Here is a 461373-nt window from a genome sequence, read left to right as displayed (position 1 = left end):
AATGCCGTTACTCGACGCGCGGGGCGCCTATGATGAAGGTTTCTGGACCCTCGCCCGTGAGCAGGGCTGGACCGCGCTGACGCTTGCAGAGGAATATGGCGGGATCGGCCTCGGCCTGATCGAATTGGGGCTTGTCGCGCTTCAGGCTGGGCGTTCGCTGAGCGGCGCGCCGTTCGTCACCACCTCTCTGGGCGCCGTGTCGGCGCTCGCGGCCTATGGCGGCGATCGCCTCAAGCAGACATGGCTCGGCCCCCTTGCGAGCGGTGACGCGATCGGTGCGATCGCCTTCGCGGAAGGCCAGTCGCCGTTGCCGTCGCGGCCGGAGACCGCGCTATCGAATGGGCGGCTGACCGGGCGGAAGCCGGGCGTGACGGCAGGATTGCAAGCGGATCTGGCCATCGTTCTCGCGGTGCAGGATGGGCAACCCGTGCTCGCCGCGGCAGCACTCGACGGCGTCCGACGGGAAGCGCTCCAGACGTTCGACAACAGCCGCTGCACGGCAGACCTGATCTTCTCCGACACTCCGGCTGAGGTGCTCGTCGCAGGCCCACAAGCGGTCGACGCAGCGCTTCGGCTGCTTGCCGAGCAGGCGGTTGTGGTCGCGCACGAGCAGACGGGCGGGGCCGAAGTACTGATGGAGATCGCGCGCGATTATGCCAACACCCGGCGCGCGTTCGGCCAACCGATCGGTGCTTTCCAGTCCGTGAAACACCGCATCGCCGAACTCTACACGCTGGTCGAGCTCGCGCGCGCCAGTGCCCTCCATGCCGCGACCCGCGTCGGCCAGCCCGATTTCATCGCCGCAGCCGCCGCTGCGCGCCTTTCCGCAACCGAAGCTTACGACACCGCCGCGCGCGACTGTATCCAGGTGCATGGTGGGATCGGCGTAACCTGGGAGGCCGGGCTGCATCTTCACATGCGCCGGGCGCGAAGCCTGGCGAATGAACAAGGCAATATGATCTTCTGGGAGGACGTGCTCGTGAGCCAACTCGAAAGGCAGGCGGCGTGACCGATATCGATACTTATCGCACACAGGCGCGCGAATGGCTCACCTCGATCGCCGGGGAGTTCGGCAAGGATGCGCGCCGCGGCCTTTCGGTGGAGGATGATCTCGCACTCGGCCGCCGTTATCAGCGCGCGAAATACGAGGCGGGCTATGCCGGGATCAACTGGCCGGTCGAAATGGGTGGGCAAGGCCTCTCGCATATCGAAAAGGTCGCCTTCGACACCGAGGAAATGCCGTTCGGCATGCCGACGGCCTATTTTGGCATTTCGCTGGGCATGCCGGTCCCGATCCTGCAACGCTTCGGCGGCGACAAGGATTTCGCCCGTGAGCGCACGATCGCCGCACTGAGGGGCGAGGAAATCTGGTGTCAGCTCTTCTCCGAACCGGCGGGCGGATCAGACCTCGCCGGCCTCCGGCTGCGCGCCGAGCAGGATGGCAACGGCTGGAAACTCAACGGTCAGAAGCTTTGGACAAGCTGGGCGCAATATAGCGATTATGGCGTGATCGTTGCCCGCACCGATCCCACCGTGCCCAAGCACAAGGGCCTCACCTATTTCTGGGTCGACATGAAGGCGCCTGGCGTCTCCGTCCGGCCGATCAAGCTCGCCGGCGGCGATAGCCACGTCAACGAGGTGTTCTTCGACGATGTGCGCCTCGATGACGGCCATCGCATGAGCCCGGTCGGTGGTGGCTTCGCGGTAGCGATGGCGACCCTGATGATCGAGCGCTACGTCGCCACCGACAGCGCCGGGTTCGGCCCGCATCTCGATCTGTTCATCGACCTCGCGAAATCGGTCGAGATCAACGGCAAACCTGCGATCGAGGATGGGCGTATCCGTTCGGCGATTGCGCGCAATTACGCGATGCGCACAGCGCTCGACGCAATCACCGCACGCGCGATGCTGATGATGCAGGCGGGGATGGAGCCGGGCCCGGAAGGATCGCTCAACAAGCTCGTCTCGGTTCGTTCGCGCCAGCGCCTTTCCGAACTGGCGATCGACCTTCAGGGGCCGGCAGCATTGTCCTACGACGAACACGCGCTGGTGAAAGAAGACTGGGCGGCGAGCTGGATGAACGCGCCGACCGGCCGGATCGCGGGCGGTGCGGACGAGATGCTGCTCAACACGATCGCAGAGAAGATCCTTGGCCTGCCGCAGGATCATCGGCCGGACAAGGCGGTGCCGTTCAACGCCATCCCGGCCTGAGCGAGGTACAGGGGGGCGGTGAAGCGATTCAACCGCCCCCCGTATCAACCGACCTTGGGGTAGCCGCCCCCGCCATAAGCCGTATCGACAGCTGCGCGGTCTACAAACCCGGCTGCCGTGCGCGGCAGGCTATCGGCGAATTCGACGATTTTCGGTTTCTTGTAGCTCGCCATCCGCTCGCGGCAATGCGCGATGAACGATTCCGCATCGTGCGCGGTATCGGGCTTGCGCACGATGATAGCCTTGATGTTCTGATCCCAGGTCGGATCGGGCACGCCGATCACGCACACGTCCGCGACGCCTTCGTGACCACGCAGGCAATTTTCGACCTCCGCAGGATAGACGTTCTCGATGCCGGTCTTGATCATCGCCGTCTTCGGCCCGACGAAGATCAGACTACCATCGGGCGCGCGCCGACCGAGATCGTTGGTACGATGCCAGCCGTTTACCACCCGGCGAGCGTTCTCCTCCGGTCGATTCCAATAGCCGCACATCACCAGCGGGCCGCGTGCACAAATCTCGCCGGCTTCTCCGTGCGGGACTTCCTCCCCGTCATCATCGGCGATCATGAACTGGACGAAAGGCACTGCGCGCCCCGCACCGGTTCCCCCCATCCACAGGACCGACGACAAGCCACCGATTTCGGTCTGCCCATACCCACCCATCTTCTTCATCGACGGCGCATGGGCGGGCATCACCAGCGGGATCCGATAATCGCTCATCTGCGGATCGGCGAACAACGAGGAGACATCATAGCGTCCATCGGCATTGGCCGCGCGCATCTGCGCGATCGTCGGGGGTGCGATGAAGGCATGAGTGACACGGTTCGCGGCGATGCTCTCGAGCAGTTCAGCCGGATCGACGCGCGCGACGAACACATTCCGGCCGCCCGCGAGAAACGTCCCCAGCGTCCCCATCATCACGCCGACATGGAACATCGGCCCCGAAACGAGATAAGCGCTATCCTCATTGATAGCCTGCCCCATCATGCCCTGCCACGACATGATGATCAGCGATTCATGGCTCAGCAGCGCCGCACCGGGTCGCCCGGAAAAGCCGGCGGTGTAAACGGCCAGCAGCGGTGTCGATGTTTCAACCGGGTCGAAATCGGCGGCGACATCGGCGGCTGCCATCAGCGCCTCATATTCGTCCTCGCCCGGGCAACCATCGTGGCAAATCCAATTGCCGTTCGGGCTGGTCCAGCCGGCGCGCGCGGCGCGCATGTTGGTGCCAACCTCCGCCTCTTGCCAGAAGACGACCTTGGGATCGAAATCGTCGAGTGCGAAGGCGATTTCCTCGACCGACCAGCGCCAGTTCGCCGGGCAGAAGATCGCGCCGACACGCGCCGATGCCAGCAACGCTTCCAGCACCCGGAAGCTATTCTGCCCGAGCCACAAAATCCGGTCGCCCTTCACCACCCCTTTGGCGCGAAGAACGCCTGCGAGGCGGTTCACCCGCTCGTGGAATTCGGCATAGGTGAAGCGGTGATCGCCATCGATAACCGCCGGCATCGTCGGGCGGCTGCGCGCTTGTTCGTGGAGCAGATCGCCCAGGCCGTAAGGATGGACCGACGCATAGGGCGCGAGCGCGGCGTGCTGCGTCATGCTGCGCCATCCAGCACAATAGTCAGGTCGCGTGCGCCACAGGCGCATGGCATCGACGACACCTTGCCGGCAACGCCGGTATCCACTCGATCGAGTGGCGTGATGCGCGGCATTCGCGACGAAATCGTCAATGTCGGGTCACCCTCGAGCGTCCAGTCGCGTGAGGGATAATGAAGCCCTCCATTGGCACACTCGAACGCGATCGTTGGCCCCAGTATGACAATCCGCCGCAGATCGATGCCATCGATACGTGACAGGCTTTCGACCGCGTCAGGCCGCGCCCAGACGACGCGCCCGGCAAATACCTTCGCGGGATCGTGCCCGAACATCTTGAGGCCTTCGAGCGTCGCCTGGCCTACGCCAAATATACCGACCGGCTCGAACTGACGGCAAATTGCTTCGACGCGCCCCGCGTCGAACATGCTCGCCTCCGCATTGGTGCCGTAATGGCCGGTAATCTGGATCGCCTTTTCGAACGCAGCGAATTGCACCACCTCGCCGACCGACGAAACCGTGAGGATCACACTGCCTGGCGCGAAGAAGAACGACTGGATCAACCGCGCCATCCCGACCGCCTGCCGTTCCAGTTCGTCGAACCGCGCGGGAAAGAATTCTGGTTTGTCGTCAACATAATAGCAGCCGACGACATCTGGACGTTGCTGAGTCATGGTTATGCCTTCGTCACCCGGGGAATTTTGTGAGGGGGGCCGAGCTTGAGAAGCTCCTGCTCATCGATCAGTTCGATCGCGAGCGGAACGCCGAGCGCAGTTGCAATCTGATCGTGAAGGCGCAGGCGCAATGCATTCTCGGTACAGCCCAGCCGCGCGGTGTCGTAGCCGACGCGCAGGCGCAGCGTATCCATCTCGCGGTCTGTACGGACGATCTGGAACAGCGCGCCCCGTGTCTCGCTATGGATTTCGACCAATCCCATGATCTCGCGCGGCAGGATCGAGCGGCCCTCGACAAGAATCTGGTCGCTCGCGCGGCCAAGAACCTTGAACCGCGCATGATTACGACCGCAGCCGCAAGGGCGACGGTCAATAATCGCCAGATCACCAGTCGCGTAGCGGATCAGTGGGGTCATCCGATCGATCAGCGTCGTGACAACCAGCTCGCCGATCTGCCCGTCCGGCACCGGTTCACGCGTAACCGGGTCGATCGCCTCGATGAAGGCGATATCCTCATAGGCGTGGAAGCCATCGTGCATCCGACACTCGGTCGCGCCCGCGACATCGCCGAGACTGGTCGTTTCGAACATCTCGAAACCCCAACTCTCGGTCAGCGCTTTCAGCCTGCCGGAAAGCGGCTCACCGCCGAAGATCGCGCCCTTGTAGCTCGAGAACACGTCACGGGGATCGACCCCGGTCTTCTCGAAATACCCCTCGAGCATCAGCAGCACCGGGGTAGAACACATCGACCAGACCGTAGGGCGGAAACGCAGCGAGCCATCAACCGCACGCGCGACTTCCTCCGGCGCGATCGAGTAACAGATTTCGGCAATGCCGAGCTGCGCGTTCCCGCGCCGGCGATGCCCTCCCCGAAAGGTAAACAACATGTGGGTAAGGAAATCACCCGGCCGCGCGCCGATGTGCCAAATATCGCGCGAATAGCCCACCTCGCTCGGCGCGACGATCCAGTTTGGCACAGGCGTCGGATCGCCGGTCGTACCGCTGGTCGTGCCGATCGACATGGTTTCGCCGGGCAGCAGCTTGCCCATCCCGCCGGAGGGATCGTTGTGCGCGTCGCGAAAGCGCCGCACATCGTCCTTGTCGATCAACGGTACCTTCGCCACAAAGTCCGCCATCGACTTGATCGCCGAGGGCGTGACACCGGCCGCGTCCCATTGCTGGCGGATCAGCGGCGCATTCTCGAAAGCATGCCGCGTGATCGCCGCCAGCGCCGCCTCCTGATGCGCATCGAGCTCCGCGCGGGTCGCCTGCTCGATCGGTTCGAGTACTTCAGGATATGTCATGCCGGCACCTTCCGGAAGTTTGGCAATACCCAACCGTCGGCGATCGGCGTCCATTCGACCGCCACCTTCATGCCGATCGAAACGTCTTCCGCATCGCAGCCGGTTACGTTGGCATTGAGGCGCGCGCCCGGCGCCCCATCGAGATCGACGACCACGGGGACATAGACATAATCCTCGCCGGTCTTCGGATTCTTGTTGCAGATCGCGAAGCTGAAGACGGTGGCCGTTCCGCTAAGCGTCGGCCACTTCTTTTCAGTTGACTGGCATTCCGGGCAGTAAGGCGACGGTGGCATACGAAACGCACCGCATGCGCCGCACTGGCACGCAGTTAACCGACGCTCCTTCGCCGACTCCCAGAACGGCTCGGTATCGGGGTTGGTGGTAATGCGGATATCGTCGCCCGGTAACAGGCGTGCGGGGCCGTAAGTCATCATGCCCTCCTGAGAACCATGCCGCTGACCGGCAGAGACGCCGGTCCACCGCTAACCAGCGCGAATTCGGCGTCATCGACTTGATTGATCGCGGTGCCGCGCACCTGCTCGACCCCTTCCACGATGTGGGTCATGCCAATGATATAAGCTTCGTTGAGATTGCCGCCGTGGGTGTTGACCGGCACGCCGCCGTTGACCCCGCGCCCGCCATCATAGCGCACCTTGCCGGCGAGGACGTAGTCGTTGCCCTCACCCTTGGCGCAGAAGCCATAATCCTCAAGCTGCATGAGGACCATCGGCGAGAAATGATCGTAGAGAAGCGCGACATCCATGTCCGCGGCGCTGAGCCCGGTCTGCTCCCACAGCCGGTCACCAACCCACTTGTGGCCGGACGAGGCGAATTCCGGATCGGGCATCCCCATCCAGGCGAAGGCCCGCCCCCAACGCCGCGTCCCCCCGTGCGCGCAACCGTGAACCAGCGCGGGCGGATGGCGACAATCGCGCGCGCGTTCGGCCGTCGTTGTGATCACTGCTACCGCGCCGTCGGTTTCGAGACAAAAATCCAGCCGTCGCAGGGGATCGGCCAGCATCGGCGATGCCTCATAATCCTCTTTCGTCAACGGCGCCTTGCGCACCGCCTTGGGACGGTTCGCGGTGTTGGCGCGCGTCGCCATGACGATCTCACCGAACGCATCCTGCGTGGTGCCGTAAAGATGCATATGGCGCCGCGCGAGCACGCTCATCAGATGACCGGGACCGACCAGCCCCGACGGCTGGAGGAAGCTATTCTCGGGATTGGGCGCGCTCGCCCCGAACACGACGCCCAAGCGATGCTGCGGCAATTGCTGCAACGCCATCAGCGTGACCGTGTAGGTGCAATCCTCGTTCATCAGCCCGGCGGTGGCGAGCCCGATCGCGCCAGGACACCCCCCTCCCCCGCTCGTCAGCGAGGCAGAGAATCCCACATGCGGAATCCCCAGCGTCTCCATGAGCGAAGCCGTATCGAATTTGTCGAGATACCCCGCGCCCGCGCCGGAATAATAAGCGATGCCGTCGATCTGACGCACACTGATGCCGGCGTCGGCGCATGCCTTGAGGATCGCCTCCCCGGCCATGTCATTGATCGTGCGCGGCCAGCTCTTGCCACGAACATAATAGTCCGTCGCCCCGACCCCCACGATCGCACACTTGTCCTGATTTACCCAGACCAAGGCGACCTCTCCTATCCGATTCTACGTATATAACTAGGTTAGTTATTGTGCTCGGCGGCGCTTGTCCAGCCTCAAGCGAAATGCAGCCGGCGATATTTGCCGCGGAAATAAAGTAATGGGTCGCGGCGCGGCTCGAATGTTGCGCGTGTGACGTGACCGACGAGGATGAAATGGTCGCCGCCCTCGTGCACTGCATGGCGGGTACATTCGAACGCCGAGAGCGATCCTGCGAGAACCGGCGCGCCATTCTCTCCGCCTGTCCAGTCGGTCGCGGCGAAACGATCCTCGCCCTTGCCCGCGAAGCGGTTCGACGCGGGTTGCTGGCCGATCTGCAATACGTTTACGCAGAACCGATCCGCAACACGCAGTGCCGGCGCGCTGCCCGCGCCGTTGGCGATGCAGACGAGCAGCAACGGCGGATCAAGACTAACCGAGGTAAAGCTGTTTGCGGTCAGCCCGATCGGCGTGCCATCCGGCGCGATCGCGGTGACCACCGTCACTCCGGTCGCGAAACACCCGAGTGCATCGCGCAAGGTTCGTGCGTCCGATCCCTGCCGAAACTCGGGCGCGGCGCGTGGCAGGCGGCGCTCGAGAAAGTCGAGCAGCAGCGCGTTGAACTGATCCGTGCGATCTGCCGTGACGAGCAACCTTGCCGCATCGACTTCGGCATATTCGCAATCCGCGATCCGGGCCGCAAAGGCGCTGGCCTGCGTCGGGGTGTCGAGATCACTCGAAGCACCACGCACGAACAGCACCGGCACGCGGATCGCGTCGGCGGCATCAGCGAGAAGAGCTGGCATGGCGCCTGCGTCGATCTGTTCCAGCGCACACGGATCCCAATCGCCCGCCACCCCACGCAACCGCTCGGCCACGGCACGCGATGCCGCTGGGTCGATGTCCGGCGGCAGGTCGGCGAGTACGAGGCCCGACGCCAGTGTCGCAGCATCACCCGCCAGCGCAACCATCGCCACCCAGCCGCCGAGCGACGCGGCGACTACCACCGGGCGCGACTCAAGCTGCGCCAGCACGGCTCGCAGGTCCGCGACATAGGCTTCCAGATCATAGCGCTGGTCGGCTGGCCGCGCGCTATCGCCGTGTCCGCGCAAATCTAGGTTAATGACCCGCCGCCCCGCTGCGACCAGCGCGGTCGCGACGTCACGCCAAACCGCACGCGTCTGGCCAGCGCCGTGCACCAGCAGCACGGCGGGCGCATCGGGATCGCCCTGCGTGTCCGCGACCAGCCGGAGGCCGCCGAAACCGATGAATGCGCGCGTCGTCAACGCGCTCCCTCTCGCGCCAGCCAGCCCGTGATCAAATCAGCGCGACGGCGGATCATCAACCGTGCAATCTCGGCGTCTCCCGAGAGCACCGCGTCGACCAAATCGCGCTGCAACCCGCGCGCGCGGGCGCGATCCTCCGCGCCCTGATAAAAGCGGAGGTGATGTTCTTCGCGCCCGAAGGTGTAACCGATTTCGATGAACAGCTCCGCGGCAGGATTGCCGCTCATCCGCGCAAGCAGCCGCGCGAGATCGGTTTCGGAACGGATCATCGCCGCCACCGTATCGGCGGCGTCTATCCGATCACGGAAAGCAGCCAACTCGTCACGGGGCACGGGATCGGTCGAACGCGCCGCCAGCACCGCGACCTCTTCGGCGATCAACCGCGTGACCGCGTGGACATCGGCGATCGTCGCACCGTTGAGACGGAGATAGCGCGCAGGCGCGCGGATCACATCGGTCGCGTCCGGGCGAGCAGCGTAGAAGCCGCCGCGTATCCCGCGCCGAATTTGCAACAGCCGATCGGACTCGACGATCTTGGCCGCCTGCCGCAGCGTAGGCCGGCTGACGCCGAGCCGTTCGATCAATTCGTCTTCCGCGCCGAGATGTTCCCCCGGCGCCGATCCCAAGCTCAGTTCAGCAAGCGCGTTGGCGGTATCCGTTACGAGCGTCATGCCACGAAACGATACCTATTTAGCGAAATTGTCAAGGATATCGGCGCCCCATCTTGCACAAACCCCCTAAATCAGATACCTGTTTAACCAGGTAGAGGAGAATCGCGATGTTGATGAAGCCTTACATCTTCAGTGCCGACAGCCACATCATGGAGCCGCCGACCATCTTCCTCGATGGTCTCCCCGCGAGTTTGAAGAAGCATGCGATCCATTCGCGCCGCGAGGGTGAGTTCCTGCTCACCGGCACCGAGGAAAAGGTGATCTATCGCCTCCGCGTCGGCAAACATCGCGAGAAGGAACTGGGCGACGCCGAGCGCAAGGGCGCCCGCGAACTGCCGGGCCGGTTCGAGGATATGGAGATCGAGGGCATCGATGCCGAGATCATGTTCCCGAGCCTCGGCTTGTGGCTCTATTGCCTGGACGATCCGGAAGCCGAAGCGGCATCGGCGCGCATCTATAACGACTGGAACAACGGCTTTCTGGGCGGTCACAAAGACCGTTTCGTCCGTTGCGGCATGCTCCCGGTACGCGACCTTTCGAACACGCTCGCGGAGTTGAAATATCTCCACTCGCTCGGCGTCAGCGCCGCGATGCTGCCGGCGGCGATGCAGCCGGGATTACCCAAGTATAATGACGAAGCATGGGATCCGGTGTTCAAGCTGGCGGGCGAGCTTGGCATCGTATTCGTGATGCACACCGGCACCGGCCTGGAAACGGTGGTGCAGGAACGCGGCCCCGGCGCGGCGATCGTCAACTACACGCTCCAGATGAACGATGCGATCGAATCAGCGATGTATCTGGTCGCCGGCGGCGTGCTCGATCGCAATCCGGCCGCCCGCGTCGCCTTCATCGAATCCGGTGCAAGCTGGCTCATCGCCCTTGCCGAACGGCTCGACGAAGTACGCGAGGCGCATGCCAATTTCGTCTTCCCGAAACTCTCGCGCCTGCCGAGCGAGATCATCGACGATCAGGTCTGGGCCAGCTTCCAGCACGATCGCGGCTGCATCCTCACCTCAACGCTCAAAGGCGGCAAGAACGTGATGTGGGGATCGGATTACCCCCACAACGAGGGCACGTTCCCGATCAGCCGCCCGATCACCATCGAATTGTTCGACGGACTGGATGTCTCGCGCGAGCAACAGGAGAATATTCTCGGCCTCAATGCCGCCCGACTGTTTGGCATTGAGCCCAAGGTTCAAACCGATCCGGTATGGGCGCGTCAGCCGGCCGACGCTGCCTGAGCGGCCAATGGGCGGGCCGTTGCGCCCGCCCGCCAACCGGCCAATCCGCCAACCAGCAAGCCGACGGAAATCACCGCCAGCGAATAACGCAGCGACGCCGCGCCATAGCCCGCGAACAGATCACTGAGCGCCCCGACCAGAAAGCCACCTAACCCGGTGCCGGCGATGCCAATGAACATATTGATCGTGGCCGCCGTCATCGCGCGCATCGACGTCGGCATCTGCGCGAAGGCGAGTGCGATCGTCGGGCCGAGATAGAGTGTCATCAGGAACTTCATGACCAGGAAGCTCGCCAGCGCAACGTAACGATCATCCGCCAGCGCGAAGAGCAACGCGAACGGAAACGACAACAACAAGCTGGCGCCTGCAAGGCGGCCGTTGAAGCGCGGATTGTCCTTTCCGAACCGATCGCCGAGCCAACCGGCGACGAGGTTGCCGCTGACCAGTCCGACAAGCGTGACGCCCCCAAGCCAGAACCCCGTCTCCGCGATCGAAAGCCCGTGGACGCGCTGAAAAAATGCCGGCGACCACAGCAGATAACCCATTCCCGTCATCGGCACCGCCGCCACACTCACGCCGATCCAGCGCAGCGATGGCGCCGCGGCCATCACGCGGAACACGGCCAGCGAACCGAGCGGCGTAGCGCCCTCACCGCCGCCGGCCCGCCTAGGCTCCGCCGCGAAAAGCCAGACGGCGGCCCCGATTGCGATCCCCGGCAATCCGACGATGAAAAACACCTCCCGCCAGCCAAACATCGTCGACAACCAGCCGCCGAGCATGAGGCCGCCCGACAACCCCAGCGAACTTGCGGCAAGGATTGCCGACAGCACCATGACGCGCCGCGCGGGCGGGAAAACATCGGTGACGAGCGACTGGCCGGCGGGGCCCGCTCCCGCCTCCCCCGCCGCCAGCCCGATCCGGGCGAGCGCCATCTGCCAGAAGTTCGTCGCAAGCCCGCACGCGGCGGTGGCGAGGCTCCACACGACGACGCAGAACGCGATGACGCGCGGGCGATCGCCATGATCGGCGTAACGCGCAATCGGAAATGCCGCGAGCGCGTAGAATAAAGCGAAAGTCAGGCCGGTGAGCAGACCCAGCGCCCGGTCGGACAGCGACAGATCGCGCTTGATCGCATCCATGAACAGGGTGAACACTTGCCGGTCGACATAACTGAGCGCCGCCACAACCAGAACAAGCGCCAGCGTTCCCCACCGACGGGCAAAGGTCACATCCATCTTGTCACTCCAGTTGGTGGGCGAGCGCCGGAACGTCGGCAAGCGAACGAAGCACATCGTTCAGGTGTGTGCAGCCAAGGGTTCCGGCGAGCGTGGACAACACATCGGCACGAAAGTCCGCGACATGATGCCCGATCATCCGCGCAACATTGGCGACCGCGCCAGGGCATTCGCGATAAGGCAGGATGCGTGGATCGGCATCGATCGACACCAGCGTCATCGCGGCCGCGTCGATCACCGCGCACACACGATATTCGTGAACCGCGACGCGGCCGCCGCCGGGCGCCGCGCCGCTGTCCTGAAAGCCGAGATCGGCGTGGAGTGTCTCTCCATCGCGCCATAGATCGAGCCGGCGGGCACGGCGCATGCCGGGCGCACCACCCTGAAGCGTCATCAAATGCCAGCCATTGGGGTCAGCCGGGTTTTCGAGCGCGCCGACCTCGCACGCGCTTTGCGTCGCATGGTTGGCACCGCCGTCCACGCCAAGCGCGCTCGATCCCGGTGCGAAGCCGGTGCATACACCGACCATCTGCCCGCCACGCCCGGAATTGGCCTTCGCCCCACTCCGTTGAAGCTCGGCGCCCCAATCGGTGACCCAGCGTGACCACACCCAGCCGGCGACGAGACTTGCGCCGGCGAAGTCGTCGAGCAACTGAAAGGCGATGGAACCGCGCAGCTCGCCCAGCGCCTGGTTGAGCGTCGTCCGGCTGGCGCCTCCCGCTCGCACGCCGAGCAATTGATCGAGTCCCGCGATCGCCGGCGTACTGGTGATCGCGAGAATCTCACGCCGGATGCTCGCGGTGATCACGATTTCCGCCGCATCGAGCACGCGGGCTTCGTGAGCGGCACCCGTCGCCAGATCGCGACCCCGCGCCACCATCCGCATCGGCTGGCCGAATCCTTCCGGCCAGACGGTGTCGATCGTTGTGGTGCGGCGGATCGACGATGGCCGCCGTTCGGGCGATGGGCCCGACGGACGCCTGGGCGCCGCCTCGGCTAAAACCTGCACGGGATGGGACAAGTTTTCAGCCGCGCCATATTCGCGCACGGTTACTCTTCATCTGCATGATGATCCTTCCAGGTCGCGACCCAATCGCCAAAGTGCGCGATACGCTGCCACAGCAATGCGCGCGTGCCCGCGAAATTGTGCATGTGCCCCATATGCGGGCAAACGAAGAGATCCACCGACGGGGCCGAGCGATAAGCACGTGGCTCGCCCGCCGGATCGGCGCAAACATCCCGCTCTCCCATCGCCACGAGCACCGGCACGCCGACGACGGCCGCCTCAACCGCGACGATGCCGGGCGTAAGGCATGTTTGAGCGACCGCACCGGGGGTGGTCAGCGAATTCCAGGGATTGCACGCTACCCCGGACTGGGTGACGGGATCGTGGATATTGCGGTTGAAATGCGCGAGATCACCCTCAATCACTTCGGGTGATACATCGTCATAGTGAAATCCCCACGCCATCGCATCGCCGGCAGCGCGTCCCGAAACATTTTGTGCCAATGCCGCCAGATTGAGCGGCCGCGCGTTTGTCAACGTGTCTCGCGCGAACCAGGGCGCGATGATCGGCGGCTCGCCAGGTCGAACCGGCGGATGGGTATGGATCGCGCTATACCCGAGGCTGGCGATTCCGTGATAGCTTCCATGCCGCCCCTGCTGGACGATGGTGAGGCACCCGCCCATCGACTGCCCGATGCCGATCACGACCGGATCGACGACCGGCGGATAGCCCGGGACAAGCGTTCCTTTGGCAAGACGATCACGCACGATTGCTTCCGCCGCCGCATTCGCGGCAGCGACAACCGTGAAGGTCAATTTTTCCGGCGCATGCAGGCTGCTGTCGCCGACGCCCAAATGATCGATCGCGACAAATATCCAGCCACGCGCGGCGTGCCAGTCGGCCTGCGCGCCGCTCGTCGGCCCAGGAAGATCACAGGTGTAATAGCCACGGGAATAGCCCCCGCCGGGCTTGGCGAAGCAGATGATCGGGCGCTCGGGCGGAGCCTCGGGCAGCACGGCCGTCAGCGCGATGTGCGCCGGTTCGCCGAGCGCCGCCACCTCGGTAACGTCGATCTTGAAATCGTGACGAATCATACCGCTAACACCGCCTCCCATGGTCCATCCTCTCGTTGAACCGAGGATAGATCACCTAGTTATACTAGTGAAGCAGTATTTTGAGGATCGCAGCGAACGCCGCGATCAGCGCGTCATCAGCTTCTCAGAGAATCGACGACGCGTTCAGCCTCTCCGCGCGCGGCCCAGGTCGCGTTTGCGTTGCGCAGGTGCAGGCGCCAATGGTCGATCGCTTCTTCCACCGCGCCCGCTTCGATGAGATCGATCAGCTTGATGTAGGAGCGCGGACCAATCGTCATCGACTTGCGATGTTCGGTAGCCGGGCGTGGATGGCGCTGGATATAGTCCGCCTGATGCGCGGCAATCAGCTGGTGCAGAAGCTGATTGATGAAAATGATCGTGTTGTTGCCGCTGAGTTCGATCAGGACACGGTGAAACTCTGAAACACCGGCGATGAAGTCGACGAACTTCTCCTCGCCCAGCATCTTCTCCAGCCGCGCCACTTCCTCCCGCAGCCGGGCGATCGCCTCAGGATCGCGGGCCAGCGCGAGGCGGCGGACGACATGCGGCTCGATCGCCAGCCGGGCATCGTACAGATCGGCGATGCTGGTCCCCTTCGATTGCAGGACATAACCCGCATAGCGCGAGACCAGATCGACCGATGGCTTATGAACCTTCGCCCCGGTGCGCGATCCGCGGACGACGCTGATCAGTGCTTCGGCCTCCAGGATGCGAAACGCTTCGCGCAACGTCGGTCGCGAGATGCCGAGCGTCGTCAATAATTGTCCTTCGGGGGGAAGATAATCGCCCTCCCGCAATTCGCCGCGCACGATCTGCCCCCGTATCTGATCAGCGACGAGCTCGGAGGTCTTGGGGACGCGGATGCGGTTGGAATAGGAAATGGTGTCGCTATTGCCCATCTTGATGGATCGATTCCGTGGCCGAAGATAGCTTCAGGCACTATCACTCCCGTCAACAATCACCAACCGACCCTCGACGATTCCGGTGGCCGTGTCTTTCACGGCCCACCGGAATCGTCGCCCAGAGGATCAGAAGCGAACGGTGCCCGTCACGCCATAGGTCGCCGGATCATTGCGAAGCGCCGAGACATATTCCTGGACAAACAAGGCGTGCGTAATGACGCGCTTGTCGAAGATGTTGCGCCCCCACACCGCCAGTTCAAACCGGTCGTCGGCAAATCCGATCGTTGCGCGCGCGTTGAGGAAGCCGGCCGCCGGCTTGGTCGTCGCCGCAACGACTTTCGCGGCTTCGGCAGGGGTATATCCCGCATAGGCAAGCGTACCGACCGAATCCGGCGCAGTGGCATAAGCCCCGATCCAATTGTAGTTGACGTTCAGGCCAAGCGAATTGCCTGCCAGCTTGGTGTGATAATCCGCACCGAGCGTGAACTGCTGCTTGGCGAGACCGTCGAAGCGAACCCCCAATGCAGCCTTGTCGACCCCGGTCGTCGCGCCCGCGACACCGATATATTTCGTATATTTCGGATCATTGTAGGAATAGGTTCCTGACAACACCAATCCTCGGGCGATCTCCGCATTCAACTCCGCTTCGCCGCCATAATTCCGGGCGTTAGCGTTCTCAACGATCGTCTGAACGACGCCACCGATGCTGGTGATCACCGAACGCTGCGCATTGTTGAGCGTGTTATGATAAGCGGAGAGGTTAAGCCTTACGCGACGATCGAAGAACTCGCTCTTCAGGCCAATTTCCTGCTCGTTGACGATCTCTGGCTTGAACGGAAGCGATACGATGCCCGCCGCGCGAAGCTGCTCGCCGCCTGCTCGGAAGCCGCGGCTTTGCTTGGCATAAAGCAGCACGTCGTCAGTCAATTTGTAGTCCACACCGACCGTGTATGACACGTTGCTGAAAGTGTCGGCGCGATGTTTGTTGCAGTCGATGGCGGGGGTCGTCCCCGCGGTTATGCACGCGATCGGCGCGAGATTGGCGACCAGTACAGCCGCGCTGCGCGTATCCACACGCTTGTCGTCGATGGAATAACGTATGCCGCCGGTGATTCCGAGCCGTGGGGTAACGTGCCAGGTCGCCTGTGTGTAGAAACCGACCGCGTCGGAATCGACGAGCCCGACAAAGCGGGTCGCGATCCTCGGCGCCGGAATCGACTGGGTATCGCTGTACGAATAGGAACGATCGTAGCCATCCTCATGCAGGAAGGTGACTCCGCTGGCGAAATCGAGCGCGTCGTTGAACAGCGTGCCGGTCAACTGCCCTTCGACCGACCATTGCCGGAGATTCTGGTCGAGTGTGGTAAGCGCGATCGGGGCGCTTGACCCGTCGAGGTCGAGCGCATTCATCCCTCTGACGCGGCGATAACCGCCGATAAGCTTTGCCTGTCCGAACGGCGTATCGACCGCCAATGTCGCGTTATACGTATATGTGCGCACCGACTGATACGGCACAGGGTCACTGCGGTACGGCGCCGCCGAGACGATCATCGTATCCACATTCGTTAGATTGGCCTGGATCTCGTTGGCCAGTCCGGGGAAACGCCCCTGCGCGCTGGGCGCGGCATAGGTGATAAAACGAGCGGTATCCTGATCGAACCGGAACCATTCGCCCGAAACGACCAGGCTGATGCCGTTGGTTGGCTCGAATTTCGCCTTCACGCGCCCGGTCAGGTTATCGCGATTGCCATATGTCTGCCCCGACGCTCGATCGGTGAGATAGCCATCGCGCTTATTGATCTGGATCGCGCCACGCACCGCGAACTTATCGCCCAGACCAAGGTTGAGCACCCCCGTCCCTACGCGCTCGTTGAAGCGGCCGTAGCTGCCCTGCACCATGCCGCTGATCTCATCCATCTTCGGATCATTGGTCTGGATCAGCATCGCGCCACCGGTGGTGTTGCGTCCGAACAATGTGCCTTGCGGACCTTTCAGCACCTGCACCGACTGCACGTCGAGCAGATCCGCGTTAAGACCATATTGCCGCGCCCAATAGACACCGTCGACATAGACGCCCACCGACGGATCGAGGGTTGCGAGGCTGTCGTTCTGGAACTGCCCGCGCAGCGCGAGCGCAACGGCCGAGGAGTTGTTGGGCGATTCACGCATCACGAAGCCCGGCGTGAAATTCGCGACGTCCTTGAACGATACCGCGTTCTGCTTCTGCAGCGTCTCACCCGAAAATGCGGTGATGGCGACCGGCACGTTCTGCTGGTTCTCAGCAACTTTTCGCGCTGTCACCACGACATCCGAAAGCCCCGTCGATCTGGCCTGCTCATCCTCGTGCAAAGCGGTGGGCGCAGTCTGCGCAACAGCCTGCGCTGCGTACAAGCCACCAGCCGCGGTCCCAAGTGCGAGCATCATACGAAAACTGCGCGCAAATTGCGCAGCGCCGAAAGAATCGACCATCAAGCCCTCCCCAAATGTTCGTCTAGTTATGCTATTTATATAACTAGGTCATCTAAGATGGGCAAGCTCGATTATTTCGGATCGGCGAGCGCGGTAGCAAAAGCTTCGCCGAGCCAGCGGCTCTGCCCTTCCTCCGATGCCTCGCCGAACGCGGCCAGTGGGTAGAGAATGCGATAGGTGAAGAAACCCGCGGCGATCGCGACGAGACGGCTCGCCTTGTCTCTGGCGTCCGCCCCGCCGAGGAACGCGGCCAGCGGATCAATGATGCGCGATTCGAGTTCGCTTTGCGCAACCCTTTGCGCGTCGGGATCTGCGGCGCCAAACATCATCATCGGCAGCGGGTTCGGTGAATCCACGCGCGAGGCGACAAACGCCGCGGCGAGTTTTTCGGCGAGGCCTTCACGACCCAGTGCGGTAATGATCGTGACATCAAGCGTTGCATCTATCGCCGCGCGGAACAGGCCGAGTTTCGAGCCAAAATAGCGGTTCACGAGCGCCTGATTGACGCCCGCCGCTTCGCATATCTGGCGCACCCCAGTGGCGGCATAGCCCACCGTGGAGAACGCCGTGATCGCCTCCCGAAGAATTTTCGCCCGTGTCGCCTCTGCATCACGCTGTGCCATCACCCGCCCCTTGCCGCTGACTTGACAGATAAGTCAACGGCTGTTTACTTTTCCTCAACCGGAGAGGATGTCCCCCCATGCCTAGCGAAGAAAAGGCAGATACGCGCGCGCCCGTTGTCGCGTTCGATTTCTATGCCGAACCAGCCCTGCTCGACGACGTTCATGCGCGCTATTGGGCGCTTAAGGAAACCGCGCCTCCGGTGTTCTGGACCCCGGCGAATGGTGGCCACTGGGTCGTGACCACGGCCGCCGGCGTGATCGAAGTCTGCCGGCATCCGGAGATATTCTCCAGCCGTTACCTTTCGATCCCGAAGAATGATTTCCAGCCCCATATGATACCCGAATCGCTCGATCCGCCCGAGCACCGGGCCTACCGCCAGTTGCTACGCCCGTATTTCGAGAAAGCCGCGATCGCGCCGCTCGAGGCGCGCATTGCAGATTGGACCGAATCGCTGATCGAGGGCGTGCGCGAAAACGATGGCTGCGAGTTCGTCGCGTCGATCGGTTCGCATCTGCCGATCAGCGTGTTTATGGAGCTTTTCGGCTTTCCGCTGGAGGAATTCGACGAGTTTCGCGATCTGGTCGTCGCTTTTTTCGATTTCCAGGGGAGCGCCGAGGCGCGCATGGGGTTGGCACTCCAGATCTACGGCAAGATCAACGCGCTCATCGATGCGCGCCGGACAGAGCCGCGCGAGGATCTGATGAGCCGCCTTCTGACGACGGAGTTCGAAGGGCGCACGCTCACCGACGATGAATTGCGATCGATCGGCTTCCTGATGTTCCTTGCCGGGCTCGATACGGTGGTGAACGCGATGTCGTTCGGGATGCGGCACCTCGCCGGCGATGCAGCGTTGCGCCAGCGGATGATCGACGATCCGGCGTGTATCCCCGATGCGGTCGAGGAATTGCTGCGGCGCTACGCTTTCGTCTCAATCCCGCGCTATGTCGCGCAGGACACCGAACTGCTTGGCGTTCAACTCAAGGCCGGCGACATGATCCTCGCCCCGCTCGCGATGGTTGGCTGGGATACGGCGATGAACGGTTGCCCGGCCGACGTGGATGTCGATCGCAAACCGTGCCGGCACGCCGCTTTCGGATCGGGCATTCACACCTGCCTTGGCCTGCATCTCGCGCGGCTCGAGTTGACGGTGTTCTATCGCCAATGGTTCGCGCGGATCGGCCACTTCCGTCTCGCCGAAAACGCCCCGCCGCCGCGCACGCGCGGCGGATCGGTTTATGCGCTCAATGCGCTCCACCTCGCATGGGATCATAGAAAATGACAACAAAAACCCCCAATGTCGCGCTGCATATCGGCGCCGAGGCGCTCGTCAGCGGGTCAGGCGGCACGCACGATCACGTCAATCCGGTATCGGGCAAAGTACAAGCGACCATCCCACTCGCCGGTACCGCTGAAATAGAGCGCGCCGTCGCCGCGGCAGAAGCGGTGCGCGAGGGCTGGCGTCGCACACCGCCCGAACTGCGGCGCGACATCCTGATCCGGCTCGCCGACCTGATGACGCAGCATCGCGCCGAATTCGCACATATGGCGGCACTGGACGGTGGCACCCCGCTGGTGGCCGGCGAACGCATGACCGACACCGCGATCGCCTGGGTGCGTTATTATGCCGGCTGGTGTGACAAATTGTCGGGCGAACTGATTTCGACCTTCGATACCCGCGGCGAGTTCGCTTACACCGCGCCCGAGCCTATTGGCATCGTCGGTATCATCATCACCTGGAACGGCCCGGTAATCAGCCTTGCGATGAAAGTCGCGCCCGCGCTGGCGGCCGGCAATTGCGTGATCGTCAAGCCAGCCGAAATCACCCCCTTCGCTCCCGAGCTCTTCATGCGGCTGGCGCGCGAGGCCGGTGTGCCCGACGGCGTCCTATCAATCATGCCCGGGACCGCGGAGGCGGGAGAAGCCCTGGTTCGCCACCCCAAGGTCGGCCTTATCAGCTTCACCGGCGGACCGATCACCGCTCGCAAAATCATGGCTGCGTGCGCCGAAGCGATCAAACCGAGCGTTATGGAGCTTGGCGGCAAGTCGGCCAGCCTGTTGTTTCCCGATTGCGATATCGACGCAGCCTGCCAGCGCGCCATCTTCTGGACGATCGGGGTTTTGTCGGGACAGGGATGCGCCCTGCCGACGCGGCTGCTGGTTCATGCCGACATCTACGACGCCGTGCTGGAAAAGCTGACCGCGATCGCTCGCCAGTTTACCGTCGGGGACCCACTGCAGGAGGGCGTGATGGTTGGCCCGCTGATCAATGCCGCCGCCGCCGATCGCGTGATGGGGATGTTCGATCGCGTCCGGGAAACTCGCTCGGGACGCTTCGTGCTGGGCGGCAATCGCTGCGGCGGCGCGCTGGCCGAAGGGAATTTCATCGAGCCGACGATCATCGCCGACGTCGATCCCGAAAGCGAGATAGCGCAGGTGGAGATTTTCGGCCCGGCGCTGGTGGTGATGAAATTCCACGACGAGGACGAAGCAGTCGCGATCGCCAACAACAGCGAATATGGGCTCGCCGCGTATATTCAGTCGGATAATCTGAAGCGGGTTCACCGGCTGGCGGAACGGCTCAACGCGGGCGGCGTGTATGTGAATGGTGCGGTGCAGATCAATCCGCACACACCGTTCGGCGGGATCGGCATCTCCGGCTTTGGCAAGGAGGGAGGTCGCGCCGGGATAGACGAATTTCTCCGCTACAAGACAGTCGCGATCGCATGAGCCCTCGCGTTCGCCCCATGCCGCCGCCCAAACCGCCGCTCGCCTTGGGCGATCGCGCGACAGGTCAGCTGCGGAGTGGCCTTCGCATATCCGTTCTGTCTGGACCGCTCATGCGCAGCAATCCGCGCGCGGCGCCGTTCGGCCGTCATCATCTCGCAACCGGAGTTAATCCATGACCTTTTCGCTCGATCAGTTCCGCCTTGATGGGAAGGTGGCGATCGTCACCGGTGCAGGTGGACGCGGCAATTCGATCGGCGCGGCCTATGCCAAGGGGTTAGCGGCGGCGGGCGCCAATGTCGTGGTCGCCGATCTCAACTTCGACGGCGCCAAGGCCGTCGCCGACGAGATCGGTGTGGCGGCGTTGCCGGTTCGCGTCGACATTGCCGACCGCGCGTCGGTAGATGCGATGACGGCAGCTACGGTGGAGCGGTTCGGCGGAGTCGACATCCTCGTCAACAACGCCGCCTTGATGGTGGAGGCGGTCGGCACACCGACGATCCAAACCACGACAGAGGCATGGGAACGGCTATTGTCGGTCAATCTCACCGGCGCGCTCCACTGTGCGCAAGCGGTGGTTCCCTCGATGATCGAGCGCGGCGGCGGGCGTATCGTCAACCAGCTTTCGGCCGGCGCCTTTCCCGCGCAAACCAGCTACGGCGTCAGCAAGGTCGCGCTGCTCGGCCTCACCACTACGCTCGCAACCGAACTGGGCCATAGCGGGATCGCGGTGAACGCGATCGCGCCTGGCATGACGATGAGCGATGCCGGGCGCGCGCTTACGCCGGCCGAAAGCCCCTATGTGCAAGCCGCCGAGGCGCGCGTGGTGATGCGCCCGCGCGGCAACCCGGACGAACTGGTCGGCGCATTGCTTCTGCTTGTTTCTCCAGCGGGAGCCTGGATCAGCGGACAGGTAATCAACGTGGATGGGGGCTTCATCCTGAGGAATTGACCCTGCGGAGAGCGTTCTCATCGAACGCGCGACCGTGACGAGTGAACCACATTCGCCCGGACCGATAACAAATCGGCCGGGCCATAGAACTCCGATCAGCGGTGAGGGCCTTCACGAAGCGCAGTCTTGCGCGAATGAACGCCCTCCGCTTGCCTGGGCGTCGCCACAGCGCCTTCGGAAGTTCCGGAAGCGAACCAGCGCTCTCGAAGCAAGCGTTCGAACGCCGATGCGAGACGTTCCGCCAAGGGAGACGGATCCCGCGCAGCTAATCGCACGATCGCGATACTGGCGACCCAATCGCGTACCGCGGGAACATCGAGAACGACAAGGCGCCCACTTGCGATCTGCGCCGCCACCGCCGGTTCCATCGCAAGCAGCACCCCATCGCTTGCAGTGACCAGATCGACCAAGGTCGACAGCTGTTCGCAATGTATTTGCCCCGCGCGACTGCGCATTGTCTCGCGTAGCGCCGAATCGTCGGACCCGGCCGATGTTGGCAGATTAGGCGATGCTAACGGAAACCGCGTCAGCGTTTCCGTATCGACACCGATGCATCCGGCCAGCGGATGATCGGGGCGAACATAGTAACGGATCGCCGCCTCACCAATCGTTCGCAACCGTAATACGGGATGCCTCCGCGCTATTGATCCGTCAGCAACGAAGAAATCGAGCTCCTCCGAAAGCAAGCGATCAATGAGCGATTCGACTGGCAAGACATGAACTTGCAGTCTCATCTGCTGCATCGGCTGCCATTGATCCCGCAGAAAAGGGGCGAGAAAATCCGCAAACATCGGGCCAACGCCGATTCTTGCCAATCCCGCTTCCGCACCGGCGAGATGGCTGGCGTGCTCGACAAGTCGTACCGCATGACGCAACAGGATGCGCGCTTGCGAAACGATCTCCGCACCAGCGTTGGTCGTAGCGACACCGGCCGCAGTACGGCGGAACAACTCGATCCCAAATTCCTGCTCCAGCGCCTGGATGCTGCGGCTGAGCGCTGGCTGCGAAATATGAAGCAAAGCAGCAGCGGCGGTGAACGAGCCACTGTCCGCGAGCCCCACCGCGTGACGAAGTCTCTTGAGATCCATAAAGTTAATATGCGCAGCATGCATATTATAAGCAACAAATATGCATTGGAAATATGATGCAGCGGCTGTGATTGTCTTCCCGAAAGGAATGCCAATGCAGCCGCAATATCTGATTCTCGCCCTCGTCGTCGGCATCCTCATTGCCGAGATCTCGACCGGCCGGCATCGCAAGGTTCACCGGCGGCAGGACTTTTTCATGATTGGCGCCGTGATTGCCTCAACTCAGGTAACCCGCATCGCAATGGCGTGGCTAACCGCCACAATCATCGGCTTGCTTATTCCCGCGTACAAGGGAGCGTTGGCGGGATCACCGATTATTCCCAGCTTCCTCACGCTGCTGTTCCTCGCTGAATTCCTGCAATATTGGATCCACCGCACAGCGCACAATCCGGTTCGCCACCCAATCTTACATGGGATGCATCGGACACATCACAGCGCACCATATGTAAATGTCACGCTGATGTATCGGACCAACCTGGTCTGGCCGCTGGTCCATAGCTACACATGGATCGCTGCGGCCGGTTTCTACCTCGGCATGATCCAAGCCACGACGATATTCTACGTCACGATCATGGCGTGGAATGCGCTGACCCACAGCGATTGGCGTTGGGATGATGCGATCATCGCCCATGTTCCGGGCGGGCGGCACATGATTACCGCGCTGGAGTGGATCCTCATCACCCCGCGGATCCACCACGCGCATCATGGCTACGGTCGCGATGGGACCGCCTATCGCAACTTCTGTACGATGGTGAGCATTTACGACCGATTGTTCGGAACGCTTCACACCCCCGCCCAGCGACCATGGCGTTATGGGCTCCCCGGGGGCGAGCATGCGTGGTGGCGGCAGCTGCTATATCCGCTCGTCCCGCTTGGCATCGCCCGCAAGCGCGATCACTGATCGGAATGCTCCATGGTCCCGCGGCGTCTGAAGTCACGCATATAGGTCTTTAGTCAACCGCGCGACAAGCGCCACGCCGCCCCGCACTTTACGACACGCAGAATCCAGAACTCGGGCCCGCGTTAATCCCCTCAGAGTTCGCCGTTGGCGATCACGGTCGCCAACAGCTCTCCGACATCGCGATCGATCATTGCGCCGATCCGTGACTGAAGGCTGCGCTCAAGCCCGCTCGCAGCATGGCCATAGCCGCCATGCGCGATCGTCTTCATCACAGCGTCCATGCTGTCGAGCGTGAGCAACGAGAGGTCACGCCACCCCTTTTCGCGATCGAGGTGGATGCCGCGCCGATCGAGTTCGTCGCAATAATGATTGAACAATCCACGCTCCTGCACGCGGCGTTCGTCATCCGACAATGCCGAAAGCATGAAATAACCAAGATCGCGCAACCCCGGCCCGCGAAAGATCACCTGCCAGTCGAACAGGCCGGCGCTGCCATCGGGTTTGGCGTAGGTGTTGCCGAGGTGGCTGTCGCCGTGCAGCAATGTGGCGGGCAGGCGATCCCAATAATCGTAAACCTCCAGATCGTGCATCGACCACAGCTCAAGCGTATCACGAACGGACGCGGGCAGATTCAGCCCGCGATCGCTCGCCAGAAACGCCTTGCGCGCGTGAACAAACGAACGGCGGTGCCACGCCGCGCCCAGTTTGCGCGTGCGCGGTCTTACCCATGAAAGATCGCGATCAAAGCGATCGGATTGCCAGAACCGCGCATGTAGCGTGGCAAGCGCCGTCACCACCGCTCGCGCATGTTCAGGCGTACAATGATCCTTACTCCAGAACGGACGGCACCCGCTCGCTTCCAGATCGCCGACTACCAGCAGGAAGCGTCCGCCTGGGTAACTCCGCCCGAACCACCCACGCGGCGCGATCATCGACACTTCGGGCTGAACCTCGGCGTAGAAGCGCACTTCATGCTCAGCCATGTGGAGCATCGCGAGGGTCTCGCGTAGATACGGTCCGTCCGGCGTTGCTTTGACGAAGACCGAACCGGGCAGCCCGGCAGCTGCCCCAACGTCATTCCATTCCAGCCGCCACTTCCGGCGCTCCGTCATGCCGTCGTGTTCAGCCTCGACCACGAGATCGGTGAGCGCGGCGCCGGGTATATGGCCGCCGATCTCCGCATCGACGAACTCCCGGGTCACATGCTCTGAAAGATACGCCCCATCGATCGCGAGATCGGCATGCGCCAGCACGATGTCCGCCGCCTCGAGCGACGCCAGGGCATGAGCGTGCAGTGCGGGGGTGTCGATCATGCTTTCTGTCCCTGCGTGGCTTTCCAGATCGCCGCCGTAGCCTGTGTGGAGAGGGTCATATTGAGCGCCTCGTGATCGAGCGCCGCCTCGAATACACCATCCTCCGCCAGATTCAGGTTCGCCTTCATATAACGAAACCCCATGCGCGGCCCGTCGGCGAGCCGGCGCGCGGCCTTCATCGTCTCCGCCGCAAGGTCACCGTCCGTAAACAAGCGAGTGTAGATCCCCTTGGCGAACGCCTCCTGCGCCGACAGCTTCTCGCCCAGGAGGAACAACTCGCGCGCCGCGCCGGTGCCGAGAATCTTGGTCCAAAACCACGTCGATCCGAAGTCGCCGCCAGCGCCGATGCGATCGAACGCGGTTAGGAAGGTCGCGCTTTCGGCGGCGAAGCGGAGGTCGCACGCACCGGCGATACCGATCCCCGCGCCGGCGACCGGGCCGTTGACCATCGCTATCGTCGGCTTGGGCATCTCATGGAGCAGTCGTGCTGTTTCCATAAACCCGCGCAGGCGGGTGAAGCCCTGTTCCGTGCGCGCGCCGCTATCGCGATTGGGTGGTACGACGGCACGGTCGCCACCGCCGTCTTTTAGGTCGCCTCCTGAACAGAAACCCCTCCCCGCGCCCGTCACGATCAGGCAGCCCACGCTCTGATCGCGCGCCGCATCCGCGCACGCATCGGCGAGCGGACCCATCAGCGCCGCGTTGAGCGCATTAAGCCGATCCGGCCGGTTCAGGGTGATGGTGCGGACGCCAGCATCGTCCGCGATCAGCAGTTCTTCGCTCATTTGCCTGACAATTCCCAATGGCGCGCCATCATCTGCGCGGCTTTCTCCGCCAGCTCCTGCGGCACCTCGGGATAGAGCGGAAACGGCTGGCTTTTGGACGGCAGCGCGATCGTCGCGGTGCCGCGCACCGTTTCTTCGCCGCGCTGATTGACGAATTTCACGGCGACATCGACCAGATTGCGGCCGTCCTCCACCCGCTTCGACAGCACTTGCCCCGTAATCGTCTGAAGGTCGCCCATGTAATTGAATTTACGGATTTCATCATGAACGTGGACAACGACCCCATTGTCCCCGGCCCAGTCCGAAAGGAAATGAAACAGATAGTTTTCGCGCATCACGCCGTAATCATAAGCCATCGGATTACCGATCGCCTGCGCCCATTTCGGATCCCAGTGCAGCCGCTGCGCGACATCGGGAATGCCATGCTCGTTCTTGATATAGAATGCGGGTATGCGCTTGCGGTTCTTATAGGCCAGCCGGCCAACCGTAGGCGCATAGGGCACAAAGCCATAACCGCCAGCGTGGAAGCAGATCACATCGGTCACGGTCAACGGCCCCTTGGCCATCTTGCCGATCGCGTCGCCTACCGCGACATCCTCGAACCAACGCTTGCCCGCACCAAGCACCTGCTCGTCTGCGTAAATCGCATCGATCGCAGCGATATCGTCATCGGTGTAGGTCTGCGGCTCGATAGCGGCATATTTGCCTTTCTTCGCCGCTGTCTTACGTTCGGTCAGCACACTCAGGATGCGATAGACGGCGACCACCTCCCCGCGCTGGTTGACCTTCACATCGCGGCGAACCTTGATCACCGAACGTCCGGCGAACTCGCTCTGTTTGACCTCACAGCTTTCGTCGCCGTTAAAACTGTAAATCGTATCGCCCGGACGAACCGGACGATAGAAATCCCATGTCGAACCGGAAACGAACACATGGACGCCTTTGAATAGGCTCTTGCGCAACCGTTTGACTTCATCCGGAACAGGATCCCCTTTCATCGGGGTGTTTATCTGCGCAACCATCATCCCGGGCGCGATCACCCCACCCCAACGCGTGCCGCGCGCATAATCCGGATTGCAGAACAACGGATTGTCGTCGCCACAGCCGTGCGCGAAATTGCGGATATTATCCTCGGTCGCGGACTGGAGGTATTCGCGGGTGGACGCTGCCTGATCGAATCCGAGGAGCTGCCGCTGGCGCTCGATGTCCTCGTCCGTGATCGAGTAATCGACCGCTTTCCGCCACTCCTCGGATTCAAGAATATTCGTGGCCACTCACCCTCTCCCTTGATCGTCTTGTATAACTAGGTAATGTACGATGACACCATCGCGCAAGAGCGATCTGCCAGATTGAAGGGTTTCGGGGGCAATAGATGACAAGCAAGGTCCAGCGTATCAGCGATGCCCTGAAGGTGCGCGCCGAACATCAACGCGACGAGATCGCGCACGACGACGTACGACGGGCAATCACCTTTGCGGAATGGGATCGGGAAGCTGACGAAGTCGCCGGCGGCCTTGCCGCTGCAGGCCTGGTGTCGGGCGATCGCGTATTCCTGCCAATTAGCAACGCGAATGCGGTGGAAATGGCGATTGCGGTATTCGCGGTGTTCCGCGCCGGGGGGATTGCGGTGCCCATCAACACCCGCTTCTCGGCCAAGGAAGTGCGTGACTATGCAGCGCTGATCGAACCTCGCTTCGCGATCACGGACATTCCCGAACTCGTCAATGAACTAGGGCTCTGCCAGGTCTGGGATACAGATGCGATGCCGCGCGACATCGCTGCGCTACCAGATCAAGCGTCGCTCGACCCCACCGCCGATGCCGAGATCCTCGCAACCTCGGGAACGACGGGAAAGATCAAAGGAGTGGTCGTCTCCCACCCTGATTTAATGACCGGCATCACCGGCACCAACATGGATCGATCACGTTCAACGCTCCACGCGCTGCCGCTGACCGGATCGGGCGGCAATCTGGGCATCGTCATGCTGCCCGCGCGAGGGGGGGCAACTGCTTATACCCAGCCTAAATTCGACCCCAAGGGCTTCCTGGAACTGGTGCGTGAGAAACGGCCAAACCTCGTCTACCTCGTGCCGTCGATGCTACGGCTGATCCTCGACCATCCGGAAGTCGGCAATTACGATTTCGCCGGCGTGCGCTATTTGATGACAGGAACCGCGCCGTTGCCAAACGACTCGGTTGTTCGCGCGCTGAAGCTTTGGCCGCATGTCAGAATGCGCAATAGCTACGGTATGTCCGAAGGCGGCGTCGGCCTTGGCACATCGAGCCAGGAGCAAGTGCTGAAGCCCGGTTGCGTCGGACGATTGCCAGCCAATATGCAGATTCGCGACGAGGACGGTGTGGTGATTACCGAAACGGGCGTGATAGGCGAAATATACGGCTTCCAGAAACACGCACGTCGTTATTGGCGGGACGAGGAAGCAACTGCCGCGGCGTTCCGGGGGGGCTGGACCAAGACCGGCGATCTTGGGTTCGTCGACGCGGAGGGCGATCTCATCATCTGTGGACGTTCGAAAGAACTGATTATCCGTGGCGGATACAACATCACCCCGCTCGAAGTCGAAACGGTACTTCACCAGCATCCAGCGGTGAAGGACGCCGCCGTGGTGGGGATCGACCATCCGGTACTCGGCGAAGACATCGGGGCGGCGATCACGCTCGCGACCGGGACGAAGGTTAACGAGCAGGAATTGGCGGATTTCTGCCGCGAACACCTTGCGGACAACAAGGTGCCCCGAACGATCCTGATCCTCGATGCCCTGCCTCACAACCCGAACGGCAAGGTGCTGAAACGTGAATTGAAGCCCTTGCTTGAGGCACTAGCTCAGACACGAAGGCGCAGTTCCTAAACCAGCCGTACGGCGAACCGCTCCTATTGTGCTGGAAGGGATTATCACCAACGTCCCCGCAAGGGCGGCTCTGAACTGGCCGCGATGTCTGATCCGATTGCGCAGTTATCCCGCAACACGATTCGGAAATATCTGCGGGCGGACGCGACCGCGCCTCGGTTCCAGGTGCGGGAGCGGCCGAGCAAGCTCGACCAGTCTATCGAGCGACTGACGACCTAGCTGAAGGCGGAGATGTGGTCTCGGACGAAGCGCCCCTCAGGCATATCCTGCACCTGGACTCGCTTCGGAAAAGTGGAGAGTTTCCTTGAGGCGGGAGGCGAACTCGATGACGATGCTAGGAGCATAGCTCGTCCTCAATCTCGCTGGAACGCAAACGATGGCCGCGCGGGCGGACCGAGGCAGAAATTCGGTTTTCCGTGATTTTCGGCGAGGTTTTGTCATGTGATTACGATGATCGGCGCGCCCACAAAATTGCTGACGCGCCGATATCAGTGGCCAGCATCAGCCGCCCAGCGCTTCCTCCGAATATGCCGCAAGCGGCAACGCGTCGCCCGACTGACGGATAATCGCCTGCTTGCGCAGGAACCGCAAAAGCCCGCTATCTCCCATCCGAGACGGCCCGAGCCCACTTTTACCGAAGCTCGATTTCTCTGCCTCCCAAACAAGTCCGGTCAGCGATCCATCGTTGATCGAGACCCCGCCGGCCCTGAGCCTTACAGCCACCGCTTCGGCTTCCTCGACACTGCCCGCGATCACCGCAGCTGACAGCCCGAATATGCCGTCATTCGCCTGGGCCACCGCCTCATCGATGATGTCGAACACGGTCACCGGAATCACCGGGCCGAACGTTTCCTCAGCCATCACCGCCATGTCGGGCGTAACATCGACCAGCACGGTCGGCCGCAGATATTTGCCGCCGCCCAACGTCTCAACCTCGCCGCCCGTCAGTATCCGGGCTCCCCTGGACCTCGCGTCGGCGATTTGCGCCTGCACTATCTCCGCCTGACGCGCGAAGATGAATGGGCCGATATCCCCCTTGCCGATATCGGGATAATTGAGCCGCGCGGCCCGCGCCTTTTCGACCAGCGCCGCAACGAAAGGTTCAGCGATAGCACGCGCGACATAGATGCGCTCAATCGACTGGCACGCCTGCCCGGTGTTGAGCACGGAGGCCCGCAACGCAGTTTCCGCCGCGCGCACCGGATCGGCGCTGGCGAGGATAAGCATCGGATCCTTGCCACCCAGTTCCAGGCTGGCCGGAATGAACGCGCGCGCCGCCGCTTCGCCAACCTTGCGCCCGGTGGGAACCGATCCGGTGAAGGCAACGAAATCGATATGATCGATCATTACCGCCCCTGTCGCGCCATCCCCCTCGATCAGCGCAAGCACGGAGGCGAGCGCCGGCACTTCCGCTATCGCCATCATCAGTGGCCGGATGAAGCGCGGAGTTACCTCCGACGGCTTGATGATGACCGCGCACCCGGCTGCCAACGCCGGGATCGCGTCGATCAGCGCAAGCGTCAGCGGAAAATTCCACGGACTGATCACACCAATCAATTGATAGGGCACCAGCCGGGTGGAGGTGGTGATCGTGGGAATGCCGGTCGGCCGGTCCCTCACCTCCGCCGCAGCGAGGACGCTCTGCGCGCTGTCCGCCCAGCGAAGCAACGCGCGCGTCATCGCATCGACCTCGATGACCGAGATTGCGAAACGGCCGGTATCTGCGGCGAGCGCCGCGATCAGCGCGTCCCGGTGCCTCCCCATCGCGCCAGCCAGTGCCCTGAGCGCATCGCAACGCGCCTCGATCGATGCCGCCCACATCGGTTGCGCCGCGCGCAGATTTCCAGCCAGAGCGGCGATCGCGACCGCATCGAGCGGTTCGATCCAATAATCCGCCTCCCCGGTACGTGGATTCACGACTGGCAGGCTCATTGTTGCGCATCCCATTGCTTCACGATTTCCCCACCGGTGGCAAACCACGCCCCGGATCGCGCCGACAGGCTTTCCAGCAATGCTTCAAGCGCGGCGATCCGATAGGGTAGCCCCATGATATAAGGCGTAATATGGATCGGCAGCATACGGCCGCCATATGTCTTAGCCTCCGCCGCCAGCCAGTCGAACGCATCGATCATCTGCTGGCCGTAGCTGTCCGCCGATTGCTGCTGCACCGTGATGATCTGGCGATCCGATAGTTCGTGGTTGAGCGGCAGATTGATGAGGCCGTTGGCAAACCGCCACGGCAACTCGTCGTTCACCCAGTCGCACGTATAGCTGAGGCCGGCCTCCTGTAGCAGATCGGGCGTGCGCCAGCTTTCCGAACGCGCGATCGACAGCCAGCCGCTTGGCCGCGTGCCGGACACCGCCTCAAGCGATGCCAAGGAACGGGCAATCAACGCGCGCTCCGCATCCTCAGGCAAAGTGCTGGCGATGGTTCCGTTCATATCGGTCGAATGAGCGATGATTTCATGCCCATCCGCAACGATATCCGCGATTATCTGCGGATAGCGTTCCGCGATCGCTCCGTTGGTGGCGATCGAGGCTTTCACCCCGGCCTTCCGGAAAGCATCGAGCAGCCGGTAAAAGCCAATCCGCGTGCCATATTCGCGCGCCGTATAATGGCGGTAGTCCGGATAGCTGGTTTGCATATGCCCCGGCGCACGGAAGGGTGCGTCCGATGGAATCATCGGAAACCATTCAAGGCTGACGCACAGCCAAATCGCGACTGATTTGCCGCCCGGCCACGCCACCGGCTTGCGATCGAAGATCGACGACCAGCGATAGAGATCATGGTCATATCCCTCGCGACGCTTGGAATATTCGAGATAAGCGGGATCAAGCGCCATGGGCGGCCTCCGCATAATGATGCTGGGAATAATGATCGGCGATCTCGCCGGCACGCGCGATCCACGCTCGGCCGTCCGCCGCAATATGGCGCAACACCTCGGCGAACGGGCCGATCCGATGCGGCTGGCCGATCAAATAGGCATGAAGCGGAATGCACATCACTGTGCCCGATTGCTCGCCTTCCTCGGCCAATCGCTCATATTGGCGGATCAGCGTGTCGGCATATTCGCGGGGCGACATATTGTAGACGAAGAAACCGTAGTGATCGTTGACTTCAAGGCTGTACGGGATCGAGATCAGCCGGCCCGATTTGACCTTCACCGGCTGCGGCTGATCGTCGTGATAGAGATCGCAAGTATAATCGAGGCCATATTCCGCAATCAGATCGAGCGTGCGCGGCGTGTGCGTCAGCGCCGGCGCCAGCCAGCCACGGATGGTCTGCCCGGTAGCTTCACGGACCGTCCTGATCGAATCCTCGATGATCGCGCGTTCCTGGCGCTCATCCATGCCGTAGGTGTAACGCGTGTTGTAGATGCCATGGCTGAAGAACTCCCAGCCACGCTCATTGGCATCGCGCACCACATCCGGATGATGCTGGCACAAGGCCACCGACAGCGACACCGATCCGGGAAAGCCATATTTCGACATCGCCTCGGCCATGCGCCAGTGCGACACGCGGTTGGAATGATCGCGATGTGCATAACCAACCACATCGGGATGCGGTTTAGCCCAGCTCTTGCGGTTCGGATGCGCCGGCGGGTCGATCTCATAATATTCAAGGTTCGGCGCGACCCACACCGCGACCTTCTTCCCGCCCGGCCAGCTGATTTTCGCGCGACCGCGATAGGGTGAGAAATCATAAAGGCCTGGGTCGGCGAGTTGGATATCGGCGTCGACCATCAGCGCGCCTCCAGCCAATCGATCACCGTCTGGACCGGCTCGACGTCCGCATATTTGAGTTGCAGGTCGGTCAGGTTCGCGAAGTGGTAGCTCTCATGCTTGTCGGCGCAGGTTTCGATCGGAACGATCGCACGAAAGCCATAGGCCAGCGCGTCCACGGCGGTTGCGCGGACACAACCGGACGTGCTGCCCCCCGTCACCACCACGGTATCGACCTTGTGCCAGCGCAAATAGCTGTTGAGCGGCGTTTCGAAAAAGGCCGACGGCATGCGCTTGGTATATTGAAGGTCGTCGGGATCGATCTCGCAGCGGGGGTCGTAAGCGTGCCGTTCGCTGCCGTATTTGATGTTCTGGAGCGAATCAGGTGTGTTGGTGCGCGTGCCCCAGATCCCGGCGTCCGCCGCATCCTCCTTATAGCCCACCCTGCTCCAGATCACCGGCATGCCGCGCTCTCGCGCCAGCCGCGATATCCGGTTGGTGTATTCGATCTGAGCCGGATCGGTCTCATAAGCGGTCTTGAACAGATCGGTGCGGGTATAGGCCTGCTGAAAATCGACGTTCACGATCGCCAGTTTGTCGCCAAAGCCGAATTTGTTGCGCGCCGGATTGGCCATCACCTCTTCGAAAATCTGACGGGCGGTCTTGCCATCGCAGACCATCCTCGTGCCGATCAGCGTCATCATCGAAACTCCTGCGAAAATCTGATTCGCACACTAGTAGGCAAAAAAAACACTTGTCGAGCGGAATTTGTCCGGACAAATTGAAGGCATGTCGATCACTCGCCACTTCGTCCACGTCCGGGAACGCCGCGTCCATTATCGCAAGGCTGGTTCCGGGCCGCCCCTTTTGATGGTGCATCAAAGCCCACGAAGCTCAGCGGAATATGAGCCGCTGATGCTGAAATGGGCGGAGCATTTCACCTGCATCGCCCCAGACACTCCCGGGTTCGGCCAGTCGGATCCATTGCCGGGCGAGCCCGATATCGAGGCGTTTGCCGGGGCGCTGATCGAGTTGCTCGACGCGCTCGGTATCGATCGAACCGCAGCTTATGGTTTCCATTCCGGCGGCATCATCCTGGTGAGCGCGGTCAAACGGCATCCCGAACGATTCACCACGCTGGCGACGGGCGGCTACGCAATATGGACGCCGGAGGAGATGGCGATCTTCGATCGCGATTACCTGCCTCCGTTCCAGCCAAGCCCTTACGGCGAGCATCTTACCTGGCTCTGGAACCGTATCATCGAGCAAACCTGGTTCTTCCCCTGGTTCGACGTGCGCGACGGCGCACGGATCAGCGTGGCACACGACGATCCGATCAAGACCGACGCGGTGATCCGCGACATGCTAGACAGCGGGGATGCTTATCGCGCGGGCTATGGCGCGGTGTTGCGCGCGCCGCGTGACATTCCGGCCCCTGATGCCCCGACGATTCCAGTGTTGATCGCCGCCTATAACGGCGACCCTTTGCAGGCGCATATCGCTCGGCTCGGCACGCTACCGCCAAGCTGGCAAGCTCAGGCGGTCGCCACTCCAGCGGCCCTTGAAGCAGCCTGCCTCGCACATCTGCGCGCGGCCCCGGCCGCCGCCACGCCCACCTTGAGGGAAAGCAGCAATGGCGGGTTCGTCCATATCGCCTGCAACGGCTTCGATGGACTGATCCACTGGCAGGGCGATCCCGCCGCGGAGACCGTTCTATTGCACGCGCCGGGCCGGGCGGCGGACCTGTTCGAAACGAACGACTCGCTCGCAATCGATCTCCCCGGTCACGGCCTGTCCGATGATTGGCAGGCTGGCTTCTCAGCTGCCCTCGACGATTGGAGCGCGGTAACCGCCGCAGCAATTACGGCCATTAGTAAGGCACACCACCCGCTCATCATCGGCGAAGGCCTGTCGGCCCTGCTCGCGGCAGCCGTTTCGCGTGGGATCGCCACCGGCGGATGGGGGGCGGTAGCGGCGCATATCCCGCTCACCGAGCAATCCGAAGATTGGTGCCAGCGCGCCATCCCCGATCAAACGCCCGATCGTCACGGCACCTATCTCAACGCAGCGTGGGGCGCGGTGCGCGCGGCGCATTTCTTTTGGCCCTGGTTCGAAGCGAAGGCAGCCAACGCCATCCCTTTCGCGGCAGAAGAAATTGCGCCTGCGGCGCTGGCCACCGAGCATCACAGCATGATCCGCGCACGCGCCGGCCGCGCGCTGCTCGCCGTGCTGCTCGCCGCCAATCGCGACGCGCTGATGGCGGAGACGACCACACCGATCCGCTGGGACACCGCAGACTGGGCAAAAAAACGCGCCGATATCTGGTCACCATCCGGTCGATAGGCCGGAATAAGAGGAGAGAGTCGAATGAGTATCCGGGAAGATATGCCGCTGCTGGCCCGCCACGAAGGCGTGTGGGATGGCGTTTACACCTATTACAATGCAGCCGGCGAGAAGATCGACCAGCACACGTCCCGCCTGTTCTGCCGTTTCCCCGCCGGTGGCGAATTTCCTTACCACCAGACCAATTACTACACCTGGGACGACGGGCGCACCGAAACACGCGATTTTCCGGCGGCCTATCACGACAAGCGCGTATGGTGGGACAATGATCTGATCAAAGGTTGGGCGGCCGAAGTCGGGCTCGACGAATATAGCCGTACCGTCATGCTCTATTGGCAGCGTCAGGGCGATCCCAGCCTGTACCTATATGAGATGATCCAGATTTCGGACGACGGCCAGTCGCGCTGCCGGACCTGGCATTGGATTCGCAACGGTTTGCTCGAAACGCGTACCGCGATCCAGGAAAAGCTGGTCAGCCGCGACTGGGCGGCGCTCGACAAGGAGATGGAGGCCGGTTCTGCCTGATCCGCAAACCCTGTTCGGAAAGATCTGGAACCGCCATGTCGTGGCCGACCTCACGGGTGGCGCGAACCTGATCGCGGTCGACCGGATCTTCCTGCACGAACGGACCGGCGCCGCCGCCCTCAACAGTCTGAGAGCGGCGAACCGGCCGGTTGCCGATCCCGCCCGCGTGTTCTGCGTGATGGATCATATCGTCGATACCCGCCCGGGCCGCAGCGACCAGACGCTGATGCCCGGCGGACAGGCGTTCATCACGGAAACGCGCGCGGCAACGGTCGCCGCCGGGATCACGTTGTTCGACGTGACGGATCGCGATCAGGGCATCGTCCACGTAATCTCACCCGAACTGGGAATCGTGCTGCCGGGTTGCACGTTGATCGCGCCGGACAGCCACACTTGCACTCAAGGAGCGTTCGGCGCGCTCGCCTGGGGGATCGGATCGTCCGAGGCGGAACATGCGATGGCAACCGGCACGCTACGCCTGCCACGTCCTCAGACCATGCGCGTGGCCTTCGACAATATGCTCGCGCCTGGGGTTACGCCCAAGGATATGATCCTGGCATTGATCGCAAAATACGGTGCCGGCGGTGGCAAGGGCTATGCGATCGAGTTCACTGGCGACGCCGTCACCGCGCTCGACATGGAAGGGCGCATGACGCTCTGCAACATGGCGACGGAATTCGCCGCGATGACCGGGATAATCGCGCCCGATGACAGGACCTTCGAGTGGATACGAGGTCGCCGCTACGCACCATCCGGAATTGTGCTTGAACAGGCGATCGCCGAATGGCGGACACTGGCATCCGATCCGGACGCCACATTCGATGCCGATATCGCGATCGACGCGTCGACAATCGAACCGATGATCAGCTGGGGCACCTCGCCCGAGCATAGCATAGGGGTGTCGAGGCACGTTCCTCTCAACCCGCCCCAGCAAGCCCTTGCTTATATGGGGTTGGAGGCGGGACAGGCGCTCATCGGTTTGCCGATCGACGCCGCTTTCATCGGCAGTTGCACCAACGGGCGCCTTTCCGACCTGCGCCGCTCTGCTGCGCTTCTGCGCGGCCGGCATGTCGCGCCCGGCGTGAAGGCGCTGGTCGTACCCGGCTCGATGAGCGTCCGCCGCGCCGCCGAGGCGGAGGGGCTGGACCGTATCTTCACCGACGCTGGCTTCGAATGGCGCATGAGCGGATGCTCAATGTGCTTCTATGCCGGGGGGGAGAGCTTTCCTGCCGGTTCGCGGGTGGTTTCATCCACCAATCGCAATTTCGAAGGGCGTCAGGGCCCCAATATCCGCACACATATCGCAAGCCCCGAAACAGTGGTCGCAAGCGCGATCGCCGGTCGCATCGCCGATCCACGGGAGTTGGCGCGATGACGCCATTCACCAGGCTTTCCAGCATCGCCGCGCCATTGATCCGGAATAATATCGATACCGATGCGATCATCCCGTCGCGCGAGATGAAAAGCACCGGCAAGACCGGGCTCGCCGACGGGCTGTTCGCGGCGTGGCGCTATCTGACACCCGGCGGCCGCGATCCAAATCCTGATTTCGTGCTCAATCAGGCACGATACGCTAACGCGCATATCCTGCTTGGCGGTCACAATTTCGGTTGCGGCTCTAGCCGGGAACACGCTGTGTGGGCCTTGGCCGAATATGGCATCCGCGCGGTGATCGCGCCGAGCTTCGCGCCGATCTTCGCCGGCAATTGTACCCGCAATGGCATTGTCCCCCTGGTGCTCGACGAGAGTGCCGTGGCAGCCATCGCAGTCGCCGATGACGTGGTGGCGATCGATCTGGCCCAACAAACGGTAAGCGTGGCCGCGGGCCACCAATGGCGGTTCGAGATCGGCGCGGAAGCCAAGGCGATGCTGCTGGAAGGTCTCGACGCCATCGACCTCACTTTCAAGTACCGCGCTGAGATCGCTGCGTTCCAGCGAACTGATCGTGCGGCGCGCCCCTGGATTTATCTCGGAGATACCAAATCATGAACCGCGTCCATATCAGCGAGGTCGGTCCTCGCGATGGCTTGCAAAGCATCGCCCGCGTGATGCCCCTTGCCGCCAAAAAGGCGTGGATTCTCGCTGAAGCTGCCGCCGGCGTCCCTGAAATCGAGGTGGGCAGTTTCGTTCCACCCTCTCTGCTGCCGCAAATGGCGGACACAGCGGAACTGGTTGCCTTTGCCAAAGAGATCGATGGATTGGCGGTCGCGGTGCTGGTTCCGAACCTCAAAGGGGCCGAGCGTGCGATCGCCGCAGGCGCGCAGAAGATTTCGATGCCCTTTTCGATGTCGGAAACACACAGTCTGAAGAACGTTCGCAAGGATCATGCTGGCGTGATCGCGGAAATTCGCGCCATCGCAGAGTTGGTCGCGGCGCAGCCGAACGCGACACGCCCACATTTCGAGATCGGTTTGGCCACCGCCTTCGGCTGCACGATCGAGGGACTGGTGAGCGAGGATAGTGTGACGCGCCTCGCCGCCGCCGCAATAGAGGCGGGCGCGGCCGAGGTCGGCCTTTCGGATACTACCGGCTATGCGAACCCCGCGCAGGTGAAACGGCTGGTGCGGCGGGTGAAGGCAGAGGTGGGCCAGCATAGGCTCAACACTCTGCACCTCCATAATACCCGTGGACTTGGCCTCGCCAACGCGCTGGCCGGATTGGAGGAAGGCATCACCACGCTCGACGCGTCGCTGGGCGGCCTGGGTGGCTGCCCGTTCGCGCCCGGCGCATCGGGCAATATCGTAACGGAGGATTTGGTCTTCATGCTTGAGGCCATGGGGTACGAAACCGGAATCGACCTGGAGAAGCTGCTAAAGGTCCGGGCGATCATCGCCGAGGCGCTGCCCGGCGAGCCGCTTTACGGCTTCACGCCCGATGCCGGCCTGCCGCTCGGTTTCGCGCAGGTCGCGGCATGACGGCCCCTACTCCGCTTGCCGGCCTGAAAGTCGTTGAATTTACCCATATGGTCATGGGACCGGCCGCCGGCGCGATCCTGGCCGCCCTTGGCGCGGAGGTTATCAGGGTCGAGCCGCCAGAAGGCGACAAGACCCGCACGCTGCTTGGGTCTGGTGCCGGCTATTTCCCGATGTACAACCGGCATAAGCAAAGCGTGCACCTCGACTTAAAGACAGTCGAGGGATTGGCCGCTGCCACGCAACTTGCGGTTGAAGCCGATATCGTGATCGAGAATTTCCGCCCCGGCGCGCTCGACAAACTCGGGCTCGATTATGCGACGCTGTCGGCGCTCAATCCGCGGCTTATCTATTGCTCGGCCAAAGGCTTCCTGCCCGGCCCTTATGAAAAGCGCACCGCATTGGACGAGGTCGCCCAGATGATGGGCGGGCTCGCTTACATGACCGGGCCACCCGGGCGGCCATTGCGCGCCGGCTCCAGCGTGATCGACGTGACCGGCGGAATGTTCGGCGTCATCGGCGTGCTCGCCGCGCTTGAGGAGCGTCATCGGACCGGCAAGGGCAAACTCATTCAGGCGTCGCTGTTCGAAACGACCGTCTATCTGGTCGGGCAGCACATGGCGCAACTCGCCGTCACCGGCAAAGCCGCCGACCCGATGCCGGTGCGCATTTCCGCCTGGGCAATCTACGACGTATTCGAAACCAAAGACGAACCGGTCTTCATCGGCGTCGTTACCGACGCACTATGGGAGAAGTTCTGCAAGCTATTCGGCCTCGATGAACTTTGGGCAGACGAAAGCTTGCGCAAGAATAACGAGCGTGTCCGTCAGCGCGAACGCATCCTGCCCCAAATCCGAACGCTGATCGCCGGCTTCGCCCGCGCCGAAATCGTCGAGCGGCTTGAGGGCACTGGCCTGCCGTTCGCGCCGATCGGCAAACCTGAGGATATGTTTGACGATCCGCATCTCAACGCATCCGGCGCACTGGAAACGGTGACACTCCCGGACGGTCGCGAAACACGGTTGCCGACCCTTCCAATCGCTTTCGACGGTGCGCTGGTTAGCCGACCGGCTAACCTGTCTTAGCCCGATCCCGGCTAATCCTATGGCATCCTGAATTGGCCGCAATGACCGATCCGACATTCGGATCGGCAGCGGCGCAGCCCTATTTCGCGAAAGTCACGCTGGTCAGCGGAACTCGATGCCATCGAACTTGCCGGACATCGTCCAGTCGCCGAGATATTTGAAGTAGGCATGGGCGCCGAGCGGATAACCCACGGCATAAGCGGCGGCGGGGCCGGAATCCTTGCCTTCATTGTTGTAGTAACCCGGCGTGCAATCGGGCGCAGTCCGTAGCGAACGCGCCGAGCCCGTCAGCAGCAATGCAACCCATTCATCCTGTGCTTCGCGCGAAACCTCCACTTCCTTCGCACCAATTTCCTCAGCCCGCGCGACGACGGCGGCAATCGTACGCCCCGATGCGGTAAGATTGTGCGGCACATTGGAAATCAGATTGGCGCCTTGGGCGGGCGTCACGACGAACATATTGGGAAAGTCGTGGACGTGGATGCCGTGAAGCGATCGCATACCGTCGCCCCAAGCGTCCGACAGCTTAAGGCCACCACGACCCACCACATCGAACGCGACCAGCGCCGAAAGGTTCGCCCCGACCCGAAACCCGGAGGCATAAACGATGCAATCGACTTCATATTCGCGGCCTGCGACGACAAAGCCCTTCGCGGTGATTTTCTCGACGCCCTTTCCGTCGGTGTCGATCAGATGCGTGCCGGGTTGATTAAATGCCTGCAAATACTGATCGTGAAAACACGGCCGTTTACACAATTGTCGATACCACGCCTTCAGGTTTTCAGCTGCTTCAAGGTCTTCGACAATCGTATCTACACGGGCGCGGATTTCGTTCATTTTCTCGAAATCCGCATCCTCCCACACCGCAAGGATCTGCTCGAAACTGCGCTGATCAGGCGGCAGCATTGCTACCCGCTCCTTGATACGGCGCGAGATATCGGTCCAGCCATCCTGGACGAGATCTTCATCGATCATGAAACCTGGCGTCTGATTGGCCGTAAAGTTTTCGAGCCAACGCTGTTGCCAGCCCGGGGTCGCGATTTCCGTAAACCAATCGGGATCGATCGGCGCGTTGTCACGAACATCTACCGAAGAAGGCGTGCGCTGGACGACATAAAGCTCCTTCGCGGCACGCGCGAGATGCGGAACAATCTGCACCGCAGTTGCCCCGGTGCCGATAATCGCCACGCGCTTGTCGGCCAGTTTGTCGAGCTTCGCCCCCGCCGCATTGCCGCCGGTATAGCCATAATCCCAGCGGCTGGTGTGGAACGAATGGCCCTTGAAATCCTCAATACCCGGAATGCCAGGCAGTTTGGGAATGTGGATCGGGCCAGTGCCCAGGCCAATGTATTTGGCGGTGAAACGATCGCCACGATCCGTTGAAACCACCCATAGCGAGCGCCCTTCATCCCAATTGAGCGAGGCGATCTGCGTATGGAACAACGCCTTGTCGTATAGCCCGTATTGTCCGGCGATCCGCTGGCACTGCGCCAAAATCTCGGGACCATGGACATATTTCTCGGTAGGCATGTGCCCGGTTTCTTCGAGCAGCGGCAAATAGATCATCGACGCGGTGTCGCATTGCGCGCCGGGATAGCGATTCCAATACCAGGTGCCGCCGACGTCGCCGCCCTTCTCGATCAGCCGATAATCGGTGATCCCCGCCTCGGCGAGCCGCGCGCCCGTAACCAGCCCCGCGAAACCTGCACCAACGAATGCGAAAGTGACGTGATCGAAGACCGGCTCACGCTCGACGAAGCGCGTGTAGGGATCGGTCGCGTAATGCGCGAAAGCCCCCTCCAGATCGAGATACTGATCGTTGCCATCGTCGCGCAAGCGCTTGTCGCGTTCGGCAAGATACTTCTCAAGCAAGCCCTTCTTGTCGAGCGGCTTATCGCGCAGGGTCTGACCGTCCATGACCATACCCTATCCTTGAAAATAGATTCTTATCAAGCATGATTGCGGGCATCATCCCATACCAATCTCCCAATCTGGGGGACGCCGGCATGAAAAAACCCGCACGCGTATCCCGGCAAAGGGCAGCAAAACGATGGCCCCACGCTGTCATCGGGAGTTTGGACAAGCGGCCTTGGCGGATAATCGGCTAGTGCCCGTCAGGTCGCGGTTATACCGGGCGCCGATCGTAGCGCCGACCCGATGGGCGAACCGAGCCCCGTACAGGCATCCCACCCCTTCCCGGCCGAAAAGCCGACGCCGCCGGATTTGTTGTCGCCAGATGTTATGTCCCGAAAAACATCGGGAACGGCGTAGAGATGCGCGTGGGGCAGACCCAGCGGCGATTTCCGAATCACGTTGAGGATCGCGACGATAGCGGCCCAGAGCGGTGCAACAGCACTCGTCCCGCCGATGATCCCCACCTGCCCCGCCGTCAGGATCCGATAGCCGCTATCCGGATCGGCATTACCCGCCACATCCGGCACGCCGCGCCCGCCTGCTGAGCCGCGAGGTAACGGCACACCAGCGTTTTTCTGGTAGCCAGGGAGTGCAAAGAGCACACTGACACCGCCGCCGGTGCCGCCGCCATTGCTATTCCACACCACCTCTTTCGTGATGCCGCCTCCCGCCAGCGTAATCCTGGTGCCCCCACACCCCAGAACCGCAGGATCGGACGCAGGATAGTCGACATGCGCCTGTCCATCGTTCTCACCATCGGTCGCCAGCCCGTCGCCCGATGCGGCGCACACCGTAACGTTGAGAGTGGCGGCATCCTGAAAGGCCGCGCCCATTACTGCGATGGACTGTTGGCTCCAGCCATTTTCGCCCGATCCCCAACTGATCGAAAGTACGGAGGGTTTATTCGCATCGTCATGCACCGCCTGCGTGATCGCATCGACAAAGCCCTGGCTGGTGTTCGGCGCAAAATAGACCGCGAGCCGGGCTCCCGGCGCGACGCCGCCCGCGACCTGGATGTCCAGCGCGACTTCGCCGTCCGCATCACTCGCGCCGGGGGCGTTGCCGGCTCCGTCAACACCGATCGCAACAATATCCGGAACAGGCATGTTCATGGCTTTGAACGCAGCCTGATTGTCGGCATCCGTGAAGCCCCCGCCCAGTTCGATGATACCGATGCATTGGCCCGCCGCATCGGAACCGCCAAAACCGTAGAGCTTTGCCACGTCAGTGGGCAAAAATCCGGTTGGTGGCGTCGTTCCGCGATGCGGAACTATTTTGGGCGTCGCGATCGGGCTTGTGTCGAGCCCCAGAACGGCCGCGACACGCCCCACCACGGTCGCGGGCAAGAGCAACGGGCCGGTCCTGCCGCGATAAACCTTCCCCTTCTGCGCATAATGGTGAAGCTCGGTCCCGAAGGCCGCTTCTACGACGCTCGCCTTCCCCCGCAGCTGCACAAGGCGCCGCGCCGCATCCTTCGCCACGACCTCCAATCCCGCCTCATGCGCGAAAGCGGCAATGGCGTCGAAATCCGCCGCGTGATCCTTTTCGCGCCGCGCCCGAAGCTCCGCGCGCGACGAGACAGCAGGCGCTCCCTTTTGCGCCGTTGGCTTCAGATAAAGGCTGACGGTGATGATCTCGTCACCGGGAACTCGCCCGATCGCCTTCATGTCCCGTGGCGCGGCATGCTCACTTCCGACGAGTATCTGTCGATTATCGGCCATCCCATGTCTCCGTGCGGCGCGTTGCCGAGTTAAACGCTCGCGCCACGACGAAGGGTTCGCCCTCTACTTACGAAAATATCCTGATTTTACCGGCGCGAGGCCTCGACATGCTCCAGCAGTATGTCCGCCAGAAAATCCTGAAACGGTTGCTGCCAAATACCGCTGTGATTGTTGATGACGGCTTTGTCCGCGCCGACCACCCAATAGGGATTTTCCTGTCGCTCCCCCGGTGGATCGAGACGGAATGAAGCACCTTCGGACGAGCCGGTCAGCCGGTGCGTGCGAAACTCGGGAATGAAGCCGATCGCGTGCGTCGTGCACGCCTTTTCCAGATCGCCGATCGTCGCTTGATCGAGCCGCCGGGTAAAATTTCCTATCGGAAAGAACGTGCCGACGGGTTGGTCATTCTCCGCCTGAGCGCAGATGAACACTGGCGGCTGCGGTATATTGCGCGCCCGAAACGCCGCGCCCTTCACCAGATCGTAAATCGGCAGATAGCGAGCGCCTTCGATTGCCGGGTTCACCAGCAGCACGAGATCCGCGAAGCTCGGCGTCAATAACCCCCCCGGCGCCGACGCGGCCTCAATCAGCGACTGCGACAGGGCGGAATAGACGATCATGCCGCCAAAACTGTGACCCGCGATTACAAGCAGCGGAGAGCCGCTCCGATCGCGCGTGAGCCGATGATTGCGATAATGGCGAAGGCGACCGAACAGCTCGCGGACGGAACCCGTCGCCACCCGCTGCGCCGCCGCCTGACGTCCCCAGAAGGTGCTGTCCGCAACGATATCGCCCACGCCATATTCCGACATGCCCCGCCACCCGATGAAGATCCCCATTACCGGCCGCGCCCTTCCCGCAGCGGTATTTCGTTCATGCAGGCCGACGCGCATGAGCACTCGCCGAAACTCGGAGAGATCCTCGTCATCCGTTCGCGCGTCGTGCTTCCAGCCGTGAACGAATACCAACAGAATTACGTCGGCCTCATCGTGCATCAACTGGGTCATCACCCCGGCGACGGCGTCCATTTGGCCACGATCGTAACATCGACCCTGATCATCGAACTCCACGATCGCGAGGCAATATGCTGGCTGGGGCGCACCTGGCGCGCCCCTCATAAAGCCATGGTAAGTCTGGTGCTGTTCGTTCGGCATAAGGCCGAGCGCCGCTCTCGGCGCGATCGGCGCGAGGCCGACAAGGCCATCACCGGGCGGATCGATTGCCATTTTCAGCCCTCCATATCCGTGGCCGAATGATAGCATGGCGGGAGATCGCCGTCGCGTTCGAGATCCGCCCTCACAGGTCAGTTAGCGACGCGTTTCCAATCCGATAGTTCGTCCGGATTACCACCCGACGGCGACAGTGACGTTAAACCGACAATGCCGCCGCCGCGCGGGCGTTCCGGCACGATGCGGATCCTGCCCTCGGCCACGAAGCGTGCTCGAGCCGCGCGATCGGCCCATCCGCCAATCAATGCGGCTCGCCCGTGCCCAGTTTCCCCGCCCAGCCCGCATCAGATCATCGATCGGGCATCATTCTAGCTTTCCGTATGCCGGGAAAGGACGCGCCCGTAAGCGGCCATATCGACATTGCCGCCGGACAGAATGACCAGCATCCCCGCCTCTAGCGGCACTCGACCCGCCAGCAGGGCGGCGAGCGCCACTGCGCCACCGGGCTCGACCACCAGTCGAAGATTTTCCGCTGCCCAGCGCTGCGCGGTCGCGATCTCTTCCTCGCTCACGGCTACGCCTTTCGCATCCCGGCGTGCCAGCACCTCGAAGGTCAACGGCGACACCTCCTTCGTCTGAAGCGCGTCGCAGGCGGTCGGCGGCGGATTGGGGCCGACCGGCTCGATCCAGCTCGCCTCCAGGCTGCGGGTCATATCGTCCCACCCGGCCGGCTCGACGATGGTGATTCGCGCCTCAGGCAGCGCCAACGCGATGCCGGTCGCCAAGCCGCCACCGCCGCACGGCACGATTGCGTGAAGCGGCGCGCCGAGGCCAGCCTCAGCCATCTGTCGCGCCGCCTCGATCGCGGCGCTCCCCTGCCCTTCGATCACCCACGGATCGTCGAAGCTTGGCACCAGCGTTGCGTTCCGGGCCTTGGCGAGTCGCCCCGCGATCAATTCGCGGCTCTCGGTGGCGCGATCGTAAGCGACCACTTCCGCACCCAGCGCCAGCGTCGCCTCCCGCTTCGCGCGCGGCGCGTCGGCGGGCATCACGATCGTCGCCGCGATTCCTAGCCGCCGCGCGGCCCAGGCGATTCCCTGCGCGTGATTGCCCGAGGAGAAAGCGACGACGCCCCGCGCGCGCGCATCTTCATCCAGGGCGGTCAGGCGATGCCACGCCCCGCGGATTTTGAACGCCCCGATCGGCTGCAGAGACTCCGCCTTGAAGGCTACGTCAAACCCCTTGATATCATGCACGAATAATGGCGTCGGCGGCAGGATGGCCGCGATCTTCGCCGCCGCGTCGCGCACGCCCGCCCGGGTTGGCTGTCGCACAATTGTCACGATCGATCCTGCATCATTTGAATCCACTTTACATTCCGGGCCGGCGACCCTAACTCGCCCATCCGCTGCCCCATGGGACTTCCAACCGCAAGGCAGCTTTTTTCGCTCGACGCCGTAAGGCAATTGGAGGTCCCTTGAGTTGCACCAGCATCATAGCGCGCTGGGGCTAGCCGCCCCCTCGATTGCTCCCGCCACCACTGTCGGCGGAGCCATTGACATTGCGAAGCGGGCACCGGTTCAGCCGGTGACGCTGATCCGTCCGCACGCCGCCGCGCGGGCCGCCCGCTTCTTTTCGGAGAAGTTTCCGGGCCGGTCGATGTACGCGGTGAAGGCGAATCCCAGCCCCGAGCTGATCGCCACGCTGTTCGAGAACGGCATCACGCACTTCGACGTCGCCTCGATCGCAGAGGTGCGGCTTGTCGCGCGCACCGTGCCCGAGGCCACCTTGTGCTTCATGCACCCGGTGAAGGCCGAGGAAGCGATCGCCGAGGCGTATTTCACGCATGGCGTGCGCGTGTTCAGCCTCGATAGCCTTGAGGAGCTGGACAAGATCACCCGCGCGACGCGCAATGCGAGCGATCTCACGCTCTGCGTCCGCCTGCGCGTGTCGTCCGAGCATTCGAAGCTCAGCCTCGCTTCGAAGTTCGGCGTTCCGGCGCATGAAGCCAAGCCGCTGCTGATGGCAGCACGCCAGGCGGCCGATGCGCTGGGCATCTGCTTCCACGTCGGCAGCCAGGCGATGACGCCGGAAGCCTATGCCGACGCGATGGAGCGCGTGCGCCACGCGATCGTCGATGCGGCGGTGACGGTGGACGTGATCGACGTCGGCGGGGGCTTCCCCTCCTCCTATCCGGGGATGGAGCCGCCGCCGCTGGAGCGTTATTTCGAAACGATCCACCGCGCGTTCGAAAGCCTGCCGGTCAGCTATTCGGCTGAATTGTGGGCTGAGCCGGGCCGTGCGCTCTGCGCCGAATATAGCTCGCTGGTGGTGCGCGTGGAAAAGCGCCGCGGCAACGAGCTGTACATCAACGACGGCGCGTATGGCGCGCTGTTCGATGCCGCGCATATCGGCTGGCGTTTCCCGGTCGCGTTGTTGCGCGAACCGGAATCGACCGTGCGCGATCATCCGTTCTCGTTCTACGGCCCGACCTGTGACGATCTCGATCATATGGCTGGTCCGTTCCTGCTTCCGGCAGACGTGCAGGCCGGCGATTATATCGAGATCGGCATGCTCGGCGCCTATGGCGCGGCGATGCGCACGGCTTTCAACGGCTTCGGATCGGACGAGACGATCATCGCGACCGATGAGCCGATGATCTCCCTGTACGTCGATGGCGTACGCGAGGTCGCGAACAACGTCGTAACATTGTAATAGCCGCAAGGCAGACTTTCGGGCGACGATGCGTTTTTCGCGCATCGTCGCCCTTGGGGTTTCCGCGTCCCCTTCAATGACGACGGCATCGCATGCGGGAGTTTCCCATGACCGACACTTTGACCAAGACCGCCGCGGCCAACGCGCCGATCAACGACAATCGCAAAGCCGAGCTGCTGTCGAAGCAGGTCAAGCATATCGACATCAAGAGCTTCGACGCGCGCCCGATCGTCGATGCGATGTCGGATATGAGCTTCACCAGCCGCGATCTCGGCCGCGCGACCAACATCTACAATCAGATGCTGGCCGACAAGGATTGCACCGTGGTGCTGGTGATCGCCGGCTCGACCTCGGCGGGTGGCTGCATGGACCTCTATGCCGAGCTGGTGCGCAACAAGATGGTCGACGTGGTGGTCGCCACCGGCGCGACGATCGTCGACATGGATTTCTTCGAGGGTCTCGGCCACAAGCACTATCAGGCGCTTGAGGTGCCGGACGATGACACGCTGCGTTCGCTCTACATCGATCGTATCTACGACACCTATATCGACGAAGAGCAGCTTCAGGATTGCGACTTCACGATCAACAAGATCGCGAACGAGCTGGAGCCCAAGGCTTATTCCTCGCGCGCTTTCATCCGTGAAATGGGCCGCTACCTCGCCGAGCATGGCAAGAAGGAAAACAGCCTCGTCAAGCTCGCTTACGAGCATGACGTGCCGATCTTCTGCCCGGCGTTCGTGGACAGCTCGGCCGGCTTCGGCCTCGTCAAGCATCAGGTGGACAATGCCAAGGCCGGCAAGCCCTATCTGATGATCGACGCGGTGGCGGATTTCCGCGAACTGACCGACATCAAGATCGCGGCGGGCACCACAGGCCTGCTGATGATCGGCGGCGGCGTGCCGAAGAACTTCATTCAGGACACCGTCGTTTGCGCCGAGATCCTCGGCCATGAGGATGTCGAGGTGCATAAATATGCGGTGCAGATCACCGTCGCCGATGTGCGTGACGGCGCTTGCTCTTCCTCCACGCTGCAAGAGGCGGCGAGCTGGGGCAAGGTCAACACCGGCATCGAGCAGATGGTGTTCGCCGAAGCCGGATCGGTGATGCCGCTGCTGGCATCGGACGCCTATCATCGCGGGCTGTGGAAGGATCGCGCCGAGCGTCGCTGGTCGAAGCTGTTCGCTTAAGATCGCCTTCATGGATGCCGTCCCGTTTTGGGCCGGCATCCATGGTGCCTTTTGGCCACTAACTTCTTTCCGTCATCAAAATCGACTATCCAAACTCCCGTATGGTTAACCAAAGCTAACCAGACAGGGGAGAATCGAGATGCTGCGCATATTGATGACGCCGGCGGCGATCGCCGCTTTCGCGGCCGCGACACCGGCACTTGCCGACACTTACACCCAGGCCAATTTCTCCGGCGGCATTTTCGGCGGAAACGCGAACGTGCAATCGCCGTTCAGCGGCAACGGCTTTTCGCCGGGCCAGACGTTCGGCGGCAGCTTCGTTTTTGACAACAATCTGATCCCGGCGGCAGGCTCCGGCTTCGTCAATGTGCTGGACAACAGCTTTCCCGATTATGCCAATATTCCGGCCGCGGATCTGTTCACGTTCAATTTCGGCCCGCTGAGCTTCACCGCCGCGAATGCCGCCGCCCCGATGGCGGTTCAGTATAACAACGGCAACTTCAACGGCTTCTTCTACATCGCCGATTTCACGTTTCAGAATGCGAATTATCAGTTGCAGATTCAAGGCGGTAGCTTGACGGTCGTCGCGCTGGACGGCCAGGGCAATCCGGGCTTCAACAACCTTGTCAATGGCTATATCAACATCGGCAACCGCGCCGTCACCAACCCGACAGCTTATGTACCGAGCGGCCCCGCCCAACGGCGGCGTTCCTGAGCCTGCCATCTGGGCAATGCTGATCCTCGGCTTTGCGGCGATCGGTGGCGCGATGCGCCAGCGCAAAGCGACGGTTTCCTTCGCCTGAGCCGATACGCCGGGGCGTGGCGAGGTCCGCGCCCCGGCCGCTCAGCCGAACAGCCGGGCGAGGCTCTTTTCAAGCATGACGAACTGCCACAACGTCCGGCCATGCTCCTCGCGGCCGGCGCGATGCGTCTCCGCGAGCCGCGCGAGGCGATCGAGATCGAACCAGCCGGTGTCCCCCAAGGTTCGGGATTTCGCCAGTGCCGCCGCCTGATCAGCCAGCGCCCCGCGAAACCACGCACTGACCGGCGTTACGAAACCCATCTTGGGGCGATAGAGAATCTCGCGCGGGAGATAGCGCTCCATCGTCTTCTTCATCAGCCATTTCCCCTCGCCGTGCCGCAACCGCATCGTTGCGGGCAGCCGCGCCGCGAATTCTACCAGCCGATGATCGAGTAGCGGCTCGCGCGCCTCAAGGCTGACCGCCATGCTGGTGCGGTCGCTCTTGGTAAGGATATCGCCGGGCAGCCAGATCTTCACATCGGCATATTGCGCACGATCCAGCCCGTCCTGCGCTGGCGCGTCACGCATCGCAGCGATGTAGCGATCCTCCGCGCGATAACCGGCGAGCGCACGGCGTGCAGCATCGGTGAACAAAGATTGGCGCAGCGCAGGCGTCGTGACGCCCACCGCGCGGGCATAGGCATGCGCCCCGTCGCCCGCGAGTTCAAGAAAGGTCGTCTTCGCACGCAACGGGCGCGGCGCCCAATCGGCCTTGGGATAGAAGCGCCCGAGCGTTCCGAACAGGCTAGCCCGCATCCCGGCGGGCATCACACCGCGCACGCGCTCCTCCATCGCGTGAAAGCGATAGCGGCGATAGCCCGCGAACGCCTCATCCGCGCCGTCGCCCGACAGCGCCACCGTCACCTGCTCCCGCGCCAATGCGCACACCTGCAAGGTCGCGAGCGCGGAGGCATCGGCGAATGGCTCATCGAAGGCCCGAGCAAGCGGGTCGATCAGCCCGAAATCGCTCGCATCCACCACGCGCGCGCGGTGATCGGTCGCGAACCGCTCGGCGATGACCGCGGCATGGCCACGCTCGTCATGATCCGCGGCGGTGAAGCCGATCGTGCAGGTCTTTACCGCCTGTGATGATGCCTCCGCCATCAGCGCGACCACGGCGGAGCTATCCACGCCACCGGAGAGAAACGCGCCGAGCGGCACATCCGCGACCATGCGCGACCGCACCGCCTCCCGCAGATGCGCCAGCAACTCCTCCTCCAGCGCAGCGGCGGTGCCCGAAGCGCGATCGGCGAAGGATATGTCCCACCACTGGCGCGGCGCGGGCACCGGCTTGCCGCGCTCGACCAGCAGGAAATGACCGGCAGGAAGTTTCTTCACACCCGCGACGATACAGGCATCGTCGGGAACATAGCCGAAGGCCAGATAGTCCTCGATCGCCGTGACATCCGGGGTGCGGCGCAGCAGCGGATGCGCGAGCAGGCCTTTCAACTCTGACGCGAAGGCCAAGGCACCGTCGGCGAGTTCGACATAATGGAGCGGCTTCACCCCCAGCCGGTCGCGCGCCAGGAACAGCGTATTCGCCCGCGCATCATGTATGGCAAAGGCGAACATGCCGACCAGCCGATCGAGCATCGCCGGCCCCCATGCGGCCCAGCCGGCAAGCAGCACCTCGGTATCACCGTCGCTGTGGAACACCCAGCCGCGCGCGCCAAGTTCCTGCCTCAGCTGACGGTAGTTATAAATCTCGCCGTTGAAGACGATGGTCAGCGCCTCGTCCGCGCCGTGCATCGGTTGCGGCGAGCCCTCCACGTCGATGATCGAGAGCCGTCGATGACCCAGACCGACGCCCGGCGCGGTCCACACGCCGGAACCATCCGGCCCGCGATGCGCCATGACGTCGGCCATCGCGCGCACGCGCGCCGGATCAACCGGCTTGGGGCGTACCCGAATAATAAAGCCCCGCGATGCCGCACATCAGCGTGCCGCCGTCACGCGATCCGCGATGCGATCGATCGGTCCTAGCGCGGCAAGGAAGCGCTCGATCGGCGCGCGCGCATCGCCCCCTTCCGCCGACAAATGGATCGCAACCGCCGCCTGATCGCCGCCCAGCAAACGGGCCCTGAGGGTGGCGAATTTCACGATGACATCTTCCCCGGTGACGATTTCCGCCGGCGCGATACCATGACGCGACGATCCGCTCCACCGGGCCGGGCGCGGTGATCCGCATCGCGCTGCCGCCGGAAAAGCCCGGCACGTCGGCAACGCGCACCCACACGTCATTCTCGCGCAACACCCCGGTGCCGAACGCGGCGAGCTTCTTCCCCTCGCGCTGGCTGGCGAACACCGCGATCGCCACGTCGACCGCGCGGCCTTCCGCATCGACATAGCGACCGAACAAATAGTGATCCGCCGTCGGGTAATTGGGCTGCCAGGGTGCATGCCGGCTGAGCGGCGCGCGCCGCCACCCCGGCACCTCGGGCAAGGTAATATGCGCGGGAAGTTGAGCAGCACGAGCGGCGATCGCCGCGCTCCAGCCGGCAAACACACCTGCCGTCGCCAGCACCAGCGCGGCCGCGGGGACGAGCGCGATACGGTGGCCAAGCGGGGCGCGTCAGTTGCGTGGGATCGAACGCGGGATCATCCGGCGCGCGATCGAACCAGCGCCAGCCGATCGCCATTACGAGTGCCATGACGATGCCGAAGAACAGCCAGCCATAGACGATATGATCGAACCCGGTCGCCCGCTCGACCGAGGTGAGATGTGCGGCATAGATCGTCCCGAATGCCCGGATGCCGTTCGCAATCACCGGAACGATAAGACTGACCACAAGGAACACCGCCCGGCGCCGCCATGACGTGAAACACCAGTTCGCGACCAGCACGCCGTAAGCGAGCATGGCGATGACGAACTTCGCGCCGGAACACGCCTCAGCCACCTCGAAATAATAGCGACCAGCGTGGATCAACACGCCATCCACCACCGCCGGCACGCCGAACAGGTGGAGCAGCGGCAGCGTGATCGCCACCGTCGCCTGCTGCAGCGGCGGGCTCCAGCGCCTCACCGAACGGCACGAGGAACAAGGCGTAGCAGAGCGGGAACAACAAGCCCCGCGCGACATTCGCGCCGAGCAAGGTCACCACCGCCCCTTGCAGCATCATCACGAGCCCGAGCTGCCGCGCGAACGCGACGCCCGCCGCATCGCCAAGCAGCCAGCCGAACCCGCCCAGCGCAACGATCGCCAGCCCCGGCCACCACGCTTGCGGCTGCAACGCGGCCAACTCGCGGCGCCTGATCCACACCAGCCATGCGACCACCGGCCCGATAAACAGGCAATGGCCAAACGTGGTGCTGGTCCACCAGATCGATACGAGATGAAACAGATCGTCGCGGAAGACGGCGAGGATTAGCGTGGCCACCACCGCCAGCGCAATCAACGAGCGTCGCCACGTCTGGGAAACGACGACCGCGCTCTGGGTCATGGCGAGCGTCATGCCGCCGCCTGCGGCTCCGACGCGACCCCGATCAATCGGTCCAGCGGAGCAAGCGCCGCCGCCCAGTCGTAGCGCGCGATCACCCGTGCGCGCGCCGCTTTGCCCAGTGCGGCAGCGGCAGCCTGATCCTCAAGCAACGCGTTGACCGCCGCCACGAACGCATCTGCGTCACCCGCGACATCGATCGTGCCGTCATGGTCGATCCCCTCCGCCGCCGCTTCGGAGGCGACGACCGGGCGCGCCATCGCCATCGCCTCCAGCACCTTGTTCTGAATGCCGCGCGCCAGCTTGAGGGGGGCCACGACGACGCTCGCCGCCGCGAGCCAGCCACGCACATCTGCCACCTCGCCGGTGACGATCACGCGCTCGCCCGCCAGCGCGCGCACCTCGGTCGAAGGAGCGCGGCCGACGATCGCGAAACGGGCGCCGGGGATACGCGGCAGCATCTCGCGCGCGAACCACGTCACCGCATCAATATTCGGGCGGTAATCCATCTGCCCGGTGAAGACGAGAAGTGGCCCCTGCCCCACCACCGGAACATGCCGCGCGATCGGATCATAATGCGCGGTATCGATGCCGTTCTCGATCGCGATGCTGCCGGGAAGCAATGCCGCTTCCGCCGCGCTCACGAACAGGCTGTCATCGACGCGCCCCGCCACCTCGCGCTCGAACGCGGCGAGCATCCGCGCCTCGCGCTGCATCATGAACCGGGTCAGGCCGCTCGCATCCTCGGCATAAGCAGCGAACTTGGCCGAATCGAGATCGACGAAATCCATGATCGCGCGCGGGCCCGCGACGGGGAGATATTGCGCCATTTGCCCCGAAAAGACGTAGATCGCGTCGATCGGCCGCCGCGCGAGGATATCGCGCACCGCTTCCCCAACGCGCCGATGCGCGAAGGCGGTGAGCGACAGCGGCTGCGCCGTCGCCAGCGCCTCGATCGCGGATCGCGCGCGCGATTTGGTGCGCGGAACCACGACGCATTCGTCGACTAGCGTGCGATATTCCGGCGCCGGCGTCAGGTCGCGCGGATCGTCCGCGAACGCCACGAGATGCACCCGCGTGCGCGCCGCGAGGTGACGCAGCACATGAAAGCTGCGGATCTTGTCGCCGCGATCAGGCGGGAACGGCACGCGATGCGCGAGAAACAAAATCTCGCTCACCCCAGACCCCGGCTGATCCACGGACCGATGAGATTGGCGAGCGGCAGCGGCAGACGGCGCCATGTCCGCACCATCAGGGCATATTTCGGGTTGAGCGGGTTCACCTCACGAGCCGCGCCCTCGCTCCATCGGGCGTAAGCGAGCGGCTCGCCCTCGAACCCCCAATTCTTCTTGAACGCCGCCGCGCCGGTGCCGACTTTGGAGCGCCCGAAATCGAAGCGGGTGCAGCCCCGCGCCCGCGCATGTGCCATCAGCGCGAGATACATCCGGTCGTTGGCGCGCGACCCCCGCGCCGCCGCGGTGCCGCCGCCCCAATAGGGATAGACGGTGCCATTGAAATACAGGCTGAGCACGCTCGCCACCGCATCGCCGCGATGCCGCACCGTCAACACATCGGCGTCCATCGTCTCCAGCACGGCGCGGAATAGCGCGCGGGGAAAGACCGGAGTGCCGAGGTTACGGACGGATTCCGCATAAACCGCATAGTGCTCCGCCGCGCATTCGGCACCGCCGGTCATCACCTCCAGATCGTTCGCCAGCGCCTTGCGCACCTCGGCACGCTGCTTGCGCGGGATTGCCTTCAGCTCTGCTTCGTCATCGATCGCGAGCGGACGAACGAAGCCAAGATAGGTGGTGTCGTCGATCGTCCAGCCTGACGGTGCCGCGCCTCCACGCAGTTCGACCGACGGCAGCCCAAATGCGCAGGCGGTGGCGGCGAGCGCCTCGGCTCCCTCCCCCAGCACACCTCCATCGACAGCGAAACCGGCCGAGACGAGCGCATTGCCGAACAACGGCGAGCGCATCTCGGTCAGCGGCAACACGCCGACGATCGCGCCGCCGCGCTCCGCCAACAGATAGCGCGCGCGCTGGCCGCACCCCCGCTCCACCGCGCGGCTCCAAACGGGAAGATGGAATGGCGTCGCATCCGGCTGCGCGCGGACGAATGCATCGATCGCCGCATCATCGGCCGGCAGCGCCTCGCGCACCGTGATCGCCAGGCCGGCGCTGGCGTTCACCGCGTCGCGCCTTGCGCCACGATCGCGTCGATCCGTCCCCATTGATGCCGCGCGACGAGCCCGCGCAGCTTGCCAGCCATCGCGCCGAGCCGGCTATAATGGCGCAACTTGGAGCGCATCGGCGCATCGGCAACGCGTGGCTGCCCAGGATCGACCTCCCACGGATGGAAATAGAAAATCGCCGGCTGCTTCTCGCCGTTCACCTGTCGCACCGCGAAATTGGTGAGCGCCGACGGCAGCAGCCGAAAGAAGCCGCCCCCGGTCGCCAGCCGCCGCCCGGCGATCTCCGCTACCGTCACCGGCAATTCGACCAGCGACGCATCGGCCAGCGGCCGCCATGCGTAACGCGGGCTATCGCGCCAACCATAGTGATCGTGCGCAACCGGGGCGACGCTGGAGGAATAAGCATAGCCCTCCTCCGCCAGCACGACATGCGCCCAAGGCGTGCGCGCGTCGATCGAGAAGCTGGGCGCGCGATAACCGGTGACGGCGGCGCCGCCCGCATCTTCCAGCGCGGCGCGAGTGCGGCGCAGATCATCGCGGAAGGTGCCCGCATCCATGGTGAAGACGCGTGCGTGATCCCAGCCGTGGCTGGCGATCTCATGCCCCTCGGCCACGATCCGACGGATCAACGCTGGATGGCGCGATGCGACCCAGCCGAGCGTGAAGAACGTCGCTTTCACACCAGCTTCGGCGAACAGATCGAGCACCATGCCCGTATTGCGCTCGACGCGCGATTCCAGGCTCTCCCAGTCGCCGCGCGCGATCGTCCTTTCAAACGCGCCGACCTGAAACCATTCCTCGATATCGACCGACAGGCCGTTGATCACGCCCATCTCACGCTGCGGCGCCGCGCACCGCCTCCAGCCGGGAAGCGGGCGGGCCGACCTCATTCTCGACCCAGTCGACCAGCAGGGTCAGCACGCGGCGCAGCGCGGCATCCTGTTCCTCGATCCGGGTTTCAAGCGCAGCGATGCGCTGGACGAGCGCCGCCGCATCCTCGCCGGCGATCGCGGCCGTTACGGTGGATGGCGTCGCGGTCGGCAGATCGCGCACCGCATCGGCCTGCACCTCGTTGATCAGCGCGGCATCGATCAGCGTCGCGCCGACGATCGCGGCGTGGAGCATCACTCGCCCCATGAGCTGGTTCACGCGACGCGGAACGCCGGCAGTGATGCGGTGAAGCAGCGGGAAGGCGTCTTCGGCGAAATCCGGGCTGCCCTGCCATCCGGCGATCTGGAGCCGGTGGCCGACATATTCCGCGATCTCTTCCTCCGCCATCGGGTCGAGATGGTGGATCGCGATCACGCGCTGGCGCAATTGCTCCAGCGCCTGCGAACCGTGCAGCCGCTCCCGGAACTCGGGCTGGCCGAGCAGAAAGATCTGGAGGAGCGCGCGCCCGCCGGCCTGAAAATTGGAGAGCATCCGCAGTTCCTCGACCGCGGAGATGTCCAGCGCCTGTGCCTCGTCAACGATCAGCAAGGTGCGACGCCCGGTGCGCGCGACCGCATTCAGCCCACGCTCGATCACGGTGAGCAGCTCAGCCTTGTTGCGCGGCGCATCGGCAACACCGAGCCCCGTCGCGACGATCCGCAACAGATCGTCCGCCTGAATCGCGCTCGACACCAGCGAGATGACATTGAGGTTGGCCGGATCGATCCGCGAGGTCAGATGGCCGACAAGCGTCGTCTTGCCCGCGCCGATATCGCCGGTGATGACAATGAAGCCCTCGCCCTGCGCCAGCCCATAGCCAAGATACGCCATCGCCTTGCGGTGCGTGGCGCTATCGAACCAATATTTCGGGTCCGGCGTGAGCTGGAACGGCCGCTCGCGCAGTCCGAAATGATCCTCATACATCTTGCGATGTTCCCTGCTTGTCGTGGCGGATCGCCGCCTGTCTGTGTCGCCCCCACGCCATCAGAACGTATACCTCGCCCCAAGGAGCCCTTGCGCCGACCATTGGCTCTCGAAACCATGCTGGTCATAGGTGTAGATGCCGAGCGAGGCGATTCCGCCGATGCGCCCGAAGCGATGCTGATAGCTGCCCGTGAGGCCCGCACCGACCACGCCCTGCATCGCCGCGAGGTTGCTGTCGTAATAATTCACGAACAGATTGGCATCGATCTCCGAAACGCGGCTCAGCGCACGCGCGTAGAAAACCTGCGCATAATAGCTCTCGTCATTGTCGCCCAGGATGCTGATCCCCGGCGCGGCCGGCGGCGCATAGAGCTTGCGATTGGCATAGCCGAAGCCCAGCCCGAATCGCGTCACGCCCAGCGTGCGGGAATAGACCACGTCGATGCCGCGTGCGCGATAGGTGGCGGTGGTTACGGACTGGAATGCGCTGTTGAGGCATCCGCCCGCGCCGCCCGTTGCCGGTTGCGCCGCGAATACGCAGCCCGCGAACTGCTGCCCGAACGGATCTGCCTGCGTCTCGAAACTGGTCGGCAGGGAAGCCAGCCCGTCGCGGAGCTGGCGCCCGAACGTGCTGATCCCATCATAGACCACCGCGCGCACCGCGCTGCTTGGCGACAGACGCCACGAAAGCGATCCGAAATAGGTCGCCCCGCCATAGCGATAGCCGGCGTTGGCCTGAAGCTCGAGCCGGGCCGAGGGGCGCCACACCACGCCCGCGTCATAGATCAGGCCATCGGTGTTATAGGCGATGCGGCGCGGCGAATTGGGATCGGTGACGAACCGTCCGTTGCCATCGAGCACCGGATTGCCGTTGCCGTCGATCAGCGGGTCGCGCTGGGTCGATTGAATCTTCTCATAACCCGCCCCCGCGCGCAGCGCGACCGTGCGGCTGATCGGCTGGACCACATCGACGCGGGCGAACTCGCCTTCGTAACGTTGCGAAAGCTGGCTGGCGAAATCGCGTTCCAGCGCACCGCTGACGGTGATACCGAACGGCGCGATCTGCCCCGCGCGAACTCCTACCGAAGCCATGGCGAGATGGCTGGTGGAATCATCGAAGTAGTCGAGCCGCGGCGCGCCCGGCGCGATCCCGGTGAAGCTGGGCGCCTCCACCTTCGTATAGCCGAAGCGATAGCCGAGCATCACCTGCGCCGGCCCGGCGTTGGCAGTATATTGCGGGCCGATATAGACGGAATAGACGTTCGACACGTTTGCCGCATTGTCGCTGAACAGCCCCGGCGCGGCGCCGCGAATATCGGCGCGGGTGCGCGTCGCCAGCGCACCGGCGTCGATCGAGAAGCCCGGTGCGAGCTTCACCGATCCGCGCGCGAGGCCGGAAACCATATCCACATCGTTGAGATTGCCGTTCCACGGAATGCGGCGCTCGTAGCGAGCGCTGATCTGACCTTCCGCGCGACCGTTCGAAATGCCCGCCTCCACGCCGACCGCAACCTGTGTCCACGTCACGACATCGTCGTTGGTCAGATCGGCGCCGATCGCCTGCCCCAGCTCGACATAGGGCGCGACATAGCGCGTATCGGCAAGCGCCGGCGACGCGACGATCAGCGCACCGAACGACGCGGCGAGGAAACCGCGCTTCATGATCGATTTCCTTGCCCGTAATAGCTGCCAAAACGCCCGCGATGCGGCTCATAGGACGTCGCGTTCAGCACCAGACTGATATGCTCGCAGCCGTCGAGCAGCGCCACCGCCTCGCGCACGTCGCTATCGGTCGTGCGATCGGCCCGCACCACCAGCATCACCTGCGCGACGAGCAGCGCCAGCACCGAGGCCGGCGAAGCGGCGAGCGCGGGCGGCGAATCGAACACGATGATCCGACGCGGACTGGCGGCGAGCAACTGATCCAGCACCTGCGCGGTACGCACGCTGGCGAGCAGCTCGGTATCGGCATGGCTGCGCGCACCGGCGGGCAGCAGCGAAAGCTGTGGCACGTCCGTCTTGAGCACAAAGGCTTCTGGATCGAGCGATTGATCGCTGATGATATCCAGCAGCCCGGTCGAATCATCCAGCCCAAGCGAGGCCATGATATCGGGCTTGGCGAAATCGGCATCGACCAGCAGCACCTCAACATCGCGTTCGGCGGCAAGGCTGATCGCAAGGTTGATAGCGCAGAAGGTCTTGCCCTCCCCCGGTTTTCCCGATCCGACGAGGATCGTCCGCGCGCGGCGCTCCGGTGCGCCCGCCGCAATCGTCCGCGCGTTGAGCAGCAACTGCCGCTTCACCAGGCGGAATTCCTCGGCGAGCGCACCAACCGGCGCGCCAGGAACGAGCATCCCCTTCCCGGCCAGCATCGCGCAATCGATATGCGTGACGCCGGATGATGCCTCCCACTCGCCGCCATCATCGGTTTGCGATGCGAAATCGCGCAATTCCAGCGGGATCGCAGCTAAAGTCGCAGCGGCCTCGCGCGACATGCTCATCGCGCCCGGCGGCGCCGGCGGGGCATCGTCGAGGAAGGTGTGAACCGGCACAGTCGGCGCGTCTTCCGTCGCGTCCGGCGCTTGCGTCACCGGCGTGACAATCGGATCGGCGCGGCGCACCCGGAATTGAGCGTCGAAATCGTAGATCTGCGCGGCGCGTTCGATCAGCGACCCATCGCGAGGGGCGGACGATTTGCTCATGCTGCCATCCCCCGTTGAAGCATCTCGACCCCGAGCAGGATGACATAACTCGCCAGCAACGCGGCGGTGCCACCCGCCAGCCATTTGAGTTTCTTCGCGCGATCCTCGGACTGGGCGCGCGTCACCATTTCGCCGATCGAGCCGATCACGGCCATGCCCGACGCTTTCTCCAGCCGCTGCGCTGTTGGGAAGGTCGCCTGTACCTGCCCGAGCGCGAACGCCGCGCCCAGCCCGCCAAGCAGCCCGGCGGCAAGCACCCCGGTCAGCAGCAGCGGGCGGTTCGGCGCGGTCGGCGTGCGCGAGTTGGTCGGTGGATCGATCACGCTGAATTTCACTGCGTCGGTCTGCGTCTGCGCCTGGCTGTGCAGCGCCACCTGCTCGCGCTGGACGAGCAACTGGTCGTACTGATCCTTGAGCACGCTGTAATTGCGATCGATCCCGCCCTGTTCCGCCGCGACCGCCGGATCCTGTGCCAGTTTCGCGTTGAGCGTATCGAGATCGGACTGAAGCTGGCGCTTGCGCATCACCAGCGCGGTGACCGCCGCCTGCCGGTCCGCCCGCATCGACTGGAGCGAGAGATAGGCCGGATTGTCCGCCGATGCCGCGCCGGCCGAGGCCGGTTCGCTACGCGCATCGGCCTGCGCCTGCGCCAGCTGCGCCTTCAGGGCCACGACATCGGGGTGATTGTCCGTGTAACCGCGCGACCGCGCATCGGCGAGTTGTCCTTGGATCGCCGCGAGGCGCGCGCGCGCCGGCCCCACGCCCGGCGCAGGGCCGGCTCCGGGGATATTGCGTGGCGTCCCCGACATCTGACCGCTCAACGCCGAAAGGTTGGCCTGCGCCGCCGCAAGATCGCTGTCGACCTGCCCCATCTGCGCGCGCGCCGCGCCGATGCGGTCACTGACCGATCCCGTGCCGGGCAGCGAACCGAGGTAGCGGTTCTGGAAATTGGCGCGCTTCACTTCCGCGTCCTGAAGCTTGGCGCCGAGCGACTGAAGCTGCGAGTCGAGAAACTGCAGCGTCTGCGCGCTCTGGCTGCGATCGTCCGACAGGTTTTGCTCGACGAACAGGTCGATCAGCTTCTGCGTGATCTGCCGCGCGAGATGCGGCGAGGCCGCGGTGGTGACGATTTCGAACAGATTGTCCTGCTGCGCGGTGATCTTGATCGCATTTTGCAGGCCGGCGACGCGATCGGCGATCGCGCGATCGGTCGTCGCGCCCTGCGCCAGATCGGTGCCGCGCACCACCTTGGTGAGGTTGACCGCCGAGGTCAGCGTCTGGCGCACCGTATCGATATCGCGCGTCTGATCGCCCACCGCGGAGCCGTTGGCGCCGGCCGGCAATACCTGACGAACCTGCACGAAGATGCGCGCATGGCTTTCATAGCGGCTCGGAATCTGGCTGACGAACAGCCAGCCCAGAATGCAGACAGCCCACGCCACCGCCAGCGCGAGCCAGCGGCGGGTCCACATCATGTGGGCGGCAATCCGTATCTCTTCGAGCAATCCCGACACCCGCCGTCCTCAGAACATGCTTTCGGGGATGATGATGACGTCACCCGGTTCCAGCTTCACATTGGCCGACGGATCGCCGCTCTTGAGCAGGCGATTGATCTTGAGCTGATATTCGTGCTGCTTGCCGGTCGCGCGGTCATAGCGGATCAGCCGCGCGCGATTGCCGGCGGCATATTGCGAGAGGCCGCCCACCGCGATCATCGCATCGAGCAACGTCATGTTCGCGCGATAAGGCAGCGAGGCCGGTTTCTCGGTCGCGCCGACGATGCGCACCTGCTGGCTGTACGTGCCCGAGAAATTCTCGACGATAACCGAGACGATCGGATCCTTGATATATTCGCCCAGCGCCGCCTTCATGTCGTCGGCCAGCATCGCGGGCGTCTTGCCCACTGCCGACATATCATTGACCAGCGGCGTGGTGATGCGGCCGTCGGGGCGCACCTGCACCTTGGCCGACAATTCCGGATTGCGCCACACGAAGATCTGTAACGAATCGAGCGGCCCGATGACATATTGCTCGCCCGGCTGCTCCGCCTTGGCGACGAAAGCGGCAGGCGGAAGCCCCCCCGGGCGCCCCTTGTCCCCAGCGCAGCCCGCCAGCATCACTGATGCCAGGGTCATCATCGCCAAGCCACGGGAACCATTGCCGAAACGCATAACAACCTCCTTGGCGGGTCCGGCCTGACGGGAGACGCCTTCCCCGCCGGATGCACTTGTTTCCGGGCTATGGGGTGAAGAGGTGAAGATAGCGTTAGGAACGACTAACTATATGTTCCGCCGGCGCCGGGTGACCGAGAAATGCCGTCGGGCTGGCGGTGAGACCATAAGCGCCGGCGAGGAAGATCGCGATGACGTCACCCGCCTCCGCACGCGGCAGCGCGACGCGATCGGCCAGTCGATCGAGCGGCGTGCAGAGGCAGCCGACAACGGACACTTCATCCTCCGCCACTCCGCCCATGCGATGCGCGACCGCGATCGGATAATTGCGGCGCACCACCGTCCCGAAATTGCCGCTGGCGGCAAGCTGGTGGTGAAGCCCGCCATCGACGACGAGGAAGGTCTCGCCCCGGCTTTCCTTCCGATCCACCACGCGGGTGAGATAGATCCCGGCCTCGGCGACCAGCCATCGCCCCAGCTCGATCGCGAAACGCGCATCGCCCAGGATCTCCGCGCGCGCATCGAGCGCCTCCGTCAGCGCTCCGCCGATCCGATCGAGATCCAGCGCGACATCGCCCGGGAAATAGGGAATGCCGAACCCCCCGCCGAGATTGACCAGCGGCGGCGCTGCGCCCACCTCCTCCGCCAGCCGCGCGGCGAGCGCGATCGTTGCCGCCTGCGTATCGATGATCGCCGCGGGATCGAGCGCCTGCGAGCCGGCGAAGATATGGAAGCCGCGCCAGTCCGCCCCGCCGTCGCGGATCAGGCGCACCACGTCCGCCGCATGCTCCGCATCCACGCCAAAGGGGGACGGACGCCCCCCCATCTTCATCCCCGATCCCTTCAGCTCCATGTCGGGATTGACCCTGACGGCGAGGCGCGGACGAACACCGAGCCGATCGCCGATCGCCAGCGCGCGCTTTGCCTCGCCAGCGGATTCGACGTTGAGCGTCGCCCCGGCGGCAATCGCCGCCTCCAGTTCGGCATCGCGCTTGCCCGGCCCCGCGAAACTGATGTGGCCGGCCGGCATCTCATTGAGCGCGATCGACAATTCCCCGGCAGACGCGACGTCGACGCCATCGACCAGCGGCGCGATCGCCGCAAGCAGCATCGGGTTAGGATTTGCCTTCATCGCATAATGCAGATCAATCGCGGGCAACGCCGCGCGAAACCGCGCGACCCGCGTTGCGACAATCGCGGGATCATAAACGAAGCACGGCGACCCTGCCTCAGCCACCCAATCGACGGCGGTTCGTCCGCCGATAGTCATCTCGCCCCGCTGGCCGGCAAATTCGGGCGGGATTGGCCCCATCGGTTTCATGACGTCACCTCCGCGCGGATTTTGGCACGATCGAGCTTTCCATTCGGGTTGCGCGGCAGTTCGTCCCGCCATTCGATCCGCGCCGGCTGCATGAAATTGGGCAGATCGCGCTTCAGCCGATCGCGCAGGGCCGCCTCCTGCGCCGCATCACCGCGCAGCACCAGCACGATCGCCTGCCCGAGCCTCGTATCGGCCACGCCGATCGCCACCGCCTCCGCCGCTTCGCCGCCCGCGACGGCTGCCTCCTCCAATTCGGCGGGGCTGATACGGTTGCCCGCGCTCTTGATCATCTCGTCATCGCGCCCGACGAAGCGGAGCAGCCCCTCGGCATCGGCCATCACCGTATCGCCGGACCAAACCGCGGTGCCGCCATATCGCGAGAAGGCCGGCGCGGGGCGAAAGCGTTGCGCGGTTCGCGCGGCGTCCCGCCAATAACCCTGCGCGACCAATGGGCCGGCGTGGACCAGTTCGCCCGCCTCCCCAGCCGCAGCGCACGCGCCGTCCGGGCGGACGACCAGCACCTCGGCATGGGGAATTGCGCGACCGATCGATTCGGGATGGCTGTCGACCAGCGCCGGATCGAGGAAGGTCGAGCGAAACGCCTCGGTCAGCCCGTACATCGGATAGAGCCGCGCCGCCGGAAACGTCTGCCGCAATGCGCGCACCAGTCGCGGGGTCAGCGCGCCGCCGGAGTTGGTCAGCCGCCTGAGCCGCGCAGCCGTTTCCGCCGGCCACTCCGCCTCGACAAGTTGCACCCACAGCGGGGGGACGCCGGCGAGCGTGGTCGCCCCGATCCGCTCCACCGCCTTCACCACATCGCGCGCGGTCAGATAGTCCAGCGGCGCCACCGCCGCGCCGGCCGCCCATGACGACAGCAGCTGGCTCTGGCCATAATCGAAACTCAGTGGGAGCACGCCGAGAACGCGGTCTTCCGGTGTGATATCAAGATAGTGTGCGACAGAATTCGCACCCAACCACAGATTGGCGTGACTGAGCATCACTCCCTTGGGCCGGCCGGTCGAACCCGACGTATAGAGAATCGCCGCCAGCGCATCGGGATCGGCGGCGGAGCGTGGCAACGCGTCCCCCTCGCCCGCTTCGACCTCGATAATCACCTCGACCGCGAGGTCACCCGCTTCCAGCGTCGCGGCACGCGGTGGCTGCGTGAGCAGCAGCCGTGCGCCGCTGTCCGCCATGATATGCGCCACCTGCGCGCGCTTCAGCAGCGGATTGATCGGCACATGGGCCAGCCCCGCGCGCGGCGCGGCGAGCGGCATCAGGCACGCCATACGCGTCTTGGGCAGCCAGCTCGCCACGCGATCGCCGGGCGCGAAGCCAAAGCTCGCCAGCCAGCCCGCGAGCCGGGCCACCCCCTGCTCCACCTCGCGATAGGTCAGCGTCGCGCCACGCTCGATCAGCGCGGGCGCATCGTCCGCGCCGGCAAGGACGTGATCGATCGGTTGCGGAACAGGGTCTAGCGGCACCATGATGCTTTCCATGGCCGAACCCGTTGCGGATTTCATCCCCCCGTCCTAACGGCCCGTGCCAACGGGAAGGGATCGCGCATGAAGCGAGAAGGCATGGACGAGATCGAACAGGCGGTACGTGCGGTATTGCACCATGCGCTTGGGCTGCCCGAGGCGCAGGTCGCCACCTTCCATGCCGATACGCCATTGTTCGGCGCGCTGCCCGAACTCGATTCGATGGCGGTCGCCGGGGTGTTGACCGAGCTTGAAGATCGCCTTGGCATCACGATCGACGACGACGATGTTGATGGCGACATGCTGGAGACATTCGGTGCGCTTGCCCGCTTCGCTGCGGACAAGGTGGCGGCCTGACCGCTCCACGCATCACGCATTACGAATGGCGCGGCGGCCGCGAGGTGATGCTGCGTTTCGGGCCGGACCATGGCCCCATTATTATCGCCGCGCTCCCCTTGTTCGAGGAGGCCAATCGCACCCGCGCCGCAGTGGTGGACGTGCTCCGGCGGCTCGCCGCGCATGGTATCGGCGGCGCGTTGCCTGATCTGCCCGGCGGCGGCGAGAGCCTCGTTCCCACACAGGAAGCATCGCTGACGGATTGGCGGGCCGCCTTCGCGTCAGCGGCAGCGACATTGAGCGGGCCGCTGTTCGCGATGGCATGGCGCGGCGGTGCGCTGGTCGATGCGGAAAGCGCGCTTGCCGGCCGCTGGCACCTCTCCCCAATGAGCGGTGCCGAGCAATATCGCGAACTGGGGCGAATCCGGCAAATCGGCGGGGGCGAAGATTATGCCGGCAACCACCTGTCCCCGGCGTTGCTCGATGAACTCGATCGCGCGGAGCCGCTGACCGCCGGCGTGGTGCGCGTGGCGCGACTGGAGGGCGATCCCCGCGAAACGACGCTCCATCTTCCAGGGCGCCCGCTGTGGCGCGCAAGCGAGCCCGGGGTGGACCCGGTGTTGCAGGAAGCGATCGCCAGAGACCTCGCCGAATGGATCGCCTCATGCGCCGGCTGATCGCCTTTCCCTGCGACGGCGATATGCTGATCGGCTCACTTGATGAAGCGCGCGGCACGACCGGGCTGCTGATCGTTTCCGGCGGGAACGAGATTCGCGCGGGCGCACATCGCGGCATGGCCACGCTGGCGGCAGCGCTGGCGGCGGCCGGCGTGCCCGTGTTCCGCTACGATCGGCGCGGAATCGGCGATTCGAGCGGGGACAATCGAGGTTTCCGCGAAGCGCGAGACGATCTGCTCGCGGCCTGCGACGCCTTTCGTGCGGAAGCGCCGCACGTCACCCGACTGGTCGCGTTCGGCAATTGCGACGCCGCAACCACGTTGGCGCTCCATGGGCATGAGGCGAAGATCGCGCGCGTGCTGCTCGCCAATCCATGGGTGGTCGAGCCGGTGGACGAGTTACCCCCGGCCGCCGCGATCCGGGCGCATTATGCGGCACGGCTGCGCGATCCGACGGCATGGCGCCGCGCAATGAGCGGCGGCGTTTCGATAGTTAAATTTATCCGTGGTTTACGGCGTGTTTCGGAGAAATCTACTCAAGCCAATTCGCTCGCGGCAACCGCGCTTCCCGCCATTGCGAACTGGGGATCGAACGCAACCGTCATTCTCGCGCAGGAGGATGCCACCGCCATCGCTTATGCTGACGCAGCGCGGCGGGCGGGGATCGCGCCGCGCACGATCGCAATCCCCTCCACCTCACACAGTTTCGCGCGAACCACGGACGCCGCCGCGCTGACGGCGGCAGTCCGCGATCTTGTTACCGCTTGCGAATAAACGCGCGGATATCGTTGGAAAGTTTCTGCAAATCTTCATCACGCACGTACATCATGTGCCCGGCGTGATAATAATGCCATTCGATCCGCCCATCGGTGGGCATGCCAGTACGGCTGAATGAATATTCCGCGCCGAAGAAGGGCGTCGCGAAATCATAATAGCCCTGCCCCGCGAATACGCGCAGCCCACTGTTCTCACGCATTGCACGACCGATATAGGGCGCGACGTTGGTGTAAATCTGGCCGCCGCGCGGCCCCGGGATCTTCCAGTCCCAGTCGCGCACGCCACCAATCGAAGAATAGACCAGCTCGGGCGAATATTTCAGGCCCTCGCGCGCCCACCAGTTCATCGCCGCAGTATAGGAGCCGTCGATGCCGTAGAAGCTGGGATCGTTATCCGGCTCCTCGCCCGCATTGTCGTAATCCTTGCCGGTGTAGCGCGTATCGAGCCGCCCGATCGTCAGCCCGCGATCACGTAGCAGTTCCTTGTAGAACCGCCCCGGCGAGAGACGCAGATCGGCATTCTGAAGGAAGGTCTGCGATACGCCGGTAAAGCGCGAAAGCTGCGGCAGGATCTGCGCGCGCTCTTCGGCCGAAAGGTTGTTGCCCTTGAGCAGCGCCGACGCATAGGGCCCGATCGCCCAGGCGCGGGCCTCAGCGACGAACTCCTCTACCGTGGCAGGTTTGTTCGGCACCTTGTTGTGATACCAAGCAGTCGCAGCCATCGACGGCAGGTTGGTGACATAACCAAGCTCATTGCCGGGCGCTTCCGCCGCCTGGCTGAAATCCATGATCGAGGAGATCAGGATGATGCCGTTCACCGCAACGTCGGTGTAGCTGCCTTCCAACTCGTTGATCACAGCCGCCGAGCGCGTGGTGCCATAGCTTTCACCACCGATGAACTTGGGCGCGTTCCATCGGCCATTGGCATCGAGCCACAGCCGGATGAAACGCGCCATCGACTTGGCGTCGGCGGTAACGCCCCAATAGTCCTTGGGATCGGTTTTGCCGAGCGCGCGACTGAAGCCGGTGCCGACCGGATCGATGAAGACGATATCGGTCACATCGAGCAACGACGCGTTATTGTCGATAATCCGGTAAGGCGGCGCGCCATCGTCCTTGGCATCGGGCAGCACCACCCGCTTCGGGCCGAACGCGCCCATCTGGAGCCACAAGGAGCCGGAACCGGGGCCGCCGTTCCACAGGAAGGTAACCGGCCGGTTCGGATCGGTCGGCCCTTCCTTGATATAGCTATACGAGGTGAGCGCCGCGAGCGGCTTGCCGTCCTTGTCCTTCAGATAGGTTTCGCCCGCGATCGCGCGATAGGCGATCTTCACACCGCCGAACGTACCCGTGTGATGCGTGACGGAAACGACCGGCGGCGGGATGGTCGGATCGCCGCCCCTCTCCGCCGGCGCCTTGTCTTCAGCCTTCTTGTCCTGCGCGATGGCGGGCGTCGCCAGCACGATGCTGACCGCCGACAGCGCGAGCGCGATCCGAAACTTCATGATTCCCCCCGGTTATTTTGTTTCACGCGAAGGTGTGCGTCACCTTCGCAACTGGTGCAAGCCTACTCCGCGGCCTCGGCCAGCTTCTCGAAATCGGCTTCGGCGAGGAAGCGCTCGGCATCCAGCGCCGCCATGCAGCCGGTGCCGGCGGCGGTGACCGCCTGCCGATAGATCTTGTCCATCACGTCGCCGCACGCGAAGACGCCCGGCACGTTGGTGCGCGTCGAGCCGGTCTGCACCGCGATATAACCGTCGGCATCCAGCTCGACATGACCACGGAACAACTCGGTCGCCGGGTGATGTCCGATCGCGACGAAGCCGCCCTCCACATCGAGCCGCGACTGCTCGCCGGTCACCGTATCGTGCAGGTCGAGCGCGACCAGCCCCGCCGTGCCGCCACCGTCGACGAATTCACGCACTTCCTTGTTCCACATCACCGTGATGTTGGGATGCGCGAACAACCGCTCTTGCAGGATCTTCTCCGCACGCAGCGCATCGCGGCGGTGGATCAGCGTCACATTGTCGGAATGGTTGGTGAGGTAGAGCGCCTCTTCGACAGCGGTGTTGCCGCCGCCGATCACCGCGACCTTCTTGCCGCGATAGAAGAAGCCGTCGCAGGTTGCGCAGGCGCTGACGCCCTTGCCCTTCATCGGCTCCTCGCTGTCGATGCCGAGCCATTTGGCCTGCGCGCCGGTGGCGATCACGAGCACATCGCCTTCGTAAACGTCGCCGCCGTCACCGATCAGACGAAAGGGGCGCTTCGACAGATCGACCTCGACGATCGTATCCCACATCAGCCGCGTGCCGACATGCTCGGCCTGTTTCTGCATCTGTTCCATCAGCCACGGGCCCTGGATCACCTCCGCGAAACCGGGATAGTTTTCCACATCGGTCGTGGTGGTGAGCTGGCCGCCGGGCTGGATGCCCTGAACGACGATCGGCTGCATCCCGGCACGCGCGCCATAGATGGCGGCGGAAAGACCGGCCGGGCCGGAACCGAGAATCAGCATGCGGGTGGAGTGCGTTGTCATGCCGGTGATGTAGAATGTGCATCCGCGGTTGCAAACCGCTCGCGTTGCGCGCGGGCACAAGTCCTGCTTTGGTGACGGCATGACGGACTTTACCCCTATGCTCCAGCCCGATCGCGGCCAGCCGGCACGCACGATCCATGTCGTCCATCCAAGCGCCTTCTCCGACTGGCTCGCCGGTCAGCCGCCACGGGTGCGCAGTGCGATCGCGGCGAACCGGGTGGCCGGCAAAGCGGGCGAGCGCGCGGTGCTTCCCGGAGAGGGCGCGGAGGACTGGTCGTACCTGCTCGTCTGCCCGGAGCCGGAAAGCTCGCCGTGGCGGATCGCCTCGCTCGGCACCTCGTTGCCGGAGGGGACATATCGCCTTGCCTCCGGGGAGCCGGGCGCGGCAATGCTCGGCTGGCTGCTCGGGCAATATCGTTTCGAGCGTTACCGCGCCGATCCGGCCGAGCCGCGCGTATTGCTCTCGGGCGTGCCGGCACGGATCGAAGAGGCGCTGCGCGTCGCTGAGGCTACCGCCGTGGTGCGCGATCTGGTGAATACCGGCGCATCCGATCTTGGCCCCGCCGGGCTGGAGGAGATCGCCGAGGCGCTGGCGAAGAAACATGGCGGCACACTGACCGTCACACGCGGCGATGCGCTGGCCACCGGCTACCCGATGATCCACGCGGTCGGGCAAGCGGCGGCAAAGGAACATGCCCCGCGCCTGATCGAGCTGGAATGGGGCGATCCGGCGCATCCACGCGTCGCGCTGGTCGGCAAGGGCGTGTGCTTCGATTCGGGCGGGCTGGATATCAAGCCGGCGGCGGGCATGCGGCTGATGAAGAAGGATATGGGCGGCGCGGCGCATATGCTGGCGCTGGCCGGCCTCGTGATGAACGCGCGGCTGAAGGTGCGCCTACACCTGCTGATCCCGGCGGTGGAGAATGCGGTGGCCGGCAACGCCTTCCGTCCCGGCGACGTGCTCAAAACGCGCAAGGGGCTGACGGTGGAGAACACCAACACCGATGCGGAAGGGCGGCTGATCCTCGGCGACGCTCTCGCCAAGGCGGTGGAATCGCAGCCGTCGCTGATTATCGACTTCGCCACCCTCACCGGCGCCGCGCGCGTCGCCCTCGGGCCGGATCTGCCACCGCTGTTCGCCAATGACGAGGAGTTGGCGACGGAGCTTCTGGCGGCGGCGGAGCGCGTCAACGACCCCTTGTGGCGGATGCCGCTGTGGGACGGTTATGACGAGATGCTGAAATCCGACATCGCGGACATGGTCAATTCGCCCGACAGCGGGTTTGCCGGCGCCGTCACCGCCGCCCTGTTCCTGCGTCGATTCGTCCCAGCCACGATCGCCTGGGCGCATGTCGACACCTTCGCGTGGCGTCCTGCGGCAAAGGCTGGGCGACCGAAGGGTGGCGATGCGCTCGGCCTGCGAGCGGTGTGGGAGGTGCTGAAGGCGCGCTACGCATGAGCAACGGGCCGCTCCTGGAAATCACTTTTGAGGCGGAGGTGATCCAGTGGCGCGGCCCGGCCCCGTTTTTCTTTGTCACAATCCCCAAACGATATACCTCCGCCATCAAACGGGCCGCGCGCATCGCCAGTTATGGTTGGGGCGTCGTCCCGGTCACCGTGGAAATCGGCGCGGTCGGCTTCACCACATCACTTTTCCCGCGCGATGGCGGCTATCTCGTCCCGCTCAAGAACGCGGTTCGGGAAGAAGCGGCGGTCGTGCTGGGTGATATGGTGCGCATGGCCGTGACGATCGCGGCCCGCTGACGCGCGCTTCAGGATCGTATTCGATCGCTCACGCCGTCGCGCGTGCCGTCGATCAGCACGAACGCCACCCGCGCCATCGCGGTGCTGCGGTTTTCCCAGCCATGCGCGGTGCCGCGCTGGATCAGGATGTCGCCAGCGCGCAGCAACGTCTCGTCGCGGTCCATTACCGCCCAGATCTCGCCCGCCAGCACGATCGCGTAATCCACCGTATCGGTGGTGTGCATCCCCGCGCTGCGCTCGCTGCCCGCATGATGATCGGCATCGGGATAGAGCAACGCGAAGACCTGTGCGGCAAGCGCGGCCTGATCGGCGCGCGATCCCTCCTGCGGCGGAAAATCGATCACGCGTAGCACGGTGCCGCCCGGCGGGGGCAGCACGCCCTTGTGCTCGCCAATCGTATCCACCGCTTCCACCGGCGCGGGCGCCGCGCCGGTGCGCCAGATATTGTCGCTGCGGAACGGCGAGCCGGGCAGTGCGAAGCCTGCCGGGCTCGGCCCGTCGGCAGCGATGTGCGAACGCCCCTCCCCGTCGATCGCGGTGAGGACACGGCGAACCTGCGGGAGAGGCGCGAGGGTCATGCGCCCGCGCCCGCCGCGATGATCGGCGCGAACTTCGCCGCCGTCAGGCTCGCGCCGCCAACCAACGCACCGTCCACGTCGCTGGCATGGAACAATGCCGCGGCATTTTCCGCCGTCACCGAGCCACCATAGAGCAACCGCACGCCCGCGCCGCCTTCCGCCCCGAGCATTTCGACCAGGGTCGCGCGGATCGCGCCGTGCATCGCCTCGACATCCGCGACCGTGGCGGTGCGCCCTGTGCCGATCGCCCAGATCGGTTCATATGCGATCGCCAGCCACTCGCCGGAAGCGCCTTCGGGCAGCGATGCGCGGACCTGCGCCGTCACCACCGCGACAGCGCGGCCGCTCTCGCGCTCGTCAAGCGTTTCGCCGACACACAGGATCGCATCCATTTCATTACGGCGGAGCGCCTCCGCCTTCGCCTTCACATCGGCATCGCTCTCGCACTGGCCCTGCCGCCGCTCCGAATGGCCGACGATCGAGAAGGTGGCGCCCGCCTCCTTCGCCATCAATGCGGAGATGCAGCCGGTATGCGCGCCGCTATCCGCCGAATGGACGTCCTCCGCCCCGATCGGAAAGGAAGCGCGCGCGGCAGCAGGCCCGATCAACGTCGCCGGCAGCGCGATCGCCACGTCGACGCGAGGATCGACGGCGGCGCCGATCCCGTCGAGCTCCGCAAGACTTGCGAGCGATCCGTTCATCTTCCAGTTTCCGGCAACCAGCTTACGACGCATGTTCCTCCCCTCGATGGCGATAATCACAATTGCATAGGGCGATAGCCGCGCTCGGCGCTTGATGCCACCGGAAGGCGACCCTAAAGCCCTCCCCTGCAACTTTACGGGTTTTTACGCGCATGCTCGGCTTCTTTCGGCGGATTACCAATTCCAAGATCGGGCTTGTCATCACCTTTGGTGTCCTTGGCATGATCGCGCTGGCCTTCGCGGCCGGCGACGTCACGGGCTTGCGCTCCGGCCCCGGTGGCATGACGAAGACGACCGTCGCGCGCATCGGCAACACTTCGATCGGCGAGGCGCAGTTGAAGCAGCGCGTTACCGATCAGCTCAACGAAATCCGCCAGCAGAACCCGACGGTGGACATGGCCGCGCTCATCGCCAACGGCGGGGTGGAGAATATTCTCGATCAGCTGATCTCCGGCATCGCGCTCGAAAATTTCGGCAAGAATCAGGGCATGGCGGTCAGCCGTGCGCTGGTCGGCAGCGAGTTGCAGAGCATTCCGGCGCTGATGGGGCCAACCGGCAAGTTCGATCAGGCGACCTATGAGCGCATCCTTCAGCAGCGCCGCCTGACCGACACACAGGTGCAGGGCGAGATCGCGCAACAGACGATGGCCCGCTTCCTGGTAGGTCCGACCGTCGGCGCGACCCAGCTGCCCGAATCCGTGGCACTGCCCTATGCCTCGCTGTTGCTCGAACGCCGCGTCGGCGAGGTGGCGATCCTTCCCGCCGCCGCGATGACCGGCGGCCCGGCGCCGACCGATGCGGAAGTGCAGGATTTCTACAAGCGCAACGTCGCACGCTATACCGTGCCGGAGCGCCGCGTGATCCGCTATGCGACCGTCACGTCCGAGATGCTCAAGGCACAGGCCCAGCCCAGCGAAGCGGAAATCGCGCAAGCCTTTAACGCCGATCGCGCCAAATATGCGGCGAAGGAACGCCGCACGCTCACGCAGGTCGTCGTGCTCGATCAAAAGGGTGCAGACGCGCTCGCCGCCAAGGCCAAGGCCGGCTCGATCGCCGATGCGGCGCGCGCCGCCGGGCTGGAGCCGCGCACGATCAACGCGGTGGAGAAGACCGCTTACGCCGGCCAGACCTCCGCCGCCGCCGCCGATGCCGTGTTCGGCGCGGCCAAGGGCGCGGTGATCGGCCCGATCAAGGGCGGCATCGGCTTTATCGTCGCCAAGGTCGATGCGATCGAACAGGTGCCCGCCAAAACGCTGGCGCAGGTGCATGATGAGATCGCCAAGGCACTCGCGGCGCAGAAGACCGTGGATGCGATGAGCAAGATCCACGACAAGCTGGACGACGCGATCGCCGACAACGCCAATTTCAGCGAACTCGCCAACGACAACAAGCTCACCATGCAGGCAACGCCCGCGCTCACCGCCGCCGGCATCAATCCGGACGACGCAGCGTCGAAGCCCGATCCGGCGCTGGCCGAAATCGTCAAGGCCGGCTTTGCGGCGGAGGAAGGCGATTCGCCGACGATGGTGCAGCTTGCGCCGGACGGCAGCTTCGCGCTGGTCTCGCTCGATCGCATCGTCCACGCGGCACCCCGCCCGCTCGACAAGGTGCGTGACGCGGTGGCGAAGGATTTCGCGGCCGATCGCGCACGCAAGGCGGCGCGTCAGGCCGCATCCGCGATCCTCGCCAAGGTACAGAAGGGCACGCCGCTGGCGCAGGCCGTGGCGCAATCCGGCGCGAAGGGCGCCAGCACTCAGCCGATCGGCGCGGTGCGTGGCCAGCTCAACGATCCGCGCGGCGCCAATCCCGCGCTCGCGCTGCTGTTCAGCCTGCCCGGCGGCGGCGCGCGGTTGCTGGAAGCACCGAACAATGCGGGCTGGATGGTCGTGAAGCTCGACACGATCGTCGCCGGAGACGCCGCCAAGACACCACAGCTCGTCTCCTCCACGCGTCGCGAGCTGGGCAGCATGGTCGGCCGAGAATATGCCGAGCAATTCACCAATGCGGTGAAGGCGGAGCTGAAGGTATCGCGCAATCAGGCCGAAATCGGTCGCGTGAAGGCCGATCTCTCGGGCAAGGATGCCTCCAATCAATAACGCTGCCGAAAGCACGCTAGCGGCCGGGCGCCCCGCGCTCGTATGGCGCCGGCGCGTCGCCGATACCGAGACGCCCGTTGCCGTCGCGCTCAAGCTGATCGAGCCGGGGCGTGGCGATTTCCTGCTCGAATCGGTCGAGGGTGGATCGGTGCGCGGGCGGCACAGCCTGATCGGCCTCGCCCCCGATCTGGTCTTCCGCGCTCAGGGCAATAACGCAGCGATCAACCCGCGCTGGCTGACCGATCGCGAAGCCTTCGCCCCCTGCCCCGAACCGACGCTGGAGGCGCTGCGCCGGCTGGTCGCGGCGTGTCGCGCCGAAGTGCCGGAAGGACTGCCGCGCGCGCTGGCCTGCCTCGTCGGCTATTTTGGCTATGAAACCATGGCGCTGGCGGAAAATCTGCCGGTGCCGGAAGCGGACCCGCTCGGCCTGCCCGACATGATGTTCGTGCGGCCAACGGTGATCCTCGTGTTCGACCGGCTGGCCGACGCGCTGTTCCTCGTCGCGCCCGTATGGCCGGACGAGAGCCGCGACGCCTCGACAATCGTCGCCGAGGCCGAGGAGCGGCTCGACGCGGTGGAAGCGCGGCTGGCATCAGCCACGCTGCCGCCGCGCGCGACCGGCGAGCCGATGGAAGTCGCGCTCAATCCCGTGCTCGCACCCGGTCGCTATGGCGAAATGGTCGCGCGGGCGAAGGAATATATCGCGGCCGGCGATATCTTTCAGGTGGTGCTGGCGCAGCGCTTCACCACGCCCTTCGCGCTGCCGCCGTTCGAGCTTTACCGCGCGTTGCGGCGCATCAACCCCTCTCCGTTCCTTTATCACCTCGATCTGCCGGGCTTTGCGCTGATCGGTTCGAGCCCGGAAATTCTGGTCCGCGCACGCGATGGCGAGGTGACGATCCGTCCGATCGCCGGCACCCGCCCGCGCGGCCGCACCGCCAGCGAGGACGAAGCGAACCGCGCCAGCCTGCTCGCCGATCCCAAGGAACGCGCCGAGCATCTGATGCTGCTCGATCTCGGCCGCAACGACGTGGGCCGCGTGGCCGCAGCCGGCACCGTGACGGTGACCGACAGCTACATGGTCGAATTCTACAGCCACGTGATGCACATCGTCTCGAACGTCGTCGGCCGGCTCGATCCGTCGCACGACGCGATCGACGCGATCCTCGCGGGCTTCCCGGCCGGCACGGTGAGCGGCGCGCCAAAGGTGCGCGCATGCCAGATCATCGCCGAGCTGGAGCAGGAAAAGCGCGGCGCCTATGCCGGGGGCGTGGGTTATTTCTCGCCCGATGGCTCGATGGATTCGTGCATCGTGCTGCGCACCGCCGTGGTGAAGGACGGCACGATCCACATGCAGGCCGGCGCGGGCATCGTCGCGGATTCCGATCCGGTCTATGAGCAGCGCGAGTGTGAGGCGAAGGCCAGCGCGCTGGTCGCCGCCGCGCGTGAGGCGATCGCTCAGGCGAGTGCGGCCAGCTTCGGGCAATAACTTCTTTCGATCACGCAACGAGCCGCAGTTTTCCTCGATTTCGCGGTTGACCATGCCGCGGACGCTGGCAGAATCGCGGCCCATGAAGCGCCTGCTCCTTACCCTCGCCGCCCTGTTGCTCTCGCTCGGCGCGCTGCCCGCGCATGCCGGGGTCGTCATCACCTTCTGGAGCCACGAACTGGGCAACCATTTCCCGCACGCCTTCTTCACGCTGCGCGGCGTGCCGGATGCAGGGGGTGCGCCGGTCGACCTCAATTACGGCTTCACGCCTAAATCGATTTCACCGGCGATATTGTTCGGCGCGGTCAAAGGCCGGATCGATATCGCCAAGCTGAGCTATATCGAGGGCAGCGACGCGCAATTCTCGCTGGAGCTGAACGATGCGCAATATGCGTCGATCCTGCGCCTCGTCGATGAGTGGGACGAGAAGAAGGGCGACGGCACCTATCTGATGAACACGCGCAATTGCGTCCATTTCACGCAGGAAGCCGCGCGGCGCGCCGGCCTCTCGGGGCTGGAGCAACCCGATCTGATGAAGAAGCCGCGCTCATTCCTGAAGGCCGTCGCCGCCGCGAACGCCCGGCGCGTGGCGGTGATCGATCGCCACGGCAAGGAGCATCTCCGCTCGCTCGCACCGCTGGGCGCGCCGGCGCCAGTCCTAACGGCCAACGCGCCAGCGGCCGCCCGCTAGCGCGGATCAGCGCGCCGAAACGATCTCCATCAGTTCGACCGTCGCGTCGAAATGCGGATTGGGGGCGATCAACCGCCAACGCCGATCCCCGATGCGATCGAGATAGGCGATCATGTCGCGCCGGGAATCCAGACCATATTCCAGCGGCCTGCGCTCGTCCCCCAGCTCGAGCGTACCGAGAAAAATGCCGCGTCCCGGCGGACCGACGAAGAACCGGCCGATCGGTCGCTGCACGCCGTCATTCACCTCGAACCAGGTCTCGTCTCCATCCTTTCCGACGGTGCAGCTTGCCGCCGGCAATATGACGAAACCCTGATTCTCTTGCCGCTTCGCACCAAGCTTGATGATCCGGCAACGATAGTCGCCTGGTGGGGGGATCGGATGATCGAGCGCGCGATCGGGATCGAACAACGCATCGTCCCCCGCGATCGTAGCGGCACCGCCAGCGGCCTTGGCCTTCGCCAGCGCATCCACCCATAATGTGCGCCAGTTGCGCAGCCGCTCACGATCGTTCTGGGTGGCGGCGTGACGCCACGCCGCCTCCACGCCCGCGCAAGATGACGAGCTTGAACGTTCCGGCACCTTCCGATCCGGCACCACCTTTTCAGCGGTTGCCGCATCCTGCTGGCCGCCAGCGGGCGCGTCGACAGCGCCCGCCTGGCAAGCCGCTACCGTGGCGGCGAGCGCGATCAGCAATCCCATCGATGCCCTTCCCCGGCCAGTGTGTGCGACGCGACGCTAGCCATCGTTCAGGCCGCGGTCCATCCGCCATCCATCGACAGGTTGGCACCGGTGATCTGCGCCGCCTCATCACGACACAGGAACAGCACGAAGGCGCCGACCTGCTCGGGCGTGACGAATTGCTTGGTCGGCTGGGCGGCCAGCAGCACGTCGTTCATCACCTGCTCGCGCGTCAGCCCGCGCGCCTTCATCGTATCGGGGATCTGATTTTCGACCAGCGGCGTCCAGACATATCCCGGCGAAATACAATTGACGGTGATCCCGTCAGTCGCCGTTTCCAGCGCAACCGTCTGGGTCAGGCCGTCGATGCCATGCTTCGCGGCGACATAGGCGGATTTATTGGGGCTCGCGACCTTGCTGTGCGCCGAGGCGGTGGAGATGATCCGCCCCCATTTTTTCCCGCGCATCAGCGGCACCGCCGCGCGCATCATGTGGAAGGCACTGGTCAGGTTGATCGCGATGATCGCATTCCATTTGTCGATCGGGAACTGATCGACCGGCGCGACATGCTGGATGCCCGCGTTGTTGACGATAATGTCCGGGCCGCCCAGCTCGTCATGCGCACGCTTGATCATCGCCTCGATCTGCTCGGGCTTGGTCATGTCTGCCGCGTCATAGAGCGCCTGCGCGCCGCTCAGCGTAGCGAGCCCGGCGCGCTCCTTCTCGATCGCGTCCGCATCGCCGAAGCCGTTGATCATTACCGCGGCACCTTCCGCCGCCAGCGCCTTCGCGATGGCGAGTCCGATGCCGGAGGTCGATCCGGTGACGACCGCGCTCTTGCCCTTTAGAAACATATTTACTCCTATCTCGCCAGATCGAAGGCCGCAGTACGGCCAGTCAGGATGTTTTCGGCTACGAGTTCGGCATTGGCCATCGTCGCCTCCACCGCCTCATGCCCCGCCGCCCAATGTTCGCGCATCGTGCGGGTTGAGAACTCAAAATCGCGCGCGCCGCCTTCCCACGCATTCGCGCGGTAGATCAGATGAACGAGGCTGACCGGCTGCTCCGCCGCCATAGCCGCCAGCATCTCAACCTCCCGATCGGCGCGCAGTTCCGGCGGCAGCTTGGCGAGGACGCGGCGGACCAGCTCCCGCTCCTTGCGCAGCTTCATCAACTGGTCGGTCACCTGCCGGGTGCGGCTGGAAAAGACGATTTCCTTGGCGCGCGCCTGCACGTCCATGATCGTGCGCGGCCGCTCATCCGAGGCCGAAAACAGATCGACCTGAAAGACGATCATTTCCTCGCGCTGGTTATCCAGCACATGCTGGAGCGGCGTATTGGAAACGAGGCCGCCGTCCCAATACCAACGCCCGTCGATCTCCACCGGTGGTAACCCCGGCGGCAGCGCGCCGGACGCCATCACATGGCGTGCGTCAATCCGCTCCTCACGCGTATCGAAATAGCGGAAATTCCCGCTTTCCACATCGACCGCGCCAACCGACAGCCGCACCGGCCCGTCGTTCAACAAATCCCAGTCGACCAGTTCGTCGAGTGTTTTCCCGAGCGGCGCCGAATCGTAAAAGCTCAGCGCCTCGGGCGTCCCCGGCACAGCCATGAACGGCGGCATGAAACGGGGGCCGAAAAAGCCCGGCACGCCCGCCATTGCGACGAATCCGGCGGACCATTCATGCACGAATTCGCGCACCATATCGTCGGGCAGGATCGGGAAACTGGGCAGCCAGCTCGTCGCCTGATCCCAGAATTGGCGCAGGCGCTCGACTCGCCGCTCGGGCGGATTGCCTGCGACGATCGCTGCGTTGACCGCGCCGATCGAGATTCCGGCAACCCAATCCGGCTCTATCTGCGCGGCGGACAGCGCCTCGATCACGCCCGCCTGATAGCTGCCGAGCGCGCCACCGCCCTGCAACACCAGCGCCACGGTATCGGGCAGCGGCAATGCCCGCGCGCGGCGCCGGCGAGGTTCGACATCGGCCATGGCACGTTCCTGCACGGGCCGGCCGCCACGATCAAGCGCGGCACTTGCAACCGGCCGTCCGCTTCGCGCATTCATGGCGATGAAAAGGTAGCGGCACAGGGGATAGCGCGATGCGGCTCGACGATTTCGATCCGAATATCAATGTCGAGGATCAACGCGGCCAGAGCTTCGGCGGCGGCGCCGGCGGTGGTGGCGGGTTCATCCTCGGCCTCCTGCCGCTGATCGGCAGCCGGTTCGGCTGCGGCGGGATTATCGTCGCGCTGCTGTTGCTCGCGGTATTCGGCGGGCTCGGCAACCTTGGAGGCATGCTCGGCAGCGGTGGCGGTGGCGGCGTGCCGCAGGTGCAGACCGCGCCGCGCACCTCTGGTGCGGGCGGCGCGGCCGGCGCCTGCTCGGTCGATCAATCCAGCCGCGCGGCCTGCAATGCGTTCAGCTCCGCCGACAAAACCTGGGCGGCGCTGTTCGCGCAATCGAACGAGCGCTTCGCCCAGCCGAAGCTCGTCTTCTATTCCGGGCAGGGCCAATCGGGCTGCGGCGCCGCGCAATCTGCGATGGGGCCGTTCTATTGCCCGACCGATCAGGGCATCTACCTCGACACCAGCTTCTTTCAGGAACTGCAGGATCGCTTCCACGCGGCGGGCGATTTCGCGCAGGATTATGTGATCGCACACGAATTCGGCCATCATATCCAAACGTTGCTCGGCACCTCCGAACAGGTCCGCAACCAGCAATCGCGGATGAGCGACGTGCAGGCGAACCGCCTCTCGGTAAAGCTGGAGCTTCAGGCCGATTGCTACGCCGGCGTGTGGGCCGCGCAGAACCGCGACCGGCTCGATCCCGGCGACGTGCAGGAAGGCATGACCGCCGCGCAGGCAATCGGCGACGACACGCTACAGAAGGAAGCACAGGGCCGCGTGATGCCCGACAGCTTCACCCATGGCACCTCGGCGCAGCGCCAGGCATGGCTAAAGCGCGGGCTGGATAGCGGCGATCCAGCGCAATGCGATACGTTTTCGGGCGCGATCTGAAGGGGACAGTCCCACCGCCCTGCTTATTGGCCTGGAAGTTTCCAGTTCATGCGTAAGGTGTCGGTAGCGACGGTCGGGCTGCCGTCCTTATCCCGCGCTGGTGAGCAGCGCATGCCGCTGGTCACAATGGCGCATGTCCCATCGTCGAGGGCATCGAAGCCGCTCGTCAGAGTGGCGCGGCAGTTCTCGACATAACCATCAGGCATCACGTCCCAGACCACCTCGGTTACGCCTTGTTGATTGTTACGACGGGCAGATGCCGGGTAATTGGCATCCGAAAAAACATCGACAATCCGCCTGAATGGGATCGGTTTGGGATTTTCGACTCTTGGCAGCGCCGCGATACGCAACGCCGCCTGCCGGCGCTCATACAAATATTTATTCGCATCGGTCACACATGCACTTGCCGGATTGCGCGCAATGAACGCCTCGATCTGGTCGATGCTATTCTTATCCAATCCGCGATCAAATGCAGCGTAAGCGCTCTGATCCGCCGCCGACAGGCGTTCGTCCGTGCAGAGCTTTGAACCTACCGTCGCCGGGAGCGCTGGCGCTTGAAGGGAAACTAGCGCAGCAAGAATCGCCTCCCCAGACATCCAGCCCTCCCAACCGAACCTCACGCCGCGCGGAACATCTCCGGCGGGAGCGCCATCACCGCGTCCGCGCCGCCCTCGATCTGGCGACGCAGCGAGCCGGCCTCGGGCAGCATCCGCTCGGCAAAGAAGCGCGCGGTGACGAGCTTTGCATCGAGGAAGGCCGCATCGCCCTCACCCGCCGCCTTCAGCTCGACAGCGGCGGTCGCCATGCGCAGCCACATCAGGCCGACCGCGACCAGCCCGGTGAGGTGCATATAGGGCACCGCGCCCGCGCCGATGTTGTTCGGATTGGCGATGTTGCCCATGAACCACATCGTCGCGGCCTGCATCTCGCCTAGCGCCTTTTCCAGCCGGGTCGCGATATCGGCGGTCGCCGCATTGCCTTTCGCGGCAGCGCATTCGCCCGCGACCAGCGCAAAGAACGCCTGCACCGCGCGGCCGCCGTTCATCGCCAGCTTGCGCCCGACGAGATCCATCGCCTGCACACCGTTGGTGCCTTCGTAAATCATCGCGATCCGCGCATCGCGGACATATTGCTCCATCCCCCATTCCTGGATGTAACCGTGGCCGCCATAAACCTGCTGCGCGTTGGTGGCGATGTCATAGCCCTTGTCGGTACCGACGCCCTTGATCACCGGGGTGAGCAGACCGATCAGATCGGCGGCGGACTGGCGCTCATCCTCGGTCGCGGCGCTGTGCTCCAGATCGACCTGCAATCCGCCCCACAGGCACAGCGCGCGCAGCCCCTCGGTCCACGCCTTGCCGTGCATCAGCATCCGGCGCACGTCCGGGTGAACGAACAGCGGATCGGCCTTTTCCTGCGGCTCGGCGGGGCCGGTCAGCGCGCGGCCCTGCCGGCGATCGGCGGCATATTGCACCGCGTTCTGATAAGCCGTCTCGCCCACCGCCAGCCCTTGCAGGCCGACGCCGAGCCGTGCCGCGTTCATCATGATGAACATCGCGGCGAGACCTTTCATCTCTTCGCCGACCAGCCAGCCCTTCGCGCCGTCATAGTTCATCACGCAGGTGGCGTTGGCATGAATGCCCATCTTGTGCTCGATCGAGCCGCACGACACCGCGTTGCGCTCCCCCAGCGATCCGTCTGCGTTGACGAGGAACTTGGGAACCACGAACAGCGAGATGCCCTTCGAACTGTCCGGCGCGCCCGGCGTCTTGGCGAGGACGAGGTGGATGATGTTGTCGGTCAGGTCATGCTCGCCAGCGGAGATGAAGATCTTCGTGCCGGTGATGTTGTATGAACCATCCGCCTGTGGCTCGGCCTTGGTCTTGATCAGGCCGAGATCGGTGCCGCATTGCGGCTCCGTCAGGTTCATCGTGCCGCCCCATTCGCCCGAAACCATCTTGGGGAGATAGGTCTGCTGCTGCTCCGGCGAGCCCTTCACCTGCAGCGCGGCGATCGCCCCATGCGCCAGCCCCGGATACATGGCGAAGGCCATGTTCGATGAAACCATATATTCCTGAAATGCTGTGGAAATGACGTGCGGCATCTCTTGCCCGCCGAATGCTGCCGGCGCGGAAAGCGTGCCCCAGCCGGATTCGACGAACTTGGCATAGGCTTCCTTAAAGCCCTTGGGCGTCGTCACCGATCCATCTGGGTGGCGGGTGCAGCCCTCCAGATCGCCTGACTGGTTGATCGGGAACAGCACCTCAGCGACGAAGCGCCCCCCCTCCTCAAGCACGGCATCGACCATATCCGGCGTCGCGGCGGCGAAACCGGGCAGATTGGAATAAGCGTTCAGCTTGACCACGTGATCAAGCACGAAACGAGTGTCGCGCACGGGGGGCGTATATTGCGGCATGGTTCAGGCTTCCTTGGTTGCGCCGGTTTCGAGCAGGACGACGAACTCGCCCAATTCCTCGATCGCGGCGTCGATGTCTTTCTTCTGCGCGTCGAGCGCGGCGATGCGCGCGCGGCATCGCGCGATGGTGACGGCGCGCTGCGTGTTTCGGCCGTCGCCGATATCATAAAGGTCGATCATCTCGCGTATCTCGGCGAGGCTGAACCCCACGCGTTTGCCGCGCAATATCCACGCCAGCCGCGCACGATCGCGCTGCGTATAGATGCGGGCGGTGCCCCGCCGTTCGGGCGCGATCAGGCCCTCGTCCTCGTAGAAGCGCAATGCGCGCGCGGTGACGCCGAACTCGGCAGCCAGATCGGTGATCGTGAAGCTGGTGCGATCGGGGTGCGACGGTATCGGTGCGTAGGCGGCAACGCTCGACATGGCGCGAAAATATCGTTGCTTTACGTAAACGTCAACCGAGTGATCTTATCCACACAGAGGCTTCCCGTCGGGCCCGCGCAGGGTGGCGGCCTCGGATTTCGCCTCACTCAATCGCGCCGCGACGAGCGCGCTCAGCGAGGCGCGGCCGGTGCACAGGCTGTCGCAGCCTTCGGGCAACACAGGTGGAAAGACCAGCCGGCCGCCATCGAACCGCGCGTCGAACCGACAGCCGCCGCCAAAGGCGATCGCGAGCTTGCCCAGGCCACGGGCCGTGCCCCGCGCCACGCAGCCATGGCCCTCGCCATAATCCACGCTCGCGCCGATCCGGTATCCGCCCCGCGCGCGCAAAATGCAGATCCGATCGCTCGCGGAGCTATAGGCGCCGACGGGATCGAGCCGCGTCGGATCGGCGACCACTCCCGCCGTTATCGCGGCACGCTCCAGTTGCGCGCCCGCACCGCTCGATTGCGCGGCACGCTCATGCGACGCCCGGCCACACCCTGCCAGCGCCGCGATAAGGAAAACAACCGCGGCTCGCGTCAATCGACACGCTCCAGCGCACCATCGACGACGCGGCGATAGAAGCAACTCGTCGCACCGGTGTGGCATGCGGGGCCGGCCGGATCGACCACCAGCCACACGGCATCCTGATCGCAATCGACCCTGATTTCCGCCACGCGCAACACGTTGCCGGAGGTTTCCCCCTTCTTCCACAGCCGCCCGCGACTGCGCGACCAGAAAGTCGCCTCGCCGCTCGCCACCGTCGCCGCAAGCGCCTCGGCGTTCATATGCGCGACCATCAATACCGCGCCGCCGGCACGATCGGTGACGACTGCCGTGACAAGGCCGTTCGCATCATATTTGGGATCGAGGGCAAGCCCTGATTCGCGCGGATCACTCATGCCGCCGGGTCTAGCGCGGCGCCTCGCCGCCGGACAGAGGCGAGGCGCTTGATGGCGATCGCGCGGCCTGATAACTTTGCCGCATGAGCAAGCGCCTGCAACAAGCCAGCAAATCTCCGGCGGCGCAGGCGCGCGTGCTCGTTTCGGGAAGTTGCTGACCACCAGCCATCCCGTATTGAGGATGCCCACCACCCCGCCCGATCGGCGGGGTTTTTCATGTCGATCGGGTCTGAACGGATGACCTGCCATGACCATCGAGCATGACGATACGACGATTGAGCGCATCGCGCTCGGCCTGATCGACCGCAGCCTTCCCAAACCGGAATGGACCCATGCCGCGCATTTCGCCGCTGCGCTGTGGTTGCTTCGGCATCGCCCAGCCCTCACCGCGCCCGGGGCGATCCGCGAGGTGATCAGCGGCTATAACGCTGCGACCGGAACGCCGAACACCGATGAAGGCGGCTACCACCATACGATCACACTCGCCTCGATGCGCGCGGCGTCGGCGTGGCTGCACACCCATCCCGCGACAATTTCACTCAGCGAAATCCTCGCGCACCTGCTCGCCTCCCCGTTCGGCAAGCCCGATTGGCTTCTGGCATATTGGAGCCGCAGTCTGCTGTTCACCCCAGAGGCACGGCACGGCTGGATCGAACCGGATCTGGCATCGCTGCCTTTTTGAACGCCCCAAACGAAAAGAGGCGACCCGCAGGCCGCCTCTTTCGTGTCAGTCGCTATGCTTGCCTGCTCAGTGCGGACGACCGAGCCCGGCGATCGTGCGATCGACCATCACCTTATCGGCATCGGCGCCATGCCGTTCGCGCGATCAGCGCGGCCGCAGCCTTCGCTGCCGCGTCGGCGGTCTTGGCGCGAACCTCGGCGATCGCGGCGCGCTCTGCGGCGGCGATCTTGTCCTCCGCCATCTTCGCACGACGCTGGACCAGTTCGGCTGCATCCGTCCGGGCCTGCGCGACGATCGCTTCGGCTTCGTGTTCGGCCTGCGTCGCCATTTCGGTGGCGTTCTTTTCGGCGTCGGCGATCTTGCGCGCATATTCGTCGCGCAGTGCTTCGGCCTCGGCGCGCAGCTTCTTCGCTTCGTCGAGCTGCGAGCGGATGTCCGCGATCTGGCGATCGAGCATCCTGGTGATCGCGCGCACGCCGCCCTTCCAGATCACAATCGCGATGAACACTGCCATCGCGATCGAGACCCAGACGGTGCCGTTCAGTACACCGAACAATGCCGGATCGGCAGCGTGATGAGCGCCCTCAACGGCTGCTTCGGAGAGAAGGACCAGATCAACCATTAGCCATCGCCGTCTTCACGGCCCCCTTCGCCTCATCGACCGTCACGGTCGCGCCGGAGACGCGAGCGACGATTTCCTGCGCGGCCTCGGCGGCCACGGCCTCGATCTCGCCCAGCGCGCGGGTAGCGGCCGCACGGACCTCCGCCTCGCCAGCCGCGACCTTTGCCGCCTGCTCGTCATTGGCAGCGTGGAGCGTGGCTTCGGTTGCCTTGGCGGCCCGGCCCCGTGCTTCGGCGACGAGCGCCTGCGCCTTTTCACGATTGGCGTGATCGCGCTGACGCCACGCCTCTTCGGCCGTGTCGGCCGCATCACGCGCACGACTGGCGGCCGCGAGATCGTCGGCAACCGACTTGTCGCGTGAATCGATCGTCTTCTGCACCTTCGGCAGCATGCCGCGGCCGACGACGAAGAAGATGATGCCGAACGTCAGCAGCAGCCAGAAGATCTGGGACGCATAGGTTTCGGCGAGCTGGGATATCTGTGGCATGTTCGTCCTGCCTCGGCGGGCCGGCGCGCTTTAACCGCGCACCGGGCCACCCAAGGGAAACCTGAGGTTCGTTACGCGACGAAGATCAGGATCATCGCGACGACGAACGACAGCAGACCGAGAAGTTCGGCGGCCGCGAAGCCGATGAACAGGCGGCCCTGCTGACCATCAGCCGCACCCGGATTGCGCAGCGCGCCTTCAAGGAACGAACCGAAGACGTTGCCGACGCCGATGGCGGCCATGCCGGCGCCGATCGCGGCGAGACCAGCACCGATGAGCTTTGCTGCTGCGGGATCCATGATTAAACTCCAGTTTTTAAAAGGTTGAAACTATTACGAAAAACTCAGTGCAAATTGACCGCGTCGTTGATGTAGAGCGAGGTCAGCAGTGCAAAGACATAAGCCTGGATACCGGCCACCAGCAGCTCAAGCGCGGAGATGCCGATCATCAGGACGAAAGACGGGACGCCGACGAAAATCCCCGGCATCAGCCCGGCGGTGCCGGAATTGATGATGAAGCCCGCCAGCACCTTCAGCAGCACGTGGCCCGCCGTCATCGCGACGAACAGTCGCAGGCCGAGGCTGAACGGGCGCACCATGAACGAGACAAACTCGATCAGCGGGATGAGCGGCAGCAGCCAGATCGGCGTGCCGTGCGGCACGAACAGGCTGAAGAAGTGAAAGCCGTGACGCCAGAAGCCAACGATCAGCACGATCGAGAAGCTCATGATCGCCAGCACGCCGGTGATCGTGAAATGGCTGGTGAAGGTGAACGGATGGATGCCGAACACGCCCAGCGGCAGCAGCCCCAGCACGTTCGCGAACAGGATGAACATGAACAGCGAGAAGACGTAGGGAACGTAACGCTTCCCTTCCGGCCCGACGTTCGCCGACGAGCATATTGTCGATGAAGCGCACGAAACCTTCGACCATCACCTGGCCACGACCAGGGATCAGCGCGCCGCGCGTGCCCATCGACATGAACGCGATCAGCGCGACCACGGCGAGGCACATCCATGCCGCCGAATTGGTGAAGGCCACATTGTAGCCTGCGATCGACCAGTTCTGGGTTCCGAACAACGGCTCCACCAGGAACTGATGCATCGGGTCGATCTTGCCGCCGGCTGCCACTTCGCTCAATCCTTGAACAAAGCGCCCGAAGTCACTTCGGGCGCTGGGAAATCCGAATGATGTTCCTGAAAGCGACGATCGTCCCAAGGGCGAGCATCACCAACAGGGCCCAGGGAGTAGTGCCGGCGAACCGATCGATCACCCAACCGATCAAGGCGCCGCCCGCCATTCCCCCTACAAGCTCAGCGAGCACGCGATTGCCGAGGCGGGTAACCCGCATCGTCCGCCGTCTTGCCCGCGCCCGTCCGAAGCGCCTCGTCGTTCCGCGCCGCCTTCAGCCGCTCATCGAGCGATTTCAGGCGGGCATCTTCGCCGAGATTTTCCGGTCCGGGCTCGTTCTCAGCCATTCGCGCTCCCCGTATGACGGGCAGGCGCTGTCAGGCCGAAAGGGCGAGCCCGCCAAGGCCGGGTCCGGTTAGCCGGGGGGTCCGGGGGTGTCAACACTTCGTCACCCTTCGGTAACGGTCCACCCTAGATACGCGGGGTAACCTCGGGGCGTCACGCTAACGCGCAACCCGCGCGCCGCGTCAGATGCAGCGCGAATCGCGTTCCGGCGCGCCGGCACCGCGCGTTTCCCATGCGCCGCCCGCAGTCTTGTACTTCTCGCCCGCAGCAGTCTGCAGAATCAGGTTGCAGCCGGAGGTGAAGGCCATTTGCTCCACCGTCGCGCCTGATGCCTGCGCTTTCTGGGTATAGGCCGCCTTGCGCTGGATATTGATCGAATTGACCAGCGCGCGAAGTTCCGGCGTCCCGGCGCCGACAACGCCCAGATAGCCATCCGGCTGCTCGCCCACCTTCCCCTCCGCGCGGGCCGCGGCATAAGCCGGATCGCGCTGCGCGAAGGCGGTTGCGGAAAGGCCGGTGAGAGCCACCGCGCCGGCAACCATCAGCAAAGCCTTTTTCATCATGATCAGAATATCCCCGGATTCTGCTTGATCAGCGATTTCGCCTCACCATCGAGGCGATATACCACTTCCTGCGTCACGTTGATGTTGAGATTGATGACGATCGGCTTGTCGGGCGCGGAAACATTGATGCACGCGGTCGTGCTGCCCGCCAAAAGGATCATGATCGTTCTTTTCATCGTTCCACAGGTCGTGCGCCTCTCTCGCTTCGTCAATTCCATAATCGTCATGGCATTTTCTCGCTTGCGGGGGGCTGAACGGGCGCTGGCGGTTTTGCGCGCTTTTCCTGCTCCTCAAGAAGCGTGGGAAGATTGCGCTGGATCAGCCGTTTGGGATCATAAAAAGACGCGACCGAATCGAGCAGCCCTCGGAACGGCGCCTTGATGCGGACATTGAATACGAACGGCAGCTTCTGGAGCCGGCGGACGAGGAAATTCGATTTGGCCCCCTCACCCTGCGAAACCCCGGCGAAGCGCACCTCCGTCACCATCTCGCCGGCAAGCGGACCGTTCATCACGATATCAAGGCTGCGATAGCGCAGGGACTTGAGCGCCTGAAACGCGATATTGCCCCAGGTGCCGAGATCCTTCTCGGTCAGTTCGCCGACATAGGCGATCCCGCCCCCGCCCTCCCGCACGACGAGCTTGCCGTTTTCGATGCGGCCGCCCGACTGATCGAACGCGATCGGCAGCACACCGTCGAACGTGCCGGTAGCGTCGAGATTTTTGAAATCGAATTGTTGGAGGAATTGCGCCGCCGCCGCGCCCTTCACGCGGAAGGTAAGCCGGTGCGCCTCCGGCACCGAGAAATCGAGCAGCGACGGATCGAGCGTCAATTCACCGCCGGCAAACGGCCAGCGCGCGCCCTCGATCTGGATGCGGGTGTTGGCCAGCGTCTGATAAGTGATGCGCCCATCGTTCACGGGCACGCCGGGGTTGATCGAGGCCACCGTCGCCACCTGCCCCGCCGCGCTTTCGAGTGCGAGCAGATCGGTGAAATGAATCTCGCCCTTCAACCCAGTGACAGGGCCAAAGGCAGCAGCGAGATCGATCCCGGCGGTGCGGAAAGTGCCGGTGGAGGTGACGCCGTCGGCGTTCCAGGCGATATCGCCCTCGCCGGTCACCGTGCCGTTCACGTCCGCGATCACGCCGAAGGTAAGCCGAGTCAGCTCTTCCGGCTGGAATTGCTTGCCGAACGCGATACCCGGCACAACGAGTCGCGCCGCCCCCGCCCCGCTGCCGAGCACATGCCTGATCGTGACATCGGCGACCTTCACGCCCTTTTTCGGCTCTTGCAGAACGCCGGTGGTGGTGATCGTGCCGTCCGCGAGCCGCAGCGCCACGCCGCGCGCCGCGAGCGGGTGGAAGCGCGGGTCTGGCGCAGCATCGCTCACCGTCAGATCACCCGAGACATTGAGAGCGGCGTTAGCAAAGCGCCACCGGCCGGTCGCGTCGCTGAGCAATAACGGGACATTGCCGATCTGCCCCCCGCCGCCCGAAAAGGTGCCCCCGAGCCCCTGCCAACCGAATGCGCCCTCGATCGTCGCGAAATTCAGCGCGGTCTGCCGATCCGCGGGGCCCAGCCGCGCCTTCAGCCCGGTCGCGGCGATGCCGCTTGCACGCGCGGTCAGCGCGTCGGCGGAGAGGGTCAGCGGGCTGGAACCGAGTGTCCCCGCCAGCTGCGGCGCAGCGATATGCGCGCCATATTCGATCCCGCCCGCATTCGCGCGAAACATGGCCGTGCCGGTCGGGCAAAACGTCAGCCGCGCCGGGAGTAATTTCAGCCCGCTGACCGCCAGCCGATCGAAGGCCAGCGGCGTACAGGATGGATTGAGCGACACGCCGTCCGCCGCGATCGTGGCGACCAGCGGCACGCGCAGATTCTCCACCCGACCGTCGGCGAGCGGGCCGGAGAGCGCCGCCAGGGTGCGCAGCCCGATCTTGCCGCCGCGCTGCTCGAACAGGATCGGCGAGAGCGCCAGCCGTGCGCCGCCAGCGGCATAAGGCGCGATCGTCGCGGTGCCCGTGATCGGCGCGCCCGCTTTACGTTGCGTCACCGCGATTCGGGTCGCCGGGAAACCACCGCCGGCGAGATTCGCCACGCCGTCGATCCGCAATCCGGCCGGATCGCCCAATACGATGCCGCCGCCCTCGCCCAAAACGAAGCGCGCGCCGCTCGCCGCCCTGGCAGTGAGATTCGCGACCGTAAGAAGGTTGCCGGCCCCGCTCGCCAGCTCGGCCGTCATATCGAAACGCTGCGCGGCGCTGTTCGCCGCCTGCGCCAGCTCACGTGCGATCGGTGCAAGCGGCGTTCCGGCTGTCGCATCGGCAGCGCGTGCGATGCGGCCGCGCACATCCTGCGCGAGGGCGACGCCGTGCGCACGGGCCGTGCCGGCAAGGATCGGCTGACCATCGATCAGACGCCACTTGCCACGAAACGCAAGTTGCTCGCCCACGGCTCCCGGCAGCGTGAATACGCCGCTCGCCAGATCCGCGCTGCCCTCCGTCCGGCGCGCATTGCCCGCGAAATCGATCGTGCCGCCCGTTGCCGCCGCGCGCGCGCCACTCCCGTCGATCACCGCAGCAGCCAGCGTCGCACGCCCCGACCAGTGATCGAGCGCCGTGCCGAGCAGCACATCGAGATTGGCCCGCGCCGCCCGCGCCGTGATGCCGCCGCAACGCACATCCGCGATACGCACCGGGCCGTTGAGCCGTGGCCCATCGCGAGCGATCGCAATTTTCAAGAACGCGGTGGGCCGAGCCAGGCTACAGTCACCCGCCGAAATCTCCTCACCCAACGCGGCAATCGTCCCGTGGAAGCCATTATCCAACCAACCATTTCCACTGACCTTCGCAGCGATCACGCCATAAGGCGTCTCCAGCCGCACGCGTGCGTCCTGTACGGCGAGGTCCAGCACGGGGAGCGTGAACTTTGCGCCGTTGGCCGAAGCCGGCAGCAACCGATCGATCGCGCCAAGCGAGAGTTTGCCGTCAACCAGCCGGGCACGCAGGCGGACGTGGCCCGCGCGCAAACCGGCGAGATGCGGCCCGTTAAGGCCCAGGTCGATCCGCGTCTCCACCCAGTCCGCGACCAGATCGGGATCGCGCGGATCGCCGATCACCACATTGGTCAGCCGCTGCCGCCCAAGCCCCAGATCAGCGATCTCATAGCGTGCGGTGACCTTGCTGCGCCCCAGTTCGCGGTCGATGAAGCCCGTCGCGATCGGCACGCGTTCCAGCCACAGCGCGCCCAGCGTCGCCACGGCGATCGCACCGAGCGCGGCGCCGACACGCCGTTTACGGCTGCGACGGGGACGTGACGCTTCACCTTCCTCCACCGTCGCTCGCAACCCTTTCTCAACGCCCGATGACCGATCCATAGCCACCGACACAACGCGCGCGCAATTGCATGGAGCCATCGCGCGCCTTACGCTCAGCCCCAATGGCCGATGGCGACCCACCTTCTTCTGATGCCACCGGCCATCGCGCACGGCTGCGTGAGCGGTTGCTGGCGCGCGGCGGCGGCGATGCGCTGCTCGATCACGAACTGATCGAATATCTCCTCGCGCTCGCAATTCCCCGCCGCGACACCAAGCCGCTGGCCAAGGCACTGTTGCGCGAATTTGGCGGGATCGGCGGGCTGCTGACTGCCGACGCGGAGGCGCTGGCTCGCGTGCCCGGCATGGGCGAAACCTCCACCGCCGCGATCAAGATCGCCCATGCCGCCGCGCTCCGCCTGCTCCACGGGGAGGTTTCCGCTCGCCCGGTGCTGGCGAACTGGCAGGCGCTGCTCGACTATCTCCATGCGGACATGGCGCATCATCCGATCGAACGCTTTCGCGTGCTCCATCTCAACACGCGCAACATGCTGATCCGTGACGAGGTGATGAGCCAAGGCTCGATCGATCAGGCCCCGGTCCATGTGCGCGAGGTGATCCGCCGCGCGATCGATCTGGGATCGGCGGCGATCATCCTTGTCCACAACCACCCATCAGGTGATCCATCCCCCAGTCGCGCGGATATCGATATCACCCGCGCGATCGTCGATGCCGGACGCGGGTTGGGAATCTCGGTCCACGATCATATCGTGATCGGCTCACATGGACATGTAAGCCTGCGCTCCAAAGGATTGATCTGACGACTTAATCCATATTGGGCCGCAGCAATCGCCTGGCCCGCTCCAGATCCACCCCGCGCCGCGTGGCATAGTCCGTCACCTGATCCTCGCCGATCCGGGCCACGCCGAAATATTCGGCCTGCGGATGCCCGAAATAGAAGCCGGAAACCGCCGCGGTCGGCAGCATCGCCTGGCTTTCGGTCAGGACGATGCCGGCGTTGTCCGATGCCTTGAGCAGGTCGAAGAGGATCGGCTTGAGCGAGTGGTCGGGGCAGGCCGGGTAGCCCGGCGCGGGGCGGATGCCGCGATATTCCTCGCGGATCAGGGCCTCGTTGGTGAACTGCTCGTCGGGCGCATAGCCCCACAGCGTGGTGCGGACGTGGGCGTGCAGGCGCTCGGCGAAGGCTTCGGCGAAGCGGTCGGCGAGGGCTTTCAGCAGGATGTCCGAGTAGTCGTCGTGCGCGGCCTGGAAGCGGGCGAGGTGCGGCTCGATGCCGTGGATGCCTACCGCGAAGCCGCCGAGCCAGTCGTTTTCGGTGTCGATGAAGTCGGCGAGGCAGAAGTTGGCGCGCCCGCGCGACTTCTTGACCTGCTGGCGCAGCATCGGGATGCGCGTGCCGTCTTCGAGCAGCACGTCGTCGCCGTCGCGGTGGGCGGGCCAGAAGGCGCAGACGCCCTTCGCTGTCAGCCACTTCTCGTCGATGATCTTCGCCAGCATCGCCTGCGCATCGGCGAAGAGGTTGGTCGCGCTTTCGCCGACGACCTCGTCCGTCAGGATCGCGGGGTAGTTGCCCGCCAGCTCCCAGGCGCGGAAGAACGGCGTCCAGTCGATCGTCTCGGCGAGATCGGCAAGATCCCATTCCTCGAAGACGTGGAGGCCCGGCGCGGCCGGCGCGGCGGCCTTGAGCGCGAAGTCGGCCGGGAAGGCGTTGGCGCGCGCGTCGGCCAGCGAAAGCAGGTCGCTCTGGCCCTTGTTCGCGCGGGCCTCGCGCACCTTTTCGTAGTCGATCGAGACCGAGGCGACGAAGCCCTCCGCCTGCGTGTCCGAGAGGAGCTGCGAGGCGACGCCGACCGCGCGGCTGGCGTCGAGGACGTGGATCACAGGGCCGGTGTAGGCCGGGTCGATGCGCAGCGCGGTGTGGACCTTGGAGGTGGTCGCGCCGCCGATCAGCAGCGGGATGTTCATGCTCGGCGCGCTGCATCTCCTCGGCCACGGTCACCATCTCGTCGAGCGAGGGGTGATGAGGCCCGAGAGGCCGATGATGTCGGCCTGGTCTCGTTCGCCGACTCGAGGATCGTCGACCAGGGCACCATGACGCCGAGGTCGATGACCTCGTAGCCGTTGCACTGGAGCACGACGCCGACGATGTTCTTGCCGATGTCGTGGACGTCGCCCTTCACCGTCGCCATGATGATGCCGGCCCTTGGCCTTGGCGCCGGGCTCCTTCGCGCGCCTCGATGAAGGGCATGAGGTGGGCGACCGCCTTCTTCATCACGCGGGCCGACTTCACCACCTGCGGCAGGAACATCTTGCCCGAGCCGAACAGGTCGCCGACCACGTTCATGCCGTCCATCAGCGGGCCTTCGATGACCTCGATCGGGCGCGCGGCCGAAATTGCGGCGCGCGCTTCCTCGGTATCCTCGACGACATGCGCGTCGATGCCCTTGACCAGCGCGTGCTCCAGCCGCTTCGCGACCGGCCAGCCGCGCCATTCCTCGGCCGCCTTCTCCGCGCGACCGGTGCCGCCCTGGAAGCTCTCGGCAGGCGACCAGGCAGCTCGGTCGGTCACGCCGCTTCGCGAGCGGTCGATGAGGATCACGTCCTCGGCAGCTCGCGCGAAGTTCCGGGTCGATCGTATCGTAGACGTCGAGCTGGCCGGCGTTTACGATCGCCATGTCCATGCCCGCCGGAGATGGCGTGGTAGAGGAACACGGAGTGCATCGCGCGACGCACCGGCTCGTTGCCGCGGAACGAAAAGCTCAGGTTCGACAGGCCGCCCGAGATATGGACGTGCGGGCAGGTCGCCGGATCTCGCGCGTCGCCTCGATGAAGTCGACGCCGTAGTTGTCATGCTCCTCGATGCCGGTCGCGACCGCGAAGACGTTGGGGTCGAAGATGATGTCCTCGGGCGGGAAGCCGATCCCGGTCAGCATCTTGTAGGCGCGTGCGCAGATCTCGATCTTGCGGGCCTGGTGTCGGCCTGCCCCGTCTCGTCGAACGCCATGACGACCACGGCCGCGCCATAGGCCATGCATTTGCGCGCGGCGTCGAGGAACGGCGCCTCGCCCTCCTTCATGCGAGATCGAATTGACGATCGGCTTGCCGGAAACGCACTTCAGCCCGGCCTCGATCACGTCCCATTTCGAGCTGTCGATCATGATCGGCACGCGGGCGATGTCGGGCTCGGCGGCGATCAGCTTGAGGAACGTGGTCATCGCCTCCACAGCGTCGAGCAGGCCCTCGTCCATGTTGACGTCGATCACCTGCGCGCCGTTCTCGACCTGCTGGCGCGCGACCTCCACCGCGCGGGTATAGTCGCCGGCCATGATCAGCTTCTTGAACGCCGCCGAGCCGGTGACGTTGGTGCGCTCGCCGACGTTGACGAAGGAGGTGGAGGATGAGGTGGTCACTGTTTTTCCGAACTGCAAAGAGGATGTGCGGCGGCCGTCACGCGGCCATCGTGAAGGGCTCCAGCCCGGCGAGGCGCGTCCGCACCTGCGGCTTCGGGATCGGGCGGGTGGGTAGCCCGCTCACCGCATCGGCGATCGCCTTGATATGCGCGGGCGTGGAGCCGCAGCAGCCGCCGAGCACGTTGACCTGCCCCGCCCCGGCCCATTCGCCGACCAGCCCCGCGGTAGTCACCGGCGCCTCGTCATAGGCGCCAAGCTCATTGGGCAGTCCGGCGTTGGGATAAACCATGATCAGCGTATCAGCTATCTCGCTCAACGATTTGACATGCGGGCGCAATTGCTCCGCACCGAACGAGCAGTTGAGCCCCACCGTCAGCGGCTTCGCATGGCGGATCGCATGCCAGAACGCCTCGACCGTATGGCCGGACAGGTTGCGCCCGGAGAGATCGGTGAGCGTCATCGACAGCATGATCGGCAGATCGCGCCCCAGCGCCTCGCCCGCCTCGATCGCGGCCATGATGCCGGCCTTGGCGTTCAGCGTATCGAACACCGTTTCGATCAACACGAAATCGACGCCGCCCTCGACCAAGGCGTCGATCTGTTCGCGATAGACCCCTTTCAGATAATCGAAATCGATCTCGCGATAACCGGGATCGTTTACGTCCGGGCTGAGCGAAAGCGTCTTGTTGGTCGGCCCGATCGCCCCGGCGACGAAGCGCGGGCGGCCGTCCTTCGCGGTGAACTCATCGGCGACGCGCCGCGCCATTTTCGCGCTCTCGACGTTGATCTCGCGCACGAGATGTTCCGCGCCGTAATCGGCCTGGCTGATGCTGTTGGCGGAAAAGGTGTTCGTCTCCGCGATATCCGCCCCGGCCTCGAAATAGGCGCGGTGGATCGATTCCGGCACCTCCGGCTTGGTCAGCGCGAGGATGTCGTTATTGCCCTTCTGATCGCGCGACAGGCCGAGATTGCCGGCATAATCCGCCTCGGACAGTTTCCAGCCCTGGATCTCCGTGCCGAACGCGCCGTCGGTGATCAGGATGCGCTTCGCCGCTTCCGCGTTGAAGATATCGCGTACAGTCATGATCTACTCCATCGCCCGGCCAGTGCCGGGATATCGTTTACGCCGCGACGGCGTGCGCGCCGGCCCGCGCCCGCACACCGAGCAGGTGGCAGATCGCGAAGGAAAGCTCGGCGCGGTTCAGCGTGTAGAAGTGGAATTGCTTCACCCCGCCGGCATAAAGCTTCCGGCACAATTCGGCGGTGAGCGTCGCCGCGACGAGCTGGCGCGCGTCGGGCAGATCGTCCAGCCCCTCAAACAGGCGCCCCATCCATGGCGGGACAGCAGTGCCGCACATCGCGCTCATCCGCTGGACGGCGGCGAAATTGGATACCGGCATGATGCCCGGCACCATCTCCGCATCGATCCCCGCCGCCGCCGCGCGATCGCGGAAGCGGAAGAAGGTTTCGGGCTCGAAGAAGAATTGCGTGATCCCGCGCGTCGCCCCGGCATCGACCTTGCGCTTCAGATTGTCGAGATCGGCGGCGGCATCGGCCGAATCCGGGTGGCTTTCCGGATAAGCGGCGACCGACAGTTCGAACGGATGCAGCTTGCGCAGCCCCTCCACCAGCGCGGCGGCATTCTCATAACCGCCGGGATGCGCGGCATAACGCGCGCCCTGCACCGGCGGATCGCCACGCAATGCCACGATATGGCGCACGCCCGCCGCCCAATATTCGCGCGCGACCGCATCGATTTCCTCGCGCGTGGCCTCCACGCATGTGAGGTGCGCGGCGGCGGGGATCGCGGTTTCGCGCGCGATGCGGGCGACGGTCGCATGGGTGCGCTCGCGGGTCGAGCCGCCCGCGCCATAGGTGACCGAGACGAAGCGCGGCCCAAGCGGCGCGAGCGTGGAGATCGAGCGCCACAGCGTCTCCTCCATCTTCTCCGTCTTGGGAGGGAAAAATTCGAAGCTGATGTCGATATCGCCCGCGACATCGGCGTAAAGCGGCGCATCGAGCGCGCGGCGCGCTTCCTCAAGCTGATTGAGCGATAACGTCATGCCGCCTTCACCTCACGCAAAGCCGTGCCCTGCCGGGCCCCCAGCCACAATTTCACCGTCAGTTCCCCGCCCGCGAGCGTCTCCACCCGCGCCAGCGTCAGCCCGGCGGCGGTGAACCACCGTTCGATCTGCGCATCGGAGAAGCCGAGCCGGGTATGCGCATCACGCGCGCGCAATTCCTCGCGATCGTGCGGCGCGAAATCCGCGATCAGCAGCCGGCCGCCCGGCGCGAGCACGCGTGCGGCCTCCGCGATCGCCGCACCGGGCTGTTGCGCGAAATGCAGGACGTGATGGATGATCGCCACGTCCGCTTCGGCATCACCCATCGGCAGCGCATAAAGATCGGCCTGTCGCAGCTCGACATTAGCGAGGCCCTGCTCGCCAAGCTTGGCGCGGGCCAGCCGCAACATCTCAGAACTGCGATCGATGCCCAAAGCGGTGTCGGCGCGCGGCGCGAACAGCTCGATCATCCGCCCGGTGCCGGTGCCGATATCGATCAGCCGCCCGACCGGCGCATCGCCGAGCGCGGCGAGCATACTGGCCTCCACCTCGCTCTCGGCGACATGCATCGAGCGGATCGCATCCCATTCGCCGGCATTCGCCTCGAACCAGGCCGCCGCCGATGCCGCGCGATCGGCGCGCACCGCCGCCAGCCGCGCGACGTCCGCCGCCGCCTGGCGATCCGGGCTCGCCACCTCCCAACGATCGAGCGCCGCCGCGATCGGCGCCACCGCCTCAACCGGGCCGAGCGCCACGAATACCCAGCTCCCCTCCTTGCGCCGCTCCGCAAGCCCGGCATCGCAAAGGATCTTCACATGCCGGGAAACGCGCGGCTGGCTCTGCCCCAACACTTGCGCCAGCTCGCCCACGGAAAGCTCCATCGTGCGCAGCAGGCGCAGGATACGCAGCCGGGACGAATCTGCGAGAGCACGGAAGATTTCGAGCGCGTCGATCATGGAAATGAAGATATAAAGATATCTTTATATGAGGTCAACGCCTCATCCGACGACCGATAACTTGCGGAGCGAAACCGGCTGGGCCACGTTATCCGCCTCGAAGCCGGTGCGCCGGCATCCGACAAAGGGAGTGTTTAGATGAAGCGTATCGCCACCATCGCCGTCGCAATTGCCGCCGTTGCAAGCCTGGGCGCATGCAGCAAGAACGCGCAGGACCAGAGCGCGGAAGCCGCCAATGCGATCGGCGCGGATCTCGGCGCGACCACGCGCAACGCGGTGGACGATGTGCAGGCCGCAACCGATCAGGCGCTCGATCGCGCCGGCGCAGCGATGGACAACGCCGGCGACAAGCTGAAAGCCGGCAGCGAAAAGGCCGACAAGTCGCTCGACCGGCACCTCGACAAGGCGGGTGACGCGATCAAGAACGGCGCCGATCGCGCGCGCAACGCCACCGGCAATGCGCTGAAAGATGCTGGCAACGCGATCGACAAGAATTGATCGTGCGGTTCGCGGCGGGGGCGTCGCTGGCGCTGCTCGCCGCCTGCTCCTCTCAACCGGCGGCGCCCGGCGCGGTCACGGCGGATGAGGAACGACAGTTGAACGAGGCCGCCGCGATGCTCGACGCCAACAGCGTCAGCGCGGCGGCGGTGATCGGCAATGATGAGGATGGGCAATGACCAAATGTCGTCTCGGCGCAACAGATCTGGAAATCACCCCGCTGGTCCTGGGCGGCAACGTGTTCGGCTGGACCGCCGATCGCGCGACCAGCTTCGCGGTGCTCGACGCCTTCGTCGACGCGGGTGGCACGATGATCGACACGGCCGATGTCTATTCGGCGTGGGTGCCCGGCCATAAGGGCGGCGAATCCGAAACGGTGATCGGCGAATGGCTGCGCTCCGGCGGCAAGCGCGATCGGGTGCTGATCGCCACCAAGGTCGGCATGTTGCCCGGCGAGGGCGGCGAAAAGCTCGCGCCGGCGCGGATCGCCGCGGCCTGCGAAGCGTCGCTCAAGCGGCTCGGCACCGATCGCATAGACCTCTATTTCGCGCATCAGGACGATGAAGCGACGCCACAGGAAGCCGCGCTGGAGGCGTTCGGCAAGCTGATCGACGCAGGCAAGGTGCGTGTGCTGGGCGCATCGAACTTCCACGCTGCGCGGCTTAAATCTGCGAACGAAGCGGCGAACGCTGCCGGACTTCCGCGCTACCACGTGCTTCAGCCCGAATATAATCTCGTCAGCCGCCACAAGTTCGAGGGCGAGCTTCAGGATTATTGCGTGGAGCACAATATCGGCGTTGTGCCCTATTACGGCCTCGCCTCGGGCTTTCTGACCGGCAAATATCGCTCGCGCGACGATCTAGGCAAAAGCGTGCGTGGCGGGCGGATGGCGGAGCTGCTTGAAGGCAAGGGGCGCGCGGTGCTCGACGCGCTCGATGCCGTAGCGACGGAGACCGGTGCGTCGCTCGCACAGATCGCGCTGGCGTGGCTGATCGCGCAGCCCGGCGTCACGGCGCCGATCGCCAGCGCCACCAGCGTCGCGCAGCTCAACGATCTGATGCCCGCGACCGGATTGAAACTGTCAGGCGATCAGCTTGCCCGCCTCACGGATGCCGGCGCGTGACCAATCCCCGGCCCGGTAGCGGAATGGCAACCACTTAGCGGCTATGGCGCGCGATATGGTCCACCCCTCTTACATCGCGCTTGGTGTAGCAACGGTTTGCGCCGCGACCTCGGTGACGCTGGCGGCGTCACGCCCGGCGGCGCACCCGATCCTCGTCTCCCGCGAGTTGCCGCCGGTGGCGCGCCCGGCGCGGGAGGCGGCCCCGGCCATCAGCGATCCGGCCGCTTATACGGTCAAGCACGTCCTGCCGATCAAGGGCGTGATGCGGATGGGCGATTTCCATTGGGACGAAAGCGCCGCTCCCAAGACGGGACGGATCGTCATCACCGTCGACCTCGCGGCGCAGGTGATCAGCATCTTCCGCGACGGCTATGAGATCGGCACGGCCGCCGTCCTGTATGGCGCCGATGCCAAGCCGACGCCGACAGGGGTCTATCCGATTACGCAGAAGGATGCCGATCACGTATCGAACATCTATGATGCCCCGATGCCCTATATGCTGCGGCTGACCAACGACGGCATCTCGATCCACGCCAGCGACGTGCGTGACGGTTATATGACCCATGGTTGCATCGGCGTGCCCAAGCCGTTCGCGAAGAAACTGTTCGATGCGGTGAAGCTGGGCGACCGGGTGATCGTCACCCATGGCGAGAAGCTGAGCGTCGGCCAGCCGGTGACGGCGGCCTAAAGCGCGCGGAACATCACCAGCGCATCGACGAAGCCGTGCGCCGGATGCTCGAACGCGCCCGGCAGGCGCCCGACGATCTCGAACCCGAGCGATTGCCACAGCCGCACCGCACGTTCGTTGCTGGCGACCACGAAATTGAACTGCATCGCACGATAGCCGCGCGCCTTTGCCTGCTCGATCGAGTGAAGGCACATCGTCCGTGCCACGCCGCGCCCGGCGGCCTGGGCGGCGGTCATATATCCGCAATTGGCAACATGACGGCCGCCACCGGCCTGATTGGCGCGAAGATAATAGGTGCCGAGAATCGCACCATCTTCTTCCGCCACGAACGTCTCCTTGTCCGCCCCCAGCCAATAAGCGAGCGCGGCCTCTTCGCTCATCAGCGGATCGAGCGCATAGGTTTCGCCCGCACGGATCACCGGCGCGATGATGGACCAGATCGCGGGCGCATCGGCGGCGGTGGCGGGGCGTATCAGCATCGAATCGGTCCTCGGCTTTTCATCAATCACCGTTCAACTGACCGGCGCGCGCCGTCGATAGCTCAACGCCTCCGCGACATGCACCCGCCCAATGGTTTCGGCGCCCGCGAGATCGGCGATCGTCCGCGCGACACGCAACACGCGGGTATAGCCACGCGCCGATAGCCGCATCGTCGCGGCGGCCTGCGCCAGCAGCGCACGGCCCGCCTCGTCCGGGGTCGCCGCCTGATCGAGCACCGCGCCATCGGCCTCCGCGTTCGTCCGCGCCGAATCGTCACGATAACGCGCCGTTTGCACCGCCCGCGCCGCGGCGACCCGGGCACCGACCTCCGCCGAGCCCTCCGCCGGGGCGGGCATGACGAGATCGGCGGCGGACAGCGCCTGCACCTCCACGTGCAAATCGATTCGATCGAGCAGCGGGCCAGACACCTTCGCCTGATAATCCGCCGCGCATTTCGGCGCACGGGCGCAGGCGAGGCTCGCATCGCCGAGATGCCCGCAGCGACACGGGTTCATCGCCGCGACAAGCTGCACCCGCGCCGGAAAAGTAACATGCGCATTGGCGCGCGCGACACTCACCGTGCCGGATTCGAGCGGCTGACGGAGCGAATCGAGCACCGCGCGCTGAAACTCCGGCAGTTCATCGAGGAACAGCACGCCGAGATGCGCGAGGCTCACCTCCCCCGGCTTCACGCGCAAACCGCCGCCGGTCAGCGCGGCCATCGATGCGCTGTGATGCGGGCTGCGAAACGGGCGGGTACGCGTCAATTGACCACCGGCCAGCGTTCCAGCGACAGATTGGACCATGCTCACCTCCAGCGCCTCGCCCGCGTCGAGCGGCGGGAGGATGCCGGGCAGGCACGCCGCCATCAGCGACTTGCCCGCGCCCGGAGGCCCGACGAAAAGCAGATTGTGGCCGCCCGCCGCCGCGATCTCCAGCGCGCGCCGCGCAGTCTCCTGCCCCTTCACCTGCCGCAGATCCGGGCCGGTCCGCGACTCCTCCACTGCCCCCCTTTGCGGAGTGGCGAGCAATTGATGCCCTTTCAGGTGATTGATGAGCGAAATCAGATCGGGCGCGGCGACCACCTCGATCGATCCGCTCCACGCCGCTTCCGGCCCCTGCGCGGCGGGGCAGATCAGCCCCTTGCCCGTCTCCGCCGCATGAAGCGCCGCGAGCAGCACGCCGGGCGACGGCGCGAGCCGGCCGTCGAGCGTCAATTCGCCGACGATGACGTAATCCGCCAGCGCCTCCGCATCGACCACGCCCATCGCGGCCAGCAGCCCAAGCGCGATCGGCAGATCGAAATGCGATCCTTCCTTGGGCAGATCGGCCGGCGACAGGTTCACCGCGATCCGCTTCGGCGGCAACGCCAGCCCCATCGCGGCGATCGCCCCCCTCACCCGCTCGCGACTTTCCGCCACCGCCTTGTCCGCCAGCCCGACGAGATTGAAGGCCGGAAGCCCGGGAATGAGCTGCACCTGCACCTCAACCCCGCGCGCCTCCAGCCCGAGATATGCGACGGTCGCGACGATTGCTGCCATTTTCCCCCCGGTCGATCCCGACCGCTCCATCGCTGTTTTTCGCGAATGCCCGGCCGGACAGCGGGCATTCATACCGGTTTCGTCACGAACGAAAACCATTGTTCGCCCGTCTTGCGCTCACCCCGGACCTGCCCCAAATGCCCGCCATGCCGCAGCGCCATCCTGTGTCCCGCATCATCCAGCTCACGCTTGGCGTGCTGCTGTTGATTGGCGCGGCGGTGATGGGGCCGCTGCCCGGGCCGGGCGGCGTATTCCTGTTCGCGGGCGGAATGATTCTCATCCTGCGCAATTCGCGCTGGGCTCAGGTGCGCTGGGCGCGGCTGAAGCGGCGCTGGCCGCGCACCGGGCATCTCGTCGATCGAACGATGCGCCGCCCGAGCGCATTGCGCCGCCACGCGCGCAATCGCGCCGAGCAACGGACGCGATCACGTTGACTTGGGCGCACCATCGGCCTATGCGGCGCCCTGTTCGGGCCGTCCTGTTGTGACGGCCTTTGATTTTTTAGATTCGGGAATGAACGATGAAGCGGACCTTTCAGCCGAGCAATCTGGTGCGAGCACGCCGTCACGGCTTCCGTTCGCGGATGGCGACGGTGGGCGGTCGGGCGGTGATCCGGGCGCGTCGCGCTCGCGGCCGCAAGAAGCTGTCGGCCTGAACCTGCGGCCGCTTTCGCGGCTGACCAGGCGACCGGGATTTCTTGCCGCAAACGCCGGGCGTCGCGTGCCGATGCCCGGCTTTGTCTTGCTTGTGCACCCGCGCGACGACGGCGACGAGACGATCCGTGTCGGCTTCACCGTCACCAAGAAAATCGGCAATGCCGTGGTGCGCAACCGCATGAAACGCCGGTTGCGGGCACTCGCGCGTGAGTTGATGCCGGCGGACGGCATCGGTGGCGCGGATCATGTGCTGATCGGCCGGCAATCGGGCATCGAACGCCCCTATTCCCTGCTGCGCGACGAGCTGGCCAAGGCGCTGGCCAAGGCGCGACGGCGATGATCTCGCGCCTGCTCGTGCTGCTTGTCCGCGCGTGGCAGGTCGGGCCGTCGGTGGTGTTGCCACCCACGTGCCGCTATCAGCCTTCGTGTTCCGCCTATGCAATCGAGGCACTTCGCCGCTATGGGGCTGCGCGCGGAAGCTGGCTCGCGGCCAAACGCATCGCGCGCTGCCATCCGTGGGGCGGGCACGGCTATGACCCCGTGCCGTAACCAGAATCGCCAGAGACAGGATCTGACGTGAGCCAAGAAAACAAGAATTTCGTGCTGTTCGCGGTTATCGCCGCGCTGATCCTGTTCGGCTGGCCCGTGCTCCAGAACCGTTTCTTCCCGGCCGCCAACCCGCCGGTGACGAAGATCGAGGGCGGCAAGACCAAGGTTGTCGAGGGCCAGACCGCCGCGACCGCCGAATCCCCCGGCGCGGTCCGCGATCGCAACGTCGTGCTGGGCGAGACGCCGCGCGTGAAGATCGACACCCCCACCATGCAGGGCTCGATCAACCTGAAGGGTGCGCGGATCGACGATCTGGTGCTCACCAATTACAAGGATACGATCGCGAAGAACTCGCCGCCGATCCGTCTCCTTTCGCCGGCCGGGACGACCGACGCCAATTTCGCGGCCTTCGGCTGGCGCGACGACGGCCTCGCGCCGCCCGCCGCCGATGCGGTGTGGACGGCCTCGTCCACCGTCCTCGCGCCGGGCAAGCCGGTCACGCTCAGCGCGGCCAACGCCAACGGCCAGCGCTTCCAGATCGAGCTGTCGGTGGACAAGGACTATATGTTCGCGGTTCGCCAGACGGTCGCCAACGGCGGCCAGAACGCGGTGCCCGTCGCGACTTACGGCCTCGTCAATCGCGTCGGCGTGTCGAAGGATCCGGCAAGCTGGACGATCCACACCGGCCCGATGTCCGTCGCCAATGGCGCCGCCAACTACGCCCCGAATTTCAAGGATGTGGACAAGGAGCCGCAGAAATTCACCTCGACCGGCGGCTGGCTCGGCTTCACCGACAAATATTGGCTGACCGCGCTGCTGCCCGATCAGGCGCGCAGCTTCGACGGCCAGTTCCGCGCCGGCGCGAACAGCAGCTATCAGGCTGATTATACCGCCGCGCCCCAGTTGCTGCCGCCGGGCCGCGAACTGACGCAGACCTCGCGCTTCTTTGCCGGTGCGAAGGAAGTGAAGCTGCTCGATCGCTATACCGACAAGGAAGGCGCGACGAAGCTCGACTATGCGATCGACTGGGGCTGGTTCCGCATCATCGAAAAGCCGATCTTCTATTATCTCGACTGGCTGTTCCGCATGGTCGGCAATTTCGGCGTGGCGATCATCCTGCTGACCTTCACGATCCGCGCGCTCGTCTTCCCGATTGCGCAGCGGCAATATGCCTCGATGGCGCATATGCGTGCCGTGCAGCCGAAGATGAAGGCGATCCAGGAGCGCTTCAAGGACGACAAGCAGCGCCAGCAGCAGGAGATCATGGCGCTCTACAAGGCGGAGAAGGTCAATCCGCTCGCGGGCTGCCTACCCACGCTGCTCCAGATTCCGATCTTCTACGCGCTGTACAAGGTGCTGATGCTGACGATCGAAATGCGTCATCAGCCGTTCGTCGCGTGGATCAAGGATCTGTCGGCGCCCGATCCGCTCACCCCGGTGAACCTGTTCGGCCTCCTCAGCTTCACCCCGCCGCATTTCCTGGCGATCGGCGTGATCCCGATCATCCTGGGCATCAGCATGTACTTCCAGTTCAAGCTGAACCCGACGCCGATGGACGATACGCAGAAGCAGGTCTTCGCGCTGATGCCCTGGGTGCTGATGTTCGTGATGGCGCCGTTCGCGGTCGGCCTGCAGGTTTACTGGATCACCACCAACATCATCACGATCGTCCAGCAGCGTGTGCTCTATGCACGCCACCCGGCGTTGCTTGAGGCCACATCCAAGTGACGGCGCCTTTCGAGAACGAACAGATCGAGGCCGCGCGAAAGATTTTCGCCGGCCCGATCGAGTTCCTGAAATCGGCGCCCGCGCTGCAATTCCTGCCCGATGCGATCGTGCCGGAAGTGGCGTTCGCCGGGCGGTCGAACGTGGGCAAGTCGTCACTGATCAACGCCCTCACCGGGCGCAAGGCACTGGCGCGCACCTCGGTCACGCCGGGGCGCACGCAGGAGCTGAACTTCTTCGACGTCGGCACCCCCCTCGCCTTCCGCGTGGTCGACATGCCCGGCTATGGCTTCGCCAAGGCGCCGAAGGACATGGTGAAGAAGTGGCGCTTCCTCGTGAACGACTATCTGCGCGGGCGGCAGCAGCTCAAGCGCGCGTTGGTGCTGATCGACAGCCGCCACGGCATCAAGGAAGTCGATCGCGAAATCCTTGAGATGCTCGATCGCGCGGCGGTGAGCTATCGCCTCGTCCTCACCAAGGCGGATAAGGTGAAGGCGACCGATCTTGCCGCCGTCGCGGAGCGCACCGCAGAGGAGGTGCGCAAGCGCCCCGCCGCGCATCCCGACATCATCGCCACCTCGTCCGAAGGCGGGATGGGCATCCCCGAACTGCGCGCCGCGGTGATCGAGGCGATCAGCACCTAAGCGGGATGGTGCGCGCGCGGTTCGTTGTCGATAGTGGAGACCGATGACCTCTCACGCGACCTCCCCAGCCCTGCATCTGCGATTGACGGCGGATCAGGTCAGGCTCTTTCTCGAAGAAGCATTTCCGCCCCCCGCGCGCCCGAATCTGGGAAAGATCGAAGCGCTGCGGCTCAATCATCTGCGCATACGGCTCGATCCGGACGCTTCCATGAAGCGGCCCGGCAATATCGTTTCTGGGCCAACGCTGATGACGCTGGTCGACCTCGCCGCTTATGCGATCATCGCCGCCCACCATGGCCCGGAAGCGATGGCGGTGACCAACGCCCTGTCCATATCCTTTCTGCGCGCCTGTCGATTCGAGCCGATTTTCGCCGACGCCGCGATCCTGAAGCTCGGGCGACGACTGGCGACGGTGGATGTTCGCATCTGGCAGGGTGACGAGACCCGATTGATCGCGCAATCGACGGTGGGATATGCCCTGCCCTGAGGCGCGGCACCCTTCCGATGCGCGAAAAATGCGCTATCGCGGGCAGCAGTCTCAACCAACACGAGCCACCTGCGCATGAAGCTCATCATCGGCAACAAGGCCTATTCGTCATGGTCGCTGCGCGGCTGGCTTGCCTGCCGTCAATCCGGCCTGCCGTTCGAGGAAGTGGTCGTTCCGCTGTACGATCAGGATTGGGACACGCGCCGCGAGGGCGACGAATTCGCCCCCTCCTCCGGCAAGGTGCCGATCCTGTGGGACGACGATGCCGTGGTGTGGGACAGCCTCGCAATCGTCGAATATCTCGTCGACAAGGTCGGGCGCGAGAAATTCTGGCCCGAGGACAATGCCGCCCGCGCGATGGCTCGTTCGATGGCGGCGGAAATGCATTCGAGCTTCGCCGCGTTGCGCCGCGAATGCGGGATGAACATCCGTCAGGTCTATCCGCCCAAAAAGCCGTCGGACGAGGTGATCGCCGATCTCACGCGGATCATGGAATTGTGGGCGCAGGCGCGCGCGCGCTTCGGCGGGGACGGGGATTTTCTGTTCGGCGCGTTCGGCGCGGTGGATATCATGTTCGCCCCGGTGTGCACCCGGATCGTCACCTATTCGCTGCCCGTGGCGCGTTTCGCGACCGGCTATATCGAGGCGGTGCTCAACCATCCCTTCATGCAGGATTGGATCGCCGCCGCGCAGGAAGAGGAATGGGTGATCGAGCGATTCGAACAGCCGACGAGCGAAGCATGAGCCTCGACGCATTGGCGCTGGCCGAGTCGCTGATCGCCTGTGAAAGCGTCACGCCGGCGACCGGCCGCGTGTTCGATGTGGTGGAGGGGATGCTCGCGCCGCTGGGCTTCACGGTCGATCGCTTCGTCGTCGGGGAAGCGCCCGACGGGCCGGTCGAGAATATGATCGCGGTGCGCGGATCAAGCGGGCCGCATCTCGCCTTCGCCGGCCATCTCGATGTCGTGCCGCCCGGCGAAGGCTGGGTTTCCGGCGCTTTCGCCCCCGAAGTGCGCGGCGGCCTGCTCCACGGGCGCGGCGCGGTGGACATGAAGGGCGCCATCGCCGCCTTCATCGCCGCCGCCTCGCGCATGCCGGCCACCGGCACGATCAGCCTGTTGCTGACCGGCGACGAGGAAGGCCCGGCGATTTACGGCACGCGCGCGATCCTCGATTCGCTCGCGGCGGCGGGGCTGAAGCCCGATCTGTGCCTGGTGGGCGAGCCCACCTCGGTCGATCGGCTGGGGGACATGATCAAGATCGGGCGGCGCGGATCGGTCAACATCTGGATCGACGTGCCGGGGCGGCAGGGCCATGTCGCCTATCCGCATCTTGCGGACAATCCGATCCCGAAGCTGATCGCGATGCTGGCGGAGATCGACTCGATCGTGCTCGATCAGGGCAATGACTGGTTCCAGCCGTCTAACATCGAGATCACGGACATCACGGTCGGCAACCCCGCCACCAACGTCATCCCGCCACGCGCCACCGCGCGGCTGTCGATCCGTTTCAATGACGAGCAGAGCGGCGCAGCGCTCGCGCAACGGATCGAGCGGATCGCCCACGCCCATGCACCCGATGCCAAAGTGGACGCGCGGATTTCCGGCGAGGCTTTCCTGACCGAGCCCGGCGCGCTTTCCGCGATGGTGAGCGACGCGATCACCGCGCGCACCGGCGTGGTTCCCACGCTGTCGACGACCGGCGGCACGTCCGACGCGCGCTTCATCTCCGCGGTGTGCCCGGTGGTGGAGTTCGGCCTCATCAACGCGACGATGCACAAGCTGGACGAAGCCGTGGCGGTGGACGACCTCTACACGCTTACGGATATCTACGCCGATATCATCAACCGAGCGACGCGGGCCTGACGATCGGGCCCAGATCGGCGAGCGCGGCTGACCAGGCGAGGAAATCCGCCTCCCCCATCGGCCGCGCCACGCCGTAACCCTGGATCGCATCGCAGCCGATCACCCGCAGCAATTCGGCCTGCGCCGGGGATTCCACACCCTCCGCCACAGCCTCACAGCCAAGTCCATGGATCAGCCCGACGAGCGACCCCGTGATGAGCCGGGCTGCATGATCCTGGGTGACCGCCGCGATAAGGCTGCGATCGAGCTTGATGCGATCGATCGGCAACTGCCTCAGCCGGGCAACGCTTGAAAGGCCCGTGCCGAAGCCGTCGATCGCGATCTTCGCGCCATCATCGCGCAACTGCGCCATCGCGGCGATCGCATCCGCGCGGGCATGCGCGGCGACCGTCTCGTTGAGTTCAAGTTCCAGCAACCGGGCCGGCGCGCGCGCTTCGCGCATCGCCGCGCGCAGCCGGGTGAAAAAATCGGCGCGATCGATCTGGCGCGGGCTGACGTTGATCGCCAACCGCCCCTCGAAGCCGACCGACGCCCAGTGGGCGATGGTGCGCGCCACCTTTACCAGCACCCAATCGCCGATCTCGACCATCAGCCCGCTTTCCTCCGCGCGGCCGATGAAGGTGCCGGGAAGGCGCAGCCCGTCCGTCGGGTGCTGCCAGCGCAGCAACGCCTCCGCCGCCACGACATTACCGTTGGCGAGCGAGACTTCGGGCTGGAAGACCAGCGTGAATTCGTCGCGATCCAGCGCAGAGCGCAGCTCAGCGTCGAGCCGCACGCGGCTCGCCATCTGCTCCGCCAGTTCGTCGCTATACATTTCGAACCGGCCGCGCCCATCGGATTTGGCGCGATACATCGCGGCATCGGCGCAGCGCATCAGATCGTGGAGCGTCAGGCCATGATCGGGGCGCACCGCGATGCCGATCGAGGCACCGATCGACACCTCCCCTCCCGTCAACGGAAAGGGCGTAGCGAGCGCTTCCAGCACCTGCGTCGCGATCCATCCGGCATCGCGCTGGTCGGAAAGCACCGGAAACAGCATCGTGAACTCGTCGCCCGCGAGGCGCCCGATCAGCGGCGGATAGATATCCGCCTCCGCCACGGCGCGATCCGATACGCCGTGCAGGCGATCGGCCACCATCGCGAGCAACATGTCGCCACAGGCGTGCCCATGTGTGTCGTTGACCGTCTTGAAGCGATCGAGATCGATAAAAAACAGCGCACAAAGCCCGGGCGAGGTTTCGGACAACAAGCGTTCCGCGCTGGTGCGGAAATTGGTGCGGTTGGCGAGGCCGGTCACCGGATCGAACAGCGCTAGCCGCTGGATATTCTCCATATTGTCGGCGAGCTGCGCGAACAGCCGGTCCATCGCGGTAGCGAGCTGCGGCACGGCGACGCGAATCTCATCGGGCACGCGCGGGCTGATCGCGCCATCGGCGGCGTCCGCCAGCCGGTCCACCGCCTTGTCGATCGCCTCCGCTGTCGTGGCGACCACCCGTTGGGTCGCGGCCCAGCACATCACGGCACAAACGATCGCGGGGACCAGCGCGCGGGCATATGAACCGGGGCCGAAATTGTCCCTGCTGGTGACCAGTAACGCAAGAAAGAACGCGACGCCGCCCGCGCAAAGCGCGAACGTGACCGCCTTACTCTTCAGCGTCACCCCCTCTACCATTATGGTTACTCAATCCCCTAATGGTGCGACACGCAAATCGTGCCGCAGAGCGTTACTGCTCGCACATAAAGGTTAACGTTTCGGTCGTGTTCGGCGGAACACTACATAGATTGCGCCATTGCCGCCGTGGCGGGGGTGAGCATTGCGCAGCGCGGCGATCGACGCCGCATGGCGCGAGGCGGCGATCCAGTCCGCGATGGCGGCGCGGATCGCACCGCGCGCATGCGGCCGCTCGCTTTCCGGGCGGGGCGGCTTGCCTGTGACCAGCAGCAGCACGCGATCCCCCCGCGCCAGCGAACGCTCCAGCCCGGCATCGAGCATCGCATGCGCCGACCGCAGCGTGTGGCCGTGGAGATCGAGCGTCGCATCCGGCTGGAGCGCCCCGCGCGCGATTTTGCGATCCCAGCTACCATCGAGCGTAGCAGGGGCCGGCGGCGGCGAAGCGGCCTGCCGCATCTGCCTGGCCGGTGAAGGCGCCGGCGGCGTGGCCCGCCGCGCTTTAGCCGCGGGCGACGGTGGCGGTGGCGATGGCGCTGGTGGCACAACCGGCACCGCGACCGGCTTGCGCGCGCGCGGATGGAGCGGTCGGACGCTGGCCTTCAGCCGCGCCCACAGTGCCGCCTCTTCAGCGTCGAGGCGTCGACCCGCCACTGGTCGCCCCTCCCCGCGCGCGATCGAGCGTGCCAACCGGCAGCAGCAGGAAGGCCGTGCCACGCGCGCTCATTCCGCCCGCGATCGCCCGCGCATCATTGCCCGCGCCCCAGAAGGTATCGAAGCGATTGGCCCCCTTGATCGCGCCGCCAGTATCCTGCGCGACCCACAGGCCGGTCGCATCGGTGCGGTCCATCGACAGGAACACCGGGGCGCCCAATGGGATATAGCGCGGATCAGCGGCAACCGTCGCCCCGCCCGTCACAGGCAGGCCGAGTGCGCCGACCGGCGCTCCATCGAGCACGCGGAAGAATACGAAGCTCTTGTTCTCGCGCATGATCGCGCGGCCCTGTTCGGGATTGGCGCGCAGCCACGCCACCATGCCCTGCATCGAAAGCTGGTTCGGCCCGAGCAGGCCGCGCTGCCGCATCAGCGATCCAATGCCGGTATAATCGCGGCCGTTCTGCGAGTCATAACCGATGCGCAGCACGCGCCCATCGGGCATCCGCACCAGCCCGGAACCCTGCACCTGCAGGAAGAAGAACTCGACCGGATCGACGGCATAGCCCAGCACGCGCGCCTTGTTCTGCAACGCGCCCTGCTCGATCGCGGTACGATCGAAATAGGGAACGAACTTCGCGCCATCGACGCGGCCACGGATCGTCTTGCCCTTCAGATCGGCGGAGAAGAGGCCCAGATCCACGTCGACCAGATCGTCCGGCCGCGCATAGATCGGCGCATAGCCGTCGCGATAATTCGGCGAACCGGCGATTTCCGGGATGTAATAGCCGGTGGCAAAGGCGCGCCCGTCGCCGACCTGAACCGTTTCGAACCAGCGCGTGAAAAACGCCTGTGCATCACCCGGCGCGGTGGAGGTGGCGGCGGAACAGGCAGGCTGCCAGTCTGCGCCGTTCGTCAGCCCGGAGGCGTCCGCGCGACGCACCAGCGATGGGCAGCTCAGCTTGAACGCGGCAAGCGCCTGTGCGGCGCCATCCCGCGTGATCGGCAAAGTGGCGATGGCTGGGCCACGCACCAGCCCCGCCGTGGCGGCAGTGCTCGCGCCCGGAAGCGTAACCTGGGCCACGGGCGGCAGCGGGGTGGCCGGCGTGGGCTGGCGCACCGGCGCCTCGCCACCGCCGCGCGGCGGCTGGGCGCCCCCCGGTCGCGGTGGCGGTGCCACGCCGCCCACGCACGCGGACAAGGCAAAAGCGCCGGCCAGCGCCAGCCCTCCCCGACGGATCATGCGTTATTCCCCTTCAGGCTTCGTCGGTATCGGCGAGCTTCCAGTTCGGATCGCTGCTCTTCAGCGTCCGAACGAAGGTCCACACGTCATGCGTTTCGACCGCATCGCTGGTCGATCCGGCGACCACATGCCCATCGGCATCGCGGGTGACTGCGGCGATATCGGCGTCGAAGCGCACGGTAATGCGCGCGTCGCGGCCATCAAGCGCAGCGCCGACGATCGTCGCGCGCTCGATCGAGACCAGCCGGTTCTCCAGCACTTCGCCCGCCGCATTGCGTGCCGCGATCGAATCGATGAACGCCTGAGCCACATCAGGCTCGACCAGAGCGCTCAGCGCCCGCTCGTCGCCTCGCCAGAACGCTTCGAGAATCATGCGATAGGCGGCCTGCGATCCTTCAAGGAACCGCGCGACATCAAAGCCCGGTTCGCCGGAGACGATCGCGCGCAGGCCATTTTCGGCCGCGCCCTCGATCGGACGGACAGTCGTCTCGCGCACTTCCGGCGTCACATCGATCGCGCGTGGGAGCGAGGCCGCGGGAACGCGATCGTCCGCTGGCTTGGGCAACGGCTGCTCATGCCCGGTACGCTTCCCGAGCACCGAGTAGAGACGCAATGCCAAAAACCCGGCAACCATCGCTAGAAGGACTATATAGAACACTCGGCCTCCGATACGCTGAACGCACAACATAGGCGCGAAGCTCCCGCGATTCAATTTTTCGCGGCGTTGAAACGTCAAGATGCTGCTGCTAGGCGCGCGTTCACGGTTTTTCGGGCGCCTGATGTGCCCTTAACAGCTTTTTTCTGGGGATCGATACGAGATGGCCGAACAGGACAATGGCGTGACCACCGGCGGCGAACCGCTGCCTAATGGCGCCGACACGCTGCCGCAGGTGGGCCTGCTCTCGCAATATGTGAAGGATCTGTCGTTCGAAAACCCGAACGCCCCGGCGATCTATCAGAATCCGCAGGCGCCGGAAATCAACGTGCAGTTCGACATCGGATCGAATCAGGTCGCCGACGAAGTGCATGAAGTCGTCCTGAAGGTCGAGATTCGCGCCGAGAGCGCCGGCACCGTCGCCTTCATCGTCGAGCTTTCCTATGCCGGTCTCTTCGGGCTGCGCAATGTGCCGCTCGAAGCGGTACAGCCGTTCCTGCTCGGCGAAGGCCCGCGCCTGCTTTTCCCGTTCGCGCGCCGTGTGGTGGCCGATGCCGTTCGCGATGGCGGCTTCCCGCCGCTGCTGCTCGAGCCGGTCGATTTCAACGGCCTCTATCAGCAGCAGGCCGAAGCCCGCGCGCAGCAGGAAGCAGCGGGCAACGTCGGTAACGCCTGACGCCATCCCGCGTCGGTCGCGATCATGAATCTCACCCGTGCGCTCGGCTCGGTCGGCGGACTCACGCTGGCCAGCCGTGTGCTGGGGCTGGTGCGCGATTCGCTGTTCGCGCGCTTCGTCGGCGCCGGTTTCGCGTCGGACGCATTCCTGATCGCATTCCGGCTGCCGAATATGTTCCGCGCGCTGTTCGCGGAAGGCGCCTTCTCCGCCGCGTTCATCCCGATGTTCAACCACAAGGTCGCCAACCCGGAAGGGGGTGGCCTGAAGGACGGGGTGAGCTTCGCGGAGAACGCGCTGTCGGTGTTGCTCCCCGTCCTGATCGGCATGACCGTGCTGATGGAGCTCGCGGCATGGCCGGTGACATGGCTGCTGTCCGGTGGTTTTCATGAAGCGAACGGCGATCAGTTCGCTTTCGCCGTCCAGCTCGCGCGGATCACGTTTCCTTATCTGCTGCTGATCAGCCTCGTCTCGCTGCTCGGCGGCATCCTCAATTCGCTGCACCGCTTCTGGGTGGCCGCCGCCGCGCCGATCCTGCTCAACCTGACGCTGATCGTCGCGCTGTTGTTCTTCCACAATCACGAGCCGCTGTTCACCGCGCGCAATCAGGCGATCGCGGTGACCATATCGGGCGCGCTGCAATTGCTGTGGCTGATCTGGGCGTGCCGCCGCGCGGGCGTGCGCCTGCGCATCCGTCGCCCGACGCTCAACCCCGACGTGAAGAAGCTGCTGTCGCTGATCTGGCCAGCCGCCGCTGGCGCCGGCGCGGTGCAGATCAACCTCGTCATCTCAACCGCGCTCGCCGCCAGCCTGCTGTCGGCCGGATCGGTGAGCTACATTTATTTCGCGGACCGGCTGAACCAGCTTCCGCTCGGGCTGATCGGCATTGGCCTCGGCACGGTGCTGCTCCCCACCATCTCCTCGCAGCTTGGGCGCGGCGAGGCGGCGGCGGCGATGGAGACGCAGAACCGGGGCATGGAACTGGCGCTGTTCTTCACCCTCCCCGCCACGATCGCGCTCATCATCTGCGGCGAGCCGATCGTCGCGGCGCTGTTCCAGCACGGCAAGTTCAACCCCGCCGATACCGTCGCCACCGCGCAATCGCTCGCGGCCTTTTCGATCGGGCTGCCGAGCTACATCCTCGTGAAGGTGCTGACGCCAGGCTATTATGCGCGGCAGGATACAACGACGCCGGTGCGCTTCGCGACCATATCGATCGCGGTGAACCTCGTCCTTAACCTCGCCTTCATCCTGCCGCTCGGGCATATGGGGCCGCCGCTCGCCACCGCGCTGGCCTCCACCGTCAACGTGTGGATGCTGTGGCGTGAGCTTCGGCGGCGTGAGCATTTCATCCCCGATGCGCAACTGCGCCGACGGGCGTGGCGGCTGGCTGCGGCGGCGCTGCTGATGGGCGTTGTGATGTATTTCGCCAACGACCTGTTCCGCCCCTACACCACCGGGCCGAGCCTGGAGCGCTGGGGCGCGATGTTCGTGCTGGTAGCGGTTGGCGGGTTGGTTTACGTCGCCGCGACCTTCCTGTTCGGCGCGTTTCGGCTCGCCGACGCGCGAAGGCTGATCCGTCGATAAATCAGACAAGGGAAATCATGCGCGTCGTTTCCGGCATCAAGCCCACCGGCAATCTCCACCTCGGCAATTATCTCGGCGCGGTGAAGCAGTGGGTGGTGATGCAGAACGAGATTCAGGCTCAGGGCGGGGAGACGATGTATTTCATCGCCGATCTTCACGGCCTGACCGAGTGGATCGCCCCCGCAGACCTGACCGCCAATACGATCGAGATGACCGCCACTTTGGTCGCCGCCGGGATCGATCCCGAACGCTCGATCCTGTTCAACCAGACCCGCGTGCCGGCGCACAGCGAGCTGGCGTGGCTGCTCAACAATGTCGCACGGGTCGGCTGGCTCAACCGCATGACCCAGTTCAAGGATAAGGCCGGCAAAAACCGCGAGGGCGCCTCGGTCGGTCTCTATGACTATCCGGTGCTGATGGCGGCGGACGTGCTGCTCTATAACGCGACGCACGTGCCGGTGGGTGAGGATCAGAAACAGCATCTTGAGCTGGCGCGAGACATCGCCACCAAGTTCAACCTCGATTACGAGCGCGAGTTGTTCACCCTGCCCGAGCCGCTGGTGAGCAAGGAGGCGCCACGCATCATGAGCCTGCGCGATGCCTCGGCGAAAATGTCCAAATCCAATCCGTCGGCGCAGTCGGTGGTCAAGCTGATCGACGCGGATGACGTGATCGCCGACAAGTTCCGCAAGGCGAAGACCGATCCGGACGCGCTGCCGGATTCGTGGGAGGCGCTGGAGGGGCGGCCTGAAGCGCGCAACCTCGTCACCATCTTCGCCGCGCTGGCGGATCGCACGCCCGGCGATGTGGTTGCGGAATTCGCCGGCCAGGGATTCGGCCAGTTCAAGCCTGCGCTCGCTGATCTGGCGGTCGCCAAGCTCGGGCCGATCCGCGATGAGATGGTGCGCCTGCTGGACGATCGCGCGGCGATCGATGCGATCCTCGCACGCGGCGCGGAAAAGGCACGGGAACTGGCCGAGCCGATGCTGCGTGCCACGCAGCAGGCGATGGGCTTGCTTGCCTGAATGGATCGTCGCCGCTCGGCCCCTTGCGGATCGAGCGGCGACCCCAGGCCACGGCGAAAATCACCAACTATTGGCGACATTTTCGCGGGCGCCATCGTCTCCGCCACGCGCCTCCAAGAAATTTACATATATTTCAGCAATATACTTGATTGGCACGGCTCCTGCTTAGCAACCGGCATGATGTGGAGCATCGCTTCACAAGCCAACGGAGCCAATCAATGTCCGCCGATCACGCCGCCCCCGCCAACCAGAAAGCCGAGATTTTCGGGATCTGCCGTCGTCTCGGCGATGATTTCGGATTTCACCCGAATATTCTGCGCGTCGCGTTGGCGATCGGGCTGGTGTGGAGCATCGAAGGCGTCGCCTTCGCTTATGTCGCGATGGGTGTGATCGTGCTGCTCAGCCGGATGGTCGCGCCCGAACCCAAGCGCGCACCAGTCGCAGAGGCAAATGCCGCCACGACCTACACGCCCGTTTCCGAACAGAATAACGCGCCGGCTCCGGCGCTGTCGCAGGCGGCCTGAGCCCCCTGCCCGCCTGATGCGTCAGCCTTCGAGCTGATGCATCAGGGTGCGGACGGCGCCATCGATATCGTGGTCGCTGTCACGCAATTCCTCGATCCGCCGAACCGCATGGATCACCGTCGAGTGATCGCGCCCACCGAATTTCCGGCCGATCTCCGGCAATGAGCGCGTGGTGAGCCGCTTGGCCAGATACATTGCGATCTGGCGTGGACGTGCAACGGCGCGTGCGCGGCGCGCGGAAACCAGGTCGATCGGCTTCAGCTCGAAATGTACCGAGACCGCCTTCTGGATCTCATCGATCGTCACGCGGCGCTGGCCGCCGCGCAGCACGTCGCCGAGCACGCTGATCGCGAAATCGAGATCGATCGCGTCCCCGGTCAGCTGCGCATAGGCGACGACGCGGTTGAGCGCGCCTTCCAGTTCGCGAATGTTGCTGCGGATACGGCCGGCGAGCATGTCCAGCACTTCGCGTGGCACCCGTGCGTCCGGCAGATCGGCCAGCTTGCGATCGAGGATCGCGCGGCGCAGTTCGAGCGACGGCGCCTTGATGTCCGCGACCAGCCCGATCGCCATGCGGCCGACGATGCGCGATTCGATCCCGTCGAGCGCCTGCGGGCAACGATCGGCGGAAATCACCAGTCGTTTGCCCGCCGCCATGATCTCGTTGACGGTGTGGAAGAATTCTTCCTGCGTCGAATCCTTGCCGGCGATGAACTGAAGGTCGTCGATCAGCAGCAGATCGCAGCCACGCAGCCGCGCCTTGAACGCGAAAGTGTCGCGAGCACGCAGCGCCGAGACGAACTCGAACATGAAGCGCTCGGCCGACATGAACATCACGCGCGCGCCGGGCTGGGCGGCGAGGAATTCATGCGCGATGGCGTGCATCAGGTGGGTCTTGCCCTGCCCCGTGCCCGCATGGAGAAACAATGGGCTGAAACGCACCGGCCCCGGCGCGGCGAGCACGCGGGCGGCATTGAACGCCACTTTGTTCGACGTATCGACGACGAAGCGATCGAAGGTCAGTCGCGGATCGAGCGTCGGCCGATCGGCAGCCGCCGGGATCGGCGCGGGCGCTGGCGCGGACGCCGCTGCGGGGGCCTGCTCCACCGGCGCTGCGATCGGCGCGATCACCTCGGGCGCGGCAATCGCGCGCGCCGTTTCGATCGCCACGGTGCGCACGTCGGGCAGCACCGCGCGGAATTCGTGCAGCAGGCGATCCGCATAGTGATTGCGGACCCAGTTGGTCATGAATGCGGACGGCAGCGCCAGACGGATCGCGTCGGCATCCCCGGTCTCAACCAGCTCGATCGGCTTCAGCCATTGCTCGAACAGGCGCGCCCCGGCCGATTCGCGCAGGTTGGTGCGCACACGTGCCCAGGCACGGGCCGCGTCGCTCACCTGCTCAGAAGATCGACCATTGGATACCACGCACAAGTCTCCTGAGGCCGCGACGAGGGGGTCGCAGCCGTTTACCGAACCGTTACAAAAAGTCCCCCGAAGTGGTCCCCACCACGGTCGGAATACAACGCTGTCACATTGGGCGCGAGACGACCGTCATCGCGACGGAGCAAGGTTTAGGAACAAGCGGGTGAGTCGATCAAGACCGCGACCTGACACAATCCCGAAATAAACACGGTTGACTCGTGGCGGAGCACGCAAATCCGTCAAAAATCTCACAATCAACTGTAATATAAGGAATATTCATAACGTAGCCGAATCGGCCACTACGCGAATCGCGGGAAATCCATGACTCTTTGGTTACAGTTTCAGAAGACGACAAAAAGCCCGCCGAGAAACCCCGGCGGGCTTTTTGTCTGAAATCACCGAGCGGCGGTTAAGCCAGCGCGGCGACCCGCTTAGTCAGACGCGAGAACTTGCGGCTGGCGGTATTGCGATGGAGAACGCCACGGGCAACGCCACGCGCCATTTCCGGCTGCGCTTCGGCCAGCGCGACAACGGCGGTTGCCTTGTCGCCAGCGGCGAGCGCGGCTTCGACGCGCTTCACGAAGGTGCGGATACGGCCCACGCGGTTACCGTTGACTTCGGCCCGGCGCTGGTTGCGACGGATGCGCTTCTTCGCTTGCGGCGTGTTCGCCATTGACGTCCTCGAAATCTAGTCGATGAAAAAAGGGCGCCGGATTTCCCTTCGCCCTGGAAGCGGGCCCATTAGCGCGCAGTGCCGTCCCGGTCAACCACGCTGGCATACCGGGCACCAGAAGGTGGAGCGCCCGCCTTCCGCATATCGCTCCACCACGCCCCCGCAAGCGCACGCCAGCCCCTTTCGGCCGTAAACCGCGAACTGCTTGGAGAAATAGCCCAGCTCGCCATCGGGCTGCGCATAATCGCGCAGGCTCGATCCGCCTGCCTCGATCGCGGAGAGCAGCACGGCGCGAATCGCCTCCACCAGCCGGTTGAGCTTCACGCGCGACAAATCCCCCGCCGCCAGCGTCGGCGAGATATGCGCGAGATGCAGCGCCTCGCAGACATAGATATTGCCCAGCCCCGCGACGATTCGCTGATCGAGCAGCATCAACTTGATCGACGCGCGCCGCCCCGCGAGCACGCGATAGAGATAGGCACCGGTCAGCTCAGGCCCCAGCGGCTCCGGGCCAAGCGCGGCAAAGGCCGGAAAGGCGGCGAGCGCCTCGCTACGCCACAGATCGACCGAGCCGAATCGGCGCGGATCATTGAGCGCGATGCGCCGCCCGCTATCCGTCGCGATCAACAGATGATCGTGCAACAGCAGCTCGCCGGGATCGACGCGCCATTTGCCTGACATGCCAAGGTGGAAGATCAGCGTATCGCCACGATCGGTGTCGATCAGCCCGTATTTGGCGCGCCGCCCGAGCGCGATGACGCGCGCGCCGGTCATGCGCTGGCGCAGATCTTCCGGGAACGGGCGACGCAAATCGGCGCGCCGCGTCTCGATCGACGCGATCATCGCGCCTTCCAGCACCGGCGCGAGGCCGCGCACGGTAGTTTCTACCTCGGGAAGCTCTGGCATTGCGCTCTCCCCCTAGCCCGAGGCCACTGCCCCCGCTAGGGCTGCATTCCATGAGCGAAACCGTCTCCTTCGGCTATGAGGAAGTGGCACGCGAGGACAAGACCGCCCGCGTCGGCGGCGTCTTCACCAGCGTCGCCAGCCGCTATGATATTATGAACGATGCCATGTCGGCTGGCATGCATCGGCTGTGGAAGGATCGCTTCGTCCGGCGGGTGAAGCCGCGCACGGACGAGCAGATTCTCGACATGGCCGGTGGCACTGGCGATATCGCATTCCGGCTGGAGCGTTCCGGCGCGAGCGTGACGGTGGCCGATATCAACCCGGCGATGCTGGAAGTCGGCATGAAGCGCGCGCAGGAGCGTGGCATCGACGGCCTCGTCTGGACCGAGGCGAACGCCGAGACGCTCACCTTCCCGGATCGTTTCTTCGACGCCTACACCATCGCCTTCGGCATCCGTAACGTCACCGATATTCCGGCGGCGCTGCGTGAGGCGCATCGCGTGCTGCGACGTGGCGGACGCTTCTTCTGCCTCGAATTTTCGACCACGCAATGGCCGGGGTTCAAGGAAATCTACGACAGCTATTCGCATCATCTGGTGCCGCGCCTCGGCGAGTTGCTGGCGCATGACCGCGAGAGTTATCGTTACCTGATCGAATCGATCCGCCGATTCCCGGATATGCCGACGTTCGAGGCGATGATCCGCGACGCCGGCTTCACCCAGACGAAGGTCGAACCCCTGCTCGGCGGGCTGGTGGCGATCCACAGCGGCTGGAAGATTTGACCTCCGCCCTCGTCCATAGCTGGCGCCTCCTCAAATGGGGCCGCATCCTGGCGCGGCACGGTGCGCTGCGCGGGATCGAGCGCGATTCCAATACGCCGCCGCGCCTGCGCCGTATCCTGCGCGTCGCCCGGTTCGGCGCGCGCACCCCGGCGGTGCCGCACTATGCCGATGCGTTTCAGGCGATCGGCCCCGCCGCGATCAAGCTCGGCCAGACGCTCGCCACCCGCCCCGATCTGGTCGGCGAGGCGGCCGCGCATGATCTGCTTCGATTGCAGGATGCGGTGCCGCCGATTCCCTTCGCGGAAATCCGCCCGCAATTGCTCGCCAGCTTCGGCCGGCCGATCGAGCAGCTTTTCTCGAGCTTCGACGAGGTGCCGGTCGGCGCCGCCTCGATCGCGCAGGTCCATCGCGCGGTGACGACCGACGGGCGCGATGTGGCGGTGAAGGTGCTGCGCCCCGGCGTGGAACAGGAATTCGCCCGCGCGATCGAAACCTATGAATGGGCGGCGGCGCAGGTCGAGCCGATGGGCGGCGAACTCGCCCGGCTCCAGCCCCGCCTCGTGATCGAGACGTTCAAGCGCTGGACCGCGCGGGAACTGGATTTGCGGCGCGAGGCGGCATCCGCGTCCGAACTCGCCGAGGCGATGGCGGCCGAGCCGGACTATATCGTTCCCCAGGTCGATTGGCAGCGTACTACCGGCAAGGTGCTGACGATCGAGTGGATCGATGGCGTCAAGCTTTCCGATCGCGCCGCGTTGATCGAGCAGGGCTATGATCTTCCCGCGCTCGCCCGCACGCTCGTCCACGCCTTTCTGCGGCAGGCGATCGCGGAGGGCTTCTTCCACGCAGACATGCATCAGGGGAATCTGTTCGCGATCCCCGGCAACCGCATCGTCGCGATCGATTTCGGCATCATGGGCCGGATCGATCGCCGCGCGCGGATGTGGCTGGCGGAAATCCTCTATGGGCTGATCACCGGCAATTATCGCCGCGTCGCGGAAATCCATTTCGAGGCCGGCTACGTCCCCTCGCATCACAACGTCGCGGAATTCGCCACCGCGCTTCGAGCGGTGGGCGAGCCGATGCGCGGGCTGCCGGTCAAGGAAATGTCGATCGGGATGATGCTCGACGGGCTGTTCTCGATCACCCGCGATTTCGACATGGCCACGCAGCCGCATCTGCTGCTGCTTCAGAAGACGATGGTGATGGTGGAGGGCGTGGCCACCAGCCTCGATCCCGATATCAACATGTGGGACACCGCCGGCCCGGTAGTTGAGGAATGGATCCGCACCGAGTTGGGCCCCGAAGCGGCGGTCGCCGATCGACTGATCACCGATTTCCGCACCCTCGCCCGCCTGCCCGAACTGGTTCGCCGGATCGAGGAACGCTTTCCCGCCCCCGGCGGCGCGCCCCCCGCCCCGCCGCTGCGCGAGATCGAAGTGGTGCGCATCGGCGGCGGCTGGCGCTATGCGGTGGTCGCCGGGCTGGCGGCGATCGCCGGCGCGGGTGCTGCGCTGGCGGCGCTCCACTGGTGATGGCCACCGGCCGCACGCGCTCGCCGCTGTGGCTTGCGCGCGGATCGCGATTCGCCGGCTGGCCGCAGCGTCGCGCATGGTTCGCGCTGGCGCTGTTAGGCCTGCTCATCGCCCTGTCGCTCACCGCGCTCTCGTCCGCAGGGCCGCCCCTCGTGGATCGTGCCGCGCCGAGCAGCAACGATCGCGCCGATGTGTTGCTTTATGAATCGATCATCGACGCGGTGCGACATGGCGGCGACTATTATCTTGTAACCGCGCAGGCGCTGCGCGTCGGCAATTACCCGTTGCGCCCCTTCTTCACTTTCCGCCTGCCGACGCTGGCAGTGGTGGAGGCGCATTTGCCCCCCCGACTCGTCGTGCTGCTGCTCTACGCCCTTGCCGCTGCGGTCGTCGCCGTCTGGTATGTCCGGCTGCGTGGCGTCTTCACCCGACTACCGCCCCGAATAATCGCGACGATTCTGCTGGCCGGGAGCATGGCCGCGTTCGTGCAAGCCGATCTCGCCGTTTTTCACGAAGTTTGGGCCGGGTTGCTGATCGCGCTCAGTCTCGCCGCGCGACGGCCGGGACGCTGGATCGAATCCGTCGCGATCGCGCTGGCCGCGACGCTGATCCGCGAAACCGCAGCGCTCTATGTCGGGATGATGTTCCTGCTCGCGCTGCTGGAGGGGGAACGGCGCGAGGCGCTTGGCTGGTTTGTCGCCACACTGGTTCTAGCGGTGGTGGTGGCTTTTCATGCGCAGGCGGTTTCGGCGGTGGTGCGCCCATTCGATCCGACCTCGCCCGGCTGGGCGGGCATGCTCGGCTTTGGCTTCTTCGTGAAGACGATGGCACTGGCGACCGCGCTCAGCCTCTCGCCGCTCGCGATCGCCGCGCCGCTGGTCGCACTGGCGCTGTTCGGCTGGTCCGCCTGCCGCGATCCTTTTGCGCTGCGCGTTATCGTGACGCTAACAGGTTATGCGGTGCTGATCGGTTGTTTCGGGCGTGAAGACACCTTCTATTGGGGGCTATTGGTCGCGCCGCTGATCCTTCCCGGCCTGGCCTTCGTGCCCGATGGGCTGCGAGACCTGTTCGCACGTTCGCTGGAAACGCGGCGCATCACGGTGACGAGAGTGGTTCGATAGGGGTGATATGATGAAGCGCATCCTGCTGATCGTCGGCGGCGGCATCGCTGCCTACAAGGCGTGTGAGCTTGTCCGCCTGTTGCGCAAGGCCGGCCACGGCGTCCGCTGTGTGCTGACCGAAGGCGGCAGCCATTTCGTCACCCCGATGACGCTGGCGGCCTTGTCCGAGGACAAGGTCTATACGACGCTGTGGGATCTCAAAGACGAGGCGGAGATGGGTCACATCCAGCTCAGTCGCGAGGCCGATCTCGTGGTCGTCGCGCCCGCCACCGCCGATCTGCTCGCGCGGATGGCGGCGGGCATCGCAGACGATCTCGCCACCACGTTGTTGCTCGCAACCGACAAGCGGGTGCTCGTCGCCCCTGCGATGAACGTGCGCATGTGGCAGCATGCAGCAACCCGCCGCAACGTCGCCCAGCTTCGCGCGGACGGCGTTACGGTGATGACGCCCGACGAAGGCGCGATGGCGTGTGGCGAATTCGGCCCCGGCCGCCTGCCAGAGCCGGCAGCGATCGTCGACGCGATCGAAGCTCAGCTTGCGCCGCCATCCCCGCTAAATGCGATCCTCGCCGGGCACCATATCCTGGTTACCGCCGGGCCGACGCATGAGCCGATCGATCCGGTGCGCTACATCGCCAACCGCAGTTCGGGGAAACAGGGCTTCGCCATCGCCGGCGCGCTCGCGCGGCTAGGCGCGCGGGTGACGCTGATTGCCGGCCCCGTCGCATTGCCCACGCCGCGCGGCGTGGAGCGTATCGACGTGGAAACGGCGCGTGAGATGGCGGTGGCGGTCGATCGCGCTTTGCCCGCGGATGCGGCGGTGATGGTAGCGGCGGTGGCAGATTGGCGCGCGGAGGACGTCGCGGGGCAGAAGATCAAGAAGGCCGGCGGCGGCACGCCCACACTGCGCCTGGCGGAGAACCCGGATATCCTCGCCACGCTGGCGCAAAGCTCGCGTCGTCCACGCCTCGTCATCGGCTTCGCGGCGGAGACCGAGAATGTGCTCGATCACGCGATCGCCAAGCGCGCGCGCAAGGGTGCCGATTGGATCGTCGCCAATGACGTATCCGGGGACGTGATGGGCGGGGATGCCAATACGATCCATATCGTGACCGCCGATGGCGTGGAAAGCTGGGATCGGTTGCCCAAGGACGGTGTGGCGGATCGGCTGGCGGAGCGTATCGCTCAGGCTTTAGCCTGAAGGGATTGGGCATCCTGACCGGTGGCGAGCCGCCGCCGAGACGTTATATGGATGCCCGATGACCAATCCGATCTCAATTCAGCTGATGCGCCTGCCACATGGCGCCGACCTCCCCCTCCCCAGCTATGCCACCGCCGGTGCGGCGGGCATGGACGTGGTGGCGGCAGAGGATGTGACGCTCGCCGCGGGCGCGCGCCACGCGGTGGCGACCGGCTTCGCGATTGCCATTCCCGAAGGTTATGAGGTGCAGGTGCGCCCGCGATCAGGGCTCGCGCTCAACCATGGCGTTACCTGCCTCAATACCCCTGGCACGATCGACAGCGACTATCGCGGCGAGGTGAAGGTGATCCTCGCCAATCTCGGCGACACCGCCTTCGAAGTGACGCGCGGCCAGCGTATCGCGCAACTCGTCCCCGCGCCGGTGTTGCGTGCGGCCATGGTGGAAGTCGCGTCGCTCGACGATACCGCACGCGGCGTCGGCGGGTTCGGATCGACCGGGCGATGATCGCGTTCGCTGCCTTGGTTCTCGCGCTTCAGGCGGGGCCGCAGGAGGCGCCAGCGGGCGATATTCCCCCCGCGACCTGGAGCAAGTTGCCCGATCTGCCACTGATCCGGCGAACGGCTCTCGCGCCAGAGCTTTCCCGCTTCGTGCATGACGAGGTGGCCGCCGGCCGGTGCAACGCCGCGCAACCGGCCGCGGAGGGCTTCACGCTACACCTCGATCTGGCGTTGCTGGTGGATCACGCTGGCGAAATTCGGCGGATCCTTCCCCACGCGATCGGCTGCCCTACGGTCGAGCAATATTCAGCCGGCCTCGTTTCGCGAATGGCGCGCGCTAACGTCGCCCCGCCTGAAAATGAGACCTGGTATCGCACGAGCATCGACTTCTCGTGGAAGGAATGACGCTCGATCACGATGAACTGGCGCGGTATGCACGTCACATCGTCCTGCATGAAATCGGCGGTAGCGGCCAGTTGCGGCTGAAGCGCGCATCGGTTGCGCTGGTTGGCGTTGGCGGGATCGGTTCGCCAGCGATCCAATATCTGGCCGCGGCGGGCGTCGGCCGACTGATCCTCATCGACGATGATCGCGTCGAAGCATCCAATCTGCAACGGCAAACGATCTTTCGCACGGCGGATGTCGGAATGCCGAAGGTAACGGCTGCCGCCCGCGCCGCCGCTGAAATCAACCCACATGTCGTGATCGAGCAGCGCCCGATGCGGCTTGATGACCGCAACGCCGCAAAATTGCTCGCAGATGCGGCAGTGGTGATCGACGGCAGTGACAGCTTCGCGACGCGCCTCACGGTGGCCGACGCCGCGCTTGCCGCGCGTATCCCGCTCGTTTCGGCAGCGGTAGGGCAATTCGACGGGCAACTGGCGGTCTATCGCGGTTGGGAGGCGGACAAGCCGTGCTACCGCTGCCTTGTAGGCAATTCTCCCGCGCGAGAGGGAACTTCATGCGCCGAAGACGGCGTATTGGGCCCGATGGTCGGCATGATGGGCAGCCTCGCCGCACTGGAAGCGATTCGAGCAATCACCCGATTCGGCGCCGATTCGGCCGGCCTATTGCTGATCGCCGATCTGCTCAACTTTCGTTTCCGCTCGGTTCGACTTCAAAAAGACCCCGCCTGTCGTTGCACAATTACAACTCCGTGACGCGTTGCAGCGGAACTTTGTTAAGGAACGGGCTTTAGAGGCTTGCAAACGCCGGAGGTTGATGCAAATAAGCCCTCGGATCGGAAAGGGAGTTTACAATGCGTCTTGCTAAGTATTTTGCCGCCGCTGCTGCCGCGTCGCTCGCTGTTGCACCGGCTGTTGCCGCTTCGGCTAACCCGGCGTCGAGCCTCTCGGTTGGCCAGTCGCGCGCTGCGACCTCGACCTCGTCGAAGGACAAGGCTGCCGGTGGTGGCATCCTGATCGCCGTTCTCGCTGCTGCTGCCGTGATCGCCGGCATCGTCGTGATCGCCGACTCGAGCAACAACTCGAGCAGCAACTGATTCCTTCGGGAAATCGGAAGAAAGTAGCGGTCTTCGGGCCGCTATTTTTTTATCTGCGGTACGCGAACGCGGGCGATGATCCGCCTAACGGGCGCCGCCCACAGCTTCCTAAGCTGTATAAAACATATTGAATCTTTGGGTTTTTCGTCCGAACTCGCGCCGACACTCGGGGGCAGTCGGGCAGATCGACGCTGGATAGCTCAGCCTGCCGCTAGCAGCCGTATTGCGCCCGATACCAATCAACGAACCGACGAATCCCCTGCTCCACCGGCGTTGCCGGACTAAAGCCGAGATCGCGCGTCGAAGCCTCGATATCGGCATAGGTCGCCGAAACGTCCCCCGGCTGCATCGGATACATCTCCCGCATCGCCGCCCGCCCGCACGCCACTTCGATCGCCTCTATGAAGCGCGACAGTTCCTCCGCAGCACTATTCCCGAGATTGTAGAGCGCATGGGGCGTGACGCTTCCCCCCGGCTTGACTGCGCCATCATCAGCGGGCGGACGATCCAGCGCCGCGAGAACGCCGGCTACGATATCGTCGATATAGGTAAAATCACGCCGCATCGCGCCATTGTTGAAGACCTTGATCGGTCGCCCTTCAAGTATCGCCGACGTAAACAGCCATGGCGCCATATCCGGGCGACCCCACGGGCCGTAAACTGTAAAGAAACGTAAACCAGTCTGCGGAATGCGAAACAGATGCGCGTAGCTTTCGCTCAATAATTCATTCGATCTCTTCGTCGCCGCATAAAGCGATACCGGGTGATCGACGCGATCTTCGACACGGAACGGCAGATCGCGATTCCCGCCATAGACGGACGAGGAAGAGGCATAGACGAGATGCCGGACACCAAGCCCGCGTGCCAGTTCCAGCACGTTGACATGCCCCGCAAGATTGGAGCGAACATAGGCTCGCGGGTTTTCGAGCGAGTAGCGCACTCCAGCCTGCGCGGCGAGGTGAACGATGCGATCGACGCCCCGCCCCGCCACCGCCGTGTCGAGCGCGTCCGCATCGGCGATATCGCCGGTCACGAATTGGATCGCCCCGCCGAAGCGCTCGGCCAAATCCGCCAGCCGCGCGTGCTTGAGCGCGGGATCATAATAATCGTTGAGATTGTCGATCCCGACCACACGCTCACCGCGCGCAGCCAGCGCGCCGGCGACCGCATGGCCGATGAAACCGGCCATCCCGGTGACCAGAACGGTCAAGCGACCAGCTTCCGCGCGAAATCGCGGACGACCGGCCCAATATCCTCACGCGCTAGCGCGAGCGCCAGATTGGCCTGGATATATCCGGCCTTGTCGCCGCAATCATAGCGCTGGCCGTCGAACATCACGCTGTTGAACGGCTGGCTGCCGATCAGCTGCGCCATCGCATCGGTGAGCTGGATCTCGCCCCCGGCGCCCTTCACCGGCGTGTCCAGAATCCGCATCACTTCCGGCTGAAGGATATAACGCCCCGGAATCATCAGATTGGACGGCGCCGTGCCGATGGCCGGTTTCTCGACCAGCGCGGTAACCTCCACGACGCGGCCGTCGCGTTCGCCGGGGGAGATGATGCCATATTTGTCGGTCTGTTCGGGCGGGATTTCCAGCGCGCCGACCACGTTGCCACCGGTCCGCTGATAAACTTCTACCATCTGCGCGAGCAGACCGGGCGTACCCACCATCAATTCGTCCGGCAGGAGAACCGCGAACGGCTCGTCGCCAACGATTTCACGCGCGCACCACACGGCATGGCCAAGCCCCAATGGCTCCTGCTGCCGGATATAGACTGGCGATCCCGGTTTCTGCCGGATGCCCTCGATCGCGGCGAGCGACTTGCCGCGATCCTTGAGCGTCGCCTCCAGCTCGTATGAAATGTCGAAATGATCCTCGAGCGCGGACTTGCCGCGCCCGGTGACGAAGATGATCTGCTCGATCCCCGCCTCGATCGCCTCTTCCACCGCATATTGGATCAGCGGCTTGTCGACGACGGTCAACATCTCCTTCGGCATCGCCTTGGTCGCCGGAAGAAAGCGCGTGCCGAGCCCGGCCACTGGAAAAACGGCCTTGCGGAGTGGCTTGATCGTCATTCACTCGTCCCTGTTGCAGCGTTGCTGCCCTTATCCATCGACCGGCAACGAAACAATTCGCTTCCTTGGATGGCGGATGTTTAGCGCGTCCTTAAGGCACCGCGCATTAACGGATGCCCATGAAGATTCTGCTCATATTCGGGACACGCCCCGAAGCGATCAAGCTGTTCCCCGTCGTTCGTGCGCTGGCCGAGACGCCCGGCGTCACGCCACGCATCTGCGTTACCGCGCAGCATCGCGGCCTGCTCGATCAGGTGCTGACGATCGCCGGCCTGACCCCAGACATCGATCTTGACGTGATGGAGCCCGGCCAGACGCTAGACCGATTAACCGCGCGGTTGCTGACCGGTCTGGGCGAGGCGATGGACCGTGAGCAGCCTGATCGCGTGATCGTCCAGGGCGACACCGCGACCGCGATGGCCGGCGCTCTCGCCGCTTATTATCGCAAGATTCCAGTGGCGCATGTCGAGGCAGGGCTGCGATCGGGCAATATCTATCACCCCTGGCCGGAAGAGGTGAATCGCCGCATCGTCGCCCCGATCGCCGATCTGCATTTCGCGCCGACCGAAACCGCCGCTGAAGCGCTGCGGCGCGAAAACATCAGCGCCGGGGTTCACGTTACCGGCAATACGGTGATCGATGCGCTGCACTGGACGAGCGCGCGAATCGCCGCCGATCCGTCGCTCGCCGCCGGGCTGGATGGGATCGCGGCGCGTTTCGCGGGGAAAAAGATCGTCCTCGTCACCACGCATCGCCGGGAAAATTTCGGCGGGGGGATGGAGAATATCGCCCACGCCATCGCCGATATCGCCACGCGCGAAGATGTCGCGGTGCTGTTTCCGATGCATCCAAATCCCAATGTCGGCGCGGTGATGGACGCGATCCTTGGCGATCGTGCCAATATCGCCCGGATCGAACCGCTCGATTATCCGCATTTCATCCGGGCGCTCGGCCTGTGCCACATCGCGCTCAGCGATTCGGGCGGCGTGCAGGAGGAGGCGCCCGCGCTAGGCAAGCCCGTGCTGGTGATGCGCGATACTACAGAGCGCCCGGAGGGTATCGCGGCCGGCACCGCCCGGCTGGTCGGCACCGGGCGCGATCGCATCGTTTCCGAAGTCTTCACCCTTATCGACGACAAGGCCGCCTATTCCGCGATGGCGCGCGCCCACAACCCATTTGGCGACGGCCATGCGGCAGTACGGATTGCAGGGGTGATTGCCGATGGTGCCCGATAACGAGCTGAAGGTCGCCGTTCTCGGGCTTGGCTATATCGGCCTCCCGACAGCGGCAGTGATCGCGCGGACCGGCGCCAAAGTGGTTGGGATCGACGTCGATCGCTCGGTCGTCGAGACGGTCAATTCCGGCCATGTGCATATCGAAGAAGTCGATCTCGACGGGCTGGTTTCCGGTGTCGTCGCGCGCGGCAGCCTGCGCGCGTCGCTGGAGATCGAGCCGGCCGACGTGTTCGTCATCGCCGTCCCCACCCCTTTCGCCGCGAACCACGCGCCCGATATTGCCTATGTGCTGAAAGCCGCGACCACCATCGCTTCCGTGCTGAAGGCCGGGGATATTGTGATCCTCGAATCAACCTCTCCGGTGGGTACGACCGACCAGGTCCGCGATCTGCTCGCACAGCTCCGGCCAGATCTGAAGGTGCCGGGCACGTCGGCTGAGGCGGCCGATATCGCCATCGCTTATTGCCCGGAACGCGTATTGCCGGGCCGCATCCTCGTCGAGTTGATCGACAACGATCGCGTGATTGGCGGCATCACCCCGCGTTGCGCGCGCAAGGCGCTGACTTTCTATCGCCGCTTCGTGCGCGGCGCCTGCGTCACCACCAATGCGCGGGCGGCCGAGATGACCAAGCTCACCGAAAACGCCTTCCGCGATGTTAATATCGCCTTCGCAAACGAGCTGAGCATCGTTGCGGAGAAGATGGGCGTCGATGTTTGGGAAGTGATCCGGCTGGCCAACCGCCATCCGCGCGTAAACATCCTTCAGCCGGGGCCCGGCGTAGGCGGCCATTGCATCGCGGTCGATCCATGGTTTCTTGTCCACGCCGATCCGCAGAACACCCCGCTGATCCGCACGGCGCGCGAGGTGAATGACGGCAAGACCGATTGGGTAATCGCGCGCGCCACCGAATTGCTGGAGGCCTTGCCCGGCGTGCCGGTCGCCTGCCTTGGACTCGCCTTCAAGCCCAATATCGACGATTTCCGCGAAAGCCCGGCGGTGAAGGTGGCGGAGGCGCTGACGGCGCGCTTCGGATCACGAATCGCGGTGGTGGAGCCTTATGCCGCCGCCCTGCCGACGTCGCTCGCGGCGGCGGGAGCGCGGCTGATCGATATCGACAGCGCGATCGCGGATTGCCCGATCATGATCGTGCTGGTCGATCACGATATCTTCCGCTCGGTGCCGATCGAAGAGCGCGCGAGCAAGCATGTGCTGGATACGCGCGGCATCTGGGGGGACATGAACCTTGCGCAATTCGCGCCCGATCAACGGCGTCGCGCCGCCTGACACGGGCTGACCATCCACATAAACGCGGCCGAACGAAGCTGGCTGCCGCCGGATCGGCTTGAGCCTTGCGGTGACCGGCGTATAGCGACACCTTCCCTATAGTAGTATCCGCATGGTTCTTCGCCTTTTTCGCAAGCCTACCCCCTCGCCGATCCCCGAATCGCCGCGATTGCCGGCCGGGGTGCGCGTCTATGCGATCGGCGATATTCACGGTCGACTCGATTGCCTCGACGAATTGCTCGAAGCGATCGACCAGGATAGCGCGGGCTTTGCGGGCGAGGTACGGCTGATCTTCCTCGGAGATCTGATCGATCGCGGCCCGGAGTCGCGCGGCGTGGTGGAACGCGCCATGACGCTCGCCGCCTCCAGCCGGAACTGCGACTTCATCAAGGGCAATCATGAGGAGTTGCTGCTCCACGCCGCAGAAGGCGATCGCAGCGCATTATCGGTATTCCACCGCGCCGGTGGCCGCGAAACCGTGCTGAGCTATGGCGCGGGCGCGGACGAATATGATGCCTGCGATTTCGAACAACTCGCCGAATTGATCAAACGCGTCGTGCCGGCAGAGCATCTCGCCTTTCTCGATTCGTTCGGCCGTGGCGTCGCGCTGGGCGATTATCGCTTCGTCCATGCCGGGATGCGCCCCGGATTGCCCTTCGAAGATCAGAAAGATTCCGATCTTCGGTGGATTCGTCGCGAGTTCCTGAATCACGACGGCAGTTTCGACGGCATGGTCGTCCACGGCCACACGATCAGCGACGCGCCGGAATTCCGCCATAACCGGATCGGAATCGATACCGGCGCCTATGCCAGCGGCCGGCTCACCGCACTGGTGCTTGAGGGGCAGGAGCAACGGACGCTCGAATCCAGCGCCGCTATCGCCGCACACTGACTCCCGCGCCCGATTTAAGCATTTGCGGGAGGCGGCGGGCCCGCTTCCACCACCCGGAAAACACGAAGGGGAGGCCCGCGCCAGCGAGCCTCCCCTTCGGAAGATCGACCAGCCTTTAGAGCTTACTGATGCGCGTCAGGGCCTTGCGGCATAGCCCCCTGAGCGCCTGGAGCGCCTGGAGCGCCGCCGGCCGCGCCACCCATCTGCTGCTGCATCTGCATCTGGCGCAGCACCGCTTCAGGCAGGAAGTCGATCAGGTCGACATCGAACACCAGCACCGAATTGGCGGGGATCGGACCAGTCGCCTTGTCGCCATAGCCAAGCGACGGCTTGATCCAGAAGCGATACTTGGAACCCTTCGGCATCAGCTTCAGCCCTTCGCTGAAGCCCGGTACCACGCCCGTCACCGGGAACGGCGTCGGCTGCTGCGACTTATCGAAGGTGGTGCCGTTGAGCAGTTTGCCCTCATAATTCACCAGCACGACATCCGTGTCGGTCGGTTTTGCCCCCGTCCCTGGCGTAAGCACCTGATATTGCAGACCAGACGCCGTGGTAACGACGCCCTTCTGACGTGCATTGCGCGCCAGGAAATCGTCGCCCTGAAAGGCAAGCGCGGTCGCTGCGACCAGCGCGGCGATGATGCCGAGCACCAGCCACACGATATAGCTGCGCTTGACGGGCGGAATCGGGACGGCGGTGACGGTCGACATGTGAACCCTCAAGCATGAAGCGGGGCCGTGCCACGCACGCCCCCGTCGCGATTCGGAAAAAATCAGCGCCGGCCGATAACGGACGGCGCTGAAATCAACTTACCGTGCGCCGTCGCGCTCAGCGCGCTTGCGCTCCAGCTTGCGCGCACGACGGACGGCGGCAGCGCGCTCGCGCGCACGCTTTTCCGACGGCTTTTCGTAATGCCGACGCAGCTTCATCTCGCGATAGACGCCTTCACGCTGCAGCTTCTTCTTGAGCGCCCGCAGCGCCTGGTCGACGTTATTGTCGCGAACGATGATTTGCATAAACCCGCACTTCTCCGAATCCGTTGGCACACGCCAAATAGCCAAGTCGGCGTCGAACATGGTTCGCGCCGTGAACGGTGGCCCCCTATCAGCGCGTCACCGCGAAGGCAAGTTGGACAGCATGTTATTGCCGCCACCTGTTGCGCCGCCGTCACGACGATCGCCCGATCGTCCGAATATTACAATGCTGAAACCTTGGCGATACGTGGCTCGCCTAATCGTCAGCTCATGCTAAATGCTGCCGCAGAGATGGATCTGGAAACCCGCCTGCTGATCGTTGACGACGATCCCGGCATCCGCGAGCTGGTCGCGGGGTTCCTCACTTCGCATGGCTATGTTGTGGACACCGCTGCCGATGGCACCGAAATGCGCCGTCTGCTCGCCATCGGAAGCTATGCACTGATCGTGCTCGACGTCATGATGCCGGGCGAAGACGGGTTGTCGATCCTGCGTTCGCTCGATCGCGCCAGTTCGCCGGCAGTGATCATCCTATCGGTGATCGGTGAGGAGATCGATCGGATCGTCGGGCTGGAAATGGGCGCGGACGATTATGTCGCAAAGCCCGCCAATCCCCGCGAACTGCTCGCGCGCATCCGATCCGTGCTGCGGCGCAATCAGGGCGGAGCGCGCGCGATACCCGGCGAGCGCCCGCACCTCCGCTTCGCGGGCTGGCGACTCGATCCCGTCGGGCGGCAATTGATCGATCCCGAAGATGTCGTGATCAATCTTTCCGATGGCGAATTCCGCCTGCTGCTCGCGTTCGTCGAACATCCCCGGCGCGTGTTGACGCGGGATCAGTTGCTCGATCTCTCGCGCGGGGTGAATGCGGAGCATTTCGATCGCGCGATCGACGTGCAGATCAGCCGGCTGCGGCGCAAGCTCTCTCGCGATGACAATGACGAACTGATCCGCACGGTGCGTAACGAAGGTTATATGTTCACGGTCGATGTCGAGCCTCGCTGAACGCCGCGCTGTGCGGTCGATCGCCGCGCCGATTGTCGTACTGGTGCTCGGCGCGGTGGTGCTGACGGCGGTGGTGCTGTTTGCCGTCACCTTCAACGGGCCGCCGCCGAAGGACCCGCCGCGCGGCATCGCCAGCATCGCCTTCGCCTTGCGCACCGGCCGTCAACCCGGCGACCCCGGTCCGCCACTGCGCATCTACACCGCCGATCGGGCCCCCATCCCGATGGGGCCGCAGCATGTGGATGCGGATGCTGCCCGGCGTCTCGCCCATGCGCTGCATGTGCCGCATGAGGATGTCGTGGCCCTGATCGTGCGCACCCCGCGCGGCATCCCCAGCGCGTTTGTCGGCGGCTTCGCCTTCGGCTGGCGGACGCCCGGCGGCTGGCGGATCGTGGAAGGACGCACAGGGCCGCGCTTCAGCAACTGGCACAGCCGCACCCTGGTGGCGATGTCGATCACCGTGCTGCTGCTATCGATTCCGGCTTGGTGGATCGCGCGCGTCATCTCCAGCCCGCTGCGCCGGCTTGCGAACGCGGCGGATCAGGCACGAGCCGGGGCGGCACCACCGGCATTTCCCACCGACGGGCCAGCCGAGGTGCGCGCGCTGACCACCGCCGTCTCCGACATGCACGATCGTCTCGCGCGTCATGCCGAACAGCGCACGGCGATGCTGGCGGCGATCGCGCATGACATGGGAACCCCGCTGTCGCGCCTCGCTTTCTGGATCGAGCAATTGCCGGACGATGCGCGGGATCGGGCATCCGCCGATATCGACGAGATGCGCGCGATGATCTCCGACACGCTGGGCTTCGCGCGCGACGAGGCGGGAGAGCGCGATGCCACGCTGGTTGAGCTTGGCAGCCTGCTCGATAGCGTGGTGGAGGATATGAGCGTCGGCGGCGCGGCCGTCTCGCTTGCGCCAGGGCCGCGCGCCGTGGTGCGCGGCGATCCGCGCGCGTTGCGCCGTGTGTTCGCGAACCTGATCGGCAATGCGATTCGCTATGGCGGAGCGGCGCGGCTGAACTGGTCGGTGGCCGATGCGGAGGCGACGATTCACATCGAGGATGACGGCCCCGGCATCGATCCCACGCAGGCCGAGCGACTGTTCGATCCGTTCGTGCGTGGCGACCCCTCCCGCAACCGCGCTACCGGCGGCACCGGGCTGGGGCTGGCGATCGCCCGCGCGATCGTCATTCGCCACGAAGGGCATGTCTCGCTCGCCAATCGCGACTGCGGCGGCGCGATCGCGACCGTCACGCTGCCGCTCGCGCGCTGAAACACGCTGAAACATTTGGGCCGTTCATTGAAATATGCCGGTGATGTCGCAGCCTGAATAGGCCAGCGACAGCTTCTGGCGGTTTCCGCCACCACGAACGGCAGGGCGCTCGCGCCACGCCTGCCCCCGCCAGACTCCCGGCTGGCGGGGGCTTTGATTGCCCGCTAGGAGTGCCGCCATGCATGGCGCCCCGCTCTCCCTATACAATAGCCTGACCCGCAACCTTGAGGCGTTCACGCCGATCGCCGCGCCGCAGGTGGGCGTCTATTCGTGCGGGCCGACCGTTTATAATTATGCCCATGTCGGCAATCTGCGCGCCTATGTCTTCACCGACACGCTGGCGCGCACGCTGCGCTGGAAGGGCTATGACCTCACCCATATCATCAACATCACCGATGTCGGCCACCTGACCTCCGACGCCGATGCCGGCGACGACAAGATGGAAGCGGCGGCGAAGAAATCCGGGCAGGATATCTGGGCGATCGCCGCGCATTATACGCAGGCGTTCAAACAGAACCTGCGCGACCTCAACATCGGCGACCCGACACGCTTTCCGCTTGCCACCGATCATATCGTCGAAATGGTCGAGTTCGCGAAAGCGATCGAGGCGAAGCATTGCTACCAGCTTGAGAGCGGGCTCTATTTCGACGTCTCCACCGTGCCCGATTACGGCCGCCTCGCCCGCGCGCGCGATGATGAGGGTGAAGGGCGGATCGATCCGGTCTCGGGAAAGCGCCATCCGCAGGATTTCGCCATCTGGCGCACGTCGCCTCCCGGCGAGAACCGGCAGATGGAATGGGATTCGCCCTGGGGTCGCGGCGCGCCGGGCTGGCACCTCGAATGCTCGGTGATGAGCAAGAAATATCTCGGCGCCCAATTCGATATCCACACCGGCGGGATCGATCATCGCGAAATCCACCATCCCAATGAGATCGCGCAAAATCAGGCGCATTGCGACTGCGCCGACACCGGCGCGCAAATGTGGATGCACAATAATTTTCTCGTCGAGCGCGCGGGGAAGATGAGCAAATCATCGGGCGAGTTCCTGACGCTTGCCGCGCTGGTCGATCGCGGTTTTCACCCGCTCGCCTATCGGATGCTGTGCCTTCAGGCACATTATCGCAGCGAGCTGGAATTCTCGTGGGAGAATCTCGCTGCCGCACAGGTACGGCTGAAGCGGTTGGTGCAGGCAGTGGAGGGGTTGCGCGCGCGCCCGGCCGCGCCGTCCGCGCAAACGGCCGACGGCTATCGCGAGCAGCTCGATGCGGCTTTGTCGGACGATCTCAATACGCCCAAGGCGCTTCCGGTGCTCGACGCAATGCTCGCGGATCGCAAGATCGCGCCGCAAGAGCGGTTGCTGGCGCTGGCCGATTTTGACGCGCTGCTCGGCCTCAATCTGTCGCGGTTGCGGCGAGAAGACCTGCGTGTTCGCCCTGCGAGCGCGACAATCGACGAACCCGCCATCGCCGCGTGCCTTGGTGAACGACGTGAAGCGCGCGCGGCGAAGGATTTCGCCCGCTCCGACGCGATCCGCGACGAGTTGATCGCGGCCGGCGTGGAGGTGATGGATGGCGACGCGTTGGCGTGGGACTGGCGGCTGACGATTTAACACGAGGCCAGAAAACGTGGATTCCGAACAGATCAGGCTCGAACGGCTCGTGGATGCTGAGCAAAAGGCGTTCGCGTTACTCGCGCTCATCGAAACATCGGGCATCGTGGCCGCCGGACGAACCGAACGCGAGGTCGAGCAGGATATTTACGCGTTGGCGCAGCGCGAATTCGGCGTCGAGAAACATTGGCACAAGCGGATCGCCCGCGCCGGCATCAACACGCTGTGCGTCGCCGCCGATAACCCGCCCGTGCGAATGATCGAGGCTGACGATATTGTTTATCTCGATCTCGGCCCGGTGTTCGAGGAATGGGAAGCCGATGTCGGGCGCAGCTATGCGATCGGCGCCGATCCGCGAAAACACGCGCTATGCCGCGAATTGCCGATCCAGTTCGACAAGGTGCGCGAACGCTTCCTGCGCGATCCGGAAATCAGCGGGACGGCGCTTTACGATTATGCCTGCCAATCTGCCGAGGAAGTAGGATGGCGCTTCGGCGGACGCATCGCCGGGCATGTAGTCGGCGAATTTCCGCATGCGCGGATGCCGGGGCCGAAGGAGCGAAATCGCATCGCCCCAAGCAATCCCGAGCCGCTGCGCGCGCTCGACCTGGAGGGCCGACAGCGCTATTGGATATTGGAAATCCACCTCGTCGACCGCGAGGAAGCGTTCGGAGGTTTCTACGAACGTCTCCTCCTCGACCATCCCTGATCTTTCCACCTCATCGCATCGCCTGATCGCGTTCTCCAAGCAGCGCGGGAATCGACGGGCGCGGCGGACCGGTGACGAGCGTCGCGGCTTCAGCCTCCATCGCCGCCGCCCGCACCCTGGTCGCCGGATGGGTGCGGCTGCGGAACAGGCCGCCGTCGATATCGCCGCCGTGCGCTCGCCAGAAACGCGCCGCCGACGTCGGGTCGTAACCGGCATTATAGAGCAGATGGATGCTCAGCCGATCCGCCTCTTCTTCGGCGCGTTGCGAGAGGCGCGCGTTACGGCCGAGCTCGCCGAACAGCCCCCCCTTCACCCCTGCCGCCTCCAGTCTGGCGCGATGTTTCATGACGATATGCGCAAGTTCATGCGCGGCAATCACCGCGACATCTTCGTCGCGATAGCGTTCGAAGAAACGCACCCCGACCTGCACCACTTTACCATCCGACTGGGCGGTCATTTCCGGGCCGAGCACCACCTCGAACGTCGCCGCGCATCCCGGCAACGCCGCAACCTCCACCACTCGCTCGGCACCAGCCCGCATCACATCGAAGCGCACTCGCATCCCACCACGAGCAATCGCGGCGAGCGCGGCATCACGATCGGCGACCGACGATGGCGTCGCGCTCGCGGCGATCACCTCGCCATCCACTGCGGCAATGCCGTCGTTCGGCTGAAGGCCCGCGCGCGCGGCAGGCGAATCCGCGACCACCGCCTCCACCGCGACCGGCGCGGCAAAGCCGAAGGCCTGCCGCGCGGCGGCTTCGCTCGCCCGGTCATATTGCGTGATCGCGTGCAATAACGCGCCGGTTATCGGGGTTTGCCGATCGCATAATGCGGCATTGGCGGTCGCCAGCCGGTAGCCGATCGTGCCCAGCCTGAGGTCGATCGCGCGCAACGCCTCAAGGCTGTCGACCGACAGGCCGGCAGGGGCTGCGGCAGTCAGCGCGATCGGCAGAAGGGCGGCGGCGACACGAAACTTGCTCACGACCGTAACGATAGGCGGAAGCCGATCGAGACGCTATCGTCCATGCCATGAAAGCCGTTCTGCCAGCGCTCGCCCGGGCTCTACTCGAACCCCATATCCCTGTCGGCGTCTCGGTCGCGTGGTGGAAAAGCGCGGACGAAGCGAAGGCGATGATCGCGGACGCCGATATCGCCTGGGTCGATATGGAAAAGAGCGCGAGCGTCGCGGAGACGATCCGCGCTTCGGGGCCGAACCTCAAATGGGTCTCGACAATCTATGCCGGGCTCGACGCTTTCCCACTTGATGTGCTGCGCGCGCGGCGGGCAATCGTCACCAACGGCGTAGGGATCAATACGCTGGCGGTAGCGGAATATGCGGTGATGGGCGTGCTGGTCGCCGCGAAGCGTTACGACCATATCGTCCGCGCCGCAGACCGTCACGAGTGGTTGCTCAATGCGCCCGGGATGGTCGAGCTGTACGAAACTAAGGCGCTGATCGTCGGCCTTGGCGCGATCGGGCGACTGATCGGCGAGCGGCTGGCGGCGTTCGGTATCGATGTGACCGGCGTCACGCGATCCGGGCGCGACGGCACGCTCACGCCGGATCAATGGCGCGACCGGCTCGGCGAGTTCGACTGGGTGGTGCTCGCCGCCCCATCCACATCGGATACGAAAGCGTTCATCGGCGCGGCTGAGTTGGCCGCGATGAAAAACAATGCGTGGATCATCAACATCGCGCGCGGCGACATGATCGACGACGATGCGCTGCTCGCGGCGCTCCATGGCGGCACGATCGGCGGGGCTTTTCTCGATCCGACCAACCCCGAACCGCTCCCGGCCGATCATCCCTTGTGGTCGGCGCCGAACTGCATGATCACGATGCACCTGTCGGGGCGCAGCGGACGAGCGAAGATGTTCCAGCGCGCCGCGGCGCTATTCCTGCGCAACCTTTCGGCCTTCGTCGAAGGCAAGGCGATGGAAAATGTCGCAAATCTGGACGCAGGATATTGACGTCGGACCGCATCTTAATTGCCCACTCACCAGTGCGTGGCTATGCGTCCGCTGATGAATGATAATCCTGTCCAGTTGATTGAGCCGGTGCGGCATGGTGACGCGCGCGGCTGGTTCACCGAATATTATGCCGAGCGCCGCTTTGCCGAGCGCGGGATTGCCTGTCGCTTCGTGCAGGACAATCATTCGTTGTCGGTGCCTGCGCTGACGTTGCGCGGCCTGCATTTCCAGACCCCGCCGCACGGGCAGGATAAATTGGTGCGCTGTATCCGTGGCCGCATTCTCGATGTCGCGGTGGACGTGCGGCGCGGCTCGCCGACCTATGGCCAGCATGTCGCGGTGGAGCTGTCGGCGGAGAATGGCCGACAGCTGTTCGTGGGCGTTGGGTTCGCCCACGCCTTCATGACGCTGACCGAGGATTGCGAGGTGACCTACAAGGTCTCCGATTATTACGCGCCGGAATGCGACGGCGGGATCCGCTGGGACAGCGCCGGGATCGACTGGCCGCTGCCGACCGATACGCTGCCCGAGCTGTCCGCCAAGGACGCGAAGCTCCCGACCCTCGCCGAGTTCGACAGCCCCTTTCCTTATGACGGTCGCCCGCTGGCGCCGCTTGCCTGAGGTAGTTTGATGCGCATCTTCGTCACCGGCGGGGCCGGCTTCATCGGCTCGGCGCTGGTTCGCCATCTGATCGCCAATACGACCCATGAAGTATTGAACTTCGACAAGCTGACCTATGCCGGCACGCTGTCGACCGTCGAGGAGGTGGCAGGCAGCAACCGCTATCGCTTCGTCCGGGGTGACATCTGCGATGCCGAGGCGGTGCGCGCGGCGGTCGCGGAGTTCCGCCCGGACGTGATCACCCATCTCGCCGCAGAGAGCCATGTCGATCGCTCGATCGACGCGCCCGATGCGTTCATCCAGACCAACCTCGTCGGCACCTATGTGATGCTGGCGGAGGCGCGTGGTTATTGGCAGGGGCTCGACGGCGCGGCGAAAGAGGCGTTCCGCTTCCACCATATCTCAACCGACGAGGTTTATGGCTCGCTCGGCGATACCGGGCTGTTCACTGAGGATACGTCCTACGATCCGCGCTCGCCCTATTCCGCGTCGAAGGCGGGAAGCGACCATCTCGTCAGCGCCTGGGGGCATACCTTCGGGCTGCCGGTGCTCGTCACCAATTGCTCGAACAATTACGGGCCATATCACTTCCCGGAAAAGCTGATCCCGCTGATGATCGTCAAGGCGCTCGCCGGCGAGACGCTGCCGATCTACGGGGCAGGCACCAATGTTCGCGACTGGCTGTATGTCGAGGATCACGTCCGCGCGTTGCAGGCGGTGTTCGAGCGCGGCGCGCCGGGGCGCACCTATAATGTCGGCGGCAATAACGAGAAGACCAACCTCGCGGTGGTCGAGACGGTCTGCGCGATCCTGGATGCCGAGCGTCCGCGCGCCGACGGCAAATCCTATGCCGCGCAGATCGGCTTCGTCGCTGACCGGCCGGGGCATGACGCGCGCTACGCGATCGACGCGACCCGCATCCGCGACGAACTCGGCTGGGAGCCGGCCGAGACGTTTGAGAGCGGGATCGAGAAAACGGTGCGCTGGTATCTCGCCAACGAGCCATGGTGGCGCTCGCTGGTGGAGGCGAAGGCGGCCGAACGGCGCGGGCTCGCCGCGTGAGGGAGATCCTCGTCACCGGCGGCAACGGCCAGCTCGGCACCGAGTTGAAACGCTATCCATGGCCGGCGGGGTGGCGCGTGGTCGCGGTGGATATCGACGAACTCGATCTGCGCGATACCGCTGCGATCGCCGCGATGGTCGCGTCGCGGCCATGGGCGGCGGTGATCTCGGGCGGCGCCTATACCGCCGTCGACAAGGCCGAGGACGACAGCGTCACTGCCTGGGCGGTCAACGCCCTCGCCCCGGCCGCGTTCGCGCAAGGCTGTCGCGTGGCGGATATCCCGCTGGTCCATGTCTCGACCGATTATGTGTTCGACGGGGCAAAGCAGGGCAAATGGCTCCCCACCGATCCGACCGGGCCGCTCGGCGTCTATGGCGCGTCGAAGCTCGGCGGCGATCTCGCGGTGACGAGCGGCTGCCCGCGCCACGCCATCGTCCGCACCTCATGGGTGGTAAGCGCGCACGGCAATAACTTCATCAAGACGATACTGCGCGTCGGCGCCGAGCGCGATACGTTGCGCGTGGTCGACGATCAGCATGGCGCGCCGACGGCTGCGGCCGATCTCGCCACGGCGGTCGCGACGATCGCGCTCGCCATGGCCGATGACCGCGCGGCACCAAGCGGCGTGTTCCACTTCAGCAACGCCGGCGAGACGACATGGTGCGGCTTCGCCCGCGCGATCTTCGCCGGCGCGGCGCGGCGCGGCGGCCCCTCGCCCGTCGTCGAGCCGATCGCTACCAGCGATTATCCCACGCCGGCGCGCCGCCCGGCCAACTCGCGCCTCGATCACGACGCGATCCGCGCCGCTTACGGTATCGAGCCGCGCCCGTGGCAGGCCGCGCTCGACGACATCCTCGACGAACTGATCGGAACACCCAAGTGAAAGGCATCATTCTCGCCGGCGGCTCCGGCACGCGGCTGCATCCCGCGACGCTGGCGATCAACAAGCAGCTGCTGCCGGTCTATGACAAGCCGATGATCTATTATCCGCTGTCGGTGCTGATGATGGCCGGCATCCGCGATATCCTGATCATCTCCAGCCCAGAGTTCCTCGACAATTATCGGCGGATGTTCGGCGACGGCGGCGAGTGGGGCATCGCCATCTCTTATGCCGAACAGCCCCGCCCGGAAGGGCTGGCGCAGGCGTTCACGATCGGGCGCGAGTTCGTCGGCGACGATCGGGTGGCCCTCGTGCTCGGCGACAATATCTTCTTCGGCGCACACCTCACCAACCTGCTGGCGAGCGCGGTCGCGCGTACCCATGGCGCGACCGTGTTCAGCTATCGCGTCGAAGACCCGGAACGCTACGGCGTGGTCGAGCTCGATCGCGACGGCCGCGCGATCAGCCTCGAGGAAAAGCCGGCGAAACCGAAGTCGAACTGCGCCGTCACCGGTCTCTACTTCTACGACAACCGCGTGCTCGATCTCGCCCGCGACCTGAAACCCTCGGCGCGCGGCGAGCTGGAGATCACCGATCTCAACCGCCTCTATATGGAGGCGGGCGACCTCTACGTCGAACAGATGGGGCGTGGCTATGCGTGGCTCGACACTGGCACCCACGACAGCCTGCTCGAAGCTTCCGAGTTCGTCCGCACCATCCAGCACCGCCAGGGCATCCAGATCGCCTGCCTCGAGGAAATCGCGTTCACCCACGGCTTCATCACCGCCGATCAAGCCATCGCCCGCGGCGAGGCACTGAGCAAAACCGCCTACGGCCGCGCCATCATCAACGCCGTCCGCGAGAGCAACGCCTAGCGCCTTACCCATCCGCTGACGTCGATCACGCGGTCGATCGTGGCATCGTCCACCTCGACCTGACCATCCAGCATCAGCATCGCAAGACCATGCGCCAGCGACCAGGCGCCCAGCGCGAAGGCGGCCGGATCGGTCCCAGCGGGCGCCAGCGCGACAGCAGCGGCCTGCAGCATCGCCATCGCGTCATCATCCTTCTCGCGCATGCCCTGCGGCGCCGGATGCGCGAAAACGAGCCGGAACAATCCGGGATTATCGCGCGCAAAACGGACATAGGCGGCGCCCGTCGCCTCGAACCCCGCCATGCCGCCGCCAGCCCGTTCAGAAGCCGCACGCTGCGCCGCTGCGAGCCGCTCCAGCGCCTCCCGCGCCAGCGCGGCCATCAACGCCGCTTTGTCCGGAAAATGGCGATAGACCGCCGTTGCGCTCACCCCCACCCGTCGCGCTAGCTCGCGCAGCGACAGGTCGTCGGCACTCTGTTCCTCGATCAGCCCCAGCCCGGCCGTTACCAGCGCCGCGCGCAAATCACCGTGATGATATGTCCTTGCCACTTTAGGCAGATAGCGCGCTCGATCCGACGGCCGCAAGACCCATGTTGACAGCGATCACATATAAGTTATGTTTACGCCGAACACATTGGAGAGTCGTCATGGCCGGAACCGTCGAAACCGCGATCCGCTCGGTCGTCACCAAGGGCGTCGGGATCGTTGCGGACTTCAATCGCAAGCATCTGCCACAAACCGATCACCCGTTCCTGACCGGCATCCATCAGCCGCTGACCGGCGAGATGACATTGGTCGATCTGCCCGTCACCGGCACGATCCCGGCGGCGCTAGACGGACGATATCTGCGGATCGGGCCTAACCCGGTCGTGCCCGATCCGGCGGGCTATCACTGGTTCGTGGGTGACGGGATGGTCCATGGCATCGCGCTCCGCGACGGTAAGGCCTTATGGTATCGCAATCGCTGGATACGCTCCCGCGCGCTGGCCGAAGCACTCGGCGAGGCCCCCGCTCCCGGCCCGCGCCACGGTGGCTTCGACACGGTGAACACCAACGTCATCGATATAGCCGGCCGCACCTGGGCACTGGTCGAGGCCGGCAGCTATCCGGTCGAACTGAATGAGACGCTGGACGAACAGACCTATAATCCCTTCGACGGCACGCTGGAGGGATCGTTCACCGCCCACCCGCATCACGATCCGCTAACCGGCGAGCATCACGCCATAACCTACGAAGCCACCGATCCGAACACGATCCACCACGTCGTCGTCTCGGCCGAGGGCAAGGTAATCCGCGAACTGCCGATCGCGGTGAAAAACGGCCCCTCGATCCATGATTGCGCGATCACCGCGCGTTATGCCGTGATCCTCGATCTGCCGGTCACCTTTTCGATGAAGGCGCTAATCGGCGGCCATCGCTTCCCCTATCGCTGGAACCCGGAACACCACGCCCGCGTCGGCCTGCTCCCGCGAAACGGCACGGCGGAGGACGTGATCTGGTGCGACATGGATCCAGTTTACGTTTTCCATGTCGCCAATGCATACGATGCCCCCGACGGCACGGTGGTGATGGACGTTTGCGCCTATCAGACGATGTTCGCCGACGGGATGGAGGGGCCGAACGGGCGCAACATGGGCCTCGAACGCTGGACGATCGATCCGGTCGCCAAAACGGTGACACGGCGCACGATAGACGCCAGCGCGCAGGAATTCCCCCGCCCGGACGAACGCCGCTTCGGCCAGTCCTATCGCTACGCTTATGCGATGGCGCTGCCCGAAAGTGATGACGACCAGTTCCTTGGCGCGACGCGGCTCTACAAGCACGATCTCGAAACCGGCATGCGCGAAACACACGAATTCGGCGCCGGCCGCTATCCGGGCGAATTCGTATTCGTCCCCGCCCACTCAGATGCGGCGGAGGATGAGGGCTGGCTGATCGGTCTGGTGATCGATCTGCCGCGCGAAACGACCGATCTCGCGATCATCGACGCGCGCGATTTCACCGGCGAGCCGGTCGCCAGCGTGCGTGTGCCCCATCGTATCCCGCCGGGCTTCCACGGCAATTGGCTGGCTTCACAGCGCGGCTGAACCGGTCCATGCGCGTTCATCTGGACTAGGAGGAGCGCGCATGGATCTTGGGCTGAACGGCAAGACGGCAATCGTCTGCGCATCGAGCCACGGCCTTGGCCGCGCCTGTGCGACCGAATTGGCACGCGCCGGCTGCACGCTGGTGCTCAACGGACGCGATGCGGATGCGCTCGACGCCACCGCGCGCGCAATCCGCGACGAAACCGGCGTAAACGTCGAGGCGATCGCAGGCGATATCGCCGACGCGGGGGTGCAGCACGCGTTGATCTCAGCCGCGCCGACCGTCGATATCCTCATCAATAACAATGGCGGCCCGCCGCTGCGCGATTTCCGGCAGTTGGACAGCGCGGCGATTCACGCCGGGCTCGACGCCAATATGGTTACCCCGATCCGCATGGTGCAGCAGGTGGTTGACGGCATGGTCGAACGCGGTTTCGGGCGGATCGTATGCATCACCTCAGCCTCGGTGAAGGCCCCCACCCCAGGCCTCGATCTGTCGAGCGGCGCGCGGATTGGGCTCACCGGCTTCCTCGCCGGAGTGGCGCGACAGGTCGCCGCATCTGGCGTGACGATCAACTTCCTGCTCCCCGGCCTGTTTGCGACGCGGCGGCTGGAAGGCGTCACCCGTTTCGCCGCGCAGACGGCCGACGTGGATTTTGACGAAGCCGAGCGCCGCAACCGCGAGCGCATCCCCGCGCGCCGCTTCGGCGATCCGGCGGAATTCGGCGCGACCTGCGCGTTCCTCTGCTCACAACAGGCTGGCTACATCACCGGGCAGAGCCTGTTGATCGATGGCGGCAGCTACGCTGGAATCATGTGAAACTGGGCAGCGCAATTATGGCGCCTGCCCACCCAAAGCTTTCCTTCGTTGCATCGCGGCGCTATCGCCCCCAGCTTGATTACTCTTTGTATCGACGGAAAGTGTGCCATGGCCGCCAATTGGGCCCCCGATAGCTGGACCTCGCATGAGGCGCGCCAGCTTCCTGACTATCCCGACGCCGCCGCGCTGAACGCGGCGACCGATCAGCTCGGCAGCTATCCGCCGCTCGTGTTTGCGGGCGAGGCACGCAATCTCACCGCCGATCTGGCGCATGTCGCGGCGGGCAAGGGCTTTCTGCTGCAGGGCGGCGATTGCGCGGAGAGCTTCGCCGAATTCCACCCGAACAACATCCGCGATACTTTCCGGGTGATCCTGCAGATGGCGGTGGTGCTCACCTTCGCATCCAAGCTGCCGGTGGTGAAGGTTGGGCGCATGGCCGGCCAGTTCGCCAAGCCGCGCTCGGCGCCGACCGAGACGATCGATGGCGTGGAACTGCCAAGCTATCGCGGCGATAACGTCAACGACATCGCCTTCACCCCGCAATCGCGCATCCCCGATCCGGCGCGCATGGTGCGCGGCTACAATCAGTCCGCCGCGACGCTCAACCTGCTGCGCGCCTTTGCTGGCGGCGGCTATGCCAATCTGCATCAGGTTCATCGCTGGACGCATGATTTCATGGGCCGCTCGCCCTGGGCTGCGAAATATGCCGAGACTGCGGATCGCATCGGTGAGGCGCTGGAGTTCATGGCGGCGTGCGGGATCGACCCGGAAACCGTGCCGCAACTTGCGCAGACTCAATTCTACACCAGCCACGAGGCGCTGTTGCTCCCCTACGAGCAGGCGTTGACGCGGCAGGATTCGCTGACCGGCGACTGGTACGACACCAGCGCGCACATGCTGTGGATCGGTGACCGCACCCGTTTTGAGGGCTCCGCGCATGTCGAGTTCCTGCGCGGTGTCGGCAATCCGATCGGCGTGAAGTGCGGGCCGAGCCTGGAGCCGGACGAATTGTTGCGCCTGCTCGATCTGCTCAATCCGGCAAGGACGCCGGGGCGGATCACACTGATCACGCGCTACGGTCATGACAAGATCGAGGCCGCCTTCCCCCGGCTGCTCCGCGCCGTCACGCGCGAAGGGCATCCGGTGGTGTGGAGCTGCGATCCGATGCACGGCAACGTCATCAAGGCTGCCACCGGCTATAAGACGCGTCCGTTCGAACGTATCCTCGCGGAAGTGCGCGGCTTCTTCGCCGTGCACCGCGCCGAGGGAACCCATGCCGGCGGCATCCATGCGGAGATGACCGGGCAGAATGTCACCGAATGCACCGGCGGCGCGATCGACGTGACCGAACAGTCGCTCGCCGATCGCTATCACACGCATTGCGATCCGCGCCTGAATGCTGGCCAGAGCCTCGAACTCGCGTTCCTGCTGGCGGAGATGCTGAACGAAGAAATGGCGGAGCGACGCAAAGCAGCAGCTTGACGCGGGGCGCGGCGGGCCCTAATCGCCCGCCTCCACCTGCAAGATGGCCCCTTCGTCTAGCGGTTAGGACGTCGCCCTCTCACGGCGAAAACACGGGTTCGATTCCCGTAGGGGTCACCAGTGGCGGAAATTCGCCCTTTCTGCTGCTTCGGCGCGGCGGCCTTTCCCACCGCGAGCGACATAATCCCCCCCGCTTTTCACGCGCCGGAAGACAATTCCGCGCTCAAAGCGGGCCAAACAGCAAAACGACCACGCTTGCCGATTGATGGCAGTCCTAGATCTGTTCGCCTTTTTTCGGGGAAGATAACGCGCCGAGAGCTGGCAAATGGCCGACGGGCGCATCGTCAGACATTTGGGGTTGCCGGCCAACGAACCTACAAAATAGCAGGCGCTTATTCGCTATTCACGCCCGCCAGTACGACGTGCGTCGCGAGGTCGGTGCCCGTGGATTCCATCACGCGATAGCCAAGGGCGGTGAGATCCAAACCCTCGAACATTGCTTCGCCCCGCCCGAGCAAAACAGGCGAAAGCGCAAAATGCAGTTCATCGATCAAGCCGGCTTGCAGGTATTGGCGAACGGTGGAAACCCCACCTCCGATCTTGACGTCAAGAGTTCCTGCAGCGGCGCGTGCGCGTTCAAGCGCGGCGTGGATCCCATCCGTGACGAAGTGGAAAATTGTGCCACCCTCCATGACGATCGGTTCGCGGGCATGGTGCGTCAGGACAAATGTCGGAGCGTGATAGGGCGGATTATCGCCCCACCAGCCCCTCCAGTCGTCGTCCGGCCATGCCCCGCGCATGGGACCGAACATGTTCCTGCCCAAAATGAAGGCGCCGAACCCGTCCATCGAGCGGTGCGCAAAGGTTTCATCCACACCCTCTGAGCCACCGCCCTCACCCACCATCGCCTTGAACGACTTAGTTCCGAAGAACCAGTTGTGGAGTTCCTTCCCGCGCTTTCCCAGAGGGTCCTCAAGACTCTGTTCCGGGCCGGCGCCAAAGCCATCCAGCGACAGCGAAAACCCCGCGACTCTGACGCGTGTCACCCGGACCTCCTTCTTTGTTTGCAGCATGCTGCCCTGGTGAACGACGCGCTGCAATCAGGAGGCAAGCGCGCAGCCTTGAAAGGAAAGTTTCCGTCGACAGCCGGCGGATGATCCGACAACGAACCCATGTCCCAAAGGCCGCCCCCTACAATCGAGCTGCCCCGCGATCACATCAATTATGCGGCCTTGGAAAGTGCGAATTGGCGACAATGCTGGAGATATCCCGCTTCATGGGTCGAGGACAAATCAACAATGCTGTCCCATAACCAGGATGGAGCATCGATGTTAAGCGAGCTGTAGTCGAGAAGAGTTTTGCGCCAGGCCGCCCGACGCTCCTTTTCCATCTGGCGTGCGTGAGCGGTGCCGACGATATAGGCAAGATAACGTGCGGCCTTGACCGCCTGATCTTGGGAAAATTGCTCAACCTCCAGTTTTAGATCCTGCGGCGCAAGTTCACGGATAAAAACCGATTTCCCCAACAATCGGGCGGCGATCATCCTGTTGCCGAGATAGGGAGAGAGAGCGCGGGCACCCGCTACAACGCGCATTGCAGGATCTTTCGGCATCCTGGCACGCTTGCTCGCCGGGGCGGCAGGCCTGATGGCTTCCTTCAAGTCCACCAGGGCATAATCGGCCCTCCCTTTCGCACCGTTGATGCGAAGGAGCGCCGCATAGCGTAATAGTCCAAGCGAACTACAGCCTTTCATCCAATAAGCTGCGTCAACCAGTTCGACTGCGCGATCCTCGTCTTTCGGATTCAACGAGAGAATCTGCCGTTGCATCTCCGGGTCGGCGAAAAGATCGGTGAGTGCGGTTCGCTCCCGCGCCTCGATTGGCCAGAATTTCTTGCCCAGCGGGATCGAGGGGCTTGTGCCGTCGATGCGCTCTCGCGCCAGATGTCGCCAGCGGCGCCCCATCGCGCGCCGCTTTACCGAGCGGACAACGTCCGGCTCCGGGGCTGCATCATCGTCCTCAGGTTCGACCAGCGCGTGAATGTATCCCTCAATCATTTGCTCGACCATGTGCGCGGTGGTGACCCCGGGCAGATCGGAGCCCCGGGCGGCCGTAGCCAGCGACAGGCCGAGGCGAATGAGGTCGTGCGCGGGGTTTCCGACAACGGTTTGATCCAGATCGCGAATTTGAATCTTTACCGCCCCGTCGCCATCTGAGACCGGCCCGAGATTGCCAAGATGACAATCGCCGCAAATCCAGATTGGCGGCCCAACCGGCAACATGCGTGCAACTGGGGACTCCGCCAGCCATTCGTAGAATTTGACTGTATTGCCGCGCACATACGCATGCGCCGATCGTGCCATCTTCAACTCGCGTGCCGCATTGAGGGTCGGCAGACGATCGAGTTTTTTGACAGGCTTCATTGCTTCCCTCTCACCCAAATTTCGTTGCGGACGGGAACAAGGCGTTCAGGTCAGGAAAAAGGAATACAGATCTCGCGCGTTAGTTTCACGGCTCCCTGCTTTTTGCCGCTGACCAGGAAGGAGTGTTCGACCTTTGGTCCCGGGTCGCGCTTTGGTAAAACCCGCGCCGAGTGAGACGATGGAGCGCTAACGCGCGCGTGTATCTCGCTGGTACTGGCGCGCCCAATCTATCGACACATGCATCATCAGAAGCATCGCGATCCGTCCTCAAAAAAACACGTTTCTACAATAATTTAGCTGATCCAGCGAGGCTCATCTCGTGCGACGCCCGCGTGCGCAATGGGAACGAGCGGGGACATGGGTTCGTTGGCAGCGCAGTCTGGGGGCCTAAAAGGAGTAGATCATGCGTAAGATTATGATGATCCGCGCGGCCGCGTTGTCCGCCCTGATGATCGTTTCAGCCGGTCCCGCTGCGGCCGAAGGCAAAGGCGATCGGGCGAAAGCCGCGATCGCGGAGGCGCAAGGCAAAATCGATGCGCTCAATGCAATGGGTACCAGTGGCGATGCGCCGCGAACCAGCGCTGACGCGATGGCCGATTTGCGATCGGCTCAGGACGAATTGCGCGCTGGCCACAAGCAGGAAGCGATCGACGCGGCCCATCGCGCCTCGCACGCCGCCGACACCGCGATCGGGGTAGCGCAGAGGGAGCGGCGTGATGCCGCTGCGCGTCAGGCGGATACCACAGCAGCCACACAGGCCCAGGTATCTGCAGCGCAGGATGAGGCCGCTGAAGCGCACCAGCAGGCCGACGCCGCAAACGCGCGCGCGGCCACTGCTGAGCAGGCCGCCTCGTCGGCGGCGGCGGATGCCGCAGCCGCGCGCGCGGCTGCGAGCACCCCACCCACAACGACGGTGACGACCGAAACCTCGCACACCGCCATGGCTGCGCCGCTCAAGAAGCGCGTTGTTCGTCGCACCGTGCACCGCACAACCGCTCAACCGACGACCGTGACGGAGAAGACCACCACCACGGTTAGCCCGCAGTAGAGCTGACACGGGCCGTCTGCATGCGCGGACGGCCCGGTTTATCACCAACGCGAGATCTGAAATCTGCGCCACCGGCTCCCAACGCTGAGTCCAACTGGTCCCAATCTGACGGCGCGGGATTTTGCACCTCGATCGGCATCGGTCGATTCACGTCGTTGCGCCGTCATTCGTCGGGTGGCCGCTTGTTATGCCACAGGGTCAGGACTCGCTGATCAGAGCCAGAAGATCGCGGTGACGGCGAGCGCGATGTCGGAGAACAAGCCTGCTGGGCTTGATACCGTACAGTGCGTCTTCAAATAGTTCGCGCCCATCAGCACGGGCTTTCGCTCGGTGCCGGCGGCAGCCAGCCCTTCCGTCATCCGGACGAAAACGCCCAGCCGACCCGAGCGCCTCCGCCGGTCATACAGCGTCCTGTGGGGACATGTTCCTTCGATGCATCTCGCCACCGCCGCCGGTTGCGGTTGACGAAGATGATCCCGCTCAACACACGCCGGTCTTCTACCCGCGTCTTGGCATGGCTCTTTGCCAAATACGGCTCCAGCCGCACAATCTTCTCGTCGGTCAGCCAGCGACGCCAGTTCATATCCAGTCTCCCCGCAGAGCCTGAATCAGATCGCGCCTCGAGCATTTTGCATCGAGATATCGTGCTCCAATTGCCTGACACAGGCGAGGTCTCGATAAGCGCGACCTCGCCTGGTCATTCCCGTCGTCCCGTTGCGTCAATAGGCCGCAGATAGTGTCAGGAACCATTGGCGCGGCGCAATTGGATAGGCCGAATAGCTGTTGGTCGCCGATCCCACCGATAAGGTCGACACACCCTTTTTGTCAGTAAGGTTGGTGACGTTGAGCGCGATTTCGGCCTTGCGCAAAGGCAGGACATTTTCCGGCATTCGTGCGGCGACACGCAGCGAAGTCAGGAAATAGGAGGGCACACTCGCATCGTTGCTGAAAGTGGCGAAGCGGCGGCCGACGAAATCGCCAATCAGCTGCACCTCGAACGGGCCGCCAGAGAGCGTGGCGACCGTCTTGTTCATCCATTTAGGCGTGCCGGGCAATTGCTTGCCGCAGGTCGGCACGACGCCGTTGGTCACCAGATAGCCGCCGATGCATGTTCCAGTGGCAGCGCCGATGCCGATGGCTGTCGCCGTATAATCGCTCTGATATTTCGACAGATTGTACGACGTTGCATTGTAGAGCGAGAAGGCGCGGCCAAAGCGGAGCGTGAAAGCGGCGTCCACGCCATCCGTTTTCACGTCTCCCACATTGACGAGGATCGACGTGCCCCCAGTAATACCGCCGCCCGCGATGCCGCCCGGGTTGGTCGAGATCGCCAGCAGACGGTTGCTGAACACTACGTGGTAATAATTGATCTGCGCGTCGAGCCCGATGTCGCCGGAGAAGCTGCGGTGCGTGCGCAAGCCGCCCTCATAGGTCCAGCTGCTCTCTGGCTTGCCCTGCTGCGCGAAGGCGTCAAACGCCGCCTGGCTTCCCGTGAACCAGGGGCCGCCACCGCCCGCGAGATATGCCTGATACTGCCGCAGGTTCTTCTGGACGTTGAAATAGGCCTGTTCGTGGCCATTGAGATCATAGGTCGCGCCGATTGCCGGCAGGAACCAGCGCAGCGTGTTGATCCGGCCCTGAGGCAGGCCGCCGGACAGGCCCGAGAGTGAGCCGGCCTTGGGCTGTACCGGGAACCAGCCGTTCGCCCATTGCGCGCTCGTTTTGAAGCCGGCCTGGAGGAGCAACTTGTCGGTCGCTTGCCAGGTATCCTGAAGATGGAGCTGAAGCTGGTTGATCCGCGCCTCACCCTGATACTGGGTGAACAGTGGCTGCGCGGCCTCCAGTGGGCGGATGTAGGGCGTGCTTGATGCCGGGTTGTTGACATCGACTGCATACCAGCGCCGCCATTGCGTGGTGCTGTTGCGCTCGAACCAGCCGCCGAATTCGATTTTGTGATCGCCGATCTCCGCGCTGAGGGCTGAGATCACGCCGCCGCGATCGATGCGATATTCGGTTGTGCGCGTGATAAGCCCCGAGCCGCCCGTCGCGGCGACCAGCGCCGCCCCCGCCGCTGCCGCTTGCGCGTCGGTCAGCGCGGTGCAGGCGGCGGGGCGAACACCATTGTTGTTGCCCGTGAAGCGGCAGTTGCTGGGCAGCGCCGCATAATTGGGATCGAGATAGGCCTGTGCGGTCGTGATCGACTGGCCGAGCGGTCCGGCAACGACGCCCGCGCCGTCATTGTGGTGGAAATATCCGGTCGTCGACCAAGTGACCTTATCCGACAGATGCGCATCATAGCGTGCATAAGCGAGATAATCGGTGCGCTGCGCATCCGAATAGTAATTACGATAATTGCTGCCCTCGGAAGCCGGCGAATTGCCCAGCGCGCTCAGATATGATGTCCGATACGTGGCGAAGTCCGGATAGAAGAATGGCTTCGTGTAGGGCGTGTAGAGCTGGACGGCCGAGGCAGTCTGACCTGCTGCGATGTTCGGCTTATAGAAGACCGTCGAATCTTCGTTCGGCTGGGTCATGTCGTTATAATCGAAATAGAGCGTCAGCTTGCCGATCTTGTCGTCATGGACGAACTTGGCATTGGCCTGATAACCGCCCTGATTACCATTGAAATCCCACGCGCGGGCATGCTGTCGCGCCGCCGAGATATAGGCCGAATTGCTGCCGTCCGCGCCAAACGCGCCGCTATCGATCCGCACGAAGGTTCGTGAGGTGCTGTAGCTGCCGAACGTCTGCGACGCCTGAATGCCGAGTTTGTCGAGCGGGTTCGACGAGTAGGTTTCGACGGTGCCGCCAAGGTTGCTGTTCGACGCGGTGGCGAGATCGCCCGCGCCCGTCGCCACGACGACGCGGCCGACATTTTCGGAAATCACCGCGCGCTGCGGGGAAAGGCCATTGTAATTGCCGTAGCTCTGGTCACCGAGTGGAATGCCGTCCATCGTGTAACCAAGCTGGTTGGCGGCGAAACCGTGGATGAAAATCTGCGCGTTCTGCTCGTTATATCCCCATGGATCGGCGGTGATGTAGAGCACGCCGGGCAGCGTCTGGATCGCCTTCAGCGGTGAGACGCCCGGCAGGATCTTCTGAATTTCGCTTTGCGGAATCGCGGTCGCCGAGCGGGTGGATTTGGCGTTGACGATGATCGTCGAAGCATCGTCTGCCGCTGCATCGTTCGCATCTGGTCCGGCCGTCTGAGCGGACGCCGTGTTGGCGTAAAGAAGTGCGCCGGCAAGTGCGAGCAGGCTGGAAGTAAATCGGATCACGGCAGGCCCCCTTCGTGCAGTCATTGCTGCAATGCAGAACGGAACGGCTGTGCATCGATAGAATGCCATTCTCGCGTCATTTCCGTTGCGACGGGATGACAATGGATGGCCGCCCCATTCGCCGATCGGGCCGGGGTGCAATTTACCGCTACGGAATGCTCGATTCCACGTCGATCGCGGGCGATCGCCCGCTTTCCTTCAGGCGATAAGAATTTCTGATGAGTTTCGTTCGGTCGCCGGTTTAGCCCTGCCACGCATTGGCGGAAGTTATCGGAAAGGCCGACCTACACACCGCTGCGGGTGGGCAGGTGATGGAGGGCTATCGGCAGTGAGACGATTCAAAACCTGTCCCGGGAACTCGACCTGTCGGAAGCGCGGTATCGCGGGTAGTGCGACCAATGCGTAACCGCCCATTGATCGGAGTAAGGCGGAAGCGTGAGCGGACTTCGTCCATCATTCGTCCGCGCAATCGCCGATCACCGTGGACGCAGCCTCGAAGCCTAGTACCCCCATCCGCAAAACATCATCGTCCATTGCGATAGTCCGATGCGAGTAACGACCTTCGCCGAGATGGGCGGCCACCAATCACCTGCTTCAACGCGAAAACGATTTACGGCGACGAAAATTTAACCCCCTTATCGCTCGCCCCGCCCTTATGCCCCTCCTTCATAACAGGATTTTCCAGCACCAGGCGGTCCGGAAAACGGCAGGCGGGTCAGGCCGTACGAATACGGGCATTCATTGTTAACGATCTCCCCCTACGGGACGATGAGGCGAGGATGAACCCCTCGCAAACACGGGAGTTTTTCATTGATGAAGTTCGTAAACCGCGCCGCCGCGGTGAAGGTGGCGCTTTGTTCCAGTGCATCGCTTGTCCTCTTGGTTACCACGCCTGCTTGGGCAGCTCCGCAGGTACTTTCGGGTGATTTTATCAAGATTGGGTTGAATGATGCCGGCACCCTGGGCTTTGGGGGCAATACATCTCCCGGTATTCTGTACGATGGCACCGGTTCCGGCTCGTTCAACCCGAACTACGACTATCTAACGCCGGGTAGCCCGTTCGAGGGGTTCACTATCAGCGGCACGAAGGGCGGATCTACATTTGGCTACGTCAACAACAATGACGGGACCCTGAGCATTACGGGCGGCTCGCTGACCAGTTACAACGGCGTTGCATATAACGGCTCAACCTACGACCAGCGCGCGGTTTGGACCGGCAACCGTCAACAACGTCTTGTCGATCACGAACGATTATTACTTTAATAAGACCGACCAGCAGGTCCACATCACCACCAGCATCAAGGCGATCGGCGACCTCACCGGCCTGAGCTTTGCGCGCGTACTCGATCCCGACGCCATGGCGGCGCCAGGTGATTCAAGTGAAACCAACAACTATCGCGGCAACGGCACGGTGTCGGCGAACGACCTTGTCTACGCAGAAGCACTGGCCTCGAAATATGTGATCGGACTCTACACGACGACCGCTTACCAGCACAACTCGGCCGTTACCGACTGGACCACCGATACCGCATCTTATCTCAACGGCACCAACGTCGGTCATGGCGATAACACGATCGGCCTTGGGTTTTTGCTCGGTGATCTCCTGGCCGGATCGTCGCTGAGTTTCAATTACGCCTATATCTTCGGCACTGATATCTCTTCGGCGATCGGTAGCGCGAACATCACCGGCACCAGCAAGCCAGCGAGCTGATCGATGGGTCCGTTCTCCCGGTTTTCGATGGAGGCACCCTTGTGGTCGATGCGCCCGTCAGCGTCGGGAAGGACATCGCGATCACCACGAGCAACGGAACGATCGATACGGCCGGCAACGGCGCGATGCGTTCACCGGCGTGATCAGCGGCGATGGCGGCCTGACGAAGACCGGCGACGGCACGCTCGTACTGACCGGTGCGAACAGCTACACCGGCGGCACGACGATCGCGGGCGGCACGCTGGTCGGCAACACCACGAGCATCCAGGGCAATGTCGTCAACAATGCCGCGCTGGTGCTGGACCAGAACAGCGACGGCACGTTCGGCGGCGTCCATCTCCGGCAGCGGATCATTGACCAAGGATGGCACCGGCACCGTCGTACTGACCGGGGCGAACAGCTATACCGGCGGCACGACGATCGCGGGCGGCACGCTGGTCGGCAACACCGCGAGCCTGCAAGGCAACGTCGCGAACGCTGGCACGCTGGTATTCGCACAGGCGGCAAACGGCACCTTCGCGGGCGCGGTTTCGGGCAGCGGCGCGCTGGTCAAGACCGGGACCGGCACGCTTGTGCTGACCGGCGCGAACAGCTTCACCGGCGGCACGACGATCACCGGCGGCACGCTGGTCGGCAACAGCGCCAGCATCCAGGGCAATGTCGTTAACGGCGGCAGCCTCGTTTTCGATCAGGCCAGCGACGGCGTCTATGCGGGTCGTATCGGCGGATCGGGCGGCTTCGTGAAGCAGGGGGCGGGTTCGCTCAATCTTACGGGCGCCAGCGACTATAACGGCGCTACCAGCGTCAATGAGGGTCGGCTTGCCGTCAATGGCTCGCTCGCCAACTCGATCATCACTGTCGGGAGCAACGGCACGATCGGTGGCAACGGCACCGTCGGTGGCCTGATCGTCCGCAACGGAGGGACCGCGGCGCCGGGCAATTCGATCGGTCATCTCACGGTTGCGGGTAACCTCACCTTTGAGAAAGGGTCGACTTATGCCGTGGAGATAAACGCCGGCGGCAGCACGGATCAGATCTCGACCAGCGGCGTGGCGAAGATCGACGGCGGCACCGTGAAGGTGTTGGCGGAAGCGGGCGATTACAAGCCGCAGACGAGCTATGTGATCCTTTCCGCCGCCGGCGGCGTCAGGGGGAAGTTCGACAATGTGACGAGCAACCTTGCGTTTCTCGTCCCGACGCTCGGCTATGGCACCGATCGCGTTACGCTGACGATGACCCGCAATGACGTGACGTTCGCTCAGGCCGGGCGCACCGCCAACCAGACCGCAGTGGGCGGCGCGATCGATGGGAGGTTCCTGATCGGCAGCGCGATCTATGACGCGCTGGTGGGCTCTTCGCGGGAACAGATCGCCGCAGGGCTGGATAGCCTGTCAGGCGAAATCCACGCTTCGGCGCTTTCGGCCGCGGCCGATGATGGCAGCCGTCTTCGGCGCACGCTCCTCGATCGGGCGCAGAGCGCCGTCGCGTCATCCAATTCGGATCGCAAGGTCGCGTTGTGGTCGCAGGTCGGCGGAAATTGGGCGAGCAAGGACGGCAATGGCAACGCCGCCAATGTCGATACGTCCGGCTATCAGTTGATCGCGGGGATCGAATTCAATCCCACCGAGAACGTGAAGATCGGCGCAGCCGGCGGCACTGCGCATTCGGACGTGACCGTGAAGCGGCGGGGCTCCTCGGCCGATATCGATACGGTGTTCGGCGCCGCCTATGCCAGCGTGGCCTTCGGTGCCGCCACCATTCGCGGCGGCGCAAGCTATTCGGATCTCGACATCGCCACCCATCGAACGGTCGACTATCGCTCGCTCCATGACGAACTGCGCGCCAGCTATGGTGGCTCGCTCACCCAGGCATTCGGTGAAATCGGCTATACGATGCCTTTGGGCAAAGGGTCGGTCGAGCCGTTCGCCGGCTTCAGCGGGATGTGGCTGAAGAACACCACCTTCACCGAAACCGGGGCATCCGCTGCGCTGAAGGGCAACGACGACAATCGTGCCTATGGTTGGACCTCGCTGGGGTTGCGTGCGACGATCGGCGATGCTCGATCGCGAGTCGTTGGCCGCGCCCGCATTGCATGGGAACACGCCACAAGCGATGTCGGGGTGAACTCCCATATGACTTTCGGCACGGGTGGCGGCTTCACGGTCGAAGGCGCCCCATTGTCGAAGGACAATGCGAGCGTAGAGGCCGGTCTGGAATGGCGCGCGACGTCTGCGCTGTCATTCAATGCCGGATATACGGGGGTTATCAGCAATCGCGGGGAGGACCATGGGGTCCGAGCCACGGCTGCGATCCGCTTCTGAGCAAAACCGAGGCCGGCTTTAACGCCGGCCTCGACCTGCCTGCTTAGCGCGCTCGATATCGCAGAGCGTCGACAACCAGGGAAAATGCGGGCGAAGCATGGCGCCGGCTGGGATAATACAGGTGGTAACCCGGAAACGGCAGGCACCAATCATCCAGCGCCCTGACTAATCTTCCGTGCGCGAGATGCTCCAGGATTAGATCCTCCGGAACATAGGCCAGCCCCAATCCATCCAGCACCGATGCGAGCCGCACAGCCGAATTGTTGACCACGAGTTGTCCCTCCACCCGGACGCGAAGCTCATGGCCATCCTTTTCGAACTCCCACGCATAGATCCCACCATAAGTGGGCAGCCTGATATTGATGCAGTTGTGAACTGTCAGATCCTGCGGCGTCACCGGCCGGGGATGCTGTTCAAAGTAGCCAGGCGCTCCCACGACGGCCATGCGCATATCCGGGCCGATACGCACCGCGATCATATCCTTCGCAACCTGCTCGCCGAGACGCACGCCCGCGTCATATCCCTGGGCAACGATGTCGGTCAGTCCATAATCGACGATGATTTCAACGTGCACGTCGGGATGATCGGGCAGAAAACGTCGCAGCGCAGGCTGCAGGATCGACACGGAGGGATGCTCCCCGGCAGAGATCCGCACGGTGCCTGCCGGCTTGTCGCGAAGTGCACTCAGTTCCCCCAATTCCTGCTCGATCTCTTCGAACCGAGGGGCCAGCGTCCGCAATAGCCTTCCGCCTGCCTCGGTCGTCGAGACGCTACGGGTGGTCCGTGTTAGGAGCCGCATTCCAAGCCGCGCCTCCAGTCCCTTGATCGTTTGACTCAATGCTGACTGGGAGACACCCAGCTTGGCTGCGGCGCGGGTGAAGCTGCGTTCCGTGGCGACCGTGACGAACGCGGCGAGGTTGTTGAAATTCTCGGTCGACATTCAGTAGCTCAACTTATGATAACATCCCGATTGTAACGTCTAATCGCTAGCTGCTGATAGTCATAAATTAGCTCCGGAAGGGCGCCGACCGCGGCGCGCCGACAGGAGCGACGCAATGGAAAAACGCAAACTCGGCAAGAGCGAACTGGAGGTCTCGGCACTCGGGCTGGGCTGCATGGGCATGACTGGCGTTTACGGCTCCCCCGTCGACAGGGCCGAGATGATTTCCCTGATCCGCGCCGCCCATGAGGACGGCGTGACGTTTTTCGATACGGCCGAGGCATATGGCCCATTCGCCAACGAGGAACTGGTCGGCGAGGCGCTTCAGCCGATCCGCCATCAGATCGTGATCGCCACCAAATTCGGTTTTGATATCGATCTGAAAACGGGCATGCGTCGCGGTGGAACCAACAGTCGGCCGGAGCACGTCAGGGCCGTCGCCGAGGCCGCGCTGAAGCGCCTGCGCACCGATGTGATCGATCTGTTCTATCAGCACCGCGTCGATCCACAGGTGCCGATCGAGGACGTCGCAGGTACGATCAGGGATTTGATCGCTGAGGGCAAGGTGCGGCATTTCGGCCTGTCCGAGGCCGGCGTGGAAACGATCCGCCGCGCCCACGCGGTGCAGCCGGTGACGGTGGTGCAGAGCGAATATTCGCTGTTCTGGCGCGGGCCGGAAGCGGAACTTCTTCCTGCACTGGAGGAACTTGGCATCGGCTTCGTTCCGTTCAGTCCGCTCGGCGCCGGGTTCCTGACGGGACAGATCGACGAAAACACCAAATTTCCCGAGGGCGATTTTCGCAACATGGTCCCGCGCTTCTCTCCGGAGGCACGCAAGGCGAACATGGCACTGGTCACGGTGGTCCGTGCCATGGCCAAGCGCAAAGGCGCAACGCCGGCGCAAGTGGCGCTCGGCTGGCTGCTCGCCCAGCATCCGTGGATCGTCCCGATCCCCGGCACCACCAGGCTGAACCGACTGCGCGAAAATCTCGGCGCGATTGACCTTGAGCTGACCGTGGCCGATCTTGCCGAGATCGAGGCGGGCACATCCGACATCATTGTCCAGGGTGAACGCTTGCCCGAAGCGGTATTGAGAATGACAGGGCTCTGACATGAATAACGATCGCCATTCCGCGCGACGCACTCGAAAGACTTTGTCGCGACGTTTGGCGCTCACCGTATCTGTGCTTGCCGCATTTGGCGTCGCTCCCGCATGGTCTCAGAACCGGCAACCCGTCGCGACGCCGTCGGCCCCTGCTCCGCTCGCGCAAAGCCAGCCGAACGGCAACGGTGCACCGATTGCGTTGGGCGCGGCACAGCGTATCGTTCAGCGCGCAATGGCCCAAAGCGCCGCCAGGGGTTTCAAGATGGCGTTCGCGATCGTGGAACCGTCCGGCGAACTGGTCGCGTTCGCCCGGATGGACGATGCTCCGTATGCATCAATCCGGCTCGCCCAGCAAAAAGCCCGCACCGCCGCCCGACTGCGTGTCGCGACCGCTACGCTTGAGGAGCGGGTCAGGGCCGGTCGATCTGTGCTCCTGTCCGCTGACGAGGTGATTGCGATCGGCGGAGGCGTGCCGATCGTCGCCAATGGCCGCGTGATCGGGGCGATCGGCGTCTCCGGTGGGAGCGCTGATCAGGACGCGGGGATCGCGGAGGCTGCGATCAGAGATTAGCCGATAAGTCTCCGGCAGAGCGCGTTCCGAAGCTTCGGCCGATGGCTCGGAAGGCGAAACGCCGATTGAGCCGGGCGCGGGGCGGTCGACGGGGACGAAGAAGACCGCTCCCGCATGGCCCTATTTTTCACTTCGTCGCGCGGCGATGTATCGGTCAACCTGTTCTTCCAGCACGTCAAGCGGCAGGGCGCCCTGGCTCAGCACCGCTTCATGGAAATCGCGGATGTCGAACCGCGAACCCAGCGTGGTCTCGGCGCGCTTGCGCAGTTCGTTGATCTTGAGTTGCCCGACCATGTAGCTCGTCGCCTGCCCCGGCCAATTGAAGTAGCGATCGACTTCGCGGGCGATATCGGTGTCCGATACCGAACTGTTCTCACGGAAATAAGCGATCGCCTGCTCGCGCGTCCATCGCTTGGAATGAATGCCGGTATCGAGCACAAGCCGGATCGCCCGCCACATTTGCAGGGACAGCATGCCGAACCGGGAATAGGGATCCTTGTAGATACCCATTTCGTCGGCCAGCCGCTCCGAATAGAGGCCCCAGCCCTCCATATATGCGCCATAGCCACCGAACTTGCGGAACTTCGGGATGCCGGTCAGTTCCTGCTGCCTCGCGATCTGGAAATGGTGGCCCGGCGCGCCTTCATGGCTCGCGATCGCCGCTGCCTGCACCTTTTGCGTCTGGTTCATGTCGATCAGGTTGACGTAATAGATGCCTGGCCGCGATCCGTCGGCAGATGGCGGGTTATAGAAGGCGGTTGGCGCGGTAGCTTCGCGCCACTTCTCGACTGCCCGTACTTCAAGCGTCGCCTTCGGCAACGTGCGAAAATACCGCGGCGCCCACACCATCACGGATGCGATCACCGCACGGGCATCGCTTAGATATTGTTCGCGCCCGGCATCGGTGTTCGGATATTTGAATTGCGGATCGGTGCGGATGTGATCGAAGAACTGCGCCAGCGTGCCGCTGAAGCCGACCTGCTGCTTGATCGCCTCCATTTCCTGCCGGATCGCGGCGACCTGGCGCAGGCCAATTTCGTGAATCTGATCTGCGGTCAGGTTGGTGCTCGTCGCGCCCTTGAGCTGATCAGCATAATAGGCCTGCCCGTCGGGCAGACTCCATGCACCGAAATTGCCCTTCGATTGAGGTTCGATCTCGTCGAGCGCCGCGATCAGCGTGTCATAACCGTGGCGGAACGGTCCTGTCAGGGCGGCGCGGGCGTCCGCGAGCAACTTCGCCTTAACCGCCGCTGGCGCGTTCAGCGCAGCAACCTTCGTGGAAAAATCCGCCTGCAGTGTCGAATCCGGACCAGAGTCGAACGGGGCGCCAGTGATTATCTTGCGCGCATCGTTCCGTGCCGGTGCGAAATTCACCTTGTTTGGCACGATGCCCGCAGCGGCCTGCTTGCGCATCTTTGCGACGACCTCGCCCATCACCCGATCGGTGTCGCGCAGGCGCGCGATATAGGCTTCGGCATCCGACACGCTGCTGATCTTGTGGTTGTTGATCAGCAGGACCGGTATGTCGCCCGCCGGGCTGCCGTTGGTCGACACGGGGAAGTGCAGGCTCCGGAACTTGAATTCCTCGCGTCCGCGTGCCGCTTCATATTCGAACAATCGGTAACTGACGCGCGCGCTTTCGCCGAGCTGATCCGGGCGGAAACGGGCGTGCATCTCCTTTAACTGTCGCTCTGTCAGTGCGAGCTGCCGCGCCGCAGCGGCATCGGTATAATCATCGAGCCGATCATAATTGGCCTTGAGGCCGAGATGGGTCTGCTGTTCCGGGCTAAGCGCCAATTGCTCGTCGAATGCTTGATCGAGGAATTGCAGCAGCGCCGCATCCTGAACCCCGGCCGTCGCCGCCGGTGCCGGCACGGGGGCCGCCGCCTGGATGAGCGGCGTGGTCGAAAGCAGCAACAGGGCCAGAGCAGCGCGCATTTAAGTCTCCGAACGAACGCGGGTTTGTTGCCCGATATCTTATCGGATGCAATCATAGCGTCGCCATGGAACACCCGACAGTCGGCCTGAAGAGCCCTTCCTGCGGGCATTTGGATGAAAAACACCCTGGGCGAGGATAAGTCGCCGCGTTCGGCACGGGCGCCGGATCGCATCGACGCGACGAGCCAGACTGGCGACGAGGCGCAGACATCACTTGAAAGCAATGCCGCTTCTGCCACAATAAATTGCAGATAGGCTGGGGGGCTGACAGTGCGGATTTCGTTACCGATTTTGGCGTCCGTGCTCGTCGCCAGTTCCGTTTGTGCGCAGCCCCAGCAAGTCCGTCGCGGCCCGGTCCCGGCATGGGCTACGGCGTCCGCGTTGCTACCGGTGCCAGAGAGCGCCGGCGGCTCCCTGTTCATACGTCGCCAAGATTTGCAGATTCATCTTAGCGATCAGGGACAGGCGCAATATCTCGGCTATCGCGTCAAGATCCTGCATTCGAGCGCGTTGCAGCTCGGCAACATCTCGATCGCATGGAACCCGACGGCCGGTGCCCCTATCGTCCATGGTATCAAGCTGTTTCGCGATGGTCAGATCGTCGATGTCCTGCAAAACTCTTCCTTCGAGATTCTGCGACGCGAGGATCAGCTGGAAGCGGCAAGACTCGATGGGGTGTTAACGGCAATCCTTCGCATTCCCGATCTTCGGGTTGGCGACGAGCTGGAAGTCGATCTTACTACTTTCACGAACGATCCCGCGCTCGGTCATAATATGGCCGGCCTTCTGCTGCTCACGCCAAATCCGGCGCCGGGCCGATATCATTTGGGTTTAAACTGGGATCAGGGCCGCAAGCCCAACCTAAAAATGACTCCCGATATGACAGCGGCAATGCAAAAGGATGAGCGCGGGGTCGATTTCCGGTTCGACAATCCAGCCATCCTGTCGCCGCCGAAAGACGCGCCAGCGCGCTATCAGTGGCAACGCGCTGTAGAGTACAGCGATTTCACCGACTGGGCGGCACTCTCGCGCCATTTTGCGCCGCTCTATGCAAAAGCGGCGAAGCTCTCCGCCGATTCGGCGATCAAGCGTGAAGCCAGCCGCATCGCCACCGCGCAAGCTCAGCCGCTGGATCGCGCGAGCGCGGCGCTCAAGATGGTCCAGCAGGACGTGCGTTACATCTACGTGGGTCTTAATGGTGGCAATCTTATCCCCGCCTCGGCCGACGAGACCTGGCAGCGCCGTTATGGTGACTGCAAGGGGAAGACTGCGCTGCTACTGGCGCTGCTCGGCGAACTGGGCATCGACGCGGAGCCAGTCCTCGTCAATTCTGGCGGTGTCGATGATGGTTTCGATCAGCGCCTCCCTATCCCGCAATTGTTCGACCACGTGCTCGTGCGCGCTCACATCGACGGCAAGACCTACTGGCTGGACGGGACCCTCCCCCCGGTTGCGTCGCCCAGCGCGCGGCCCGTTTTCCCAGTCAACTGGGTCCTCCCCCTGACGGCGCAAGGCAGCGATATCGAGAAATTGGGATGGCAGCCGGCGGTCGCTCCCGATGAAATCAACTTGTTTGAGATCGATGCGCGTGCCGGTTTCGATACACCGGCACGGATCGTCTCGACCCAAATCGTTCGTGGCGTCAAAGGTTTGCAGCAGCAAATGCAATTCTCCCCGCTTTCAGCCGGGCAGATGCTGGATGGTTTTCGTCAACAGGCGATCGGCGACGTCTGGCAGGCGATCGACAACGTTCAGTGGCATTACGATCAAAAGGCGGCGGCAAGCGTCCTGACGATCAGCGGCACTGGAGCCGTAAACTGGGATGATGACGGCGATGGCGCGAGGTCGCTGGCGCTTCCGGGAGGCGGCTTCAATCCACCCGAGCGGCGCGTTCGGGCGGCCGATCAGAACCAGAATCTGCCTTTCTACACAAAACCCGACTACATCTGCCACGTCACCACAGTCCGATTGCCGAGTTCGACGCAGGCCAAACAATGGTCGTCCAAAGCAAGCTTCAACACGCACATATTCGGACGGAACTATTATCGCGCGTGGGAACTGCGCGACGGCGCTATCCGCATGGTCCGTGGATCACGGATCGAACAGCCTGAGATCGAAGCGGCCGCCGCGCAGCGTGATAATTCGCGGATCGCGGCGTTCGACAACAGCATGGGATGGATTTACTATACTCCCTCCGGTAAAAAGGGCTCGGTCGGCAGCGGAGAGAAAGTGCCGACCACTTATGATTTCGATTGGACGGCTAACGACGTGCCGTGCGTCCCGCCCGCGAAAGCAAACTAACCGTTCCTGGGCTCATGCGCCTAGACAAATCGCGTTCGCGAAGCTTTCCGCCAATGTCGGCGACCGGCCGCCCGACGGCAGCCCCCGATCGCTTTACCTCCGCAACATATCTCTCAAAAGCCTTCCGCTTAGAGAGGCGCGGTTTCACCTGCCGAAGACGACAAATGGCGAGGCACTGTCTAGCCACGGTTAGCGTGGGCCATCATCCTCAATGGTGTTGAATGTCACTGCACCGGCTTGAAATCGATCACCTGTAAACTCAGCGCTGGCGTCGGTGCGCGCTGGACGCGACCGGAAACCTCGCCGGTGGCACATTTCCAAACAAACGTTCCCTCCATCGCCGAGACTGGAGCGATCGGCTCTTCCATGGTGCACGCGCCGACCTTCGTTTTGAGCGCCGCGATATCGCTGCGTCGGCGCGAGAGATCGCGGTCCAATGGGACGTTCATGGCGAGCGGCGCGCTCGCGGGGTCACCGCTGCGCCAACTCGCCTTGGCGGCGTGATAGGCGTCTGCGAGGCCTGCCGAGACGGGAAGCAAACGATCGTTCGCCAACCGTGCCGCCCGCAGCGCCATCATCGCCTGAAACGCCGGCCTGCTCGGCGCGCCATAGGTTCGGTTCGAGAAGGCAAAAACGCCCACCCCCGCATCCGGCATCAGCATGACGACCGAGCCGTATCCGGGATATCCGCCAGTATGCGAAACCACCTGACCGAGATCGCAATCGGAGATCACGAACCAGCCCTTCGCATAGGCGCGCGCCTGGCGGCAGGGCCCACCAAGCACCGCGGGGCGCTCGCTCGTTTCGACGAAATTCGCGCCTTTTACGATTTGACGAACGGTACCGCGCTTGACCGGACCGTTATCAGCGTCGTCACGCGCCGGCCACGCGGAAAGGAGGAAAGCGACCCAGTGCCAATAGTCGATCGCGCTGGTCTGCACGCCGCCCATCGCGCCGAATGCGCCATCCGCCATATCGGGCTCGCGCACCCACCCCCATTTGCCGGCGGCATCCTCCTGCCAGCGATAGCCTAACGCTCGCTTCTGTTGCCGCAGGCTCGCCACATCATAGCCGGTGGAGCTCATCCCGAGCGGCCTCATTATCTCCCGCTCAATATAACGCTCATATGGCACGCCCGAGACATTCGTCACGATCCGCCCCAGCGTCGCATAGCCCAGGTTGGAATATTCCATCCGTAACTCCGGCGCCTGCGCGAATGGAACACCTGCCTTCAGGAGCGCCGTGAAGTCACCCTCCGACAACGGCTGTTGCCGATCCCCCCACGGATTATCCTCGACGAAGCCTGCGACATGGTGGAGCAAATCGGCCACTGTGATGCGCGATGAGTCAGCGGTCGGATAACGCCAGTTCGCCATTTCCGGCACATAGCGTTCAGCTGGCGCGTCGAGCGAAAGCTTGCCGGCATCGCGCAGCTTTAGGATCGCAAGGGCGGTGAACGCCTTGGACATAGAAGCGATACGAAAGCTGCTGTCTGCGGTCACCGCCGCGCCTGATGTGACATTCTGCACACCGAGCCCCCGCACCAGCACAAGCTTACCGTCCTTAACCACGCCGAAGACAAGACCGGGAGCGTGCGCTTCCCGCATCCACGCATCGAAATAGGCTGTCAGTTGCGGCGCTATCGCCTCGACCGTTAGCGGCGCCTCCGCGGCGGCGGGAGCGGCAGGGGCTTCTTGCGGCGGCGGTGAAGCGCCGGTCATCAGCGCCAGAACGATCAACGCAGTGGCAGAATTACGGATCATCGCTCGGTGTTCCTTTTTGTAATATCAATTACAGGCTCACGGCACCGATTTTGAATATCGAAAAGTTGTGAACTGGTCACTTAGTATCCGCTGACCGGCAATCTTCCGGAAGAAATGTTAGCCATTGAAATTTGCTCGCTATGCTTTTCAAACAAACCATTGAGATCTATTATCTTCCTTCCGCTTTTTCAGCGCAGCATCGCCAGAACCAGGTATCATACAATGCCGACCGAAGGAGGTGCCCAGCCGATGACGTCGTTCCGAAAGATGAGCGCATTTCGGCGTCGAAGGGGCCAGGTTCCAATGGAAAACAGCGAACGTCGTTGTGCAGCGCGTGGAGACTGAAGTCCAAGCGCGCATCGCTACTCTCGCGCATGACAACACGAAAATGGGCGGCCCCTCGCGGAGCCGCCCCGACTTGTTCAAAGTCTGCGATCAGAACTTCGCGGTAAAACCCGCGTAGATCATTCGACCGAACAGATCGTAGGTATCCGCCACCGTATTGGTGCCGGGCCACTGGCTGTTGCCACCGATGATGAAGGGAGGCTGTTTATCCAGCAGATTGTTGGCCCCCACGTAGAATTCGAACCGTTTCGCCAGATCGAATTTAACCTGAAGGTCGCTATAAGTGTAAGCCGATATTGGAATAACCGTAGCGCCAAAATACGCCTTCACCGGACCGAGATACTTCAAACGATAGTGGATCGAAGCCGGACCCGCAGTATAGTTCAGATTGAACGTAAACTGATCTTTGAAGCCGGTGCCCAGCTGCTGGCTGGCATAGGTATCCGCCGTACCAAGCTCATTCGAAACCGGGCCGCCGGCGAACGGCGTCTGCGCCTGCTTAAACTTATGATTATAGTATAGATCGAGACTAACCTTTTCATTTTCTGCCTTGAAAAAATGAGTCTTGAAATCATAGAGCGCCTGAACATCGATACCCGACACCTGATAAGATGCGGCGTTTATAGCGATCTCATCAACCTCGGTGATGAAACCATTCGCATTGCGATGAACAAGTCCGCAGAAATCAGAGGATCCCGTTTCGAAGCATTGGGTAACCGAAGTCTGCGGATCGATCGAAGACACGGCATTTTTCACTTTGATCGAATAATAATCTGCCGTCAGCACGAAGTTATGGAAGAATCGTGGAGTAAGGGTCGCGCCCGCAGTGAACGTGTTGGTCGCCTCCGCCTGCAAATTGGGATTGCCGCCGGTAAAACCGAAGATAGTCTGCACCTGCTGCAGCGAGTATGTAAAGTTCGGATGGGTCGTCAGGTAACTCGCAATGCCCGGGATTGCGGAACACCCCGCCGGCAACGCGACCAGCGCCGCACCACCCAATCCCTGCGCCTGATCGCAAGGGTCGACGACCTGTTGCGCGGTGTTGGCCTTCGGAGAAAACAACTCATTCAGATTTGGCGCACGGACGGCGCGGGCGTAAATTGCCCGGAAACGAATATCCGGGGTTGGCGCATAAGTGCCACCATATTTATATGTCCAGACCCCACCGACGGTCGAATAATCTGAGTAGCGCGCCGCACCTTCCAGCGAAAATTCATAAACGCCGGGGTGATGACCGAAGATTGGCGCATTGATTTCGACGAAGGCCTCCTTGGAATCATATTTTCCGATCTCATTTCCGTTAAGTTGTTGCGAGCTATATACAGACTGAGTGAACGGATCGAATATCTCCGAAACCTTTTCGCGGTGATATTCTCCGCCAAATGCCACGCCCAGCGGACCATTAGGCAACTGGAAGAGAGATCCGGTGACCGCCAGAGAAACAACATCCTGATAGTTTTTCTGCAGGAATTGGGCACTAACCTGCTGACCCGGAGTAGCGCCGGGGATGATGACACCCTGCCCTGTATAGGTGCTCAGCCATTTCAACTGCGCGGCGGTATAGGTTTGGTGACCGAACGGATTGATCGGGACGCAACCCGCCGCACGCGCGACCGGATCGGCGCAGACGATTTGGCCGCCGATAGTCGTCGCCTGAAGTGACGCGCCGTAATTGGTCATCAGAATAGATTGATTGGTCGTTTCATCGCGAACCTGGCTGTGCTCGTATGAAAGGTCGTAGTTCCAGCCGGTAGCAATCTCGCCCTTTAAGCCGATAACGCCGCGAAAATAGTCACGATCGTCGTGTGGACTGCGGTCGAAAAGACCGTTCGAGCGCTTAAAGAAATCGAGATAGGAATTCGGGCCAGCCGCGGCCGCTATTGCTGCGGGTACATATGGGTTGCTCGTCGGAATACCCGCGAACGCCGATCCATCGAAGTTGATGACCGATTGGCCCTGCGTGCCCAAATCGTCGACCGCCAACGGCTCAATATGCGCGTCCGCCTTGGTCTTGTTGTACGTGAATTCTCCATACAATTGCACGGCGGGGCTAAAATCATAGCGAGCAATCAACGAAGCGGAATATCGTTCGACCGGAACGGCCAACAAACGTTGCGAGGCCCTGTTATATCGCTGCGACGCCGCCCCCGTATAGGGAATGACGTTGTTATTGGGGTCAAAGGTGAACCCATCGCCCGCCGCATCGAAGAACGCGCCCTGCGGCGTGTATGCACTTCCCGTCGGCGAATCGTTCCGCGAGTAAGCGCGGTTGGCCGAAGGGATAGCATCCGAGTTGGTATAGGTGACGTTCGCGGTGATGTGGCCCGCGCCGCCTGCGAAATCATGCCCCGCCAGCACCGAAATCAGCGGCGACTCGCCATCACCCCGGCTCGAAATCATGTTCTGTAAATGAACATTGAGACCGCTGAAGTCGTTCTTGAGGATGATGTTGACGACGCCGGCGACCGCATCGGAACCATAAACCGCGGACGCGCCGCCGGTCACGACCTCTACGTGATCGATAAGATCAACCGGGATATTGTTGAGATCGACCGCCGAACTGCCCGGCTCGCCAACGCTGCGGCGACCATTGATCAGCACCAGGGTCCGCGATGGGCCGAGGTTGCGGAGGTTAACCGTTGCCGTGCCGTTTCCCGAGTTCTGGAAATTCGACGCCGATCGATCTGCCGACTGGCCCGCAATCGGCAGGTCTCGCAAAGCATCCAGCACGTTGGTCTGGCCGACATTCTGGATCGATTGAGCAGAAATGACCGCAACGGGAACCGATGCCTCGACCTGCGGTCGCGCGATGCGCGACCCAGTGACGACGATATCCTTCATCGGCGGATTGGTAGCCGCGGCATCCTGATTGGTTTGTGGCTGTCCCACAGCGTCCTGGGCAAATGCGGGAGCAGCGAGCGCAAAGGCCAGCGGCGTAGCCGTAGCAAGCAACAGGCCCTTCTGTTTCATGATAGCTTTGATCACGAAAAATTCCTCCGGATCCCTAGCCATCCGCCCCCGCGCGGATTGCAGGTGGTTGCCTAGGCCCTCCCGGAGGCCGGCCGTATTTTTGAGCCATCCGGAGGCTCGCCGCAAGCTGACATCCAGCCCGTCTGCGCCTTTTCAGGGAAGCGTAACCCAAAGGTCACAACTGCAACACAAGCGCCAACTGGATTACTCGGAACACGCTTCTGCTTGAGCGGTCCGTTTCGCGCCGGATGCGGACGCCGTGATATCGCAGACATGCTCAAAGGAGCGATGCAGCAACCCCACCCTCCTCAACCGGTCGCGTCAGGTGCGATACTGGGGCCAACGCGATCTTCGAACCCCATGTGCAATCGGCCAGGGGCTGCTCCCGATCCCGGCATTCGCCCCGCCCAGCCGCCCCAACTTCATGTCGTTCGGCTCCCTATCCGAAGCGATCGAGGGAGCACTCGAATGCGGCGAAGCGGGTAAGGCCTATCTCGTGGGCGACGAAAATCTCTCCTTTCGCGACTATTTCCAGCTATTCTTCGATGCGGCCGCCCCCGCCAAGCTGACGCTTGAAATCCGCGAAGAGGAGCTGCCGCTACTGCCCGATGTCGCCATCCCGCAAGGGCGCGGCAATTTCATTTCATATGGGCCGGATTCAGGCGAAGCGGCGTTGCTGGGATATCGTCGGCAAGACGTCGCTGCGGCTGTGCGGGAGATAGTCGCGCAGTTCGGCTGGTTCCCCGAAGGCAATTGATCTCGCTCGCCCCCTCCCCGCGCGCGCTGCCCTGGCAAAAGGTTGCGGAGATCATAGCGCTCGGCGAGTTCCTTGAGCAGACACGAGACAGGCACGCGCCGGGAGGACAGCCTTCCGGACGCGTGCCAGCCTTCGTCAGCGGACGATCTCGGTCTTCGTCTGGACGTCTTCCGGGTAGCGATCGGCACCGCCGCGCACGATCGCGAGATCGCCCTGGATCGACCGGATATGATTGCGATGCAACGCGATCCGCCAACGATCGGTCAGCACCAGATCTTCGATATAGGTCCCGTAAAGGATGCAGAACGGCCCAGTAGAATGGCTGTCGAGGCGATGGGTGCAGATATAGTTCGAGATCATCCGTGCGCGATCATCGGCTATGCTGACCTGGAAATTCGATCGTACCCAATGAATCGAGTCGATCCGCGCCAAGGTGAACTGCACCTGCGCGACCCCCACAGCCAGGCTTGCCCCAGGCACGCCCGCAACCTTGGGGCTCGCATAGTTGCGGAACTCGGTATCCTTTGGATCGCGGATCAGAAACTGCGGATCATCGGTAAAACAGGAAATATAGCGATCGACGTCGAAATTCTCGAGCGAAGCCGTGTAGCGGAAGCCAACATCGATAACGCTTTGCGGATTGGCGGCCTCCTCTGCCGTCAATCTGTCCTTATAATCGAAATCCGAAATTCCTGGGATCACGGCAACACCTCCATCACTTTCGTTTTTTGAAATTTACCTTCAGCGATTTAATCGCGAAGAAAACAAAGCTGGGCACATAATCCAGCTTCTGCTCGGGAATCGAAATCTCATACCGATCAAATGCTCGGGCAAAGAACGTGGAAAGTTCTATGCGCGACAGCATGTGGCCGATGCAGTGATGCAGTCCGGGGCCGAACGCCATTGAATCGCGGTTATCGCGATCCGGCCTAATCTCCAGCGGCGTCTCGAACACCTTCGGATCGACATTTGCTCCAAAGTTCATCAACCACAGAAGATCGCCCTTCGCGATCTTCTTGCCGCCCCATTCCAGTTCCTCACCCGCCATACGGGTCATTGATTTGACGGTGCCGGGAAAGCGGAGCAGTTCAGTGACGACGGGGTAAGCCGCCTCCGCATCGCCGCGAACAATGTCCTGAAGGTCGGATCTCCGACAAATCTGGACGATCTGCGTAGCCAAAGTGTGCGCCGTACTTTCCGCGCCCGCCACGATGATAGCATGGAAGCACGCCAGCAACTCATCGTGCGAGAGGCGGGCCAGCCCGTCGCGGGCATGAACAAGATGCGAGATAAGATCGTCGCTCGGAGCGGCTTCACGTTCTGCGATCAGCGCGTTGAAGATCGCATTCATATCGCGCAACGTCTGGTCGAGCTTCAGAATGTCGGCGCGCGTCACATGCGCGCCAGCCGTCGCCGCAGTGAAATCGGAAACAAGCTGGAACAATGTTTCGCGATGAGCCTCTGGTATCCCCAGCATGTGCTGGATGACGCGTGGAGGCAGCTTTGCGGAAATCTGCGCGCTAAAGTCGATCTCCCCGCCATCACCGATTTCCTCGAGCAATCCGTCGACAATCTCCTCAATCAGCGGCTTGAGCGACCGGATGATCGCAGGCGTGAAAGCCTTCATCACAAGCGTGCGGACACGCATGTGATTGCGCCCATCGAGCCGGTTCACGGTGAGGGGAATATATTTGGTCACCGCCGATACCTGATCCCGATCGGCGGGTGAGAAATCCCTCAGCAACAGTTCCAGCCCGCGTGCCGAGAGCAAGCGCCGATCCGCGTAACCCGCCTTCACGTCGGCGTGCCGCGTAATGATCCAGCCGCGATTTCGAGCGCTCCAATATATCGGATCCTCGCGCTGCAGGCGCATGAGTTCAGGCCACGGATCCGCCAGAAATCCGGGGTCCGCGAAGTCTATGTCGGCAGTGGGCGCCATATCGGCATGAAGCATGGTTATCTGGTCATCCCTAGGCGACGAGGCCGCCATCAATCACGAGTTCCGCCCCGGCCGCATAGCTCGCCTGATCGGACAGCAGGAAACAGATCGCCTGCGCGATCTCTTCGGGCTGAGCCAGGCGCCGCATCGGTATCGATGCCTCTACATGTGCGACCTGATCGGGATTCGCCTCGAACGAAGCGGCGATCATCGGCGTTTGCACGAGCCCCGGAAGCACGGTGTTCACCCGGACGCCGTGCGGCGCGAACTGGCGCGCGGCAGTCCGGCTAATCCCTCGCACCGCCCATTTCGTGGACACATAGCCAATGTCCTGGCTGACGGCGGGAGGCATACCCGTGGCCGATGCTACATTGACGATCGCCCCCCGTTTCCGTTCGCACATGTAGCGCCCGAACGTCTGCAAACCGAGCAAGATGCCCTGCTGATTAACCGCGACAGTCTTCTGAAAGGCTTCGACATCGGGTGCGTCGGCTACCGTGCCGTTGCTTTTGATTCCTGCCGCTGACACGAGGCCGCACGGCGAGCCGATTTCAGCGATCACCTGCGCCAGAAGCTCGCTCCAGGAGTTCGGATCGCTGACATCGTGCCGCATGAACCGACCGTCGACGGCGCTCGCGACTTCGGTGCCCAGCCCCGTCTGCAGGTCGGCTACGACGATGCGCGCGCCCCGCGCGGCCGCGAGTTTCGCTGCTGCGGCGCCGATTCCGCTCGCACCGCCGGTAATGATGATGATGCGATCTGCGAAGTCCGTCATGCCCTGTTCCCGTTGCAACTGTTCCTTCCGCACGAGGGCGGCCGGCCGGCAGCTGTGCCGCCGGCCGGCCTCGTTCGCTAGAAGGAATAGGCGACCTCGACGCCGACTACCCTGCCCTTCTGGACCGTCTGGAAACTTCCTCCCGTGGGAAGAATATCAAGGCGCGCGTTCGCGCCGATGCCTCGATTATCCAGCAGATTGCGGCCATATATGCTCATCTTCAACCCTTTCACGCCGGCCGGTGCGAAGCCTATTCCAGCGGAAAGAAGGTCGAGCGACGGCAGGAAGGAATTGTTGCTGTCGGTAAATGGCGACCCGTCGCGGTGGTCGATATTGATATGAGCGTTGAACGAACCCGCCTGCCCCAATTCGGTGTCGTAATAGAGTCCGCCGCTATAGGTCCACGGCGCAAGGCGCGGGATACGCAGGGCTCGGTCCAGATCGTTGACAACACCGTCGCCATTGAGATCAGCGGCCACGCGAACATAGCGGCCATGGACATAACCGAGCGACCCGCGGAGCACGAGCCCTTGCGCCAATCGCAGCGACGCTTCGACCTCTGCGCCGCGGATGCGCACGTCGCCAGCATTGCCGATCAGCGTTGAAACGCCATTTGCAGTGACGGTTGTCTGCTCGCGCTGGACGGCGTCGACCTTATTGGTAAACGCCGCGAGATTGAGCATGAGGCGACGGTCGAACATGCGCCCCTTGAAACCGATCTCGAAGGAATTCGCGGTCTCGTCACCGAAGGGCCCCGGCGGAACGGCAAGGGAAGCGACGCGCAGGTTATAGCCGCCGGCGCGGACACCTCGGCTGTACAGCCCGTAAGCCTGGATGTTGTCGCTGAATTCATATTTCAGCGAAACGCGCGGCGTAAAGCTGTTGAACTTTGCCCGATCGGTGAAGCCATAACTGGTGCAACCCTGAGTGAAGGTGCACGGGGGCGCGGCCGTGAAATCACGAGCGGCGATCCGAACATTTTTCCGATCCTCAGAATAGCGCCCACCGACGCCAAGCGTGAAGCGATCGAATATCTCAATATCGGCGTTGGCAAAAATGCCCCACGAATTCTGATCTTGCAGGCCACCGCCCTGCCCAAGGCGATTGGCATACAGCAAATTGTCCAGCGTCTGATAATCAATATTTTGATGAAACAGGAACAATCCGGTAACGAAATCGATTCGATCAGCAATTTTTACAGCATAGCGCAATTCGTTGCTGTACTGGCTTTGCTTAATATAGCTTCCTACATGGAAACCGAGCGCCGGAGAACCGTCGTTGTCGCCGGTAACCAACACCTTGTAATCACGATATCCGAAAATATTGGTAATTTTACCTCCGCCCGATCCGACATCAATGTTCGTTTCGAGGACTGCCGAGTTATAGGTCGTATCTGCTCTGCCAACAAAGCCCGAACGCGTCCCGAATTTCGGCGCCTGCACCGATCCACCGGGGTTGCTGTTTACGGTTCCATCGCCATGCGATTCGCCATGCTCACCAATCAGCGTGAACTCCACGCCCGGAGCGGGCGTGAAACTGATAGTCGGGCGGAGAAACCACGACCGCGACTTTCCGTCATTGCGATTAAGCGTGAGATTCTTGAAATAGCCTTCATCGTCTTCGAAATATCCGGCGACGCGCACGGCAAGCTTATCTTCGACAATCGGGGCCTCGAGCGCACCGGTCAGGACGATATCGGCCCCCGTGCCGCGCAGACCGCTTTCGATCGACAGCTTGGCATCGCCGCCGAAATTCCCACTGGGGCGACGCGTGCGAAGGACTATCGCGCCGCCCGTGACGTTGCGGCCAAACAAGACCCCCTGAGGACCGCGCAAAACCTCGATCGATTCAATGTCGCTGGTATCGATGATCGTGCCGTTGTTGGTTCCGAGATAGATGCCGTCGATGACCGTCGCGACGGCCGGCTCGATGCTCGGCACCGAACTGTTCACGCCGAGACCGCGAATAGCGAAATTGGCAGTCCCCTTGATCGACCCCACATCGTCGAGCTGGACGTTCGGAGCCGAATAGGCGAGGCTTTCAATGTTACGGAACTGCATGGCGTCGAGCTGATCGACACCAAAGGCCGTGATCGACGATGCAATGTCCTGAACCCGTTCACCACCAGCTTTTTTCGTGGCGGTTACGACGACATCGTCCATCAGCGCGTCCGGCTGTGACACTCCCGTCTGAGCCTGCGCCGGCACGACGACGGCAAATCCGATTGCGGCGCCGACAGTGAGGGCCAGCCGACCTTCGCGAATTTTCATTGCGGGCTTCACGATCATCCTTCTCCCTGACATTGTTATGGGCCCGGTCGAACGAGAGGAGACGATGACGCAAGACGGGGCGGACAGGTGCAAGCCTTCGCTCGCAACCCGGGCGGCCGTCTCCCAAGCAACTCCCGTTACACTCCGGAGCGCCCTCGTTCCCGGCCCTAACTGACCGATTGATCAATTACATATCATTACTGTTGAGTTGGTCAATAACGAACTTGCATGTGGCACACGAACGCTTCATCACTCCTCAGAGGAAGAGGTGGAGTTGTGCAAATGATCGACAATGCTTCAACGGCCCGCAGATGGCTGGACATCCTTGCGCGCGGGGCGGTTGAAGAATGGGCAGCCGTTGCCGATTCCGAATTGGCGATGCAGGCGCCTTATATGCCGGCCGGCCGGGACGGCCGAACAGTTGGCCTGGAACCCAATCGAGAACGAGTAGGAACCTTCTGGAAAGTATGGAAATATTTCGAATTCTTTGATATCGAGGCCCATGCCGCTGTCGACGACGTTGATCTCGTCTTTGTAACAGCATCCTCAAAGGCTGAGACCATTTGGGACGCACCCTACACAAACCAATATGTTATGCGATTGCGCTTTCGGAATGGGCGCGTTGCGGACCATTTGGAATTCCTGAATCCCGCCCCTGTGCTCGAAGCTTTTGCCGGACGGCTTGACGGCGGCTGATCGCGCCAATGCGTCGCGGCGGCATTGCGCGCCAATATTCCGCAAACCCTGCCGCGAAAGGCGAGATACAAGGATGCCCTAGCCGAATGTCATCGGTGCTCCGTCATAATAGACCAAAGGGCGCCCGGCATCTTCGTTCGGTCCGGCCATAAGAGCCCGGCCGACAATGATCAGGTGCGTCCCGTAGGTCCAACGATCGTCGAGCCTGCAATCCACCCATGCCAGGGCGTCGGACAGATAGGGAGCCCCTCCTTCGCAATCGCGCCAATCCCCGAAAGAAAATCGCTTGTCGGCAAGGCGCGAGCCTCCGAAGCATTCGAGTATATCACGCTGGGATTCGGCCAGCATGTTGACGGTGAAGCGCCGACTCTCCAACAACGTCGCAAGGATCGACGAGGATTTGTTGATGCACACCAGCAGGCTCGGCGGATCCATGCTCAACGACGTTACCGATGTCGCAGCCATGCCGAAACGTTTCCCGGCCGCGTCCGATGAAGTTATGACCGCGACCCCGGACGCCAGATAGCGCATGGCATGACGAAATTGCTCGACCATGACGCCTTCCTTTTCAGCCAGCGCTCACCCGACCGCAACCGGCAGCGAAGGGACCGCGACCGTTTCCGATCCTTCAAAACAGAATTCTGCCGTATCAATCGCGGTGGGCTGCAACCGCACGCCACGCTTTAAAAACTCCTCGGCAACTACACGGATTTCCATCCGGGCGGTGGGCGCGCCTACGCACGAATGCCGGCCAAGCCCAAAGGTCAGGTGCCGCGAAGCGTCGCGATCAAGACGGAAGGCGTGCGGTTCGTCGAATTGCGCGGGATCAAGATTGGCCGCCTGCCAGCACATATAGACGGTATCGCCAGCCGCGATCCGCCGCCCATGCCGCTCATGATCCTGCGTCACATTGCGATAGAGCGCGAAGAATGGCGTATGGAGACGTAGCGTTTCCTCAACCGCCGCGGGGATCAAGGTCGGATTTTCGACAAGACTGTCGCGCAATCCTGGCTGGACGAAGATGTTCCAGAACAACGAGCCCATCGTCGAAGCCGCCGTCCCGCTTCCTCCGATGAGCAGGGTGGCCATCACGCGCCCCGCTTCTTCGTCGTTGAGCGGCCTGCCCCCGAAATCATATTCGGCAAGTACCGTCATGAAATCATCACGCGGCCTTTTGCGGCGCTCGTGGATGCCTTCGAGGCCCAATTCTGCAAGACGTTCGAAATTCTTCCGATAAGCTGCGGAGTCACGCATGCTGCCAAGCAGAGCGAGCGTGATGTCGTGCACTTTCGATAATTCGTCATTCTGCTCGAAGCCCAGAATGTAGAAGATCGCGCGCTGCGGTATCTGATAGGCGAGATCGGCGATCAAATCGCCGCCGCCCTTCGCAACCATCGCGTCCACCAGTTGGGCCGCGTCGGCGCGCAGGCGGCTCTCGATGCGGTTGGGAACGTTTGCGTTCATTCCGGCGGTCAAAAGCCGACGCCACTTGGTATGCTCCGGCGGATCCGCGTTGATGGCAACCGCCTGCGGATGTTGGCTTATATCCCCCTTCGGCAATGGACGCTGCACCGACGGGGCGGATGCATAAGTTCCAAAATCCAGCAAGCCGCGCTTCACATCTTCGAAGTTGCGAAAGATGTGGAAGCCGCTCAATTCCTGACTGAACGGAATCGGGTTGCTGTCGCGATCACGGTCGAGCAACGCGCGCGCCTCGGCGGGCGTCATGCGATAGGTGCTAAATCCGGAAAAATCTGCTGCATCATGCTGCATCGAGGCGCTGGTCCTTGCCATGAATTCCCTTCCAAACTGCGGTATCCGCAGGATCAGACGCGCTCGGGCGGAACGATCATTTCGACAAAGCCAAGAAGGTTCTGGCCCAGAACTTCGTATGCCAGGTCGCGGTTGAAGATGATGTGGCGTGAACCCATGTGATAATCGCGCCAGAAGCGCTGCGCCGCATTGGCGTCGGCAAATCCCGACGATCCGGCCAAGTCCATCAAACGATCGGTACAATGGGACAGAAGCTCCGTCACGAGCCCTGCTTTCGCGCCGATCATCGCACGCTCTTCCATTTCAAGCTGGCGACGGTCTTCCGCGGCGGAGTCCGCAAGATTGGTCGCTTCTTCGAGAAGCAGGCGCGCGGTTGCAATCTTTGCCGCAATCTCGCCAATTGCAGCTTGATAAACGGGCGAGTCACAGCGGCGCGGATAGCCCGTTACATAGATATAAGGCTTTTCTTTCCCCGCGACGACGACATCGAAAAGCCCCTGAACGGTGCCAACCAAGACACCCAAGGCCTTCGCGCGCAATACGGGAATACTTTGCCAATAATCGGACGGCTCGCTACCGCCATGGGTTATCTCACCAAGCACCGACTTATCGCAAAACTGATCGGCCCCGATCTCAACTTCTTCCGCGATCAGCGTTTCAGAACCCGTGCCGCGCATACCGGCCACAATCCAACTATGGTCGATCGTGACGTCGGACATCCGAAGCAGCGTGAGGTATATCGCCCCATTTTCCCCTGTGGCGGGAACCAGCGCCCAATCGGCATGATAGCAGGCCGAGGCATAGGTCCATTTACCGCTAACGAAAAAGCGTCCGTCGCGCGCAACCAGCTTGCCGCCTCCTACCTGCGGCCCGCAAACCCTTCCGATCGAAGCGCCGAACATGAGCCGCTGCATGGGCTCGCTCGTCTTGCTGCCGATCCACGCGGTCGAGTTGAGGATCGACACCACCCAGGCCGACGAGGGGCAGCCCTTACCGATTTCGGCACAAAAGAGGGCCATAGTGCGGGACGACGCGCCAAGCCCGCCCCAGCGCCGCGGCACTGCCATGCTGAAAGCGCCCGTCGCCTCGATGGCATCGATCACCTCACTGACGATCTTGCCCGACGCCTCGTTCTCCGCAGCATGCTTTTCAAGGAGAGGCTTAAGCGCTCGCGCTCGCGCCAGCAGATCCTCGTGCAAATCGCGCGCAAACCGACCCTCGGTTCCGACCTCGGACTTGGTCGCGATGGCGGCAATTGTCGATGTCATGCCAGTCTCCCGTCAAAATATTCCGGAGCAGCCTCTTCTGCGGGCGTCTCGATGACGAGGAGCTAACAGTTACTGTTCGAACGGTCAATAATAACCTATACGAAGATGAGGGTCTCGATCATGGCGATTGTCTCCTCCACTTCAGCCCTGGCAAATGGGTTTCGTTCGCTTAGTCGCTCATATTCGGCCGAAACGGCAAAGGGTACCGCTGCCATAGCCGTGATTGCGAAACGCAACCGATCAGGCCTGATGAAGCGTACAAAACCTTCCTTTTGCGCCTCTTTGATAAGTTCACACCAGCGCGCGTGCTCTTCACCGATGAATGTCTCGATCAACCAGTCCAAACGGTCTGATGGCCGATGCGCCTCGATCGTCATAAGGCGATGAAAGTCTGGCATTTCCGCAAATGCCTCGACGAGCGCGCGAATGGCCGCGCGCAAATGCTCCCGAGGAGAAGCCGCCTTGACCTTTGCGCCTTCACCGCGAGCCTTGCTCAGCCGGGCAGCAGTGTCGAGTGCCAGCTCTCGCCACAAATTCTCTTTTGAATTAAAATGATAAAGCAGCAAGGAGAGCGACACCCCCGCACGTGCCGCGATATCCCGAACGGATGCACCGTCGAATCCCGATGTGGCGAACTCTTCCATCGCCGCGCTCAGCACAAGCGCACGAACCTCTTCAGGCCGTCGGCGGCGCCGCCTTCCCGCGCCCGCGGAAGAGATTTCTGCGTCTTCTAACGCCTCATCCAGCTCTTTTTCGTTCTGTACCATCGGCTTTTTCTAGCGCGCCAACGCCTTACCATCAAGAAAGTAAGTCGGACAAAGAGACGGGTGCGAGGCCTCAGACGCCAACAGTCGCGCCGAGATCGGCGCACATATTGACCAATAGATCAGTTGTGATTAGGAGAGGCTTCAACACACGCTGACGTCCTGTGCCAGCCAATCACGAGGCGGATTCACCCACGAGGCGGACTTACCGCCCCACTATCCGGGAGACGAGAATGACTACCGCGCCAACGACCAAAACCGAACGTGGTGGCCCCGATTACATCGCTCACTTTGTTGTCAGGACAAGCGACTTCGAAGGCACGCTGGATTGGCATCGCAAATTTTTCGATGCGAGCGACGTCTATTATCAGGACGGGTTGGCGTTTCTGACGTTCGACGACGAGCACCATCGCATCGCAATTGGCCATATTCCGGGCCTGACAGAGCTAACCGAGTCGACCGCGGGGGTAGATCATATCGCCTTCACCATTCGCGATTTCGATCGATTCATCAGAAACTACGAACGCCTGAAGGCGAACGGAATACTGCCGATCTGGTGCATCAATCATGGCCCCACGACATCGCTCTATTATTGCGATCCCAACGGCATAAAACTCGAGATTCAAATCGATAATGCCGCGGCCATCGGCAGCCCGGCGGCATTCTTCAAATCCGATACTTTTTCGCAGAACCCGATTGGGGTCGAGTTCGATCCCGACCTTCTCGTCAAGAAATTTCATTCCGGCGAACCACTGGAAGAATTGATGAAACAAGGATCGGCACCGGTCGAGACCGCCGGCGAAAACTGAACCATAAACAATCGGGCAAAGGAGAAGGATCGGTGAGGATCGCAAGATACCTGGTCGGCGATGCGATCGAACTGGGCGTTACCGACGGCCAGACGATGGCGAGCATCACGAAAAATGTCCCCGGCGCGGGCAATGACGTGATCTCGCTGATAGAGCGGTGGGACGAGATCGGTCCGCTGGCCGCTGGCCTGCTCGGGTCACCCGATTACCGGTTGAAGGATGTGCAACTCCTCGCACCCATCGCGAGGCCCGGTAAAATCTGGGGCATCGGTCTGAATTACGCTGATCACGCGGCCGAGGCCAGCATCCCGTTGCCTGAGCATCAAACCTGGTTCGTAAAGGCCAGCACGTCCGCGAACGGTCCTTTCGACCCGATCGTCCTTCCGACGGTCTCGGCGGCGCTCGACTATGAAGCGGAACTTGTTGCGGTGATCGGCACGGGCGGCCGCCACATTCGCGAGAGCGACGCCGCGCGGGCGATTTTCGGCTATTGCGTGGGCAATGACGTCAGCGTGCGCGACTGGCAGATGCGAACGGGCCAATTCTCGATCGGAAAGTCGTTCGACACCCACGCGCCCTTCGGCCCCTGGATCGTGACGGCCGATGAGATAGATCCCCTGACGCTTGCCATCCGCAGCTTCGTCAATGGCGAGAAGCGGCAGGACTCGAACACCAGCCACCTCATATTCGATCCGTTTCAGCAAGTGGCCCACCTCAGCCAGGCCATGGTGCTGGAAGCCGGGGACCTTTTGTTCACCGGGACTCCCGGCGGCGTGGGCGCGGCCATGCAGCCGCCGAAATTTCTTGTTGATGGGGACGTTGTCCGCGTCGAGATCGATGGGATCGGATACATTGAGAACCGCGTCGTGCAGGACCCGATCTCTTGAGCGAAGCGGTCGAGGAAGGCACGCTGCTCTGGACGCCCGACGGAGATTTTGTCGAGAAGGCGCAACTCACTCGCTTCATGCGGTGGCTCGGTGCCGAGCGGAATATTCATTTTGAAGACTATGCAACCTTGTGGCGTTGGTCGGTCGATGATCTAGATGGATTCTGGCGCGCGATTTACGACTATTTTTCGCTCGATGCCGATGGCGATCCCGAAGCCATCGTTACCGGCGAGGCAATGTTCCTCGCGCGCTGGTTTCCCGGCGTCAGATTGAATTTCGCGGAACATTTGCTCCGTCATGAGGCTGTGGCCGAACCGGGCGAGATCGCCTTGTATCACAGCAGCGAGATTCGCCCGTTGGCCACGCTTAGTTGGGCGGAGCTTGGCAGTCAGGTCCGCGCGGTCGCGACGCGATTGAGGGCGATGGGCATAAAAGCAGGCGACATGGTCGTCTCCATTATGCCCAATGTTCCAGAAACCGCCGTTGCCATGTTGGCAACGACGGCTATCGGCGCGATCTGGTCCTCGGCCGCGCCCGAGTTCGGGCCGGCGATGGTGCTGGATCGTTTCAGGCAATTGCGGCCCAAGCTCGCGTTTGTCGGAAATGGATATAGTTTCAACGGCCGCGTGTTCGATCGCCGCGATGAAGTCGCTGAAATTCTGTCGAATCTTCCTTCGCTGGAAATGGTCGTGACGTTCGACTACCTTGATCTCGCTTGGGAGGCGTTGCCGTATTCTGGCCTGACTTTCGCCGAATTGCTCGCGTCGCCGGCGATCGGGCGCGATGAATTCCGCTACGAACGGCTTCCCTCCGAGGCTCCCCTCTGGGTGCTTTTTTCTTCTGGCACGACCGGGCTGCCGAAAGCGATCGTCCATTCGCACATCGGGATGACGCTCGAGCAGTTGAAGAACATGTCGCTGAGTTGCAATCTCGGCCCCGGCAAACGCATGTTCTTCTACACGACAACCGGCTGGATGATGTGGAACGCCGTCATATCCGCCCTCATTACCGGCGCCTCGGCGGTGCTGTATGATGGTAGCCCGGTTTTCGGCGGACCGGAGATGCTCTGGAAAATGGCGGCCGTAACGGGCACCACTTCTTTCGGGGCCAGTCCGACACTCGTCAAAAGCATGAATGCCGCCGGGATAAAGCCCAAGAATATCTGCGATCTCTCCCATCTCGACATGGTTCTGCTTGGCGGCGCACCATCAACACCCGAAACCTTCAAATGGTTTTACGACAACGTGAAGGCCGATCTTTGGGTCTCGTCCCAGTCGGGCGGCACCGACCTATGCAGCGGACTTGTGACGGGGGTCGCAATTCAGCCGGTATACGCGGGTGAAATACAGGCTGCGGCCCTCGGCATCGCCGTCGATATCTGGGACGAACACGGCAACGGTCTTGTCGACGAAGAGGGCGAGCTTGTCGTCACCCGCCCCTTCCCCTCCGCCCCACTCTGCTTTCTCGGGGACGAAGACAACGGCCGCTATCACGACAGCTATTTCTCCACTTATCCGGGAGTGTGGCGACACGGCGATCTAGCGAAGCGCAACGAGCGCGGTGGCGTTTATGTTTATGGCCGGTCGGATTCGACGCTCAATCGCTATGGTGTGCGCATCGGAACCGGCGAGATTTATCGCCCTCTCGACGACATCTCCGAAATCGAAGATTCGCTCGTCATATGCTGCGAGATGGCCAACGGTAATTTCTATATGCCGATGTTCGTGGCGCTTCGCCCTGGGGCGATCTGGAGTGCCGAACTCGAAGCCCGGATCGTGGAGACGCTGCGACTGAAAGCCAGCCCGCGCCATGTGCCAGACGAGTTCGTCGTTGCGCCCGGCATCCCTTACACGGTGACGGGCAAAAAGATGGAAGTTCCCATTCGCAAACTGGTGATTGGCGCGTCGCCAGAACAGGCGGCAAGCCGCGATATCATGGCGCGGCCCGACCTTCTCAACTGGTACATAGAATTCGCCCGCCAGCCGAATATCACCGAACGGCGAAGACAGATTGCATAAATAGGGAGAGTTTTACGTGCGAAACCTCGATACCGACGTCCTGATCGCGGGCGGCGGGCCGGTCGGCATGACATTGGCCCTCGAACTTGCACGACATGGCGTGCGCTCGATTCTCGTCGAGCGAAACCCCGCCACTACAACACATCCCAAGATGGATCTCACCAATGGCCGCAGCATGGAGTTGTTCAGGCGCCTGGGGATAAGCGACAAATTGCGGGCGGCGGGCGTTCCCGCGAGCGAACCGCTTGATATCGTATGGGCGACCGGCCCGCTGGGCCATGTCCTGCACCGCTTTTCCTATCCCTCGCCAGCAGCGTCGGCGGAGATCGCGCGTCTCGCCAACGACGGCAGTGGGACGCGAGAGCCTTCAATGCGCGTTTCACAGATCGTGCTCGAGCCTGTTCTTAAGAACGAGATCGATTCCAATCCGTTGATCGATGTCCGATTTGGATGGAAATATACCGGCCTGGAGCAGGATGCCGACTCTATTACCAGCACGATCGTGCGCGGCGAAGACGGAGAAGAAATAAAGATCAGGGCACGCTATCTTGCCGGCTGCGACGGCGGGGGAAGCAAAGTGAGACGCGATCTCGGCATCGATCTCGAGGGCCAGCACGCAATCGCCCAAGCCTTCATGGTTCATTTCCGAAGCGACGATATCGACACGTTAGGCCGCTTTGGACTTGCCTATCACCTTCAGACGCTCAAGGGCACGATCATTGCCCAGAACAACAAAGATATCTTCACGCTCCACGTCGTCGGGTGCGATGCCGATTCCGATCCGGCAGCATTGCTTCGGGACTTTGTAGGTCGCGACTTCGAATTCGAAATACTCGTTGCCAATCCCTGGACACCGCATGTCGTGGTCGCGACCCAATATCGTTCTGGACGCGCCTTTCTTTGCGGCGATGCAGCGCATCAATTCATCCCGACCGGCGGCTATGGGATGAACACGGGCATTGGCGACGCGATCGATCTTGGGTGGAAACTCGCCGCGACTATCCAGGGATGGGGCGACGATGCGCTGCTCGATACCTATGATACTGAGCGCCGCACAACGGCTATCCGCAACCGGGACATGGCGTTCGGTCACCTCGGAACCCGCGTCGCTATTGGTGAGCAACTCGCACAGAATGCGGCAGACCCGTCGATCGACGATATCGAAGCCGCCGGCCGCAGAATGGCGCTGGGCGAGGCAATCCGCAACCTCGGCAATGCCGAGAATGAGAGTTGGGGCATCGAGCATGGCTTCCGCTACGAAGGGTCGCCGATCAACGTCGACGACGGCCTCCCCACCAATTTCGACCCGATGCGCTGCGATGGACAGCTGCGTTCCGGTGGGCGACTGCCGCATATCTTCCTAGCCGATGGCCGCGCTATCTTTGACCAACTTGGCCCGGCTTTCACACTCATCGTGATCGGCAACGCCGACATCAGCGACATCAAAGCCGCGGCCGGCAACATTCCGCTGAAGGTGGTGCAGTTGGAACTCGAACCTGTGTTTGAACGCTGGCCATCGCGTCTGATCCTGCTTCGCCCCGATCAGCATATCAGTTGGCACGCCTCGGAGCCGCCAGAAAGCTGGACAGATATTCTGAAGACCGCAACCGGAAGGATGACCGCATGAGCGATCTCGACGCGATGGATGTTCGAGCGGAGTGCAGCAACATCATCGCTGGCTTCGCCGCACATGTCGATAATCGACGCTTTGCCGAAGCGGTCGCGCTGTTTGCGCCCGACGGCATATTCGAGCGGCCCGACCTCACCGCCCGTGGACACGGAGAGATCGCAGGACTCTGGGCGGATCGGCCCGCATCATTTAAAACCCGGCATCTTTGCCATCAGACATGGTTCGAGGAGATAAACGCAGACCTCGTGCGAACCGTGACCGCCTTCACGCTCTATCAAACGAGCCATGACGGAGAAGGACTTCCAAGCGTCCCCGCTCCGATCGCCATCGCGGAATTTCACGACGAATTTCGGCGCTTTGATGGAGCATGGCGCATAGCACACCGCCGTTCCGTGCCCGCGATGTTCGGCTAGGAGCGGTCGGAAGACCTGGAAACGCTAATTCATCCATGCGTTCCACAAAGCTGCTGCTCCAAAAGCCGACAATCAGTGCAGGAATTCGAAATGGCCACAGCGCTCGCATATGATCGCGACGAGACTATCAATGCCCTGAACACCCTCGACACGCGGCTTCTCTGGCTGTCGTCGTGGATGATCCACAATGCGAACAATATTCGGCCGAAACGCGACGGCCTGAAGGTAGGCGGCCACCAGGCAAGCTGCGCCTCGATGACGGCGATCATGGCGGCACTCTATTTCCATGCGCTGCGCCCACAGGACAAGGTGGCCGTAAAACCCCACGCGGGGCCGGTATTGCATGCGATCCATTATCTGATCGGCGAGCAGTCGCGTGATCGCATGGAGAAGTTTCGCGGGCTCGGCGGCGTTCAGAGCTATCCTTCGCGCACCAAGGACGCGATCCCTGTCGATTTCTCGACCGGTTCGGTCGGCCTTGGCGTCGCGATTACCGCCTTCACCAGCCTCGTGCAGGATTATCTGATCGCGCATGGAAAGGTGAAGGAAGAAGACGCCGGGCGGATGATCGCATTGATGGGCGACGCCGAGCTTGATGAGGGCAACATTTATGAATGCCTGATCGAAGGCTACAAGCACGATCTTCGCAACTGCTGGTGGATCGTCGACTATAATCGTCAGTCGCTCGATGCGACGACCGCCGACCGTATGTTCCGCCGCTTCGACGATATCTTCGAAACCTGCGGCTGGCGCGTCGTGACCCTCAAATATGGCAAGTTGCAACAAGCGGCCTTTGCGCGCCCGGGGGGCAAGACGCTCCAGCAGTGGATCGACAATTGCCCCAACGCAGAGTTCGCCGCCCTCACCTATCAGGGCGGATCGGCCTGGCGCACCCGGCTGCTTGCCGACATCGGTGACAAGCCCAACGTCAAGAAGCTGCTCTCCGAACTCGACGACAAGGCGCTGGCGAAACTGATGACCAATCTCGGTGGCCATTGCATCGAGACGATCGTCGATGCCTTCGACGCTGCTGACGACGACCGCCCGACCTTGTTCATCGCCTATACGGTGAAGGGAAACGGCCTGCCGCTCGCGGGGCACAAGGATAATCACTCGGGCATGATGAATACGAGCCAGATCCATCAGTTACGAGACAGCCTGTCGATTCCGGAAGGCACCGAGTGGGAAAAATGGGGCGGCCTCGGCAACAACGTCGCATCGAGGCTCCAGGCCTTTGTCGACCAGAGCCCCATAGCGAAGAAGCTACGCGAGACCGCCGCCGATCCCGTCCCAGTTCCCGCGACCCTACCCGTTCCCGAGGGCGCCGAGCAGTCGACCCAAGCAGCCTTCGGACGCGTCCTCCTCGATCTCGCCAAGTCGGGCGAGCCCGTAGCCGACCGCATCGTCACCACCGCGCCCGACGTGACGCAGACCACCAATCTCGGCGCCTTCGTCAACCAGCGCGGCCTCTTCCGTCGATCCGAGCTAGCCGACGTCTTTCAGAAGGCTAAGATCCCCTCGGCGCAGAAATGGATCCAGCATGCAGCGGGCCAACACATCGAACTCGGGATCGCCGAGAATAATTTCTTCCTGCTGCTCGCCTCGCTCGGGCTTGCCGCGCCGCACTTCGGGACGCGACTGCTTCCTGTCGGCACCGTCTACGACCCCTTCATTTCGCGCGGGCTCGATGCCCTCAACTATGGGTGCTATCAGGACTCGCGCTTCCTCCTGATTGGCACCCCCTCGGGCATAACGCTCGCGGGCGAAGGTGGGGCGCACCAGTCGATCAACACGCCGCTCATCGGAATGGGCCAGCCGAACCTCGACTATTATGAACCCGCCTATGCGGACGAAGTCGCGCTGCTCATGCGACACGCGTTCGAGCATATGCAGAAGCCCGAGGGAAGCTCGGTCTATCTGCGACTATCGACGCGCGTGATCGCCCAGATCGAGCGGGCGAACGATGGCTGGAAGGAAGACGCGATCCTGGGTGGCTACTGGCTGAAGCGGCCACGCCTCAAGGCCGAGGCGGCGATCATTTTTACCGGCGTCGTGGCGCCGGAGGCTCTCGCGGCCTGGGAGATATTGTCCGAGGACATCCCGGGCATCGGCCTCCTCAACATCACCTCTCCCGACCTGTTGCACCGCGGCTGGTCATCGCGCCGCGCGGCGCGTTGGACGGGGCGATCGCCGGCGCCCAGCCATATCGAGCGCCTTCTTAGCGAACTCGCCCCCGACGCGGCGCTCGTCACGGTGCTCGACGGCTCGCCCGCCGCGCTGTCTTGGATCGGCGGGGTCCGCGGTGACCCTGTCAGTCCGCTCGGTACTGAAAGCTTCGGTCAAACGGGCGACGCGCCCGATCTCTATTCGCTCTACCGCATCGACGCCGAAGCGATCGTCGATGCGGCGGCCGAACTCTTCCTGGCGAACTGACATGACGATGGAACTGACGATGCCGGCGCTGTCGCCGACGATGGAAAAGGGCACGCTCGCCAAATGGCTCGTCGCCGAAGGCGATGCCGTGAAGGCAGGCGATCGAATCGCTGAGATCGAGACCGACAAGGCGACGATGGAATATGAGGCCGCCGAAGATGGTCGCATCGCGAAGCTCGTAGTCCCCGAGGGCACGGACGATGTCGCGGTCGGCTCGGTTATCGCACTCTTGGCTGGGGCTAACGAGACTGTCCTCGAACTTGTGACGGCGGACGCAACCCTTGCGGCTCACCCAGCCGGGAGTTCGCCCCCACCTCCGGCACCCGCATCGATTTCCGAACCGCTCGCCTCGTCGCCCGCGCCGAAACGCCCGTTGGCCGCCGACCGATTCAAAGCGAGCCCACTCGCAATCCGCATCGCCAACGCGAAGGGAATAGATCTTTCCTCGGTTACCGGGACCGGCCCCCATGGGCGCATCGTCCGCGCGGACCTCGGAACTACATCGCCGCTTCCCACGGCTGCAGCGGGCCCCGTGATCGCACCTCCTCCGGCGGGCGTTCCGGTCGAATCCTTGAAGCTGAATTCAATGCGCAAAACGATCGCGCGCCGGCTCACCGAGAGCAAGACGAGCGTTCCTCACTTCTATCTGACCGCACGCTGCAATCTGGACGCGCTGCTGCGGAGCCGGCAGCAGCTCAACGAAGCGCTTAAGGACGCCGGGATCAAAATCTCGGTCAACGACATGTTGATTAAAGCGCTCGCCCTCGCGCTCAAGGAGGTGCCCGACGCCAATGTTCAGTTCGGCGGCGACGTGCTCTACCGCTTTGGCCGTGTCGACGTGTCGATGGCGGTCGCGATCGGCGGCGGACTGGTCACTCCGGTGTTGCGCGATGTCGGTGCACTCTCGCTTTCGGCGATCGCGACCCAAAGTAAAGCGCTTGCGGCAAAGGCCCGCGAGGGCAAACTCGTCCCCGAGGATTATGAAGGCGGAACCGTATCGCTTTCCAACCTTGGCATGTTCGGGATCGACGAAATGGTCCCCGTGATCAATCCTCCGCAAGCGCTGATCCTTGGAGCCGCTGCGGGGATCGAGCAGCCATGGGCAGTCGGCGGCGAGATTCGGCTAGCGACTGTCATGGCCGCGACGGCCAGCTTCGATCATCGCGCAATCGACGGGGCCGTCGCGGCCGAATTTATGCAGGTATTTCGCGGCCTGGTCGAAACACCGCTCCGCTTATTGGCATAATGCCCTTCTCAGCGGCGATCGGCTTTCTCGGGTGATACCCCTATGCGCAGCAGACACAGCGTTCGAGGCATTCGCGGGCGTGGGCAAGCGGCCACCGGAACTGAACGGCAAAGCCGTTGCGTGACAAAGGCCTGCTGACGCTGAGCTCACGGATGAGCTTCCACAGGGTTCGAGGCTTGGGGCACCCAGCGCTTCACCTCGATATTCGACGCTTTCCGCACATGGCTCACCGTCGACGCCAATGCCAGCACGCAGGCCGCAACGTTGGCACGCCGGGTGGTCACGCCCCGCCTCCGTGATGAGCATTTATTGCCTCTAAGGATGGCTGCCGGAGTATTGAATCCGCTACGCAGCCAAAGCTCCTTCGGGCGCGCCTGCAGATTGCGATTTCGAACTATCGCCTTGATCGGAATGAGTGGAACCGACGGATACCCTGATGATCAAGCTCTATCTATTTGTCGGTTCCGGTCGTCGGAGCGCGTCGAGGCTCCACGCCCCGCCGCCGGCGCAGGATAGATAAAGGAAAACGAAGCAGAACAGGATCGCCAGATCACCGCCGTTCAGGCCCGGCCAGAAACCGCTTGAGAAATGGCCGATAAAATAAGCGAAAGCCATTTCACCCGAAACCACAAAAGCGATCGGGCGGGTAAACAGGCCCAACGCGAGCAACGCGCCGCCAGCGACCTCGAGAAGCGCCGCCGCAAAAAGGAGCGAAGGCAGTGGGCTTGGAACTCCCGGCTGTGGCCCGGGGAAATGAAAGAGCTTCATCAATCCATGCTGCATGAAGAGAAGCGCTGCAATCAGGCGGAGCAGACTGAGAACGCGTGGTGACCAGCTCGACCAGTTCATTTCTGACGCCTCCCCGTATTTTGACCAAGAGACTGATGTTTTTTAGCGAAGGCTGCAAGGGGTGGCAATGTGCTCGATCAGGCTGCCTCCGGCGAGACTATCGGCAGCGTTTATTATATCGTTTGTTGCGGACTTAGCTAAAATCGCGTCTCGGCAACTGGCGTTAATGCTCGCCCATGCTCAAACCAGGACACAAGATTGTCGGCGACAAGTCGCCCCATAGCACCTCGGGTACGCTCCGTGGCAGATCCGATGTGCGGCAGCAGCACGACGTTGGGGAGTTCCAGTAGCGCCGGCGACAAGTGCGGTTCATTGGCATAAACGTCGAGACCAGCTGCGAGGATGGTGCCGTCCGCAAGCGCAGCGCACAGGGCAAGCTCATCGACGACGCTTCCGCGTGCGACATTCACGAATATGCCATTTGCGCCGAGCGCCTTTAGCACTGCGGCATCGATGATATGGCGTGTTGCCGCGCCCCCCGGCAGCGTCGCAATGAGTACATCACACGCCTCGGCTAACGCCAGCGGCGTAGGATACCAGGGATAAGCAACGCCCTCTTGTCGATTGCGTCCGTGATAGGCGATCGCGATATCGAACCCCTCAAGTCGTCGGGCTACCGCCTTACCTATCCCGCCCAACCCGAGAATGCCTACACGCCGGCCGCGCAGCGTCGGCGAGAGCGGGAATGCGCGTTCCAACCATCGTCCTGCACGAAGGAAACGTTCAGCCTGAGGCAATTGCCGGATCGTCGCCAGCAGCAATCCGATCGTGAGGTCTGCCACCTCATCGGCAAGCACACCGGGCGTGTTCGTGACCACTATTCCGCGTGTGGCCGCCGCCTGTGCGTCGATATTGTCGTAACCGACCCCGAAACTCGCCACGATCTCCAACGCAGGCAGCCTCGAGAAAAGCGCCTCACCGAGCCGCCCGTAGAGCGCGCCGGTGGCCACGCCGCGGATCACGCCACCGTATGTTAAGAGAAATGCGTCGGGATCGGCTTGCTCCCACAAATGATGCACGGAGAAGTGTTCGCCCAAGCCCGCGGTCACGGCGGGATGCATGGGCACTGTCATCAGGATGGCGGGGCGATTCATGATCCGTTGATAGTCCCCTGTCCGCGATCGTTACAGAACGGGGCATGACGCCCTGTTGGCTTCGGTATGGGAGTGTAACCGAATTGGAGAGCGATTCCTTCCACGATCGCGACCAAGAACCAAGCGATGGCGACCAGGCCGATCGGCGTGAGGAATGCACAATGCGATCCTGTCCCCACTGGGCGGAGACAGATCACGCCCCATTTCCCGCGCGGTGCCCACCGCCGCCTCCCCGCTTAGCGGGGATCTGTTTGACGCATCACTTCGGCCAGTTTGCTCATGAAGGCCTCGACAACCGGAGGATTTGGCGCGCGGACACGCGTGGCGACGATCAGCGGGCGCGTCCATGATCCCGCATCAATGTCGAGCGTGACGACGCGCCCGGCCCTGATATCACGCGCCATCAGCATTTCGGGCAGGATCGCCAGATGCGTCCCGCCATCCAGCATCGCCTGAGCGAAGATCACCGATGTCGTTTCAATTTCAGGACGCGGGCGAGGCACGCCCGCAGCTCTAAAGCTGGCTTCGATCGCTTTCTCTACCGCCCCGATATTGGCCCCGCCGATCCATTGTGCGCCCTGAAGATCTGCAAGAGTAAGGCCCTCTCGCGCCGCTAACGGATGGCGCGCGCCGGCAAGAATGGCATAGGGAATATCGCCAAGGGTCTGCTCCCGGATCAGCGGATCTATTCGCTCTACCTGACGCACCGCCACGATCACGTCGAGCTTTCCAAGCAGCAAGTCGTTGACCATCATCTCGTAAATACCGGCGAGTACGTTCAGGCGCACTTTGGGGCGATCCGCCGCCAGTAACATCACCGCGCGGGCGACCACGTCCGCGGCCGCACTTGGGCCAACGCCGATCCGCAACCGCCCTTCGCGACCGCCCATCATGTCACCAAGATCTGCGCGAAACCGGTCCGTCTCCGCCGCTATGGTGCGCGCGTGCGGCAGGAACAGTTCGGCATATGCGGTCGGTCGGACACGCCGCCCATCGCGCTCGAACAAGCGCACCCCCAAAAGCGCCTCCAGCCGCAGGATGCTTTTGCTGACCGCCTGCTGGCTCAAGCCCAGTTTCTCGGCGGCGGCGGCAAAGCTTCCCGTATCATAAGCGGCGAGAAAGTGACGGACCTGGCGCGATTCCATAACGGGCAACCCACAACCACAAGTTGGCCAAAAAGACAATTTGTTGTTGGATCAGCTTCCCCTTGCCGCGCAATGATCAGCACGGAAAGAGCGAGGGCACATGCAGATCATTACCCAACAGCAACCGATCGTCGCGGATCAGGCAGGGGTGTGGGAGGGCGAATATGTCCATCTCGACGCCGATCACAACATCATCGATCGCCATAAATCGCGGTTGGTTTGCCGGCTGAACGATGGCCCCGACGGCGTCGCCAAGCTGAGCCAGACCAATATCTACACCTGGGCCGATGGCACGCAGGAAATCCGCTATTTCGACGGCATTTTTCAGGGTGACCGCATCTGGATCAAGAACGATCTGATCGACGGTTTTGTCGGCGCGCTCAATTATGACGAGACGAACCGCACGATCATGGTGGGCTGGACGCGCACTCACGAACCCGATTTCCGCTATTACGAGATGATCACCGTCGCCGAAGACGGCGAAGCGAAGAACCGGACCTGGCATTGGTATCGCAAAGGCCGACTGTTCCAGCGCACCGTGATCAACGAAAACCGAATTTCGCGCGACTGGCAGGCTCATGACGACCCGAGCTATTACAGCTATCGCCCGCGGGCGGCGCTATGAAAGACGCCTCGGTATCCCGTAGGGCGTTGCTGGGTGCGGCGGGGGGCGTAGGCCTCTCCGCCGCTCTCGGCGTTTTTGCCACTACCGCCGCCGCGCAACCCACGCCAAAATCCGGCGTGAGTATCAATCCCGACGGTCGCTATCCGACGGTGCCCCTCACGAAGGAAAGCTGGACGCTGGGCATCGCGCAAGCCCGCTCGATCCCGGTGAATCTCACCCGCGTGACAGCCAGCCGGCGCGAAAATCTGCAGCACATGATCGACCTGATCGACGCCGCATTCGCGTTCGGCGGAGGCCCGGACCTGCTCTTCTTCCACGAATTTCCGATCACAGGCTTCGGCGCTGGCTGGACCCGCAATCACGTGCTGAAGGTCGCGATCGAAATTCCCGGTGAAGAAACCGAAGCGATCGCGAAAAAGGCACGGCAATACGGGTGCTATATCGTGTTCGGCTCTTACGCCCGCGACGCGGATTGGGCCGGCCACGCGCTATCGATCACCACGATCATCGGCCCCGATGGGCGTATCCTCGCCCGGAGCTGGAAAGCGCGCAATATCAAGGGCGCGTTCGGTGGCGAGATCGAGCTGTTCACCACCACCATCTATGACGTGCTCGATCGCTTCGTCGAAATGTATGGGCGGGACGCTATCCTGCCCGTTACCCAAACCCCGATCGGCAACATCGCAACCAGTTCTGTACAGCGCGAACCCGAGTTGTTCCGTGCATTGGCGATCAAGGGCGCGGAAGTTATCCTGCGCACCGCGACAGGCGGCTTCGTGCCAGCCGATATTGCGGCCACCTCGCTCTATAATGGCGTTTACACTGCGGTCAGCAACAACGCGATCTCGCCGGGTTCGCCGTTCTTCGAAGATACGAACGCCGGCGGCTCCGCGATTTACGGTCCGGATGGCGAGGCGATGGCGATCGCCAAATCGCCGAACGAAACCCTGATCACCGCCCGCATCCCGATCGGCGCGTTCCGCGCGCGTCATCGCCAGCCGGCCATCCACCCTCAGCTTTATATGGATGTGTACGAGGGCTATTCGCCGCGCTTCCCGCCCAATCTGTTCGACAAATACCAGCCAACCGACCTGAAGGATGCAGGACGTTACCTGCGTGACAAGGGCGTCTGGAAATGACCGGCGTTACCCGCAGCGTAATCGGCACGATCTGCTACACAAGCACCAAGCCGGACCGGATGGGCAAGGAGCGCGGTCGCGAATACTTCCGCATGGATTTCCACGCCGACGGTTGTCGCACGATCGCTGCGCACGGCGAGATCGACGATGCTCCGGCGGTAGTGCGCGACGTCAATCTGCGGATCGATCGTGATGGGCGACCGCAGGAAAGTTTCGTGCGGATCGCGGTCGGTGGTGAGTTCCGGGGATCGGGCTGGTTCCGCTTCTCCCCCGCCCTCGCCGAATGCGAGGCGATGACGACCGTAGAAGGGCGAATTTCGCAACGGATGGAGCTGGCGTCACCGCTAGTCGCGTTCGGCAACCATGCGATGGTCAACGACGGCTTCCTGCTCAGTCTCTACGATCTGACGCAGGGCCCCGGAGTACAGGTGTTTCGCAACATCCTCCTGTCCTCCCCCGATCATCGCGGCGCTACCGGGCCGATGCTGTTTCCGATCGATCTCGCGATCGAATTTGTCGGTCGCGAGACGCTGACAGTCGCGGCTGGCACCTTCGCCGCGCTCCATTTCCGCTTCACCGACATTCCGGGGCTGTTGCTTGAACATCCGCCCTATGACCTGTGGTGTACCGACGACGATAACTATGTGCTGCTGAAGGCGGCGGTCGGCGGCTATATGCAGACCGCTTACGAACTGACCGCCTATGAGCGGACGGGAGGAGCAGCGTGATGGTCGCGTGGCTGCTCGCCGCCCATATCGCGGTGCTGGGTTATTGGCTCGGCTCCGAGTTCGTGATCAACAGCACCTATCGCTATGTTTCCTATAGCGATCGCATGCCCTTCGCCGAACGATCGCGGCTGATGGAACATGTGATGCATGTCGACCAGCATGTCCGCTACGCGCTGGTGCTTCAGGCAACTCTCGGCCCCGCCCTAGCAGCGCTTTACGGTTATGTGCCCGGCGGCAGTGCGACTGCTATCGGCTTCGGCATTTTTGGCGCGCTGTGGCTCGTCTTCGTGGAGTTGGTGCATCGCCTGCGCCACACGCCCATCGGCAAGACGCTCGGAGCGATCGATCGCGGGTCTCGATATGCCCTGATGGCGATATTGCTCTGCACGGCGATCGGCCTGATCGGTGGTAACTGGCCGATGCCGCACTGGTTGCGCTGGAAACTGGCACTATTCGCCGGTGTCATGATGTGCGGGGTCGGCATCCGTCTCGCGCTCATCGCCCACTTCCGGACGTGGGCGATGATGACGCGCGATGGGCCTAGCGACGAGACCAACGCGATCATCAAACGCACCTATGTGCGCGCGACATCGGTTCTGGTCCTGCTCTGGGTTTTCATCGTTGCGATCACGATACTCAGCATTTGGCAGCCGGCGTGACTCACCGCCCGCTGATCGACGCGTTGACGGCGAAGCTCGGTGCGGACGCGATCCGCACCGACGACGACGCCTTGGCGCTCGCGGCGAGCGATATCCACGTCGTCGGCGAGCGACCGGCGGCGGTCGTCGTACCATGTGAAACGGCACAGCTGGCAGCGGCGGTCGCTACGGCGAGCGCATTGGGCTATGCGGTGCTGCCGCGCGGCGGCGGCTTGAGCTACACTGGCGGTTACGCGCCTCCGAGCCCCAAATCGGTTACGATCGATCTGCGCGGCATGAACCGCATCCTCGATATCGCCGAACGCGATTTGACGATCACCGTTCAGGCCGGCGTGACCTGGAAGCAGATCTACGACGCGCTGAAACCGCGCGGGCTGCGCCTGCCGTTCATCGGCACGTTTTCCGGGGCGGGCGCGACTATTGGAGGCGGCCTCAGCCATGGCGCGTTGTTCTTCGGCTCGGCACGATATGGTTGCGCAGCGGACAGTGTTTTGGGGATCGACGCCGTGCTCGCCGATGGCACGTTGCTTCGCACTGGTCAGCGTTCTCTCACGGTGTGCGGCAAACCGATCCTGCGCAGCTTCGGCCCCGACCTAACCGGCCTGCTGACCCATGACGGCGGCATGTTTGGCATCAAGACCGAGGCAACATTCCGCCTCATCCAGACTCCGGCCGAACAAGGTTTCGCCAGTTTCGCCTTCACCGACATTGCACAGGCCGCCGACGCATTGAGCGAAATCGCTCGCTGCGATCTGGCAGAGGAAGTCTATCTCCTGGACCCCAGCGCCGCCGGGACCATCGCTGCGGCCCCCGCAAAAATGGCGAAGACTGCGATCGCGGTGGCGCGTGGCGCGGGCGGCGCGCGCAAGGCCGCCAAGGAGTTAATCGCGCTGGCACGCGGGGGAACTGCCTTCATCCCGCACGGCCATTTTTCGCTTCACCTGACCGCCGCAGGCCGCTCAGCAGCGGCGGTCAGCGCGGATCTCGACGCCGCCGCGAAAATCGCGACGCGCTTGGGCGGGACCGCGATCGCCCCCACCATACCACGCGTCGCGCGGGCTGAGCTGTTCGCCAATCTCAACGGTGTGCTCGGCCCCGGCGGTGGTCGTTGGGCCGCGTTGAATGCAAAGGTTGCCCATTCCGACGCGCGCGGACTGATCGCCGCCTTTGACGCGATGATCACCCCCCACGCGGCCGCGATGGCCGAATGTGGCGTCACCTACACACGCCTCGCCTCCGCCCTCGGCAATCACTGCTTCAGCTTTGAGCCGGTGTTCCACTGGCAGGATAGCTGGCATCCGCTGCACCGCGCCGCGCCGGAGCCGTCGCACCTCATCCCGCTGAACGAGCCCGTCCCAAATCCGCGCGCACGGGCGCTGGTCGATCAGCTGCGCCACGAGACTGTCGAACTGTTTCGCGAGCTGGGCGCGGCATCGAACCAGATCGGACGCACCTATCCATTCCGCCCGGCGCTTTCGCCGGTTCCCGAGCATTTGCTTACCGTCATCAAGCGCGCGCTTGATCCCAGTGGCGTGATGAATCCCGGCGTGCTCGGCTTTGCCTGATCTCATTTGAGGAAAACCAATGACGCAATTTCCCGGACGCACCGCACTCGCGCTGCCAATGTTGATGCTGTTTACGGGTTGCGGCGGCGAACCTGCAGCAACATCTGCCGCACCATCCGCCCCCGCCGCCGTCACGCAATGCGCGGCATGCCACACCTTTGAAAAGGATGGGCCGCGCCGGACCGGCCCCAATATTCACGGCATCATCGGACAAGTCGCCGGTACGCGGCCGGGTTTCACTTATTCCGCGGCGTTGAAAAACAGCGGGATTACCTGGACGCCTGAAACGCTCGACGCCTATATCACCGCGCCCAGCAAGAGCGTGCCCGGCACCCGGATGGGCTTCACTGGCGAACCGGATGCCACGAAGCGCAAGGCCATCATCGCCTATATCCAGAGCAGCGCAAAATAGCCCCGACCGTGCTCCCATTTCAAAAGTTGTCCGGACATATTGCAAATGCCCCGGATCACGCTAGCCTCCCGCAAAACGAAGGGGAGACACTGATGATCAGGACATTTCTGCTGGGCTGCGGCGTCGCGGCGTTATTGACGTCCGCCCCCGCGACGGCACGTATTCTCGATCCCGATAAGCCAGAAGACGCGATCGAGATCATGAAGCGCGCGCAATGCGGCACGAAGGATGCGACGCCCGCAGTCTATTACTGGTCCGGCAAGATCTATTCGCGCGTCGATGGCGAGCCCGATCGCCTATTGTTCAACGGCGAAGGCATGAACATCCGCCAATGTGCCTCCATTGCGGACCCCAAGCGCGGCACCGGCTATCGTCAGGTGAGTCGCGAGATTATGATCTTCACCGATCCGAAGACCGGCGAGATCGTCCGCAACTGGATCAATCCATGGACCGGTGAAACCGTCGAGGTGATGCAGATCGCCAATGATCCGGTGAACGTTCCGGCCGCCTTTCCTTATGGCGCCGACGGAGAGCCGTTCCGCGCAAACTACAAGCGGATCGGCCAATGGCTGGCGATGCCGCTGGAGGTACCGCTTTTCTACCACAACGTCCTCGCCGGCGATTATCAGGATTATATCGGCGGCAAATACCACGCGATGGAGATTTTTGACTTCATCGCGCGCGCTGATGAGATCCTCGACACGAAGAATCCCAGCGCCCATCCGTCGATTTCATGGGTTCGTATCTCAGACTGGATGCCATGGATGAAGATGCGCGGACGCCAGGGGCAGCTGGTGTTCAACGCCGTCGGCACCAAACTCGACTCGTTCGACGCGCTGCCCAAGCAACTCAAGGACGAGATCGCAGCCAATTACCCTGCCTATACGCAGGCCCCGCCGACCGACGATGCGCGGCCAAACGAGACCACCTGGTCGGCTTTCAAGAAGTGGATCGAACCACGTCGAAAGAGCGCGGCAGATAAACCCCGCACTGAGCATTGAGGTGCTCATGACCTGCCGCGCAACCTTGGCATCGAGTAGCGCGGCGCTGATCGCAGGCGCCCCCGCCCGTTCCGGGTGGGGCCGCACCGAGGCAGACGTGTTGATGCCGCTGCGGCGATGATCATCGCGCGTATCGAGACCGCCCGCCCGGCGGCGCGCAGCAAGTTGAAGCTTGCGCGCTTCTATAGCTGGCAAAAGAATCCGATAGCGCGCGGCATCTATCATCACCTTGCCCCGGGGGCAGGCTGCGACACTGGCCGGCGCCGCGCGAACAATAGGCAAGCGTTTGCAATTCGCCGGCGAACATCTGGCTCATGGCAGCGCCGGCATGGAGGCCGCGCTCGAATCGGGTGAACGCACTGCGCAGGCCGTCATGGCCGTGCTTCGCGCATGATAAAGAGCCTGTATTATTGTCCGGACAACTTCGTTTAATTTGTCTGGACAACTTCTGAATATGACGACATTGTTGCTAGCTGCGGGGCGGTGGGGATCGCCCACCGATGGGAGGGGAATTTTTGACATGACCACTTCAGGACTTTCAGGACGTAAAATCGCTCTGATGATCACAGGCGCAGCTGTGGCGCTTGCCGCGGCGCCGGCCTTTGCTCAGAGCAATGGAACAACCGACGCGGCGCAAGAAGCGCCCTCCAAAGCCGGCGCCAATGATGGCGACGCGATCGTCGTCACTGCTCGCAAGCGCGCGGAAACCCTGCTGGACGTGCCGATCGCCGTGAACGCCTTCAACAGCGCGTCGATTCAAGACAAACTGGCCCAGAACATCAGCGATCTGGCCGATTTCACCCCCGGTTTTCAGATGCAGGAAGCCTTCGGTCGCGACGGCGATCGCCCGGTCATTCGCGGCGCGTCAAACATCCTCGTCAGTGACGGCAAGGTCGGCATCTTCATCGACGGCGCCCCTTTCTTCGGCGATTTCTCCTCGCTTGATCTCGCCAATGTCGAACGGGTGGAGGTGATCAAGGGCCCGCAATCGGCAGTGTTCGGTCGCGGCACGCTTAGCGGCGCCATCAACGTCGTCCTGAAGCGTCCGGGTCAGGAATTCGCGGGCCGGGCCACCGCCACTATCGGCAGCTACAATCGCCGTGAGGCCGGCATATCGCTTTCCGGTCCGATCATTCCGGGCGTCGGGTTCGAAGCCGGCGTCAAGATATTCGACACCGATGGCCAATGGGTCAATCACGCCGTTCCCGGCACACGATTGGGGGATCAGAGCTCGCGGCAATATACGGCGGCCCTGTATCTCGATCCCGCACCGGGCCTTAGCGGGTGGGTGCGCTGGCTGCATCAGACCGACGACGATGGCGCCTTCGCCATCGGCCTGCAGCCTGCGAGCGCCAACAACTGCTACCTCACCACCCGTCCCTATTATTGCGGCGTCGTCCGCCCGATCGAAAGCTTCGCGCTCAGCACCAACAAGCTGCTGCGGCCGGGCCTATATCGCAACGCCGACCGTTTCCTGGGCAACATGTCATATGACATCGGCGGCTCCGGATATGAGGCATCGTTTCAGGCCGGCTTTAGCCGACAGACCGACGTTGTCGGGGCCGACCAGACGTATGGGGCGCAGCCCTATTTCTTCCTGCCGGCAGCGCTGTGCGGTAAATCCTATTACGCGCTCCCCAATCAGGACTGCAGCAAGTCCAGCTTCGAAACGACCACCGGCACGCGTCGCGTAACGCAGACCTATGAGGGGCGCATCACCTCGCCGGCAACGGATCGCATTCGCTGGCGTTTGGGCATTTTCCATAGCGTCGACACGCAGCGCGGGCTCACGCAATATCTTGAACTCAACGAGGTCGGCCCGGAACTGCTCGACGACACGTCGCGGGTGCTCAACACAGCCTATTTCGGCAGCGTCGATTTCGATATCCTCCCGAACCTGACGGCCGGCGCGGAACTACGCCACCAGATCGATCAGGTCCGCAGTGTCACCCCCACCTATCGCGTGGGCGACGTGTTCAGCCCGACTTATCTGGCGACGGTCACCCTCCCCACCCCGAGCCAGATCGTCGGTGTAGCGGCCAGCCGCAACGCGACGTTCAAGGCCACACTGCCGCGCTTCACGGTCAACTGGAAGGCTCAGCCGGGCCTCTCGTTCTACGCTCAATATTCCGAAGGCAATTCGCCGGGCGGTTTCAACAAAGTCAGCGCACCCAGCCAGACCTACAAGGAAGAGCAGCTGATCAACTATGAGATCGGCATCAAGACATCGCGCTTCGGTTTCGACTATGTAAATTTCGCGGTATTCTCGCAAAATTACAAAAATCAGGTTCTCACCAATACCTATGTCGCGAATAACATTGTCGATTCTTATAGCGTCAACATCGGGCGCACCAGAATACGCGGCATCGAGCTTGATGGCCAACTTCCGGTCGTCGGCAATGCGCTGAAGCTCCAGTTCAACTACACTTTCCTCGACGCAAAGATCCGCGAAGGCGTGGAGCCGGAGCGCGCGCTCGAACTGCTCGGCGTGGCGTGCAAGACCGGATCGTCGGTTAATCTCGACCTGCCGGGATGCCGCGCCGCCGCGTCGGTCGCGGGCAATCGGCCGCCGCTCGTTTCAAAACATTCCGGCTCGGTCGGGTTGCGTTTCCAGAACACGATCCGCAACAATTGGTCACTGTTTGCCGGCGCCGACGTGATTTATCGCAGCAGCTACTTCGATCAGGTCATGAATCTGGCCGAAAGCGGCAATTCGACCAAGCTGAACCTGCAACTCGGTGTATTCGACAACAACGGGCTGCGTATCACGGTGTTCGGCAAGAACATCCTGAACGACAAGACGCCATCTGGCATATTGCGGTATATCGACTTTGCCGCGCCGCGTACGCCGACCGGGGACTATGCGCGCGGCTTCGGCATCACGCCCGCGCTCAAGCCGGAATACGGCCTGACGGTTTCCAAGGCGTTCTGATCGAGATGACTACGTAAATGCGAAATATGGGCCGCGCCGAAAGGTCGCGGCCCATACTTGTTCCGATCAACTCCGGAGTAGTCTGCGATGGCCGCCTATCTTATTGTGACCGCGACCGTTTCCGATCGCGATGCCTTCATGGCCGGCTATGCACCGGCGGCGGCCGCGCTCGTCGAAAGGTTCGGCGGCCGCTATCGGATGCGCGCGCCAGGCGCCCAGGTGCTTGAGGGTGAGTTCGGAAATGGCGGTTCGATCGTCATTTCCGAATGGGATGACAGAGAAGCCGCGCTCTCGTTCTGGAATTCGTCCGAATATACGGCGCTTCGCGCATTGCGGCAGGGAATCGCCACTTGTCAGGTGGTCCTGATCGAAGCCCCGGATATCTCCGCCTGATTTGCACGACATTCGCCACTCCTATCCAGCCAAAGGACACCCGCAATGACCAAGCTCTACGCCATCATTACTCATGACAAGCCGGGCGCCACCGCTACCCGTATGGAAAAGCTGAAGGAGCATCTTGCACATATCGAGGCGGGGCTGGACAGGTTGGCGGTCGCCGGACCGATGCGCGACGAAGAGGGGAATTTCACGGGCTCGCTGCTGGTCGTCAAAGCAGACAGCGCGGCAGAGGCGCGTGCGCTGCTGGAGAACGATCCATATTACAAGGCTGATATCTGGTCTGATATCGAGATCCGCGCACTCAGCGCAGCAGCCGGCGACTGGGTTGGCGGCAAGGCCTGGTAAAGGAACGACGACATGGCACGTTTCGCTCGGATCGATAGCAATGGCGGTCCTGAGGTCATCGTCTTTCATGACGTGGATCTTGCGACGCCAGCCGCCCACGAGGTACGCATCCGGCATACGGCACTCGGCCTGAACTTCATCGACACCTACCACCGCCGCGGCATCTATCCGGTTGAATTTCCTGCCGAACTTGGCGTGGAAGGGGTGGGGGTTGTGGAGGCGGTTGGTGGAAGTGTAACCGATTTCGTTGCGGGGCAGCGCGTCGGCTATTTCGGACCCGAGCGCGGCGCCTACGCCACCCATCGCAACATCGCGGCGACATCGTTGTTCGCCCTGCCCGATGACATCGACGACGAAACCGCCGCCGCCGCCCTGCTGAAGGGGTGCACGGTGGAGTTTCTGGTCGAACGCTGCGCCAAGGTTCAGCAGGGCTGGCCCGTGCTGGTGCATGCCGCCGCAGGCGGGGTCGGGCTGATCCTGGTACAGTGGCTGAAGGCGACAGGCGCGACCGTGATCGGCACCGTCAGCACCGAGGAAAAGGCCGAGCAGGCCCGCGCGGCCGGCGCCGATCATATCGTCTTCTACCAGCGCGAAGATACCGCCGCGCGCGTGCGTGAGCTGACCAACGGCAAGGGCGTGCGCGTCGTTTTCGACGGCGTGGGCATGTCAACGTGGGAATCGTCGCTCGACAGCTGTGGCATACGCGGGCTGATCGTGAACTACGGCAATGCGGACGCGCCGGTCGGCGGCATCAATCTGGGCGTGCTGGCGATGAAGGGCTCGCTCTATAACAGTCGCCCGATGCTCTATCATTATTACGCCGACCCGGCCGAACGCGCTGCCGGCGTGACGCGGCTATGGGAGATGCTGCGCAGTGGCAGCGTGAAGATCACGATCGGCCAGCGTTACGGCCTGGAAGACGTCGCGCAGGCCCATCGCGATCTCGAAGGACGCAAGACCACCGGGTCCACGATATTATTGCCCTGATGGTATATCGCCGTTCTCGCCCCGCTCGGGAACGGCGAGCCGCCTAGATTTCCAGCAACTCGATCAATTCCCCGGCCACGCCACGAACGGTCGCGGCGCGACGGCCGCCATAAAGCGGGCCATCGCGGCGCTTGGGCGGTGCGATGAAGGTGGCGCTCACGGCATCCAGATCGTCGATCGCCAGCGTCACCAGCGCATTGCCCGGTGGCAGCGTGTTCGGATCCCCCTGACGAATTGTCGCCTCCGCCGGATAATCATCAACCTCGATGATCGGCAGACGCCCGTGCTGCACCATGGTGATCGTGGTGCGATAGTCCGCGCCAAGGCCGAAGGCGTTGTTGATCATCGAATAGGCCAAAGTGTAGCTCGACGATGTTTCCAGCTTCAGCGCTTGTTCGAACCATTTCAGGCTCGCCTCGCGATCGGGCGTGGCGAGGATCACGATGAAGATATGATCGGTCAGCGAGTTCGCTTTGGGCAGATCGGAGGTCGGCGTATCCTCCGCCACCTCATTGAGATAGATCATCTCGCGGCCACGTCCGGTCACCTGCATCGGGATGAAATAGGGCAACCCTTCCAGAGCCTTGGGTGGGCCGACGATATCGAACCCGCTTCCCTGTAGCCGATCCGGCCAGCCGAACACATCCTGCACGGTAAGCTCATAGGCGGCCCAGCCATAAGTCCGCGTCGGCCTGAAATCGGCCGGTAGCGCAGCCTCGACGAGCCGGATGAAACAATGCGCCCCGCTTTCCGGCTGCAATGTCGCAAAGCGCGCGCCGGCACTGCCGGAACAGCCCCAGCTCGCCGCGAGATCGGAGGCGAGCACCCCCTGCTCCACCACGCGCAATCCCAGCCGGCCATGATAATCGGCGAGCGCGCCATCGAGATCCGGCGTGGATATCACCCCGCCGACAATGCGTCCGTGCCGCAGATATCCGCTCATTTGAATATCGCCGTGCGCTTTTCGAGAAATGCCGTGACGCCCTCGTTGAAATCATCGCCGAGGAATGCCGCGCCGAACAACGCCGTCGTCTCGGCATCGTCGTCGGCTTGCCCATCAAGGATACGACGCACGATCTTCTTGGTGTTGCGGACGCTGTGCGTCGAGGCCGATGCAATCGTCCCGGCAAGCGCACCCGCCGCCGCCACGGGATCATCGTCCAGCATCTCTACCAGGCCGATCCGCAACGCCTCATCCGCCGGAAGCAATTGCGCGGTGAACAGGATACGCTTCGCCTGCGCCGGTCCGACCAGATCGACCAGCAGCTTCGTGTCGTGCAGCGAATAGACAAGGCCGAGCTTGGCCGGGGTAATCCCAATTCGCGCGCGCGGCGACACGACGCGCATGTCGCACGCAATCGCCAGCCCACACCCCCCGCCGACGCAATCGCCATCGATCGCCGCGATCACCGGCTTTTCGGCGCGCGCCAGTTCATGCTGCGCGCGGCGGATCGCCTCCTGATTCCGCGCGCGCCGTTCGGGATCGCGTGCCCCTGCGCCAAACTCCGCGATATCCGCCCCCGCACAGAACGGGCCCGGGGCCGCGGAGCGCAAGAGAATGACCTTGACGGCATCGTCCGCCAGCGCCTGGGCCAGCAGCTCAGGCAGCGCCTCCCACATCGCCTGGGTGAAAGCGTTGCGCTTTTCCGCGCGATCGATCAGCAGATGCGCGACCGCACCGTTGCGCTCCAGACGCAGGCTCATGCGGGATCGACCTTGGCGAGATGCTGCGCGATCGCGTGGCGCGTGGTGATCCACACATCCTTCTTCGCGCAAACGTGCCGCAGGAATTCCTCCAGCGCCCAGATCCGCCCCGGCCGCCCGATGATGCGCAGGTGGAGGCCCAGCGACATCATCTTGGGATTGCCCGCCTCACCCTCGCGATAGAGCTGATCGAAACAATTCTTGGCATATTCCAGCCACTGCGTCGGCGTCATCGCCGGATCGGTCCACATTTTCATGTCATTGGAATCGAGCTGATAGGGCACGATCGCAATCGGCTTTTGCGGGACCGTCACCTTATCCCAGAAGGGCACGTCGCCGGAATAATCATCCATGTGATAGGCGAAACCCTCTTCGATCAGCAGGCGCCGCGTATTGTCGGTGTGAAAATAACGGCTGAGCCAGCCATAGGGCCGCACGCCGACCGTCTTTTCGATCGAGCTGACCGCCTTGCGGATGAATTCGCGTTCCTGATCCTCGGTCATCTTGAACTGGTGAACCCAGCGCCAGCCGTGGCTGACCGGTTCGTGCCCCAGATCGGCGATCGCGCGCGCGATTTCCGGATGGTTCTCAAGGCTGAGCGCGGCGACCGTCCAGCTCGCCTTGATGCCATAATCCCGCAAAAGCTTCACGATGCGCGGCGCACCGGCCTTGATCCCGTAAAGATAGTTGGATTCATTGCCGTAATTGCGGATCGGCGATTTGATATGGATGCCGAGTTCGTCGACCGGCTCCATGCCGCGATCGCCGCGCGCCACGGTCATTTCCGAACCTTCTTCGACGTTGACGACGATCGACAGCGCCAGCTTGGCGCCATCCGGCCAGTCGATCCGTTCCTCGATCATCAATGCATCTCCTCCCCGCCCGAGACGTTGAGCGCCTCGCCGGTTACGTAAACCGCGTCGTCCGACGCCAGCCATGCACAGGCGGCGGCGGTGTCGCTGCCCATTCCGGGGCGCCCCATCGGGTTTTTGCGTTTCATATTCTCGACGTAAGCCTCGACATCCGGGAACCCGAGCAGCTTCGAGAAATACTCGTTCTGTCGCGCGCCGAGGCCGGTAGTGACGTGGTTCGGGCACACCGCGTTGACGGTGATGCCATATTGCCCAAGCTCGATCGCATTGGATCGCGTGAGGCCGACCATACCGTGCTTCGAGCTGGTGTAAGGGGCCATGTGCGGGAAGCCCGACTTGGCGGCCTGACTGGCGATGTTGATGATGCGGCCGCCCATGCCGCGCGCGATCATCGCCCGGGCCGCCGCCTTGCTGCCGTAGAACGCGCCTGAGAGATTGACGCCGATCACCGCTTCCCACTCGCTCGACGAGGTTTCGAGCAGCGGCTTCATGATATAGCCGATACCCGCGTTGTTGACCCAGATATCCAGCCCGCCGAAAGCCGCGACCGCGCCCGCCGCCAGCGCCGCGCAACTATCCTCCGATCGCACGTCGCAGGGGATCACCGCGACCTTCGCTCCGCGCCCGCGCAGTTCTTCGGCCACCGCCTCCATCCCGTCGGTGGTGCCGATATCGCCGGCGCCCATATGCTCCGCGGGCTTGCCGAGATCGGAGACCACGCAATTCGCGCCCTCGTCGGCGAAGCGTTGCAGGATCGCCTGACCGAGCCCCTTGTCGCGCCCCGATCCGGTAACGACGATCGTCTTGCCCTCGAAACGGCGCATCACAGCGTCTCGGTCAGAACGAATTGCGGGTTGTCCGCGAATTGCTGGAATTCGGCGGCGACTTTCTGCACCGCTTCGCTTGCCGCATCCGCGCCGAAAGCTTCCATGTCGGCGATGTCGATCACCTCGAAATAGGCGTAAGGCGACGGGGCATCGCTCCCCAGAACGCCGGTGGCGCGATGAACCCGGAAATCGATAACCGAGCCGAGCGCGTTGACGCCCGGAATGTCGGTGGTCCGCGCCCAGTTTTCATAGGCCGCCGGATCGACTCCCGGCTTCAGGTTGAACAACACGATGATCCGCATCTGGCGCTTTCCTTTTTCTCGTTCACATCAAGGGAGACGGCACATGGCCGGCAAGACCGGCATCGAGCCGTCGCGCGAGCGCGATCAGCGCCGCGTCGCTATTCTCGGCCCCCACCAGCTGCACCGCGACGGGGAGACCGTTTTCGTTCACACCGGCGGGAATGCTGATCGCCGGCAGCCCGGCGATATTGGCAAAAGCGGTGAAGGCGGCCTGGGTTACGGGCGGCCGCGCGCCATGCGCGAAGGCGGCCTGCGGCGCGGCTGGCATCAGCAGCACGCTGCGATCAGCGAGCGCGCCTCGGACAGCGGCGCGCGTGCGCGCGATTATCGCATCCGCCCTCGCCACTTCTTCCGCGGCGAGGCCATCCGCATAATCGAGCATGAAGCGCAATTCGCCCGAGAGTTGCTCGGCCGCTTCCGTTCGCGCGTTGCCCAGATGACCGATCAATTCCCGCGCCGCGACGACAAAGCCGGCGAAACGGATATCGGCCGCTCCATCCTCGAGCGCGAGCGTGGTGCCCGGCATGTCGCTCATTAGATCAAGCGCCCGACGATACGCCGCCAGCACTTCCGCTTCACAGGCGATATCATCGAAATTCGCCAGCACGACCAGGCGATCGGGAGCCGGGGCGGCCTCCGTCACATCGGACAACACCGACAGCAGCACCGCCAGATCGTCCAGCGAGCGCGCGATCGGACCGATGCTGTCTAGCCATTCGCTGAGAGGCACGAGGCCGGTATCGGAAATCGCGCCGCGCGTCGGCTTGATGCCATAGACACCGTTATACGCCGCCGGGATGCGAACCGATCCCAGCGTGTCCGTTCCAAGCGCCGCCGCGCATAGCCCCGCCGCAACGGCGGCACCGCTGCCGCCGGATGAGCCGCCGGGCGTATAGCCGGCACGGTGAGGATTGATCGCGCGGCCAAACCACGGGTTGTCGGTAGTTGCACCCAGCGCCGCTTCATGCATGTTGAGCGTGCCGAGAATGATCGCGCCCGCCGCGCGCAGTCGCCGCACGGCTTCGGCATCGTCGGTCGCGATAATGCCGCGACGCAACGCCATGCCGGCATTCCATTCCAGCCCGCTGACCGCGATATTCGCTTTGACCGCGATCGGCACGCCCTCCAGCGCGCGGGCGTCACCCGAAGCGAACCGGCGATCGCTCTCCCGCGCGGCGGCGAGCGCCCCGGCATGATCGACCTCGATATAGGAGCGGAGGGCCGGATCGTGGCGCTTGATCCGCGCCAGATAATGCTCGGCCACCGCCACCGGCGTGGTTTCGCCCGCGACATAGCCCGCGCGGAGCCCCGCGATATCGAGCCGATGCGCTTCCATCACAATTTGCGCTCGTCGATCAGGCGGATCGGCTTCTGCCGCACGTCGATCTGGGTCGCCGCAGCGGTGCCCCCGATCTCTGCCAGCGCCACCGACACCTCGACGCCCAGCCCCTGACGCAGCATCGCGGCAAGCTGCGCCGCATCGGTGCCGCCACGGCTTTCTATCGTCACCCGCATATCATCGCGGCCCGCAGCATCGCGAGTGACATTGCAGACATATTCGCCGGTCAAATCCGCGCGATTCTCGATCAGCGCTCCAATCGCATGGGGAAAGACGTTGATGCCGCGCAGCTTGACCATATTGTCGCTACGCCCCTTGAACCCCGCGATCCGTTTGAACGCCATGCCCGTCTGGTTCGCGCCGGTCAGTTCGTGGGTAATGTCGTGCGTATTGAAACGGATGCACGGTGCGATATCATCCTTGAACAGGCAGGTGACCACCATGTCGCCCGTGTCGCCAGCGCCGACGGCCTTGCCCGTATCGACATCCAGCAACTCCAGATATTGCGCATCCTCCCAGACATAGAGCCCGTCGCGTTCCGGCCCTTCGCCCGCGATCGAGCCGGTGTCGCCGACGCCGTACCAGTCAAAGGCCTTCGCCCCGCCCCATGCCTTTTCGACGCTGGAACGGTCCTCCGTACCCAAATGCCCGCAGATCATCTTGATATCGATCTTGTCGAGCAGCCCTTCCGCCTCGGCGACCTCGGCCAGCTTGCGGATATAATCGATGAAGCCGACCAGCACCGAAACATTGAAATCCGCCATCAACCCGACCTGGTTGAGCGATCGCGTCTCGATCCCCGTCCCCGCCGACAGAAAGATCGAATTGGTGAAATGCGTCACGGCCTCGCGGATATAATGGCCGCCGTTGATCATGCCGTGGCCATAGACCGACTGGACGACATTTTCCGGGCCGACGCCCTGCCAGCGATACATGCGCCCCACCAACAGATTGGTGATCTCGCGCCCTTTCGGGCCGAACAGCAGTGCCTGCGGCCGCCCCGTCGTCCCCGAGGTCGTATGAAAGATCACCGGCGCGCGATCAGGGCCGCCCAGCCCGCCGAAATCGCCATAAGGGGGATGGTCCGCGATCGAGGCCATCAGGTCGGTCTTGTCGTAAACCGGGAGCTTCACGATGTCTTCGAGGCTGCGGATATCCCCTGCCTCGACGCCGATGTTACCCCACAGCCGCTGATAGAACGGGATTTGCCAGCCACGCATCATCAGCTTGAGGAAACGCTCGTTCTGCAACGCATGCAGCTCGTCGCGGCTCATCGCGGTATAGCGCCGGACAAATTCGTCCCCCACCGGATAATCCCGCAGCATCTGCTTGGCATCGAAGGATTCGAAATAGGTCGGGAAAGTCATAGTGGCTCCGGACGTGTGAAATAGGAAAGCGGGTCTGCGAACAGGCGCGGATCGGGCTCGCCGGCGGCAAGCTCTCGCGCGAGTTCGCGCTTGGTCATGGTTTGGGCGGGGCTCATCGCCGCGTGCGGATGGCCGAGCGTGTGCGGAATATGCCGCTCTATCACCTCGCCATCGCGGCGCGTTATCACCAGCCGTTGCGGCGACAGCGCGTTGGGATCGTCATTGCCGTCAAGCGTGATGACCAGGCGCTCGGCCAGCGCCATGATCGCCGGATCGGCGAAGGTTCCGGTCGTGAAGCGTCGCGGATCGATGCGTCGATCGGTCAGCATCAAGGCGACGAGCAACGGCAAGCAGAGGCGCGCATAAGCGGGCGTCATGTCCGGCCGCAACGGGCGCCCCACCAGTCGCTGGATCAACGGTGGCACGAATGCCTCGATCCTGGCGACGGACCCGGCATCGATCGCACCTTCGCGAAGCAGCGCGTCGAGCGCAGCAAGCACGGCATGGCTCGCGCGCCCCGAGGGGAAGGGCTTCACGCTCACTTCGCTGATCCGCCACACATTGCCCAGCGTTTCGGCATAGGCCGCCGGATCGCCCTCATCGAACAGCCGGAAATAGCCGAACGGCCCCTCCAGCACGTCGTGCGGGCCAGTCAGCCCGGCCTTGACGAGATCGACGGCGGCGATCGCGGCGCGCGCGGCACCCGCAATCTGCAACGGCAGCGCGATCGATCCTTCGACATGCGCCTGCATCGTGCCCGCGCACTGCGAATAAGCGAGGCCGAGCACGTCATCGAAACGCTCGATGCCGTCGATCCTGGCCACCGCCAGCGCGGAGCCGATGCATCCCGCCGTGGCCGGCCTGAAAAAGCTGAGCGGCGTTCGCGCCGCGATCCCGAGCCCGCTGGCGATATCCACGCCGACCGCGAGCGCGGCCAGCGCGTCCTCCGGATCACATCCGCCGCGCCGATCGATCGCGGCCAGCACCGAAGCCGTAACCGTCGACAGGGCATGGACCACCGCCGGTTCGTGCACCGCATCCCATTCCAGACAATGGATCTGGAACGCGTTGACGAATGCCGCACCCGCCGCGGGCAGGCGCACGCCACGCGCGATGACGCGGCTATCCTCCCCGTTACCCCAGTTGCGTGCCGCCGCGAGCACGCCATCGCCACCCGGCGCCGTCGATCCCGCAGCGCCGGTCGCCAACGTGTCCCCAAGCAGATGGATCGCGGCATCGCGAACCGCCGGCGGCAGGCAATGTCGCGCGCGGGCGAAATCGATGATCCGGCTTGTCGCGCTCACAGCCAGCGCTCCAGCATCCGCACGATATCGGACACACGATCACCCGTGCGTGCGATCTGGATCGCTTCGTCGGCCTCGCCCGGATCGACGCCACCCCATGCCATCAGCGCGCGCGCCTTATCGATAACCCCGGCTTGGAGGAGCGGGCGCTCTGGATCACCGCGCGTATCGTGCAACAGCACCTCGCCATGGTCGGTTGTCACCCTTGCGCCGAAATGGGCCGGATAGGCAGCCGTGAACGACGCTTCCTCGATCACGCGTATCCGCGCCCGCGTCGATGCCAGCGCGGCGATCGCATCCGGTTCGAAATCGGCGAGGCGCGGTTCACCGCGCGCCATCACGATCGCCACCGCATGTTGCAACGAAAATTTCGCGTCGATCACGCTGGCCAGATCGGGGCGATCGCAGAACACCAACGCATCTCGATATGTGGCGACAGTAACCGCCCCGTCGAGCGCACCGCGCGCCTTCAGCTCAAGCGCGGCATCAATCGCGGGATGGGCATGGCGACAAGCACCCCATGGCTTGAAGCTCACCTCGTCGAGCCGCCAACCGTCACCCAGCACCAGCGGGTGTGGCTTTTCACACGTCGCGGCAAACAGCCCTTGCGGCCCCTCCAGAACGAGCCGTGGCCCGGTCACGCCGCGCACCGCGGCCTCCGCCGCGCGTTGTCCTGTCGCCATCGCATGGGCCAGATGCCATTGCTTGGCCATCACCGGCTCATGCCGCATTTGCCACAGGCCGCCGGTTACCGATCCCGCCAGCCCCAGCGCGGAAACCATCGCCTGCTCGCTTGCCCCCAGCCGGTATGCAGCGGCGGCGGCGGCGCCGAACGCCCCTGCCGTCGCCGTGTTGTGCCAGAACGCATAATGCCTGCCGTCAAACATCGCGCCGATGGCGATCATCGCCTCATAGCCGCGTATTGCGGCTTCCAGCGCATCCTCGATCGAATCCCCGCCCACACCGAGCGCGGACGGCCACACCACCGGGCCGGGATGCAAGATTCCCGCGCGATGGACATCATCCATCTCCAGAACATTGCCCAGCCACGCCGCGCGATCGACCGGCATCGCGCCCGTGTGCGTGGCCTGCAATTGCCCCATCGCGGAGCGCCTCGCGCCCGCGACGCAACCGAGCCAGTCGAGCAAATGAAGGCGCGCCTTTTCGCGCACAATATTTTCTGTCGAGCGCCGTAGATGCTGTGCAATGCGCTCGGTCAGGCTATGATGCTCTGCATTCATTGTAACAAATCCACGGCATGGCCGGATGAAAGGAGAGCGAGGTTTTGTCGGCGATTTCCCAACTGGTTAAGACAAACGGCGGCAAGAAGCCGCGCTATCAGGAACTTGCCGAGGATTTGCGTGCAGGAATATTGCGCGGCGATTTTCCTGACCCCGCGCAATTCCCCACCGAAAGCGTGCTGTGCGCGCGTTATGGGGTCAGTCGTTTTACGGTGCGCGAGGCGCTTCGCTCGCTGCAGGCCGAAGGGCTGATCCAGCGCCGGCGCGGTTCCGGTACGGTTATCCGCCCCGCGTCCGCGCGCGGCGGCGCGCTGCACCAGCCGCTGTCGAACGTGGGCGAGATTCTGCAATATGCGCGCGACAGCCGCTACGTTTTCACCTCCATGGGAACGAAGGTGCTGCCGAAGAAGCTCGCGACGCATATCGGAGAGGTCGTTGGCGGGCGCTGGCATCATTTTCACGGGTTGCGCATGCACCAGGGGCAAGCCGGCCCGATCGCGCTGACGGACGCCTACATCCATCCGGACCTCGAAGCCGTGGCCGAGCAGATAGAGCCGAACGAAGACACCATCTTTCGGCAGATCGAACGGCTGGGCGGAATTAAAATCGCCAGCGTGACGCAAGATATTCAGGCGGTGCCCGCCAACGCCTCGATTGCCGAGGAATTGGGGATCGCGCGCCGCAGCCCCTGCCTCAGGATATTGCGCTGCTATCTTGATAGCACCGACCGAATTTTCGAGATTTCGGCCAGCTATCATCCCGGCGACCGCTTCGCCTACACGATGCATATCGACGCCGACAGGTAAGGGATCACGCATCGGCGCCGAGTTCTGGCGCCGATCGCGGCATCCATGTCCCTTCGCTCGCAAAACGGATGGTGGGCGCGATCTGATGCGCGCCATCCGCCAGCATGACCAGCCCGCGCTCGGCGACATGCTGCGCAGCAAATGCTTCCTGGAAATCTAGTACAGGCGCGAACGCGACGTCCTTGTCCGCGAACCACGCCACCCATTGTTCGCGCGTACGCGTGCGGAAAGTCTCCCGCAGGAACGCAACCAAAGGCGCCTGCGCATCGCCCGCGGGCAGCGCGCCGAGCGGCGCGAGATCGGGCCGGCCCAGCGCATTGAGCAAATTGGCGACGAACTTCAGCTCGCGCCCGCCGAGCACGACGTGTTTGCCGTCCGCCGTTTCATAGACGTTGTAAAAGGCAGCCCCGCCCAACGAGCGCTGGCTGCGCGATTGCGGTGAAGCGCCCCCACCGATCGCCTCGCCCGCGATATGCGCGCACCACGGCAACATCGCATCGAACATGGCGATATCGACATAGTCGCCGCGACCGCTCTTCTCGCGACCGATCAAGGCCATCAGCACGGCCGATAGCCCGGTCAGCCCCGCAGCCATGTCGGCGGATGGGACACCGGGCACGACCGGCATCCCATCCGGCCCGTCATTAACCGACAGGAAGCCAGCGGCGGCCTGCACCGCCATGTCATGCGCGGCATGATGAGCCAGCGCCCCGGTCTGCCCGAAAGCGGAAATCGAACAATAGACGATGCGCGGATTGCGCGCCGCGACCGCCTCGTAGCCGAAGCCAAGACGGTTGACTGCGCCGGGACGAAAAGATTCGACGAAGACATCCGCGGCATCGATCAGGGACCACAAGGTTTCGCGCCCGGCGTCGCTCTTGAGATCGAGCATCACGCTGCGCTTGCCGCGATTGAGATTGCGGAACCAGATCGATTGCCCTTGCTCGAACGGCGCCTGCTCGCGCGCCGGATCGCCGCTCGGCGGCTCGATCTTGATCACCTCCGCCCCATGATCCGCCATCATCAGCGTGAGCATCGGCCCCGGCAGGAACTGCGACAGATCTACTACTTTTATCCCGCCAAGCTTACCCATCCCTCAAATCACGCCTTTTTCCTTGAGCGATGTGATCTCGATCGCATCGAATCCCGCTTCCGCCAAAATCTGATCGGTATCCGCACCCAGCAGCGGCGCGGCACGATTTGGCAATCGCTCGCCATCAAAACGGATCGGGCTAGCCAGCACGCGCAACTGCTCCCGATCGGGATGCGATACGGTGTCGATCATTCTGGTCGTTTCGAGATGCGGATTGTCCAGCGCCTGATCGAGACCATAGACCGGCGAAACCGGGATATGGCCAGCGAGCAAGTCCACCCAGTGCGAAACTGGTTTTTGTTCGAACACGCTATCCAGAATGGTGGTCAGAGCGCCGCGATTGGCAAGACGATCGGCGGGCGTGACAAACCGCGGGTCACCAGCCAGTTCGGGCCGGCCGATCAGTTTGACGAGCGCATCCCAGAATTTGGGCAATTGTGCCATCACGAACACCCAGCCGTCGGCCGCGCGGAACATCTGGCTGGGCGTTACCGAGGGATGAGCCGAACGTTCGACCCGCTGCGTCACATCACCTTCATTGAGATACCAGACCGCCGGATAACTGGTCTGATGAATCGCCGCCGACAAAAGATCGACATCGACATCGCGGCCCTGCCCCGAACGCTTCGCATCGAGCAGCGCCCCCAGCAGCCCGATCGTCATGATCGTGCCCGTGATGAAATCGACCAGCGACAGGCCGGCACGTGTCGGCGGCGCATCAGGGGAGCCGGTGAGAGACAGCCAGCCCGCTTCCGCCTGCATCAGATAATCATAGCCGGGCCACCGCGTCCGCTCGTTGTCCCGACCGTAAGCGGACAAATGCGCGCAGACCAACGCCGGATTGGCATCCTTCAAATGTGCGTAGGTCAATCCGATCCGCTCGGGCAGGTCTCCGCGCAGATTGTTGACCATCGCGTCACTGGACGCCGCCAGCCGGCGGAGCACATCTTTCCCCTCCGGCGTGTTGAGATCGAGCGTCAGCGAGCGCTTGTTGAGATTGAAACTCTGAAAATACAGGCTCTCACCCGTGCGCAGAAAATGCGGGCCGACCGCGCGCGCGGTATCACCGATGCGGGGCGGCTCGATCTTGATAACCTCCGCACCCATCTGGGCCAGGAACATCGTGCCATAAGGCCCCGCGCCATATTGTTCGGCGGAAAGAATCCTGAAGCCGGCCAGTGGAAGTTTGACCGTCACGCCGGATTCCTCTTCAGCCACTGCTTGGCGATGATCATCCGCTGCATCTCGTTAGTACCCTCGCCGATGCACATCAGCAGGGCGTCACGATAATAACGCTCGATCTCATATTCCTTGGAATAGCTATATCCGCCGAAGATACGCATCGCTTCCTCGGAGTTGCGCACCGCAGCCTCGGAAGCGAAGAACTTCGCCATGCCGGCTTCCATGTCGCAGCGTTCGCCACGATCATATGCCGCAGCCGCCTGCGATACGAGCAAGCGCGCGGCCTCGGCCCGTGTCACCATCTCGCCCAGCTTGAGCTGGATAGCCTGATGCTGAGCGATCGGCTTGCCCATCGTTTTGCGGATCTGCGCATATTCGGTCGCCAGGCGAAGCGAGCCCTGGGCAAGCCCGACCCCGCGCGCGGCGACATTGATCCGGCCAAGCTCAAGCCCGCCAGTTGCCTGGAAGAAGCCGTCCCCCTCGACCCCGCCGATCAGATTTTCAGCCGGAATACGATAGTTGTCGAAAACCAGCTCGGCGCTGTCGATGCCCTTGTAACCGAGCTTGTCGAACTTCTTGCCGACGGCAAACCCCTCCCCCTTCGGGGCGATGAAGAAGCTCATGCCCTTGTAACGGGGCTCGGCCGCCGGATCGGTCTTCACCAGCAGCGCGAAACAGCTGCCCTTGATACCATTTGATATCCAGGTCTTGGTGCCGTTGATGACATAATCGTCGCCATCGCGGACCGCCGTGGTGCGGATACCCTGAAGATCGGTCCCGGCATCCGGCTCGGTCAACGCCAGGCCGCCGCGGATCTCGCCGCTCGCGAATTTCGGCAGCCATGTCTGCTTCTGCGTCTCGGTGCCGAAACGCTCGACCGCCGCCGCCATGATCAGGTGCGAATTGACGATCCCGGTGATGGCCATCCAATAGGATGATATGCGGGTGATGATCTTGGCATAGGTCGTCGCCGGCAAGCCAAGACCGCCATATTCCTGGCCGATGGTTGCGCCGAACAGCCCCATTTCCGTCATCTGCGCGACGAGTTCGGCAGGCCAGATGTCATTATGATCGTGGTGCATGACGACCGGGCGAACGTCGCGTTCGATCCAGCGATCGATCGTCTCAAGCAGCGCGGCTTCGTCATCGGCATCAATATGCCGCTGGATATGTTCCGACATGTCGTTCCTACTCAATCGTCAACCGGACCGAAGCCGCGCTTCCAGATCAGCATGGTGCGGTTGAAGGTGCAGACGATCTTGCCGTCCTGATTTTTGCCAATGGTCTTGACGGTGACGATGCCCTGTTCGGGCCGAGAACCGGACTCGCGCTTCTCGATCACTTCGCTTTCGGCATAAAGCGTGTCGCCGGGGAACATCGGATGGGTCATCTTGATATTGTCCCAGCCGAGGTTGGCGACCGCCTTCTGGCTGATATCGGACACGCTCATGCCGACCATCAACGCCACGGTCAGCGGCGAGCACACCAGCGGCTTTCCGAACTCCGTCTTCTTGGCGAATTCATAATCGAAATGCGCCGGGTGCGTGTTCATCGTCAGCAACGTGAACCACACATTGTCCGCATCGGTGATAGTGCGACCAGGACGATGCTCGTAAATATGTCCGACGACGAAATCTTCGTAGGAGCGTCCGAAATTTTCACGGAACCTTCCCGGCGAAACTTCAATGACACCCTCACGCATCTTGCTTGCTCCGCATAGCCAATATCCTTTGATAACGCCGCATGATCGGTGCCTCGAGCATGCGGCCATTGAAACGAACTGCGGCACCGCCGGCGGCGTCGAACGCAGCCTGCGCCGCCTCGGCTTCCGCGATTTCCGCAGGGGATGAGCGAAACGCGGCGTTGATCGCGGGGATCTGCGCCGGGTGAATTGCGGCCTTTCCGGCGAAGCCCAGAGACTTCGCCGCTGCCGCTTCGGCGTGCAGCCCGCCTTCGTCGTCCAGCGCGACGAACGGCACGTCGATCGCGGGAACGCCCGCAGACGCGCACGCCATGACGAAGAGACTGCGCGCGGTGCGCAACGGCTCCCACGCGAGCATCACGCCAAGCTCCGCAGCGAAATCCCCCCCGCCGAACATCATCGCGACAACACCCGGCGCGGTCGCGATCTCACGCGCCGCATCGAGCCCCTTCACGGTTTCGATCAGCGGCACGATACCGGGCGCGCGATCCCCAAGAACGGAAATGACGATCGCAATCTCCGCAGCGCTCTCGACCATCGGCACGAAGAGCAATTCGGGCAACCGCGCAGCGTCTGCGAGCGCGAGCAGATCCTCAAGACCAGCACGCGTCATCATTCCATTGATGCGCAGGATCAGGCGCGGATCGCCTTCGGCAATGGAAGCGATCGCGGCGGCTCGGGCCGCGCCCTTTCCGGAAGCCGCCACCGAATCCTCAAGATCGATGCACACCACATCCGCGTCGCTCGCGAGCGCCTTGGCGAAGCGCTCAGGCTTCGCGCCAGGCACGAACAACATCGAAGAAAGGCCAATGCCCTTACTCACTTATGAAACCCCCGGTTGATGGTCATAGAATTTGTCCGGACAACTTATAAGTCAAGCGCAAAAGCGCCAACCCGCGCTTTCGCGTCAGAAAGGCTTCACGGTGCCGAGGTAGGAAGTGGCGACCAGCAACGCGTAAACGATGAACACCCAGACGCGCGTGCGATCCATCGTGCGGCGCAACGGCACTTCGGTTTCGTCGCTGGACCCTTCCTGCAACAGGCGCCCGAGCTGCGGACCAACCGGCTTGAAGGCGACATCGATCATGATGGCGGCGACAAAAATCAGACCGAACAACAGCGCCTTGGTCGCAAGCCATTTCGGACCGAGCGGCGCCCCGGTCGCGAGCGAAGTGACGCCCAGCCCCAGATAACCGACGGTGATCGCATTCTTCAGCCAGAACTCGATTCGGCGGTTGCGCGCGGCGCGCGGCGTCATGTCATGAAAATGGGCATCCCATACCAGCCAAATCCAGATCAGGCCGGCCACCCAGGCGCCCGCCAGAATGACCGCCGGCACATCCCAGAAGCCACCCATCGCCACCACGGAAAGCGAAACCGGCACCATCAGCGCCCAGGCGGTGCGAGGCGTCATATCGATCAGCACGAGCAGCTTCAGCAGCGCGATTCGCTGATCGAGCGTGTAGATCTGGCGCTTACGAAAATGCTGACCGGCGAGGAAAACGCCGACGTCGCCCCCCAGCCAGAAAACGAACAACAGCATGTGGAAATAGACGAGGCTTGGGTAAGCGAGACCAGCGATTGTCATCCGAAATTCTCCAACGGGACCGTGAGGCCGCTTGACAGGCCCTAGGTTACATGAAAATTTGTCCGGACAAATCAGAAAATGAACCGCAGGCGGAACCGCCGGTTTCGGACCCAAGGGAGAATGAGATGAAGCGACTTCTGCTTGCCACCACGGCGGCCTTGCCCGCGCTACTTTTCGCCACACCGCTAAATGCCCAAACGACAGACGCTGCCGCGGCTGCATCAGCCAGCGACGCGTCAGCCGACCAGCCCGCCAACAATGGCGTTCAGGATATCGTGGTCACCGCGCAGCGCCGTTCGGAGAGCCTCCAGAAAGTGCCGATCGCGGTTTCCGCCTTTTCCGCCGATCAGTTGCGCAGCCAGGGCGTGTCGAACACGCTGGAGCTGGGTCGCTTCGTTCCGAATCTGGTGTCGATGAACAATACCGGCGTGGGCTCGGCCAACGCTTTCTATCTGCGCGGGCTCGGCAATACGGAAACGATCCCGACCTTTGATCCGCCGGTCGGCACCTATGTCGACGACATTTATCTCAGCCGCCAAAACGCCAACAACATCAATCTGTTCGATGTGGAGCGCGTGGAGGTTCTGCGTGGGCCGCAGGGGACTCTGTTCGGCCGCAACACCACCGGCGGCGCGGTCAACGTCATCCTGAAGGAGCCGGGCAAGGAATTCGGCGGATTCGCGGAACTCGGCTACGGCAGCTACAACAAGAAGGTAGCGCGCGGCTCCGTCGATATTCCACTCGCCGATACTCTGGCCATCAAATTGAGCGGCTATTGGCAGGAAGATGACGGCTACACCAAGGACGTCACCACCCATCAGCGCCTCAATGATGATGACGGCTGGGGCGTGCGCCTCGGCATTCGTGGCGAACTGGCGCCTTGGGCGCATTGGAACGCCTCTTATGCCCATATCGTCGCGAACGGCGAGAACATCCTGAACTTCGCGTGCAATCCCGCCAACCCGACCGAATGCGACGGACGTTATGCGACGACCGGCATTCCGGTGGGCAAAAGTTCGGCGGACTCTCCCTTTGCGTCGCTGCCGATCAGCGGCCGGAAGAAGAATTTCCTGCTGGGGAATTATACCGCGACGAACCTGATCTCTTCCAACCTGTCGTTCGACCTCAATGACGATACCAAACTCGCCCTGATCACTGGCTTCGTCACTCAGGCGCAGCAATATGCGCTGGATTTCTATGACGGGCGCAGCGGGCCGTCGCTAGCGAACCCAATCCCGCCGGTGATGGGCTATACGCGCGGCGGATTCACCATCTTGAACGACGGCGTGCACAATCAGTTCAGCCAGGAATTGAAGATCAACGGCAGCGTGGCCAATCATCTTGTAGATTACGTTGCCGGCGTCTTTTACCTCGTCGAGAACAATCGCACCGATTTCGCCGATCTGTTCACGCTCTCGCAGGCAACCACGCTGGTTCTGGCCGATCGGACATTGCGCAACCGGACCGAAGCACTGGCCGGCTATGCGCAGGCCGATCTCAACCTGACATCCAGGCTCAAGCTGACGGCGGGCCTCCGCTTCACCGACGAGATAAAAACACTCGGCGTGCAAGACAATCGCGCAAGCTGCAACGACGGCTCGATCGAGGCGACCTGTCTGGATACCGCGAATCTGGTCGGGCCGTCCGGTCTCGCCATTCCGCATCGGCAGAGCGCCAAGATGTGGACCCCGCGTTTTGCGATCAACTATAACGCCACGGACGATGTGCTGCTGTTCGCCTCGGCGACCCGCGGCTTCAAATCGGGAGGGTGGAATGCGCGCGCGACCACGCCTTCGGCGTTCCTTCCCTTCGGCCCCGAAAAGGTCTGGAGCTATGAAGCGGGCGTCAAATCGGAATGGTTCAATCACCGCGTTCGCGCAAACCTGACGTTCTTCTACCTCGACGTGAAGGATCTCCAGACGCCGTCGGCGCTGGTCGCCCCCAATGGCTCGGCAACGTTCATCACGCGCAACTTCGCCGACATGACGAACAAGGGCATCGAAGCGGAGTTCACCTTCGTTCCGGTCAACGGCCTCAACCTCTACGTCAACGCCGGCTATCAGGACGCGAAGTTCGACATCAATCGCAACGCGCCGGATTATGACGAATATGGCATCCAGTCCGTCAACGCCCAGCAAAAGGCATGTCTGGCGCTTTTGGCTGCCGGAAACGTTCCCGGCGGCACCGGCACGACCGCATCGTGCGGCGCCGGCATCATAACGCCGACCGGGCAGATCGCCGACCCCGCGAGAACGCCGAAATGGACCCTGGCATTCGGCGGGAATTATGAACTGCCGCTCGGCAGCAACGGCATGTCGCTGACCCCTTCGGTCAACGCGAGCTATCGTGCCAGCCAGGAAACCAACGCCGCCAATTATACGATCTACTCCGGCTCCGTGACCGGCACGAACGGCACCTATCCGGCAAATCCCTATTCAGGAGAGATCCTGACGGGCTCATTTGCGCCGGCTGTCTGGTTCGTAAACGCCGGCCTCGCCCTGAACGGCCCGGAGAAGAAGTGGCAATTGTCGGTATCCTGTACCAACTGCTTGAACGAGATCGCGGCCAATACATCGCTCGTCAACACGCGCTATCTCGATCCTCCCCGGACGTGGATCGCGCGCATGCGATACAAATTCTAAGCGATACAGGATCGGGGGACGGTGCTGGCGCGCCGTTCCCCGTCATCGATTCGCAGGTTTCGGGGAGTTCGAAATGACAACGACATGGCGCAAGGAATGCATTCAAATATGACAGGCGCGGGTGGGCGTTCGGAATTCCGGCTGGGTGCCAAGCCGCTCGCGGCGGCATTGATCGGGGTGGCTTGCGGCGCCTCGCCTCTGCCCTTCAACGTGCTGCCATTGGTGATGGGGCCGATCAGCCGCGAATTTCATTGGGATTTCGCCGCCACCAGCGCCGGCATCACCGTTTTCGGCATCATCGCCGCGCTGTTGGCGCCCGTTTTCGGCGCATTGTCGGATCGTTTCGGTGTGCGCCCGGTGGCGCTGACATCGCTCGTCCTGTTCGCGCTGGTCTTCGCGTCCTTCTATTTCCTGCCTTCGTCGAAGATCGGCTACCTCCTTTTCTGGGGCATATTGGGCGCGATCGGCATCGGATCGACACCGGTTACCTGGAGCCGGGCCATCAGCATGTGGTTCAATCGCCACCGTGGACTTGCGCTCGGGATCATGTTGCTTGGCACCAGCCTGGCGGCGATGATCGTGCCACAGATCGCGCAACGGGCGATCACCCTTGGCGACTGGCGGCTGGCCTTCCCGATCGTCGCATTATTGCCGCTTATGATTGCCTTACCGCTCGGCTACCTCTGGTTTCACGAACCGCGGCCGGAAGAGCGCCCCGAGGGGATAGCGGATGCGAGCGGGGCGGTTCTCGGCGACACGCTGAAAGAGGCTGCATCAGGCTATCGCTTCTGGATTCTGTTCGCCTCGATCCTGATTACCGCCTTCGCTTATGGCGGCGCACACATCCATATCGCGCAGATCGTCGGGCTGCATGGCTTTTCCCCGGAAGTCGCGGCGAGCGTGCTCGGTGTTGTCGCGCTGGGCATTCTGGTCGGGCGCCTGCTGGTCGGCTTCCTGTTCGATCGGCTGTGGGCCCCCGGCGTTGCCTTTCCCGCGCTGCTGCTCCCGGCCGTTGCGTGCTGGCTTCTGATGGGCACCCAGGCCGCGCTCAGCCACGTAATCATCGGCGGCTTCCTGCTCGGCTTTGCCGCCGGCACCGAGTCCGACATCATCGCCTACCTCGCCGCGAAATATTTCGGCATGGCGCATTATGGCCGCATCTACGGCGTGCTCTACATTCCCTTCGCGGTCGGTTCGGCCATTTCCCCCATCATCTACGGCCTGGTTCGCGATCGCACCGGCAGCTACGACCTGATCCTCGCCCTCGCGATGGCCTTGTTCGCGATCGGCGGCGCGCTGCTGCTCATGCTCGGTCGCTATCCGGCGCCAAAGCCACTTGCTTCAGGAAATTGACATGGCGGTTGACGCGTTGACCAAAGACACCCCTCTTACAGCGATCTCCGCCGCGGTCGGCGCGGACGCATTGATCACCGACACGACGGAATTGCGCTATTATTCGCAGGACGTGTTCAGCAACGGCCCTGTTCCGCTCGCGGTGTTTCGCCCGACGGATACCGCCATGCTCGCGCGCGGCATAGCGGCCGCGACCAATGCAGGCGTCGCGATCGTCCCGCGTGGCGGCGGCATGAGCTATACCAGCGGTTATCTGGCGAGTGAGGCCGGGGCGCTGTTGATCGACACCGGATCGATGAACCGGGTGCTCGACATCAACGAAGAAGACATGACCGTCACGGTGGAGGCCGGGTGCACCTGGGACAAGCTGTACCGTACACTGAAGCCGATGGGATTGCGCACGCTGGCGTGGGGCACCTTGTCGGGTATCAATGCGACGGTGGGCGGCGGCATGAGCCAGAACGGCGTGTTCTGGGGCGCGTCTGGTGGTACCGTCGTCGATGCCGCGCTCAGTTTCGCGGTCGTTCTGGCCGACGGTTCGATCGTTTCCACCGGCAGCAACTTCTTCCGCCCATTCGGGCCGGATATCACCGGCCTCTTCGCGGCGGATTGCGGTGCGCTGGGCGTCAAGGCGACCATAACGCTAAAGCTGGTGCGCGAAGGCACCGCCTTTGCTTACGGCTCGTTCTCCTTCCCCGACGCGGACGCCTTTTTCGGCGCGATGAGCGAGATCGCACGCGAAGGGCTTGCGTCGGAAAGCTTCGGCTTCGACCCCTATCTGCAATCACAGCGCATGAAGCGCGAAAGCCTGACCAAGGATGCCAAATCGCTGGTCAACATGATGAAGGCGCAAGGATCGGTGCTGAAGGCATTGAAGGAAGGCGCCAAGGTGGTCGCGGCCGGCCGCTCGTTCCTCGACGACGTACCCTTCTCGCTCCACCTGATTTGCGAAGGCCGCTATCAGAGCGCGGTTGACGCCGACATGAAGGCGATCGAGGCGATCGCGCAGAAACACGCCGGAAAAGCGATCGAGAACACGATCCCCAAGATTCTGCGCGCCAATCCGTTTCCGCCGGTCAATTCCATGGTCGGCCCTGACGGCGAACGCTGGGTGCCGGTGCACGGCTTCCTGCCGCACAGCCGGCTGGTCGAAGGATGGAACCGCATTCAGGCGCTGTTCGCGGAAAATCAGGCGGAGATGGAAAGCAACGGGGTCGCCGCCGGCGCGATGCTCGCTGCCGTCAGCCGCTCGACCTGCCTGATCGAACCGGTTTTCTTCTGGCCGGACGCGCTGGAGGATATCCACTGCCGCTCACTGGAGCCAGACCATCTGGCCAAGCTCAACCGCTTCCCGCCCAACACCGCATCGCGCGCGCTCGTCGATCGGCTGCGCAGCGAAATCGTGCGGATTTTCGCCGAACTCGACGCGACCCATTTGCAGATCGCCCGCACCTATCCGCTGCACGAAGCCAGCGACCCACGGGCCTGGGCCGTGCTAAAAGCGGTGAAGCACGCCGTTGATCCCCGTTATTTGATGAATCCAGGTTGTTTGGGGCTGTGACGCGATGACCACAATCAAACCCTATGCCGCGCTCGCGCTGCAAATCGCCGCGCGCTCCGTGGAGCGCCTGCCTGATCGCGCCACCGCGCAGGCGCAGATGCTGGCAATGATCGCGGAGATCGGGATCAAGCTGCGCGCTTCATCGGTGTTCATCGAGCAATATGGCGGAACCCCCGTGCGGCTCGCGGTGCTCCCCGAATATTTCCTGACCAGCTATCCGGGGCGCATTTCGGTGCCGGATTTCGCGGAGAAAGCCGCGCTCGACATGAACGGGCCGGAATATGACGCGCTCGGCAAAATCGCGGAAGCGCAAAACCTGTTCCTGGCGGGCAATGCCTATGAGCGCGATCCGCACTTCCCCGATCTCTATTTCCAGACCAGCTTCGTTGTGGGGCCATCGGGCGACGTGGTGCTGCGCTATCGCCGGCTCAACTCGATGTTCGCCCCCACCCCGCACGATGTCTGGTCGAAATATCTCGACATCTATGGGCTGGACGGCGTTTTCCCGGTGGCCCGGACCGAAATCGGCAATCTGGCCGCGATCGCGTCGGAGGAAATTCTCTACCCCGAAATCGCGCGCGCACATGCCCTGCGCGGCGCTGAGGTATTCGTCCATTCCTCGTCGGAAATCGGCTCGCCACTCGCAACGCCGAAACAGATCGCCAAACGCGCGCGCGCGTTCGAGAACATTGCCTATGTGGTGTCAGCCAACACGGCGGGGATCGAGGGAACCGCGATGCCGCAGGCCTCCGCCGACGGCAATTCGATCGTCATCGATTATAAGGGGCGCCCACTGGCGGAAGCGAGCCCAGGCGAGACATTCACCGCCTTTGCTGATCTTGATATCGAGGCGCTGCGGGCGCAGCGACGCAAGCCGGGGATGAGCAACTTCCTGTCTCGTCAGCGTCTCGAGCTGTTCGCGCCCATTTATGGCGGCCCATCGCCGCAGCCCGCCAACAGCCTTATCGCCGATGGCGATATCCAGACCCCCGATCGCGATCATTTCCTGCGTGTGCAGGAACAGGTGATCGCGCGCCTTTCGAAGGAGGGAGTGATATGAAACAGGACGTACCCCCACCCTATACGGCTGTCTCGCAACACGCGGTGTTTCCCACGCCGTCGCACGACGAGGCCGCGCGCTACAACTTCCTCACCGCGTTCAACAAATATCTGTCGGGCACCGTCGGGCCGGGCAACAAGATCGCTTACGATACGCGCGCGCTGCCTGCGTTTCGCGCGGAACACGGGCGAGATCCGCAGGATCGCTTCGAAATCCGCGACGCGATGAACGAAGACCCGTGGCACCGCTATTGGTCAGCGCTCAAGCGCAATTCGATGGAGATGCGCCAGCAGAACGGGCGCTCGATCACGCTGCGCCAGCTGGACGAGCTGACCGCCAAGGTGCGCCAGTTCAACGAAGGTCGCGCGACGCTGCAACTCGATCCCGAGCTGCCGCTGCCGCACTATATGAACGTCGCCGACATCCATTGCATGCCGGGCAGCTATCACGGGGAGGAGCGCCCCGGCGACATGTCCGCCGGCGCCAATTACGATAGCGGCCTGTTCGCCACCACCGGTGGCGGCCTCGGCGCGCTGTCTGACGGCGGCGGGCAGGCGCTGGTGGAGTGGATCAAGAAGGAACGTCCGGGCTGGAGCCCTCGCCGCATCCTCGATCTTGGCTGCACCGTTGGCCACAATATCGTGCCCCTGGCGCTTGCCTTCCCCGATGCCGAAGTGATTGCGATCGACACGGCCGCCGCCGTGCTGCGCTATGGCCATGCCCGCGCGCAGGCGCTCGGCGCGAAGAACATCACCTTCATGCAGATGAATGCGGAGGACATGAGCCGTTTTGCCGACGGTCATTTCGACTGGGTGCAGACGACGATGTATCTGCACGAATTGTCCGGCACCGCCCTCCCCCGGATCGTCGACGAATGCGCGCGTGTGCTCGCGCCGGGCGGCCTGATGTTCCACCTCGAACAGCCGCAATACAGCGACGAAATGCCGCTTTACGAGCAGTTCATCCGGGACTGGGATGCGTTCAACAACAACGAGCCGTTCTGGTCAGCGATGCACGCGCTCGATCTGAAGCAGGTGATGGAAAACGCAGGCCTGCCGCGCGACAGGCAGTTCACCGCCCGCGTGCTCGCGGTGGTCGATCGCACCATCTTCCCGCAATCCGCCGACGGCGCCGAGGAGGATCACGGCCGCGCCGCCGCCTGGAACGCCTATGGAGCCTGGAAACCCGAAGCATGAGCAACGAAAGCATCGACTGGATCGCCCGCGCCGGCACGCGCGCCAAGGGGCGGCGCCCCGACACTCTTCAGGATTTCACGGCCGAGCGGACATTGTCGATCCTTCTCGCTCTGGCGGGCGAGGTGGCCGTGCTGCGGGAACGGCTCGACACCGTGGAACGCCTGCTTGAAAGCAAGGGAACGATCAGCCGCGCCGATATCGAGGCATTTCAGCCGAGCGGTGACGCGGCTTACGAACGCGCCGTGATGTCGAAGGAATATGTCGCGAGGATCATGCGAGGATTCCAGCAGGAAATGGAAGCGATGCAAGCGGCGCCCGAACCGTCGATGGCTGAGCTGAGCGCACGGCTGCGGGATAGCTGATGATGCAGCATCGCACGATCAACGGACGAATCCGCTACACCTCCAAAAAGCCGGAAATGCTTGATCAGGCACGGGGTTCCGAGTGGTTCAGCTTCACCCATCACGGCGATGGAAGCACCATTTTCCGAGCGCGCTGCGAGATCGAGGAGCCATCGCCGACCGTGCTGCGCGATATCGTCTATGCGCTCGATGGTCAGGGGCGCCCACAGGATCTTCATGTCCACCTGACGGTTGGGGACCGTTATATGGGCTCGGGCTGGTTCCATCATACCCCCGGAGGCGGCGGTGGGCTCATCGAGTGCGAGAGCTTTGGCCCTTCAATCGGGCGGCTGTCGCAGAAGATGTCCTATACCGGCGCGATCGACGGTTTCGGCACCCATCCCATCGCTGGCGACGGCTATACGACCCGCTGCATGGATCCGTCGCGTGGCCCGCATCGCCGCCGAATTCGGGTATTTCTCCCCTCCCCCGATCATCGCGGCGCCACCCCCGCCGATGATCGCGGAGGTGGAGATCGGGCTGGAATATGTCGGCGAAGAAAGGGTTACGGTCGCGGCGGGGACGTTCGACTGTCGCCACTTCCGCTTTGTCGATGATGAAGGGCCCGGCATGGGTGGCGTGTCTCACCCGCATTATGACCTTTGGGTAACCGCCGATGACGATGCGATCTTCGTGCAGGGTGGTGTGGGTGGCTATATGCAGACCTGGTACGAACTCGTCGAACTGGATCGCTGAACCGGGAGGGATCCGCGCCCGCCCCTGACAAAGAGTCTGTCAGTGGTTTACTGCGCAAAGCCATAAGGTGGGATAGGAAGGACCATCGCGATCGACGGGAATCGTGCCGGACCAGTTGTTGGCCGGCAAAGGCCCGCACGCCCTATTCGCAAAGGACGAACCGCTTGCTGAGGTGAGAAAGGCGCTCTCACGACGGGCGTTGTCGAACGGGCAATCGCCGCGAATGGACTCTGGAAGCCGTCTGTGAGGCCGGCGACGATCTCCACGCGTCAGCCGGGCTGAGCGCCCGATCGAAGAGGACGGGGACCGAGGCGCCGGCGCCAATTTCGACAGCCGGGGAATAAATCGCTTCCGCCGCCAGTCTTGTTGTCAGAACTCCTGTGGAGCGGACAATGAGCCACGATTTTCCGACGGACCGCCGCGAAGCGTTGAAGTGTATGGCCTGGGCCGGGACCGGCGCGTTATGGGCGCTGAGCGGCGGGGTGGCATCGAGCGCGATAGTCGATGCCGCACTCGCTGCGCCGCTCTCCGCAGCCGGCACGGCCAGCTTCACGTTCCTCCAGCTGAGCGACAGCCATATCGGCTTCTCCAAGCCAGCCAATCCCGACGCGCGCGCCACCTATCGCGAAGCTATCGCGAAAGTGAAGGCGCTCGCCACGAAACCGGACTTCATCATCCACACCGGAGACATCACGCAATTATCGCGCGATGAAGAGTTCGACGACGCCGACCAGATCCTGCGCGAAACCGGGATCCCCGCTTTCTTCGTGCCGGGCGAACACGACATGGTCGATGAAGGTGGCGGCAAGGCGTTTCTAACGCGTCACGGCAAGGGCAGCAGTGGCGCGGGCTGGTTCAGCTTCGATCACAATGGCGTGCATTTTGTCGCGCTCGTCAACGTCGCGGACCTTCAACCCGGCGGCATGGGCAATCTCGGCGCGGCGCAGTTGCAGTGGCTTAGGCGCGATCTCGCCACGCACACAGACTCGACCCCGATCGTGGTGTTCGCGCATATTCCGCTCTGGACGGTCTATGCGGAATGGGGCTGGGGAACCGGCGACGCGCAACAGGCCCTGGCGCTGCTCCGCCGGTTCGGGTCAGTCACAATTCTCAACGGCCACATCCATCAGATCGCGCAGAAGGTGGAAGGCAGGATGACCTTTCACACCGCGCGCTCCACCGCCTTTCCCCAGCCCGCGCCCGGAACGGCCCCGTCTCCGGGACCGCAGCTCGTTCCCCCCGGCGAACTGCGCGCGGTGCTGGGGATCACCGACGTAAGCTTTGTTCGCGGCGAACATCCCATTGCCGTGATCGACTCCACGCTCGCCTGAAAGGCTCATTTCATGAATCGCATTCTATTCGCGATCGGCTGCGCAATGCTCGGCGCGGCCCCGGCGATCGCCATGCCGGCGCAGAACGCCACGGCCGCGGCGGTGCACATCTCGAACTTCACGTTCGGGCCAAAGGCGCTGACCGTGAAGGTCGGTCAAACGGTAACCTGGACCAACGATGACGATATCCCGCATGCTGTGGTCGCGACCGATAAGAGCTTCCGGTCAAAGGTGCTGGACTCCGGGCAGTCATTCAGCTTCACTTTCACCAAGCAAGGCGCATTTGCCTATTTCTGCTCACTCCATCCGATGATGACGGGCAAAATAATTGTGGCGGCGCGCTAGGATAGGATTTGGTCCAGAGGAGCGGACTGCGGTGATCGGCGGCTTTCGGCCTCGGCTGATCAGCGGCGGGCATCGACCCGCCGATCCGCAATTGCGCTTCCGTGAGCTGATGTTGCCGCACCTCGATGCGGCCTATAATTTTGCCCATTATCTGACGCGCGACACGAGCATCGCCGAAGATGTCGTGCAGGACACGTTCCTTCGCGCGTTCAAGTCTTTCGACAGCTATCGTGACGGGCCGCCGCGCCCGTGGCTTTTCGCGATCTTGCGCAATTGCTGGCGCGACCGGGTGGGCGAGCAGGTCAGACGCGAACGCCTCGTGATGTCAGAGGTCGCCTTATCCGACGCCGAGGCGGCGGCGGTCGCCAATATCGCCGACGACGCGAACGACACCCCCGAGACGGCACTCGCCCGGACGCGGGAAATCGATACCGTGCGCGGCGTGATTTCCGATCTGCCGGAGCCGCTGCGCGAAACGCTGATATTGCGCGAAATGGAGGGTTTTTCCTATCGCGAGATCGCCGCGTTGACCGACGTGCCGATCGGCACCGTGATGTCGCGGCTTGCCCGCGCCCGGGCGATGCTCGCGACAATGCTGTTGCCAATACACGCTCCGCCGCAAGAGGAACGCCAGGCATGACCGCGTGCGCAGACCGGCAGATGGTGCTCCAGGCACTGCTCGACGACGAATTGGATGCGGCGAATGTCGCGGCGATCGAGGCGCATATGGCGGCCTGCCCCGATTGTGCAGCCGAGCTCAGTCAGTTGCGTGCGGTGCGCGGGATCGTGACCGGCGAGGCGCTCCGATCGCGGGCGCCGGAAAGTCTGCTGGCACGGATCGAAGCGGCTTTGCCCCCCTCATCTCGCGCCAATCCATGGCCCGCCCGCCTTGGCTGGGCCAGCAGCGGCGCGGGCGTGGCGATCGCCGCAAGTCTGGCGCTGATGCTTGCCGCGCCGCCACCCGCCGAGCCCGACGTCGGGCAGCAACTTGTCTCCAGCCATATCCGCTCGCTGCTCGCCGATCATCTGGTCGATATCCAGACCTCGGATCGTCACGTCGTAAAACCATGGTTCAACGGCAAGATCGACTTTTCGCCACCGACGCCCGACTTGACCGCGCAGGGTTTCCCTCTGGTCGGCGGTCGGCTCGACTATATTGGCGACCGAACCGTCGCGGCGATCGTGTATCGCCGCCGGCTTCATACCATCAATCTGTTCGTGTGGCCGACCGGCCCCCGCGAACCTCACGGCTCTATGCAGATGGATGGCTATACCGTGCGCCGCTGGACTCGAAACGGCCTCTCTTACTACGCGGTTTCGGATATCGCCTCGGGTGACCTCGCGCAGTTCGAAACAAGTTTCGTTTCAGCGCAGTAGATTGATGCGGGCGTCATGCGCCCCTCCGGAAAATCACCTCGCAGGGTCGCGCCGATCGGCATCATCGCGATCACCGAGACCGGAGAACAATATTATGCTCCCGCGAACGATATCGCCATGGCAGCGCGGCGTTCTCCTGAACCCTGATTTCCCTGAGCACCCTTGCCTTGGTTAAATGGGCGGCACACCGATCAAACCCGCTCATTTCCGTGCAAGAATATACGACAACACATTGATTCTAAAAACATTCAATGGCGCCCGAATGCGGAACACATCGAGAAGCGCACAATTTGCCTAGGGTCACGCGGGTTTAGATGCCCGCTGGATTACCGCGTTCGCGAGCTTATCGCTGAGTTCCGCAAGGTGATCGAAGCGCGTTTCGTGATGCGCCATGCCCTGGCTCAATGATCGCAGCTCAGGCTCCAGTCCGGGAAGTTCCGCCTCGGGCAGCAGCAGCTCGATCTCGTCCCAGCGCGACCAGCCTTCGAGTGGCGCTATCCCCAGCACCTGCCCGCGTCGGCTGGTCGCGGCGGAGGTGATGCGAGAGACGGCGCTGCCCGGCGCGCGGATGGTTACATGCGCGACAGGCTCGAGCAGATAGGGCGTGGCCGCCGTCAGGGCTTCGGCCATCGCGATCCGCCCGGCGGTGCGAAAGGCGAGTTCTGAGCTGTCGACGGAATGATAGGAGCCGTCGACCAGCGCGACCGCGACGTCGACGACCGGAAAGCCGAACGGCCCGCGCATCATCGCGTCGCGCACACCATGTTCGACGGCCGGAATCCATTGCCGGGGGATCGCCCCCCCGGTGATCCGCTCCTCGAAACGAAAGCCGTCGCCACGCTCGAGCGGGCGCAGCTCGATGATCACATCGCCGAACTGGCCATGTCCGCCGGATTGCTTCTTGTGGCGGCCGTGCTTCGTCACGGTCTTGCGGATCGTTTCCTTATAAGCGATCGCGGGCGGCCGCACCGATATGGCCACGCCGTACCGCCGTTTCAGGCGCGCCTGAACCACCGCGAGATGCTCGTGATTGAGCCCATGGAGCAGCGTTTCCTGCGTCGCCTCATCAAGCCCCCAACGCACGCCGGGATCTTCCTCCGCCAGGCGATTGAGCGCTGTCGAGAGCCGCACCTCGTCCTTATGATCGGTAACGGTGATGGCCAGCGCGCAATTGCCCGGCGGGCGGTGCGCCGCTTCCGCAAAGGCTTGCGGGCGCCCGGCCGAACCAAGGCGGTCGCCCGCCTGAACAAGCTCTGCCTTGGCGATGCCCACGATCTCGCCCGGCTCGGCACGGTCAATCTTCGTGGTCGCCGCGCCCTGCAGCGAGAACAGCGAGCCGATCCGCATCGGATTTCCGTCGGTGCTTAACAGTTCAGCCCCCCTCGGCAAGCGGCGAACCGAACACCCGCGCGAGCGCGAGGCGCCCGATCGCATTGCCATGCGTGACCTTGAACACCTGCGCCGCCGCACCGTCGATACCCAGTCGATCCGCCGTCAGCGCCGCGACAGGCGTATCGTGGCGCAGCATCTTGAGAAGGCGGCGGATGCCGAACCCGTTGAGCGCCGAGCCGAACAGGATCGGCACGATCAGCCCCGCCCCCGTCTCACGCGTGAGATCGCCAAAGATGGTCGCGGCGCCCGGCGCCTCGTCGTTCAGCAATTGCTCGAGCAGCGCATCGTCATGATCCGCCAGTTGTTCGAGCATGTGGAAGCGCGCCGCAGTCTCATCACTGCGGAGATGGGCCGCCAGCGGCACCTGTTCCGAGCGACGGCCCGGCTGATAATGATAAGCTCGCTCCAGCGCGAGATCGACAAAGCCGGCGACGCGTTCGCCCGCCCGGATCGGAATTTGCCGCGCCACCAGCGTCGTGGCGCTCATGGGCTGGAGCGCGGCGAGCAGATCCTCGATGCTGCCGCTCGCCTGATCGATCTTGTTGACGAAAATCGCATGCGGGATGCGCAGCGCCTCCAGCCGCCGCAACGTCGGTTCGACCAGCGGCGCCCGTGCCGGATCGGGATCGATCACCACCAGCGCCAGATCGGCCACGGCCAGCGCCATCTCCGCATCCGCCACGAAGCCCGCCGAGCCGGGAGCATCGATCAGCGCATAGCCTTCCTTCATCCATTCGAAGCGCATCAGATTAAGCTCGGTAGAACCTTTCCGCGCCCGCGCTTCGGGGCTGGCGTCGCCCACGCTGCTGCCGGCATCTACCGCGCCCAACCGGGCGGTGGTTCCGGCGGCGAACAGCATCGCCTCGGCAAGGCTTGTCTTGCCTGTGCCGGCGGGGCCGACGATTGCGATGGCTCTGGTGCCGTGGACAGTTCCATCCATCTCGCTCTCCTCCTGCCTGCGTGTTTCCCGTGCCGGAAATCGCCCGCTGGAATTGCGAGGATCAACCTCCACGCGCGTGAACGCAAGATCGTTCGCGCAATCCGATCTTGGCCGTGGCCAAACGGGCGGCCGGGATTTAGGGTTGCACGGGATGACTAGGTTGATGGCGAGACAATGGCTGCCGAGCGTGCCGGCGCGCCTCGACAATCGGGGACGGAGCAAATGCCCGAACGCCGGTCGGACAAGCAGGATGAGCGTGCGGTGAGCAGGCAAGAGCCGTCAAAACGGGAGTCACGGAAACGCCCGCTTGTGCCACCCATGGCATTCCATTCGCTGATACTGGCGGCCGGGCTGTTCGGAAGCGCGGCCGGCGCCGCCGAGGACTATCGTGCGCGGGATGTCGGCGGCTGGACGGTGGCGGCGAGCGAGGATGGCAACGGCTGTTTCCTGACGAGGCAATATGATGGTGTCGGCGGCACCACTTTGCTCCTCGGTCTCGATACCGACGGCACAAACCACCTGTCGGTCCTGAACGACAATTGGTCGATCAAGCGTCAGGAGCGGTTGAACCTGGATTTCCGCCTCTCCAACGGCGGCTACACCGGATATACCGCGATCGGGATGATCTCGAACGGGAAAAAAAGGGTTCGTCACGGCCTTCGAAGCGAAATTCCCCTCCTATTTCGCGACATCCAAGGCGCTTCACATATCCCGCGGCAATGTGCCGGTCGCGCGGCTGAACCTCGCGGGCAGCGGCCCTGCCGTCGCGGAACTGCGGCGTTGTGTCGAGGCGCATCGGGCGAGCGCCCGAGCCAAAGGAGGGAAGAAGAAGCGATCCGATATCGTACCGAAGGATCCGTTCGCACCGGGCGCGGCCGTGCGCGCTAAGCAGCGGTGATCGGTTGAAATATCGGCCCGACGCGATCCGCTCGCCGTCCGCATAACCCCGTTGCGAGCGACGCAAAACGGGTTGGGCGCGAGCGCATGGCTGGTCGCCCGCTTTCCTCCACTGAACCGAGCGGATGCACAGCCTGCCATAATCGGATTGTTTCGACCCCGTACGCTGGGTCTGATGCTCAGCTTAGTTAACGGTTAGAAGAAACATGATGTCGCTGCCTGTAAAGAAATTTGCTCCCATGATCGTAATTCTGGCTGGTGCGGTCGCCCTGGGGGGCTGCGCCACCAAGTCCTATGTCCGCGAGCAGATCGCGCCCGTTAGCCAGCGCGTCGGTGTTCTCGAGCAGAAAATGCAGGAAACCGACAGCACCGCCAAATCGGCACTGGCGGAAGCGCAGGCCGCGGCCGGACAGGCCCAGAATAACGGTCAGCGCCTCGATCAGCTCAACGGCCGGGTGGACGGTCTGGATCAGCGCCTGACGACGCAGGAGCAAAAGCGAAAGCGCCCGCGCAATTGACGCATCTGATCGGCACATGCCGATCGGATTGTAATTCTGGTATCGGTCGTCGCCCCGTGCGGCGACCGTTTTATGGCGAGCGCCTGAATAGATGAGTAATGTTTTGCTGGCGCTGGCCGCACTGGCCCTGATCGCTCCGGCCCCCAAGAATAATTCCAAGTCGCCGCCGGTATCGAAACAGACTGAAGCTCCGCAAGCCGAGAGCAAGATCGTGCCGTCCGCCGCGGCGGCGCGCGTCGCCCGCTGGATCGCCGCGTCCGGCGACAATCACGCACTGCCATATGCGATCATCGACAAGATCAACGCGTCCTTGTTCCTGTTCGACGCCAAGGGGAACTCGCTCGGCGCGGTTCCCGTCCTGATCGGCGTCGCCGTTGGCGACGATGCGACCCCGGGCATCGGGAGCAAGAATCTCGCCGAGATCGGGCCAGCCGAGAAGACGACGCCTGCGGGACGTTTCCTGGCCAAATTCGGATCGACTGGCGGAGAAAAGGTTCTTTGGGTCGATTATGCGACCTCCGTGGCGCTCCACCCGATCCCGAAGGGCGCGAGCAAGAAAGAGCGACGCCGCCAGCGGATGCTTTCCCCTTCGACCGAGGACAACCGCATCACCTTCGGCTGCATCAACGTCCCTCTGGCCTTCAACAACAAGGTCCTGCGCCCACTTTTCCAGCGGAAGGGGGGATATGTCTACATATTGCCCGATACCAAGCCGCTCGAGGTGGTTTTCCCTCGCCTGCGCGTACAGGCGCTAATGGAGAATGGCACGCGCTGATCGCGACCGGCCCGACGCGCATGAAGCGGTAGCGCAAAGGAATCGGTGAATATCCGGTCTCGGGAAACGCTGCCACTCGTCGCGATCGAAACGGGCGATCAGCGGCGCGGACAGAAGGGCCGCGCTTCTACGATAGGCAACCCCTCTGGCAGGGCATCAGCGGATCGGACGGACCATCACGCGGCGCCATCGATCTTCGTCACCGGCTGGAGCTTGCTCTCCGCGACCAGTTCCTTCTTCGAGAGCTTCCCGATCAGCGTCTTGGGCAATGTGTCGCGAATTTCGATTTCGCGGGGAAGTTCGATCTTGCTGACCTTGTCGCTCAGAAAAGCGCGAAGCTCCGCCGGCGTTGGGGTCGTGCCCGGCTTCAGCGTCACGAACGCCTTGGCCGCCTGCCCGCGATAGGGATCGTCGACGCCGATCACCACCGCTTCGGCAACCGCCGGATGCTCATACAAAGCATCCTCGATCACGCGCGGATAGACGTTGTAGCCGCCGCTGATGATGACGTCCTTGATACGATCGACGATGAACAGATAGCCGTCGTTATCAAGATAACCCACGTCGCCGGTGCGCAGCGCGCCATCGACGAACACCTCGCGCGTCTCATCATCGCGCTGCCAATATCCGGCCATCACCTGTGGTCCGCGTGCGCAGATTTCGCCGCGCTCGCCCTCCGGAACTATTTTCCCCGGATCGGTGAGGTCGTGGATTTCGATGGTCGTCCCGGGGAACGGCAAGCCTGCGGAACCGGGCTTGTCCACCCCGTCGATCGGGTTGCACGTGATGATCGGCGACGCCTCCGACAGGCCATAGCCCTCCACCAGCCGCGCGCCGGTGTAGCGAGTGAACGCCTCGCGAATTTCGGCGGGCAACGGCGCCCCGCCCGAGATACAGGCGCGCACCCCCGACAGATCGACGGTCCTCTTCTCCGCGACATTGGCGACCGCGCCGAAGATCGTCGGCACGGCCGGCAAGAAGGTTGGCCGCGTGCGCGCGATCGTCTTTAGCATCCCCTCCAGCTGGAATCTGGGCAGCAGGATCATCTGCGCGCCGACGCGGATCGAAAAACTCAACACCGTGGTCAGCGCAAAGACATGGAACAGCGGGAGCGCCCCGATCACGCGATCCTGCGACAGGCTCTCGCCGCCGACATAGCTCACCATCGCATCGGCATTGGCGACCAGATTGGCATGGGTCAGCATCGCCGCCTTGGGCAGGCCAGTGGTGCCGCCGGTATATTGCAGCACCGCCACCGCATCCGGCGTAACTGTTGGCGGCGTGAACTCATCTCCCCCGGCCGCCAGCAATTCATGAAAGGTAAGGTGCCGGGCGTCGCTGGGCCTCGGCGCGATATCGCGGCGCTTGAAGAGGCGATAGGCGATGCGTTTCAGCGCCGGCAATTCCTCGGCGATCGGGCAGGTGATGACGTGGCGCACGCCGAGATCGGCCGCGACCGACGAGATACGCGCGTGCACATCGGTCAGATCGCAGGTCGCAACGATCTCCGCACCGGAATCGCCCAACAGGTGATGCAGCTCCCGCTCGACATAGAGCGGGTTCACATTCACCACGACGCCGCCGAGCCGCAGTGTCGCCAGAAACAATATCGGATAATGCGGCATATTGGGCATGCACAACGCAACCCGCGTGCCGCTCCTTACCCCCAGCGCCTGCAGGCCGGCCGCCGCCCGGCGCACCGATTCCGCCAGATCGGCATAACGGATCACGCGACCCATGAAGTCGATTGCCGGCCAGTCGGGGTGAGCGAGCACCGTCGCATCGAACAACGCGGTCAGCGGGCGCGGCTTGGATTCAAGGGCTGTTCCCGTCGCGATCGCCAGATTCATTCCCGCTCACTCCTCCATATTCACCCGCCGACCACCCGGTCTCCGCGCGCTTCGGCGCGCACAGCTTAACCGATGGTGCGGATAAAGCACTCTTTTGGCCATGCCGGGGCACGACATCGCCTGTCCGATTAGTGTCTTATCGGTAACTCCGCGAACGGCCCACGGTATCCCGCCGCGCCGCGTTGTCGATTGCCCGTTTTTCTTTTGCACCCAACCACGGGTGAAATGCGTTCGGGTGGGGCTCGGGCGGCGCGAACCGTCCGGCGGCAAGGTAAAACGAGGTCGCGACAATGATTGTAATGCCCCTGCTGGCACTCGCGATGGCGGCAAGTGGTGGCGACGCGCAGTCGCCCGATTCCGTCGTCGGGCGCTGGCGCACCGAAACCAAGAACGGCATCGTCGAGATACAACGGTGCGGCCCGTCGATCTGTGGGCGGCTGGTGAGTTCGGACAAGCTCCGCACCGATCCCACGCTCAAGGATCTCAACAACAAGGACGCATCTCTGCGCGGACGGCCGCTGAAGGGACTGTTGATTCTCAATGGCTTCACCGCATCCGGCAGCGTCTGGAGCGGCGGCAGCATCTACAATGCCGACGATGGGAAGACGTACGGCGCGAAAGTTACACTGGTCGGCCCAGACAAGTTGACCGTGCGCGGCTGTGTGTTCGTGCCGCTGTGCAAAACTCAAACCTGGACCCGCGTGAACTGACGCGATCGACCAGCCTGTATCGTAAAAGGAGTACCCATGACCCCCTCTCTAAAAGTATCGATTATCGCCGGCGCGTTCGCTTCTACCTTCGCGCTCGTCGGACAGGCCAATGCGCAGGCGTTCTATCTTCAGGAGCAGTCGGCGCGGGGAGCGGGGCGGGCTTTTTCCGGTGAGGTCGCGGATACCGGCGCGGCGTCGCTGTGGTGGAACCCGGCCGCGATCGCCGACAGCGATCGCCCCGAGGTTACGCTGAGCGCGGCGGCGATCCTGCCGCGCGGCGAAGTGGTGGATCGCGGCACATTGATCGGGCGCCCGGCACAGCCCTTCGCCCCGGTTGGCGGGGATGCGGTTTCGCGTAATCCGATCAACAATGGCGTGCTGCCGTCCGGCGCCTTCGTCATGCCGCTCGGCAAGGGCATCGCCTTCGGCCTCGCCGTCACGTCGCCCTATAGCTTCACCACGGATTACAGCAGCAACAGCTGGGCGCGTTATTCGGCGGACCGGACCAGCCTGCGCACCGTGGACGTCCAGCCATCGCTAGCCATCGCGCTGACCGACTGGCTGCGCGTCGGCGGTGCGGTCAACGTCGAATATACCGACGCCACGCTCAGCAACGCTTTGCCCAATGTCCTCGCCACGCTTCCCGACGGCGAACAGCGCCTAAAGGGCCATGGCTGGAATGTTGGCTGGAGCGCCGGTCTCCAGATGCACAATGATTTCGCCACCGTCGGCATCGCCTATAAATCCGCGATCAAGCACGATCTGAAGGGCGATCTGGCGATCAGCGGCCTGCTCGGCCCGCTGGCGACTTCCAATACGACGCTGTCGGACGTGCGCGCGCGGTTCTACACGCCCGCGCAGATCATCGTCGGCGGCCGTTTCCGCGCCACCTCCGCGCTGACGCTCAACGCGCAGGCAGTCCGTTATACGTGGAGCAAGTTCGACGCCATCCAGTTGGGCGCGCCGATCAACCTCGCGATCCCGGAAAACTATCGCGACAGCTGGAGCCTCGCCGGCGGCCTGGACTATGCCGTGTCGCCCAAGCTCACGCTACGTGCCGGCGTTCAGCGCGCCATCACCCCGACACAGGATGGCGAGCGCGATGCACGCGTGCCGGATTCGGATCGCTGGAACTATGGCGTCGGCGCGAGCTACAACGTCAGCAAGCGTTTCTCGATCGATGCCGGCGCCAATTACGTCGATTTCGCCAATGCCTCGATCGATCGCGTGACGGCGGCCTATGTCGGCACTCCGGCACAGACGCCGATCCTGACCGATGGCGAGTTGCAGAAGGCCCATGCATTCGTGCTTTCGCTGGGCGGCCGCCTGACCTTGTAACAGCCAAAGGGAGCGGAGGCGCGCGATCGCCTCCGCTTGCCGTATCGGCCTGGGAGATCGCCCGCCACACCGCAGGCGGCCTCCCCGCCCCCTTCAGATTTTCGATGAACTATAAATGAAAAATCGAACACACTTCCGCAAATGAAAAGCTATTGGATTTCACTTTGCGCTAATTCAGAATAATTCATTTTCAAATCACAATTCATAACATCAAACGATTACAAGCAATTCTATCGATAGAGACCACAAATTCATTCAGACACCCCAGCCATACGACAAAACAATTTCAGATTAACTTTCCGTGTCACAAAACTGAAATTAAATATCCCTATCTGCCCGTCGCAGGAGTTGACGACTGTGGCAAAGGGCACACCTTGTGAGATCGGCTTTCTTTATTGGGGCTTCTGTTATCGCGCTGACAGGCGCGCTGCCCGCTTCGGCTGAATCCGGTTCGACGCATCATTGCGCCTCGCGTTACCGGGATGCACACGGTGCGCTCCGTTGCCGCGCTTCCCATCATACGGGCAAGGTCGCGGCGCAGTCTGGCGCGGTGACTAACGAGATTTCCGAGCTGCGCGCGGAGGTTGCGGATCTCAAGCAACAACTCGCCGAGCAATCGGTGGCGGTGAACCGGCTCTCCGCCGCAGCATCCGCCCCGCAACCCGCGCCAGCTCCGGTCGTGGCGTCGGCCGACAGCGAAGCCATCGCCAAGCTCACCGAGGAAAATGGCGAGCTTTCCAAGCGCGTCGCCAAGATGGAGAAGCCGGATCGCCTGCCGTTCAAGGGCATCACGATTACCCCCGGCGGCTTCCTCGAAATGACCTCGATCTACCGCACCCATAATCAGGGCGCGGACATCGCCTCGACCTTCAACAACATTCCGTTCCTGCAGAGCCACGTCGCCAACACGCACGAATTCCGCATGACCGCGCGGCAGAGCCGCCTGTCGCTGCTGGCAGAGGGCGATGCGTCGAAGGAAACCCATCTCGCCATGTATGGCGAGTTCGATTTCCAGGCCGCCGGCGTCACGGCCAATTCGAACCAGAGCAATTCCTACAGCCCGCGTATCCGCAACCTCTACGGCACGATCGACCAGAAACTGGGCGGCGGCGACATCACCGCGCACGTCCTGTTCGGGCAGAACTGGTCGCTCGCCACGATGAATTCGAAGGGTATCACCCCGCGCGCCGAAGTAACGCCGCCGGTGATCGAAGCGCAATACGTCCCCGGCTTCACCTTCACGCGCCAGCCGCAGGTGCGCGTCGCGGTGGATTTCGACAAGAAATGGTGGTTCGCGCTGTCGCTTGAAAATCCGCAGACGACCTTCACCGGCACCGTTCCTTCGGGCTTCCCGGATCTCGTCACCACCGTCCCCGCGGGCAGCGGCTTCGGCGGCAACGGCATCGCCGAAAACGCGATTTCGGCCAACCGCTACCCCGACGTGATCGGCAAGGTTGCCTATGAGGGCAAGTTCGCCGGGCGCACGCTGCACATCGAAGCCTTCGGCATGGTGCGCGATTTCTACGAGCGGCTGAACGGCGCGAACCACGATGTCCGCGGCTGGGGCGCCGGCGGCAGCATCGGCACGCAGATCGTGCCGGGCGTGCTCGATGCGCAGTTCAGCGGCATCGTCGGCGACGGGATCGGGCGCTATGGCGCCGCCAATCTCGCCGACGTGACCTACAACCCCGATGGCACGTTGACGCCGCTGCGCGAATATATGCTGCTCGCCGGCCTCACCGCGCACCCGACCAAGATGCTCGATGTCTATGTGTTCGGCGGCGAGGAATGGGAAGACGCGCATTGGTCCACGGTCAACGGGGTCAATTACGGTCTCGGCAACCCGAACTTCAACGGCACCGGCTGTTTGATCGAGGGCTCGCCGCTGCCGTGCACTGTGCAGACCCGAGCGGTGAAGCAGATCACCGCCGGCTTCTGGCAGCGCGCGCTGCAGGGTCCGTGGGGCCGCGTCCAGCTCGGCATTCAATATAGCCGCACCTGGCGCGATACCTTCACCGTCAATCAGGGCGGCGCACCGACCGCGAAGCAGGACATGGGCTTCTTCAGCATCCGCTACTACCCGTTCTGATTACGAACGGCACTGTCACAAACTCTGTCATCGAACGCGCGCACAGATCGGCCTATGCATTGAAGCGTGGGGGCTTCCAACGCGAAACAGGCTCGCTTGCATGCGGCAAGATCTCTCATGGAGCAGATATGTTCAGGAAATTCGTGATCGGCGTGGCGGCCGTGGCCGTTGGGTGGCGCCGCGATCGCCGCCGATATCTCGGGCGCAGGGTGCGACCTTTCCGGCGCCGATCTATGCGCGCTGGGCCGAGCTTTACAGCCAGCAGGCCGGTCAGCGCATCAACTATCAGGCGATCGGCTCCGGCGGCGGCATCAAGCAGATTCAGGCCAGCACCGTCGATTTCGGCGCGAGCGACAAGCCGCTCAAGCCGAGCGAATTGAGCGCGGCCGGCCTCTATCAGTTTCCGACAGTGGTCGGCGGCGTGGTGCCGGTGGTCAATTTCAACGGGTTGCGTGGTGGGCGCCTCCATCTCACCGGACAGGTGCTGGGCGACATCTTCCTCGGCAAGATCCGCCGCTGGAACGATCCGGCGATCGTTCATTTGAACCCCGAATTGCGCATCCCCCCCACCGCGATCACGGTCGTGCATCGTTCGGATGGCTCGGGCACGTCGTTCCTGTTCACCTCCTATCTGTCGATGAAGAACCCGGAATGGGCAAAGAAGGTCGGCGCGAGCGATGCGGTGCAATGGCCGACCGGGCTTGGCGGCAAGGGCAATGATGGCGTCACCGCCTTCGTCAAGCAGACGGCCGGCTCGATCGGCTATGTCGAATATGCTTATGCCAAGCAGAACCACCTGCCCTATGTCGCCGTGCAGAATAAGGCCGGGAAATATGTCGCGGCCGATGCGGCCAATTTCGCCGCTGCCGCCGCGGGCGCGCGCTGGGCCAGCGCACCCGGCAATTACCTGCTGTTGCTCGATCAGCCGGGCGCTGCCGCATGGCCGATCACCGGCGCAACCTTCATCCTGATGCACCGCAATCAGACGAATGCGGCCAACGGTCAGGCTGTTCTGAAGTTCTTCGACTGGGCGTATAAGAACGGCGACGCGGAAGCCGCGAAGCTCGATTTCGTGCCGCTGCCGGCCGCGGTGAAAGCCGCGATCCGCAAGCAGTGGGCGAGCAACATCACCGCCGGCGGCAAGCCGGTTTACGTGCCGCGCTGAGCCGATCGACTATTTCGGGACGGCGCCGCTCGGCCTGGCGGGCGCGCCGTCCCCGCAAACAAGGAACAGCGATGAGCAATCCCGCGATGGGCGGCCGGGGTCGATTGGCTGAAGACATTTTTCGCTATCTCTGCTTCGCGGCGGCGACATTGCTGCTCGCGATCCTCGCTGGCGTGGTGATCAGCCTCGCGATCGGCGGCTGGCCGGCCTTCGCGAAATTCGGGTTCGGCTTCCTGACGGCGGAGACGTGGAACCCGGTCAGCGACGTTTACGGCGCGGCGGGGCCGATCATCGGCACGCTCATCACCTCCTTCCTGTCGCTCGCCATCGCCTTGCCGCTGGCGATCGGCGTCGCGGTGTTTCTCACCGAATTCGCGCCGCAACCGCTGGCCCGGCCGATCTCGGTCGCGGTCGAGCTGCTCGCGGGCATTCCCTCGATCGTTTACGGCATGTGGGGACTGTTCGTTTTCGCGCCGTGGTTCGCGCAGACGGTGCAACAGCCGCTCGCCGCATCGGTGACGCCGGGTTCGTGGCTCGATACGCTGACGCAGGGCGTGCCGAACGGCGCGAACATCTTCACCGCCTCGATCATCCTCGCGATCATGATCCTGCCCTATATGGCCGCGGTGTTTCGCGAGTTGCTGCTCACCGTGCCCGCGCAGGTGCGCGAGGCCGGGTTCGGCATCGGTTGCACCCCGCTGGAAGTGACCTGGCGGATCTGCATTCCCTATGTCCGCACCGGCGTGCTCGGCGTCATCATGCTCGGGCTCGGACGGGCGCTGGGCGAAACGATGGCGGTGACGTTCATCATCGGCAATTCGCACGGCGCCCCGAAAAGCCTGTTCGATTCCGGTTCGACCATCGCCTCCACCATCGCCAACGAATTCGCGGAGGCGAGCAGCGACATGCACAGCGCCGCGCTGGTGGCGCTGGGCTTCGTACTGTTCCTCATCACCTTCGGCGTTCTCGCGCTCGCGCGGATGCTGCTGGCGAGGACGACGCGATGAGCCGCATCGGAGACCGCGCCATGACCACCATTTCCCCGCGCGCGCGCCGTCGCCTGATCGCCAACGCGATCTTCGTGGCGGTGTGCTGGCTGACCGCGATCATCGCGCTGGGCGCGCTGGCGCTGATCGGCTGGTCGCTCGTCACCAAGGGCATCGGCGGGATCAACGGCGACCTGTTCGTCATGTCGCAGCCAGCACCCGGATCACGCGGCGGCCTGCTCAACGCGATCGTCGGTTCGGTGATCCTGTGCGGTCTCGCGATGGTGTTCGCGGTGATCGTGGGGGTGCTCGCCGGCACCTGGCTATCCGAATATGGCGGCCGCACGAAGCTGGGGCATGTCGTGCGTTTCCTCAACGACGTGCTGCTTTCTGCGCCGTCCATCCTGATCGGGCTGTTCGTATCGGAATTGCTGGTGCGCCATGTGATTGGTCACTTTTCCGCCTTCGCCGGCTCGGTCGCGCTGGCGATCCTCGCGCTGCCGATCGTGACGCGCACGACGGAGGATATCCTGCTGCTCCAGCCCGCCGCGTTGCGCGAAGCCGGCATGGCGCTCGGCGCGACGCGCGCCTTTGTCGTGCGCAAGGTGGTGTGGCGCTCCGCCGCGACCGGGTTGCTGACGGCGGTGTTGCTGGGGTTTGCACGCATCTCGGGCGAGACGGCACCGCTGCTGTTCACCTCGCTCGGCAATCAGTTCTTCAGCGCCAATCTGTTTCAGCCGATCGCGAGCCTGCCGACGACGATCTTTCAGTTCGCGCTCAGCGCCTATGACGACTGGCAGCGGCTCGCCTGGGCCGGCGCGCTGCTGATCGCGGCATCGGTTCTCGCCATCAACATCGCCGGGCGCGCGATCATTCACAGGAAATCGTAAATGGCCACGATCGAGCATGACACGCCCGCCGCGCTGGAGCGCGCGATCATCCCGCCGCCGCAGGACAATCTGATCCTAGAGGCCCGGAATCTCGACTTTTTCTACGGCAAGAAGCAGGCGCTCTATGGCGTCGACCTTCCCGTTGAGCGCAACAAGATCACCGCGCTGATCGGGCCGTCCGGTTGCGGCAAATCGACGCTGCTGCGCACATTGAACCGGATATACGATCTCTATCCGGGGCAGCATGCGGTCGGCCGCATCACGCTGGATGGGCAGGAAGTGTTGGCGGACAAGGCCAGCCTCGCCCGCTTGCGCGCGCGTGACGGCAGTGCGACGGAAATCCCGCAAAAGCAGATGGACCTCGCCACGTTGCGGGCGCGGATCGGCATGGTGTTCCAGAAGCCGACGCCGTTTCCGATGTCGATCTACGAAAATATCGCGTTCGGTGTCCGCCTCTACAAACGCGTTCGCGGCAAGGAGATGGACGAGATCGTCGAACGCGCGCTGCGCCGCGCGGCACTATGGGACGAGGTGAAGGACAAATTGCGCGAATCCGGCCTTGGCCTGTCAGGCGGCCAGCAGCAGCGGCTTTGCGTCGCGCGCGGGCTGGCGATCGATCCCGAAGTGCTGCTGCTCGACGAACCCGCGTCTGCGCTTGATCCGATTTCCACGGCGAAGCTGGAAGACACGCTGAACGAGCTGGTCGGCAATGTCACGATCGTCATCGTCACGCACAATCTGCATCAGGCGGCGCGTTTGGCGCAGCACACCGGCTTCATGTTTCTCGGGCGAATGATCGAATTCGGCCCGACCGAGGAATTTTTCGCCGCGCCAAAGCTGAAGCGCACGCGTGATTATGTCACTGGCCGATTTGGGTGAGATAACAGATGGTTGATAACAGTGGAACCGGCGATCGCCACACGGTCGCGGCGTTCGATATCGAGCTTACCGGGTTGCGGAACGCCGTTATCGAAATGGGTGGGATGGCCGAATTCGCGCTCGTCAACACGATGCGCGCGCTGGACGAGGGCAATAGCGCGCTCGCCCAACAGGTGATCGAGGGCGATCACGCGATCGACGCGCTGGAATCGCAAATCGATCAACGCGTCCTGCAAACGCTCATGCGTCGCTCACCCTTCGCGGACGACCTGCGCGAAGTGCTGATGGCGCACCGCGTTTCCGGCTATCTGGAGCGGGTGGGCGATTATGCGAAGGGCGTCGCACGCCGCCTGCAACTCGTGCAAACGCCGGCGGAGCGTCGCGCGGCAAAGATGCTCAGCGAGCTTGGCGCCAAATCCTATGACATGCTGGTCGGCGCGCTTGATGCTTACGCCGCGCGAGACCCAGAAAAAGCCAAGATCGTCTATGATGGCGATAAGCAGATAGACGAGGAATATCACCGCGTATTCATGTCGTTGCTGACCAAAATGTCGAGCGATTCCTCCGTCATTCCGACAATCGGACAGCTTCTGCTTTCGGCAAAAAGCCTGGAGCGCGTGGGCGATCAGGCAACAAACATCGCGGAACTTGTCTATTTGACATATACCTCAACGAAGCTCGAACCCCGCTCGACGGTCTGACCGGCTAGTAGCCGAACGACGGGCGCCTCACCGCAAGGCGCGGCGATCGTGGATCTTGAGACGGGCCTTTCCCGCCAATCGATCGCGCAAGTAACGACGGGCGTGGCGTACGCATTAAACGTCGGCGTGGCGCGTTGGCGCAATCAGCGCGCGCAATTGCCCGAGGTTTGATGACCGGCGAAGCGATCATTGATCCAGGGGATTGCGGCGCTGGCGGAGCGTTTGCCCACGCTGACGTGATCGCCGCCGTCGATGGACATGAATTGCACCACAGCCCGGCGGCGGCATAACGCCGCGACGAAATTCCTGGTCACCCCCGGCGCGACGATCGCATCTGCGCCACCCTGGGCAATGAACATGGGAACGGTCAGTTTCGCGGGATCGATCGAGTTTCGCTCCATCAGCGCGCTCCACCGGGGCGATGCCGCGAGATCGACATTCCTGAGCTGCATCGCGAGCCGCAGCATGCCGATCTTCGTCCGGAGCTTGAATCCGTCCAGCGTGACGCAATTCCGCGCAAGGGCGTGAATCAGCGTTGCCGTCCCCGGCTTGACGACGGTGGTCAGCGGCAGCGAATAGACCTTCTCCCAACTGCTGGCGGTATAAGCGGTGAGGAATGCGCGCACGGCGGCGTTGGTGCCCCCGGTGAGATTGGCCTTCAGATCCGTCGGCGGGGCAGCGGCTGCGACGCCGACCAGTTGCAATTCGGGCGCGTAACGCGCCGCCTCGATTGCCGCCCATAGGACCGAATAACCGCCGAGGGATTCGCCAAACAGGGCATAACGCCGGCCCGCATTGGCCTGCGGCATGGCTCGCGCGGCGCGGACTGCATCGATGACGCTGTGCGCGCTCGCCACGCCGACAAGGAAGGGATGAGGCCCGGCGCTGCCGAGCCCCTGATAATCGGGCGCCGCGACAACATAGCCCGCCGCAAGCAACGCGTTCAGGCCGGCGATCTGATCGTAGAAACCGGGCTTGTCGGACAGTCCACAACTTTCCGCAACGCCGGAAGCCCCATGTGCCCAGACGACGACATTGCGCCCGCCTGCCGGCGCTCGGCCGGACGGCACGATCACCGCGCCGGTCACGACCACCGGCTTTCCGGCCGGATCGGATGAGCGATAGTGAATGCGATAGGCGGAGGCGCCAGCCGGCGCGCCGGACAGGCGCGCGCTCGCCGTCACCGCGCCGGGGCCCCCATGCCGGGCGCTGGCCGCCAGCGCGGGCGAGGTCATCAATATCGCCGCGACCGCGACAAGGAGCGTACGAACAACGGAGATCATGAAGTTCTCCAAATCGCCATCTCAGATATGAATGGCCTTATATGTCGAGGATCGCCGCGCTCAAAACCTCCCGTCGAATTTGTCGCTGTCCCCTGTTCGTCAGCCGTGAAGAAACCGGTGCAAGGCGTCGCGGCTGGCGCTGCGGGTCGCCGCGCTGATCCGCGCCGATGGCACGATATCGTAACCGTGGAATCCGCCCGGGAAGACATGCAATTCCGTCGGCACGCCGGCGCGCAGCAAGCGGCGCGCATATTCGATGTCCTCCTCGAGAAAGAGATCGAGCGAGCCGGTGGAAATGAACGCGGGCGGCAGCCCCGCCAGATCGGTCGCGCGCGCGGCGGCGGCATAGGGCGACACGCCCGCTATCCCCGGCTCATGCCCCAGCAGCGCGGACCAACCGAAGTGATTGTTCGCCCGATGCCAGATGAACTCGCCGACATAGGGGTGCGGATCGACGGCGCTGCACGTGCGGTCGTCAATCATCGGATAGATCAGGTGCTGAAAGGCGAGCGAAAACTCACCACGGTCACGCGTCAGCAACGCAAGCGCCGCGGCAAGGCCCCCGCCCGCGCTTTCGCCCATCACGCCCACCCGCGCCGGATCGATATCGAGCGCCGCCGTGTGCGCGAACAGCCACCGCAGCCCGGCGTAGCAATCCTCGATCGCGCCGGGGAAAACCGTTTCGGGCGCCAGCCGATAGTCGACCGACACAAGCACGCATCCCAGTTCCTTGACCAGCGGGCGGTGCACGCCCTCCAGGTCCTTCGCCGCGCCCAGCACATAGCCGCCGCCATGGATATGATAGATGGCAGGGAGCGGCCCCTCCACCCCGTCCGGACGATAGATATGAAGGCCGATGCCCGGCGCACCATCCGCCCCCGGCACGGTGCGGCGTTCGAGCGTCACCCCGATCGCTTCGGACGGCGGCAATGGGATCACGCGCTCTCGTGCCACCGGGAGCAGGTCGGCCGTGAGCGTTGCGGTCGGCCAAAGATCGAGCAGCGCCGCGACTTCCGGATCGACAAGATGGCGGGTCGACATGGCTTCTCTCCTCATCTGCCGTTCCGGGCCTTTTGCGGATCATGGTTTCAGCGGCGCCAGAACGCAAATCGCGGCGCGCCGGCCGCACGATCAGCCTCCCGCCTTGAAGCTCATGCCGAGAAAACGCGTCTCCCGCGTTCGACGAACATCCGATGCGTTCCCGCCAATGCGGTGGTGCGGGATTTGATGGTCTGCATGAACAGCCAGTCGCCGGTGACGCGGGACGGGGTGACTTCGATCATCATATAGCCGCGCCGGCTGGTATCGGCCCATTTCAGCTCTGGATTGGCGGCGACGAAGCCGCGCGCGACAACCGCCGGATCGACGCCCATTTCGCCTTCCATCCCGTTCGAGGTGACCGCCTGCCCGGCGAACTCGACGCCGGCGGGCTTGCCGCCCTCCTCCAGCGCATATGCCCAGGCATTGTGGCTGTCGCCCGATAGCATGACGAGATCGGCATCGGCCGCCTGCGCGGATCGCAGCAGCCGCGCGCGCGCGGCGGGATAGCCGTCCCACCGATCCATCCACATCGGCAGCCCGAGCGCCGCCGCGCGGATATTGTCCCGGAAACTAGCGAGCTTGCGCTCCGACGCGCCGCTGCGCAGCCACCCTGCGGCATCGCGCGGCATCACCGTGCGCCCCATGATCGTGCCCATCCCGACGAGTTGCCACGCCGTCGTGCGTGCATTCGCCTTGAAGGCATGGGCGAGCCAGCTCTCCTGTGTCGTTCCGAGCATGGTTGCGGAGGGATCCTGCCACTCGCCGTCGCGAAAGGCTTTCAGCGCGGCATCAGGATTGGCGTCGCGGAGCGCGGCGCCGATATCTGCCTGCTTCGTTCGCGCGAGCAGCCGGGATTCGGTGCGATAGAGTGTCGCGAGCGCGCCGATCGGATAAGCCTTCCACGGCTCGTCCGACACCGGCATCCACTCGCGATAAACCTGTATCGCGGCGGCGCGGCGGGCGTTCCAGTCGCCTTCGGTCGCGGGCTGATGGTTCTGCGCCCCACCCTCCCAACTATCGTTCGCGCTTTCGTGATCGTCCCACAAGGCGACCATCGGTGCCATTTGATGCAACCGCTGAAGATCGGGGTCCGCGCGATAGCAGGCATAACGCAAACGGTAATCGGCGATCGAGAGGATCTCGTGATCCGGCTCGACGATGCGCCCCGCGAGCAGGTCCGCCGGCCGGGGCGAAGGCTCGCCATATTCGTAGAAATAGTCGCCGACATGCAGCCACAGATCGAGATCGTTGCGCTCGGCCGCATGGGCATAAGCGTTGAACCAGCCGTTTGGCAGGTTCGAGCAGGAAAAAACCGCCAGTCCGAAACGCGAAACCTTGCCCTGCGGCAGCGTTTTGGTGCGGCCAGCCGGGGACTTGCCGCCATCGGGAGCGACGAACCGATACCAATAGACGGTGCCGGGGCTCAATCCGTCGATCGTCACCTTGGCCGTCCAGTCACGATAAGCGCCTGTGCGCACCGTGCCGCGCGCCACCACCTTCGCGAAATCGGGATCGAGCGCCACCTCGGCATCCAGCCGGATGATGCCTTCGCCCGCGTTCGGGACATAGCGTGTCCACAGCAGCATCGAATCCGGCCCCGGCTCCCCGCTCGCGACATTATGGGTAAAGCCTTGCGCGCCAAGCAATTGCGCCAGCCCGCTCCGGGGAAGCGCCAGCGCGCCCAGCCCGAGCCCAGCGCCAAGCACAAGGCTACGGCGATCGATATGCACAACCATATGATTTCCCTTCGTCGAACGAACGCGCCTCATTCTGTCGTGACCGCACTGGGGAAAGATGCGGCCACGACAGCCGGCTAAAAGCGGGGGATCAGAAAGTGCCCTTGATCCCGACGTTCCACATCGATCCGTAGATGCTGTATTGCTGCACACGGCTCGGAATGTTCGAATAGATCACGTCGGGCGCGTTGAAGATGTTGCGCCCCGCCACCATCAGTTCGAAGTTTTTCGTCACCTTATAATTGACGCTGACATTCCACAGCGTTCGCGGCGCATGATAAAGGATGCCGTTATTCGCCGTCGTCGGCGTATTGCTGAGCGCGCTGGTGCGGTATTTCGACTGCGCATTGCCGGTCAGCTGAATATCGAACCCACCACGGCTATATCGCGCACCCCAGTTCGCGGCGGTCTTGGGCATATTCTGCCGCACGCCATCGGTGAAAAGCTGCGTAATCGAGCCGCGCAGGCCAAAGCCCTTCAGCGCCCCCGGCAGGAAGGTCATCTGCTGGTCGTATTCGAACACCACGCCCTGATTGACGCTCGTCCCCGGCGCATTCTGCGCGCTGCGGAACGTGTAGCCGGCATAGTCATTGGGATCGTATCCGACATCCTCCGGGTTCACCGTGATGCCGGTGACCTGCATATCCTTCATCGCAAGCCGATAGTAAGACAAAGCGATGATGCCCGACGGCTCCAGATAATATTGCAGGCTGGCGTAATATTTCGTCGAATGTTCCGGCTTCAGCTCGGTATTCGGCACCGTGACGATCATGTTATTGTCATCGACCGAAACGACACCGCCGAGATTGCCGTAATCCGGGCGGAGGATCGCCTGGCTGAAGGCGAGCTGTCCGACCAGTTTGTCGGTGAAATCGAACTTCACCCCACCGCTCAGAAACCAGTCGTCATATTGCCCGCGCCGCTTGGTGTAGAGCCCGTCATGATATTGATAGAGCAAACCTTCGACGGTGCTGAGCGACAGGCCCGCGGCCGTTACCTCTTTCGCCGGGCGGATCTGGGCGACGAGCGCGGATGTTTTGGTCTTTTCATAGCGCAAGCCAAGATCGAACGATGCCCGACCCAGCTTCGCCTGCGCCTCGACATAGCCCGCGTAGATCGTTTCCTGAATCCGCTTGTTGTTATCGAGCCTGCGCTTGAGGTTGCCGACCGTATCCGCGACGAAATATTCCGGGTGCGCGCGATAAATATCGTATAGCGCGTAATTGCTGTCGGCGCGCCAATTCTGCGCATTCATATTGCCGGCATCGAAACCGTTAATCTGGAACTTGTAATTCTGCGTCCACGGAATCACCGCTTCCGGCGCCATCTGCGAAAGATCGCCCGTCGGCCCGACATATTGGAATTGCTTGAACGAGCCCTCGTTGGTGCTCCAATCGTTGGAGCGACCGCTCAAACCGGCCATCAGCGTCACCGGCATTTCGCCGACTTCCAGCTTCTTCTTCAGATCGAGATTGCCGCCATACATTTTGTTGCGGGCGTTTGATTCCGAAGTGCGAACGTTGTTGCCGATATCGGCATCGCGATTGAAGCTGGTCGGATCGCCCCATGGGCGGCCGGCGGTCTGCGCCAGCGTCCAGGCGTTCGAATCTTCCGAAGGGCGATCGAGTGTGAAGCCGATCCCGGTGAGCCAGGAATCGGTACGCTGGAAGAAGCCCTTGCTGTTATCGCGGAAATTGAATTCGGATGTGGCGTAGCTGCCGCGCAGTGCCGCCTCCCATGTATCGCCCTTATATTCCAGGCGCGGCGCCAACAATTTCGACGGCGTGCCGGCATAGCGATGCGAATATTGCGTGTGCAGCCGGGTATTGGTGCCATTCGGATTGACCACGATGTGCGTGCCGCTCGAGCCCGGCGCAGTCTGCGATGCGGTCGTCGTGCCGAAGATCAGATAGGTATATTGGTTGAAATACTCGACGTCATAAAATGAATAGGTGCCACGCAGCGCCAGCGTCAATTCATCGGTGATCTTGTAATCCACCGCGAGATTGGCGGCGGTGCGGTGCGTCAGCTTCGGGCCGGGGCGCCACATCACCTGATAAGGCAATACGCGGCCATCGGCGAGATAGGACCAATCGGTCTGCACGCGATCCTGCTGGACGTAATTGGCATTGTAGCTGGCGTTGAACGCGATCCCGAGCCGCCCATCGAGGAACACATCGGCATATCCGATCTGCGCCGACGGGAAGATGCGCGGATGTTTCTTGTCGTCGGGGAAATAGATCGACGAGAATCCGGAATCCGACGTCCCCACGCCGCCAAGCTGAAACTTGATCTGCCGCCCATCGCGCTGAAAGGCATATTTGCTGCGCAGGTTGATATTGCCGCCGGGCGAATCCGCATCGAGGCTGGCGGTGAGCGTATTGTTCAGCTCGATCGAGTCGATGCCGGTGATCGACATCTGCTCGAACGAATTCTGCCGGCCGGCATTGTTGTTCGACGTCGCCGTCGCCATGCGCGCGCCATCGGTGGTGAAGGTGGAATATTTGGGATCGAGGCCGCCGATCCGCACCGCCGTCGCATCGACCTCGGTATAATCGAGCGAGATGCCGGGCATCGACTTCATGAACTCGCCGACGTCGCCCATCGTAAGCGCGCCGAAATTGTCCGCCGGAACGACTGTCTTGGCGTTGAGCGACACGCGGCGCTCCATCAGCGCGCTGGCCTGACCATCCCGCTTCGCGGTGATCGTCACCCATTCCATCTCATTCGCGCCCGACGCATCCGAAGATGGGGCCTTCATATCGATGTCCTGCATGGTAACGCCGCCGGGCGCGACGGTGACGACCGCCTTCGCTTCCTGAAGCCCGGTGTAGCGAACGGTGATCGTCACCTCACCAGCCGGCACGCCGACGAGGCGGAAGCTGCCGCCGTCATCCGAGATCGTCGATAGCGCGCTTCCCTCGATGCGGATTTCGGCGTTGCGAAGATATTCGCCCGTCGTCGTGTTCAGGATGCGCCCGCGCAGGCTGCCCGTGCCCATTGGCTGCGCCTGCGCCACCACCGGCTGCGGCGAGGCGGCGTCGGTCTGCGCATGTGCCGCGAGTGGAAACTGCAATGCGACAACTGTCGTCGCGACAAGCGAACGGCACAGCGCGATGCGCGACACGCGCGCGAAATCAATCCCGGAAATCATGGATGACGCCCCATTACTATTTAATATCAATTGGATGCCGGCCCGATGGGGCAGCGGCGGCCGACCGTTAGGAGCCTATTATGAAGCGGACATGACATCCTGAGGTAGATAAGATTACGACGACGCCAAATTTGGCGCGCGCCCCGCCGCTGGCATGATCTGCCGTCTCCACGCCGGAGCGCATCACGCGCTGCGCATGATCGTGGCCAGCCGCGCCAACTCGTGCCGCACCCTATGCTCATCAGATTGTGCAGATTGCTCGCCGGACGCGCGGGTGCGCCCCGGCGGCCATAGCCAGCGGCTCGATCAAAGACCGTCAGGCACGCCTCACCCGTGCGCCCACGGCCAGTGAACGGATCACTTCACTATTTGGCGGGAGACGATCGCTCTGCCAGCGGCGCGAACGGCCGGCCCGGATCGCCGGTCCAGCGCATCAGCGTCAGATCGGCGCGCTGCCGGCCCTTGTCGCTCGAATTGACGGCCAGATAATAGCGGCCGTCGCCGATCGGCTGGAAACCGACATCGGCTTTCTGATGCCAGCCGCGAATGCCGGTAGCCGGATCTTTGAGACCATCATCGGCGAGCGCCAGCAACGCGCCCTGCGCCCATCCCGTGCCATTCAAAGCCTGCACTCCGACGAGATCGCCGCGCGCCGGCCGGGTGCGCGCGTCCACCGCGAACAACAGATAATTGGGGAACCCCGGCTTTTTCCCCGGATAAACCCCCATGAACCAGCGCCGCAGCGTTTCATCATAGGCAAGGTTCTGGACGCCGAAAGTGGTGTTGCCGGTGCGGACGAAATATTTGCCGTGCGGAGCTGCGGGACCAATATGATGCGGCGCGTTTTCGCTGAGCGGGCGGGCATAACGCGCCCAGTCGCCGATATCATATTGCAGCAGCACCTGATGATCGTTGTCCGTCCGCGCGTTATCGCCATAAATGCCATAAGCGACCGTCAGATAGCGCCGGCCGTCGATCCGCCCGAACGCCGGGCCGAACGCGACACCATCGATCCCGGAACAACCGTACAGATGATCGGGGGAAGCGGTATCTGCCGCATCCACGATGCCGTCGCCGTTCAGGTCCGCCGCATAATCGCGCGTCACTTCGGGCAGATAGACCGTGCGGAACAAATCCGATTGGCTGGCCTCCACGCCAATGCGGCGGAGCCGGGAAACGTCGATCACCGCGATATAGAAGGCCTTGTCCTTCTTATATTCGAGCGAGCCGTAAACCTTCCCGTCGGCCGGATTGAAATCGAGATCGCCGAGATGCCCCGTCCAGCCCGTCAGCGTACCGATCAGCCGCCCGTTGAAATCATATTTGGCGAGGAGATTGGTGAAGGAATAATAGATGTAGCCGCCACGCATATCGACGGCGATCCCCTGCACATGCCCTGAGGCCCAGCTTCCGCCATGTTGCGTCAGCGGCGGGCGCGGCGCGGCATGGAGCGGAGAAGAAAGCGCGAGAGCGGCAAGCGGAAGCAGGGAGAATGCGGATTTCATCGACAGCGCGCAATTCGATCGGGACAAGGAACCGCCTCGCTAGGCACGCCCCGTTACAGCGAGGCGACAAAGCTCGGCAAAATTGCGCGCCACCCAACGGCCTCCGCCGTCACGGGCCAAGATCGTCAGCATTCGCGCGGAGCCGCCATCCCTTGCCCGCGCCAAAGCCAAGGGCCGTGGCGATGGCCCCGTTCCAGTCATACGGATCGCCGCGCACGATCGGCGCGCCGTCCGCGTCGAACAATACGGTCTGATACAGCAGACGCACCGGAATTTCGTGGGGAAGAGATACGAAGCTCTCCTTCCCCGTCCCCCGCGCGCGATGCCATTGATCGAGCACGCCCGCATCGCGCGCCAGCAAATCGGCGAAGCCGAGCGCGTCGTCGACGCGCACGCAGCCATGGCTGCGCTGGCGCTGCACCGCGGCGAAAAGCTGTTTGGCCGGCGTATCGTGCAGGTAGATCGATTCCTGATTGCGCATATCGAATTTGACCAGCCCCAGCGAATTGTGCGGGCCGGATTGCTGCACGATCCGCCCATCCTTCCGCATCATATGATTTCGCCGCAAATAGCCCGCGCCCTTGCCCGCGATCTCCTTGCGCTCGATCGAGCGCGGCACGGTCCAGGTCGGATTGGCGACGAGGCGGAAGATCGGCGATCCGAGCTGGGGCGTTTCTGCATCGGGCTTGCCGACGACGACCTTGCGCCTGTCGGCGACCTTGCCATCACGCCAATAGGTCAGCCGCGCGTCGGCGATGTTGACGTCGATCCGCGTCGCCGGCGGACTGCGTTCCAGCCAGCGCATTCGTTCCATGTTAACGGCAATGGCGCGCGCGCGATCCGCATCGGACAGATTGAGGATGCCCAGCACCTCGTCCCCGATCACGCCATCCTGTCTGAGCGCATAATCCAGCTGCAGCCGCCGCACCGCGTCAACCATCGCGGGATCATAACGACGCCCCTGAGCGGCGGAGGCATCGAGATAATCCAGCGCGACCAATTGCCGCGCGATCGCCGGCATTCGGGGGTCCGCCGCGCCCGGCCTGAGCAGCTTGCTCGTCGCGGGTATCTTCGCCGCTGGCTCGGCATTCTGCGCCCGCAGCGCGAGATAGGCTCGCCCCAGCTTGCGATAATCATCGTCTTGCGGCGCGAGGCTCTCCAGCCATTCATCGACCTTTTGCACCTTGAGCGCGTTGGCCAATCCGCGCCGCAGATCCGGCGACGGGCGCGGCAAGGTGTACGCGGGATACAATTTACCGGGATCGACAGCGCCCCGCGCCAGAGCAGCGGCATAGGCCAGCGCCACGCGGGTCAACCGCTCGCCGTCGGGCGGACCGCCCGTCCCGCCCGTGCTGCCCGTGTCTTCGAAACGGAAATGATCCAGTCCATGCGTCGCCCGCCGGTCGATCGCTTCACGGAGCTGACGGGCCGTAAGGTCATTCCATTGCGCCTCCGACGGCGCGGCCTTGTTATCGATTGGGGGAGGATCATTGTTTTGCGAATTGCAGCCGGACAGGGCCAGTGACGCGATCGCCAGCGACGAGCCAATCAGATTGAGGCGCACCCGTTTCTCCCGATTATCTCAACGACAAACGCAGCACCCGCGGCTTCGCTCCGGATGACGGGATTATCTCGACCGTGCGGGATTTCGATTTCGCCCCTGACAGGTGCCGACACTCGCGCTACGAGGCGCAGAATCGCTCGATCTGAGGAAGTGCACATGCCCGTTCGCGACTATTCCGCCTTCGCGTCACGGACGCTGGATGATGCCACCATCCCGGAACTTCCCAACCATTATCGCGGCAAGGTGCGGGATAATTACGACCTGCCCGATGGCCGCCGCATCATCATCGCCTCCGATCGGCTGAGCGCCTTCGATCGCATCCTGTGCGTCGTGCCGTTCAAGGGGCAGCTCCTGACGCAGACCGCGCGCTTCTGGTTCGAGGAAACGGCGGACATCTGCGCCAACCATGTGCTGGATTATCCCGATCCCAATGTTCTGGTCTGCCGCCGGCTGGATATCCTGCCGGTCGAGGTCGTGGTCCGCGCCTATCTCGCGGGGACGACGGACACCTCGATCCTGAAGCGCTACAAGGCCGGGCAGCGCACGATGTATGGCATGACGTTGCCCGATGGCATGCGCGACCATGAGCGCCTGGCCGCGCCGGTGCTCACGCCGACCAGCAAGGAATTTGATGGCGGGCATGACGAACCGCTCACCCCCGCCGAAATTCTCGAACGCGGGCTGCTCACCGCCGCGCAATGGGAAGAGTTGAGCGCCACCGCGCTGGCGCTCTTCGCGCGTGGCCAGAAACTGGCGGAGGAGCGCGGCCTGATCCTGGCCGATACCAAATATGAATTCGGCGTCGATCGCGACGGCAAGATCGTCCTCGCGGACGAAATCCACACCCCGGACAGCAGCCGCTACTGGCGGCAGGCGACTTATGAGGCGCGCTTCGACGCCGGCGAGCGCCCGGACAGTTTCGATAAGGACTTCATCCGCTCATGGGTCGCCGCGCGATGCGATCCGTACAAGGATGCGATCCCGGCGATCCCGCAGGATCTCATCCTCGGCACCACGGCCACTTATGTGGAAGCGTTCGAGACCATCACCGGGCGCACGTTCGAACCCGATCTCGAAGGCGCGACGGTGCTCGAGCGGATTCGCGCGCGGTTGGCGCCACTGTTTCAGGCGGGCTGAGCGCAACGAGCGGGCTCGACGAACGGCGCCCCGGCACCCCTGCCCTCCCGGCGGGTGAACTGAATCCCGCGTCCGGGCGGCTGGGCAGCATCGCCGCCGCTGCCCAGCCCGTCAGAGCACCGAAGCGCCGCCGTCGACCGCGAAATCCGCCCCCGTCACAAATGCGCTCTCGTCGGACGCCAGGAACAAGGCGCACGCGGCGACATCCTCAGGTTCCCCGATCCGGCCGAGCAGGATGCGGGCGCTCGCGCGCTCTTTCCACGTCGGATCTTCCATAAGCGGTTCGGTCTGCGCGGAACGGATCAGCCCCGGCGATATGGTGTTGGCGCGGATGCCGTGCCTGCCGCCTTCCGCAGCATATTGGCGCGTCATCGCCAGAACCGCGCCTTTGGCCGCGCAATGCGCCAGCGCGGGCAACGTGAGGGAGGCTTTGCGCGCGGCGGATGAGGCCGTGTTGATGATCGATCCGCCGCCGCGCGCCACGAGATGCGGCCAGGCGACGCGCGTGAGGTGGAAGATAATATCGACCTCTTCCTTCATCGTCCGCGAAAAGGTCTCGTAATCCATGTCCGCGACCCATGCGAAATAGGCCATCGCCGCATTGTTGTAGAGGATGTCGAAACCGCCATATTGATCGAGCGCAAAGGCGATCAACGCTTCCGCGCTATCCGCTGCCGACAGGTCGACCGGGTGGAGCGACGCCATGACACCCCCTTCGCGCCGCACCTCCTCCACCACCTTTTCCCCGCGCGCGGCGTCGATGTCGCAACCGATGATCTGCGCGCCTTCGCGGGCGAAGAGCAGCGCCGCCGCCCGCCCCATCCCACTTCCCGATCCGGTGATGATCGCGGTCTTGCCGGTCAATCGGCCCATGAAGCTTCTCCTATTCTCGACGGGTCGGCATGCCCGTTGTTCTCACTTGAGCGCCCAGCCACCGTCCACATTCAAAACCTGCCCCGTGATGAAGCGCGCATCGTCGGACACGAGGAAGGCGACCGGACCGGCCAGATCGTCCGGCTCGCCGGGTCGCTTGATGCATTGATGCGGCACGACAAGATCGGTGATGCTCTTCGCCTTGTCGGCGGAGAGCGAGGTTCGCCCCGTGCGCTCCTGCGGCTGGATCAGGCCCGGCGCGATGGCGTTTACGGTGATGTCATATGGCCCCAGTTCACGCGCCAGGGCACGGGTCAGCCCGACGATCCCGCCCTTCGCGGAGATATAGGGCGCCATCTCGGTCGGCAGGCCATAGTCGAACGTGGTCGAGGTGATGTTGACGATCCGGCCGCGCCGCGCCGCCTTCATCTGCGGAATGACGGCTCGGCTGCACAACCAGCTACCCGTCAGATTGACCGCCAGCGCGCGGTTCCACTCTTCGAGCGAGAACGTTTCCGCGCTCTGGACCGGGGCGAGCAGGCCACCAGCGTTGTTGACGAGAATAGAAACCTCGCCCAGCGCCGCCTGCGCCGCCGCCACGCCGCGCGCAACGGATGCCTCGGACGAGACATCCATGGCGATCGCGCATGCACGCCCCCCTGCCGCCTCTATCGCCTCCGCCACCTCGCGGGCGCCCGCCTCGTTGATATCGGCGATCGCAACCGCCGCCCCCCGCGTCGCGAGCGTCTCCGCATAGGCCCGCCCCAACCATCGCGCGGCGCCGGTGATCAGCGCAACTTTCCCTCTAAGCACCCGCGACTCCTCAAGCTGGTTGGGGCGGCCCGATCCTCCGCCTAGAATTTCACGCTTGCTTCGATCGAGATGTTGCGAGACGGATCGACCCAGTAAAGTGCCCGTGGCACGGTCGTGATGGGCGCGGGCAACATGAACGCGCCGGAGGTCGTCAACTTGTTCGTCAGGTTCGTACCGACCAGCGCGACGTGCCATCTGCTATCCGCAGGCGACAGCTCGATCCGGGCATTCAGCTTGGCGAAGCCCTTCTGCAAACCATAAAGCGGGCTTTGATCGTCCGAGTTGAAGAATTTTGAACGCCCGTCGACCGCTACGGTGGTGTTCAATTTGAAATCGCTCGGCAAATCCATTGCGTGATGCAGCTGAACATTTCCGCTGAACTTCGAAATATTCGGCAGCGGAGAACCCGCCAGATTGTTGGCGAGAACGCTTGCCGGATTGAGCGGATTGCATTGGCTGATGGGCTGGCTGGCCAAACACTGGGCGCCCGGGAAGTCATCATATTTGACATCCTGATACGCGGCGGTGGCGGTAATATCGAAATTGGTCACCGGATACCAGGTCAGTGAGCCTTCGATGCCCTTGCCGCTGGCTCTGGCCGCGTTACCTACCAGATAACTCTGAACGTTCGCATTGTAGGTAGAAACCTGAAGATCATCGAATTTGATCTTATATATTGCCGCATTTGCAACCAGCCTGCCATCGAAGAGCGTGCTTTTCACCCCGAGTTCGAAATTCTGCGAACGTTCCGGATTGAACGTGAAGTTCGCGCTCGTCGTGCCGTAAGTATTCGAAACGAACCCGCCCGATTTCGATCCCTGACCGTAAGTCGCATAAACCATAACGCGACGATTGATGTCATATTGCAGCGTCGCCGACGGATCGACCTTCCCTTCGCTGAGCGAGCCAACGGCCGTGCTCGCCGGCCTGAGCGGGAACGGTCCCTGATCCTGCGCGCCGCTGAAAGACCCGTGTTTCGAGGTGTGCGAATAGCGCAGGCTGCCGATGAGCCGCACTTGATCCGTAAAGTGGAGCACGCCTTGCCCGAAAATCGAGTACGATTCCGCGCGCTGCTTAAAGTTACTGTGCAGCAGGAAATTACCAATCGCCAGACGATACTGGCTTCCCTGCCCTACTTCATATCGCGAATTGTCGTAATACGCGCCAATGATGTAATCAAACATCCCGCCGACGGGAGATTGCAGGCGAATTTCCTGAGAGAATTGCTTGAATTTTTCTGGATAGCTATTGAAGACGCTGGCGGTCGTAATGCCACCGCCCGGAATGGTCTGGTCGAAGTTATTGACGTGCCCTGCCTTGAAATAAGAATAACCAGTGACCGAGGTCAGCGTATATTCGCCCAGATGCAGATTGCCCGTGCCGGCGATGTTCCACGATGTCGTATCGAATCCTGCCGGCCCAAGCACTGAATCATCGACGTTATAGCGGGTCAGAAGAGGTCGCTGCGCCGTGGTCAGCGGCCCGGAAACCGTGACGCTGCCCCGGCTTTTTGCGTGACCATATTCGGCCTTGGCGAAATAATCGAAATCGCCGCTCGAATATTTGGCGCTCAGGCGAACGAGCTGGGATTTGTTCGTCGGCTCGCGGCGATCGAGCGCGAGATTTTTCATATAGCCATCGTTATCGACGACCTTCCCGGCCAGTCGCACGCTCAACCCGTCGGCCAGCGGCCCCGACACGAAGCCCGACAATTCATAGCCGTGAAGGCCGAAATTGTAGATTGCGGTCGCGCTGCCCTGCAGGGTCGAGGTCGGTTGCGCCGAGATGACGCTGATCGCGCCGGCGGCGGTATTCTTCCCGAACAGCGCGCCCTGCGGCCCGCGCAACACCTCGACCCGCTCCTGATCGAAAAACGGGAAGGTGAATTGGCGCGACTTACCGGCATAGATGCCGTCGATGTACAGGCTGACCGATTGATCGAAGGCATAGTTCTGCGACGGCGAGCCGAAACCGCGCATATAAATGACCTGGTTGCCGCCGACTTCGCCGACGCTCATGTTCGGCACGCTCAGCGCCTTGAAGTTATCCGCGTGGAAGGTGGCCAAATTCTTGGCGGACAGAACCTCCATCGAAATCGGCACGTCCTGAAGCCGCTCCGCGCGCTTCTGCGCCGTAACGACGATATCGGGAGCGCCCACCGGCTGAGCCTTCGCCGCGTCCGCCCCGCCGCCGTCAGACACCTGCGCCAATGCCGGGCTCGCGAGGCAAATCGCTCCCGATGCAACGCCGACCAATAGATGCGTTAATTTCAGCCCCATAAGATCCTCCCCGCGTTTGGTTCGGCCCATTTTTTGGGCCTGATTATTAAACACCGCAGATACTTTGAATACGAAACGATATTGCGCCCGTCAATCGTTCGTCATCGAATTATTCGCTCTCTTAGGGGTGGCGGGAACGAGGGGTGGTATCCGCAAAACCGGCGTGTTCGCAGGATGCAAAGGGCCCGATGGCGGACGCTAGGTCCGCGACGTCACCCCTCGCGCGCGGCAAACACCCCCGGGCCCGGCGCGCATGAGCGGGCGTCGGCGACCGGGCTAAACCAGCTCCGCGCGATCCCCGAGAAGGCGCGCGACGACTGGTCGCGACACATCGGCATCACCGCGCTGACCGCGAAACGTCTGCGGCACCGCGTTTAGTCCGCCTTCGTTCACGGGGCGATCGTTGCGCCATTCCACCAGTGTCTGGCGTTCGGCGATCTTCCACTGTCCGTCCCGCCGCTCGAAGCGATCGATGTAGCGGCCACCGGCGACGCCATCATAATCCTCAGTGCGACCATCCCAGAGCGCCGCCGCCGGCGCGCTCGACGGCACGCGATGATATGCCGTGACATACGTCTCGACGTGCGCGACCTCGCCATCGAAAGCGATCAGCATGTTGCCGGTCTGGTGATGCGTCGGCCCCAGCGCCCCCATCGATCCACGCGCGGCCGCCACCATCTCGCGCCACGGGCGCACCTTGTCGAGTATCCGGGAGGTCGCGTCATCGTGGAAAACGTGCGCCATCAATTCCCAGCGATGTCGATCGACCGCATGGCAGAAGCGATTGACCACATCGGCGATCTCGGCGCGCGCCGCGAGCTGATCGAGATGCGGCGGCTCGGCCTCGCTGCGTCGCCACCCCGCCACGACGGGCGCGGAGACGTCCGCATCCCCGAACGCGCCACGGAATTGCGCCGGCACGCTGGCCAGCGCGCCCTCGCTGACGGGGCGATAGTGACGATATTCGGCAGCCGAGCGGCGTTCGGCGATGCGCCATCGGCCGTCGCGCTGCTGGAAGCGATCGATATAGCGCGCGCCGAAAACCGCGTCATAGGCTTCGCCCGTGCCGCCGAACGGACCTCCCGCAGGAGCATCGGCCGGCACGCGATGAAACGCGGTGACATAGGTTTCGACATGGGCCACCGCGCCATCGATCGCGATCTGGATATTGCCAACCTGATGGTGCGTGGTTTCGACATGCTCTAGCAACGTCGCGCCCTGCGCGACGAATTCACGCCACGATCCACCGATCACCGAGAGATGGCAGATCGCATCTTCGTGAAACACGCTATCCATCAGCCACCAATTGCGACGATCGGTAGCGTGGCAATAACGGTGAATTACGTCACCGATCTCCGCTCGCGCCGCAAGTGCCGCCATATCATAGTCGCTCGGACGCATGGATAATCTCCTCTCCCTTGCGGGGTGAGTGCGTTTTTCCGCACTTCCTTCCCCGACGATTTGTCATTCTGGCACCATGGGCGGGCCCGGCCTCACGCCGGGCAACGCTCAATCCGCTGCCACGGCGATCGCCTTTTCCTCGTCAGAGACATTGAGCACGCGCCAGTCGTCGCCCTTGGGAACCATGCCCTCGAACGACATGAGGCTGTCATGCGGGACGCGGGGCTCTGTCGTGCCGATCGCAGGCTCGCCGCGCGCCACGGCCTGCGCGGCGCGATACATCTGGGTGCGGAAGGTGAAGATCGCCTTGTCGCTCGATCCCAGCCGATCCTCGCTGCGATCCGCGATCGGGCCCATCGATTCCCACATAGCCATATCCTGCGTCGGGATGCCATAGATGCCGGTGAAGTCGCCCGCCCGCATCGCCGCGCGATCCTGCATATAATTGTTCCCGGCGTTGCGGACCTTGCGGAACGTCACCGGCTCGACATCCTTGCCGATCTCCGCGCCGCAGAACCGGCGCCACGCGTCCTGCGAAATGCCCTTCTCGGGATGCCAGGCGATCCAGTAGAACATGGTGTTCTCATCATCGATCGGCACCAGCATCTGGCTCAGATGATATTGATCGTTCGACGGGATATGGACGGTGAACGGCGCGACGAACAACGTCATGCGCACATAATCCTGCTTGTCGGCATCGACGATCGGCGTGCGGATCGCGACATAGCGAAAGCCGAAGGGCGTCTTCTGCACTTCGAGCCGCGGCGCCTTGTCGGCGGAGGGGCGCAGCCACGCGGTTTCGGTCGCGGTGGAACCATCCACCTCGGTCGCGGTCGGCATGTTGGTGGAATGCAGGCTGGAGCTGTGCGCTGAATCGATCGATCCCTCCAGCACCTGCGCCCAATTGCACGCGCCATGCATCTTCACGATGCTGATCTTGCCCGCCGGCGCCATCGCCCAATTGGGCGTCGCGAACGGCGTGACCTGCGCCGGATCGCCCATCCACACCCAGATGAAACCGCCCGCTTCATGCACCGGATAGGCTTTGGCCTTCATCGTTGTGCGCAATGTCGCATCGACCGGCTCCGACGACATGTCGACCGCATTGCCGTCAACGTCGAATTTCCAGCCGTGATACAGGCAGCGCAGGCCGCATTCCTCGTTGCGCCCGAAGGCAAGCGACGCACGGCGATGTGGGCAAAGCTCATCAAGCGCGCCGACGCGGCCATTGCTGTCGCGGAACACCACCATATTCTCGCCAAGCAGCCGCACCTTCAGCGGGGTGCAATCGGGCGTCGCGACTTCCTCGCTCATGCAGGCCGGCAGCCAGTGCTGGCGCATCAGTCGCCCCATCGGTGCCTCGCCCTGGACGCGGCAAAGAAGGTCGTTCTGTTCGGGTGTCATCGCCAATCCTCAATTCCTGCGCGGCGCGGTCGGTTCGATCCCGTCGAACCGCCACGGTCAAAATACTTCTATAGCGAAGCATTTTGACTTTCAAGCCTCGGACGGGTTAATCACGGATCGCGTTGAGAGGCTGCGAGGGGCGATGGACATAATTCGACTGGGGATCGTCGGGCTGGGGCGTGGCTTCATGCTCACGCAACCGGCACTCGTCGGCGACGCGCGTATTGTGCTGGCGGGGGCGGTCGATCCGCGCGCGGATGCGTGCCGGCAATTTGCCGCCGAATTTGGCGCGACGCCGTTCCCCTCGCTGGAGGCGATGCTCGCCGCGCCCGATATCGATGCCGTCTATATCGCCTCCCCGCACGAATATCATGCCGAACAGGCGATCGCGGCGCTGCGCGCGGGCAAGCATGTGCTGGTTGAGAAGCCGATGGCGACCAGCGTGAACGATTGCGCGGCGATGGCCGAGGCGGCGCGGCGCGCGAATCGCGTGCTCGTCGTCGGGCCAAGCCATGGCTTCGATGCCCCGGTGCGCGCCGCGGCCGATCTGATCGAAGCTGGCGTTTATGGCCCGCTGCGCCAGCTTCTCGCGTTCAACTTCACCGATTTCATGTACCGCCCGCGCCGCCCGGAGGAGCTTGATCCCGCGCGCGGCGGTGGCGTGGTCTATAGTCAGGCCGCGCATCAGATCGATGTGGTGCGGCGGCTGGTCGGGCGAAAGCTGCGCTCGGTTCGCGCCGTCACCGGCAATTGGGACGGCGCTCGCCCGAGCGACGGCGCCTATAGCGCGATGCTGTTTTTCGACGGCGGAGCGGCGGCCACCCTCTCCTATAGCGGCTATGCCCATTACGACAGCGACGAGCTGCTCGGCTGGATCGGCGAACTTGGCCACCCGAAGGATCCCGAAGCCTATGGCACGGCACGGCGCGCGCTTCGTCACCATTCGCCGCAGGACGAAATCGCCGCGAAGCTGGCACGCACTTATGGCGCGAGCCGGCAGCAGCCGGGATCGCCCGCCCCGCATCACGAACATTTCGGCTTCATCCTGGCGAGTTGCGAGCGCGCCGACATCAAGGTGCTGCCGACCGGCCTGATGCTTTATGCCGACGACGCGCGCGAATGGCGGCCGATCGCGCCGCCCGTCGTGCCCCGTCAGGCGGTGATCGACGAATTTGCCGCCGCGATCGGCGGCGCCCGCCCCGCGATCCATGATGGCCGCTGGGGGCTCGAAACCATGGCCGCGTGCGTCGCGCTGATCGATTCCGCCACCCGTCAGGCCGAAACATTCCCCGACACAATCATCGATACCGCGCTGGAGAAGATTACCCCATGAGCCGCGTCCCCCTTTCGTTCGCATGCTGGAATTATGACCGCACCGATGCGCTGCAGACCGGGCGCGTCCAGCCGGACGGCATCGATCTCAATTTCCAGGCGCTCGACGTCGAGGAAACTTTTTTCCGCATGCTACGCAATCGCGAATTCGATGCGGCGGAACTGTCGATGTCATCCTATTGCGTCACGCTGGGGCGCGATAATCCGGGCTTCATTGCGATCCCGGTGTTTCCCTCTCGCTTCTTCCGCCATTCGTGCATCTTCGTTTCGGCGAAAAGCGGGATCGAAAAGCCCAGCGACCTGATCGGCAAGCGGATCGGTGTGCCCGAATATCAGATGACCGCGCCGGTATGGATTCGCGGCATCCTGCAGGACGAATATGGCGTCGATCCCACATCGGTCACCTATGTCACCGGCGGCGAGGAGGAGCCGGGGCGCGAGGAGAAGTTGAAGCTCAACCTGCCCCCACAATTCAAGGTCGAGCCGATCGGGCCGACACAGACCCTCACCCGCATGCTGGCGGATGGCGAGATCGATGCGCTCCACACCGCGCGCGCGCCATCGACCTTCTATTCCGAGCCCGACAAGGTGCGCCGGCTGTTTCCCGATTTCGTCAACGTCGAGAAAGCCTATTTTGCCAAGACCGGCATCTTTCCGATCATGCATGTCGTCGCGATCCGCCGCGAAGTTTACGAGAAAAACCGCTGGATCGCGCAATCGCTTTACAAGGCGTTCGTCGAGGCCCAGCGGCTGAGCTACGAGCAATTGCTGGTTTCCGCCTCGCTCAAGACGATGCTGCCCTGGCAGATCGCGGCGGTGGAGGATACGATCGCCACGATGGGCAAGGAATGGTGGCCCTATGGCATCGGCCGCAACCGCCATGTGATCGAGACGTTCACCCGCTATCACCACGAACAGGGCCTGTCGCCGCGCCGTCTGACGATCGAAGAGATGTTCGCGCCGGAGACCTTCGCCGAGTTCAAGATCTAGCGCGGATCGACTTTAAGCAACTGCCCTCCCCCGGCCGCGTGCCGGGGGTAACCGCACGTCCCGCGCTTGCATCGGCGAGGCGCCGGCGCGGAACGGGCACGCCGCCCTTCTCTCGGCGGGTCGCTGTTATTCGCTGATGTCCTCGGCCAGATTGCTGGTGACCATCGCCAGCAGCTCGCGCAGCATTTTCACCTGCTCCTCGGTCATGTTGCGCGTGGCCAGTTCGTTGACCTCCGCGACATGGGGCAGCAATTGCTCCTCAAGCTCGCGGGCCTTGGGCGTGAGGAACACATGCAGCCGGCGCCGGTCCGTCGTGCTTTGCTCTCGGCGGACGAACCCCTTCTTTTCCATGCCGTTGATCGCCGTCACCACCGTCGGCTCATTGATACCGACCCGCCGGCTCAGTTCACGCTGCGTCACGCCGTCCTGCGCCCATAAGGCGCGAAGGAAGCGCCACTGGCCGGCGGTGACACCATAAGGCTGGGTCCGACGCTCGAGCGATCGCGTGAAAGAGCGAAACGCCATCCGCGTGAGATAGCCGATGCTGTTCGTGGTTTCCGCGTAAAAACTGATCGGATACATTTTCTTAGCCAAGGGAGCTCCACTGCTTCGCACCGTGCGCTTGACTTAGCGCGTCTTTGAACCCGAACGCAAAGATACTGGGAAATGGCGCCGGCACGCCTTGCAAGCGGGGCCGATACACGGCCGAAAGCGCAGAAACCTCATAAATATCACAGCCACTTGTCCTACCGATGGAACGGAGTAGCGTTACACGGATGGCACGAGCCGACGTTATCGCTGGCATATCGGTGGCGGGATTGCTGCTTCCCGAAGCCGTGGCCTATGCCAGCATCGCCGGGCTGGAACCGGCGCGCGCGATCGTCGCGGCGATCGCCGGATGCCTTGCCTATGGGGTGATCGGGCGCAGCCGCTTCGCGATCGTTTCCCCGACCTCCTCGTCCACGGCGATTCTGGCGGCGGCGCTCGCCGCCATGCCCGGAGACGCCGCATTGCGCACCACGTTGGCGACGGTGGCGGTTGCCTTCGCCGGCGTGTTGTTCCTGATCGCAGCGGCGCTGCGGCTCGGGGCACTGACGAGCTTTATCGCCCGCCCGGTGCTGCGCGGCTTCGCGCTCGGCCTCGCCATCACGATCATCCTGCGACAATTGCCGGCGATCACCGGCGTGGACGTGGCCGGCGGCAATCTGCTGAAGCTGATCGGGCGGTTGTTCGGAAACATCGGCGCGTGGCACGGCGCAAGCGTCGCGGCCGGCGTGATCGCGCTGGCGATGCTGCTCGCGCTGCGCCGCATCAGGGGCGTGCCGGCGGCGTTCGTCGTGCTGGCGCTGGGCATCGCCGCATCGATGCTGCTCGATCTTCCTGCACATGGCGTGAAGACCGTCGGGGATATCGTCATCGCGCCGCATCTGCCGACGATCCCGGATCTGACGTTCGGACAGGCGTCGCGGCTCGCTCAGCTCGTCGTGCCGCTGGCGTTGATCCTGTTCGCGGAAAGCTGGGGGACGATGCGCGCGCTCGCGCTGCGCCACGGCGACACGATCGACCCCGATCGCGAACTGGCGGCGATCGGCACTTCAAACCTCGCTGCCGCGCTGGTGCAGGGAATGCCGGTAGGGGCCGGTTTCTCCGCCGGCTCCGCGAGCGAGGGGGCGGGAAGCACCTCGCGCTGGACATCGGTATTCGCCGCGATCGCGCTGGCGCTGCTAGCATGGTTTGGGCGGCCGGCGATCGCGCATTTGCCGGATGCCGTGCTGGCGGCGGTGGTGATCGCCGCCCTCACCCACGCACTCTCGCCCACGCCGTTTCTCCATTTGTGGAAGATCGGCCGTGACGAGGTGATCGCCTTCGCGGCGGCTGCTTCGGTGCTGGCGTTCGGCGTGCTTGACGGGATGCTGGTGGCGATCGGCCTGTCGCTCGCCGCGTTGATCCAGCGCATGGCCGCGCCGCATATCGCCTCGTTGGGGCAGCTCGACAGCGGACACGATTTCGTCGATCTCGCGCGCCACCCGGAGGCGAAAGCGGTCCCCGGTGTCGAGATCCTCCGTCCGGCGCAACCGTTGTTCTTCGGCAATGCGGAGCGCGTCTTCGGCTCTGTGGAGCGTCGCCTGGGCGACAATCGTGCGCTGGTGCTGAGCCTGGAGGAAAGCAGCGATTTCGACAGCACCGCGCTCGACTGTCTGATAGAATTCGACGGAAAGTTGAAACAGGGCGGCATCCGATTGCAACTGGCGCGCGTTCACGATCACATTCGCGATCTTTTCCATCGTGCGGGTGAGGAAACGCTGATCGCGCGGAGCAGCTTCAGCGTCGCGGATGCGGTAATGACGATCAGAGGAGATGGTGATGCAGGAATGTCAGCCCTTTCTCCGTCCAACCCCGATAACGGACCTGCGCCCGACGCAGATGACGGTCGGGCTGCGTGAGGTCGCGCGCAAACGGCGCGATTGGGAAGAGCAATCGAAAAACGCCGGCGCGAACTTTCTCGCCCGCCATCTGGTACCCGCCGTGATGGGCCCGAAACAGCGGCCGTGGCTGGTCGACAATCATCACCTCACGCTCGCGCTGCATGATGCCGGGCAGAAAACGGTGCTGGTGCATATCATCGCCGATCTTAGCCACCTGCCGAACGATATGTTTCTGACGGTGATGGACAATCGCAGCTGGCTCCACCCCTTTGACGCAAAGGGCGTGCGGCAACCGGCCGAGGAACTTCCGAAGAAGATTACGAAGCTGGCCGATGATCCTTATCGTTCGCTGGCTGGCGAGCTGCGCCGCGCGGGCGGATATGCCAAGGACGATACGCCCTTTTCCGAGTTCCTATGGGCTGATTACCTGCGCCATCATATTAAGCCCGCGCTGGTCGCGGACGATTTCGACACCGCGGTGAAACAGGCGTTGAAGGCCGCCCGCAAACCCGATGCTTCCTATCTGCCGGGCTATGCCGCGCCACACGGCTGATATGCGTTGAACCGGCGACGCCATCATCGCATGAAGTCGCGATGAGATTGCTGATCATCGAGGACAATGTCGAGCTTGCGCAGACGATGGCCGAGGCGTTCGCGCGGCGCCATCTGCATTGCGATGTCACCCATGATGCGGGCGATGCGGAGATCCTGATCCGCACGACGCGCTATGCGCTCGTCATCCTTGATCTCGGCCTGCCGGACGAAGATGGGCTCGATCTGCTCCGCCGGTTGCGCGCGGGGCGACATAGCGAGCCGATCCTCGTCGTCACCGCGCGGGGCGAGGTGGAAAACCGTATTCGCGGACTGAGCGCCGGGGCGGACGATTACATGTCCAAGCCGTTCCATTTCGACGAACTGCACGCCCGCGTGCTCGCGATCCTGCGGCGTGACTCAGGATATAAGGATCGCCTGCTTCAGGCCGGCGCGCTGGAACTGGATACCGAGGCCCGGCAATTCCGCGTCGATGGCGCACTGCTCGAATTTTCGGTGCGCGAGGGGGAATTGCTGGAGCTGCTGATGCGGCAACTCGATCGCGTGGTGCCGAAACGCGTGCTGGAAGATCAGTTGTTCGGTGCGGGCGACGCTTTGGGATCGAATGCGGTGGAGGTTTATATCCACCGCATTCGCCGCCACCTGAAGGATGCCGGGCTGGCGCTCACCGTGCAGACGGTGCGCGGCGTCGGCTATATGCTGCAAACCACCTGAGCTTGGGCGTCAACGTGTCGCTACCGGCGTGCCACATGCCTGGAACAACGCCACCGTATCGGTGAGCCGTGCCGCCGCCGCCTGAATGCGCTGCGCCCTCGCCTGGGATGCCGCCGACGACGCGTTGAGCAACGCCAGCGTACCGACGGCGCCAAGCTCCATCTGCCGGCGCGTCATCGTCAGCGTTCGGCTCGCGGCATCGTCCGCGCGGGTCGCGGCGTCGAGCGCGGCGGCATCGTTGCGCAAGCCGGACAGCGCATCATCTACATCGAGGAAGGCCTGTAGCGCCGCGGCGCGATATTGCGCCTTGGCGGCATCAAGCGCCGCCTCCGCCGCACGCTGCTTGTGGCGCATCTCGCCCGAATGGAAGATCGGCTGCGTGATGCCGCCGATCAATGAGAAGAACGGATTGCCGCTGGCGAACATGTCGAGGAAGCGCGTGGAGGAGCCCCCCGCCGCGCCGCTGAGCATGATCGAGGGCAGACGCGCCGCGATCGCCGCGCCGACATCCGCCGCCGCGCCGCGCATCTGCGCTTCGGCCGCGCGCACATCCGGCCGATGCGCGACGATATCGGCGGGCAGCGAGACCGGCAGGTCCGCGGGCAGGTGCAGTTCGTCGATCGTCGGCAGCTCGGGCAGCGCCGATCCGGCCGGTCGGCCGAGCAGCGAGGCGATCAACCCCGCCTGATGATCGCGCTGCCGCTCCAGCGCCGGCAGCGTCGCCTCGACATTGGCGAGGACGGTCTGTTGCGCGGCCACGTCCACCAGCCCGACATCGCCCAGCACGCGGCGGCGTTCGAGCATCGCGACGAGCGCGCGATTGTCCTCGATCGCCTTCCGCGTCGCGGCCACCTGCGCGTCGAGCGCGGCGCGCTCGATCACCGCGACGACCAGATTGGAGACCGCCGATATCTGCGCTGCCTCCAGTCGATGCCCCGCGACCTCCGCTGCGGCGCGCGCGGATCGCACCGCGTTGCGCCCCGCACCGAACAGGTCGAGCGGATAGGCCACCGTCACCTGCGCGGTATGGAGCGTGTAAAGATAGGTGGACGCGTCGGACAACGGCCCGGACAGCGCGTTCGAAACCCGCACCCGCTCCGCCTGATAACCGGCGTCGACCTGTGGCCCCTGCGCCCCGCTGGTGGCGCGCGCCTGCTCCCGCGCCTGCCGGAGATTGGCGTCGGCGGTCGCCAGATCCTCATTGTGCGCCAGCGCCAGCTGCACCAACGCATCGAGCTTCGCGCTGCCGAACGCGTGCCACCATTGGTCAAGCGCGGGCGCGCCAACCTCCAGCCGCTGTGCCGCCCCACTGACCGGCGCGATCGTCGCGGAGGCGCGCGCCGGCGGCAATGGCACTTCCGTTCCGGGATGCGCGGGGGTCATCGTGCAGCCGGCGAGCAGCGCGGCCAGCGCGGATATGGAAAGAACGCGCATCATGCCGGCTCCATCGGCGTCTCATCCGTCTCGTCGTGGCGAGCCCGATGCACGACGCCGCCACGATGACGGGAAAAGCGCACGATCAACACCGGCAAGACCATCATGATCAGGATCGGCGCCAGCGTCATCCCGCCGACCACCACCAGCGCGAGCGGCTTTTGCACCTGACTGCCGATCCCTGAGGAAATGGCGGCGGGCAGCAGGCCGATCGCGGCGGCGAGACACGTCATCACCACCGGCCGCAGGCAATGGCGCACCGTCACCGCGATCGCCTCGTCGCGGGTCAGCCCTTCGTTGATCTGCCCGTTGAAGGTGGAGACGACAAGGATGCCGTCCATCACCGCGATCCCGAACAAGGCGACGAACCCGATTGCGGCGGAGATGCTGAACGGCGTCCCCGTCAGCGCCAATGCCAGCACGCCGCCGATCAACGCCATCGGGATCACGCTGAACGCCAGCATCGTATCGCGGATCGAACCGAAATTGGCGAACAGCAGGACGAGGATCAGCAACAGGCTGATCGGCACCACGATCTGAAGACGCGCGACCGCGCTGGCGAGATTGCCCAGTTCGCCCGCCCATTCGAGGTGATAGCCCGGCGGCAGATCGACATGCTTGGCGATCCGCGCCTTCACTTCGTCCACCGTGCTGCCGAGATCGCGGCCGCGCACGCTGAACTTGATCGGGACATAGCGTTCCTGATGTTCGCGATAGATGAACGACGCGCCGGAGGTCAGGCGGATCTTCGCCACTTCGGACAGCGGCACCTGGATCACCCCATTGCCGCTGGGCGATGGCGCGCCGACGGTGATGCGATTGAGCGCCTCGATATCGTTGCGCTGGGTGGGATCGAGCCGCACGACGATCGGGAAATAGCGATCGGTGTCTTTCTCATAAAGGTTGGCGGTGGATTGGCCGCCGACCGCTGCCGAGATCGTCTGGTTGATATCGTCCGGCGACAGGCCATAGCGCGCCGCCGCCACCCGATCGATATCGATGCGCACGGTCGGCTGGCCGAGCGAATTGGACACGCCGAGATCGGCGATGCCGCGCACCTGCGCCATCTGCGCCTTGATTTGCCCGGCGACCTTTTCGAGCGTTTCCAGATCGTTGCCGAACACCTTGATCGAATTGGCGCCCTTCACGCCCGACGATGCCTCATCGACATTGTCCTGAATATATTGCGAGAATTCGAAATCGACGCCGGGATAACGCGCCTGCAATTTCTGCTGCAGCTCGGCGGTGAGCTTCTCCTTGGTCGCGCCGGCCGGCCAATCCTCCGCCGGCTTCAGCGGCGCGTAGAATTCCGCGTTGAAAAAGCCGGTTGCGTCCGTCCCGTCGTCCGGGCGGCCATGCGTGGAAACGACGCGCTCCACCTCCGGGCGATCGGCGATGATGCGGCGGATGCCATTGACCACCGGCTGCCCCGCCTCAAGCGAGATCGACGCGGGCAATGTTCCACGGATGTAGAGATTGCCCTCTTCCAGATGCGGCAGGAATTCCACGCCCAGCGCGCGCACCGCGAACAGCGAGGCGGCGAGCGCCAGCCCGGTGATGCCGAGCGTCAACACGCGATTGGCAAGCGCGAACGACACCGCCGGCTCGGCCAGCCGCTTCAGGTGACGGACGACCCATGTATCCACCTCGGCCAGCTTGTCCGGCAGCAGCAGCGCCGACAATACCGGCGCGACGGTGACGGCGGCGACCAGCCCCCCGGCGATGGCATAGGCATAGGTCTTCGCCATCGGACCGAAGATATGCCCCTCCACCCCCGTCAGCGTGAACAGCGGCAGGAAACTCGCGATGATGATCGCTGCGGCGAAAAAGATGCCCCGGCTCACATCGCTCGAGGCGTGGAGGATCGCGGAGAAACGGTTGGCGTTGCTCGCATGGATGCGGCCGCTGCCGATATCGTGCGATCGCTCGACCATCCGGCGGAAGATCGCTTCCACCATGATCACCGCCGCATCGACGATCAGCCCGAAATCTAGCGCGCCGAGTGACAGCAGATTGGCGGATTCGCCTTGCAGGATCAGCACCAGCACCGCGACCGACAGCGCGAACGGGATCGTTACGGCAACGATCAGCGCGCTGCGCAGATTGCCGAGAAACAGCCATTGCAGGATGAAGATCAGCAGCACCCCGGCGACCAGATTGTGCATCACCGTATGCGTGGTGACGCCGATCAGGTTCGAGCGATCGTAGATGCGTTCCAGCCGCACGCCGGGCGGCAGCACGTCCCCGGCATTGATCGTCTCCACCTCTTTCTCGACCGCGCGGATCGCCGGCATCGACTTGGCGCCGCGCTGCATCAGCACGATCCCCATGACGATATCGCTGTCCTGCCCGTCGCCCGCGATGCCCAAACGTGGCATGTTGCCGATCTTCACCGTGCCCACGTCGCGCAGCAGGACGGGAACGTTGCCAGCGGTGCCGACGAAGGTATCGCGGATCGCATCGACCGACTGGATCAGCCCGACGCCGCGCACGATCGCCGCCTGTTCGCCGAAGTTCACCGTCTGGCCGCCGACATTACTGTCGCTCTTGCCGATCGCCGCCAGCACTTCCGAAACGGTGATGCCGTGTGCGATCAGCCGGTCGCGATCGAGCTGCACCTCATAGGTGCGCAGCTTGCCGCCCCAGCCGGTGACATCGACCACGCCGGGCAGGCGTTTGAAGCGACGTTGCAACACCCAATCCTGCAACGTCTTCAGGTCCATCACCGAATAGCCGGGCGGCCCCACCACGCGATAGCGATAGATTTCGCCGATCGGGCTGGTCGGGGAGATCGTCGGTTGTGCGCCGTTCGGCATCGGCGGAATTTGCGAGAGGCGGCCGAGCACCAGTTGCTCCGCCTCGCGGAACGTCACGTCATAGCTGAACTGGATCTTCACGTCGGACAGGCCGAACAGCGAGATCGAGCGCACCGCCGTCAGGTTCGGCAGGCCCGCGATCGCCACCTCGATCGGGGTGGTGACGTTGCGCTCCATTTCCTCGGCCGAGGTGCCGTCGCTCTGCGTCAGCACCTCCACCATCGGTGGAACGGGATCGGGATAGGCCTCGATATTGAGGTTCGCGAAGCCCACCGCGCCGGCCATGATCAGCCCGACAAGCAGCGTCAGCACGAGCATCCGCTGGCGCAGCGCCAGCTCGACCAGCCGGTTCATTGATCGAGGCCCGCCTCGTTCACGAACAGCGCGCCGGCCGTCACCACGCGGTCGCCCGGCTTCAGGCCGCTGGTTATGCGGGTAAGGCCGCCCTCGCTCGGCCCGGTAGTGACCGTGCGGGCGTAGAGCAATTTGTCACGCCCCTCGATCCATACACGGGCATTGTCGCCTTCATGGATCACCGCCGATGCCGGCACGAGGATCGCATCGTCACCTGCCGTCTGTCGCCGGATCGCGAACGATGCGAACATCTGCGGCTTGAGCGCGCCGTCCGGGTTGCTGATCGACGCACGCACCGGCAGGCGATGGCTGTTCGGATCGAGCGCGGCACCGACATTGTCGATCCGCGCGTCGAAGGTTCGGCCGGGCAAGGCCGGGGTCGTCACCTGCACCTGATCGCCGACGCGCACGGAGGCGACATCGCCCTCCGCCACCTGTGCGATCAGCCACACCCGCGATGGATCGGTGATCGTGAGCAGCGGCGTGGTGCTGCCGGCGGCGATGAACTGGCCGGGCGCGACGCTGCGATCGGCGATCAAACCGCCCACAGGCGCACGATACACGGTCGCCGGCTGCCCCGCCGGGCCATCGCCGTTCCCGCGCCGCCCGAAGATCGCGAGATGGTTTTGCGCCGCACGGACGGCGGACTCGGCGGTGCTCAGCGCGGATTGCGCCGCCACCCGATCGGCCTCGGCCTGGGTATAATCCTTTTGCGCGCCCCCGGCGGTTTCGAAGATCGCCTTCTGTCGCGCGGCACTTGCGGTCGCGACGCGCAGCGCCTCGGCCGCGGTCGCGCGCTGGGCAGTGGCCGCTTGCAGCGCATTGCGCGCGTCCACCATCTCCGGCGAGGCGATACGGAGCAGCGGCTGCCCCTGCACGACGCGCTGACCCGGCTCGACATAGACCGCCATGATCTGCCCGGAGAACGGCAGTAACACCGGCGTGCTGCGATCCCCATCCACCGCGATCGCGCCGCTCGCGCGCACGAGCTGGGCATTCGCACCGCTCCGCACCGGCGCGATGGTGAGTTGTTTCAATTGCTGTGCCGTTGGCCTGAACGCGCCGGCCGGCAACTTCTCCGGCGGCGCCGGCTGCGTGGAAAACAACAGGCGCGTGCCCGCCACGAGCAACAGCACCACAACCAGCGCCGCCAGGGCGAGCCCCACCAGCCGTATCTGCCCGCCCCGGCTGATCGAGCGGCTCGGCGGCAATGGGGCAATGGATTCGGACATGTCGGTCAAGCGCCCTGCTCGCTGCTGGCTGTTGTTATCGCTCGCCGATCGACGAGCCCGTTTCGGGCGCTTTATTTGCTAGCGCTTACATGGACATTACGCCACTTCCACCGCGCGTCGAGCGGAGTAAGGCCAGCGTAAGCAAGCAGGCGCATACTCGCACCCGATCAGCACGTGTCTGGAAATCAGTTCGCTTCGGGGCTGGTGGGAGAAACTGCCGTGACGCCCTTGCTCCGCCGCTCGCTCTTCCTGTCTGCAGGCGCGCTTGCGTTGATTGCGGCGGTGACATTCGGGATGGTGCATTTCGCGCCCGAACACCTCCGCTTGCTGTTCATTTTCATGGCCCTGGCATTCGTCGTGATCGCGATTGCGGGAGGGCGCGGACCGGGGCTGGCGGGCGTGGGATTCGGCACGCTGGCGCTTGCCTTCGCGCTTCCCGGCCAGGGGCTGGCCGTGCCCGATCCCACCGATGCCCTGGGGCTGATCGCGACCGTGATCCTCGGGCTACTCGTCTCATGGTATGCGGGCCGCGCGAAACGCGAGCATGATCTGCTGACCTCCGAATTGCGATTCGCCCGTGCCGCGCAGGATCGCTCCGCCGCCCTGTTGCGCGAATTGTCGCATCGTCTGGCGAATGATCTTTCGATGCTGGTTTCCACCGCGACGATGACCGCGCGGCAATCGGACAATCCCGAAACGGCGGCCGCGATCGACAGCATCGTCTCGCGCATGGTGGTGCTGGGCCGCGTCTATCAGCGTCTGCGAGTGGATGAGGCGACCAGCGAGCGGGTGGATTTGAGCGCCTTCCTCGGCAATTTGTGCGACGATATGCGGCTGACGCGCTTCAACATGCGCCCGATCGCCCTCCGGCTGGAGGCGGACAAATGCGCGGTGCCACTGTCTCAGGCGGTGATCATCGGGCTGATCACCAATGAATTGCTGACCAATATCGCGAAACACTCCTATCCCGATGATCGCCCCGGCAACGTCGCCGTGCTTCTGCGGCCCCACCCCTTTCGTCCCGACGCGATGCAATTGACGGTGAGTGACGATGGGATCGGTTTGGCCGCCGCGCCGATCGAAAAGGGGCATATGGGGCAAAGGCTGGTCGCGGCGCTTGCCTCACAACTTGGCGGGGATATCGCGCTCGCACGCCGCGAAGGGAAGACAATCGCGACCCTTCATTTTCCGCTCGCGATCGCCCGGCGCGACAGATCAATCGCCGACGACGCGCCCGAACTCTGACGGTTGCTCGCGCCCCGCGCGCAAAGCCGCCGCAAGCGGAATGTCCGCCGAAGGCATGGGCAAGACGGAAAGCGAATCCACATCTTCCCAGCGCAGCGCCGCCGCCTCCAGCGGTTGCGGCGATCCGATCCAGCGCCGGCAGCGATAGAGCATCAGGATCATGTGCCGCTCGCCACGGGGTTCGCTAGCGAACGTAACCGGCGCGAGATCGCCCGGCGCCACCGTAATGCCCAGTTCCTCGTGCAGTTCCCGGCACAGCGCGGCTTCGGGCGACTCGCCGCGCTCGATCTTTCCGCCGGGGAACTCCCACAGGCCGGCCAGTGTTTTTCCCTCCGGCCGGCGCTGCACCAGCACGCGACCAGCCGCGTCGGTTAGCGCGACGGCGACGACGGGAAAAAGTTCGATTTCGGGAAGCATGTCGACATTTCGTTAAGGGTGATCTGTCATCTTTAACCCATGTTCGCGAAGTGGCCATCACGTCCCGCACGGAATCGCAGTGTTCGCGCGCACCTGTGGCGCGATCGCCGCGGTGCGACGGCGATCGAATATGGCCTGATCCTTGCGGTGATCGTGATCGCGATGATCGCCAGCTTCATGGAGGTCGCGTCAGCGACCACCGACATGTGGAACAATGTCAGCACCAAGGTCTCGAAAGCGAGCTGAGCTTTCGTTTTGCGGCGACAAAGATTTTTCGCCCTTAAACATTCCTCAACCTCAACATTCTATCGATTCGCTTGCTGGATAGGGGACCCTCGATTCAGCCGGGTGACTGAAGCTTTGGACTAGCATTGGAGATCGAACATGCAGAAGATCCGCACTTTCCTGAAGAATTCCAAGGGCGCCACCGCGATTGAATACGGCCTGATCGCCGCGCTCATCGCCGTTGCAGCCATTTCCGCGATGACGACCCTGGGCGGCAAGCTGTCCTCGACGTTCAGCAACGTTTCTTCGAACCTGAAGACCTCGTAAGCTTCAGCGTTTCAAAGACGAAAAGGGGCGGCGAACTTCGGTTCGTCGCCCTTTTTCGTATGTCCGCGCGGTTTGCGGAGGATCGCCGCCCGACGGTCTCGCGCTTCATCGGCGCTGATCCGGGTTTGGCCGGGCAGCGACGGCCGGAGTCGAAGCACCCGCGCCAACAGTGATGGCCCGCTTCGGGGGCAGATATATCGCCCTGCTCCATGCACCTGAACCACGATGCCTCGTCAGGATTATCCCTTCACGACGCGTGGTCGACCGGGAAGCCCCAGCGAACATTCAAGCGCCGTTCGATCCCAACGGCCGCAATCGGCCGCGGCCGTGTAGCTGGCGGTGAGGAATTCGAGCAGCAGCGCGCCGGGGTCCGGCGCATTACGCACTACGTCGTATCGCAAAACGAACTCGCCAAGCGTGGAATCGAACGCTGCGCCCGCTGGCATCGGATGCGTGCGGAAGCCGGGCGGTTCGGGATAGGCATAGGAATAAAAGGCGGCGTGCGGGTAAGGGTCGCTTCCGGGCCAGAAGCCGGCGCTGCTGAGTTCGTGCGAATAGGCTTCGCGCGTCACCTCGTCCGGCAGTCCCGGCACGCCACCCGGATGAAGCGGCGCGCGCCGCCCCGAAAAGCGCGTCACCGCAAGATCGAAGCTCCCTCAAAACAGATGTACCGGGCTGGCCTTGCCCAGAAATCCGCTGCGAAACAGTCCGAACACCTGGCTCACCCGAACAAGCACCTGCCAGAAGCGCCACGCGGCGTCGGGGTCATAGCTGGCATGTGTGTGATCCTGGTCGAACGGGATCGGATCGGGCACCTCGTTGGGCAGCGGATTGATCGCGACCGTCACATCCAGTGCCGCCAGCAGCTCCTGGTAAAATGTCGCGACCGATATCGGGCGCAGCGCCACGGTTCGCACAGCCCCGCCGCTGTGACGGCAGACGAGACGATGGTCGACAAAATCGAATTCGATGTCGATCAGCGCATCCCCGCACGGGATGCTCGACGTCCCCAGCCCGCGCGCGGTAACATAAAGCGGCACCTGCCAGCCGTGATTAAGCCACGGCGTGAGCGCGAGCCGGATCTTGCCGACGATTTGCACCCAAAGCTGCAACGTCAGAGCCGTATCGCGCCACGCGGGGAAATCCAGATCCGGCCAGCCGTGCTCTCGCATCTTAGCCGCGGATAAAGGCGAGGAGGTCCGGGTTGATCGTCTCCGCGTGGGTGGTGCACATGCCGTGCGGGAAGCCGGGATAGGTCCTGAGCGCGCCATGCTTGAGCAGCTTGACCGTTAGTGGCGCGGAATCGGCATAGGGGACGATCTGATCGTCATCGCCGTGCATGACGAGCACAGGCACGTCGATCGCCTTCAGATCATCGGTAAAATCGGTCTCCGAGAAAGCGGCGATGCAATCATATTGCGCCTTGGCGCCGCCGATCATTCCCTGCCGCCACCAATTGTTGATAACGCCTTGCGATACCTTCGCGTTTGGACGGTTGAAGCCGAAGAACGGGCCGCTCGGCACCTCGATATAGAGTTGCGCGCGATTGGCCATGAGCTGCGCGCGGAAACCGTCGAACACCTCGATCGGGAGCCCGCCGGGGTTCTTGTCCGACCGAAGCATGATCGGCGGAACCGCGCTGATCAGCACCGCCTTGGAAACGCGACCGGGCTCGGCGCGCGCGACATAGCGGGCGACCTCGCCCCCGCCGGTCGAATGGCCGATATGAACCGCGCCCCGCAGATCGAGCGCGGCGGCCAGTTCGATCACATCCGCGGCGTAAGTGTCCATGTCATTGCCGATCGCGGTCTGCGTCGAGCGACCGTGACCACGGCGATCATGCGCGATCACGCGATAGCCTTCACCCAGGAAGAACAGCATCTGCGCATCCCAATCGTCCGCGCTGAGCGGCCAGCCATGATGGAAGACGATCGGTTGCCCCGTTCCCCAATCCTTGTAGAAGATTTCGGTGCCGTCTTTCACGGTGATGCGAGGCATGGATCGATCCTTCCGTTGGCGCGGCCGGCGGGGCTGCGGCGCGGTTGCTGACAAAAGACTCGGATGACTGGCCCGTGGGCGAGCGAAAATACCGCACGCCGCGGCCCATCGATATACGGGATATTGCGGTAGCTGTTTGACGACGCACGCAAGGCGTGGGACCATCCCCGCCGATATCGCGGAGGCGGCTGGCATGCTTGTTCTCGCACTTGTCATCGGCATCGAAGCAGCGTTGGCAACGCCCCTGATCGGCGGACACGCATGAGCACGCTTGGCACCCGCGAATATCAGATGTTCCCCGTGCTCGACGCTGCGCAGATGGAGACGGCATCGCGCTTCGCCAGCGGCCCCGCGCGCGCGTTCGCGCCGAACGAGCTGGCCTATGCCATCGGTGAACAGGGCGCCCCGGCGTGGCTGGTGCTGGCGGGAACGATCCATGTCACGCGCCGTGACGGATTGAGCCGTGAGGCGGTCGTCACCGTCCATGGCGTTGGTCAGTTGAGCGGAGAGGTCAACCAGCTTTCGGGGCGACCTTCCATGGCCAACGGGCGCGCCGGCCCGGACGGGTGCACCGCATTGCCGTTCGACGCTGCGCATTTGCGCGCGCTGATGGTGGGATCGGCCGAGGTTGGCGAAATCGTCATGCGCGCGCTGATCCTGCGCCGGGTCGGCCTGATCGAGGAAGGTGGCGCGGGCACCATTCTGATCGGCATACCGGGCAGCCCCGACATCACCCGGATTCAGGGGTTTCTGACCCGCAGCGGCTACCCCAATCTCGTCCTCGACGCCGCTTCGGACGAGGAAGGCAAGGCATTGGTGGAGCGCATCGGCGTGCAGCCGGACGAATTGCCGCTGATCGTCTGCCCTAGCGGCTCGATCCTGAAGCGGCCAAGCAATGCCGAGGTTGCCGCCTGCCTTGGCATGACACCCGATCTCGATCCGGAAATGCTCTACGACGTGGCGATCGTCGGCGCGGGGCCCGCCGGGCTCGCCGCCGCCGTTTATGCCGCCTCGGAAGGGCTGTCGGTGATCGTGCTCGACGAACGCGCGATGGGCGGACAGGCGGGAGCGTCCGCACGGATCGAAAACTATCTCGGCTTCCCGACCGGCATTTCGGGACAGGCACTCGCCGGGCGCGCGTTCAATCAGGCGTTGAAGTTCGGTGCCGAGATCGCGATCCCGCTCGAGGTGATGCGGCTGGATTGTGGCTATGAAGGCGGCCCCGGCGACCCGCTGGCGCTCGAACTGCCGGGCGATCGCCGCATCCGATCGCGCACGGTCATCATCGCGTCGGGCGCGCGCTATCGCCGGCCCGACATTCCCAATCTCGCGATGTTCGAGGGCGCCGGCATTTCCTATTGGGCATCGCCGATCGAGGCGAAATTATGCGCTGGTGAAGAAGTGGCGCTGGTCGGTGGAGGCAATTCCGCCGGGCAGGCGGTGGTGTTTCTCGCCCCTCGGGTGAAGCGGCTGCATCTGATCGTGCGGCGCGATCTGTCGGCGACGATGTCGCGCTATCTGATCGATCGCATCGCGGCGCTGCCGAACGTCACCGTGCATGTCGGCACCGAGATTGCGGGGCTCGAAGGCGATGCCGCGAGCGGCCTGAAGGCCGCGATCTTCCGCAACCGGGCGGATGGCAGCACGGATCGCCGTGCGCTGCGCCACATCTTCCTGTTCATCGGCGCAGACCCCAATGCCGGCTGGCTGCAGGACTGCGTGGAGACCGATGGCAAGGGGTTCGTGGTGACCGGCCGGTCGACACTGCCGCTGGAAACGAGCCGGGGCGGCGTGTTCGCGATTGGCGACGTCCGTGCCGGCTCCACCAAGCGCGTCGCCGCCGCCGTGGGCGAAGGCGCGGCGGTGGTCGCCCAGATTCACATCGCGCTGGCGAAGCGCGCTCCCCCGGAGACAGGATGATGGCAGGCTGTATCCACAGGATGACGATCAATCAGGTTACGCCCAGCGCGCGGGGCTGCGAGGAGTGTCTCGCGCTGGGCAGCCCATGGGTTCACCTGCGTATCTGCCGCAGCTGCGGCCATGTCGGCTGCTGCGACGATTCACCCCACCGTCACGCCACGGCGCATTTTCATGCGACGCATCATCCGATCATTGAGGGCTATGATCCGCCGGAGGGATGGGGTTGGTGCTATGTCGACGAAATGGTGATCGAGCTGCCCGACCAGACGCCGCAGCTCGGCCCTATTCCGCGCTATGTTTGATGTCGTTGCCGCTCGCTCAATTACCGCCGTCTAGGAACTTGCGCACCAGCGTGACCGTGTAAGCCGGCTGCTCTTCCATCAGCCAATGGCCGGAATCGGGCACCACAGCCTCTTCGACATTGCTCGCCGCGGCACGCATCACGGTCGCCATCGTCGGGCCGAACGATTTCGCGCCGCCGATCGCCAGCACCGGCATGGCCAGCTTGCCTTCCGCGAGGAACGCCTTATCATCGATCGCATCCTGATCAAACGCCGCGAATTGGGCGAAGCCGGCATGCATCGCGCCGGGCAATGCATAGAGCGCGGCGTAATGCTCGCGTGAGGCCTCGCTGAATTTCGCCGGCGTCGCGGAAAATTCGTTCCAGAAGCGGTCGAGGTAGATGCGCTCGCGCCCGGCCACCAATCGCTCCATGTCAGGGCCGCCGAAGCGGAAATGCCAGAGCAGCGGGTTCTTCAGGATTTCCTCCCACGGGCCCACGCCGGGCAGCGGCGCGTCCATCGGCACGAACCGGGTGACCCGTGCGCGATACTGTGCGGCAAAGGCGTAGCCGACCATATTGCCGATATCATGGGTGACGAGATCGGCCCGCTTTACGTGCACCGCGTCGAGCAAACCGGCGATGTCGCGTCCCTGCGTTTTCTTGTCATACCCGCCGGCCGGCCGCGCGGACAAACCAAGCCCGCGCAAATCGGGAACGATAACCGTGTGATCGCGCGCCAGATCGGCGGCGAGCGGCGCCCACATGTCGCCTGTCTCGCCATAACCGTGGAGCAACACTACCGCCGGGCCCCTGCCCCCGATCCGCACATGGAGCGTGGTGCCGTTGGTCGGCACCTCCTCGACATGGAAGCTCGCGGGGAATGGCTGGACCTGCGCGACAACCGGTAACGGCAACAGCATCAGCGCGATGCCGGAGAGTTTGCGAAACATCGGATGCTTCCCTGTTTGCACGCAGCAACGGCCGCGTTCTGGACAGGAAGATGGCGCAGGCGCATCGTCCCCACTAGCCGGCGAAAGCTGGAAGCGATTTTCGGGAATACCGAACGATGATGAAGCTCGAAGGCGTAGCCGCGTTCGTCGCGGTGACGGATGCGGGATCGATCAGCGAGGCCGCGCGGCGCATGGGCCTCGCCAAGTCGGTTGTCAGTGAGCGGCTTGCCGAGCTGGAGCGCATCCTCGGCGCCCGGCTGGTACAACGCACTACCCGCAAACTCTCGCTGACCGAGGATGGGCAGGCCTTTCTCACGCACGCACGGACGATCACGCGCGAGATCGAGGAAGCGGCGGCGCAATTGTCGGAGCGGCGTGGCACGCTATCCGGGCCGCTGCGCATCGCGGGTCCGGTCGGGTTCGGCGTTTTGCATCTTGGGCGGGCGCTCTGTTCGTTCCTCGCCGCATATCCGGGCGTGGACCTCAACCTCGATCTCGACGATCGCTTCATCGATGTGGCGGCGGATGGCTATGACGCGGTGATCCGCCATGGGCCGATCCGCGACAATCGCCTGATCGCGCGGCGACTGTGCGTCAGTCGGCGCTTGCTGGTCGCGTCGCCAGCCTATCTCGCGATACACGGCGAACCCACGTCGCTAGACGATCTCGAACGGGCCCGCGCGGTGCTTTATGCCAATCGCGACAGCGACTGGCGTTTCCTGACCGAAAAGGGCTCCACAGTGGTTCGCCCGCACGCCGCGTTGCGGGTCAACAACGGGCTGGTGATGCGCGACGCGGCGTTGGCCGGCATCGGCATCGCGCTCCTGCCAAGCTTTTTCGTTCATCAGGAACTGGCGGACGGGCGCCTCATACAATTCGATATCGGTGCCGAAGCGGAAGGCGCAGAACTCTATGTCGCTTACCCTTCCAATCGCGGCGCATCGGCGAAGGTGACGGTGCTCGTCGACTGGCTGCGCCAGGCTTTTGGCGACCCGCCTTATTGGGAGGCAGTTCCCCCCGCTTCATGAAATGCGCAAGAGGACGACAGGCCCGTGTGTCCGGTCACGGTCAACGCCAGAATCGCTTGGCGTCGACCAACGCGTCATACGCATCCGCCGCCGCTTTCAGAAGATCGTCCTTCTGCCCGGTGCCCAGCAACTTCGCAGCATGGGGATCGTCCGCAAGCCCCAGATCATGCAGAATGCCGGGAGCACTGACGAGATCGTTCAAGACGCCCAATTCCTCCTGAAGCGACGCCAGTCGAGAGATAAATCGCGCGTGCCGCCGTCGCTCGCGCTTGTGCCGATAGAGCGCGGCAAAGAAATCGGCCGCGTAACGCAGCGTCTTGGCAGCTTTGCGGACATCATGCCGGGCTTCGTCGTCCAACCCATCCAGATTTCGACCGCTCTTCTTGAGCTTGCGGCGAAACCGATCGAGCGCGCTGCCCGCGAACTCGCGAGCGGGCAGATCACGGACATCGCGATTATCCGAACGCGACAGCCAGCCCCCGATCGTAATCCATTCGGCGACATCGAGCACGACCGCGCGGCCGCGATCCGATTCCAGCGCCGATATCGCATTCATATAGGCATGCGCGCGGGCGTCGCGCAGTCGCTCCAGCGGCGGCCCGTGGCCTGCGCGTTTGATCAACACATCCAGATCGCGCGCGTGGCCCAATTCCCCGGCCAGCCAGCGGAGTTCCTCGTTCAGCGCATGCGCCCGACCGTCGGTCAACATCGGCTTGTGGATCGACAGGGCCGAGCGCAATTGTCGCAACGCGATGCGCGCCTGGTGCAGCCCAGCATCCTGATGAGCCCGTATCAGCGGCGCATTAAGCCGGAAATGGCGCAAACAGGCGCGAGCGATCATCTGGAACGACGCTTCGGCCGTCATTGCCGGCATCAGCGCGACCGGAGGCGCCTTGCTAGCGGACGGCGTGGCCAGCAGCAGACGATAGCCACGCTCCGCCTTGCTCAACACGCCAAGATTCACTGGCGCCACCGCGTCGATCCGGCGCGCGAGGGCGAACAGCGCGGAAGCATCGCCCCCCTTCTGCTCCAGTTCCACTTCGCTGAACGGCGCCTCGCGCTCACCGGCGATCACCCGCCCGCGATCGAGCGCAATTTCGATACCGTCACCGTTCCAGAGCCGGCGCTCGTTCTCAACGGCGAACAGGGGCGCGATGTCGGCGACCTTTTCGCCGATCAGCGCGGGGATTGGCGTCGTGTCATCGACGATCGGCGTATCGCCCTCCACCTCGCGCTCCCACTCCGAGCGGACGAACAGGCCGGCGGCGGCACCACCGTCAACTTTGATCGTCTGCACCCGCACATCGCCGTTGCGACGAATGCGCAGCGACAGCCCTGCGCCGAACAAAGCATGGTCGGGCGTGTCGAAATAAACGGCGTATTGCCGGACGATCTGCGGCTCGCCGGAGAACAGCCCGGCGGCTTCCACAGCGTTGGCAACCTCTGGCGTCAATTCGAGTTTCAATTCGACTTCTTCGGCCATGTCCGTCATCATCGCAGTCTCCTTCGATGATCCATCCGGCATCGATATAACGACTGATCTTCCCACGCCGGTGCGGTGGAACTTCGCACAGCAACCAATTTCAGTCATTCAATCGATTATACGCGAACGCGAGAACTGCGGCGGCAGTGATCGCTCAATGCTTTGCCACGCGGAAGATCTCTTTCCTAGAAAGATACGGCGCCGCGAGCGGAGGTGACCGATCGGCGTGAGTGCGCGACAACCACCCCTTGGGCAATCGCAAGCAGCACGAACGGTGTCAGGAAAGCCCGGTGACGTTCGCCGAATTCGAACCAGACGCCGAACAATATCAATTGCGCCATGCAGGCCGCGACCATCAGGGATATCGCGCGCATTGCCGCATTGCCCCGCAATTGCAGCGCCATCGCCCCGGCACCGAGCATGAGCAAATGCGCGCCATAGGAAAGCGGGAATAACAGTGCGCCGATCGTAGCGCTGATCGGCGGCCGCATCACCGCCAGCCGGAGGATACCGGCATCGGATATTGCGCAGGCGCGCAGGAATTTGGCGATCGTGATATGGGCGAAGTCCGCCGGATGCGCCTCGATCCACTTCCAGGCCAGCCCGGCAGCCGCACGGCCGTAAGCCAGTTCGGGCAGGCCGTATAATGCGGCGGGCGGCTCCTCCCAATTGCCGGTGGCGTTCGGGTTATTGCCGATCCACAGGCTGTATCCGCTTGTACTGGTCAGCGGCACGAACTGGCCGAATATCATATAATTGCGCACCCACCACGGCAGCATGACGAGTGCCGCCGCGCCCAGCGCCGGCAACCCGATCGCCAGCAATCGCCGCAGCCCCAGGCGGGGCAGTTGGACAAGCGCGAACAGACCACCGATCAATGTCTCGCCAGGTTGCGTCAGCGCCAGAAGGGCGGTGCAAGCGCCAATGGCTATTGCGTGGGATCGCATTTTCGGTTCGGCAACCGTCCAGCCATAGGCAAGCAGCAACACGAACAGGCTTGCCAGGCTTTCTTTCTGCGCGAGCGGCGCGTCGAGCAATTGCGCGGGCCAGATCAGGTAGAGGCAGGCGGCCGCCACCCCGGCCCGGCGCGCGTCAAGGGCGTTGGCGAGCAACAGGATGACGCCGGCCGCCGCCATGTCGATCAAGGTTGAGAGGATCGTCAGCGACGCGGTGGAAAACCCTGCCACCGCGCCCCAACCGGCGAGCAACAATGCATAGGCCGGGGGAAACAGGGCGTAGGTCTGGCTGCCCATATAGGGCTCGAACATGGTCAACCCGCGTCCGCTGAGCAGGTTACCGGCGATCACCAGATACCAGTGCGGATCGCCCGGCGAGCTCCGGCCATCGGCAAGCGCGGCGCTTCCCACCCTCAACGCCAGGGCAAAGCCCGCAAAAATCAACCATTCCCAATGTTTAGGTTTGCGCAATGTGGTGAACAGCACCCAGATGACGAGTGCGCTCCATGCGCCCAGCAACGCGATGCCGCCCGCACTCACCCCTAGCCGTTCTGCCAATCCCGGCGCGCTAACGATCCCATAAGCGGCAAGCGAAAGGAGAAGCAGGGTCAACCCGGTGCGCAAAGGTCGGTCGATCGCCATCCTCCCGCCTTTATATCTCGCAGCGTGTCGATCTCGGGCCGATCGCCTCGATCAACCCGGTCGAACATCGGCCGACGAATATCATGCGGGTTTGTTCATGTCAGTCAGCCAAATTCGGCTATTTCCGCCGCTTGCAACGCGACAAAGGAGCTTGGTTCGATGCCCTGCGCCGCAAGCCCGGCGGCGAGACGCAGCGCGGGATCATCTCGCGGCTCGTCCGTCAGCTTGAACGTGCCCCAGTGAATGCCCACAGCCGCGCGCGCATCGAGATCGCGCATGATCTGGATCGCATCTTCAGGATCGGCGTGCTGCGCCGCCATGAACCAGCGTGGATCATAAGCGCCGATCGGGATCAGCGCGAGATCGACGGGGCCGAAGCGTTTGCGCATCGCGCGGAAAATATTGCCCGTGCCATAGCCCGTATCGCCCGCGAAATAGACGAGCCTTCCCCCCGCCTGCACCATGAAGCCGCCCCACAAGGCCATACGCCGATCGCGAATGCCGCGTGACGACCAATGGTTGGCGGGAACGATATGCACGTGTGCGCCCGGCGCGATCTCGAACTGGTCGCCCCAGTCGCCCGCCTCGGTCCGGGCGGAGGGGACGTGGCGACGCACGATCGCGTCATTGCCGAGCGGCGTGACGATCAGCGGCGCGTGTCGTTCGTGCAGCGCCCGCAGCGTCGCGATGTCGAGATGGTCGTAATGATTGTGCGACAGCAGGATCGCGTGGATGGGCGGGAGATCCTCGATCCTCACGCCCGGCGTCACGACGCGACGGGGCCCGGCGAAGGCGAGCGGGCTCGCGCGATCCGACCAGACCGGATCGGTCAGCAGGTTGAGACCCGCGATCTGGATCAGCAGCGTGGCGTGCCCGATCATCGTTACGCGCAGCCCCTCGACGCGCGCATCCGGCACAACCGGCGTCGCGGCGACCGAGCGGGGCCACGGATTGTCGGGCACCGCGCGTTTCCAGCGGATTATGTCCCCCAGCGTCCGGTCTGTTTCCGGCTCACCGGGATTGAAGAAACGAACGCCATCGAAATGGTCGGTAACAGGCCCCTCGTAATACGAGTTGCCTGCCATTTAGCGACGGCCTTCCGCAATGAGCGCGATGTCCGTGGAAGTGATGACGCGTCTGCCAGACTGGCCCTGAAGAACCGCGTCGACCAGCAAAGCCGCAACCGTCGTCGCAGGGCTGATGTGGGCACCGGCAGGCAAGATCGGGGCTGCGATGCGCAACAGCGGGCCCATGATCCGCTCCAATGGCCGATGCTCGCTGCGCTCTCCGCCAAGGAAACCCGGTCGCACGATCGTCAGCGATGGGAAGCCGAGGCGCTCGATCGCATCCTCAAGCTCGCCCTTCGTGCGCGGATAGAGAAAGCGCGAACGCGCATCCGCGCCCATGGCAGAGGTCAGGGCGAAAGACTTCGCGCCCCCGCTGCGGACCAGCGTCGCGATGGCGAGGGCATAGTCATAATCGATCGCGCGAAAGGCTGCGGCCGATCCCGCCTGCGCACGCGTCGTGCCCAGCGCACAGATCGCGCCATCGGCGGACCACCAATCGGCGTCGTGCGGCAGGTTCCCCGCGTTCGCGATCGGGTTCAGCAGCTTCGCATGCGGCTGGAGCGCCCGCCGCGTGGGTGCGATAATCCGCGTCACGCGCGCATCCGCCAATAATAGCTTCAACGCTTCCGCGCCGACCATGCCCGTCGCACCCGCCAGGAGAAGCGTTGTCATCGCCCGTCCTCTAATAGCCGACCGGAGGGGATAGAAGCCTCCCTTGCTTGGACCCTGATGCCGTGCCGCATGACGGCCTCATCTCGCGTGGATCAGGAAACCCGATCCTGGCTCGACTGTCCACACCGAATAGCGAGCATCAATCGACGGGATCAGCGCCAATCGCTCGCGTTTATGGTGGGCCGACGATACGATCGACAAGGCGGGGCACGATCCGTGCCGCACTTCTTTGCTTAAGGGACACGATGGCCGATCGCATTCTCGTCTTCTACGGATCATACCGTACAGATCGTCAGGGCATCCGGCTGGCGAATTACCTCGTCCGCGGCTTCGCCGAGCGCGGTGCCGATGTCGAACTGATCGATGCCAAGGCGATCAACCTGCCGATGCTGGACCGTATGTACAAGGAATATGCCGCCGGTGAGGCACCTGCCGAGCTTGAGGAACTCGCCAACAAGATCCGCGCCGCAGATGCCTTCGTCTTTGTCACCGGCGAATATAATTGGGGCATTCAGCCGGGGCTGAAGAACCTGACCGATCATTTCCTGGAGGAATGGTTCTGGCGACCGGCGGCGGTGGCGAGCTATTCGGCCGGCCGCTTTTCGGGGGTGCGGGCCGGGCTCGCCTGGCATGGCACGCTTTCCGAAATGGGCATGGTGGTGATCTCCAGCTCTGTCGCGGTCGCCAGCATAAGCCATACGCTCGACGCCGAGGCTCAGCCGATTGGTGATGGTGGCGCCGCGCTTGCCCGCTCCTTCCCGCGCTTCGCGGATGACCTTGCGTGGTGGACCGAAGCCGCCCGCGCGCAACGAGCGACCCGTCCCGTCCCCTATTGAGCCGATCGAGCCGGAACAAATCGGCGCGCCCAAAGGCTGGAGCGGCCTTTCCGCAAAGCCCTTGCCGCGCCGCGACTACGCCCGGACAGGCGGCCGCCTGTCCTTCCACGGCAGCGCCTGTTCGAGCTGAGTTGCGAGGCGGATCAGCGTGGCTTCATCCGCATAGCGCGCGGAGAACATCATGCCGATCGGCAGCCCGTCGCTCGACTGGCCAAGCGGAAGCGAGATCGAGGGCTGGCCGGTGAAATTGAATGGCGCCGGGAACGGATAAATCTCCCCGTTGCGGCGCTGGATTTCGTCGGCCGGCACCGCGACGGGATCGAGATGGCCGATCTTCGGCGGCGGGGTTCCCATCACCGGGCAGAGGAACACATCCCAATCCTCGAAGAAGCGCAGCATTTCGCGCGCGCGCATCCGGCGCTCCTGTGCGCTGTACAGCGCATCGGCCCCCGACACCGCGCGCGAGGCGGTGAGCGACGCCCAGGTCAGCGGCTCCAGTTCGTGCGGTTCCGGCTCGCGCCCGATCGCCTCGATCATCCGCTTCATGCCGGCGGCGAAGTTCGCCCCGGCGAGCGGCAGGTTGGCGATATAGTCGCCCAGCGTGTTCGCGCCGAGCGCGCGTTCCTCCACATGATGACCCAAATGGTCGAGCAGCCGCGCGGTATTTTCGAGCACCGCCTGCACATCGGGGTGGATCGCGCGGCCAAGCGGCGTGAACCCCGACCAGGCGATACGCAACCGCCCCGGATCGCGCCCCACTTCGTCCGCATAGGGCCGCTCCTTGGGCGGCGCCGGATAGGGCGACGCCGGCTCCGGGATACCCGTCGCGTCGAGCATCGTCGCGGTATCGCGCACGGTGCGTGTGATGACATGCTCGACGACATTCCCCTGCGCGAAATCATAGCCGTCGGGCAGGTCCGGATTGCGGTCACGCGTCACTTTCAGCCCGACGAGGCCGCAGCAGGAGGCCGGAATCCGGATCGAGCCGAGGCCGTCGCCACCATGCGCCAGCGGCACCATGCCGGACGCCACCGCCGCTGCGGCGCCCCCGGACGATCCACCGACGATATGCTCAGGGTTCCACGGATTACGGCACGGGCCGAACAATGCGGTTTCGGTAGTACCGGCTATGCCGAATTCCGACAGATTGGTCTTTCCCAGGGTAACAACGCCGCTGGCGCGATAGCGGCGCATCAGCCCGCTATCCTCCTTGTCGGTAAAACCAGCGTTGGCGGCATAGCGGCTGCCCGAAGTGCGCGGCCAGCCAGCGACCTGCAACAGCAGATCCTTCACCAGAAAAGGAACGCCCATGAACGGACCGTCCGGAAGCGGCCCCGCAGCCGCCGCCCGCGCTTCGTCGAATGCGCGATGGATGACTGCATTGATCCGTCCGTCGAGTTGCTCGATCCCCGCGATCGCCGCGTCCACAGCCTCGAGCGGTGACACCTCACCGCGCCGGATCAACCCGGCGAGGCCGACTGCATCATGCTCTGCATAGTCGCTGAACTTCATGCGCATTCCTCGCCCGACAACGGTGCTTCGCTCCCGAATGCGGTGAAGTCTGATCGAATGGCGGGTCGATCGCAATGCAACTTTGGCTCAAGCGCGTTGATGATCGGATTCGGGCCTGCGGAGGAAATTCGGCATGAGCAACGCTCCGCCCGCTGAATACGCGCGTTCGGAGCCGCCGTCGGAGCCATTTGCGGAATAGTCTCACGAACTGGCCGGGGCCGACGCTCAGCCGACCGGCCAATTTTTCCCCACCCAGGTGCCGATGATAACAGCCGATTTGTGCCGACAGGATTTGCGCGGCGCGGTTGGCTGGCCCCTCGACCGGGGGAAGGGAAATCGGTGGTGGCCGCCGTTCGGACAGGCCGACGGCGATCGTCGCCGCTTCCGCATACGCTCGGCCCGTTCGGGTATCTCACCCGAACAGGCCGAGCTACGCATGTCGGCTGACTCGGCGTGTCCGCCGAGCCGGGGAAGGCTCACTCCCCCTTATCAGGCCGTCTTTTTCGCCTGCGCCGCGCGCTTCGAGAGATAGGGCTTTGGCGTGTAGGTCAGATTTTGCACCCACGGGAAGCTCGGAACACGGTTCTTGTTCTCGATATTCGGGATGTCCTGATCGATCGCGCCCGGCGACAATGCCATCAGATGCGGGTTCGCCAGCGGCTTCATCGTCGGATTGAGATAGCCGCACTTGAGCACCACGATCTTGAACGCGGTCGGCTCCAGCCCAAGAACCTGGAACGCTTCGGCGGCGTGATACGCCCGGCGACGCGCGGAGAGCGTGACGGTGATGCCGTTGAACTCGACCACCGCCTCGCCATCCTCTGGCTTGCTCACCTTGGACAGATATTTGACCGTGGCGTTGACCTTCACCGGGTGGCTCTGGATCGGATCGAGCGTCGCACCGATCGACAGCGGGATCGTCGCCCCTACCCCGGCCTTGTAACAGGCATCGGTGGCCGGACGATCGGTCATGCCGCCCAGCAGCACGCTGGTCGCGCCCGCCTTCATCAGCGCTTGCAGGAAATTGGTCTGATCGGCGTTGCCGCCGCCGCCGGGGTTGTCGCCGGAATCGGAGATAACGACCGGATGGGTCTTGGAGGCCATCGCCTGTGCGATACACTCCTCGGTCGTGCCGGTGGGGCTGCCGAATTTGAACTCGCGGCGCGCATCCCAATAACGTTGCGCCAGCTCGGTCGCGATCTGCGCCTGCATGGCCGGCGCCGTGCCCGTCACCACCACCGAAGCGGCCGAACGCGGCTCATCCGCCCAGACATAGCCAACGAGCTGCGACACATCGAGGATGCCCGGCTGACGGTTGAACTCGCTGAGATCGGACCACAGGCGGCGGCCCGGCTGCCATTCGGTGCTGCTCTGCTCGCCCGCGAGCAGAACGGGGATCGTGGCCCAGGTGATATAGGGGCGGATGCCGTAGCGCAGGCAATGCGTCAGCATGTCCGTTGCGCGCATCGTGTTTTCCACGCGATCGACGTGCGGCGCGGTGCGATAAGCGGTGATGCAATCGAGGTTGTCGACGATGCGCTGGCTGATGTTGCCGTGCAGATCGTAGCTCGCGGAAATCAGGCAATCCGGGCCGACGACCTTGCGCGTCGCTTCATACCAGTCGCCTTCGGCATCCTGCAGGCCTTCGACGAACAGCGCGCCATGCATCGCGCAATATACGCCATCCAGCGGCAGCAGCGCCGTAAGGCGCTGGAGATATTCGGCCTTCAGCGTTTCATACGCCTGATGGTCCATCGGGCCGCCCGAGCCGGCATTGGCGACCAGCGTCGGCAGGAAATCCACCTCATAGCGCTTCAGGAACGAGAACCGGTCGTTCTCGATGATCTCTTCACCACGAAGCACGTGGATGTCGGCCATCTTCGCGCGGATGCGGCTGTAGGTGCTGCATTCCGACGCGATGCCGCCGACGGCGATGCGCGGCGAGCGCTTGAACACGGGGATCAGCCCCTTCGCACCCGCCGCACTGGCCGCGAACGAGGTCAGCGCGATGGCGGATGCCGATTTCAGAAAAGAACGACGTTGCATGGCAAATTGTCCCTTCGACTTATGCGATATTCAGGGTGCGCGCCTTCGTGGTGCAGCGTTTTTGTCTCGATCCGATCGAAAAATGCCGCTGCCGGCTTATCGCCGGCAGCGGCACTTCATCAGAATGCGGAGCTGATCGAGAAGGTGGCCCCGATGCCACCGCCGATCAGATAGGTCGGCGCCGAACCGGGCACCGTCGCGCCGGTGCGGCTGACGGTCGGCAGTGCGTTCGACGTTACCCCCTGCATGCCCGACAGATACTTCTTGTCGGTGAAGTTGGTGAGATTGAACTGCATCTGCGGCTTCTTCAGGAAGGCGACGTTCGAGAAACGATAGCCCGCGCTGAGGTTGCCGGTCAGGAACGCCGGCAGGATCTCGTCATTCATGAACGTCGAGAATTGCTTGCCGACATAATTGCCGTCGATCGACGCGAAGAAGCTGCCGTTATCATAGCTGATGCCGCCCGATGCGATGAACTCGGGGCTGAGCACCGCCTTCTTGCCGGAGGTGGGCAGATACTGGCCACGCACCGGATAATCGTCCTTGGTGCTCGCATCGAGATATTGCGCCGAGAAATACGGGCTGAACCCATGGAACGGCACGAGGCCGATTTCGAATTCGACGCCGCGCGCGTTCTGCTTGCCCACGTTGACGGCGAAGCCCACGCTCGTCCCGTCGACGATCTGGCTGCCCTGCACCAGCCGGTCACGCAGATCGTAGTTGAACGCCGCGATCGTGAAGTGAACGACATCGCCGTGATGGCGGAAGCCGATTTCCTCGCCGATCGAATATTCGGGCTTGAAGTTGCCCGACGGCGTGCTCGAAGGCTTGCCGGTCGCGACCGAATAGATGTTGGCATAGGAAGACACGGCCGACGGCGCGCGGAACGCGGTCGTCACGTCCGCGAACACCTGATTCTTGTCGTCGAAGCTGTAGCGGATCGACGCCTGCGGCAGCGGCTTGCGGCTGACGCTGGTGACATGCATCGCGGTGCCGACCAGCGGGCTGGTCCCGACGCGATCGACCCACACATATTTGAAGCCGGCGTTGATCAGCAGCTTGTCGTCCATCGCCTTGGAGGTGATGTCCGCATACAGGCCGTGGACGTTTTGCGTGATGTGCGAGGCGAAGCCGCGCAGGATCTCGCCGCTGTTGGTCAGCACCGAGCCCTTGTTGCCATAGGGATCGGTGACGCGGCCGTTGGCGTCCGCCACCTGATAGGCCGAGCGCTCGTCATGGACGAAGTGCGAATACCAGTAACCTGCACGGATCTGGCTGGAGCCGAAATCCCACTTCAAATAGCTGTTCTGGCCGATCGTCTTCTGGTCATAGCGATCGACGTTCATCACCGTCGCGGTGGTCGCGCCCGGCGCCGCGCCCGGCGCCTGCAACGGGCCGGCCGGCACGCTGCCCTGAAAGGCGGTCACCAGGCCGAGGTTGCTCGCGCCGTTGATGATGCCGTGGGTGTAAAGGTAATAAGGCGTAACGGCCAGTTCGAGGTGATCGGTCAGGCGGATGTTCGACGGCGCGCTGACATAGAGGCTCTGCCGGTCAGCCACGCGGAGCCGATAGTAATTGGCGTTGCCGGGCGTGTAGGTCGGATCGAAGTTGAAATTCCGGCCATCGGCTTTCCACTGCGCCATCGTGGGATTGCGCGAGCGATCCGACTTTTCCTCGTTGTAGGTGGCGACGAGCGAGACATAGCTGTCCTGGCCCCAGTCCTTCACGAACTTGCTGTCGATGTGATGGCGCTCGGTGCGGCCCGGGCCACGCCAGCTGGAATTGTAGGTGCGCGATCCGGAAACGAAGCCGCGAATGCCGCTGGAGCCGATTTCGCCCGTCTCAAGACGGAGGAACTGGCGGTTGAGGTTGTGGTTGCCGAACGCGAATGAGGCATAGCCGCCGGCCTGCCGCGCGGGCGCGCGCAGCTCTTCCTGCATCAGCGCGCCGACCGAGTTATACACCGGCGCGGTGATGTCGGTCGAACCGCGCGTCAGGTTGATCAGGCCGATGTTCTCCGAATCCGCCCACTCGCTCGGGAAAGCGCTATACGAAAGCTGGTCGCCGATCGGCATGCCTTCGAAGTTGAAGCCCAGCGACGTCTGGCTGAGGCCGCGGATCGACAGGTTCGTGCTCGTCCCGAACGGGTCACCCGAACCGACCACGACGCCCGGCAGGCTCTTGATCGCGGCGAAGGCGGTGGTGGTGCCGGCCAGCTTGTCGATATAGTCGCGCGTGATCGTGCTGCGGAGCTTCGTGCCGGTCTGCACCGCCATCAGGCCGCCGCCCGGCGTCGTGTTGGTCACGCCGTTCGCGGAAGACGCGCGGCCCGTGACGATGATATCCTGCGTGTTCTGATCGGACGTGCCGTTGAAACGTTCGGTCTGCGGCCGGGTCTCTTCCTGCGTGCTTTCCTGCGCATAAGCGGCGTTGCTGCCGATGATTGCGACCATTGCCGTCGTGAGAAAAAGTCGACCAACTTGATGCTTCAACGTCATGATATCCCCTTCAATGACTATTGCTTGAGCCTCGGCCGCCATTCAGGCTGACCGGGCCTCCTCCACGTGCGAGCCAGGCTCGCGGGTTCGAAATGCGGTTAGATCCGGAACAGACCTCGCCCCGCCGCGACGCTGGCGGCACCGATCGCCCAGGCTTCCGGCCCGAGGTGCATCATGGCGATGTCGATCTGGCGCGCTTCGCTGCCCATCACATTCGCCTTGATCGTCTGGCGGATGACATGGGCGTAAGAGCCGTCGAGCGGCCCATCGGACAACGCGATCACGATACGATCCGGATCGAGCGCCTGAATTAACTGTGACACGGCGAGACCGAGCGCCTCGCCCGCTTTGTGCAGGATCGCCACGGCCCCCTGATCGCCGTGATCCGCCGCCGCACCGAGCGCGACCAGATCTTCCGGCAAGCCGGCGTTCCGCGCGAAATTGGCGATGCTCTTGGCGGACGCCAGCGTATCGAGGCAGCCGCGCTTGCCGCATTTGCACGGCAGGCCATTCAGTTCGATCGTCGCATGGGCGATTTCGCCCGCGCCGCCACGCGCGCCGCGATGCAACTCGCCATTGATGATAAGGCCGCACCCGATGCCGTCGCCGACCGAGACGACCGCGCATGCGTCGATCCCGCGCAGGCTGCCGAACAGATGCTCGCCCAGCGCCAGCGCATTCGCGTCGTTTTCCACAAAGGTCGCAAAGCCGGTCGCCTCGGCGATCATCGGGCCGATCGGAACGTCACGCCAGCCGAGCAGCGTCGATCGAACACAGGCGCCGCTCGCCGCATCCACAAGGCCGGGAATCGCGATACCGATCCCCGCCAGCCGCTCCCGCGCGCCATTTTCGCGCGCCAGCACCTGATCGACCGCTTGCGCCACGGCGGAAGCCACGTCCTCGGGCTGCGTGCCGCTGGACATCGTGACCTCGCCAACGACGCGGCCGTGCATATCGGTCAGACGCAGGATGAACGGCCCGGACGCCAGCGAGACGCCGATGAAGAAGGTCGAGGAAGCGGCCAGCTCCAGCCGTATCGACGGGCGGCCCGCGCCATGCACGACCTCGCCCTCGGTCAGCATGCCGCTTTCGATGAGATCAGCGGCCAGCGCCGACATCGAACCTTTGCTGACGCCCAACTCCCGCCCCAGCTCGGTGCGGCTGAGCGGGCCCGACTGGTTGATCAAGCGCAGGATCTGGGCGTGCATTTCCGTCAGCATTGGGCGCGATGCTCCTCTTGCCGGGCGCATTAAAATCAAATTCGAACTCAAGTGCAATATTTATTTCATATTTTGAATTAAGATACCCGACATAGTTTGACATGCGCCACGGATCGCGCCAAATTTGGCCCGTCTGAAGGCGCGGATTCCCGCTCGAAAATTGGCGTTTCACGGCGCAAAACAGCGCGCGCAGCAACGCGCGGGAGGAAAAAAGCAATGACGGCGCAGGTCGCGACACAAACCGAAGGCAAGGGCGCCAGCTCGTTGGGGACCGCCGCGATCGTCGGGGTGATGTTCTTCATCTTCGGATTCGTGACCTGGCTCAATGGCCCGCTGATCACGTTCGTGAAACTCGCCTTCACGCTGGACGACGTCTCGGCCTTCATGGTGCCGATGGTGTTCTACATGTCCTATTTCTTCCTCGCCCTTCCCTCCGCGATGATCTTGCGGCGGACCGGCATGAAGAAGGGCATGACGCTCGGCCTGTTCATCATGGCGCTGGGCGCGGTCGTCTTCGGCGAGATGGCGACGACGCGCATATTCTCCGGCGCGCTCTCCGGGCTTTTCATCATCGGCGGCGGCCTCGCCATCCTGCAGACGGCGGCCAATCCATATGTCTCGATCCTCGGGCCGATCGAGAGCGCGGCGCAGCGCATCGCGGTGATGGGCATATTCAACAAGCTCGCCGGCATTCTTGCGCCCGTGGTGATCGGCACGCTGGTGCTGCACGGTGTCGGCGAACTGGATGCGCAGGTGAAAGCCGCCTCCGGGCACGCCGAGCGCGAGGCGCTGCTCGATGCCTTCGCCGCGAATATCCACACGCCCTATATGGTCATGGCGGGGCTGCTGGCGTTGCTCGGCCTGCTCGTGCTGCGTTCGCCGCTGCCGGATATCCGGCCGGAGCCGTCGGTACGCGACCAATCGGGCGGCGGTGCCGGGCTGTTCGCATTCCCGCACCTCTGGCTCGGCGCATTGTGCCTGTTTCTCTATGTCGGCGTGGAGGTGATGGCCGGCGACGCGATCGGATCATACGGCCACAGCTTCGGCCTGCCGCTTGAGGAAACCGCCTTCTACACCTCGTTCACGCTTGCCGCGATGCTGCTCGGCTATCTGGCCGGCCTCGTCCTCATTCCGCGTTTCGTTTCGCAGGAACGCTATCTGGCGATCTCCGCGGTCATGGGCGTGATGCTGGTGATCGGCGCCTATATGACAACCGGCTATGTGTCGGTCGCCTGCGTCGCCGCGCTGGGCTTCGCCAATGCGATGATGTGGCCCGCGATCTTCCCGCTCGCGATCCGCGAGCTCGGCCGATTCACCGAAACCGGCTCGGCCATCCTCATCATGGCGATTTGTGGCGGCGCGGTCCTGCCGCAGATTTTCGCTCATATGAAAGACTATTTCGATTTCCAGCTCGTCTTCCTGGTCATCATGGTGCCCGCATATGGATACATCTTCTCCTTCGCCACCTGGGGCAGCCGCGTGAAGCAGGCTGAAAGCGGGCAATGATATTGCTCGAAGTCTGCGTCGATACGCCCGCCGGTTTGCTGACGGCGATAGAGAACGGCGCCGATCGGATTGAGTTGTGCTCCGCGCTGGCGACTGGCGGCCTCACCCCGACCGTCGGCCTGATGGCGCTCGCCGCCACCCGTTCGACCCCGACGCGGGCGATGATCCGGCCGCGCGGCGGCGCGTTCGTTTTCGACGTGGCCGAACGTGAGGTTATGCTCCGTGACATCGACGCCGCACGCGACGCCGGGCTTGAGGGCATCGTGATCGGCGCATCCGGCCGCAACGGCACGCTAGATCGCGCGCTGCTCGAACGGCTCGTGCGACATGCGCACGGCCTGAAGATCACTCTGCACCGCGTTGTCGACCTGCTCCCCGATCCCGTCGAAGCCGTCGATCTGGCGGTCGCGCTCGGCATATCCACCATCCTTACCTCGGGCGGCGCGTGCAAGGCGGTTGACGGCGTGGACGTCATCGCCGCGATGCACGAACGCGCGAGCGGCCGCGTCGAGATACTCGCCGGCAGCGGCGTCAACGCCGGCAACGCGCCGGCGATCCTTGCCGCCACCGGTATCGCTTCGCTCCATGCCTCGTGCAGCAGCGCCGCCGCGATGGACGCGCGCTTGCTCGAGCTGGGATTTGAGACCCCCGGGCGCTTCGAAACCGATGGCGCGCTCGTCGCCGCGCTCCGCCACGCGACAAACGGTGCCTGAACCTGCGCGCCGCCCACAGATGAACAGAGCAACACCGAAACCCATGTCCAGCACTCTCGCGAAAAATCCGGCCAAAGATCCGGAGCAAACCTTGATGCACGCCGAAGCAGGAGAGGCCGCCAACGCGGCCGCGCGTTTTCTTGCCCGTAATGCTGACACGCTGGCCCGGATCGCCGATCGCGTGCGCGCGACGCCGCCCACGTTCGTCGCCACCTGCGCGCGCGGATCATCCGACCATGCGGCGACTTATGGGAAATATCTGTTCGAAACGCTGATCGGCATCCCTACCGCGTCGGCCGCCCCATCGGTCGCGTCGATATTCACCGCGCCGCTCCACGCACGCGGCGCGCTGTGCATCGCGATCTCGCAATCCGGGCGCAGCCCTGATCTGTTGCGGACGGTGGAGGCGTATAAGGCCGCCGGGGCGTTTACCGTCGCGCTGGTCAATGAGGAAGCCTCCCCCCTCGCCTCGCTGACCGACGAGACGCTGCTGCTTCATGCGGGCCCGGAACGATCGGTGGCGGCGACCAAATCCTATATCACGTCGCTCGTCGCGCTTGCCGCGCTTGCCGCGCATTGGGCGGACGATCAGGCGTTGCACCAAGCCCTCGCGCGATTGCCGGGCGATCTCGCACAGGCGTTCGATCTCGACTGGAGCGCGGCATTGACCGCGCTGTCGCGCGCGACCAACCTGTTCGTGATGGGCCGTGGATACAGCCTCGCCGTCGCGCAGGAAGCAGCACTGAAGCTCAAGGAAACGTGTGCGCTGCACGCCGAGGCCTTTTCCTCCGCCGAGGTGCGCCACGGGCCGATGGCGATCGTCGGGGAAGGCTTCCCGATCCTCGCCTTCGCCACATCCGACAAGGTGGGCGACGACGTCCGCGCCGCCGCGGGCGAGTTCGCAGCACGTGGGGCGATCGTGGAGATCGCCGACGCCGCCGATCCGGCGGCGCACCTGCCCACGATCACGGCGAACCCGATCGTTGAGCCGATATTGATGATCCAGAGCTTCTATCGGCTGGTGAACTTGCTCGCGGCCGCACGCGGGCTTGATCCCGACGCGCCACCGCATCTGCGCAAGGTTACGCAGACGATATGAGCAGCACGCGCTTCATCAACGGTTCGATCGTCGGCGCCCACCCGGCGACCGCTGACGGCGTGGTGATCGAGGACGGCGTGATCGTCAGCCGCCCCGCGTCGGACACCGATACGACGGTCGATCTCGCCGGCGGCTATCTGCTGCCCGGCTTCATCGACACGCAGGTGAACGGCGGCGGCGATGTGCTCCTGAACGACAGCCCTACAGTTGAAGCGATCGCACGGATCGGCGCAGCGCACCGCCGCTATGGCACGATGAGCTTCCTGCCCACGCTGATCTCCGACGATCTCGATAAGGTGGATGCCGCGATGCGCGCGGTGGAACAGGCGATCGACGCCGGCGTTCCCGGCGTAATCGGCATTCATCTGGAAGGGCCGTTCCTGAGCGCAGCGCGCAAAGGTACGCACGATCCCGCTAAATTCCGCACGCTAGACGATGATGCGATCGCATTGCTCTCAAGCCTGAAGGCTGGTCGTACGCTGGTTACGCTCGCGCCCGAGACCTGCACCGATGACGATATCCGCCGGCTCGTGTCGGCCGGCGTGATCGTCGCCGCCGGGCATACCGACGCCTCCTATGAGCGCATGAAATCTGCCTTCGCGGCCGGGGTGTCGGGTGTAACACACCTGTTCAACGCGATGTCCCCGCTTGGTCATCGCGCGCCCGGCGTCGTCGGCGCGACACTGGAGGATGATCGGGCCTATGCCGGCATCATCGTCGATGGCCATCATATATCGCCCACCGCATTGCGGATCGCGGTCCGTTCCCGCCCGCGCGACCGCTTTATGCTGGTGACCGACGCCATGCCGACCGTTGGCAGCGCGACCAAGACGTTCAACCTGCAAGGCAAGACGATCCGTGCGCACAACGGCGTGTGCATGGAAGAAAACGGCACGCTCGCCGGGTCCGATCTCGATATGGAAACTGCGCTGCGTAACGCGGTTTCGATGATCGGCCTCTCGGTGGCAGAGGCAGCGTTCATGGCATCCGGTGCGCCTGCGGCGTTCCTCGGGCTGCGTGATCGCGGTTCGCTCGCCCCAGGGCAGCGGGCCGACCTGCTGTGGCTCGACGCGGAGCTTCGCCTGCGCGCGATGTGGCAGGCGGGCGAACCGGTCGCGCTCGCTGCCTGAGCCTGTTGCTTTTCGAAATTGATGATTACGGCGGTTGTCGGCATCGAGCCACGATCGCGCAAGACCTCTACACAAGGTCGATAGGAGGTAAGAAGTGAGGATCTGCGCCGATGTAGGCGGCTCGTTCGTGGATATGGCGCTGGTCGACGAAAATGCGTCGATCCACCATCGCGTCAAATTCCCCACCCCGGTCGATGACTGGGATGCCTTTGTCGATATCTTCCGCCAGTTTCAGGCGACCCACGCCGACAGCATGGCGCCGGACGATGCGATCTCGATCGCGATCGCGGGCCTTGTCGCGCGCGATGGCGGCAAGATCGTTTCCGCCAATGTCGGCTGCACCCACGGCCGGCCGCTCGCGCACGACCTAGCGGCGGCACTGGGCCGCCCGGTCTTCGTCATCAACGATGCCGATGCGTTCGTGCTGGGCGAGGCAAGGCTGGGCGTGGCGGTCGAGCATGATCGCGTTTTCGGCCTGATCCTTGGCACCGGCGTCGGCGGCGGCATCATCGAGAACGGCCGGGTCGTCACCAGCGCGCTCGGCGTGGGCGGCGAATGGGGCCACGGCCAGATCATGATCCCGGCCCCCAATATGCCGGGCGCGATACCCGTGTTCAAATGCGGCTGCGGCCGGACGGGGTGCCTCGACACGCTGGGCAGCGCGCGCGGCCTGGAACGGCTTCATCATTTCCTGAGCGGCGAGATACTGACCAGCAAGGAGATCACGCTCGGCTTCAGCGCGGGTGATGCCAATGCCATCACCACGGTTGAATATTTCACCGATATTTTGGCGGGGGCCCTGTCAGCCATTCTCAACACTTTTCCGGCGAGCATCGTGCCGGTGGGAGGCGGTCTTTCCAACTCCAGCGAACTGATCGCCCATATCGATCGCAAGGTTCGCGCAAACATGTTGTCCACGCCCGCCGAACCGATATTGGCAACGACGATTCTTGGCGGAAACGCGGGATTGCTCGGCGCATACTTCGCGGCGGAATAATCCTTCACCGCCGCGATCGGCGGATTACGGACGATCACCCGGCGCGCACGGATCGCCGCGCAGCCAAGCGGACTGTCGCCAATCAATGCCGCCCGCTATGCTGAACCCAAATCACAAACACAGGCGGGCGAACATGGATTTCTCGGGGCTGCAACAAACCAGCAAGATCGTCGATGAATGGCGTTATCCCGAGGCCGAAGCCCGAAACAGCGGGCTGTTGCAGGTCGATCATGATCCCGACCATCGCCTCCACTGGGAAGAATATGGCAACCCGGCCGGTGAGCCCGTCATGTTCCTTCACGGTGGACCCGGCGGGGCATGCGCGCCCGTCATGGCGCGATTTTTCGATCCGGATCGCTATCGCGTCATCCTGTTCGATCAGCGCGGCTGTGGCAAAAGCGAGCCGACGGTGGCGTCGGCCGGGCCGGCGGTTGCGCTCGCCAACAATACGACGCCGCACCTCGTCGCTGACATCAACCGGCTGCGCGACGCGCTCGGCATCAGCGGCAAGATGCATGTATTCGGAGGAAGCTGGGGCAGCACGCTGGCGATGGCATATGCGATCGCTCATCCTGAACATTGCGCCAGCCTGATCCTGCGCGGCATTTTCCTTGGCGCGCCGGAAGATCTCCATTTCATGTATCAGGGCAATGCTGCGACGTTCGCGCAGTCCCCGTTCGCGCTGAACGCGCCGGGCGCCTATGTCAGCTATCCCGAGGCATGGCGCGATTTCCTCGCGCCGATCGCACCCGCGGATCGCGGAGATGTGATGAAAGCCTATAAGGCGATCTTCGACATGGTGCCGACGACAGAGGACGAGCGCACGCGCCAGTTGGCGGCGGCGCTCGCCTGGTCGGTGTGGGAAGGGACGATCTCCAATGCGATCCCCGATACCGAAGACGGCGGAAAGTTCGGCGACGAGACGTTCGCCTTATGCTTCGCGCAGATCGAGGCGCATTTCTTCGCCAACGCGCTGTTCATGGAGCCGGATCATATCATCCGCAACGCCGCGACGCTGGCGCGCATCCCGGTCCATATCGTTCACGGCCGGTTCGATCTCGTCTGCCCGCTGACGCAGGCGTCACGCCTCGCTGCGGCCCTTGCCGATGCGGGAACCGAGCCCGCGACCTTTGTGGTGACGAATGCGGGGCACAGCGCGATGGAGCGCGAAAACGCGCTGGCACTGACCGCGATCATGGATGGCCTCCCGCCGCTTCGTTGAGCCTCCGGAGATCGCGCCGATAAGGACTCGCGTCGCGCGATCAGGCGAGACGTTCGCGTAACGCGGGCGCGGCCGCCCGCGCGCCCGAGCGTTCAAGCTCGTCGAGCGTGGCGATCGCCATCGTGCGATACGCCGGCAGCATTTCCTGGCAATAACTATCCAGCGCGATCAGATGGTTATGGATCGTTTCATCGTCACCGCGCAACAGCGGGCCGGATAGCGCCGCAAAGCCCCGCGAGAGGCTGTTCTCGAGCGCGGCCCGCACGAGCGGCGCCAGCAGCCCCCGCGGATCATCCACGCCTGCCGCGGTCAGCGCGCGGGACGATCCGTTAAGCAACGTCACGAGGTGATTAGCGGCGTGGCACAAAGCCGCGTGATAGAGCGAGCGATGCTCTTCCCGTATCTCCACCGCGACACCATCCAGAAGCCGCACCACCAGATCGGCGCGCGCACTGGCCTCCGCGCTCGATCCCGTAACGGCAAAGCGCGCGCCCGCCATGCGCCGGACTTCGATCGCCGGATCGCCGGTAAAAGTCATGACCGGGTGAATTGCGGCGGTGATCGCCCCCCTCGCCCGCAACGGTGCGAGCATTGCCGCGCCGCTCTGCCCGCTCACATGGAAAACGAACGGCGACCGCCCCTCGGGGATCGCGCGCGCGAGTTCGGCAATGACCACGCCGATCGCATCGTCGGAGACCGCGATGGCGATCAGGTCACAAGTCTCGCCAAGCGTGTCATAGCGCGTGGCAGCGGCAGCACGCCCGACCTGCGCGATGGCGGCATCAAGTCTCGCGGGAGAGCGGCCATACAGTAACGGCGGTCGAGCCGAATGCCGGCCGAGGCCAAGCGCCAACGCACGCGCCACTCGCCCGGAGCCAACTACGCCAATCTGCTGATACGATGCCTCATCCACCATGTCGTGCGTTTAACGCGACACGCCCCGCGCGGCCATATGACCCGCGCGCCAGTCGATCGCGCCTGTCGCAAGGCAGAACCCGGGGCTAGCGACGTGGCCCGAAGCGGCTGCTCTCGAAAGACACCGTGGCACCCGCATTGTCACCAAGCGGAATGTCGGCCGTCCCATATGCGCCGCGCGCACCATTCGTCCCGATCATAAAGCCCACCTCGCCGTGAACCCTGCGATCGAGCGCCCCCGACATCGGCTGCTCGCCACGCGCCAGCGCCGCGCTCTCCACGGTATTCGCGTCCAGAATGGCATTGCGCTGCTCATCCGTCAGGCGACGCACATCGCCGTCACTGGGTGGCACCGGTTGCACGGCGGCTGGCGCAGACGCCGAAATCGGCGTGGCCGATTGCGCGAGCGCGGTTGCCGATCCGCCGAAACTTCCCAACGTAACGGCAACGGCGATCGACAGGGCGCGGACGTTCGGCGACATCGAGTTGGTCATGGCTTCATTATGGACCCAACAAGCCTGACCGGCAAATGAACGGGATGTGCTGGGCGCCATTTCCGACTCCATCCGCCAGAACCGCGATGGGAAATCCGGCCGATCGACATAGTTCGCATCACGAAAAACCAATTTCATTCGCGGCGATTTCGGCGAAATAAAAAACTCTGCGGACGACAGATCGCATTAAAAAAATTCAAATACGTCAGCCGCTTATATTGCAAGTATCGTCGCCTTTCCGACAACAATTGATCCAATCTCCATATCGGATGATTTTCTCAACGAGTTTTAATATTTTCTTTACGTATATTGTCAAATATTAACAAATACGAAGAGAGATTATCGGATTGATTAGATAGATAAGTTTCTCGATAAATTGTCCGGATTTAGCATCAGGCCGCAATTCACGCGACCTTGCTCGGTTGAACGAAGTAAGATTGCAAAGGGATATTCACCGATGAATTGTCAGGTGATATCCGCCTTCTCACTTTTCGGCGCTCTTCAATAGCGAAGAGCTTGAGCCGTTGATCATTGCGATCTGAAATTGGAAGAATTTATTCTTCCGCTGCCCTTCCGTATCCGGAAACCATGGAGAACGGCTGTGTCGCAAAAAATCCCTCAAACGAAGTTCACGATGATCGCCGGATCGGCAATCGCCTTGTTGTTGCTCAGCGCCTGCGAAAGCTCCGGCGGATATCGATTTGCCAGCGTCGGATCGCCCGGATCAAACGCCGGAAGCGGCGGTGATGGCGGCGCCGGCGGTAACGGCGGCAACGGAGGCACCGGCGGAAGCGGCGGAAGCGGCGGAAGCGGCGGAAGCGGCGGAAGCGGCGGAAGCGGCGGCAACGGTGGCGCGGGGGGCGCCGGCGGCAATGGCGGCGGCACGCTGGGAACGGCGCTCACCCAGCTTTCGCCCGCGCTGGCGACCGCGGGCAATGCCGTGCTTGGTGTCGCCGACGGTCAGGGCCGGATAACGACGCCGATCGCGACCGCAATTCCGATCGCTCAGCCGATCACCGGCACCATCACGAAAATTCTGACGGACACGGGCACCGCGCTGGTCGATGTCGGCGAAGGCCGCACCCTGCTTGTGAACGGCGTGAAGGGCGTCGTCGGCGACGCGCTGTCGATCGCCGTCGGCGACAAGTCGGTCACCAGCCCAGCTAGTGGCGGTACCGGCGCAATCGCGGTCGCGGCGCTTGGCTCATCGGTGCCGACGGGCACGATCGCATCGGCCGGTGTGCTGAACGCGGGCAGCGCCGTGACCGCCACGGTAAACGGCATCGCCAATGTGAGCGTCGCCAATGTCACCGCGCCGAGCGGGGGCGCATCCGCCAATCTGGTCAACCTCGCGCTCAACGGAAATAACGTCATCGGCAACGGCCAGCCCGCGCTGGTCAACGCCAGCCTGCTGCCCAACGGTCTGCCGGCGACCGGCGGCGCGACGAACGTCGTATCCACGGTCACCAACGCGGTCGGCGCCGTGCCGGTGGCGGGCAATGTCGTCAATTCTGTCGTCAACGGCGCGACAAACGGGAATGGCGGCGGCGTGCTGAGCCCGGTCGTCAACGCGGTCACCTCCGTCACGAGCGGTGCCGCCGCGCCCGCATCGGGCGGCGGCGTATTGGCGCCCGTCGGCAATATCGTGAACGGCGTCACCTCGACGCTCGGCGGCGCGACGGGTGGCTCAGGGCAATCGGGCGGCCTGCTTCCAGGCCTCATCCCGGGCCGTACCAATCATTAGCGGCTCTGGGGCTGCGGCACCCCTCTCCCGCCGCAGCCCCATTTTCGCGCCCTCGACGCAAACAATCACCGATCCCGGGGTACATTCATGACCGTCGCCTCGCTCGCACTGTTGTTGGCGGCGGCGCAGAGCAATCCGCTGCCGCCAGAATCGCAGGGCGCGCCGCTCATCATCGATCAGGGCCGCGCCGACCGCGCCCAACCGATGCTGCCGCCCCCCGCGCTGAAACCGGACGACCAAACGACCGTCGCGACCCAGCTTTCCACCGTCGACGCGCGTGGCGTCGAGACCCCTATCAAGGGCATCGCGTTCGAGGGCGTGAAGGTGCCCGCGCCGGTCGCTGAGGCGGCATCAGGCTTCCTCGGCCATCCCGCGACACGCGCGACGCTGGAGGCGCTCGCCGCGAAACTCTCCATCGCATATGAACGCACCGGCATCGCGCTCTATACAATCGCCATTCCCGATCAGGATCTGTCGTCGGGGCACATCAGGGTGACGGTCGCCGAAGGCTTTATCGAGGATATCGTCTATCCGAAGGGCGCGAGCCCGCTGATCCATGCCTATGGCGAGCGATTGCGCCAAGAGCGCCCGCTCACCCGGCGCACGCTGGAGCGCACCTTGTCGCTGATGCGCGACATTCCCGGCGCCAAGATCGACGCCGATCTTCAGCGCGGCAAACAAGCGGGCGGCGTGGTGATCGTCATTACCCCGCGCCGCCGACATTCCGATTTCGCTTTAGGCGTGGACAATCGCGCGACGCAGGGGCTCGGCAGTGGCCAGTTCCGTGGCGAGGCGCATGGCTATAGCCTGTTGCGAGATGGCGATCGCACCGATCTGACATTGTTGTCCGCCACCGATCTTCGTCGTTTTCGCTATGCGGCGCTCGCCCATGCGACGCCGCTCGGCGCGGACGGCCTCAGCCTCGCACTGTCCGGTGGCTATCTCGAAACCCGCCCGAGCGACCAGCCAGTGCGCGGCGAAGCTGCCACCGCCGGGCTGTCGCTCAGCTACCCGATCATCCGCGGTTATCGCCGCAATCTGTCGATGAGCATCGGGCTGGATGGCATCAACAGCGATGCCGCCGCTTTCGGCGCGCTCATCTCTTCGGATCACATGCGCGCCGCGCGGCTTGCGGTGGGTTATTCATCGGTCGCCAAAGAAACCGTGACCACCGCCGGCGCGACGATCACGCGCGGCCTCGGCATCCTGGGCGCGCGCGGCACGCCGGGCTTTACCGACACTGTGTTCACCAAGGCCAATGCCCGCGCCACGATCGATCGCGCGCTGGGCAAACGCATCGTCGCGCGGCTGCGCGCATCGGGCCAGTGGAGCCGGGATCGGCTCACCGCGAGCGAGCGGTTCGCCGTCGGCGGTTCCGAGTTCGGGCGTGCGTTCGACGCGGCGATCCTTTCCGGCGACAGCGGCTTCGCCGGGCTTGGTGAACTTGCGATCCGGCCCAAGCTCCCCGCCGACTGGAACGGCAGCGAGCTATATGGCTTCATCGACGGCGCGCGCATCTACATCAACGAGCGCCTACCCTATGCCGCGGCCGATTACGGCCTCGCTTCGGCCGGCGGCGGGGTGCGCCTGTCATATGCCGGCAAGGCATCGCTGGAGATCGAGGGCGCGAAGGTGATCGATCACCCCTATCCCACCGATCGCAGCGATTGGCGCGTCAATCTCGCCTGGCGCCTGGCCCTGCGAAAGCCATGATCCAGCGGGTTTCGCGCGAGATGATCGGCGCAGTGTGCCGCAACCCGCCCCGCGCCGAGCGGCGGGGATCGAACGGACAGGCTGCGCCGATTGTCAAAGTTTGACCCGAGCCATTCCCGCTTCGGAATAGCGTGGCCCGGCCGTGCTTCCCGTCGGGGCGGCCGCCGCGATCCGGGCGAGATCGTCCGCCGTCAACGTCACATCCGGCGCGCCCGCGCTGTCGCGCATCGTTTCACTGTGCTTCACGCCAGGGATCGGCACGATATCCTCACCCTGCGCAAGCAGCCACGCCAGCGCGATCTGCGCGTTCGACACGCCGTGACGGCGAGCGACTTCGGCGATCGCGTCGACGATGGCGAGGTTCTTCGGCATGTTCTCCGGCGAATAACGCGGGTCGTTACGCCGCCAGTCATTGGCCGGCAGTGCGTCAAGGCTGCGGATTTCGCCCGCCAGAAAGCCGCGCCCGAGCGGGCTATACGGAACGAAACCAATGCCGTTTTCGCGACAGGCGGAGAGAATTCCGTCCTCCACGTCGCGCTCCCAGATCGAATATTCGCTCTGCAATGCCGCGATCGGATGGACGCTGGCGGCGCGGCGAATAGTGTCCGCCGCCGCCTCGGAGAGACCGAGGTAGCGAACCTTCCCCTCCTTCACGAGGTCGGCCATGCCGCCGACGGTTTCCTCGATCGGCACGTTCTGATCGACGCGATGCTGATAGAACAGGTCGATCACATCCACGCCCAGCCGCTTGAGCGATCCCTCGCACGCGCGACGGGCGTTCGCGGGGCTGCCGTCGATGCCGACGGGCGTGTCGCCATTCCAGCGCATCGCGAACTTGGTGGCGATCACAAGCCCGTCGCGCCTGCCCTTGATCGCCGCGCCGACAAGCTCCTCGTTGCGGAACGGGCCATACATCTCCGCGGTATCGAAAAAGGTGATGCCGAGATCGATCGCCTCGTGAATGGTGCGCGTGGAAACCGTGTCGTCGGCGACACCATAGTTGATGTTGCCTTCTCGGACCATCGGCATGCAGCCGATTCCGATCGCGGATACCTTCAGGCCATGACCCAACGTTCTATATTTCATGATGATCTCCCACATTCGGGTGAATGTCAGAACCGCTCGGCGATCAGTTGCTCGCCGTTCAACCATAGCGCGTTTCCATGCCCGGGATCGAGCGCGTAACCGGGCTGAATTTCGCGGGGTGACGACCGTCGCGATTTCACCCGCGCGGGAGACGATCTCGACCGCAACGCGAGAACGGCGCTATGGGCCACTTATGCCCCTTCCCCACCCGCTCGACCGTCCGACATGGAGTGCGCTCAATGGCCGCCACGCGCGGTTCGCTATCGTGCGCGGTGGCGCGCGGCGATATGATCCGGCTTATGGTGTGTTCGCGGCCATTGAAGACCGCTTTGACGCCAGCCTCGCCGATCTTGTCGCGCTCGTTGCGGAACATGGCGACGTTGCGCTGCTGGAGGTCGATCCGCCCACCGACGCGCCCGGCGTTAGCGTCGCATCACAGGATCTCGGGGTCCAGATGTCCGCGACCAGCCTGACCTCCGGCCCCGCACCGGCAGTTCAGCTCACGCCACTGGGCGAGAGCGACGCGCCAGAAATGCTGGCGCTCGCGACGCTTACCGAGCCCGGTCCGTTCTTCGGGCGCACGCATCATTTGGGGGACTTTTTCGGCGTGAGGGTCGATGGCCAGCTTATCGCCATGGCCGGCGAGCGGATGAAACCGGATGGCTTCACCGAGGTGAGCGGCGTCTGCACCCACCCGGACTATCGCGGTCGCGGATACGCCGCCGCCCTCATGCGGCTCGTCGCGAACCGTATTCTCGATCGTGGCGAGATGCCTTTTCTGCACGCTTATGCCAGCAATCGTGGCGCGATCGCCCTTTATGAAACGCTGGGGTTTTCCGTGCGGAGCGAAGTGTTGATGACCAGGCTTACGCAAGCATAACGAGAGCCGCGTGCGGCTTGTTGTTCAGGTGCCGCCCGCCGCAACGCCCGCGAGCATCATGCGCGCTCTTACGCGGCGTGTCGCAAGGATGCGAACCAGCGTGAACTGGAAACCGAACAGCCCGATCTTCGACGCGACCGGGAAGATCGCCAGAAACGTCAGCCACCACGCAGGAAAGGCAATCACCACGATCAGATTGGCGATGCTCGTCACGAACATCAAACCCGCCCAGACATAACCGAACGTCGTCATCAAATCCTCGACCACCGCGAGATCGGCGGGCGCGACATAGCGGTTCATCCAGCCGGCGCGCAGCATCGCGATCCCGACCGCGGCATAGATGACCGACGGCTTGGCCATAACGAAGCGCGGATCGTTGGTCGCCAGCGTCGCGCCCGCCGACAGGATGACCAGGGCGAGGCTAAGCCATTGCATGGCTGGCACCGGTTTGCGCCGGGCCAGTTCCCACACGACCAGCCCGCCCGCAATCAGCACGCCGGAGAGTGCCGCGAGAACGAGATCGACGTGCATCGCCACCAGCACCGCGAAGACGATCACGCCCAGCGAGTCGAAGAACAGCGGCAGAACCGCGTAAAGCAATTGCCTGATCACGCCACATGCCCTCCGGCCGCGGGAAAGTGCCTTGTCGAAATATCGCTCGGCATCCCGATCGAACTCTCGTATTGCCACTGTCAACATCGACATGCGCCGATCGACCGGTTGCGTCAATTAAATTTACAGTGTCAATTTAGGTGATTGCCAAATGGCCGCGAAATCGGGCGCCAACGCCGGGGAAAAACCGAAGAAGCCCTATCACCATGGCGCGCTGCGAGAGGCGCTGTTGGAGTCGGCGGAACATATTCTGGAGCGGGATGGCATCACCGGCCTGACGCTGCGCGCCGCCGCGCGCGAAGCAGGCGCATCCCATGCCGCGCCGAAAAACCACTTCGACGACATGACCGGGCTGTTGAGCGAACTCGCCGCGCGGGGGCTCGCCCGCTTCACCGATAGCCTGCTGGCGGCGGCGGATCGAGAAACCGATGCCACGGCGCGGCTCAATGCTATCGGCCGCGCTTATGTCGAGTTCGCGCTCGCCAATCCCGGCCTGTTCCAGTTGATGTTCCGCAGTGAACGCCTCGACCATTCGCGCCTGGCGCTGGCGCACGAAACGCGACGCTCGCTACAGATGCTTGCCGATGCTGTCGGCGCGGCCCATCCAACCGCTGGCCGCGCCGAAGTGGCACGCGCTTGGACGATGGTTCACGGATTCGCGATGCTGGTGCTGGATGGGCGGCTGAAATCGCTGATGGGGGATGATCCCGACGGCAGCGATCCGATGGCGCTGCTCGATACCATGCTGGCGCTCGATTAGCATCGCGCGACCTCGCCTCGCACGAAGCGCGGGCGCGAAATCCGGCAAATCAAACTGCGTCCCTTGAAGAAGGACTCCTTACCGCGAAGCCGAGCCCGCATCGGACCAATCGCGGCCGCCAACACACTTAGTTTCTCAATTAAGCGAAAAAAAGACCAAATATTTCAATTTCTATACAATATTTTAGAATTGCGTTGACGGCGCTTTCGGTTTCAAATTCACGCAAGCCGCGCGACGCAGATCGTGAGGATGCGCAGGGAAATTTTCCTGGACGGGCGAAAGCCTAGCCCGGGAGGGACAATCGGGACAGGGCGACATCGTCGCCCGCACAAAAGGGGGGAAAAGCATGATTATTCGTGGAACGCGCCGCGCGTTGGCGACCGGGATCGTCGTTGGCGCTTCGTCGCTCGCTACTTCTACCGCGCTGCATGCCCAGACGGCCGACCTTCAGCCGGCTCCGGCGCAGTCCGCGCCTGCCCCAAGCAACGATAGCGAAATCGTCGTCACCGCGCTGAAGCGCGCGACGAGCATCCAGCAGACGCCGCTCGCGATCTCGGCGGTGAGCGCGGAAACGCTGACCAAGCAGAACATCACTGACTCGCTGGCGCTGAGCCGCGTCTCGCCCGGCCTTCAGATCAACGAAAACGCCAATGGCGGCAGCCGCGTCATCATCCGTAACCTGTATGCGACGGGCGAGGCACTCGTCGGCATCTATTATGACGACGTTCCGTTGAGCGGCACCGGCGGCGTTTCGAACGACGCCGGCGGCACGCAGCCGAGCCTGCGCCTGTTCGACGTGGAGCGCGCCGAAGTGCTGCGCGGCCCGCAGGGCACGCTCTACGGCGCCAGCTCGATGGGCGGCACAATGCGCATCATCTTCACCAAGCCCAAGCTGGATCGGTACGAAGGCGCGATCGACGCGCAGCTGAACACCTCGGCGGAAAGCAACGGCGCGCTGGGCCGGCAGGTGAACGGCATGGTCAACGTGCCGATCATCGATGGGGTGCTGGGCGTTCGCGCGACGGGATATTACGATCGCACGTCTGGCTATATCGACAACAGCCTGCTCGGCCTGCGCAACATCAATGCGAACAAGAGCTATGGCGGCCGCGCGACCGTGCGGGTCAAGCCGGCGGATAACGTCACCATCGACCTGATGGCCGTCTATCAGAACCGCAAGGGCGCGGGGACGAGCTGGAACTATACGGAATACCAGCTGACCGGAAAGAAGTTCGATCAGCCGCTGCTGATGCAGCAGCCGCAAGAAGACCGGATGAAGCTGTTCTCCGGCACGATGAACTGGGACATGGATTTCGCGACGCTGACGGTCGCCGGGTCCTATACCGATCGCCTTTTGCAGTATAAGTTTGATTACACGCCGTATTTCGCGCAATATCAGTCGGCTAACAAAACAGGCGGCCTGGTTCCCAACCGCACCGCCCCTGGCACCGGTATCCCGGGCTACGCCAACTTCGTGAGCGATTGCGCCGCCGGGTTCGTCACGGGCACGACCTGTGACGGGGCCGGATACCAGACCCTGGTAAACGGTTATGGCAACAGCACGACCTATCAGCCGCAGTCGAACAAGACCTCGACCGAGGAAATCCGCCTCGCCGACGATCGCAACGCCTTCAAATGGACGGTCGGCTTCTATCACAGCTATCGCAAGAACTATACGCGATCGATCCTGAGCCCGGCTGATCCGGTGACCGGCATCCAGCTTTATCCGATCGGGTATCCGGCTGGCAGCGTCTATACCGTTGGCGTCGACAATGTTGGTCTCGATCGCACGATCGACGACCGGCTTGAGCAGTTCGCGGGCTTCGCCGAAGGCACCTGGGATGCGACCAGCAAGCTGAGCCTGACCGCAGGCGCGCGCTATTTCAAATACAAGAAGAACACCACGTCGACCGTGATCATTCCGAGCTATATCGCGGGCAACGTCCGCCAGGCTCCGCTGACCACCGGGGGTGACGAAAACGGCACGTTGCTGAAGTTCAGCGCCAACTACAAGTTCACCCGCGACGTGATGTTCTATGCCTCGGCGACGCAGGGCTATCGCCCGGGCGGCGTGAACCAGACGCTGGGTCTGCCGAGCTATGCCGCGATCTACAGCTCCGACTCCGTCTGGAACTATGAAGCCGGTCTGAAGACGGCGTGGTTCGATCGCAAGGTGGTCCTGAACGTCGATGCGTTCCGCATGGACTGGACCAACATGCAGATCTCGGCGAGCTACAACAACGCGTTCGGGTTCATCACCAACAGCTCCAGCCCGGCGCGGATCCAGGGCATCGAATTCGATACCGCTTTCTACCCGGTCGATCGCCTCTCGCTGAAGTTTTCGGGCAGCTATATCGATGCCAAGCTGAAGGGCGACCAGGCCCTGCCGAACGGCATCACGCAATGCCCGATCCCGTTCATCCCCGGCACCACGGGCTGCGCGACGATCAGCGCCGGCAAGGCGGGCGACGCGATCCCCTATTCGCCGAAATGGACCCTGCAGGGCAGCGCGGATTACAGCACGCCGGTGAGCGACGATCTGGAGGTCATTTACCATGCCGACCTCAGCTATCGCAGCAGCGCGCTGACCACCTACAACCTGCCGCTCTATGCCTCGCGCTATCCGACCGGTCCGGCCGGAACGCCGGGTGGTGCCGCTCTCTATACGCTGCCGGGCTTCGCCACGGTCGGCGCGCGACTGGGTCTGGAAAAGGATCAGGGCCGCTGGGGCATCTATCTGTTCGCCAACAACCTGTTCAATACGATCGGCCTCACCAGCCTGACGAACGGACAGGCCAGCGCCACCCAATTGCCGTGGCGGTATAACGGCAACGTGGTCAAACCGAATTTCGCAGTCACCACCGCACCGCGCGTCGTCGGCGTGCAGTTCATGGCCAAGTTCCGCTAATTCGCACGGGGAGTAATCCACCATGAAGTCTGGAATCTTACGCGGCTGTGCAGTGGCCGCGCTGATCGGTGGCGTCTTTGTCGGGGGCTCTGCCTCCGCCAAGGATGTCGTGATCCACGCCGGCAAGCTGATCGACGGCGTTTCGGCGACACCCAAAACGCAGGTCTCAATCCTTATCCGTGACGATCGCGTCACGGGTGTGCAGAACGGCTTCGTCACCCCGGCCGGGGCCGAGGTGATCGATCTTTCGACGAAGACGGTGCTGCCCGGCTTTATCGAAAGCCACGATCACATCTCGTCGAACGGCGATCGCCGTCCGCTCAACCGCTTCACGCTGACGACCGGCGACTCCACGATCGCCGCCGTCGCCAACGCGCGACGCCTGATCGAGGAAGGGTTCACCACCGTCCGCGATCTCGGCTCGGACGGGATTTCCGCGCCTGCCGTGATCCGCGCCATCAACGCCAAGCAGATCGTCGGCCCGCGCTACTGGACCGCGCTTCAGGCGATGGGCCCCACCGGCGGCCACTCCGATCGCCAGAACGGCCTAAGCCCCGCCGTTTCCATCGAGGGGCGCGACGCTGCGATCATTGACGGCCCCGAAGACGCAGTGGTGAAGGTGCGCCAGCATCGCCGTGACGGCGCGACGGTCATCAAGATCATGCCGTCGGGCGGCGTGGGGTCGATCGGTGACGATCCCAACCACATGACGATGACCGACGCCGAAATGAAGGCCGTAGTCGATACCGCGCACGAGCTGGGGATGAAGGTCGCCGCGCACGCGCACGGCAAGCAGGCGATCGATCACGCGATCCGCGCCGGCGTCGATTCGATCGAACACGGCACCTATTCGGATGCCGAAAGCTACAAGCTGATGAAGGAGCATGGCACCTTCCTCGTGCCCACGCTGCTCGTCGCAGATGCGATCTACCAGAATGCCATCAAGCATCCCGAAACCCTGCCGCCGACGGTGGCGGACAAGGCGATCGCGGTGACACCGGTGATGGTCGGCAACGCTGGCCGCGCCTATAAGGCTGGGGTCAAGATCGCGTTCGGCACCGATCAGGGCGCCACGTCGGATCGCAACAAGGCCGAGGAATTCGCGCTGCTGGTCAAGGCCGGCCTGACGCCGATGGACGCGATCTTCACCGCCACCCGCAACGCCGCCGAACTGATCGGCACGCCGCAGGATATCGGCTCGGTCCAGACGGGGCGTTACGCCGATATCGTCGCGGTCGAGGGCGATCCGCTCGCTGACATCACCACGCTTCAGCGCGTCGAGTTCGTCATGAAGGGCGGCGAAGTGCTGAAAACTGGCGGGAAGATGGTTCGATGAGCACTGCAAGGAAAACACTCGGTGCGCTGCTCGGCGCCTGCGCATTGCTAGCGATAGCCCCGGCGGCGACGGCCAAGGACGTGGTGGTTCATGCCGGCACGTTGATCGATGGCGTATCGGCAACGCCTAAGCGTCAGGTGTCGATCATCATCCGCGACGATCGCATCACCGGCGTGCAAAACGGCTTCGTTACGCCGGCAGGCGCCGAGGTGATCGACCTGTCGACCAAGACGGTGCTGCCCGGCTTTATCGATACGCACGATCACATCTCGATGGATGCCGACTGGGCCGTGCTCGGTCGTTTCACGCGCAACGAGGCGGACGGGGTGATCACCGCGCTCCGCAACGCGGAGCGTGACATCGATCAGGGCTTCACCGCCGTGCGCGATTGCGGCTCCGGCCGTATCGAGGGGCCGGCGCTCCAGCGCGCCATCGCCGCCAAACAGGTGATCGGCCCGCGTATCTGGACCGCGATGCAGCCGCTGTCGGCCACCGGCGGCCATTCCGATCCACAGAACGGGATGCAGCCCGGCGTCCATTTCGATGGCCGTGACCTGTCGATCGTCGATGGGGCGGAGGATGCACGGGTAAAGGTGCGCCAGCATCGCCGCGATGGCGCCAATCTGATCAAGATCATGCCGTCCGGCGGCGTGGGCTCGATCGGTGACGATCCCAACCACATGACGATGACCGACGCAGAGATGCGCGCGGTCACCGAGACCGCGCATTCGCTCGGCCTCAAGGTCGCCGCGCACGTCCATGGCAACAAGGCGATCAACCACGCGGTTGAGGCGGGCGTAGATTCGATCGAGCATGGCACTTATGCCGATGCCACAAGCTACAAGCTGATGAAGGAGCGTGGCACCTTCCTCGTCCCCACCCTGCTTGTCGCCGACTGGATCTACCAGACCGCGGTGAAGACGCCGCAAAACCTGCCGCCGACGGTGGCGGAAAAGGCGATCGCGGTGACGCCGACGATGATCGGCAATGCCGGCCGCGCCTATAAGGCCGGGGTGAAAATCGCGCTCGGCACCGATTTCACCGGACTTGGCGATCGCAACAAGGCGGAGGAGTTCGCGCTGCTGGTGAAGGCAGGGCTGACGCCGATGGACGCGATCTTCGCCGGCACCCGCAACGCGGCCGAACTGATCGGCGCGCCGCAGGATATCGGATCGGTCCAGGCGGGCCGCTATGCCGATATCGTCGCGGTGGACGGCGATCCGCTCGCCGACATCACCCGGCTACAGCATGTCGCTTTCGTGATGAAGGGCGGCGACGTGTTGAAGAAGGACGGCAAGGTCAAACTGCCGGATTAGGACTTAACAAAACGGGAGATCAAGGTCGTGAGCAAGTTCGTTCGTTTACTCGTGCCGCTGCTCGCGGCCTCCTCTTGCCTCAGCTCGGTGGCGTTCGCCGAACCGGCGAGCCCACGGCCGGATATCACTATCCCCGCCGGCCCCGGCTTCAGCATGGCGAAAATCCCCGCCTACAAGGGCGATCACAAGGATATCTACGCCTATATCGACGCGCATAAGGACAGCGACGTCGCCAATCTCCAGCGCTGGGTGCGCCAACCTTCGATCAGCGCCGAGAACAATGGCGTAAAGGAAATGGCCGCGCTGGTGGCTGCCGATCTCAAGAAGATCGGCTTCCAGGAGGCGGAGGTTGTTCCCACCTCGGGCCATCCGGGCGTGTGGGGATATTACGATGCCGGCGCGGCCAAGACGCTGGTGGTCTATATGATGCTCGACGTGCAGCCGGTCGAGGAGAAGGACTGGCAGGTCAAGCCGTTCGAGGGCGCGCTAGTCGATCACCCGCTCGGCAAGGTGCTGATGGCGCGCGGCGCGACCAACACCAAGGGCCCGGAACGCGCCTTCCTCAACGCGATCGAGGCGATCATCGCCACCCGCAAGAAATTGCCGGTCAACCTCATGATCCTTGCCGAGAGCGAGGAGGAACTGGGCTCGCCGCATTATCCGGAGCTGATCGCCAAGTTCAAAGACCGCCTGAAGACGGCGTCTGGCGCGATCTATCCGGGCGGCGGCCAATCGCCGGTCGACGGCGCGGTGTCGTTCCAGCTCGGTAACAAGGGCCTCGTCTATGTCGAGCTGGAGGCGAAGGGATCTTCGCAGGCCGGCGGCCCGCAGAAAGCCGAAATCCATTCGAGCTGGAAGGCCACCACCGACGCCCCCGCCTGGCGTCTGACGCAGGCGCTGGCCACGCTCACCTCGCCCGACGGCAACACGATCATGATTCCGGGCTATTATGACAAGATCCGCAAGCCCAATGCGGAGGAGCAATATCTCTTCAACGGAACGCTGCCCGGCTGGATCAAAGGCGACGGCAATACCCGCAAAGCGTTTTCCGTCGATCACTGGTACGACAATCTGGACGCGCGCACTTCGCTGACGCGCTATCTGTTCGACACAACGCTCAATATCGACGGCCTGTCGAGCGGCTATGGCGGGCCGGGCGTCAAGACAATCCTGCCCAACCGCGCGCTGGCGAAGCTCGACAGCCGTCTGGTGCCCGATCAGACGCCGGAAGAGTCGCTGCGCCTGCTCAAACAGCATCTCGTCGCCAAGGGCTTCGGCGATATCGAGGTGCGGCTGCTTGGCGGCTATCCGCCGTCGCAGACCTCGGTCGACGCGCCGCTGGTGCGCGCAGTGTTGTCCACCTACAATAAATACGGGCTTCCGGTGGATGTATCGCCGCGCTCGGGGGGCAGCCGGCCGAGCTATGTCTTCACCCAGACTTTGGGCCTGCCCGACGTCACCCTGTCGATCGGCCATGGCGCGGACGCTCATGCGCCGAACGAATATCTACTGATCGATCCGAAGCCGGGTTCGAAGGTTTTCGGCCTGTCGGGGATGCAGAAATTCTATGTCGACACGCTCTACGCGCTGGCCGCGATGAAATAGCGCGATATCGTCAGCAGGAATGCGCCGGCTCATTGCATCGAGACGGTGCATTCCTGGCTGAACGGCCTCAACGCATGATGAAAGCACCGCCCAAGATCGCGCCTATCGATGGATGACGAAACCTGTCGGCTCCGAAGCCGGCTCGAGTTGATCGCTCGATCCGAAGATCTGGGATAGGGTGGGGGTTGCGCTACGCTCCTCAAGTGTATCCAATTCCCGCTCCACGATCGAGCGCAATTGCGCGCACAGCGTCTGGTGCCCTCGCCCGTTCCGTTCGGCCATGACGATCCATTGGCACAATCCGCTGCCCAATGTGGCGATGAGATCCGCCAGATCACACCGCAGATCCGCAAGTCGCTCATCCGGCGCGCAGGCGGAGAGCGCGGCGATCAGCGCGCGCCGCACCTGATCGCGCATCTCCTCCTGCAATTGCGCGATCCGGGGATTGCGCGCCGATTCCGCCATGATTTCGGGCATCAGGCGATAGCCGTCCACATCCTCATCATAGCTCGTGAATGATAATATCCACTCGCGGATCGCCACCCGGTCTCCCGCCGCGATCGCGTCGTTGAGGTTCGCCTCATCAAGGAATTGCGAGAAATCGCGGAGCGCGAGCGCGGCGATAATGTCTTCCTTGCACGAAAAGTCGCGATAGATTTGCCCGACCTTCACTCCAGTCGCCGCCGCGATCTGCGCGACGCCAGTGCCGTGAAAACCGTTCTCGACGAACAAATTGCGCGATATTTCAAGGATATGATCCCTCCGCTCCATGGCGCGAGCGGCACGACTCGACATGTTGCGCTGCAAAAAAATTCTCCGTCTCGAACCTTTATCGCTTGCTCATGGTTTTGGGCAGGCGTAGTTCGCGTGAAATCGTGAGTGAACGTTCACTCACGAAAGTAGCATAAAATCTGGGGACTTTCATGACAAAGTTTGCGTCGGCAATCGCGGTCGCTCTGCTGCTGTCGGCCTGTGGCTCGGGGGCTCCCCCTGCGCAGCAGGGGCCGATGCAGGTCAGCGTCGTGACCGTGCGGTCGCAGCCGGTCACCCTGACGACCGAACTGCCGGGCCGCACGGTGGCCTATGAGACGTCGGAGGTCCGCCCACAGGTCAATGGCCTGATCCTCGCGCGCCTGTTCGAGGAGGGCGATTCGGTTCGTCAGGGCCAGCCGCTCTATCGGATCGATCCCCAGCCCTACAAAGCGAGCGAGGCGAGCGCGGCTGCCGCGCTGGCGCGGGCCAAGGCGGCGATCGCCTCCACCAGCGCGCTCGCGCGGCGTTATGACGAGCTGATCAAGATCAACGCGGTCGCCCGGCAGGATTACGACAATGCGGTGACGCAGGCGGCGCAGGCGCGTGCCGATGTGTCCGCGCAACAGGCCGCGCTGAACTCGGCTCGGATCGATCTTGGGCGCACCACGATCCGCGCGCCGATCTCGGGGCGGATCGGGCGTTCGGATTTCACCACCGGCGCGCTGGTCACCGCGTCGCAGGCGAATGCGCTGGCGACGATCCAGCGGCTCGATCCGATCTATGTCGACGTGCAGCAATCGAGCGCGGAAGTGCTCAAGCTGCGCCAGCAGATCATGGCGGGGCAATTGTCTCGCGAGGGCGGCGCAGCGCGCGTGCAGCTGAAGCTGGAGGATGGCACCACCTATCCGATCGAAGGCGAGCTGAAGTTCACCGATGTGTCGGTCGACCCGACGACGGGCAGTCAGGCGATCCGCATCCGCTTCGCCAATCCGCACGGCCTGCTGCTGCCCGGGATGTACGTCCGCGGGCAACTGGTCGAGGGAACGCAGGCGCAGGGGCTGCTCGTCCCGCAGCGCACCGTCAGCCGGGACGAGCGCGGACACCCGACCGTCATGGTCGTCGGCAAGGACAACAAGGTCGAGCAGCGCGTGATCGAGACGGCGCGGACGGTCGGCGATTCATGGCTGGTCACCGGCGGCCTGAAGGAAGGCGAGCGAGTGGTGGTCGAAGGCGGCATGATGCTGCGGCCCGGCATGCCGGTGAAAGCAGTGGCCTATTCACCCAAAGACGACGCGGCGGCGCCAAAGGCCGCCGCGCAGGCACAGGCGAAGTAAGCCCATATGTCCCGCTATTTCATCGATCGCCCGATCTTCGCATGGGTCATCGCGATCATCATGATGCTCGCCGGCGCGCTCGCGATCCGAACGCTGCCGGTGGCGCAATTCCCGGAGATCGCGCCGCCGACGGTGTCGATCGCCGCCGTCTATCCCGGCGCCGATGCCGAAACGCTGGAACGAACGACCACCCAGGTCATCGAGCAGCAGCTCAAGGGCATCGACCACCTGCGCTATTTCTCGTCCTCATCCTCCTCTGCAGGGATGGTGACGATCACGCTGACGTTCGAACAGGGCACCAATCCTGATATCGCGCAGGTCCAGGTCCAGAACAAACTTCAGGCCGCGACCCCCCTGCTCCCGCAGGAAGTGCAGCAACAGGGCTTGCAGGTGCAGAAGTCGGCGGCGAGCTTCCTCGTTATCGTCGGCCTCTATTCGAAGGACGGATCGCACAGCGCCACCGACCTTGCCGATATGGTGGTGTCGCGGCTTCAGGATCCGGTCAGCCGGATCAGCGGGGTCGGCGAGATTCAGGTGTTCGGCGCGCAATATGCGATGCGCATCTGGGTCGATCCGCCGAAACTCAATGCCTATCAGCTTACCATCGCGGATGTGATGACGGCGGTGCGGGCGCAGAACGCGCAGGTTTCCGCCGGGCAGATCGGTGCGCAGCCCGCGCCGAAGGAGCAGATGCTCAACGCCACCGTATCGGTGCAGTCCCGCCTCCAGACGCCCCAGCAGTTCGGCGCGATCCGGCTGAAGAACGGCCCGGACGGTTCTGTCGTGCGCCTGTCAGACGTCGCGCGCACTGAATTGGGCGCGGAGAATTACGGTTTCGACACACGCTACAACGGCCAGCCCGCATCTGGTTTTGGCGTAAAGCTGGCGTCGGGCGCCAATGCGCTCGCCACGGTGGAGGCCGTGAAGGCGCGCGTCGAGGAAATCGCCAAGGGGCTGCCCGCCGACGTTCGCGTCTCCTATCCTTACGATACGACGCCGTTCGTGCGGCTGTCGGTGAAACAGGTCGTCCACACCCTGTTCGAGGCGGTGGTTCTCGTCTTCCTCGTCATGTTCCTGTTCCTGCAGAACTGGCGCGCGACCCTGATCCCGACGATCGCGGTGCCGGTGGTGCTGCTCGGCACGTTCGGGGTGATGGCGGTGGCCGGGTTCACCATCAACACGCTCACATTGTTCGGGATGGTGCTGGCGATCGGCTTGCTGGTCGACGACGCGATCGTCGTGGTGGAGAATGTCGAACGATTGATCGTCGATGAGGGGCTGCATCCGCGCGACGCGGCACGCAAATCGATGGACGAGATCAGCGGCGCGCTGATCGGCATCGGCATGGTGTTGTCCGCAGTGTTCCTGCCGATGGCGTTCTTCGGTGGCTCCACCGGGGTTATCTATCGCCAGTTCTCGATCACGATCGTCTCGGCGATGGTCCTCTCCGTCGCGGTCGCGCTCATCCTGACGCCCGCGCTCTGCGCAACGCTGCTGAGGCCGCACGATCCGACCAAGCATGAGGGCGATGGCCTGCTCGCGCGCTTCTTCCGCTGGTTCAACCGCACTTTCGATAACGGGCGTGCGCGCTATGAAAAGGGCGTGCGAAGCACGACGCGGAACTGGAAGCGTTCGATTCTGGTCTATCTGCTGATCGTCATCGGCATGGCGCTGCTGTTCGTGCGCTTGCCGAGCGCGTTCCTGCCGGATGAGGATCAGGGCGCGCTGATCGCGCTGGTTCAGGGGCCGTCGGGCGCGACAACCACACGAACCGAAAAGGGGCTGGAGCTGGTCCGCAGCCACTTCCTCAGCGAAAAGTCTGTGGAGGCGGTGTTCACGATCAACGGCTTCAGCTTCGCCGGGCAGGGCCAGAATGCCGGCCTCGCCTTCGTCAGCCTGAAGCCCTGGGACGAGCGCCCCGGTGCCGACAACAAGGTGCAGGCGCTTGCCGCCCGCGCGAGCAAGGCCTTTTCGCAATATAAGGACGGCATGATCTTCGCGCTGGTGCCGCCGGCCGTGGCCCAGCTCGGCAATGCCACCGGCTTCGACATGCAACTCGTCGATACCGGCAATATCGGGCACGAAAAGCTGACGGAGGCGCGCAACATGCTGCTCGGCATGGCGGCGCAGGACAAACGCGTCTCGCAGGCCCGCCCGGTGAACCTGGAGGATGCGCCGCAGCTCAACATCAACGTCGATCAGGACAAGGCGCGCGCGCTGGGGCTCGATCTCGCGTCGATCAACTCGACGATTTCGACTGCCTGGGGCGGCGCCTATATCAACGACTTCGTCGATCGCGGGCGCGTGAAGCGCGTCTATATTCAGGCGGACGAGCCCTATCGCGTCCGGCCGGAGGATCTCGCCAGTTTCTACGTCCGTGGTTCGGGCGGTCAGATGGTGCCGTTCAGCGCTTTCTCGACGCTCGAATGGGCCAAGGGGCCGGTGCAGCTCACGCGCTATAACGGCCAGTCGGCGATGGAGATTCAGGGCGGCGCTGGCCCCGGCGTCAGCACCGGCACCGCGATGCAGGCGATGGAGGAGATGCAGGCAAAGCTGCCGCCGGGCACCACCCTCGAATGGACCGGGCTTTCCTATGAGGAGCGTCTGTCGAGCGGGCAGGCACCTGCCCTTTATGCTCTCTCGCTACTGATCGTGTTCCTGTGCCTTGCCGCCCTTTACGAAAGCTGGTCGGTGCCGGTCTCGGTCATCCTGGTGGTGCCGCTGGGTGTCGTCGGCGCGTTGCTGGCGGCGACACTGACGGGGCTGAACAATGACATCTATCTTCAGGTCGGCCTGATCACCACGATCGGCGTGTCGGCGAAGAACGCGATCCTGATCGTGGAATTCGCCGAGGAGCGGATCGCGGAGGGGATGCGCCCGTTCGACGCCGCGATCGAAGCCGCGAAGCTGCGGCTGCGCCCGATCCTGATGACCAGCTTCGCCTTCGTGTTCGGCGTGATGCCACTGGCGATCACCACCGGCGCGGGCGCCGGTGGGCAGAATGCGATCGGCCGATCGGTGGTCGGCGGCATGCTGTCCGCCACGGTACTGGCGATCTTCTTCGTCCCGATGTTCTTCGTCGTCGTGCTGCGGATGTTCGGCCACCGCGACAATCATGCCGAGCCGGATGCCGGCACCGCGCCGCAGGGAGTTTCCGCGTGAACCGCCGCCATAATATCGTTGCCCTTCTCGCCTGCGCGACCGCGCTCTCGGCGTGTAACCTCGCCCCGAAATATGTTCGGCCAGTCGGCGCGGTGCCGGCGGAATTGCCACAGGGCGGGCCGTATCCGGCAGCGGCGACCGACGCGCCGGACATCACCAAGGTCGGGTGGCGCGATTTCTTCACCGACGCGCGGCTGCGCCAGGTGATCGAGACCGGGCTCGCCAACAATCGCGACCTGCGTGTCGCGGCGGCCAATGTGTTGCAGGCACGCGCGCAATATCGCGTGCAGCGGGCCGATCTGGTTCCCTCCACCGGAGTGAACGCCGGCGCGACCTATACCAACAATGTCGCGGCGCTGAGCGGCGGCGCGTCGACCGGCGTATCGCCCGATATCTCGGCCTATACGGTGTCGGCCGGTTTCTCTTCGTTCGAGCTGGACCTGTTCGGCCGGGTCCGCAACCTGAGCCGAGCGGCGCAGGAACGCTATTTCGCCAGCGAGGAAGCCCAGCGATCGACGCGCATCAGCCTGATCGCGGAAATCGCCACCGCATGGCTGACGCTCGCCTCCGATCGCGATCAGCTCGCGCTGGCGGAACAGACGCTCAAAACGTTCGAGCAAACACTGGAGCTGACCCGCGCGCAATTCCGCATCGGCGTCGCTTCCGAGCTGGCCGCACGGCAGGCGGAAACGAGCTATCAGGGCGCGCGCAACGATATCGCGGTGCTGCGCACCCGGATCGCGCAGGATCAGAACGCGCTCAACCTGCTCGCCGGTACGACCGTCGCCGCCGAGCAATTGCCGGCCGGGCTGGATCAGGGGCAGGTCACGCTGGACGCACTGCCGGCCAACGTCTCGTCGCAGGTGCTTTTGCGACGCCCCGATGTGTTGCAGGCGGAGCATCAGTTGATCGCGCAGAACGCCAATATCGGCGCGGCGCGCGCAGCCTTCTTCCCCACAATCTCGCTTACCGCGACGATCGGGACGATCTCCACCGCGCTGTCCGGCTTGTTCGCCGGCGGCAGCTTCACCTACACCGGCACGCCGGCCGCGTCGCTTCCGCTGTTCGATGGCGGGCGCAACGCGGGGAACCTCGCATACGCCAAGGCATCGCAGCAGGCGGCGGTGGCGACTTACGAGAAATCGATCCAGACCGCGTTTCGCGAGGTCGCCGATGCGCTCGCGACACGCGGCACGATTGGGGAGCAGGTTGCTGCGCAGGACGCCCGCGTCACGGCGGCGCAAGTCGCGGCGCGCCTGTCCGACGCGCGGTATCGCGCGGGGATCGATTCCTTCCTGACCACGCTCGATGCGCAGCGCACGGCCTATGCCGCGCAACAGCAGCTTCAGACCACCCGGCTCGCCCGCGCGAGCAATCTCGTGGAGCTGTACCGCGCGCTCGGCGGGGGGCTGGATTGAAAGATTAAGTCAGTCGCTTGCCTTTTTGCGCAACGAGCATATCCTCCTCCCCATAAAAGGAGAGGCGGAATGGACAGAATTGAACTTATCGCGAGTGAGTCCAGCGATAAGAGTTTGGTGATTTTGCAGAGCCTGCTTTGCCTGCTGCGTGAAAAAAACCTGCTGACGCGGGCGGATATCGAGGAATTGTGCGACAAGGTGCAAACCCGCGCGACTTCTCATGCGCAAGACCCGTTGCCATGCTGCGTGGAGGGCGCAACCGCCGCCGCCAGCGAGATGGAGCGCCTGGGCAAATATATCGGCCATCGCTACGGCGGGAAGCATCGCCGCATCTGAGGCGACGGTTTGAGGTAAGCGCGGCTTCGGGCATTGGTCTGGTGCCGCCGCAATGCCTCGTGACGGCATTTCAGCCGCGCTTATGACGCTCATTCGACGCAACGCATCGCGTTGAAAAAGAAGTCCGCGATGCAGAAGGCTCGCGCGGCTCCTTTCCTATCAGCCCCCTTTCGCGGAAGCGCCCGCGCGTTATGGCTCACAGTCCTTCAGCGTTCTGGCGGCGGAGTCGAACGCCGCCCACACCCGATGCGCGAGACTGCCCCCCACGCTGCATCGCCGGACGCCGAGCGCCGCGAACGCGCTGATGCCATCATCATATTCATTGACGACGACGCTCACCGGCTTGGGCGCAACCGCCGCGACCAGTTCGGCAATCGCGCCCCGATCAAGAATGAACGGCACGAACAGGCAATCCGCCCCGGCTTCGGCATAAGCGACCGCGCGGGCGATGCTTTCCGCAACCGGCATGCCCGGCACGCGGAAATTCTCGTTGCGCCCGATCAGCATCACACTGGAATCGACGGCATCGATCGCCGCGCGCGCGGCCCCGATGCGCTCCACCGCCAACGGCAGGTCATACATCGCATGGCCGGACCAATCCTCGATCGAGATCCCCGCAACACCCGTCGCCACCGCCATGCCGACATTGGCGGCGACCTCCGCCGGGCTGTCCGCGAAACCATTTTCGAAATCGGCGTTGACCGGCAGAGCGGTCGCATCGACGAGCATTTTCAGGTGCGCGAGCACGGCGTCGCGCCCCAGCTCTCCGTCGTTCTTGCCCGCCGCCCATGCGGCCCCTGCGCTGGTCGATGCAATCGCCTTGAACCCGAGCGCGGCCAGACGAACCGCGCTGCCCGCGTCCCACGCATTGGGGATGATGAAAAAGCCGCTCTCATGCAATGTGCGGAACGTGGCACGTTTTTCGGCGATCGTCGGCATGCCTGTCTCTCCTTTGCCCCTGCCCTTTTTCGCTCAATCGCCCGACGCCAGTCTGAAAAACTGTCGCTCCTCGCGCCGGATGAACCGCTCGCGCGAACTTAGCGCAAAATTCTCCCGACCGAGAGGGTCTGCCTTGAGGCGCGCGCGATAGGCTTCATAGGCAGCGAGATCGGCGATCGAATAAATCCCGTAAGCGGTCGTCGCGGTGCCTTCATGCGGCGCGAAATAGCCGATGAGATCAGCGCCGCAGCGCGGGATCACCTGCCCCCAATTACGCGCATATTCCTCGAACGCGGGCAATTTGTAGGGATCGATTTCATAGCGGATGATGCAGGTGATCATGATCTGGCTCCCGTCTTGGAACGCCACAATCTATCGCGATTGGCGCGCGGACGTTTCGGGCGCGCCCGAAGCAATGGCAGGGCATTTCCGCTATGCTCCCCGCATGAGCAGCATCACCTCACTTGCGGAAACCGGCGCACTGATCGGTGAACCGGCGCGCACCGCGATGCTGATCTCGCTGATGGATGGCCGCGCGCTGACCGCCGGCGAGCTGGCGCGCGGTTCCGGCATCACCCCCACCACCGCGAGCGGCCATCTTGCCCGATTGGTCGATGGGGGCTTGCTGACGATGGTGGCGCAGGGGCGGCATCGCTACTTCCGCCTCGCCTCGCCAGCGGTCGCGCGGATGATCGAGAGCATGATGGGCGTGGCCGGCGTGGTGGATGCCGCGCGGCGCAGCCGGCCGATCCGCTCCGGCCCGGCCGAACAGGCGATGCGGCGCGCGCGCCAGTGCTACGATCACCTCGCGGGTGATGTCGCGGTGCAACTCGCCGATTTTCTCGCCGGCTCGGGCTATCTCGAATGGACCGCGGAGGCCGCTACGATCACCCCGACGGGCATCGCTTTTCTGGAGCATCTCGGCCTTGAGCTGGGCGACGGGCGCTCCGGCCGTCAGCGCGCCTTTTGCCGGCCATGCCTGGACTGGAGCGAGCGGCGGCCGCACATCGCCGGCGCCGTCGGCAGATCGCTGTTCACACTGCTGCTCGATCGCGGGTGGGTCCGCCGGACTCCGGCCAGCCGCGCCGTCACCATCACCGCGATCGGGGCGGGCGCGCTCGAACAACACTTCGAAATCCGCTGACCTGCTCCTCGGCAGGAACGCGCATTGCCGCCAGTCGTTGTCAGTCCGCGAGAGGCCATGAAAAACATGCCTTTCAAAAAAGGAGGAGCGAATGGCCGCGAAGAAATCCGACCCTTTCGTCACCGATGTAAAAACGCTGCGCGCACGCGCGAAAAAGGCGCTCGACAAGGGCGCGCTCATGCCTAGCTACAAGGGCGATCCCGCTAAAACGATCGAGCTGCTGCAGAATGTCGTCGCGACCGAATTGGTTTGCGTGCTGCGTTATCGGATGCACGCGATCACCGCCGACGGCATCGACAGCAAAAGCGTGGCGGCGGAGTTCACCGAACACGCCGATGACGAAAATCGCCACATGATGATGGCCGCCGAGCGGATCGATCAGCTGGGCGGCGTGCCCAATTTCAATCCCGAAGGCCTAGCCTCACGTTCCGTCACGGAATATGGCAATGGTGGCGATCTGGTTGAAATGCTGAGACAAAACCTTGTCGCCGAGCGCATCGCCGTTGAGCATTATCAGGAACTCATCCAATATTTCAGCGATCACGATCCGACGACCCGGCGGATGCTGGAACAGATTTTGGCGGATGAGGAGGATCATGCCTCCGACATGCATGACCTGCTCGTCGCGCGCGAAGGAAAGCCGTTTCTGAAATAATCGGCTCGGTTGGCCGATTTGAATTTGATCCACCGTCGATCGCGTTCCATTGGGCCAACCCAGTTCGATGCTGAAGAGCTGAAAAATCCCCATGTCCACTCGTATTGCCGATCCACGCCTTCGCGGGCGCATCATGTCTGCCGAAGCGGCCGCCGCGCTGATCGACAATGGGCAAACCATCGGCATGAGCGGCTTCACCGGATCAGGCTATCCGAAGATGGTGCCGATGGCGCTCGCCCGGCGGATTGAGGCCGAGCATGCCGCCGGGCGCCCAATGCGGGTCAAGGTGTGGACCGGCGCATCGACCGGGCCCGAACTGGATGGCGCGCTGGCAAAGGCCGACGGCATCGAGTTGCGGCTACCGTATAATTCCGATCCGATCGCGCGCGAACGCATCAATCGCGGCGAGATGGATTATCTGGACATGCATCTCAGCCAGGTCGCGCCGATGGCGTGGCAGGGTTTCCTCGGCCCGCTTGACGTCGCGGTCATCGAGGTGACGGCGATCCGCCCTGATGGCTCGCTGGTGCCATCGTCATCGGTGGGCAACAACAAGACCTGGCTCGATCGCGCCAAGGCGGTGATCCTCGAGGTCAATTCGTGGCAAAATCCCGCGCTGGAGGGGATGCACGACATTTACTATGGCACCGCGCTGCCACCGCACCGCGTGCCGATCCCGCTGGTGCGACCGGACGACCGCATCGGCGAGCCGGTGCTGCGGTGCGATCCGGACAAGATCGTTGCGATCGTCGAAACCGACGCGCCCGATCGCAACCTGCCATTTACTCCGCCGGACGAAGCGGCCCGAGCGATTGCGGGCCATCTGCTTGAATTCCTTGGGCATGAGGTCGCAAAGGGCCGCCTCCCCGCCGCTTTGTTGCCGCTCCAGTCGGGCGTCGGCAATATCGCCAATGCGGTGCTGACCGGGCTGGTCGATGGCCCGTTCCACGATCTCACCGCGTTTACCGAGGTGATTCAGGACGGGATGCTCGATCTGCTCGATTGCGGGCGGCTGCGCATGGCGTCCGCCACATCCTTCTCGCTCAGCCCGGAAGCGGCGGCGCGGCTCAATGCGGATATGGATCGCTATCGCGACCGCATGATCCTGCGCCCGCAGGAGATCAGCAACCATCCTGAGCTGGTGCGCCGGCTCGGCTGCATCGCGATGAACGGCCTGATCGAGGCCGATATCTACGGCAATGTGAATTCCACATGCGTCATGGGATCGCGCATCCAGAACGGGATCGGCGGTTCGGGCGATTTCGCGCGCAACGCTTATGTCTCGATCTTCATGACCCCGTCGACCGCGAAGGGCGGTGCCATCTCCGCGATCGTGCCGCAGGCCGCGCATGTCGATCATATCATGCAGGATGTCGCGGTGCTGGTAACCGAACAGGGGCTGGCCGACCTGCGCGGGCTCAGCCCAAAGAAACGCGCCGCGCTGGTGATCGAGAATTGCGCGCACCCCGTCTATCGCGATGCCCTGCGCGACTATTTCACGCGCGCCTCGCAAACCGCGTTCGGTCGCCACGCGCCTTCGCTGCCCGGCGAGGCATTGTCCTGGCATCAGCGCTATATCGACACCGGCACGATGCGCTTCTAGCGGCGCGGCAAACCCGGTTTACACCAAGGCCTCGCGTCGGCAGGTTGGTTCGCTTCCAATCCATTCCGCTCGACGAAGGGCCACGATGAAATCCGCTTTGCTCACGATCCTGACGGCCTTTGCCGCAGCGACCAGCGCGCACGGAGCCGAAACGCCCGCGAAGGCGGACGCCGCCACCCCGGCGTCCGCTATTTTCCAGCCGAGCGAGATCGCCACCACCGGCTCGGTAACAATTGCCGGCGCGCGCATTCCCTATCGCGCGGTGGCGGGAACAATGGTCGTTCATCCGAAAGGATGGAGCGACACGAATGCGATTGATGGCGGCGACGAAAAGGACGCGAAGAAGCCCAAGGCCGAAGCGTCGATGTTCTACACCGCTTATTTCAGGAACGGCGTTCCAGCGGCAAGCCGCCCGATCACCTTCCTGTTCAACGGCGGCCCCGGCTCATCGAGCATCTGGCTGCACATGGGCGCGTTCGGCCCGATCCGCGTCCAGACGCCTGATCGCGGGCATGCGCCCGGCGCGCCTTATGCCATGGTCAATAATGACGAGAGCCTGCTCGACGTCTCCGATCTCGTCTTCATCGACGCGCCGGGCACCGGCTTCAGCCGGATCGCCGGGCATGAGAAGGAAGCGGCCTTCTATGGCGTGGATCAGGATATCCATGCATTTTCGAAATTCATCGTCCAGTTCCTGTCGCGCTATCAGCGCTGGAATTCGCCCAAATATCTCTTCGGCGAAAGCTATGGCACGATGCGCGCGGCGGGAATGACGCTGGCGCTGCAGAAGGAGAGTGTGGACCTCAACGGCGTGATCCTGCTGTCGGACATCCTGAACTGGGATCTGATCCCGGACGATCCGCAGGCAAATCCGGGGATCGACCAGCCCTATATCGTCAGCTTGCCGACCTATGCCGCGACCGCCTGGTATCATCAGAAGCTCGCGAACCGGCCAGCCGATCTGCCCGCGTTTCTCGCCGAGGTAGAGCAATTCGCCACCGGTAATTATGCCTTGGCGCTGATGCAGGGCAACACCCTGCCGGCGGAAAAACGTCAGGCGATCGCCGCGCGGCTTTCCGGCTATACCGGGCTGCCGGTCGCCTATCTGCTGAAGAGCAATCTCCGCATCGAATATGGCGCGTTCCAGAAGGAGTTGCTGGCGGCTGACGCCCTCACCACCGGCACGCTGGACACCCGCTTCACCGGCGCGACGCTCGATCCGCTGAGCAAGGTTTCCAGCTACGACCCGCAAAGCACCGCGATCGAGGCGGCCTATGTCGCGGCGTTCAACAGCTATGCGCGCGGCACGTTACGTTATGGCGACGGGATCGAGTTCAAGCCCGGCGTCAGCATTTACGAAAGCTGGGACTACAAGCATCAGCCGCCCGGCGCCGCGCGGCCGCTGATCGCGCTGCCCAATGTGCTGCCCGATCTCGCCATTGCCATGAAACAGAATCCCCAGATGAAACTGCTGGTAACCGGCGGTTATTTCGACGTTTCGACGCCCTATTTCGCGGGCGTGTATGAATTGCGCCATCTGCCGGTGCCGGCGAATATCCAGGCCAATATCGACTATCGCCATTATGAGTCAGGCCATATGGTCTACGTCAATCCGACTGTGCTCAAGGCGTTTCACACCGACGTCGCCGATTTCATTCGCCGTACCGACAATATCAAATGACGTTGACGCACGGGGCTGGTCGCTCCGCCGTTCGGGCGATATCGGCGCTATATGGCACGGCGGAAGCATCGTAGGCGCAGGAAACCAAAGGCCTATTCTCCGCCCCGTTTGTTGATTCTGTGCAGCCTCGCAGCGCTCGCCTTTATCGCATGGCTGGCGATCCGCGACCTCAGGACCGTGCCGCATCAGAAACCGGCGCCGCGCACCTTGACGATGGCACAGGCGCGCGCCGCCAATGCGGCGATCCCGTTCGTGCCTGGCAAATTGATGCCGGCGCGGCCGTTCCATTTCAACGGCGGGCCCGCTGCGCGCGAACAGGCGATCCAATGCCTCGCCACCGCCGCGCTTTACGAGGCGGGGAACGACAAGCCCGGCCAGAAAGCGGTGATGCAGGTCGTGCTCAATCGCGTCCGGCGCGCGGGCTATCCGAAAACGGTGTGCGGCGTGGTCTATCAGGGCGCGGCACGGACGACCGGCTGCCAATTCTCCTTCACCTGTGACGGATCCCGCACCCGGCGCCCGGAACGCGCCGGCTGGACGGCCGCCCGCCACGCGGCGCGGCGTGCTCTGTCAGGCTATGTGTTTCGCGCCGTCGGCATGTCGACGCATTATCATGCCGATTGGATCGTGCCCTATTGGATCGGTTCGCTGGACAAGATCGCGCGGGTCGAGAGCCATATCTTCTATCGCCCGCGCCGTTAACGCGCGCCCTCAACCGTGCGAGGCGCCGACATGCGGCATGCCACGCGCATCCGCCAGGCGCGTCTGCCGCATCCGCTCCGCATATCCGGCGCGCTGCCGCTCATCGCGTTCGGCATGACAGGTGGCGCAGCTCACCCCCTCGACATAAAGCGGCGAGGTGCGATCCGCCTCGCTCAGCGGCCGCCGGCATGCGCGACAGAGTTCATGTTCGCCCTTCGCCAGCCCATGTACCACCGTCACCCGCTCGTCGAAGACGAAACACTCGCCTTCCCACAGGCTTTCCTCCTGCGGCACCGTTTCGAGATATTTCAGGATACCGCCGTCGAGGTGATACACCTCTTCCACCCCTTCCGCCTTCAGAAAGGCGGTGGCTTTTTCGCAACGAATGCCACCAGTGCAGAACATCGCGACCTTGGGCGGCGCGCCATCCCCGAGCAGCGTCTCACGCTGCGAACGAAACCACGCGGGAAAGTCGCTGAACGTCGGGGTGCGCGGATCGATCGCGCCCGCGAAGGTGCCGACCGCGACCTCATAATCGTTGCGCGTATCGATCAGGATCGTGCCCGGGGCAGCGATCAGCGCATTCCATTCCTCCGCCGCGACATAATGGCCGACATCGGTAAGCGGATCGATATCCGGCTCTCCCATCGTCACGATCTCGCGCTTGAGGCGCACCTTCATGCGATGGAACGGCAGCCTGGCCGCACGCGAGAACTTCGGCTCCAGCCCCTCGCATCCCGGCAGCATGCGAATATGCGCGAGCACTGCTTCGATCGCCTCATCGCTGCCCGCGATCGTGCCGTTGATCCCTTCCCGCGCGAGCAGCAGCGTGCCCTTCACGCCAAGCGACCGGCAAAGCTCGTCCAGCACCACGCGGATGCCTGGGCAGTCGTCGAACACGGTGAAGCGATAAAGCGCCGCAACGCATATCGGCAGGGTGGCATCGGGCATGTGGGAAACCGGGTCTGGTGCTCGCATTATGCGGTGCGCCATAGCGATTGCAGCGCGTTTCCGCCACCATGAGCCGCCGATCCGCAGCTACCCCCAGTCGAACGAGATCGCGGTATCCCCCACCGCCCGCCCATCGCGATCGAAGCGGCGTTCCACGATCATCCCTTTGTCGCTGGCGTCCACCAGAACGATCGTGCTGCATCGCGTGCCGTAAACCGGGCTCTCGACGAAGATCGGCGCGGGATCATCCGGGTCCCCGCTTGGCGGACTGGTATCGCGCAACCCCGCGAACAGCGCTTCGCGGTCATGCGTGGCATCGGCCAGCCAGCGCTCGATCGCATTGCTCAAGCGGATGGTCTTGCGCCACGGCGGATCGAGCGGGCCATTGGACATCGCATGCAAGCCCGGCGCCAGCGGTCGCGAGACGGGGGCCGGCCGGTTGGACAGGAAGCGCGCATCATCATTATCGACCAGCACCGCGTTGAACGGGTTGAATCCAGACAGCCGGTCGAGCGCGGGGATCGTGCCCACTGCCAGCCCCGTGACTAACGCGCCGCGCGACGAAAGCGCCGGATCAGGATCGCCATAGCCGCGAACGTTGGTAACCGCCGCGAACCGCCCCTTGCCCGATACGGCCAGCCAGGTGCCGCCGGCCTTTATGTCCCGACCCGCGATAATGTCCTCGCCTTCCCAGCGATGCAGCGCATCGGCGGGACGGTCGTGAAATTCGTCGCGGTTGGCGGCGACCACCAGTTTCCAGCGCGGATGGATTCGCCACGCAATCGCAAGCACACACATGCCGCGTTTGTCTCAGTTCAATCGAGGGACCGCAATCCCGCGGTGGTCCGGCTCGCTCAATTCGCAAATTCGCTATTGAGAATAATTCGCGATAAACCGCTTGACCGATCCAAGCCCCTTTCCGTAATTCACGCTCTGTCGATAACGATTCGCAATAGCGTTACTAGGGGGTTAGATTGACCGTTTCGCAATCCGGGCGCCGCCGCGCCATGCATGCCAGAAAGCTTGCGGGCGTCTGCGCGCTATCGCTCGCCACAGCGCTTTTTCCTGAAGCGGCATTCGCGCAGGATGGCGATCCGCTCGTCATCGTCGATCCACGCGGCACTATCACGATCACCGCGACCCGCCTGCCGCAGAAGCTCGACGACGTGCCCGCAACGGTCAGCGTCATCACAGACCGCCAGATCGCGGACCAGCTTGTCTCGAACATCAAGGATCTCGTCCGTTTCGAGCCCGGCGTCAGCGTGCGACGCGCGCCGTCGCGCTTCGGCGCTGCGAGCGGATCTACCGGGCGCGACGGCAATTCCGGCTTCAATATTCGCGGGCTGGAGGGCAATCGCGTGCTGATCCAGGTCGATGGCGTGCGCGTGCCGGATGGCTTCGATTTCGGCGCGCAATCGGCAGGGCGCGGCGATTATGTTGATGTCGGGCTGGTCAAATCGGTCGAGATTCTGCGCGGCCCAGCATCGTCGCTCTATGGCAGCGACGGGCTGGCGGGCGCGGTGAGTTTCATCACCAGCGATCCGGTGGATTTCCTGCGCGACGGCCGCGAGATCGCCGGGCTGGCGCGGGTCGCTTATGATTCCGCCGATCGCCAGTTTTCCGAAACCGCGATTCTTGCGGCGCGCAGCGGCGACTGGTCCGCGATGGCCGCCTATACGCGCCGGGACGGGCACGAACTCGCCAATATGGGCATCAACGAGGAGCCCAATTCGCGCCGCACTGCGCCCAATCCGCAGGACACTTTCTCCAACGCGATCCTCGGCAAGATCGTCTGGCAGCCAACCGACGCGCATCGCGTGCGGCTGACCTATGATCATTATGACGATCATGTCCGCACCACTGTGTTGAGCGGCATCGCACCGGTGCCGACCGCCGCCACCAGCGTGATCGGCCTCACCGCGCGCGACGAGACGAAACGCGATCGCGTAAGCCTGGACTGGCGCTACCAGGGCGCCGGCGCGCTCGCCTCGGCACAGGTCGCCTTCTGGTATCAGCAGGCGGAGAACCGCCAGTTCAGCGCGGAGGATCGCAATACCGCCGCCGACAGAACGCGCCTCAACACGTTCGACAATCGCGTATTCGGTGCCAGCGCGGAACTGCGCAGCGATGCTGTCACCGGCGTATTCGCCCATCGCTTCGTTTATGGCGGAGACATCAGCGTGACCCGGCAAAAGGGCCTGCGCGACGGCACGGTGCCAACTCCGCCCGATGTATTCCCGACGCGCGCTTTCCCGGTGACCGACTTCACACTCGCAGGCGGTTATGTGGGAGACGAGATTTCGGCGGCCGACGGGGCGATCACGCTCTATCCCGTGCTGCGCTTCGATCATTACAGTCTCAACCCGCACAATGACGCGCTGCTGCCCAATTTCCGCTCCGCGGAACAAAGCGGCTCACGCGTGTCGCCAAAAATCGGCGGCGTCGTGAAGCTGGGGGGCGGAGTTAGCCTGTTCGCCAATTACGCGCAGGGCTTCAAATCGCCGTCGCCGACACAGGTGAACCAGTTCTTCCAGAACCTCGCGCAGGGCTACACCTCGATCCCCAACCCCGATCTGCGCCCGGAGACGAGCGAGACGTGGGAGGGCGGATTGCGCCTGTCCGAGGGACCTGTCAGCGCCGGCGTTACCGGCTTCACCGGTCGCTACCGCAATTTCATCAGCCAGCAGATAGTCGGCGGAGCATTCACTCCGGCCAATCCGGCGGTGTTCCAGTTCATCAACCTTAATCGCGTGCGCATCGAGGGCGTCGAGGGGCGCGTCGACATGCGCGCGGCGAGCGGCCTCTCGGGCCGGATGGCGATCAGCTATGCCAAGGGCGTGATCACCGAACCAGATGGCTCGCGCTTGCCGCTGTCGACCGTCGATCCGCTCAAGCTGGTGATGGGCGTGGGATATGACGCACCCGATCGCCGCTTCGGCGGGCAGGTGGTGGCCACCCATTCGGCGCAGAAAAAACTGCGCGAGGCGAGCGCCACCGATTACCGTCCGGGCGCCTTCACCATCCTTGATGCGACCGCTTATGTCCGCGTCGGCGAGGCACTGACGTTGCGCGCCGGGCTCTTCAACATCTTCGATACCAAATATGCATGGTGGAGCGACGTGCGCGGGCTCGCCGCCAGTTCGCCGGTCATCGATGCCTACACCCAGCCGGGCCGCAACGTGAGCGCCTCGCTCACCGCCCGCTTCTGATCCTCGGGGGACATATCATGAAGAAGATACTGCTGCTTTCCGCACTGCTCGCCGCGACCGCACCATTGCCCGCGCTCGCCGACGGCCCGCTCAAGCCGCGCTCCGCCGAAAGTGAGTCGCAATCGTTTCAGGCCGATCGTGCCGCGATCCTCGCCATGGCGGGGAATTACAAGGTGACGTTCGACATGCGCGAAACGACGCCCTGGCGCGCCGATTACACGCCGATCGACCCGAAGATATCGGGCGGTCACGAGGCGGTTCGCGTGGTCGAGGACAGCGGCCGCCGCATCGTCCTCCAGCATCTGCTGGTGGTGAAGGACAAGGCCGGCAAGGTCTTCGTCATCAAGCATTGGCGGCAGGATTGGAATTACGAGCCGGAAAGCCTGCTCGTCTATGCCGGAAAGGGCCGCTGGAACACGGAGGCCGTGCCAGTGACGATGCGCGCCGGGCGCTGGTCGCAGACGGTGTGGCAGACGGACGATTCCCCGCGCTACGGCGGCTGGGGCCAGTGGAGGGACGAGGGCGGCGTGCGGCGCTGGCGCAGCAACTGGACATGGCGTCCACTCGCGCGACGCGATGCGGTGCGCAATCCGCCATATGATCGCTATCTCGCGATCAACCGCCACTCACCCTCCCCCGCCGGCTGGATCCACTGGCAGGACAATATCAAGATGGGCGCTGAGCCGGGCTCGGGCGGACAGGGCAAGCTGGTGCCGTTCGTGCAGGAATCGGTGCTCAACACCTATGTGAAGGCGAGCGATTTCGACACTGCTGCAGCGGACGCCTATTGGGCAGCAACCAGGGACTATTGGGCCGCGATCCGCACCGCCTGGGACGAAGCGATCGTGCGGGACAAGGGCGTCAGCGTCACCGAGGTCGCCGATACCGGATCGGCCGGCGCCGAGCGGCTGATGGGGATGGCGGACGACATTCAGGCCGGCAAGCTCAAGACCGCCGCCGCGATCCAGCGCGGCCGCTCGATCGTCAGCGAAGTAACGCGGCACTAAGCGCGCGGGGGCTTACGCGCGGGCCCACCTTTGCCGTCATACCGATGGCGGCAAAGGTACGCGTCCCCCCGTCCGCACACTCAAATCGGAATGATATTCATCGGACTTTTGCCATACAAATTACGCAAATCATGATCCAAAGTTGACAATATGCGCTGATAATATCAATTACCTCTCAAACTATAACGCATCTTGAGAGGGGAACCATGATTTACCGCAATGCGCGCGCACCGCGTGGCGCGATCGTCGCGTCGGTCTCGCTGCTGGCGCTCGGCCTCGGCGCGCCTCAATCCGCAGCAGCACAGACGGCAGCATCGCCCTCGGCCGATCAGGGCACGCAGGCGTCCGACGATATCGTCGTGACCGCGCAGCGCCGCGAGCAAAACCTGCAGGACGTGCCGATCGCGGTGACCGCGGTGGATTCGCGCTATCTCGAATCGCGCGACATTTCCTCACTCGATCAAATCGGTGCGATCGCGCCGAATCTGAAGATCGAACGCACCCCCGGCAACAAGACCGTGAGCCAGATCGCGATCCGCGGTTCCGTCACGATCAACCCGGCGATTACTTTCGAGCCGGCAGTGGGCCTCTATCTCAACGGCGTTTATATCGCGAAGGCGCAGGGATCGCTGTTCGATGTCGCCGATCTGGAACGCGTCGAGGTGCTGCGCGGGCCGCAGGGTACGCTTTATGGCCGCAACACGCTGGCCGGCGCAGTAAGTCTCGTCACCAAGAAGCCGACCGGCGAGTTCGGCGGCAACGTGGAGGCGACCTATGGCAATTATAACGCCCGCGTGTTGCGCGGAAATATGGATCTGCCGCGTGTCGGGCCATTCAGCGTCAAGCTCTCCGGCCAGGTCAAAAAGCGCGACGGCATGGTTGAAACGGTGCCGAACCCTTATCCGCAGGCCGTGCTGGCCCGCCCCAATTCGGTCGATAGCGTCGATAATATCAATAGCTGGGGCGTCGCGGCGGATGTGCGCGGCGAACTGACCGATCGACTGACGGTCGATTATTTCTTCGATCACAGCAAGACCGACCAGCGCCCGCAGAACTCGCAGCTCGTCCGCGTCAACCGCAATGGCGATCCGCGCGACATCTTCGATCCGAGCTCGCCCGGTTATGCGTTCGGGGGCGCCTTCTTCCCGCTCAACCTGTATGTCCGCCCCGATCGGCAGAGCACCGCCAGCTTGGATTCGCCGCTGTTCGAGCGCTCGACCGTCACCGGCCATGCGCTGACCGCCGAATATAAGCTGGGCGAGGTGAGCCTGAAATCGATCACCGCGTGGCGCGCGATGACCTTCGACGACAGCCTGGATCTCGATGGCTCTCCGCTGCCCGTCGCCAATACCGAGCGTCATTCCCGCTACCATTCGTTCAGCCAGGAGCTGCAACTGATCGGCGAGACGGGGCCGCTGTCCTATGTCCTCGGCGGCTATTACTTCCGAGACAGCGGCGGGACGATCAACCCGCAGACCTTCTTCGGCGGCGCACAGGTTTATGATTCGCGCTATGCCAGCCAGACGCGCGCCTATGCCGCGTTCGGCCAGGTCGACTGGAAGATCCTGCCCAATTTCACGCTCACCGGCGGCCTGCGCTATTCGCAGGAGAGCAAGAATATCACCCGGCTGTTCCGCATTCTGGCCTCGCCTGATGTACCGGCGGTCGCGCTGCCGCTAACGGTGCTGAACGTGCAGAAGGGCGATGTGCCCGATGCCAAATTCCACGCCTGGACGCCTACCGCGATCGCCACCTATCAGCCGAGCAAGGACGTCACGCTCTACGCAAAATATGCGCGCGGCTTCAAATCCGGCGGGTTCAATGGCGAGACGAGTTCGCTCGCCGAACTGCTCCAGCCCTATAAGGCCGAAACGGTGGACAGCTACGAGCTGGGGCTGAAATCGCGCGCGCTCGATCATACGCTGACGTTCAACGCCGCCCTGTTCTGGAACGAAGCCAAGAACATGCAGCTTTCGGTTTTCACCGGGCGCAATGCGGCGGAAAGCTTCATCCTCAACGCGGGCGCGGCGCGGCTGCGCGGCGTGGAGCTGGAAATGATCGCGCGCCCTGCCCCGTCATTGCAGGTCACGACCTCATTTTCCTATCTCGACGCCAAATATAAGAAGTTCATCGATGGCGGCGTCGACGTGTCGGACAATCGCGCCCTCCCGCATGCGCCGAAATACAATGTGTCGGTGGGGACGGATTGGTCGCCCTATAACGGCAGCGCGGGCAAGCTCGATCTGATCGCCGATCTTAGCTTCGTGTCGAGCTATTTCACCTATCCCTATCCGCTTCGCGCGGCGCTCCCTTCGGACCAGACGGCCTATGGCTCTGAATCTCCGGGACGGACGATCGTGAACCTGCGCGCCGCGCTGACCCGCATCCCGCTGGCCGGCGTGCAGGGCGAGATTTCGGTGTGGGGGCGCAACGTCTTCAACGATGTCAGCCCATCGAACTTCATCGATTTCGGCCCCGGCTTTGGCGGCCTGACTGTCGCTTATTTCAACGAACCCGCCACCTATGGCATGACATTGGGGGTTCGCTTCTAACGCCAATAGCGCGCGATCCGCCCGTCGGAATGACGGCGCGGATCGCGGCCGGTCGCCGGATCAGTGAAGGTGTTTCAGCTTGTCCGGATTGCGCATCACATAGATTGCGGTGACCTTCCCGTCCTCAATCTCCAGCGCGGTCGTCTGAAGCTCACCATCGGCTTCGCGCGTTATGAAACCCGGCAGGCCGTTGATGAAGGCCGTGCGCACCAGATCGGAGCGATGGCGGCGAAACAGCGCGGCGAGCGCTTTCTGCACCTGCATCACCTCCACGATGCCGATGATCAGCCGCGCCGCCGCCGGGCGCTTCCCGCCGCCATCGGCATGCAGGCTCACATCGTCCGTAAGCATCGCGCTGAGCCCGGCGAGATCGCCACTGCGTGATGCGGCGAAAAAGGCGCCGGCGATTTCCAGCCCGCGCCGCTTCTCGACCGCAAAGCGCGGACGCGCCTCGCGGACATGAGTGCGTGCACGCGCCGCGAGTTGGCGACACGCGGCGGAATCACGCCCGATCGTCGTCGCGACTTCCTCGAACGCCAGCCCGAACACGTCGTGCAGCAAGAACGCCGCGCGCTCGAGCGGTGAGAGGCGTTCCAGCGCCAGCATCAGCGGCAGCGTGACATCCTCTTCCTCATCGTTTTCCTCGACGATGGGATCGGGCAGCCACGGGCCGATATAGGTCTCGCGCTGGTGTCGCGCCGATTTGAGCTGATCGAGGCACAGCCGGGTCACGGTGCGGCGCAGGAACGCCTCCGGCTCCCGCACCTCGGCGCGATCGGCCGCCATCCAGCGGATGAATGCGTCCTGCACCGCATCCTCCGCATCGGCGACCGACCCGAGCATGCGATACGCGACCCGGACGAGCCGGGGACGCAGCGGATCGAAGCTCGCCGCCGCGTCCTCGCTGCCCCCCTGCCCCATCAGGCGGCGGCCTGCTGAAGCGCCTTGGCCGCCTGTGGCTCGATCCACAGTCCGAAGCCAACCGCGAGCCGGTTCCAGCCGTTGATGACGTTTATCATCAGCGTCAGTTTCACCTGCTCCTCCTTCGTGAAATGCGTGCCGAGCGCGGCATAGGCCGCCTCCTGCATATGCCCTTCGGAAAGCCGTGTCAGCGCATCGGTCCAGCCCAGCGCCGCGCGTTCGCGCTCGCTATAGCACGGGGCTTCGCGCCACGCCGACAGGAGGTAGATGCGCTGCTCGGTCTCGCCCTGCTGGCGCGCCTCGGCGGTGTGCATATTGATGCAATTGGCGCAGCCGTTGATCTGCGACGCGCGAATCTTCACCAGTTCGATCAGGCTCGGTTCGAGGCTGGCGGCAATAGCCACGGATGTGTCCGTCCACTGCTTCATGAGCTGCGGCGCGACGGCATAAGGGTTCAGCTTGGCGGTCATGGTTCCGTTCCTTTCATGGTCCGGAAACATGACGAGCGACCGCCGCGCGATGTGACATGCGGAGCGAAAAAATTCGGATTCGACGCGCGCGGTCGCGGGGAAGCTATTCCGCGAAGGCGGGATAGTCGGTGTAGCCGGCCGCCTCACCCGTATAGAGCTTCGCGTAATCCGGCCTGGCCAGTGCGGCGCCGGCACGGATGCGCGCAACGAGATCGGGATTGGCAATGAACGCCCGCCCGAATGATGCGGCTTCGGCGCGATCCGCCGCGATCAACCCGCGGGCGCTTTCTGCCTTCAGCATGTTGTTCGCGATCACGGCGCCGCGCCAATGCGCGCGGATCATCGCGAGCGTGTCCAGCTCGGGCAGATTCATGTCGACGACATGCGCATAAGCGAGCCCCAGCTTGTCCGCGCCCCGAAGCAGCGGCACGAAGACCGTTGCCGGATCGCTCACGTCCATCCCGTTATACGGATTGCCCGGTGAGATGCGGAACCCCACCCGCTCACCACCGATCGCGTCTGCCAGCGCCTTGAGCACCGCGATCGGAAAACGCGCGCGCTTCTCCGCGCTGCCGCCCCATTCGTCGCTGCGCTGGTTGCTCGCCGGATTGAGGAACTGATTGACGAGATATCCGCTCGCGCAATGCAGCTCGACCCCATCAAGGCCCGCCGCGCGTGCATTGCGTGCAGCTTGCGCGAATTCCTCGACGACCAACGGGATCTCCACCGCATCGAGCGCGCGGGGCGCCGCCGTCGGCACCGGCGTGCCATCGGGGCCGGGCACGGGATCGGGGCACGGCAGCGCGGACGGGGCGATGACATCCGCGTCGAAGCCACGGTTCGCGGCCACCACCACACGACCGCAGTGCATCAATTGCATCACGATCCGGCCGCCCGCCGCGTGAACCGCGTCGGCGACACGCCGCCAACCCTCGATCTGCGCCGCGCTGTGGATGCCCGGCGTCCGCCAATATCCCTTGCCCGCCGGGGTGGGCTGGACACCCTCCGTCACGATCATCCCGGCGCTGGCGCGCTGACTGTAATAATCGACCATGATATCGCCCGGCACATCATCCGGGCCGGCGCGATCGCGCGTCATCGGCGCCATGACGATACGGTTGCGAAGCTCTATAGCCCCCAATGTCACCGGCTCGAGCAACACATCCGTCATTCGAAATGCCTCATTTTGTGCGCCGTTGACCAATGTTTGCGTTATACTCTATGACTATTTTTACGCAAATCAAGAGAAGAGGTGAGGATGCCCACGTACGATTTCAACGGGAAGGTCGCGCTGGTAACCGGCGCGAGCGGCGGTATCGGCCGCGCGACCGCGATTGCCTTCGCGAAGGCCGGCGCCAAGGTGCTGGTCGCCGATGTCAACGAAGCCGGCGGCGCGGAAACCGCCGCGATGATCGTGGCAGCCGGCGGCACCGCGATCTTCCAGCGCTGCGACGTATCGAACGCCGCCGAGGTGCAGGCGATGGTCGGTCGCGCCACCAGCGAATGGGGCCGGCTCGATTTCGCGCACAACAATGCCGGCATCAACAGCCCGCAAGCCAATGAATGGGAAGATGCGGTGTGGGAGCGCGCCATCGGCATCAACCTGACCGGCGTGATGCAGTGTATGCGTGCCGAGGCAGAAGTGATGCTGGCGCAAGGCGGCGGCGCGATCGTCAACACCGCTTCGATCAACGGGCTGGTCGGCAATGGCGCGCAGCCGGCCTATGTCGCGAGCAAACACGGCGTGGTTGGACTGACCCGTCATGGCGCGCTGCGCTGGGCGCGTGCCGGAATCCGCGTCAATTGCGTATGCCCCGGCGTGATCGAAACCCCGATGACCGAAGCGGTCGCCGCCGATCCCGCGATCCGCAAGATCATGGAAAGCATGACCCCGATGGGCCGCATGGGCCAGCCGGAGGAAATCGCCGGCGCGGTGCTGTGGCTCTGCTCCGACGCGGCTGGCTTCGTCACCGGCCATCCGATGGTGATCGATGGCGGCGCGACCGCCGTGTGAACCTGTCAGGCGAGGAGCATTCGCCGGTTGGCGCGCGAATGCCCTGCCTGCCAGATTCGCCGCCGCTCGTCGCCTCGCCAGAAGACGCCATGAATGGCTGCAACCCGGCCGAGGACAAACCTCGACATCGGCTTACCCGTTCATCACCGCGAGCAACGCGTCACGTTTGGCGAGCAGGGTAGCGAAATCGCCCTCTGACGCGGGCGCGATCGCCATGGCGCGATCGAGGCGGGCACGGGAAAGCGGCCCGATCTCGCTCAATCGCCCCGCGATCTCGACCATCTCGTCCATCCGCGCCCAGCAATCCAGCACCAGATCACAGCCCGCGGCGATCGCGCTAGCGGCTTTCTCGCCCGCTGTGCCGGACAGTGCCTTCATGTCGATATCGTCGGTCATCAAAAGGCCGTCGAAGCCGATGCGCCGACGAATCACCTCCTCGATCACGATCGGAGAGAGCGTCGCGGGGCGTTCGCGATCCCATGCCTCATAGACGATATGGCTGGTCATCCCCATCGCCGCGCCGGCCAGCGCACGAAACGGGGCGAGATCCTCTTCCAGTTCCGCATCAGAGGCGGTGACGGTCGGCAGGTCATAGTGCGAGTCCACGATCGCCCGGCCGTGACCCGGCATATGCTTGACCACGCCGACGACACCGCCCGCCGCCAACCCTTCCAGCGTCGCGCGGCCCATCGCCGCGACGCGCTTTGGCTCATGGCCGTAAGCGCGCGATGCAATCGCCTCGGTCGTCCCCTCGCGCGCGACATCGAGCAACGGCAGGCAATCGACGGTGATGCCCACCTCCGCCAGCATCAGCCCGATCGCATGGGCGTTGGCGCGCGCCGCCTCGATCGCGGACATCGGCGCACGCTCGTATAGCGCGTCGAACGCCGGGCCGGCGGGAAAGGCCGGCCATTCCGGCGGACCGAGCCGCGCGACCCGCCCGCCTTCCTGATCCACGAGGATCGCGACGTCGCCGCGCCCCTCCAGATCGCGCAGCGAATCGGTCAATGCGCGAAGCTGCGCGCGATCGACCACGTTGCGCTTGAACAGGATATAACCCGCAGGCTGCGCCTCCCGAAAGAAAGCGCGCTCGTCATCGGTAAGGGCTGGGCCGGCGAGGCCGAAGATCACTGGCTTCATAAAAGCGCGATACCGCCACCGCGATCACCGCGAAAGCGGTGATGCGGCGTACGGCCGCTCAACTCGTCACGAAGCAGCTTTCCCCCGCCACCTTCAGCCGTCCGCAGATATCCGAGGCGGCATCCGCGCTGCCGGCATTGACGCGCAGGCGATAGACCTTGCGGCCGTTGACCTCCGCGACCTGCACCGATTTCCCCAATGTCGCGAGATAGGTGAAACGCTTGGCCAGCGCGCTCCACGCCGCATTGGCGACTCCCTCGCTCGGGAAAGCGCCAAGCTGGACGAGCGAGCCGCCCGATCCCGCCCCCGGCACCGGCGCACGCGGCGCGGAGACCGGCTCCGCCGCCGTGAGCTTGCGCCCCGCCCGCGGCACCTCGGCGGCGACCGTGCGTGTGCCTGCCTCAGGCGCAGGCACTGCCTTCGTCGCGGCGCGGCGACCATCGATCGGCGTTTCCGGAACCGCCTTCAGATCGATCGCAGCGGAGGAATTGGCGCCGGCACTGGTGGCGATCGCCGAATCACCCTCACCGCTGACCTTCAACCCGCCCGGCTCCTCAGGCTTGATCTTATAGTCGCCGGCCGGCGCCTTGATCAGCCCGCCATTGCCGCTGGCGGAACCCGTATTGTGCATCATCCGGTAGATACCGAAAATGAGGCCCGCCAGCAGCAGCAGGCCCAGGATCACCAGCGCGACGGTGCGCAGCGCGCCCGGTTCGCCATCATCCTCCGGCTCCGCCGACTCCAACCAGGGCAGTCGATCCAGGTCGTTCAGATCGATCTTGTCCGCGCCCGTCATGGCTTACATCTCCGAGACAGCCTCCACCCCCATGATGGATAGACCATTGCGGATAATTTGCGCGCACCCATCCGCCAAGAGCAAGCGTGCCGCGCTTGATGCAGCATCCTCCACCACCAGGAAACGGCGGTCTGGTCGATCGTTGCCGACATTCCAAAGAGAGTGAAAAGCCGCTGCTAAATCATAGAGATAAAAGGCCACTCGATGTGGTTCGCGGGCCGCTGCGGCGGTTTCCACGATGCGCGGGAATTGCGCGGCAAGCTTCACCAGCGCCAGCTCTTCCGTATCAAGGCGGGACAGATCGGGGCTCGTCGCGTCAATCCCCGCCTCCGCCGCGCGGCGATGCAACGACGCGACGCGGGCGTGTGCATATTGCACGTAGAACACCGGATTGTCCTTCGACGCTTCCACCACCTTGGCGAAATCGAAATCCATCTGTGCGTCGGCGCGGCGGGTGAGCATGGTGAAGCGCACCACATCCTTGCCAACCTCACGCACCACGTCAGCCAGCGTGACGAAATTGCCGGCACGCTTGGACATCTTCACCGGCTCGCCGCCACGCAGCAGGCGAACCATCTGGACCAGCTTCACGTCGAACCGCGTCTTGCCCTCGGTCAGCGCGGCGACCGCGGCGGTGATCCGCTTGACCGTGCCGGCGTGATCCGCGCCCCAGATGTCGATCAGTTCGTCGGCGGCCTGCGCCTTCTGGAAATGATAGGCGAGATCGGCGCCGAAATAGGTCCAGCCGCCGTTCGATTTCTTGATCGGGCGATCCTGATCGTCGCCGAATTTGGACGAGCGGAATAGCGGCAGCTCGACCGGCTCCCAATCCTCGGGCGTTTCGCCCTTGGGCGCTTCGAGCACGCCATCATAGACGAGATCGCGCGCGCGCAGCCATTTCTCCGCCGCCTCGGGCTTGCCGGCAGCCTGCAACTCGGCCTCCGACGCGAAGACAGCGTGATGGATGCCGAGCAGCGCGAGATCGGCCTTGATCAGCGCCATCATCGCATCGACGGCGCGGGTGCGGAACAGCACCAGCCATTCGGCTTCGGGCGCGTTCACATAGCGAGCGCCATATTCGTCGGCCAGCGAGCGGCCGACCGGAACGAGATAATCGCCCGGATACAGCCCCTCCGGGATATCGCCGATCGCCTCGCCCAGCGCCTCGCGATACCGCAGGTGCGCCGAGCGCGCGAGCACGTCGACCTGCCCGCCCGCATCGTTGACATAATATTCGCGCGTCACGTCATAGCCGGCGAATTCCAGCAAAGCGGCAAGCGCATCGCCCACCACCGCGCCCCGGCAGTGCCCCATGTGCATCGGGCCGGTCGGGTTGGCGGAGACATATTCGACATTGACCCGCGTGCCATGCCCACGCTGCGACCGGCCATAATCGCCACCCGCATCGCGAATCGCCGAGAGTTCGACCCGCCAGGTATCGTCGGTAAGGCGCATGTTGATGAAGCCGGGCCCAGCAATCTCCACCGCAGCCACTTCATCCAGCCGGCCCAACTCGCCCGCGATCTGCTCGGCAAGCGCGCGCGGATTGGTCTTGGCGGCCTTGGCCAGCACCATCGCGGCGTTGGTGGCAAGATCGCCATGGCTCGCGTCGCGCGGCGGCTCGACCGTCACATTGCGACGATCAAGATCGGCCGGCAGCGAACCGGCGGCAACAAGGGCATCGAGCGCCGCATCGACGTGTGCAGCAAAGCGGGAATAAAGCGTCATGATATCCGTTCGGGTGCCGGGGGTGCCGGGAATGCGAGCCCGATAGACCAAGGCGGCCCCCGCTTCAAATTTGGCGGTCGCGGGAGAGCGTCCGCTATCCATTTCATCTCAGGCGGTCAGCGCGTCGACCAGCACCTGAACCTTCTTTTGTCGCCATTGCGGGAGCGGCGCGACCAGCCAATAGCCCACCCGCGACGGCTTCGCCTCCCCGACGCGGACCACATGGCCGGCCGCCAGATCGCGCGCCGCCAGCAATTCCGGCACCGTGGCACGCCCGAGCCCTGCTGCTGCGGCGTCGATCGCGAGACCGGCATCGGCCACACGGATCGGCGCGCTCGCATCCTCGGTCCCGCAACCCGGCCATGCGATTCGCAGATCGCTGTCCGCGCCGGGGCGCTGGATGGTGACCATCCCTTCGCTTTCCAGCGCTTCGCCCTCATGCGCGCCGGGGCCTTCGCCCCAGCGGATCGCTAGATCGAGGTTGGCCTCAGTGAAGTCGATCACGTCATCCGCCGCCACGAGGATGAAACGCATCTCGCCATCCGTCTGCGCAATCTCGGCAAGGCGCGGCATCAGCCATTTCTGGGTAACGTCACGCGGTGCGGCGATCGTCAGCGATTTGGACGATTGGCCCGCCTGCATCGCGCGGACCGAATCCTCGAAATGCAGGAAGCCGTCGCGCAGCGCGGCCAGGCCCGCCTCTCCTTCCGGCGTCAGTTCCAGCCCCTTGGTGGTGCGGCGGAACAGCACGACGCCGAGCGTATCCTCCAGCGCGCGGATCTGCTGCCCAACCGCCGCCGGGGTGACCGCCAGTTCGTCCGCCGCACGGGTGAAAGACAGATGGCGCGCCGCCGCATCCAGCACACGCAGCCCATTGAGCGGCAGATGCGTGCGCTTCATGCGCCGACAGCCGGCGCAAGCAGCGCGAATTTCGGGATGCCGACATCGAACATCACGCCATCATCCCCCGTCATGCGATAGCTGCCCTGCATCGAGCCCGACGAAGTGGCGAGCGGGCATCCAGACACATAATCATAACTGCCGCCCGGCGCGATCACCGGCTGCTCGCCGACGACCCCCTCGCCCTCCACCGTATGATATGCGCCGCGCGCATCCGTGATGGTCCAGCGCCGGGTGAGAAGCTGAATGGTCCGGTCGCCGGCATTCTCGATGCGGATGTGATAGGCCCAGAACCAGCGGCCCCGCGCGGGCTCGGATTGTTCGGGCAGATAGCTGACCGCGACGCGCACCGTCACGCCATCGGTAGTTTCCTCATAGGGAAACAGCGCCTTCACAATCCCGCGACTCTCAGCGCCTGATCGAGATCCTCGATCAGATCATCGACATCCTCCAGCCCGACATTCAGGCGGAGCATCCCGTCGCTCACCCCCATCTCGATGCGCTTGTCCTCGGCGACCGAATTGTGGGTGGTGGTGGCGGGATGCGTCATCAGCGACCGCGAATCGCCGATGTTGTTCGAAATGTCGATCAATTGCAGCGCATCGAGCAGCGCATGAGCCTGTTTGCGGCCGCCATCGACCTCGAATGCGAAGATCGGCCCGGTCGCATCCATCTGCGACATCGCCAGTTCGTGCTGCGCGTGGCTCGGCAATCCCGGATGAAGCACGCGCGGCACGCGGCCTTCCATGAACCGACCGACCTTCAGCGCGCTTTCGGACTGATGGCGGATGCGCAGGTCCAGTGTCTCCAGCCCCTTCAGCACCACCCAGGCATTGAACGGCGAGAGCGTCGGCCCCGTGTTGCGGGTGAAGGCGAGCAGCGTGTTCTCGACGAAATCCTTCGTCCCGCACACTGCACCGGCGAGCACGCGCCCCTGCCCGTCCATCATCTTGGTCGCGGAATAAGCGGTGACGTCCGCGCCATATTCCAGCGGGCGCTGGAGCGCCGGCGTCGCGAACGCATTATCGACCACCGAGGTGATGCCGCGTTCCCGCGCGATGTCGCAAACCGCGCGCATATCAACGATATCCATCGTCGGGTTCGCCGGCGTTTCGAAGAAGAACACCTTCGTTTCCGGTCGCGCCGCGTCGGCGAATTCCTGTGGATCGCGTGCGTCGACCACGGTGGTCGAAATGCCGAACTTCGGCAGCAGCGTATCGACCAGCCAGCGGCACGAACCGAATGCCGCGCGCCCTGCGACAACGTGATCCCCAGCCTGAAGCTGGCACAGCAGCACTGCCGTCATTGCTGCCATGCCCGATGCCATGGTGCGGCACGCCTCCGCCCCTTCGAGCAGCGCGATGCGCTCCTCCAGCATCTGCACCGTGGGGTTCTGCAGCCGGGAATAGGTCATCCCCTGCTGCTCGCCTGCGAAGCGCGCCGCGGCGTCACCGGCGCAATCGTACGCGTAGCCGGAGGTGAGGAACAGCGCTTCGGAGGTCTCGCCGAATTCCGATCGCATGGTGCCGCCACGGATCGCGCGGGTGGCGGGGCGCCAGTTGGTGGTGATCGAGCGGTCTTGTCCGGTGCGGCGTTTCATGGCCAGCCCTTTGCCCGCAAACCCACGGTCACCGCAAGATGCGCGGGCTTGTCGATGCGACACATGTCGTTAGACCCGCCCCGATGAGCGAAACCCGCACGGCGATCGATTCCTGGCTTCCACGAAGCCCATTGCCGATCGCAATCCTGCTCGGCGCGGTGGCGGAGGCGCTGTTTCTCGTCCGCGTCGCAGTGCCGCACAAGCTCGTGTTCGACGAAATCTACTACGTGCCGGCAGCGCGTGCGTTCCTCGATCATACGCGCCTGCTCAATGTCGAGCATCCGCCGCTAGCCAAGGAATTGATCGCGATCGGCATCCGCCTGTTCGGGGATACCCCGGTGGGCTGGCGTTTCATGTCCACGCTGGCGGGCACGGCGACGGTGATCGCGGTGTTCGCGATCGTCCAACTGATGACCGGGCGGCTGCGCACCAGCCTGTTCGCAGGCGTGCTGGCTATCCTCAATTTCACGATCTTCGTTCAGGCGCGGGTCGCGACGCTCGATGGGTTCATGGTTGCCTTCCTCCTCTCCGCGATCACGATGATCGCGTGGGCGATGAAGCGCGGCGGCTGGGGCAAATGGATCACGGGCAGCGCGCTGCTCGGCGCGGCGACAGCGTGCAAATGGGCCGCCGCGCCCTATGTCGCCTTTGCCGCCATCGCCTTCCTGCTGCTGAAACGCGGCGATGTGCGGCGCTGGCCAGGGCTTCGGCCGATACCTGCGCTGGCCGTGCTGGGGGTAGTGTCGGTGACGACCTATTTCGTCACGTTCATCCCGGCGTTCCAGTTCAAGGCGGACCCGCTGACCTGGCACGGGCTCCTGCCGTTGCAGAAATATATGTACGAACAGCAAGTACAGGTGCTGCCTTCGCACATCTATCAATCGAGCTGGTGGACCTGGCCGCTGCTCATCCGCCCGATCTGGTATCTCTACGAACCGATCGAGGGCGCGCAACGCGGCATTCTGCTGATCGGCAACCCGCTGCTGATGTGGGGCGGGCTGGTCGCGGTGGCGGCGTGCCTGTGGGGCTGGGTGAAGACCGCCCACCCCCGGCTGCTCGCCGCCTTCGCCTTGTGGACGGCAAGCGTGGCGATCTTCGCGATCATTCCCAAGTCATTGGGATTTTACTATTATTACTACCCGTCGAGCATCTTCATCGTGATCACGATCGCCACCGCCTTCGATCATTGGCGGGAGCGGCTGGGCCGATGGGACGAGGGGCTGACGCTCGCCGCGTTCGCGGTCGGGCTGTATTTCTTCCCCGCGTTATCGGCTCAGGCGCTCGATGGGCCGGCAGCGTTCCATTACTGGACCTGGCTGCCGTCCTGGATTTGAGGGGGCGGAACCGGGCCGCCCCTCGATCTCAAAGCGCCGCGAGCACCGCGTCGCCCATCTCGCGAGTCGAGCAATTGCCGCCGAGATCGCCGGTGCGCTTGCCCGAAGCGAGCGCTTTGGCCACCGCCGCCTCGATCCGGTCCGCGGCTTCCGGCTGCGCCAGCGAGTGGCGCAACATCATCGCCGCAGACAGGATTGCGGCGCACGGATTGGCGTTGCCCTGCCCGGCGATATCGGGCGCGGAACCGTGGATCGGCTCATACAGCCCCTTGCCCGCCGCATCGAGCGAGGCCGACGGCAGCAACCCGATCGAACCGACGCACATCGACGCCTGATCGGACAGAATGTCGCCAAACAGATTGCCCGTGACGATCACGTCGAACTGCCCCGGCGCGCGCACGAGCTGCATCGCGGCATTGTCGACATACATGTGGGTCAGCGCGACATCGGCATAATCCGCCGCCGTCTCGATCACCACGTCGCGCCACAATTGCGAGGTTTCGAGTACGTTTGCCTTATCGACCGAACACAGCTTTCCGCCCCGCCGCCGCGCTGCCTCGAACCCGGCGATCGCGATGCGGCGCACCTCCGACTCGTCATAGCTCATCACGTCGTAACCCTGACGCAGGCCGGCGGGGGTGGTGCGCACCCCCTTCTCACCGAAATAAACGTCCCCGTTCAGCTCGCGAACGATCAGCAGGTCGATTGCGCGCGCCACTTCGGGGCGCAGCGCGGAGGCGTCCTCCAGCCCAGCGAACAGCTTGGCGGGGCGCAGGTTGGCGAACAAGGTGAGTTCCTTGCGCAGGCCCAGGATCGCCTGTTCGGGGCGCAAATGACGCTCCAGCGCGTCACAGGTGGGATCGCCGACCGCGCCGAACAGGATCGCATCCGCGCGCCGCGCGACGTCCAGCGTTTCGGGCGGCAGCGGATGGCTCGTCGCATGATAGGCGACGCCACCGACCAGTGCTTCCTCGAAGGTGAGATCAAGCCCGAGTGCATCAAGCACGCGGCGCGCCTCGGCGGTTACTTCGGGGCCGATGCCGTCGCCGGCGAGGATCGCGATCAATGCCATGAGAGTCCCTTTCGTTCGCAGGTGCTCTTAGGCGGTCGCAAAGTTCAGGCAACCGCCCTTTTCAACCGCTCGAGCAACCGTTCGCGCGCAGCCAACGGCTCGGCGCGACGGTCGCTCAGGATATCGCGTGCGAGGAAATGGCCGGTCAGCGCGAGCGCGGCCAACACGTCGCCCCAATCCGCTTCCCCTCCATCGCGCAGGAAGGCAGGCAACGCGAACAGTCGCGATTCATACCCTGCGGCAGCGACACGACTGACCGCCATGCCGGATTTCGGGCTGACGAACGCGAGATCACCCACATCTTCGGTCACCACGCAGCGATTGAGATCAAGGCCGAAGCCGAGTTCGGCGAGCAGCAGCAATTCGTAACGCGCGATGCTTCCGGCCCAGCCGCGCGCCGCCGGAGCCGCCTCGATCGCGTCGAGCACGCCCGACAGCGCATCGTGGAGGCGCGGATAAGCTTGCCCCTCCGGCAGGGTTAGCGCGGTGAGCACGGTGAGCCATTCGATCGCGGCAGCGGGCAATGGTGCGGCGAACAATGTCGCGCGGCTGTGCAGCAGTTCGACTGTCAACGCGGGGAGCTGCTCGTCGCTACGCGCCCGCCACTCGCCACGGATTACGTTCGCCGGCTGGAGCGTCGGCCCGATCCGGCGCGAACGGCCGCCGCGCACATATCCCGCCTGCACCCCCTCCGCCGGCGTCAGCGCGCGTACCACCGCACCATGTTCGCCATGCGCGCGAACGGCGAGGACGATGGCGTCGGCGATCAGATGCATTGGCGGAATGTAGGCGATAGCGCTCACGATTGCTCGCGCTATCGCTCAGGCGCGGCGGATGCGCTTCGCGATACCCGCCAGTGCGGGCGTGCGCGCGGCGCGGGCGGCGACGCGCATCGCGGCGTCGAAACCGCCCACTGCCGCGACCGCCGCGCGATTGCCGAACGTCGGACGCAGCAACAGCAGGTCGCGACACGCCACCCCGCCGCTCGCCAGTGCGCGCTTGTGCTGCCCCTCCCCCTCGGTGAAATCGAAGCGACGGAAGCGATCGACGAACAGATCCGTCAGCGCCTCACCCAGCAGCACGCTGCCCGGCGATAGCTCGCCATATGCCGGATCATGCCCGACATAATCATAGCGCAACGTCTCGCCATCCGCGCCACACCACAGATAAGCGATCGGCGCGTCGCTGAGGAACAACAGCCACGCGCGCACCCGATCCGCCGCCGCCAGCTCCAACCCGTATGTGGGGTCGGCGGGCAGGCCGGAGCCCATCAACCGCTCCTGATAGGTGGTCTGCGATACGGCGCGGGCGAGCGGGTGAAACGCGGCAAGCTCCGCCGGGGTGCGATAGCGCCGGACATCCAGTTGGCCGCCGTTCGCCGCCGCGAGTTTCTTCGCCTTGCGCTTCAGCGTCGCACGCGATTGCCCGGACAATGCAGCGCGCCACGCCGGCTCCTGGCTCTCGAGATCGACGTGATAGCGAACGTAACGCTGCCGAACGAAGGTGATACCCCGACACGGCAAGATCACCGAGTCCGGCAAAGAGGTGATGAGATACCCCGCCTCAACCGGATCGAGCGGCGGGAATTCGGGCATATGCTCCGCCAACGCCTGATCGAGCGACAACGCGACGCGCCTGAGCCGCAGCGGAATTTCGGCAAGGGTGCGTGCGCCGATCTGGAATTTGAGCGCGCTGGCGCTCACACCGCGCGCTCCTCGACGATGTTCGACCAGGCCTGCTCAACCTGCCGCATCCGACGGCGGCTGTAATCCGGCGGCAGTGGCTGATCGGCGCGGTCGAGCGGCATCGCCGGACGATCGACGAAATGCGCGGTAGGCGCATCGGCGCGGCGCTCGTCCAGCAACGCGCACAATTGCGCGAAGCGACGCGTATGGACCATGTTCGGACGCGTGCCCGCACGCACCGCCAGCTCGAAACTGTGCCCGACGATCGTGGTCGCGACATGATCCGCCGTAATCGCGTGATCGAGCGCGGCGGCCTGCTCCCGGATCGACAGCGCGCAGATCTGGAACGGGCGCCGCTCGTCCGGCTGGTCCTCGATCACCGTCACCGGCACCTCAACCATACCAAGCCGCGCGACCGGCGCGATCTGCGTCGGCGGCAGGCCGATCCCGCTCGGCCAGGGATATTCGGCGCCATTGTGGCTGCTGTCATAGGCGAAACCGAGCGAGGCGAGCGCCGCCAGCGTATCGTCGTTGACCGCATAGCTCCCGCTGCGAAAGGCGATCGGCAGCGGCGCCCCGGCCTCGGTCAGCAGCGTCATCGCATGCACGATAAGCTCGCGCTGCTCCTCGCGCGTGAACGCGCTGAGTTCGAACCGATCGTGCCGCGCGCGATCCTCGATCGCCGCCCCGCGCCAATTCGGATGAAGATGAAGCTGCACCTCCTGCCCCGCCTCAAGGATCGCGGAGACGACCGCGCGGATCGGCGCGATACCATAAGCCAGCGCCGGCATCGGATCGACGAAGAAGGTCGCCTTCAGGCGGTGGCGGGCGAGCGCCGCAAGCTGGTGCGCTATCCCGACATCCGCGGGCTCCAATGAACGGGCGATCACTTCATCCGGCGGCAATCCGGCGGCATGGTGACGCCAGCTCACTTCGGTGTCGATCGTCAGGAAAACGTGCATTGGTCCCGGCGTAGCGACCACGGATGAACAAAGAGCAAAGGCGGCAAAATAACTTTTTCAGTGACTTACGCCTGGGAGCAGTGCCTACCCCTACGCACATCATTTCGCATGATAGAAATCGTATATTTGTTGCGCCACCGCCGCCGAAACGCCGGGCGCTTTCTGGAGATCGGCGAGGCTCGCGTTGCGCACCGCCCGTCCCGTGCCGAAATGCATCAGCAGCGCCTTCTTCCGCGCCGGACCGATGCCGGGCACTTCGTCCAGCGGGCTCGCGCCCATCGCCTTCGCGCGCTTTTGCCGATGCGCGCCGATTGCGAAGCGGTGGACCTCATCGCGCAGCCGCTGGAGATAGAACAGCACGGGCGCGTTGACCGGCAGCGTCAGTTCGCGCCCGTCCATCAGGTGGAATACCTCACGCCCGTCGCGGCCATGATGCGGGCCCTTGGCGACGCCAACCATGCAGATATCCTCGATGCCGAGTTCTTCCAGCACCGCCCTCGCCGCATTGAGCTGCCCGCGCCCGCCGTCGATCAGAACGAGATCGGGCCAGGTGTCGCCATCACGATCCGGGTCTTCTTCCAGCGCACGACCGAAGCGGCGCGCAAACACCTCGCGCATCATGCCGAAATCGTCGCCCGGGACGGTATCCTTGTTGCGGATGTTGAATTTGCGATACTGGCCTTTGCGAAACCCTTCCGGCCCCGCAACGACCATCGCGCCCAGCGCATTCGTCCCCTGGATATGGCTGTTGTCGTAGATTTCGATGCGCTGCGGCGGCTCGGGCAATTCGAACAGGTCGGCGACCTCCCGATTGAGCTTCGCCTGTGTCGTACTTTCGGCGAGGCGGCGTTCCAGCGCCTCTTCCGCATTGCGCAGCGCCTGATCCATCAACCGGCGGCGCGTGCCACGCTGCGGCACTTCGATCGCTACCTTGCGGCCCGCCAGATCGGTCAGCGCCTCGGCAAGCAGCGCCGCTTCGGGCAACGCGCGATCGACGAGCACGCTGCGCGCAGGCGGCACGTCTTCATAGAATTGCATCAGGAATTGCTGGAGCACCTCTTCCTCCGGCACATCCGCAGTGTGCGCCGGGAAAAAGCTGCGGTGGCCCCAATTCTGCCCGCCGCGGATGAAGAACGCCTGGATGCCGATGACTCCCTCATGGCTGGCAAGCGCGAAGATATCCGCATCCCCCACCCCTTCGGCGTTGATGAACTGGCTGCCCTGAATGAAGGTGAGCGCCTTCAGCCGGTCGCGCAGCACGGCGGCCAGCTCGAAATCCATCGCCTCGGCGGCGGCGGTCATCTGCGCGCCGAGCTTGGCCTGTACGTCGGTCGCCTTGCCGGAAAGGAACTTCTTCGCGTCCGAAACCAGATCGGCATAGCCCGCCGCGTCGATCCGGCCCACGCACGGCGCGGCACAACGCTTGATCTGATAGAGCAGGCACGGCCGATCCCGCGTCTTGAAGAAGCCATCGGTGCAGCTTCTGAGCAGGAACAGCTTTTGCAGTGCGTTCAATGTGTTGTTGACGCTGCCGGCACTCGCAAACGGCCCGTAATAATCACCCTTCGCCCGCCGCGCGCCGCGATGCTTCTGGATGCGGGGGAAATCGTGATCGGCGCGGAGCAGGATGAACGGGAACGATTTATCGTCGCGCAACAGCACGTTATACGCAGGGCGGTAACGCTTGATGAGCTGCGCTTCCAGCAGCAGCGCCTCCGCCTCATTGTTCGTCGTGACGATCGTCATCGATCGCGTCAGCGCCACCATGCGCTGGAGGCGACGCGGCAGCCGCTCGACCTGCGTATAATTGGTCACGCGGCTTTTCAGCGCGCGCGCCTTGCCGACATAGAGCACGTCGCCGCGCGCATCGTGCATGCGATAGACGCCGGGCTTGAGCGGCAGCGTCTGCATCACATTGCGGATTGCGGCGACCCCGCCCTCCAGATCGGGCGCGTCAGCGCCGCGCACGGCGTAAGTCGCCTTTTCCTCATTGAAGCGATCGGGGGGGCCATAATCAGACATCCGCCCGAATCTAGGGGCGCTCGCCGATAGCGGCAATGTGATAGAGCACGCCCAACAACAGAGAGGATGACCAGATGCGATTCGCCGCTATCTCAACCGCTGCTTTCGCCGCTCTATTGCTCGCCACGCCCGCTGTCGCGCAACACGACATGGGCGAACATGCAATCCACCTGGCACTTGCCGATCCCGCCCGCCCGACCGCTGACAGCGCGCGCGACGCGACGCGCCACCCGGCCGAGCTGCTCACCTTCATGGGCGTGAAGCCCGGCGACAAGGTGGCGGATTTCATCATGGGCGGCGGATATTGGACACGCATCCTCGCCAAAACCGTTGGCGATACCGGCAAGGTCTATGCCTATCAGCCAGCGGAGTTCATCGCCTATCGCGCTGCTTACGGCACCGATCAGGATGCGGCGGTGAAGCCCTATGCCAATGTCGTTCCTGATCGTGAATCGCTGGCGAGCTTCACTTTCCCCGAGAAGCTCGATGCGATCATCACGGTCGAGAATTGGCACGATCTGCACCTCGCCCGCTCCCCCGCCGGGGCCGGCGCGATGATCGCGAAGCGATTGTATGACGCGCTGAAACCGGGCGGCGTGCTGCTGGTGGTCGATCACGTCGGGATCGCGGGCGCCACGCCGTTCGCAGCCGCAGAGGCGCTTCATCGCGGCGACCCGGCGGCAACCAAGGCGGAGATGGAAAGCGTTGGCTTCAAGCTCGCGGCGACGAGCCCGCTTTATGCCAACCCGGCCGATCCGCACACCGCGAAGGTGTTCGATCCCTCGATCCGGGGCAAGACGGATCAGTTCGTCTACAAATTCGTGAAGCCCTGATCCCGTTTTCGCGTCGCTGGCCCGTGCGGGCTGGCGGCGCCCAATGCGGCGCTTGATCGCATCCGTCCTTTCACGGATGGTTTTTGCACGCGCCTCCCTCCCCCATGTCCGGACGCAATGATGATCCTCAGCCCCTATGACGACGAGAACTTCCCCGAAATCCGCGAGGGTGTGCGCAAATTGTGTGCGGACTTTCCGGGCGAATATTGGCGCAAGCTCGATGAGAAGCGCGAATATCCCACGGCTTTCGTTCAGGCTCTGACCGAGGCGGGCTATCTCTCGGTGCTGATCCCGGAGGAGTTTGGCGGCTCCGGTCTTGGCCTGTCCGCGGCGGCGGCGATCCTCGAGACAATCCAGTCGGAGGGCTGTAACGGCGGCGCGTGCCATGCTCAGATGTACACGATGGGCACGATCCTGCGTCACGGATCCGAAGAACAGAAGCGCGCCTATCTGCCCAAGATCGCCACCGGCGAATTGCGCCTGCAAGCCTTCGGCGTGACCGAGCCCACCAGCGGAACAGACACCACCGCGCTGCGCACCACGGCGGTGCGTGACGGCGACGATTATATCGTCAACGGCCAGAAAATCTGGACGAGCCGCGCTGAACATTCCGATCTGATGCTGCTGCTCGCCCGCACCACACCGCGCGATCAGGTGGCGAAAAAGACCGACGGTCTCTCCACCTTCATCGTCGATATGCGCGAGGTTGTGGGCAAGTCGCTCACCATCCGCCCGATCCGCACGATGATGAATCACGCCACCACTGAAGTGTTCTTCGACAATATGCGCATCCCCGCGGCAAACCTGCTGGGCGACGAGGGCAAGGGCTTCCGCTACATTCTGTCCGGCATGAACGCGGAACGCGTGCTGATCGCGGCGGAATGCGTCGGCGACGCCAAATGGTTCACGAAGAAATCGGTCGATTATGCCGGCGAGCGTAACGTGTTCGGCCGCGCGATCGGCAAGAATCAGGGCATCTCCTTCCCCATCGCCCGCGCCTACGCCAACATGCGCGCCGCCGAACTGATGGTGCATGAGGCCGCCCGGCTATATGAGTCCGGCAAGCCCAATGGTGCGGAGGCGAATATGGCGAAGATGCTCGCCGCCGACGCCTCGGTCGAGGCGGGCAACGTCTGCATCCAGACGCACGGCGGCTTCGGCTTCGCGGAGGAATATGACGTTGAACGCAAGTTCCGCGAAACGCGGCTCTATCAGGTCGCGCCGATCTCGACGAACCTCATCCTGTCGTTTCTGGCGGAGCATGTGTTGGGGCTGCCACGGAGTTATTGAGCGCTGCGTGGCGGATGAGGTTTCGAGAGCGGTGGCTGCGGTGGCTTTTGATGGTTGGCTATCGGTCTGCTTTCAGAGGTCCGCCCTCAGGAAGCGGGCCCGCCGTTTCGGCGGCGAGCCGAAACAGGCATAGCGTGAACCGCGTGGTTCTTTCGTCACCGCCACAGGGTATCCACAATCAGGACACCCCCCCTCTGTGGATGGCGCGATCCCGCACAACCTACGCGCCGCGCGCCGCCTCCAGCACTTCCGCCGCATGGCCGGGCACCTTTACCTTGCGCCATTCACGGACGAGTTTGCCGTCCTTCCCGAACAGGAACGTCGCGCGTTCGATCCCCATATATTTGCGGCCGTACATCGATTTCTCGACCCACACGCCAAACGCCTCGCACGCGGCACCATCCTCGTCGCTCGCCAGTGGCACGGTCAGATCATATTTCGCGATGAAGTTGCTGTGCCGCTTCGGGCTGTCCTTCGATACCCCGAGCAACGCCACGCCCGCCTTGGCGAAATCCGTCGTCAGCGCGGAGAAATCCTGCGCCTCACGGGTGCAACCTGTCGTGTCGTCCTTCGGGTAGAAATAGACGACCAACGGTCGGGAAAGGGCCACGAGCTTCATCGGCGCCCCCTTCGGGTCAACCAGCGTCAGGTCGGGAATCGTGTCCATCAATCACTCCTAGCCAGGCGGTGCGCACCTCCTGCCGCGCCGCATCCAGCCCGGCAAGCACCTCCGCCCAATCCTTCACCCCAAGTGCGCGCGCCAGCAACGTACGCGTCGCGACTGCTTCCGGCTCCTGCGCATCGGGCGCGACCAGCCGCAACGTGACGAGCAGCCGCGCGAGAAAATCATAAGCTTTCCCCATCCCCGACGGCAGCAATGGCCCGAGCAATCCGATCGCTTCGCGTAATCGCGGATCGAAGCCGGCGCGATGGTCTAGCTGCAACGTGTGCACCATGAATTCCAGATCGACGAGCCCACCCGGCAGCAGCTTCGCGTCTAGCGGGCCGGCGGGCTTTTTGTGCGTCGCCATCTCCTCTCGCATCGTCGCGGCATCCGTCACCACGTCGCGATCCTTGCGCGCGCCGGCCAGCACCGCGTGGATTTCGGCCTGAAGTGCGGTGCGCGCCGCTTCCGACCCGAATACAGGCCGTGCGCGGGTCAGCGCCATATGCTCCCACGTCCACGCATCCTCCCGCTGGTATCGCGCGAAGGAATCGACGCTCACCACCAGCGGCCCCTGCGCGCCGGATGGGCGCAACCGGGTGTCGACCGAATAAAGTGGCCCAGCCGCAGTGGCGACTGACAGCGCCGCAGTCACGCGCTGCGCCAGTCGATTGTAATAGAGCGTCGCGCCGAGCGGCTTCGGCCCATTCGATTCCGCCGAAAAATCGCCGGTAAACAGATAGATGAGATCAAGATCGGAGGCGTGGGTCAGCGCCCCGCCGCCGAGCCGCCCAAGGGCGAGAATAAGAAACTCGCTGTCCGGCACCCGGCCATGCGCGCGAACGAATTCATCCAGCGTCGCGGTGGTCAACGCCACGATCGCCGCCTCCGCGACGCGTGCATAGCCGTCCGACACATCGAGCGGATCGGCCACACCGGCGACGATCTGCGCACCAAGCGCGAACCTTTTGTCCCCGACCACACGGCGCGCGTGATCCAGCCGTTCCTGATAATCCGCGTCCCGCTCGACAGCCTCCATTTCCGCGACCAGCGCGGCGAGATCTCCGACCGGGGCGAGCGCGGTCGCGTCAATCAATCCGTCGAGCAGATCGGGGCGTCGCGCCAACTCCTCAGCAAGCGTTGGCGCATGGCTCAATATCGCGGCTAGCAGGCTGGCCAACGCCGGCCGTGCTTCAAGCAGGCGAAAGATGTTGATCGCGCTGGGCAGGCGCTCGAGCAGCGAATCGAGCCGTTGCAACGCGGCCTGTGGCACCGGCGCATCGGCGAAGGCCGCAACGATGCCCGGAAGCACCGCCTCCAGTGCCGCTTTCGCTGCCGGGCTGCGCAACGCCGGATAGCGGCCCGATCGCCACAGCCCGATGCGCGTTGCAGCGCCCTCCGCGTCCGCGAAACCGGCGGCGGTGAGTTGCTCGACCAGACGCTCGTGATTGCGGGAAAGCGCGGTGTCTGTCGGCGCCGCCAGTTCGTCAAACACCGCGGCCACCCGCTCGACATGCGGGCGCAGGTGATCGAGCAACGCCGCTCCGTCCGCCCGTCCATCTAACCGCGCGACGCGATCCAGCGCGTCCCCTATTGGCAGGTGATGGGTCTGGCGATCATCGATCATCTGCACGCGGTGCTCGATCGTGCGCAATGCGACATACGCCTCAATCAGCGCGCGCGCGTCGTTCGCGTCGATCCGTCCCGCCGCCGCCAGCGCGGCCAGTGCGGTGCGCGTATCGCCCATCCGCAGCCCCAGATCGCGACCGCCGTGGATCAACTGGTGTATCTGGGCGAAGAACTCCACCTCGCGGATGCCGCCGCGCCCACGCTTCAGATCATAGCCGGGCCCGAACGCCTGCCCTTGCGAATGGTGATCGCGAATGCGGCGGGTGATGTCCACGATCTCGCCGATCGCGCCGAAATCGAGGCTGCGGCGCCACACGAACGGCCGGATCGCCTCCAGAAAGCGCAGGCCGAGCGCCATATCGCCCGCACAAGCCCGCGCGCGGATAAACGCGGCGCGTTCCCATGGGAGCGCCTGCGATTCGTAATAGCCGATCGCTGCATCCACAGAGATGACGATCGGCGTCACCTCTGGTGAAGGGCGCAGCCGCAAATCGATCCGCAGGACATAGCCATCGCCATCGAGCGTCTGGAGCAATTCGATCACGCGCCGGCCGATCCGCACCGCCGCATCAGCCGGGTCTTCACGCGGCTTGGTCGGCAAGGTCAGCGGGTCGAACAGTAATATGGGGTCGATATCCGACGAATAATTCAGCTCGCGGCTGCCCTGTTTGCCCAGCGCGATCGCGGTAAAACCCAAAGGTTCGGCACCCGGCGTGCGCTCCTCGATCGCCGCGCGGATCGCGCGGTCCAGCGCCACATCGGCGAAGTCTGACAGGGCATTGGTGACCTGCGTCAGATCGAGTGCGCCCGAAAGATCGCCGATCGCCGTTACCAATGCAAGCCGTCGCCGGGCGAGCCGCAGCGACTGCGCCGCCGAGCCCTCGCCGAGCTGCGCGGCGGCAGCGAGCGGAAGGGCGCCGGTTTCCAGCGTCGCGGCTAGTTCCGGCTCCCGATCGAGCAGCATCGACAGGAAGGGAGCATTCGCCCGCGCACGCTCGACCGCGTTTTGCGCGGCAGTTTGTGGGGCGGCGATTTCGGGTGCGACAGGATCAATCATGGCTGGCTTCTACCTGCCGAGAAACTTCATGCTCATTCAACCGTTTTAATCGCCATGGACCGCCCGACCGCCCTTCGCGATGTAAATACCACCCGCCCGCAGTTCGTGGCGAAACCACGCCCGAGCGACGCGATCGGCGAATCTCTGCGTCAGGCGTATCGGTTGACGCTCAACGGGATGGAAGTGAACGACCTGCTCGCGCGGCTCGATCGGATCGCCTGAACGCGGCAATCACCGCTCGCGGCTGAGTTCGTCCACCTCGTTCATGATCGCATCAAGCGTCGTCCCGGTGCCTTCACTCTTGTGCCCGGTGCGCGGTGTCATGTCCTTGCCGCTCATCAACGCTTCGAGCGCTACGCGGCCACGCGCGACGCGGCTCTTGATCGTGCCGACCGCCACCCCGCAGATGTCCGCCGCTTCCTCATAAGCGAAGCCGCCGGCGCCAACCAGAATCAGCGCCTCGCGCTGAGGCTGGGGGAGATGCAATAGCGCACGCTGCATATCGGCCAGTTCGACATGCTTGTCCTGCCCGGCCGGCGCCGCGAGCAGGCGATCCGCCACCAGGTCATCCCACTCGCCCTTGAAACGCGCGCGGCGCATCTGGGAGAGATAAAGGTTGCGCAGGATGATGAAGGTCCACGCGCGCATGTTGGTGCCCGCCTGAAAGCGCTTGCGCGCGGCCCAAGCCTTGAGCAGCGTTTCCTGCACGAGATCATCGGCGAGATCGCGATTCCCTGACAGGGAACGCCCAAACGCTCGCAGGTGCGGAATTACCCGCGCCAGTTGCTCTTTAAATTCGGGATCGGAGAGCGATACGTGCTCGGCCGGCAATTCGGCACTCGCGCCATCTATCCGAGATGGATCCTGCGTCATCCTGTCGCGATCATTCCCCGCCGCGGCCGGAAACCAGTCCGGCCAGTTTCAATAAGATACGGCTAACGGGCGCATTTTTCCACCCGCCTCGACAAAGCACTTTATATGCCGCCTAAAGCCGAGTGAACACCACGATCGCAAAGACCACGACCACGAGCACCAGCGAATAACCCAGGATATACCGCGTCATATGCGGTGTGGCCCCGGCCCGCGCCTCCTCCGTGCTTCGATGAATCGGTTCTTGTTCGTCTGCCATGAGTGCCAAACGAACAAGAACCGTTTTGGGTCCGTATCAACCTCAAATGGCTGGAACGGTCGATTGGTCGAAGAACAATGCCTGGCTGATCGCGGCTTTCACCGTGGAGCGCTGGAACGGTTTGGTGATCAGGAAAGTCGGCTCCGGCCGCTCTCCGGTCAACAGGCGCTCGGGGAAAGCGGTAATGAAGATCACCGGCACCCGGAATTCGGCGAGAATATCCTTCACCGCATCGATGCCGGAGCTGTCGTCGGCCAATTGGATGTCGGCCAGCACGAGACCGGGGCGATCTTCCATCGCCAGCGCGACTGCCTCATCGCGGGTCACCGCGACGCCGGTCACATCATGGCCGAGATCGCGGACGATCGTTTCCACGTCCATCGCGATGATCGGCTCGTCCTCGATAATCAGCACCCGCGCGCGGGTTTGCTTCTCGATTTCCGCCATCGCTTCGCTAACCAGATCCTCGACCTCATCGGCCTTGACGTCGATCAGATAGGCCGCGTCTTCCGGGGTAAAGCCCTCCATCGCGGTAAGGAGGAGCGCCTGTCGCGATAGCGGGGTCATCCGCGCAAGCCGTGCCCGCGCCACCATTTCCTGTTCATTGGCGTCGCCAGTCTCGGGCATTTCGTCGATATGCGATGACGACCAGATCGCCTGAAACGTCCGGTAGAGCCCGAGCCGGGGGTCCACGTCCCGCGGGAATTCTTCCGGTGCTGCGACGATCGCTTCCAGCGTAGCGCGGACATATTTGTCGCCATGGTGCTGGCTCCCGGTCAAGGCGCGACCATAGCGCCGGAGAAATGGAAGGTGCGGCGCGAGCTGTTGTCCGAGCGACATGGGCGTTATTTTCTCCCTACCAAACCGGGCACGCGCGAGCGCAACCCCAACGATTTCAAAACCTCTAACGCGTCGACATGCAATCATGTATCGCGGTTCCGCACCGCTTTAATGATTTTGTCGTCGGGGGGTGGAACCAACGAGCGTGTCTTTAGTTTCATGGGTTCTCCCCGAAATGCAGTGCGTATCGGGGCTTGCGGTTTTACCCAACCGCGTCTTTTAGAGATCTAGAAATCCCGTGCGGTCGGGCGGTTCCGGGGGGCAGGTGTTGAGTTCGGACGATCAGGCAAAATTACCGCATCGGAAGAAGGGCGCGGCGATTCCGGCGAAGGATCGTGATATGGGTTCCGCACTGCGCTCGATCTATCAGAAAACCATAGAGGAAGAGATTCCCGACGAGATGCTGCTGCTGCTCGGGAAGCTGGATTAGGGCGTCTATCGCAATGGCTGGGAAGGTGGACCGTCCCGGCTCCGCAACGGCTTTTGCGGCATTGGTCATCGCCCGCTGGCCGACCGGAGCCAAATTATTCCTGATCCTCAGTATCGCGCTGCTGCCGCTGGCAATGATCGCGGTATTCGCCACGCTGCAAACCACGCGAAACGCCGATAGCGAATCGCGAGCCGGGTTGCGGCTTGCCTCCGCTGAAAGCAGCCGGGCGATGGCGATCGAGTTGATCGGCGACATGACCGCGCTGCGATCGGCGGTCGACGCTCTCGCAACCGATCCGCGTGACGCACCCAGTTGCGCGCGCGTGAAGGGCGTTTTCGCGCAACTGTCGAGCAACGGCACCCGTTTTGCGATCTTCGATCGCAAAGGCCGCGTGCTTTGCGGAGCCCCCTTTGTCGGCGCGCGCCGAATCGGAACACAGGCCGAGGGCACGGCAGTCGCGGCCCGCGTACGCCCGGAACAGGGCCTGTCGCTCGGTGTCGCAGGGGATCGACGCCACATGTTCGGAGCGGCTTTCTTTCCCACGCAGTTCCTGGCGACCGTCAGTCGGCCGAGCGGGATGCCCCACCCCTATCAACTCGCGCTGATTCATGGGCGGCAGCAATTGATCGTCGATCATCTGCCCCGCGAATCCGCGCTCGAACGCCGCACCGCCAACCGAACCGATCTGGGCTTTGCCGATCTCGCACTGGAGATGCAGGTGCGCAGCACGCCGATCACCTCCTCGCTGGTGATCGCATTGCTTTTGCCGCTGCTGATGTGGGCAGCGGCGGCAGGGGTTTCGTGGTTCGTCGTCGATCGCTTGCTGGTGCGACCGCTGCGCGAGTTGCGCGCCAGTATGGCGGCACTCACGCCCGGCGAGGAGCCCGATCCGGCACTGCTCCGTGCTTTGCCCGCGCAGGAAATACGTGAACTTGGCGATACGTTCCGCGCGCTTACCCGCACGGTGGCGCTGCATGAGGCCGGGCTTGCGGAAGGCCTTGTGCGACAGACCCGCCTGACGCGCGAAGTGCATCATCGCGTGAAGAACAATCTTCAGGTGATCTCCAGCCTGATCAACCTGCACGCCCGCAGCGCGCGAACCCCCGATGCATCACAGGCCTATGCCTCGATCCAGCGCCGTGTCGACGCGCTTGCGGTGGTGCATCGCAATCACTTCGCCGAAATGGAGGAAAATCGCGGGTTGGGCCTTCGCCCGGTTATCAGCGAACTCGCCACCAATATCCGGGCGACCGCGCCGGAGGGCAGCCGCCTGAGCATCGCGCTGGATCTCGATCCATTCTATGTCGGGCAGGACGTGGCGGTTCCGATCGCCTTTCTCGTCACCGAGGCGGTCGAACTTGCGCTGGCCGATGATGCTCAAGCCGAAATTCGCATCTCGCTGAAGCCGGACAGCGAGCATGACGATCGCGCGATATTGCGTGTCTCATCCCCCGCGCTCACGCCGAGCGCGGCTCTCTCCACTCGGCTCGAACAACGTTATGGCCGGGTGATGGAAGGGCTCTCGCGACAACTTCGCGCGCCGTTGCAATATGATCCCGAGAACGGCGCATATGCCATCACCATCCCGATAATTGGCCGCGAATAGCGATGGTTAAAGTTGGTTTAACCACAAGCCGACTTTTTTTCGCGACGATCGGAACCGGGCGGATTTCAGATCGTTCTGAAGTGCGGATAGCGAATTTTTGCCCCCCCGCTCTCGCTATCCAAGTCACAGGCCCGAAGGCGTCGTCCCCTCCCCCCCGGTGGCGCTTTCGGGCCTTCATTTTGTCCCGTCTTCATCGTTCGGCCGCATGCCGGTTTGCGCTCGCCCGCGAAATCGACCATCTGCGCGCGCAGGAGGACGCACGATGCGCAAGGTTTTCGGATTGATGGCGGTAACGGCGGCGGTGCTGCTGGCGGGATGCAACACGATCGAGGGCATGGGCAAGGACGTGTCCTCGGCCGGCAAAACCGTTTCCAAGACAGCTCACGACGCGAAGTAATTCGCCGGCGCTGCGTCCGCCTCGGGCGGATGCAGCGCGGCTGTTATTCCCCGGCCACTACATCCGCATCAACCGATGAAGCCGTTTCACGCGAACGGCTGCGCTCGGTGAACCAGATGCCGATCAGCGCCAGTTCGTAGAGAATGCACAACGGTATCGCGAGCAGGAGCTGCGATCCGACGTCGGGCGGCGTGAGCACCGCCGCGATCGCGAAGGCCGCCACGATCGCATAGCGACGCGCGCTCTTGAGCTGCTGACGGGTAACGATCCCCGCACGCTCCAGCAGCATCAGCAGCACCGGGAGCAGAAAGGCGATGCCGAAACCGAACAGGAATTGCATGATGAACGACAGGTAATTGCCAATCGCCGGCAATGCCTCCTGATGCACGCCGCCGATATTGCCCTGAAAGCTCAGCAGGAAGTGCAGCGCCATCGGCACCGCGATGAAATAGGCCATCGCAGCCCCGATCCCGAACAGCACCGGCGTCGCAAGCAGGAACGGCAGCAGCGCGCGCTTCTCCTTACGATAGAGGCCCGGCGCGATGAACTGCCATAACTGGTTGGCGATCACCGGGAACGACACCATCGTCGCGGCGAAGAACGCGACCTTCACCTTGACGAAAAACGCCTCGAATATCTGGGTGTAGATCAGCTTCGTCTGCCCCGCCAGCAACAGCGGCCGCACGAGGACAGCGAAGATATCCTCCGCGAAATAATAGCAGACGAAGAATCCCACCACGAGCGCGGCGATGCAGTAAAGCAGCCGCCGACGCAGTTCGATCAGATGGTCGAGCAGCGGTGCCTTGCTGTCGTCAATCTCGCTCATGACACCGGCTTCTGTTCGGTGGCGGCGCTCGGCGCGGCCGGATCGCCCGTCACTGTTTCAGGCGGCGGAGCAACCGTCGGCTTTTCCACCATCACCGGTGGAGCATCCTCAACATCGGCGCTGGCTGGAAGGTGTTCGATCGTTTCAGGCGCGGATGGCGGGTGCATTTCCATGATCCGCGCATTCTCCTCCTTCCACTTCTTTTCCATCTCGGCGAGTTCGGCCTCGCGGATCATCTCGTCGAAGCCGGAACGGAACTGGCGCGCGACCGAACGCGCGCGACCGACCCAATAGCCGAGCACGCGCATAGCCTTGGGCAAATCCTTCGGTCCGATGACGACCAGCGCCACCAGAGCCACAACCGCCCATTCGGAAAAATTGAAATCAAGCATGATCGGCCCGGCAGTGCGGAAGGATCAGATCGAGATGACGGCGAATCAGCGCGTCTTCTCGTCCTGAACGATCGTTTCAGCGGCCGGGCGTACCGGCTGCTGAGTCTCGATCCGCGGCGCCGGCTTGGCGGCGGCATCCTCGTCTTCCTCTGCCATGCCCTTCTTGAAGTTCTTTACGCCCTTCGCAACATCACCCATCAGGTTCGAGAAGCGACCGCCCCCCAACAGAAGGATGGCGATGATGGCGACGACGATCCAATGCAGCGGGCCAAACGCGCCCATGACGGCTCTCCTGAAATACGAAGATCGTATCTAGTCGTCCTCGTCGCTTTTTTCCACTGACAGTTGGTCGAAAGCGAGATCGACCGGATCGAGCAGCCCGGCAGCCTTCAGATCGTCGATTCCCGGCAGATCGCGACGGCTTTCCAGCCCGAAATGATCAAGGAAGCCGGTGGTGGTCGCGAACATCAGCGGTCGGCCTGGCACCTCGCGTCGACCGGCGGGCCGCACCCATCCCGCCTCCATCAGCACGTCGAGCGTGCCCTTGGATATCTGCACGCCGCGAATCGCCTCGATCTCGGCGCGCGTCACCGGCTCATGATAGGCGATGATCGCCAGCGTCTCGATCCCCGCGCGGCTCAGCTTGCGCGCTTCCTCGCGATCGCGGCGCAGCAGATGGGCGAGGTCCGGCGCCGTCTCGAAATGCCAGCGGTCGCCGCGCCGCACGAGATTGACCCCCCGGCCGGCATAATCCGCCGCCAGCGCCCGGAGTGTGCCCGTGACGTCGCCCTCGCCGACATGCGCCCGGATCGCATCGGCCGTCATCGGCTCGGTCGCGGCGAACAGCACCGCTTCCACTGCGCGGGCGAGGTCGTCGGGCTGGTTCATGCCGGAGCCCTTAGGTAAAGCGGCGCGAAAGGAGATTTCTGCGCCAGTTCCACCCTGCCCTGCCGCGCCAGCTCCAGCGCCGCGAGAAAGCTTGATGCGAGCGCGGACTTGCGGAATGTGCCGGACGCGCCGTCGGGCAGGAAATGCTCGATGGTCGACCATTCGATCGCAGTGCCGATCAGCGCCGACACGCGTTCCATCGCCGATTCGAGCGTCATCACCTGCCGATCATGCACGACATGCAGCACCGGGCGGGTCCGCGCCGAAACCCGGCCATAAGCCGCGATGAGATCATAGATTTCCGCCGTCCAGCGCGCCTTGCGCACGGTGCGCAGGCCCTCCGGCGCGGCGCGCGCGAACACGTCGCGCCCCAGCCGGTCACGCGCCATCAGGCGCGCGCCCGCCTCGCGCATCGCATTTAGCCGTTCGAGACGGATCTGGAGCCTGAGCGCCAACTCTTCCGGGCTTGGCTCGATCTCAGGGTCGCGCGGCAGCAACAGCCCGGATTTGAGATAGGCCAGCCACGCCGCCATCACGAGATAATCGGCCGCCAGTTCCAGCCGCAGCGATCGCGCATGATCGATGAAGACCAGATATTGCTCGACCAGCGCGAGGATCGAAATCTGCTTCAGATCCACCTTCTGCGATCGCGCGAGCGCCAGCAACAGATCGAGCGGCCCCTCCCATCCATCGAGATCGAGCGTCAGCGTATCGGTTTCTTCAATCGCGACGGGCCCCAGCATCGCGCCATGCTGGCAGAACCGGCGAAGGTTGCCCAGCCCTGAGGAGGCCGGCCCCAGCCTGTGTCAGCCTCCTCCGCTTCAGAATATCATTGCCGCATAACGAAACGGCACCGACAAACGCCGGTGCCGCTCATAGCATTCCGTAACGAAACCTGGCCGGATCACTCCGGCCAGCCAGGCATCACGCCGCCTCGGTCCAGGGATCCTGTTGGGTTCCTTTGGTAACCAGGCGGCCGTTGACGCGTTCCTGGAACTCGCTCGCGCGGGCGCGCGGATTGAAGAATTGTTTGTACCAGATGCGGACCTTGTGAAACGGGCCGTCGCCCTGCACCATCATCGGGTGGATGCATGGGCGCTTGTTGCCCCAGATCTCAAAGTCTTGCGCAAAGGCGTCGACACCGGCCTGTTCGTAACCGCGGGCGACCGCGATATCGGCTTCGTTCGGTGTTCCGTTGGGCACCTTCACCATCAACCCGTACCACACCTTCACCACGCCATCGTCGACCGGCGTGTGCGCGATCAGCATGAGCGAGGGATATTCGCCGATCATGATCGACTGGAGGATACCGGGGCCGGTGTACCACGTGTCGTTCGTCATCGGCTCATTGCCCGCGCCGGCCAGCGTCTTATGACCCGCGGTGAGCACCTGACGACAGGTGACGCCATCGAACACATTTTCGAAGAGCACCATGTCGATCGAGCCATGGACCGGGCCAAGATGAGCCTTGTCCGCCATGTTATCGACGATTTCCTGCGGGTGCGACGCCAGCTCGCCGAGCGGGCGGATTTCCCAATTCACCCAATTGGGGGTGTCATATTGGTCGAAGCCCGGCAGTTCATAGTCCGGCTCCTGCCCTTCGGGATCGTACCAGGTCCAGATGCAGCCGGCGCGCTCCACTACCTTCCAGGTTTTCAGGCAGGCCGCTTTGGGGATCGGGGCGGGCGAATAGGGGATTTCGTCGCACTTGCCGTCCGGCCCAAAGCGCCAGCCGTGATACGGGCAACGGATCGCCTCGCCCTCGACGTGCTCGTCATCCTTGACGATATAGCTGGTGCGGTTGTTCGCGAGATGCGTGCCCATGTGGGGGCAATAGGCCTCCACCATGTAAACCTGGCCCGAATGGCCGCGATACAACACCCGGTCTTCGCCGAAATAGCGCACGCCGATCGGCACGGTCGTGACCTCGTCCGAGGCCCCCACCATGAACCAACCACGCGGATACGTGAACTCGCCGAGCCGGTATTCGGCTGTGGTAGCCATCTGCCCTCTCCTGTGGACCTATCGTCGCCATGCTTACTATACGGCGTAGGCCATGCGCAAGAGAGTCGCCGCTCTTGATGGCAAATTGCGCGTTGAATGGCCAATTTGCGTAACTGTTGTCGTTGACAACTACGCATCATCGGCGTGCGTCAATTGGCCGCCGCTATCTTCCTTGGTGATACGAACAATGCGCGGATCATATTTGATCGTGCGAACCGCGATCGACGTTTCGACGTGATGCACACCCGGCATGCTGAGGATCTGATCCGACGCCACCTCATACAGCCGATCAAGCTCGCTGAAGAGGCAAATCGCGAGGATGTTGAACCGCCCCATGGTGATCATCACCCCGCTAACCTGCGGCAGATCGGCGATCCGATGCGCGATATCACGCACGTTCATCACATCCGCCTGGATCGCGATAAAGGCGAGCTTCGTCGTATTGGCGAGATCGAAGCTGGTGATCGCGGTGAAGGCGATCAGCTTTTCCTGTTGCAGGCGCTTGATGCGGCCACGCACCGTGCCCTCGGTAACGCCGAGATCTGCAGCGATCCTGCGGTTACTGACACGCGCGTCGCGCGACAGCACATCGATCAGCCGGCGATCGAGCTCATCCAGTTGCGGCGTGGTCATCGGGTTTCTCGCGCTTCAATAGGGGCTACGTCGAACTGATATTTCACCACGTCGACCGCGATGGCAGGAACCATCGCCCTGATCCCGCGCACCCGCGAAATCTTTTCGAGCAGCAGATGCGGCAGATCATCGAAATCGCGCAACGCGACCAGGATATCGATATCGTAACGCCCGGAAACCAGATGCGCTGCGAATACTTCGGGGAATTGCGCCAATTCCAGCGCGACATCCGATGCCGGCCGGCCATCGACCTCGATCGCGACCTCCATCAGCAGGTGATAGCCGTGCGCCGAAAAGTCCGAAACGGCGACGACGCGCAGCAGGTCCGCATCCTCCATCCGCCTGATCCGCGAGGATACCGTCGCTGCGGTCAGCCCCAGACTGTCGGCGATCTGCTGGTTGGTGCACCGCCCATTCTCACGCAGCAGTTCGACGATGCTGCGGTCGACATCGTCGATCGCGATAGAATCCCCCATCAGGCCCCTTTCCAATGCGCCGCTACGTCCTGCGACGTTATTTCGTCGCCGGTCAAGCAATGTGCTGGCCTAGATTCCCGATCGGCGACAGTCCACGCAATTCACGGTCGACCGCCATCGTTTCGCCCCGAAATGCGGAATCGAAACGCTGTCGTAACGTGTCATGCCATGTGTTGCCGGCGTGGGGCTTCCCGATGCACCCGTCCATATCCCCCCTTTCGCCCAGCTTTGCACCAGGGCTCCAAAGTGGCAATTTGCGTAGTTATTTTCACATAAGTCAACGATATTGACGGATATCAATTGGAAATTTGCAGCAATACGCGTAATATTGTCGCGAAAAACCAATACGCCCGTTCTCAATGAGAGGTGACGCACATGGCCCGTAATCCCCGCCCGCTGGTGGTCGCGCTCGGCGGCACGCTCAAACCCGAATCCACAACGGAAAAGGCATTGGCGCTGGCGCTCCGTGCTGCGGCTGCGGCTGGCGCGGACACGCTGCTGATAGCAGGCCCGGCGCTCGATCTGCCGCTCTATAATCCGGCCGAGACCGAACGCGGCGCCACCGCCCGCGCACTCGTGGCCGCGCTGCGGCGCGCCGACGGGATCATCCTCGGCTCGCCCGGCTATCATGGCACCATATCGGGACTGGTTAAGAACGCGCTCGATTATGTGGAAGATATGCGCGGCGACCCGCTGCCCTATTTCCACGCCCGTCCTGTTGGCAGCGTGGCGACCGGCGCAGGCTGGCAGGGCGCGGTCAACACGCTCGCGGCGCTGCGCAACGTCGTCCACGCTCTGCGCGGATGGAACACCCCGATGGGGGTAGCGATCAATACGATCGAATGCGGTTTCGGCGCTGACGGTGCGTGCCTCGATCCCAAAATCACCGACATGCTCGAACAGATGGGGCGCGAGATCGCCACCACAGCGCTCCGACGCGCCCCTATGGCGGAGCTGGCGGCATGAGCGACGCGCGCGCGATCGAAGCCGGGATGGCGCTCTATGCCGATTCGATCGATAGCCGCGACTGGGCCGCGCTCGACGGCGTGTTCGACGAAGCGGTCGAGACCGGCACCTCCGCCGCCGCCGTGCGTGGACGCACTGCGTTCGTCGCGGTGATCCGGCGCTATCTCGATCCGTGTGGCCCGACCCAGCATCTGCTGGGGCAAACCCGCATCGTCGAACTGGATGGAGATACCGCCAGCAGCGTCACCGCCTTTCGCGCATTTCATTGCGACCAGCCCGACGCGTCGCGCGTGTTCGAGGTGCTCGGCCGCTATCACGTCCGCTGGCGACGCACGTCGAGCGGATGGCGGGCCATGCATTGGCGTTATGCGATGATTGCGCAGACCGGCGATCCAAGCGTACTCGGTGCGCCGGTCCGGCCGCAGAAATAGTTGGGCATGGGAGGGGCGCCGCGCCCCTCCCCGCCGGATCAGCCGTCCAGCTTCGCCAGCGTCTCACGGTCACCGATCAGGCTGCCGCGCGCGCGCCAGATCAGCCATGCGCCCAGGAAGCCAAGCGGAATCACCGCGCTGAGGCCGATCCGCAAGCTGTGCGTCGCATCCCCTCCCACCGCGCCGCTCAGCGCGCCTGCCAGCCACGGCCCGCCGACCGCACCGAGCAGATTAACAACGAGCATGCCAAGCGCGGTGCCGGTAGCGCGGATGCGGTCCGGCAGCAGATGCTGGAGCGCGACCACCACGCCTACGGACCAGCCGCCGCCGAGCAGTCCGCACGGCACGGCGAGCCAGCGCGCGACGCCGAGCGTCGGCGTCCAGGTGACGATCATGATCAGCGCGGTGGCCGCGGCCAGCGCGATCGCCGCCAGCCGCAGGGGCGCTCCGGGATCGCGCTTCGATGCGCGGTCCGCCAACACACCGAAGAACAGCATCCCGACAAGTCCCGCGATGCCAAACGCCAGCCCGAACAAGGTGCTCGCCTGCTTGATCGGCAACGCATAGGCGCGCGCGAACAGCGCGGGCCCCCACAGGCCGAACGAAATACCCGAAAGCACGCCCAGCGCCATGCCGAGCATCATGTTCCGATAGCTCACGATGCCGGCGAGTTGCCGCGCCAGCAGCGACAGATTTGGCGCCTTCAGCTCGGTGTGGAGGACAAGCCGCTTCGGCTCGCGGATCAAGACAAGCGCGATAAGGCCGATCGCGAAGCCGCAGCCGCCCATCACCGCAAAGGGATAGCGCCAGGTCGCGTCCGCCGCGAGTGCCGGTCCGACGACATAGCCGAGCGTCTGGCCGATATAGGTGTTGAGCCCCATGATCGCGAAGGCGCGGCCACGCTGTTCGGGCACGAAATAGGCCGCGATCAGTGCATAGGCCGGCGCCTGAAACGCCGCCTCGCCCACGCCAACGCCAACGCGCGCGCCTGCCAGCGTCCACGGACCCTGCGCAAGCCCGGAAGCAGCAGTGAACCCGCTCCATACCAGGCAGCCCACGACGATGATCAATATCCGCGACATGCGATCCGCCGCGCGCGCGATCGGGATCGCCAGCAGCGAATAGAGCAACGCGAACGCCGGCCCCATGAGAAGCCCCATGAAGCCATCCGACACGCCAAATTCAGCTTTGATCGGCTCGACCAGCCCCGCCAGCAGGAAACGATCCCCCTGGTTGAACAAGCCGACGCCCAGCAACAGGAACAGCACGAGCCATTTGTTGCTGAGCCGGGGATTCACAGCGCGCGTCAATCGCGCATCTGCATCCCCCCGTTCACGTGCCACACCTGCCCGTTCACCCATTCGCCATCCTCCGATGCGAGAAACGCCACGGCCGCCGCGATATCATCCGGCTTACCGAGCCGAGGATGGGGCACACGGCGATGGCTTTGCTCCACCTGTTTTTCGGTCATATGCTCCTGCACGGCTTCGGTCAGCACCACACCGGGGCAGATCACATTGGCACGAATGCCCTGCTTTCCCCAGCGTGACGCGACATGTCGCGCGAGCGCATGAATACTGTTCTTGGTCATCGGATAGGCGACCTGCCAGGCGCTGCCGCCAGACGCCGCGCCCGACGAAGTATAAATCATCGCGCCGCCGCCACGCGTCAGCAATGCCGGCAGTGCCGCCTGCGTCGCGATCAGGTGGCTCCTGGAATTGATCGCTACCGATTTGTCGAACACCTCGAGCGGACAATCGAGCGCGTCCACATCGCCGTGCGTTCCGCCCGCGAGATTGGAGTGATAGAAATCGAGCCCGCCAAATTCGGCAATGGCGGCCTCAACGATCGCGCGCTGCGATTCCGGCGAGGTGCCGTCTAGCCGGATGCCGGTCGCTCGACCGCCCTTGGCACGGATGTCGGCAGCGACTTCTTCGGCCCATTCCGCCGCAATGTCTCCGACCACCACCGCCGCGCCTTCCGCTGCGAGGCGCCGCGCGGTCGCCGCGCCGATGCCGCGACCGCCGCCAGCGACGATGCCGACCTTGCCTGCCAATCCGCGCATTATCTCAAACCTTCATAAAAACTGGAGCGCGGCCCCCTGAGGGAGGGAGGGGCCGCGCTCGGTACGCTTTAGAAATTGAACCCGATGGTCGCACCATAAGTGCGCGGTTCTCCGTAATATCCACCCGCGAAGCCCAATGCTCCGAAGTCGATCGCGCGGACCATATTGTGCTCGTTCGTGAGGTTCTTGCCCCAGAATTTGAGCTGCGCCTTGATCCCGCCGAGCGAAATCTTGTCGAAGATGATCTGCGCATCGACAAGGTTCTGCGCGTCGCTCTTGATCGAATTGAGGAACGGCGCGGAGAGCACGTTGTTGAACGGATATTGTGGCGCCAGATACGTGTAGCCCACTCGCGCGATCAGCTTCGCATCACCATTCCCGATCGGGAATTTCGCGTTGAACGCGACGTTCCCTGTATAGGGTGAGGTATAGGTCGACTGGGCGATCGACGCCGCGTTGATCGGAGGAGCCCCCGGCAGCGTCGTGGCGAAGATGTTGAGCTGCTTGTAGTTGACGTTGACGTAGCCGAAGTTGCCGTCGATCGAAAAATTGTCGGTCAGGATCGCCTGGCCCTCGACCTCGACACCCGCATAATCGACGCTGCCCGCGTTGATGATCTTGGTGTTGAACGCGCCCCCCGTCGCCGGGATCGGGATGACGACCGCCTGATTTTTGTATTTGTTATAGTAACCGGCAACGTTGAACCGCAGATGGCGGTTGAACAGCTCGCTCTTCAGGCCGATTTCATACGACGTCACCGTCTCTGGCTTGAAGGCGGCCAGCGGCGGCGTATCCGCCGGGTTGAACCCGCCCGAACGATAGCCGCTCGCGGCGCGCGCATAGACGCTGACATCACGATTGAAGGCGTAGCGTGCCATCGCGTTCCAGGTCAGCCGCTGGAAGCTCGCATGCTCGCTGTCCGGCCTCGCCAAAGGCGCCGCGCCATTCTGGAACAGGATGATATTCTTGCTGTCCCAAGTGTAGCGCAAACCGCCCGTCAGGCTGAGCGGTGCATCGCGACCACCGACATAATAGGTCGCCTGACCATAAACGGCGGTGGATTCGGCTGTGGTCTGATAATTGACCAGCCCGTTGGTGACGACGAGACGATAACGTGCCGGGTTGGCGGCGGCGAGGCTCGGGCCAAGCGCACCGAAGTTACCGAGGAAGATCGAATTGGTATCGAGCACGAAACCCGAGTTCTGCGGGTTATATTCCGAGCCCTTCTCGTAGAAATAGAAGCCGCCGACGACCCAATCGAGATTATCGGTGTCACCCGAAACCTCGACTTCCTGGCTGAATTGCTTGTGCTTGCGATAATCGACGGTGGTGAACAGGTCCGCCGTCGTCGTCGGTACCGGCGAGCCCGAGATAAAAGCCAGCGTTCCGGCAGGTGTTCCTGCCGGAAGAACGAACTGAAGCAAGTTCGTCGGCAAACCGTTCAGCAGCGTGGCCTGGCTGAACAGCGGCCCCTTGATCGTACCGAGCCCGTCGAGGTCCGAGCCGTAATTGTCGCTGTGCCAGATGCGATAACCGGTGGTGGACTTCACCTTGAAGCCGCCGAAATCGTTCTGGATCTGCAGGTTGTGGCCCCACATCTGATCACGCGCGCCGGCATCGCTGTTGAGGCAGGTCTGATCGCGATAGGTGCGGCTCGGCGTGGCGAGCGCGGCGCAACCCGGCTGCTGGAATGTTACTTCGTTGAGGTAACCCGCCACCGGCGCCTGGGTGGGCAGCGGCACCGAACGACCGTCGATCATCACCGGCGGCATCGGCGTTCCGTTTGCCACATTAAGCAACTGGAAGCTGGCGGAATTGCCGCGAACGTTCGAATAGTCAAAGATGTACTTGATGCTGCCCGTACCGCCGATATTGGCCTTGAACGCGGCGCGGAACGAGTCGGTCTGGCGTGCGCCCGGATCCTTCAGCCGGCTTGGCTGGAGGATATTGTCGACATAGCCGAAATGCTGGCTGTGCGAATAAGTGAACGTCGAGCTGATGCCCATGATCTCGCCGGGATCGATCGACGCCCGCGCGCTCCACAGACCATAATTGCCGATGCCGGCGCTCACGCTGCCCTGGAGCTTTTCCGACGGATCGCGCGAGATGAACGAGATCGCGCCGCCCGTGGTGTTGCGACCGAACAATGTGCCCTGCGGGCCGCGCAGGACTTCCACGCGTGCGATATCGGTAACGTCGAGCGACGCCGCGCCGGAGCGGGCGATGTAAACGCCATCGACGTACAGACCGTTCGCCTGATCTAGGCTGAGCGATTCCTGCGCGCCGCTGGGAATACCACGGATCGAGATGACGCCCGCCGTCATGCTGGTGGTCGGCGGATCGATGGTGACGTTTGGCGCAAGGCCGCTGACGTCGCGAGCGTCCTTGATACCGAGCTGCTGGACCTTCGCCTCGGAGATCGCGCTGACCGCAAGCGGGATGGCCTGAAGGTTCTGCTCGCGCTTCTGCGCGGTGACGACGATATCCGTGAGGCCCGAACCGCTGGCTTCCGTCGCGGCTGGCGCCGACGATTGATCCTGCGCGAACGCTGGCGTGGCAATGGCGAGCGCGCTCACGCCCCCCGCGAGCCACAGACCGTACTTCCTCCCCTTCAGCATTTGCTCTCTCCTAGGCAAAGCCCTGCTTGTCGCAGGATTTTCGCCGGCCACTTTCATTATTTGCGTAATCCTTGTCAATATGCATTACGAAAAGATGCGTCACATGGCGCAATTTTACCACGGTTGCGTTTCACAAAAGCTTGAGGACAGATATTTTCCCTAAGCGAGCGAACGGCTTGAGGCTCGTAAAGGCCGAGGCCGAAACGATCGCTCCAAACGTGATGCAAACCCGACGACAGGAGACGAAGGCATGACCGAAGCGTGGATCATCGATGCGGTTCGCACACCGCGCAGCATCGGAAAGGTGGGCAAGGGCGCGCTTTCTCACATGCACCCGCAACATCTGGCGGCAACGGTGCTGGCCGCGATCAGGGATCGCAACAATCTCGACACGGGTGACGTCGACGACATCATCTGGTCCACCGCGACGCAGGAGGGCAAACAAGGCGGCGATCTCGGTCGGATGGCAGCGCTCGACGCGGGCTACGACGTGAAGGCGAGCGGCACCACGCTGCACCGCTTCTGCGGCGGCGGGATCAGCTCGGTCAGCCTCGCGGCGGCGCAGATCATGTCCGGCATGGAAGATCTCGTCATCGCCGGCGGCACCGAGATGATGAGCCTCACCGCCCAGATGGCGCAGGAGAAGATCGCGTCCGACAAGCCGCCGCTCGGCATGGGCGCGGGCAATGCGCGCCTCGCCGTCGCGCATCCCCAGAGCCATCAGGGCGTGTGCGGCGACGCGATCGCGACGCTGGAGGGGATCGGCCGCGAGGCGCTCGATGCCCTGGCACTCGAAAGCCAGCGCCGCGCGGCACAGGCGATCGCGGAGGGGCGCTTCGATCGCAGCATCGTCCCGGTGCTGGATGACCACGGCAATGTGGTGCTAGATCGCGAGGAATATCCGCGCCCCGAAACGACCGCCGAGGGCCTTGCCGCGCTCAAGCCCGCGTTCGCCCAACTCGGCGCGATGCCAGCCGACGCCGAGGGCAACACCTATTGCGGCCTGATCAACAAGCGTTACCCGGACCTGAAGATCGAGCATTTCCACCATGCCGGCAATTCATCCGGCGTGGTCGACGGCGCGGCGGTACTGCTGCTCGCGTCCCCCGATTATGCGAAGACTCACGGGCTGAGGCCGCGCGCCCGCGTCGTCGCGACCGCCAATATCGGCGACGACCCCACGCTGATGCTCAACGCCCCCGTCGCAGCGGTAAAGAAGGTGCTCGCCAAGGCGGGGCTCACCACCGACGAGATCGATCTGTGGGAAATCAACGAGGCGTTCGCGGTGGTGCCAGAAAAGGTGATCCGCGACCTTAAGCTCGATCGCGAGAAGGTGAACGTCAACGGCGGCGCGATCGCGCTTGGCCACCCGATCGGCGCGACCGGATCGATCCTGATCGGTACGTTGCTCGACGAGTTGGAGCGGCAGAATAAGCGCTACGGCCTCGTCACCATGTGCGCGGCCGGCGGCATGGCGCCGGCAATCATCATCGAGCGCATCGCCGAATAGGATGAAGGCGCCGCCTGCCGATCCGGCAGGCGGCGCCCAGTATTTACCCCGCCCGCACCGGCGCGCGGCGGCCAGCCCATGGAGCGGCCCCCTCCAACTGCGCAGCAAGACGGAACAGCAGCGCCTCCTCCGCATAACGCGCGTTGAACATCACCCCGATCGGCAGCCCGCTTTCGGACATACCGAGCGGCACCGACATGCTGGGCTGCCCCGTGCCATTATAGACACCGGTGAAAGAGGCGAACGTGCTGGCCAGCCTGCCCCATGTCTCGAAATCGCCGGGCGGCGTCAGGCCCATCACGCCGATTTCAAGTGGCAACATGCCGACCGTCGGTGACAGGATCACGTCATAATCAGCCATGAAACGCGCCACCGTCACGGCGATTTCCTGCACGGCCGCATTGGCGCGCGCGAAATCCATGCCGCTGACCCGCCGACCATGTTCGACGAAGGCGAGCGTCATCGTCTCCAGAACGTCGGGGCCCGCCACCTTGCCGATTACTGAAGCGCGCTGTTCGACATCGGCCGCGACGGAGGCCGCGATCAGCACATAGGAGGCTTGCCCATAAACCGCAGCATCCACCGCCGGTGCCGCCTCCTCCACGATATGCCCCAGGCTCTCGCATAGCCGCGCTGCTGCACGCGTCGCCGCGACGCATTCGGGATCGACGGGGCTGCCCGATGGCGGCGTGGTCATCAACGCGATGCGCAGCCGGCCAGGCTCGCGACCGACTTGCGCAAGAAACCCCTCGGCCGGCGCGGGCGCGCCATAACGCGAACCCGGCTCAATCCCGTGCGTCGCATCAAGGATCGCCGCGGAATCGCGCACGCTATGGGTCACCGCATGATGCACGGAAAGCCCGCCCCACCCCTCGGTGCGCGCCGGGCCCATCGGCACGCGGCCACGGCTGGGCTTCAGCCCGAACAGACCGCAGCATGATGCCGGAATGCGGATCGAGCCCCCGCCGTCGGTGGCATGGGCCGCCGGCAATACGCCCGCCGCCACCGCCGCCGCAGCACCACCAGACGAGCCGCCCGCGATATGGCCGGGGCTCCACGGATTGCGCGTCGCCCCGCACAACGCGGATTCGGTCGTGCCGGTCAGCCCGAATTCGGGCGTGGTGGTCTTACCGAAGATCACCATGCCGGCGCGCTCCACGCGGTGCACCAGTTCGGAGGTCTGCGCGGCACGATTGCCGCGATACAGGCGACTGCCGTTCTCGGTCAGCTCGCCCTCGATATAGGTGTTGAGGTCCTTGAGCAGCCACGGGACGCCGGCGAGCGGCCCATCGGGCAACCCGCGCGCGATCACCGCGCGCGCGCGGTCATAGTGCCGCTGCGCCATGAAGTTGAATTGGGGATCGAGCGCCTCCGTGCGCGCGATCGCCGCCTCCAGCAGTTCGGCCGGGGAAACCTCCCCGGCCTTTACCAACGCGGCCAGCCCGAGCGCGTCGCGCTCGCTCAGCAGGCCCTCGATACCGGCCGGCGGCGCTGCCGCCACCTCGGATTGCGCCACGTCGCCGGCCACGCGCGCTTAGCTCGCGGCCTTCAGCGGCTGGACCTTGCCCTCATCCGGGCCGCCATCCGGCTTTGCATAGAAGCGGCTGTAATGGCGGCGGAATTGCGGGATCGGACCGTCACCGTCGCAGATGATCGGGTTCGGCTCGAAACGCTGCCGGTCCCACACCACCTTGTCCTGATCGAACTGCTTGCAGATATCCTTGATCATCGCGCGGGCGAGGCCGCCCATCGGCCCTTCGGCCTGCGACTTGGGCTGCGTGAAGCAGAAGCGCGCGTGGATATGATCCTGCTCCACCGGGATGAGGCAAGCGATCAGCAGCGTTTCGGAAATGCCGGTGAAGCGCGTCCAATTCTGGCCGGGCCCAACCGTATCGAAGGAAATGCAGCCATCGACCTCACCCATCGGCGTGCCCATCTTGGCGCGAACATCGGCGCCTCGCCCCCAGTCGCTCCAGCGCATTTCCGCATTGGGGAAATTGGCGGTCCCATGGATGAACTGGAAATGCGCGAAATCGACGCCGTTTTCCGCCATGTTCTGCAGGCTGCCCCACACATTCCATTCGTGGATTTCGAAATCGGTCCACTCAGGATCGCTGGCCTCGGGCAGATCCACCACATCCCAAAGCGGCGCGACGTCCTGCGGGTGATACCACATCCAGATCCAGCGATTGGCTTCCTTGATGTGCCATGTGCGCGTGCATTTGCGCTTCACCTGCGGCGGGATCGCGCGGGCGTAAGGGATTTCCTTCACCACGCCCTCCTCGCCATCATAGCGCCAGGCGTGAAACGGGCATTCGAGCAGGTTGCCGTTCACCCGGCCGCCATGGCCGAGATGCGCGCCAAGATGCTTGCAATAAGCATCAAGCATACGGACCTTGCCATCCATCCCGCGCCAGATCGCAAGATCGGTCGAGAAATAGCGCAGCGGCTTGACCACCCCTGCCTCAAGCTCGGTCGAAAGAAGCACCGGATACCAGCCGAACGGGAAACCCGTATTGAGATTGCGCTCTTCCACCGACGGACGGTTCTTCACCTCGGCGAGGCGCCAGTCGATCAGGTCCTGCCCCTTCAGCTTTTCAAGCACCTGCCAAACGGCGACGGGCGGAACGCGGGCATCGACGGGCGCGCCTTTTTCATTGTCGGACATTGTCACTCTCCCAACCCAAAGACTTTAATGGCGTTCTCACGCAGGAATTTCGGCCAGACCTCATCCTTAAAGGGGACGTTCTCCATATCGGAAAAGATACGGTCGAGGCTCAGCCCCATCGGGAAGTAGCCCGCGTAGATGATCTTGTCCGCTCCGCGCGTGTTGGCGTAATTGATGATCGCCTTCGGATAATGTTTTGGTGCAAAGGCGCTGGTGGAATAATAGAGGTTCGGCCATTTCAGCATCAGCTTTACCGCCAGATCCTCCCATGGTTCCGCGCCATGTCGCATCACCACCTTCAGATCGGGAAAGAACCAGCACACTTCATCGAGATGCTCTACTTTCTGCGTCTCCATGGGGATGCGTGGACCGGGAATCCCGGCGTTGAGCAGGATCGGAATGCCAAGCTCCGCCGCACAGGTGTAGAGCGAGAACATATATTTGTGGTTGATCGCGACCTGCGGCAGCGTGCCGGCCGGGAATACGCTGATCGCGGAAATGCCCACTTCCTGATGCAGCCGCTTGATCCGCCGCACCTCATCCACCCCGTTATTGGGGTTGCTCGGCACATCGAAGAAGAAGCGATCGGGATAACGCTCTTTCGCGCGGCGCGATGTAGCATTGTCGTTCCAGCCAACCAGCGCCTTCTGAATGTTGAAGCGATCCATCTGATCGACCGTCCAGGAAACGAAATCGTCGACCTTGCCCGTCTCCGGGATGTCCTTGAACATATATTGCGCGGGCATCGCAAACTGATCGAGCGACTGCGCATCCTTCAGCAATGGCCGGAAGAACTGGAACCAGTCATCGCGATTTTCCGCCTCGGGGATGCCGAGCATGCAATCGATGATCTTGATGTCTTTGGGCATGGGCACGGTTACTGGTCTCCAGCTAGGTGCGGCCACATCGCGCGCAACCTGTTCTTGTCGATCTTGCCGATGGGATTGCGCGGCAGGGGCTCCATCGACACGCCGACGCGAACCGGCGCCTTGTAGCGCGCGAGATGCTCGCCGACGTGGTGCCGGATCTCATCCTCATCAAGCCCTTTGCCGACCACGACTGCGACGAGCCGTTCACCGAGCCGCTCATCGGGCATGCCAAATGCGGCGCACTCGCCAACCTCGGGAAGCAGGCTCATCACGCGCTCAACCTCGGCGCAATAGATGTTCTCCCCGCCGGAGATCACCATGTCCTTCTTACGATCGACGATGAAGATGTAATTCTCCTCGTCGACATAACCGATGTCGCCGGTGTGCATCCAACCGTCGGCGCTCAGCACCGCCGCGGTTTCTTCCGGCCGATTCCAATAGCCCTGCATCACGGTCGGCCCGCGCACGACGATCTCGCCCGCCTCGCCCGGCGGCAATTTCTCGCCATCAGGTCCTTCGATGCGCAGTTCGTACAAATCCATGACGCGTCCTGCCGAAGCGCGGCGGCGGAGATAGTCGTCGCCCACCGCCATCGCCACCGTGCCGGCCGTTTCGGTCATGCCATAGCCGGTGCCCATCGCGGCACCAGGGCAGAACTCGCGCATCGCATCGAGCAGGTTGATCGGCAGCGCCTGCCCGCCCGAGGCGATATTGGTGAGCGATGAAAGATCGGCCTCCGCGACTTTGGCCCGATGCAGCACATCCCACAGCATCGTCGGCACGCCGGTGAACATAGAGATGCGCTCCGCCGCGATCAGCCGCAGCGCCTCGTCGGCATCCCAGCGGCGCATGATCACCACCTTGCTGCCTGCGAGCAGCGGCGACAGGAACGCCGATACCAGCCCCGAAATGTGGAACAGCGGATAGACCAGCAACACCCCGGCCTGCGGGCGCCCGGCCATCAGTTGCTCGGGCGCGAGCCCCAGGCGCCGCGCGACATCGTGAAGCACCATCAGGCCGGAAAGCTGGACGCTCATCAACGCGGTGACCATGTTGCCATGCGTCAGCACCGCGCCCTTGACGCGCCCGGTCGTGCCGGAAGTGAACAGCACCGTCGCGGGATCATCAGGGCCGCGCGCGGGCGGCACGAAATCGGGCGCCCCCTCCAGCGGGAAATCCTTCGCCTGAAGTATCCGACCATCGAACCCGGATTGCTGCAACAATGCTGCACGCGCGCTGTCCGCGAGCACCAGTCGCGGCGAGCATTCCTCCACCGCCGCGCGCAGCTCTTCCGGCGCGCCCCGGCTGTTGACCAGCACCGCGACACCACCCGCGCGCATCACCGCAAGAAAGCCGATCATCCACGCAGCCCGATTGCGCATGCAGATCACCACGCGATCACCCGGCCCAATCGGCAGCACCGCCGCGAGCGCATCACGCCGCGCGAACACCTCGTCGTAAGTCAGCCGCGTCTCGCCCTCGACCACGAAGGTCGCGGAGCCATGCCGCCGCGCGCTTTCGATCAGCGCGTCGAGCGTTGGCGGCGCATTGATGAAGCGGCGCATGCCATCGCGCTCACCAATAGCGAACGGCATGTTCGGCGCGGTCAATTCAGTCAAAATGGGATCGGTTTTCGTCATGCGCGCCCTGCAAGCTCCGTGGCCCAGCGATAATCCTGTTTGCCGGCGGCCGAGCGTTTGACCGCATCAACCCACACCAGCGCCTTTGGCACCTTATATCCGGCAAGCTGCCGCTTAAGGTGCGTCGTCACCTCTTCGAACGAGGGTTCGGCCGCGCCATCGCGGCGGGAAACGATCCCCACCACACGCTCGCCCCAGCGCGAATTCTTCTGCCCCGCGACAACCGCGTCGAGGATTGCCGGATGGGTGCGAAGCGCCGTTTCCACCTCTTCGGGAAAGACCTTCTCTCCACCAGTATTGATGCAGGTGGCGCCTCGCCCGAACATCGTGATCCGGCCGTCGGGATCGATGCGCCCGCTATCGCCGCTCACCGCCCACAATTTTCCTTCGATCGTGCGGAAGGTTTCGGTCGTCTTCACCGGATCGCCGAAATAGCCGACCGGTGTATGGCCGCTTCGCGCTATCAGCCCAATCTCGCCCACCGCAGCGAAGCGATCACCGATCACGACCTGCTGGTTCTCATTCGCGGGCAGCCGCATCACGCCCTCGGCGCTCGCCTCCGCCATTCCCGAAATGCCGGTCTCCGTGGAGCCCATGCCGTCGGTGATCGACGCATGTGGCGGCAGCTTCGCCTTGATATCGGCCTTCAGATGCGCGGAGAACACCGCGCCGCCCGATCCAAAGTTGACCACGGACTGGAGGTTCCAGCGATCGGGATTGGCATAAAGCGCGTCGCGCAGCGGCACCGCCATCGCATCGCCGACGATCGCGATGATATTGACCTGTTCGCGCTCCACCTTGTCCCAGATCGCGACGGGATCGAAACCACGGATCGGATCGAGCACCACCGTCACGCCGGCGAGCAGCGCGGACCATGTCCCCCAGGTCGCCGCACCATGCATCAGCGGCGCGATCGGGAACATGCGCAGCGGATGCCCCTCACGCGCACGGTCGGCGATTTCCTCCGGCGCGGCGATCGGGCCGGCCGGATGAAAATGCCCCCCGCCACCGAGGCAGGCGAACAGAAACGCCTTGTGCGGCCACATCACGCCCTTAGGCATGCCGGTGGTGCCGCCGGTGTAGATCAGGACGAGATCGTTTTCATCGCGCTCGAACCCAGCGCGCGGCGAAGTATCGAGCAAATCCTCGTAGCGCTCTGAACCCTCTAGATCCGCGCCCGAACCATCCTCCACCGCGATCGAGACCTTGAGCGCGGGCAGCTTCGCACGAATCTCTCGCAGCACCGGGCTGAATTCCGCGCCATGGATCACGGCCGCCGCGCCGGCATTGTCCAGCATGTAGCGCAGCTCTTCGGCGCGATAGCGGTAGTTGATGTTGAACGGCGTAGCACCGCATTTCATCGCGGCGAGGAAGCCCTCGAGATACTCCGGCCCGTTCATCAGATAGAGGCCGACGGTCGCCCCGCGACCGACACCGCGATCCGCCAGCGCCGCCGCGAGACGGTCGGCGCGGGCGTTGAATTCGGCGAAGCTGATCGCGCCACCGTCATGCTTGATCGCGATTCGATCCCCAACTGCGCCAGCGACGATCTCGAACAAATCGGCAAGGTTAAACTGCGCGACCATAATCCTCTCTCACTTCGTGAGCGCGATGGTTTTTTCCATCACTGTTCTGATTTGCGTAGCTTTGTGTCTCACATACTACGCATTCGCGCAAGGGCTATCCGATCGGCCGGCGGATTCAATAGACCGCGGCCGGATTGGGCGTCGGCGGATTGCCCAGCATCTCGCGATAGGACGGGCGATCATTGCCGCGATCAGTGATGCCAAGCTCCCGCGCGACCTCCGCCGCGATCAGCGTTCGCCCCGAATAGTCGGCGCCGCGTGACTCGGCGGCAAGCGCATAGAGGATGTGCGCGGTGAATTCGGGGTTCTCCGCCGTGGCGATGAAATCCTTATACTGTTCCGGATTGGTCTGGCTCGCGATTGCCGAGCGCTCGGTGAGTAGCGGCCCCATCCAGATCGATACGGTGCGCACGCCGGTGCCGCGCAGATCATGCTCCATATCGTGAGCGAATTTGTCGATCCCGGCCTTTTGCGCCCCATAAGCCGGGCCGTGCATGTAACAGCTGGCGCCGAACGAAGAGCCGAAACCAATCAACCCACTGCCCTGCCTCACCATCATCTTCGCCGCATGCCAGCTTGCGACATAGGCGGAACGCAGCCCGACATCGAGGATACGCGCGGCATCCAGCTCCTTCTCCCAGAAGGGTTTCTTCTCGATCAACTGATGGTGGATATAGGCGGCGTTGTTGACCAGAATGTCGAGCCGACCCTGCTCGCGCTCGATTTGCTCGAACAACAGCGCGACCTGTGCGTCATCGGCATGATCGCAGACAACCGGGATGCCGAGCCCGCCTGCCTTCGTCACTTCCGCTGCGGTTTCGGCAACCGTGCCCGGCAACACCGTGCCGTCCCAGCCGCGTGCGTCGCCGGGCGCGATGGTGCGGCCCGTGACGTAAACCGTCATGCCTTTTTCACCGAGCCCGCGCGCGATGCCGCGCCCCGCACCACGGCTTGCGCCGGTTACCAGCGCGATTTTCGGTTCCGTCATCCAATCCACTCCTTGTTCTTTTTGTTATCCGGCCTCAGCCGAAATTCGCCTGTCCACCGTCGAGCGGCACGATCGCCCCGGTAAGATAGGCCATGTCCGGCGAGCAGAGGGCCACGACCGCCCGGCCGATATCTTCTTCCAGACGCCCGACGCGGCCAAGCGGGATGGTACGGAAGAATGCCTCAGCCTCCTCCGGGTTGTTCTTCATCCACCATTTCAGGCCGGGCGATTCGGCGTGCGGCGCGATCGACAGCGCCCGGATGCCTTCGCGTCCCCATTCGGCCGCCGCCGCGCGGGTCAGCGCGTGGATTGCTTTCTTGACCGCAGCATAGGGACCATAACCCGCCATATCCCAGCGCACCGATGCCGAGGATATGAGGTTGATGATGACGCCCCCGCCCCGCGCGACGAGATGCGGATGGACCAGCTTCATCAGCCGGTGCGTCGCCAGCGGGCCGGATTCGAACCCGGCGAGGAACGCCTCGTCGGCGACGTCCATCAATTTACCCATCGGCACTTCCTGGGCATTGTTGACCAGCACATCGAGCCCGCCCAGACGCGCAACCGTTTCATCGACCATCCGCGCGAGATCAGCCGGATCCTTTACATTGCAGGCGAGCGGGATCGCGGTGCCGCCGCGCTCCTCGATCAGCGCGCAGGTGCGTTCCAGCTTTTCCACGGTGCGACCGCTGACTGCCACTGCGGCGCCTTCGCTCGCCAATGCCAGCGCGATTCCCTGGCCGACGCCCTGCCCCGCCCCGGTGACCAACGCCACCTTTCCGGTCATGACTCCCATCCTCATCCCTCCAGATTCGTAAGTTTATTCGCTATCACTTACGCATGACGTTGACAAATTACCATTCACACCCACAGAATGCGTGAAAGTTTTCGAGAGGATACATCAATGAGCCAGGATTTCGCCGGGCGCGTCGCGATCATTACCGGCGGCAGCGACGGCATCGGGCGGGCCACCGCCCGGCTACTCGCAAAACGTGGCGCTACAGTCGTAATCTGTGCGCGTCGTCCAGAAAAGCTGGAAGAGGCCCGCGCCGAAATCGCGGCAGAGGGCAAGGTCGAGGCAGTGCAACTCGACGTCTCCGACGAGGGCGCCTTCACCCAGTTGATCGAGGATGTCGCCGCGCGTCACGGGCGGCTCGACATGCTCGTCAATAACGCCATGTCGGTGCATTATGCCCCAATCAGCAAGCTCACGCTGGAGCATTGGCGCAAGGATTTCGCGGTCAATGCCGATGCGGTGTTCGTCGGCACCAAGGCCGCGATGAAGATCATGATGGCGGCGGGGCGTGGCTCGATCGTCAATATCTCCTCCTCCTGCGGCATCCGCGCGGCGCCGTACATGTCCAGCTATTCCGCATCGAAGGCGGCGCTGATCCAGTTCACCGCCGTCGCCGCGATGGAGGCGGGGCGCTCTGGCGTGCGCGTCAATGCGATCGTCCCCGGTCAGGTTCAAACGCCGGGCACCGAGGATTTCGCGGCCAAGGCCCCCGACACCGCCGCCAGAACGGCGGAGGCGATCCCAATGGGACGCGGCGGCCAGCCCGATGAGCTGGCGGAGGCGATCATCTTCATGCTTTCCGATGCCGCGAGCTATATCACCGGCACCGCGCTTCCGGTTGACGGCGGCAAGGCCGCGCAGCTCTACCTGCCATCGTAATCAGAGCCGTCGCGGCGCATGCCGGCGGTCGACAATGATAAAAAGGTGAACGCAATGGGGTGGGATAAGGAAGTCGACGTGGTCGTCGTCGGATCAGGCGCCGGGGGCCTGCTTTCCGCGCTGGTCGCTGCGCACAGCCACGCCGACGTCCTGGTGATCGAGAAGGAAAAGCTGTGGGGTGGCACCTCCGCCACCTCCGGCGCGGGGATATGGATTCCCGCAAGCGATCAGGCGGCTGCTGCGGGCTTTCACGACAATGTCGATGATGCCTTCACCTATGTTCGCGGGCTTTCGGCGGACAATGTGCCCGATGCCAATATCCGCGCCTATGTCACCAATGCTGCATCAATGCTGCGCTGGATCGGCGAGCATACGCCGATCGATTATCACGCCTTCCCCTATCCCGATTACCATGCCGAAAACCCCGGCGGCAGCCCGACCGGATATCGCACGCACATGCCTTTGCCGATCGACGGCAGGCAACTCGGCCGCGATGTGGAGACACTGCGCTTCGCGTCACCAGCAGCGAGCCTGTTCGGCTATCTCAACTGGCATTTCGACGAAACCTATATGCTGCTGTTCCGCGCGCCGGGCTGGCAGATGCATCTCGGCAAATCGCTGGCGCGCTACTGGTTCGATCTCCCCTTCCGTCTGCGCTCGCGCAAGGATCGGCGGTTGACGCTTGGCAACGCACTGGTCGGCGGGCTGCGGATCGCGCTGAACGCGCGCAACGTGCCGGTGTGGCTCGAAACGCCGATGAGCGAGCTGATCGAGGAAGACGGGCGCGTCGCCGGCGTCGTGGTGCAGCATGAGGGCCGCGCGATACGCATCCGCGCTCGGCGCGGCGTGGTGCTCGCGGCGGGCGGGTTCGACAAGAACCAGGCGATGCGCGACAATTATGCGCCAAGCTATCCGCGCGCTCTGTTCAGCGGTGGCACTTCCGGCAACACCGGAGACTCCATCCGCGCGGGGATGGCGGCGGGCGCGGCGACGATGAACATGCAATCGGCATGGGCCGCGCCTGTGTTCTACGTGCCGGGCGAGGATCGCGGCCGGCTTTCAACGATCGAGCGCGCGCTGCCCGGCTGCATCATGGTCAACCAGTCGGGGGAGCGCTATCTCAACGAGGCGGCGTCCTATCATATCGTCGGACAGCAGATGGCCGCGCGCCAGCGCGAGCATGGCGATGCCGATCCGAGCTGGATGATCTTCGATCACAGCTTCCGTCACAAATATCCGATGGGCCCGCTGCTCCCGCTCGTGCCCGATCGCCTGCAATCAAAGGGCGTGCGCAAGATCATGCGTAAGGGCCGCACGATCGAGGAGCTGGCTGGCAAGATCGGCGTCGATCCGGCGAAACTCGCCGCCACGGTCACACGCTTCAACGGCAACGCCGCAAAAGGGACGGATCCCGATTTCCACCGCGGCGATGCGGCCTATGACAAGATGTACGGCGACGCGCGCGTTACGCCCAATCCATCGCTGGCGCCGATCGTCAAAGGCCCGTTCTACGCCTTCCCGATCCACCCCGGCGATATAGGCACCAACGGCGGCCTACTCACCGACGAACGCGCCCGCGTGATCGATCGCGAGGGACAGCCGATCGCCGGCCTCTATGCGGTGGGCAATAACGCGGCATCGGCGATGGGTGAGAGCTATCCTGGCGCCGGCGTCACGATCGGGCCGGCGCTGACCTTCGGATACATTGCGGCGCGCGACATGACCGGCGCCAACAACTGACCACAAGGACGAACATCATGGCAGGACGGCTTCAAGGGCGCGGTGCGATCGTCACCGGCGCGGGGCGCGGCATCGGGCGCGCGATCGTCGAGCGACTGACTGCGGAGGGCGCGCAAGTCGCCGCACTCGATCTCAATCTCGATGACGCGCGCGCTTCCGGCGGCGCGCTGGCGATCCGTTGCGATGTGAGCGACAGCGCGTCGGTCGCGGCGGCGGTGCGTGAGGCGCGTGCAGCGTTCGGCCGGCTCGATATCGCGGTGAGCAACGCCGGGATCGGCGCCGCACCGGGCGACGGCAGCGAGCCATTCTACGCCGGCATGGCAGAGCGCAACGCGCAGATCGCAGCGGGTGAGAAACCCACCGCGTTCGCGGATCAGCTGATCCATATGGAGGATGCAGGTTGGCGCGGCGTGATGGCGGTCAATCTCGACGGCGCCTTTTTCCTTGCGCGTGAGTTCGTTCGCGCGCTGGCGGCCGATAAGGCGAGCGGCACGATCGTCAACATCAGCTCGACCAGCGCGCAATCGGGCGAAGGCTCGCCACATTATTGTGCTTCCAAGGCCGCAGTGATCGGGCTGACCCGTCAGCTAGCACGCGAGCTTGCCCCGCGCGGCATCCGCGTCAACGCGGTCGCGCCGGGGCCGACCGACACGCCAATCATGCAGGGCATCCCGGCCGAGTGGATCACCTCGATGGAAGCCGCCGTGCCGCTCGGGCGGCTGGCGCGGCCGGCGGAGATCGCAGCCGCCGTCGCCTATCTCGCCAGCGAAGATGCGAGCTTCGTCACAGGTTCGGTGCTGGTCGCGAACGGCGGCAGCTGCTTCTTCTGACCGCGCTCAGGCGGCGGCGAACCACGTCACGCCGTCGTGCATCTCGCGGGTCGTGCGCCCGTCATGCTCCAGCCGGTGGAGATGCGCGAGCGTCTCCCCGGTCGCCATCTCGATCATCTCGGCACCGACCTCGCGCCGGAACAACGCCGGAAAACAATCCACCACGCGGCGTGGCTCGGCGAGCAGCGCGTGTAGCCGATCGAGCCGGCGATGATGCCCCATCGCGATCGCATCGAGCCGCGCGTGCAGTCCGTGGAACGGATCGCCGTGCCCCGGCAGCACCAGCAGGTCGCCATCGAGCAGCCGCAGCCGCTCGATCGAGGCCAGCCAGTCGCCGAGCGGATCGCCCTCCGGCTCGCTCAACGTGACCGAGACGTTGGGGCTTACGGCGGGCAGCACCTGATCGCCCGCGATCAGCACGCCCGCGTGCTCATCGAGCAGACAGGCGTGTTCGGGGCTATGCCCGCTTCCCACGACGACACGCCACTCCGCCCCGCCGAGCGCGATGCGGTCACCGTCCGCGATGCGGCGGAAGCTCTGTGGCGGCGGGCTGACGAATGCCCCGAACTGACTCCACCCGCGCATCGATCGCGCGATCTGCGCGTCATCCCAGCCGGCGGCGCGCCAATAATCGGCGATCTCCTCCGGCGCCACGCGCGATCCCGCGACGAAATGATAGAGCGACAACCACTCGACACGCGTCATCACCAGCGGCGCACGATATTCGCGACACAGCCAGCCGGCGAGCCCGCTGTGATCGGGGTGATAATGAGTGCAGATCACCTGCGTCACACGCCGCCCGGCGATCGCTGCAGCCCAGCCGTCGCGCGTCGCATCATCCTGATAGCCGGTGTCGACGATCGCCACGCCGCCATCGTCGTCGAGCAGCCAGCAGTTCACATGCTGCAATGGGCCGGGCACCGGAACACGCCGCCAGTGCACGCCGGGGGAAACGGTGATCACCTCATCCGGCGTGGGCGAACGCCCCTCGAAGGGATAATGCAATACGGTCAAAGCGCCACGGCTTCGGCATGCTGCGGCGACAGGATCGCCTCCACCGCGCCCGCCGCACCACGCATCGCGCCCTCGATATAGGTGACGCCGGTGCAATCGCCGATCGCATGAACGTCGAACCCTTCCGCGCGCAACGCATCGGCCAGCGCTTCGTCGCCCGTCGCTCCCTTGGCGACGATCACATGATCGGCGCGCGGACGTTGCACCTCGCCATTTGCATCGGTGAAGGTGACGGCGCCCGGCTCGATGCGGATATCCGCCGCCTTGGGGAACATCGCGACCCCATGTTCCTTCAGTTCTTCAAGCAGCCGCATCCGCCGCACGACCGTCAGCCCCGCGCCGAAGCGCGGCGCGTCGTCCACCACCGTCACCGTCCGCCCGCGTTCGAGCAGGAATTCGGCCAGCTCCAGCCCGACCAGTTCGCCGCCGACGATCACGACATGATCGCCCAGCGGCATCCACTGATGCGTCGCCTTGCGTACGAAATCGAGATTGGCGGTTAGTCCTGTCGCCGCGCCCACCCTGGTCGCGATGCGCGTGGCGAAGCTCGTCTTACGCTTCAATTCATCGGAGCTTTCGCCGAGCATCAGCTTGCGCATGTCGTCGCCGGACAAGACGTTGGGCAGATCGCCGCCGGGGATCGGGGGCATCCCGCGCCGCGCGCCGGTCGCGACGATCACCGCATCGGGGCGCAATTCACGCAGCAGCGCCGGCGTGGCGGGCGTGTTGAGCCGGACATCGGCACCCGACGCCGCGACCTGCCGCTGAAGCCAATCGAGCAACCGCTCGTTCGCGGGATAAGCGAGCGAGGCGAAACGCAATGTCCCGCCAAGCCGCGCGCCGGCTTCCAGCAGGATCACTTCCTGCCCCTTCTCACGCAGCCGCCGCGCCGATTCCATGCCCGCCGGGCCGCCACCGATCACCACGACGCGCTTCGACGGCGCGGACGCAAGATCGCGGTGCAGATATTCGAACCCCGTTTCAGGATTCACCGCACAGCGCAGCGGATCGCCGAGATAGATCGCGCTGATGCAGGTGTAGCAATAGATGCACGGCAGCACCTCTTCCGGTCGCCCCGCCGCGAGCTTGTTGGGCAGATGCGGATCGGCGAGCAGCTTGCGCCCCATCGATACGAAATCGAGCGAGCCATCCGCGATCGCCGCATCGCCCACCTCCGGCTCGATCCGGCCGGAGGCGATGACAGGCACTTTGACCGCCGCCTTGATCCGACGCGCGAACGGAATGTTGAGCCCCGGCTCGTGCGGCGTATGCGAACCCGAATGAAGCTTCGCCTGACCATTGTCGTGATAGGCAGAGACGGTGATGGCATCGGCGCCGGCGGCTTCGACCATTCGCGCCGTCTCGATCGCATCCTCGATCGTGATGCCGCCCTTCTTGCCGATTTCACGCGAATCGAGCTTGCACCAGATCGGGAAATCCGGCCCGACGGATTCACGCATCGCGCGGATCACCTCGAGCAGGAAACGCACGCGATTCTCCAGCGGACCGCCATATTCGTCGGTGCGCCGGTTCGACTTGGGCGAGATGAACGAGGACAGAAGGTAGCCGTGGCCGCCATGGATCTCGACACCGTCGAAGCCCGCGCGTTTCGCCCGATCCGCCGCCGCCGCGAACTGACCGGTCACCAGCCGGATGTCCTCGACCGTCATCACCTTCAGCTCGACGCCCTTTATGCGTCCGAATGGCGCCGACATCAGCTCTTCGATCAGGAACGTAGCGGTAAAATCGCCGGTCGGCGCTTCTGGCGGCGACGGGCACCAAAGCGGGCGGCCGGCGACCATATCCGCCATCGCGCCAAGCCCGCCATGATGAAGCTGCGGCACAATCCTGGCGCCGTGCGCATGTGCCGCGTCCGCCAGCGCCTTCAGCCCCGGTATGAAGCGATCGTCGGAAATGGCGATTTGCGCATCTTCACTCGCGCCGGCCGGCCACGCCACGCCCGCGACGCCCGTGATGATCAGGCCAACGCCGCCGCGCGCCTGCTCCGCGTGATAGGCGATGAGCCGATCGCCGCACTGGCCATCCTCTTCGCCGAGGCTGGCGCCCATCGCGGTTACGGCGATGCGATTGCGCAATTCCATCCGGCCGATCCGGCCGGGCGAAAGCAGGTGCGGGAAGCTATTGGCGGTCATTGCGATCCTTGTCCTATCCTCTCGTGCCGGCCGACATGCGCGGCCAGCCGTATTCAATCCGCCCGCACCTTCACGCGCGGCGCGGCATTGCCCCGGCGCATCGCGTTGATGAAACCATCGAGCGGTGCGGGCGGCGGGACCGGCGCGGCACTATCACCGGCGCGCGCCCAGAATTCCTCGTAGCTCGGAAACAGTTTGTGGAAATTGCCCTCCGCCCAATCGGTGCCCGGCCAGCGCATCTTGTTCGCGCCGATCGGCGGTTTGTTGAGATCGGTGGCGTACCAATAAAGCGGCAAGCGGCGCGCGAAATGCCAGCGCCCGTCGATGCGGACATAATCGTCGACATACATCATCTGCATGATGACCCATTCGTCGCCGGTTTCATGCTCGTTCTTGGAATAGACGATGCCATGCGCGTGATCGGGGTCATCGAACTCGATGATATGGCCGCCGATATGATGCGAGGTGCCGGTGAACGGCGAACGCAACGTGCGATCCATATAGGCGCGCAGCGCGGCGCGGCCGCTTGCATCCTTGCCGACACGCACGTCAGCCGGAAACAACGAGACCATCGCATCCATGTCACGCATGTCGAGCGCCAGCGCATATCTGGCCGGGAGCTGCCGGATCTGGTCCAGCGACTCCAAGCGGTCGATACGGGATTCCAGATCCGGCAAGGTCAATCTCCAGCCATTAACATTACGCGTTTTGTTATGTTCGACAACAAATAGTCGCCAAATGCGTATTCATTATTGCCGTTGTTACTAAGCGGCGACCTGCTCCGAATGCAGCCGCTGACCATCCAGCGCGCGGATCGGAATCCCCAGCTCTTCCAGCAGTGGCAGGCTGACCGCGATGCGGCCGGACAATTCGTCCGCCGGACGCGAGCAAAGCGCCAGCGCGGCCTCGGCCATCGCCTCGACCGGCTCGAGATGATCCCGCTCGTCCCATCCGCCGACTTCCAGCGCGCCCTCGCTCGCCACCGCGCCGACCGGGGCCAGCGTATTGATCGCGACGCCCGTGCCCGCGAGTTCCGCCGCCATGCCAGCCGACATGCGCTCAAGCGCCGCCTTGGTAGAGCCGTACAGCGTCGGGCTGCCCTGTTGGTGGAACTCGAAATAGCGATCGGCCGGATCGAACGGCGCTGGGCGTGGCAACAGCGATGTGCCGCTGGAGATGTTGAGGATCCAGCCCGCGCCCTGCCCCTTCATCACCGGCACGGCGGCCGCCGCGATTTCCAGCGGCGCGAAATAATTGATCTCGAACGCGAGATGCGCGTGGCGCGGCTGCTGCTGCCAGATCGGGCCAAAACGGGCCCAGGCGGCGTTGTTGACGACGATATCGACGCGGCCGAATTGCGCCAGCACCTCCGGGATGATCCGGGCGCGATCGGCGGCATCGCCAAGATCGATGCGCAGCGCATGGCACTCACCGCCGGCCGCACGGATGCGCTCCACCGTCTCGGCGAGCGATCCCGGCAGCTTGCCGTCCGGCTCCAGCGTACGGGCGACCGCAACCACGCGCGCGCCCTCCGCCGCGAACCGCGCCGCAATGCCCGCGCCGATCCCGCGGCTCGCACCGGTGACGACCGCCACCTTCCCCTTGAGCGCGCCGCCGCTCATGCCGCGCTATCCGTCGTATCGAACATTCCCGTCGTCCTTCCCATGATGCTCACCGCCGGTTGCCCGGCCGCATCCACCGTCTGAACCAGCCCGTACGTCTGGCGCGAACGCGTTTCCGCGATCCACCAGCGGCCATCCTGTTTCACGTAGATATCGTCATACTCCACGCCCATCTGCGTCAGCGTGCGCGCGGCGAGATTGATGTTGAGAAACAGCAGCGACCATGATCCGCGCGCGCGGCCTTCATCCTCGAAGCTGATCACCCCATTGGCCGCGTGGTGGACATCGAACACGCCCGGCGCGCAGCCCAATTGCGCATAGACTGCCACGAACGGCGCGCGATCCTCGAACAGCGGAAAGCCCTCGAACGCGATCACCGCACCATGCGGCAACAGGGTATCGCGGACGGCTTCGGGATCCTTGGCATCGCAGGCACGCAGATAGCGCGCTTTCAAATCGCGAATCGCCCTATCCGCCTCCAGGCACGCAATCCGGCTCTCCAGAGTGTTTTTTGGTGTCATTGCGTAGAATTGTGCCTAGGATCACTACGCAAATCAAGAGCGGAGGGGATCAATGCGTTTTGCCGGAAAGAAAGTGCTGATCACCGGGGCAGCATCGGGCATCGGACGTGCCACCGCGCTGCGCTTCGCCGCCGAAGGCGCGGAACTGACGATCGGCGATATCGACCAACGCGGGCTGGACGAAACCGCCGCCGCAATCGCGCGCCCGGTGCGGGTGCATCGCTATGACGCGAGCGATACCCCGTCCTGCCAGACGCTGGTCGCCGCCGCCGCGCGAGACGGGCTGAACGTATTGTGCAACATCGGCGGGATGCTCGATTGGGGGCCAACGATCGATTTCGACGAGGCGCGGTTCGAACGGGTGCTGCGCGTCAATCTGTTCAGCGTCTTCGCCCTGTGCCGCGCCGCCCTTCCACATCTCGTCAAATCGCGTGGGTCGATCGTCAACATGGCGTCCACCGCCGGGCTGTCGGGCATCCCCTATAGCCTCGCCTATGCCGCGTCGAAACATGGAGTGGTGGCGATCACCAAGTCGCTCGCGGTGGAGTTCGCCGCACGCGGCGTGCGCGTCAACGCGGTGTGCCCGGGGCAGGTCAACACCAACATGGGCAACGCCGCGCCGCCGGCAGGCGACATCGACTGGTCTTTGATGATGCGCCACGCGCCAAAGCTGGACGGCGGCGCGGCCGAGCCGGAGGATATCGCCGCGACGGTTGCCTTCCTCGCCTCCGACGAGGCGCGCAAGATCAGCGGCGCGACGCTGGCGGTGGATGGCGCGCAGCTCGCGGGTTAGCTGCCCGCGGCCGCCCGCCCCGCGCGGCGGCCGAAGAAGGTGCAATCGGCAAGGCTCAACCCTGAGCTATAGCCATGCCCCCATGCCGGCAGCCCCGACGTGCAGCGCCCGGCCGCATATAGCCCCGCGATCGCCTGGCCGCCGCGATCGAGCACCTCTCCCTCGATCGAGGTACGCAGCCCGCCAAGCGTGAAGTGCGAGAAATAGCTCGCCTGAAAGTTCAGCTCCAGCGCGACGAACGGCCCCTGATCGAGCGCGGTGAGGATCGGTGCCCGCTTGTCGAACAGCGGATCACGGCCATCGCGCGCGTGGCGATTGTAGAACGCCATGGTCGCGGCGAGCGTGCCTTCCGGCATCTCCAGCTCGCGCTCCACCTCGTCCCACGTATCGCCCGTGCCGGCGATGCTCATCCGCGCGAAATCGGGCGGTTGCTGGAAATGCGCGCTGTCCAGCAACAGATAGACGCGGTCGCCCGGCTGATCGATCATGCAGCGGCTCACCCGGCCGTGATAGCAATCCTCGTTGATGAAGCGCTGGCCCTGGATGTTGACGAACACGCCCTGCGCGTGGCTTTCCGGCATGGTCCACGGGCAGGTGACGAAGAACTGATCCATGTGGATCGCATCGCCCCCCGCCGCCATGCCGAGATTGATCCCGGAGCCATCGTCCTTGTCGCCGATCGGATCGGCGATCTTCGCGGTAAGCGGCGCGTATCGCTTGAGCATATCCGGGTTGAGCACGAAGCCGCCCGTGGCGAGCACCACGCCATGCCGCGCACGGACGAAGCGCGCACGATTATCCACGCGCATCACAGCGCCAATCACCCGCTCGCCGTCGCGTATCAGCGCCAGCGCGCGCGCGTCGGTCACCACCTCGACACCCAGCGCACGGACACGCGCTTCGAGCACGTCGACCAGTTTGCGGCCGCCGCCCCAGCCTGTGAACTGGATCACATGCCCGCGCGGCGCGGGCTTCGCCGCATTACAAAACGGCGCGGCCGCTTCGCTGCCTGACCAGATCAGCGTATCGTCGGTCATCGGCTCGATCAGCTTGCCGGGCAGATAGGTGCCTTTGTACGGCACCCCCTGCGCCTTCAGCCATGCGTAGTGATCGAGCGCGCCGGCGGCATAAGCATCGCATTTCGCCTCATCCGCGCACGGGCCGCCCGCCATCTTGAGATAGGTCGCGAAATCCTCGGTGCTGTCCGCGAAGCCATTGGCGCGCTGCACATCGGTGCCGCCGCCGCCGCCGATATAGATTTCGCCGCCCGACAGGCCGGAAGCGCCCCCGCTGCCCGAATTGCGCTCAAACAATATGACAGACCCGCCCGCCTCGGCCGCGCCGATCGCCGCGCAGGCACCGGCAGCGCCGAAACCGATCACGATCACATCGGCCTCGTCATCCCATTGCGGCACGGCCGCCGCCGGGACGGTGCGATGCAGTGAGAAATCAGCCATGCGCAAACCCGCCGATCATATATTCCCCTCCGGCCATTTCATTCCTGATCTTCGTCCAGCGCCGCCCGCGTCGCCGCCACCGCACGGCGGGCACGATCGAAGGCCGATCGCCCGGCCTCCAGCGCGGATTGGCGCGGCACTTCGATGCTCACCGGGCAATCCGGCGCGAGCGCGGCGACGAAGTTTGCAAGATCGAACGCGCCGTCGCCCGGCAATTGCCGCTCCATCCCGGCTTCCCACTCGATACGCTCGCTGGCGATGGCGAGCGGCCCGTCGCTGAGCTGCGCGATGCGGATGCGGCGATCGGCAAGCAGCGGCAGTGCGCCCGGCATCTCGCCCGCCCGAACGACGTGGAGCAGATCGAGCGTCACCCCGATATCCGTGCGCCCCGCCGCATCGACCAATGCCAGCGCCTCGGCCAGCGATCGCACCTGCGACGGCGGATAGAATTCGACCGCCAGCTCGATGCCGTAGCCGTGCGCCAGGTCCGCCAGCGCCGCCAGCTTCTCAACCCGCCGCACCGCGTCGCGATCGTAGCATAGCACGTTGGCGAGCCGTCCGCCGAGCCATGCCGCCGTCTCCAGCGCCGGCTCGAACGCGGCGACATCGGTGCGCCCCGCCAGCGTGAAGGGATAGACGAGATCGAGCGTCACCCCGCCCGCGCGCATCGCGTCTCGCGTCGCGCGACGCTCCGGCGTGTCACCGATCAGCGCGAAATCCGGCATTGCCGGCAGCACCGCCATCGGATGGAGGAACAGGCACATGCCCGCGCACCCCGTCCGCGCCGCAAGCTCGGCAAGCTGCGACGGGGTGGTATCGACGACCGTGATATGGTCAAGCGACAGGCGGCGCATATCGCTCGCCTTCAGCCGGTGGCCTCGCGTTCCCTGAGCATATCGAGTGCGACATCGACGATCATGTCTTCCTGTCCGCCGACCATTTTGCGGCGGCCGAGTTCGACGAGGATCGCGCGGGTGTCGAGGCCATAGGTTTCGGCGGCCTTTTCGGCGTGGCGCAGGAAGCTTGAGTAGACCCCGGCATAGCCCAGCGCGAGCGTCTCGCGGTCGACGCGGACCGGGCGATCCTGCAACGGCCGCACCAGATCCTCCGCCGCATCCATCAGCGCCATCACGTCGCAGCCGTGGTTCCAGCCCTTGCGATCGGCGGCGGCGACGAACACTTCGAGCGGCGCATTGCCCGCGCCAGCGCCCATGCCGGCGAGGCTTGCGTCGATCCGCACCGCGCCTTCCTGCGCCGCGACGATCGAGTTCGCCACACCGAGCGACAGGTTATGGTGCGCGTGCATCCCGCGCTGCGTCTCGGGCTTCAACACCTTGTCATAGGCGCGCAAGCGATCGCGCACCCCGTCCATGTCGAGCGCGCCGCCGCTATCGGTGACATAGACGCATTGCGCGCCATAGCTCTCCATCAGCACCGCCTGCTTCGCCAGCGCCTCGGCGTCGATCATGTGGCTCATCATCAGGAAGCCCGACACGTCCATGCCGAGATCGCGCGCGATGCCGATATGCTGTTTCGAGACATCCGCCTCGGTGCAATGCGTCGCCACCCGCACCGATCGCACGCCTAGATCGTAAGCGCGGCGCAACTCCTCCACCGTGCCGACGCCGGGCAGGATCAGCGTGGTCAGCACCGAACGCGTCAGCACCTCCGCCACCGCCTCCAGCCATTCCCAGTCGGTATGCGCGCCAAAGCCATAGTTGAAGCTCGCGCCGCTCAGGCCATCGCCATGCGCCACCTCGATCGCATCGACCCCCGCGGTATCGAGCGCCGCCGCGATGCTGCGGACATGATCGAGGCCATACATGTGGCGGATCGCGTGCATCCCGTCGCGCAGCGTCACATCCTGGATGTAGAGCTTCTGCGTGTTGACGTCGAAGGTCATGCCGCCGCCCTCCGATCGAGAATGCGCTGGGCGAGCAGCTCGCCGGTCGCCTTGGCCGCCGCGGTCATGATGTCGAGGTTGCCCGAATAGCTCGGCAAATAATCGCCCGCCCCTTCCACTTCGAGGAAGATCGAGGTCTTGATGCCGGTGAAATCGCCCATGCCGGGGATCTTCAATCGGTTGTTGTCGCCATAACGCTCGAACTGCACCGCCTGCTTGAGGCGATAGCCCGGCACATAGCCCTGCACCTTCGCCACCATCGCCTCCACCGAGGCGCGGATCGCATCCTCGTCGCCGCCTTCGGACAAGGTGAACACCGTGTCGCGCATGATCATCGGCGGCTCGGCGGGGTTCAAAATGATGATCGCCTTGCCCTTCGTCGCGCCGCCGACCGCCTCGATCGCGCGCGCGGTGGTGCGGGTGAACTCGTCGATATTGGCGCGTGTCCCCGGCCCGGCCGAGCGCGACGAAACCGACGCGACGATCTCGGCATAATGGACCGTCGCCACCTGCGCGACCGCCGCGACCATCGGGATCGTCGCCTGCCCGCCGCAGGTCACCATGTTGACGTTGGGCTGATCGAGGTTGGCGTCGCCGTTGACGGTCGGGATCGTGAACGGCCCGATCGCCGCCGGCGTCAGATCCACCACCTGCTTGCCATCGGCGCGCAACGCCTCGTCATGCAGCTTGTGCGCATAGGCCGAGGTCGCGTCGAACGCGATGCCGATCTCCGGGTAACACGCGAGCTTCTTCAGCCCCTCGATCCCCTCATGCGTCGTCGCGACGCCACGCTCGCGCGCCATCGCCAGCCCCTCCGACGCAGGATCGATCCCGACCACCGCGACCAGCTCCATATTCTGCGGATATTTGAGCATCTTCATCATCAGATCGGTCCCAATGTTACCCGAACCAATGATCGCCGCTTTCACCTTGCTCACGCCTGCCAGCCTCCTAAACGAAGGTCGCGGTGCAATTGCCCACGCCCTCCAGCGTCATTTCGAACCGATCGCCCGCCACGGCCGGCGCGAGCGGCACCAGCGACCCGGACAGGATCACATCGCCCGCATCCAGCGAGACACCATATTGCCCCAGCGTATTGGCGAGCCACGCCACCGCCTCGGCGGGATTGCCCTGAACCGCATGGCCATAGCCTTCGGAGAGCGGCGCGCCGTTCTTCGTCACGCGGACATGCAGCGCGGGCAGATCATGCGCGCGCGGATCGGCACGCGCCTCGCCGATCACGAACACCCCGCACGAGGCATTGTCCGCCACCGTATCGACGATGCCGATCTTCCAGTCGTCGATGCGGCTGTCGACGATCTCGAAACATGGCGCGATACTTTCGGTCGCTTCCATCACGTCCGCCACCGTTATCCCCGGCCCCTTGAGCGGCGCGCGCAGGATGAAGGCGATCTCCGCCTCCGCGCGCGGCTGGATCAGCCCATTCGCCGCGATATCGATCTCCCCATCGATCCACATCCGATCGGTGAGAAAACCGAAATCGGGCTGGTGAACGCCCAGCATGTCCTGCACCGCCTTGGAGGTGACGCCGATCTTCTTGCCGATCACTTTCTCCCCGTCCGCCATACGGCGGGCGAGGAAATCGAGGCTGATGGCATAGGCATCATCGACCGTCAGCGAGGAATCGCGCGCGATGAGCGGCGGCACGGTGCGGCGCTCGCGCAGCGCGCGGTGAAGCTCCGCGCCGTGACGCTCAGCGATGCTCATCGAGGAAGCCGATCGAGTAACGGTTGAACTCCGCCGTGCGCTCCACCTGCACCCAATGGCCGGTGCGGGCGAAGGTGGTGAACCGCACATCCTCGCACGCTTCGAGGAAATAGCGCGCGCCGCTCGCCGGGCAGAAATCGTCCTGCAATCCCCAGAAGCCATAGATCGGCTGCTTCACCTCGCCCAGACGCGGCGCGAGATTGGGGGTGCGCATCCGCACCAGCACGTCCTTGGGCTGAGTCCGTGCAACCGCATATCGCTCCGCGACCAGCTCATCCGTCACGGCGGACGCATCATAGACGAGATTGCAGACCAGCCGGCGCTGCTCCTCGATGCTGAAATCGGGGCCGCCGAAGTTCGATACCATCTTCGCGATGCCGGGCATGGCGAAATAGGTCTCGCGTTCCTCGACGCAGCCGGGCGCCATCAGCACCAGGCTGGAGGCGAATTCCGAATGATCCAGCGTCATCTGCAACGCGACCCCCGCCGCCGAGCGAATTGCCGACCAGCGCCGCCCGCTCGATGCCGTGCGCGCGCAGCGCGTCGTACAAGGTGTCAGTGAAGAGCTGGAGGGTATAATCGATCCCCTCCGGCTTGGAGCTATCGCCGTACCCGATCAGATCGGGCAGGATCACGCGATATCCCGCCGCGACGAACGCGTCGATATTCTGCCGGAAGTTCGACGCGCCCGATGCACCCGGCCCGCTGCCGTGGATGAACACCACCGCCGGTCCGCTGCCGGTTTCCGCGACGTGGATTTCATGGCCGTCGCCGACGACGTGCCGCTTGGTGAGAAGCGCGCCCATCACATGAACATCATCGCTGGAGCCTGGCCCATCAGGCCGCCGATCATGTCCGCCGTCCAATTGTTCGGATCGTTGGCGACATGCGCGCGCGCGGCGTTAAGATCGAGCCACGGCTGCACGATCGGGCTCGACATATAGATCGCGCGCCCGCCGAGCAGCGGCAGGATGTCGCCCACCAGATCGGCGCAACGCCGCACGACGGTGGAGGACTGGTAGCGATAGGCCGATCGCTTATCGAGCGGGATCGACTCGCCCCGTTCGGCATAACCCATCAGGTCATCGAACGTCGCACGAAGCGCCAGCTCCATCTCGCCGACCTGTGCATATGCCCTGGCAATCGCCGCCTGCAGGATCGGATCGGTCTTGGAAACCTTGCCCGTGTTGGTCGATACACGATCCGCCGCGATGGTCAGTGCCGCCGCGATCGCCGCGCGCGCGCCGCCTAGCGCCGCCGACGAGACGGAGCGCACGAACACCTGCGCCCAGGGCAATGCATAGAGCGGTCCGTCATTTTCCTGCTGGCCGGGGTTCTGGCAGTTGAACCCGTCGACCGAGCGATGCGTGCGATATTCGGGAACGAAGGCCCGTTCGACGACGATGTCGTTGCTGCCCGTGCCCTGAAGCCCGAACACATCCCAGTTGGGCTCGATCCGGTAATCCGCGCGCGGGAGGAGGAAGGTGCGCATATCCGGCGGCCCGCCCGGCTCCTTCGACGGCACCAGCGCGCCGAGCAGCACCCATTGGCAATGCTCAGACCCGCTGGAAAAGCCCCAGCGCCCGGTAAGATAAAAGCCGCCGTCGGCATGCTCCACCTTGCCGACCGGCTGATAGGAGGAGGATGCGAGGGTGCTGTCGTCCGCGCCCCACACTTCCTGCTGCGCGCGATCGTGGAACAGCGCGATTTCAAAAGGGTGGCAACCGACGACGCCATAGACCCAGCCGGTCGACATGCACCCTTCGGCGAGCAGCTTCTGCACGTCGAAGAACACGTTCGGATGCATTTCATATCCGCCCCAGCGCTTCGGCTGGAGGATGCGGAAGAACCCGGCGGCCTGCATCTCGGCAATCGTCTCATCGGGCACCTTGCCCTCCGCGACACATCGCTTCGCACGCGCCTTGAGCGTCGGGATCATCTCACGGGCGCGCTCGATGAGCACGGCCGCAGTGGGCGGTTCAATCTGGTCCTTGAGCGGAACAACGGCGGCCATCGCAGCCCCTCCTTTACGGCCGGCGGTAATCGCCGGCTCAAATCGCTATCTTCGTAATTTCTCTTGCGCTAGGATACGCAAATCGTCAATAGAAAAGCTCAACCTCGCGAAATAGTGGCGGTTGAGAACGAATTTCACCCCTGTTCGGGGAAAGAGGAGAGAAGGCTTGCAGGGCGGCGTGCATCTCGATCTGGCGGGCAAGGCCGCGATCGTGACCGGGGGCACCCGGGGACTCGGCCGCGCGATCGCGGCGCGACTGGCTGAAGCGGGCTGCGCGGTCACCGTATGCGGCCGTGCCGCGCCGGATGACCTGCCCCATGGCATCACCTTTCATCAGGCGGACGTGCGCGATCCCGATCAGGCGCGGGCGCTGGTCGACGCGGCGGTCGCGATGCACGGCCGGCTTGACATATTGGTGAACAACGCGGGCGGCTCGCCACAGGCCGATGCAGCCACCGTCTCGCCGCGATTCATCGACGCGATCCTCAAGCTCAACCTCGTCGCGCCTTTATATATGGCGCAGGCAGCGCACCCGCACATGGTCGCGGCGGGCGGCGGCAGCGTCGTCAACATCGCCAGCGTCTCCGGCGTGCGCCCCTCGCCGGGAACCGCCGTGTACGGGGCTGCGAAGGCCGGGCTGCTCAATCTTACGCAAAGCCTCGCGCAGGAATGGGGCGCGCAGAATATCCGCGTCAACGCGATCATCGCCGGGCTGATGCAAACCGAAAATGCCGAAGCGACCTATGGCGACGCGGCCGCCCAGGAGGCAGTCGGCCAATCGATGCCGCTCGGCCGGATGGGCAGCGGCGACGATATCGCGGGCGCGGTTTTGTTTTTGTGCTCGCCGCTGGCGAGCTGGGTGAGTGGCGCGCGGCTGGAAGTCGATGGCGGCGGCGAGCGCCCGTATTTTCTCGATTTGGTGAAGGGAGCCTGATGTTATGGGCGTGAAGTCGCTTGGCTATGCGGTGGTGGAAACCACCCAGCCGGATCGTTGGGATCATTTCCTGACGCAGGTGGCGGGCGCGATGCGCGGCCGGACAGCGACCGACGGGGCGGCGCTCTATCGCGTCGATGAACGGCCGTTCCGATTCCGCATCGAAAACGGCTCGGCCGATCGTCTGGCGGCATCCGGCTATGAAGTCGCTGACGAAGCCGCGCTGAACACGCTGGCCGACAAGATCCGCGCCGCCGGCCAGCCGGTGGAAGTGGGTTCGCCCGAACTCGCCGCGTCGCGCTGTGTCACCGGATTGTTCCGCACCACCGATCCGGCGGGCAACGGGCTCGAATTCTATTATGGCGATCGGCGCGAAGATACGCCGTTCGTCTCGCCGATCGGCGTGCCGCGTTTCATCACCGGCGAATATGGCATGGGCCATGCCGTGCTCGCCGCACCGGATTTCGAGAAGAGCCACGCTTTCTATCGCGACGTGATCGGCTTCCACGATACCGATCTGCCGCAATTCTTCCTGATGGGCGGCGATCATGATCCGGGCATGCGGTTTGCGTTCATGCACGCCGACAACGGCCGTCATCACAGCGCCGCGCTGGCCGAAATGCCGGTGCCGCCATCGGCCTGTATCCACCTGATGCTCGAACTGCCGACGCTGGAAGAGGTGGAGAAAGCGCGCGAACGCATGGTCGCCGGCGGATACAAGGAATCCGCGACGCTCGGCGAACACGTCAATGACGAGATGACCAGCTTCTACGTCCAGACTCCGGGCGGCTTCGATCTTGAGGTCGGGTGCAACGGCCTGGTGATCGATCCCGCCACCTGGCAGGTGACGGCACACGACAAGGTCAGCAAATGGGGCCATGTCTGGGCGTGGCAGACCGAAGCCGCGGCGGGGGCAGCATGATGCTCGACAAACGCATGACGGCGACGGAGATCGTCGCCAGCCTCCGCGACGGGATGACGATCGGCATCGGCGGCTGGGGCCCGCGGCGCAAGCCGATGGCGCTGGTGCGCGAAATCCTGCGCTCCCCGCTCAAGGACCTGACGATCGTCGCTTATGGTGGAGCGGATGTCGGCATGTTGTGTGCAGCCGGCAAGGTGCGCAAGCTGGTGTTTTCCTTCGTCTCGCTCGACGCGATCCCGCTGGAGCCATGGTTCCGCAAGGCGCGTGAAAGCGGCTCGATCGAGGTTCTGGAGCTGGACGAGGGCATGCTGCAATGGGGGCTGAAAGCCGCCGCCTTCGACCTGCCCTTCCTGCCGACGCGCGTGGGCCTCGGCACCGATCTCGCCGCGTTGGGCGACCTCAAATATGTGCAGTCGCCCTATGCCGATGGCGAGACGCTGATCGCGATGCCTGCGCTGAAGCTGGACGTCGCGCTGCTCCACGTCAGTCGATCCGACTGGCGCGGCAACGTCCAGCTGCTCGGGCCGGATATTTATTACGATGAATGGTTCGCCCGCGCCGCCGAGCGCAGCTTCGTTTCGTGCGAGGAACTGGTGGACCGGATGGAGGATCATTATCCCGATGACGTACGGTTCAGCCCGTTCGAGCGCAGCTTCGTGAGCGGCGTGGTCGAGATGAAGGGCGGCGCGCATCCCAGCTCGATGCCCCCCGCCTACGGATGGGACATGAAGGCGTTCCGCGCCTATGCCGATGCCGCCAAGGATCCGGGCGACTGGGCGCAGGTGGCCGAACGGTTCGTCGGCGCCGACGAACGGGCCTATATTGCCTCCGTGGGGGGAATGGATTCGGTGGCAAAGCTGCCGATGGCGGTGTTTTGATGACCAGCGCCACACTCGCAGAACTCTGCATCTTCGCCGCGTCGGACGCATTCCGCGACACGCGCGAGATCGTCGCCACCGGCGTTGGCCCCGTGCCGCGCCTCGGCGCGAGCCTCGCCAAGCTCACCCATTCGCCCGGCCTGATGATGAGCGACGGCGAGGCGTTTCTGGTCGAGGAACCGGTGCCGATCGGGCCGCGCGCCTATGACGATCGCCCGAAGTCGGCCGGATACCTCCCCTTTTCGCGCTTCTTCGATGCGGCGGTGTGGACCGGGCGGCGGCACGCGATGGTAACGCCGACGCAGATCGACCGCTTCGGGCAGACCAACCTGTCGTATCTCGGCGGCACCTATCAGAAGCCCAAGACCCAGATGCTGGGCGTGCGCGGCTTCCCGGGCAATTCGGTCTATCACCCCAATTCGATGTTCATCCCGGCGCATTCGCCGCGCGTCTTCGTGCCCGGCGAGGTCGATATGGTGTCGAGCGCGGGATATAATCCGGCGAAGCGCGTGGCTGGCGGCAATTACGCGAGCATCGATCTGCGCCGCATCGTCACCAACCTGTGCGTCATGGATTTCGGCGGCGCCGGCAATGCGATCCGCGTCGTCTCGCTCCATCCCGGCGTGACGTTCGAGGAGGTGCAGGCGGCGACGGGCTTCCCGCTTGAGGCCGGGGCACTCACCGAAACCGCGCTTCCCGATGCGGAGGCGCTGGCCATCATCGCGCGGCTCGATCCGCACAACATTCGCGCAACCGTTATCGCGGGCAATCCCGGTGCGGTGAAGGAGATAGCAGCATGAGTGACGAACTCGCCCCCCGCCAGCAGCAATCGCCGGTTTATGAAACCGACACGCCGGTGCGTTACGAAACCGATGGCCCGGTCGCCTGGATCACGATGGACCGGCCGCAGTTCAACAACGCGCAGAACAGCCAGATGACCTATGCGCTCGACGCCGCCTTCGGGCGCGCGACGGACGACGATGCGATCAAGGTCATCGTGCTCGCCGGCGAGGGCAAGCATTTCAGCGCCGGCCATGACATCGGCACGCCGGGGCGCGATCATCTGGTGCCGTTCGATCGCAAGCTGATGTTCGGCGATCACACCACGCGCCCCGGCGCGGAGCTGCTCTACACCCGCGAGCACGAGGTCTATCTCGGCATGTGCCGTCGCTGGCGCGACATCCCGAAGCCGACGATCGCCATGGTGCAGGGCGCGTGCATCGCGGGCGGCCTGACGCTCGCCTGGGTGTGCGACCTGATCGTCGCCAGCGAAGACGCGTTCTTCCAGGATCCGGTGAACCGCATGGGCATTCCCGGCGTCGAATATTTCGCGCACGGCTTCGAACTTCCGCCGCGCATCGCCAAAGAATTCCTGTTGCTCGGCGAGCGGCTGCCGGCGGAGCGCGCCTATCAGTTCGGCATGGTCAATCGCATGGTGCCGCGCGCGTCGCTGCGTGAGGAAACCGCGAAGATCGCGCACGAGCTGGCGCAACGCCCACGCCTCGGCAACTGGCTGACCAAGCAGGCGTTCAACCACGTCGAAGATCTGCGCGGCAAGCGCACCGCGATGGACGCGGTGTTCCACATGCATCACTTCGCGCACGCGCAGAACGATCTCGTCAGCGGCAATTCGCTCGGCGGGCTCGACGGCAAGGCGATGGCGTCGGCCAACAAAAAGGCGGCGGGCGAGGCCTGAGCCATGAGTGATCCGCTGCGCACCATCCTTACCGAGCGGCTGGGTTGCCGCTATCCCATCGTCCAGACGGCGATGGGCTGGGTCGCGACCCCGCCGCTGGTGATCGCCACATCGGAAGCCGGCGCGTTCGGCTTCCTCGCCGCCGCGGTGATGACCCCGGCGGAGGTGCGCAAGGCGATCGCCGAGGTTCGTGCCGGCACCACGCGCCGGTTCGGGGTGAACTTTCACTCCTTCCAGCCTGGCGCTTCCGAGATCGTCGATATCATCGTCGAGAATGCCGATCAGGTGCGCGCGGTCAGCTTCGGGCGCGGGCCGGATGCGAAGATGATCGCGCGGTTCCGGGATGCGGGCATCCTCACCATGCCGACAGTCGGCGCGGTGAAGCACGCGCAGAAGATGGCGCAGCTCGGCGTAGACATCATCACGGTGCAGGGCGGCGAAGGCGGCGGGCATACGGGTTCGGTGCCGACCACGGTGCTGCTGCCGCAGGTGCTCGATACGGTGAAGGTGCCGGTCGTCGCGGCGGGCGGGTTCGCCGATGGGCGCGGGCTGGCGGCGGCGCTGGCGTTCGGCGCGGCGGGCATCGCGATGGGCACCCGCTTCCTTATGACGCGCGAGAGCGCCCCGCCCGATCAGGTGAAGGCGCGCTATGTCGCCGCCGGCACCGACGATATCGCGGTCTCGACCAAGGTGGACGGCATCCCGCAGCGGATGATCCGCAACCACGCGCTCGACCGGATCGAGCGTTCGTCGGGCATCGGCCTGTGGCGTCGCGCGATCGAGAGCGGGCTGCAGATGAAGCGCCAGACCGGCGCCTCGTTCGGCGATCTGCTGCGCGCGGCACGCGGCATGACCAGCCATGGCGGGCTCAGCCTGCCGCAGGCGATGATGGCCGCCGCCGCGCCGATGCTGATCCAGCGCGCGGTGGTGGAGGGCGATGCGGAGAACGGACTGATGGCGACCGGCGTCGTCGCTGGCCGCCTGGGCGATCTGCCGAGCGCCGCCGAACTCGTCGAATCGATCATGACCGAGGCGCGCGCGCGGATCGCTGCGCTGGCGCCGCAAGGGGAACACCTCTGATGCCGATCACCTGCAATATCGCCGACCGGATCGCGGAGATCGTCTTTGACGTGCCGCCGGTGAACGCGTTCGACAGCGCCACCTGGAACAACCTGCCCGCGATCATCACCGAGGCGGCGCGCAACCCCGACGTGAATTGCGTCCTGATCCGCGCGGCGGAAAACGCGCGCGGCTTCTGCGGCGGGGTGGATATCAAGGAGATGCAGGCGCATCCCGAGCGCATCCCCCTGCTCAATCGCGGCAATTACCTCACCTTCAAGGCGATCCGCGATGCCGAAGTGCCGGTGGTCGTGGCTGTGCACAAGTTCGTGATCGGCGGCGGGATCGGCATCTGCGGCGCATCCGACACGATCATCGCCGCCGACGATGCTTTCTTCTCGCTGCCCGAGGTCGATCGCGGCGCGATGGGCGGCGCGAGCCATCTGTCGCGAATGCTGCCGTTGCATAAGGTACGCGCGGCATTCTTCACCGGCGGCAATATCCCTGTCGCCGAGGCGCATCGGCTCGGCGGTGTAGAGAAGGTCGTACCGCGCGCCGATCTGGAGCGTGAGGCGCGCGCCTTTTGCGCAGTGATCGCGAGCAAGAGCCGCAAGGCGCTGGTGATCGCCAAAGAGGCGTTGAACGGACTGGAACCGCGCGATGTCGATCGCGGCTATCGCTGGGAACAGGGCTTCACGCTCGAAATGTACATGCACGAGGATTCGCAAAAGGCGCGCGACGCCTTTGTCGAGACGGGCAAGGCGGCGAGCTTCTGATGCAGCTTGCCTATACTCCCGAACAGCAGGCGTTCCGCGCGGAAGTGCGCGCGTGGATGGAGGCGCATGTCCCCCCCGCCCCGCTCGTGACGCTGGAATGTGCGGAGGGCTATCAGCAGCATGTCGAGTGGGAGCGCACGCTGGCATCAGGCAATTGGGGCATGGTCACCTGGCCCGAGGCCTATGGCGGGCGCGGGCTGGATCTGATCCGCTGGCTGATCTTCGAAGAGGAATATTTCCGCGCGTGCGCGCCGCTGCGCGCGAACCAGAACGGCATCTTCCTGCTCGGCCCGACGGTGATGGAATATGGCACCGACGAGCAGAAGGCCCGCTTCCTGACGCCGATGGCGAAGGGCGAGGTGATCTGGGCGCAGGCATGGTCCGAGCCCGGCGCGGGATCGGATATGGCGGCGATCACCACCCGCGCGGTGCGTGACGGCGATCATTATGTCATCACCGGCCAGAAAACCTGGTCGAGCCGCGCATCGTTCGCCGATTGGGGCTTCGGCCTGTTCCGCACCGATCCTGAAAGCAAGCGCCACAAGGGCCTGTCGTTCATCCTGTTCGACCTCAACGCGCCCGGCGTCACGCGTCGCCCGATCCGCCAGCTTCACGGCAATCCGGGCTTTGCGGAAATCTTCTTCGACGAAGTGCGCGTGCCCGTCGCCAATCGCATCGCCGGTGAGGGCGAGGGCTGGAACGTCGCCATGGCCACCGCCGGGTTCGAACGCGGGCTGATGCTGCGTTCGCCGGGACGGTTTCAGGCGACCGCCAAGCGGCTCGCCGAACTCTATCGCCGGCATGAAGCGGATGCCGCCCCCTCCGCGCGCGAGGCAGTACTGGCCGCGTGGATGGGGGCGCAGGCCTATGCGTACAACACCTATGCCGTCGCCGCGAAGATCATGGCCGGCGGGAAGATCGGCGCGGAATCGAGCCTCAACAAGATCTTCTGGTCTGAGCTGGATCGATCGATGCACCGCGCCGCGATGCAATTGCTCGGCGCGGCGGCTGAGCTGCGCACCTTCGACGACGGCAGCATCAACGCGTGGCTGGAGGGATATATCTTCTCACTGTCCGGCCCGATCTATGCCGGTTCGAACGAGATCCAGCGCAACATCACCGCCGAGCGGCTGCTCGGCCTTCCCCGCGTAGGAGCAGGCTGATGGATATGCTGCTGACCGAAGATCAGCTCGCGCTCGCGGAAACGGTGCGCGATTACCTTGCCGGCACGCACGGGCCGGAGGTGCTGCGCCGGCTCGATGAGGGCGATAAGCGCGACCCCGCGATCTGGCAGGGGCTGGTCGACATGGGGCTGACCGGGCTGTTGGTGCCGGAGGATCAGGGTGGCCTCGGGCTCGGGCTGGTCGATGCCGCGCTGGTGGCGGTCGAATGCGGGCGCGCCTGCCTTGCCGAACCGCTGGTCGATACCGCGCTGGTCGGCGTGCCATGGCTGATCGCGCGCGGCGAGACGGACAAGCTCGCGGCGATCGCAGCGGGCGAGTTGCGATTGCCCCTGCCCCATCCGCTCAATCCATGGATCGCCGATGGCGACGGCGCCGCGCTCGACAGCATCGATCCGTTGCGCAAGCTCGCCCGCCCGAAAGCGACAGCGGCGGATGACGCGTATCTGTTCGATCTCGCCGCATTGATGAGCGCCGCGCAGCTTGTCGGGCTGGCGGAGGCGATGCTCGCGCAGGCCACCGATTACGCCAAGATCCGCACCCAGTTCGGCCAGCCGATCGGCGCGTTTCAGGCAGTGAAGCATCAACTCGCCAGCGCCGCCGTCGCGATCGAATTTGCCCGGCCAGTGGTGTGGCGCGCGGCGCAGGCGCTGGAGGACGGGCTGGCGAGTGCGCCAATCCACCTCAGCCACGCCAAGCTCGCCGCCAGCGATGCCGCGACGCTGACCGCGGAGACCGCGATCCAGGTCCATGGCGCGATGGGCTACACCTACGAAGTCGACCTTCATTACTGGATGAAGCGCAGCTGGGCGCTCAGCGGCGCCTGGGGCAGCCGCGCCTTCCATCTCGCCCGCGTCGATGCGGCCGTGATCGGCGGCTCGCTGCCGATCGGCCCGGAACACACTTTCGCCTGAGGATCACGCAATGCCAGAAGCCTATATCGTCGATGCGGTACGCGCACCGACTGGTCGCAAGAAAGGGAGCCTCGCCGCGCTCCACCCGGCCGATCTCGGCGCGCATCCTATCCGGGCGCTGGTAGCGCGCACCGGCATCGATCCGAATGCGGTGGACGACGTGGTGTGGGGCTGCTGCGACACGATCGGGCCGCAGGCGGGCGATATCGGGCGCACCGTATGGTTGGTCGCGGGCCTGCCGCAGCATGTGCCCGGCACGACGATCGACCGCCAGTGCGGCTCATCCCAGCAAGCGGTGCATTTCGCGGCGCAGGGGGTGATGAGCGGCACGCAGGATCTGGTCGTCGCGGGCGGCAGCCAGGCGATGAACGCGATCCCGATTTCCGCGGCAATGTATGCCGGCCAGCCTTATGGTTTCGACAGCCCGTTCCTAGGCTCGCCCGGCTGGCTGGCGCGCTATGGCGACGAGGAGATCAACCAGATCAAATCGGCCGAGATGATCGCCGAAAAATGGGGCGTCTCGCGCGAGGCGATGGAGCAGTTCGCGCTCGCCTCGCATCAGCGCGCGCAGGCGGCGACCGACAACGGCTGGTTCGCCAATGAAATCGCCCCACTGGAAAACCTCGCGCACGACGAAACGATCCGGGACGCGACCACGCTGGAGGGCCTCGCCAATCTGAAGCCAGTGCGCGAGGGCGGCACGATCACTGCGGGCGTAGCGAGCCAGAATTGCGACGGCGCGGCGGCGCTGCTGATCGCCTCCGAACGCGCGGTGAAGGAACATGGGCTGCGCCCCCGCGCGCGCATCCACCATCTCTCCGTGCGCGCCGACAATCCGATCTGGATGCTCACCGCGCCGATCACCGCCACCGAACATGCGCTGCGCAAGGCCGGGATGACGGTCGACGATATCGACCTGTTCGAATGCAATGAGGCGTTCGCCAGCGTGCCGATGGCGTGGATGAAGGAACTCGGCGTCCCGCACGAGAAGGTCAACGTCCACGGCGGCGCGATCGCGCTCGGCCATCCGATCGGCGCGACGGGCGCGCGGCTGATGACCACCCTGCTCAATGCGCTCGAACGCACTGGCGGCCGTTATGGCCTGCAAACCATGTGCGAAGGCGGCGGGCAGGCCAACGTTACGATTATCGAGAGGCTGTAATGGGTATTTGCGACGGCAGGACGGTGATCGTCACCGGGGCGGCTCGCGGGCTGGGGCGCGCTTATGCGCTGGCCTTCGCCGCCGAGGGCGCGAACGTGGTGGTGAACGATATCGGCACCTCGCTCGGTGGCGAGGGGCGGGATACCAGCGCGGCGGACGCGGTGGTGGCGGAGATCGCGGCGGCCGGCGGCCATGCGATCGCCAATTACGAGGACATCACCGATTGGGATGCCGCCAGGCGCATCGTCGATGCCGCCGTGGCGGCGTTCGGCGGGCTGGACGTGGTGGTCAATAACGCCGGGATCGTCCGCGACCGGATGTTCGTTTCCGCGACGCTGGAGGAATGGGACGCGACGATGCACGTCCATCTGCGCGGCCATTTCTGCATCAGCCGCCACGCCGTCGATTACTGGCGCGCGCGGCAGAAGGCCGGCGAGACGGTCGATGCGCGGATCATCAACACCACCAGCGGCGCGGGATTGCAGGGATCGATAGCGCAGGCGGCTTACTCCACCGCAAAGGGCGGGATCGCCGCGCTGACCCTGGTACAGGCCGCCGAACTGGGCCGTTACGGCATCACCGCCAACGCGCTCGCTCCATCGGCACGCACCCGCATGACCGAACAAGCCTTCGCCGAAAAGATGGCCACCGGGGGGAACGCGTTCGACACGATGGACCCGGCCAATATCGCCCCCACCGTGGTGTGGCTGGGCAGCGCGCAATCGGCACATGTCACGGGCTGCGTATTCGAGTTGGAGGGAGGAAAAATCATGCTGGAGGATGGCTGGCGCGAAGGGCCGCTCACCGATGCCGGCGCGCGCTGGAACCCGGCGGACGTGGGCGCTGCCGTCGATGGGCTGCTCGCCGCACGCGTCGCGCCACGCAAAGTGTGGGGGACCGCCTGATGCAATTCGCCTTTACCGAAGAACAGGCGATGATCGCGGACACCGCCCGCGCCTTCTTCGCCGAAAATGCCACCAGCGAGCGCACCCGCCGCGCGATGGAAGGCGATGGGATCGACCGTGAGCTGTGGCGTGCGTTCTGCACCGAACTCGGCCTGGCCGGGATCGCGGTGCCGGAAGCTTATGGCGGCTCCGGCCTCGGCCTTGTCGAGTTCGCGACGATCGCGGAAGCGGCCGGCGCGCAGGTCGCCGCCCTCCCCTTGCTCGGCCTTGCGATGCCGGCGCGCGCGATCGCGGCCGGCGGCAGCGAGGCGCAGAAGCAGGAATGGCTGCCCCGGATCGCATCGGGCGAGGTGATCGCCGCTGCGGGCGGCAGCCATGATCTCCGCAGCACCGGCGACAAGCTGACCGGCAGCGTGGATTTCGTGCCGCACGGTGGCGTGGCGGACGTGTTCGTCTTTGCGAGCGACGCGGGCGCATGGATCGTCCGCGCCGATGCGCCGGGCATCACGATCGATCGCCCGGTGACGATGGACCAGACGCGCCCATTGGCGCGCGTCACCCTGTCCGACACGCCCGCCGACGCGCTGCCCGAATGGCAGGCCGGGCTTGCCGCGGCACGCGCCGGCGGCTGGATTTGTGTCGCCGCCGAGGCGCTTGGCGGCGCGCAGGCGACGCTCGATCGCACGGTCGCCTATTCCAAGGAGCGCGAGCAGTTCGGCCGCCCGATCGGCAGCTTTCAGGCGTATAAGCATCGCCTTGCCGATATGATGGTGGAAATCGAACAGGCGCGCTCGGCGGTCTATTGGGCGGCCTGCGCGGTGGACGAGAATTCGCCCGAGGCGCAACTTGGGCTGCACAGCGCCAAGAGCTTCGCGAGCGACACCTATTTCCGCTGCGCCGGGGATATGATCCAGCTTCATGGCGGGATCGGTTTCACCTGGGAACATGACGCGCATCTGTTCTTCAAGCGCGCCCGCGCGATCCGCTCGATGCTGGGCGACAGTGACTGGCACCGCGAGCAAGTGGCCAAAATTATCGGATTGGGAGAAGCGGCATGAGGCTTGGATTCTCGGCCGAGGACGAGGCATTCCGCGCGGAAGTGGCGGATTGGCTGGCCGGCCAGATGTCGGGCGAATTTCGCGACATCAAGGGCGTGCTGGGCCTCACCGTGATGGCCGAACGGCGCAAGGAATGGGAACAGCAGCTCGGCCGCCATCGCTGGAGCTGCATCGGCTGGCCCAGCAAATGGGGCGGCCGCGACGCGACGCTCGAACAGCAGGTGATCTTCGCCGAGGAATATGCGCGTTCCGGCGCGCCCGGACGCATCGGCCATATGGGGATCGAGCTGGCCGGCCCGACGATCCTCGCCTTCGGGACGGAAGAGCAGAAGCAGCGCGTCCTCCCCGGCATCGCATCCGGTGAGGTGCTATGGTGCCAGGGTTATTCGGAGCCGAACGCGGGCTCCGATCTCGCCTCGGTGCGCACCCGCGCACGGGTGGACGAAGCGACCGGGGAATGGGTGGTCGACGGCCAGAAGATCTGGACCAGCCTCGCGCAGATTTGCGACTGGATCTTCGTCGTCACCCGCAGCGAGGAAGGCTCGAAAGGCCCCAAGGGCCTGACCTTCCTGCTGATGCCGCTCGATCAGCCCGGGATCACGATCCGCCCGATCAAACAGATCAACGGCGACGCGGAATTCAACGAAACCTTCTTCGACGGCGCGCGTACCGCCTCCGAAAACCTGGTCTCCACGCCCGGCAACGGCTGGCAGGTGGCGATGGGGCTGCTCGCGTTCGAGCGCGGCGTCTCCACGCTCGGGCAGCAGATGGGCTTCCGGCATGAGCTGGATGCGATCATCGCGGCGGCGAAGGCGAATGGCGCGGCGAAGAACCCGCTGATCCGCCAGCGTATCGCCCGGGCGGAGATCGGCCTGCGGCTGATGCGCTATGGCGCGCTGCGCGTGCTGAGCAACACCGATCACGCGCGCCCCGATGGCGCGGCGCTGACCTACAAGCTGCAATGGGCGAGCTGGCGGCGCAATCTGGGCGAGCTGGGCATGGATGTGCTGGGCCAGTCCGGCGAGGTGACCGACGGCACGGATTATGATTTCCCGATGCTGCCGAGCCTGTTCCTGTCGTCGCGATCGGACACGATCTACGGCGGCACCAACCAGATTCAGCGCAACATCGTGGCCGAGCGCGCGCTCGGTCTGCCGCGCGAGCCACGAGGGAACGCATGACCCCCGCCCCCGCCTATCCGCAGCCGCGCGGGCTGCTCAAGGATCGCACGGTCGTCGTCACCGCCGCCGCCGGCACCGGCATCGGCTTCTCCGTCGCGAAGCGCGCGGCGGAGGAAGGCGCGCGCGTGCTGATTAGCGATTTCCACGAACGCCGGTTGGGCGAAGCGGCGGATGCGATCGCCGCCGCCGTCGGCACGCGCCCCGAAACCTGCCTGTGCGACGTGACCAGCGAGGAACAGGTGCAGGCGCTGCGTGATGCCGCGCTGGCGAAGCTCGGGCGCGTCGATGTGCTGATCAACAACGCCGGGCTTGGTGGCGAGGTATCGGTGGTCGACATGACCGACGATCAATGGTCCCGCGTGATCGACGTGACGCTGACCAGCGTATTCCGCATGACCCGCGCCTTCCTGCCAGCGATGACCGCGCAAGGATCGGGCGCGATCGTCAACAACGCCTCCGTGCTCGGCTGGCGCGCGCAAAAGGGACAGGCGCATTATGCCGCCGCCAAGGCCGGCGTGATGGCGTTCACCCGCTGCGCGGCGGTAGAGGCGGCGGAACATGGCGTGCGCATCAACGCGGTCGCGCCGTCGATCGCGATGCACCCGTTCCTCGCCAAGGTGACGACGGACGACACGCTCGCCAAACTATCTTCGCAGGAGGCATTCGGCCGCGCGGCGGAGGTTTGGGAAGTCGCCAACGTGATGATCTTCCTCGCCTCGGACCTGTCTTCGTACATGACCGGCGAGATCGTCTCGGTATCGAGCCAGCGGGCATGACCACGCGGGTCTATCAGCACCCGCGCGATCTGATCGGGCAGGAAGGCACCGCGCTCGGCCCGACCGACTGGCTCGCGATCGAACAGGATCGCGTCGACGGTTTCGCGGACGTGACCGGCGACCATCAGTGGATTCACGTCGATGTCGAGCGCGCCAAAACGGGTCCGTTCGGCGGGACGATCGCGCACGGCTATCTGACGATGAGCCTCGTCAACCTGTTCCTCCCCGATCTGATCGAGGTGCGCGGTTTCGCCCATGCGGTGAATGTCGGCGCGGATCGGCTGCGTTTCCTCGCGCCCGTAAAGGTCGGCGCGCGCATTCGCGGCATCGGCGAAATCGTCGCGGTGGAGGAGGTGAAGGGCGCGATCCAGTCCACCGTGCGCGTCACCGTCGAGATCGAGGGCGGCGAGAAACCCGCCTGTGTGGTCGATACGATCAGCCGCTATTTCCCGGAGTGATGCTGATGCCGCTCAACGAGCAGGTCATGATCGATACGGTTCACGCTTATGTCGCGGCGTTCGATCGCGGCGATCCGGCGGCGGTCACCGCGCTGTTCGCTGCGGATGCGACAGTCGAAGACCCGGTCGGCACAGAGCCGAAGCGTGGGCGGCAGGCGATCCTCGATTTCTACACACAATCCATGGCGACAGGCGCGAAGCTGGCGCTGCAAGGGCCGGTCCGGGCAGTCGTGCCTTATGCCGCGTTCGCGTTTCAGGTCGCGCTGCACCACGAGGGCAGTGATCTGACGGTGGATGTGATCGACATTTTCCGCTTCGATGCGGACGGGAAGATCGCCGCGATGACCGCCTATTTCGGCCCGTCGAATATGCGGGAGGCGTGAATGGCCTTGCCGCCGACGATCCCGCACCTCGCCGCAGAGGCCGCCGCGCGCTTCGGCGATCGGCCCGCGCTGTTGGGCGATGACGAAAACTGGAGCTTCGCTGAACTGTGGCGGCGTTCGCGCGCGGCGGCATCGGCCTTTCTTGCCCGTGGCGTGGTTTCCGGCGACCGCATCGCGATCTGGGCGCCCAACCGGCGCGAATGGATCGTCGCCACCATCGGCGCGCAGGCGATCGGCGCCGCGATCGTCCCGCTCAACACGCGACTGAAGGGGCGCGAGGCGGGCGATATCCTGCGCCGAACGGGCGCACGGATGCTGTTCACCGTCGGCGATTTCCTCGGCGTGGATTATCCCGCGCTGCTGGCCGGCGAGGAGCTGCCCGCGCTCGACCAGACGCTCCTGTTCGACCGCGATTGGAACGCGTTTATCGCCGCCGGCGCTGGCGCGGACGATCCACGCGTGACCGAAGCGCTGGCCGCGCTCGGCCCGGATGCGCTAAGCGACATCATGTTCACCTCTGGCACCACCGGGGTGCCAAAGGGTGTGCTGACCACTCACGGCCGCATCATCCCGATGTTCAAGGCGTGGGGCGATGCGGTGGGCCTGCGCGAGGGCGACGTCTATCTGATCGTCAACCCGTTCTTCCACAGCTTCGGGTTCAAGGCCGGATGGGTCGCCGCGTTGATCGCGGGCGCGACGATCGTGCCGATGGCAACCTTCGACGTGGCGCGCGCGATCGACCATATCGAACAGGATCGCGTTTCCTTCATCCCCGGGCCGCCGACGATCTTCCAGTCGCTGCTGGCGGAGCGCGCGTTCGATTCTTCCTCTTTGCGCTGCGCGGTTACGGGGGCGGCGACCGTCCCCCCGATCCTGATCGAGCGGATGCAGCGCGAGCTAGGTTTCCAGACGGTCGTCACCGCTTATGGCATGACCGAATGCAGCGCGATCACCTCCTGCCGTCAGGGGGATTCGGTCGAACTGGTCGCATCGAGCTGCGGCAAGGCGCTACCCGGCCTTGAGGTGAAATGCGCCGACGACGCCGGGCGCGAGGTGCCGCGCGGGCAGGAAGGCGAAGTGCTGGTGCGCGGCTATGGCGTGATGCTGGGCTATCTCGACGATCCCGCCGCCACCGCCGAGGCGATCGACGCCGATGGCTGGCTCCACACCGGCGACGTGGGCGTGATGGATGAGGCGGATTATCTGCGCATCACCGATCGCAAGAAGGACATGTATATCTCGGGCGGGTTCAATTGTTACCCGGCGGAGATCGAGAAGCTGCTTTCCGCTCATCCCGCGATCGGCGCGGTCGCGGTGGTCGGCGTGCCGGACGAGCGGATGGGCGAGATCGGCCATGCCTTCGTCGTCCTGCGCCCCGGCGCCTCGGTGGACGGTGCCACGCTCATCGGCTGGGCGCGCGCGAATATGGCGAATTACAAGGCGCCGCGCCGGGTGACCCTGCTCGACGCGCTGCCGCTCAATGCATCGGGCAAGGTGGTGAAACCGGATTTGCGTGCGCTGGCCGAGCGGGACGCGGCGTAAAGGCCATCACGCGGCGGGCCGTTTCCAAACAACACGGCGATCACCGGGCGGATGACGATCCCAGCGCGGCGCGGTGGTCACCCACTCAACCGTTAGAGTTCGCGTCCGATGGCGCTGCTTCGCTTTTCGGCGGTAGCGGCAAATCGATTTCCACATCGACGCGCCGGTTCTTTGCGCGCCCCTCGGGATCATCGCTGCCATCCAGTTTCGCGTTCGGCGCGATCGGGCGCGTCTCGCCCAGCGCGATCACCGTGATGCGATCGCCCGCGATGCCCCGGGCCACCATATAGTCGCGCACCACCTCGGCGCGCAGCCGCGATGCGGTGAGATTGTCGCGATCGTTTCCGCGTGAATCGGTGCTGCCGCGCAGGATGATCGCCCCGCCCGCCTTCGCCACCGCCTTTTCGAGCAACGCGTCGATCGCGGCGCGCCCGGCTTCATCGAGCTTCATGCCGGAGGCACCGAAGGCGATCACCCCATGCACCGGCTCGATCGTCGGCGGGGGGGGCGCCGTGGGCGCGACATCCGGTCGGAGGATCGATTTGCTCTCCGCCGCTTCGTTCGCGATCACATCGCCGGCATTGTCGGCCGAAATTGCCGCATTTGTCGGCGTCTCCTGTCGCGCCGCATTGTCAGCCGCCTGCTCCGGCCCGCAGCCGGTTGCGAGAAGCGCGACGGCCGCCACCAATGTTTGCGTTCGCGCCATCATTCTCCTCCGTTCGATAGTGTCGCGGGCTCCGCAGCGGGCGGCACGAACGATATGACCGTGTCCCCGGGCTGCGGCGTGGGGCGCGAGGCGTGGGTGAAGAAACGCAGGCCCCCACTCTTGCGGAGCAACAGCAGCATATCGGCCTCTTCGGGAAGATCGGCGCGCGCCGCATCGAAATCGAATTGCTCGCTGATTTTGGTCTTGCGAAAGCCCCAGCCATGTCGCTCGCGCTGGAGGATTTCCTCCACGCCCAGGCCGGATTCGAACAACGCCCGCCCGCGCAGCGCCTCGGGCAGCGATCGCGGATCGTCATCGCTCGCATCGCCAAGCTGATAGACGTTGTCACGCCCCATTTCCGGCGCGAACTCGTTGCAGACCAGTGCGTTATACGCCTCATTCTCAGAAGTCGCGGCAAGCACCTGAAACTGGGTGAGATCAAGCCGATCCTCGGTGGCCTCGGCGAGAATCTCGCCGTGATAGGTCGGGATCCCGGCCTGGCGGGCGGAGGTCAGCCGCTGCCAGCTATTGTCGCTGATCGTCACCGGCACTTCGAGCTGCCGAAGCTGATCGGCCAGCGCGAGGCTCCAGGGCGTGCTGCCCACGATCAGCAGGCCGCGCTCGGTCGCGCCGGTCACCTTGAGCAATTTTGCCAGCGGCCCGATCGTGAAGCCGTGCGCGATGATCGTCGCCACCACCACCGCGAACGACAAGGTGACGAGGATCGACCCGTCCTTATATCCCAGCGCGTCGAGCCTGAGCGCGAACAGGCCACAGATCGCCACCGCCACGATCCCGCGCGGCGCGATCCACGCGATCAACAGGCGCTCGTTCCATGGCACGCGGGTGAAGGCGAGGCTCAGCAGCACCGACAGCGGGCGCACCACGAACAGTAATGCGAGCAGAAAGCCGATGAAGCGGAACTCGAACCGTCGCACCACCGCGAAATCGAGCGATGCGGACATCAGCACAAACACGCCCGAAATCAGCAACACCGCGATGTTCTGCTTGAAGGCATGGATATCGCGCAACGAATCCAGCTTCATATTGGCCAGCGCGACCCCCATCACCGTCACCGTCAACAGCCCGGTTTCATTCTGTATGAGGTTCGACGTCACGAACGCGCCGATCACGACGACCAGCAGCACCGGCGCCTTCAGATATTCCGGCACATAACCGCGGGGGAAGGCCCAGCCGACCGCGCGCGCGGCAAGCCAACCGATCAGCCCGGCCACCACCGCCGCGATCAGCAGCGAGAGCAGCACGCCCGCGAACGGCACGCCTTCGCCCGCGCGCCGGATATATTCATAGGTGATGACCGCGCACAAAGCGCCGATCGGATCGTTGACGATCGCTTCCCATTTCAGGATCGCCTGCGGCCGCGCCGCCACGTTGCTCTGGCGTAGCAGCGGAAGCACCACCGTCGGCCCCGTCACGATCAGGATGCCGCTGAACAGGATCGCCACCGGCCACACGAGCCCGGCGATATAGTAACAGGCGATCGCACCCAGCACCCAGCAGATCGGCGCACCGAGCACGACCAGCCGCGTCACCGCGCCGCCGGTCCGCCGCAACTCCCGGAAATTGAGGCTCAGCCCGCCTTCGAACAGGATCAGCGCCACCGCGAGCGAGACGACGGGTTCCAGCAGGCTGCCGAACGTGCGGGCGGGATCGATCAGCCCGGTAACCGGCCCGGCGACGACGCCCGCGGCCAGCATCAGCGCGATCGCGGGCCACCCTGTTCGCCAGGCGACCCATTGCGCGCCGATACCAAGCGCGCCGATCAACGCGATGACTAATGCTTGCTGCTCCATCCCACCCCGCTGGATACCCGTAATGCTAAAGCAGCAGTAGCGATCGGGTTCCCTCGGGCCGGCGCGCTGCGATCAGCGCCGGCCGCGCTCGATATTGGGCAGGAAGGCGGTGAGCAGCCCGATCACGGGCAGAAACGCGCAGATCTGATAGACCGTCTCGATCCCCGTCCGGTCCGCGACCCAGCCCAGCACCGCCGCGCCAAGGCCGCCCATGCCGAAGGAAAAGCCGAAGAACAGGCCGGAAATCATCCCCACCTTGCCCGGCACCAGTTCCTGCGCGAACACGACGATCGCGGGAAAGGCGGAGGCGAGGATCAGTCCGATCACGACGGTGACAGGCCCGGTCCAGAACAGCCCGACATGCGGCAGCAACAGCGTGAACGGCAACGCGCCAAGGATCGAGAACCAGATCACATATTTGCGCCCGAAGCGATCACCAAGCGGACCGCCAAGCACCGTGCCCACCGCGACCGCCGTGAGGAAGACGAACAGATGCAATTGCGCGCTTTCCACCGACACGCCGAAACGATGGATCAGATAGAAAGTGAAATAGCTCGTGAGGCTGGCGAGATAGACATATTTGGAAAAGATCAGCGCAAGCAGGATCGCGATGCCGCGCCGCGCATGCCCCTTGGGCAGGCTGTCGGCGAGCGACGCTCCCCCGCCGGCACGCAGCCGGACAAGGCCGTGGTGGCGATACCAGGTCGCGACATTCCACAATACGGCACCCGACAGCAGCGCCAGCAGCGCGAAAAAGGCGAGGCTCGATTGCCCCCAGCGCACCACCACCAGCGCCGCCGCGAGCGGGCCAAGCGCCTGCCCGGCATTGCCGCCAACCTGAAACAAGGATTGCGCGAGGCCATGCCGCCCACCCGCCGCCATCCGCGCCACGCGTGACGATTCCGGGTGGAACACCGATGAGCCGACGCCCAGCAGCGCCGCGCCGACCAACACCAGCCCGTAATGATGCGCGACGGAAAGGACGGTAAGCCCGGCGAGCGAGAAAAGCGTCCCACCCGGCAATGCCAGCGGCGTCGGGCGCTTATCGGCATAAAGGCCGACCATTGGTTGCAGGATCGATGCGGTGATCTGATAGGCCAGCGTCACCAGCCCGATCTGGCCGAACGTAAGCCCCAGATCTGTCTTCAGCCCCGGATAGATCGCCGGGAGCAGCGACTGCATCATGTCATTGAGCAGGTGGCAGAAGCTGATCGCCACGATCACGCCGAACACCGTGCCGGTGTCCGCCGTGGATGGCTTCGTCGTCACCGTCGTCGAATCGTCCATCGTATGTCCTTTTCGATCGCGGCCATTACGCGCTCGCACAGCGTCCCGCATGGATATATGGGTCATTCGTTTTCGATATCGGGACAATCATGCAACACCGCCGCCCTGACGATCATGAGCATGTCGCGCGGCCGGTCGTCGGCATCGGCAACGATTATCCGCCGTCGTTCGAACTGGCCGAGCACCAGCACCGGCGCGGCCAGTTGCTCTATGCCGCCAATGGCGTGGTGGCGGTAAGCACGCCGCAGGGCGCATGGGTGGCGCCGCCGGAACGCGCGGTATGGATTCCCGGCGGCACGCCGCATGCCGTGCGCATGGTCGGCGCGGTGCAGACGCGCAGCGTGTTGATCGAGCCTGCCGCCTGCCCCACGCTCGGGCTGAGCTGCCGGGTGGTCGCCGTCTCGCCGTTGTTGCGCCAGTTGCTCGTTTCGGCGGCGGATGTCCCGATCGAATATGATGAAGCGGGGCGCGACGGATTGGTGATGCGCTTGCTGATCGCCGAGATCGATCAGGCACCGATCATCCCGATCGCGGTGCCCTTCCCGCGTCATGCCGCGCTCGCCGCGCGTTGCCACGCTTTCCTTGAACGGCCGCGCGCGACGGCGACGATCGATCAATGGGCCGATGCGCTGGCGATGAACCGCCGCCGCTTCACGCGACTATTCCGGCGCGAGACGGGCATGAGCTTCGCCGAATGGCGGCAACAGGCGTGTCTGTCCGTCGCGCTGCCGAAGCTTGCTGCGGGCGAGCCGATCACCACGATTGCGCTCGATCTCGGCTATGACGGGCCGTCGAGCTTCTCGACCATGTTCAAGCGCACGCTCGGCGTCTCGCCCAGCCTTTACCGGCGCTAGGCCCGCCCCCGGCAAAACGAGGCTTAAATGGCACGGGCCCGAAGCGGTGATCGCTCCGGGCCCGGCCGTGTCGTATCAAATCAACGCGCGATAGCCGCGCGATGGTGCGCGATTACTGCGCGCTATTGGCCCCTGCGCTGGCGCTCTTGCCGGCGTCGAGGTTGTCCCAGTTGATGATCGCGTTGAAGCCAAGGAAATAGCTCCCCTGCGTCTGCCAGCGCCAGAACGGACGCAGCGCATAGAGCACCATATGGCCCTTGCCCTTCGGCACATCGACCAGCAACGCGTTGTTCTGCAACGCTTCCCCGCCAGACAGCATGCCGCTGAGCAGGATATCGTCAGCCTTCGCGGGGAAGGAGATCACGACACGCGGATGCTGGGTCGGCTCCGCGCCGCCCGTGCGCGAGGTCGGCAGCGCCGATCCGAACGGCGAGTTCGACACCGGCTCGCGCGATGCCGCAGTCTTCGCCGCTGCACCATCCTGTTGCCAGGGCGAGATGCGGGCGGGCGTATCGTTCGGCGTCACCTTCTGCGCGATGTTCGCCCCCGGAGCATTGGGATCGAAATAGCCCATGCCGCGCCCCGCCGCGCCGACCTTCAGGACGGGTGCCTGCGAGAAATACACCGGCATTTCCTTGCCCGTATAGCCATAGGCCAGCGGGCTGGACTTATCCTTGAACACCCCGCGCATGATCGCGCCCTTGGTGTAAAGATCCGGCGTATCCGCAACCGTCACGCCCGATGCCACGCCATATTGCGCCAGCATCTCGACGGTCGAACCGTCACCGATCAGCGTGCCGCCCTGTTCGACGAACTTCTTGAGTTCGGCGATCCCGTCGGCACCCAGACCGCCGCGAATGTCGTCGGCGGAGTCGAGCGCGCCCAGGTTCGGGGTGAGCGCGGATTTCTTGTACGGGATCGGCTTCGTCCCGTTCATCGCCACGCCGACCACCTGATCCTGCACGCTCGAACCGACCGTGGGATAGATGATCACGTCATATTTGGCGCGCAGCCCACCCTGCCGCGCCTTGATATCGGCGAAATAGGTATAGGGGATGCCATAGTGATCGAGCGCGGCGCGCCACCAGCCCTCATCCTGCGTGCGCAGCCATGAGTGCAGATAGCCGATGCGCGGGATGCTCAGCGCGTGGTTGGCAACCGAGGGCACCGAACTCACCGCCTCGGCCGAAAGGCCAAGATCGGCGATCACCTTTTCCACTTCCGCGCGGTTCGCGGACGGGAGGATGAACGTGCCCGCCGCATATTGACGGCCCCCCGCCTCGAACGGCGCCTGTGCCGCGAGCATCTTCGTCTTGCCAAGCCGAAAACGGAACGAGACCAGCTCGTTATCGCCGGTGTGGTTGACGAGGATGACCGGGCCTGAACCGGTGATCACGCCCTTCGGCCGCACATCATCGGCGAGCAACGACATGGATTGCTGGAAGACGGCCGGATCCTTGATCGTCTTGACCGTCAGGTTGCGCATATACTGCATCGTCCAGCCGGTATCGTCATAGGGACGCGGATTGGCGACCGGGTAGTTCTGCACGCCGAGATAGGTATCGAGCAACGTGCGATACGGCTGATCGGCGCGGATCACATAATCGCCGGCCGCGACATTGACGCCGCCCGCGGTGAACGCCGAGCCCGCGACGCCGATCTCGATGCCCTGACGGCGCAGGCCGTTGACCATGTCGACGACGTTGAGCTTCGCGGTCTGCGCCGCCGGGATCACCCAGGCGTTGATATCGCCGGTGCGCCCGCCGTCGACCGCGTTCTTGTTCTTGATCCAGTAATTCTCCAGGTAGATTTCGCGATCGGTCGCGACCTTGTTGAGCGCGATCAACAGCGCCGATTCCTGGATATTGGTGTTGTTGCGCGGGCCCCAGTTGATCGACGGCAGCGGCGGATTGGGGCGGAACCACTCGCGGCTGGTCGCCGACGGCGGAAGCTTCAGATCCTTCTGGATATCCGGGCCATAGCTCTGCACTTCATAGAAGCGGCCGAAGCTGTTGTGGGTCAGCGCGATCCAGAACAGATAGTTCGGCACCCAGCCATCGTAGAAACCATAAGTGAAGACGCCCGGCACGTTGCGCTTGGTCATCTCCATCACTTCGGTCTCGGCGAGCAGCCACCATTCGTTGCTCGCGATCGGATCGAGCGACGTGTTGTACGGCCCCGTCCCGGTCGAGACATAGAGATATGACTGCGCTTCATGCAGATCGTGCAGCACCGTCGGGTGCCATTCCAGCATGTTTTCGGTCAGCGCCTTGGTGAGCTGGAGATACTGGCCCATGCCGTCACGATTGTTGTCGTGCGCGACATACTTGCCCCAATACATCAGCGGCGGACGGGGGTTGCCGGTCTTCTTGCCGTAATAATAGGTGTCGACCATCTTTTCCCGGCCGTCGACTTCCAGCACGGGGGTGATGAAGGTCACCATATTGTTGCGGATATTCTGGATGAACGGCGTTTCCTCGACCGCGAGGCGATAGGCCAGTTCGATCAGCATTTCCGGGCCGCCGGTTTCCGGCGAGTGGATGCCGCTGGTCACCCAGTAGATCGGCTTGGTGGTCTTGATGAGCTGCTTGGCCTGCTCCGGGCTGGTCTTGCGCGAATCCGCCAGCGCCGCGAGCGCGGCCTTGTTCGCATCGAGGTTCTTGAGCGTTTCCTCATCGGCGATCGCGATCACGACGATATCGCGACCTTCTTCGGATTTGCCGACGGTCCAGAATTTCACCCGCGACGAGGTGCGCGCCAGTTCCTTGTAATAGCGCTCGATGTCCTTCGCATAGGTCAGTTCGCTCGGCGTGCCGGGGATGCGGCCGAAGAACTTCAGCGGCGACGGCACCGTATCCGATGCCGGCATGTGATCGACGAGTTCAGAGGTGAAGCGCTTGTCGACCAGATGTTCGGCGATCAACCGGCCATATTCCGCGTCCTGCGGTTGCGCCGTCTGCGTGGCGGCTGGTGCGGCCACCGCCTGGGCCGAAGCGGCCAGCGGGATCGCGGGCGCCAGGCTCGTTCCGGCGAGAAGTGCGAGCGTTATCATCTTCGAACTGCGCATATATTTTCCCCTCTGTGTTTCTAATTGGAGCCTACGAATCTTTCCTGGTCAACCGGCGGAACAGAGGAGCGCTGCGCGGATCGCGGGCAGCGGCGGATCACTCTGGTGATGGAGTCAGCCATCGGAGGCCCCTCGAATTTCGCCGGAACAACTCGAATCCCGGTGCGCCATGCATCTTCGCGGATGATCTTTTGCAGCGCAGCAAAACCGAGCCTGGATTCCCTCCCGAGCATCGGGATAGCGAATGGCGGGCGATTTTTATTTCTAATCTCCGGCTCGCTATTGGTTCAAATCACCAAAGAATGCGCCCTCGCCAGCAAACCGCGCGCACGGAAGGGGCAATCGAAACCGCGCCTATCTCATTATAATATATCGGTTGTTTAGTGATCCGTACCCGCCTGATCGGGCCGCCATACGGCATATTCGTCGCCGAAGCGGGTCAGCGCGCCGCTCGCTGCGAAGACGCGCGAAACGGCAGCGAGGCCGTGCGATTCACGAAGGATTTTAGCGCGATATTGCTCTGAATCCGTCCGACATTGTCGATCCGGGTGATCGTTTCGATAAGCTCGCGATAATGCTCCAGATCGCGCACCACCGCCCGCAACAGATAATCCGATCCGCCGGTCATCAGGAATGCGCTCATGATCTCCGGCAGCTCGGCGACATCGGCTTCGAAAGCGTCCATCACCTTGCTGATCTGACGCTCCAGCCTGACCGTGATGAACACGACCATCGGGCCACTGAGCCGCGTTTCGTCGAGGCAGGCGGTATAGCCCCTGATAAAGCCATTTTCTTCCAGCTGACGAACGCGCCGGAGCGTCGGCGTCAGTGAGCGTCCGATCCGCTCGGCCAGTTCACGCCAGGTGATGCGCCCATCGATGGTCAGTTCGCGCAATATTCGCATGTCGAAGCTGTCCAGCTCCTTGCGATCCTCGGTCGGCAAGGATTCGAAGCGATGCTCCTCAGCGATGCTGGACATGCTAGTGGCCGCGCCAGCGCGCGACCGCGCTATTCGGTGTGGCCATCCGCATCGTCGATCGACCTTCAGCCGAACAATGCGGAACCTTCGCCAGCCCCCTGGTCGCCCTCCGGGATCGCGAAGACCGCCGCGGTGGGCGCGGGCCGAGCGACGACCCCGCCCAACTGGTCGCGGAATGCCGATGCCCACCCATGACTATGCCCCGATTTCTTTGATTATTTGCTTAGTACTCAATACTAATAAGCTGCCTTTCGATGTCAAACCGCTTGACCGAATTTGGCGCCCTTTTCCGCCTCTTCGCCGGACGCGCCTTTCCGCGCGTGGCGACGAGCGTCCTGCGACGCGCCGGTTTGCGGAAAGCGGCCTTTGCGCATAGTGCGCCGGTGATCCCGATTTCGCGCGCAAACGCCTCCCGCGCCATGCGCCAAACCCGGATCGAAAGAGGATTATCCCGATGCTTCCCCGCATATTGATCGACACGACCACCGTGCCCGGCGGCGCAGAGATGCGGCTGGTGCAGCGCGGCCGCGACTGGTTCATCATGCTCGGGCGCGAAGAGTTGATGAGCAGCCGCATGAGCGGCTCCGAAGAGGCGCTGGCAACGCTCGCATGCGATCGCGTGTCGGCGGACGCGCGCTTGCTGATCGGCGGCTATGGCATGGGCTTCACGTTGCGCGCGGCGTTGGCGCAGCTTGGTCCGAAAGCGCAGGTGACGGTGGCCGAACTGGTGCCGGCGGTGATCGAATGGGCAAAAGGGCCGATGGCGGAAATCGCGGCTGGCTGCCTAGACGATCCGCGCGTCACGATCGCGCTGGACGACGTCGGGGCGGTGATCGCGGCCGGACCGAAAGCCTATGACGCCATCCTCCTCGATGTCGATAACGGCCCGGATGGCCTGACGCGGATCGGCAACGATCGCCTCTATTCGCCCACCGGGCTGGCCGCGGCGAAGGCGGCGCTTCGGCCCGGCGGCCTGCTCGCGATCTGGTCCGCCGCGCCGGATGCCGCCTTCACGCGCGCGCTCGGGCGGGCCGGGTTCAAGGTCGAAGAGGTGGTCATTCGCGCCCGCGCCAGCGGCAAGGGTGCGCGGCACATCATCTGGATCGCGAGTATTTAGGCACTCCGTCGCTCACTGCCTTGTGGCGCGGTGATCGGGGCGCGCGGCCGCCAGCGCCGAAGACGGCGACAATGCCGCGCCAGTTACGCGATCGGACTGGCGGTCGCGGACGGCCCTGCTTGATGCTCAAGCCATTCCAAAAACCGCGCGAACGTCGGGTTGCGTTTCCGATCCGGCGGAAAGACGCAATAATATGCCTTTTCGTCTTCAAGCGCGATGTCGAACGGGCTGATGAGGCGCCCGCTCTCGATTTCTGGTTCGATCATGAAGCTCGGGATCAGCGCGGCGCCAGCCCCTGCGATGACCGCTTCGGCAAGAGTCATGAAGTTTGAGAAGATCGGTATTTTCCGCGGCGGAGGCGGCAATCCGCACGCCTTGGTCCACAGCGACCAGGCGTCGCTTCGCCAGCTATGGGCAAGCAGCGGCAATTTCAGGATGTCCGCCGGCGCGCGAACACCATGGCGCTCCAACATGGCGGGCGCCAGCACGGGAACACAACGTTCGCGAAACAGGAAGCGATGCTCGACATCCGGCCAGTTCGGCAGGCCGTAATGGATCGCGGCGTCGAAGTGCTCGGTCGCGAAGTCGAACTCGTCCGAGCGGCTGGTGACGTTCAATATGACGCCGGGCGCCGCCTGCTGAAGCAACGCCAGTCGCGGCGCGAGCCAGCGCGTCGCGAAACTCGGCAATGCCGCGAGTTCGATTACGCGGATATCGCTCCCCTCCTCCAGAACCGCCCCCGTGGCCCTGCGGATCATATCGAGTGCGGGAAGAATCGCCTGGGCATAAGCATGGCCGGCCTCGTTCAACCTTATGCGCCGTCCGATTCTGTCGAACAGCGCCCTGCCGAGCCAGTGTTCCAGCCCCGCGATCTGCCGGCTGACCGCGCTTTGCGTCAGGCCGATTTCGGCGCCGGCGCGCGTAAAATTTCCATAGCGGACGGCTGCGGCAAAACTGTGCAGCATCGTCATCGGGGGCAGCGTCTGGCGGCGATCGTCCTTCATTCCGTTTTGGAATATAGCATGTGGATTTTGCGTTTTGCGAGCCGGGTTCCACTCGGGATAGCGGCGGGATCGCGCCTGCGGGCGCCGTCAGAACGCAAGAGGTCGCCATGTCCGCCATACTTCCCGTTTACGCGCCCGCCCCCGTCACGCCGGTTCGCGGCGAAGGCATCTGGCTGATCGAAGCCGACGGCACGCGCTGGCTCGACTGTATCGGCGGCGTCGCGACAAATGCACTGGGGCATTGCCATCCAGTCCTGGTTTCCGCGCTTCGGCATCAGGCGGACAAATTGTGGCATATTTCCAATGCACTGCGCATCGACGGGCAACAGGCGTTGGCGCAGCGACTGGTCGATTCCTGTTTTGCTGACCGGGTGTTCTTCTGCAACACCGGCACCGAAGCGGTGGAATGCGCGATCAAGATGGCGCGCAAATATCACGCCGCGCGCGGCGAGACCGAGCGGGTTGACGTGATCGGCCTTGCCGGATCGTTCCATGGCCGCACGTTCGCCGCGCTCAATGCCTCCGGCAATGATGCTTATCTCAGCGGGTTCGGCCCGCGCATGCCCGGCTTCGTTCAACTCGATCTCGACGATGCGGAAGCGATCGAGGCCGCGATCGGCGCCGCCACCGCCGCCGCGGTCATTATCGAGCCGGTGCAGGGCGAAGGCGGCGCGCGTGCGATCAGCGGCGAAATGCTGCTGCGGCTGCGTCGGCTTTGCACGGCGAACGGGGTACTGCTGATCCACGACGAGGTGCAAAGCGGCATGGGCCGCACCGGCAAGCTCTTCGCGCATCAATGGTTCGATGGAGCGGCCCCGGACATCATGGCCATCGCCAAGGCGCTGGGCGCGGGCTTCCCGGTGGGCGCGTGCGTGGCGAGCGAAACGGCCGCCGCCGCGATGACTGTCGGCACCCATGGCTCCACCTTCGGCGGCAACCCCCTCGCAATGGCGGTCGCCACCGCCGCGTTCGATGTGCTGGCGGATGAGGCTATGCTCAGCAACGCGCGCGAGATATCGGGCTATCTGCGCGACGGGCTCGCCGCGATTTCGCGCCAATACCCGCAGATCATTCAGGAATTGCGCGGCAAGGGGTTGCTCGTCGGCCTGAAGCTGGCGGTCAACAATCGTGAGTTCATGGCGCAGGCACGCGAGGAGTTTCTGCTGCTCTCGGGCGGGGGAGACAATATCGTTCGCATATTGCCCCCGTTGATCCTGACGCGCGCCGAGGGTGATGAGATCCTGCGCCGGGTGGGCGCGACGTGCGAAGCCATCGCGACGCAGCGGCAGGCGGCCTGAGGTGAAGCGCGGCGTCACCCCATACCCACCGGGTATAATGCAGACTCAAACGATCATGTTTCCCCCCGCCCCATTTGGATAAGCCGGATGGGCTGGGGCCGTTGATAGCCCGGACGAATGATAATCCGGGGGCGGCGACGAACGAAAGCCGCATTTCTTTGGGGGGAGGCTCGATGATTACGCGCCGCAATTTCATCGCTGCCGCCACATCCGGCGCCGCATTGGCCGGCTACGCGCCCCGGGCGTTTGGCGGCCTGCCCCCAACCACGGGCGAACTCACCACCATCTACCGCAATGCCCGCATCTGGACGGGCGTATCCAATGCGGCGTGGACGGACGCGATCGGCGTTGCCGGCGATCGCATCGCCGCACTGGGCTCGGCCGATGTTGCGCGTCGGCGTGGGCCGCGAACCCGGATCATCGATCTCGCCGGCGCCTTTGTCGTGCCCGGTATGACGGACAATCACACCCATTTCGTCATCGGATCGATGATGCTGACGCAGGTGGATCTGCTGTCCGCCGCCACGCCGGACGCTTTCAAATCGGCGCTCGCCGCCGCCGCGCAGAAACTGCCCGCCGGCAAATGGCTCGAAGGGTTTGGTTGGGATGCGGAGCGTTGGGGCGGCGAACTGCCAACCCGCCAGTGGATTGACGCGCACACGCCGAACACGCCGGTCGCCGTCACCCGCACCGACGGCCACACCAAGCTGGTGAATTCGCTGGCGCTGAAGCTGGCCGGGATCGATCGCCATACGCCCGATCCGGCGGGCGGCACGATCCTGCGCGACAGCGCTGGCGAGCCGACCGGCATCCTGCGCGACAATGCGCTCGAACTGGTGGAGCGGGTGATTCCGCCGGCGTCCGACGCGGAGGTCGATGCGGCCGTGAAGCTGGGGATCGCCCGCGCGCTTTCGCGTGGCGTCACCCAGGCCCATGGCACCGATCTGGACTGGACCGCGCATCACGCATTCCGCCGGCTGCGCGCCGCCGGAGAGCCGGGCATGCGCTTCTATTCGCTGGTCCCGGCGCAGGATTGGGAGAAGCTCGCAGAGCTGATCCGCAGCGACGGTCGCGGCGACGATTGGGTTCGCTGGGGCGGCGTGAAGGCATTCGTCGATGGGTCGCTCGGCTCCCGTACCGCCTATATGGACGCGCCTTATGCGGACGATCCGCATAATCATGGGCTCGTCCGCCAGCCGGCCGAGGTATTGAAAGGCTGGATAGCAGGCGCGGACGCCGCCGGACTGCAAGTCGCCTGCCACGCGATCGGCACGGCGGCCAACGAACTGGCGCTCGATATCTTCGCCGAGGTAGCGGCCCGAAACGGCCCGCGCGATCGGCGCTTCCGCATCGAGCATGCCCAGCATTTGCTCGACCGCTCGATCCCCCGCTTCAAGGCGCAGCAGGTCATCGCCTCGATGCAACCCTATCACGCCATCGACGACGGTCGCTGGGCCGCGCGGCCGCTCGGGGAAAATCGCCTGCACGGATCATGGGCGTTTCGTTCGCTGCTCGATGCCGGCGCGACCGTGACTTTCGGATCCGACTGGCCGGTCGCCCCGCTGGATCCGCTCGCGGGAATCCAGGCGGCGGTGCTGCGTCAGACGACCGATGGCCGATATCCCGGCGGCTTCGTGCCGGAACAGCGGGTCACGGTGGCCGAGGCCTTGCACGCCTATACCGCGGCAAACGCCTTCGCCGGATTTCAGGAAGACCGGCTTGGCACCATCGCGACGGGCAAGCTCGCCGATTTCGTCGTGCTGGCGGAAAATCCGGCGGAGGTCGCGCCCGCCAAAATCGCGAAGGTGGAAGTGCTGTCGACGATCGTCGGGGGCGTGGAGCGGTTCACCAGGACTGCTTGATACCAAGCGCACTTCATCAGGGGGAAAGCATGACATGAGCATGTTGCGAAAGATCGGATTCGCGCTCGCCGCGACGCTGCTCTCCGTTGCCGGATCCGCGCAGGCGCAACGCCGTGCCGATGCCGGTGCCGTGCGGCAAGATCGCGCGCCCGGCGAACCCGTCACGTTCGCCGGCGCCCGTCAGTATGACATGGTTTCGGCCAGCACGGGCCGGGCTTACCGAATTTACCTTTCCATCCCGGCATCACCGCCGCCGCCTGCCGGCTATCCGGTGCTTTTCGTCACCGACGGCGACACCAATTTCATTCCGGCGGCGATCCAGTCGCGTTTGCAGGTTGGCGAAGGAGTCGCCCCGGCGGTGATCGTCGGGATCGGCTATCCGGACAATGATCGCCTCAACCGCCGCAATCTTGATTTCACGCCGCCGACACCGGCCGAGCATGTGCCGCCGGGGCTGCGCGATGCGTGGCTGAACAAGCAGACCAGCTTCGGCGACGCGGAGCCGTTTTTCCGCTTCATTACCCAGGAGGTGCGCCCATTCGTTGCGGCGCACGCCCGGATCGATCCCGCCAATCAGGCGCTGTTCGGCCATTCGCTCGGCGGCCTGTTCACCGTCCAGACGATGCTGGCCCACCCCGGCGCCTTTCGCAGCTATATCGCCAGCAGTCCCTCGCTGTGGTGGAACGACGGCGAGTTGCTGAAGAGCCCGGCGCACGCGCGCGCCATGAAGCAGCAGCGCCTGCTGGTGACCGTCGGCGCGCTGGAACAATCGACGGATCAACTGCTGCTGCCCATCGGGCATGATCGAGATGTGATGATCGCCACCATCAAACTGGCGCGGATGGTGGACAATGCCCGCGAACTGGTCGGCTCCATCCCGAGCGACGGAGGCAGCGGCAACGTCGCGCTGCTCGAAATAACCCCGGCCAATTTCCACGCCGGCAATCTCTCCGCTTCGATCGGGCGAGCGTTGCGCTTTGCCTTCAGCCCTCCCTCGGATGCGGGGAGCGCCGGGAAATGAGCTTGTCGCTTTCCCGCCGCAAGCTGCTGGGCGGCGCCATGGCGTCGGCGGTTGCGGGCGCTTCGGCGGTCACCGCGCAAACCGCGCCGCCGCGGCGCACTTTGATCCGCAACGTGCGCATCTTCGATGGCGCTTCCACGCAATTGAGCGATGGCCATGTGCTGATCGAGGGCGCGTTGATCAAGCATGTGTCCACGTCGCCGTTGCCCGAGGCCGGCGTCGATCAGATTATCGAGGGTGCCGCCCGTACATTGATGCCGGGGCTGATAGACGCGCACTGGCATATGACGGCCGCGTCCGCGTCGTTCGCCGATCTGAACGGCAGCGACCCCGGCCTGATGTATGCGAAGAGCGTGGCTGAGGCGCAGCGCTCGATCATGCGTGGGTTCACCACGGTGCGCGATACGGGTGGCCCCTCGTTCGGGCTCAAAGCGGCAATCGATACAGGCGTGATTCCGGGCCCGCGCGTGTTCCCGAGCGGGGCGATCATTTCGCAAACCGGCGGCCATGGCGATATGTCGGCGCCGTTCGATCGCCCGCACACGCTTGGCGGGGAACCGCCCCACACGGATCTCGTCGGCCAGTCGGTCGTGGCGAACGGCACGCCCGAGGTGCTGGCCGCCGTCCGCGATCAACTCCGCAAGGGCGCGAGCCAGATCAAGATGGCGCTGGGCGGCGGCGTCGTTTCGGATTTCGATCCGATCGACAGCATCCAGTTCGTGCCGGATGAGCTGCGCGCGGCGGTGCAGGCGGCGCGCGACTGGGGCACCTATGTCGCCGCTCATGTCTATACCTCGGCCGGCATCCGCCGCGCTCTGGAGGGCGGCGTTCTCTCGATCGAGCACGGCCATCTGGCGGACGAAGCGACGATCGCGCTGATGGGCCAGAAGAATGCGTGGCTCAGCATTCAGCCATTCGAGCTTGGCGACAATTCACTGTCGCACGCCCAGATGGAAAAGGTCACGTCGACCGGAATGGTGGGCAGCTGGAAGCCTGCGCTCGAACTGGCGAAGAAGCATGGCGTGAAGGTCGCCTTTGGCACCGATCTCTTGTTTCAGCCGCCCGGCCGCCTGACCGAGAATATCATGCTCACGCGGTTCGCGCAGGTGTTCGGCAATGCGGAGACGCTGCGGATCGCAACCTCGGGCAATGCGGCGCTGCTGGCGATGAGCGGGCCTCGCAATCCGTATCGCCAGGCTCCGCTCGGCGTGATCCGGGCCGGCGCCTGGGCGGATCTGCTGATCGTCCGGGGCAATCCGCTGGAACAGATCGACCTGATCGCGCGGCCAGACGCGAACTTCGATCTCATCATGAAAAACGGCTCAATTTACAAAAACTTATAACGGCTTTTCAAAATTTGGCACAATCTCAAAGGGGGAAGTAAAATGTGTAATTCGAAGAATATACCGAAGTTCCTCGGCACCACGAGCGTCGTAATCCTGATGATGTGCTCGCACGCACAGGCGCAGACCTCCGCGGCTCCCGCAGCGGCCGCCAATCCGAGTGATGACTCCACCGAAATCGTCGTTACCGCTACCCGCAAGGAAGAAACGCTCAGCAAGGTTCCGCTCTCGATCGCCGCTTATTCGCAGGCCGCGCTCGACAGTCAGGGCGTCAAGAGCATCGAAGACATCAGCCGTCTGACCCCTGGCCTGCGTTTCGCCAAATCCGGTTTCGGCAACACCACCCAGATCGCCATTCGCGGCATCCAGGCAAGCGGCGGCGCCGCCACCACGGCGATTTACCTGAATGACACGCCGATCCAGGTTCGCGGGCTTGGCTTCTCGTCGTTCAACCCCTTCCCGCAGGTGTTCGATCTTGACCGTGTGGAGGTTCTGCGCGGACCGCAGGGAACCCTGTTCGGCGCCGGCTCGCAGGGCGGCGCGGTGCGGTTCATCCTCCCCAAGCCCAGCCTCACGGATTATTCCGGCTTCGGCAAAGCCGAGGTAGCCGCGACGGAACATGGCGCCCCGTCTTACGAAATCGGCGGCGCTGTCGGCGGCCCGATCGTCAATGATGTTCTCGGCTTCCGGTTCAGCGCCCAATATCGCCACGATGGCGGCTGGGTCGATCGGGTAAGCTCGTTCAACCAATCGGTGGTTCAGAAGAACGCGAACAGCGCGGACGCCTATGTCGTGCGCGGCGCGGTAACCTTTGCGCCCTCGTCCGCCGTCACCATCACACCGTCGATCTTCTATCAGAATGTCGATACCAACGATTCCGGGAATTTCTGGTCGCGCTTCTCCAATCCGGCGATCGTGTCCAATCCGAGCAAGGGGATTTTCCTCAACGGCAATCCGATCGCCGAAAGTTCGCATGACGAATTCTACATTCCGGCGCTCGATGTCGAGGTGGATGCCGGCCCGGTGAAAATCACGTCGAACACGTCCTACCTCGATCGCAAGACACAGGCGAATTTCGACTACACCTCATTCCACCAGTTAATCATCACGCGCCCGCGCAATCCCTATCCGATCTATCCCAATCAGGTCGGCCTTGGCGATATGCACAATACGCAAAGGGTGTTCACGCAGGAAGTTCGCCTGCAATCGACCGACAATGATGCGCGCTTCAGCTGGGTTGTCGGGGCTTTTTACACCAAGGCGAAACAGACCAACAATCAGCTCAATACGGACAATCGCTGGAACGACATCGTCGCGAGCACTTTTGGCCCCGCGGCGGTGGCCGGCCCGTTCGGCGCGCTTAACGGCAATATCGTTCTCCTCAACAATTCCCGGTCCACCGACGAGCAGATCGCCGGCTTCGCCAACGTAAACTACAAGATCACCGATCAACTGACGTTCACGACCGGCGTGCGAGTATCTTCGACCAAGCACGTGTTCGATAACGTTCAGGCCGGTCCGGGCGCGGACAGTGTTCCCCGGGCGAGCGGCTCCATCAAGGAATCGCCGGTTACGCCCAAATTCGGGCTGAACTTCCAGGCTACAGACAATCTGTTGTTCTATACGTCCGCCGCGAAGGGCTTCCGTATCGGCGGCATCAATCCCGGCCTGCCCACTTCGGGCGGCAACAGCTGCGCGGCGGATCTGGCGTCGCTGGGGCTCAAATCCTCGCCCGCATCCTACAAGTCGGATACGGTGTGGAGCTACGAACTCGGCGCGAAGGGCAAAGCCCTGAACGGCGCCGTGTCGTTTGATGCGAGCGTCTATCAGATCAACTGGGACAACATCCAACAGCGCGTGCTGCTCGCCACCTGCGGGCTTGGCTATATCGCGAACCAGGGCAAGGCACGCAGCCGCGGCTTCGACATGTCGCTCAACGTGAAGCCCACGAACGGCCTCACGCTGGGCTTCACGCTCGGATATACCGACGCGGCGTTCACGGAAACGTTGCTGGCGACGAACGGCGTTCCGATGGTTGTGGCCGGCGACGGCATCGGCAACCAGCCCGCCTTCGCCGCTCCGCCCTGGCAGGGCACCGCTTCGGCGGAGTATCGTTTCCCGATCGGAAGCAATCGCGGCTATATTCGCGCCGACTATCAATATGCCAGCAAGGGACGGCTCACGACGTTTCTCGATCCGCGCATTCCCGGCTCGGATCCAGCCTGGGGCGTCACGCCGGAAACGCACATGGTCAATGCACGCGTCGGCATGAAGATCAACGAGGCGGTGGACGCCTCGCTGTTCGTCAACAATCTGCTCGGCGAGCAGGACATCCTGATCAACCGCCGCGACAATATCGCATCGACCCTGTTCCAGCAGCAGTCCCAGCGTCCGCGGACGATCGGCCTGTCGCTGACCTACAGGCCCTGACTTGAGCGAGAGGGCGTCGTCACGTCGAAGGCGCCCTCTCCTCACCGATTTTTTGAAGGATCACGGCCAGTGTGGATTGTCAGGCCTGTAAAGACGGACGACATCGACGCGCTGTTCGCTCTGGCGGAAGCGCTGGGGCCGGGAATGACAACCTTTCCGGCCAATCGGGATACGCTTTCGGCCAAGATCGAGGCCGCCGTCGCCAGTTTCGCCGGCACGGCATCGCGGCAGGACGCGCAATATCTGATGGCCCTCGAAGACGCCGAAACGGGCACGCTGCTCGGCGTGTCGGCGGTCTATCCACAAATCGGCCATCCGTTCGGTTTCTTCTCCTATCATGTCGATCGGCTGGTCAATCACAGCTCGCAGATCGGGTTTGACCTCGACTGCACGGTGCTCAATCTCTCGAACGCCTATACCGGCCTGACCGAGATCGGCACGCTCGCGGTGCGGCCGGATCTGCGCAAGGGCGGCGCGGGGCGCCTCCTGGCGCGCGCGCGTTATATGCTGATGGCCTGCTTCCCCGCGCTTTTCGCCGACCGGGTGATCGCCGAAATGCGCGGCTGGCAAAATCAGCAGGGCGACAACCCCTTCTGGTCCGCGGTCGGCGAGAAGTTCTTCCGCATGGATTTCGCCAGCGCCGATCGGGTCAGCGCTACCAAAGGCGCGGAATTCATCGCCAATCTGATGCCCAAATTTCCGATCTACCTCGATCTGCTTCCCGAAGATGCGCGGGCCTGTATCGGCAAGCCCCACGATACCAGCGCCATCGCCATGGCGATGCTGACGGAAGAAGGCTTTCGCTTCGAAAACTATATCGATGTGTTCGATGCCGGGCCGCAGGTGATCGCGCCGCTGGCCCGGATCCGAACGGTCGCGGATAGCGCGGAGGCGGCGCTGCGGATCGGCTCGCCGGACCCTCTCGCCGCCGAACGGTTGGTCGCATCCACCCGGCTTGGCGATTTTCGCATCGTGCGCGTGAAGGCGGCTGTCGACGATGACGGACTCGTCGTGTCGGCGGAGGCCGCCGCCGCGCTCAAATGCTCGGCGGGCGATCTCGTTCGCCACGTAACCGCAGGAAAATAGGATGATGACGGTGGCCAGTTGGACTTCCATCGACCCGATGACCGGCGAGGTGGTGTGGGAAGGGCATGATGCGGACGTGGACGCGGCCGTCGCCCGTGCGCGGCGCGTTCAGGCCGATTGGGCGCTGCGCCCGCTTGCCGAGCGCGTCGCGATCGCCACCCACTATGCCGATGCGGTGAAAGCGAATGCGGAGACGTTCGCCACGACCATCGCGCGCGAAACCGGCAAACCCATCTGGGAGGCGCGGACCGAAATAGCCTCGGTGGCGGCCAAGGTCGCGATCTCGATCGCGGCGCAGGCCGATCGCGCCGGAGAGCGGCACGGCGAAGTGGCTGGCGCGCACCAGGCCGTTCGCCACAAGCCACATGGCGTCCTCGCGGTTCTCGGGCCTTATAACTTCCCCGCGCATTTGCCCAACGGGCACATCGTGCCGGCGCTGCTCGCGGGTAACACCGTGGTTTTCAAGCCTTCCGAACTGACGCCAGCCAGTGGCGAGCTGATGGCTGCGCTATGGCGCGAAGCCGGATTGCCAGACGATGTGCTGGTGCTCGCGCAGGGCCGCGCCGATACGGGTCGCGCAATTGCGAGGCATGACGGGATCGACGGTCTCCTGTTTACCGGGTCTTCAGCCACCGGGCTTGCGCTGCACGAGGCCTTCGCCCATCGGCCGGATCGAATTCTCGCCATCGAGGCCGGGGGCAATAACCCGCTGATCGCCTGGGACGTCCCGGCGAGCGACATCGACAATGCGGCATCGCTGATCGTCCAGTCGGCCTTCATTTCGGCCGGCCAGCGCTGCACCTGCGCGCGGCGCCTGATTGTCGGGCCGAGCAACGAAGCGCTCCTCGCGGCGGTAGCTGGTCTGGCCGCACGCGTGATTGCCGGGGGTCCGTTCGAGGAGCCTGCGCCATATATCGGGCCGGTGGTCGACATGGTCGCCGCTCAGCGAGTCGAGCAGGCGTGGCAAAGGCTTGTCGCGGCGGGTGGACAGGTGATTTTGCCGCTCCGGCGGCTGCGCGAGAACACGCCGCTGCTGTCCCCGGCGATCATCGATGTGACCGGCCTGTCGGTGCCCGACGAGGAGATCTTCGGCCCGGTGCTGCAAGTGATCCGCGTCGAGAATTTCGATGCCGCGCTGGCCGCCGCCAATGCGACGCGTTTTGGTCTCGCGGCGGCTCTCATCGGCGGCGATCAACCGCTCTACGATCGATTCTGGGCGGCCTCGCGCGCGGGCGTGGTCAACTGGAACCGCCCCACGACCGGGGCATCGTCCGCCGCGCCGTTCGGCGGTGTCGGCACCTCCGGCAATCATCGCCCCAGCGCCTATTACGCGGCGGATTATTGCGCGTGGCCCGTGGCGAGCCTTGAGGCCCAACAAATCGACGGAGGCACGATACCCGGCCTGCGCCCCGCGCAATGATGGCCCTTGCCTCCCGGGAGCAGACCGCGCTGGAAAGCCTGGGCCACGCCCCCTTGCTGGCGCACACCCTGCGCTGGTCGGCGATCAATTCAGGCTCGCGCAATCTCGACGGTCTGGCGCGGATGGCCGGCGAGCTTGCCGACGCGTTCGCGGTGTTGCCGGGCGAGCTGAAACTGCTGGACGCCGCCGATCAACGGGCGGCGGGCGCGGCAGAGGGGCAATTGGGGCGCAACCTGCATCTGCGCGTAAGGCCAGATGCGCCGCTGCAGCTTCTGCTGACCGGGCACATGGATACCGTCTTTGGCGCGGATCATCCCTTTCAACAGGTTTCGGCCGTCTCGGCGGACGGGATCGTGAACGGCCCCGGCGTGGCCGACATGAAGGGCGGGATCGCGGTCATGCTGGCCGCACTTGCGGCGGTTGAGCAATCCAGCTCCGCGAGGCGGCTCGGCTATGAGGTGATCATCAATGCCGATGAGGAGATCGGCTCCGGCGGGTCGGCGCCGCTATTTGCCCAAGCCGCGCGGGGCAAGCGCGCGGCCTTCACCTATGAGCCGGCGCAAACCGTCGAAGGCGCCTTCGCATCGTCGCGGCCCGGCAACGGCAATTTCGCGCTGCACGTTTCGGGGCGCTCGGCCCATGCCGGTCGCAATCCCGCCGATGGGCGCAACGCGCTTCTGGCGGCGGCCGAACTCGCGCTGATCCTCGCCGATGCGCGGAGCGACGGACTGTCCGTCAACCCGGCCCGGATCGAAGGTGGCTCCCCGAACAACGTGGTGCCGGATGACGTGACATTGCACGTCAATATGCGCCCGCGCGGGCCCGACGATCAGGAGCGCGCGTCGCAGGCGCTGCGCACGGCGATCGCCGCCGTCTCGCACCGTCATGAGGTGCTGATCCGCTTGCACGGCGGCTTCACGAGGCCGCCCCGCCCCATCACCCGCAATATGGAGGAGTTGTTTTCGTTCGTCCGGGATTGCGGCGCGGCGCTAGGTCAGAAACTGGACTGGCAGCCTTCGGGCGGGGTTTGCGACGGCAACAATATCGCGGCATGCGGGGTGCCGGTGATCGATACGATGGGCGTGCGCGGCGGGGCGATTCATTCGGCCCGCGAATTCATGGTCGTCGATAGTCTGGTGGAGCGGGCGCAGCTATCGGCGCTTGTCCTGATGCGGCTGGCGGACGGACGACGATAGTTCAGATCGTGAACGGCCGCGGCTCCGGGCCGATGAACTCCGTCAACACCGCCGGCACCGGCCAATCCCAGTCGCGATAGACCTGCGCGATCACCTTCGCCATCGTCAGCAGGACGGTCGATCGATCGCCCGAACGAATGTTCATCGTGATCGGGGAAGCGGCCTCCTCGACGAGTTCGCGATAGACCACGTCCGATCGCCCCAGCCGCTGCACCGATGTGGGAACCAGACACAGGCCCGATTCCGCCGCGACCAGCCCGATCGCGGTCTGCACTTCCTTTACCTCGCGAATCTCGCCCGGTTCGACATCATGTTCGCGCAGCAACGCCAGCACCATGTCGGCGTAACTCGGGCGCGGCGCGCGGGGGTAGATGATCAGCGGATATCCCGCGAGTTGCGCGAGGGAGATCGGTCGATCGCCCGCCGCCAGCGGATGGCGCAACGGCATGGCGAGCACCATCGGCTCCAGCCGCAGAACCATTTGTTCGAGCACGGGATCATCGACACGAATGCGCCCGAAGCCGATATCTATCCGGCCTTCCTTCAGTGCGCTGGCCTGTTCGAGGCTGGTCATTTCCTCAAGGTTGATATCGACATCGGGCGCGACCGCCCGGAAAGTGCGGATGATATCGGGCAGGCGGGCATAAATCGTCGATGGCACGAAACCGACGTTGAGACGGCGGCGCTCTGCCGCGAGGAAACTCTCCATCGCCTTTTGCAACTGCACCATCCGCTGCACCACTTGCAGGGCCTGCTCGTGGAACAATCTGCCCGCCGGCGTCAGTTCGAGCGGGCGCTTGTCGCGATCGATCAGCGTGGCGCCGATAATCTCCTCGATCTGCTGAATCTGCCGGCTGAGCGGTGGCTGTGCCATATGGAGCACCTCCGCCGCGCGCGTGAAGCTGCGTTCGCTGGCGACCGCAATGAAATAACGAAGATGACGTAGGTCGAGCATGCTCTCGCCATACCCTGACGGTATAGAATGAACCGGAGATAGTCTTTTTCAGGCGTGCCGCCAAGGGATAGTATCGTCGCCATACCGAGATTGCTCATTTCTCGGGCGAGAGGCTGGAACGTGACGATAATCGAAGCCGTTGAAGCAATTCTGGTCGACGTGCCAACGATCCGACCACACGTACTGGCCATGTCGACGATGTATCGGCAAACCTTGGTCATACTTCAGTTGCAATGTAGCGACGGCGTGATCGGCCTGGGCGAAGCGACCACGATCGGCGGGCTGAGCTACGGCGATGAAAGTCCCGAAGGCATCAAGCTCGCCATCGATACCTATATCGCCCCCCTTCTGCTGAACGCCGATGCCACCCGCCCCGCCCTGCTGATGGACCAGATCGGCAAGTCGGTGGTCGGCAACATGTTCGCGAAGTGCGCGGTCGAAACCGCGCTGCTCGATGCGCAGGCAAAGCGCGCCGGCCTGCCGCTGAGCGAGCTTCTTGGCGGACGGCGCCGCGATCGGCTGCCGGTCGCGTGGACGCTGGCAAGCGGCGACACCCAGGCCGACATCGCCGAGGCCGAACAGATGCTCGCGGCGCGGCGGCACAACATCTTCAAGCTGAAGATCGGCAAGCGCGCCATCATCGACGACGTTGCCCATGTCGCGGCGATCAAGGCCGCGCTTGGCGATCGGGCCAGCGTGCGGGTGGACGTCAATCAGGCATGGAGCGAGAGCGAATCCATGCGCGGCATCGCGATGCTGGAGGATGCGGGCTGCGACCTCGTCGAACAGCCCGTCGCGCATCACCAGCGTGCCGCGATGGCGCGGCTGACGCGGCATTTCGCCATGCCGGTGATGGCGGACGAGGCGCTGAAAGGCCCCAACGTCGCGTTCGATTATGCCTGCCATGCCGCCGCCGACGTATTCGCGGTGAAAATTCAACAATCGGGCGGCCTGTTCGGCGCGATCAAGGTCGGGGCCATCGCCGATGCCGCCGGCATCGCGCTCTATGGCGGCACGATGCTGGAAGCCGGCGTCGCGACGGCGGCATCCGCCCATGTCTTCGCCACGTTTCCGCAGCTTCAGTTCCAGACCGAGCTGTTCGGCCCGCTATTGCTGACCGAGGAAATTCTCGAAGTGCCGCTGCAATATCGCGATTTCGCGGTCGAGGTGCCGTCGGGCCCCGGAATCGGTGTCGCGATCGATGCCGACAAGCTTGCGTTCTTCCGCCGCGATGGCGCGCGCAAGTCGATCCATCCCCTCACTCCTGCCGGAAAGGCCTGACCGATGCTGTTTCATGTCCGCATGGATATCCGCATTCCGCACGACGCTAATCCGCTCCGCATCGATGAGTTGAAACGCGTCGAGAAGGAACGCAGCCAGCACCTCCAGCGCGAGGGCAAGTGGCGCCATATCTGGCGGATCTCGGGCCAGTATTCGAACATCAGCATTTTCGACGTCGCCGATGCGCAGGAACTGCACGATCTGGTCAGCACGCTCCCGCTGTTCCCCTTCATGGAAATCGCGGTGACCCCGCTCAATCGCCACCCTTCATCGATACACGACGACGATAGCTGAGCTGCACAGCGGCTGCTTACCCATTGGGAGAGAGATTATGGACGTGAATTTCGTAAAGACCCCTGCGGTCCAGCAACTGCTTGATCGCGCCACGGGCGTCGACAGCCCCACCGGCAATCCGCGGTTGAAGGTGATCCTGCGCGATCTGCTGGAAGCGACCATGAACGTGATCGTGCGCCACGATATTACCGAGAGCGAGTTCTGGCTTGCGGTCAAATATCTTCAGGATGGCGCCGGCGAGTTCGGCCTGATCGCGCCGGGCACTGGCCTGGAGCATTTCATGGACCTCCTCATGGACGCACGCGATGCCGCGGCCGGGCTCTCCGGTGGCACCCCGCGCACCATCGAAGGCCCGCTCTATGTCGAAGGCGCGCCACTGGTCGAGGGCGATGCGAACCTGACGCAGGATCCCGACGACACCGGCACGCTGCGCATGACGGGCCGCGTGACGGGACCGGACGGCGAACCGGTCGAGGGCGCCATTCTCCATGTCTGGCATGCCAATTCGAAGGGCTTCTATTCGCATTTCGATCCCACCGGTGAGCAGACGCCGTTCAACAATCGTCGCCGGATCAAGCTGGGGGCCGACGGGCGCTATTCCTTCCAGTCAAAGATGCCCAACGGCTACAGCGTGCCGCCGGGCGGCGCGACCGAGCAACTGATGATGGCGCTGGGGCGTCACGGCAACCGGCCCGCTCACGTCCACTTTTTCCTCGAGGCGCCGGGCTATCGGACGCTGACCACGCAGATCAATTTCGGCGACGATCCGTTTGCCGAGGATGATTTCGCCTTCGCGACGCGTGAGGGATTGCTGCCCGTGCCGAGCCGGCAGGGTGATACCGCTTATATCGCGTTCGATTTCCAGTTGCAGCGCGCGGCGACACCTGAAGGCGAAAGCTTCTCGGCGCGTCACCGCCTGGCCGTCGACTGAGCGCGAATTCTTCGGGAGAGACGCCATGACCATGTCACTGCGCGAACGTATCCAGACTGCGGTGGTTGACGATCCGGCCAACGGTATATTCCGCTGCCGCCGCGACATCTTCACCGATCCCGATCTCTTCGGGCTGGAGATGAAGCACATCTTCGAGGGCAATTGGGTTTACCTCGCCCATGAGAGCCAGATTCCGGCGGTGCATGACTATTTCACCACCTGGATCGGCCGGGTGCCGGTCATCATCACGCGCACCAAGGATGAGGCGCTCAACGCCTTCGTCAATGCCTGTTCGCATCGCGGCGCCATGCTGTGCCGCCGCAAGCGCGGCAGCAAGCGCCGCGTGCTGACCTGTCCGTTCCACGGCTGGAGCTTCACCAACGACGGCAAGCTGCTGAAAGCCAAGGACGAGAGCACCGGCGCCTATCCCGCGAACTTCGATACCGATGGTTCGCACGATCTGGCGCGGGTGGCGCGTTTCGAGAACTATCGCGGCTTCCTGTTCGGCAGCCTCAATCCCGATGCGATGCCGCTCGCCGACTATCTCGGCGAAACCCGCGTGATCATCGACCAGATCGTCGATCAGGCGCCAGAGGGCGTGGAAGTGCTCCGTGGCAGCTCGACCTATACGTTCGACGGCAACTGGAAGCTCCAGATGGAGAATGGGTGCGACGGTTATCACGTTAGCTCGGTCCACTATAATTATGCCGCGACGATGAGCCATCGCGCGAAGGAAGCCAGCAAGGCGGTCGAGGCGAAGGGCTGGACGAAGGCCGTCGATGCCGCCGGCTGGTCCAGAAGCCGTGCGGGCGTCTATGGCTTCGAGAACGGCCATATCATGTTGTGGACCGATGTCCTCAATCCCGAAGTGCGCCCCGTATGGGCGCAGAAGGATGCGCTGGAGGCACGGGTCGGCAAGCAGCGCGCCGACGTGATCGTCGGCCAGAGCCGCAACCTCGCGCTTTATCCGAATGTCTTCCTGATGGATCAGTTCTCGACGCAGATCCGCGTCGTGCGGCCGATCAGCGTCAACCAGACCGAAGTCACCATCTATTGCTTCGCGCCGAAGGGCGAAAGCGACGAGCTTCGCGCCACGCGCATCCGGCAATATGAGGATTTCTTCAATGTCAGCGGCATGGGCACGCCGGACGATCTTGAGGAGTTCCGTTCCTGCCAGTCGTCATATGAAGGTGCCGGCAGCTTGTGGAACGACCTCAGCCGTGGCGCGACCCGCTGGATCGCCGGCCCCGATGAGAATGCCCGCATCATGGGCATGAACCCGCTGCTCAGCAGCGAACGCAGCGAGGACGAGGGCCTGTTCGTGCGGCAGCACGAATATTGGGCGCGGGCGATGCTGGAAGCGATCGACCGGGACGAAGCGGTCCTGGCGGAGGCGGCGGAATGAGCAGCGACTATCAGGCGATCTGCGCCTTCCTTTATCGTGAAGCGCGGCTGATCGACGACCGGCAGTGGGACGAATGGCTGGAATGCTATGCTCCCGGCGCCGAATTCTGGATGCCGGCATGGACCGATGACGACGAGCTGGTCGAAGATCCGCATCGCGAGATTTCGCTGATCTACTATCCCGATCGTCAGGGGCTGGAGGATCGGGTGTTCCGCATCCGCACCGAGCGTTCGAGCGCGACCATGCCGGAGCCGCGCACGAACCACGCGATCAACAACGTCGAAATCCTCGATGCGCCGGGTGATACGGTGGAAGTGCGCTTCAACTGGAACACGCTGGCCCATCGCAACCAGGCGACCCACCAGTTCTTCGGCACGTCATTCTATTCGCTCGACGTATCGGGCGAAGCACCGAAAATCCTGAGGAAGAAGGTCGTGCTCAAGAACGACTATATCCATCAGGTCATTGATATCTATCACATATGACCCGCCCGGACCGCTTCTCGAACAAGGTGATGGTGGTCACCGGCGCCGCGCAGGGCATCGGCGCGGGAGTCGCCACGCGCGCCGCGGCGGAGGGTGCGGCGGTCGTGCTGGCCGACCGTGCGGGCTTTGTCGCCGAGGTTGCCGACGCCATCGTATCGAGCGGCGGCCGGGCGATCGCCGTCAATCATGATCTTGAAACCCATGCCGGCGCCGTCGCGACGATGCAGGACGCGATCCACGCCTTTGGCCGGATCGACGTGCTGGTCAACAACGTCGGCGGCACGATCTGGGCCAAGCCTTATGCCGAATATGCCGAGCATGAGATCGAGGCGGAGGTGCGCCGTTCGCTCTTCCCGACATTGTGGTGCTGCCACGCCGTCCTGCCGCATATGCTGACGGCGGGCGGCGGCGTGATCGTCAACGTCTCGTCGGTCGCGACACGCGGGCTTAACCGGGTTCCCTATGCGGCGGCGAAAGGTGGCGTGAACGCCCTCACCCAGTCGCTCGCGTTCGAATATGCCGAACACGGCATCCGCGTGGTCGCCACCGCGCCGGGCGGCACGGATGCCCCGCCGCGCCGCGTGCCGCGCAACAGCGCGCCGCAATCCGAGCAGGAAGCAAGCTGGTATCAGACCATCGTCGATCAGACGATCTCGTCCAGCCTGATGCACCGTTACGGCACGATCGACGAACAGGTCGCGCCGATCCTATTCCTCGCCTCCGACGAGGCGAGCTACATCACCGGCTCTACTCTTCCCGTTGCCGGCGGCGATCTTGGTTGAAGGCAGCGTGATGACCAGCAAGATCTATCCCGACCCCCGGTCCGCGCTCGACGGCCTGTTGTTCGACGGCATGACGATCATGTCCGGCGGCTTCGGGCTGTCGGGCAATCCGGAAAGCCTGATCCCGGAAATTCGCGCGGCGGGCGTGAAGAACCTGACGATCGTCTCGAACAATGCCGGGGCGGATGGCTTCGGTCTTTGGATGCTGCTGGAAACCCGCCAGGTGAAGAAGATGATCTCGTCCTACGTCGGCGAGAACAAGCTGTTCGAACAGCAATATCTGTCCGGCGAACTCGAGCTGGAGCTGAACCCGCAAGGAACGCTGGCGGAGCGTATTCGCGCGGGCGGCGCGGGCATCCCCGCGTTCTACACCCGCACCGGGGTCGGCACCGTGGTGGCCGAGGGCAAGCCCATCGAAATGTTCGACGGCGACGAATATGTGCGCGAAACCTGGCTGCGCGCCGATCTGTCGATCATCAAGGCGTGGCGTGCGGACCCGGAAGGCAACCTCCAGTTCCGCAAGACCGCCCGTAACTTCAATCCGAACATGGCCACCGCGGGCAAGGTCACCGTGGTCGAGGTGGAGGAGATCGTGCCCGCCGGCACCTTCGATCCCGACTGCGTCCACACCCCCGGCATTTATGTCGATCGGGTGGTGCTCAGCACCATCAACGAAAAGCGCATCGAGAAGCTGACCGTGCGCGAACGGAAGGATTCCTGAAATGACCGGCTGGACGCGCGAACAAATGGCCGCCCGCGCGGCGCAGGAACTGCGTCCCGGCTATTACGTCAATCTCGGCATCGGCATCCCGACGCTCGTGGCGAACTACATTCCCGCCGGCATGCCCGTCACGCTGCAATCGGAAAACGGGATGCTGGGCATGGGCCCCTTCCCTTATGCCGATGAAGTCGATCCCGATCTGATCAACGCCGGCAAGCAGACCATCACCCAGTTGCCGACATCGAGCTTTTTCTCCTCGGCGGACAGTTTCGCGATGATCCGGGGCGGCCACATCGATCTCACCGTGCTGGGCGCGATGGAGGTGGCCGCCAACGGTGATCTCGCCAATTGGACGATCCCGGGAAAGATGGTGAAGGGCATGGGCGGGGCGATGGATCTGGTTGCCGGGGTCAAGCGCGTCGTCGTCGTCATGGATCACGTAGCCAAGGATGGCTCGCCCAAGGTGCTGGAGCGCTGCTCCCTGCCGCTGACCGGCAAGGGCGTGGTGGACATGGTGATCACCAACCTGTGCGTTTTCGCCTGCGATAAGCGCAATGGCGGGCTCACCCTGCTGGAACTCGCCGACGGTGTGTCGCTGGAGCAGGTTCGCGCCGCGACGGGTGCCGGCTTCGCGCTGGGCGAAGGCGTGGCGGCATGACCGAAGTTCTGCTGTGTGACGGCATCCGCACGCCGTTTGGTCGCTATGGCGGCGCGCTGGCCGATGTGCGGCCCGACGATCTGGCCGCTGTGGCAATTCGCGCGCTGCTGGCGCGTAATCCGGGCCTCGATCCGTCGACGATCGAAGACGTATATCTGGGTTGCGCCAATCAGGCGGGCGAGGACAATCGCAACATTGCCCGGATGGCCAGCCTGCTGGCCGGAATAGCCGACACGGTGCCCGGCATGACGGTCAACCGCCTCTGCGCCAGCGGAGCGGACGCGATCGGGGTGGCTGCGCGCGCCATCGCATCCGGCGAGATGGGGCTTGCTTTGGCTGGTGGCGCCGAAAGCATGACGCGCGCGCCCTTCGTCATGGGCAAATCCGGCAAGCCCTGGGGGCGCGACATGGCGCTGGAAGACACCACCATGGGCTGGCGCTTCGTCAATCCGGCGCTGAAGGCGCTTTATGGCACCGAAACCATGCCGCAGACGGCGGAAAACGTCGCGCGCGAGCATCATGTCACGCGCGAGGATCAGGATCGCTTCGCGCTGCAAAGCCAGCAGCGCACCGGTCGCGCGATCGAAGCCGGGTGGTTCGCAGACGAATTGTGCGATGTGCCGTTGCCGCGCGATCGGGGCGTGGTTTCCGCTGACGAGCATCCGCGTCCGGCCAGCACGCTGGAGCAACTGGCAAAGCTGAAGCCGGTGGTTACGTCCGACGGCACGGTGACGGCCGGCAATGCGTCCGGAATAAACGACGGTGCCGCCGTCGCGTTCGTCGCCTCGCCGGCCGCGGCCGACAAAGCGGGCCTTGTGCCGCGCGCGCGGATTCTCGGGCTGGCCAGCGCCGGCGTGCCCCCCCGCGTGATGGGCATGGGGCCGGTCCCGGCGTCGCAAAAGCTCATGGACCGACTTGGTCTTACCATCGGCGATTTCGACGTGATCGAGCTTAACGAAGCCTTTGCCGCTCAGGTAATCGCCTCGCTTCGCCTGCTTGGGGTCGATCCGGCGTCCGACGCCGTAAATCCACACGGCGGGGCGATCGCATTGGGCCATCCGCTTGGCGCTTCGGGTGCGCGATTGGCGATAACGGCATCCCGCGCCTTGCAGGCCAGCGGCGCACGGCGCGCGCTGGTGACGATGTGTATCGGCGTCGGCCAGGGGCTGGCGCTCGCTCTGGAGAGGGTCTGACAATGACGAGCGGAGAGTTTCGTACCGACGATGGCTGCCGCATATTCTGGCAGACCGCCGGTGATCGCGATCTGCCCGCCTTGCTGCTCGCCAATTCGCTCGGCACCAATCTCACCATGTGGGACGATCAGATCGCGGCCTGGTCGAAGCATCGTTTCGTCATCCGCTATGATATGCGCGGGCACGGCCGGTCGGATGTCACGCCGATCGGCTTCGGGATCGAGCGTCTCGGCGCGGACGCGCTGGCGGTGCTGGATCACCTTGGCATCCAGCAATGCGATTTCGTCGGTCTGTCGCTTGGCGGCATGGTCGGCCAGTGGCTTGGCCTTTCCGCACCGGCTCGCGTGCGGCATTTGGTGCTCGCCAATACCTCGGCCTATATGGGGCCGCCGGAAAGCTGGGATTCCCGGATCGCGCTTGTAAAGTCCAGTGGCATGGCGGCCATCGCCAGTGCCGTCGTCGAACGCTGGTTCACCCCGGAATTTCAGGCAAGATCGGCAGAGCCGCAGCGCATTCTGGGGATGCTCCTCGATACCGATCCGATCGGCTACACGGCCGCCTGCGCCGCCATCCGCGATATGGACCAGCGCGGCAGCGTTGGCGCGATTTCGCTGCCGACGCTTGTTATCGGCGGATCGCGTGATCCGGCTACACCTCCTGATCAAGCAACGTTCCTCGCAAACGCGATCCAGCACGCGCAATTGCGAATGCTGGATACGGCTCACCTGAGCAACATCGAGATGCCGAATGAATTCGGCCGACTGGTGGATGATTTCATCACGGAAAATTGATGCCGCGAATGGGTAATTCAGCGGCTCGAGCTACTTTCCCGCTTCCCCCCGGTTCGGCGCCTGTCCTCGGCGGCGCGTCATAGGCATGTCTCGGATCCGCTAGTTTCGCGACACGAGCCTCAACGCCGTGCCGATGGCAGGTGCAGGCCCCTCCTTCACTTGTGATCGGCAGATGAAGGCTGATCCGCGACTCGAGCGAACGTCTCGCACGATCGCGGCGCTCACGTCCGGACGGGCGGTGATCGCTCCCTCGAATCGCTAGCTACAGATAGGTCGTAAATCCGGCGGCGGACGAGCGTGCCCTCACGTGCCCATAAAACGCCCACCGAAGGGGGCAAATCGGGGTGAAACGGGGCATATTCCGGCGCGATTTGGCGTCCCGCTTGACGCCATCGGCTTACAGAAAAGCCTCGGAAAACATTACGCTTTCCGAGGCTTGTCATGGTGGGCGTGGCAAGGATTGAACTTGCGACCCCTGCGATGTCAACACAGTGCTCTACCACTGAGCTACACGCCCACGGGAGTGGGGCCTTTAGCCGGGAGATTCAGACCGCGCAAGCGCCTGTTTCACATTCAGTTGAGGCCGCTCACATTATCCGCCTCGAACATGCGGTCCACCTCCATCACCAGATCGCGCAGATGGAATGGTTTGGACAGCACGCGCGCCTGCGGCATGGATTTGCCCGCTTTCAGCGTGACCGCCGCGAAGCCTGTGATGAACATCACGCGCATCTCGGGCGCGATATCCGCCGCTTTCTGCGCAAGCTCGATCCCGTCCATTTCGGGCATCACGATATCGGTGAGCAGCAGATCGAATCGTTCCGTTTCGATCAACGGCAACGCCGCCGTCCCGCGATCGACCGCCGACACCGCATAGCCAGAACGCTCCAGCGCCCGGGCAAGGTATTCACGCATCACCTGATCGTCTTCGGCCAGTAGAATCCTGATCATTGGTGGTTGTCGGTCCTCGCCTCTGGCTCTGTCTCGTCCGGAGCCGGCACTATGCCCCAATCCATTAACATTTTCCACCTGCGCGCGCCCCGTTGCGACCAACGGCGACGTGCCATAGGTTCGCCCATCAATGACCAGTTCGTTCGACCTCCTCGGCGCCGAAACGCCCGAAAGCCCGGTAGTGATTTCCGTCCCCCATGCGGGGCGGGAATATCCGCTGGCATTGCGCGCCAATCTGCGCGTCCCGGTGGAGTTGCTGGCCTCGCTGGAGGATCGCCACGTCGATACGGTCGCGCTCGCGGCGCGCGGTCGCGAGACGCTGATCATCCAGCGGCTCGGCCGAGCGTGGATCGACCTCAATCGCGCCGAGCATGAGCGTGATCCCGCTGTCGACGAGGGTGCGCCAGGCGGCCACCCCAGCGTCAAGGTACGCGGCGGGCTGGGCATCGTCCCCCGGCGCACCGGGCGGGTCAGCGACATATGGCGGCGGCGTTTTTCCGGGGACGAGATCGCCGCCCGGATCGCAGCCGACCACCGCCCCTATCACGCGGCGCTCAAAGAGGCGCTGGAGCGCGCCCACGCCCGCTTCGGCTGCGCGGTGCTGCTCGATCTCCATTCGATGCCACCGATCACGGAGGGGAACGCACGGATCGTCACCGGCGATCGCTTCGGCCAGTCCTGCTCGGTGCGCTATATGCGTCGCGTGGAGGCCGTGGTCGCGGCGGCGGGGCTGCGCCATATCCGCAATACGCCTTATCCTGGCGGGCATATCCTCGATCGCCATGGCAAGCCCGCCACGCATATCCATGCGATACAATTAGAACTCGATCGCTCGCTCTATCTCGATCGCGCGTTCGACAAGCCGGGCGCGGGCTTCGACATGACCGTCTCGCTCGTCCGCGCGACGATCGACGCGCTGGCCGACGAAGCGCTCGACACCCCCACCGCGCTCGCGGCGGAATAGCCCCATAAAAAAACCACCTCGCGAATACACGCGAGGTGGCCAAGGTTCAGGGAGGAGACACGCCAGAGGCGTGTCATACGGCGTCACGAAAGGGGGGACGCGCCGCCGTACTTCAATAACATATGACAACGGGATTTAGTTTCAAGTGGACCATCAACGGTCCATCGCTTTTATCGCGCCGATCCCGGCACCATGCGCGCGATAAGATTGTCGCGAAGCAGGAATTGATGGCGCAGCGCCGCCGCGACATGGATCGCAACCAGCGCCAGCATCGACCAGCCGAGTATCCCATGCGCGTCGCCGCCAAGGTGCGCCGTGGCGCGCGACACCGAAAGAAACGGGATATCAAACAACCCGAACCAGTCGAGCGGCCGTTTCCGATCGGGCGATGAGACCATCATCCAGCCCGAGAGGGGCAGCAGGATGAGCAGCCCATAGAATAGCCAATGGGCGGCATAAGTGGCGCTCCGCTCCCACGCGGCCATCCGCGGCGGCAGCGGGGGCGAGCGATGACCCAGACGCCACGCCAGCCGTGCCAGCGTCAGCACCAGCACGGTAATGCCGATGGATTTGTGCGCGGGCATCCACGCACGCAGCGCCGGCACCGCATCATGCCCGATGCCAATGATCAGATTGACGATCACCAGCAATGCGATGGCCCAGTGAAACGCGATCGCTACGCTTGAATAACGTACATCGATCATCGATCGGGCCATCGCATTATCCTTTCAGATCAGGAAACCAGATTGGGTTGCGGCACCAGGCCGAGGCGAACCTGCCGCGCGAAAAGATCGCGCATCAGGGCGAGCGAGAAGAGGTGGGCATAGATCAACGGCAACATGCCGGATTTGGACATCTTGCGCAGCTGATCGCCACGCAGATCGACCAGCTTTTCCTCGTTGACCATCTGGAAGCCACGATAGACGAACGGCTGCTCATAGCCATCGTGCTGGATAGAGACTTCGCCCTCCATCAGCAGCTCCATCTCGCGCATTTCCTGCATGAAAGCGCCTGTGCGCGCGCCCGCCTGTTCGAACGATTCGTTGAACGACAGGATGTTACGCGTCAACTCGCTCGGCTCGGCACCTTCGAACAGCGCATCGCCTTCATCGAACGCGCCGACGGTATCGGCGGTCGGATCGAAGCACAGCGACAGTTCCTCGGCATCCGGGCGCAGCCGGGCGAGCATGAACGGGTAGCGGCGGATATAGGCCGGGACGTAGAAATTGTCTTCGGTCAGCTTGCCATCCGCATCGAGGAAGACGTTGACGCCTTCGTTCAGGCCCATCAGCGCGATCGGAATTGCTTCCGGGCCGGCGGTGAACACGATCGGCATGAAGCGCTGCACCATCGGGAACTCTTCGACGGTCACGGGAATGGCATGCTGATTCCGCAGGAACGGAGCGGCATTCGCCTGCCGGATACGATATTTGGCGTGCAACTCGCTCGAAAGCGGCTCCAGGCCGTTGTAAAAAAGCGGAAGCTGCTGCGGCGCACTCGCCATCATTCTCTCCAGTCTCGACAATTCGACAGGGCCGGCACGGCCCGGATCGCGCGGCCCTATTCGTACGGCCCGCGCGGTGCAAGCTTAACGAGGTGATGCGGGCTTGACGAGCTTGCCGGGGTTCATGATTCCCGCCGGATCGAGCGCGCCTTTGATCGCCCGCAGCGCGCTCAGCCGCGCGGGCGCGGAGAGGCGCTCCAGCTCGCCCAGCTTCATCTGCCCGATGCCGTGTTCGGCGGAGATCGAGCCCCCCGCCGCGACCACCAGATCATCGACGAAGCGCGTCACCCCCGGCGCTTCCTCCGCGAACCAGCGTGCCGCGTCGACGCCAGCGGGCGCGCGGACGTGGAAATGCACGTTGCCGTCCCCCAAATGGCCGAAGCCAGACGCATGGGTGCCGGGGAAGCGCGCGTCGCAGGCGGCGGCGGCCTCGATCATGAAGCGTGGCATCGCCTCTATCGGCACGGAAATGTCATGCTGCGCCGCCGGGCCGGTCGCGCGCTCCGCCTCGGAAATCGATTCACGGATGCGCCAAAAGGCATCGGCCTGCGCCTCGCTCGCCGCAAGCGTCGCATCGGCGATCAGCCCGTCGCCGAGCGCGGTGCTCAACACGCGCTCCACGATCGCGGCGGGCGGCTCGCCTGTCGTATCGGCGGCCGTCACCTCGATCAGCGCATGCCATGGGTGTGCGCCTGTCAGCGGCGCGCGGGTGCCGGGAATGTGCTGCAACACCGCGTCGAGCGACTCGCCCGGCAGCAGCTCGAAGCTCTCCACATCATTGCTCGCGCGCTGGAAACGACGAAGCAGCGCGAGCGCGGCGGCCGGGTCCGTCAGTCCCACCCAGGCGACCGCGCGCGCCGCCACCGCCGGCGCAAGCCGCAGCGTCGCGGCGGTGACGATGCCCAACGTCCCCTCGCCCCCGATCAGCAATTGGGTGAGATCGTAACCGCGATTGTCTTTCTTGAGCGCCGCCAGCCCGTCATGAATCTGGCCGTCCGGCAACACCGCTTCCAGCCCCGCGACCAGCCCGCGCATTGTGCCGAAACGCAGGACTTGCGTGCCGCCGGCGTTGGTGGAGACGAGGCCGCCGATCGTCGCCGACCCCTTCGCGCCGAGCGATAGCGGAAACCGGCGCCCCGCCTCGATCGCCGCGCTGTGCAGATCGGACAGGATCACCCCCGCCTCCGCCACCACCAGCCCCGCCTCCGCATCGAGCGAGCGGATCGCGTTCATCCGCCGCATCGACAGGATCACCGCGCTGCCATCAGCGGGGGGCGTCGCGCCGCCGACCATCGACGTATTCCCGCCCTGCGGCACCAGCGGCACACCCAACGCCGCCGCCGCCGCCACGATCGTCGACACCTCGATGGTGGAGGCCGGCGCGAGCAGCAGCGGCGCATGGCCATGCCAGCGCCCGCGCCAATCGGTTTCGAGCGGGGCGATCACATCCCGATCGGTGACGATCGCGCGTGGCGGAAGCTGGCCGGAAAGCGTTTCGAGCAGGCTGGTCTGAGCAGGCGTCATGGGGCACTCATCGCATGCAATTCATCCTTCGTTCAAATCCCATCGCCAAAGCGTAAACGAATTTGCTTATGTCGGATCGCACTCTCTTCTTACTGACGCTTGTCGCCGCCGCGCCGCTATTGGTGTCCGCGCAGGAGCCCGGCGTGGGCGATCTCGCCGGCGCGCAATGGGCGCAGACGCAAGTGATCATCCGCGAACGGATGGTGATCCGCATCCCGCGCGCCGATTCGCCGCCGGACGCGCCGCGCCCGCGCTATCGCCCTGCCCCGCCGCCGCCGATCGTCTGGCGCGAGCAAAAGGCACCGAAATGCGTGCCGGCGGATTCGATCGTCGCGGCGAGCATGGCCGATGGCGACGTCGATCTGGAGACAAGCGACGGGCGCCGCCTGCGCGCCAAGCTGGATGACGATTGCCCCACGCTAAAGTTCTACACCGGCTTCTATATCAAGCGCACGGGCGACGGGATGATCTGTGCCGGGCGCGACGTATTGCGCTCACGTTCGGGCGCGCGCTGCGAAATCGCGCAATTCCGCACGCTTGTTCCGCGCCGCTGATGCTTGTCGCGACGGGGTTCGCCGAAGCACCGAATCTCACAAAAACTTGACTTTTTCACCGTAATCGCGTTCCGGCGGCACGAGGCGACCAGTGGGTGCGCCCACTGCTCTTTCTCGGAATTGCCATGAGCTTCGCCGATCTCGGCCTGTCAGACGAACTGCTTCGCGCCGTAGCCGATACCGGCTATACGGAACCGACCCCAATTCAGGCGTCGGCCATCCCCTCGGTGCTGATGATGCGCGACATCATCGGCGTCGCGCAGACGGGCACGGGCAAGACCGCCTCGTTCGTGTTGCCGATGATCGACATCCTCGCCCACGGCCGCAGCCGTGCGCGGATGCCGCGCAGCCTGATCCTCGAGCCGACGCGGGAGCTTGCCGCACAGGTCGCCGAGAATTTCGAGAAATACGGCAAATACCACAAGCTCTCGATGGCGCTGCTGATCGGCGGCGTGCAGATGGGCGATCAGGTGAAGGCGCTGGAAAAGGGCGTCGACGTGCTGATCGCCACGCCCGGCCGCCTGATGGACCTGTTCGAGCGCGGCAAGATCCTGCTCACCGGCTGCGACCTGCTCGTCATCGACGAGGCGGATCGGATGCTCGATATGGGCTTCATCCCCGATATCGAAACGATCTGCACCAAGCTGCCCGCCAGCCGCCAGACGCTGCTGTTCTCCGCGACGATGCCGCCGCCGATCAAGAAGCTGGCGGATCGTTTCCTGAGCAATCCCAAGACGATCGAAGTCGCGCGCCCTGCCACCACCAACACCAACATCACGCAATGGCTGGTGCCGGTGAAGGGATCGGCATTCGACAAGCGCGATACGCTGCGCGGCCTGTTGCAGGCCGAAGAGATGCGCACCGCGATCATCTTCTGCAACCGCAAGACGACCGTGCGGGAGCTGAACAAGAGCCTGAAGAAGCACGGCTTCTCCTCCGGCGAAATTCATGGCGACATGGAACAGCCGGCGCGTATCGCGGAGCTGGAGCGCTTCAAGCAAGGCGATATCAACATCCTCGTCGCCTCCGATGTCGCCGCGCGCGGGCTGGACGTTAAGGGCGTGAGCCACGTCTTCAACTTCGATGCGCCCTGGCATCCGGATGATTATGTCCACCGCATCGGCCGCACCGGTCGCGCCGGCGCGACGGGTGTCGCCTATACGCTCATCGCGCCCGATGACGCGGAAAACATCGAGAATATCGAGAAGCTTACCGGGCAGAAAATTCCGCGCCTCGCCGCGCCTGCGAAGCCCGTCGCAGAGGAACAGCCAGCGCCGGAGGAAAAGCCGCGCCGCCGTGGCCGTGGCGAACGCGCCGCCGAGCCGGAAGCGGCGCGCCCCGCAAGTCGCGCGCCGGAACCGCGCCGAAAGGACGAGCCGCGCGAGCAGGCCGCCGATCAGCGTCGCCGTAAGGAACCGCGCGCGGAGGCCCCCCAGCCGAGCCGCCGTCAGGAAACACGCGATGACACGCCCGATGACGGCTGGAACGGCCCGGTTCCGAGCTTCCTGAGCGTCACGATCGACCTCTGACGATGATCGCGCTGCGCTACCGGATCGCCGGGCGCGCAATGCGGCTCTACACGCGGGTAATGCGCCCACGCACTTTCGGGGTGCGCGCGCTGCTGCTCGATCCCGGCGGCCGCGTCGCGCTGGTGCGCCACCATTATATCGCCGGCTGGTATCTGCCGGGTGGTGGCGTGAACAGGGGCGAGCACGCGGAAGCCGCGATCCGGCGCGAACTGCATGAGGAAATCGGGCTGACGCAGATCGAGATCACGGGCCTCCTCGGCATCTATCACAACCGCGCCGAGGCGAAGGACGATCATGTGGTGGTGTTCGTCGCCACCGCGCCGCCCGGCGTGATCCCCACCGCAGCAGACTGTCGCGAGATCGCGGAAGCCGGCTGGTTCGCGCCCGACGCGCTGCCCGAAGACACCTCCCCCGCGACGCGCCGCCGCATCGCGGAGCATCTCACCGGCCAGCAAGGGCATGGCGCATGGTGAGCGGTGCGCCCGAATCGCCGTGCATATTGGTGTGCATCATGGACAAGCCGAGCGGGCTTTGCCTCGGCTGCCACCGCACACTCGACGAGATCGCACGCTGGTCCACGATGAGCGATGCGGAAAAGCGCGCGGTGCTGGCCGACGTCGATGAACGCGCCAGCAGCGACCCGCGCGGATGACCCGGCAATCGCCCGCGCATTTGCGCAATCTGCGCGGGCCGAATGTCGATACAACTCTAGCGTCGGGCCGCCCCTGCCCCTAAGTCCTCGACGATGCTTACTTCCGATCAGGCGCGGGATCGCGCGCAGGACATTGTAGCGCGCGCGATCCGCGCGGGCGCCGACGCGGCGGATTCCGTTTTCGCCGCCGACGCCTCCAGCGAAGTCTCCGTCCGCCTTGGCAAGCTTGAGGACGTGGGCCGTTCCGAGAGCGAGGATCTGGGGCTGCGCGTATTCGTCGGGCAGCGGTCGGCCAGCGTCTCCACCTCGGATCTCTCCTCTCACGCGATGGACATGCTCGTCGAGCGCGCGGTCGCGATGGCGCGCGAGGCGCCGGAGGATCGCTGGGCCGGTCTTGCCCCCGAAGCACGGCTGCTGCGCGGCACGGCACCCGCGCTCGATCTTGAGGATCGCGGCGAAATCTCGCCCGCCGAGCTGCGCGAGATCGCCGCCGCGGCGGAGGATGCGGCGCGTGCCGTGGCCGGCGTGACCAACAGCGAAGGCGGCGGCGCCAGCGCATCGCGCAGCGTCATCGCGCTGGCCACCAGCCATGGCTTCGCCGGCGGCTATGCCACCACCGGTTTCGGCGCCTCCGCCAGCGTGATCGCGGGCGAAGGCAGCGCGATGCAACGCGATTACGCCTTCCACTCCGCCCGGCACCGCCACCGGCTCGAACCCGCCGAGGCGATCGGGCGCGAAGCGGGCGAGCGCGCGGTCGCACGCCTCAATCCCGGCCGCATCGAAAGCGGTGCGATGCCCGTGGTGCTGGATCCGCGCGTCGGCATGAGCCTGCTCGGCCATTTGACCGGCGCGATCTCCGGCCAGTCGATCGCGCGCAAGACGAGCTTCCTGCTCGATGCGCTGGGCACGCGGGTGTTCGCGGAAGGCATCCGCATCTGTGACGATCCGCATCGGCCGCACGGGCTGCGCTCGCGCCCGTTCGATGGCGAGGGGCTGCCGGTTTCGCCGATCGCGCTGGTCGAGGATGGCATGCTGGAAACCTGGCTGCTCGAAACCGCGTCCGCCCGGCAATTGGGGATGGAGCCCACCGGCCACGCCGCGCGCGGCATCGGCGGCGCGCCCGGCGTATCGACCAGCAACCTCTATATGGATGCGGGCCATGTGCCGGTGGAAACGCTGATCGCGGATATCGCGCGCGGCGTTTATGTCACCGAATTGATCGGCCAGGGGGTGAACGGCGTCACTGGCGATTACAGTCGCGGCGCGGCGGGCTTCCTGATCGAAAATGGCGAGATCACCGGGCCGGTGGCCGAATTCACCGTCGCGGGTAATTTGAAGGATATGTTCCGCCAGCTCACACCGGCCAACGATCTTGAGTTCCGTTATGGCACCAACGTGCCCACGCTGCGGATCGACGGGATGATCGTCGCCGGTGGCTGAACCGCGCCTCGCCGACGCGGTGGCGGACATCACCCGCGAAGCCGGGGCGCTCGCTCTCGCCCGGTGGGGCACCGATTTCGCGCGTTGGGAAAAGACGCCGGGCAGCCCGGTATGCGAAGTCGATTTGGATATAGATGCCATGCTGCGCGCACGCCTGATGGCACTGCTGCCGGATGCCGGCTGGCTGTCCGAGGAGACCGCAGACAATCCCGATCGGCTGGCGTGCGATCGGGTGTGGGTGGTCGATCCGATCGACGGCACGCGCGATTATATTCGTGGACGCCCCGGCTGGGCGGTGTCGGTCGCGCTGATCGAGCATGGCCGCGTCCTGTTCGCCGCGCTCGACGCGCCGGCGCGGAACGAAGCCTGGCGCGCGAGCGCGGGCCGCGGCGCGACGCTCAACGGCAGCGCGATCCATGCCGGCGATCGCACCATCTTCCCGGGTTCGCGCGTACCCACCGACGCATTGCCCAAGGCGGATCGCGATCTGGTGGCGGTGGAGAAACCCAATTCGATCGCGCTGCGTATGGCGATGGTGGCGGACGATCGCGCCGATCTGGTCGCGACGCTGCGCTGGGGCAATGAGTGGGATATCGCCGCCGCCGCGCTGATCGCCGCCGAAGCAGGCGCCGCGATCAGCGATGCGTTCGGCGGCCCGCTCACCTTCAACAAGCCCGATCCGCGCGCATTCGGCGTGATCGTCTCGAAGCCCGGCATCCACGCGGCGGCGGTGGAGCGGCTCCACGATCGCGCGAAGGCGATCATGGCCGAGGGGCGGTAACTTCCCCTATTTCTGGCACGCAACCACCGTTGCGATAACGCCCAAAGTATCCTGCGGATCGCGCACCCGCACCGTATCGAGCCCCAGTTCCTTTGCCGGATAATCATTGCCGCCGGGGAAGATCGCGTCGCCGACGAACATCATCGCCTCCAACGCGATGCCGCTCTCGTCACGCAATTTCTTCAGGCCATAAGCCTTGTCCACGCCCTCGCGCGTGATGTCGATCGAGGTGGCGCCGCCCATATTGATCGCGAGGCCCGGCAGGCGCATGCGTAAATCGGCCTGGATCACC

426 protein-coding genes, 2 tRNA genes and 7 pseudogenes (2 of these 435 only partly in view) are annotated in these 461373 nt (G+C 64.0%); 218 read left to right on the top strand and 217 right to left on the bottom strand.

What is annotated here, in order from left to right; all coding sequences use genetic code 11:
- Both P0Y64_13445 and P0Y64_13440 read left to right on the top strand, forming a co-directional pair.
- Positions 1–1009: the 3' portion of an acyl-CoA/acyl-ACP dehydrogenase gene (locus P0Y64_13445; protein ID WEK42388.1), read on the top strand. The gene continues 86 nt to the left of window position 1, outside the view; 1009 of the gene's 1095 nt are visible here — the last part of the coding sequence; its start codon lies beyond the left edge, outside the window; its stop codon occupies positions 1007–1009.
- Positions 1006–2211, top strand: coding sequence for an acyl-CoA dehydrogenase family protein (locus P0Y64_13440; protein WEK42387.1), 1206 nt, complete (start codon positions 1006–1008; stop codon positions 2209–2211). Before P0Y64_13445 ends, P0Y64_13440 begins: the two co-directional genes overlap by 4 nt.
- A gap of 44 nt (positions 2212–2255) precedes the next feature.
- Here P0Y64_13440 and P0Y64_13435 read toward each other — a convergent pair whose 3' ends face one another.
- The 7 genes from P0Y64_13435 to P0Y64_13405 all read right to left on the bottom strand — a co-directional run bounded on the left by P0Y64_13435 (position 2256) and on the right by P0Y64_13405 (position 9380).
- The gene (locus P0Y64_13435; GenBank protein WEK42386.1) at positions 2256–3815 is read right to left on the bottom strand and encodes an AMP-binding protein; all 1560 of its coding nucleotides are present in this window, start codon (positions 3813–3815) and stop codon (positions 2256–2258) included.
- Positions 3812–4483, bottom strand: a complete 672-nt coding sequence (locus P0Y64_13430) for a hypothetical protein (protein WEK42385.1) — start codon at positions 4481–4483, stop codon at positions 3812–3814. The genes P0Y64_13435 and P0Y64_13430 overlap by 4 nt, the downstream gene beginning before the upstream one ends.
- Positions 4484–4485: 2 nt before the next feature.
- Positions 4486–5787, bottom strand: a complete 1302-nt coding sequence (locus P0Y64_13425) for a hypothetical protein (protein ID WEK42384.1) — start codon at positions 5785–5787, stop codon at positions 4486–4488.
- Positions 5784–6218, bottom strand: coding sequence for an OB-fold domain-containing protein (locus P0Y64_13420; protein WEK42383.1), 435 nt, complete (start codon positions 6216–6218; stop codon positions 5784–5786). The genes P0Y64_13425 and P0Y64_13420 overlap by 4 nt, the downstream gene beginning before the upstream one ends.
- Positions 6218–7429 (bottom strand): thiolase, encoded by a 1212-nt coding sequence (locus P0Y64_13415; GenBank protein WEK42382.1) that lies wholly within the window; start codon positions 7427–7429, stop codon positions 6218–6220. The genes P0Y64_13420 and P0Y64_13415 overlap by 1 nt, the downstream gene beginning before the upstream one ends.
- Before the next feature lie 71 nt (positions 7430–7500).
- Positions 7501–8709 carry an alpha/beta fold hydrolase gene (locus tag P0Y64_13410; protein ID WEK42381.1) on the bottom strand — a complete coding sequence of 403 codons (1209 nt, stop codon included), beginning with the start codon at positions 8707–8709 and terminating at the stop codon, positions 7501–7503.
- Positions 8706–9380 carry a GntR family transcriptional regulator gene (locus P0Y64_13405; GenBank protein ID WEK42380.1) on the bottom strand — a complete coding sequence of 225 codons (675 nt, stop codon included), beginning with the start codon at positions 9378–9380 and terminating at the stop codon, positions 8706–8708. The genes P0Y64_13410 and P0Y64_13405 overlap by 4 nt, the downstream gene beginning before the upstream one ends.
- A 107-nt stretch (positions 9381–9487) precedes the next feature.
- Here P0Y64_13405 and P0Y64_13400 point away from each other — a divergent pair, with 107 nt between their 5' ends.
- On the top strand, positions 9488–10621 hold the full coding sequence (locus P0Y64_13400) for an amidohydrolase family protein (protein WEK42379.1): 1134 nt from the start codon (positions 9488–9490) through the stop codon (positions 10619–10621).
- Here the strand turns inward: P0Y64_13400 and P0Y64_13395 are convergent.
- The 6 genes from P0Y64_13395 to P0Y64_13370 form a co-directional block, all read right to left on the bottom strand.
- The gene (locus tag P0Y64_13395; protein WEK42378.1) at positions 10600–11856 is read right to left on the bottom strand and encodes an MFS transporter; all 1257 of its coding nucleotides are present in this window, start codon (positions 11854–11856) and stop codon (positions 10600–10602) included. The genes P0Y64_13400 and P0Y64_13395 overlap by 22 nt on opposite strands.
- Before the next feature lie 4 nt (positions 11857–11860).
- The gene (locus P0Y64_13390; protein WEK42377.1) at positions 11861–12904 is read right to left on the bottom strand and encodes a DUF2889 domain-containing protein; all 1044 of its coding nucleotides are present in this window, start codon (positions 12902–12904) and stop codon (positions 11861–11863) included.
- Between the two features lie 2 nt (positions 12905–12906).
- Positions 12907–13956, bottom strand: a complete 1050-nt coding sequence (locus P0Y64_13385; protein ID WEK42376.1) for a hypothetical protein — start codon at positions 13954–13956, stop codon at positions 12907–12909.
- Between the two features lie 116 nt (positions 13957–14072).
- Positions 14073–14855 (bottom strand): FCD domain-containing protein, encoded by a 783-nt coding sequence (locus P0Y64_13380; protein ID WEK42375.1) that lies wholly within the window; start codon positions 14853–14855, stop codon positions 14073–14075.
- A gap of 129 nt (positions 14856–14984) precedes the next feature.
- Positions 14985–17159 carry a TonB-dependent receptor gene (locus P0Y64_13375; protein WEK42374.1) on the bottom strand — a complete coding sequence of 725 codons (2175 nt, stop codon included), beginning with the start codon at positions 17157–17159 and terminating at the stop codon, positions 14985–14987.
- Between the two features lie 239 nt (positions 17160–17398).
- A complete protein-coding gene (locus P0Y64_13370; protein ID WEK42373.1) occupies positions 17399–17950 on the bottom strand; it encodes a TetR family transcriptional regulator in 552 nt (183 codons plus the stop codon).
- 77 nt (positions 17951–18027) lie between these two features.
- On the opposite strand from P0Y64_13370, the gene P0Y64_13365 reads away from it, so the two are divergent.
- The 3 genes from P0Y64_13365 (at position 18028) to P0Y64_13355 (ending at position 21627) form a co-directional block, all read left to right on the top strand.
- Entirely contained in the window at positions 18028–19230 is a 1203-nt protein-coding gene (locus P0Y64_13365; protein ID WEK42372.1) for a cytochrome P450, read from the top strand.
- Positions 19227–20678 carry an aldehyde dehydrogenase family protein gene (locus P0Y64_13360; protein WEK42371.1) on the top strand — a complete coding sequence of 484 codons (1452 nt, stop codon included), beginning with the start codon at positions 19227–19229 and terminating at the stop codon, positions 20676–20678. The genes P0Y64_13365 and P0Y64_13360 overlap by 4 nt, the downstream gene beginning before the upstream one ends.
- 172 nt (positions 20679–20850) lie before the next feature.
- On the top strand, positions 20851–21627 hold the full coding sequence (locus tag P0Y64_13355; GenBank protein WEK42370.1) for an SDR family oxidoreductase: 777 nt from the start codon (positions 20851–20853) through the stop codon (positions 21625–21627).
- A gap of 95 nt (positions 21628–21722) precedes the next feature.
- Here P0Y64_13355 and P0Y64_13350 read toward each other — a convergent pair whose 3' ends face one another.
- Complete coding sequence (locus P0Y64_13350) at positions 21723–22739, bottom strand: LysR family transcriptional regulator (GenBank protein ID WEK42369.1); 1017 nt, start codon at positions 22737–22739, stop codon at positions 21723–21725.
- Positions 22740–22755: 16 nt separating this feature from the next.
- Here P0Y64_13350 and P0Y64_13345 point away from each other — a divergent pair, with 16 nt between their 5' ends.
- The gene (locus P0Y64_13345; GenBank protein ID WEK42368.1) at positions 22756–23616 is read left to right on the top strand and encodes a sterol desaturase family protein; all 861 of its coding nucleotides are present in this window, start codon (positions 22756–22758) and stop codon (positions 23614–23616) included.
- 131 nt (positions 23617–23747) lie between these two features.
- On the opposite strand, the gene P0Y64_13340 is transcribed toward P0Y64_13345, so the two are convergent.
- Genes P0Y64_13340 through P0Y64_13330 form a run of 3 tightly spaced genes read right to left on the bottom strand, consistent with a single transcriptional unit; the run spans position 23748 to position 26988 of the window.
- The gene (locus P0Y64_13340; protein ID WEK42367.1) at positions 23748–24929 is read right to left on the bottom strand and encodes a phosphotransferase; all 1182 of its coding nucleotides are present in this window, start codon (positions 24927–24929) and stop codon (positions 23748–23750) included.
- Entirely contained in the window at positions 24926–25714 is a 789-nt protein-coding gene (locus P0Y64_13335) for an enoyl-CoA hydratase-related protein (protein ID WEK42366.1), read from the bottom strand. The genes P0Y64_13340 and P0Y64_13335 overlap by 4 nt, the downstream gene beginning before the upstream one ends.
- Complete coding sequence (locus P0Y64_13330) at positions 25711–26988, bottom strand: MaoC family dehydratase N-terminal domain-containing protein (GenBank protein WEK42365.1); 1278 nt, start codon at positions 26986–26988, stop codon at positions 25711–25713. The genes P0Y64_13335 and P0Y64_13330 overlap by 4 nt, the downstream gene beginning before the upstream one ends.
- Before the next feature lie 98 nt (positions 26989–27086).
- Between P0Y64_13330 and P0Y64_13325 the strand changes: the two genes are divergently transcribed.
- Positions 27087–28580 (top strand): class I adenylate-forming enzyme family protein, encoded by a 1494-nt coding sequence (locus P0Y64_13325; protein ID WEK42364.1) that lies wholly within the window; start codon positions 27087–27089, stop codon positions 28578–28580.
- Positions 28581–29081: 501 nt separating this feature from the next.
- Here the strand turns inward: P0Y64_13325 and P0Y64_13320 are convergent.
- Genes P0Y64_13320 through P0Y64_13305 form a run of 4 tightly spaced genes read right to left on the bottom strand, consistent with a single transcriptional unit; the run spans position 29082 to position 33004 of the window.
- Complete coding sequence (locus tag P0Y64_13320) at positions 29082–30512, bottom strand: aldehyde dehydrogenase family protein (GenBank protein WEK42363.1); 1431 nt, start codon at positions 30510–30512, stop codon at positions 29082–29084.
- Positions 30509–31423, bottom strand: a complete 915-nt coding sequence (locus P0Y64_13315) for a polysaccharide deacetylase family protein (protein WEK42362.1) — start codon at positions 31421–31423, stop codon at positions 30509–30511. The genes P0Y64_13320 and P0Y64_13315 overlap by 4 nt, the downstream gene beginning before the upstream one ends.
- The gene (locus P0Y64_13310) at positions 31413–32324 is read right to left on the bottom strand and encodes a polysaccharide deacetylase family protein (GenBank protein WEK42361.1); all 912 of its coding nucleotides are present in this window, start codon (positions 32322–32324) and stop codon (positions 31413–31415) included. Before P0Y64_13310 ends, P0Y64_13315 begins: the two co-directional genes overlap by 11 nt.
- On the bottom strand, positions 32324–33004 hold the full coding sequence (locus P0Y64_13305) for an isochorismatase family protein (GenBank protein WEK45052.1): 681 nt from the start codon (positions 33002–33004) through the stop codon (positions 32324–32326). Before P0Y64_13305 ends, P0Y64_13310 begins: the two co-directional genes overlap by 1 nt.
- Positions 33005–33218: 214 nt before the next feature.
- On the opposite strand from P0Y64_13305, the gene P0Y64_13300 reads away from it, so the two are divergent.
- From P0Y64_13300 to P0Y64_13275, 6 genes are read left to right on the top strand one after another with little or no spacing between them, the layout of a single operon-like run.
- Positions 33219–34646: an alpha/beta fold hydrolase gene (locus P0Y64_13300; GenBank protein WEK42360.1), complete on the top strand. Its 1428-nt coding sequence runs from the start codon at positions 33219–33221 to the stop codon at positions 34644–34646.
- Between the two features lie 24 nt (positions 34647–34670).
- Positions 34671–35171 carry a DUF3598 domain-containing protein gene (locus tag P0Y64_13295; GenBank protein ID WEK42359.1) on the top strand — a complete coding sequence of 167 codons (501 nt, stop codon included), beginning with the start codon at positions 34671–34673 and terminating at the stop codon, positions 35169–35171.
- A 40-nt stretch (positions 35172–35211) separates the two neighbouring features.
- Complete coding sequence (locus P0Y64_13290; protein ID WEK42358.1) at positions 35212–36546, top strand: 3-isopropylmalate dehydratase large subunit; 1335 nt, start codon at positions 35212–35214, stop codon at positions 36544–36546.
- Complete coding sequence (gene leuD, locus P0Y64_13285; GenBank protein ID WEK42357.1) at positions 36543–37160, top strand: 3-isopropylmalate dehydratase small subunit; 618 nt, start codon at positions 36543–36545, stop codon at positions 37158–37160. The genes P0Y64_13290 and leuD overlap by 4 nt, the downstream gene beginning before the upstream one ends.
- Positions 37157–38086 (top strand): hydroxymethylglutaryl-CoA lyase, encoded by a 930-nt coding sequence (locus P0Y64_13280; protein WEK42356.1) that lies wholly within the window; start codon positions 37157–37159, stop codon positions 38084–38086. Before leuD ends, P0Y64_13280 begins: the two co-directional genes overlap by 4 nt.
- Positions 38083–39168, top strand: a complete 1086-nt coding sequence (locus tag P0Y64_13275) for a CoA transferase (GenBank protein WEK42355.1) — start codon at positions 38083–38085, stop codon at positions 39166–39168. Before P0Y64_13280 ends, P0Y64_13275 begins: the two co-directional genes overlap by 4 nt.
- 102 nt (positions 39169–39270) lie before the next feature.
- Here P0Y64_13275 and P0Y64_13270 read toward each other — a convergent pair whose 3' ends face one another.
- The 4 genes from P0Y64_13270 to P0Y64_13255 all read right to left on the bottom strand — a co-directional run bounded on the left by P0Y64_13270 (position 39271) and on the right by P0Y64_13255 (position 45315).
- Positions 39271–41085: an NAD(P)/FAD-dependent oxidoreductase gene (locus tag P0Y64_13270; protein WEK42354.1), complete on the bottom strand. Its 1815-nt coding sequence runs from the start codon at positions 41083–41085 to the stop codon at positions 39271–39273.
- A 197-nt stretch (positions 41086–41282) separates the two neighbouring features.
- Positions 41283–42803, bottom strand: coding sequence for a S53 family peptidase (locus P0Y64_13265; protein WEK42353.1), 1521 nt, complete (start codon positions 42801–42803; stop codon positions 41283–41285).
- 86 nt (positions 42804–42889) lie between these two features.
- Positions 42890–44029 (bottom strand): hypothetical protein, encoded by a 1140-nt coding sequence (locus P0Y64_13260; protein ID WEK42352.1) that lies wholly within the window; start codon positions 44027–44029, stop codon positions 42890–42892.
- A 311-nt stretch (positions 44030–44340) separates the two neighbouring features.
- A complete protein-coding gene (locus P0Y64_13255) occupies positions 44341–45315 on the bottom strand; it encodes a threonine/serine dehydratase (protein ID WEK42351.1) in 975 nt (324 codons plus the stop codon).
- 139 nt (positions 45316–45454) lie between these two features.
- On the opposite strand from P0Y64_13255, the gene P0Y64_13250 reads away from it, so the two are divergent.
- From P0Y64_13250 to P0Y64_13235, 4 genes are all read left to right on the top strand, one after another.
- Entirely contained in the window at positions 45455–46687 is a 1233-nt protein-coding gene (locus P0Y64_13250; GenBank protein ID WEK42350.1) for a type III PLP-dependent enzyme, read from the top strand.
- 107 nt (positions 46688–46794) lie between these two features.
- Positions 46795–47874: a deoxyhypusine synthase gene (locus tag P0Y64_13245; GenBank protein ID WEK42349.1), complete on the top strand. Its 1080-nt coding sequence runs from the start codon at positions 46795–46797 to the stop codon at positions 47872–47874.
- Between the two features lie 139 nt (positions 47875–48013).
- Positions 48014–48589: a hypothetical protein gene (locus tag P0Y64_13240; protein ID WEK42348.1), complete on the top strand. Its 576-nt coding sequence runs from the start codon at positions 48014–48016 to the stop codon at positions 48587–48589.
- Positions 48590–48605: 16 nt separating this feature from the next.
- Positions 48606–48677, top strand: a complete 72-nt coding sequence (locus tag P0Y64_13235) for a hypothetical protein (protein WEK45051.1) — start codon at positions 48606–48608, stop codon at positions 48675–48677.
- A gap of 41 nt (positions 48678–48718) precedes the next feature.
- On the opposite strand, the pseudogene P0Y64_13230 reads toward P0Y64_13235, so the two are convergent.
- From P0Y64_13230 to P0Y64_13175, 12 genes and pseudogenes are all read right to left on the bottom strand, one after another.
- Positions 48719–50612: pseudogene (locus P0Y64_13230) on the bottom strand (amidotransferase 1, exosortase A system-associated).
- Positions 50612–52129: pseudogene (gene xrtA / locus P0Y64_13225) on the bottom strand (exosortase A). Before xrtA ends, P0Y64_13230 begins: the two co-directional pseudogenes overlap by 1 nt.
- On the bottom strand, positions 52126–53292 hold the full coding sequence (locus P0Y64_13220) for a TIGR03087 family PEP-CTERM/XrtA system glycosyltransferase (protein WEK42347.1): 1167 nt from the start codon (positions 53290–53292) through the stop codon (positions 52126–52128). The pseudogene xrtA and the gene P0Y64_13220 overlap by 4 nt, the downstream one beginning before the upstream one ends.
- Positions 53289–54308 (bottom strand): FemAB family PEP-CTERM system-associated protein, encoded by a 1020-nt coding sequence (locus P0Y64_13215; GenBank protein WEK42346.1) that lies wholly within the window; start codon positions 54306–54308, stop codon positions 53289–53291. Before P0Y64_13215 ends, P0Y64_13220 begins: the two co-directional genes overlap by 4 nt.
- Positions 54305–55144: a DUF3473 domain-containing protein gene (locus tag P0Y64_13210; GenBank protein WEK42345.1), complete on the bottom strand. Its 840-nt coding sequence runs from the start codon at positions 55142–55144 to the stop codon at positions 54305–54307. Before P0Y64_13210 ends, P0Y64_13215 begins: the two co-directional genes overlap by 4 nt.
- A gap of 1 nt (position 55145) precedes the next feature.
- On the bottom strand, positions 55146–56165 hold the full coding sequence (locus tag P0Y64_13205; GenBank protein ID WEK42344.1) for an AAA family ATPase: 1020 nt from the start codon (positions 56163–56165) through the stop codon (positions 55146–55148).
- Positions 56166–56225: 60 nt separating this feature from the next.
- Positions 56226–57827 carry a hypothetical protein gene (locus P0Y64_13200; GenBank protein WEK42343.1) on the bottom strand — a complete coding sequence of 534 codons (1602 nt, stop codon included), beginning with the start codon at positions 57825–57827 and terminating at the stop codon, positions 56226–56228.
- A complete protein-coding gene (locus P0Y64_13195; protein WEK42342.1) occupies positions 57824–58867 on the bottom strand; it encodes an AAA family ATPase in 1044 nt (347 codons plus the stop codon). Before P0Y64_13195 ends, P0Y64_13200 begins: the two co-directional genes overlap by 4 nt.
- A complete protein-coding gene (locus tag P0Y64_13190; protein ID WEK42341.1) occupies positions 58864–60381 on the bottom strand; it encodes a chain-length determining protein in 1518 nt (505 codons plus the stop codon). Before P0Y64_13190 ends, P0Y64_13195 begins: the two co-directional genes overlap by 4 nt.
- Before the next feature lie 9 nt (positions 60382–60390).
- Positions 60391–61038 (bottom strand): polysaccharide export protein, encoded by a 648-nt coding sequence (locus P0Y64_13185; GenBank protein ID WEK42340.1) that lies wholly within the window; start codon positions 61036–61038, stop codon positions 60391–60393.
- A gap of 94 nt (positions 61039–61132) precedes the next feature.
- Positions 61133–62359, bottom strand: a complete 1227-nt coding sequence (locus tag P0Y64_13180) for a pyridoxal-dependent decarboxylase, exosortase A system-associated (protein ID WEK42339.1) — start codon at positions 62357–62359, stop codon at positions 61133–61135.
- Positions 62356–63846, bottom strand: a complete 1491-nt coding sequence (locus P0Y64_13175; GenBank protein WEK45050.1) for an acyl-CoA ligase (AMP-forming), exosortase A system-associated — start codon at positions 63844–63846, stop codon at positions 62356–62358. Before P0Y64_13175 ends, P0Y64_13180 begins: the two co-directional genes overlap by 4 nt.
- A 78-nt stretch (positions 63847–63924) precedes the next feature.
- Between P0Y64_13175 and P0Y64_13170 the strand changes: the two genes are divergently transcribed.
- Genes P0Y64_13170 through P0Y64_13160 form a run of 3 tightly spaced genes read left to right on the top strand, consistent with a single transcriptional unit; the run spans position 63925 to position 65626 of the window.
- Positions 63925–64197, top strand: coding sequence for a phosphopantetheine-binding protein (locus P0Y64_13170; GenBank protein WEK42338.1), 273 nt, complete (start codon positions 63925–63927; stop codon positions 64195–64197).
- 47 nt (positions 64198–64244) lie between these two features.
- The gene (locus P0Y64_13165; GenBank protein WEK45049.1) at positions 64245–64853 is read left to right on the top strand and encodes a hypothetical protein; all 609 of its coding nucleotides are present in this window, start codon (positions 64245–64247) and stop codon (positions 64851–64853) included.
- The gene (locus P0Y64_13160) at positions 64841–65626 is read left to right on the top strand and encodes a hydrolase 1, exosortase A system-associated (protein ID WEK42337.1); all 786 of its coding nucleotides are present in this window, start codon (positions 64841–64843) and stop codon (positions 65624–65626) included. Before P0Y64_13165 ends, P0Y64_13160 begins: the two co-directional genes overlap by 13 nt.
- Here the strand turns inward: P0Y64_13160 and P0Y64_13155 are convergent.
- Positions 65610–67133 (bottom strand): peptidase S10, encoded by a 1524-nt coding sequence (locus tag P0Y64_13155; protein ID WEK42336.1) that lies wholly within the window; start codon positions 67131–67133, stop codon positions 65610–65612. The two genes, P0Y64_13160 and P0Y64_13155, sit on opposite strands and share 17 nt — an antisense overlap.
- Positions 67134–67195: 62 nt before the next feature.
- The gene (gene trxB, locus P0Y64_13150; GenBank protein WEK42335.1) at positions 67196–68164 is read right to left on the bottom strand and encodes a thioredoxin-disulfide reductase; all 969 of its coding nucleotides are present in this window, start codon (positions 68162–68164) and stop codon (positions 67196–67198) included.
- 79 nt (positions 68165–68243) lie between these two features.
- Here trxB and P0Y64_13145 point away from each other — a divergent pair, with 79 nt between their 5' ends.
- Together P0Y64_13145 and P0Y64_13140 are read left to right on the top strand one after the other, a co-directional pair.
- On the top strand, positions 68244–69623 hold the full coding sequence (locus tag P0Y64_13145) for a leucyl aminopeptidase family protein (protein ID WEK42334.1): 1380 nt from the start codon (positions 68244–68246) through the stop codon (positions 69621–69623).
- Positions 69620–69928 (top strand): DUF1905 domain-containing protein, encoded by a 309-nt coding sequence (locus P0Y64_13140; protein ID WEK42333.1) that lies wholly within the window; start codon positions 69620–69622, stop codon positions 69926–69928. Before P0Y64_13145 ends, P0Y64_13140 begins: the two co-directional genes overlap by 4 nt.
- Positions 69929–69936: 8 nt before the next feature.
- Here the strand turns inward: P0Y64_13140 and P0Y64_13135 are convergent, their stop codons facing one another.
- Both P0Y64_13135 and tpiA read right to left on the bottom strand, forming a co-directional pair.
- Positions 69937–70506, bottom strand: coding sequence for a cupin domain-containing protein (locus P0Y64_13135; GenBank protein ID WEK42332.1), 570 nt, complete (start codon positions 70504–70506; stop codon positions 69937–69939).
- Positions 70503–71240, bottom strand: coding sequence for a triose-phosphate isomerase (gene tpiA, locus P0Y64_13130; GenBank protein WEK42331.1), 738 nt, complete (start codon positions 71238–71240; stop codon positions 70503–70505). The genes P0Y64_13135 and tpiA overlap by 4 nt, the downstream gene beginning before the upstream one ends.
- Before the next feature lie 119 nt (positions 71241–71359).
- On the opposite strand from tpiA, the gene P0Y64_13125 reads away from it, so the two are divergent.
- From P0Y64_13125 to P0Y64_13115, 3 genes are all read left to right on the top strand, one after another.
- A complete protein-coding gene (locus tag P0Y64_13125) occupies positions 71360–73303 on the top strand; it encodes a SurA N-terminal domain-containing protein (GenBank protein WEK42330.1) in 1944 nt (647 codons plus the stop codon).
- The gene (gene trpE / locus P0Y64_13120) at positions 73287–74792 is read left to right on the top strand and encodes an anthranilate synthase component I (GenBank protein ID WEK42329.1); all 1506 of its coding nucleotides are present in this window, start codon (positions 73287–73289) and stop codon (positions 74790–74792) included. Before P0Y64_13125 ends, trpE begins: the two co-directional genes overlap by 17 nt.
- Before the next feature lie 82 nt (positions 74793–74874).
- Positions 74875–75483, top strand: a complete 609-nt coding sequence (locus tag P0Y64_13115; protein WEK42328.1) for a hypothetical protein — start codon at positions 74875–74877, stop codon at positions 75481–75483.
- Positions 75484–75489: 6 nt separating this feature from the next.
- Here P0Y64_13115 and P0Y64_13110 read toward each other — a convergent pair whose 3' ends face one another.
- The 3 genes from P0Y64_13110 to P0Y64_13100 are packed head-to-tail and all read right to left on the bottom strand — an operon-like array spanning position 75490 to position 78160.
- On the bottom strand, positions 75490–76185 hold the full coding sequence (locus P0Y64_13110) for a DUF4893 domain-containing protein (GenBank protein WEK42327.1): 696 nt from the start codon (positions 76183–76185) through the stop codon (positions 75490–75492).
- 47 nt (positions 76186–76232) lie between these two features.
- A complete protein-coding gene (locus P0Y64_13105; GenBank protein WEK42326.1) occupies positions 76233–77018 on the bottom strand; it encodes a 3-hydroxybutyrate dehydrogenase in 786 nt (261 codons plus the stop codon).
- Between the two features lie 8 nt (positions 77019–77026).
- Entirely contained in the window at positions 77027–78160 is a 1134-nt protein-coding gene (locus tag P0Y64_13100; protein ID WEK42325.1) for a patatin-like phospholipase family protein, read from the bottom strand.
- A gap of 110 nt (positions 78161–78270) precedes the next feature.
- Here P0Y64_13100 and P0Y64_13095 point away from each other — a divergent pair, with 110 nt between their 5' ends.
- Entirely contained in the window at positions 78271–79188 is a 918-nt protein-coding gene (locus tag P0Y64_13095) for a zinc metallopeptidase (protein ID WEK42324.1), read from the top strand.
- A gap of 23 nt (positions 79189–79211) precedes the next feature.
- Here P0Y64_13095 and P0Y64_13090 read toward each other — a convergent pair whose 3' ends face one another.
- Genes P0Y64_13090 through hisI form a run of 5 tightly spaced genes read right to left on the bottom strand, consistent with a single transcriptional unit; the run spans position 79212 to position 82929 of the window.
- Positions 79212–79784, bottom strand: coding sequence for an energy transducer TonB (locus tag P0Y64_13090; protein WEK42323.1), 573 nt, complete (start codon positions 79782–79784; stop codon positions 79212–79214).
- 20 nt (positions 79785–79804) lie between these two features.
- On the bottom strand, positions 79805–81604 hold the full coding sequence (locus tag P0Y64_13085) for an acyl-CoA dehydrogenase C-terminal domain-containing protein (protein ID WEK42322.1): 1800 nt from the start codon (positions 81602–81604) through the stop codon (positions 79805–79807).
- A 3-nt stretch (positions 81605–81607) separates the two neighbouring features.
- On the bottom strand, positions 81608–82027 hold the full coding sequence (locus P0Y64_13080) for a MerR family DNA-binding transcriptional regulator (GenBank protein WEK42321.1): 420 nt from the start codon (positions 82025–82027) through the stop codon (positions 81608–81610).
- A 45-nt stretch (positions 82028–82072) separates the two neighbouring features.
- Positions 82073–82570, bottom strand: a complete 498-nt coding sequence (locus tag P0Y64_13075) for a hypothetical protein (protein WEK42320.1) — start codon at positions 82568–82570, stop codon at positions 82073–82075.
- Positions 82567–82929, bottom strand: coding sequence for a phosphoribosyl-AMP cyclohydrolase (gene hisI, locus P0Y64_13070; GenBank protein WEK42319.1), 363 nt, complete (start codon positions 82927–82929; stop codon positions 82567–82569). The genes P0Y64_13075 and hisI overlap by 4 nt, the downstream gene beginning before the upstream one ends.
- A 247-nt stretch (positions 82930–83176) precedes the next feature.
- Here hisI and P0Y64_13065 point away from each other — a divergent pair, with 247 nt between their 5' ends.
- A complete protein-coding gene (locus tag P0Y64_13065; protein WEK42318.1) occupies positions 83177–83611 on the top strand; it encodes a hypothetical protein in 435 nt (144 codons plus the stop codon).
- 66 nt (positions 83612–83677) lie between these two features.
- Here the strand turns inward: P0Y64_13065 and P0Y64_13060 are convergent.
- From P0Y64_13060 to P0Y64_13025, 8 genes and pseudogenes are all read right to left on the bottom strand, one after another.
- Positions 83678–84233, bottom strand: a pseudogene (locus P0Y64_13060) (F0F1 ATP synthase subunit B).
- Positions 84226–84720: an ATPase gene (locus P0Y64_13055; GenBank protein WEK42317.1), complete on the bottom strand. Its 495-nt coding sequence runs from the start codon at positions 84718–84720 to the stop codon at positions 84226–84228. Before P0Y64_13055 ends, P0Y64_13060 begins: the two are co-directional and overlap by 8 nt.
- Before the next feature lie 71 nt (positions 84721–84791).
- Positions 84792–85019, bottom strand: coding sequence for a F0F1 ATP synthase subunit C (locus P0Y64_13050; protein WEK42316.1), 228 nt, complete (start codon positions 85017–85019; stop codon positions 84792–84794).
- Between the two features lie 44 nt (positions 85020–85063).
- Positions 85064–85823 (bottom strand): annotated as a pseudogene (locus P0Y64_13045) (F0F1 ATP synthase subunit A).
- A gap of 58 nt (positions 85824–85881) precedes the next feature.
- A pseudogene (locus tag P0Y64_13040) lies at positions 85882–86197 on the bottom strand (AtpZ/AtpI family protein).
- Positions 86198–86377: 180 nt separating this feature from the next.
- Entirely contained in the window at positions 86378–86755 is a 378-nt protein-coding gene (locus tag P0Y64_13035; protein ID WEK45048.1) for a YdbL family protein, read from the bottom strand.
- Between the two features lie 5 nt (positions 86756–86760).
- A complete protein-coding gene (locus P0Y64_13030) occupies positions 86761–86919 on the bottom strand; it encodes a YnbE family lipoprotein (protein WEK42315.1) in 159 nt (52 codons plus the stop codon).
- 62 nt (positions 86920–86981) lie between these two features.
- The gene (locus P0Y64_13025; GenBank protein ID WEK42314.1) at positions 86982–90134 is read right to left on the bottom strand and encodes a YdbH domain-containing protein; all 3153 of its coding nucleotides are present in this window, start codon (positions 90132–90134) and stop codon (positions 86982–86984) included.
- Positions 90135–90196: 62 nt separating this feature from the next.
- Between P0Y64_13025 and radC the strand changes: the two genes are divergently transcribed.
- On the top strand, positions 90197–90892 hold the full coding sequence (radC, locus tag P0Y64_13020; GenBank protein WEK42313.1) for a DNA repair protein RadC: 696 nt from the start codon (positions 90197–90199) through the stop codon (positions 90890–90892).
- Positions 90893–90896: 4 nt separating this feature from the next.
- On the opposite strand, the gene P0Y64_13015 is transcribed toward radC, so the two are convergent.
- The 7 genes from P0Y64_13015 to P0Y64_12985 form a co-directional block, all read right to left on the bottom strand.
- A complete protein-coding gene (locus P0Y64_13015) occupies positions 90897–92057 on the bottom strand; it encodes a vitamin B12 dependent-methionine synthase activation domain-containing protein (protein ID WEK42312.1) in 1161 nt (386 codons plus the stop codon).
- Positions 92054–92281, bottom strand: a complete 228-nt coding sequence (locus P0Y64_13010; GenBank protein ID WEK42311.1) for a cobalamin-dependent protein — start codon at positions 92279–92281, stop codon at positions 92054–92056. Before P0Y64_13010 ends, P0Y64_13015 begins: the two co-directional genes overlap by 4 nt.
- Positions 92269–92661 (bottom strand): B12-binding domain-containing protein, encoded by a 393-nt coding sequence (locus P0Y64_13005; GenBank protein WEK42310.1) that lies wholly within the window; start codon positions 92659–92661, stop codon positions 92269–92271. The genes P0Y64_13010 and P0Y64_13005 overlap by 13 nt, the downstream gene beginning before the upstream one ends.
- A 190-nt stretch (positions 92662–92851) precedes the next feature.
- Positions 92852–93502 carry a dihydropteroate synthase gene (locus tag P0Y64_13000; GenBank protein ID WEK42309.1) on the bottom strand — a complete coding sequence of 217 codons (651 nt, stop codon included), beginning with the start codon at positions 93500–93502 and terminating at the stop codon, positions 92852–92854.
- 37 nt (positions 93503–93539) lie between these two features.
- Positions 93540–94586: a homocysteine S-methyltransferase family protein gene (locus P0Y64_12995; GenBank protein WEK42308.1), complete on the bottom strand. Its 1047-nt coding sequence runs from the start codon at positions 94584–94586 to the stop codon at positions 93540–93542.
- A 37-nt stretch (positions 94587–94623) separates the two neighbouring features.
- Positions 94624–95565 carry a methylenetetrahydrofolate reductase [NAD(P)H] gene (metF, locus tag P0Y64_12990; protein ID WEK42307.1) on the bottom strand — a complete coding sequence of 314 codons (942 nt, stop codon included), beginning with the start codon at positions 95563–95565 and terminating at the stop codon, positions 94624–94626.
- Positions 95562–96521, bottom strand: a complete 960-nt coding sequence (locus tag P0Y64_12985; GenBank protein ID WEK42306.1) for a metalloregulator ArsR/SmtB family transcription factor — start codon at positions 96519–96521, stop codon at positions 95562–95564. The genes metF and P0Y64_12985 overlap by 4 nt, the downstream gene beginning before the upstream one ends.
- Before the next feature lie 138 nt (positions 96522–96659).
- Between P0Y64_12985 and P0Y64_12980 the strand changes: the two genes are divergently transcribed.
- From P0Y64_12980 to P0Y64_12965, 4 genes are read left to right on the top strand one after another with little or no spacing between them, the layout of a single operon-like run.
- Positions 96660–97019, top strand: a complete 360-nt coding sequence (locus tag P0Y64_12980) for a hypothetical protein (GenBank protein WEK42305.1) — start codon at positions 96660–96662, stop codon at positions 97017–97019.
- A gap of 2 nt (positions 97020–97021) precedes the next feature.
- Positions 97022–97198: a hypothetical protein gene (locus P0Y64_12975; protein WEK42304.1), complete on the top strand. Its 177-nt coding sequence runs from the start codon at positions 97022–97024 to the stop codon at positions 97196–97198.
- Entirely contained in the window at positions 97195–98142 is a 948-nt protein-coding gene (locus P0Y64_12970) for an aldo/keto reductase (protein ID WEK42303.1), read from the top strand. The genes P0Y64_12975 and P0Y64_12970 overlap by 4 nt, the downstream gene beginning before the upstream one ends.
- 55 nt (positions 98143–98197) lie before the next feature.
- Positions 98198–98830, top strand: a complete 633-nt coding sequence (locus tag P0Y64_12965) for a L,D-transpeptidase family protein (protein ID WEK42302.1) — start codon at positions 98198–98200, stop codon at positions 98828–98830.
- Here P0Y64_12965 and P0Y64_12960 read toward each other — a convergent pair.
- Positions 98827–99309 carry an N-acetyltransferase gene (locus P0Y64_12960; GenBank protein ID WEK42301.1) on the bottom strand — a complete coding sequence of 161 codons (483 nt, stop codon included), beginning with the start codon at positions 99307–99309 and terminating at the stop codon, positions 98827–98829. The two genes, P0Y64_12965 and P0Y64_12960, sit on opposite strands and share 4 nt — an antisense overlap.
- A 33-nt stretch (positions 99310–99342) precedes the next feature.
- A complete protein-coding gene (locus P0Y64_12955) occupies positions 99343–100851 on the bottom strand; it encodes a YifB family Mg chelatase-like AAA ATPase (protein WEK42300.1) in 1509 nt (502 codons plus the stop codon).
- Positions 100852–100949: 98 nt separating this feature from the next.
- On the opposite strand from P0Y64_12955, the gene P0Y64_12950 reads away from it, so the two are divergent.
- The 9 genes from P0Y64_12950 (at position 100950) to dapE (ending at position 106777) form a co-directional block, all read left to right on the top strand.
- Positions 100950–101285 carry a hypothetical protein gene (locus P0Y64_12950; protein WEK42299.1) on the top strand — a complete coding sequence of 112 codons (336 nt, stop codon included), beginning with the start codon at positions 100950–100952 and terminating at the stop codon, positions 101283–101285.
- A gap of 86 nt (positions 101286–101371) precedes the next feature.
- The gene (gene rpmH, locus P0Y64_12945; GenBank protein ID WEK42298.1) at positions 101372–101506 is read left to right on the top strand and encodes a 50S ribosomal protein L34; all 135 of its coding nucleotides are present in this window, start codon (positions 101372–101374) and stop codon (positions 101504–101506) included.
- Positions 101507–101577: 71 nt separating this feature from the next.
- The gene (gene rnpA, locus P0Y64_12940; GenBank protein WEK42297.1) at positions 101578–101847 is read left to right on the top strand and encodes a ribonuclease P protein component; all 270 of its coding nucleotides are present in this window, start codon (positions 101578–101580) and stop codon (positions 101845–101847) included.
- Positions 101844–102056 (top strand): membrane protein insertion efficiency factor YidD, encoded by a 213-nt coding sequence (gene yidD, locus P0Y64_12935; GenBank protein ID WEK42296.1) that lies wholly within the window; start codon positions 101844–101846, stop codon positions 102054–102056. The genes rnpA and yidD overlap by 4 nt, the downstream gene beginning before the upstream one ends.
- A gap of 27 nt (positions 102057–102083) precedes the next feature.
- Positions 102084–103784 (top strand): membrane protein insertase YidC, encoded by a 1701-nt coding sequence (gene yidC, locus P0Y64_12930; GenBank protein WEK42295.1) that lies wholly within the window; start codon positions 102084–102086, stop codon positions 103782–103784.
- Positions 103781–104425, top strand: a complete 645-nt coding sequence (gene yihA, locus P0Y64_12925; GenBank protein WEK42294.1) for a ribosome biogenesis GTP-binding protein YihA/YsxC — start codon at positions 103781–103783, stop codon at positions 104423–104425. Before yidC ends, yihA begins: the two co-directional genes overlap by 4 nt.
- A gap of 43 nt (positions 104426–104468) precedes the next feature.
- Positions 104469–104912, top strand: coding sequence for a PaaI family thioesterase (locus P0Y64_12920; protein ID WEK42293.1), 444 nt, complete (start codon positions 104469–104471; stop codon positions 104910–104912).
- Between the two features lie 75 nt (positions 104913–104987).
- Positions 104988–105656: a glutathione S-transferase family protein gene (locus P0Y64_12915; protein ID WEK42292.1), complete on the top strand. Its 669-nt coding sequence runs from the start codon at positions 104988–104990 to the stop codon at positions 105654–105656.
- The gene (dapE, locus tag P0Y64_12910) at positions 105653–106777 is read left to right on the top strand and encodes a succinyl-diaminopimelate desuccinylase (GenBank protein ID WEK42291.1); all 1125 of its coding nucleotides are present in this window, start codon (positions 105653–105655) and stop codon (positions 106775–106777) included. The genes P0Y64_12915 and dapE overlap by 4 nt, the downstream gene beginning before the upstream one ends.
- Here dapE and P0Y64_12905 read toward each other — a convergent pair.
- The 4 genes from P0Y64_12905 to P0Y64_12890 all read right to left on the bottom strand — a co-directional run bounded on the left by P0Y64_12905 (position 106755) and on the right by P0Y64_12890 (position 111001).
- Positions 106755–108449: an EAL domain-containing protein gene (locus P0Y64_12905; GenBank protein ID WEK42290.1), complete on the bottom strand. Its 1695-nt coding sequence runs from the start codon at positions 108447–108449 to the stop codon at positions 106755–106757. The two genes, dapE and P0Y64_12905, sit on opposite strands and share 23 nt — an antisense overlap.
- Before the next feature lie 72 nt (positions 108450–108521).
- A complete protein-coding gene (locus P0Y64_12900; GenBank protein WEK42289.1) occupies positions 108522–109100 on the bottom strand; it encodes a Smr/MutS family protein in 579 nt (192 codons plus the stop codon).
- Positions 109075–110343, bottom strand: coding sequence for an MltA domain-containing protein (locus P0Y64_12895; GenBank protein ID WEK42288.1), 1269 nt, complete (start codon positions 110341–110343; stop codon positions 109075–109077). The genes P0Y64_12900 and P0Y64_12895 overlap by 26 nt, the downstream gene beginning before the upstream one ends.
- 13 nt (positions 110344–110356) lie before the next feature.
- A complete protein-coding gene (locus P0Y64_12890) occupies positions 110357–111001 on the bottom strand; it encodes a Tim44/TimA family putative adaptor protein (protein ID WEK42287.1) in 645 nt (214 codons plus the stop codon).
- Between the two features lie 160 nt (positions 111002–111161).
- Here P0Y64_12890 and secB point away from each other — a divergent pair, with 160 nt between their 5' ends.
- The 4 genes from secB to P0Y64_12870 all read left to right on the top strand — a co-directional run bounded on the left by secB (position 111162) and on the right by P0Y64_12870 (position 114807).
- On the top strand, positions 111162–111674 hold the full coding sequence (gene secB / locus P0Y64_12885) for a protein-export chaperone SecB (GenBank protein ID WEK42286.1): 513 nt from the start codon (positions 111162–111164) through the stop codon (positions 111672–111674).
- Between the two features lie 24 nt (positions 111675–111698).
- Positions 111699–113258 carry a murein biosynthesis integral membrane protein MurJ gene (murJ, locus tag P0Y64_12880; protein ID WEK42285.1) on the top strand — a complete coding sequence of 520 codons (1560 nt, stop codon included), beginning with the start codon at positions 111699–111701 and terminating at the stop codon, positions 113256–113258.
- Positions 113259–113275: 17 nt separating this feature from the next.
- Positions 113276–114283: a tryptophan--tRNA ligase gene (trpS, locus tag P0Y64_12875; protein ID WEK42284.1), complete on the top strand. Its 1008-nt coding sequence runs from the start codon at positions 113276–113278 to the stop codon at positions 114281–114283.
- A 218-nt stretch (positions 114284–114501) separates the two neighbouring features.
- Positions 114502–114807 carry a PspC domain-containing protein gene (locus tag P0Y64_12870; GenBank protein WEK42283.1) on the top strand — a complete coding sequence of 102 codons (306 nt, stop codon included), beginning with the start codon at positions 114502–114504 and terminating at the stop codon, positions 114805–114807.
- 21 nt (positions 114808–114828) lie between these two features.
- On the opposite strand, the gene dnaA is transcribed toward P0Y64_12870, so the two are convergent.
- The 3 genes from dnaA to mutM all read right to left on the bottom strand — a co-directional run bounded on the left by dnaA (position 114829) and on the right by mutM (position 117811).
- Entirely contained in the window at positions 114829–116205 is a 1377-nt protein-coding gene (dnaA, locus tag P0Y64_12865; protein ID WEK42282.1) for a chromosomal replication initiator protein DnaA, read from the bottom strand.
- 436 nt (positions 116206–116641) lie between these two features.
- Entirely contained in the window at positions 116642–116905 is a 264-nt protein-coding gene (gene rpsT / locus P0Y64_12860) for a 30S ribosomal protein S20 (GenBank protein ID WEK42281.1), read from the bottom strand.
- 90 nt (positions 116906–116995) lie between these two features.
- A complete protein-coding gene (gene mutM / locus P0Y64_12855; GenBank protein ID WEK42280.1) occupies positions 116996–117811 on the bottom strand; it encodes a bifunctional DNA-formamidopyrimidine glycosylase/DNA-(apurinic or apyrimidinic site) lyase in 816 nt (271 codons plus the stop codon).
- Between the two features lie 50 nt (positions 117812–117861).
- Between mutM and P0Y64_12850 the strand changes: the two genes are divergently transcribed.
- From P0Y64_12850 to P0Y64_12815, 8 genes are all read left to right on the top strand, one after another.
- Positions 117862–118593, top strand: coding sequence for a class I SAM-dependent methyltransferase (locus P0Y64_12850; protein ID WEK42279.1), 732 nt, complete (start codon positions 117862–117864; stop codon positions 118591–118593).
- Positions 118590–120128: a 2-polyprenylphenol 6-hydroxylase gene (ubiB, locus tag P0Y64_12845; protein ID WEK42278.1), complete on the top strand. Its 1539-nt coding sequence runs from the start codon at positions 118590–118592 to the stop codon at positions 120126–120128. The genes P0Y64_12850 and ubiB overlap by 4 nt, the downstream gene beginning before the upstream one ends.
- A complete protein-coding gene (locus P0Y64_12840) occupies positions 120128–121249 on the top strand; it encodes a hypothetical protein (GenBank protein WEK42277.1) in 1122 nt (373 codons plus the stop codon). The genes ubiB and P0Y64_12840 overlap by 1 nt, the downstream gene beginning before the upstream one ends.
- Before the next feature lie 10 nt (positions 121250–121259).
- Positions 121260–122450 carry a bifunctional phosphopantothenoylcysteine decarboxylase/phosphopantothenate--cysteine ligase CoaBC gene (coaBC, locus tag P0Y64_12835; GenBank protein ID WEK42276.1) on the top strand — a complete coding sequence of 397 codons (1191 nt, stop codon included), beginning with the start codon at positions 121260–121262 and terminating at the stop codon, positions 122448–122450.
- Between the two features lie 58 nt (positions 122451–122508).
- Complete coding sequence (gene dut, locus P0Y64_12830; protein ID WEK42275.1) at positions 122509–122955, top strand: dUTP diphosphatase; 447 nt, start codon at positions 122509–122511, stop codon at positions 122953–122955.
- Positions 122952–123353 carry a hypothetical protein gene (locus P0Y64_12825; protein WEK42274.1) on the top strand — a complete coding sequence of 134 codons (402 nt, stop codon included), beginning with the start codon at positions 122952–122954 and terminating at the stop codon, positions 123351–123353. The genes dut and P0Y64_12825 overlap by 4 nt, the downstream gene beginning before the upstream one ends.
- Positions 123350–124108, top strand: coding sequence for a HesA/MoeB/ThiF family protein (locus tag P0Y64_12820; protein ID WEK42273.1), 759 nt, complete (start codon positions 123350–123352; stop codon positions 124106–124108). Before P0Y64_12825 ends, P0Y64_12820 begins: the two co-directional genes overlap by 4 nt.
- 98 nt (positions 124109–124206) lie before the next feature.
- Positions 124207–124449 (top strand): hypothetical protein, encoded by a 243-nt coding sequence (locus P0Y64_12815; protein ID WEK42272.1) that lies wholly within the window; start codon positions 124207–124209, stop codon positions 124447–124449.
- Between the two features lie 211 nt (positions 124450–124660).
- Here the strand turns inward: P0Y64_12815 and P0Y64_12810 are convergent, their stop codons facing one another.
- Positions 124661–125659: an SDR family NAD(P)-dependent oxidoreductase gene (locus P0Y64_12810; GenBank protein ID WEK42271.1), complete on the bottom strand. Its 999-nt coding sequence runs from the start codon at positions 125657–125659 to the stop codon at positions 124661–124663.
- Positions 125656–126525, bottom strand: a complete 870-nt coding sequence (gene galU / locus P0Y64_12805; GenBank protein WEK42270.1) for a UTP--glucose-1-phosphate uridylyltransferase GalU — start codon at positions 126523–126525, stop codon at positions 125656–125658. The genes P0Y64_12810 and galU overlap by 4 nt, the downstream gene beginning before the upstream one ends.
- Positions 126526–126644: 119 nt before the next feature.
- On the opposite strand from galU, the gene wecB reads away from it, so the two are divergent.
- The 3 genes from wecB to P0Y64_12790 all read left to right on the top strand — a co-directional run bounded on the left by wecB (position 126645) and on the right by P0Y64_12790 (position 129937).
- The gene (wecB, locus tag P0Y64_12800; GenBank protein WEK42269.1) at positions 126645–127760 is read left to right on the top strand and encodes a UDP-N-acetylglucosamine 2-epimerase (non-hydrolyzing); all 1116 of its coding nucleotides are present in this window, start codon (positions 126645–126647) and stop codon (positions 127758–127760) included.
- Positions 127747–129045 carry a UDP-N-acetyl-D-mannosamine dehydrogenase gene (gene wecC / locus P0Y64_12795; GenBank protein ID WEK42268.1) on the top strand — a complete coding sequence of 433 codons (1299 nt, stop codon included), beginning with the start codon at positions 127747–127749 and terminating at the stop codon, positions 129043–129045. The genes wecB and wecC overlap by 14 nt, the downstream gene beginning before the upstream one ends.
- Positions 129046–129157: 112 nt before the next feature.
- Entirely contained in the window at positions 129158–129937 is a 780-nt protein-coding gene (locus tag P0Y64_12790; GenBank protein WEK42267.1) for a metallophosphoesterase family protein, read from the top strand.
- Positions 129938–130059: 122 nt separating this feature from the next.
- On the opposite strand, the gene P0Y64_12785 is transcribed toward P0Y64_12790, so the two are convergent.
- The gene (locus P0Y64_12785; GenBank protein ID WEK42266.1) at positions 130060–130647 is read right to left on the bottom strand and encodes an FKBP-type peptidyl-prolyl cis-trans isomerase; all 588 of its coding nucleotides are present in this window, start codon (positions 130645–130647) and stop codon (positions 130060–130062) included.
- Between the two features lie 99 nt (positions 130648–130746).
- Positions 130747–130953 carry a 30S ribosomal protein S21 gene (gene rpsU, locus P0Y64_12780; GenBank protein WEK45047.1) on the bottom strand — a complete coding sequence of 69 codons (207 nt, stop codon included), beginning with the start codon at positions 130951–130953 and terminating at the stop codon, positions 130747–130749.
- Positions 130954–131202: 249 nt separating this feature from the next.
- Here rpsU and P0Y64_12775 point away from each other — a divergent pair, with 249 nt between their 5' ends.
- From P0Y64_12775 to P0Y64_12760, 4 genes are all read left to right on the top strand, one after another.
- The gene (locus P0Y64_12775; GenBank protein WEK42265.1) at positions 131203–131916 is read left to right on the top strand and encodes a response regulator; all 714 of its coding nucleotides are present in this window, start codon (positions 131203–131205) and stop codon (positions 131914–131916) included.
- The gene (locus tag P0Y64_12770; protein ID WEK42264.1) at positions 131900–133192 is read left to right on the top strand and encodes an ATP-binding protein; all 1293 of its coding nucleotides are present in this window, start codon (positions 131900–131902) and stop codon (positions 133190–133192) included. The genes P0Y64_12775 and P0Y64_12770 overlap by 17 nt, the downstream gene beginning before the upstream one ends.
- Before the next feature lie 178 nt (positions 133193–133370).
- Positions 133371–134801, top strand: coding sequence for a cysteine--tRNA ligase (cysS, locus tag P0Y64_12765; protein WEK42263.1), 1431 nt, complete (start codon positions 133371–133373; stop codon positions 134799–134801).
- Between the two features lie 16 nt (positions 134802–134817).
- Positions 134818–135510 carry a M24 family metallopeptidase gene (locus P0Y64_12760; GenBank protein WEK42262.1) on the top strand — a complete coding sequence of 231 codons (693 nt, stop codon included), beginning with the start codon at positions 134818–134820 and terminating at the stop codon, positions 135508–135510.
- A 10-nt stretch (positions 135511–135520) separates the two neighbouring features.
- Here P0Y64_12760 and P0Y64_12755 read toward each other — a convergent pair whose 3' ends face one another.
- Entirely contained in the window at positions 135521–136495 is a 975-nt protein-coding gene (locus P0Y64_12755; GenBank protein ID WEK42261.1) for a M48 family metallopeptidase, read from the bottom strand.
- Positions 136496–136542: 47 nt separating this feature from the next.
- Between P0Y64_12755 and P0Y64_12750 the strand changes: the two genes are divergently transcribed.
- From P0Y64_12750 to rfbA, 5 genes are read left to right on the top strand one after another with little or no spacing between them, the layout of a single operon-like run.
- The gene (locus tag P0Y64_12750) at positions 136543–137484 is read left to right on the top strand and encodes a D-2-hydroxyacid dehydrogenase (protein WEK42260.1); all 942 of its coding nucleotides are present in this window, start codon (positions 136543–136545) and stop codon (positions 137482–137484) included.
- A 54-nt stretch (positions 137485–137538) separates the two neighbouring features.
- Complete coding sequence (gene rfbC, locus P0Y64_12745; protein WEK42259.1) at positions 137539–138105, top strand: dTDP-4-dehydrorhamnose 3,5-epimerase; 567 nt, start codon at positions 137539–137541, stop codon at positions 138103–138105.
- Positions 138106–138114: 9 nt separating this feature from the next.
- On the top strand, positions 138115–139167 hold the full coding sequence (rfbB, locus tag P0Y64_12740; protein ID WEK42258.1) for a dTDP-glucose 4,6-dehydratase: 1053 nt from the start codon (positions 138115–138117) through the stop codon (positions 139165–139167).
- Entirely contained in the window at positions 139164–140051 is an 888-nt protein-coding gene (rfbD, locus tag P0Y64_12735) for a dTDP-4-dehydrorhamnose reductase (protein WEK42257.1), read from the top strand. The genes rfbB and rfbD overlap by 4 nt, the downstream gene beginning before the upstream one ends.
- Positions 140048–140923, top strand: a complete 876-nt coding sequence (gene rfbA, locus P0Y64_12730; protein ID WEK42256.1) for a glucose-1-phosphate thymidylyltransferase RfbA — start codon at positions 140048–140050, stop codon at positions 140921–140923. Before rfbD ends, rfbA begins: the two co-directional genes overlap by 4 nt.
- Here the strand turns inward: rfbA and P0Y64_12725 are convergent.
- Positions 140920–141471: a WHG domain-containing protein gene (locus tag P0Y64_12725; GenBank protein ID WEK42255.1), complete on the bottom strand. Its 552-nt coding sequence runs from the start codon at positions 141469–141471 to the stop codon at positions 140920–140922. The genes rfbA and P0Y64_12725 overlap by 4 nt on opposite strands.
- Before the next feature lie 98 nt (positions 141472–141569).
- Between P0Y64_12725 and P0Y64_12720 the strand changes: the two genes are divergently transcribed.
- From P0Y64_12720 to P0Y64_12705, 4 genes are all read left to right on the top strand, one after another.
- Positions 141570–143009, top strand: coding sequence for a carotenoid oxygenase family protein (locus P0Y64_12720; protein ID WEK42254.1), 1440 nt, complete (start codon positions 141570–141572; stop codon positions 143007–143009).
- 40 nt (positions 143010–143049) lie between these two features.
- Positions 143050–143829 (top strand): SDR family oxidoreductase, encoded by a 780-nt coding sequence (locus tag P0Y64_12715; GenBank protein WEK42253.1) that lies wholly within the window; start codon positions 143050–143052, stop codon positions 143827–143829.
- Between the two features lie 108 nt (positions 143830–143937).
- Positions 143938–145311 (top strand): 3-deoxy-7-phosphoheptulonate synthase class II, encoded by a 1374-nt coding sequence (locus P0Y64_12710; protein WEK42252.1) that lies wholly within the window; start codon positions 143938–143940, stop codon positions 145309–145311.
- A 45-nt stretch (positions 145312–145356) separates the two neighbouring features.
- A tRNA-Glu gene (locus P0Y64_12705) sits at positions 145357–145431 on the top strand.
- Positions 145432–145703: 272 nt separating this feature from the next.
- Here the strand turns inward: P0Y64_12705 and P0Y64_12700 are convergent.
- Together P0Y64_12700 and P0Y64_12695 are read right to left on the bottom strand one after the other, a co-directional pair.
- Positions 145704–146384: a dihydrofolate reductase family protein gene (locus P0Y64_12700; protein ID WEK42251.1), complete on the bottom strand. Its 681-nt coding sequence runs from the start codon at positions 146382–146384 to the stop codon at positions 145704–145706.
- Positions 146385–146533: 149 nt separating this feature from the next.
- Positions 146534–147733 (bottom strand): DUF2252 family protein, encoded by a 1200-nt coding sequence (locus tag P0Y64_12695; protein ID WEK42250.1) that lies wholly within the window; start codon positions 147731–147733, stop codon positions 146534–146536.
- Positions 147734–148151: 418 nt separating this feature from the next.
- Between P0Y64_12695 and P0Y64_12690 the strand changes: the two genes are divergently transcribed.
- A complete protein-coding gene (locus P0Y64_12690; GenBank protein ID WEK42249.1) occupies positions 148152–148781 on the top strand; it encodes a hypothetical protein in 630 nt (209 codons plus the stop codon).
- A gap of 212 nt (positions 148782–148993) precedes the next feature.
- On the opposite strand, the gene P0Y64_12685 is transcribed toward P0Y64_12690, so the two are convergent.
- From P0Y64_12685 to P0Y64_12675, 3 genes are all read right to left on the bottom strand, one after another.
- Positions 148994–149140, bottom strand: a complete 147-nt coding sequence (locus P0Y64_12685) for a hypothetical protein (GenBank protein ID WEK42248.1) — start codon at positions 149138–149140, stop codon at positions 148994–148996.
- Complete coding sequence (locus P0Y64_12680; protein ID WEK42247.1) at positions 149137–149364, bottom strand: hypothetical protein; 228 nt, start codon at positions 149362–149364, stop codon at positions 149137–149139. Before P0Y64_12680 ends, P0Y64_12685 begins: the two co-directional genes overlap by 4 nt.
- 136 nt (positions 149365–149500) lie before the next feature.
- Positions 149501–152059, bottom strand: coding sequence for a TonB-dependent receptor plug domain-containing protein (locus P0Y64_12675; GenBank protein ID WEK42246.1), 2559 nt, complete (start codon positions 152057–152059; stop codon positions 149501–149503).
- 813 nt (positions 152060–152872) lie between these two features.
- Here P0Y64_12675 and P0Y64_12670 point away from each other — a divergent pair.
- Both P0Y64_12670 and P0Y64_12665 read left to right on the top strand, forming a co-directional pair.
- Complete coding sequence (locus P0Y64_12670) at positions 152873–153322, top strand: hypothetical protein (protein ID WEK42245.1); 450 nt, start codon at positions 152873–152875, stop codon at positions 153320–153322.
- On the top strand, positions 153294–153770 hold the full coding sequence (locus tag P0Y64_12665) for a hypothetical protein (protein ID WEK42244.1): 477 nt from the start codon (positions 153294–153296) through the stop codon (positions 153768–153770). Before P0Y64_12670 ends, P0Y64_12665 begins: the two co-directional genes overlap by 29 nt.
- On the opposite strand, the gene P0Y64_12660 is transcribed toward P0Y64_12665, so the two are convergent.
- The gene (locus tag P0Y64_12660; protein WEK42243.1) at positions 153742–154131 is read right to left on the bottom strand and encodes a hypothetical protein; all 390 of its coding nucleotides are present in this window, start codon (positions 154129–154131) and stop codon (positions 153742–153744) included. The genes P0Y64_12665 and P0Y64_12660 overlap by 29 nt on opposite strands.
- Here P0Y64_12660 and P0Y64_12655 point away from each other — a divergent pair.
- Positions 154124–156091 (top strand): autotransporter domain-containing protein, encoded by a 1968-nt coding sequence (locus tag P0Y64_12655; GenBank protein ID WEK42242.1) that lies wholly within the window; start codon positions 154124–154126, stop codon positions 156089–156091. The genes P0Y64_12660 and P0Y64_12655 overlap by 8 nt on opposite strands.
- Before the next feature lie 43 nt (positions 156092–156134).
- On the opposite strand, the gene P0Y64_12650 is transcribed toward P0Y64_12655, so the two are convergent.
- Positions 156135–157031: a LysR family transcriptional regulator gene (locus P0Y64_12650; GenBank protein WEK42241.1), complete on the bottom strand. Its 897-nt coding sequence runs from the start codon at positions 157029–157031 to the stop codon at positions 156135–156137.
- Between the two features lie 115 nt (positions 157032–157146).
- Here P0Y64_12650 and P0Y64_12645 point away from each other — a divergent pair, with 115 nt between their 5' ends.
- On the top strand, positions 157147–158142 hold the full coding sequence (locus P0Y64_12645; protein ID WEK42240.1) for an aldo/keto reductase: 996 nt from the start codon (positions 157147–157149) through the stop codon (positions 158140–158142).
- Positions 158143–158398: 256 nt separating this feature from the next.
- A complete protein-coding gene (locus P0Y64_12640; protein WEK42239.1) occupies positions 158399–158707 on the top strand; it encodes a heme-binding protein in 309 nt (102 codons plus the stop codon).
- Positions 158708–158827: 120 nt separating this feature from the next.
- Here P0Y64_12640 and P0Y64_12635 read toward each other — a convergent pair whose 3' ends face one another.
- Positions 158828–160645 carry a DUF885 domain-containing protein gene (locus P0Y64_12635; GenBank protein ID WEK42238.1) on the bottom strand — a complete coding sequence of 606 codons (1818 nt, stop codon included), beginning with the start codon at positions 160643–160645 and terminating at the stop codon, positions 158828–158830.
- Between the two features lie 390 nt (positions 160646–161035).
- On the opposite strand from P0Y64_12635, the gene P0Y64_12630 reads away from it, so the two are divergent.
- Positions 161036–162946 carry a DUF3857 domain-containing protein gene (locus tag P0Y64_12630; protein ID WEK45046.1) on the top strand — a complete coding sequence of 637 codons (1911 nt, stop codon included), beginning with the start codon at positions 161036–161038 and terminating at the stop codon, positions 162944–162946.
- Positions 162947–163170: 224 nt separating this feature from the next.
- Here the strand turns inward: P0Y64_12630 and P0Y64_12625 are convergent, their stop codons facing one another.
- Together P0Y64_12625 and P0Y64_12620 are read right to left on the bottom strand one after the other, a co-directional pair.
- The gene (locus tag P0Y64_12625; GenBank protein ID WEK42237.1) at positions 163171–164709 is read right to left on the bottom strand and encodes a serine hydrolase; all 1539 of its coding nucleotides are present in this window, start codon (positions 164707–164709) and stop codon (positions 163171–163173) included.
- A gap of 435 nt (positions 164710–165144) precedes the next feature.
- Positions 165145–168039 (bottom strand): TonB-dependent receptor, encoded by a 2895-nt coding sequence (locus P0Y64_12620; protein WEK42236.1) that lies wholly within the window; start codon positions 168037–168039, stop codon positions 165145–165147.
- 409 nt (positions 168040–168448) lie between these two features.
- On the opposite strand from P0Y64_12620, the gene P0Y64_12615 reads away from it, so the two are divergent.
- On the top strand, positions 168449–168781 hold the full coding sequence (locus P0Y64_12615; GenBank protein WEK42235.1) for a hypothetical protein: 333 nt from the start codon (positions 168449–168451) through the stop codon (positions 168779–168781).
- 135 nt (positions 168782–168916) lie between these two features.
- On the opposite strand, the gene P0Y64_12610 is transcribed toward P0Y64_12615, so the two are convergent.
- The 4 genes from P0Y64_12610 to P0Y64_12595 are packed head-to-tail and all read right to left on the bottom strand — an operon-like array spanning position 168917 to position 173783.
- The gene (locus P0Y64_12610; protein ID WEK42234.1) at positions 168917–169483 is read right to left on the bottom strand and encodes a hypothetical protein; all 567 of its coding nucleotides are present in this window, start codon (positions 169481–169483) and stop codon (positions 168917–168919) included.
- A gap of 13 nt (positions 169484–169496) precedes the next feature.
- Positions 169497–170735, bottom strand: a complete 1239-nt coding sequence (locus tag P0Y64_12605) for a cytochrome P450 (GenBank protein WEK42233.1) — start codon at positions 170733–170735, stop codon at positions 169497–169499.
- A 16-nt stretch (positions 170736–170751) separates the two neighbouring features.
- Positions 170752–171528 carry an SDR family oxidoreductase gene (locus P0Y64_12600; protein ID WEK42232.1) on the bottom strand — a complete coding sequence of 259 codons (777 nt, stop codon included), beginning with the start codon at positions 171526–171528 and terminating at the stop codon, positions 170752–170754.
- 44 nt (positions 171529–171572) lie between these two features.
- Positions 171573–173783: a TonB-dependent receptor gene (locus tag P0Y64_12595; GenBank protein WEK42231.1), complete on the bottom strand. Its 2211-nt coding sequence runs from the start codon at positions 173781–173783 to the stop codon at positions 171573–171575.
- 264 nt (positions 173784–174047) lie between these two features.
- On the opposite strand from P0Y64_12595, the gene P0Y64_12590 reads away from it, so the two are divergent.
- Entirely contained in the window at positions 174048–174461 is a 414-nt protein-coding gene (locus P0Y64_12590) for a nuclear transport factor 2 family protein (GenBank protein ID WEK42230.1), read from the top strand.
- Between the two features lie 78 nt (positions 174462–174539).
- Here P0Y64_12590 and P0Y64_12585 read toward each other — a convergent pair whose 3' ends face one another.
- From P0Y64_12585 to P0Y64_12570, 4 genes are all read right to left on the bottom strand, one after another.
- The gene (locus P0Y64_12585) at positions 174540–175016 is read right to left on the bottom strand and encodes a flavin reductase family protein (GenBank protein ID WEK42229.1); all 477 of its coding nucleotides are present in this window, start codon (positions 175014–175016) and stop codon (positions 174540–174542) included.
- A gap of 24 nt (positions 175017–175040) precedes the next feature.
- The gene (locus P0Y64_12580; GenBank protein ID WEK42228.1) at positions 175041–176165 is read right to left on the bottom strand and encodes a cytochrome P450; all 1125 of its coding nucleotides are present in this window, start codon (positions 176163–176165) and stop codon (positions 175041–175043) included.
- A gap of 122 nt (positions 176166–176287) precedes the next feature.
- A complete protein-coding gene (locus tag P0Y64_12575; GenBank protein ID WEK42227.1) occupies positions 176288–177502 on the bottom strand; it encodes an acyl-CoA dehydrogenase family protein in 1215 nt (404 codons plus the stop codon).
- A 95-nt stretch (positions 177503–177597) separates the two neighbouring features.
- The gene (locus P0Y64_12570; protein WEK42226.1) at positions 177598–178269 is read right to left on the bottom strand and encodes a TetR family transcriptional regulator; all 672 of its coding nucleotides are present in this window, start codon (positions 178267–178269) and stop codon (positions 177598–177600) included.
- A 230-nt stretch (positions 178270–178499) separates the two neighbouring features.
- On the opposite strand from P0Y64_12570, the gene P0Y64_12565 reads away from it, so the two are divergent.
- The 7 genes from P0Y64_12565 (at position 178500) to P0Y64_12535 (ending at position 187702) form a co-directional block, all read left to right on the top strand.
- Positions 178500–179075: a VOC family protein gene (locus tag P0Y64_12565; GenBank protein WEK42225.1), complete on the top strand. Its 576-nt coding sequence runs from the start codon at positions 178500–178502 to the stop codon at positions 179073–179075.
- A gap of 32 nt (positions 179076–179107) precedes the next feature.
- Entirely contained in the window at positions 179108–179962 is an 855-nt protein-coding gene (locus tag P0Y64_12560) for a fumarylacetoacetate hydrolase family protein (GenBank protein ID WEK42224.1), read from the top strand.
- Positions 179959–181980, top strand: a complete 2022-nt coding sequence (locus P0Y64_12555) for an acetoacetate--CoA ligase (GenBank protein ID WEK42223.1) — start codon at positions 179959–179961, stop codon at positions 181978–181980. The genes P0Y64_12560 and P0Y64_12555 overlap by 4 nt, the downstream gene beginning before the upstream one ends.
- Positions 181981–181996: 16 nt before the next feature.
- Positions 181997–183607: an FAD-dependent monooxygenase gene (locus P0Y64_12550; protein ID WEK42222.1), complete on the top strand. Its 1611-nt coding sequence runs from the start codon at positions 181997–181999 to the stop codon at positions 183605–183607.
- Positions 183604–184023: a nuclear transport factor 2 family protein gene (locus P0Y64_12545; GenBank protein ID WEK42221.1), complete on the top strand. Its 420-nt coding sequence runs from the start codon at positions 183604–183606 to the stop codon at positions 184021–184023. Before P0Y64_12550 ends, P0Y64_12545 begins: the two co-directional genes overlap by 4 nt.
- A gap of 90 nt (positions 184024–184113) precedes the next feature.
- Positions 184114–186456, top strand: coding sequence for a transketolase (locus tag P0Y64_12540; GenBank protein ID WEK42220.1), 2343 nt, complete (start codon positions 184114–184116; stop codon positions 186454–186456).
- A gap of 1 nt (position 186457) precedes the next feature.
- On the top strand, positions 186458–187702 hold the full coding sequence (locus P0Y64_12535; GenBank protein ID WEK42219.1) for a dihydrolipoamide acetyltransferase family protein: 1245 nt from the start codon (positions 186458–186460) through the stop codon (positions 187700–187702).
- Positions 187703–187848: 146 nt separating this feature from the next.
- On the opposite strand, the gene P0Y64_12530 is transcribed toward P0Y64_12535, so the two are convergent.
- From P0Y64_12530 to P0Y64_12515, 4 genes are all read right to left on the bottom strand, one after another.
- Positions 187849–187986 carry a hypothetical protein gene (locus P0Y64_12530; GenBank protein ID WEK42218.1) on the bottom strand — a complete coding sequence of 46 codons (138 nt, stop codon included), beginning with the start codon at positions 187984–187986 and terminating at the stop codon, positions 187849–187851.
- A 163-nt stretch (positions 187987–188149) separates the two neighbouring features.
- On the bottom strand, positions 188150–188551 hold the full coding sequence (locus P0Y64_12525; protein ID WEK42217.1) for a DoxX family protein: 402 nt from the start codon (positions 188549–188551) through the stop codon (positions 188150–188152).
- A gap of 137 nt (positions 188552–188688) precedes the next feature.
- Entirely contained in the window at positions 188689–189645 is a 957-nt protein-coding gene (locus tag P0Y64_12520) for a 2-hydroxyacid dehydrogenase (GenBank protein ID WEK42216.1), read from the bottom strand.
- 236 nt (positions 189646–189881) lie between these two features.
- Complete coding sequence (locus P0Y64_12515) at positions 189882–190790, bottom strand: LysR family transcriptional regulator (protein ID WEK42215.1); 909 nt, start codon at positions 190788–190790, stop codon at positions 189882–189884.
- Between the two features lie 100 nt (positions 190791–190890).
- On the opposite strand from P0Y64_12515, the gene P0Y64_12510 reads away from it, so the two are divergent.
- The 11 genes from P0Y64_12510 to P0Y64_12460 all read left to right on the top strand — a co-directional run bounded on the left by P0Y64_12510 (position 190891) and on the right by P0Y64_12460 (position 201582).
- The gene (locus P0Y64_12510; protein WEK42214.1) at positions 190891–191415 is read left to right on the top strand and encodes a DUF3598 domain-containing protein; all 525 of its coding nucleotides are present in this window, start codon (positions 190891–190893) and stop codon (positions 191413–191415) included.
- A 116-nt stretch (positions 191416–191531) separates the two neighbouring features.
- Positions 191532–192554 carry a hypothetical protein gene (locus P0Y64_12505; protein ID WEK42213.1) on the top strand — a complete coding sequence of 341 codons (1023 nt, stop codon included), beginning with the start codon at positions 191532–191534 and terminating at the stop codon, positions 192552–192554.
- A complete protein-coding gene (locus P0Y64_12500; protein ID WEK42212.1) occupies positions 192551–193282 on the top strand; it encodes a hypothetical protein in 732 nt (243 codons plus the stop codon). Before P0Y64_12505 ends, P0Y64_12500 begins: the two co-directional genes overlap by 4 nt.
- Positions 193282–193941, top strand: coding sequence for a hypothetical protein (locus P0Y64_12495; GenBank protein ID WEK42211.1), 660 nt, complete (start codon positions 193282–193284; stop codon positions 193939–193941). The genes P0Y64_12500 and P0Y64_12495 overlap by 1 nt, the downstream gene beginning before the upstream one ends.
- On the top strand, positions 193938–195506 hold the full coding sequence (locus P0Y64_12490; protein WEK42210.1) for an FAD-binding oxidoreductase: 1569 nt from the start codon (positions 193938–193940) through the stop codon (positions 195504–195506). The genes P0Y64_12495 and P0Y64_12490 overlap by 4 nt, the downstream gene beginning before the upstream one ends.
- A 19-nt stretch (positions 195507–195525) precedes the next feature.
- Positions 195526–195918: a c-type cytochrome gene (locus tag P0Y64_12485; GenBank protein ID WEK42209.1), complete on the top strand. Its 393-nt coding sequence runs from the start codon at positions 195526–195528 to the stop codon at positions 195916–195918.
- A gap of 92 nt (positions 195919–196010) precedes the next feature.
- On the top strand, positions 196011–196919 hold the full coding sequence (locus P0Y64_12480; GenBank protein WEK42208.1) for a DUF1838 family protein: 909 nt from the start codon (positions 196011–196013) through the stop codon (positions 196917–196919).
- A gap of 577 nt (positions 196920–197496) precedes the next feature.
- Positions 197497–199851 (top strand): TonB-dependent receptor, encoded by a 2355-nt coding sequence (locus P0Y64_12475; GenBank protein WEK42207.1) that lies wholly within the window; start codon positions 197497–197499, stop codon positions 199849–199851.
- Positions 199852–199938: 87 nt separating this feature from the next.
- On the top strand, positions 199939–200244 hold the full coding sequence (locus P0Y64_12470) for a DUF1330 domain-containing protein (GenBank protein WEK42206.1): 306 nt from the start codon (positions 199939–199941) through the stop codon (positions 200242–200244).
- Positions 200245–200289: 45 nt separating this feature from the next.
- On the top strand, positions 200290–200595 hold the full coding sequence (locus P0Y64_12465) for a YciI family protein (GenBank protein ID WEK42205.1): 306 nt from the start codon (positions 200290–200292) through the stop codon (positions 200593–200595).
- 12 nt (positions 200596–200607) lie between these two features.
- A complete protein-coding gene (locus P0Y64_12460; GenBank protein ID WEK42204.1) occupies positions 200608–201582 on the top strand; it encodes a quinone oxidoreductase in 975 nt (324 codons plus the stop codon).
- A gap of 43 nt (positions 201583–201625) precedes the next feature.
- Here the strand turns inward: P0Y64_12460 and P0Y64_12455 are convergent, their stop codons facing one another.
- The 9 genes from P0Y64_12455 to P0Y64_12415 are packed head-to-tail and all read right to left on the bottom strand — an operon-like array spanning position 201626 to position 210469.
- Complete coding sequence (locus tag P0Y64_12455; protein ID WEK42203.1) at positions 201626–202525, bottom strand: hypothetical protein; 900 nt, start codon at positions 202523–202525, stop codon at positions 201626–201628.
- Entirely contained in the window at positions 202522–203286 is a 765-nt protein-coding gene (locus P0Y64_12450) for an enoyl-CoA hydratase-related protein (protein ID WEK42202.1), read from the bottom strand. The genes P0Y64_12455 and P0Y64_12450 overlap by 4 nt, the downstream gene beginning before the upstream one ends.
- Entirely contained in the window at positions 203283–204149 is an 867-nt protein-coding gene (locus P0Y64_12445; GenBank protein ID WEK42201.1) for a polysaccharide deacetylase family protein, read from the bottom strand. Before P0Y64_12445 ends, P0Y64_12450 begins: the two co-directional genes overlap by 4 nt.
- Entirely contained in the window at positions 204149–204982 is an 834-nt protein-coding gene (locus tag P0Y64_12440) for an SDR family NAD(P)-dependent oxidoreductase (protein WEK42200.1), read from the bottom strand. Before P0Y64_12440 ends, P0Y64_12445 begins: the two co-directional genes overlap by 1 nt.
- Positions 204982–205287: an REDY-like protein HapK gene (locus P0Y64_12435; protein WEK42199.1), complete on the bottom strand. Its 306-nt coding sequence runs from the start codon at positions 205285–205287 to the stop codon at positions 204982–204984. Before P0Y64_12435 ends, P0Y64_12440 begins: the two co-directional genes overlap by 1 nt.
- Before the next feature lie 22 nt (positions 205288–205309).
- A complete protein-coding gene (locus P0Y64_12430) occupies positions 205310–206623 on the bottom strand; it encodes an amidase (protein ID WEK42198.1) in 1314 nt (437 codons plus the stop codon).
- Positions 206623–207993, bottom strand: a complete 1371-nt coding sequence (locus tag P0Y64_12425) for a phenylacetate--CoA ligase family protein (protein ID WEK42197.1) — start codon at positions 207991–207993, stop codon at positions 206623–206625. Before P0Y64_12425 ends, P0Y64_12430 begins: the two co-directional genes overlap by 1 nt.
- Entirely contained in the window at positions 207990–209297 is a 1308-nt protein-coding gene (locus tag P0Y64_12420; protein ID WEK42196.1) for an MmgE/PrpD family protein, read from the bottom strand. The genes P0Y64_12425 and P0Y64_12420 overlap by 4 nt, the downstream gene beginning before the upstream one ends.
- Entirely contained in the window at positions 209294–210469 is a 1176-nt protein-coding gene (locus tag P0Y64_12415; GenBank protein WEK42195.1) for an MmgE/PrpD family protein, read from the bottom strand. The genes P0Y64_12420 and P0Y64_12415 overlap by 4 nt, the downstream gene beginning before the upstream one ends.
- A gap of 113 nt (positions 210470–210582) precedes the next feature.
- Between P0Y64_12415 and P0Y64_12410 the strand changes: the two genes are divergently transcribed.
- A complete protein-coding gene (locus P0Y64_12410; GenBank protein ID WEK42194.1) occupies positions 210583–211344 on the top strand; it encodes a GntR family transcriptional regulator in 762 nt (253 codons plus the stop codon).
- A 4-nt stretch (positions 211345–211348) separates the two neighbouring features.
- Here the strand turns inward: P0Y64_12410 and P0Y64_12405 are convergent, their stop codons facing one another.
- The 6 genes from P0Y64_12405 to P0Y64_12380 all read right to left on the bottom strand — a co-directional run bounded on the left by P0Y64_12405 (position 211349) and on the right by P0Y64_12380 (position 216909).
- Complete coding sequence (locus P0Y64_12405) at positions 211349–212437, bottom strand: CoA transferase (protein ID WEK42193.1); 1089 nt, start codon at positions 212435–212437, stop codon at positions 211349–211351.
- Between the two features lie 3 nt (positions 212438–212440).
- The gene (locus tag P0Y64_12400; GenBank protein WEK42192.1) at positions 212441–213634 is read right to left on the bottom strand and encodes a CoA transferase; all 1194 of its coding nucleotides are present in this window, start codon (positions 213632–213634) and stop codon (positions 212441–212443) included.
- Positions 213631–214800 (bottom strand): acyl-CoA dehydrogenase family protein, encoded by a 1170-nt coding sequence (locus P0Y64_12395; protein WEK42191.1) that lies wholly within the window; start codon positions 214798–214800, stop codon positions 213631–213633. Before P0Y64_12395 ends, P0Y64_12400 begins: the two co-directional genes overlap by 4 nt.
- Positions 214801–214811: 11 nt before the next feature.
- Positions 214812–215321, bottom strand: coding sequence for a MaoC family dehydratase (locus P0Y64_12390; GenBank protein ID WEK42190.1), 510 nt, complete (start codon positions 215319–215321; stop codon positions 214812–214814).
- Complete coding sequence (locus tag P0Y64_12385; protein WEK42189.1) at positions 215314–216144, bottom strand: CoA ester lyase; 831 nt, start codon at positions 216142–216144, stop codon at positions 215314–215316. Before P0Y64_12385 ends, P0Y64_12390 begins: the two co-directional genes overlap by 8 nt.
- 84 nt (positions 216145–216228) lie before the next feature.
- Positions 216229–216909 carry a hypothetical protein gene (locus tag P0Y64_12380; protein WEK42188.1) on the bottom strand — a complete coding sequence of 227 codons (681 nt, stop codon included), beginning with the start codon at positions 216907–216909 and terminating at the stop codon, positions 216229–216231.
- Positions 216910–217034: 125 nt separating this feature from the next.
- On the opposite strand from P0Y64_12380, the gene P0Y64_12375 reads away from it, so the two are divergent.
- From P0Y64_12375 to P0Y64_12325, 11 genes are all read left to right on the top strand, one after another.
- A complete protein-coding gene (locus P0Y64_12375; GenBank protein WEK42187.1) occupies positions 217035–219551 on the top strand; it encodes a TonB-dependent receptor in 2517 nt (838 codons plus the stop codon).
- A 108-nt stretch (positions 219552–219659) separates the two neighbouring features.
- Positions 219660–220904: an MFS transporter gene (locus P0Y64_12370; GenBank protein ID WEK42186.1), complete on the top strand. Its 1245-nt coding sequence runs from the start codon at positions 219660–219662 to the stop codon at positions 220902–220904.
- Between the two features lies 1 nt (position 220905).
- On the top strand, positions 220906–222465 hold the full coding sequence (locus P0Y64_12365) for an FAD-binding oxidoreductase (GenBank protein ID WEK42185.1): 1560 nt from the start codon (positions 220906–220908) through the stop codon (positions 222463–222465).
- A gap of 4 nt (positions 222466–222469) precedes the next feature.
- Positions 222470–223525 (top strand): nitrilase, encoded by a 1056-nt coding sequence (locus P0Y64_12360; protein WEK42184.1) that lies wholly within the window; start codon positions 222470–222472, stop codon positions 223523–223525.
- Positions 223522–224721: a class I SAM-dependent methyltransferase gene (locus tag P0Y64_12355; protein ID WEK42183.1), complete on the top strand. Its 1200-nt coding sequence runs from the start codon at positions 223522–223524 to the stop codon at positions 224719–224721. Before P0Y64_12360 ends, P0Y64_12355 begins: the two co-directional genes overlap by 4 nt.
- Entirely contained in the window at positions 224718–225083 is a 366-nt protein-coding gene (locus P0Y64_12350; GenBank protein WEK42182.1) for a hypothetical protein, read from the top strand. The genes P0Y64_12355 and P0Y64_12350 overlap by 4 nt, the downstream gene beginning before the upstream one ends.
- Positions 225084–225509: 426 nt before the next feature.
- On the top strand, positions 225510–225818 hold the full coding sequence (locus P0Y64_12345; protein WEK42181.1) for a hypothetical protein: 309 nt from the start codon (positions 225510–225512) through the stop codon (positions 225816–225818).
- A 392-nt stretch (positions 225819–226210) separates the two neighbouring features.
- Entirely contained in the window at positions 226211–227149 is a 939-nt protein-coding gene (locus tag P0Y64_12340) for a metallophosphoesterase (GenBank protein ID WEK42180.1), read from the top strand.
- Positions 227150–227161: 12 nt separating this feature from the next.
- Entirely contained in the window at positions 227162–227494 is a 333-nt protein-coding gene (locus P0Y64_12335) for a cupredoxin family copper-binding protein (GenBank protein ID WEK42179.1), read from the top strand.
- Positions 227495–227525: 31 nt separating this feature from the next.
- Positions 227526–228134: a sigma-70 family RNA polymerase sigma factor gene (locus P0Y64_12330; protein ID WEK42178.1), complete on the top strand. Its 609-nt coding sequence runs from the start codon at positions 227526–227528 to the stop codon at positions 228132–228134.
- The gene (locus tag P0Y64_12325) at positions 228131–228871 is read left to right on the top strand and encodes an anti-sigma factor (protein ID WEK42177.1); all 741 of its coding nucleotides are present in this window, start codon (positions 228131–228133) and stop codon (positions 228869–228871) included. The genes P0Y64_12330 and P0Y64_12325 overlap by 4 nt, the downstream gene beginning before the upstream one ends.
- Before the next feature lie 300 nt (positions 228872–229171).
- On the opposite strand, the gene P0Y64_12320 is transcribed toward P0Y64_12325, so the two are convergent.
- Entirely contained in the window at positions 229172–230218 is a 1047-nt protein-coding gene (locus tag P0Y64_12320; protein WEK42176.1) for a hypothetical protein, read from the bottom strand.
- Positions 230219–230243: 25 nt separating this feature from the next.
- Complete coding sequence (locus P0Y64_12315; GenBank protein ID WEK42175.1) at positions 230244–231203, bottom strand: GTP-binding protein; 960 nt, start codon at positions 231201–231203, stop codon at positions 230244–230246.
- Positions 231204–231377: 174 nt separating this feature from the next.
- On the opposite strand from P0Y64_12315, the gene P0Y64_12310 reads away from it, so the two are divergent.
- From P0Y64_12310 to P0Y64_12300, 3 genes are all read left to right on the top strand, one after another.
- Positions 231378–232091, top strand: a complete 714-nt coding sequence (locus tag P0Y64_12310) for a hypothetical protein (GenBank protein ID WEK42174.1) — start codon at positions 231378–231380, stop codon at positions 232089–232091.
- A 218-nt stretch (positions 232092–232309) separates the two neighbouring features.
- On the top strand, positions 232310–232618 hold the full coding sequence (locus P0Y64_12305) for a hypothetical protein (GenBank protein ID WEK42173.1): 309 nt from the start codon (positions 232310–232312) through the stop codon (positions 232616–232618).
- A 91-nt stretch (positions 232619–232709) separates the two neighbouring features.
- A complete protein-coding gene (locus tag P0Y64_12300; GenBank protein ID WEK42172.1) occupies positions 232710–233393 on the top strand; it encodes a hypothetical protein in 684 nt (227 codons plus the stop codon).
- Between the two features lie 176 nt (positions 233394–233569).
- Here the strand turns inward: P0Y64_12300 and P0Y64_12295 are convergent, their stop codons facing one another.
- The gene (locus P0Y64_12295; GenBank protein WEK42171.1) at positions 233570–235243 is read right to left on the bottom strand and encodes a long-chain fatty acid--CoA ligase; all 1674 of its coding nucleotides are present in this window, start codon (positions 235241–235243) and stop codon (positions 233570–233572) included.
- Between the two features lie 290 nt (positions 235244–235533).
- Between P0Y64_12295 and P0Y64_12290 the strand changes: the two genes are divergently transcribed.
- The 8 genes from P0Y64_12290 to phoU all read left to right on the top strand — a co-directional run bounded on the left by P0Y64_12290 (position 235534) and on the right by phoU (position 244001).
- Positions 235534–235953: a DUF2147 domain-containing protein gene (locus P0Y64_12290; GenBank protein ID WEK42170.1), complete on the top strand. Its 420-nt coding sequence runs from the start codon at positions 235534–235536 to the stop codon at positions 235951–235953.
- A 36-nt stretch (positions 235954–235989) separates the two neighbouring features.
- Positions 235990–237291 carry a porin gene (locus P0Y64_12285; GenBank protein WEK42169.1) on the top strand — a complete coding sequence of 434 codons (1302 nt, stop codon included), beginning with the start codon at positions 235990–235992 and terminating at the stop codon, positions 237289–237291.
- A 550-nt stretch (positions 237292–237841) separates the two neighbouring features.
- Entirely contained in the window at positions 237842–239380 is a 1539-nt protein-coding gene (locus tag P0Y64_12280) for a hypothetical protein (GenBank protein ID WEK42168.1), read from the top strand.
- 100 nt (positions 239381–239480) lie between these two features.
- Entirely contained in the window at positions 239481–240545 is a 1065-nt protein-coding gene (gene pstS, locus P0Y64_12275; protein ID WEK42167.1) for a phosphate ABC transporter substrate-binding protein PstS, read from the top strand.
- Positions 240546–240616: 71 nt separating this feature from the next.
- Positions 240617–241552 carry a phosphate ABC transporter permease subunit PstC gene (gene pstC / locus P0Y64_12270; protein WEK42166.1) on the top strand — a complete coding sequence of 312 codons (936 nt, stop codon included), beginning with the start codon at positions 240617–240619 and terminating at the stop codon, positions 241550–241552.
- 20 nt (positions 241553–241572) lie between these two features.
- Positions 241573–242421: a phosphate ABC transporter permease PstA gene (gene pstA / locus P0Y64_12265; protein ID WEK42165.1), complete on the top strand. Its 849-nt coding sequence runs from the start codon at positions 241573–241575 to the stop codon at positions 242419–242421.
- Positions 242422–243300, top strand: a complete 879-nt coding sequence (locus P0Y64_12260; protein WEK42164.1) for a phosphate ABC transporter ATP-binding protein — start codon at positions 242422–242424, stop codon at positions 243298–243300.
- A gap of 8 nt (positions 243301–243308) precedes the next feature.
- Entirely contained in the window at positions 243309–244001 is a 693-nt protein-coding gene (gene phoU / locus P0Y64_12255; GenBank protein WEK42163.1) for a phosphate signaling complex protein PhoU, read from the top strand.
- Between the two features lie 143 nt (positions 244002–244144).
- Here the strand turns inward: phoU and P0Y64_12250 are convergent, their stop codons facing one another.
- The 6 genes from P0Y64_12250 to P0Y64_12225 all read right to left on the bottom strand — a co-directional run bounded on the left by P0Y64_12250 (position 244145) and on the right by P0Y64_12225 (position 254284).
- Positions 244145–245284 carry an alpha/beta fold hydrolase gene (locus P0Y64_12250; GenBank protein ID WEK42162.1) on the bottom strand — a complete coding sequence of 380 codons (1140 nt, stop codon included), beginning with the start codon at positions 245282–245284 and terminating at the stop codon, positions 244145–244147.
- A gap of 99 nt (positions 245285–245383) precedes the next feature.
- A complete protein-coding gene (locus tag P0Y64_12245) occupies positions 245384–246325 on the bottom strand; it encodes an alpha/beta hydrolase (protein ID WEK42161.1) in 942 nt (313 codons plus the stop codon).
- 110 nt (positions 246326–246435) lie between these two features.
- Positions 246436–248061, bottom strand: coding sequence for an alkaline phosphatase D family protein (locus P0Y64_12240; GenBank protein WEK42160.1), 1626 nt, complete (start codon positions 248059–248061; stop codon positions 246436–246438).
- 91 nt (positions 248062–248152) lie between these two features.
- A complete protein-coding gene (locus P0Y64_12235) occupies positions 248153–251215 on the bottom strand; it encodes a TonB-dependent receptor (GenBank protein ID WEK42159.1) in 3063 nt (1020 codons plus the stop codon).
- Between the two features lie 365 nt (positions 251216–251580).
- Entirely contained in the window at positions 251581–252720 is a 1140-nt protein-coding gene (locus P0Y64_12230) for a hypothetical protein (GenBank protein ID WEK42158.1), read from the bottom strand.
- 109 nt (positions 252721–252829) lie between these two features.
- On the bottom strand, positions 252830–254284 hold the full coding sequence (locus P0Y64_12225) for a L,D-transpeptidase family protein (protein WEK42157.1): 1455 nt from the start codon (positions 254282–254284) through the stop codon (positions 252830–252832).
- Between the two features lie 156 nt (positions 254285–254440).
- On the opposite strand from P0Y64_12225, the gene P0Y64_12220 reads away from it, so the two are divergent.
- Positions 254441–255421, top strand: a complete 981-nt coding sequence (locus P0Y64_12220) for a phosphoribosylaminoimidazolesuccinocarboxamide synthase (GenBank protein WEK42156.1) — start codon at positions 254441–254443, stop codon at positions 255419–255421.
- Between the two features lie 111 nt (positions 255422–255532).
- Here the strand turns inward: P0Y64_12220 and P0Y64_12215 are convergent, their stop codons facing one another.
- The 5 genes from P0Y64_12215 to P0Y64_12195 all read right to left on the bottom strand — a co-directional run bounded on the left by P0Y64_12215 (position 255533) and on the right by P0Y64_12195 (position 262191).
- Positions 255533–256294, bottom strand: coding sequence for an SDR family oxidoreductase (locus P0Y64_12215; protein WEK42155.1), 762 nt, complete (start codon positions 256292–256294; stop codon positions 255533–255535).
- A 42-nt stretch (positions 256295–256336) separates the two neighbouring features.
- Positions 256337–257107: an SDR family NAD(P)-dependent oxidoreductase gene (locus tag P0Y64_12210; GenBank protein WEK42154.1), complete on the bottom strand. Its 771-nt coding sequence runs from the start codon at positions 257105–257107 to the stop codon at positions 256337–256339.
- A 41-nt stretch (positions 257108–257148) separates the two neighbouring features.
- Positions 257149–259440 carry a TonB-dependent receptor gene (locus tag P0Y64_12205; protein ID WEK42153.1) on the bottom strand — a complete coding sequence of 764 codons (2292 nt, stop codon included), beginning with the start codon at positions 259438–259440 and terminating at the stop codon, positions 257149–257151.
- Between the two features lie 222 nt (positions 259441–259662).
- Positions 259663–260787: a nuclear transport factor 2 family protein gene (locus tag P0Y64_12200; protein ID WEK42152.1), complete on the bottom strand. Its 1125-nt coding sequence runs from the start codon at positions 260785–260787 to the stop codon at positions 259663–259665.
- A gap of 108 nt (positions 260788–260895) precedes the next feature.
- Positions 260896–262191, bottom strand: a complete 1296-nt coding sequence (locus P0Y64_12195; GenBank protein WEK42151.1) for a Rieske 2Fe-2S domain-containing protein — start codon at positions 262189–262191, stop codon at positions 260896–260898.
- Between the two features lie 142 nt (positions 262192–262333).
- On the opposite strand from P0Y64_12195, the gene P0Y64_12190 reads away from it, so the two are divergent.
- Positions 262334–263524, top strand: a complete 1191-nt coding sequence (locus P0Y64_12190) for a Gfo/Idh/MocA family oxidoreductase (protein ID WEK42150.1) — start codon at positions 262334–262336, stop codon at positions 263522–263524.
- Positions 263521–264513 carry an ABC transporter substrate-binding protein gene (locus P0Y64_12185; GenBank protein WEK42149.1) on the top strand — a complete coding sequence of 331 codons (993 nt, stop codon included), beginning with the start codon at positions 263521–263523 and terminating at the stop codon, positions 264511–264513. The genes P0Y64_12190 and P0Y64_12185 overlap by 4 nt, the downstream gene beginning before the upstream one ends.
- A 126-nt stretch (positions 264514–264639) precedes the next feature.
- On the opposite strand, the gene P0Y64_12180 is transcribed toward P0Y64_12185, so the two are convergent.
- Positions 264640–265107 (bottom strand): MarR family transcriptional regulator, encoded by a 468-nt coding sequence (locus P0Y64_12180; protein ID WEK42148.1) that lies wholly within the window; start codon positions 265105–265107, stop codon positions 264640–264642.
- A gap of 215 nt (positions 265108–265322) precedes the next feature.
- Between P0Y64_12180 and P0Y64_12175 the strand changes: the two genes are divergently transcribed.
- The 3 genes from P0Y64_12175 to P0Y64_12165 are packed head-to-tail and all read left to right on the top strand — an operon-like array spanning position 265323 to position 268205.
- Positions 265323–266957, top strand: coding sequence for a SulP family inorganic anion transporter (locus tag P0Y64_12175; GenBank protein ID WEK42147.1), 1635 nt, complete (start codon positions 265323–265325; stop codon positions 266955–266957).
- The gene (locus P0Y64_12170; protein WEK42146.1) at positions 266938–267492 is read left to right on the top strand and encodes a ParB-like protein; all 555 of its coding nucleotides are present in this window, start codon (positions 266938–266940) and stop codon (positions 267490–267492) included. Before P0Y64_12175 ends, P0Y64_12170 begins: the two co-directional genes overlap by 20 nt.
- Positions 267493–267533: 41 nt before the next feature.
- The gene (locus P0Y64_12165; protein WEK42145.1) at positions 267534–268205 is read left to right on the top strand and encodes a response regulator transcription factor; all 672 of its coding nucleotides are present in this window, start codon (positions 267534–267536) and stop codon (positions 268203–268205) included.
- A gap of 9 nt (positions 268206–268214) precedes the next feature.
- Here the strand turns inward: P0Y64_12165 and P0Y64_12160 are convergent, their stop codons facing one another.
- From P0Y64_12160 to P0Y64_12150, 3 genes are read right to left on the bottom strand one after another with little or no spacing between them, the layout of a single operon-like run.
- Entirely contained in the window at positions 268215–269642 is a 1428-nt protein-coding gene (locus tag P0Y64_12160) for an efflux transporter outer membrane subunit (GenBank protein WEK42144.1), read from the bottom strand.
- Complete coding sequence (locus P0Y64_12155; GenBank protein ID WEK42143.1) at positions 269639–272809, bottom strand: CusA/CzcA family heavy metal efflux RND transporter; 3171 nt, start codon at positions 272807–272809, stop codon at positions 269639–269641. The genes P0Y64_12160 and P0Y64_12155 overlap by 4 nt, the downstream gene beginning before the upstream one ends.
- Positions 272806–274041: an efflux RND transporter periplasmic adaptor subunit gene (locus tag P0Y64_12150; protein WEK42142.1), complete on the bottom strand. Its 1236-nt coding sequence runs from the start codon at positions 274039–274041 to the stop codon at positions 272806–272808. Before P0Y64_12150 ends, P0Y64_12155 begins: the two co-directional genes overlap by 4 nt.
- 219 nt (positions 274042–274260) lie before the next feature.
- Here P0Y64_12150 and P0Y64_12145 point away from each other — a divergent pair, with 219 nt between their 5' ends.
- A complete protein-coding gene (locus P0Y64_12145; GenBank protein ID WEK42141.1) occupies positions 274261–275286 on the top strand; it encodes a DUF4118 domain-containing protein in 1026 nt (341 codons plus the stop codon).
- Here P0Y64_12145 and P0Y64_12140 read toward each other — a convergent pair.
- The gene (locus P0Y64_12140; GenBank protein ID WEK42140.1) at positions 275257–275703 is read right to left on the bottom strand and encodes a (deoxy)nucleoside triphosphate pyrophosphohydrolase; all 447 of its coding nucleotides are present in this window, start codon (positions 275701–275703) and stop codon (positions 275257–275259) included. The two genes, P0Y64_12145 and P0Y64_12140, sit on opposite strands and share 30 nt — an antisense overlap.
- 39 nt (positions 275704–275742) lie before the next feature.
- On the opposite strand from P0Y64_12140, the gene P0Y64_12135 reads away from it, so the two are divergent.
- Complete coding sequence (locus P0Y64_12135; GenBank protein WEK42139.1) at positions 275743–275949, top strand: Flp family type IVb pilin; 207 nt, start codon at positions 275743–275745, stop codon at positions 275947–275949.
- A 138-nt stretch (positions 275950–276087) separates the two neighbouring features.
- Entirely contained in the window at positions 276088–276255 is a 168-nt protein-coding gene (locus P0Y64_12130) for a Flp family type IVb pilin (protein WEK42138.1), read from the top strand.
- A gap of 239 nt (positions 276256–276494) precedes the next feature.
- Here P0Y64_12130 and P0Y64_12125 read toward each other — a convergent pair.
- Together P0Y64_12125 and P0Y64_12120 are read right to left on the bottom strand one after the other, a co-directional pair.
- A pseudogene (locus P0Y64_12125) lies at positions 276495–277427 on the bottom strand (DUF5996 family protein).
- A 1-nt stretch (position 277428) separates the two neighbouring features.
- Positions 277429–278253 (bottom strand): alpha/beta hydrolase, encoded by an 825-nt coding sequence (locus P0Y64_12120; protein WEK42137.1) that lies wholly within the window; start codon positions 278251–278253, stop codon positions 277429–277431.
- A 261-nt stretch (positions 278254–278514) separates the two neighbouring features.
- On the opposite strand from P0Y64_12120, the gene P0Y64_12115 reads away from it, so the two are divergent.
- Positions 278515–280173, top strand: a complete 1659-nt coding sequence (locus P0Y64_12115) for an FAD-dependent oxidoreductase (GenBank protein WEK42136.1) — start codon at positions 278515–278517, stop codon at positions 280171–280173.
- A gap of 20 nt (positions 280174–280193) precedes the next feature.
- Positions 280194–280475, top strand: a complete 282-nt coding sequence (locus tag P0Y64_12110) for a UBP-type zinc finger domain-containing protein (GenBank protein WEK42135.1) — start codon at positions 280194–280196, stop codon at positions 280473–280475.
- A gap of 16 nt (positions 280476–280491) precedes the next feature.
- Here P0Y64_12110 and P0Y64_12105 read toward each other — a convergent pair whose 3' ends face one another.
- Positions 280492–281406, bottom strand: coding sequence for an alpha/beta hydrolase (locus tag P0Y64_12105; protein ID WEK42134.1), 915 nt, complete (start codon positions 281404–281406; stop codon positions 280492–280494).
- Between the two features lie 116 nt (positions 281407–281522).
- Here P0Y64_12105 and P0Y64_12100 point away from each other — a divergent pair, with 116 nt between their 5' ends.
- The gene (locus tag P0Y64_12100; protein WEK42133.1) at positions 281523–282434 is read left to right on the top strand and encodes a LysR family transcriptional regulator; all 912 of its coding nucleotides are present in this window, start codon (positions 281523–281525) and stop codon (positions 282432–282434) included.
- Between the two features lie 40 nt (positions 282435–282474).
- Here the strand turns inward: P0Y64_12100 and P0Y64_12095 are convergent, their stop codons facing one another.
- The 4 genes from P0Y64_12095 to P0Y64_12080 all read right to left on the bottom strand — a co-directional run bounded on the left by P0Y64_12095 (position 282475) and on the right by P0Y64_12080 (position 287254).
- On the bottom strand, positions 282475–283929 hold the full coding sequence (locus tag P0Y64_12095) for a CHAD domain-containing protein (GenBank protein WEK42132.1): 1455 nt from the start codon (positions 283927–283929) through the stop codon (positions 282475–282477).
- Between the two features lie 173 nt (positions 283930–284102).
- Positions 284103–285515, bottom strand: a complete 1413-nt coding sequence (locus tag P0Y64_12090) for a glycosyltransferase (protein ID WEK42131.1) — start codon at positions 285513–285515, stop codon at positions 284103–284105.
- 104 nt (positions 285516–285619) lie between these two features.
- Positions 285620–286600 (bottom strand): MBL fold metallo-hydrolase, encoded by a 981-nt coding sequence (locus P0Y64_12085; protein WEK42130.1) that lies wholly within the window; start codon positions 286598–286600, stop codon positions 285620–285622.
- Positions 286601–287254: an NAD-dependent dehydratase gene (locus P0Y64_12080; protein ID WEK42129.1), complete on the bottom strand. Its 654-nt coding sequence runs from the start codon at positions 287252–287254 to the stop codon at positions 286601–286603.
- 245 nt (positions 287255–287499) lie between these two features.
- Here P0Y64_12080 and P0Y64_12075 point away from each other — a divergent pair, with 245 nt between their 5' ends.
- Positions 287500–288090, top strand: a complete 591-nt coding sequence (locus P0Y64_12075) for an NAD(P)H-dependent oxidoreductase (GenBank protein ID WEK42128.1) — start codon at positions 287500–287502, stop codon at positions 288088–288090.
- 75 nt (positions 288091–288165) lie between these two features.
- Here the strand turns inward: P0Y64_12075 and P0Y64_12070 are convergent, their stop codons facing one another.
- From P0Y64_12070 to P0Y64_12055, 4 genes are all read right to left on the bottom strand, one after another.
- Positions 288166–289602 (bottom strand): amidase family protein, encoded by a 1437-nt coding sequence (locus P0Y64_12070; GenBank protein ID WEK42127.1) that lies wholly within the window; start codon positions 289600–289602, stop codon positions 288166–288168.
- Between the two features lie 489 nt (positions 289603–290091).
- Positions 290092–291648: a M81 family metallopeptidase gene (locus tag P0Y64_12065; protein ID WEK42126.1), complete on the bottom strand. Its 1557-nt coding sequence runs from the start codon at positions 291646–291648 to the stop codon at positions 290092–290094.
- Between the two features lie 119 nt (positions 291649–291767).
- Positions 291768–294101, bottom strand: a complete 2334-nt coding sequence (locus P0Y64_12060) for a TonB-dependent receptor (GenBank protein WEK42125.1) — start codon at positions 294099–294101, stop codon at positions 291768–291770.
- 143 nt (positions 294102–294244) lie between these two features.
- Positions 294245–295366: an ROK family transcriptional regulator gene (locus P0Y64_12055; protein WEK42124.1), complete on the bottom strand. Its 1122-nt coding sequence runs from the start codon at positions 295364–295366 to the stop codon at positions 294245–294247.
- Between the two features lie 216 nt (positions 295367–295582).
- Here P0Y64_12055 and P0Y64_12050 point away from each other — a divergent pair, with 216 nt between their 5' ends.
- The 6 genes from P0Y64_12050 (at position 295583) to pip (ending at position 302033) form a co-directional block, all read left to right on the top strand.
- The gene (locus tag P0Y64_12050) at positions 295583–296872 is read left to right on the top strand and encodes a sugar MFS transporter (protein WEK42123.1); all 1290 of its coding nucleotides are present in this window, start codon (positions 295583–295585) and stop codon (positions 296870–296872) included.
- Complete coding sequence (locus P0Y64_12045) at positions 296869–297585, top strand: copper homeostasis protein CutC (GenBank protein ID WEK42122.1); 717 nt, start codon at positions 296869–296871, stop codon at positions 297583–297585. Before P0Y64_12050 ends, P0Y64_12045 begins: the two co-directional genes overlap by 4 nt.
- Before the next feature lie 43 nt (positions 297586–297628).
- The gene (locus tag P0Y64_12040; protein ID WEK42121.1) at positions 297629–298684 is read left to right on the top strand and encodes an SIS domain-containing protein; all 1056 of its coding nucleotides are present in this window, start codon (positions 297629–297631) and stop codon (positions 298682–298684) included.
- The gene (gene nagA / locus P0Y64_12035) at positions 298681–299814 is read left to right on the top strand and encodes an N-acetylglucosamine-6-phosphate deacetylase (protein ID WEK42120.1); all 1134 of its coding nucleotides are present in this window, start codon (positions 298681–298683) and stop codon (positions 299812–299814) included. Before P0Y64_12040 ends, nagA begins: the two co-directional genes overlap by 4 nt.
- A 94-nt stretch (positions 299815–299908) precedes the next feature.
- On the top strand, positions 299909–300811 hold the full coding sequence (locus P0Y64_12030; GenBank protein ID WEK42119.1) for an ROK family protein: 903 nt from the start codon (positions 299909–299911) through the stop codon (positions 300809–300811).
- A gap of 133 nt (positions 300812–300944) precedes the next feature.
- A complete protein-coding gene (gene pip / locus P0Y64_12025; GenBank protein ID WEK42118.1) occupies positions 300945–302033 on the top strand; it encodes a prolyl aminopeptidase in 1089 nt (362 codons plus the stop codon).
- A gap of 40 nt (positions 302034–302073) precedes the next feature.
- Here the strand turns inward: pip and P0Y64_12020 are convergent, their stop codons facing one another.
- Positions 302074–302949, bottom strand: a complete 876-nt coding sequence (locus P0Y64_12020; GenBank protein WEK42117.1) for a DUF2520 domain-containing protein — start codon at positions 302947–302949, stop codon at positions 302074–302076.
- Between the two features lie 85 nt (positions 302950–303034).
- A complete protein-coding gene (locus P0Y64_12015; GenBank protein WEK42116.1) occupies positions 303035–303442 on the bottom strand; it encodes a hypothetical protein in 408 nt (135 codons plus the stop codon).
- A 634-nt stretch (positions 303443–304076) separates the two neighbouring features.
- Between P0Y64_12015 and P0Y64_12010 the strand changes: the two genes are divergently transcribed.
- Both P0Y64_12010 and P0Y64_12005 read left to right on the top strand, forming a co-directional pair.
- Entirely contained in the window at positions 304077–305186 is a 1110-nt protein-coding gene (locus P0Y64_12010) for a hypothetical protein (GenBank protein ID WEK42115.1), read from the top strand.
- Between the two features lie 87 nt (positions 305187–305273).
- On the top strand, positions 305274–306899 hold the full coding sequence (locus tag P0Y64_12005) for a ShlB/FhaC/HecB family hemolysin secretion/activation protein (GenBank protein WEK42114.1): 1626 nt from the start codon (positions 305274–305276) through the stop codon (positions 306897–306899).
- A 93-nt stretch (positions 306900–306992) separates the two neighbouring features.
- On the opposite strand, the gene P0Y64_12000 is transcribed toward P0Y64_12005, so the two are convergent.
- Positions 306993–307985, bottom strand: a complete 993-nt coding sequence (locus P0Y64_12000) for an aldo/keto reductase (protein WEK42113.1) — start codon at positions 307983–307985, stop codon at positions 306993–306995.
- A gap of 193 nt (positions 307986–308178) precedes the next feature.
- On the opposite strand from P0Y64_12000, the gene P0Y64_11995 reads away from it, so the two are divergent.
- A complete protein-coding gene (locus tag P0Y64_11995) occupies positions 308179–308865 on the top strand; it encodes a GNAT family N-acetyltransferase (protein WEK42112.1) in 687 nt (228 codons plus the stop codon).
- A 24-nt stretch (positions 308866–308889) separates the two neighbouring features.
- Here P0Y64_11995 and P0Y64_11990 read toward each other — a convergent pair whose 3' ends face one another.
- A complete protein-coding gene (locus P0Y64_11990; protein WEK42111.1) occupies positions 308890–309570 on the bottom strand; it encodes a septation protein IspZ in 681 nt (226 codons plus the stop codon).
- A gap of 58 nt (positions 309571–309628) precedes the next feature.
- Between P0Y64_11990 and P0Y64_11985 the strand changes: the two genes are divergently transcribed.
- From P0Y64_11985 to P0Y64_11965, 5 genes are all read left to right on the top strand, one after another.
- Positions 309629–310237 carry a WHG domain-containing protein gene (locus P0Y64_11985; protein WEK42110.1) on the top strand — a complete coding sequence of 203 codons (609 nt, stop codon included), beginning with the start codon at positions 309629–309631 and terminating at the stop codon, positions 310235–310237.
- 346 nt (positions 310238–310583) lie between these two features.
- Complete coding sequence (locus tag P0Y64_11980; protein WEK42109.1) at positions 310584–313145, top strand: TonB-dependent receptor; 2562 nt, start codon at positions 310584–310586, stop codon at positions 313143–313145.
- Positions 313146–313167: 22 nt separating this feature from the next.
- Positions 313168–314481 (top strand): amidohydrolase family protein, encoded by a 1314-nt coding sequence (locus P0Y64_11975; GenBank protein ID WEK42108.1) that lies wholly within the window; start codon positions 313168–313170, stop codon positions 314479–314481.
- Complete coding sequence (locus tag P0Y64_11970; GenBank protein ID WEK42107.1) at positions 314478–315797, top strand: amidohydrolase family protein; 1320 nt, start codon at positions 314478–314480, stop codon at positions 315795–315797. Before P0Y64_11975 ends, P0Y64_11970 begins: the two co-directional genes overlap by 4 nt.
- 27 nt (positions 315798–315824) lie before the next feature.
- The gene (locus P0Y64_11965) at positions 315825–317402 is read left to right on the top strand and encodes a M20/M25/M40 family metallo-hydrolase (GenBank protein WEK42106.1); all 1578 of its coding nucleotides are present in this window, start codon (positions 315825–315827) and stop codon (positions 317400–317402) included.
- 102 nt (positions 317403–317504) lie between these two features.
- On the opposite strand, the gene P0Y64_11960 is transcribed toward P0Y64_11965, so the two are convergent.
- Entirely contained in the window at positions 317505–318197 is a 693-nt protein-coding gene (locus tag P0Y64_11960; protein WEK42105.1) for a TetR/AcrR family transcriptional regulator, read from the bottom strand.
- Positions 318198–318325: 128 nt separating this feature from the next.
- On the opposite strand from P0Y64_11960, the gene P0Y64_11955 reads away from it, so the two are divergent.
- The 4 genes from P0Y64_11955 to P0Y64_11940 all read left to right on the top strand — a co-directional run bounded on the left by P0Y64_11955 (position 318326) and on the right by P0Y64_11940 (position 324405).
- Positions 318326–319489, top strand: coding sequence for an efflux RND transporter periplasmic adaptor subunit (locus tag P0Y64_11955; GenBank protein WEK42104.1), 1164 nt, complete (start codon positions 318326–318328; stop codon positions 319487–319489).
- A 6-nt stretch (positions 319490–319495) separates the two neighbouring features.
- Complete coding sequence (locus P0Y64_11950) at positions 319496–322651, top strand: efflux RND transporter permease subunit (GenBank protein WEK42103.1); 3156 nt, start codon at positions 319496–319498, stop codon at positions 322649–322651.
- Complete coding sequence (locus P0Y64_11945) at positions 322648–324069, top strand: efflux transporter outer membrane subunit (GenBank protein WEK42102.1); 1422 nt, start codon at positions 322648–322650, stop codon at positions 324067–324069. Before P0Y64_11950 ends, P0Y64_11945 begins: the two co-directional genes overlap by 4 nt.
- 69 nt (positions 324070–324138) lie before the next feature.
- Positions 324139–324405: a hypothetical protein gene (locus tag P0Y64_11940; protein ID WEK42101.1), complete on the top strand. Its 267-nt coding sequence runs from the start codon at positions 324139–324141 to the stop codon at positions 324403–324405.
- Positions 324406–324594: 189 nt separating this feature from the next.
- Here P0Y64_11940 and P0Y64_11935 read toward each other — a convergent pair whose 3' ends face one another.
- The gene (locus P0Y64_11935) at positions 324595–325344 is read right to left on the bottom strand and encodes an isocitrate lyase/phosphoenolpyruvate mutase family protein (protein ID WEK42100.1); all 750 of its coding nucleotides are present in this window, start codon (positions 325342–325344) and stop codon (positions 324595–324597) included.
- 33 nt (positions 325345–325377) lie between these two features.
- Entirely contained in the window at positions 325378–325686 is a 309-nt protein-coding gene (locus P0Y64_11930) for an NIPSNAP family protein (GenBank protein WEK42099.1), read from the bottom strand.
- Between P0Y64_11930 and P0Y64_11925 the strand changes: the two genes are divergently transcribed.
- The 5 genes from P0Y64_11925 (at position 325685) to P0Y64_11905 (ending at position 331129) form a co-directional block, all read left to right on the top strand.
- Entirely contained in the window at positions 325685–326488 is an 804-nt protein-coding gene (locus P0Y64_11925) for a helix-turn-helix transcriptional regulator (GenBank protein WEK42098.1), read from the top strand. The two genes, P0Y64_11930 and P0Y64_11925, sit on opposite strands and share 2 nt — an antisense overlap.
- Positions 326489–326579: 91 nt before the next feature.
- Positions 326580–327143 carry a ferritin-like domain-containing protein gene (locus P0Y64_11920; protein ID WEK42097.1) on the top strand — a complete coding sequence of 188 codons (564 nt, stop codon included), beginning with the start codon at positions 326580–326582 and terminating at the stop codon, positions 327141–327143.
- Positions 327144–327234: 91 nt separating this feature from the next.
- Complete coding sequence (locus P0Y64_11915; protein WEK42096.1) at positions 327235–328746, top strand: acetyl-CoA hydrolase/transferase family protein; 1512 nt, start codon at positions 327235–327237, stop codon at positions 328744–328746.
- A gap of 85 nt (positions 328747–328831) precedes the next feature.
- Positions 328832–330427 (top strand): peptidase S10, encoded by a 1596-nt coding sequence (locus tag P0Y64_11910; GenBank protein ID WEK42095.1) that lies wholly within the window; start codon positions 328832–328834, stop codon positions 330425–330427.
- 111 nt (positions 330428–330538) lie between these two features.
- Positions 330539–331129 carry a cell wall hydrolase gene (locus P0Y64_11905; protein WEK42094.1) on the top strand — a complete coding sequence of 197 codons (591 nt, stop codon included), beginning with the start codon at positions 330539–330541 and terminating at the stop codon, positions 331127–331129.
- A 9-nt stretch (positions 331130–331138) separates the two neighbouring features.
- On the opposite strand, the gene P0Y64_11900 is transcribed toward P0Y64_11905, so the two are convergent.
- Positions 331139–332107 (bottom strand): rhodanese-related sulfurtransferase, encoded by a 969-nt coding sequence (locus P0Y64_11900; protein WEK42093.1) that lies wholly within the window; start codon positions 332105–332107, stop codon positions 331139–331141.
- 60 nt (positions 332108–332167) lie between these two features.
- Positions 332168–332878 carry an NRDE family protein gene (locus P0Y64_11895; GenBank protein WEK42092.1) on the bottom strand — a complete coding sequence of 237 codons (711 nt, stop codon included), beginning with the start codon at positions 332876–332878 and terminating at the stop codon, positions 332168–332170.
- A gap of 209 nt (positions 332879–333087) precedes the next feature.
- On the opposite strand from P0Y64_11895, the gene P0Y64_11890 reads away from it, so the two are divergent.
- The 3 genes from P0Y64_11890 to P0Y64_11880 all read left to right on the top strand — a co-directional run bounded on the left by P0Y64_11890 (position 333088) and on the right by P0Y64_11880 (position 338848).
- On the top strand, positions 333088–335289 hold the full coding sequence (locus P0Y64_11890; GenBank protein ID WEK42091.1) for a TonB-dependent hemoglobin/transferrin/lactoferrin family receptor: 2202 nt from the start codon (positions 333088–333090) through the stop codon (positions 335287–335289).
- A gap of 17 nt (positions 335290–335306) precedes the next feature.
- Positions 335307–336296: a hypothetical protein gene (locus tag P0Y64_11885; protein ID WEK42090.1), complete on the top strand. Its 990-nt coding sequence runs from the start codon at positions 335307–335309 to the stop codon at positions 336294–336296.
- Between the two features lie 206 nt (positions 336297–336502).
- Positions 336503–338848, top strand: coding sequence for a TonB-dependent receptor (locus P0Y64_11880; protein WEK42089.1), 2346 nt, complete (start codon positions 336503–336505; stop codon positions 338846–338848).
- Positions 338849–338908: 60 nt separating this feature from the next.
- On the opposite strand, the gene P0Y64_11875 is transcribed toward P0Y64_11880, so the two are convergent.
- The 3 genes from P0Y64_11875 to P0Y64_11865 all read right to left on the bottom strand — a co-directional run bounded on the left by P0Y64_11875 (position 338909) and on the right by P0Y64_11865 (position 341410).
- Entirely contained in the window at positions 338909–339769 is an 861-nt protein-coding gene (locus P0Y64_11875) for a sigma-70 family RNA polymerase sigma factor (protein ID WEK42088.1), read from the bottom strand.
- Positions 339769–340239, bottom strand: coding sequence for a carboxymuconolactone decarboxylase family protein (locus tag P0Y64_11870; protein WEK42087.1), 471 nt, complete (start codon positions 340237–340239; stop codon positions 339769–339771). The genes P0Y64_11875 and P0Y64_11870 overlap by 1 nt, the downstream gene beginning before the upstream one ends.
- Before the next feature lie 103 nt (positions 340240–340342).
- Positions 340343–341410 (bottom strand): alkene reductase, encoded by a 1068-nt coding sequence (locus tag P0Y64_11865; GenBank protein ID WEK42086.1) that lies wholly within the window; start codon positions 341408–341410, stop codon positions 340343–340345.
- Positions 341411–341497: 87 nt separating this feature from the next.
- On the opposite strand from P0Y64_11865, the gene P0Y64_11860 reads away from it, so the two are divergent.
- Positions 341498–342253 (top strand): SDR family oxidoreductase, encoded by a 756-nt coding sequence (locus tag P0Y64_11860; protein WEK45045.1) that lies wholly within the window; start codon positions 341498–341500, stop codon positions 342251–342253.
- A 132-nt stretch (positions 342254–342385) separates the two neighbouring features.
- On the opposite strand, the gene nagZ is transcribed toward P0Y64_11860, so the two are convergent.
- The 6 genes from nagZ to P0Y64_11830 all read right to left on the bottom strand — a co-directional run bounded on the left by nagZ (position 342386) and on the right by P0Y64_11830 (position 348417).
- The gene (gene nagZ / locus P0Y64_11855) at positions 342386–343393 is read right to left on the bottom strand and encodes a beta-N-acetylhexosaminidase (GenBank protein WEK42085.1); all 1008 of its coding nucleotides are present in this window, start codon (positions 343391–343393) and stop codon (positions 342386–342388) included.
- A gap of 58 nt (positions 343394–343451) precedes the next feature.
- Positions 343452–344189 carry an SPOR domain-containing protein gene (locus tag P0Y64_11850; GenBank protein ID WEK42084.1) on the bottom strand — a complete coding sequence of 246 codons (738 nt, stop codon included), beginning with the start codon at positions 344187–344189 and terminating at the stop codon, positions 343452–343454.
- Between the two features lie 3 nt (positions 344190–344192).
- Positions 344193–345917, bottom strand: a complete 1725-nt coding sequence (argS, locus tag P0Y64_11845; protein WEK42083.1) for an arginine--tRNA ligase — start codon at positions 345915–345917, stop codon at positions 344193–344195.
- 108 nt (positions 345918–346025) lie between these two features.
- Entirely contained in the window at positions 346026–346817 is a 792-nt protein-coding gene (locus P0Y64_11840; protein WEK42082.1) for a LysR family transcriptional regulator, read from the bottom strand.
- Complete coding sequence (gene apaG, locus P0Y64_11835; GenBank protein WEK42081.1) at positions 346814–347212, bottom strand: Co2+/Mg2+ efflux protein ApaG; 399 nt, start codon at positions 347210–347212, stop codon at positions 346814–346816. Before apaG ends, P0Y64_11840 begins: the two co-directional genes overlap by 4 nt.
- A complete protein-coding gene (locus tag P0Y64_11830; GenBank protein WEK42080.1) occupies positions 347209–348417 on the bottom strand; it encodes an aminotransferase class I/II-fold pyridoxal phosphate-dependent enzyme in 1209 nt (402 codons plus the stop codon). Before P0Y64_11830 ends, apaG begins: the two co-directional genes overlap by 4 nt.
- A gap of 131 nt (positions 348418–348548) precedes the next feature.
- Here P0Y64_11830 and P0Y64_11825 point away from each other — a divergent pair, with 131 nt between their 5' ends.
- Entirely contained in the window at positions 348549–349751 is a 1203-nt protein-coding gene (locus tag P0Y64_11825) for a glycosyltransferase family 39 protein (protein ID WEK42079.1), read from the top strand.
- A gap of 28 nt (positions 349752–349779) precedes the next feature.
- On the opposite strand, the gene leuB is transcribed toward P0Y64_11825, so the two are convergent.
- The 5 genes from leuB to uvrC form a co-directional block, all read right to left on the bottom strand.
- Complete coding sequence (gene leuB / locus P0Y64_11820) at positions 349780–350823, bottom strand: 3-isopropylmalate dehydrogenase (GenBank protein ID WEK42078.1); 1044 nt, start codon at positions 350821–350823, stop codon at positions 349780–349782.
- Positions 350824–350867: 44 nt separating this feature from the next.
- On the bottom strand, positions 350868–351599 hold the full coding sequence (recO, locus tag P0Y64_11815; protein WEK45044.1) for a DNA repair protein RecO: 732 nt from the start codon (positions 351597–351599) through the stop codon (positions 350868–350870).
- Between the two features lie 45 nt (positions 351600–351644).
- Positions 351645–352526, bottom strand: coding sequence for a GNAT family N-acetyltransferase (locus P0Y64_11810; GenBank protein ID WEK42077.1), 882 nt, complete (start codon positions 352524–352526; stop codon positions 351645–351647).
- A complete protein-coding gene (locus P0Y64_11805; protein WEK42076.1) occupies positions 352523–353470 on the bottom strand; it encodes a polysaccharide deacetylase family protein in 948 nt (315 codons plus the stop codon). Before P0Y64_11805 ends, P0Y64_11810 begins: the two co-directional genes overlap by 4 nt.
- 99 nt (positions 353471–353569) lie before the next feature.
- Complete coding sequence (gene uvrC / locus P0Y64_11800; protein ID WEK42075.1) at positions 353570–355492, bottom strand: excinuclease ABC subunit UvrC; 1923 nt, start codon at positions 355490–355492, stop codon at positions 353570–353572.
- 74 nt (positions 355493–355566) lie between these two features.
- On the opposite strand from uvrC, the gene P0Y64_11795 reads away from it, so the two are divergent.
- Together P0Y64_11795 and P0Y64_11790 are read left to right on the top strand one after the other, a co-directional pair.
- Complete coding sequence (locus P0Y64_11795) at positions 355567–356325, top strand: methyltransferase (protein WEK42074.1); 759 nt, start codon at positions 355567–355569, stop codon at positions 356323–356325.
- Positions 356326–356445: 120 nt separating this feature from the next.
- The gene (locus tag P0Y64_11790) at positions 356446–357615 is read left to right on the top strand and encodes an acyl-CoA/acyl-ACP dehydrogenase (protein WEK42073.1); all 1170 of its coding nucleotides are present in this window, start codon (positions 356446–356448) and stop codon (positions 357613–357615) included.
- 220 nt (positions 357616–357835) lie between these two features.
- On the opposite strand, the gene P0Y64_11785 is transcribed toward P0Y64_11790, so the two are convergent.
- The gene (locus P0Y64_11785) at positions 357836–358282 is read right to left on the bottom strand and encodes a peroxiredoxin (GenBank protein ID WEK42072.1); all 447 of its coding nucleotides are present in this window, start codon (positions 358280–358282) and stop codon (positions 357836–357838) included.
- Positions 358251–360965 (bottom strand): bifunctional [glutamate--ammonia ligase]-adenylyl-L-tyrosine phosphorylase/[glutamate--ammonia-ligase] adenylyltransferase, encoded by a 2715-nt coding sequence (glnE, locus tag P0Y64_11780; protein ID WEK42071.1) that lies wholly within the window; start codon positions 360963–360965, stop codon positions 358251–358253. The genes P0Y64_11785 and glnE overlap by 32 nt, the downstream gene beginning before the upstream one ends.
- A gap of 54 nt (positions 360966–361019) precedes the next feature.
- On the opposite strand from glnE, the gene P0Y64_11775 reads away from it, so the two are divergent.
- Positions 361020–361187 carry a hypothetical protein gene (locus tag P0Y64_11775; GenBank protein WEK42070.1) on the top strand — a complete coding sequence of 56 codons (168 nt, stop codon included), beginning with the start codon at positions 361020–361022 and terminating at the stop codon, positions 361185–361187.
- A gap of 9 nt (positions 361188–361196) precedes the next feature.
- Here the strand turns inward: P0Y64_11775 and P0Y64_11770 are convergent, their stop codons facing one another.
- Complete coding sequence (locus P0Y64_11770; GenBank protein ID WEK42069.1) at positions 361197–361838, bottom strand: sigma-70 family RNA polymerase sigma factor; 642 nt, start codon at positions 361836–361838, stop codon at positions 361197–361199.
- Between the two features lie 298 nt (positions 361839–362136).
- Complete coding sequence (locus tag P0Y64_11765) at positions 362137–362934, bottom strand: response regulator (GenBank protein ID WEK42068.1); 798 nt, start codon at positions 362932–362934, stop codon at positions 362137–362139.
- Positions 362935–363202: 268 nt separating this feature from the next.
- Here P0Y64_11765 and P0Y64_11760 point away from each other — a divergent pair, with 268 nt between their 5' ends.
- The 3 genes from P0Y64_11760 to P0Y64_11750 all read left to right on the top strand — a co-directional run bounded on the left by P0Y64_11760 (position 363203) and on the right by P0Y64_11750 (position 365367).
- Positions 363203–363364 (top strand): NepR family anti-sigma factor, encoded by a 162-nt coding sequence (locus P0Y64_11760; GenBank protein WEK42067.1) that lies wholly within the window; start codon positions 363203–363205, stop codon positions 363362–363364.
- Positions 363365–363497: 133 nt separating this feature from the next.
- Positions 363498–364970, top strand: coding sequence for a sensor histidine kinase (locus P0Y64_11755; protein ID WEK45043.1), 1473 nt, complete (start codon positions 363498–363500; stop codon positions 364968–364970).
- A 262-nt stretch (positions 364971–365232) separates the two neighbouring features.
- Positions 365233–365367, top strand: a complete 135-nt coding sequence (locus P0Y64_11750; GenBank protein WEK42066.1) for an entericidin A/B family lipoprotein — start codon at positions 365233–365235, stop codon at positions 365365–365367.
- Positions 365368–365410: 43 nt separating this feature from the next.
- Here the strand turns inward: P0Y64_11750 and tatC are convergent, their stop codons facing one another.
- From tatC to P0Y64_11710, 8 genes are all read right to left on the bottom strand, one after another.
- On the bottom strand, positions 365411–366193 hold the full coding sequence (gene tatC / locus P0Y64_11745) for a twin-arginine translocase subunit TatC (protein ID WEK42065.1): 783 nt from the start codon (positions 366191–366193) through the stop codon (positions 365411–365413).
- A complete protein-coding gene (gene tatB, locus P0Y64_11740; GenBank protein WEK42064.1) occupies positions 366190–366585 on the bottom strand; it encodes a Sec-independent protein translocase protein TatB in 396 nt (131 codons plus the stop codon). Before tatB ends, tatC begins: the two co-directional genes overlap by 4 nt.
- 45 nt (positions 366586–366630) lie before the next feature.
- On the bottom strand, positions 366631–366867 hold the full coding sequence (locus tag P0Y64_11735; GenBank protein WEK42063.1) for a twin-arginine translocase TatA/TatE family subunit: 237 nt from the start codon (positions 366865–366867) through the stop codon (positions 366631–366633).
- 30 nt (positions 366868–366897) lie between these two features.
- Entirely contained in the window at positions 366898–367473 is a 576-nt protein-coding gene (gene scpB / locus P0Y64_11730; protein WEK42062.1) for an SMC-Scp complex subunit ScpB, read from the bottom strand.
- Positions 367470–368216 (bottom strand): ScpA family protein, encoded by a 747-nt coding sequence (locus P0Y64_11725; GenBank protein ID WEK42061.1) that lies wholly within the window; start codon positions 368214–368216, stop codon positions 367470–367472. Before P0Y64_11725 ends, scpB begins: the two co-directional genes overlap by 4 nt.
- A 181-nt stretch (positions 368217–368397) precedes the next feature.
- Positions 368398–369477 (bottom strand): Rieske 2Fe-2S domain-containing protein, encoded by a 1080-nt coding sequence (locus P0Y64_11720; protein WEK42060.1) that lies wholly within the window; start codon positions 369475–369477, stop codon positions 368398–368400.
- A gap of 129 nt (positions 369478–369606) precedes the next feature.
- On the bottom strand, positions 369607–370110 hold the full coding sequence (locus P0Y64_11715) for an Lrp/AsnC family transcriptional regulator (protein WEK42059.1): 504 nt from the start codon (positions 370108–370110) through the stop codon (positions 369607–369609).
- A complete protein-coding gene (locus P0Y64_11710) occupies positions 370107–370586 on the bottom strand; it encodes an Lrp/AsnC family transcriptional regulator (GenBank protein ID WEK42058.1) in 480 nt (159 codons plus the stop codon). The genes P0Y64_11715 and P0Y64_11710 overlap by 4 nt, the downstream gene beginning before the upstream one ends.
- A 375-nt stretch (positions 370587–370961) precedes the next feature.
- Here P0Y64_11710 and P0Y64_11705 point away from each other — a divergent pair, with 375 nt between their 5' ends.
- The gene (locus tag P0Y64_11705; protein WEK42057.1) at positions 370962–371552 is read left to right on the top strand and encodes an NAD(P)H-dependent oxidoreductase; all 591 of its coding nucleotides are present in this window, start codon (positions 370962–370964) and stop codon (positions 371550–371552) included.
- On the top strand, positions 371549–371983 hold the full coding sequence (locus tag P0Y64_11700; protein ID WEK42056.1) for a nuclear transport factor 2 family protein: 435 nt from the start codon (positions 371549–371551) through the stop codon (positions 371981–371983). The genes P0Y64_11705 and P0Y64_11700 overlap by 4 nt, the downstream gene beginning before the upstream one ends.
- Before the next feature lie 38 nt (positions 371984–372021).
- Here the strand turns inward: P0Y64_11700 and P0Y64_11695 are convergent, their stop codons facing one another.
- The 3 genes from P0Y64_11695 to P0Y64_11685 form a co-directional block, all read right to left on the bottom strand.
- Entirely contained in the window at positions 372022–373293 is a 1272-nt protein-coding gene (locus tag P0Y64_11695; protein WEK42055.1) for an MFS transporter, read from the bottom strand.
- A complete protein-coding gene (locus P0Y64_11690) occupies positions 373290–374048 on the bottom strand; it encodes an SDR family NAD(P)-dependent oxidoreductase (protein WEK42054.1) in 759 nt (252 codons plus the stop codon). Before P0Y64_11690 ends, P0Y64_11695 begins: the two co-directional genes overlap by 4 nt.
- 68 nt (positions 374049–374116) lie before the next feature.
- Positions 374117–376666, bottom strand: coding sequence for a TonB-dependent receptor (locus tag P0Y64_11685; protein WEK42053.1), 2550 nt, complete (start codon positions 376664–376666; stop codon positions 374117–374119).
- Positions 376667–376916: 250 nt separating this feature from the next.
- Here P0Y64_11685 and P0Y64_11680 point away from each other — a divergent pair, with 250 nt between their 5' ends.
- On the top strand, positions 376917–378176 hold the full coding sequence (locus P0Y64_11680) for an acetyl-CoA C-acetyltransferase (protein ID WEK42052.1): 1260 nt from the start codon (positions 376917–376919) through the stop codon (positions 378174–378176).
- 43 nt (positions 378177–378219) lie between these two features.
- On the opposite strand, the gene P0Y64_11675 is transcribed toward P0Y64_11680, so the two are convergent.
- The 7 genes from P0Y64_11675 to P0Y64_11645 all read right to left on the bottom strand — a co-directional run bounded on the left by P0Y64_11675 (position 378220) and on the right by P0Y64_11645 (position 386723).
- Positions 378220–379704, bottom strand: a complete 1485-nt coding sequence (locus P0Y64_11675) for an amidase family protein (protein ID WEK42051.1) — start codon at positions 379702–379704, stop codon at positions 378220–378222.
- A 6-nt stretch (positions 379705–379710) separates the two neighbouring features.
- Positions 379711–380844, bottom strand: coding sequence for a Rieske 2Fe-2S domain-containing protein (locus P0Y64_11670; protein ID WEK42050.1), 1134 nt, complete (start codon positions 380842–380844; stop codon positions 379711–379713).
- A gap of 2 nt (positions 380845–380846) precedes the next feature.
- On the bottom strand, positions 380847–381719 hold the full coding sequence (locus P0Y64_11665; protein WEK42049.1) for an amidohydrolase family protein: 873 nt from the start codon (positions 381717–381719) through the stop codon (positions 380847–380849).
- A gap of 2 nt (positions 381720–381721) precedes the next feature.
- On the bottom strand, positions 381722–383332 hold the full coding sequence (locus tag P0Y64_11660) for an AMP-binding protein (GenBank protein ID WEK42048.1): 1611 nt from the start codon (positions 383330–383332) through the stop codon (positions 381722–381724).
- A 17-nt stretch (positions 383333–383349) separates the two neighbouring features.
- Positions 383350–384939 (bottom strand): AMP-binding protein, encoded by a 1590-nt coding sequence (locus P0Y64_11655; GenBank protein ID WEK42047.1) that lies wholly within the window; start codon positions 384937–384939, stop codon positions 383350–383352.
- Positions 384940–385054: 115 nt separating this feature from the next.
- The gene (locus P0Y64_11650) at positions 385055–385927 is read right to left on the bottom strand and encodes an SDR family NAD(P)-dependent oxidoreductase (GenBank protein ID WEK42046.1); all 873 of its coding nucleotides are present in this window, start codon (positions 385925–385927) and stop codon (positions 385055–385057) included.
- A 34-nt stretch (positions 385928–385961) separates the two neighbouring features.
- On the bottom strand, positions 385962–386723 hold the full coding sequence (locus P0Y64_11645) for an SDR family NAD(P)-dependent oxidoreductase (GenBank protein WEK42045.1): 762 nt from the start codon (positions 386721–386723) through the stop codon (positions 385962–385964).
- Between the two features lie 108 nt (positions 386724–386831).
- Here P0Y64_11645 and P0Y64_11640 point away from each other — a divergent pair, with 108 nt between their 5' ends.
- From P0Y64_11640 to P0Y64_11630, 3 genes are read left to right on the top strand one after another with little or no spacing between them, the layout of a single operon-like run.
- Complete coding sequence (locus P0Y64_11640; protein WEK42044.1) at positions 386832–387602, top strand: SDR family NAD(P)-dependent oxidoreductase; 771 nt, start codon at positions 386832–386834, stop codon at positions 387600–387602.
- 54 nt (positions 387603–387656) lie between these two features.
- Positions 387657–389342, top strand: a complete 1686-nt coding sequence (locus P0Y64_11635; GenBank protein ID WEK45042.1) for an FAD-dependent oxidoreductase — start codon at positions 387657–387659, stop codon at positions 389340–389342.
- A 17-nt stretch (positions 389343–389359) separates the two neighbouring features.
- Positions 389360–390172, top strand: coding sequence for an SDR family oxidoreductase (locus tag P0Y64_11630; protein WEK42043.1), 813 nt, complete (start codon positions 389360–389362; stop codon positions 390170–390172).
- A gap of 6 nt (positions 390173–390178) precedes the next feature.
- Here P0Y64_11630 and P0Y64_11625 read toward each other — a convergent pair whose 3' ends face one another.
- From P0Y64_11625 to P0Y64_11605, 5 genes are all read right to left on the bottom strand, one after another.
- Entirely contained in the window at positions 390179–391186 is a 1008-nt protein-coding gene (locus P0Y64_11625) for an MBL fold metallo-hydrolase (GenBank protein WEK42042.1), read from the bottom strand.
- Positions 391183–393339, bottom strand: a complete 2157-nt coding sequence (locus P0Y64_11620) for an FAD-dependent oxidoreductase (protein WEK42041.1) — start codon at positions 393337–393339, stop codon at positions 391183–391185. Before P0Y64_11620 ends, P0Y64_11625 begins: the two co-directional genes overlap by 4 nt.
- Before the next feature lie 53 nt (positions 393340–393392).
- Positions 393393–394016 carry a nuclear transport factor 2 family protein gene (locus P0Y64_11615; protein ID WEK42040.1) on the bottom strand — a complete coding sequence of 208 codons (624 nt, stop codon included), beginning with the start codon at positions 394014–394016 and terminating at the stop codon, positions 393393–393395.
- A gap of 87 nt (positions 394017–394103) precedes the next feature.
- A complete protein-coding gene (locus P0Y64_11610) occupies positions 394104–394961 on the bottom strand; it encodes an SDR family NAD(P)-dependent oxidoreductase (protein WEK42039.1) in 858 nt (285 codons plus the stop codon).
- Positions 394958–395416, bottom strand: a complete 459-nt coding sequence (locus P0Y64_11605) for a nuclear transport factor 2 family protein (protein WEK42038.1) — start codon at positions 395414–395416, stop codon at positions 394958–394960. The genes P0Y64_11610 and P0Y64_11605 overlap by 4 nt, the downstream gene beginning before the upstream one ends.
- Before the next feature lie 118 nt (positions 395417–395534).
- Here P0Y64_11605 and P0Y64_11600 point away from each other — a divergent pair, with 118 nt between their 5' ends.
- A complete protein-coding gene (locus P0Y64_11600) occupies positions 395535–396275 on the top strand; it encodes an SDR family NAD(P)-dependent oxidoreductase (GenBank protein WEK42037.1) in 741 nt (246 codons plus the stop codon).
- Here P0Y64_11600 and P0Y64_11595 read toward each other — a convergent pair.
- The 8 genes and pseudogenes from P0Y64_11595 to P0Y64_11560 all read right to left on the bottom strand — a co-directional run bounded on the left by P0Y64_11595 (position 396272) and on the right by P0Y64_11560 (position 403377).
- Positions 396272–397732, bottom strand: a complete 1461-nt coding sequence (locus P0Y64_11595; protein ID WEK42036.1) for an FAD-dependent oxidoreductase — start codon at positions 397730–397732, stop codon at positions 396272–396274. The genes P0Y64_11600 and P0Y64_11595 overlap by 4 nt on opposite strands.
- A 38-nt stretch (positions 397733–397770) precedes the next feature.
- Positions 397771–398586 (bottom strand): TIM barrel protein, encoded by an 816-nt coding sequence (locus tag P0Y64_11590; protein WEK42035.1) that lies wholly within the window; start codon positions 398584–398586, stop codon positions 397771–397773.
- Between the two features lie 11 nt (positions 398587–398597).
- Positions 398598–399635, bottom strand: a complete 1038-nt coding sequence (dmpG, locus tag P0Y64_11585; GenBank protein ID WEK42034.1) for a 4-hydroxy-2-oxovalerate aldolase — start codon at positions 399633–399635, stop codon at positions 398598–398600.
- A complete protein-coding gene (locus P0Y64_11580; protein WEK42033.1) occupies positions 399632–400573 on the bottom strand; it encodes an acetaldehyde dehydrogenase (acetylating) in 942 nt (313 codons plus the stop codon). The genes dmpG and P0Y64_11580 overlap by 4 nt, the downstream gene beginning before the upstream one ends.
- A gap of 13 nt (positions 400574–400586) precedes the next feature.
- Entirely contained in the window at positions 400587–401363 is a 777-nt protein-coding gene (locus tag P0Y64_11575) for a fumarylacetoacetate hydrolase family protein (protein WEK42032.1), read from the bottom strand.
- Entirely contained in the window at positions 401350–401832 is a 483-nt protein-coding gene (locus P0Y64_11570; GenBank protein ID WEK45120.1) for a hypothetical protein, read from the bottom strand. Before P0Y64_11570 ends, P0Y64_11575 begins: the two co-directional genes overlap by 14 nt.
- A 76-nt stretch (positions 401833–401908) precedes the next feature.
- Positions 401909–402169 (bottom strand): annotated as a pseudogene (locus P0Y64_11565) (alpha/beta fold hydrolase).
- Positions 402169–403377, bottom strand: a complete 1209-nt coding sequence (locus tag P0Y64_11560; GenBank protein WEK42031.1) for a flavin-dependent monooxygenase — start codon at positions 403375–403377, stop codon at positions 402169–402171. Before P0Y64_11560 ends, P0Y64_11565 begins: the two are co-directional and overlap by 1 nt.
- A 166-nt stretch (positions 403378–403543) precedes the next feature.
- On the opposite strand from P0Y64_11560, the gene P0Y64_11555 reads away from it, so the two are divergent.
- The 17 genes from P0Y64_11555 to P0Y64_11475 are packed head-to-tail and all read left to right on the top strand — an operon-like array spanning position 403544 to position 419202.
- On the top strand, positions 403544–404311 hold the full coding sequence (locus P0Y64_11555) for an SDR family oxidoreductase (protein WEK42030.1): 768 nt from the start codon (positions 403544–403546) through the stop codon (positions 404309–404311).
- Positions 404312–404315: 4 nt separating this feature from the next.
- Entirely contained in the window at positions 404316–405233 is a 918-nt protein-coding gene (locus P0Y64_11550) for a VOC family protein (protein ID WEK42029.1), read from the top strand.
- Positions 405233–406111, top strand: coding sequence for an acyl CoA--acetate/3-ketoacid CoA transferase subunit alpha (locus P0Y64_11545; GenBank protein ID WEK42028.1), 879 nt, complete (start codon positions 405233–405235; stop codon positions 406109–406111). The genes P0Y64_11550 and P0Y64_11545 overlap by 1 nt, the downstream gene beginning before the upstream one ends.
- Positions 406111–406911 carry a ketoacid CoA transferase gene (locus P0Y64_11540; GenBank protein ID WEK42027.1) on the top strand — a complete coding sequence of 267 codons (801 nt, stop codon included), beginning with the start codon at positions 406111–406113 and terminating at the stop codon, positions 406909–406911. The genes P0Y64_11545 and P0Y64_11540 overlap by 1 nt, the downstream gene beginning before the upstream one ends.
- Positions 406908–407807, top strand: coding sequence for an enoyl-CoA hydratase (locus P0Y64_11535; GenBank protein WEK42026.1), 900 nt, complete (start codon positions 406908–406910; stop codon positions 407805–407807). The genes P0Y64_11540 and P0Y64_11535 overlap by 4 nt, the downstream gene beginning before the upstream one ends.
- Before the next feature lie 3 nt (positions 407808–407810).
- A complete protein-coding gene (locus P0Y64_11530) occupies positions 407811–408887 on the top strand; it encodes a nitronate monooxygenase (protein ID WEK42025.1) in 1077 nt (358 codons plus the stop codon).
- Complete coding sequence (locus P0Y64_11525) at positions 408887–409642, top strand: enoyl-CoA hydratase family protein (protein WEK42024.1); 756 nt, start codon at positions 408887–408889, stop codon at positions 409640–409642. The genes P0Y64_11530 and P0Y64_11525 overlap by 1 nt, the downstream gene beginning before the upstream one ends.
- Positions 409642–410805, top strand: a complete 1164-nt coding sequence (locus tag P0Y64_11520) for an acyl-CoA dehydrogenase family protein (protein WEK42023.1) — start codon at positions 409642–409644, stop codon at positions 410803–410805. The genes P0Y64_11525 and P0Y64_11520 overlap by 1 nt, the downstream gene beginning before the upstream one ends.
- Positions 410805–411737 (top strand): acyl-CoA dehydrogenase family protein, encoded by a 933-nt coding sequence (locus P0Y64_11515; GenBank protein WEK42022.1) that lies wholly within the window; start codon positions 410805–410807, stop codon positions 411735–411737. Before P0Y64_11520 ends, P0Y64_11515 begins: the two co-directional genes overlap by 1 nt.
- A gap of 10 nt (positions 411738–411747) precedes the next feature.
- On the top strand, positions 411748–412899 hold the full coding sequence (locus P0Y64_11510) for an acetyl-CoA C-acetyltransferase (protein ID WEK42021.1): 1152 nt from the start codon (positions 411748–411750) through the stop codon (positions 412897–412899).
- Positions 412899–413804 (top strand): SDR family oxidoreductase, encoded by a 906-nt coding sequence (locus P0Y64_11505; protein WEK42020.1) that lies wholly within the window; start codon positions 412899–412901, stop codon positions 413802–413804. The genes P0Y64_11510 and P0Y64_11505 overlap by 1 nt, the downstream gene beginning before the upstream one ends.
- The gene (locus tag P0Y64_11500) at positions 413804–414862 is read left to right on the top strand and encodes an acyl-CoA dehydrogenase family protein (protein ID WEK42019.1); all 1059 of its coding nucleotides are present in this window, start codon (positions 413804–413806) and stop codon (positions 414860–414862) included. The genes P0Y64_11505 and P0Y64_11500 overlap by 1 nt, the downstream gene beginning before the upstream one ends.
- On the top strand, positions 414859–416043 hold the full coding sequence (locus tag P0Y64_11495) for an acyl-CoA dehydrogenase family protein (protein WEK42018.1): 1185 nt from the start codon (positions 414859–414861) through the stop codon (positions 416041–416043). Before P0Y64_11500 ends, P0Y64_11495 begins: the two co-directional genes overlap by 4 nt.
- Complete coding sequence (locus tag P0Y64_11490) at positions 416040–416819, top strand: SDR family oxidoreductase (GenBank protein WEK42017.1); 780 nt, start codon at positions 416040–416042, stop codon at positions 416817–416819. Before P0Y64_11495 ends, P0Y64_11490 begins: the two co-directional genes overlap by 4 nt.
- Positions 416816–417277, top strand: coding sequence for a MaoC family dehydratase (locus P0Y64_11485; GenBank protein ID WEK42016.1), 462 nt, complete (start codon positions 416816–416818; stop codon positions 417275–417277). Before P0Y64_11490 ends, P0Y64_11485 begins: the two co-directional genes overlap by 4 nt.
- Positions 417278–417303: 26 nt before the next feature.
- Positions 417304–417660, top strand: a complete 357-nt coding sequence (locus tag P0Y64_11480) for a nuclear transport factor 2 family protein (protein WEK42015.1) — start codon at positions 417304–417306, stop codon at positions 417658–417660.
- The gene (locus tag P0Y64_11475; GenBank protein ID WEK42014.1) at positions 417661–419202 is read left to right on the top strand and encodes a FadD3 family acyl-CoA ligase; all 1542 of its coding nucleotides are present in this window, start codon (positions 417661–417663) and stop codon (positions 419200–419202) included.
- Positions 419203–419287: 85 nt separating this feature from the next.
- On the opposite strand, the gene P0Y64_11470 is transcribed toward P0Y64_11475, so the two are convergent.
- The 3 genes from P0Y64_11470 to P0Y64_11460 all read right to left on the bottom strand — a co-directional run bounded on the left by P0Y64_11470 (position 419288) and on the right by P0Y64_11460 (position 423009).
- On the bottom strand, positions 419288–419908 hold the full coding sequence (locus tag P0Y64_11470; protein WEK42013.1) for an OmpA family protein: 621 nt from the start codon (positions 419906–419908) through the stop codon (positions 419288–419290).
- A complete protein-coding gene (locus P0Y64_11465; GenBank protein ID WEK42012.1) occupies positions 419908–421722 on the bottom strand; it encodes a sodium:proton antiporter in 1815 nt (604 codons plus the stop codon). The genes P0Y64_11470 and P0Y64_11465 overlap by 1 nt, the downstream gene beginning before the upstream one ends.
- Before the next feature lie 72 nt (positions 421723–421794).
- Entirely contained in the window at positions 421795–423009 is a 1215-nt protein-coding gene (locus P0Y64_11460) for an MFS transporter (GenBank protein WEK42011.1), read from the bottom strand.
- An 89-nt stretch (positions 423010–423098) separates the two neighbouring features.
- Here P0Y64_11460 and P0Y64_11455 point away from each other — a divergent pair, with 89 nt between their 5' ends.
- Entirely contained in the window at positions 423099–423863 is a 765-nt protein-coding gene (locus tag P0Y64_11455) for a helix-turn-helix transcriptional regulator (protein ID WEK42010.1), read from the top strand.
- A gap of 112 nt (positions 423864–423975) precedes the next feature.
- Here P0Y64_11455 and P0Y64_11450 read toward each other — a convergent pair whose 3' ends face one another.
- Both P0Y64_11450 and P0Y64_11445 read right to left on the bottom strand, forming a co-directional pair.
- Entirely contained in the window at positions 423976–426930 is a 2955-nt protein-coding gene (locus P0Y64_11450) for a M14 family zinc carboxypeptidase (GenBank protein ID WEK42009.1), read from the bottom strand.
- Positions 426931–427369: 439 nt separating this feature from the next.
- Complete coding sequence (locus P0Y64_11445; protein ID WEK42008.1) at positions 427370–427909, bottom strand: Lrp/AsnC family transcriptional regulator; 540 nt, start codon at positions 427907–427909, stop codon at positions 427370–427372.
- Between the two features lie 454 nt (positions 427910–428363).
- Between P0Y64_11445 and P0Y64_11440 the strand changes: the two genes are divergently transcribed.
- Positions 428364–429026 carry a spermidine synthase gene (locus P0Y64_11440; GenBank protein ID WEK42007.1) on the top strand — a complete coding sequence of 221 codons (663 nt, stop codon included), beginning with the start codon at positions 428364–428366 and terminating at the stop codon, positions 429024–429026.
- A gap of 83 nt (positions 429027–429109) precedes the next feature.
- On the opposite strand, the gene P0Y64_11435 is transcribed toward P0Y64_11440, so the two are convergent.
- Positions 429110–430030, bottom strand: a complete 921-nt coding sequence (locus P0Y64_11435; protein ID WEK42006.1) for a LysR substrate-binding domain-containing protein — start codon at positions 430028–430030, stop codon at positions 429110–429112.
- Between the two features lie 107 nt (positions 430031–430137).
- Here P0Y64_11435 and P0Y64_11430 point away from each other — a divergent pair, with 107 nt between their 5' ends.
- The 8 genes from P0Y64_11430 to P0Y64_11395 all read left to right on the top strand — a co-directional run bounded on the left by P0Y64_11430 (position 430138) and on the right by P0Y64_11395 (position 441686).
- Complete coding sequence (locus tag P0Y64_11430; GenBank protein ID WEK42005.1) at positions 430138–431328, top strand: aspartate aminotransferase family protein; 1191 nt, start codon at positions 430138–430140, stop codon at positions 431326–431328.
- 173 nt (positions 431329–431501) lie between these two features.
- On the top strand, positions 431502–433190 hold the full coding sequence (locus P0Y64_11425) for an amidohydrolase (protein WEK42004.1): 1689 nt from the start codon (positions 431502–431504) through the stop codon (positions 433188–433190).
- 34 nt (positions 433191–433224) lie between these two features.
- Positions 433225–434211, top strand: coding sequence for an alpha/beta hydrolase-fold protein (locus P0Y64_11420; protein WEK42003.1), 987 nt, complete (start codon positions 433225–433227; stop codon positions 434209–434211).
- Positions 434208–435554 (top strand): amidohydrolase family protein, encoded by a 1347-nt coding sequence (locus P0Y64_11415; GenBank protein ID WEK42002.1) that lies wholly within the window; start codon positions 434208–434210, stop codon positions 435552–435554. The genes P0Y64_11420 and P0Y64_11415 overlap by 4 nt, the downstream gene beginning before the upstream one ends.
- A gap of 42 nt (positions 435555–435596) precedes the next feature.
- Positions 435597–437984, top strand: coding sequence for a TonB-dependent receptor (locus P0Y64_11410; protein WEK42001.1), 2388 nt, complete (start codon positions 435597–435599; stop codon positions 437982–437984).
- A gap of 69 nt (positions 437985–438053) precedes the next feature.
- On the top strand, positions 438054–439070 hold the full coding sequence (locus P0Y64_11405; protein ID WEK42000.1) for an arginine N-succinyltransferase: 1017 nt from the start codon (positions 438054–438056) through the stop codon (positions 439068–439070).
- 4 nt (positions 439071–439074) lie between these two features.
- Positions 439075–440490 carry a succinylglutamate-semialdehyde dehydrogenase gene (gene astD / locus P0Y64_11400; protein ID WEK41999.1) on the top strand — a complete coding sequence of 472 codons (1416 nt, stop codon included), beginning with the start codon at positions 439075–439077 and terminating at the stop codon, positions 440488–440490.
- Positions 440487–441686 carry a hydrolase gene (locus P0Y64_11395; protein WEK41998.1) on the top strand — a complete coding sequence of 400 codons (1200 nt, stop codon included), beginning with the start codon at positions 440487–440489 and terminating at the stop codon, positions 441684–441686. Before astD ends, P0Y64_11395 begins: the two co-directional genes overlap by 4 nt.
- Before the next feature lies 1 nt (position 441687).
- On the opposite strand, the gene P0Y64_11390 is transcribed toward P0Y64_11395, so the two are convergent.
- A complete protein-coding gene (locus tag P0Y64_11390) occupies positions 441688–442641 on the bottom strand; it encodes a LysR family transcriptional regulator (GenBank protein WEK41997.1) in 954 nt (317 codons plus the stop codon).
- Positions 442642–442761: 120 nt separating this feature from the next.
- On the opposite strand from P0Y64_11390, the gene P0Y64_11385 reads away from it, so the two are divergent.
- Genes P0Y64_11385 through pcaD form a run of 10 tightly spaced genes read left to right on the top strand, consistent with a single transcriptional unit; the run spans position 442762 to position 451182 of the window.
- Complete coding sequence (locus tag P0Y64_11385; protein ID WEK41996.1) at positions 442762–443922, top strand: muconate/chloromuconate family cycloisomerase; 1161 nt, start codon at positions 442762–442764, stop codon at positions 443920–443922.
- 3 nt (positions 443923–443925) lie between these two features.
- Entirely contained in the window at positions 443926–444216 is a 291-nt protein-coding gene (gene catC / locus P0Y64_11380; protein ID WEK41995.1) for a muconolactone Delta-isomerase, read from the top strand.
- Between the two features lie 37 nt (positions 444217–444253).
- Positions 444254–445147: a dioxygenase gene (locus P0Y64_11375; GenBank protein ID WEK41994.1), complete on the top strand. Its 894-nt coding sequence runs from the start codon at positions 444254–444256 to the stop codon at positions 445145–445147.
- A 25-nt stretch (positions 445148–445172) separates the two neighbouring features.
- A complete protein-coding gene (locus P0Y64_11370; GenBank protein ID WEK41993.1) occupies positions 445173–446552 on the top strand; it encodes an SRPBCC family protein in 1380 nt (459 codons plus the stop codon).
- On the top strand, positions 446549–447037 hold the full coding sequence (gene benB, locus P0Y64_11365) for a benzoate 1,2-dioxygenase small subunit (GenBank protein WEK41992.1): 489 nt from the start codon (positions 446549–446551) through the stop codon (positions 447035–447037). The genes P0Y64_11370 and benB overlap by 4 nt, the downstream gene beginning before the upstream one ends.
- Complete coding sequence (locus P0Y64_11360; GenBank protein ID WEK41991.1) at positions 447034–447819, top strand: 1,6-dihydroxycyclohexa-2,4-diene-1-carboxylate dehydrogenase; 786 nt, start codon at positions 447034–447036, stop codon at positions 447817–447819. The genes benB and P0Y64_11360 overlap by 4 nt, the downstream gene beginning before the upstream one ends.
- Positions 447820–447829: 10 nt before the next feature.
- Positions 447830–448540 (top strand): CoA transferase subunit A, encoded by a 711-nt coding sequence (locus tag P0Y64_11355; GenBank protein WEK41990.1) that lies wholly within the window; start codon positions 447830–447832, stop codon positions 448538–448540.
- A 1-nt stretch (position 448541) separates the two neighbouring features.
- Positions 448542–449198 carry a 3-oxoacid CoA-transferase subunit B gene (locus P0Y64_11350; protein WEK41989.1) on the top strand — a complete coding sequence of 219 codons (657 nt, stop codon included), beginning with the start codon at positions 448542–448544 and terminating at the stop codon, positions 449196–449198.
- Positions 449195–450391, top strand: a complete 1197-nt coding sequence (gene pcaF / locus P0Y64_11345) for a 3-oxoadipyl-CoA thiolase (GenBank protein WEK41988.1) — start codon at positions 449195–449197, stop codon at positions 450389–450391. Before P0Y64_11350 ends, pcaF begins: the two co-directional genes overlap by 4 nt.
- A 2-nt stretch (positions 450392–450393) precedes the next feature.
- Complete coding sequence (gene pcaD, locus P0Y64_11340) at positions 450394–451182, top strand: 3-oxoadipate enol-lactonase (GenBank protein WEK41987.1); 789 nt, start codon at positions 450394–450396, stop codon at positions 451180–451182.
- Between the two features lie 442 nt (positions 451183–451624).
- Here pcaD and P0Y64_11335 read toward each other — a convergent pair.
- Positions 451625–451699 (bottom strand) — tRNA-Val (locus tag P0Y64_11335).
- Between the two features lie 56 nt (positions 451700–451755).
- Positions 451756–452133 carry a response regulator gene (locus P0Y64_11330; protein WEK41986.1) on the bottom strand — a complete coding sequence of 126 codons (378 nt, stop codon included), beginning with the start codon at positions 452131–452133 and terminating at the stop codon, positions 451756–451758.
- Positions 452134–452263: 130 nt separating this feature from the next.
- Here P0Y64_11330 and P0Y64_11325 point away from each other — a divergent pair, with 130 nt between their 5' ends.
- A complete protein-coding gene (locus P0Y64_11325; protein WEK41985.1) occupies positions 452264–453097 on the top strand; it encodes an N-formylglutamate amidohydrolase in 834 nt (277 codons plus the stop codon).
- 170 nt (positions 453098–453267) lie between these two features.
- Here the strand turns inward: P0Y64_11325 and P0Y64_11320 are convergent, their stop codons facing one another.
- The 3 genes from P0Y64_11320 to P0Y64_11310 all read right to left on the bottom strand — a co-directional run bounded on the left by P0Y64_11320 (position 453268) and on the right by P0Y64_11310 (position 456125).
- Positions 453268–453813, bottom strand: a complete 546-nt coding sequence (locus P0Y64_11320; protein WEK41984.1) for a cytochrome b — start codon at positions 453811–453813, stop codon at positions 453268–453270.
- Between the two features lie 17 nt (positions 453814–453830).
- The gene (locus P0Y64_11315) at positions 453831–454601 is read right to left on the bottom strand and encodes a SapC family protein (GenBank protein ID WEK41983.1); all 771 of its coding nucleotides are present in this window, start codon (positions 454599–454601) and stop codon (positions 453831–453833) included.
- Positions 454602–454685: 84 nt separating this feature from the next.
- A complete protein-coding gene (locus P0Y64_11310) occupies positions 454686–456125 on the bottom strand; it encodes an FAD-binding oxidoreductase (GenBank protein ID WEK41982.1) in 1440 nt (479 codons plus the stop codon).
- Between the two features lie 68 nt (positions 456126–456193).
- On the opposite strand from P0Y64_11310, the gene P0Y64_11305 reads away from it, so the two are divergent.
- The 6 genes from P0Y64_11305 to P0Y64_11280 all read left to right on the top strand — a co-directional run bounded on the left by P0Y64_11305 (position 456194) and on the right by P0Y64_11280 (position 461081).
- A complete protein-coding gene (locus P0Y64_11305; GenBank protein WEK41981.1) occupies positions 456194–456679 on the top strand; it encodes a hypothetical protein in 486 nt (161 codons plus the stop codon).
- Positions 456680–456804: 125 nt separating this feature from the next.
- The gene (locus tag P0Y64_11300) at positions 456805–458208 is read left to right on the top strand and encodes a DEAD/DEAH box helicase (GenBank protein WEK41980.1); all 1404 of its coding nucleotides are present in this window, start codon (positions 456805–456807) and stop codon (positions 458206–458208) included.
- A 2-nt stretch (positions 458209–458210) separates the two neighbouring features.
- Positions 458211–458681, top strand: coding sequence for an NUDIX domain-containing protein (locus P0Y64_11295; protein WEK41979.1), 471 nt, complete (start codon positions 458211–458213; stop codon positions 458679–458681).
- A 38-nt stretch (positions 458682–458719) separates the two neighbouring features.
- On the top strand, positions 458720–458860 hold the full coding sequence (locus P0Y64_11290) for a DUF1289 domain-containing protein (GenBank protein WEK41978.1): 141 nt from the start codon (positions 458720–458722) through the stop codon (positions 458858–458860).
- Between the two features lie 93 nt (positions 458861–458953).
- Positions 458954–460300, top strand: a complete 1347-nt coding sequence (locus tag P0Y64_11285; protein ID WEK41977.1) for a TldD/PmbA family protein — start codon at positions 458954–458956, stop codon at positions 460298–460300.
- Positions 460293–461081 (top strand): 3'(2'),5'-bisphosphate nucleotidase CysQ, encoded by a 789-nt coding sequence (locus P0Y64_11280; GenBank protein WEK41976.1) that lies wholly within the window; start codon positions 460293–460295, stop codon positions 461079–461081. The genes P0Y64_11285 and P0Y64_11280 overlap by 8 nt, the downstream gene beginning before the upstream one ends.
- Positions 461082–461087: 6 nt before the next feature.
- Here the strand turns inward: P0Y64_11280 and P0Y64_11275 are convergent, their stop codons facing one another.
- Positions 461088–461373, bottom strand: the final stretch of a protein-coding gene (locus P0Y64_11275; protein WEK41975.1) for an HAD-IIB family hydrolase. It continues 461 nt past the right edge of the window; the window shows 286 of its 747 coding nt (coding positions 462–747); its start codon lies beyond the right edge, outside the window; it ends in the stop codon at positions 461088–461090.

This window comes from Candidatus Sphingomonas colombiensis (genome assembly GCA_029202845.1).
GTDB classification, from domain to species: domain Bacteria; phylum Pseudomonadota; class Alphaproteobacteria; order Sphingomonadales; family Sphingomonadaceae; genus Sphingomonas; species Sphingomonas colombiensis.
Note: the sequence above shows the minus strand (reverse complement) of the source record. Positions and strands in the feature narration are given on the sequence as shown.

Excerpts from the sequence above, each read along its gene's own strand:
- P0Y64_13435 (WEK42386.1), bottom strand. The coding sequence starts at position 3,815 with ATGACGCAGCACGCCGCGCTCGCGCCCTATGCGTCGGTCCATCCTTAC.
- P0Y64_13430 (WEK42385.1), bottom strand. The coding sequence starts at position 4,483 with ATGACTCAGCAACGTCCAGATGTCGTCGGCTGCTATTATGTTGACGAC.
- P0Y64_13425 (WEK42384.1), bottom strand. The coding sequence starts at position 5,787 with ATGACATATCCTGAAGTACTCGAACCGATCGAGCAGGCGACCCGCGCG.
- P0Y64_13420 (WEK42383.1), bottom strand. The coding sequence starts at position 6,218 with ATGACTTACGGCCCCGCACGCCTGTTACCGGGCGACGATATCCGCATT.
- P0Y64_13405 (WEK42380.1), bottom strand. The coding sequence starts at position 9,380 with ATGACGCTCGTAACGGATACCGCCAACGCGCTTGCTGAACTGAGCTTG.
- P0Y64_13400 (WEK42379.1), top strand. The coding sequence starts at position 9,488 with ATGTTGATGAAGCCTTACATCTTCAGTGCCGACAGCCACATCATGGAG.
- P0Y64_13395 (WEK42378.1), bottom strand. The coding sequence starts at position 11,856 with ATGGATGTGACCTTTGCCCGTCGGTGGGGAACGCTGGCGCTTGTTCTG.
- P0Y64_13385 (WEK42376.1), bottom strand. The coding sequence starts at position 13,956 with ATGATTCGTCACGATTTCAAGATCGACGTTACCGAGGTGGCGGCGCTC.
- P0Y64_13380 (WEK42375.1), bottom strand. The coding sequence starts at position 14,855 with ATGGGCAATAGCGACACCATTTCCTATTCCAACCGCATCCGCGTCCCC.
- P0Y64_13370 (WEK42373.1), bottom strand. The coding sequence starts at position 17,950 with ATGGCACAGCGTGATGCAGAGGCGACACGGGCGAAAATTCTTCGGGAG.
- P0Y64_13365 (WEK42372.1), top strand. The coding sequence starts at position 18,028 with ATGCCTAGCGAAGAAAAGGCAGATACGCGCGCGCCCGTTGTCGCGTTC.
- P0Y64_13360 (WEK42371.1), top strand. The coding sequence starts at position 19,227 with ATGACAACAAAAACCCCCAATGTCGCGCTGCATATCGGCGCCGAGGCG.
- P0Y64_13355 (WEK42370.1), top strand. The coding sequence starts at position 20,851 with ATGACCTTTTCGCTCGATCAGTTCCGCCTTGATGGGAAGGTGGCGATC.
- P0Y64_13350 (WEK42369.1), bottom strand. The coding sequence starts at position 22,739 with ATGCATGCTGCGCATATTAACTTTATGGATCTCAAGAGACTTCGTCAC.
- P0Y64_13345 (WEK42368.1), top strand. The coding sequence starts at position 22,756 with ATGCATTGGAAATATGATGCAGCGGCTGTGATTGTCTTCCCGAAAGGA.
- P0Y64_13340 (WEK42367.1), bottom strand. The coding sequence starts at position 24,929 with ATGATCGACACCCCCGCACTGCACGCTCATGCCCTGGCGTCGCTCGAG.
- P0Y64_13335 (WEK42366.1), bottom strand. The coding sequence starts at position 25,714 with ATGAGCGAAGAACTGCTGATCGCGGACGATGCTGGCGTCCGCACCATC.
- P0Y64_13325 (WEK42364.1), top strand. The coding sequence starts at position 27,087 with ATGACAAGCAAGGTCCAGCGTATCAGCGATGCCCTGAAGGTGCGCGCC.
- P0Y64_13320 (WEK42363.1), bottom strand. The coding sequence starts at position 30,512 with ATGAGCCTGCCAGTCGTGAATCCACGTACCGGGGAGGCGGATTATTGG.
- P0Y64_13315 (WEK42362.1), bottom strand. The coding sequence starts at position 31,423 with ATGGCGCTTGATCCCGCTTATCTCGAATATTCCAAGCGTCGCGAGGGA.
- P0Y64_13310 (WEK42361.1), bottom strand. The coding sequence starts at position 32,324 with ATGGTCGACGCCGATATCCAACTCGCCGACCCAGGCCTTTATGATTTC.
- P0Y64_13305 (WEK45052.1), bottom strand. The coding sequence starts at position 33,004 with ATGACGCTGATCGGCACGAGGATGGTCTGCGATGGCAAGACCGCCCGT.
- P0Y64_13300 (WEK42360.1), top strand. The coding sequence starts at position 33,219 with ATGCTGAAATGGGCGGAGCATTTCACCTGCATCGCCCCAGACACTCCC.
- P0Y64_13295 (WEK42359.1), top strand. The coding sequence starts at position 34,671 with ATGAGTATCCGGGAAGATATGCCGCTGCTGGCCCGCCACGAAGGCGTG.
- leuD (WEK42357.1), top strand. The coding sequence starts at position 36,543 with ATGACGCCATTCACCAGGCTTTCCAGCATCGCCGCGCCATTGATCCGG.
- P0Y64_13280 (WEK42356.1), top strand. The coding sequence starts at position 37,157 with ATGAACCGCGTCCATATCAGCGAGGTCGGTCCTCGCGATGGCTTGCAA.
- P0Y64_13275 (WEK42355.1), top strand. The coding sequence starts at position 38,083 with ATGACGGCCCCTACTCCGCTTGCCGGCCTGAAAGTCGTTGAATTTACC.
- P0Y64_13270 (WEK42354.1), bottom strand. The coding sequence starts at position 41,085 with ATGGACGGTCAGACCCTGCGCGATAAGCCGCTCGACAAGAAGGGCTTG.
- P0Y64_13265 (WEK42353.1), bottom strand. The coding sequence starts at position 42,803 with ATGGCCGATAATCGACAGATACTCGTCGGAAGTGAGCATGCCGCGCCA.
- P0Y64_13260 (WEK42352.1), bottom strand. The coding sequence starts at position 44,029 with ATGGCAATCGATCCGCCCGGTGATGGCCTTGTCGGCCTCGCGCCGATC.
- P0Y64_13245 (WEK42349.1), top strand. The coding sequence starts at position 46,795 with ATGACCGACACTTTGACCAAGACCGCCGCGGCCAACGCGCCGATCAAC.
- P0Y64_13240 (WEK42348.1), top strand. The coding sequence starts at position 48,014 with ATGCTGCGCATATTGATGACGCCGGCGGCGATCGCCGCTTTCGCGGCC.
- P0Y64_13210 (WEK42345.1), bottom strand. The coding sequence starts at position 55,144 with ATGGGCGTGATCAACGGCCTGTCGGTCGATATCGAGGAATGGTTTCAG.
- P0Y64_13205 (WEK42344.1), bottom strand. The coding sequence starts at position 56,165 with ATGTATGAGGATCATTTCGGACTGCGCGAGCGGCCGTTCCAGCTCACG.
- P0Y64_13200 (WEK42343.1), bottom strand. The coding sequence starts at position 57,827 with ATGAAGCGCGGTTTCCTCGCCGCGTCGTTCGGTGCGCTGATCGTCGCG.
- P0Y64_13195 (WEK42342.1), bottom strand. The coding sequence starts at position 58,867 with ATGAGCAAATCGTCCGCCCCTCGCGATGGGTCGCTGATCGAACGCGCC.
- P0Y64_13185 (WEK42340.1), bottom strand. The coding sequence starts at position 61,038 with ATGCGTTTCGGCAATGGTTCCCGTGGCTTGGCGATGATGACCCTGGCA.
- P0Y64_13180 (WEK42339.1), bottom strand. The coding sequence starts at position 62,359 with ATGAAACCGATGGGGCCAATCCCGCCCGAATTTGCCGGCCAGCGGGGC.
- P0Y64_13175 (WEK45050.1), bottom strand. The coding sequence starts at position 63,846 with ATGGTGCCGCTAGACCCTGTTCCGCAACCGATCGATCACGTCCTTGCC.
- P0Y64_13170 (WEK42338.1), top strand. The coding sequence starts at position 63,925 with ATGAAGCGAGAAGGCATGGACGAGATCGAACAGGCGGTACGTGCGGTA.
- P0Y64_13165 (WEK45049.1), top strand. The coding sequence starts at position 64,245 with ATGCTGCGTTTCGGGCCGGACCATGGCCCCATTATTATCGCCGCGCTC.
- P0Y64_13160 (WEK42337.1), top strand. The coding sequence starts at position 64,841 with ATGCGCCGGCTGATCGCCTTTCCCTGCGACGGCGATATGCTGATCGGC.
- P0Y64_13155 (WEK42336.1), bottom strand. The coding sequence starts at position 67,133 with ATGAAGTTTCGGATCGCGCTCGCGCTGTCGGCGGTCAGCATCGTGCTG.
- trxB (WEK42335.1), bottom strand. The coding sequence starts at position 68,164 with ATGACAACGCACTCCACCCGCATGCTGATTCTCGGTTCCGGCCCGGCC.
- P0Y64_13145 (WEK42334.1), top strand. The coding sequence starts at position 68,244 with ATGACGGACTTTACCCCTATGCTCCAGCCCGATCGCGGCCAGCCGGCA.
- P0Y64_13140 (WEK42333.1), top strand. The coding sequence starts at position 69,620 with ATGAGCAACGGGCCGCTCCTGGAAATCACTTTTGAGGCGGAGGTGATC.
- P0Y64_13135 (WEK42332.1), bottom strand. The coding sequence starts at position 70,506 with ATGACCCTCGCGCCTCTCCCGCAGGTTCGCCGTGTCCTCACCGCGATC.
- tpiA (WEK42331.1), bottom strand. The coding sequence starts at position 71,240 with ATGCGTCGTAAGCTGGTTGCCGGAAACTGGAAGATGAACGGATCGCTC.
- P0Y64_13125 (WEK42330.1), top strand. The coding sequence starts at position 71,360 with ATGCTCGGCTTCTTTCGGCGGATTACCAATTCCAAGATCGGGCTTGTC.
- trpE (WEK42329.1), top strand. The coding sequence starts at position 73,287 with ATGCCTCCAATCAATAACGCTGCCGAAAGCACGCTAGCGGCCGGGCGC.
- P0Y64_13115 (WEK42328.1), top strand. The coding sequence starts at position 74,875 with ATGAAGCGCCTGCTCCTTACCCTCGCCGCCCTGTTGCTCTCGCTCGGC.
- P0Y64_13110 (WEK42327.1), bottom strand. The coding sequence starts at position 76,185 with ATGGGATTGCTGATCGCGCTCGCCGCCACGGTAGCGGCTTGCCAGGCG.
- P0Y64_13105 (WEK42326.1), bottom strand. The coding sequence starts at position 77,018 with ATGTTTCTAAAGGGCAAGAGCGCGGTCGTCACCGGATCGACCTCCGGC.
- P0Y64_13100 (WEK42325.1), bottom strand. The coding sequence starts at position 78,160 with ATGGCCGATGTCGAACCTCGCCGGCGCCGCGCGCGGGCATTGCCGCTG.
- P0Y64_13095 (WEK42324.1), top strand. The coding sequence starts at position 78,271 with ATGCGGCTCGACGATTTCGATCCGAATATCAATGTCGAGGATCAACGC.
- P0Y64_13090 (WEK42323.1), bottom strand. The coding sequence starts at position 79,784 with ATGTCTGGGGAGGCGATTCTTGCTGCGCTAGTTTCCCTTCAAGCGCCA.
- P0Y64_13085 (WEK42322.1), bottom strand. The coding sequence starts at position 81,604 with ATGCCGCAATATACGCCCCCCGTGCGCGACACTCGTTTCGTGCTTGAT.
- P0Y64_13080 (WEK42321.1), bottom strand. The coding sequence starts at position 82,027 with ATGTCGAGCGTTGCCGCCTACGCACCGATACCGTCGCACCCCGATCGC.
- hisI (WEK42319.1), bottom strand. The coding sequence starts at position 82,929 with ATGAGTGATCCGCGCGAATCAGGGCTTGCCCTCGATCCCAAATATGAT.
- P0Y64_13065 (WEK42318.1), top strand. The coding sequence starts at position 83,177 with ATGACCATCGAGCATGACGATACGACGATTGAGCGCATCGCGCTCGGC.
- P0Y64_13055 (WEK42317.1), bottom strand. The coding sequence starts at position 84,720 with ATGCCACAGATATCCCAGCTCGCCGAAACCTATGCGTCCCAGATCTTC.
- P0Y64_13050 (WEK42316.1), bottom strand. The coding sequence starts at position 85,019 with ATGGATCCCGCAGCAGCAAAGCTCATCGGTGCTGGTCTCGCCGCGATC.
- P0Y64_13035 (WEK45048.1), bottom strand. The coding sequence starts at position 86,755 with ATGAAAAAGGCTTTGCTGATGGTTGCCGGCGCGGTGGCTCTCACCGGC.
- P0Y64_13030 (WEK42315.1), bottom strand. The coding sequence starts at position 86,919 with ATGATCCTTTTGGCGGGCAGCACGACCGCGTGCATCAATGTTTCCGCG.
- P0Y64_13025 (WEK42314.1), bottom strand. The coding sequence starts at position 90,134 with ATGGATCGGTCATCGGGCGTTGAGAAAGGGTTGCGAGCGACGGTGGAG.
- radC (WEK42313.1), top strand. The coding sequence starts at position 90,197 with ATGGCCGATGGCGACCCACCTTCTTCTGATGCCACCGGCCATCGCGCA.
- P0Y64_13015 (WEK42312.1), bottom strand. The coding sequence starts at position 92,057 with ATGAACATCCCGCTGCTGATCGGCGGCGCGACCACCTCCAAGGTCCAC.
- P0Y64_13010 (WEK42311.1), bottom strand. The coding sequence starts at position 92,281 with ATGGCGACGGTGAAGGGCGACGTCCACGACATCGGCAAGAACATCGTC.
- P0Y64_12995 (WEK42308.1), bottom strand. The coding sequence starts at position 94,586 with ATGACTGTACGCGATATCTTCAACGCGGAAGCGGCGAAGCGCATCCTG.
- metF (WEK42307.1), bottom strand. The coding sequence starts at position 95,565 with ATGACGTTATCGCTCAATCAGCTTGAGGAAGCGCGCCGCGCGCTCGAT.
- P0Y64_12985 (WEK42306.1), bottom strand. The coding sequence starts at position 96,521 with ATGATCGACGCGCTCGAAATCTTCCGTGCTCTCGCAGATTCGTCCCGG.
- P0Y64_12980 (WEK42305.1), top strand. The coding sequence starts at position 96,660 with ATGAAGCGTATCGCCACCATCGCCGTCGCAATTGCCGCCGTTGCAAGC.
- P0Y64_12970 (WEK42303.1), top strand. The coding sequence starts at position 97,195 with ATGACCAAATGTCGTCTCGGCGCAACAGATCTGGAAATCACCCCGCTG.
- P0Y64_12965 (WEK42302.1), top strand. The coding sequence starts at position 98,198 with ATGGTCCACCCCTCTTACATCGCGCTTGGTGTAGCAACGGTTTGCGCC.
- P0Y64_12960 (WEK42301.1), bottom strand. The coding sequence starts at position 99,309 with ATGCTGATACGCCCCGCCACCGCCGCCGATGCGCCCGCGATCTGGTCC.
- P0Y64_12955 (WEK42300.1), bottom strand. The coding sequence starts at position 100,851 with ATGGCAGCAATCGTCGCGACCGTCGCATATCTCGGGCTGGAGGCGCGC.
- rpmH (WEK42298.1), top strand. The coding sequence starts at position 101,372 with ATGAAGCGGACCTTTCAGCCGAGCAATCTGGTGCGAGCACGCCGTCAC.
- rnpA (WEK42297.1), top strand. The coding sequence starts at position 101,578 with ATGCCCGGCTTTGTCTTGCTTGTGCACCCGCGCGACGACGGCGACGAG.
- yidD (WEK42296.1), top strand. The coding sequence starts at position 101,844 with ATGATCTCGCGCCTGCTCGTGCTGCTTGTCCGCGCGTGGCAGGTCGGG.
- P0Y64_12920 (WEK42293.1), top strand. The coding sequence starts at position 104,469 with ATGACCTCTCACGCGACCTCCCCAGCCCTGCATCTGCGATTGACGGCG.
- P0Y64_12915 (WEK42292.1), top strand. The coding sequence starts at position 104,988 with ATGAAGCTCATCATCGGCAACAAGGCCTATTCGTCATGGTCGCTGCGC.
- dapE (WEK42291.1), top strand. The coding sequence starts at position 105,653 with ATGAGCCTCGACGCATTGGCGCTGGCCGAGTCGCTGATCGCCTGTGAA.
- P0Y64_12905 (WEK42290.1), bottom strand. The coding sequence starts at position 108,449 with ATGGTAGAGGGGGTGACGCTGAAGAGTAAGGCGGTCACGTTCGCGCTT.
- P0Y64_12895 (WEK42288.1), bottom strand. The coding sequence starts at position 110,343 with ATGATCCGTCGGGGAGGGCTGGCGCTGGCCGGCGCTTTTGCCTTGTCC.
- secB (WEK42286.1), top strand. The coding sequence starts at position 111,162 with ATGGCCGAACAGGACAATGGCGTGACCACCGGCGGCGAACCGCTGCCT.
- murJ (WEK42285.1), top strand. The coding sequence starts at position 111,699 with ATGAATCTCACCCGTGCGCTCGGCTCGGTCGGCGGACTCACGCTGGCC.
- trpS (WEK42284.1), top strand. The coding sequence starts at position 113,276 with ATGCGCGTCGTTTCCGGCATCAAGCCCACCGGCAATCTCCACCTCGGC.
- P0Y64_12870 (WEK42283.1), top strand. The coding sequence starts at position 114,502 with ATGTCCGCCGATCACGCCGCCCCCGCCAACCAGAAAGCCGAGATTTTC.
- rpsT (WEK42281.1), bottom strand. The coding sequence starts at position 116,905 with ATGGCGAACACGCCGCAAGCGAAGAAGCGCATCCGTCGCAACCAGCGC.
- mutM (WEK42280.1), bottom strand. The coding sequence starts at position 117,811 with ATGCCAGAGCTTCCCGAGGTAGAAACTACCGTGCGCGGCCTCGCGCCG.
- P0Y64_12850 (WEK42279.1), top strand. The coding sequence starts at position 117,862 with ATGAGCGAAACCGTCTCCTTCGGCTATGAGGAAGTGGCACGCGAGGAC.
- P0Y64_12840 (WEK42277.1), top strand. The coding sequence starts at position 120,128 with ATGGCCACCGGCCGCACGCGCTCGCCGCTGTGGCTTGCGCGCGGATCG.
- coaBC (WEK42276.1), top strand. The coding sequence starts at position 121,260 with ATGAAGCGCATCCTGCTGATCGTCGGCGGCGGCATCGCTGCCTACAAG.
- dut (WEK42275.1), top strand. The coding sequence starts at position 122,509 with ATGACCAATCCGATCTCAATTCAGCTGATGCGCCTGCCACATGGCGCC.
- P0Y64_12825 (WEK42274.1), top strand. The coding sequence starts at position 122,952 with ATGATCGCGTTCGCTGCCTTGGTTCTCGCGCTTCAGGCGGGGCCGCAG.
- P0Y64_12820 (WEK42273.1), top strand. The coding sequence starts at position 123,350 with ATGACGCTCGATCACGATGAACTGGCGCGGTATGCACGTCACATCGTC.
- P0Y64_12815 (WEK42272.1), top strand. The coding sequence starts at position 124,207 with ATGCGTCTTGCTAAGTATTTTGCCGCCGCTGCTGCCGCGTCGCTCGCT.
- galU (WEK42270.1), bottom strand. The coding sequence starts at position 126,525 with ATGACGATCAAGCCACTCCGCAAGGCCGTTTTTCCAGTGGCCGGGCTC.
- wecB (WEK42269.1), top strand. The coding sequence starts at position 126,645 with ATGAAGATTCTGCTCATATTCGGGACACGCCCCGAAGCGATCAAGCTG.
- wecC (WEK42268.1), top strand. The coding sequence starts at position 127,747 with ATGGTGCCCGATAACGAGCTGAAGGTCGCCGTTCTCGGGCTTGGCTAT.
- P0Y64_12790 (WEK42267.1), top strand. The coding sequence starts at position 129,158 with ATGGTTCTTCGCCTTTTTCGCAAGCCTACCCCCTCGCCGATCCCCGAA.
- P0Y64_12785 (WEK42266.1), bottom strand. The coding sequence starts at position 130,647 with ATGTCGACCGTCACCGCCGTCCCGATTCCGCCCGTCAAGCGCAGCTAT.
- rpsU (WEK45047.1), bottom strand. The coding sequence starts at position 130,953 with ATGCAAATCATCGTTCGCGACAATAACGTCGACCAGGCGCTGCGGGCG.
- P0Y64_12775 (WEK42265.1), top strand. The coding sequence starts at position 131,203 with ATGGATCTGGAAACCCGCCTGCTGATCGTTGACGACGATCCCGGCATC.
- P0Y64_12770 (WEK42264.1), top strand. The coding sequence starts at position 131,900 with ATGTCGAGCCTCGCTGAACGCCGCGCTGTGCGGTCGATCGCCGCGCCG.
- cysS (WEK42263.1), top strand. The coding sequence starts at position 133,371 with ATGCATGGCGCCCCGCTCTCCCTATACAATAGCCTGACCCGCAACCTT.
- P0Y64_12750 (WEK42260.1), top strand. The coding sequence starts at position 136,543 with ATGAAAGCCGTTCTGCCAGCGCTCGCCCGGGCTCTACTCGAACCCCAT.
- rfbC (WEK42259.1), top strand. The coding sequence starts at position 137,539 with ATGAATGATAATCCTGTCCAGTTGATTGAGCCGGTGCGGCATGGTGAC.
- rfbB (WEK42258.1), top strand. The coding sequence starts at position 138,115 with ATGCGCATCTTCGTCACCGGCGGGGCCGGCTTCATCGGCTCGGCGCTG.
- P0Y64_12720 (WEK42254.1), top strand. The coding sequence starts at position 141,570 with ATGGCCGGAACCGTCGAAACCGCGATCCGCTCGGTCGTCACCAAGGGC.
- P0Y64_12715 (WEK42253.1), top strand. The coding sequence starts at position 143,050 with ATGGATCTTGGGCTGAACGGCAAGACGGCAATCGTCTGCGCATCGAGC.
- P0Y64_12710 (WEK42252.1), top strand. The coding sequence starts at position 143,938 with ATGGCCGCCAATTGGGCCCCCGATAGCTGGACCTCGCATGAGGCGCGC.
- P0Y64_12700 (WEK42251.1), bottom strand. The coding sequence starts at position 146,384 with ATGCTGCAAACAAAGAAGGAGGTCCGGGTGACACGCGTCAGAGTCGCG.
- P0Y64_12695 (WEK42250.1), bottom strand. The coding sequence starts at position 147,733 with ATGAAGCCTGTCAAAAAACTCGATCGTCTGCCGACCCTCAATGCGGCA.
- P0Y64_12690 (WEK42249.1), top strand. The coding sequence starts at position 148,152 with ATGATCCGCGCGGCCGCGTTGTCCGCCCTGATGATCGTTTCAGCCGGT.
- P0Y64_12685 (WEK42248.1), bottom strand. The coding sequence starts at position 149,140 with ATGACGGAAGGGCTGGCTGCCGCCGGCACCGAGCGAAAGCCCGTGCTG.
- P0Y64_12680 (WEK42247.1), bottom strand. The coding sequence starts at position 149,364 with ATGAACTGGCGTCGCTGGCTGACCGACGAGAAGATTGTGCGGCTGGAG.
- P0Y64_12670 (WEK42245.1), top strand. The coding sequence starts at position 152,873 with ATGAAGTTCGTAAACCGCGCCGCCGCGGTGAAGGTGGCGCTTTGTTCC.
- P0Y64_12650 (WEK42241.1), bottom strand. The coding sequence starts at position 157,031 with ATGTCGACCGAGAATTTCAACAACCTCGCCGCGTTCGTCACGGTCGCC.
- P0Y64_12645 (WEK42240.1), top strand. The coding sequence starts at position 157,147 with ATGGAAAAACGCAAACTCGGCAAGAGCGAACTGGAGGTCTCGGCACTC.
- P0Y64_12640 (WEK42239.1), top strand. The coding sequence starts at position 158,399 with ATGGCGTTCGCGATCGTGGAACCGTCCGGCGAACTGGTCGCGTTCGCC.
- P0Y64_12635 (WEK42238.1), bottom strand. The coding sequence starts at position 160,645 with ATGCGCGCTGCTCTGGCCCTGTTGCTGCTTTCGACCACGCCGCTCATC.
- P0Y64_12625 (WEK42237.1), bottom strand. The coding sequence starts at position 164,709 with ATGATCCGTAATTCTGCCACTGCGTTGATCGTTCTGGCGCTGATGACC.
- P0Y64_12615 (WEK42235.1), top strand. The coding sequence starts at position 168,449 with ATGTCGTTCGGCTCCCTATCCGAAGCGATCGAGGGAGCACTCGAATGC.
- P0Y64_12605 (WEK42233.1), bottom strand. The coding sequence starts at position 170,735 with ATGCTTCATGCCGATATGGCGCCCACTGCCGACATAGACTTCGCGGAC.
- P0Y64_12595 (WEK42231.1), bottom strand. The coding sequence starts at position 173,783 with ATGATCGTGAAGCCCGCAATGAAAATTCGCGAAGGTCGGCTGGCCCTC.
- P0Y64_12590 (WEK42230.1), top strand. The coding sequence starts at position 174,048 with ATGATCGACAATGCTTCAACGGCCCGCAGATGGCTGGACATCCTTGCG.
- P0Y64_12585 (WEK42229.1), bottom strand. The coding sequence starts at position 175,016 with ATGGTCGAGCAATTTCGTCATGCCATGCGCTATCTGGCGTCCGGGGTC.
- P0Y64_12575 (WEK42227.1), bottom strand. The coding sequence starts at position 177,502 with ATGACATCGACAATTGCCGCCATCGCGACCAAGTCCGAGGTCGGAACC.
- P0Y64_12570 (WEK42226.1), bottom strand. The coding sequence starts at position 178,269 with ATGGTACAGAACGAAAAAGAGCTGGATGAGGCGTTAGAAGACGCAGAA.
- P0Y64_12565 (WEK42225.1), top strand. The coding sequence starts at position 178,500 with ATGACTACCGCGCCAACGACCAAAACCGAACGTGGTGGCCCCGATTAC.
- P0Y64_12545 (WEK42221.1), top strand. The coding sequence starts at position 183,604 with ATGAGCGATCTCGACGCGATGGATGTTCGAGCGGAGTGCAGCAACATC.
- P0Y64_12540 (WEK42220.1), top strand. The coding sequence starts at position 184,114 with ATGGCCACAGCGCTCGCATATGATCGCGACGAGACTATCAATGCCCTG.
- P0Y64_12535 (WEK42219.1), top strand. The coding sequence starts at position 186,458 with ATGACGATGGAACTGACGATGCCGGCGCTGTCGCCGACGATGGAAAAG.
- P0Y64_12525 (WEK42217.1), bottom strand. The coding sequence starts at position 188,551 with ATGAACTGGTCGAGCTGGTCACCACGCGTTCTCAGTCTGCTCCGCCTG.
- P0Y64_12520 (WEK42216.1), bottom strand. The coding sequence starts at position 189,645 with ATGAATCGCCCCGCCATCCTGATGACAGTGCCCATGCATCCCGCCGTG.
- P0Y64_12515 (WEK42215.1), bottom strand. The coding sequence starts at position 190,790 with ATGGAATCGCGCCAGGTCCGTCACTTTCTCGCCGCTTATGATACGGGA.
- P0Y64_12510 (WEK42214.1), top strand. The coding sequence starts at position 190,891 with ATGCAGATCATTACCCAACAGCAACCGATCGTCGCGGATCAGGCAGGG.
- P0Y64_12500 (WEK42212.1), top strand. The coding sequence starts at position 192,551 with ATGACCGGCGTTACCCGCAGCGTAATCGGCACGATCTGCTACACAAGC.
- P0Y64_12495 (WEK42211.1), top strand. The coding sequence starts at position 193,282 with ATGGTCGCGTGGCTGCTCGCCGCCCATATCGCGGTGCTGGGTTATTGG.
- P0Y64_12485 (WEK42209.1), top strand. The coding sequence starts at position 195,526 with ATGACGCAATTTCCCGGACGCACCGCACTCGCGCTGCCAATGTTGATG.
- P0Y64_12480 (WEK42208.1), top strand. The coding sequence starts at position 196,011 with ATGATCAGGACATTTCTGCTGGGCTGCGGCGTCGCGGCGTTATTGACG.
- P0Y64_12470 (WEK42206.1), top strand. The coding sequence starts at position 199,939 with ATGGCCGCCTATCTTATTGTGACCGCGACCGTTTCCGATCGCGATGCC.
- P0Y64_12465 (WEK42205.1), top strand. The coding sequence starts at position 200,290 with ATGACCAAGCTCTACGCCATCATTACTCATGACAAGCCGGGCGCCACC.
- P0Y64_12460 (WEK42204.1), top strand. The coding sequence starts at position 200,608 with ATGGCACGTTTCGCTCGGATCGATAGCAATGGCGGTCCTGAGGTCATC.
- P0Y64_12455 (WEK42203.1), bottom strand. The coding sequence starts at position 202,525 with ATGAGCGGATATCTGCGGCACGGACGCATTGTCGGCGGGGTGATATCC.
- P0Y64_12450 (WEK42202.1), bottom strand. The coding sequence starts at position 203,286 with ATGAGCCTGCGTCTGGAGCGCAACGGTGCGGTCGCGCATCTGCTGATC.
- P0Y64_12445 (WEK42201.1), bottom strand. The coding sequence starts at position 204,149 with ATGATCGAGGAACGGATCGACTGGCCGGATGGCGCCAAGCTGGCGCTG.
- P0Y64_12440 (WEK42200.1), bottom strand. The coding sequence starts at position 204,982 with ATGCGCCGTTTCGAGGGCAAGACGATCGTCGTTACCGGATCGGGGCGC.
- P0Y64_12435 (WEK42199.1), bottom strand. The coding sequence starts at position 205,287 with ATGCGGATCATCGTGTTGTTCAACCTGAAGCCGGGAGTCGATCCGGCG.
- P0Y64_12430 (WEK42198.1), bottom strand. The coding sequence starts at position 206,623 with ATGGAAGCGCATCGGCTCGATATCGCGGGGCTCCGCGCGGGCTATGTC.
- P0Y64_12425 (WEK42197.1), bottom strand. The coding sequence starts at position 207,993 with ATGACTTTCCCGACCTATTTCGAATCCTTCGATGCCAAGCAGATGCTG.
- P0Y64_12405 (WEK42193.1), bottom strand. The coding sequence starts at position 212,437 with ATGGGTAAGCTTGGCGGGATAAAAGTAGTAGATCTGTCGCAGTTCCTG.
- P0Y64_12395 (WEK42191.1), bottom strand. The coding sequence starts at position 214,800 with ATGTCGGAACATATCCAGCGGCATATTGATGCCGATGACGAAGCCGCG.
- P0Y64_12390 (WEK42190.1), bottom strand. The coding sequence starts at position 215,321 with ATGCGTGAGGGTGTCATTGAAGTTTCGCCGGGAAGGTTCCGTGAAAAT.
- P0Y64_12380 (WEK42188.1), bottom strand. The coding sequence starts at position 216,909 with ATGACAATCGCTGGTCTCGCTTACCCAAGCCTCGTCTATTTCCACATG.
- P0Y64_12375 (WEK42187.1), top strand. The coding sequence starts at position 217,035 with ATGAAGCGACTTCTGCTTGCCACCACGGCGGCCTTGCCCGCGCTACTT.
- P0Y64_12370 (WEK42186.1), top strand. The coding sequence starts at position 219,660 with ATGACAGGCGCGGGTGGGCGTTCGGAATTCCGGCTGGGTGCCAAGCCG.
- P0Y64_12365 (WEK42185.1), top strand. The coding sequence starts at position 220,906 with ATGGCGGTTGACGCGTTGACCAAAGACACCCCTCTTACAGCGATCTCC.
- P0Y64_12360 (WEK42184.1), top strand. The coding sequence starts at position 222,470 with ATGACCACAATCAAACCCTATGCCGCGCTCGCGCTGCAAATCGCCGCG.
- P0Y64_12355 (WEK42183.1), top strand. The coding sequence starts at position 223,522 with ATGAAACAGGACGTACCCCCACCCTATACGGCTGTCTCGCAACACGCG.
- P0Y64_12350 (WEK42182.1), top strand. The coding sequence starts at position 224,718 with ATGAGCAACGAAAGCATCGACTGGATCGCCCGCGCCGGCACGCGCGCC.
- P0Y64_12340 (WEK42180.1), top strand. The coding sequence starts at position 226,211 with ATGAGCCACGATTTTCCGACGGACCGCCGCGAAGCGTTGAAGTGTATG.
- P0Y64_12335 (WEK42179.1), top strand. The coding sequence starts at position 227,162 with ATGAATCGCATTCTATTCGCGATCGGCTGCGCAATGCTCGGCGCGGCC.
- P0Y64_12325 (WEK42177.1), top strand. The coding sequence starts at position 228,131 with ATGACCGCGTGCGCAGACCGGCAGATGGTGCTCCAGGCACTGCTCGAC.
- P0Y64_12320 (WEK42176.1), bottom strand. The coding sequence starts at position 230,218 with ATGCGGATCGGCTCGCTGTTCTCGCTGCAGGGCGCGGCGACCACGAAG.
- P0Y64_12315 (WEK42175.1), bottom strand. The coding sequence starts at position 231,203 with ATGGATGGAACTGTCCACGGCACCAGAGCCATCGCAATCGTCGGCCCC.
- P0Y64_12310 (WEK42174.1), top strand. The coding sequence starts at position 231,378 with ATGGCTGCCGAGCGTGCCGGCGCGCCTCGACAATCGGGGACGGAGCAA.
- P0Y64_12305 (WEK42173.1), top strand. The coding sequence starts at position 232,310 with ATGTCGCTGCCTGTAAAGAAATTTGCTCCCATGATCGTAATTCTGGCT.
- P0Y64_12300 (WEK42172.1), top strand. The coding sequence starts at position 232,710 with ATGAGTAATGTTTTGCTGGCGCTGGCCGCACTGGCCCTGATCGCTCCG.
- P0Y64_12295 (WEK42171.1), bottom strand. The coding sequence starts at position 235,243 with ATGAATCTGGCGATCGCGACGGGAACAGCCCTTGAATCCAAGCCGCGC.
- P0Y64_12290 (WEK42170.1), top strand. The coding sequence starts at position 235,534 with ATGATTGTAATGCCCCTGCTGGCACTCGCGATGGCGGCAAGTGGTGGC.
- P0Y64_12285 (WEK42169.1), top strand. The coding sequence starts at position 235,990 with ATGACCCCCTCTCTAAAAGTATCGATTATCGCCGGCGCGTTCGCTTCT.
- pstS (WEK42167.1), top strand. The coding sequence starts at position 239,481 with ATGCGGCAAGATCTCTCATGGAGCAGATATGTTCAGGAAATTCGTGAT.
- pstC (WEK42166.1), top strand. The coding sequence starts at position 240,617 with ATGAGCAATCCCGCGATGGGCGGCCGGGGTCGATTGGCTGAAGACATT.
- pstA (WEK42165.1), top strand. The coding sequence starts at position 241,573 with ATGACCACCATTTCCCCGCGCGCGCGCCGTCGCCTGATCGCCAACGCG.
- P0Y64_12260 (WEK42164.1), top strand. The coding sequence starts at position 242,422 with ATGGCCACGATCGAGCATGACACGCCCGCCGCGCTGGAGCGCGCGATC.
- phoU (WEK42163.1), top strand. The coding sequence starts at position 243,309 with ATGGTTGATAACAGTGGAACCGGCGATCGCCACACGGTCGCGGCGTTC.
- P0Y64_12250 (WEK42162.1), bottom strand. The coding sequence starts at position 245,284 with ATGATCTCCGTTGTTCGTACGCTCCTTGTCGCGGTCGCGGCGATATTG.
- P0Y64_12245 (WEK42161.1), bottom strand. The coding sequence starts at position 246,325 with ATGTCGACCCGCCATCTTGTCGATCCGGAAGTCGCGGCGCTGCTCGAT.
- P0Y64_12240 (WEK42160.1), bottom strand. The coding sequence starts at position 248,061 with ATGGTTGTGCATATCGATCGCCGTAGCCTTGTGCTTGGCGCTGGGCTC.
- P0Y64_12235 (WEK42159.1), bottom strand. The coding sequence starts at position 251,215 with ATGATTTCCGGGATTGATTTCGCGCGCGTGTCGCGCATCGCGCTGTGC.
- P0Y64_12230 (WEK42158.1), bottom strand. The coding sequence starts at position 252,720 with ATGAAATCCGCATTCTCCCTGCTTCCGCTTGCCGCTCTCGCGCTTTCT.
- P0Y64_12220 (WEK42156.1), top strand. The coding sequence starts at position 254,441 with ATGCCCGTTCGCGACTATTCCGCCTTCGCGTCACGGACGCTGGATGAT.
- P0Y64_12215 (WEK42155.1), bottom strand. The coding sequence starts at position 256,294 with ATGGGCCGATTGACCGGCAAGACCGCGATCATCACCGGATCGGGAAGT.
- P0Y64_12200 (WEK42152.1), bottom strand. The coding sequence starts at position 260,787 with ATGCGTCCGAGCGACTATGATATGGCGGCACTTGCGGCGCGAGCGGAG.
- P0Y64_12195 (WEK42151.1), bottom strand. The coding sequence starts at position 262,191 with ATGACACCCGAACAGAACGACCTTCTTTGCCGCGTCCAGGGCGAGGCA.
- P0Y64_12190 (WEK42150.1), top strand. The coding sequence starts at position 262,334 with ATGGACATAATTCGACTGGGGATCGTCGGGCTGGGGCGTGGCTTCATG.
- P0Y64_12185 (WEK42149.1), top strand. The coding sequence starts at position 263,521 with ATGAGCCGCGTCCCCCTTTCGTTCGCATGCTGGAATTATGACCGCACC.
- P0Y64_12170 (WEK42146.1), top strand. The coding sequence starts at position 266,938 with ATGACGGTCGGGCTGCGTGAGGTCGCGCGCAAACGGCGCGATTGGGAA.
- P0Y64_12165 (WEK42145.1), top strand. The coding sequence starts at position 267,534 with ATGAGATTGCTGATCATCGAGGACAATGTCGAGCTTGCGCAGACGATG.
- P0Y64_12160 (WEK42144.1), bottom strand. The coding sequence starts at position 269,642 with ATGATGCGCGTTCTTTCCATATCCGCGCTGGCCGCGCTGCTCGCCGGC.
- P0Y64_12155 (WEK42143.1), bottom strand. The coding sequence starts at position 272,809 with ATGAACCGGCTGGTCGAGCTGGCGCTGCGCCAGCGGATGCTCGTGCTG.
- P0Y64_12150 (WEK42142.1), bottom strand. The coding sequence starts at position 274,041 with ATGTCCGAATCCATTGCCCCATTGCCGCCGAGCCGCTCGATCAGCCGG.
- P0Y64_12140 (WEK42140.1), bottom strand. The coding sequence starts at position 275,703 with ATGCTTCCCGAAATCGAACTTTTTCCCGTCGTCGCCGTCGCGCTAACC.
- P0Y64_12135 (WEK42139.1), top strand. The coding sequence starts at position 275,743 with ATGTTCGCGAAGTGGCCATCACGTCCCGCACGGAATCGCAGTGTTCGC.
- P0Y64_12130 (WEK42138.1), top strand. The coding sequence starts at position 276,088 with ATGCAGAAGATCCGCACTTTCCTGAAGAATTCCAAGGGCGCCACCGCG.
- P0Y64_12120 (WEK42137.1), bottom strand. The coding sequence starts at position 278,253 with ATGCCTCGCATCACCGTGAAAGACGGCACCGAAATCTTCTACAAGGAT.
- P0Y64_12115 (WEK42136.1), top strand. The coding sequence starts at position 278,515 with ATGAGCACGCTTGGCACCCGCGAATATCAGATGTTCCCCGTGCTCGAC.
- P0Y64_12110 (WEK42135.1), top strand. The coding sequence starts at position 280,194 with ATGACGATCAATCAGGTTACGCCCAGCGCGCGGGGCTGCGAGGAGTGT.
- P0Y64_12105 (WEK42134.1), bottom strand. The coding sequence starts at position 281,406 with ATGTTTCGCAAACTCTCCGGCATCGCGCTGATGCTGTTGCCGTTACCG.
- P0Y64_12100 (WEK42133.1), top strand. The coding sequence starts at position 281,523 with ATGATGAAGCTCGAAGGCGTAGCCGCGTTCGTCGCGGTGACGGATGCG.
- P0Y64_12095 (WEK42132.1), bottom strand. The coding sequence starts at position 283,929 with ATGATGACGGACATGGCCGAAGAAGTCGAATTGAAACTCGAATTGACG.
- P0Y64_12090 (WEK42131.1), bottom strand. The coding sequence starts at position 285,515 with ATGGCGATCGACCGACCTTTGCGCACCGGGTTGACCCTGCTTCTCCTT.
- P0Y64_12085 (WEK42130.1), bottom strand. The coding sequence starts at position 286,600 with ATGGCAGGCAACTCGTATTACGAGGGGCCTGTTACCGACCATTTCGAT.
- P0Y64_12080 (WEK42129.1), bottom strand. The coding sequence starts at position 287,254 with ATGACAACGCTTCTCCTGGCGGGTGCGACGGGCATGGTCGGCGCGGAA.
- P0Y64_12075 (WEK42128.1), top strand. The coding sequence starts at position 287,500 with ATGGCCGATCGCATTCTCGTCTTCTACGGATCATACCGTACAGATCGT.
- P0Y64_12070 (WEK42127.1), bottom strand. The coding sequence starts at position 289,602 with ATGAAGTTCAGCGACTATGCAGAGCATGATGCAGTCGGCCTCGCCGGG.
- P0Y64_12065 (WEK42126.1), bottom strand. The coding sequence starts at position 291,648 with ATGCAACGTCGTTCTTTTCTGAAATCGGCATCCGCCATCGCGCTGACC.
- P0Y64_12060 (WEK42125.1), bottom strand. The coding sequence starts at position 294,101 with ATGGTCGCAATCATCGGCAGCAACGCCGCTTATGCGCAGGAAAGCACG.
- P0Y64_12055 (WEK42124.1), bottom strand. The coding sequence starts at position 295,366 with ATGCTGACGGAAATGCACGCCCAGATCCTGCGCTTGATCAACCAGTCG.
- P0Y64_12050 (WEK42123.1), top strand. The coding sequence starts at position 295,583 with ATGACGGCGCAGGTCGCGACACAAACCGAAGGCAAGGGCGCCAGCTCG.
- P0Y64_12045 (WEK42122.1), top strand. The coding sequence starts at position 296,869 with ATGATATTGCTCGAAGTCTGCGTCGATACGCCCGCCGGTTTGCTGACG.
- P0Y64_12040 (WEK42121.1), top strand. The coding sequence starts at position 297,629 with ATGTCCAGCACTCTCGCGAAAAATCCGGCCAAAGATCCGGAGCAAACC.
- nagA (WEK42120.1), top strand. The coding sequence starts at position 298,681 with ATGAGCAGCACGCGCTTCATCAACGGTTCGATCGTCGGCGCCCACCCG.
- pip (WEK42118.1), top strand. The coding sequence starts at position 300,945 with ATGGATTTCTCGGGGCTGCAACAAACCAGCAAGATCGTCGATGAATGG.
- P0Y64_12020 (WEK42117.1), bottom strand. The coding sequence starts at position 302,949 with ATGGTGGATGAGGCATCGTATCAGCAGATTGGCGTAGTTGGCTCCGGG.
- P0Y64_12015 (WEK42116.1), bottom strand. The coding sequence starts at position 303,442 with ATGACCAACTCGATGTCGCCGAACGTCCGCGCCCTGTCGATCGCCGTT.
- P0Y64_12010 (WEK42115.1), top strand. The coding sequence starts at position 304,077 with ATGATCGCCGGATCGGCAATCGCCTTGTTGTTGCTCAGCGCCTGCGAA.
- P0Y64_12005 (WEK42114.1), top strand. The coding sequence starts at position 305,274 with ATGACCGTCGCCTCGCTCGCACTGTTGTTGGCGGCGGCGCAGAGCAAT.
- P0Y64_12000 (WEK42113.1), bottom strand. The coding sequence starts at position 307,985 with ATGAAATATAGAACGTTGGGTCATGGCCTGAAGGTATCCGCGATCGGA.
- P0Y64_11995 (WEK42112.1), top strand. The coding sequence starts at position 308,179 with ATGCCCCTTCCCCACCCGCTCGACCGTCCGACATGGAGTGCGCTCAAT.
- P0Y64_11990 (WEK42111.1), bottom strand. The coding sequence starts at position 309,570 with ATGTCGATGTTGACAGTGGCAATACGAGAGTTCGATCGGGATGCCGAG.
- P0Y64_11985 (WEK42110.1), top strand. The coding sequence starts at position 309,629 with ATGGCCGCGAAATCGGGCGCCAACGCCGGGGAAAAACCGAAGAAGCCC.
- P0Y64_11980 (WEK42109.1), top strand. The coding sequence starts at position 310,584 with ATGATTATTCGTGGAACGCGCCGCGCGTTGGCGACCGGGATCGTCGTT.
- P0Y64_11975 (WEK42108.1), top strand. The coding sequence starts at position 313,168 with ATGAAGTCTGGAATCTTACGCGGCTGTGCAGTGGCCGCGCTGATCGGT.
- P0Y64_11970 (WEK42107.1), top strand. The coding sequence starts at position 314,478 with ATGAGCACTGCAAGGAAAACACTCGGTGCGCTGCTCGGCGCCTGCGCA.
- P0Y64_11960 (WEK42105.1), bottom strand. The coding sequence starts at position 318,197 with ATGTCGAGTCGTGCCGCTCGCGCCATGGAGCGGAGGGATCATATCCTT.
- P0Y64_11955 (WEK42104.1), top strand. The coding sequence starts at position 318,326 with ATGACAAAGTTTGCGTCGGCAATCGCGGTCGCTCTGCTGCTGTCGGCC.
- P0Y64_11950 (WEK42103.1), top strand. The coding sequence starts at position 319,496 with ATGTCCCGCTATTTCATCGATCGCCCGATCTTCGCATGGGTCATCGCG.
- P0Y64_11940 (WEK42101.1), top strand. The coding sequence starts at position 324,139 with ATGGACAGAATTGAACTTATCGCGAGTGAGTCCAGCGATAAGAGTTTG.
- P0Y64_11935 (WEK42100.1), bottom strand. The coding sequence starts at position 325,344 with ATGCCGACGATCGCCGAAAAACGTGCCACGTTCCGCACATTGCATGAG.
- P0Y64_11925 (WEK42098.1), top strand. The coding sequence starts at position 325,685 with ATGATCTGGCTCCCGTCTTGGAACGCCACAATCTATCGCGATTGGCGC.
- P0Y64_11930 (WEK42099.1), bottom strand. The coding sequence starts at position 325,686 with ATGATCACCTGCATCATCCGCTATGAAATCGATCCCTACAAATTGCCC.
- P0Y64_11920 (WEK42097.1), top strand. The coding sequence starts at position 326,580 with ATGGCCGCGAAGAAATCCGACCCTTTCGTCACCGATGTAAAAACGCTG.
- P0Y64_11915 (WEK42096.1), top strand. The coding sequence starts at position 327,235 with ATGTCCACTCGTATTGCCGATCCACGCCTTCGCGGGCGCATCATGTCT.
- P0Y64_11910 (WEK42095.1), top strand. The coding sequence starts at position 328,832 with ATGAAATCCGCTTTGCTCACGATCCTGACGGCCTTTGCCGCAGCGACC.
- P0Y64_11900 (WEK42093.1), bottom strand. The coding sequence starts at position 332,107 with ATGCGAGCACCAGACCCGGTTTCCCACATGCCCGATGCCACCCTGCCG.
- P0Y64_11895 (WEK42092.1), bottom strand. The coding sequence starts at position 332,878 with ATGTGTGTGCTTGCGATTGCGTGGCGAATCCATCCGCGCTGGAAACTG.
- P0Y64_11890 (WEK42091.1), top strand. The coding sequence starts at position 333,088 with ATGCATGCCAGAAAGCTTGCGGGCGTCTGCGCGCTATCGCTCGCCACA.
- P0Y64_11885 (WEK42090.1), top strand. The coding sequence starts at position 335,307 with ATGAAGAAGATACTGCTGCTTTCCGCACTGCTCGCCGCGACCGCACCA.
- P0Y64_11880 (WEK42089.1), top strand. The coding sequence starts at position 336,503 with ATGATTTACCGCAATGCGCGCGCACCGCGTGGCGCGATCGTCGCGTCG.
- P0Y64_11875 (WEK42088.1), bottom strand. The coding sequence starts at position 339,769 with ATGGGGCAGGGGGGCAGCGAGGACGCGGCGGCGAGCTTCGATCCGCTG.
- P0Y64_11870 (WEK42087.1), bottom strand. The coding sequence starts at position 340,239 with ATGACCGCCAAGCTGAACCCTTATGCCGTCGCGCCGCAGCTCATGAAG.
- P0Y64_11865 (WEK42086.1), bottom strand. The coding sequence starts at position 341,410 with ATGACGGATGTGTTGCTCGAGCCGGTGACATTGGGGGCTATAGAGCTT.
- P0Y64_11860 (WEK45045.1), top strand. The coding sequence starts at position 341,498 with ATGCCCACGTACGATTTCAACGGGAAGGTCGCGCTGGTAACCGGCGCG.
- nagZ (WEK42085.1), bottom strand. The coding sequence starts at position 343,393 with ATGAAGCCAGTGATCTTCGGCCTCGCCGGCCCAGCCCTTACCGATGAC.
- P0Y64_11850 (WEK42084.1), bottom strand. The coding sequence starts at position 344,189 with ATGACGGGCGCGGACAAGATCGATCTGAACGACCTGGATCGACTGCCC.
- argS (WEK42083.1), bottom strand. The coding sequence starts at position 345,917 with ATGACGCTTTATTCCCGCTTTGCTGCACACGTCGATGCGGCGCTCGAT.
- P0Y64_11840 (WEK42082.1), bottom strand. The coding sequence starts at position 346,817 with ATGAAGCGCACGCATCTGCCGCTCAATGGGCTGCGTGTGCTGGATGCG.
- P0Y64_11830 (WEK42080.1), bottom strand. The coding sequence starts at position 348,417 with ATGAAACGCCGCACCGGACAAGACCGCTCGATCACCACCAACTGGCGC.
- leuB (WEK42078.1), bottom strand. The coding sequence starts at position 350,823 with ATGGCATTGATCGCGATCCTCGCCGGCGACGGCATCGGCCCCGAAGTA.
- recO (WEK45044.1), bottom strand. The coding sequence starts at position 351,599 with ATGCATCTGATCGCCGACGCCATCGTCCTCGCCGTTCGCGCGCATGGC.
- P0Y64_11805 (WEK42076.1), bottom strand. The coding sequence starts at position 353,470 with ATGCACGTTTTCCTGACGATCGACACCGAAGTGAGCTGGCGTCACCAT.
- uvrC (WEK42075.1), bottom strand. The coding sequence starts at position 355,492 with ATGTCTGATTATGGCCCCCCCGATCGCTTCAATGAGGAAAAGGCGACT.
- P0Y64_11795 (WEK42074.1), top strand. The coding sequence starts at position 355,567 with ATGCGATTCGCCGCTATCTCAACCGCTGCTTTCGCCGCTCTATTGCTC.
- P0Y64_11790 (WEK42073.1), top strand. The coding sequence starts at position 356,446 with ATGATCCTCAGCCCCTATGACGACGAGAACTTCCCCGAAATCCGCGAG.
- P0Y64_11785 (WEK42072.1), bottom strand. The coding sequence starts at position 358,282 with ATGGACACGATTCCCGACCTGACGCTGGTTGACCCGAAGGGGGCGCCG.
- glnE (WEK42071.1), bottom strand. The coding sequence starts at position 360,965 with ATGATTGATCCTGTCGCACCCGAAATCGCCGCCCCACAAACTGCCGCG.
- P0Y64_11775 (WEK42070.1), top strand. The coding sequence starts at position 361,020 with ATGGACCGCCCGACCGCCCTTCGCGATGTAAATACCACCCGCCCGCAG.
- P0Y64_11770 (WEK42069.1), bottom strand. The coding sequence starts at position 361,838 with ATGACGCAGGATCCATCTCGGATAGATGGCGCGAGTGCCGAATTGCCG.
- P0Y64_11765 (WEK42068.1), bottom strand. The coding sequence starts at position 362,934 with ATGTCGCTCGGACAACAGCTCGCGCCGCACCTTCCATTTCTCCGGCGC.
- P0Y64_11755 (WEK45043.1), top strand. The coding sequence starts at position 363,498 with ATGATCGCGGTATTCGCCACGCTGCAAACCACGCGAAACGCCGATAGC.
- P0Y64_11750 (WEK42066.1), top strand. The coding sequence starts at position 365,233 with ATGCGCAAGGTTTTCGGATTGATGGCGGTAACGGCGGCGGTGCTGCTG.
- tatC (WEK42065.1), bottom strand. The coding sequence starts at position 366,193 with ATGAGCGAGATTGACGACAGCAAGGCACCGCTGCTCGACCATCTGATC.
- tatB (WEK42064.1), bottom strand. The coding sequence starts at position 366,585 with ATGCTTGATTTCAATTTTTCCGAATGGGCGGTTGTGGCTCTGGTGGCG.
- P0Y64_11735 (WEK42063.1), bottom strand. The coding sequence starts at position 366,867 with ATGGGCGCGTTTGGCCCGCTGCATTGGATCGTCGTCGCCATCATCGCC.
- scpB (WEK42062.1), bottom strand. The coding sequence starts at position 367,473 with ATGAACCAGCCCGACGACCTCGCCCGCGCAGTGGAAGCGGTGCTGTTC.
- P0Y64_11725 (WEK42061.1), bottom strand. The coding sequence starts at position 368,216 with ATGCTGGGGCCCGTCGCGATTGAAGAAACCGATACGCTGACGCTCGAT.
- P0Y64_11720 (WEK42060.1), bottom strand. The coding sequence starts at position 369,477 with ATGGCTACCACAGCCGAATACCGGCTCGGCGAGTTCACGTATCCGCGT.
- P0Y64_11715 (WEK42059.1), bottom strand. The coding sequence starts at position 370,110 with ATGACCACGCCGCAACTGGATGAGCTCGATCGCCGGCTGATCGATGTG.
- P0Y64_11710 (WEK42058.1), bottom strand. The coding sequence starts at position 370,586 with ATGGGGGATTCTATCGCGATCGACGATGTCGACCGCAGCATCGTCGAA.
- P0Y64_11705 (WEK42057.1), top strand. The coding sequence starts at position 370,962 with ATGGCCCGTAATCCCCGCCCGCTGGTGGTCGCGCTCGGCGGCACGCTC.
- P0Y64_11700 (WEK42056.1), top strand. The coding sequence starts at position 371,549 with ATGAGCGACGCGCGCGCGATCGAAGCCGGGATGGCGCTCTATGCCGAT.
- P0Y64_11690 (WEK42054.1), bottom strand. The coding sequence starts at position 374,048 with ATGCGCGGATTGGCAGGCAAGGTCGGCATCGTCGCTGGCGGCGGTCGC.
- P0Y64_11685 (WEK42053.1), bottom strand. The coding sequence starts at position 376,666 with ATGCTGAAGGGGAGGAAGTACGGTCTGTGGCTCGCGGGGGGCGTGAGC.
- P0Y64_11680 (WEK42052.1), top strand. The coding sequence starts at position 376,917 with ATGACCGAAGCGTGGATCATCGATGCGGTTCGCACACCGCGCAGCATC.
- P0Y64_11670 (WEK42050.1), bottom strand. The coding sequence starts at position 380,844 with ATGTCCGACAATGAAAAAGGCGCGCCCGTCGATGCCCGCGTTCCGCCC.
- P0Y64_11655 (WEK42047.1), bottom strand. The coding sequence starts at position 384,939 with ATGGTCGCGCAGTTTAACCTTGCCGATTTGTTCGAGATCGTCGCTGGC.
- P0Y64_11650 (WEK42046.1), bottom strand. The coding sequence starts at position 385,927 with ATGACGGAACCGAAAATCGCGCTGGTAACCGGCGCAAGCCGTGGTGCG.
- P0Y64_11645 (WEK42045.1), bottom strand. The coding sequence starts at position 386,723 with ATGGGAGTCATGACCGGAAAGGTGGCGTTGGTCACCGGGGCGGGGCAG.
- P0Y64_11640 (WEK42044.1), top strand. The coding sequence starts at position 386,832 with ATGAGCCAGGATTTCGCCGGGCGCGTCGCGATCATTACCGGCGGCAGC.
- P0Y64_11635 (WEK45042.1), top strand. The coding sequence starts at position 387,657 with ATGGGGTGGGATAAGGAAGTCGACGTGGTCGTCGTCGGATCAGGCGCC.
- P0Y64_11630 (WEK42043.1), top strand. The coding sequence starts at position 389,360 with ATGGCAGGACGGCTTCAAGGGCGCGGTGCGATCGTCACCGGCGCGGGG.
- P0Y64_11620 (WEK42041.1), bottom strand. The coding sequence starts at position 393,339 with ATGACCGCCAATAGCTTCCCGCACCTGCTTTCGCCCGGCCGGATCGGC.
- P0Y64_11610 (WEK42039.1), bottom strand. The coding sequence starts at position 394,961 with ATGAGCGGCGGCGCGCTCAAGGGGAAGGTGGCGGTCGTCACCGGTGCG.
- P0Y64_11600 (WEK42037.1), top strand. The coding sequence starts at position 395,535 with ATGCGTTTTGCCGGAAAGAAAGTGCTGATCACCGGGGCAGCATCGGGC.
- P0Y64_11595 (WEK42036.1), bottom strand. The coding sequence starts at position 397,732 with ATGGCTGATTTCTCACTGCATCGCACCGTCCCGGCGGCGGCCGTGCCG.
- P0Y64_11590 (WEK42035.1), bottom strand. The coding sequence starts at position 398,586 with ATGCGCCGCCTGTCGCTTGACCATATCACGGTCGTCGATACCACCCCG.
- dmpG (WEK42034.1), bottom strand. The coding sequence starts at position 399,635 with ATGACCTTCGACGTCAACACGCAGAAGCTCTACATCCAGGATGTGACG.
- P0Y64_11575 (WEK42032.1), bottom strand. The coding sequence starts at position 401,363 with ATGAGCATCGCTGAGCGTCACGGCGCGGAGCTTCACCGCGCGCTGCGC.
- P0Y64_11570 (WEK45120.1), bottom strand. The coding sequence starts at position 401,832 with ATGACGCTGGATCATTCGGAATTCGCCTCCAGCCTGGTGCTGATGGCG.
- P0Y64_11560 (WEK42031.1), bottom strand. The coding sequence starts at position 403,377 with ATGGCCGCCGTTGTTCCGCTCAAGGACCAGATTGAACCGCCCACTGCG.
- P0Y64_11550 (WEK42029.1), top strand. The coding sequence starts at position 404,316 with ATGGGCGTGAAGTCGCTTGGCTATGCGGTGGTGGAAACCACCCAGCCG.
- P0Y64_11545 (WEK42028.1), top strand. The coding sequence starts at position 405,233 with ATGCTCGACAAACGCATGACGGCGACGGAGATCGTCGCCAGCCTCCGC.
- P0Y64_11540 (WEK42027.1), top strand. The coding sequence starts at position 406,111 with ATGACCAGCGCCACACTCGCAGAACTCTGCATCTTCGCCGCGTCGGAC.
- P0Y64_11535 (WEK42026.1), top strand. The coding sequence starts at position 406,908 with ATGAGTGACGAACTCGCCCCCCGCCAGCAGCAATCGCCGGTTTATGAA.
- P0Y64_11530 (WEK42025.1), top strand. The coding sequence starts at position 407,811 with ATGAGTGATCCGCTGCGCACCATCCTTACCGAGCGGCTGGGTTGCCGC.
- P0Y64_11525 (WEK42024.1), top strand. The coding sequence starts at position 408,887 with ATGCCGATCACCTGCAATATCGCCGACCGGATCGCGGAGATCGTCTTT.
- P0Y64_11520 (WEK42023.1), top strand. The coding sequence starts at position 409,642 with ATGCAGCTTGCCTATACTCCCGAACAGCAGGCGTTCCGCGCGGAAGTG.
- P0Y64_11515 (WEK42022.1), top strand. The coding sequence starts at position 410,805 with ATGGATATGCTGCTGACCGAAGATCAGCTCGCGCTCGCGGAAACGGTG.
- P0Y64_11510 (WEK42021.1), top strand. The coding sequence starts at position 411,748 with ATGCCAGAAGCCTATATCGTCGATGCGGTACGCGCACCGACTGGTCGC.
- P0Y64_11505 (WEK42020.1), top strand. The coding sequence starts at position 412,899 with ATGGGTATTTGCGACGGCAGGACGGTGATCGTCACCGGGGCGGCTCGC.
- P0Y64_11500 (WEK42019.1), top strand. The coding sequence starts at position 413,804 with ATGCAATTCGCCTTTACCGAAGAACAGGCGATGATCGCGGACACCGCC.
- P0Y64_11495 (WEK42018.1), top strand. The coding sequence starts at position 414,859 with ATGAGGCTTGGATTCTCGGCCGAGGACGAGGCATTCCGCGCGGAAGTG.
- P0Y64_11490 (WEK42017.1), top strand. The coding sequence starts at position 416,040 with ATGACCCCCGCCCCCGCCTATCCGCAGCCGCGCGGGCTGCTCAAGGAT.
- P0Y64_11485 (WEK42016.1), top strand. The coding sequence starts at position 416,816 with ATGACCACGCGGGTCTATCAGCACCCGCGCGATCTGATCGGGCAGGAA.
- P0Y64_11480 (WEK42015.1), top strand. The coding sequence starts at position 417,304 with ATGATCGATACGGTTCACGCTTATGTCGCGGCGTTCGATCGCGGCGAT.
- P0Y64_11475 (WEK42014.1), top strand. The coding sequence starts at position 417,661 with ATGGCCTTGCCGCCGACGATCCCGCACCTCGCCGCAGAGGCCGCCGCG.
- P0Y64_11470 (WEK42013.1), bottom strand. The coding sequence starts at position 419,908 with ATGGCGCGAACGCAAACATTGGTGGCGGCCGTCGCGCTTCTCGCAACC.
- P0Y64_11465 (WEK42012.1), bottom strand. The coding sequence starts at position 421,722 with ATGGAGCAGCAAGCATTAGTCATCGCGTTGATCGGCGCGCTTGGTATC.
- P0Y64_11460 (WEK42011.1), bottom strand. The coding sequence starts at position 423,009 with ATGGACGATTCGACGACGGTGACGACGAAGCCATCCACGGCGGACACC.
- P0Y64_11455 (WEK42010.1), top strand. The coding sequence starts at position 423,099 with ATGCAACACCGCCGCCCTGACGATCATGAGCATGTCGCGCGGCCGGTC.
- P0Y64_11450 (WEK42009.1), bottom strand. The coding sequence starts at position 426,930 with ATGCGCAGTTCGAAGATGATAACGCTCGCACTTCTCGCCGGAACGAGC.
- P0Y64_11445 (WEK42008.1), bottom strand. The coding sequence starts at position 427,909 with ATGTCCAGCATCGCTGAGGAGCATCGCTTCGAATCCTTGCCGACCGAG.
- P0Y64_11440 (WEK42007.1), top strand. The coding sequence starts at position 428,364 with ATGCTTCCCCGCATATTGATCGACACGACCACCGTGCCCGGCGGCGCA.
- P0Y64_11435 (WEK42006.1), bottom strand. The coding sequence starts at position 430,030 with ATGAAGGACGATCGCCGCCAGACGCTGCCCCCGATGACGATGCTGCAC.
- P0Y64_11430 (WEK42005.1), top strand. The coding sequence starts at position 430,138 with ATGTCCGCCATACTTCCCGTTTACGCGCCCGCCCCCGTCACGCCGGTT.
- P0Y64_11425 (WEK42004.1), top strand. The coding sequence starts at position 431,502 with ATGATTACGCGCCGCAATTTCATCGCTGCCGCCACATCCGGCGCCGCA.
- P0Y64_11420 (WEK42003.1), top strand. The coding sequence starts at position 433,225 with ATGAGCATGTTGCGAAAGATCGGATTCGCGCTCGCCGCGACGCTGCTC.
- P0Y64_11415 (WEK42002.1), top strand. The coding sequence starts at position 434,208 with ATGAGCTTGTCGCTTTCCCGCCGCAAGCTGCTGGGCGGCGCCATGGCG.
- P0Y64_11410 (WEK42001.1), top strand. The coding sequence starts at position 435,597 with ATGTGTAATTCGAAGAATATACCGAAGTTCCTCGGCACCACGAGCGTC.
- astD (WEK41999.1), top strand. The coding sequence starts at position 439,075 with ATGACGGTGGCCAGTTGGACTTCCATCGACCCGATGACCGGCGAGGTG.
- P0Y64_11395 (WEK41998.1), top strand. The coding sequence starts at position 440,487 with ATGATGGCCCTTGCCTCCCGGGAGCAGACCGCGCTGGAAAGCCTGGGC.
- P0Y64_11390 (WEK41997.1), bottom strand. The coding sequence starts at position 442,641 with ATGCTCGACCTACGTCATCTTCGTTATTTCATTGCGGTCGCCAGCGAA.
- catC (WEK41995.1), top strand. The coding sequence starts at position 443,926 with ATGCTGTTTCATGTCCGCATGGATATCCGCATTCCGCACGACGCTAAT.
- P0Y64_11375 (WEK41994.1), top strand. The coding sequence starts at position 444,254 with ATGGACGTGAATTTCGTAAAGACCCCTGCGGTCCAGCAACTGCTTGAT.
- P0Y64_11370 (WEK41993.1), top strand. The coding sequence starts at position 445,173 with ATGACCATGTCACTGCGCGAACGTATCCAGACTGCGGTGGTTGACGAT.
- benB (WEK41992.1), top strand. The coding sequence starts at position 446,549 with ATGAGCAGCGACTATCAGGCGATCTGCGCCTTCCTTTATCGTGAAGCG.
- P0Y64_11360 (WEK41991.1), top strand. The coding sequence starts at position 447,034 with ATGACCCGCCCGGACCGCTTCTCGAACAAGGTGATGGTGGTCACCGGC.
- P0Y64_11355 (WEK41990.1), top strand. The coding sequence starts at position 447,830 with ATGACCAGCAAGATCTATCCCGACCCCCGGTCCGCGCTCGACGGCCTG.
- P0Y64_11350 (WEK41989.1), top strand. The coding sequence starts at position 448,542 with ATGACCGGCTGGACGCGCGAACAAATGGCCGCCCGCGCGGCGCAGGAA.
- pcaF (WEK41988.1), top strand. The coding sequence starts at position 449,195 with ATGACCGAAGTTCTGCTGTGTGACGGCATCCGCACGCCGTTTGGTCGC.
- pcaD (WEK41987.1), top strand. The coding sequence starts at position 450,394 with ATGACGAGCGGAGAGTTTCGTACCGACGATGGCTGCCGCATATTCTGG.
- P0Y64_11330 (WEK41986.1), bottom strand. The coding sequence starts at position 452,133 with ATGATCAGGATTCTACTGGCCGAAGACGATCAGGTGATGCGTGAATAC.
- P0Y64_11325 (WEK41985.1), top strand. The coding sequence starts at position 452,264 with ATGACCAGTTCGTTCGACCTCCTCGGCGCCGAAACGCCCGAAAGCCCG.
- P0Y64_11320 (WEK41984.1), bottom strand. The coding sequence starts at position 453,813 with ATGGCCCGATCGATGATCGATGTACGTTATTCAAGCGTAGCGATCGCG.
- P0Y64_11315 (WEK41983.1), bottom strand. The coding sequence starts at position 454,601 with ATGGCGAGTGCGCCGCAGCAGCTTCCGCTTTTTTACAACGGCCTGGAG.
- P0Y64_11310 (WEK41982.1), bottom strand. The coding sequence starts at position 456,125 with ATGACGCCTGCTCAGACCAGCCTGCTCGAAACGCTTTCCGGCCAGCTT.
- P0Y64_11305 (WEK41981.1), top strand. The coding sequence starts at position 456,194 with ATGTCGGATCGCACTCTCTTCTTACTGACGCTTGTCGCCGCCGCGCCG.
- P0Y64_11300 (WEK41980.1), top strand. The coding sequence starts at position 456,805 with ATGAGCTTCGCCGATCTCGGCCTGTCAGACGAACTGCTTCGCGCCGTA.
- P0Y64_11295 (WEK41979.1), top strand. The coding sequence starts at position 458,211 with ATGATCGCGCTGCGCTACCGGATCGCCGGGCGCGCAATGCGGCTCTAC.
- P0Y64_11290 (WEK41978.1), top strand. The coding sequence starts at position 458,720 with ATGGACAAGCCGAGCGGGCTTTGCCTCGGCTGCCACCGCACACTCGAC.
- P0Y64_11285 (WEK41977.1), top strand. The coding sequence starts at position 458,954 with ATGCTTACTTCCGATCAGGCGCGGGATCGCGCGCAGGACATTGTAGCG.